At 28.5% G+C, this 461,373-nt stretch carries 387 protein-coding genes, 4 tRNA genes, 3 rRNA genes, 1 other RNA gene, 2 pseudogenes and 1 riboswitch (1 of these 398 only partly in view); of the genes and pseudogenes, 178 read left to right on the forward strand and 219 right to left on the reverse strand.

Annotation, left to right across the window (positions count from 1 at the left end):
• Window positions 1-207 precede the first annotated feature (207 nt).
• From R4I97_RS00005 to R4I97_RS00040, 8 genes are all read right to left on the reverse strand, one after another.
• Window positions 208-1,020 (reverse strand): hypothetical protein, encoded by an 813-nt coding sequence (locus R4I97_RS00005; protein WP_335783121.1) that lies wholly within the window; start codon window positions 1,018-1,020, stop codon window positions 208-210.
• A gap of 83 nt (window positions 1,021-1,103) precedes the next feature.
• A complete protein-coding gene (locus tag R4I97_RS00010; protein ID WP_335783122.1) occupies window positions 1,104-1,268 on the reverse strand; it encodes a hypothetical protein in 165 nt (54 codons plus the stop codon).
• Window positions 1,265-1,453 carry a hypothetical protein gene (locus R4I97_RS00015; protein WP_335783123.1) on the reverse strand — a complete coding sequence of 63 codons (189 nt, stop codon included), beginning with the start codon at window positions 1,451-1,453 and terminating at the stop codon, window positions 1,265-1,267. The genes R4I97_RS00010 and R4I97_RS00015 overlap by 4 nt, the downstream gene beginning before the upstream one ends.
• Before the next feature lie 598 nt (window positions 1,454-2,051).
• Complete coding sequence (locus tag R4I97_RS00020; RefSeq protein ID WP_335783124.1) at window positions 2,052-4,871, reverse strand: Eco57I restriction-modification methylase domain-containing protein; 2,820 nt, start codon at window positions 4,869-4,871, stop codon at window positions 2,052-2,054.
• Window positions 4,872-5,108: 237 nt separating this feature from the next.
• Entirely contained in the window at window positions 5,109-5,411 is a 303-nt protein-coding gene (locus R4I97_RS00025; protein ID WP_335783125.1) for a PTS sugar transporter subunit IIB, read from the reverse strand.
• A gap of 26 nt (window positions 5,412-5,437) precedes the next feature.
• A complete protein-coding gene (locus R4I97_RS00030; protein ID WP_335783126.1) occupies window positions 5,438-6,400 on the reverse strand; it encodes an NAD(P)-binding domain-containing protein in 963 nt (320 codons plus the stop codon).
• A 411-nt stretch (window positions 6,401-6,811) separates the two neighbouring features.
• Window positions 6,812-8,725 (reverse strand): DNA topoisomerase (ATP-hydrolyzing) subunit B, encoded by a 1,914-nt coding sequence (gene gyrB, locus R4I97_RS00035; protein WP_335762887.1) that lies wholly within the window; start codon window positions 8,723-8,725, stop codon window positions 6,812-6,814.
• A gap of 109 nt (window positions 8,726-8,834) precedes the next feature.
• Complete coding sequence (locus tag R4I97_RS00040) at window positions 8,835-9,878, reverse strand: alcohol dehydrogenase (RefSeq protein ID WP_335783127.1); 1,044 nt, start codon at window positions 9,876-9,878, stop codon at window positions 8,835-8,837.
• A 554-nt stretch (window positions 9,879-10,432) separates the two neighbouring features.
• On the opposite strand from R4I97_RS00040, the gene uvrC reads away from it, so the two are divergent.
• Window positions 10,433-12,265: an excinuclease ABC subunit UvrC gene (gene uvrC / locus R4I97_RS00045; RefSeq protein ID WP_335783128.1), complete on the forward strand. Its 1,833-nt coding sequence runs from the start codon at window positions 10,433-10,435 to the stop codon at window positions 12,263-12,265.
• 218 nt (window positions 12,266-12,483) lie between these two features.
• Window positions 12,484-13,740: a phosphoribosylamine--glycine ligase gene (gene purD / locus R4I97_RS00050; RefSeq protein WP_335783129.1), complete on the forward strand. Its 1,257-nt coding sequence runs from the start codon at window positions 12,484-12,486 to the stop codon at window positions 13,738-13,740.
• Between the two features lie 366 nt (window positions 13,741-14,106).
• On the opposite strand, the gene R4I97_RS00055 is transcribed toward purD, so the two are convergent.
• The 11 genes from R4I97_RS00055 to R4I97_RS00105 all read right to left on the reverse strand — a co-directional run bounded on the left by R4I97_RS00055 (window position 14,107) and on the right by R4I97_RS00105 (window position 26,417).
• Window positions 14,107-14,607, reverse strand: coding sequence for a type 1 glutamine amidotransferase domain-containing protein (locus R4I97_RS00055; RefSeq protein ID WP_335783130.1), 501 nt, complete (start codon window positions 14,605-14,607; stop codon window positions 14,107-14,109).
• Between the two features lie 225 nt (window positions 14,608-14,832).
• On the reverse strand, window positions 14,833-16,233 hold the full coding sequence (locus R4I97_RS00060) for a sodium:alanine symporter family protein (RefSeq protein ID WP_335783131.1): 1,401 nt from the start codon (window positions 16,231-16,233) through the stop codon (window positions 14,833-14,835).
• Between the two features lie 142 nt (window positions 16,234-16,375).
• Entirely contained in the window at window positions 16,376-17,551 is a 1,176-nt protein-coding gene (grdD, locus tag R4I97_RS00065; protein ID WP_335783132.1) for a glycine/sarcosine/betaine reductase complex component C subunit alpha, read from the reverse strand.
• Between the two features lie 11 nt (window positions 17,552-17,562).
• Complete coding sequence (grdC, locus tag R4I97_RS00070) at window positions 17,563-19,149, reverse strand: glycine/sarcosine/betaine reductase complex component C subunit beta (protein WP_335783133.1); 1,587 nt, start codon at window positions 19,147-19,149, stop codon at window positions 17,563-17,565.
• Between the two features lie 103 nt (window positions 19,150-19,252).
• Window positions 19,253-20,551, reverse strand: coding sequence for a glycine reductase complex selenoprotein B (grdB, locus tag R4I97_RS00075; RefSeq protein WP_335783134.1), 1,299 nt, complete (start codon window positions 20,549-20,551; stop codon window positions 19,253-19,255).
• A 149-nt stretch (window positions 20,552-20,700) separates the two neighbouring features.
• Window positions 20,701-21,168: a glycine/sarcosine/betaine reductase complex selenoprotein A gene (gene grdA / locus R4I97_RS00080; RefSeq protein WP_335764294.1), complete on the reverse strand. Its 468-nt coding sequence runs from the start codon at window positions 21,166-21,168 to the stop codon at window positions 20,701-20,703.
• Between the two features lie 55 nt (window positions 21,169-21,223).
• Window positions 21,224-22,510: a glycine/sarcosine/betaine reductase component B subunit gene (locus R4I97_RS00085; protein ID WP_335783135.1), complete on the reverse strand. Its 1,287-nt coding sequence runs from the start codon at window positions 22,508-22,510 to the stop codon at window positions 21,224-21,226.
• A 253-nt stretch (window positions 22,511-22,763) separates the two neighbouring features.
• Window positions 22,764-23,720: an NAD(P)/FAD-dependent oxidoreductase gene (locus R4I97_RS00090; RefSeq protein ID WP_335783136.1), complete on the reverse strand. Its 957-nt coding sequence runs from the start codon at window positions 23,718-23,720 to the stop codon at window positions 22,764-22,766.
• A 22-nt stretch (window positions 23,721-23,742) separates the two neighbouring features.
• Window positions 23,743-24,120, reverse strand: a complete 378-nt coding sequence (locus R4I97_RS00095; RefSeq protein ID WP_335783137.1) for a GrdX family protein — start codon at window positions 24,118-24,120, stop codon at window positions 23,743-23,745.
• 235 nt (window positions 24,121-24,355) lie between these two features.
• On the reverse strand, window positions 24,356-25,639 hold the full coding sequence (locus R4I97_RS00100) for an APC family permease (protein WP_335783138.1): 1,284 nt from the start codon (window positions 25,637-25,639) through the stop codon (window positions 24,356-24,358).
• A gap of 49 nt (window positions 25,640-25,688) precedes the next feature.
• Window positions 25,689-26,417 (reverse strand): gamma-glutamyl-gamma-aminobutyrate hydrolase family protein, encoded by a 729-nt coding sequence (locus R4I97_RS00105; protein ID WP_335783139.1) that lies wholly within the window; start codon window positions 26,415-26,417, stop codon window positions 25,689-25,691.
• A 130-nt stretch (window positions 26,418-26,547) separates the two neighbouring features.
• On the opposite strand from R4I97_RS00105, the gene R4I97_RS00110 reads away from it, so the two are divergent.
• From R4I97_RS00110 to R4I97_RS00120, 3 genes are all read left to right on the forward strand, one after another.
• Complete coding sequence (locus R4I97_RS00110; protein WP_335783140.1) at window positions 26,548-27,777, forward strand: amidohydrolase; 1,230 nt, start codon at window positions 26,548-26,550, stop codon at window positions 27,775-27,777.
• Between the two features lie 96 nt (window positions 27,778-27,873).
• A complete protein-coding gene (locus R4I97_RS00115) occupies window positions 27,874-29,475 on the forward strand; it encodes a peptide ABC transporter substrate-binding protein (protein WP_335783141.1) in 1,602 nt (533 codons plus the stop codon).
• Between the two features lie 477 nt (window positions 29,476-29,952).
• Window positions 29,953-30,903 (forward strand): flavodoxin family protein, encoded by a 951-nt coding sequence (locus tag R4I97_RS00120; RefSeq protein ID WP_335783142.1) that lies wholly within the window; start codon window positions 29,953-29,955, stop codon window positions 30,901-30,903.
• A 256-nt stretch (window positions 30,904-31,159) separates the two neighbouring features.
• Here R4I97_RS00120 and R4I97_RS00125 read toward each other — a convergent pair whose 3' ends face one another.
• Both R4I97_RS00125 and R4I97_RS00130 read right to left on the reverse strand, forming a co-directional pair.
• Window positions 31,160-33,112 carry a methyl-accepting chemotaxis protein gene (locus R4I97_RS00125; protein WP_335783143.1) on the reverse strand — a complete coding sequence of 651 codons (1,953 nt, stop codon included), beginning with the start codon at window positions 33,110-33,112 and terminating at the stop codon, window positions 31,160-31,162.
• 171 nt (window positions 33,113-33,283) lie between these two features.
• Entirely contained in the window at window positions 33,284-33,829 is a 546-nt protein-coding gene (locus R4I97_RS00130) for a phosphatase PAP2 family protein (protein ID WP_335783144.1), read from the reverse strand.
• Between the two features lie 99 nt (window positions 33,830-33,928).
• Between R4I97_RS00130 and R4I97_RS00135 the strand changes: the two genes are divergently transcribed.
• Window positions 33,929-34,861: a carbohydrate kinase family protein gene (locus tag R4I97_RS00135; protein ID WP_335783145.1), complete on the forward strand. Its 933-nt coding sequence runs from the start codon at window positions 33,929-33,931 to the stop codon at window positions 34,859-34,861.
• 59 nt (window positions 34,862-34,920) lie between these two features.
• On the opposite strand, the gene R4I97_RS00140 is transcribed toward R4I97_RS00135, so the two are convergent.
• The 5 genes from R4I97_RS00140 to R4I97_RS00160 form a co-directional block, all read right to left on the reverse strand.
• On the reverse strand, window positions 34,921-35,274 hold the full coding sequence (locus R4I97_RS00140) for a hypothetical protein (RefSeq protein ID WP_335783146.1): 354 nt from the start codon (window positions 35,272-35,274) through the stop codon (window positions 34,921-34,923).
• A complete protein-coding gene (locus tag R4I97_RS00145) occupies window positions 35,268-36,545 on the reverse strand; it encodes an MATE family efflux transporter (protein ID WP_335783147.1) in 1,278 nt (425 codons plus the stop codon). Before R4I97_RS00145 ends, R4I97_RS00140 begins: the two co-directional genes overlap by 7 nt.
• 14 nt (window positions 36,546-36,559) lie before the next feature.
• The gene (locus tag R4I97_RS00150) at window positions 36,560-38,359 is read right to left on the reverse strand and encodes a phosphotransferase (RefSeq protein WP_335783148.1); all 1,800 of its coding nucleotides are present in this window, start codon (window positions 38,357-38,359) and stop codon (window positions 36,560-36,562) included.
• A 335-nt stretch (window positions 38,360-38,694) separates the two neighbouring features.
• Window positions 38,695-39,036, reverse strand: coding sequence for a cytochrome C biogenesis protein (locus R4I97_RS00155; protein ID WP_335783149.1), 342 nt, complete (start codon window positions 39,034-39,036; stop codon window positions 38,695-38,697).
• 34 nt (window positions 39,037-39,070) lie between these two features.
• The gene (locus R4I97_RS00160; protein WP_335783150.1) at window positions 39,071-39,553 is read right to left on the reverse strand and encodes a GNAT family N-acetyltransferase; all 483 of its coding nucleotides are present in this window, start codon (window positions 39,551-39,553) and stop codon (window positions 39,071-39,073) included.
• 130 nt (window positions 39,554-39,683) lie between these two features.
• Between R4I97_RS00160 and R4I97_RS00165 the strand changes: the two genes are divergently transcribed.
• On the forward strand, window positions 39,684-41,024 hold the full coding sequence (locus R4I97_RS00165; RefSeq protein ID WP_335783151.1) for an MATE family efflux transporter: 1,341 nt from the start codon (window positions 39,684-39,686) through the stop codon (window positions 41,022-41,024).
• A gap of 239 nt (window positions 41,025-41,263) precedes the next feature.
• Here the strand turns inward: R4I97_RS00165 and R4I97_RS00170 are convergent, their stop codons facing one another.
• Together R4I97_RS00170 and glgA are read right to left on the reverse strand one after the other, a co-directional pair.
• Window positions 41,264-41,779, reverse strand: coding sequence for a DJ-1/PfpI family protein (locus R4I97_RS00170; protein ID WP_335783152.1), 516 nt, complete (start codon window positions 41,777-41,779; stop codon window positions 41,264-41,266).
• Between the two features lie 21 nt (window positions 41,780-41,800).
• The gene (gene glgA / locus R4I97_RS00175; protein WP_335783153.1) at window positions 41,801-43,294 is read right to left on the reverse strand and encodes a glycogen synthase GlgA; all 1,494 of its coding nucleotides are present in this window, start codon (window positions 43,292-43,294) and stop codon (window positions 41,801-41,803) included.
• A gap of 325 nt (window positions 43,295-43,619) precedes the next feature.
• On the opposite strand from glgA, the gene R4I97_RS00180 reads away from it, so the two are divergent.
• Window positions 43,620-44,552: a glycosyltransferase gene (locus R4I97_RS00180; RefSeq protein ID WP_335783154.1), complete on the forward strand. Its 933-nt coding sequence runs from the start codon at window positions 43,620-43,622 to the stop codon at window positions 44,550-44,552.
• A gap of 29 nt (window positions 44,553-44,581) precedes the next feature.
• Window positions 44,582-45,649 carry a glycosyltransferase family 2 protein gene (locus R4I97_RS00185; protein ID WP_335783155.1) on the forward strand — a complete coding sequence of 356 codons (1,068 nt, stop codon included), beginning with the start codon at window positions 44,582-44,584 and terminating at the stop codon, window positions 45,647-45,649.
• Window positions 45,650-45,777: 128 nt separating this feature from the next.
• Here the strand turns inward: R4I97_RS00185 and R4I97_RS00190 are convergent, their stop codons facing one another.
• The 5 genes from R4I97_RS00190 to R4I97_RS00210 all read right to left on the reverse strand — a co-directional run bounded on the left by R4I97_RS00190 (window position 45,778) and on the right by R4I97_RS00210 (window position 50,693).
• Window positions 45,778-45,948 (reverse strand): glycosyltransferase, encoded by a 171-nt coding sequence (locus R4I97_RS00190; RefSeq protein ID WP_199749261.1) that lies wholly within the window; start codon window positions 45,946-45,948, stop codon window positions 45,778-45,780.
• 14 nt (window positions 45,949-45,962) lie between these two features.
• A complete protein-coding gene (locus tag R4I97_RS00195; protein WP_335783156.1) occupies window positions 45,963-46,958 on the reverse strand; it encodes a glycosyltransferase family 8 protein in 996 nt (331 codons plus the stop codon).
• Between the two features lie 14 nt (window positions 46,959-46,972).
• Entirely contained in the window at window positions 46,973-47,998 is a 1,026-nt protein-coding gene (locus R4I97_RS00200) for a glycosyltransferase family 8 protein (protein WP_335783157.1), read from the reverse strand.
• A 115-nt stretch (window positions 47,999-48,113) separates the two neighbouring features.
• Window positions 48,114-48,770 carry a uracil-DNA glycosylase family protein gene (locus R4I97_RS00205; protein WP_335783158.1) on the reverse strand — a complete coding sequence of 219 codons (657 nt, stop codon included), beginning with the start codon at window positions 48,768-48,770 and terminating at the stop codon, window positions 48,114-48,116.
• Window positions 48,771-48,773: 3 nt separating this feature from the next.
• Complete coding sequence (locus R4I97_RS00210; protein ID WP_335783159.1) at window positions 48,774-50,693, reverse strand: hypothetical protein; 1,920 nt, start codon at window positions 50,691-50,693, stop codon at window positions 48,774-48,776.
• Window positions 50,694-50,881: 188 nt separating this feature from the next.
• On the opposite strand from R4I97_RS00210, the gene dnaN reads away from it, so the two are divergent.
• From dnaN to R4I97_RS00230, 4 genes are all read left to right on the forward strand, one after another.
• A complete protein-coding gene (gene dnaN, locus R4I97_RS00215) occupies window positions 50,882-52,009 on the forward strand; it encodes a DNA polymerase III subunit beta (protein ID WP_295298698.1) in 1,128 nt (375 codons plus the stop codon).
• Between the two features lie 604 nt (window positions 52,010-52,613).
• On the forward strand, window positions 52,614-53,372 hold the full coding sequence (locus R4I97_RS00220) for a hypothetical protein (protein ID WP_335783160.1): 759 nt from the start codon (window positions 52,614-52,616) through the stop codon (window positions 53,370-53,372).
• 21 nt (window positions 53,373-53,393) lie between these two features.
• Window positions 53,394-54,881: a hypothetical protein gene (locus R4I97_RS00225; protein ID WP_335783161.1), complete on the forward strand. Its 1,488-nt coding sequence runs from the start codon at window positions 53,394-53,396 to the stop codon at window positions 54,879-54,881.
• Between the two features lie 143 nt (window positions 54,882-55,024).
• Window positions 55,025-55,867, forward strand: a complete 843-nt coding sequence (locus tag R4I97_RS00230; protein WP_335783162.1) for a toxin A — start codon at window positions 55,025-55,027, stop codon at window positions 55,865-55,867.
• Between the two features lie 4 nt (window positions 55,868-55,871).
• On the opposite strand, the gene R4I97_RS00235 is transcribed toward R4I97_RS00230, so the two are convergent.
• Window positions 55,872-56,924, reverse strand: coding sequence for a DegT/DnrJ/EryC1/StrS family aminotransferase (locus R4I97_RS00235; RefSeq protein ID WP_335783163.1), 1,053 nt, complete (start codon window positions 56,922-56,924; stop codon window positions 55,872-55,874).
• A gap of 277 nt (window positions 56,925-57,201) precedes the next feature.
• Here R4I97_RS00235 and R4I97_RS00240 point away from each other — a divergent pair.
• The 8 genes from R4I97_RS00240 (at window position 57,202) to R4I97_RS00275 (ending at window position 68,688) form a co-directional block, all read left to right on the forward strand.
• Window positions 57,202-57,275 (forward strand) — tRNA-Arg (locus tag R4I97_RS00240).
• Window positions 57,276-57,291: 16 nt separating this feature from the next.
• Window positions 57,292-57,376: transfer RNA gene (locus R4I97_RS00245), tRNA-Ser, on the forward strand.
• A gap of 24 nt (window positions 57,377-57,400) precedes the next feature.
• An RNA gene (ffs, locus tag R4I97_RS00250) (signal recognition particle sRNA small type) lies at window positions 57,401-57,495 on the forward strand.
• A 737-nt stretch (window positions 57,496-58,232) separates the two neighbouring features.
• Window positions 58,233-58,355: riboswitch (TPP riboswitch) on the forward strand.
• A 154-nt stretch (window positions 58,356-58,509) separates the two neighbouring features.
• Window positions 58,510-60,150 carry a peptide ABC transporter substrate-binding protein gene (locus R4I97_RS00255; RefSeq protein WP_335783164.1) on the forward strand — a complete coding sequence of 547 codons (1,641 nt, stop codon included), beginning with the start codon at window positions 58,510-58,512 and terminating at the stop codon, window positions 60,148-60,150.
• A gap of 538 nt (window positions 60,151-60,688) precedes the next feature.
• Window positions 60,689-61,885, forward strand: coding sequence for a tyrosine--tRNA ligase (gene tyrS / locus R4I97_RS00260; RefSeq protein WP_335783165.1), 1,197 nt, complete (start codon window positions 60,689-60,691; stop codon window positions 61,883-61,885).
• Between the two features lie 31 nt (window positions 61,886-61,916).
• A complete protein-coding gene (locus tag R4I97_RS00265; RefSeq protein WP_335783166.1) occupies window positions 61,917-64,829 on the forward strand; it encodes an LPS-assembly protein LptD in 2,913 nt (970 codons plus the stop codon).
• Window positions 64,830-64,845: 16 nt separating this feature from the next.
• The gene (locus R4I97_RS00270) at window positions 64,846-66,201 is read left to right on the forward strand and encodes an ankyrin repeat domain-containing protein (protein ID WP_335783167.1); all 1,356 of its coding nucleotides are present in this window, start codon (window positions 64,846-64,848) and stop codon (window positions 66,199-66,201) included.
• Between the two features lie 87 nt (window positions 66,202-66,288).
• Complete coding sequence (locus R4I97_RS00275) at window positions 66,289-68,688, forward strand: ankyrin repeat domain-containing protein (protein WP_335783168.1); 2,400 nt, start codon at window positions 66,289-66,291, stop codon at window positions 68,686-68,688.
• Here the strand turns inward: R4I97_RS00275 and R4I97_RS00280 are convergent.
• The 7 genes from R4I97_RS00280 to rpmF all read right to left on the reverse strand — a co-directional run bounded on the left by R4I97_RS00280 (window position 68,682) and on the right by rpmF (window position 74,705).
• Entirely contained in the window at window positions 68,682-69,224 is a 543-nt protein-coding gene (locus R4I97_RS00280; protein ID WP_335783169.1) for a hypothetical protein, read from the reverse strand. The genes R4I97_RS00275 and R4I97_RS00280 overlap by 7 nt on opposite strands.
• Before the next feature lie 359 nt (window positions 69,225-69,583).
• Window positions 69,584-70,156 carry an FMN-binding protein gene (locus R4I97_RS00285; protein WP_335783170.1) on the reverse strand — a complete coding sequence of 191 codons (573 nt, stop codon included), beginning with the start codon at window positions 70,154-70,156 and terminating at the stop codon, window positions 69,584-69,586.
• On the reverse strand, window positions 70,153-71,244 hold the full coding sequence (locus R4I97_RS00290) for an RnfABCDGE type electron transport complex subunit D (RefSeq protein ID WP_335783171.1): 1,092 nt from the start codon (window positions 71,242-71,244) through the stop codon (window positions 70,153-70,155). The genes R4I97_RS00285 and R4I97_RS00290 overlap by 4 nt, the downstream gene beginning before the upstream one ends.
• A 4-nt stretch (window positions 71,245-71,248) precedes the next feature.
• Window positions 71,249-72,556: an electron transport complex subunit RsxC gene (gene rsxC / locus R4I97_RS00295; RefSeq protein ID WP_335783172.1), complete on the reverse strand. Its 1,308-nt coding sequence runs from the start codon at window positions 72,554-72,556 to the stop codon at window positions 71,249-71,251.
• 47 nt (window positions 72,557-72,603) lie between these two features.
• Window positions 72,604-73,458 carry a 3-oxoacyl-ACP synthase III family protein gene (locus R4I97_RS00300; RefSeq protein ID WP_335783173.1) on the reverse strand — a complete coding sequence of 285 codons (855 nt, stop codon included), beginning with the start codon at window positions 73,456-73,458 and terminating at the stop codon, window positions 72,604-72,606.
• A gap of 14 nt (window positions 73,459-73,472) precedes the next feature.
• Window positions 73,473-74,492 (reverse strand): phosphate acyltransferase PlsX, encoded by a 1,020-nt coding sequence (gene plsX / locus R4I97_RS00305; protein WP_335783174.1) that lies wholly within the window; start codon window positions 74,490-74,492, stop codon window positions 73,473-73,475.
• Between the two features lie 18 nt (window positions 74,493-74,510).
• Window positions 74,511-74,705 carry a 50S ribosomal protein L32 gene (gene rpmF / locus R4I97_RS00310; RefSeq protein ID WP_147732075.1) on the reverse strand — a complete coding sequence of 65 codons (195 nt, stop codon included), beginning with the start codon at window positions 74,703-74,705 and terminating at the stop codon, window positions 74,511-74,513.
• A gap of 202 nt (window positions 74,706-74,907) precedes the next feature.
• Here rpmF and R4I97_RS00315 point away from each other — a divergent pair, with 202 nt between their 5' ends.
• Together R4I97_RS00315 and greA are read left to right on the forward strand one after the other, a co-directional pair.
• Window positions 74,908-75,342 (forward strand): hypothetical protein, encoded by a 435-nt coding sequence (locus R4I97_RS00315; RefSeq protein ID WP_335783175.1) that lies wholly within the window; start codon window positions 74,908-74,910, stop codon window positions 75,340-75,342.
• Between the two features lie 87 nt (window positions 75,343-75,429).
• Window positions 75,430-75,894: a transcription elongation factor GreA gene (greA, locus tag R4I97_RS00320; protein ID WP_335783176.1), complete on the forward strand. Its 465-nt coding sequence runs from the start codon at window positions 75,430-75,432 to the stop codon at window positions 75,892-75,894.
• Window positions 75,895-76,036: 142 nt separating this feature from the next.
• On the opposite strand, the gene plsY is transcribed toward greA, so the two are convergent.
• Window positions 76,037-76,684: a glycerol-3-phosphate 1-O-acyltransferase PlsY gene (gene plsY / locus R4I97_RS00325; RefSeq protein WP_335783177.1), complete on the reverse strand. Its 648-nt coding sequence runs from the start codon at window positions 76,682-76,684 to the stop codon at window positions 76,037-76,039.
• Window positions 76,674-78,137, reverse strand: coding sequence for a ribosome biogenesis GTPase Der (der, locus tag R4I97_RS00330; protein WP_335783178.1), 1,464 nt, complete (start codon window positions 78,135-78,137; stop codon window positions 76,674-76,676). The genes plsY and der overlap by 11 nt, the downstream gene beginning before the upstream one ends.
• Before the next feature lie 105 nt (window positions 78,138-78,242).
• Between der and R4I97_RS00335 the strand changes: the two genes are divergently transcribed.
• From R4I97_RS00335 to R4I97_RS00350, 4 genes are all read left to right on the forward strand, one after another.
• Window positions 78,243-79,583: a hypothetical protein gene (locus R4I97_RS00335; protein WP_335783179.1), complete on the forward strand. Its 1,341-nt coding sequence runs from the start codon at window positions 78,243-78,245 to the stop codon at window positions 79,581-79,583.
• Window positions 79,584-79,675: 92 nt separating this feature from the next.
• Window positions 79,676-80,011 carry a rhodanese-like domain-containing protein gene (locus R4I97_RS00340; protein WP_335783180.1) on the forward strand — a complete coding sequence of 112 codons (336 nt, stop codon included), beginning with the start codon at window positions 79,676-79,678 and terminating at the stop codon, window positions 80,009-80,011.
• 87 nt (window positions 80,012-80,098) lie between these two features.
• Window positions 80,099-80,302 carry a 50S ribosomal protein L31 gene (gene rpmE / locus R4I97_RS00345; protein WP_013244860.1) on the forward strand — a complete coding sequence of 68 codons (204 nt, stop codon included), beginning with the start codon at window positions 80,099-80,101 and terminating at the stop codon, window positions 80,300-80,302.
• Window positions 80,303-80,397: 95 nt separating this feature from the next.
• Window positions 80,398-80,613 (forward strand): hypothetical protein, encoded by a 216-nt coding sequence (locus R4I97_RS00350; protein WP_014932694.1) that lies wholly within the window; start codon window positions 80,398-80,400, stop codon window positions 80,611-80,613.
• Window positions 80,614-81,179: 566 nt separating this feature from the next.
• Here the strand turns inward: R4I97_RS00350 and R4I97_RS00355 are convergent.
• A complete protein-coding gene (locus tag R4I97_RS00355; protein ID WP_335783181.1) occupies window positions 81,180-82,916 on the reverse strand; it encodes a hypothetical protein in 1,737 nt (578 codons plus the stop codon).
• Window positions 82,917-83,259: 343 nt separating this feature from the next.
• The gene (mutL, locus tag R4I97_RS00360) at window positions 83,260-85,068 is read right to left on the reverse strand and encodes a DNA mismatch repair endonuclease MutL (RefSeq protein WP_335783182.1); all 1,809 of its coding nucleotides are present in this window, start codon (window positions 85,066-85,068) and stop codon (window positions 83,260-83,262) included.
• A gap of 116 nt (window positions 85,069-85,184) precedes the next feature.
• On the opposite strand from mutL, the gene R4I97_RS00365 reads away from it, so the two are divergent.
• The 3 genes from R4I97_RS00365 to R4I97_RS00375 all read left to right on the forward strand — a co-directional run bounded on the left by R4I97_RS00365 (window position 85,185) and on the right by R4I97_RS00375 (window position 88,954).
• Complete coding sequence (locus R4I97_RS00365) at window positions 85,185-85,403, forward strand: hypothetical protein (RefSeq protein WP_335783183.1); 219 nt, start codon at window positions 85,185-85,187, stop codon at window positions 85,401-85,403.
• 182 nt (window positions 85,404-85,585) lie between these two features.
• Window positions 85,586-87,397, forward strand: a complete 1,812-nt coding sequence (lepA, locus tag R4I97_RS00370) for a translation elongation factor 4 (protein ID WP_335783184.1) — start codon at window positions 85,586-85,588, stop codon at window positions 87,395-87,397.
• A 594-nt stretch (window positions 87,398-87,991) separates the two neighbouring features.
• Window positions 87,992-88,954, forward strand: coding sequence for a helix-turn-helix transcriptional regulator (locus R4I97_RS00375; protein ID WP_335783185.1), 963 nt, complete (start codon window positions 87,992-87,994; stop codon window positions 88,952-88,954).
• Between the two features lie 81 nt (window positions 88,955-89,035).
• On the opposite strand, the gene R4I97_RS00380 is transcribed toward R4I97_RS00375, so the two are convergent.
• The 5 genes from R4I97_RS00380 to R4I97_RS00400 form a co-directional block, all read right to left on the reverse strand.
• A complete protein-coding gene (locus R4I97_RS00380) occupies window positions 89,036-89,839 on the reverse strand; it encodes a metal ABC transporter permease (protein ID WP_335784044.1) in 804 nt (267 codons plus the stop codon).
• 25 nt (window positions 89,840-89,864) lie between these two features.
• Window positions 89,865-90,602 (reverse strand): metal ABC transporter ATP-binding protein, encoded by a 738-nt coding sequence (locus tag R4I97_RS00385; protein WP_335783186.1) that lies wholly within the window; start codon window positions 90,600-90,602, stop codon window positions 89,865-89,867.
• A 33-nt stretch (window positions 90,603-90,635) separates the two neighbouring features.
• On the reverse strand, window positions 90,636-91,496 hold the full coding sequence (locus R4I97_RS00390) for a metal ABC transporter solute-binding protein, Zn/Mn family (protein ID WP_335783187.1): 861 nt from the start codon (window positions 91,494-91,496) through the stop codon (window positions 90,636-90,638).
• Window positions 91,497-91,578: 82 nt separating this feature from the next.
• Entirely contained in the window at window positions 91,579-92,247 is a 669-nt protein-coding gene (locus tag R4I97_RS00395; RefSeq protein WP_335783188.1) for a flavin reductase, read from the reverse strand.
• Between the two features lie 191 nt (window positions 92,248-92,438).
• The gene (locus R4I97_RS00400; RefSeq protein ID WP_335783189.1) at window positions 92,439-93,437 is read right to left on the reverse strand and encodes a glycosyltransferase family 2 protein; all 999 of its coding nucleotides are present in this window, start codon (window positions 93,435-93,437) and stop codon (window positions 92,439-92,441) included.
• A gap of 126 nt (window positions 93,438-93,563) precedes the next feature.
• On the opposite strand from R4I97_RS00400, the gene R4I97_RS00405 reads away from it, so the two are divergent.
• Together R4I97_RS00405 and R4I97_RS00410 are read left to right on the forward strand one after the other, a co-directional pair.
• Complete coding sequence (locus R4I97_RS00405; RefSeq protein WP_335783190.1) at window positions 93,564-94,346, forward strand: NYN domain-containing protein; 783 nt, start codon at window positions 93,564-93,566, stop codon at window positions 94,344-94,346.
• Window positions 94,347-94,382: 36 nt separating this feature from the next.
• Window positions 94,383-95,219 carry a prephenate dehydrogenase gene (locus tag R4I97_RS00410; RefSeq protein ID WP_335783191.1) on the forward strand — a complete coding sequence of 279 codons (837 nt, stop codon included), beginning with the start codon at window positions 94,383-94,385 and terminating at the stop codon, window positions 95,217-95,219.
• Window positions 95,220-95,487: 268 nt separating this feature from the next.
• Here R4I97_RS00410 and R4I97_RS00415 read toward each other — a convergent pair whose 3' ends face one another.
• Window positions 95,488-97,107 carry a CTP synthase gene (locus tag R4I97_RS00415; RefSeq protein WP_335783192.1) on the reverse strand — a complete coding sequence of 540 codons (1,620 nt, stop codon included), beginning with the start codon at window positions 97,105-97,107 and terminating at the stop codon, window positions 95,488-95,490.
• A 149-nt stretch (window positions 97,108-97,256) separates the two neighbouring features.
• Between R4I97_RS00415 and R4I97_RS00420 the strand changes: the two genes are divergently transcribed.
• The 10 genes from R4I97_RS00420 (at window position 97,257) to atpG (ending at window position 105,623) form a co-directional block, all read left to right on the forward strand.
• Window positions 97,257-97,760, forward strand: coding sequence for a hypothetical protein (locus R4I97_RS00420; RefSeq protein WP_335783193.1), 504 nt, complete (start codon window positions 97,257-97,259; stop codon window positions 97,758-97,760).
• Window positions 97,761-97,981: 221 nt separating this feature from the next.
• Window positions 97,982-99,526 (forward strand): bifunctional metallophosphatase/5'-nucleotidase, encoded by a 1,545-nt coding sequence (locus R4I97_RS00425; RefSeq protein WP_335783194.1) that lies wholly within the window; start codon window positions 97,982-97,984, stop codon window positions 99,524-99,526.
• A gap of 167 nt (window positions 99,527-99,693) precedes the next feature.
• Entirely contained in the window at window positions 99,694-100,029 is a 336-nt protein-coding gene (locus tag R4I97_RS00430; RefSeq protein WP_335783195.1) for an STAS domain-containing protein, read from the forward strand.
• 103 nt (window positions 100,030-100,132) lie between these two features.
• Window positions 100,133-101,005, forward strand: coding sequence for a F0F1 ATP synthase subunit A (atpB, locus tag R4I97_RS00435; protein WP_420535683.1), 873 nt, complete (start codon window positions 100,133-100,135; stop codon window positions 101,003-101,005).
• A gap of 41 nt (window positions 101,006-101,046) precedes the next feature.
• Window positions 101,047-101,268, forward strand: coding sequence for an ATP synthase F0 subunit C (gene atpE, locus R4I97_RS00440; protein ID WP_013243520.1), 222 nt, complete (start codon window positions 101,047-101,049; stop codon window positions 101,266-101,268).
• A 41-nt stretch (window positions 101,269-101,309) separates the two neighbouring features.
• Window positions 101,310-101,810 (forward strand): F0F1 ATP synthase subunit B, encoded by a 501-nt coding sequence (atpF, locus tag R4I97_RS00445; protein ID WP_335783197.1) that lies wholly within the window; start codon window positions 101,310-101,312, stop codon window positions 101,808-101,810.
• A 35-nt stretch (window positions 101,811-101,845) separates the two neighbouring features.
• Entirely contained in the window at window positions 101,846-102,379 is a 534-nt protein-coding gene (gene atpH, locus R4I97_RS00450; protein ID WP_335783198.1) for an ATP synthase F1 subunit delta, read from the forward strand.
• Window positions 102,380-102,404: 25 nt separating this feature from the next.
• Window positions 102,405-103,031, forward strand: a complete 627-nt coding sequence (gene atpH, locus R4I97_RS00455) for an ATP synthase F1 subunit delta (RefSeq protein ID WP_335783199.1) — start codon at window positions 102,405-102,407, stop codon at window positions 103,029-103,031.
• A gap of 18 nt (window positions 103,032-103,049) precedes the next feature.
• A complete protein-coding gene (gene atpA, locus R4I97_RS00460; protein WP_335783200.1) occupies window positions 103,050-104,549 on the forward strand; it encodes a F0F1 ATP synthase subunit alpha in 1,500 nt (499 codons plus the stop codon).
• Between the two features lie 192 nt (window positions 104,550-104,741).
• Window positions 104,742-105,623 (forward strand): ATP synthase F1 subunit gamma, encoded by an 882-nt coding sequence (gene atpG / locus R4I97_RS00465; protein WP_295296958.1) that lies wholly within the window; start codon window positions 104,742-104,744, stop codon window positions 105,621-105,623.
• Here the strand turns inward: atpG and R4I97_RS00470 are convergent.
• From R4I97_RS00470 to R4I97_RS00500, 7 genes are all read right to left on the reverse strand, one after another.
• Entirely contained in the window at window positions 105,620-106,600 is a 981-nt protein-coding gene (locus tag R4I97_RS00470) for an aminotransferase class I/II-fold pyridoxal phosphate-dependent enzyme (RefSeq protein WP_335783201.1), read from the reverse strand. The genes atpG and R4I97_RS00470 overlap by 4 nt on opposite strands.
• A 311-nt stretch (window positions 106,601-106,911) precedes the next feature.
• Window positions 106,912-107,922 (reverse strand): flotillin-like protein FloA, encoded by a 1,011-nt coding sequence (gene floA, locus R4I97_RS00475; RefSeq protein WP_335762599.1) that lies wholly within the window; start codon window positions 107,920-107,922, stop codon window positions 106,912-106,914.
• 35 nt (window positions 107,923-107,957) lie between these two features.
• Complete coding sequence (gene pyrH, locus R4I97_RS00480) at window positions 107,958-108,662, reverse strand: UMP kinase (protein ID WP_335783202.1); 705 nt, start codon at window positions 108,660-108,662, stop codon at window positions 107,958-107,960.
• 77 nt (window positions 108,663-108,739) lie between these two features.
• On the reverse strand, window positions 108,740-109,060 hold the full coding sequence (locus tag R4I97_RS00485; RefSeq protein ID WP_335783203.1) for a hypothetical protein: 321 nt from the start codon (window positions 109,058-109,060) through the stop codon (window positions 108,740-108,742).
• A 3-nt stretch (window positions 109,061-109,063) separates the two neighbouring features.
• The gene (locus tag R4I97_RS00490) at window positions 109,064-109,345 is read right to left on the reverse strand and encodes a hypothetical protein (RefSeq protein WP_335783204.1); all 282 of its coding nucleotides are present in this window, start codon (window positions 109,343-109,345) and stop codon (window positions 109,064-109,066) included.
• Between the two features lie 16 nt (window positions 109,346-109,361).
• Window positions 109,362-111,413, reverse strand: a complete 2,052-nt coding sequence (locus R4I97_RS00495) for a sugar-binding protein (RefSeq protein ID WP_335783205.1) — start codon at window positions 111,411-111,413, stop codon at window positions 109,362-109,364.
• Window positions 111,400-113,139, reverse strand: coding sequence for a SpoIVB peptidase S55 domain-containing protein (locus R4I97_RS00500; RefSeq protein ID WP_335783206.1), 1,740 nt, complete (start codon window positions 113,137-113,139; stop codon window positions 111,400-111,402). The genes R4I97_RS00495 and R4I97_RS00500 overlap by 14 nt, the downstream gene beginning before the upstream one ends.
• A 205-nt stretch (window positions 113,140-113,344) precedes the next feature.
• Between R4I97_RS00500 and R4I97_RS00505 the strand changes: the two genes are divergently transcribed.
• From R4I97_RS00505 to R4I97_RS00520, 4 genes are all read left to right on the forward strand, one after another.
• Complete coding sequence (locus R4I97_RS00505; protein ID WP_335783207.1) at window positions 113,345-113,902, forward strand: hypothetical protein; 558 nt, start codon at window positions 113,345-113,347, stop codon at window positions 113,900-113,902.
• Window positions 113,903-113,996: 94 nt separating this feature from the next.
• Complete coding sequence (locus R4I97_RS00510; RefSeq protein ID WP_335783208.1) at window positions 113,997-114,836, forward strand: glycosyltransferase; 840 nt, start codon at window positions 113,997-113,999, stop codon at window positions 114,834-114,836.
• A complete protein-coding gene (locus R4I97_RS00515; protein WP_335783209.1) occupies window positions 114,830-116,104 on the forward strand; it encodes a glycosyltransferase family 39 protein in 1,275 nt (424 codons plus the stop codon). The genes R4I97_RS00510 and R4I97_RS00515 overlap by 7 nt, the downstream gene beginning before the upstream one ends.
• Window positions 116,105-116,120: 16 nt before the next feature.
• Window positions 116,121-117,389, forward strand: coding sequence for a hypothetical protein (locus R4I97_RS00520; protein WP_335783210.1), 1,269 nt, complete (start codon window positions 116,121-116,123; stop codon window positions 117,387-117,389).
• Between the two features lie 334 nt (window positions 117,390-117,723).
• Here the strand turns inward: R4I97_RS00520 and R4I97_RS00525 are convergent, their stop codons facing one another.
• Window positions 117,724-119,421: a DNA repair helicase XPB gene (locus tag R4I97_RS00525; protein ID WP_335783211.1), complete on the reverse strand. Its 1,698-nt coding sequence runs from the start codon at window positions 119,419-119,421 to the stop codon at window positions 117,724-117,726.
• Window positions 119,422-119,449: 28 nt separating this feature from the next.
• Window positions 119,450-120,148, reverse strand: coding sequence for a tetratricopeptide repeat protein (locus R4I97_RS00530; protein ID WP_335783212.1), 699 nt, complete (start codon window positions 120,146-120,148; stop codon window positions 119,450-119,452).
• Window positions 120,149-120,369: 221 nt separating this feature from the next.
• Between R4I97_RS00530 and R4I97_RS00535 the strand changes: the two genes are divergently transcribed.
• The gene (locus R4I97_RS00535) at window positions 120,370-122,538 is read left to right on the forward strand and encodes a glucose PTS transporter subunit IIA (RefSeq protein WP_335783213.1); all 2,169 of its coding nucleotides are present in this window, start codon (window positions 120,370-120,372) and stop codon (window positions 122,536-122,538) included.
• 226 nt (window positions 122,539-122,764) lie between these two features.
• Window positions 122,765-124,459 carry a DNA adenine methylase gene (locus tag R4I97_RS00540; protein WP_335783214.1) on the forward strand — a complete coding sequence of 565 codons (1,695 nt, stop codon included), beginning with the start codon at window positions 122,765-122,767 and terminating at the stop codon, window positions 124,457-124,459.
• A gap of 333 nt (window positions 124,460-124,792) precedes the next feature.
• Here the strand turns inward: R4I97_RS00540 and R4I97_RS00545 are convergent, their stop codons facing one another.
• On the reverse strand, window positions 124,793-125,335 hold the full coding sequence (locus R4I97_RS00545) for an epoxyqueuosine reductase QueH (protein WP_335783215.1): 543 nt from the start codon (window positions 125,333-125,335) through the stop codon (window positions 124,793-124,795).
• Window positions 125,336-125,380: 45 nt separating this feature from the next.
• Window positions 125,381-126,604 carry a DUF6175 family protein gene (locus R4I97_RS00550; RefSeq protein WP_335783216.1) on the reverse strand — a complete coding sequence of 408 codons (1,224 nt, stop codon included), beginning with the start codon at window positions 126,602-126,604 and terminating at the stop codon, window positions 125,381-125,383.
• Window positions 126,605-126,801: 197 nt separating this feature from the next.
• Between R4I97_RS00550 and nhaC the strand changes: the two genes are divergently transcribed.
• From nhaC to R4I97_RS00580, 6 genes are all read left to right on the forward strand, one after another.
• Window positions 126,802-128,220: a Na+/H+ antiporter NhaC gene (nhaC, locus tag R4I97_RS00555; protein ID WP_335783217.1), complete on the forward strand. Its 1,419-nt coding sequence runs from the start codon at window positions 126,802-126,804 to the stop codon at window positions 128,218-128,220.
• A 65-nt stretch (window positions 128,221-128,285) separates the two neighbouring features.
• Window positions 128,286-129,602, forward strand: coding sequence for a hypothetical protein (locus tag R4I97_RS00560; RefSeq protein WP_335783218.1), 1,317 nt, complete (start codon window positions 128,286-128,288; stop codon window positions 129,600-129,602).
• Between the two features lie 86 nt (window positions 129,603-129,688).
• Window positions 129,689-132,199 carry an Eco57I restriction-modification methylase domain-containing protein gene (locus tag R4I97_RS00565; protein ID WP_335783219.1) on the forward strand — a complete coding sequence of 837 codons (2,511 nt, stop codon included), beginning with the start codon at window positions 129,689-129,691 and terminating at the stop codon, window positions 132,197-132,199.
• A gap of 100 nt (window positions 132,200-132,299) precedes the next feature.
• The gene (locus R4I97_RS00570; protein ID WP_115590258.1) at window positions 132,300-132,509 is read left to right on the forward strand and encodes a cation transporter; all 210 of its coding nucleotides are present in this window, start codon (window positions 132,300-132,302) and stop codon (window positions 132,507-132,509) included.
• Window position 132,510: 1 nt separating this feature from the next.
• Entirely contained in the window at window positions 132,511-133,095 is a 585-nt protein-coding gene (gene ruvA / locus R4I97_RS00575; protein ID WP_335783220.1) for a Holliday junction branch migration protein RuvA, read from the forward strand.
• A gap of 15 nt (window positions 133,096-133,110) precedes the next feature.
• Window positions 133,111-134,247 (forward strand): MFS transporter, encoded by a 1,137-nt coding sequence (locus R4I97_RS00580; protein WP_335783221.1) that lies wholly within the window; start codon window positions 133,111-133,113, stop codon window positions 134,245-134,247.
• Here the strand turns inward: R4I97_RS00580 and R4I97_RS00585 are convergent.
• Window positions 134,244-135,509, reverse strand: coding sequence for a 3-deoxy-D-manno-octulosonic acid transferase (locus R4I97_RS00585; RefSeq protein ID WP_335783222.1), 1,266 nt, complete (start codon window positions 135,507-135,509; stop codon window positions 134,244-134,246). The genes R4I97_RS00580 and R4I97_RS00585 overlap by 4 nt on opposite strands.
• Before the next feature lie 18 nt (window positions 135,510-135,527).
• A complete protein-coding gene (locus R4I97_RS00590) occupies window positions 135,528-135,815 on the reverse strand; it encodes a hypothetical protein (RefSeq protein ID WP_335783223.1) in 288 nt (95 codons plus the stop codon).
• Window positions 135,816-136,386: 571 nt separating this feature from the next.
• Between R4I97_RS00590 and R4I97_RS00595 the strand changes: the two genes are divergently transcribed.
• Window positions 136,387-137,421 carry a deoxyguanosinetriphosphate triphosphohydrolase gene (locus R4I97_RS00595; protein WP_335783224.1) on the forward strand — a complete coding sequence of 345 codons (1,035 nt, stop codon included), beginning with the start codon at window positions 136,387-136,389 and terminating at the stop codon, window positions 137,419-137,421.
• A gap of 369 nt (window positions 137,422-137,790) precedes the next feature.
• Entirely contained in the window at window positions 137,791-138,330 is a 540-nt protein-coding gene (locus R4I97_RS00600; RefSeq protein WP_157142899.1) for a CbrC family protein, read from the forward strand.
• Window positions 138,331-138,678: 348 nt separating this feature from the next.
• Here R4I97_RS00600 and R4I97_RS00605 read toward each other — a convergent pair whose 3' ends face one another.
• The 3 genes from R4I97_RS00605 to fusA all read right to left on the reverse strand — a co-directional run bounded on the left by R4I97_RS00605 (window position 138,679) and on the right by fusA (window position 142,072).
• Complete coding sequence (locus R4I97_RS00605) at window positions 138,679-139,080, reverse strand: hypothetical protein (RefSeq protein ID WP_335783225.1); 402 nt, start codon at window positions 139,078-139,080, stop codon at window positions 138,679-138,681.
• Between the two features lie 3 nt (window positions 139,081-139,083).
• Window positions 139,084-139,902 carry a PTS sugar transporter subunit IIA gene (locus R4I97_RS00610; protein WP_013243643.1) on the reverse strand — a complete coding sequence of 273 codons (819 nt, stop codon included), beginning with the start codon at window positions 139,900-139,902 and terminating at the stop codon, window positions 139,084-139,086.
• Between the two features lie 79 nt (window positions 139,903-139,981).
• Window positions 139,982-142,072 carry an elongation factor G gene (gene fusA, locus R4I97_RS00615; protein ID WP_335783226.1) on the reverse strand — a complete coding sequence of 697 codons (2,091 nt, stop codon included), beginning with the start codon at window positions 142,070-142,072 and terminating at the stop codon, window positions 139,982-139,984.
• A gap of 286 nt (window positions 142,073-142,358) precedes the next feature.
• Between fusA and R4I97_RS00620 the strand changes: the two genes are divergently transcribed.
• Complete coding sequence (locus R4I97_RS00620) at window positions 142,359-143,666, forward strand: MATE family Na+-driven efflux transporter (RefSeq protein WP_335783227.1); 1,308 nt, start codon at window positions 142,359-142,361, stop codon at window positions 143,664-143,666.
• 210 nt (window positions 143,667-143,876) lie between these two features.
• On the opposite strand, the gene R4I97_RS00625 is transcribed toward R4I97_RS00620, so the two are convergent.
• The 17 genes from R4I97_RS00625 to R4I97_RS00705 all read right to left on the reverse strand — a co-directional run bounded on the left by R4I97_RS00625 (window position 143,877) and on the right by R4I97_RS00705 (window position 161,530).
• Window positions 143,877-144,494: a hypothetical protein gene (locus R4I97_RS00625; RefSeq protein WP_335783228.1), complete on the reverse strand. Its 618-nt coding sequence runs from the start codon at window positions 144,492-144,494 to the stop codon at window positions 143,877-143,879.
• Between the two features lie 89 nt (window positions 144,495-144,583).
• A complete protein-coding gene (locus tag R4I97_RS00630; RefSeq protein ID WP_335762165.1) occupies window positions 144,584-144,871 on the reverse strand; it encodes a Bor/Iss family lipoprotein in 288 nt (95 codons plus the stop codon).
• A 296-nt stretch (window positions 144,872-145,167) separates the two neighbouring features.
• Window positions 145,168-146,760 carry an alkaline phosphatase gene (locus tag R4I97_RS00635; protein WP_335783229.1) on the reverse strand — a complete coding sequence of 531 codons (1,593 nt, stop codon included), beginning with the start codon at window positions 146,758-146,760 and terminating at the stop codon, window positions 145,168-145,170.
• An 801-nt stretch (window positions 146,761-147,561) separates the two neighbouring features.
• Window positions 147,562-148,356, reverse strand: coding sequence for a hypothetical protein (locus R4I97_RS00640; RefSeq protein ID WP_335783230.1), 795 nt, complete (start codon window positions 148,354-148,356; stop codon window positions 147,562-147,564).
• A 109-nt stretch (window positions 148,357-148,465) separates the two neighbouring features.
• Window positions 148,466-149,731 carry a hypothetical protein gene (locus R4I97_RS00645; RefSeq protein WP_335783231.1) on the reverse strand — a complete coding sequence of 422 codons (1,266 nt, stop codon included), beginning with the start codon at window positions 149,729-149,731 and terminating at the stop codon, window positions 148,466-148,468.
• Window positions 149,721-151,052 carry a tetratricopeptide repeat protein gene (locus R4I97_RS00650; protein ID WP_335783232.1) on the reverse strand — a complete coding sequence of 444 codons (1,332 nt, stop codon included), beginning with the start codon at window positions 151,050-151,052 and terminating at the stop codon, window positions 149,721-149,723. The genes R4I97_RS00645 and R4I97_RS00650 overlap by 11 nt, the downstream gene beginning before the upstream one ends.
• A gap of 225 nt (window positions 151,053-151,277) precedes the next feature.
• The gene (locus tag R4I97_RS00655) at window positions 151,278-152,075 is read right to left on the reverse strand and encodes a hypothetical protein (protein ID WP_335783233.1); all 798 of its coding nucleotides are present in this window, start codon (window positions 152,073-152,075) and stop codon (window positions 151,278-151,280) included.
• A gap of 153 nt (window positions 152,076-152,228) precedes the next feature.
• Window positions 152,229-152,975 (reverse strand): MerR family transcriptional regulator, encoded by a 747-nt coding sequence (locus R4I97_RS00660; protein ID WP_335783234.1) that lies wholly within the window; start codon window positions 152,973-152,975, stop codon window positions 152,229-152,231.
• A gap of 26 nt (window positions 152,976-153,001) precedes the next feature.
• Window positions 153,002-153,277 (reverse strand): hypothetical protein, encoded by a 276-nt coding sequence (locus tag R4I97_RS00665; RefSeq protein ID WP_157159570.1) that lies wholly within the window; start codon window positions 153,275-153,277, stop codon window positions 153,002-153,004.
• 138 nt (window positions 153,278-153,415) lie between these two features.
• Complete coding sequence (locus R4I97_RS00670) at window positions 153,416-153,544, reverse strand: hypothetical protein (protein ID WP_013243652.1); 129 nt, start codon at window positions 153,542-153,544, stop codon at window positions 153,416-153,418.
• A gap of 141 nt (window positions 153,545-153,685) precedes the next feature.
• Entirely contained in the window at window positions 153,686-155,878 is a 2,193-nt protein-coding gene (locus R4I97_RS00675) for a hypothetical protein (protein ID WP_335783235.1), read from the reverse strand.
• Between the two features lie 136 nt (window positions 155,879-156,014).
• A complete protein-coding gene (locus tag R4I97_RS00680; protein WP_335783236.1) occupies window positions 156,015-156,737 on the reverse strand; it encodes a hypothetical protein in 723 nt (240 codons plus the stop codon).
• A gap of 131 nt (window positions 156,738-156,868) precedes the next feature.
• Window positions 156,869-158,020, reverse strand: a complete 1,152-nt coding sequence (locus R4I97_RS00685) for an ankyrin repeat domain-containing protein (RefSeq protein ID WP_335783237.1) — start codon at window positions 158,018-158,020, stop codon at window positions 156,869-156,871.
• Window positions 158,021-158,097: 77 nt separating this feature from the next.
• Window positions 158,098-158,472 carry a group III truncated hemoglobin gene (locus R4I97_RS00690; RefSeq protein ID WP_335783238.1) on the reverse strand — a complete coding sequence of 125 codons (375 nt, stop codon included), beginning with the start codon at window positions 158,470-158,472 and terminating at the stop codon, window positions 158,098-158,100.
• A gap of 114 nt (window positions 158,473-158,586) precedes the next feature.
• The gene (locus R4I97_RS00695; RefSeq protein WP_335783239.1) at window positions 158,587-159,426 is read right to left on the reverse strand and encodes a 3-hydroxyacyl-CoA dehydrogenase family protein; all 840 of its coding nucleotides are present in this window, start codon (window positions 159,424-159,426) and stop codon (window positions 158,587-158,589) included.
• Between the two features lie 55 nt (window positions 159,427-159,481).
• Complete coding sequence (locus R4I97_RS00700) at window positions 159,482-160,258, reverse strand: enoyl-CoA hydratase-related protein (protein WP_335783240.1); 777 nt, start codon at window positions 160,256-160,258, stop codon at window positions 159,482-159,484.
• A gap of 87 nt (window positions 160,259-160,345) precedes the next feature.
• A complete protein-coding gene (locus R4I97_RS00705) occupies window positions 160,346-161,530 on the reverse strand; it encodes an acetyl-CoA C-acetyltransferase (protein WP_335783241.1) in 1,185 nt (394 codons plus the stop codon).
• Between the two features lie 328 nt (window positions 161,531-161,858).
• Between R4I97_RS00705 and R4I97_RS00710 the strand changes: the two genes are divergently transcribed.
• A complete protein-coding gene (locus tag R4I97_RS00710; RefSeq protein WP_335783242.1) occupies window positions 161,859-162,521 on the forward strand; it encodes a hypothetical protein in 663 nt (220 codons plus the stop codon).
• A gap of 59 nt (window positions 162,522-162,580) precedes the next feature.
• On the opposite strand, the gene R4I97_RS00715 is transcribed toward R4I97_RS00710, so the two are convergent.
• Window positions 162,581-163,411 carry an EFR1 family ferrodoxin gene (locus R4I97_RS00715; RefSeq protein WP_335783243.1) on the reverse strand — a complete coding sequence of 277 codons (831 nt, stop codon included), beginning with the start codon at window positions 163,409-163,411 and terminating at the stop codon, window positions 162,581-162,583.
• A 256-nt stretch (window positions 163,412-163,667) separates the two neighbouring features.
• On the opposite strand from R4I97_RS00715, the gene R4I97_RS00720 reads away from it, so the two are divergent.
• From R4I97_RS00720 to yqeC, 6 genes and pseudogenes are all read left to right on the forward strand, one after another.
• A complete protein-coding gene (locus R4I97_RS00720) occupies window positions 163,668-165,017 on the forward strand; it encodes a butyryl-CoA:acetate CoA-transferase (RefSeq protein WP_335783244.1) in 1,350 nt (449 codons plus the stop codon).
• A 53-nt stretch (window positions 165,018-165,070) separates the two neighbouring features.
• Window positions 165,071-166,198: pseudogene (locus tag R4I97_RS12035) on the forward strand (acyl-CoA dehydrogenase); the annotation flags it as partial.
• A 54-nt stretch (window positions 166,199-166,252) separates the two neighbouring features.
• Window positions 166,253-166,996 carry an FAD-binding protein gene (locus R4I97_RS12040; RefSeq protein ID WP_420535684.1) on the forward strand — a complete coding sequence of 248 codons (744 nt, stop codon included), beginning with the start codon at window positions 166,253-166,255 and terminating at the stop codon, window positions 166,994-166,996.
• Window positions 166,997-167,050: 54 nt separating this feature from the next.
• Window positions 167,051-168,262, forward strand: a complete 1,212-nt coding sequence (locus tag R4I97_RS00730) for an FprA family A-type flavoprotein (protein WP_157159566.1) — start codon at window positions 167,051-167,053, stop codon at window positions 168,260-168,262.
• 108 nt (window positions 168,263-168,370) lie between these two features.
• Window positions 168,371-169,237 (forward strand): XdhC/CoxI family protein, encoded by an 867-nt coding sequence (locus R4I97_RS00735; protein ID WP_335783246.1) that lies wholly within the window; start codon window positions 168,371-168,373, stop codon window positions 169,235-169,237.
• Window position 169,238: 1 nt separating this feature from the next.
• On the forward strand, window positions 169,239-170,423 hold the full coding sequence (gene yqeC / locus R4I97_RS00740) for a selenium cofactor biosynthesis protein YqeC (protein WP_335783247.1): 1,185 nt from the start codon (window positions 169,239-169,241) through the stop codon (window positions 170,421-170,423).
• A 42-nt stretch (window positions 170,424-170,465) separates the two neighbouring features.
• On the opposite strand, the gene R4I97_RS00745 is transcribed toward yqeC, so the two are convergent.
• The 10 genes from R4I97_RS00745 to R4I97_RS00790 all read right to left on the reverse strand — a co-directional run bounded on the left by R4I97_RS00745 (window position 170,466) and on the right by R4I97_RS00790 (window position 182,313).
• Window positions 170,466-171,845, reverse strand: a complete 1,380-nt coding sequence (locus R4I97_RS00745) for a uracil-xanthine permease family protein (protein WP_335783248.1) — start codon at window positions 171,843-171,845, stop codon at window positions 170,466-170,468.
• Window positions 171,846-171,891: 46 nt separating this feature from the next.
• Window positions 171,892-172,737, reverse strand: a complete 846-nt coding sequence (locus R4I97_RS00750) for an FAD binding domain-containing protein (protein WP_335783249.1) — start codon at window positions 172,735-172,737, stop codon at window positions 171,892-171,894.
• A complete protein-coding gene (locus R4I97_RS00755; RefSeq protein WP_335783250.1) occupies window positions 172,731-173,216 on the reverse strand; it encodes a (2Fe-2S)-binding protein in 486 nt (161 codons plus the stop codon). Before R4I97_RS00755 ends, R4I97_RS00750 begins: the two co-directional genes overlap by 7 nt.
• A complete protein-coding gene (locus R4I97_RS00760; protein ID WP_335783251.1) occupies window positions 173,216-175,351 on the reverse strand; it encodes a xanthine dehydrogenase family protein molybdopterin-binding subunit in 2,136 nt (711 codons plus the stop codon). The genes R4I97_RS00755 and R4I97_RS00760 overlap by 1 nt, the downstream gene beginning before the upstream one ends.
• Window positions 175,352-175,386: 35 nt before the next feature.
• Complete coding sequence (locus R4I97_RS00765) at window positions 175,387-176,733, reverse strand: nucleobase:cation symporter-2 family protein (RefSeq protein ID WP_335783252.1); 1,347 nt, start codon at window positions 176,731-176,733, stop codon at window positions 175,387-175,389.
• 50 nt (window positions 176,734-176,783) lie between these two features.
• Window positions 176,784-177,725 carry a carbamate kinase gene (gene arcC, locus R4I97_RS00770; RefSeq protein WP_335783253.1) on the reverse strand — a complete coding sequence of 314 codons (942 nt, stop codon included), beginning with the start codon at window positions 177,723-177,725 and terminating at the stop codon, window positions 176,784-176,786.
• A gap of 127 nt (window positions 177,726-177,852) precedes the next feature.
• Window positions 177,853-179,046, reverse strand: a complete 1,194-nt coding sequence (gene ygeW / locus R4I97_RS00775; protein ID WP_335783254.1) for a knotted carbamoyltransferase YgeW — start codon at window positions 179,044-179,046, stop codon at window positions 177,853-177,855.
• A gap of 55 nt (window positions 179,047-179,101) precedes the next feature.
• Window positions 179,102-180,433, reverse strand: a complete 1,332-nt coding sequence (locus R4I97_RS00780) for a YgeY family selenium metabolism-linked hydrolase (protein WP_335783255.1) — start codon at window positions 180,431-180,433, stop codon at window positions 179,102-179,104.
• Window positions 180,434-180,473: 40 nt separating this feature from the next.
• The gene (dpaL, locus tag R4I97_RS00785; RefSeq protein ID WP_335783256.1) at window positions 180,474-181,667 is read right to left on the reverse strand and encodes a diaminopropionate ammonia-lyase; all 1,194 of its coding nucleotides are present in this window, start codon (window positions 181,665-181,667) and stop codon (window positions 180,474-180,476) included.
• Window positions 181,660-182,313 (reverse strand): helix-turn-helix transcriptional regulator, encoded by a 654-nt coding sequence (locus R4I97_RS00790; RefSeq protein ID WP_335783257.1) that lies wholly within the window; start codon window positions 182,311-182,313, stop codon window positions 181,660-181,662. The genes dpaL and R4I97_RS00790 overlap by 8 nt, the downstream gene beginning before the upstream one ends.
• Before the next feature lie 207 nt (window positions 182,314-182,520).
• Between R4I97_RS00790 and ssnA the strand changes: the two genes are divergently transcribed.
• From ssnA to yqeB, 4 genes are all read left to right on the forward strand, one after another.
• Window positions 182,521-183,852 (forward strand): putative aminohydrolase SsnA, encoded by a 1,332-nt coding sequence (ssnA, locus tag R4I97_RS00795; protein ID WP_335783258.1) that lies wholly within the window; start codon window positions 182,521-182,523, stop codon window positions 183,850-183,852.
• A 93-nt stretch (window positions 183,853-183,945) separates the two neighbouring features.
• The gene (ygfK, locus tag R4I97_RS00800; protein WP_335783259.1) at window positions 183,946-186,921 is read left to right on the forward strand and encodes a putative selenate reductase subunit YgfK; all 2,976 of its coding nucleotides are present in this window, start codon (window positions 183,946-183,948) and stop codon (window positions 186,919-186,921) included.
• 101 nt (window positions 186,922-187,022) lie between these two features.
• Window positions 187,023-189,596, forward strand: a complete 2,574-nt coding sequence (gene xdh, locus R4I97_RS00805; protein ID WP_335783260.1) for a selenium-dependent xanthine dehydrogenase — start codon at window positions 187,023-187,025, stop codon at window positions 189,594-189,596.
• A 3-nt stretch (window positions 189,597-189,599) separates the two neighbouring features.
• Window positions 189,600-190,424, forward strand: a complete 825-nt coding sequence (yqeB, locus tag R4I97_RS00810) for a selenium-dependent molybdenum cofactor biosynthesis protein YqeB (RefSeq protein ID WP_335783261.1) — start codon at window positions 189,600-189,602, stop codon at window positions 190,422-190,424.
• Between the two features lie 503 nt (window positions 190,425-190,927).
• Here yqeB and R4I97_RS00815 read toward each other — a convergent pair.
• Both R4I97_RS00815 and R4I97_RS00820 read right to left on the reverse strand, forming a co-directional pair.
• Window positions 190,928-191,638 (reverse strand): restriction endonuclease, encoded by a 711-nt coding sequence (locus R4I97_RS00815; RefSeq protein ID WP_335783262.1) that lies wholly within the window; start codon window positions 191,636-191,638, stop codon window positions 190,928-190,930.
• Window positions 191,602-191,817, reverse strand: a complete 216-nt coding sequence (locus R4I97_RS00820) for a winged helix-turn-helix domain-containing protein (protein WP_335783263.1) — start codon at window positions 191,815-191,817, stop codon at window positions 191,602-191,604. The genes R4I97_RS00815 and R4I97_RS00820 overlap by 37 nt, the downstream gene beginning before the upstream one ends.
• Before the next feature lie 178 nt (window positions 191,818-191,995).
• Between R4I97_RS00820 and R4I97_RS00825 the strand changes: the two genes are divergently transcribed.
• The 3 genes from R4I97_RS00825 (at window position 191,996) to thiL (ending at window position 193,987) form a co-directional block, all read left to right on the forward strand.
• Window positions 191,996-192,817, forward strand: a complete 822-nt coding sequence (locus R4I97_RS00825) for a histidinol-phosphatase HisJ family protein (protein ID WP_335783264.1) — start codon at window positions 191,996-191,998, stop codon at window positions 192,815-192,817.
• A 76-nt stretch (window positions 192,818-192,893) separates the two neighbouring features.
• Window positions 192,894-192,966 (forward strand) — tRNA-Thr (locus tag R4I97_RS00830).
• Between the two features lie 67 nt (window positions 192,967-193,033).
• The gene (gene thiL / locus R4I97_RS00835) at window positions 193,034-193,987 is read left to right on the forward strand and encodes a thiamine-phosphate kinase (protein ID WP_335783265.1); all 954 of its coding nucleotides are present in this window, start codon (window positions 193,034-193,036) and stop codon (window positions 193,985-193,987) included.
• Here the strand turns inward: thiL and R4I97_RS00840 are convergent.
• Complete coding sequence (locus R4I97_RS00840) at window positions 193,984-195,090, reverse strand: glycosyltransferase family 2 protein (protein ID WP_335783266.1); 1,107 nt, start codon at window positions 195,088-195,090, stop codon at window positions 193,984-193,986. The two genes, thiL and R4I97_RS00840, sit on opposite strands and share 4 nt — an antisense overlap.
• 12 nt (window positions 195,091-195,102) lie before the next feature.
• Window positions 195,103-196,344, reverse strand: coding sequence for a peptidase T (gene pepT / locus R4I97_RS00845; protein ID WP_335783267.1), 1,242 nt, complete (start codon window positions 196,342-196,344; stop codon window positions 195,103-195,105).
• A gap of 113 nt (window positions 196,345-196,457) precedes the next feature.
• Between pepT and R4I97_RS00850 the strand changes: the two genes are divergently transcribed.
• Window positions 196,458-197,729 (forward strand): hypothetical protein, encoded by a 1,272-nt coding sequence (locus R4I97_RS00850; RefSeq protein ID WP_335783268.1) that lies wholly within the window; start codon window positions 196,458-196,460, stop codon window positions 197,727-197,729.
• On the opposite strand, the gene R4I97_RS00855 is transcribed toward R4I97_RS00850, so the two are convergent.
• The 4 genes from R4I97_RS00855 to mnmG all read right to left on the reverse strand — a co-directional run bounded on the left by R4I97_RS00855 (window position 197,730) and on the right by mnmG (window position 203,523).
• Complete coding sequence (locus tag R4I97_RS00855) at window positions 197,730-199,343, reverse strand: hypothetical protein (protein WP_335783269.1); 1,614 nt, start codon at window positions 199,341-199,343, stop codon at window positions 197,730-197,732.
• A gap of 1 nt (window position 199,344) precedes the next feature.
• On the reverse strand, window positions 199,345-200,385 hold the full coding sequence (locus tag R4I97_RS00860; RefSeq protein ID WP_335783270.1) for a thiamine biosynthesis protein: 1,041 nt from the start codon (window positions 200,383-200,385) through the stop codon (window positions 199,345-199,347).
• Between the two features lie 505 nt (window positions 200,386-200,890).
• Entirely contained in the window at window positions 200,891-201,601 is a 711-nt protein-coding gene (locus tag R4I97_RS00865; RefSeq protein ID WP_013244693.1) for a zinc metallopeptidase, read from the reverse strand.
• A 77-nt stretch (window positions 201,602-201,678) separates the two neighbouring features.
• Window positions 201,679-203,523 carry a tRNA uridine-5-carboxymethylaminomethyl(34) synthesis enzyme MnmG gene (mnmG, locus tag R4I97_RS00870; protein WP_335783271.1) on the reverse strand — a complete coding sequence of 615 codons (1,845 nt, stop codon included), beginning with the start codon at window positions 203,521-203,523 and terminating at the stop codon, window positions 201,679-201,681.
• Window positions 203,524-203,830: 307 nt separating this feature from the next.
• Between mnmG and R4I97_RS00875 the strand changes: the two genes are divergently transcribed.
• On the forward strand, window positions 203,831-204,433 hold the full coding sequence (locus R4I97_RS00875; RefSeq protein WP_335783272.1) for a hypothetical protein: 603 nt from the start codon (window positions 203,831-203,833) through the stop codon (window positions 204,431-204,433).
• An 88-nt stretch (window positions 204,434-204,521) separates the two neighbouring features.
• The gene (locus tag R4I97_RS00880; protein ID WP_335783273.1) at window positions 204,522-205,292 is read left to right on the forward strand and encodes a hypothetical protein; all 771 of its coding nucleotides are present in this window, start codon (window positions 204,522-204,524) and stop codon (window positions 205,290-205,292) included.
• A 247-nt stretch (window positions 205,293-205,539) separates the two neighbouring features.
• Here R4I97_RS00880 and R4I97_RS00885 read toward each other — a convergent pair whose 3' ends face one another.
• On the reverse strand, window positions 205,540-205,944 hold the full coding sequence (locus R4I97_RS00885; protein WP_335783274.1) for a hypothetical protein: 405 nt from the start codon (window positions 205,942-205,944) through the stop codon (window positions 205,540-205,542).
• A gap of 72 nt (window positions 205,945-206,016) precedes the next feature.
• Between R4I97_RS00885 and R4I97_RS00890 the strand changes: the two genes are divergently transcribed.
• Window positions 206,017-206,694, forward strand: coding sequence for a tetratricopeptide repeat protein (locus tag R4I97_RS00890; RefSeq protein WP_335783275.1), 678 nt, complete (start codon window positions 206,017-206,019; stop codon window positions 206,692-206,694).
• A 5-nt stretch (window positions 206,695-206,699) separates the two neighbouring features.
• Here R4I97_RS00890 and R4I97_RS00895 read toward each other — a convergent pair whose 3' ends face one another.
• The 3 genes from R4I97_RS00895 to R4I97_RS00905 form a co-directional block, all read right to left on the reverse strand.
• Window positions 206,700-207,035, reverse strand: coding sequence for a hypothetical protein (locus tag R4I97_RS00895; RefSeq protein ID WP_335783276.1), 336 nt, complete (start codon window positions 207,033-207,035; stop codon window positions 206,700-206,702).
• 293 nt (window positions 207,036-207,328) lie between these two features.
• Window positions 207,329-207,844 carry a YcxB family protein gene (locus R4I97_RS00900; RefSeq protein ID WP_335783277.1) on the reverse strand — a complete coding sequence of 172 codons (516 nt, stop codon included), beginning with the start codon at window positions 207,842-207,844 and terminating at the stop codon, window positions 207,329-207,331.
• Between the two features lie 30 nt (window positions 207,845-207,874).
• Entirely contained in the window at window positions 207,875-208,747 is an 873-nt protein-coding gene (locus tag R4I97_RS00905) for a VIT1/CCC1 transporter family protein (protein WP_335783278.1), read from the reverse strand.
• A 161-nt stretch (window positions 208,748-208,908) separates the two neighbouring features.
• On the opposite strand from R4I97_RS00905, the gene R4I97_RS00910 reads away from it, so the two are divergent.
• The 3 genes from R4I97_RS00910 to R4I97_RS00920 are packed head-to-tail and all read left to right on the forward strand — an operon-like array spanning window position 208,909 to window position 211,454.
• Window positions 208,909-210,063, forward strand: a complete 1,155-nt coding sequence (locus R4I97_RS00910) for a M20 family metallopeptidase (protein WP_335783279.1) — start codon at window positions 208,909-208,911, stop codon at window positions 210,061-210,063.
• Window positions 210,063-210,782, forward strand: coding sequence for a DUF5058 family protein (locus R4I97_RS00915; protein WP_335783280.1), 720 nt, complete (start codon window positions 210,063-210,065; stop codon window positions 210,780-210,782). Before R4I97_RS00910 ends, R4I97_RS00915 begins: the two co-directional genes overlap by 1 nt.
• Before the next feature lie 3 nt (window positions 210,783-210,785).
• Window positions 210,786-211,454, forward strand: a complete 669-nt coding sequence (locus tag R4I97_RS00920; protein ID WP_335783281.1) for a hypothetical protein — start codon at window positions 210,786-210,788, stop codon at window positions 211,452-211,454.
• A 76-nt stretch (window positions 211,455-211,530) separates the two neighbouring features.
• Here the strand turns inward: R4I97_RS00920 and R4I97_RS00925 are convergent, their stop codons facing one another.
• From R4I97_RS00925 to R4I97_RS00945, 5 genes are all read right to left on the reverse strand, one after another.
• Window positions 211,531-212,247 (reverse strand): periplasmic-type flagellar collar protein FlbB, encoded by a 717-nt coding sequence (locus R4I97_RS00925; RefSeq protein WP_335783282.1) that lies wholly within the window; start codon window positions 212,245-212,247, stop codon window positions 211,531-211,533.
• A gap of 137 nt (window positions 212,248-212,384) precedes the next feature.
• Complete coding sequence (locus tag R4I97_RS00930) at window positions 212,385-213,551, reverse strand: fused response regulator/phosphatase (protein ID WP_335783283.1); 1,167 nt, start codon at window positions 213,549-213,551, stop codon at window positions 212,385-212,387.
• Window positions 213,551-214,867 carry an FtsW/RodA/SpoVE family cell cycle protein gene (locus tag R4I97_RS00935; protein WP_335783284.1) on the reverse strand — a complete coding sequence of 439 codons (1,317 nt, stop codon included), beginning with the start codon at window positions 214,865-214,867 and terminating at the stop codon, window positions 213,551-213,553. Before R4I97_RS00935 ends, R4I97_RS00930 begins: the two co-directional genes overlap by 1 nt.
• Window positions 214,860-216,860, reverse strand: coding sequence for a penicillin-binding protein 2 (gene mrdA / locus R4I97_RS00940; protein ID WP_335783285.1), 2,001 nt, complete (start codon window positions 216,858-216,860; stop codon window positions 214,860-214,862). Before mrdA ends, R4I97_RS00935 begins: the two co-directional genes overlap by 8 nt.
• A 130-nt stretch (window positions 216,861-216,990) precedes the next feature.
• The gene (locus tag R4I97_RS00945) at window positions 216,991-218,457 is read right to left on the reverse strand and encodes a S41 family peptidase (RefSeq protein WP_335783286.1); all 1,467 of its coding nucleotides are present in this window, start codon (window positions 218,455-218,457) and stop codon (window positions 216,991-216,993) included.
• A gap of 162 nt (window positions 218,458-218,619) precedes the next feature.
• On the opposite strand from R4I97_RS00945, the gene R4I97_RS00950 reads away from it, so the two are divergent.
• Window positions 218,620-219,552 carry an N-acetylmuramoyl-L-alanine amidase family protein gene (locus R4I97_RS00950; RefSeq protein ID WP_335783287.1) on the forward strand — a complete coding sequence of 311 codons (933 nt, stop codon included), beginning with the start codon at window positions 218,620-218,622 and terminating at the stop codon, window positions 219,550-219,552.
• Here the strand turns inward: R4I97_RS00950 and R4I97_RS00955 are convergent.
• Entirely contained in the window at window positions 219,549-220,502 is a 954-nt protein-coding gene (locus R4I97_RS00955) for an ROK family protein (protein WP_335783288.1), read from the reverse strand. The two genes, R4I97_RS00950 and R4I97_RS00955, sit on opposite strands and share 4 nt — an antisense overlap.
• Window positions 220,503-220,652: 150 nt before the next feature.
• On the opposite strand from R4I97_RS00955, the gene R4I97_RS00960 reads away from it, so the two are divergent.
• Window positions 220,653-222,443: a glycosyltransferase gene (locus R4I97_RS00960; RefSeq protein ID WP_335783289.1), complete on the forward strand. Its 1,791-nt coding sequence runs from the start codon at window positions 220,653-220,655 to the stop codon at window positions 222,441-222,443.
• On the opposite strand, the gene R4I97_RS00965 is transcribed toward R4I97_RS00960, so the two are convergent.
• The 3 genes from R4I97_RS00965 to R4I97_RS00975 form a co-directional block, all read right to left on the reverse strand.
• Window positions 222,430-223,023, reverse strand: coding sequence for a chromate transporter (locus R4I97_RS00965; RefSeq protein WP_335783290.1), 594 nt, complete (start codon window positions 223,021-223,023; stop codon window positions 222,430-222,432). The two genes, R4I97_RS00960 and R4I97_RS00965, sit on opposite strands and share 14 nt — an antisense overlap.
• A gap of 2 nt (window positions 223,024-223,025) precedes the next feature.
• The gene (locus R4I97_RS00970; RefSeq protein WP_335783291.1) at window positions 223,026-223,607 is read right to left on the reverse strand and encodes a chromate transporter; all 582 of its coding nucleotides are present in this window, start codon (window positions 223,605-223,607) and stop codon (window positions 223,026-223,028) included.
• 190 nt (window positions 223,608-223,797) lie between these two features.
• Window positions 223,798-224,694 (reverse strand): hypothetical protein, encoded by an 897-nt coding sequence (locus R4I97_RS00975; RefSeq protein WP_335783292.1) that lies wholly within the window; start codon window positions 224,692-224,694, stop codon window positions 223,798-223,800.
• A gap of 210 nt (window positions 224,695-224,904) precedes the next feature.
• On the opposite strand from R4I97_RS00975, the gene R4I97_RS00980 reads away from it, so the two are divergent.
• Complete coding sequence (locus tag R4I97_RS00980; RefSeq protein WP_335783293.1) at window positions 224,905-226,524, forward strand: peptide ABC transporter substrate-binding protein; 1,620 nt, start codon at window positions 224,905-224,907, stop codon at window positions 226,522-226,524.
• Between the two features lie 60 nt (window positions 226,525-226,584).
• Entirely contained in the window at window positions 226,585-227,871 is a 1,287-nt protein-coding gene (locus R4I97_RS00985) for a malic enzyme-like NAD(P)-binding protein (RefSeq protein WP_335783294.1), read from the forward strand.
• Between the two features lie 101 nt (window positions 227,872-227,972).
• On the opposite strand, the gene R4I97_RS00990 is transcribed toward R4I97_RS00985, so the two are convergent.
• The 3 genes from R4I97_RS00990 to R4I97_RS01000 all read right to left on the reverse strand — a co-directional run bounded on the left by R4I97_RS00990 (window position 227,973) and on the right by R4I97_RS01000 (window position 231,037).
• The gene (locus R4I97_RS00990; RefSeq protein WP_335783295.1) at window positions 227,973-228,371 is read right to left on the reverse strand and encodes a hypothetical protein; all 399 of its coding nucleotides are present in this window, start codon (window positions 228,369-228,371) and stop codon (window positions 227,973-227,975) included.
• 77 nt (window positions 228,372-228,448) lie between these two features.
• A complete protein-coding gene (gene metX / locus R4I97_RS00995) occupies window positions 228,449-229,486 on the reverse strand; it encodes a homoserine O-acetyltransferase MetX (protein ID WP_335783296.1) in 1,038 nt (345 codons plus the stop codon).
• 252 nt (window positions 229,487-229,738) lie between these two features.
• The gene (locus R4I97_RS01000) at window positions 229,739-231,037 is read right to left on the reverse strand and encodes an O-acetylhomoserine aminocarboxypropyltransferase/cysteine synthase family protein (protein WP_335783297.1); all 1,299 of its coding nucleotides are present in this window, start codon (window positions 231,035-231,037) and stop codon (window positions 229,739-229,741) included.
• A 471-nt stretch (window positions 231,038-231,508) separates the two neighbouring features.
• On the opposite strand from R4I97_RS01000, the gene R4I97_RS01005 reads away from it, so the two are divergent.
• The 4 genes from R4I97_RS01005 (at window position 231,509) to msrA (ending at window position 234,938) form a co-directional block, all read left to right on the forward strand.
• Window positions 231,509-232,708, forward strand: coding sequence for a hypothetical protein (locus tag R4I97_RS01005; RefSeq protein WP_335783298.1), 1,200 nt, complete (start codon window positions 231,509-231,511; stop codon window positions 232,706-232,708).
• On the forward strand, window positions 232,705-233,688 hold the full coding sequence (locus R4I97_RS01010) for a hypothetical protein (RefSeq protein WP_335783299.1): 984 nt from the start codon (window positions 232,705-232,707) through the stop codon (window positions 233,686-233,688). Before R4I97_RS01005 ends, R4I97_RS01010 begins: the two co-directional genes overlap by 4 nt.
• Window positions 233,689-233,833: 145 nt before the next feature.
• Complete coding sequence (msrB, locus tag R4I97_RS01015) at window positions 233,834-234,298, forward strand: peptide-methionine (R)-S-oxide reductase MsrB (RefSeq protein WP_420535685.1); 465 nt, start codon at window positions 233,834-233,836, stop codon at window positions 234,296-234,298.
• Between the two features lie 16 nt (window positions 234,299-234,314).
• A complete protein-coding gene (gene msrA / locus R4I97_RS01020; RefSeq protein ID WP_335783301.1) occupies window positions 234,315-234,938 on the forward strand; it encodes a peptide-methionine (S)-S-oxide reductase MsrA in 624 nt (207 codons plus the stop codon).
• Between the two features lie 419 nt (window positions 234,939-235,357).
• Here the strand turns inward: msrA and mglC are convergent, their stop codons facing one another.
• The 3 genes from mglC to R4I97_RS01035 form a co-directional block, all read right to left on the reverse strand.
• Window positions 235,358-236,380, reverse strand: coding sequence for a galactose/methyl galactoside ABC transporter permease MglC (gene mglC / locus R4I97_RS01025; protein ID WP_335783302.1), 1,023 nt, complete (start codon window positions 236,378-236,380; stop codon window positions 235,358-235,360).
• Between the two features lie 22 nt (window positions 236,381-236,402).
• Window positions 236,403-237,905, reverse strand: coding sequence for a galactose/methyl galactoside ABC transporter ATP-binding protein MglA (mglA, locus tag R4I97_RS01030; RefSeq protein ID WP_335783303.1), 1,503 nt, complete (start codon window positions 237,903-237,905; stop codon window positions 236,403-236,405).
• A 114-nt stretch (window positions 237,906-238,019) separates the two neighbouring features.
• The gene (locus R4I97_RS01035) at window positions 238,020-239,072 is read right to left on the reverse strand and encodes a galactose ABC transporter substrate-binding protein (protein ID WP_335783304.1); all 1,053 of its coding nucleotides are present in this window, start codon (window positions 239,070-239,072) and stop codon (window positions 238,020-238,022) included.
• Window positions 239,073-239,328: 256 nt separating this feature from the next.
• Between R4I97_RS01035 and R4I97_RS01040 the strand changes: the two genes are divergently transcribed.
• Window positions 239,329-239,481 (forward strand): hypothetical protein, encoded by a 153-nt coding sequence (locus R4I97_RS01040; protein ID WP_335783305.1) that lies wholly within the window; start codon window positions 239,329-239,331, stop codon window positions 239,479-239,481.
• Between the two features lie 52 nt (window positions 239,482-239,533).
• Here the strand turns inward: R4I97_RS01040 and R4I97_RS01045 are convergent, their stop codons facing one another.
• Both R4I97_RS01045 and lspA read right to left on the reverse strand, forming a co-directional pair.
• Entirely contained in the window at window positions 239,534-240,436 is a 903-nt protein-coding gene (locus R4I97_RS01045) for an RluA family pseudouridine synthase (protein ID WP_335783306.1), read from the reverse strand.
• A gap of 10 nt (window positions 240,437-240,446) precedes the next feature.
• Window positions 240,447-241,001: a signal peptidase II gene (lspA, locus tag R4I97_RS01050; RefSeq protein WP_335783307.1), complete on the reverse strand. Its 555-nt coding sequence runs from the start codon at window positions 240,999-241,001 to the stop codon at window positions 240,447-240,449.
• 290 nt (window positions 241,002-241,291) lie between these two features.
• Between lspA and R4I97_RS01055 the strand changes: the two genes are divergently transcribed.
• Together R4I97_RS01055 and R4I97_RS01060 are read left to right on the forward strand one after the other, a co-directional pair.
• Entirely contained in the window at window positions 241,292-242,083 is a 792-nt protein-coding gene (locus R4I97_RS01055) for a prohibitin family protein (protein ID WP_335783308.1), read from the forward strand.
• 105 nt (window positions 242,084-242,188) lie between these two features.
• Complete coding sequence (locus tag R4I97_RS01060; protein WP_335783309.1) at window positions 242,189-243,625, forward strand: sodium:solute symporter family protein; 1,437 nt, start codon at window positions 242,189-242,191, stop codon at window positions 243,623-243,625.
• A 71-nt stretch (window positions 243,626-243,696) separates the two neighbouring features.
• Here R4I97_RS01060 and R4I97_RS01065 read toward each other — a convergent pair whose 3' ends face one another.
• From R4I97_RS01065 to R4I97_RS01090, 6 genes and pseudogenes are all read right to left on the reverse strand, one after another.
• A complete protein-coding gene (locus R4I97_RS01065; protein WP_420535686.1) occupies window positions 243,697-244,584 on the reverse strand; it encodes a M23 family metallopeptidase in 888 nt (295 codons plus the stop codon).
• Between the two features lie 233 nt (window positions 244,585-244,817).
• The gene (gene ruvB, locus R4I97_RS01070; protein ID WP_335783310.1) at window positions 244,818-245,852 is read right to left on the reverse strand and encodes a Holliday junction branch migration DNA helicase RuvB; all 1,035 of its coding nucleotides are present in this window, start codon (window positions 245,850-245,852) and stop codon (window positions 244,818-244,820) included.
• Window positions 245,853-246,015: 163 nt separating this feature from the next.
• Entirely contained in the window at window positions 246,016-248,178 is a 2,163-nt protein-coding gene (locus R4I97_RS01075) for an ankyrin repeat domain-containing protein (protein WP_335783311.1), read from the reverse strand.
• Between the two features lie 272 nt (window positions 248,179-248,450).
• Window positions 248,451-248,654, reverse strand: a pseudogene (locus R4I97_RS01080) (PD-(D/E)XK nuclease family transposase); the annotation flags it as partial.
• Between the two features lie 51 nt (window positions 248,655-248,705).
• On the reverse strand, window positions 248,706-251,060 hold the full coding sequence (locus tag R4I97_RS01085) for an ankyrin repeat domain-containing protein (protein ID WP_335783312.1): 2,355 nt from the start codon (window positions 251,058-251,060) through the stop codon (window positions 248,706-248,708).
• A gap of 82 nt (window positions 251,061-251,142) precedes the next feature.
• Window positions 251,143-253,107 carry a VacB/RNase II family 3'-5' exoribonuclease gene (locus tag R4I97_RS01090; protein WP_335783313.1) on the reverse strand — a complete coding sequence of 655 codons (1,965 nt, stop codon included), beginning with the start codon at window positions 253,105-253,107 and terminating at the stop codon, window positions 251,143-251,145.
• A gap of 140 nt (window positions 253,108-253,247) precedes the next feature.
• Here R4I97_RS01090 and R4I97_RS01095 point away from each other — a divergent pair, with 140 nt between their 5' ends.
• Window positions 253,248-256,220, forward strand: coding sequence for a PD-(D/E)XK nuclease family protein (locus R4I97_RS01095; RefSeq protein WP_335783314.1), 2,973 nt, complete (start codon window positions 253,248-253,250; stop codon window positions 256,218-256,220).
• 105 nt (window positions 256,221-256,325) lie between these two features.
• Window positions 256,326-259,922 carry a transcription-repair coupling factor gene (mfd, locus tag R4I97_RS01100; RefSeq protein ID WP_335783315.1) on the forward strand — a complete coding sequence of 1,199 codons (3,597 nt, stop codon included), beginning with the start codon at window positions 256,326-256,328 and terminating at the stop codon, window positions 259,920-259,922.
• A 186-nt stretch (window positions 259,923-260,108) separates the two neighbouring features.
• On the opposite strand, the gene R4I97_RS01105 is transcribed toward mfd, so the two are convergent.
• Together R4I97_RS01105 and R4I97_RS01110 are read right to left on the reverse strand one after the other, a co-directional pair.
• Window positions 260,109-260,792: a flagellar filament outer layer protein FlaA gene (locus tag R4I97_RS01105; protein ID WP_335783316.1), complete on the reverse strand. Its 684-nt coding sequence runs from the start codon at window positions 260,790-260,792 to the stop codon at window positions 260,109-260,111.
• Between the two features lie 23 nt (window positions 260,793-260,815).
• Window positions 260,816-261,646: a flagellar filament outer layer protein FlaA gene (locus tag R4I97_RS01110; RefSeq protein WP_335783317.1), complete on the reverse strand. Its 831-nt coding sequence runs from the start codon at window positions 261,644-261,646 to the stop codon at window positions 260,816-260,818.
• Between the two features lie 216 nt (window positions 261,647-261,862).
• Here R4I97_RS01110 and R4I97_RS01115 point away from each other — a divergent pair, with 216 nt between their 5' ends.
• Window positions 261,863-262,540: a pseudouridine synthase gene (locus R4I97_RS01115; RefSeq protein ID WP_335783318.1), complete on the forward strand. Its 678-nt coding sequence runs from the start codon at window positions 261,863-261,865 to the stop codon at window positions 262,538-262,540.
• A 27-nt stretch (window positions 262,541-262,567) separates the two neighbouring features.
• Here R4I97_RS01115 and R4I97_RS01120 read toward each other — a convergent pair whose 3' ends face one another.
• Entirely contained in the window at window positions 262,568-264,616 is a 2,049-nt protein-coding gene (locus R4I97_RS01120; protein ID WP_335783319.1) for a methyl-accepting chemotaxis protein, read from the reverse strand.
• A 127-nt stretch (window positions 264,617-264,743) separates the two neighbouring features.
• Window positions 264,744-265,904, reverse strand: coding sequence for an iron-containing alcohol dehydrogenase (locus R4I97_RS01125; RefSeq protein WP_335783320.1), 1,161 nt, complete (start codon window positions 265,902-265,904; stop codon window positions 264,744-264,746).
• Window positions 265,905-266,400: 496 nt separating this feature from the next.
• Between R4I97_RS01125 and creD the strand changes: the two genes are divergently transcribed.
• Entirely contained in the window at window positions 266,401-267,768 is a 1,368-nt protein-coding gene (gene creD / locus R4I97_RS01130) for a cell envelope integrity protein CreD (protein ID WP_335783321.1), read from the forward strand.
• Between the two features lie 459 nt (window positions 267,769-268,227).
• Here creD and R4I97_RS01135 read toward each other — a convergent pair whose 3' ends face one another.
• The 5 genes from R4I97_RS01135 to R4I97_RS01155 form a co-directional block, all read right to left on the reverse strand.
• The gene (locus R4I97_RS01135) at window positions 268,228-269,736 is read right to left on the reverse strand and encodes a Do family serine endopeptidase (protein WP_335783322.1); all 1,509 of its coding nucleotides are present in this window, start codon (window positions 269,734-269,736) and stop codon (window positions 268,228-268,230) included.
• A 108-nt stretch (window positions 269,737-269,844) separates the two neighbouring features.
• Window positions 269,845-270,774 carry a lysophospholipid acyltransferase family protein gene (locus R4I97_RS01140; RefSeq protein WP_335783323.1) on the reverse strand — a complete coding sequence of 310 codons (930 nt, stop codon included), beginning with the start codon at window positions 270,772-270,774 and terminating at the stop codon, window positions 269,845-269,847.
• 3 nt (window positions 270,775-270,777) lie between these two features.
• Window positions 270,778-272,634 (reverse strand): hypothetical protein, encoded by a 1,857-nt coding sequence (locus R4I97_RS01145; protein WP_335783324.1) that lies wholly within the window; start codon window positions 272,632-272,634, stop codon window positions 270,778-270,780.
• A 27-nt stretch (window positions 272,635-272,661) separates the two neighbouring features.
• Complete coding sequence (locus R4I97_RS01150; RefSeq protein ID WP_335783325.1) at window positions 272,662-273,441, reverse strand: SDR family NAD(P)-dependent oxidoreductase; 780 nt, start codon at window positions 273,439-273,441, stop codon at window positions 272,662-272,664.
• Between the two features lie 24 nt (window positions 273,442-273,465).
• The gene (locus tag R4I97_RS01155) at window positions 273,466-273,969 is read right to left on the reverse strand and encodes a hypothetical protein (RefSeq protein WP_335783326.1); all 504 of its coding nucleotides are present in this window, start codon (window positions 273,967-273,969) and stop codon (window positions 273,466-273,468) included.
• Between the two features lie 205 nt (window positions 273,970-274,174).
• Here R4I97_RS01155 and R4I97_RS01160 point away from each other — a divergent pair, with 205 nt between their 5' ends.
• The 3 genes from R4I97_RS01160 (at window position 274,175) to fabV (R4I97_RS01170) (ending at window position 276,928) form a co-directional block, all read left to right on the forward strand.
• On the forward strand, window positions 274,175-274,861 hold the full coding sequence (locus R4I97_RS01160) for a potassium channel family protein (RefSeq protein ID WP_013243783.1): 687 nt from the start codon (window positions 274,175-274,177) through the stop codon (window positions 274,859-274,861).
• Between the two features lie 55 nt (window positions 274,862-274,916).
• The gene (locus R4I97_RS01165) at window positions 274,917-275,126 is read left to right on the forward strand and encodes a DUF2905 domain-containing protein (RefSeq protein WP_335784046.1); all 210 of its coding nucleotides are present in this window, start codon (window positions 274,917-274,919) and stop codon (window positions 275,124-275,126) included.
• Window positions 275,127-275,743: 617 nt separating this feature from the next.
• Window positions 275,744-276,928 (forward strand): enoyl-ACP reductase FabV, encoded by a 1,185-nt coding sequence (fabV, locus tag R4I97_RS01170; RefSeq protein ID WP_335783327.1) that lies wholly within the window; start codon window positions 275,744-275,746, stop codon window positions 276,926-276,928.
• A gap of 53 nt (window positions 276,929-276,981) precedes the next feature.
• Here fabV (R4I97_RS01170) and R4I97_RS01175 read toward each other — a convergent pair whose 3' ends face one another.
• Entirely contained in the window at window positions 276,982-277,944 is a 963-nt protein-coding gene (locus tag R4I97_RS01175) for an FkbM family methyltransferase (RefSeq protein WP_335783328.1), read from the reverse strand.
• A 161-nt stretch (window positions 277,945-278,105) separates the two neighbouring features.
• On the opposite strand from R4I97_RS01175, the gene fabV (R4I97_RS01180) reads away from it, so the two are divergent.
• On the forward strand, window positions 278,106-279,281 hold the full coding sequence (fabV, locus tag R4I97_RS01180; protein ID WP_335783329.1) for an enoyl-ACP reductase FabV: 1,176 nt from the start codon (window positions 278,106-278,108) through the stop codon (window positions 279,279-279,281).
• A gap of 77 nt (window positions 279,282-279,358) precedes the next feature.
• Here fabV (R4I97_RS01180) and rarD read toward each other — a convergent pair whose 3' ends face one another.
• The 5 genes from rarD to R4I97_RS01205 form a co-directional block, all read right to left on the reverse strand.
• Window positions 279,359-280,222 carry an EamA family transporter RarD gene (rarD, locus tag R4I97_RS01185; protein WP_335783330.1) on the reverse strand — a complete coding sequence of 288 codons (864 nt, stop codon included), beginning with the start codon at window positions 280,220-280,222 and terminating at the stop codon, window positions 279,359-279,361.
• 147 nt (window positions 280,223-280,369) lie between these two features.
• On the reverse strand, window positions 280,370-280,906 hold the full coding sequence (gene rbr, locus R4I97_RS01190) for a rubrerythrin (protein WP_013243788.1): 537 nt from the start codon (window positions 280,904-280,906) through the stop codon (window positions 280,370-280,372).
• Window positions 280,907-280,943: 37 nt separating this feature from the next.
• Entirely contained in the window at window positions 280,944-281,540 is a 597-nt protein-coding gene (locus R4I97_RS01195) for a superoxide dismutase (RefSeq protein WP_335783331.1), read from the reverse strand.
• A 157-nt stretch (window positions 281,541-281,697) separates the two neighbouring features.
• The gene (locus R4I97_RS01200; protein ID WP_335783332.1) at window positions 281,698-282,717 is read right to left on the reverse strand and encodes a hypothetical protein; all 1,020 of its coding nucleotides are present in this window, start codon (window positions 282,715-282,717) and stop codon (window positions 281,698-281,700) included.
• 19 nt (window positions 282,718-282,736) lie between these two features.
• Window positions 282,737-284,119, reverse strand: a complete 1,383-nt coding sequence (locus tag R4I97_RS01205; RefSeq protein ID WP_335783333.1) for a DNA polymerase III subunit delta' — start codon at window positions 284,117-284,119, stop codon at window positions 282,737-282,739.
• Between the two features lie 130 nt (window positions 284,120-284,249).
• Here R4I97_RS01205 and R4I97_RS01210 point away from each other — a divergent pair, with 130 nt between their 5' ends.
• Genes R4I97_RS01210 through R4I97_RS01245 form a run of 8 tightly spaced genes read left to right on the forward strand, consistent with a single transcriptional unit; the run spans window position 284,250 to window position 291,124 of the window.
• Window positions 284,250-286,394, forward strand: a complete 2,145-nt coding sequence (locus R4I97_RS01210; protein WP_335783334.1) for a viral A-type inclusion protein — start codon at window positions 284,250-284,252, stop codon at window positions 286,392-286,394.
• 24 nt (window positions 286,395-286,418) lie between these two features.
• Window positions 286,419-287,084: a ribonuclease HII gene (locus R4I97_RS01215; RefSeq protein WP_335783335.1), complete on the forward strand. Its 666-nt coding sequence runs from the start codon at window positions 286,419-286,421 to the stop codon at window positions 287,082-287,084.
• 1 nt (window position 287,085) lies between these two features.
• The gene (locus R4I97_RS01220) at window positions 287,086-288,147 is read left to right on the forward strand and encodes a hypothetical protein (RefSeq protein WP_335783336.1); all 1,062 of its coding nucleotides are present in this window, start codon (window positions 287,086-287,088) and stop codon (window positions 288,145-288,147) included.
• A complete protein-coding gene (locus R4I97_RS01225) occupies window positions 288,131-288,391 on the forward strand; it encodes an EscU/YscU/HrcU family type III secretion system export apparatus switch protein (protein WP_335783337.1) in 261 nt (86 codons plus the stop codon). Before R4I97_RS01220 ends, R4I97_RS01225 begins: the two co-directional genes overlap by 17 nt.
• Before the next feature lie 9 nt (window positions 288,392-288,400).
• Entirely contained in the window at window positions 288,401-289,630 is a 1,230-nt protein-coding gene (locus tag R4I97_RS01230) for an HD-GYP domain-containing protein (RefSeq protein ID WP_335783338.1), read from the forward strand.
• A complete protein-coding gene (locus R4I97_RS01235) occupies window positions 289,631-289,996 on the forward strand; it encodes a YraN family protein (RefSeq protein ID WP_013243797.1) in 366 nt (121 codons plus the stop codon).
• A 9-nt stretch (window positions 289,997-290,005) separates the two neighbouring features.
• On the forward strand, window positions 290,006-290,134 hold the full coding sequence (locus R4I97_RS01240; RefSeq protein WP_013243798.1) for a hypothetical protein: 129 nt from the start codon (window positions 290,006-290,008) through the stop codon (window positions 290,132-290,134).
• A gap of 18 nt (window positions 290,135-290,152) precedes the next feature.
• A complete protein-coding gene (locus R4I97_RS01245; protein WP_335783339.1) occupies window positions 290,153-291,124 on the forward strand; it encodes a KpsF/GutQ family sugar-phosphate isomerase in 972 nt (323 codons plus the stop codon).
• Here the strand turns inward: R4I97_RS01245 and R4I97_RS01250 are convergent.
• Window positions 291,121-292,053 (reverse strand): hypothetical protein, encoded by a 933-nt coding sequence (locus R4I97_RS01250; RefSeq protein WP_335783340.1) that lies wholly within the window; start codon window positions 292,051-292,053, stop codon window positions 291,121-291,123. The two genes, R4I97_RS01245 and R4I97_RS01250, sit on opposite strands and share 4 nt — an antisense overlap.
• Before the next feature lie 21 nt (window positions 292,054-292,074).
• A complete protein-coding gene (gene cls / locus R4I97_RS01255; RefSeq protein WP_335783341.1) occupies window positions 292,075-293,544 on the reverse strand; it encodes a cardiolipin synthase in 1,470 nt (489 codons plus the stop codon).
• Between the two features lie 496 nt (window positions 293,545-294,040).
• Between cls and R4I97_RS01260 the strand changes: the two genes are divergently transcribed.
• Window positions 294,041-294,895: a DUF4261 domain-containing protein gene (locus R4I97_RS01260; protein ID WP_335783342.1), complete on the forward strand. Its 855-nt coding sequence runs from the start codon at window positions 294,041-294,043 to the stop codon at window positions 294,893-294,895.
• Between the two features lie 302 nt (window positions 294,896-295,197).
• Here R4I97_RS01260 and truA read toward each other — a convergent pair whose 3' ends face one another.
• Complete coding sequence (gene truA, locus R4I97_RS01265; protein WP_335783343.1) at window positions 295,198-295,941, reverse strand: tRNA pseudouridine(38-40) synthase TruA; 744 nt, start codon at window positions 295,939-295,941, stop codon at window positions 295,198-295,200.
• 940 nt (window positions 295,942-296,881) lie between these two features.
• Between truA and flgE the strand changes: the two genes are divergently transcribed.
• The 8 genes from flgE (at window position 296,882) to infB (ending at window position 305,855) form a co-directional block, all read left to right on the forward strand.
• Window positions 296,882-298,207 carry a flagellar hook protein FlgE gene (gene flgE, locus R4I97_RS01270; protein ID WP_335783344.1) on the forward strand — a complete coding sequence of 442 codons (1,326 nt, stop codon included), beginning with the start codon at window positions 296,882-296,884 and terminating at the stop codon, window positions 298,205-298,207.
• A gap of 63 nt (window positions 298,208-298,270) precedes the next feature.
• Window positions 298,271-298,495: a flagellar FlbD family protein gene (locus tag R4I97_RS01275; RefSeq protein WP_295296232.1), complete on the forward strand. Its 225-nt coding sequence runs from the start codon at window positions 298,271-298,273 to the stop codon at window positions 298,493-298,495.
• 60 nt (window positions 298,496-298,555) lie between these two features.
• Window positions 298,556-299,347 carry a motility protein A gene (locus R4I97_RS01280; RefSeq protein WP_335783345.1) on the forward strand — a complete coding sequence of 264 codons (792 nt, stop codon included), beginning with the start codon at window positions 298,556-298,558 and terminating at the stop codon, window positions 299,345-299,347.
• An 18-nt stretch (window positions 299,348-299,365) separates the two neighbouring features.
• The gene (locus R4I97_RS01285; protein ID WP_335783346.1) at window positions 299,366-300,166 is read left to right on the forward strand and encodes an OmpA family protein; all 801 of its coding nucleotides are present in this window, start codon (window positions 299,366-299,368) and stop codon (window positions 300,164-300,166) included.
• A gap of 8 nt (window positions 300,167-300,174) precedes the next feature.
• Window positions 300,175-301,047: a class I SAM-dependent methyltransferase gene (locus R4I97_RS01290; RefSeq protein WP_335783347.1), complete on the forward strand. Its 873-nt coding sequence runs from the start codon at window positions 300,175-300,177 to the stop codon at window positions 301,045-301,047.
• Between the two features lie 91 nt (window positions 301,048-301,138).
• Window positions 301,139-302,632 carry a hypothetical protein gene (locus tag R4I97_RS01295; RefSeq protein WP_335783348.1) on the forward strand — a complete coding sequence of 498 codons (1,494 nt, stop codon included), beginning with the start codon at window positions 301,139-301,141 and terminating at the stop codon, window positions 302,630-302,632.
• A gap of 88 nt (window positions 302,633-302,720) precedes the next feature.
• Window positions 302,721-303,443 carry a SurA N-terminal domain-containing protein gene (locus tag R4I97_RS01300; RefSeq protein WP_335783349.1) on the forward strand — a complete coding sequence of 241 codons (723 nt, stop codon included), beginning with the start codon at window positions 302,721-302,723 and terminating at the stop codon, window positions 303,441-303,443.
• Between the two features lie 87 nt (window positions 303,444-303,530).
• Complete coding sequence (gene infB, locus R4I97_RS01305) at window positions 303,531-305,855, forward strand: translation initiation factor IF-2 (protein ID WP_335783350.1); 2,325 nt, start codon at window positions 303,531-303,533, stop codon at window positions 305,853-305,855.
• Here infB and R4I97_RS01310 read toward each other — a convergent pair.
• The 7 genes from R4I97_RS01310 to ligA all read right to left on the reverse strand — a co-directional run bounded on the left by R4I97_RS01310 (window position 305,852) and on the right by ligA (window position 313,467).
• Window positions 305,852-306,637 carry a hypothetical protein gene (locus tag R4I97_RS01310; protein WP_335783351.1) on the reverse strand — a complete coding sequence of 262 codons (786 nt, stop codon included), beginning with the start codon at window positions 306,635-306,637 and terminating at the stop codon, window positions 305,852-305,854. The two genes, infB and R4I97_RS01310, sit on opposite strands and share 4 nt — an antisense overlap.
• 2 nt (window positions 306,638-306,639) lie before the next feature.
• Window positions 306,640-307,761, reverse strand: a complete 1,122-nt coding sequence (lpxB, locus tag R4I97_RS01315; protein ID WP_335783352.1) for a lipid-A-disaccharide synthase — start codon at window positions 307,759-307,761, stop codon at window positions 306,640-306,642.
• Window positions 307,761-308,555, reverse strand: coding sequence for an acyl-ACP--UDP-N-acetylglucosamine O-acyltransferase (gene lpxA, locus R4I97_RS01320; RefSeq protein ID WP_335783353.1), 795 nt, complete (start codon window positions 308,553-308,555; stop codon window positions 307,761-307,763). The genes lpxB and lpxA overlap by 1 nt, the downstream gene beginning before the upstream one ends.
• A gap of 31 nt (window positions 308,556-308,586) precedes the next feature.
• Window positions 308,587-309,051: a 3-hydroxyacyl-ACP dehydratase FabZ gene (fabZ, locus tag R4I97_RS01325; RefSeq protein ID WP_219710129.1), complete on the reverse strand. Its 465-nt coding sequence runs from the start codon at window positions 309,049-309,051 to the stop codon at window positions 308,587-308,589.
• Window positions 309,052-309,131: 80 nt separating this feature from the next.
• Complete coding sequence (locus R4I97_RS01330; RefSeq protein WP_335783354.1) at window positions 309,132-310,262, reverse strand: DUF362 domain-containing protein; 1,131 nt, start codon at window positions 310,260-310,262, stop codon at window positions 309,132-309,134.
• 67 nt (window positions 310,263-310,329) lie between these two features.
• On the reverse strand, window positions 310,330-311,316 hold the full coding sequence (locus R4I97_RS01335) for a hypothetical protein (RefSeq protein ID WP_335783355.1): 987 nt from the start codon (window positions 311,314-311,316) through the stop codon (window positions 310,330-310,332).
• Window positions 311,317-311,475: 159 nt separating this feature from the next.
• Window positions 311,476-313,467: an NAD-dependent DNA ligase LigA gene (gene ligA / locus R4I97_RS01340; protein WP_335783356.1), complete on the reverse strand. Its 1,992-nt coding sequence runs from the start codon at window positions 313,465-313,467 to the stop codon at window positions 311,476-311,478.
• A 228-nt stretch (window positions 313,468-313,695) separates the two neighbouring features.
• On the opposite strand from ligA, the gene R4I97_RS01345 reads away from it, so the two are divergent.
• Complete coding sequence (locus tag R4I97_RS01345) at window positions 313,696-313,815, forward strand: hypothetical protein (RefSeq protein WP_335784047.1); 120 nt, start codon at window positions 313,696-313,698, stop codon at window positions 313,813-313,815.
• 271 nt (window positions 313,816-314,086) lie between these two features.
• On the opposite strand, the gene R4I97_RS01350 is transcribed toward R4I97_RS01345, so the two are convergent.
• Window positions 314,087-315,454, reverse strand: coding sequence for a tetratricopeptide repeat protein (locus tag R4I97_RS01350; RefSeq protein WP_335783357.1), 1,368 nt, complete (start codon window positions 315,452-315,454; stop codon window positions 314,087-314,089).
• Between the two features lie 479 nt (window positions 315,455-315,933).
• Here R4I97_RS01350 and R4I97_RS01355 point away from each other — a divergent pair, with 479 nt between their 5' ends.
• Window positions 315,934-316,446, forward strand: a complete 513-nt coding sequence (locus R4I97_RS01355; protein WP_335783358.1) for an adenine phosphoribosyltransferase — start codon at window positions 315,934-315,936, stop codon at window positions 316,444-316,446.
• A gap of 82 nt (window positions 316,447-316,528) precedes the next feature.
• Here R4I97_RS01355 and R4I97_RS01360 read toward each other — a convergent pair whose 3' ends face one another.
• The 6 genes from R4I97_RS01360 to R4I97_RS01385 form a co-directional block, all read right to left on the reverse strand.
• Complete coding sequence (locus R4I97_RS01360) at window positions 316,529-318,130, reverse strand: peptide ABC transporter substrate-binding protein (protein WP_335783359.1); 1,602 nt, start codon at window positions 318,128-318,130, stop codon at window positions 316,529-316,531.
• Window positions 318,131-318,249: 119 nt separating this feature from the next.
• Window positions 318,250-319,302, reverse strand: coding sequence for a 3-dehydroquinate synthase (gene aroB / locus R4I97_RS01365; RefSeq protein WP_335783360.1), 1,053 nt, complete (start codon window positions 319,300-319,302; stop codon window positions 318,250-318,252).
• Window positions 319,303-319,400: 98 nt separating this feature from the next.
• Window positions 319,401-320,534, reverse strand: coding sequence for a DUF3800 domain-containing protein (locus tag R4I97_RS01370; protein ID WP_335783361.1), 1,134 nt, complete (start codon window positions 320,532-320,534; stop codon window positions 319,401-319,403).
• A gap of 229 nt (window positions 320,535-320,763) precedes the next feature.
• Entirely contained in the window at window positions 320,764-321,171 is a 408-nt protein-coding gene (locus tag R4I97_RS01375; RefSeq protein ID WP_335764097.1) for a PqqD family peptide modification chaperone, read from the reverse strand.
• Window positions 321,172-321,267: 96 nt separating this feature from the next.
• On the reverse strand, window positions 321,268-323,193 hold the full coding sequence (locus R4I97_RS01380; protein WP_335783362.1) for an OPT family oligopeptide transporter: 1,926 nt from the start codon (window positions 323,191-323,193) through the stop codon (window positions 321,268-321,270).
• 63 nt (window positions 323,194-323,256) lie between these two features.
• Complete coding sequence (locus R4I97_RS01385) at window positions 323,257-324,696, reverse strand: aminoacyl-histidine dipeptidase (RefSeq protein ID WP_335783363.1); 1,440 nt, start codon at window positions 324,694-324,696, stop codon at window positions 323,257-323,259.
• A gap of 579 nt (window positions 324,697-325,275) precedes the next feature.
• Between R4I97_RS01385 and R4I97_RS01390 the strand changes: the two genes are divergently transcribed.
• From R4I97_RS01390 to R4I97_RS01415, 6 genes are all read left to right on the forward strand, one after another.
• On the forward strand, window positions 325,276-326,238 hold the full coding sequence (locus tag R4I97_RS01390; protein WP_335783364.1) for a class II fructose-bisphosphate aldolase: 963 nt from the start codon (window positions 325,276-325,278) through the stop codon (window positions 326,236-326,238).
• A gap of 241 nt (window positions 326,239-326,479) precedes the next feature.
• Window positions 326,480-327,388: an S-adenosyl-l-methionine hydroxide adenosyltransferase family protein gene (locus R4I97_RS01395; protein ID WP_335783365.1), complete on the forward strand. Its 909-nt coding sequence runs from the start codon at window positions 326,480-326,482 to the stop codon at window positions 327,386-327,388.
• A gap of 193 nt (window positions 327,389-327,581) precedes the next feature.
• Window positions 327,582-328,166 carry a uracil-DNA glycosylase gene (locus tag R4I97_RS01400; protein WP_335783366.1) on the forward strand — a complete coding sequence of 195 codons (585 nt, stop codon included), beginning with the start codon at window positions 327,582-327,584 and terminating at the stop codon, window positions 328,164-328,166.
• A gap of 25 nt (window positions 328,167-328,191) precedes the next feature.
• Window positions 328,192-329,028: an ankyrin repeat domain-containing protein gene (locus R4I97_RS01405; protein WP_335783367.1), complete on the forward strand. Its 837-nt coding sequence runs from the start codon at window positions 328,192-328,194 to the stop codon at window positions 329,026-329,028.
• 63 nt (window positions 329,029-329,091) lie between these two features.
• Entirely contained in the window at window positions 329,092-329,931 is an 840-nt protein-coding gene (locus R4I97_RS01410) for a hypothetical protein (protein WP_335783368.1), read from the forward strand.
• A gap of 19 nt (window positions 329,932-329,950) precedes the next feature.
• A complete protein-coding gene (locus R4I97_RS01415) occupies window positions 329,951-333,118 on the forward strand; it encodes a DUF4132 domain-containing protein (protein ID WP_335783369.1) in 3,168 nt (1,055 codons plus the stop codon).
• Between the two features lie 367 nt (window positions 333,119-333,485).
• Here the strand turns inward: R4I97_RS01415 and R4I97_RS01420 are convergent, their stop codons facing one another.
• On the reverse strand, window positions 333,486-334,871 hold the full coding sequence (locus tag R4I97_RS01420) for a sodium-dependent transporter (RefSeq protein ID WP_335783370.1): 1,386 nt from the start codon (window positions 334,869-334,871) through the stop codon (window positions 333,486-333,488).
• Between the two features lie 162 nt (window positions 334,872-335,033).
• Between R4I97_RS01420 and rpoN the strand changes: the two genes are divergently transcribed.
• From rpoN to mnmA, 5 genes are read left to right on the forward strand one after another with little or no spacing between them, the layout of a single operon-like run.
• Window positions 335,034-336,299 (forward strand): RNA polymerase factor sigma-54, encoded by a 1,266-nt coding sequence (gene rpoN / locus R4I97_RS01425; protein ID WP_335783371.1) that lies wholly within the window; start codon window positions 335,034-335,036, stop codon window positions 336,297-336,299.
• 20 nt (window positions 336,300-336,319) lie between these two features.
• The gene (gene hpf, locus R4I97_RS01430; protein WP_335783372.1) at window positions 336,320-337,099 is read left to right on the forward strand and encodes a ribosome hibernation-promoting factor, HPF/YfiA family; all 780 of its coding nucleotides are present in this window, start codon (window positions 336,320-336,322) and stop codon (window positions 337,097-337,099) included.
• Window positions 337,100-337,139: 40 nt separating this feature from the next.
• Complete coding sequence (locus tag R4I97_RS01435; RefSeq protein WP_335783373.1) at window positions 337,140-337,604, forward strand: PTS sugar transporter subunit IIA; 465 nt, start codon at window positions 337,140-337,142, stop codon at window positions 337,602-337,604.
• The gene (gene hprK / locus R4I97_RS01440) at window positions 337,604-338,554 is read left to right on the forward strand and encodes an HPr(Ser) kinase/phosphatase (protein WP_335783374.1); all 951 of its coding nucleotides are present in this window, start codon (window positions 337,604-337,606) and stop codon (window positions 338,552-338,554) included. Before R4I97_RS01435 ends, hprK begins: the two co-directional genes overlap by 1 nt.
• A 34-nt stretch (window positions 338,555-338,588) precedes the next feature.
• On the forward strand, window positions 338,589-339,650 hold the full coding sequence (mnmA, locus tag R4I97_RS01445; RefSeq protein ID WP_335783375.1) for a tRNA 2-thiouridine(34) synthase MnmA: 1,062 nt from the start codon (window positions 338,589-338,591) through the stop codon (window positions 339,648-339,650).
• 412 nt (window positions 339,651-340,062) lie between these two features.
• On the opposite strand, the gene R4I97_RS01450 is transcribed toward mnmA, so the two are convergent.
• The 4 genes from R4I97_RS01450 to R4I97_RS01465 form a co-directional block, all read right to left on the reverse strand.
• On the reverse strand, window positions 340,063-340,926 hold the full coding sequence (locus tag R4I97_RS01450; protein ID WP_335783376.1) for a DMT family transporter: 864 nt from the start codon (window positions 340,924-340,926) through the stop codon (window positions 340,063-340,065).
• Window position 340,927: 1 nt separating this feature from the next.
• Entirely contained in the window at window positions 340,928-341,968 is a 1,041-nt protein-coding gene (lpxD, locus tag R4I97_RS01455; RefSeq protein WP_335783377.1) for a UDP-3-O-(3-hydroxymyristoyl)glucosamine N-acyltransferase, read from the reverse strand.
• Between the two features lie 168 nt (window positions 341,969-342,136).
• Window positions 342,137-342,814, reverse strand: coding sequence for a DUF305 domain-containing protein (locus R4I97_RS01460; RefSeq protein ID WP_335783378.1), 678 nt, complete (start codon window positions 342,812-342,814; stop codon window positions 342,137-342,139).
• 65 nt (window positions 342,815-342,879) lie between these two features.
• Window positions 342,880-344,550, reverse strand: a complete 1,671-nt coding sequence (locus R4I97_RS01465; protein WP_335783379.1) for a tetratricopeptide repeat protein — start codon at window positions 344,548-344,550, stop codon at window positions 342,880-342,882.
• Between the two features lie 176 nt (window positions 344,551-344,726).
• Here R4I97_RS01465 and R4I97_RS01470 point away from each other — a divergent pair, with 176 nt between their 5' ends.
• Window positions 344,727-345,317 (forward strand): thymidine kinase, encoded by a 591-nt coding sequence (locus tag R4I97_RS01470; RefSeq protein WP_335783380.1) that lies wholly within the window; start codon window positions 344,727-344,729, stop codon window positions 345,315-345,317.
• A 7-nt stretch (window positions 345,318-345,324) separates the two neighbouring features.
• Here R4I97_RS01470 and R4I97_RS01475 read toward each other — a convergent pair whose 3' ends face one another.
• The gene (locus tag R4I97_RS01475; RefSeq protein ID WP_335783381.1) at window positions 345,325-346,206 is read right to left on the reverse strand and encodes a fumarylacetoacetate hydrolase family protein; all 882 of its coding nucleotides are present in this window, start codon (window positions 346,204-346,206) and stop codon (window positions 345,325-345,327) included.
• 236 nt (window positions 346,207-346,442) lie between these two features.
• On the opposite strand from R4I97_RS01475, the gene R4I97_RS01480 reads away from it, so the two are divergent.
• The 6 genes from R4I97_RS01480 (at window position 346,443) to R4I97_RS01505 (ending at window position 349,720) form a co-directional block, all read left to right on the forward strand.
• Window positions 346,443-347,090, forward strand: coding sequence for a hypothetical protein (locus R4I97_RS01480; protein WP_335783382.1), 648 nt, complete (start codon window positions 346,443-346,445; stop codon window positions 347,088-347,090).
• Window positions 347,091-347,247: 157 nt separating this feature from the next.
• Complete coding sequence (locus R4I97_RS01485) at window positions 347,248-348,201, forward strand: peptidylprolyl isomerase (protein WP_335783383.1); 954 nt, start codon at window positions 347,248-347,250, stop codon at window positions 348,199-348,201.
• 87 nt (window positions 348,202-348,288) lie between these two features.
• On the forward strand, window positions 348,289-348,603 hold the full coding sequence (gene rplU, locus R4I97_RS01490; protein ID WP_335762358.1) for a 50S ribosomal protein L21: 315 nt from the start codon (window positions 348,289-348,291) through the stop codon (window positions 348,601-348,603).
• A gap of 7 nt (window positions 348,604-348,610) precedes the next feature.
• The gene (locus R4I97_RS01495) at window positions 348,611-348,967 is read left to right on the forward strand and encodes a ribosomal-processing cysteine protease Prp (RefSeq protein ID WP_335783384.1); all 357 of its coding nucleotides are present in this window, start codon (window positions 348,611-348,613) and stop codon (window positions 348,965-348,967) included.
• Window positions 348,957-349,211: a 50S ribosomal protein L27 gene (rpmA, locus tag R4I97_RS01500; protein ID WP_013244528.1), complete on the forward strand. Its 255-nt coding sequence runs from the start codon at window positions 348,957-348,959 to the stop codon at window positions 349,209-349,211. The genes R4I97_RS01495 and rpmA overlap by 11 nt, the downstream gene beginning before the upstream one ends.
• A gap of 104 nt (window positions 349,212-349,315) precedes the next feature.
• Complete coding sequence (locus tag R4I97_RS01505) at window positions 349,316-349,720, forward strand: YbaN family protein (RefSeq protein WP_335783385.1); 405 nt, start codon at window positions 349,316-349,318, stop codon at window positions 349,718-349,720.
• Between the two features lie 166 nt (window positions 349,721-349,886).
• On the opposite strand, the gene R4I97_RS01510 is transcribed toward R4I97_RS01505, so the two are convergent.
• The 4 genes from R4I97_RS01510 to R4I97_RS01525 form a co-directional block, all read right to left on the reverse strand.
• Window positions 349,887-353,039 carry an efflux RND transporter permease subunit gene (locus tag R4I97_RS01510; RefSeq protein WP_335783386.1) on the reverse strand — a complete coding sequence of 1,051 codons (3,153 nt, stop codon included), beginning with the start codon at window positions 353,037-353,039 and terminating at the stop codon, window positions 349,887-349,889.
• Between the two features lie 752 nt (window positions 353,040-353,791).
• On the reverse strand, window positions 353,792-354,724 hold the full coding sequence (locus R4I97_RS01515) for a TIGR01212 family radical SAM protein (RefSeq protein ID WP_335783387.1): 933 nt from the start codon (window positions 354,722-354,724) through the stop codon (window positions 353,792-353,794).
• A 2-nt stretch (window positions 354,725-354,726) separates the two neighbouring features.
• The gene (smpB, locus tag R4I97_RS01520; protein WP_335783388.1) at window positions 354,727-355,212 is read right to left on the reverse strand and encodes an SsrA-binding protein SmpB; all 486 of its coding nucleotides are present in this window, start codon (window positions 355,210-355,212) and stop codon (window positions 354,727-354,729) included.
• Window positions 355,213-355,294: 82 nt separating this feature from the next.
• On the reverse strand, window positions 355,295-356,284 hold the full coding sequence (locus R4I97_RS01525) for a LacI family DNA-binding transcriptional regulator (RefSeq protein WP_335783389.1): 990 nt from the start codon (window positions 356,282-356,284) through the stop codon (window positions 355,295-355,297).
• Between the two features lie 186 nt (window positions 356,285-356,470).
• Between R4I97_RS01525 and R4I97_RS01530 the strand changes: the two genes are divergently transcribed.
• The 12 genes from R4I97_RS01530 to R4I97_RS01585 all read left to right on the forward strand — a co-directional run bounded on the left by R4I97_RS01530 (window position 356,471) and on the right by R4I97_RS01585 (window position 368,033).
• On the forward strand, window positions 356,471-357,403 hold the full coding sequence (locus R4I97_RS01530) for a nucleoside hydrolase (RefSeq protein ID WP_335783390.1): 933 nt from the start codon (window positions 356,471-356,473) through the stop codon (window positions 357,401-357,403).
• A gap of 160 nt (window positions 357,404-357,563) precedes the next feature.
• Entirely contained in the window at window positions 357,564-358,583 is a 1,020-nt protein-coding gene (locus R4I97_RS01535) for a BMP family lipoprotein (protein WP_147732213.1), read from the forward strand.
• 69 nt (window positions 358,584-358,652) lie between these two features.
• On the forward strand, window positions 358,653-360,188 hold the full coding sequence (locus R4I97_RS01540; RefSeq protein WP_335783391.1) for an ABC transporter ATP-binding protein: 1,536 nt from the start codon (window positions 358,653-358,655) through the stop codon (window positions 360,186-360,188).
• Window positions 360,185-361,216, forward strand: coding sequence for an ABC transporter permease (locus R4I97_RS01545; RefSeq protein ID WP_335764072.1), 1,032 nt, complete (start codon window positions 360,185-360,187; stop codon window positions 361,214-361,216). The genes R4I97_RS01540 and R4I97_RS01545 overlap by 4 nt, the downstream gene beginning before the upstream one ends.
• A 6-nt stretch (window positions 361,217-361,222) precedes the next feature.
• A complete protein-coding gene (locus R4I97_RS01550; RefSeq protein ID WP_147732216.1) occupies window positions 361,223-362,113 on the forward strand; it encodes an ABC transporter permease in 891 nt (296 codons plus the stop codon).
• A 12-nt stretch (window positions 362,114-362,125) separates the two neighbouring features.
• Window positions 362,126-363,103 carry a hypothetical protein gene (locus tag R4I97_RS01555; protein WP_335783392.1) on the forward strand — a complete coding sequence of 326 codons (978 nt, stop codon included), beginning with the start codon at window positions 362,126-362,128 and terminating at the stop codon, window positions 363,101-363,103.
• Window positions 363,104-363,144: 41 nt separating this feature from the next.
• Complete coding sequence (locus tag R4I97_RS01560) at window positions 363,145-364,149, forward strand: nucleoside hydrolase (protein ID WP_335764071.1); 1,005 nt, start codon at window positions 363,145-363,147, stop codon at window positions 364,147-364,149.
• A gap of 28 nt (window positions 364,150-364,177) precedes the next feature.
• A complete protein-coding gene (gene rbsK, locus R4I97_RS01565) occupies window positions 364,178-365,047 on the forward strand; it encodes a ribokinase (RefSeq protein WP_335783393.1) in 870 nt (289 codons plus the stop codon).
• A gap of 191 nt (window positions 365,048-365,238) precedes the next feature.
• Window positions 365,239-365,484 (forward strand): hypothetical protein, encoded by a 246-nt coding sequence (locus R4I97_RS01570; RefSeq protein WP_335783394.1) that lies wholly within the window; start codon window positions 365,239-365,241, stop codon window positions 365,482-365,484.
• 41 nt (window positions 365,485-365,525) lie between these two features.
• Window positions 365,526-365,771: a hypothetical protein gene (locus tag R4I97_RS01575; RefSeq protein WP_335783395.1), complete on the forward strand. Its 246-nt coding sequence runs from the start codon at window positions 365,526-365,528 to the stop codon at window positions 365,769-365,771.
• A gap of 59 nt (window positions 365,772-365,830) precedes the next feature.
• Window positions 365,831-366,325 (forward strand): Spy/CpxP family protein refolding chaperone, encoded by a 495-nt coding sequence (locus tag R4I97_RS01580; protein ID WP_335783396.1) that lies wholly within the window; start codon window positions 365,831-365,833, stop codon window positions 366,323-366,325.
• Between the two features lie 175 nt (window positions 366,326-366,500).
• Entirely contained in the window at window positions 366,501-368,033 is a 1,533-nt protein-coding gene (locus R4I97_RS01585; RefSeq protein ID WP_335783397.1) for a vWA domain-containing protein, read from the forward strand.
• Window positions 368,034-368,399: 366 nt separating this feature from the next.
• On the opposite strand, the gene R4I97_RS01590 is transcribed toward R4I97_RS01585, so the two are convergent.
• Window positions 368,400-369,912 (reverse strand): 16S ribosomal RNA (locus R4I97_RS01590).
• Window positions 369,913-370,596: 684 nt separating this feature from the next.
• Between R4I97_RS01590 and R4I97_RS01595 the strand changes: the two genes are divergently transcribed.
• The 4 genes from R4I97_RS01595 (at window position 370,597) to R4I97_RS01610 (ending at window position 375,466) form a co-directional block, all read left to right on the forward strand.
• Window positions 370,597-371,349 carry a hypothetical protein gene (locus tag R4I97_RS01595; protein WP_335783398.1) on the forward strand — a complete coding sequence of 251 codons (753 nt, stop codon included), beginning with the start codon at window positions 370,597-370,599 and terminating at the stop codon, window positions 371,347-371,349.
• A gap of 4 nt (window positions 371,350-371,353) precedes the next feature.
• Entirely contained in the window at window positions 371,354-373,546 is a 2,193-nt protein-coding gene (locus tag R4I97_RS01600; RefSeq protein ID WP_335783399.1) for a hypothetical protein, read from the forward strand.
• Window positions 373,546-373,923: a YkgJ family cysteine cluster protein gene (locus R4I97_RS01605; protein ID WP_335783400.1), complete on the forward strand. Its 378-nt coding sequence runs from the start codon at window positions 373,546-373,548 to the stop codon at window positions 373,921-373,923. The genes R4I97_RS01600 and R4I97_RS01605 overlap by 1 nt, the downstream gene beginning before the upstream one ends.
• Window positions 373,924-374,014: 91 nt before the next feature.
• A complete protein-coding gene (locus R4I97_RS01610; RefSeq protein WP_335783401.1) occupies window positions 374,015-375,466 on the forward strand; it encodes an HD-GYP domain-containing protein in 1,452 nt (483 codons plus the stop codon).
• A 388-nt stretch (window positions 375,467-375,854) separates the two neighbouring features.
• Here the strand turns inward: R4I97_RS01610 and R4I97_RS01615 are convergent, their stop codons facing one another.
• Window positions 375,855-376,178 (reverse strand): hypothetical protein, encoded by a 324-nt coding sequence (locus R4I97_RS01615; protein WP_335783402.1) that lies wholly within the window; start codon window positions 376,176-376,178, stop codon window positions 375,855-375,857.
• Window positions 376,175-376,651, reverse strand: coding sequence for a chemotaxis protein CheX (locus R4I97_RS01620; protein WP_295296100.1), 477 nt, complete (start codon window positions 376,649-376,651; stop codon window positions 376,175-376,177). The genes R4I97_RS01615 and R4I97_RS01620 overlap by 4 nt, the downstream gene beginning before the upstream one ends.
• 235 nt (window positions 376,652-376,886) lie before the next feature.
• Here R4I97_RS01620 and R4I97_RS01625 point away from each other — a divergent pair, with 235 nt between their 5' ends.
• Entirely contained in the window at window positions 376,887-377,915 is a 1,029-nt protein-coding gene (locus R4I97_RS01625; protein WP_335783403.1) for a GntG family PLP-dependent aldolase, read from the forward strand.
• Between the two features lie 321 nt (window positions 377,916-378,236).
• Complete coding sequence (aroF, locus tag R4I97_RS01630; RefSeq protein WP_335783404.1) at window positions 378,237-379,280, forward strand: 3-deoxy-7-phosphoheptulonate synthase; 1,044 nt, start codon at window positions 378,237-378,239, stop codon at window positions 379,278-379,280.
• Window positions 379,281-379,879: 599 nt separating this feature from the next.
• On the opposite strand, the gene rpoC is transcribed toward aroF, so the two are convergent.
• From rpoC to rpmG, 10 genes are all read right to left on the reverse strand, one after another.
• The gene (gene rpoC, locus R4I97_RS01635; RefSeq protein ID WP_335783405.1) at window positions 379,880-384,082 is read right to left on the reverse strand and encodes a DNA-directed RNA polymerase subunit beta'; all 4,203 of its coding nucleotides are present in this window, start codon (window positions 384,080-384,082) and stop codon (window positions 379,880-379,882) included.
• A gap of 14 nt (window positions 384,083-384,096) precedes the next feature.
• Window positions 384,097-387,618 (reverse strand): DNA-directed RNA polymerase subunit beta, encoded by a 3,522-nt coding sequence (gene rpoB, locus R4I97_RS01640; protein ID WP_335783406.1) that lies wholly within the window; start codon window positions 387,616-387,618, stop codon window positions 384,097-384,099.
• A 123-nt stretch (window positions 387,619-387,741) separates the two neighbouring features.
• On the reverse strand, window positions 387,742-388,131 hold the full coding sequence (gene rplL, locus R4I97_RS01645; protein WP_335783407.1) for a 50S ribosomal protein L7/L12: 390 nt from the start codon (window positions 388,129-388,131) through the stop codon (window positions 387,742-387,744).
• A 61-nt stretch (window positions 388,132-388,192) separates the two neighbouring features.
• Complete coding sequence (rplJ, locus tag R4I97_RS01650) at window positions 388,193-388,717, reverse strand: 50S ribosomal protein L10 (RefSeq protein ID WP_013244495.1); 525 nt, start codon at window positions 388,715-388,717, stop codon at window positions 388,193-388,195.
• A 101-nt stretch (window positions 388,718-388,818) separates the two neighbouring features.
• Entirely contained in the window at window positions 388,819-389,520 is a 702-nt protein-coding gene (gene rplA / locus R4I97_RS01655; RefSeq protein WP_295296109.1) for a 50S ribosomal protein L1, read from the reverse strand.
• A gap of 78 nt (window positions 389,521-389,598) precedes the next feature.
• Window positions 389,599-390,021 carry a 50S ribosomal protein L11 gene (gene rplK / locus R4I97_RS01660; RefSeq protein WP_013244493.1) on the reverse strand — a complete coding sequence of 141 codons (423 nt, stop codon included), beginning with the start codon at window positions 390,019-390,021 and terminating at the stop codon, window positions 389,599-389,601.
• An 18-nt stretch (window positions 390,022-390,039) separates the two neighbouring features.
• Window positions 390,040-390,621, reverse strand: a complete 582-nt coding sequence (nusG, locus tag R4I97_RS01665; protein ID WP_013244492.1) for a transcription termination/antitermination protein NusG — start codon at window positions 390,619-390,621, stop codon at window positions 390,040-390,042.
• A gap of 3 nt (window positions 390,622-390,624) precedes the next feature.
• Window positions 390,625-390,945 (reverse strand): preprotein translocase subunit SecE, encoded by a 321-nt coding sequence (gene secE / locus R4I97_RS01670; protein WP_013244491.1) that lies wholly within the window; start codon window positions 390,943-390,945, stop codon window positions 390,625-390,627.
• A gap of 41 nt (window positions 390,946-390,986) precedes the next feature.
• A tRNA-Trp gene (locus R4I97_RS01675) sits at window positions 390,987-391,059 on the reverse strand.
• A gap of 14 nt (window positions 391,060-391,073) precedes the next feature.
• Window positions 391,074-391,250 (reverse strand): 50S ribosomal protein L33, encoded by a 177-nt coding sequence (rpmG, locus tag R4I97_RS01680; protein ID WP_013244490.1) that lies wholly within the window; start codon window positions 391,248-391,250, stop codon window positions 391,074-391,076.
• Between the two features lie 273 nt (window positions 391,251-391,523).
• Between rpmG and trmB the strand changes: the two genes are divergently transcribed.
• The 4 genes from trmB (at window position 391,524) to R4I97_RS01700 (ending at window position 395,403) form a co-directional block, all read left to right on the forward strand.
• Window positions 391,524-392,168: a tRNA (guanosine(46)-N7)-methyltransferase TrmB gene (gene trmB / locus R4I97_RS01685; protein ID WP_335783408.1), complete on the forward strand. Its 645-nt coding sequence runs from the start codon at window positions 391,524-391,526 to the stop codon at window positions 392,166-392,168.
• Between the two features lie 73 nt (window positions 392,169-392,241).
• Window positions 392,242-393,123: a cation diffusion facilitator family transporter gene (locus tag R4I97_RS01690; protein WP_335783409.1), complete on the forward strand. Its 882-nt coding sequence runs from the start codon at window positions 392,242-392,244 to the stop codon at window positions 393,121-393,123.
• 610 nt (window positions 393,124-393,733) lie between these two features.
• The gene (gene ispE, locus R4I97_RS01695) at window positions 393,734-394,591 is read left to right on the forward strand and encodes a 4-(cytidine 5'-diphospho)-2-C-methyl-D-erythritol kinase (RefSeq protein WP_335783410.1); all 858 of its coding nucleotides are present in this window, start codon (window positions 393,734-393,736) and stop codon (window positions 394,589-394,591) included.
• Between the two features lie 17 nt (window positions 394,592-394,608).
• On the forward strand, window positions 394,609-395,403 hold the full coding sequence (locus tag R4I97_RS01700; protein WP_335783411.1) for a carbon-nitrogen hydrolase family protein: 795 nt from the start codon (window positions 394,609-394,611) through the stop codon (window positions 395,401-395,403).
• Here R4I97_RS01700 and R4I97_RS01705 read toward each other — a convergent pair.
• Both R4I97_RS01705 and R4I97_RS01710 read right to left on the reverse strand, forming a co-directional pair.
• Complete coding sequence (locus tag R4I97_RS01705; RefSeq protein ID WP_335783412.1) at window positions 395,400-395,876, reverse strand: hypothetical protein; 477 nt, start codon at window positions 395,874-395,876, stop codon at window positions 395,400-395,402. The genes R4I97_RS01700 and R4I97_RS01705 overlap by 4 nt on opposite strands.
• 19 nt (window positions 395,877-395,895) lie before the next feature.
• Window positions 395,896-397,014: a DegT/DnrJ/EryC1/StrS family aminotransferase gene (locus R4I97_RS01710; RefSeq protein ID WP_335783413.1), complete on the reverse strand. Its 1,119-nt coding sequence runs from the start codon at window positions 397,012-397,014 to the stop codon at window positions 395,896-395,898.
• A 297-nt stretch (window positions 397,015-397,311) separates the two neighbouring features.
• Between R4I97_RS01710 and rpsF the strand changes: the two genes are divergently transcribed.
• The 4 genes from rpsF (at window position 397,312) to R4I97_RS01730 (ending at window position 399,418) form a co-directional block, all read left to right on the forward strand.
• Window positions 397,312-397,647, forward strand: coding sequence for a 30S ribosomal protein S6 (gene rpsF, locus R4I97_RS01715; RefSeq protein ID WP_295297146.1), 336 nt, complete (start codon window positions 397,312-397,314; stop codon window positions 397,645-397,647).
• Window positions 397,648-397,669: 22 nt separating this feature from the next.
• The gene (locus tag R4I97_RS01720) at window positions 397,670-398,104 is read left to right on the forward strand and encodes a single-stranded DNA-binding protein (RefSeq protein WP_335783414.1); all 435 of its coding nucleotides are present in this window, start codon (window positions 397,670-397,672) and stop codon (window positions 398,102-398,104) included.
• A gap of 26 nt (window positions 398,105-398,130) precedes the next feature.
• Window positions 398,131-398,472, forward strand: coding sequence for a 30S ribosomal protein S18 (gene rpsR, locus R4I97_RS01725; protein ID WP_335783415.1), 342 nt, complete (start codon window positions 398,131-398,133; stop codon window positions 398,470-398,472).
• 106 nt (window positions 398,473-398,578) lie between these two features.
• A complete protein-coding gene (locus R4I97_RS01730) occupies window positions 398,579-399,418 on the forward strand; it encodes a DUF255 domain-containing protein (protein ID WP_335783416.1) in 840 nt (279 codons plus the stop codon).
• Window positions 399,419-399,772: 354 nt separating this feature from the next.
• Here R4I97_RS01730 and R4I97_RS01735 read toward each other — a convergent pair whose 3' ends face one another.
• The 4 genes from R4I97_RS01735 to R4I97_RS01750 all read right to left on the reverse strand — a co-directional run bounded on the left by R4I97_RS01735 (window position 399,773) and on the right by R4I97_RS01750 (window position 404,307).
• Window positions 399,773-400,516 (reverse strand): protein kinase, encoded by a 744-nt coding sequence (locus R4I97_RS01735; protein WP_420535681.1) that lies wholly within the window; start codon window positions 400,514-400,516, stop codon window positions 399,773-399,775.
• Window positions 400,516-401,046, reverse strand: coding sequence for a flagellar export chaperone FliS (fliS, locus tag R4I97_RS01740; protein WP_335783417.1), 531 nt, complete (start codon window positions 401,044-401,046; stop codon window positions 400,516-400,518). Before fliS ends, R4I97_RS01735 begins: the two co-directional genes overlap by 1 nt.
• Window positions 401,047-401,312: 266 nt before the next feature.
• Window positions 401,313-402,782, reverse strand: coding sequence for a glycoside hydrolase family 32 protein (locus R4I97_RS01745; protein WP_335783418.1), 1,470 nt, complete (start codon window positions 402,780-402,782; stop codon window positions 401,313-401,315).
• A 103-nt stretch (window positions 402,783-402,885) separates the two neighbouring features.
• The gene (locus R4I97_RS01750) at window positions 402,886-404,307 is read right to left on the reverse strand and encodes a PTS transporter subunit EIIC (RefSeq protein WP_335783419.1); all 1,422 of its coding nucleotides are present in this window, start codon (window positions 404,305-404,307) and stop codon (window positions 402,886-402,888) included.
• 409 nt (window positions 404,308-404,716) lie between these two features.
• On the opposite strand from R4I97_RS01750, the gene R4I97_RS01755 reads away from it, so the two are divergent.
• A complete protein-coding gene (locus R4I97_RS01755) occupies window positions 404,717-405,706 on the forward strand; it encodes a LacI family DNA-binding transcriptional regulator (RefSeq protein WP_335783420.1) in 990 nt (329 codons plus the stop codon).
• 140 nt (window positions 405,707-405,846) lie between these two features.
• On the opposite strand, the gene R4I97_RS01760 is transcribed toward R4I97_RS01755, so the two are convergent.
• From R4I97_RS01760 to R4I97_RS01770, 3 genes are all read right to left on the reverse strand, one after another.
• The gene (locus tag R4I97_RS01760; RefSeq protein WP_335783421.1) at window positions 405,847-406,077 is read right to left on the reverse strand and encodes a hypothetical protein; all 231 of its coding nucleotides are present in this window, start codon (window positions 406,075-406,077) and stop codon (window positions 405,847-405,849) included.
• Between the two features lie 86 nt (window positions 406,078-406,163).
• A 5S ribosomal RNA gene (gene rrf / locus R4I97_RS01765) occupies window positions 406,164-406,280 on the reverse strand.
• A 117-nt stretch (window positions 406,281-406,397) separates the two neighbouring features.
• Window positions 406,398-409,385 (reverse strand): 23S ribosomal RNA (locus R4I97_RS01770).
• A gap of 531 nt (window positions 409,386-409,916) precedes the next feature.
• Between R4I97_RS01770 and R4I97_RS01775 the strand changes: the two genes are divergently transcribed.
• The 3 genes from R4I97_RS01775 (at window position 409,917) to R4I97_RS01785 (ending at window position 414,431) form a co-directional block, all read left to right on the forward strand.
• On the forward strand, window positions 409,917-412,403 hold the full coding sequence (locus tag R4I97_RS01775) for a Crp/Fnr family transcriptional regulator (RefSeq protein ID WP_335783422.1): 2,487 nt from the start codon (window positions 409,917-409,919) through the stop codon (window positions 412,401-412,403).
• Between the two features lie 95 nt (window positions 412,404-412,498).
• A complete protein-coding gene (locus tag R4I97_RS01780) occupies window positions 412,499-413,632 on the forward strand; it encodes a pyridoxal phosphate-dependent aminotransferase (RefSeq protein ID WP_335783423.1) in 1,134 nt (377 codons plus the stop codon).
• Between the two features lie 364 nt (window positions 413,633-413,996).
• Window positions 413,997-414,431 (forward strand): EamA family transporter, encoded by a 435-nt coding sequence (locus R4I97_RS01785; RefSeq protein WP_335783424.1) that lies wholly within the window; start codon window positions 413,997-413,999, stop codon window positions 414,429-414,431.
• 136 nt (window positions 414,432-414,567) lie between these two features.
• Here R4I97_RS01785 and R4I97_RS01790 read toward each other — a convergent pair whose 3' ends face one another.
• The 4 genes from R4I97_RS01790 to R4I97_RS01805 all read right to left on the reverse strand — a co-directional run bounded on the left by R4I97_RS01790 (window position 414,568) and on the right by R4I97_RS01805 (window position 421,784).
• Window positions 414,568-415,266 (reverse strand): hypothetical protein, encoded by a 699-nt coding sequence (locus R4I97_RS01790; protein WP_335783425.1) that lies wholly within the window; start codon window positions 415,264-415,266, stop codon window positions 414,568-414,570.
• 180 nt (window positions 415,267-415,446) lie between these two features.
• A complete protein-coding gene (locus R4I97_RS01795; RefSeq protein ID WP_335783426.1) occupies window positions 415,447-419,184 on the reverse strand; it encodes a DUF2723 domain-containing protein in 3,738 nt (1,245 codons plus the stop codon).
• 228 nt (window positions 419,185-419,412) lie between these two features.
• Entirely contained in the window at window positions 419,413-421,035 is a 1,623-nt protein-coding gene (locus tag R4I97_RS01800) for a motility associated factor glycosyltransferase family protein (RefSeq protein WP_335783427.1), read from the reverse strand.
• On the reverse strand, window positions 421,032-421,784 hold the full coding sequence (locus R4I97_RS01805; protein ID WP_335783428.1) for a DUF3108 domain-containing protein: 753 nt from the start codon (window positions 421,782-421,784) through the stop codon (window positions 421,032-421,034). The genes R4I97_RS01800 and R4I97_RS01805 overlap by 4 nt, the downstream gene beginning before the upstream one ends.
• A 127-nt stretch (window positions 421,785-421,911) precedes the next feature.
• Between R4I97_RS01805 and fmt the strand changes: the two genes are divergently transcribed.
• The 6 genes from fmt to R4I97_RS01835 all read left to right on the forward strand — a co-directional run bounded on the left by fmt (window position 421,912) and on the right by R4I97_RS01835 (window position 428,550).
• Window positions 421,912-422,850 (forward strand): methionyl-tRNA formyltransferase, encoded by a 939-nt coding sequence (gene fmt / locus R4I97_RS01810; protein WP_335783429.1) that lies wholly within the window; start codon window positions 421,912-421,914, stop codon window positions 422,848-422,850.
• Window positions 422,851-422,879: 29 nt separating this feature from the next.
• The gene (locus R4I97_RS01815; protein WP_335783430.1) at window positions 422,880-423,527 is read left to right on the forward strand and encodes a PASTA domain-containing protein; all 648 of its coding nucleotides are present in this window, start codon (window positions 422,880-422,882) and stop codon (window positions 423,525-423,527) included.
• 269 nt (window positions 423,528-423,796) lie between these two features.
• Window positions 423,797-424,597: a class I SAM-dependent methyltransferase gene (locus R4I97_RS01820; protein WP_335783431.1), complete on the forward strand. Its 801-nt coding sequence runs from the start codon at window positions 423,797-423,799 to the stop codon at window positions 424,595-424,597.
• Between the two features lie 20 nt (window positions 424,598-424,617).
• Window positions 424,618-426,333 carry a FapA family protein gene (locus R4I97_RS01825; protein ID WP_335783432.1) on the forward strand — a complete coding sequence of 572 codons (1,716 nt, stop codon included), beginning with the start codon at window positions 424,618-424,620 and terminating at the stop codon, window positions 426,331-426,333.
• Between the two features lie 78 nt (window positions 426,334-426,411).
• Window positions 426,412-427,404, forward strand: a complete 993-nt coding sequence (gene rfaE1, locus R4I97_RS01830) for a D-glycero-beta-D-manno-heptose-7-phosphate kinase (RefSeq protein WP_335783433.1) — start codon at window positions 426,412-426,414, stop codon at window positions 427,402-427,404.
• 15 nt (window positions 427,405-427,419) lie between these two features.
• Window positions 427,420-428,550: a hypothetical protein gene (locus R4I97_RS01835; RefSeq protein WP_335783434.1), complete on the forward strand. Its 1,131-nt coding sequence runs from the start codon at window positions 427,420-427,422 to the stop codon at window positions 428,548-428,550.
• A gap of 3 nt (window positions 428,551-428,553) precedes the next feature.
• Here R4I97_RS01835 and R4I97_RS01840 read toward each other — a convergent pair whose 3' ends face one another.
• A complete protein-coding gene (locus R4I97_RS01840; protein WP_335783435.1) occupies window positions 428,554-428,946 on the reverse strand; it encodes a hypothetical protein in 393 nt (130 codons plus the stop codon).
• 127 nt (window positions 428,947-429,073) lie between these two features.
• Between R4I97_RS01840 and R4I97_RS01845 the strand changes: the two genes are divergently transcribed.
• The 4 genes from R4I97_RS01845 to R4I97_RS01860 all read left to right on the forward strand — a co-directional run bounded on the left by R4I97_RS01845 (window position 429,074) and on the right by R4I97_RS01860 (window position 432,778).
• On the forward strand, window positions 429,074-430,246 hold the full coding sequence (locus R4I97_RS01845) for an MFS transporter (RefSeq protein WP_335784049.1): 1,173 nt from the start codon (window positions 429,074-429,076) through the stop codon (window positions 430,244-430,246).
• A gap of 47 nt (window positions 430,247-430,293) precedes the next feature.
• Window positions 430,294-430,668, forward strand: coding sequence for a hypothetical protein (locus R4I97_RS01850; protein ID WP_335783436.1), 375 nt, complete (start codon window positions 430,294-430,296; stop codon window positions 430,666-430,668).
• A 65-nt stretch (window positions 430,669-430,733) separates the two neighbouring features.
• Complete coding sequence (locus R4I97_RS01855; protein WP_335783437.1) at window positions 430,734-431,108, forward strand: hypothetical protein; 375 nt, start codon at window positions 430,734-430,736, stop codon at window positions 431,106-431,108.
• Between the two features lie 80 nt (window positions 431,109-431,188).
• Window positions 431,189-432,778, forward strand: a complete 1,590-nt coding sequence (locus tag R4I97_RS01860; protein WP_335783438.1) for a peptide ABC transporter substrate-binding protein — start codon at window positions 431,189-431,191, stop codon at window positions 432,776-432,778.
• Window positions 432,779-433,116: 338 nt separating this feature from the next.
• Here R4I97_RS01860 and R4I97_RS01865 read toward each other — a convergent pair whose 3' ends face one another.
• The gene (locus tag R4I97_RS01865) at window positions 433,117-434,841 is read right to left on the reverse strand and encodes a class I SAM-dependent methyltransferase (RefSeq protein ID WP_335783439.1); all 1,725 of its coding nucleotides are present in this window, start codon (window positions 434,839-434,841) and stop codon (window positions 433,117-433,119) included.
• A gap of 119 nt (window positions 434,842-434,960) precedes the next feature.
• Window positions 434,961-435,836, reverse strand: a complete 876-nt coding sequence (locus R4I97_RS01870) for an EFR1 family ferrodoxin (protein WP_335783440.1) — start codon at window positions 435,834-435,836, stop codon at window positions 434,961-434,963.
• 158 nt (window positions 435,837-435,994) lie between these two features.
• Here R4I97_RS01870 and R4I97_RS01875 point away from each other — a divergent pair, with 158 nt between their 5' ends.
• Entirely contained in the window at window positions 435,995-437,191 is a 1,197-nt protein-coding gene (locus tag R4I97_RS01875; RefSeq protein WP_335783441.1) for a peptidase M30, read from the forward strand.
• A 74-nt stretch (window positions 437,192-437,265) separates the two neighbouring features.
• Here the strand turns inward: R4I97_RS01875 and ptsP are convergent, their stop codons facing one another.
• The 11 genes from ptsP to R4I97_RS01930 form a co-directional block, all read right to left on the reverse strand.
• Window positions 437,266-439,011 (reverse strand): phosphoenolpyruvate--protein phosphotransferase, encoded by a 1,746-nt coding sequence (ptsP, locus tag R4I97_RS01880; RefSeq protein WP_335783442.1) that lies wholly within the window; start codon window positions 439,009-439,011, stop codon window positions 437,266-437,268.
• 23 nt (window positions 439,012-439,034) lie between these two features.
• A complete protein-coding gene (locus R4I97_RS01885; RefSeq protein WP_335783443.1) occupies window positions 439,035-439,301 on the reverse strand; it encodes an HPr family phosphocarrier protein in 267 nt (88 codons plus the stop codon).
• 127 nt (window positions 439,302-439,428) lie between these two features.
• Window positions 439,429-440,211 carry a type III pantothenate kinase gene (locus R4I97_RS01890; RefSeq protein WP_335783444.1) on the reverse strand — a complete coding sequence of 261 codons (783 nt, stop codon included), beginning with the start codon at window positions 440,209-440,211 and terminating at the stop codon, window positions 439,429-439,431.
• 2 nt (window positions 440,212-440,213) lie between these two features.
• Window positions 440,214-441,611: a CCA tRNA nucleotidyltransferase gene (locus tag R4I97_RS01895; RefSeq protein ID WP_335783445.1), complete on the reverse strand. Its 1,398-nt coding sequence runs from the start codon at window positions 441,609-441,611 to the stop codon at window positions 440,214-440,216.
• Between the two features lie 145 nt (window positions 441,612-441,756).
• Window positions 441,757-442,119, reverse strand: coding sequence for a DUF1667 domain-containing protein (locus R4I97_RS01900; protein ID WP_335783446.1), 363 nt, complete (start codon window positions 442,117-442,119; stop codon window positions 441,757-441,759).
• 52 nt (window positions 442,120-442,171) lie between these two features.
• Window positions 442,172-443,446 carry an NAD(P)/FAD-dependent oxidoreductase gene (locus tag R4I97_RS01905; RefSeq protein ID WP_335783447.1) on the reverse strand — a complete coding sequence of 425 codons (1,275 nt, stop codon included), beginning with the start codon at window positions 443,444-443,446 and terminating at the stop codon, window positions 442,172-442,174.
• A gap of 226 nt (window positions 443,447-443,672) precedes the next feature.
• Window positions 443,673-445,112: an NAD(P)/FAD-dependent oxidoreductase gene (locus R4I97_RS01910; RefSeq protein ID WP_335783448.1), complete on the reverse strand. Its 1,440-nt coding sequence runs from the start codon at window positions 445,110-445,112 to the stop codon at window positions 443,673-443,675.
• Between the two features lie 125 nt (window positions 445,113-445,237).
• Window positions 445,238-446,722 carry a glycerol kinase GlpK gene (glpK, locus tag R4I97_RS01915; RefSeq protein WP_335783449.1) on the reverse strand — a complete coding sequence of 495 codons (1,485 nt, stop codon included), beginning with the start codon at window positions 446,720-446,722 and terminating at the stop codon, window positions 445,238-445,240.
• Window positions 446,723-446,742: 20 nt separating this feature from the next.
• Entirely contained in the window at window positions 446,743-447,483 is a 741-nt protein-coding gene (locus R4I97_RS01920; protein ID WP_335783450.1) for an MIP/aquaporin family protein, read from the reverse strand.
• A 46-nt stretch (window positions 447,484-447,529) separates the two neighbouring features.
• Window positions 447,530-448,027 (reverse strand): rubrerythrin family protein, encoded by a 498-nt coding sequence (locus tag R4I97_RS01925; protein ID WP_335783451.1) that lies wholly within the window; start codon window positions 448,025-448,027, stop codon window positions 447,530-447,532.
• 301 nt (window positions 448,028-448,328) lie between these two features.
• Window positions 448,329-448,484: a hypothetical protein gene (locus tag R4I97_RS01930; protein WP_335783452.1), complete on the reverse strand. Its 156-nt coding sequence runs from the start codon at window positions 448,482-448,484 to the stop codon at window positions 448,329-448,331.
• Between the two features lie 166 nt (window positions 448,485-448,650).
• On the opposite strand from R4I97_RS01930, the gene serS reads away from it, so the two are divergent.
• Complete coding sequence (gene serS / locus R4I97_RS01935) at window positions 448,651-449,931, forward strand: serine--tRNA ligase (RefSeq protein ID WP_335783453.1); 1,281 nt, start codon at window positions 448,651-448,653, stop codon at window positions 449,929-449,931.
• Entirely contained in the window at window positions 449,931-450,263 is a 333-nt protein-coding gene (locus R4I97_RS01940; RefSeq protein ID WP_335783454.1) for a TfoX/Sxy family protein, read from the forward strand. Before serS ends, R4I97_RS01940 begins: the two co-directional genes overlap by 1 nt.
• A 650-nt stretch (window positions 450,264-450,913) precedes the next feature.
• On the opposite strand, the gene R4I97_RS01945 is transcribed toward R4I97_RS01940, so the two are convergent.
• The 6 genes from R4I97_RS01945 to R4I97_RS01970 all read right to left on the reverse strand — a co-directional run bounded on the left by R4I97_RS01945 (window position 450,914) and on the right by R4I97_RS01970 (window position 458,389).
• Window positions 450,914-452,512, reverse strand: coding sequence for a peptide ABC transporter substrate-binding protein (locus R4I97_RS01945; RefSeq protein WP_335783455.1), 1,599 nt, complete (start codon window positions 452,510-452,512; stop codon window positions 450,914-450,916).
• Window positions 452,513-452,659: 147 nt separating this feature from the next.
• The gene (gene bioA, locus R4I97_RS01950; RefSeq protein ID WP_335783456.1) at window positions 452,660-453,997 is read right to left on the reverse strand and encodes an adenosylmethionine--8-amino-7-oxononanoate transaminase; all 1,338 of its coding nucleotides are present in this window, start codon (window positions 453,995-453,997) and stop codon (window positions 452,660-452,662) included.
• Window positions 453,998-454,043: 46 nt separating this feature from the next.
• A complete protein-coding gene (bioD, locus tag R4I97_RS01955; RefSeq protein WP_335783457.1) occupies window positions 454,044-454,709 on the reverse strand; it encodes a dethiobiotin synthase in 666 nt (221 codons plus the stop codon).
• Between the two features lie 19 nt (window positions 454,710-454,728).
• Window positions 454,729-455,730, reverse strand: a complete 1,002-nt coding sequence (gene bioB, locus R4I97_RS01960) for a biotin synthase BioB (RefSeq protein WP_335783458.1) — start codon at window positions 455,728-455,730, stop codon at window positions 454,729-454,731.
• A 12-nt stretch (window positions 455,731-455,742) separates the two neighbouring features.
• The gene (locus R4I97_RS01965) at window positions 455,743-456,735 is read right to left on the reverse strand and encodes a biotin--[acetyl-CoA-carboxylase] ligase (RefSeq protein ID WP_335783459.1); all 993 of its coding nucleotides are present in this window, start codon (window positions 456,733-456,735) and stop codon (window positions 455,743-455,745) included.
• Between the two features lie 376 nt (window positions 456,736-457,111).
• Complete coding sequence (locus R4I97_RS01970; protein WP_335783460.1) at window positions 457,112-458,389, reverse strand: MATE family efflux transporter; 1,278 nt, start codon at window positions 458,387-458,389, stop codon at window positions 457,112-457,114.
• Window positions 458,390-458,879: 490 nt separating this feature from the next.
• Here R4I97_RS01970 and R4I97_RS01975 point away from each other — a divergent pair, with 490 nt between their 5' ends.
• On the forward strand, window positions 458,880-460,589 hold the full coding sequence (locus tag R4I97_RS01975; RefSeq protein ID WP_335783461.1) for a DUF2971 domain-containing protein: 1,710 nt from the start codon (window positions 458,880-458,882) through the stop codon (window positions 460,587-460,589).
• A 181-nt stretch (window positions 460,590-460,770) separates the two neighbouring features.
• Here the strand turns inward: R4I97_RS01975 and R4I97_RS01980 are convergent, their stop codons facing one another.
• Window positions 460,771-461,373 carry the final stretch of an MATE family efflux transporter gene (locus tag R4I97_RS01980; protein WP_335783462.1) on the reverse strand. 798 nt of this gene lie beyond the right edge of the window, so only the last 603 of its 1,401 coding nucleotides appear in the window; the start codon falls outside the window, past its right edge; the stop codon is at window positions 460,771-460,773.

Below are 461,373 nucleotides of genomic sequence, written 5' to 3' on the forward strand. Positions count from 1 at the left end.
AAAGTAGTAATAATTTATCGTCTCAAGCTACTCGCCTAGCTAACGCACTTCCTACGGTCGCCCTAAAGGCCTCCCTCTGGTCGGGGTCACTCCGCTACTCGCCGTAGGGGCTTTCCGCACGTCATAGCTTTGAACTACAGAATATGTAACAGTGTGCGGTTCATTATCGCATATTATGGAGCATAAGTTTTCGGAAATAGACTGCATTTATTTTTCTACTGTTTTATTTGATTTTAATTTATTGTATTTTCTCTTAGTAACATAACCATTAATAATATTACCTTCATTATCTATAGTTTGTACTTTATAATAATATTTAACCTCATCTATAATAGTTATATTATTAATAGTAGTTTGATTTATTATTTGAGAATTGGAATTAGCATTTTTTCTGACGGGCAATAAAATAGTTAAATAAAATCCAACAATTGTTGTAAAAAGAAAAATTAATATTGCAGCTATGATAGGGTTTTTATAAGCCCATTTTTTATACACATCAAATAACTTTTGTTGCCTATTAAGTAATACAACATTTTCTTTATTTATTTCATATAAATCATTTTTGAACTCTTCAATTTCATTTTTATCAATATCTTTTAAATTTACATTTTCATCTTCTTCTAACTTTAAAAATACTTTATCAATGGAGTCAGAAAAAACTTTTTTGTAATTTAATTCAGGAATATTTTTAGATAGTTCTTCATATTGTTTAAGAGCATCATGAAAACTATTAATAACATTAAAGCCCATAATCTTCTTATATTCTTTTTTATATAGTTTTTCATATTGTTTAAGAGCATCATGGAAACTATTAATAACATTAACCCCCATAATCTTCTTATATTCTTTTTTATGTAATTCCATAACATTACTAATAGCATTTGAAATTGAACATGAAGCTGATTTTAATAAATCTGAATTGACAGATTGTAAAAAATAATTTGAAATATCTGGTAAAGTTTTATTTGCTTCTTTAAGTTGTTCAGATAATGAATTTGCAATTAAATCTTTATTTTCCATTTAATCTCCATTAACAATATTTTTAACTATATAAATAAAAATAGCCAAGCCCAGAAACTGAGCTTGACTATTAAGAGAAGATATTATTTTTTATGTTTTGTAATATCTTTCAAAGTATATTTAGCACTTTTTCCATTTGATGGTGGAAATTTTTTATCTTTAACCATCGTAATTTCTAAATTACTACTATTAACTTGATACTGACCACTAACTTCGCATTTTTGACCTGTATTAAATTTTTTATTCATTTTTTATTAATTCCTTTATTCTTTAAATTTTGTTCGAGTTGAGTATGAGTTTGGTAATTTCCTTTTTCTATCTCTTTTTTTACTATATCCGCATATTTTTTAGGATATTTACCTTGCTCATACTTAATCTCATGTTTTTGTTTTTTATCTATAAATTTATCATCTCTAGCTTTGTTTTCTGCCATATTAAACTCCTTATATAGCATAATTATATAATACATTTTATACTAACTAGTATAATTTTTAGTCAAAATGTATAAAATACTAAAAAAACTAACCTTGCATATTGACATATATATGATTTATATATATAATTATATATATAAATCAGGGTGGTATTTTAATCATATAAATTCCTCCTTGAGAAAATAATATCCAATTTAAAATATTGGTAATTTCTTTTATTACGCACAATTAAAGTTTGGCGACCGTATTGTGCGTAATTTTTTATTTTACATTTCATTATACATTCTTATTAAAAAATAGCAAGTTTAAATCTCCATATTTTCGGATTTTTTTTCATAAAATTAACTTTTTTCTTCATAAAACTCCTTTTTTATTTCAAATATAAATATATTATAACATATTTTTAAAAAAATACAAGTAAAATATATTTATTATAACTTTATTATAAGTGAAACTTATAATAAATATAACCATTAATATTAATAAAAGTAAAATAAAAAATTAATTTTTTTTAGAAAAAATAAAAAAAACAAGGGAAGTAGCTCCCTTGTTTAAATAATTCGAGTTATCAAAACCTAAACTATAAAATTATCATTTTTAGTTATCACCCTCTACAATCTTAATATCACTTTCATCTAAATTATAAATTTTATAGACTAAACTATCTATTTGCCTATCTATTGCATTAATCTGCCTGTTAATCATAGTGATAGAATTAGGATTTTTCTCAGCGGACAACTTTTTGTTTAAAGTGATGATGTTGTCAACAAGCGTAACGATTTTGTCATGCATTTCCCTGTCTTGTGTATTAGACATATCTAATAATGGTATAGGTATTGATTCTAATTGATTTTTTTGTATATGGGGAAATAAGGTATCATCATTAACATAGATATTTTTAAACCAAAAATTTACTACTTTTGAATTTAAAACCGCTAACAAATAATTAATATTACTTTCATCAATTATATGAACATTATAAACTACATTAGTATTACAATAACCTACTTCATCTAAAGCAAATTCTATATTATTAGATACAAATTTTGTTACCATTTTAGGCACTTTAGTAAATATCTCTTCTCTCTTAAAAATTTTTGATTCATTTTTAAAATCTGGATGCACATAATATTCGCCCTCTGTTATAACATATCTACTAATATTTTCACCTCGTATCATTTTATATTTACTTTTTTCTTTATTAATCTTCTCATTATTAAAACCGCACTCAAAACCTCTAATAATATCACAATGTGAGCCTAATTTTGAATAATTAGATAATTCTATTTTATTAATCAAATTAATATTATTTTCTTTTAATAAAAATGGGAATAAATTAAATGGCATATTATCTACAAATTTTATGTCTATATCCTGAAAATAATTATATATACCTTTTTTAAACATTCCTACTTTTACCTTTGAATTTTTATTTGATTTAGAACATATTATTATATTAGCCTCTACTGAAGCACCTAAAAAAGGTTTTTCAGCATCAATATATCCTGTTATATGGAAATTATCTATATAAAATTTTCTTAACTCTTTAAAGTTTTCATTAGTGGCTAATCTTTTAGGAAGTATAAAACTGTATATACCATTTTCATTTAATAATTTATATGATAACTCTGTAAATAAAGAATATAAATCATATTGACCAACTGCAAGAGTAAATTTATTTTTAAAATATTCTTTAAATAAATTATTAAAATCTACAGTTCTGATACTTACATACGGCGGATTGCCTATCACTATATCAAAGCCGCCGCCTTTAAAAATATTTTTAAATTCGTCTTCCCAATCAAAACAATTTATTTTATATTGCGTCTCCTCATCAAAATCAAGCATCGACTGGCTTTCATAAAAATCATTGCCTATCAAACTGTTCCCGCACTTGATGTTGTCCTCCAATGACGGTAAAGCCCGCTCATTAAATAAATCCTGATTGTTCTGTATTGACGCTGGGCTCTCCCCCTCCAAACATTTCATTAGTAGCGATAATTTCGTTACCTCTACCGCATTGCTGTCTATGTCCACACCAAATATGTTGTTGCGTAATATCTGCTTCTTTATCCAAATTGTTAAATCCCCATTCTCCTTTATTACATCTTCTTTCACCCCCTTAAACTTCGCCCTGTCCTTTATCTTGTTGTAATATTCTATATGATAATTAAGTAAATATTTATACGCCCCAAGTAAAAAACTGCCGCTACCGCAAGCAGGGTCCAATATCTTTATATTGGCTATCTCCTCTGGCTTCTTACCCTTTATCGCCTCCCCAACCGTATTCGCTACTATATAATCTACTATATACTCTGGTGTATAATAAACCCCTCCTGCCTTACGCACCTCTGGTTTTAATTCTATCTTTGCACTATGGTTCTTACCTATAGTGATAGTTTTGCCGAGAAACTGCTCATAAGCATTCCCTATTATCTCAACCGATATCACAGAAAACTCATAAGGACTCAAAGGATAATAAAGCTCATTAATAATCTCTTTTATCACCTTATTATCAATCACAATACTGCTGCTAATACTGTCTTTAGAGAAATCAAACAGCCCGGAATTATACCTACCGTCAGCATGTTCAAAAACTCTTAAAAGATTGCTGTAAAAATTGTCATTTTTGTTTTCACAAGTTTTTTTCAAATCGCCATACTCTTCGATACCTCTGTCCTCAGCGGCCCTCAAAAATATAATTCTGTCAATAATCTGCTGCACTGCATAATTCAAATCACGTACAGATAAATCTTTGTTTAATTTAGATATATTAGAAGCGAGTTTAGTACGTAGATTGTCAAGGGTGATTAAAAAATCTATATCAACGCTTTCAGTACCTTTTTTGTTAGAAGTACCAGCAATATATTTTTCAAGGGAGCCCTGTTCAATTTTTTCTTTGTTAAGTATCTCATAAAGAAAATCGAATTTTTTTAAATAATCCTCAAAATGAATATATTCAATTCTTGCAGTAGAGGCCTTATCATTAACATTAGGTTTTCTGGTGCAATCATAAATAGCAAGTTCTTCAAAATCTGTGAGGAAACTAATCCCGAGCTTTGCACTCCAACCATACCTCCTAAGCTGGAAAGCAGGTAAACTGTCCTCTTTGAGATTAACACCTGGCTTTTTAGCCTCAACAAAGAAAACCCTATTCCCCCCAATACGAAATGCATAATCAGGAGCTTTAGTTTCTTTCCCAACTTTAACTTTATCCTCATGAATTACATCACGATAAGTTTGCGATTTCCCCGCCCTGTTAGACACATCCCAACCGAACGCCTCAAAGAACGGATCCAAAAAATCCCTTCTAGTTTCCGTTTCATTATAATTTTTATTAGTATATTGTTCTCTGTTATTTCTAAACTTAATAACAAGCTCTTCAACTTTTTTATAAACTTCATCTTTGCTATGCATAAAAATACTCCCCCAATTACTTACATAAGAAAATATTAATAAAAAAATATTGATTGTAAAAAACAATTTTGTTATTTTTACATAGTATAAGTAATTTTTTTTAATTATTCAATGAAAGAGAGAATTTTTTATATAATATTTTAAAAGATAAAAAATAACAAATATAAATGAGTATACAAAAAAAGCGAAAGATTATTTTTATCTAACCTTTCGCTTTTTAAAACCTATAAAAAATTATTATAATTTTTTTAATTCTTCCAAATTTCCTGAATCTATAATCTGTCTTTTAAACTCTTCTTCAGACAATATATTTTTGATTCCTATAATTTTACTATCATCTTTCACAGCTTCTTTTACTTTTTCTAAAAAAGCAAAAGGGCAAAATATTAAATTATATTCATCTATCTTATTGTTTTGCAAATCAGAATGTTCTATTTGAGCATCTTTTATATCAAAACTTTCTAAAACTCTTTTAATTTTTTCTACCATCATTAAACTAGTTCCAGAACCATTAGCACAAATTGCAAGCACTTTTAACATTTTTATTTATACTCCTTCTAACAAAATTATTTTTTCATTAATTCATCTACATACTTAACTATATCAAATCCAGCATTCAAAGCCTTAGCAATAGAACCTCCAGATTTATATAATATATCTCCAGCTATAAATAAGTTTTTAACAGAGCTTTCATGTTTATCATTAACTATAGGCACTCCGCTTTCATCTAACTCTATATCACACCTCTTTAAGAAATCTATTGGAGCAACTCCTCCTAAAGCATATATTACTCTGTCATAAGTATCATCAGCACCATCAGCATAATGAACTAATACTTTTCCATTACTGTCTTCTATAGATTTAATATCAACACCTAATCTTGGCTTTACTTTACCGCTCGCTATATCTTCTTTAATAGTTTCTAAGTTCTTTTCATTAGGTCTTGTAAATTCAGCCTTTCTGTAATTGATTGTAACATCATTATCCTTACCTAAAAGATAAGCATACTCAACAGCAGAGTTTCCTCCGCCAACTACTAATACTTTTTCGTTTTCTTTGCATTTGTAAATATTAAAGTTTACAACGTTGTTCAAACTAGGCGGTATATTATAATCAGGTCTATTAGGTCTTCCCATCTTACCAATAGAAGCTACAACATATTTAGCAGTATAAGTTTTATTATCAACAGTATTAACTTCTAAATATTCACCATTCTTTTTAATAGATTCAACTTCAGTATTAAACATAGCTTCAATGTAGTTTCCAAACAAACATTCACTAAATAAATCTAATACATCTCCTTTAGTTGCAGTTTCAAATTTAATGTTGCCTTTCAAATCTAAAGCTTCACCTTTATAATCTTTGTCTACTCTTTTATCATCTTTATAAAACTTTCTAATAGTAGTAGAGTGATTATCACCTTTTTCTATAAGAAGCACTTTTTTCATTTGAAGTATAGCAGCCTCAACAGCAGCAGCAATTCCGCCCGGGCCGCCTCCTACTATAATTAAATCATATATATTATCCATAATTTTACCTCCTTAAATAAAATATATATATCTTTAACATGTAAAATCAATTATTAGTATGAAATATTATAAAATAAATGTTAGAAAAGTCAAACAGTTTTATATACTAAAAAATTAAAAAGTTTTTTATTTATATCTATTATTATCACTTCCCTACAGCTATTTTATTTATACAAAATAATATATATATTTTTTGAATATGCTTTACAAAAGACTGTGTTTTTAATTAAAATAATAATATTATATAAATCTTATAAATATATAAAGATAAAATATTTATATATTGCTAAACCTGTCATAAAAATACAACTTTTACAAAGTATACACTATGAGCTAAGAAATCACTTTTAGATATATAACACTATGTAAAAGTTTAACAAATTACAAAATATAAGTTATTTAGTTATAAAATTATATATCTAGATTTTTAACATATTTAGCATTGGCCTCAATAAACTCTCTTCTCGGCTTAACTTCATCACCCATAAGCATAGAGAATAATTGGTCTGCCTTTTCAGCATCTTCTGTTAATACCTGATACATAAGTCTTGTTTCTGGGTTCATAGTAGTTTCCCATAATTGGTCAGCATTCATTTCACCCAAACCTTTATATCTTTGTATGTCGTATTTTCTATCTTTATTTTCTTCTAAGATTTTATCTCTCTGTTCATCAGTATATGCATAAACAAAATTTTTCTTATCAAAACTAATTTTGTATAGAGGAGGAACAGCTATAAATATATGTCCCAAATCTATTAAAGGACGCATATATCTAAAGAAGAAAGTTAAAAGTAAAGTTCTTATGTGTGAGCCGTCAATATCAGCATCAGCCATTATAATGATTCTTCCATATCTTATTTTAGATATATCAAAAGAAGCACCAACTCCGCATCCTAATGCTGCTATTATTGGTTTTAAGCTGTCGGTATCTATTATTTTATCGAGTCTTGCTTTTTCAACATTCAATACCTTACCTCTTAACGGTAATATAGCTTGGAAATGTCTATCTCTTCCGCCTTTAGCAGTACCGCCTGCAGAGTCTCCCTCTACAAGATATACTTCACATTTATCAACCTCTTGCTCAGAACAGTCAGCCAATTTGCCAGGCAAAGAATCGCTCTCTAAAGCATTTTTTCTTCTTGCTAAATCTCTTGCCCTTCTTGCAGCTTCTCTTGCATTTGCAGCTGATATTATTTTTTCAAGTATTGCTTTTATTACTTTTGGGTTTTGTGAGAAATAATCATTTAAACCTTCAACTACAAGTTTTTCTGTAACAGCACGAACTTCAGTATTACCCAATTTAGTTTTTGTTTGACCTTCAAATTGAGGATTAGGTATTTTTACAGATACTACAGCAACTAAACCTTCTCTTGTGTCTTCGCCCATAAATGTTATTTTATTCTTTTTGTCTAATTCAAGCTTTTTAGCAAAATCTGTATAAACTCTTGTTAAGGCTGTTCTAAATCCTACTAAATGCGTACCGCCTTCTGTAGTGTTTATGTTGTTACAGTATGTGAATATATTTTCATTATAGGCATCAACATATTGCATTGCTACTTCTACATCTGTTTTATCTTCTGTTTTATGCAAATATATTGGTTTATCATGCAATGTTTTTTTGTTTTCATTAAGGTGGGTGATAAACATTTCTATACCGCCCTCATAATAAAACTCATTGCTTACAGGTTTTGACTCTCTTTTATCTATGAGTGTTATTCTTATTCCTCTGTTTAAGAAAGCTAATTCTCTTAATCTATTAGCAAGTATTTTATAATCATAAACAGTTGTTTCAAATATTTCAGGGTCTGGAGTAAATGTTACTTTTGTTCCTGTTTTATTTGATTTACCTACTTCTTTTACAGGCTCTTCTGGTATTCCTCTATGATATACTTGTCTGTAGAGTTTACCGTCTTTGCTTACCTCAGCAATAAGCTCTGTACTTAAAGCATTAACTACAGATACACCAACACCATGCAAACCGCCTGATACTTTATAAGTTTCATTGTCAAATTTACCACCAGCATGAAGTTTAGTCATAACAACTTCTAAAGCAGATATTTTGAGCTTCGGATGCATATCAACAGGTATTCCTCTTCCATCATCTTCTACTTCTATTATATTATCTTTTTTTATTGTAACTATTATATTTTTACAGAAGCCTGCCATAGCTTCATCTATACTATTGTCAACTACCTCGTATACCAAATGATGCAAACCTTGAGAACCAGTAGAACCTATATACATACCTGGGCGTTTTCTAACAGGGTCTAATCCTTCTAACACCTGAATATTTTTCGAACTATATGTCTTTTCTCCAGTAGCCATTATATAATATCCTTTTCAATACTTAATTAAATTTTAATTGATATATTATACACCTATTTTAATATAATTACAATTAGGAAATGTTAGAGAGTTCTAATTATTTGAGTATTTAGTGTATGGGTTCAACGGCAATTTTTATGCAATTATCCTCTTTTTTATCAAATATCTCATAGCCTCTTAATATATTATCTAGTTTTATAGTATGAGTGATGAGAAAATCAGTATTTAACTTGCCTTGAGATATTAGCTGTAAGATTTCATCACTATGAACAGCATCAACACCGCCTGTTTTGAATATCAAGTTTTTTCCATACATTATATTTAACGGAAGTATCTGAGGCTTTTCATACATTGCAACTAATGCTACAACAGAATTAGGCCTTGCAATTCTCCAAGCTAAGTCGAATGTATTTTCTCCTCCTGCTGCCTCTATTGTGCCGTCAGAAAGTTTTCCAGCATTTATATCTTTTATATATTCTTCTATATTGCTAACTTTATTAGGATTAATAAAAAAGTCTGCTAAATTGTTTGTTTTTGCGATGTTTAATCTATCTTCATTTATATCTATTGCTATAATTTTTTTTGCTCCAAAAGCCCTCGCACTCATCATAGCACAAAGCCCCACTGGTCCAGCACCTATTACAGCAACAGTATCATTATTTTTTATATCGCAAAGCTCAGCACCAAAATATCCGCTTGCCAAAATATCTCCTACAAATAATGCATTTTTGTATGTAACATTTTGAGGAATTATATTTAATGACATATCAGCAAAAGGCACTCTCACATATTCAGCCTGACAGCCATTAATGCGGCAGCCTATCTCCCAGCCTCCTTTTTCGCAGTTGTTTATAAAGCCATTTTTGCAATAAAAACATTCTCCGCAAAAAGTTATGCAGTTGGCAGATACTCTGTCTCCTTTCTTTAACTTTCTTACATCGCTTCCAACTTCTACTACTTCGCCCACAAATTCATGCCCAAGCACTATATTTTTATTTGCTCTCGGTACTTGACCATTTATTATATGAAAGTCGCTTGTGCATATACTTGATAATTGTACTTTTACTATAGCGTCTTTACTGTCTATAATCTTTGGATTTTCTATTTCCTTTAATTCTATTTTTTTATCTCCAATATAAACTAAAGCTTTCATTTTTATTCCTAAAGTTTTTAATAGTTATAATAAGTATATACTAAAAAATTATATTTTGTAAAAAATATTAAGCTAAAACATTTGCACTTTTTGCAACTTTTTGTGGCGGGAAAAAGTTGAATAAAAATAAGAACATAAATTATAGTTGTTTAATAGATACTAAAAAAATTTTATTTTTTTTATTATTTGCGGGGACTAGTCCCCGCACCCCCAGTTCTTTTGCCGACGCTCTGCGTGCCTGCGGCAAGGCACCTACTCGGTATTGGTATAAAAGAACCTTATATCCTTCAGATACGCTTCGCGAAGAACTGCATTTTTATTATAAATTTCATAATTTAATTGTACATTAAAAGGCACTCCCCGCACGACTAAGAAGTTATAATTAAAGCATAGCATTACCGTGCGGCAAGGTGGTACAGCTCGTACGCGGAAAAAAGTTGAATAAAAAAATTATAAAAAAATTATAAAAAAATATAAATATAATTGTATAGATATATCAACATTTATTTTTTGACAAACTTTTTATTTTTTATATAATTATAAAACTTATAATTATGAATAATCAAGTTAAAGAATATATTTCAGAAAAATTAAAACGCCTGCCTACAAAATCTGGCGTATACTTTATGAAAGATAAAGACGCTAATATTATATATATAGGCAAAGCGAAATCATTAAAAAAAAGAGTATCTTCCTATTTTATAGGGAACAATAAAGATGCAAAAACAACTGCATTAGTAGAACATATTAGAGATATTGATTATATAGTTACAAAAAATGAAGTAGAGGCATTAATTCTTGAAGCAGAGATGATAAGAAAGCATAAGCCTCATTATAATATACTTCTTAAAGACCAAAAATCTTTCCCTTTTATAGCAATTACAAACGAACATTTTCCAAGAGTGATAAAAGCAAGAAATGTAATAGACAAAGAAAATGCTAAAAAATATAAAAAATATTATGGACCTTATGTTGCTGCTGAGAGGGCAGAAAAAATAGTAAAGTTTATAATAGATAATTTTAAGCTTAGAAGGTGCAAATATGATTTTCCTCTAAAACGTAAAATAAGACCTTGCCTTTATTATCATATAGGTAAATGCACCGCTCCTTGTGCTGATTTGATTGACGAGAAAGAATATGATAAAGATATTGATAATGCTATTATGCTTCTTGAGGGGAATGTTGATGAGCTTGTTGCTAAAATGAAGCAGGATATGTTTGTATTTGCAGAGAAGTTAGAGTTTGAGAGGGCAAAAGATTTAAGAGATAAAATTGACTTACTTAAATCTATCACAGTTGAACAGAGCATATATGTACCAGAGAGTGATGATATAGATATTATAGGAGCTTATGGACAAAATGGAGATTACACTATTGTTGTACTTTCTGTAAAAGGCGGTAAGCTTGTAGATAGAAAAACTTTTGCTATGCAAGACAAAAATATTGATGAGGATTCTAATAAATCAAGATATAGTGAAGTGATTTCTGCATTTATTACTCAATATTATACTCATAATAATTTAATACCCGCTTCAATAGCTACAGATTTTGTAATTAAAGATTTTGATGTTGTAAAGGATTATTTAAAAGAGATATCTGGAAGAGATGTTGAAATAAAACTTGATAACACAAAGAAAGGATTAATATCCATAGCCAACGAAAATGCAAGACATTTATTTAAAGAGAGAGCATTGATTAGAGAAGTGCCTATTGGTATTACAAGGCTTCAAGAAATATTTAAACTTAAAAAAGCTCCTTCTATAATAGAATCTTTCGATATAGCACATATTCAAGGAAGCTATACTATGGCTGGAATGGTGAGATTTGTTAATGGTGTTTCTGACAATAAAAACTATAGAATATTTAATATGAAAACTGTTACAGGCATAGATGACTTTGCTTCTATAAAAGAGGCAGTATATAGAAGATACAAAAGGCTTAAAGAAGAGAACTCTACATTTCCAGATTTAATACTTATAGATGGAGGAAGAGGTCAGCTTAATTCTGCAATAGAAGCTTTAAAAGAATTAGACATAAAAAATCAGCCTATAATGGCACTTGCTAAAAAGTTTGAAGAGATATATTTACCAAATAGAGAAACCCCTGTTCAATTAAATGATAATGAGCCTGCAAGGTTGTTTTTACAAAAGGTGAGAGATGAAACGCATAGATGGGTTAATACTAGTCATGGAAAAAAGAGAAGCAGAGAGATGGTAAAAAGCGAACTTGAAAAAATAGAAGGTTTGGGTAAAAAGGGCATAGAAAAACTTTATTCCCATTTTATCAATATAGACAATATAAAAAATGCTTCATTAGATAATATAGCCAATATACCGGGAATAAGTTATAAGGTGGCAAATAATATTTATAACTATTTCCACAAATAAAATAACTCGCTTAATCATTTATTTAATAAAATTATTAATTATTATATCTCTATTAATTAAATAAAAAATCATAGCTAAAATATATGGATACTATTTTTAATAGCAGTTTTAAATATATAAAATATATAAAAACTTTTTTAATAAAGTTATTTTTTTTAGTATAGACTAAATATAATTATTAATTTATAATATAAAAAAATATATAAAAGGTTTATATAATGAAAATACTAATTATAGGATCTGGCGGAAGAGAACATGCTATAGCTTTTAGTTTATCAAAGAATGAAAAAGTAAAAAAGATATATTGCTCTGACGGGAATGCCGGAACTTTTTATGAAAATAAATGTGAGAATATAAAATTAAATGGAATTGAAGAGTTTGTTAATTTTGCAAAAGATAAAAATATTGATTTAACTATAGTAGGAAGTGAGGAACTACTTGTTGCCGGTATAGTAGATATATTTGAAAAGAACAACTTAAAAATATTTGGACCGAATAAAAAAGGTGCTATGCTTGAAGGCTCCAAAGCTTATGCTAAAGAGTTTATGAAAAAGTATGGTATTAAAACGGCAGAATATAAAACATTTAATGACTACAATAATGCAAAAGAATATTTAAATAATATAAATTATCCTCTTGTTATAAAGGCGAGCGGGCTTGCTTTGGGTAAGGGAGTAATTATATGTAAAGACATTAACGAAGCTAATAATGCTTTAAAAGATATGATGATAAAAAAAGTATTCGGGGATGCTTGTAATGAGATAGTAATAGAAGAGTTTTTGGAAGGTTATGAGGCTTCTATTTTATCTATAACAGACGGAGAAACTATAATACCCTTTATATCTGCAAAAGACCATAAAAAAGCGTTAGATAATGATGAAGGATTAAACACAGGAGGAATGGGAGTAATATCGCCAAACCCTTATTATACAAAAGAGGCAGAAAGCTTATTTATAAAAGATATACTAACCCCTACTCTCGAAGGAATGAAAAAAGAAAATATAAGTTTTGCTGGTATAATATTTTTTGGGCTTATGATTACAAAAAATGGAGTATATTTGCTTGAGTATAATGTGAGAATGGGAGACCCTGAGACACAGGCTGTACTTATGCTAATGGAGAGTGATTATTTATCTTTAATAGAAAGTGCTATGGATAAGAAATTAAAAGATGTAGAAATAAAATGGAAAGATAAACATGCTTGCTGTGTGGTTATGGCTTCTGGAGGCTATCCTTCGAGTTATAACAAGAGTTATAAAATTACTGGCATAAACAATATAAACGGTAAATATTTTATCGCTGGTGCAAAGCTCAATGAAAATAAAGATATTATTACAAGCGGAGGAAGGGTTTTGAATGTTGTAAATATTGCAGGCAGTTTGGAAGAGGCAAGAAAACTTACATATAACGATATTGAAAAGATAGATTTTAAAGACAAATATTTTAGAAAAGATATTGGTTTAATTAAGCAGTAAAATCACATAATAAAAAATTATACAATAAATGCTTGTTTAATAGTTTATATTATTAAATAAGCATTTTTTTATATTATAATTTTTGTATCATAAATAAAATGTTTCTAAAAAAATAATATAAGATAATAAAAATTACAAAAATTAATACTGTCTTAGTGTAAAGTCTTATAGAGATATACTTAATTCTTGCATTCTTGTATGGTGAAATCATCTTGTTTGAATTGTTAATTATCAAAAAAGTATTTAAAGAGTAAAAACATTGAATTTACAAATTACGTTAATGAATTCAATCTAATGCTAAAAATTGCTAAAACATATAAATGCAATGATGAAGTTTAAGTATGAGTTTTTTAATATGCTTATATATTATTTTAGTTTCTTGATTATCTCTTTAGTGAAATATGGTAAATCATCAGGACATCTTGAAGTAACAATATTTCCGCATACTACTACTTTTTCATCTTTATAATTAGCTTTAGCATTCATTAAATCATCTCTTATGCCTATATAGCAAGTAGCATCTTTTCCTTCTAAAACTTTTGCTGATATTAAAGTTTGCTGTCCATGGCAAATAGCTCCTATAGTGAGATTATTATCCGCAAAATATTTTATTATTTTTTTAACATTTTCATTTCCTCTTATAGCTTCAGGAGCTCTTCCTCCGGGTATTATTAATGCTTTATAGTTTGAAGGGTTTACTTCTGAGAAATCTAATTTTGCTTCAACTTTGAAAAAATATTCTCCTTTAATTTCACCTTTGTTTAGAGCTGCTATATCAACTTCAATGCCCTCTTCTAATAGTCTAAAATAAGGGTAAAATAATTCTGAATCTTCAAAAAAATTATCAGTAATAATTAATGCTTTCATTTCTATGCTTCCTTTATATAATAATTTTCATATATTATAATATAATATTTTTTTATTATTGCCAGCAATAAATTTTATTAAAAAATAGAATATAACTTTAAAAAAATTATTATGTGGACTTAAATTTTTTGTATAATTAAAAATACCACTTTATAAGAAAAATGTCCAGCAGGCAAAAACCTACCAGACATTTTATTAATAAAAAATCAAAAATTATGTTTATTATTATTTTTTATTCATATTATTATATTCTTTAAATAAAGCAGAAGCAACGCCGCCTAATGCTAAAAGACCCAAAAGGTTTGGTATAACCATCAAACCATTGAAAGTATCAGCTAAAGACCATACTAAATCAACTTTTAAAGCAGAACCCAAAAGTACAAAACCAACAACTAAAACAGCATAAACTTTAGCAGCTTTTACTCCAAATAAATATTTAATATTTTGCTCTCCAAAGAAATACCAACCTACTATAGTGGTAAAAGCAAAAAAGAATAAACATACAGCAACAAATACAACACCAAAATAACCAAAACCCATTCTAAAAGCTTCTTGAGGCAAACCAACACCTTTTAATATTTCAGGTATTTGAGAAGCAGAAGCTAAAGGATATATTTTAGTTTGCAATATATCAGAAGTTAAAATAACTAAAGCAGTTAAAGTAACAACCACAAAAGTATCGAAGAATACCCCTATCATAGCAACAACACCTTGTTCGCAAGGATGTTTAACTTTGGCTAAGGCATGAGCATGAGGAGTAGAACCCATACCAGCTTCGTTAGAGAATAAACCGCGCGCAACACCAAAACGCATAGCCTGCTGTATACCTATACCTAATCCGCCTCCTATAACAGCTTGAGGATTAAAAGCTGCAGTAAATATTAAAGCTATAGAACTAGGAAGATTTTTAATATTCATTATTATAATGATTACAGAACCAATGATGTATAATAAAGCCATTATAGGCACTACTTTTTCTGTAAATGAAGCTATTCTTTTTAAACCACCAATAAAAATAAAAGCAGATATTATAGCACATATAATACCAATATATATAGGTTTAATTTGAGGGAAAGCATTAACAAAAGCACCGGATATAGAGTTAGATTGAACCATATTACCCATAAAACCTAAAGCTAATATGATAAATATAGCAAATAAAGCAGCTAAAAATTTACCAAAAACACCTTGATAAGCAGCACGTATATAATATGCAGGCCCCCCTATAACATGACCGTCTTCGGTAGTAGTCTTATATTTTTGACCTAAAGAAGCTTCAACAAAGATTGTTGCCATACCAAAGAAAGCAGATACCCACATCCAAAATATTGCTCCTGGACCTCCAGCAATTAAAGCAGTAGCAGCACCAGCCAAATTACCAGTACCAACCTGAGCAGCAATAGCAGTTGCAAGAGATTGAAAAGAACTCATGCCTTCTTTATCAGCAGCTTTACCTCTTAAAGAAAGACTTCCAAAAGTTCTGTCCCATCCATCTTTAAACTTTGCTATCTGCACAAATTTAAGCCTCAAAGTGAAATAAATTCCACTTCCGCATAGCATAATGATAAGCAGATAATCCCATAAAATACTGTTTACCTTTGCTACTATGTTTGAAACAACATCCATAATAAACTCCTATGATTTTAATATATTAATAAAAAATGGAAACATTAGATATTATTTTTTATATCTAATATTTCCATAATTTGCAAAATTAGTAAAAAAGTTACTAAAATTATAATTAGCCTTAATAACAGATAATCTTAACCTAAGATATAAATCCGCCTTTTCTCAAAATATTCTCAGCATTCTCTCTATTTTTATCACTAACTAATATGATAGGTCCAGTACAACCCATACCAGACTCAGCATATATACCATTTTCCATAACTAACTCTACAGCCGCATCTAAGTCCATAACCTCAACTCCAGGAATTTGAGCAGTTACAACTTCTTTAGCAACAGTAGGTTTAGCTTTTTCACTTCCAGAAGAAGCATTAGCCTTAGGTTTTAAACTTTCTAATATAGCATCAAAACCATATTTTTTTACTTCCTCTTCTTCTTTATTCATAACATCTATTATATTGCCGCTAATACACTGATAAGCATACTCAATAGCACCAGCAATAACATTAGAACCAGAAGCCCTTGAAATAATGAATATAGGAGTTTTGAAACCAAATCCTATACCAGGACCATAACCATATCCTATAGCCTCATAGCTTCCGCCGCTATTGAAAGATGAGAACATTTTTATAAGAATGTTTCCTGTAAGAGAATCACAAACTACAACATCAACAGCACCAGTAATAAGGTCATTGCCTCTTAATACAGCACCGCCATCAGCACGATTAGAAGAACCGAATTTAATATTGTAGCCATTAGAAGCAAGCTCTTTTAAAGCTCTCTCAACAGTACGAGCAGAATCTATATTCAAAATACCAACAGTAGGCTCTTTTATACCGCAAGCTTTAGCTGTTATAATACCATAAATAGCATTTTTAAACATAGCCTGATCTCTAACAGTAGCAGAAGTACCAGTAGTAGTAGCAATATATGTTTCTTTACCATTAGCTTGAGAAATAACTCTTCCAACAGTTGACACTCCTATCGGGAAAGGATAATGCATAGTAACACAAGCATCCAACTCTCCTTTAGCAAGCATCTCTTCCATTATCTTATGAGCTTTTTCATCGCAATCTGTTTCTATTGTTTGAAGACCAGTAGAGTTCTTTTCACCAATTAAAACAACTTCAACATTTTTGTTTCTCTTCATAGCTATTACGCCGCCAAGAGATACAGCTTCTGCACCATGCTCAGAACCTCTGTTTGTTATACCAACTCGTACCTTCTTACCAAATTGACCAGTTTCTAAAGCATTAGCAAGAGAGAGGAAAGTCTCCCCTATCATAGATTTTATAGCTGAATTAGAAGCATCACTCATCTAATACCTCCTTATTCACCTAACATGCTTTTAGCAAAATCTCTCATAGCATTAGCAATAAGTTTATTAACTTCTTCTTTAGAAACATTTTCGCCAGTGCCTTTATCACCATTATTTTTTTCTATAATAACAGATATACCGTCAAATAGATTAGTCATTCTTCCCAAGAAAAGTGAACCTTTACCTATAAGCATTATGCGGTTAATTTTACCAGCCATAATGTCTTCAATAGCATAACCCAAATAAGGTACACCAGATGGAATATGTCCTTGAGTAGGAGCCCAACCAGACATACCATGCTTTTCAACAAACTCTGCCAATTGACTTCTATCAATATCACCCTTCTTAACACCTATAGCAGCTATCATTTTGTAGTTAGCTTCAGGTACATCGCCAGCACCAGCAGGTTTAGTTACATCAGGGTTTTGCATCTCAACAGTATATTTATCTATATCAGTAACTTTTAAATTTGCTTTTTCTAATGGATTTACTATTAAAGAAGTCATAACAGCTTGAGGAGCAGAACCTGTAGCAACAGTGTGTCTTCCAAGTACATCAGTTCTAATGATTGGATGTACTCCGTCATTTTCACTGATTAATACAGCAAAAGCACCTAATATATCTTCAATGATAGGAAGATTTTTAGTTACATGGCTTTTACCATTCATACCTAATTTAGCAGTAGCACCACCAGCAACTATTACAACATTTTTGTAAGAACCAGCTTTTACTAATGAAGCAGCTGTTACTAAAGCATGTGAAGGAGCAGCACAGAATCCTCTAATATCAAAACCAGTAGCATTTGGTATACCAGCAATTTCTGCAACACTCTTAGCAAAGTTACCGCCGCCTCTTTGGTTCATATCACCGCAAGCTTCTTCAGAACATTCAATAACTAAATCAATACTGCTTGGATCAACATTTTTCTTTCTAATAAGTTCTTTTAAAGCCATAACACCAGAAGCCTTAACTGCTAAGTTTTCAAAAATAACATGTGCACTCAAGTTAATATCAACATCATGAGCTCTTTTTACACAACCAACTAATTTTTCATTGAAATATAAACCTTCAGCATGTTCTTCTTTTATTAGTTTTTCTATATCTTCAATTTTTGTTTCGCATTTTACTTGAGCTAAATCTTTTTTAATTTCTTCTTCTGATTTGTATTTAGATTCTACAGCAACATAAGCATCTCTCATTTTTTTCTCAAACTCTGCTTCTAAATATACCAACTCAAAAGTGTCAGAAATTTTCATCATAAAAATGAATTCATCTTCAGCAAAAATCTCACCAAACTTTCCATTTCTATCACCTTTACAAGGAACCCCAATCCAGCTTCCGCCAGCTTTTTTTACCTCTTCAGAAACTTGACTAGCAAGCTTTTTTAACTCTTCAGGGTGAAGATTACCAATATAAGTTTGGTTAGGTGCATAATTTACAACATCTTCAAAAGCTCTAAGATGTTTTTTAATATTTTTTAAATAATCAGAATTAGGATTAACTTCCCTTTCAACTGTTTGCGTAGTACCATTATTAATAACCATATCAGGTGCATGTACTAAGCTATAAGCAGCAGCTTTTAATACAGCAAAACTCATCTTTTATTCTCCAAAATATTTATATTAATTAAAATAAGGGGACATACAAGTATTATTAAATATTTGTACTCCCCTTTTTTATTTTTATGATTCAATAAAACAATTAATTTTCAAAAACTGTTTGAGAATCTACAGGAGTTGATAAAGCTTTTAAAGCTCTTTCAACTAATGTACGTCTTAATTTTTTCTCATCCTCTTTAGATAAGTTTGGATTACCTAATGGGTGAGGTATAGCAACAGCAGGAACTATTCTGTTAGCACCAACTGTTAAAGATATAGGAACAATAGTACAAATATGAACTACAGGTATTCCAGTAGCTTCTATTGCTTTAACCATCGTTGCACCGCAACGAGTACAAGTTCCTCAGGTTGATGTTAAAATAACAGCTTGAACGCCGTCTTTAACTAAAGTTTGAGCAAATTCACTAGCATAAGCCTTAGAGTTTTTAACTGAAGTACCATTACCAACTGTAGTGTAGTAGTATGGATAAAGCTCTCCAATTTTACCTTCTTTCTGTAAATCTTTTAATACGTCAACAGGTAATACTCTGTTAGGGTCTTGGTTAGCATAAGTAGGGTCATAACCCCCATGAGCTGTTTCACCCATATCATCAATAGAATATCTGCCATATTTTGAAGCAGAAGAAGATTCTATATGGTCAGGGTTGCCAGTTGGTACTATACCGCCGCTTGTTACGATTGCTATTTTAGCTTTAGTAATATCTTTAATAGCTTCACCAGGAGTTACTCTGTCGAAATCTGGCATAGGATATTCTGTAGTAAATGCTTCACCTTTAATTTTTTTGATAAGCATATCAACAGCTCTCTCAGCACCATTTTTCTCTCTAAACAATGGAACACGTATTCCCCTAGGTATATAACCTTCAGCTTCTGGTGTGCCAATCTCTTCTTTTTTAAGAAGTTTAGAAACTAATTTAGCTATTGTTGGTAAAGCAGTCCTCATGCCAGCAGCAGAGTCTTTAGTAGAAACGATATAAACATCTTTCTTAAACATATCTGCTCCAGGGTTTTCAACATACATACCAGTAACAGCAGAGATTTTTAATTCATCTTGCACCATTTTAGCAACAGTACCGCAAGCAGTACCATAACGGCCAGCATTAAAAGCAGGACCAGCAACAACTAAATCTGGACTATAGCTTTTAATCATATCTAAAACTTCTTTTTTAGCTTTATCTAAGTTCTCGTTAAAGTAAGAGTCTCCGCAAATAACCGTACCAACAACTTCAGCATCAACACCTAACTTTTTAAGCTCACCTTGAAGTCCCGCACCAGGACCAACCACTCCATCTCTTTTTTCTGGAGCTATATCAGCTTTTTCTTCACCGCCAATGTTAGCAAAGAACTGATTAATATAATGAACAATTTTATATTGTGGCATTTAAGCCTCCTAATTTTTTAATTTAAGGCAACCAAATAAATAAATATTAGGCTGCCGTGTTTTTAAAAACCAAACTGGTTTTTATTTACAATGGATTTTTTTATTTTTTAGAGAATTTGTTTTTTATAAAAAATTGTAAGTTAGCTATATTATTTGTTTTCTTCACGCATTCTTTTCATTTCTGCGATTATTTCATCTACATTTAATGTCATTTCTGCCATACCAATCTGTTCATCATAAACAGAAGCATCTACTGCCTCTTTGAACTCTGGCTCTACAGCATGATAAGCATCTAAATGTAAAGCAACATTAGCTAAAGCACCAGCATAAGTAGGGTCACCTAACATTACTGTTTCAGCAGCTAAACCGCTAGCTTCTGCTTCTGCTGCACCAAATAATACTACTAAATTCTCCTTACCAAATTTTTCTGCAAACTCTTTAATTCTCTTTTGATTCTCTAAATCCATCGCTCCTGCGGCTGTTCAAACAAAACACTCCGTAGCAGCAAACAAAACTTCTGCGTCGCTTACTGTTTCAACGCAAGCTTTGATAGCTTCTCCAGGAATGCCGTCTCTATCGCCAATGATAATTACTTTTTTACCATTTAAAATACTCATGGCTTTCCTCCTAAAAATTTTGTTTATATTCTAATAATTTAATACACAAAACTAATTATAGTCCTGTAGCACTAAATTTATTAAAACCTAATTCATTTGTAGCACCAGTGATAACCTGTATCTCTGCTTCAATAGAACCGTCTGCTTTTAATGAACCGTCAAATCCGCCTGCTATTTTATCTGTATAATCTAACATACCTATTACTTTATCCATTTTTGGTAAGTTAATAACTATATTAGCATTACCAGCTGTTACTGTAGCATTAGCTGATACATCTGAATCTGCTAAAGATTGAGAAGAACCATCTCTGCCAGCATATTCATCTGTGATAATACAAGTTTTAATTCCGAATGCTTCTGCTTTTCTGCAATTCATTATTAAGTCAGCATCTGGGTTACCAAATCCTTCTTCAGAGATGATTACTGCATCTAATCCGAAATATTTAGCTAATTTTGATGCCCAATCTGATGAACGCATCTTATCTGCTAAGAATACGTTTTCATTTGTTATAATAACACCCATAAAGTTAATATCTTTACCATGTTTTTCATATAAAGCTTTAATTACAGGGTTATTTAAGTGGTGATAAGTAGTGTTTTTATCGCAAGCTGATACACAGTTACCGCTTACTATAGCACCATCCATTACTTCTGTTGGATAAATAAATGTTGGAACTATTTTCTTAGCATCAACACCATAAACATAAGTATCATGTAATAAGCCTTGTGTTTGAAGCATGTATACATAACCTACTTTTGGTAAATTAGGATACATTGCAGCTTGTTCAAATATAGGTTTAGTTTCATAAGTAAAAGTTTTGTCTGCTTTTACTTCTTTAGCTAACTTACCTAAATAAGTAGCAACTTTTAAACCTGCACCTCTTACAGCAGCTTCATAATCATGTTTTTCTAAATTGTCTACTGGCTCTATAACTAAACATAAATTATTAAGTTTAGAGAATGGTGTATAGTCAGCACCAGGGCCAGACATATCAATGATACCTTCTTGGAAACCAACTATTTTACCGCAAGTAACAACAGCAGCACCTTTTAATACATTAGTCTTTCCCTCACCTACAGTATCTACTTTAGATATCATTCCAGGGAATACTCCGCCTCTGCCTTCTATTTTTACTCTAGGCTCTATAACATCTTTTACAGGTGTTATACGAACGGATTCTCCCGGACGAGCTACATCAATTTTTACACTTTTCAATTTGTCGTCCTCGAGCACCATCTTTGTAACTTCATCAACGTTTACATAGAGTACTCCATTCTCGACTTTTGAAATCTTGTCAAGTTTTATATCTTTAATATAAATCTCGCCTAACTCTAACTTCATATAGTCTCCTTTTATATTTTTATTTTATTATAAACATAAATTATAAGCAATAAAAAAGAGCAGAAGTATATAAAAACATACTGCCACTCTTAAATTTCATTAAACACAATTTAATCCCTGATAAAATTATTCCTAGCAAAATAAACAATGCAATAATATCACTATAAATAGAATATTCTTTCATTGCAACGCAAGATATATTTTTTACTCAGCCTTTAAATTTTATCATCTATATTTTCCTCTAATTAAATAATTAAGAATAATGCTCCTCTATATATTTGTTAGCAGAAATTCCAGCTATAGCACCGTCAGCCGTAGCAGTAATAACTTGTTTCAACATTTTTGGTCTTAAATCTCCGCAAGCAAATACACCCTCAACATTCGTTTTCATTTCTTCATCTGTAACTATATAGCCATCTTTCATTTCAACTTTGCCTTCAAACAATTTTGTCAAAGGAACATATCCAACAAATATAAATACACCAAATGTGCCATCCTCTTCATCTGCCTTATATTCGTAAGTCTCGCCTGTTTCATTATTTAAAAATATAGCAGATTCAACAATTCCGTCACCTTTAAGCTCTAAAAGCTCAGTTCTAAATTTTATTTCAATTTTAGGATTAGCTTTAGCTTTTTCTTCTATAGAATTAGCACAACGAACATAATCTTTTCTAACTATTAATGTTACTTTTCTTGCAAATTTAGATAAATACATAGCTTCTTCTACAGCAGTATCTCCTCCGCCTATACAGAAAACTTCCATACCTTCAAAGAAGTTAGCATCACAAGTAGCACAATAAGAAACACCCTTACCAGTGTACTCTAATTCACCCTTACAGCCCAATTTTCTAGGCTGAGCGCCTGTAGCAATTATTACTGTTTTTGATGTATAAACTTCTCCGTCAGATGTTTTTACTTCTTTTACCTTTCCATCTAACTTAACATCAACTACCTCTTTATGCTCTATTTCAGCACCAAAAGCTTTAGCTTGCTCTATCATCTTGTTGATAAGATTTTTAGGATGTCTTGCCTCTTCATTTGGTTCATAAAAGCCAGGATAATTAGCTATTTCATCAGTAATACTAATTTGTCCGCCAAAACTCGCTTTCTCAAAAATAATTGTCTTTAATCTAGCTCTTGCAGAATAAACACCAGCTGCTAATCCAGATGGTCCGCCGCCTATTATAATACAATCATATAAATTACTCATATAAAAATCTCCATAAAATTACTTATAAAATACTTTCTATTGCTCCGATAACCAATTTATAATCTATTAACCTGAAATCATCATCTATTTCTTTAGTTAACTTCCTCTTAGGCTTATCTAAAAAGTTTTTTGTAAGCTCAATAGAATTTTCTATTAACTCTAATGAATACAAATCTAAATCTGAACCCTTAGATAAAGCAACACTCTTATAAGGAGTTTCATAAGGTTTTATACTGCTCACTATAGGATGAGTTAATAATTTATAACCTAAATGTATAAAGTCTCTAACTTTATAGAGAACTCCCATAAAATCCGAATCTGACATATAAATTATTTCTGCATTTCTACTTTTTACTTCTTCAAAAATTTTCGGATTATTTGTTATAATAACGCAACTCATACTACAATATAATATATATTATTTTCCATGTTTGTCAATATATTATTACAACAGCATTCTATTTTTAAACAAAAAAAAAACTAAAAAAAACCATTACTGTTTATAATATTACATTAGATAGTTATTTATAAATTTTTATATATTTTTATTGTGAATTAATAGTCAATAAAAAAATACTTCCTATTTTTACAGTAAACAAAACATAAAAAATAGGAAGTACACCATAAAATAATAATTATTTCTTGTTTGATAGCTTCATTAAAAAATAAACAATAGCTCCTATCACAAGACCGCCCAAACCAAATATAATTTTCTTTAAATCTGATTGTGATAATAACCACAAGCTAACAACTATAGCAATTATAGGAATAACAGGTCCAAGAGGAAGAGTAAAACCTCTCTCCATATCTGGAGCCTTTTTTCTCATCACTGGAACTGCTAAACAAGTAGGAATATACTGAGCAAAACGTGATACAACACTAATAGCTGCTAATGTAGTGAAACTTCCTGTAAGTGTAACCAATGCTGTTAATACAACTGATATTATTACTGCTACATAAGGAACATCTTTAGAATTTCTTTTTGAAATAAAGCTTGGAAGCTGATTTTCATCAGACATAGCAACACCCGCACGAGGAGTTAAAAATGAAGAAGCTACATTAATACCGCCTATAGAAATCAAAGTACCAGCAGTAACCATAGCACCAGCCCATTTACCTAAGAACTTTTCTGCTGCTGTAGCCACTGGTGTACTTGTTGTTGCTAAAGAAGCTCCTAATATACCTATGCTGTTTACCTGAATAAGTATATATATTATAGCTACCAATATCAAAACTATACATATAGCAAGAGGAACATTCTTTTTAGCATTATCCATATCTCCTGCTGCAACACCTATAGATTCAAAACCTGTAAAAGCATAAAATATAAGTAAAGCTGCACTTCCAAATGTACCTTTTAATACAACTTCACCATTTTCAGCCACAGGATTTACAAAGTTTTCACCCTTTATAAAGAAAATACCAACTGCAACAAACAATATTAAAGGTATTAATTTACCAGTTGTTACTATATTATTCATTATTTTGGATATTTTTACTCCCATAATGTTCATTATACCAAGCAAAACAAGTATACTTATAGCAATAACTTTTTGAACTAAAGGATTTTGAGCCGGAGCCCAAACTGCCCCCAATGCTGTAGGAAAACCCATAGCCATAGCAGCCCAAGCAATTATACTTATAGCCCATTTCATTATACCAACTTCAAAACCAACAAACTCGCCAAATGCATCCTTGGCATAAAGATAAGGTCCGCCATTATTCTTATACATTCCTCCCATTTCAGCAAAACATAATGCTATAGAAATAACCAAAAAAGCATCAAATATGATTACCCCTATACTCATTACACCAACTTCAGCATAAGCCTGATTGGGAAGCAAAAAAATACCTGTTCCAACTATAGCATTAATACCAAGTAATACTATACTAAAGAGCCCTAACTTATTACCCGACATAAAAAACTCCTTAAAAATATTTTAAAAAAATAATATAAGAGGTAAAGAATTATCTCTTACAAACAGATATCAATTTTTTGAAAATATTTAAAGCGAAATCATAATGAGAATGCATCATTTCCGGGTGAAACTGCACACCAAGCACAAAATTGCCGTTTTCAGTATATTCTACACTTTCAACTATGCCATCTGTAGAATAACTTGTAGCAACTAAGCCTTTGCCCAAATCTTTAATAGCTAAATGATGAAAAGAATTAACCCTTAAACTATCCCCTACTATCTCTCTAATAACACTGCCTTCTTTAGTTGTAATATTATGTGTAGGTTCATAAGGTTTAGCATTTTGTGAATGTTTTATATAGCAATCTTTGATAAAAGACAAATCTTGATATAAGCTTCCGCCAAATGCAACATTGATAATTTGTAAGCCTCGGCATATACCAAGTATAGGTTTTTTCATTTCCAAAGCATATTTTATTATTTTTAATTCATGATTATCTCTTCTTGGAAATATTCTTCCAAGCTTAGAGTTAATTTCTTCTCCCCAATATATTGGATCAATATCATATCCGCCTGATAGAACAACTCCATCTACATGAGAAATTTGTGCCTTTATATCATCATCATCATCTATCATCGGAATAATAAAAGGTATACCGCCAGCTCTTGTAACAGAAAGCACATAATCATCATTTACATAAGCTCTCTCATAACCAGAAAAAGCTCCATCATTTTCAATAGTAAGTATACTTCCGCTAATACCGATAATAGGCTTCATAAAACACTCCATATAACAAATCGTATTTAAAAGTATAGTATAAATTATATAGTTTGTCAAAAAAACTGATATAATTTATAATATAAAAATAATTCTAATAAAAAATAATTTTAAATGGCATTGTACTTTTATGAAACAAGAAGCAGAAAATATTTTAGATAATATAAAAATAAAAATAAAAGAAGTAGAAAATGAACTGATAAACATAAGAAGACATATACACTCATACCCAGAATTAAGTAATCAAGAATATAACACAATGGAGTTTATATCAAACTATTTAAACTCTCATGAAATAAAACATAAAACAAAAATAGCAAATACTGGAATTATAGCAGATATTTTAGGAAAAGATAAAAGTTTTACTATTGCATTTAGAGCAGATATTGACGCTTTGCCTATAGAAGATTTAAAACATTGTAGTTATGCTTCAAAAAACAAAGGAGTTTGTCATGCTTGCGGACATGATGTGCATACTGCAATAAATATGGGAATAGCAAGAATATTCTCAAACAAAGATAAAAATTTTATACCCCCATGTAATATAAGACTAATATTTCAGCCTGCAGAAGAGACAACAGGCGGAGCTTCTAATATGATAAAAGAAAATGCATTACATAATGTAAATATTACTTATGGGCTTCATGTAGATGTTAACACCGATATAGGCAATATAAAAATAACTGATAGTATAGTTAATGCAAGCTGTTTAGATTTTAAAATAAAAATATATGGCAAAAAATCTCATGGAGCTAATCCAGCTGATGGAGTAGATGCTATAGTAGTATCTGCAAATATTATAAACGCCATACAAACTATCATAAGCAGAAGCATATATGTAGGAGAAAATGCTGTTATTACAATAGGCACTATTAACGGAGGAAAAGCTACAAATGTAATATGCGATTATGTGGAAATGGGTGGTACTATTAGAGCACTAAAAGACACAACTATTAATAATATAATACATAAAATAAAAAAAATAATTAAAAACATAGCTCTATCAATGGAAGCTGACGGAGAGTTTATAGAAACAACTTACTTTCCAAGTTTAATTAATTGGAAAGAAGCAGCAAATATTGTGAGAGAAAATGCTGTAAATTTATTAGGAGAAAAAAATGTATTAAATATAAAACCATCTTTAGGCGCTGAAGATTTTTCTTATTTTATATTAAATAAACCTGGAGCTTTTTTTAATCTTGGAGCTAAAAATAATAAAAAATCAATAATGCCTAATGCACATAGCGGTTTATTTGATGTAGATGAATCTTGTATTGCAATAGGACTAACATTACAAATAATGAATATTTACAACACTTATTTACAAAAAGATAACTTCCCAATAGGAATGCATAGATAATATTATTAATATTTTGCAAATAACAAAAAAATTTATTGACAAGATTATATTATAAAATATAATCTTTCTAAAAAATCCATACTAAGGGTGGGTAATATGAAAAAATATATTATTATTCTTACCGCTTTATTCTTATCTTTTTTATCTTGCACAAATAAAAATACTATAGACGAAAACACTATTTATGTAAATCTTGGAGCAGAACCCAAAACTATTGACCCTGCTCTAAATATCACATTACAAGGCTCTACCTATGTAACGCACTTGTTTGAATGCTTAACTACAAAATATAAAGATATAGCCATTCAGCCCGGAGCAGCAGAAAGCTGGGATATATCTGAAGATGGGCTTACATATATATTTCATCTAAGAACTAATGGTAAATGGTCTGACGGAAAACCTTTAACTGCTCAAGACTTTGAATATTCTTGGAAGAGAGTTGTTGATCCAAATACAGCAAGCGAGCCTAGTTATTTATTTGAGCCTATACTTAACTTTTCTAATGTTAATGCTGGATATATGCCTGTTGATGAGTTTGGTATAAAGGCTTTAGATGATTACACATTGGAAGTAAAATTAGAATATCCTACTGCTTATTTTTTGGAGCTAGTAAACCTTCCTGTATTTTCACCTGTACGAAAAGATATGGTTGAAAAAAATCCAGACAATTGGACTAGAGACCCTAAAACTTGTATTGGTAATGGTGCTTTTATGTTAAAAGAGAGAAAGCCGGACCAAAGCATTACTGTTGTAAAAAATACCAACTACTGGGGAGCTGACACAATAGTAGCTGAAAGAATTAAATTTGTTCTTATGGATAATCCTAATTCTGCAGTTGCTGGGGTTAAAGAAGGCTCGCTTCATTTCTCTGATCAATTTCCATATCAAGATGTAGACACGCTAAGAGAAGAAGGTTTAATAGATATAGCAACAAGAATAGGCACTCAATATTATGCACTCAATACTACAAATGAAACTCTAAAAGACAAAAGAGTAAGAAAAGCATTATCGCTTGCTATAGATAGAAACTATATAGTAGATAATATTATAAAATCTGGTAAACCTGCAGGTGCATTAGTGCCTTGGGGTGTTACAGATGTAGAAGGTTATTTCAGGGATAATGCAGGTGAATATATAAGCACAAACAAAGCAGATTATCAAAAAAATGTAGAAGAAGCTAAAAGATTAATGGCAGAAGCAGGATATCCAAACGGAGAAGGCTTTCCTGTATTAGAGTTTTATCTTACATTTAGTAACGATATACCTATGTTTGAAGCTGTGCAGAATATGTGGAAAGAGAATCTTGGTATAGATGTTAAGCTTACACAAATGGAGTTTGCACCGTTTATTCATGCTTTTAGAACAGAGAGAAATTATACTATGGCGGCTGCAAGTTGGACTGGAAGCTACAATGACCCTACTACTTTTTTAGGTATGTTTGTTAGCTATTCATACAAAAACCACTCTCTATTTACAAATAAAGCTTTTGATGAAGCAATTAGCATAGCATCAAAAACTACTGACCAAAACATTAGAATGAGAGAATTACACAAAGCTGAAAAAATACTTATAGATGATGAGGCTGTTATTATACCTATAGCATACTTTGAACCTGCTGTATTAAAAAGCCCTAAATTAAAAGATGTATTCTATATACCTTTTGCTCAGTACAAATTTTCTTATTCATATTTAGAATAATAGGTAATTATTTGTAATGATATTAACCTTGTATTATACAGTGTTTTTTAATTTAAAAATCTCCTCACCGCACGTTAAGCAAAACAAAATATATAAATTAATTATAAATACAAATTTTATTATTTTTATAAATAGATTTACCGTGCGGGAAAGTAGATTATCAGCTTAATTAAATCTTGGGCGGGGATGCTTTTTTTAATTATACAATAAAGAATATTAAAACAATATTTTTTATATAAACACAAAACCTAATAGGGCGGGGTTTAAAAAAAATTAATAAAAAAGAACTTAAACATTTTTATATTGATTTTTTTTATTATAATTATATAATGCCTTACAATAAATAAGGTAGGGCTTATATCTAAAATATAAGATTTCCGATAAACTTCGACAATATCATTTTTTAAAAAACAAAATACGAAGACTGGCAGCCTATCCAGTAATATAATTTTTTCAATAAAAGGGGACTCATATTCTATGAAAGTTATGGGAATAGTTGCTGGAAGACATAATGGAAACAGCGAAATTTTAGTAAAACAAGCTTTAACAGCTGTAAAAGATGCAGGAGGAGAGGCTATACTTATTAATTTATTTGATTATGATATAAAGCCTTGCTCAGGATGCGAATCATGTACAATAGGCATGGAGAAAGCATTCAAAGAAAAAAAAGAATATAAAGGCTGCATCTACAAAGAAAAAGATGATATGGACAAAATAGTTAATGTTATGAATGAATGCGAAGGTATAATAGTGGGCTGTCCTACTTATGATTTGCTTCCTTCTTCATTATATTTATCATTTGCTCAGAGATTTTTAGCTTATGAATTATCATTTAGAATAAAGATAGGACAAGTAAAAAAAGACCCTCACACAGTAGCAGGACTTATAGGAGTGGGAGGCTCTAAACATGATTGGCAGACTATGAGCTTGGAGGGGCTTGCTGCTACAATGTTTACTCAATCTATTACAGTAGTAGATATGTATTTAGCTACAAGCGTTGGAAGACCAGGAAATGTTCTTATACATAAAGACTATTTGGAGAGAGCTTACCAAATGGGCAAAAACATAGCTCAAGCAATTAATACACCTGTTGAAGAGAGAAAATGGCTTGGAGACCCTAATTTAGGTTTATGCCCAAGATGTCATTCTTCTTTAATATACCCAGGCGAAGAGCATTGGGACGGAGTTAAGTTTAATTTTGAATGTGCTGTTTGCGGTGCGGGAGGCGATTTAGTAAAAGGCGAAAATGGAAAGTATAAATTTGTGCTTGCTGAAAACGGACTTATAAGAGACAGAAATATTAATGAAGCAAGGGCAGTGCATTTACAGGAGATAATGGAGACAAGAGATAATTTTATGTCTAGAAAGGGAGAGATAGAAGAAGAATATAAAAAATTTAGAGAGATGAAATTTGAAACTATAAAATAGCCGTTAATAAAACCTTTTATATAATAAAAAAGCACTATTTATAATTATTAAATTAATTTTTAAATAGTGCTTTTATTTTTGAGTTTATATTAATTATATTTTGTCTTGTATGTTTTTGTTTTTATTCAACTTTTTCCCGCCTTCGCTTTGCGGACTTCGTCAAAGTTTTTGCCCTCCGGGCACGCTTTGCGAAAATGCAATTTTTTTTAACCTATACGAAGAATAAAACTTTTTTACAAAATATAACTATATAATATTATTCTTCCTTTAACTTAAAATATTCTATAGCCTTTATCAAATCCTCTGCCTCATTAAGAAGCGACTGCGAAGCTGAAGTTGCCTCTTCTACTAATGCTGCATTTTGCTGAACTGAAGTATCCATTTGTGTAATCGCAATATTAACCTGACTTATTCCCCTTCCCTGTTCTTGAGCAGCTATATTAATCTTTTCCATTATTGCTGAAGCATCGTCCATCTTTTGAGATATATCATCAAACATCTCTTTAGATTCTTTTACACTTCTAGTAGCTAAATTAATTTTATTAGTGCTGTCTGTAATCAAATCTGTAATATTTTTTACAGACTCCTGAGCATTCTGTGCTAAGTTTCTAACTTCACTAGCAACAACAGCAAATCCCCTTCCCTGCTCTCCTGCTCTAGCTGCCTCTACAGAAGCATTCAAAGCAAGTATATTAGTTTGAAAAGCAATATCCTCTATCAGTTTAGTAATATTTATAATCTTCTCGCTAGCCTCATAAACATCATTCATCTTCTCAACACTGTCTTCTACTATAGTACCAGCTTTCATAAGAGAATTTTTAGCATCAGCAACCATTTGCGTACTTCTAGCAACCCCCTCTGCAGATTCTTTTATAGCACTAGCCATCTCGTTCATAGATGAAGCAGTCTCTTCCAAACTAGCAGCCTGAGATTCTGTTCTATGTGATAAATCTGTGTTTCCTGATAATACCTGATTGGCTGCAGTTGATACTTGCTCTGCTGAGTTTCTTACAGTATGTACTACCTTATTAAAATTAAGCATAGCCTTATCCCAGCCTCTAGCAATATCCCCCCATTCATCTTTTCTGTTTTCAAAGCCCTTAGGTATTTCTATAGTTAAATCTCCTGTAGACATTCCTACTATATCTTTTGCTAAAACTGTAATAATGCTAGAAACTGTTTTTCCTATAATGTAAGGAACTATTAAAAATGCTAAAACAACTATCACTATAGAAATAATTATCATTATAGTTCTTATTTCGTTTGAGTCTTTGAATATTATTCTATTTGGAGCAGTGATTTTCAATCCCCAATTTTTACCAGGTATAATATCAACAGGTGTAAACGAATAAGTATAATTCTCTTTTACTGTTTGGCTATAAGTTTGAAATATTACAACTTCATTTTTCATTACTTTATTAAACATATCAAATTTTTGATAATAAGGATATATCTCATCTAAAGTTTTACCTATAAAATAATCCTTATCGCTGTCATATAATATAAGTCCTTTATTATCAAAAAGTGTTGTAGTGGTGCCTTCAAAAAGTTTTATATTAGAAAGCAAACTATATAGAGATTCTACTGATACATCTATAGCAACAACACCTATTACTCTATTATCTGCCTTTATAGGTATAGACCAAATAAAATTCATAGATTTATTATTATTTGTAGAGGAAGTAAAAATATCTGTTATATAATTTGATTTGCTAGCTACAGCAGATGTATAATAATCGCTTTGAAAAATAGTATTATCTAAATGTCCATCTATTAAGTTATCGCCATCTCTTGTTATATAATAATTAAAACGTCCATTAGCTTGCATATATTTTTCTGATGTTAAATAATTATTATCATCATTAAATATATTAGGCTCAAAAGCTATTAATAATTTATTTACTTCTTTTGGGAGGGTAGTAAAAAAATTGTAAGCTGCTACCTCATAAAAATTTCTGTTTGATACACCGTCTTTATAAAAACCTGCTACGGTATTAGCAAAGCCGACTGTTATATCAGCCTCATCATTAATAATAGATTTTAAACTTTCAACTTCCATCGCCGCACTTTGTCTTAATATTTGATATACAAACTCTTTACTCGCATTTCTCACATAAACAATATTTACTACATTGGCAAATACGAGCATTATAACCAATGGAATTAATATAGAAAAACTTATTTTTAATCGAAGACTTATTTTTTTCATAATATAAACCTCTTCTTAATAATAAATAATATTAATAAATAATGTTAATAAATATTCTTTACAATTATTTTACTTTTTAAAAATATAAAATCAAGCATAAATTTTTAATTATTAAATTAAGATTAAAAAAAAATACAAAAAATATACATTAAAATGAAAAATTATATAAAATTATGAAACAATAAATATCTTTTTATTTATAAAAACATATACAACAAATGAAACAATAATTCCAACAAATGCCCCAAAAATAACATCACTCATATAATGAACCATCAAATAAACCCTTGAAAAACTTATAATCGAAGCAAAAATTACCGCTAAAAAACTATATCTTTTATTAAAGTAAAGAAATATAGGCAAGTAAACAGCAAAAGAAACTGTAGCATGCGAAGATGGGCAGGAGAATGATGTTTCAATATGACTTCCTACAGCTGCCCAATAATCATAATAGTCTGTAATAGGACGCTCTCTTGCTATTAAAGGTTTTAATATAACTGCAGTGATAATAAATGCTATAAAACAGCTAACAGCCATATTTATTCCGCAGAGTCTAGTTTTTTTAAATATCAAAAAAGCTATTATTAAAGCAGTCAAAAATATAGCATCGCCCATATTTGTAACTAATGAAAAAAAATAGTCCAAGAAATTAAAATTATTATGTAAACTATGTGCAAACTCTATTGCCGAACTATCCAATTTATTTATTAAATTCATAAACTAAAGTCCATATATAAAACAAAAAATACATAAAACATATTGTCAAATAATGTCTTTTAATATAACATAAAAAAATCAAAAAAGGAAAAATGGTTTATGAACGAATATATAGTTTCTATAGGCGGCTCTAATATAGATATACAAGGCTTCTCCAAAGAAAATATTTTATTAAAAGAATCAAACCCTGCAAAAATAAATATATGTACTGGAGGCGTTGAAAGAAATATTGTTCATAATTTATCAAACTTAGGTCTTTACAATATCAAGTTTATAACATCAATAGGAGATGATATATTCGGTGATATTCTTCTAAACAATATAAAATCGCTTAATATAGATACTTCGTACATTATAAAAAAAGGCTCTTCCACAACATATATGGCTATAATGAATAGTGATAAAGATATGTATTTAGCCGTTTCTGATATGGACGATTTAGACAAAAACATTACAATAGAATATTTAGAGAGTATAAAAGAAATAATAAAAAATGCAAATCTCATCACAATAGATGCCGTAATAAAAAGAGAGATTTTTGAATATTTAATAAAAAACTTTCCAGACAAAAAATTATTATGCGATGCTGTATCTGTAAAAAAAGCAGAAAATATAAAAGGATTAGAAAAACATATATATGCTCTAAAACTCAATTCAAATGAGGCTTCATTTCTTTTAGACAAAGACATTGGCACAATAGAAGATGGTTTGGAGGCGGTGAGTAGATTTATAGACATAGGAGTATCAGAAATATACATTACGTTTGCAGAAAAAGGAATATGCTACGCCTCTACTAAAACAAAACCAACACATATAAAAGCACCCAAAGTAAATATTTTAAATGCTTCAGGAGCAGGAGATGCATTTATGGCTGGTATAATTTATTCTATATACAATAATTTTGATTTAGATTATAAAGTAAAGTTTGCCGCCATTATGTCTATGCTCGCATTAGAAAGCGAAGAGACTGTCAGCAACAATATAAGTTTAGAAAATATTCATCAAAGACTAAAACTAATATTTAATTGCTGACAATACTAATGCTTCCTTAATTAAATTAACTTTAATAAATTCAAAATATTATAATAATATTAAAACATCTTAGCTATTTCGATTTTTGTTTCTAATAAAGTTTTTCTTATCATTAATGTTTCTATATTACCTATCCTATCTCTCTTTTTTATCATAATATAAAAGAGATATATTTTATTATATTCCCTATAACAAAATATTCTTATATCATGATACCTTATTTCCCATATATCATTTTCTATCTTTTTATAAAGTTTCTGCGGCGGCTGAATATTTAAAGAAAGCAAATGTGCAATATAATTAATTTTTTCATAAAGCATTCTTTTTCTTACAACTTTATAGTCTATAAAGTTCTTTACCCAATCATGATAATATACTGTTATATTATCATTTGATAATAAGTATTTTAGCATATTAAATCCTCCTTCTTTTTATAAAAAATAATATATGATATTAAAGCATGAAAAATCATACCTAAACCAAACATAATAATTATAGTGTTCATATTAAAATTAATATAACCTCTTAATATATACACAATACCATAATAAACAAAATTGATTATAATTGAATTTATAAGATTATAACTTGTCCTACCATAACCTATAAATATATTATCAGGTATAATAGACAAAGCATAAAATATATAAAAAGGTGATAATTTTAATACTATAAAATATATATCATTATGATTTTCAAGCCTTTCAAGATATTGAAAGAATATATTTGAAAATAAAACTAAAATAGCCCCTAAAAATGTAATTATAAATATTATTCTAAAATAATTTCCAACTTGGCTATTTTTCTGCTCTTTACAATTAGTTCTTATCACTTCATTCAAAGCTAATACAGGCATTAATAACCAATTCCATATAAAATTATTTGCTACCCAATAATTACCTTGTTCAGCAACAAGATTAACCATTTTTACTACCATTAAAGCATACACTATATTATCAACCAAAATTTGCAATGCTGAAAATATACCTATTTTGAAATATGAAATGAATATTTTTTTATCATCTTTAGAAAAGCCTGATAATTTTAATAAACCCATTTTTACTAAAATAACAATACCCAATATTCCCATTAAAGTATTCATAATCATATTAGAATATGCTACACCGAAAGCATTGAATCTTGATACTAAATTAAAATCTAATATCACAAGAAGCAAAGTCTTTATAAAGGCAAATATTATAAAAACTTTATATAATTCTTTTGATACTATAACTATATTTACAGAAGTGATAATAAAACCAATTACAAATGCTATAGTCTCTAAATTTAAATATCTAGTAACTAAATCAATATCTGATTCATTTACATTCATAATTCCTATAAGGCTTCTTGATATTATGTAAACAATAATAGAGAATAAAAAATATAGCACAAATCCAACTGTTATAACTTTAAAAGTAACTTTTGGAAAATTAGCATCATCATTTTTTATTACTCTGTTAAATATAGCATAAAGAGGTATATGCAAAAAAGCAAGTAATGTTTCATTGATTAAATCAAACCATTCAAGCTGCCCTATAACATTAAATACAGATGAGTCTGTAGAAATTGAAATTATCATAGTTCTTATAGTTTGATATAATGCCGGAAACAAAGATAAAAATATTAAAGAAAAATATAACTTGTAATTAAAATTTTTCAAATGAAAAACATTTTTAATCATGATTATAAACTCCTTTATTTTTGATGAACTATTTTTGTTATTATATCCCTATTAAATCTTACCCAAATTTTACTCCATTCCACCCATTCATATATTCGTATATACTCTTTAGAATCTCGTCCGTATTTTTCTTTTGCCTCCTGCTGTTTTGAGTCCATAACTTTTTTCATTTTATCAACAAAATCTTTTCTAACTTTATCATTTGGGTTATAGTATTTGATTATTTTCTCAAAGTAATCTAATAATTGCTCATGCTTTCTATCTAATGCCCCTATATTTGACCAAGTCCATATAATATAAATTAAATCCTCATACTCCTCTCCTATTTTACAATGCTCCCAATCTATTATTCCAGTAATTTTACCCTTATTATTAAACACAGCATTCAAAGGACTTAAATCATTATGAACATAAACCTTACCTTTTAAATGTTTTTTTGATATTTCATTAATTTCTTTGATTGTATCAAGAACCTGATATATTTTTTCTATAGGCATAGTATAAACATATTTTTCTGTGTTGCCTTTAATATACTCAAATATATCCTCATTATTTTCATTCCCATAATATTTTGGAACTTTTTTGTAATTATTTTGTTCCATAAATTTTAGAAACTCATATTCTTTTTCATTATTGGATCTAGTTTTATAGACTTTATTGTCTTCAATTCTGATTTTATTATTTGTTATAATCGATGATTTTGAAAATCTATTAGATAATTTTTCAAAATCTTTTTTAATACTTCCGTCAATAACCGAAGAATCATGCTTATTATATCTGAATATTAATGCAGCTTTATTGTTTTTCCAAAAAGAAGAGTAATATATTTTATCAGAATAAATATCTTTATCTATATAATCAAATTCTAAATCTTCTATAGATACATTAGCAGCACTTATTTCATTTTCATATATCTCTTTATGTATAATATCATTGTATCTTGATAAAAGAGAATCTATTTTTTTTAATTTATCCCACCCATTACATTCTTTGTATATAGAATAAGAATGATTTATCCTATCAAAAATAAATAAAATGATAATATTAAATGAATATACTTCATAATTATTATCTTTATACAAAAAATAATCAGCTTTATAATCTTCATCTTCTAAAAAGAATAAATTAAAAAGATTATCATTTTGTATAATTTTATCTATTAATTCTTGATATTTGGATATATTCTTTTTAAATACAGTATTAAAATCAAAACTTCCGCCTATCTTAATTTCAATATCATCTTTTTTTAATAACTCATCAAAACTGCTTTCAGAACATAAATGAAAATTCAATATATTAGAAAGATACTCAGGCTTTTTATCAATTATAATATCTATAATGCCAAATACATTTTCAGTATTTAAATACTTTATTAAATCATTATCAATTAAATACTTAATACCATTTATAGATTTATAGTCAATAATATAGTCAGCTATATTTTTATTATATTCATCATATATGTATATGATATTGTTTTCAATTTTTAGTTCCTGCAATAAACTTTTATACTTTTCTTCATTATCTATATATGCAGCATATCTTAATCCTCTAGGTATAAATTCATTAAGATTTTTACTCTCTCCATTAAGAATATAATCAAGAGTAGTTTTTAATTTTCTCTCTATTAGAGGTATATATTCATATTTAAAATTTCTTTTACCAGAAATCATTTTAGAGAAATTAGTTTTTATAGTATTATAATCAGATTCTTTACCTTCAGTTTCTTCAATCAAATACATAATCAAATCTTTATAGTTAAGATTATTATTTTTTAAAAGCTCTAAAATTCTATTCTCTTTATCTGAAGTCATATATATCTCCCAATGCAATCATTTTTATAATATAAATATAGCATAATACAGTATAAAGTCAATAATAAAGTTGTCAAAAATAAAAAAATAGTTGTCATTTTTTATTTAAAAATAATTGTCTAAATATAACTAAAAAGTTGTCAAATATATAAACATGTTCTTTATTAATCATTTTAAGAATTATAAAAAATTAAAATAAAAAAAGATTATTTAAAAATATAAATTCTGATTGCTTAAATGCTAAAAATATTTTGAAATATTAGAAACAATATAGCTTATTTATTGAAATATAAAAACAGCTTTATAACTGTTAATTACAAAACCATATATAAAAATTAAAAATCTAAATTAAATCTATCATTTATTAAAGGTATAATATTTATAACAGGCTCTTCATAAGGGTGTACTTCTTTTATTACTTTTACTGCATTGTAAACATTCTCTATATCTGTAGCAAATTCTATTTTATCTTCATCAGCCTTTGATAATTTATTAATTTCTCCATCAAAAGGATTAGCATTTTTTAAAGGCCGCCAATAACCAGTTACTTTTGTTACTGACATTACATTATCATAATTGCCAACCCCCAAAACCCCTATATTGTTTAATGCCTCTCTTAGTTTATCTCTATATTCTTCAGGTATATATACTTCTATTTTTACTTTTTTAAAGTCCATTATATGCTCCTAATTCAATTAATTAATAAAATAATTATAAATCTATATAATAAAGCACTATATCTTCATACTCATTATTTTTGTTGATATAACCTTTTTTAACAATACCTATTTCATTAAAACCTATTTTTTTATATAATCTATGAGCAGTTTCATTAGACAATACAACAGCATTAAACTGAAGTATTTTATAACCTAATTTAGCACCTTGTTTAATGGAGTCTCTCACCAAAGCCTCACCTACCCCTTTACCTCTAATACTTTTATCTACCGCATAAGAAGCATTGCATATATGTCCGCATCTTCCTATATTATTAGGGTGAAGTATATAAACTCCATAAACTTTTTCTTCTTCTATCGCTAAGCCAGTATAGTCTTGAGAAGAAAAATATTTATCTGACTCTTCTTCATCTTTTAAAACATCTATTTGAGGAAAGTAAATACCATCTTCTATAATATTATTCCATATACCCATAGCTTCACTAACATATTTTTTATTATATTTCACTATTTCCATAATTAAGTCCTTTATATTATTATATATTATCAATTCATATTATGCTATTGACAAATAAATTAAAATGTTTACAATTAGTCTGAAAACGTACTTATAATGTTTTTTATTTAAAACTTAATAGGCACCTTAAATGGAACTTAATAATCAATCTTTAATAGAAAATAGCAGTATAAAACTATTTTTTAAATTTGCCATACCAAGCATTTTGGGTATGATTATGGGAAGTGCTGCAGTATTTGTAGACGGTTTTTTTGTAGCACATTTTATCTCTGCTAATGCCTTTACAGCAATTAATATAGTTTGGCCAATCACTGCTTTATCGTTTGGCATTTATGTAATGCTTACAATAGGCTCTATTGCACTCGCTGGTAAATGCATTGGCGAAAACAATATAAGGCGAGCTAATTTAATATTCACTCAAACTTTAATTGTAGTTCTTACAATAGCAACTTTGCCTCTTATAATAGCATATATATTCAGAACTAATTTACTTCCATTATTCGGAGCTCATGGAGAAATATATCAGTTATCATTAGATTATATTGAAGGTGTATTATTTGCTACATTTTTTTGGGGGATAGCGTATGTGCTTAGTCAGTTTGTAAGGCTTAATGGTTCTCCGAAATTTGCTTCTTTAATGTTTATAATATCTTCTATAGCAAATATGATATTAGACCCTATTTTTATTGTAGTTTTTAAGTTAGGAATTTCTGGGGCTGCCTGGGCTACTGCAATATCTCAAATGATTGCATTTATTATGGGGTTGTTATACTTCTTTAAGCCAAACTGCAAATTAAAAATTATAAAAGTTTATGGAGGCTGGATTTATATATTAAAAGCTTCATTTAATGGGTTTTCGGAATTTTTAAGTAATCTATCTTCAGGGCTTATACCTTGGCTATTTAATATCACCGCATACAACATTTCTGGTAATAACGGAATACTTGTTTATTCTGTTGCTAATTATGCTATAATGTTTTTTATAATGCTTGCATATTCTATTGGTGAAGCATTAGAGCCGCTTGTAAGTGTTTCTTATGGAGCTAAAAACAAAAACCGAATGAAAGATTTTCTAAAAATATCAATATTTTTAATTTCTATCATATCAATATTAATATCAATTATATTGTTAATAAATCCAAGTTCATTAGTGAATATGCTTTTGCAAGATGTTGATGTAAAAACATTTGAAGAAGCTAATTTTTTTGTAAGAGCATCAATACCTACATTTATAGGTGTTGGAATAAATATTATAATGAGTGCCTACTACACATCAGTACAAAAGGCAGGGGCTTCAGCAATAGTAGCAGCTTTAAGAAGTACAATACTCCCAATAGCTTTAGTATTAACTTTGCCTAATATAATAGGTTTTATAGGTTTAATTTTAGTTCTTCCTATAAGCGAAATAGCAACCTTAATTGTTTCTGTGCTGTTATACAAAAATAGAAAACCAGATGTTTTAATTAGTTAGATAATATTTAAAAACTCTTTTAAACTATAAAAATATCATTTATTTAAATTTATATATACTGAAAATTTTTGAGTTTGTTATTTTTTTATTGTTCTTTTTCCCGCAGCAAAAAGTGCGAGTAATAAAATAATACTAAATCTTAATATTATGCTTTATATGTAAGATAAATTATTATATTCATAATAAAATTAAAAAAATCAAAATTACAAACTTAAAATTTTAAGTATATATAAACAAATTTATATTGCTTCTAAAGCATTAAGCAAAACGTTGCCAAACTCTTTTGCAGATTTTGGTCCATTAGCTGTTATTATATTGCCGGATACTACAACATTCTCTTCTACAATATTAGCATTATTATGCCTAACAGGAGATTCATTTTCTTTTAAACAAGTAACATTAATATTTGCCAATATACCCGCATTAGCCATTATAACAACCCCGCTTCCAATACCAGCTACTATTTTACCATTGTCAAGAAATAATTTAGCAAGCCCCTGTGTACGCCAATCGTCCCAAAGCTTTATAGAACCAACTCCTCCAACAAAAACTATAGCATCAAAATCATCAGTGCTCACTTCGCTAAATAAAAGCTCCGTATTAACAGTACTCCCCAATTTTCCATGTGCTTCGCCTATTATACTAGAGGCTAATTTTATACTATATCCTTTAGATTCTAAAATCTTTTTACTTTCAAAAAACTCCTCATCTTGAAAATTTTCATTTGCAACCACATATACTACACTTTTAGACATTTTTTAAACATTCTCCTTTTATTATAGTCCGCAATTTTTATCATAGTTTTTCTTGTTCTCTATGGCAATCTTATATGCTTTTACATATTCCTTAGCACTCTTCTCCCAAGAATTATCTATCTTCATCACTCGTTTTTGCATAGCTTCAAATTTATCTCTATGATCATAATAAACGCTAATAGCCCAGCCAATAGTATTATATAAAGCAGAATCATTAGAATCATAAAACTTAAATCCAGAACCTTCGCCTGTAGACTCATTATAGTTTTCAACAGTATCTTCAAGCCCTCCAGTAGCATGCACTATAGGTATAGTTCCATATCTTAAAGAATACATCTGATTAAGTCCGCAAGGTTCAAACAAAGAAGGCATTACAAACATATCAGCCCCTGCCTCTATTAAATGTGATAATTCATTGCTATAGCCTATATAAGAGCCAATTCTGCCAGGATATCTCTTAGGTAAATCACCAAAGAAACTCTCAAAACCTTTATCACCTGTACCAAGTATACAAAATTGAAACTTCATATTAGCCATCAAAGGCTCAATAACAGAAGCAAGTAAATGATACCCCTTCTGATCAACAAATCTTCCTATAGCACCAATCAAAGCTACATCATCATCTTCTGCGAGCAAAAATCTCTTTTGCAATTCTCTCTTACATATTTTTTTGCCTTTCATATCTTTAGAAGAAAAATGTGCTGGTATCATAGTATCTTTTTCTGGAGACCAAACATCTTCATCTATTCCATTTAATATACCGAAGAAACTTGTTGTTTTATTGTTTAAATAAGGTGCTATACCATGACCGCCATAAGGGGAAGCTATTTCTTTTGCATAAGTTGGGCTTACTGTTGTAACCAAATCAGAGAAGAATATTCCGCCCTTTAGTAAATTAATATTACCATGGTCTTCAAAAGTATCTGGGCTAAAATTATTCCAACCCAAACCTAAATAATTATAAGTGCTTGCGGCATTATAAATACCTTGATAGTTAGCATTATGTATAGTAAGTACACTTGCTGCTTTACCTACTTCATCATTCCAGTGCCAAGTTTTTATATATGCTGATATTGCTGCTGTCTGCCAATCATTAGCGTGAACTACATCTGGTTTTAAATTTAAATCCTTGCATAATTGAAGCACTGCTCTTGAAAAAAATCCAAACCTCCAAGCATTATCCTGATAGTCATTAAAAGCATTATCATGATAAAGACCTTCCCTACTAAAGAAATGATGATGCTCTATAAAATAAAAATCTATACCATTATATACAGTCTTAAAAACACTGCACCACTCTTCACCTGTACCCATCCACACACCCATAGTAGGAAGTACATTCTCTAAATAACAGCCCTTAAAATCAATATCTCTATACTTTGGAATAACAACTGAAACTTCTACATCTAGCTTTTTTAAATATATTGGTAAAGATCCAGCAACATCTGCTAAACCTCCTGTCTTTATAAAAGGAACAGCCTCTGATGAAGCTATAACTACTCTCATTTTTGACATATTAAAAACTCCTAAATATGTAAATACTTTTTAAATATACTACTTTATGAAAAAACTTCAAGCAAAATAGTAATATATTTTTTAGCTATTTAAATTTAATAATTACTTTGAAAATAAAGACTCCGCCGATAATAAGGATAATTTAAAGTAATAGTTGATATTTTTTATTATTTTCAAAGTATTATTAATTTTAAATTAATAATTCTTTCTATGATAAATAATATATAAAAATATGTTATATTAAAAAATATCAAATTATTTATTTTTTTGTTATTATAACATATAATAAAATAGAAATAATTAAAAAATAGTCGGAAATATAAATATGAAAACTAAAAAGAAAATGGCTCTTTTATTATGCTCTACAGGAAATGAGGCTTTTGCTGTTGGAAATGTTATAATAGGTGCTAAAAAATATCTATTTCAAAACTTGAAAGATGAAGAATATGACATAATATTTTATACCGATAAATTAAACATTAATGATGAAAATGCTCTTAAAAAAATTTTCCCAAGAATAATTATTAAAATATATAAATCTCCATTCGATAATAACACACAAAATACAAATATGTTTACCTATTACAGTTTATTCACATACGCAAGATTTGAAGGTTTTGATATTCTTGACGACTACAAACAGTTATTCTACATAGACACTGATGTTGTAATACAGAAAGATATCTCACATATATTTGATATAAAAGGTAATTGGAATATATGCTATTATGAAAACGATAGTAAAATTATAGATAAATTGAAAAATAATGCTAAACAAAAAACAATAGATAATATCATAAAAGATGGATATGATATAAATCAAAAAGAAATTATGGCTGGAATATATATAATTAATGATACACTGCCTAAATATAAAGAAATGAAAAAATGGTTATATGATTTCGTAATGAAATATAAATTAAATGATGAAGATACTTTAAGTATAGCCATACATTATTTTAATATAGAAATAAATGAATTAGATAAAAGATATAATTGTGTGCCATGGTCTGAAATCGCCAATGATGCTTATATACTTCATTCAATAGGGCCTAAAAAATTTTGGAGAGATACATATAATAAAGATTGGGAAGAAAATAATAAAATATGGATAGAAGCAGGCGGAAATACAACTTATAATGAAATATATAAAAAAAGAAAAATTATAGACAAAATAGTGTGGCTTATACCAAATTATAATTTAAGAAATAAAGTTAGAGGATTTTTACTAAAAAAGATTGGGCTTTCTGGAAGATAAAGTATGCTATTTTAATACGGACTGTAAATATGATAAAAGTAAGTATAATAATATTAGTTTACAATACTGAACAATATTTAGAAAAATGTTTAAATAGTATAATAAATCAAACTCTTAAAGAAATTGAAATTATATGTATAGATGATAAAAGCACAGATAACAGCATAAATATAATAAAAGAATTTCAAAAGAAAGATAATAGAATCATACTTATAGAAAATGAAAAAAATATGGGTATGGGATATAATAGAGATGTTGGAATAAAACAAGCCAAAGGAGAATATATAGGTTTTGTAGATTCTGATGATTATATAAATGAAAATTATTTTTATGAATTATATAGTACATCAAAAAAATATAATGCTGATTTAACAAAAACAGAAAATATAGAAACATATAATAAAAATTATGAAAGAAAAACAAATTTAAAAAGCAAAAATGAAACTATAGAAGAAGGATTATATAAACTATCAATCGCTGATTTCATCAATTCAATGAACATTACTAAACCAAATAATAAACCAATAACAACGACTGTATGGAGTAAATTATTTAAAAGAAAATTTATTTTAAAAAACAATATAATGTTTAATTCTATAAGAAATGGTGAAGATTTATGCTTTATATTAACCGTGTTGGCTTTTAATCCTATTATAGCTATAAATAATAAAGCTGTATACAATTGCATACAAAGAAATGAAGAAGGTACACATATAACAAATAAAGATTATATAGAAAATATTATAGAAATTTCTAATGAATCTCTAAAAGCATATTATCAAAATAACAGAAAATATATCGGTTATGTATTTGATATCATTATGTATATGCTGTTTAATACTATAAATAACTTATATTCAAAAGAAAGCATTGAAAAAGAATATAATAGAATATATGAACTATTTAAAAATATAAATTTGAATAAAAATGATTTAAAAGTATCAAATGTCTATCTAAAAAATACTTACTTTAAAACATTAGAAAAGAATAATTATGAAACTTTTTATTACTACTTCGTCACTTTGTATAAAACTATAAGAAAATGTATCCCATCTTTCATATTAAAAATACTAAGAAGTAAAAATATTATACCATAACAAATTAATCTAAAATATTGCTTCTAAATTTATCTATTAATTTTTTATAGGAATCTATCAAGCTATTTTTTTACTGTATAAAGCTAAATTTATATTATTCAGACTATAAAACATAATATTGAAATTCTTTATATTTTTAAGGATAATAATTTATTTTTGTTTTCTTCTGTTATTCCGCCGTCTAGTAAATGAAAATATATTTCCTCATCTTCTTTAGAATTTGAAAGTATTGAAGCAATAGTTGTACCCATATATTTAGCATAATTATCATCTGCTGATAAACATATATCCATTCTCATAAAATTTTCCTTTATTAAACATCGAAAGCTCTTTTAAAAGCTTCCCTCCACTTCCTTACTGGTATAAACCATGCTATTTTATTGACATTCTTAAAACTCATCTCTATTCTTATCTTTATAAAAAATATTACTATCTCTAAAGTATTTCTATTATGATAAACACCAAAAAATCTTACATCACTTATTTTTAATTTAGTCTCTTCATAATCTCCATATTTTTGTGCTAATATAGTTTGTATAGCATCTATAGGCCTCTCTAAAAACCAAGGTGTTAATTGATAATATTTCCAAAACTCATCTATAAATATAACACTCGTACAATCATATTTCCATGGTTTAAATGACATATAATGAATTATTTTTACATCATTCAAATTATAATCTATATAATATTGCTGCATCTTATTAGCAAAAAAATTCCACTTAGTTTCTATAAATTTAACTCTATTTTTTAAACACTCATTTAATAAACCTTCATCCGCCCAAATTGTAGAATAATTATTCAAAAAACATTCATCAAATTCTTTACTAATATTATTTTTTCTCCATAAATGAACATTCATCATTATTACACCTGCATTAAAATAATTATCGTTTCTAGCATTATCAACAACTAAAGCATAATAATTAGATATATCCATTTCAAATATTTCTTTTAAACTATCATTAACTATAATATCACAATCCAAATATAATATTTTATCAACATCCTCTACCAGATCATGAATTGAAAGTCTATAAAAAGTTGCTTCTGAAACCCAATTAGGTTTATTAGATATTTCAAACCAATGTCTATATTTTTTTATATCTGGTGTATAAAATTTCATTTCACAATTTTTTATTTTTTTTAATGATAATAATTTATTTTTATTTTCTTCTGTTATTCCGCCGTCTAACAAATGAAAATATATTTCTTCATCTTCTTTGGAATTTGAAAGTATTGAAGCAATAGTTGTACCCATATATTTTGCATAATTATCATCTGCTGATAAACATATATCCATTCTCATAAAATTCTCCTTTATTAAACATCGAAAGCTCTTTTAAAAGCTTCCCTCCACTTCCTTACTGGTATAAACCATGCTATTTTATTTACATTCTTAAAACTCATCTCTATTCTTATCTTTATAAAAAATATTACTATCTCTAAAGTATTTCTATTGTGATAAACACCAAAACATCTTACATCACTTATTTTTAATTTAGCCTCTTCATAATCGCTGTACTTTTGAGCCAATATTGTTTGTATAGCATCTATAGGCCGCTCCAAAAACCAAGGAGTAAGCTGATAATATTTCCAAAACTCATCAGCAAAAAAAGAAACATTACATTCTTTTTTCCAAGGTTTTCCTATGCAATGTATAATATTAATATCATTAAGGTTTGCATTAATTTCTTTATAACATGATTTATTATCTAAAAAATTCCATTTTTTATCTATAAATTTTACCCTATTTTTTAAACAATAATTAAGTATATCCTGATCTCTATACGAAAGTATAGGCATAGCATCTATAGCATTATAAAATTTTTCTTCTAAATTATCCTTTATCCAAAGTTTATTATTTATCATCAAAAAACCAGCATTAAAATATTTATCCGATTTACTGAAACCTATAGGCCCTTTTACTTCATCTATTCTATCCATAACATCTTCTACTACATAAGCATAATAGTCCCCCATATCATCTAAAAATAATTCTCTTAAGCTTGAATTAATTATCATATCCCCGTCTAAATATATTATCTTTTCAGCATTTGGTATTAATGATGGAATTGACAATCTAAACCAAGTAGAATTAGCCTTCATATTATATTTTGAGATGTATTTAAAAATTTCTTCTTTAGGTTCTACAAAACTTATATTACAATCTCTTATTTTTTTTAAAGATAAAAGTTTTTGTTTATTTAAATCATTAATATTTTCTGAAATTATATATATATTAATATTCTCATCATCTTCAGCATTTGAAAGTAATGATGCTATTGCAGTTCCCATATATGGAGCATATCCGTCATTTGAAGCAAAACATACATTTACATCTATCATAACATACCTATAAAATTAAAAATTACTATAAATATTTACATTTTGAAATATATATTATTTTATATAAAAAAACAATAATAATATATATTTCTATAATTAAAATTATTATAATATTTTATCTATTCAAATAGTGTTTAAATAATAATTGTTTTGTAGAATAAAGACTAACTCCTTTAATAGGGCTAATTTTTAAAGTAATGGTTGCTATTTTTATTTTTTTGTTTTTCACAATAAGATATCTCTCACGAACGGAATTAATTATCTCTTCTGATAAATCAAAAATATTTTTCTCTTCGTTTTCAATTAAATTATATTCTATACCATTATTATTTAATATTTTAAAAAAATTATTCTCTGTAAATCTGCTTGTAAAAATTATAAGCTTTATATTTTTTATAATATCAACAATTAAATTATTATATTCCACTACAATCAAATCAGTATCTTTAGAGCTATTTTTATTTTTTCTTTTGCATTTATAAAACACATCTGCTATAGCTATTCTTTTATCATAAAAAAGCTTTTTTTTTAATTCTTTAGAAACCAAAAAATCTTTATTATCAATATCAAAACTATAAGCAATTAATTTCCAAAACTCACTTTTTTTACTTGAATAATACCAAGCATTATTTTTCTCTTCATCATCAAGCAAATTAAATTTTTCTTCTTGAGTATATAACGGCACAGGAAAACTCCCAAGTATAAGTGTATTGCTATCATCAAAAAAGAAATTAGTATCGCTAAAAAGATGTGTTTCTGTATTATTTTCCATAAACTATTCTAATATTTTAAGCATTTCAGCTTCTATTGCTTTAATATCTCCTTTTTTATCTTGAATAGCTTTTATCTCTTTTCTTCTTTGCTCCAATAATTCTTCTTGTCCTTGTTTATCTAAAGTTTCTTTTTTAGCAAAATATGCATCGCTTATAAGTTTGTCAGCCATTCTCAAAGTTCTGTCGGATACTATTGCTTTATCTGATGCATTTTCTGCCTTAGACATATCAAAACTCGCGTCAGTTTTTAAAGCTCCTTCAGGTACTCCGTCAAGTATACTTCCTTTCCATTGCAATTTTGGCTGATAACTATACGTGATATAATCAAAATAATCTGCATTCTTTATTTCATTATTATCAATGAATATATCAAGTGCCTTATTATAAGATTTATCTAATAAAAACATTTTATTTTTACCGTCTTCAGTATATATTTTTTGAATACATTCTAAATCTTGATAATCTTTATTATTAATAAGCTGTCCTATTTCTGAATCAAAATCTACTTCCAAATTATCTTTCAAAAGTAAAGTAAAATTCACTGTACCGCCTCTTCCTCCGCCATAATCATAATCCCCTGAAAGCATTAATTCTTCTTTACCGTCATTATTTATGTCGCATAAGAAGAAAGATGGAAAATATATACGCCAACCCATTGTTTCATCTATATACTCCAAATATTTTTCTCCATCAAATTGACCGAAACTTATAAATTTAGAGCCTTTAGCATAATCTTTCAAATCATTTGTAGAAATTGAATTAATTTCAGCAGACTCTACTTCACCTATATCTCCAAGTCTGAAATTATAAGTTTTTACTTCTTCAAATGAAGCATATATATGATCATTCATAAACTCAGGATTATAATAATGCATATTTACTTTTGATTCAATTAAAAATGTATTTTTCTTAAACTGAAGAAAACTAAGTCCATTCCATCCGTCATAATACTCCATCAAATCAATTCCATAATAATTTCTAAAATACTCCGCATCATCAAAATATAATTTATCATTGCTGAGTCTATTTATAACATAGGTTTTTAAATATTTATTTATTATATTCGTATTAAGTATTTCCGGTACTATATTTACTGCAGCTATATGAGCTGTACCTTCCAATTCAATTGAACTTAAAGAATAATTATTTTCATTAAATAAATCTATATATCCATTATTTTTTGCAATATATCTAGAGAAACCATTGTTATAAGCATCAGCAACTAATTTTTCTGCTCTTAAAGAATCAGGAGCTTCTATTATATAATCAACTAATTTCATTTTATTGCTGTAAGCATTATCATCATCATACTTTGCTATCATCATAGATATATTAGTTCCGCCTGCTTTTTTCCATTCTGTTAAATACTTTTTTTCTTCTTCAAAATAATAAAGCGAATCGCAAGCAAAATGAGATAAGAACAAAGCTAAATAAACATCAGCATCTTTTTTATTTAATTTTAATAACTCCTCTCTTGCCTTTTTTAATGCTAAATTCTGCTCTACATATAAATATTCATCAGCATAATAATCTGTCAAATCCTCATTATATCTATCCCAACTTGAGAATGTTTCGCTAAATGAATCATAATTAACATTTGATATAAACTCTATAGAATATTTTTTTCTTTCATTATCATTTGCAAATTTCCTATTAAGAAAATCAAAATTTCTTTTTGCATATCCATTATTTTCTCTTATATTTTTAACCTCTTCATCAAATTTAGCTTTATCTACTCTAACACCTTTATAAACATATTTCATATCAAAGAATTCTTTTTGATTATCTGTTTGTTTGCTTTGATTAACTGATGAAGCAGTTTTTTGTTCATTAGTATTTTGTGCTGTTTGATTTGCTTCTTTATTTCCACCGCCGCAGGACATTATTGTTAAAGCAAGTATTGTAATAATAATATTTTTCATATTTTAACCTCAGTATGTATTATAGTTTTTTATGATAAATGAAAACAATTAAAATTTCAATTATGCAAATATATTAAATTAATAGTATTACTGCTAAATATAATAGTTTATGTATATTGTAAAAAAACTTTTTTATGTTAAAATAATAAACTACATAAGCTATAATTTTATATAGAAAAGAGGAAGCGATGAAATTTAGATGTTTAAAAAAAGATATAGTAAAATCTATTGGAGTTACAGAAAACGTTGTTGAAGGAAAAGTAATATATAATATAGAAAGCAATGTGCTTTTTCATCTTGCTGGAAATATGCTTACATTAACAGCTACAGACGGCTCTGTTTGGGCAAGAAGCAGAATTATGCTTGATGATTGTGAGGGAGAAGGTACTGTTGCAGTATATGCTAAAAAAATAAGCTCTATACTTAAAGAAATGCCTGATGGTATGATTACTATAAATGTTGAAGAAAATGAAAAAATTAACATAGAATCTGAAAACGGTAAAACTAAACACTTAATAATTGGAATGAAAACAGATGATTTCCCTGCTTATCCTGAAAGCAATAGTGATATTAATTACATAATGCTTCCTACTAAAGAATTGGTTACTATGATTAATAAAACTATATCTTCAATTGCCAAAGAACCTTTCAAACCTGCTTTAAGAGGTATATGTTTTGAAAAAACTGACTCTAAATTTTTAGCAGTTGCTACAGACGGAAGAAGAATGGCTATCATAGAGAGAGAATTTGAGGGTATTGATGCTGGTTCTTTTTCAATAATAATAGAGCCTAAAGTATTAAATGAGATACTTGTTACTGCAAGCTATGATGATGTTGAACAGGTAAAAATGGGAGTTGACGGTCAGCAAGTATATTTCCAAGTTGGTAAATATGACTTTGTGTCAAGTCTTATAGAAGGAAAATATCCTAATTTTAGACAGGTTATACCTAAAGAGTTTGCTTATAGTTTTAGAGTGAACAAAAATGACTTACTCGATGCTATTAGAAGAGTAGTTCCTATGATTAATGATGTTCGCTCTAAGAGAATGATACTTACTGTTTCTGAAGAGTCTTTAAAAGTTAAAGGTATAAACCAAGAAATGGGAGAATCTTTAGAAGAAATAGACATTAAATATACAGGTGAAGAACATTCTGTTGCTTATAATTATACTTATATTCAAGATGTAATAAAACAAATAGATTCCGAGATAGTTACATTTATGGTTAATAAAGATTCAAGTCCTACAGTAGTGAGAGAAATAGAGAGAGAGGATTATTATTTCATCATTATGCCTATGAGCATTGGCGAAGAGTAATTTGTATTATAACATATTTTATTTAATAGTTTTATAAAAATATGCTATAAAACTATTAAATAACAGTAATTGTATATCTTTTATCTATACATTATTTTTTAAAAAAGTAGTGATTAAATTAGAAAATAAAAATATTTTTTGATATTACTACAAGACATTTTTTACATTCAAAATATTTTTTTATTATACTTTTGATGTAAATTTAAGAATTTTTTTAAAAAAGTGTACAAAAAAATATATTTTTTTTAAAAAAATTAAATAAATATCAAATTTCTATTTGACTTTTAAGGTTTTTATATTAAAATACCATTAATAAAATTACAGATATAGTTATTGGGATAACTACTATGACTACACTACACTACACTACACTACACTACACTACACTACACTACACTACACTAATTCTATAACCACCTTATTAAAAAAATTTGTCAATTATCTTATTTATTTCATAAAGATTTACAAACTTTCATTGCACACGCAAAATGCAGTATTACTGAAAAAGTATGCTGCATTTTGTTTTTTTAAAATCCATTCTACTGCTAGATATTATTATAACAATAATATTTAAATAAAGTAAAAAAATCAAGGAGAAAAGAAAATGAAAAAAACTTTATTAGCTCTAATGCTTGTATCATCATTATTCGTTATAAGCTGCGGAGCAGACTCAACAAAACCATCAGACGCATATAAGGTACAAAAAGTAGAAGTATCTTCAGGAACTATAATAGGCAGTGCTAATTTAAGTAGTACTACTGTTGATGTTTCAAGCTTTGCAAGAGCTGGGGAAAAAGTAACAGAAATAGTTGAAGTAAAAGTTGGAGATGTAATAGATACAGTGTCTGCTATTCAAAAAAATTCAGATGGGGGAATATATCAATTTAATATAACCCAAAGTACTGGATATGCTTATATTAAATATAAATATACTAAAACTTTAATGGCACCTATGGCAACTAAAACAGCTATAGTACAAGCTAGTTCAGGAACTGCAACTATAAATGATCCGCTATTCCTATTTGAAAGAAATGTAATCTCTGTAACTGATGCTTATGGAAATAATATACCTTTTGATTATTATGGCACTACTGCAATACATATTGATACAACAATAACAGGAAATCTAACAATAAAATATCAATATATGGATATAGAGAAAATTTCAGAAAAACCAAGTTTTGAAGGTACTATTAGTGCTGCTCAAATAGATTTAACTGCTGCAAATGCTGGCAAAACTTATGTATGTATAGCTAATAATGGCGGTCAATATGAATATCTTTATGGAATAGTACCTGCTAATGGTCAAATTACATTAAAAACAGTAACAACATCTGGTAATTACAGAATATGGGTTTATTAATATAAAAATGGAGATTAAAAAATGAAAAAATTAATATTAATTCTTACTGCTTTATGCATAACTTTTGCATATTCTTTCGCACAAATTCCTACTGCTAATATGAATACTTTTATAGATAATTTAGATAATTCTGCTGTAAAAAGAGCTACTGCGGGCGAGTTTTCTACAGACAGCGATAAATTAAACGCTAAAGATGTATTCGACTTAAACAGAACAATATTCTCAGCTGGTTATGTACCTGGTTTTAACTCAAGTGATTCTACTGCTGTACAAGCATTCTTTGGTGTGCCTATATTAAATAATGCTATGTATTTTGGTATTGCTGGTATTTACTCTATGAATGAATCAAGAACTGATTATAATCCATATAGTGCTACACCATCTCTTAATAATATTACTCTTGGTAAAGAAGTTACTACAGGCTCTACTTTTGCTATTAGACCAGTATTCAAAATCAATGATATGATATCTATTCATTATTTAATAGCAAGAGGAAACAGCAAACAAGCAGCAGAAGGATATACAAGCTTTGACCCTGCTAATGATAAAAATTTCTCAGCTATTACAAACACTACAGGCAACTCTCAATGGGTACATGAAGTAGCAGTAGGTTTAGTATTTGGTGAAATGAAATTAAAAATACCTGTAAGATTAACTATAAATGATGCTGGAAACTCTTATACAAAAGGATATAGTTTAATTAAATCAGAAACTCCTAATGTAAGTTCTTCTGAAACACAAATAGGCTCTACAAATACAAGCAATAATCCTATGAATCTTTCTATAGCTCCAGAGTTTTATATGCCTTTAGTTGCTGGACCTATGACTGGATTAAACTTCGGTCTTACTTTAGGATTTGATATATATGGTATGGGTCAAAAATCAGCTTATTATTATACAGAGAAAACTACTCCTGTAGGTGCTGCTGCTACAGAAATAAAAAATAGCACAGTTGTAACTCAAGATAAAATGTTTAATATGAATGCTGATGTTAATGCTTATCCTACTTTGGAATGGAGCTTGGCTGATGACAGAGTAAGATTAGTAATGGAGCCAAAAGTTGGTTTAGCTATTAATGTTACAAATGCTGGAAACGTAAAAACTGTATCAAAAAGAGAAACTACAGGAGAAGCTGCAACAGAAAATACTACTACTTCAGGAAACAAAAATTCATTAGTAGTAACTACTCCTTATGTTGAGCTTCCTGTTGGTACTGCTTTCAAGCCTGTTGATTGGTTTGAGTTTAGAGCTGGTGTTAGCTACAGATTAGGTTTCGCTATGACTAGCGGTTCAACTGAAGTATTAGCTGGCGGAAAATATAAAACTTTCGATTATAATTTTGAATCTGCAATGAACTTATATACTGGTATGGGTTTCATAGTTGGAGAAGATTTCTTTATTGACTTATTCTTAGTTGCTCGTACTACTCCTACAACAGGTACTGCTACTACACCACAAAGTTTATTAAATATAGATTCTTGGGGTGCTCAGCTTTCTTATAGACTATAAGACATTATCTTTTTTCAATTTTTCTACTAAATAAATGTGTTCAGGGGATAGGTTTTTTAAAACTTATCCCTCATTTTTTAACATATATGCAATTTTTTCTAATATATTATATAATATATATATACTAATTTTTAGTTTTGTAAATGAAGTTAATAAAGTATTTAATTGTTATATATTTAATTATTACATCAATACTGCATGCCCAAACCACTATACAGCCTGGGCTTTATATTAGAGCCGATTTAGACGGATATTTCTTTCCATATTTAGACGGAGGCGGAAAGTTATCTCTATACTATAGATTTATTACAGATGTTTTTCCAGGTTATATATGGGAAGGTGTGAGAACTGATATAGGAATAAGCGATCATTTAGATGCTGAAAGAAATAAACTCAAAATATATGTAGACTCTTCTATTTCAAAATATTTTAATATAAATGCAAGCGTTTCTTTAGTTAATTATTATACAGCTGGTAAAAGAGGGTTCATTAATTTTGACAGTCCAAATATTGCAGTTGACACCAATGCTATAAACAAAGCATTAAAAACAGATAATATATCATTTGAAGCAGAGGCAACTCCTACTTTTATGCTTCCTCTATTTAACAATCTATTTGACGGAACAGGCTTAATATTACAGGCAGGTTTAACATTTAAATATGCATATATTAATAATGGAAAATACTATTTAGATTATGAATTGCTTCTTGTCAGAGACCAAAATGATATATCTTACAAGCTTGACAGCATGATATTATTTGATTTATCACCACTATCAGTAGGCATAAATTACATGTTAGCTTATATGAATAACACAAAACAGCTTTGGCATTCTATAGGAGCTTATGCTCATTTTGAATATGAGTTTTTAAGCAGATTCTATACGGAAGTTAATTTAAAAATAGGTCAATATATATCCCATCCTTCATATACAGGAAAACTTTATCTTAATATGGATGCAGGATTAGTATTTAAAATTATTTAACATTTTATCTTATTTGCCTTATAAGTTTACAAATAAGTTCAGCCTCACTTTTTTGCAATGTAGGATATATTGGGAAAGACACACTTTTCAAGTATGCATTTTCAGTATTAGGAAAATCCTCATTAGGCAAGTTTAAATATTGATGCAAAGGTTTAAATACAGGTCTAGCCACTTCAACATTATGTCGCTCAAACATCTTTATTACATCATAAATATTCATAGTACCATTAAGCATACAAACATATCTATAATAAGAAGGACTTTCACTATCATGCATAGACAACTTTATTAAATTGCTCTCTAATATAGCACTGTCATAAAAAGAAGCAATATCCGCCCTCACCTCTACCATTCTCTCAAGATGTTTAAGCTCTTCCATACCTATAGAAGCCTGCAAATCTGTAGCACAATAATTAAATCTTTGAATAAAATTATCCTTTTTATCATAATTGATGATATCTCTTATAGCGTCCATTCCCTTTTTTTTAGTCAGTATCATTCCGCCCGCACCGCCTGAAGTAATCATTCTTGTAGCAGATAATGAAAAATAAGCATAATCTCCAAAGCTTCCAAGCAAAGTATCTCTATATTTGCCTCCCAAGCTATGTGATGCATCTTCTATCACAGGAACTTTAATATCAGCAAGCTCATCTATTAAAGCACAATTACCAAACATATGTGAAACTATAATAGCCTTTGTTTTTTCGTTAATAGCCTCTATAACATTATCCATAGAAATTTGGAAACTGTCTTCATCTATATCTATCAATACAGGAGTAGCCTTAAGATTTGTTACAACCTGAAGAGGAGAACTATTTAAAAAAGATGACATAATTACTTCATCGCCCTCTCCAACATTTAAATGTCTTAATATTAATTCCAAAGCACTAGTACCACTATTTACAAATATAGCAGAAAAACTCTTACCAAAATAACCAGCAAAAGTTCTCTCAAACTCATATATAATATCTCCTGTAGCAAGATTATCACTAATCATTACTCTTAAAGCAGACTCTAAATCTTTTTTTCTTATAGTAGGCCTAGAATGACGTATCAATTTTTCTTCCCCATGTATTTTTTTGTTTACTACTATAATATATTAAATATAATAATTTTCAATATATTTTGCAAATATGTTTATGTGTATTAGTTTTTCAGATTTTTTAATGAAATATATATTTATAAAACATTAATATTATAAATATATAATCTTTATTAATTAATAATGCTTAAAGCTTATTAAAAAATATTTTATTTCCACACACCAAACAAACACAAATAAATATTTGCAAAAAAAATATTTTATGTTATAATTTTTAGACTATAAAACCTATGTGCCTGTAGCTCAATTGGATAGAGCATCAGATTGCGGTTCTGAAGGTTGGAAGTTCAAATCTTCTCAGGCACGTTTAAATTAAATATATGGAGAGATGTCCGAGCGGTTGAAGGAGCACGATTGGAAGTCGTGTGTATGTTAAAGTACCGTGGGTTCGAATCCCACTCTCTCCGTAGTTTAGTTTTCTACATCTCTTATAACGGGGTTCTACGGCAGTTGATGATGAATCCGCCAGGTTCGGAAGGAAGCAACGGTAAGTCAACCCAACTGGGTGCTAGTTCTCCTGTTATAAGGGGCCTTTTTTTATTCATTACAATATTTTTAATATAAATAAACATCTTTTTACATATAACTTTTTTATTCAACTTTTCCCATCTTATATGCTGGGACTTCGTTAAATGTAAAGCCCTGCAAATATATTAATTTAAATAAATAATTTTTTACAAACTTAAATATATAGTCAAACAACAATATTTTGTCATATAAGTTTTTGTTTTATTCAACTTTTTTGTCGCTCAAAAAAGTTGAATAAAACGCAAGTATTTTAGCTTTATATCTTTGGAATATATAAAATAATATTTATATTTTGTATATACATCAAAAGTTATGCTTTATAAAATGCAGTTCTTTTGCTTCTTTTATACCAATAAAAGAAGTGGGGTGCGGGGCAAAGCCCTGCAAATAATAAAAATGAAAAAAGCTAAAAATTTTTAGTATATATTGAAATAATTATTTTTTATAATTTTTTTTGGTTCTTTTTCCCGCCTTCGCGGTGCGGACTTCGTCAAAAAGTTTTTGCCCTTCGGGCACGCTTCGCGAAAACGCAAGTGTTTTAGCTTTATATCTTTGGAATATATAAAATAATATTTATATTTTGTATATACATCAAAAGTTATGGTTTATAAAATGCAGTTCTTCGCAAAGTGTATACGAAGGATATAGGCTTCTTTTATACCAAAATAAAAGAAATTTACAAACTTAAAATTTTCTACTACACTCTCTTGATTAAAAATTAAAATACTATATGATATTATCAACATGGGGAGCTTATAAAAGGCTGAGAGGAAGTTTACATAATTTTATACATGCAAACTTCGACCCTTATAACCTGTTTGGGTAATGCCAGCGTAGGGAATTATCTCTTTTATTATTCTATTTATACTTTTAATAAAATGAGACCTTTTCTAATGTTGGTCTTGTTTTATTAAATTAGATTCATAATCAAACAAGACTAAAAACAAAATTCAATAAAACAAGACAAACGGCGTTATAAAAATTTCTATTTAATATTTCTTAGGAGTTTTTTATGACTTACAATCTTAAAACAAAAAACTTTTTTATTAAAACTTTATTTCAAACATTTTTTATTTTTCTAACTTTCTTACTAATCATCTCCTGCACTAAAGAAACAAAAAAAATTAAAGATGAACTTACAGTAAACTTAGGCTATGAGCTTCAGTCTATTGACCCAGCAATAAACGATGAGACTTATGGTTTTATTTATATTAATCATGCCTTCGAAGGATTATTGACAAAAGACATAAACGGCAAAATAGTAGGAGGCTCTTCAGACAAATGGGAGATAAGCGAAGATAAATTAAAATACACATTCCATATAAGAGAAGATGCAAAATGGAGCGACGGCAAAAAACTCACTGCAGATGATTTTGTATATTCATATAGAAGAGTTGTTGACCCTAAAACAGCTTCACCTATAGCGTATTTAATGTATTATATAAAAAATGCAAAAGACATAAACACAGGCAAAAAACCAATTGAGACTTTGGGAGTTACTGCTATAGACGAAAACACTCTTACAATAGAACTTGAAAATCCTACATTATACTTTGAAGATATTTTAGCTTCTGGTGGTTGTTATGTACCTGTGAGAGAGGACATTATAAATAAATACGGTGATGATTGGACATGGAAGACTGAGGCGTATATTGGAAATGGTGCTTACAAGATGACAGAGAGAAAGCCCGATGAGTTAATAGCATTTGAGCTTAATACTAATTATTGGGATTATAAAAATCAAGTTGCTAAGAAAATAAATTTTGTTTTGATAGCTGATGAATATATTTCTCTTAATGCCGTTAGAACAGGAGATGTTGACTTTTCTATTAATGCCCCTCCTATTGGCGAGATAGAAAGTTTAATAAAAGAAAACCTTATGGCTGTAAGCGACATTATAGGAGTTTATTATTTAGATTTAAACAATAAAGATAAAACCTTGTCCGACAAGAGAGTAAGAAAAGCATTATCTTTAGCAATAGACAGAAATTACATTGTAAGCAATATCGGCTACGGCAAACTAATAGCAGCAGAAAGCTTTGTTCCTCCAGTTGTAAAAGGACTTGAAAAATCTTTTAGAGAAGAGAGCAGCAATTTTATAATAGCAAACAATTACAGCAATAATATAATAGAAGCAAAAAAATTATTAGCCGAAGCAGGCTACCCAAACGGAGAAAACTTTCCTATTTTAGAAGTAAAAGTTTCATCTGGTTTTTACACTACAGTGTTAGAGGCTATTCAGCAGATGTGGAAAAATAATTTAAATATTAATGTGGCAGTTAGAACAGAAGAATCAAAAATCACACTTCCTTTCAGACAGTCAGGCAATTACCAAATGGCCAGAACAAGCTGGACAGGCGATTATAATGACCCTCTCACAATGCTTCAAATTATGACAAGCGATAGCGATATAAATTACGGCGGTTTTTCAAATGAAAGATATGACTATTTAATAAACTTTGCCACTACTTCAACAAATGCCAAAGAGAGAATGGAAGCTTTAAAAGAAGCAGAGGCTATTCTTTTTGAAGAGATGCCTATAATACCTTTTATATATAGAACAGACTTTTTGGTTGTAAATCCGAAATTAAAAAACTATATTGATGACCCATTGGGACGATACAGATTTAATTATGCCTATATTGAAGAATAGTTTTAATAAATTATAATTTTAATAAATTTAAGAAATAAAGTGCTATTTTTTAATAGTATTTTATTTCTTAAAAAATTTTATTTACACACCCCGCCCTTTTCTCTTGCTGTTCTAATTAAAATTTAAACTTTCTCTATATTCATTGCTCAATCAGAAATTTTAAGGCCCCACCCAAGTGTTTTTTTAATTTAAAAATCCATCACCGCACGTTAAGAAAAACAAAAATATATAATTTAATTTGAAATACAATTTTTACTATTTTTATAAATACATTTACCGTGCGGGAAAGTAGATTATTAAGTCTAATAAACGCTTGGGCGGGTATGCTTTTTTATAATTAGACACTAAAAAATATTAAAGCAATATTTTCTATATAAAACATAAAAGTTAATAGGGCGGGGTATTAAAACAAACTTAAAACTTGCAACAAAAAGAATATACGATTAGTAAAAGAGAATATTTTAAATAATTGACTTTAATTAAAATTTACATTATTATAGATTCATATATTTTAAATTTTATAAGGGCTAATACAAATATGGAAGAGAAACAATACAGTTTAGAAGAATCTATAGAATTAATTTCAAGAGGAGCCAGCGAAATAATAGGCTTGGAAGAGATAAAAGAAAAACTAAAAAGCGGAAAAAAATTAACAGTAAAAGCAGGTTTTGACCCAACAGCTCCAGATATACATTTAGGACATACTGTACTTTTAAGAAAGATGAGACATTTTCAATTACTTGGACATAAAGTAATATTTCTTATAGGAGATTTTACAGGAAGAATAGGAGACCCATCTGGTAAGACAAAAACTCGTCCAAGATTAAGTGAAGAAGATGTTTTAAGAAATGCTGAAACTTATAAACAGCAAGTTTTTAAAATTTTAGACCCCGAAAAAACTATAGTTGAATTTAATTCTAAATGGCTTGGTAAAATGAGTTTTGCCGATGTGCTTGGTCTTACTTCAAGATATACTGTAGCACAAATGATAGAGAGAGATGATTTTTCTAAAAGATATAAAAATGGTCAGCCTATAAGCATAATGGAGTTTTTATATCCATTAGCTCAGGGGTATGATTCTGTTTCTTTAGAATGCGATGTTGAACTTGGAGGTAATGACCAGAAGTTTAATTTGCTTGTGGGAAGAACTTTAATGAAAGAATATGGATTATCTCCGCAGGCGGTTTTAACTGTACCTTTGCTTGAAGGTTTAGATGGGGTTGAGAAGATGAGTAAATCTTTAGGAAATTATATAGGTGTTTATGACAGCCCTAAAGATATGTATGGTAAGGCTATGAGTATACCTGATGATCTAATTCTTAAATATATGGAATTAGTTACAGATATACCTATGAATGATATAAGAAATTATAAAAAGGCTATGGAAGAAGGTGAAAATCCAAGAAATATCAAATCTATTCTTGCTAAAGAAATAGTAAAATTATATCATACAGAAGATGATGCTAATAATGCTGAAGAAGAATTTAAGAGAATATTTAGCTCTAAGGGTGTGCCTGATGAAATAGAAGAAGTTATTGTAAGTAAAGATGATAATGTTTTAAATATTTTATCTATATGTATAAAAAATGAAAGTAAGTCTAATTTAAAAAGATTAATTTCTCAAGGAAGTGTTACTTTAGATAATGAAAAGATTACGGATATAAACTCTAATATAAATAAAGAGGGCATACTAAAAATAGGAAAACGTAATTTCTTTAAAATAAAATTTTCTTAAAAAAGATAGATGTGATTTTTAAGAGGCAATAATGCGAGTCTTGATATTACTATTATCTTTAATAATATTTGATGCATACTTATATGCACAAGATAATAATAATAATAATAATAATATTACAAGGACAAATGAAAATGCATTAATGCAAATAAATCAATTCGATGCTAAAAGGAATCCTGTTTCTTTTATTAATATAGTTAATTTTACTCCATACTATGTATTAACTGAATATGCTAGAAATTATGGTATAGAAATTTATCCTTATGATACAGAGTCTACTTTAAGAGCGAGGATTATAAAAAGACAAGTTAATATAGATGTTATAAGAGTTAGTGGTGAAGATAATATAAAAAATGTAGCACGTACTAGTATTAATACAGGCGGCGGACAGATAGATTTTAAAAGTGCTGATTATGTTGAAAGATATAAAATAGATGAAGCAGGAGAAGAATTAATAGCCCTATATGGCAACGTACAGCTTAAAATATATAACAACATCATGAGTGCCGATAGGGTTGTTTATAGTTTGAAAACAGGAGAAGTATTTGCTTCTGGTAATTTAAAGGTTGAATCTGGAGATAGTGTTCTAAATGGCGAATGGTTTATGCTTAATAAAGATGATAAAAAGGGCATTTTATATAATGGCAACACTAAATTCCAGAGCTTTACAGTTCAAGGTAATATAATAAAATTCAACGACCCTGATTTTTTTGCTAATGATAGTAGTGTAAGTTTTTCTAGGCTTACCCCTGTAGCGCATGACTTCTTAGCTTCAAGAGTTTATTTATGGGATACAAAAAAGGTACTTATTTTTAATAGCATATATAGAGTTGGAAGGCAGCCAGTATTTTATTTTCCGCTTTTTATTCAGAATAATGTCGGAACTGGTATTATAAGCACTTTTGGGCAGAGTTTGAGAGAAGGTGTTTATATGCAAAATAGTAAGACTTTTAATTTGTATGGGGTTGATCATAGAATAAGGTTTGATGCTTATCAAAAATTAGGATTTCTTATTGGAGATGAAATTCGATATACTAGTCAATACCATAATTTATCTTTAGATGCTATGTTTGCTTTAGGAAGACAATATTATTTGCTTGATTCTTACATATCTTCCAGTATTGGTTTTGGTACAAGATATGTTAACTATTTTACTGGTGGACAAGTAGGAAAATTTGTTCCTAGATATAAATTTCAATATGATCATACAATACAATTATATAGCGGCGAAAATATTAATGCTTATCTTACTGGCAAATTAAATTTAAACAGCGATTTATATTTTAAATCAGACTTTTATAATCAAAGAGGAGCTTTAGATATATTATCATTATTTACTGCTATCACTGGTGATTTAAGTGATATAGGAGATTCATATCCAGAAAGCTATATAGAAAACTCTGTATATATTAATAGCACTATATATGGTGTTAGTTTAAGAGCTGGAGCTGAATGGAATCTCACTGCTGTAAGAAATTTATCTGTAAATTACAACACAAATTTTGATTATTATATGCCTAAACCAAGCAGATTGGTTTTACCTTCATTATCGGCAAGCTATAGTTCCGTTTTTGGAGATGAAACTTCTTATTATTTTCCTGATGTTAATATTAATTATAATATCAGCATGAATTATTCTCACACAATAGATTACAAAACTTCTGAAGGTATAGCATTTTATAATAACCCTAACCTCAATAACCAATTAAATGAAAAATTAGCCGAAAGAAATAATTTACAGTTAAATGGCGGATTATCAAGAAGTTTTACTAATTTATTTATGAGATTTACTCCTAATTTTAATATTAACTATGCTTATCAAAAAAGTATTAATCCTAAATCAGAAGATTTAATTTATGACAGAGATAATACATACTTAGGTTTGGCTAGTACTATGAACCTCTCTGTATTCTTACCTAACTCAATATTGCCGTATAAACTTGATAACTATTTCTCTCCTTCCGTAAGTTGGGATACATCATATAGTATTGGTTATAGATTTAAACAAAAAGATGCTGCATATACTAATGAAAATCAAAGCGGAGATTTTAGCAGTCATAGCATAAATACAAGTTTAAACGTAGGAGGCACTGGATACAGTATATTTTTTATACCTAACTTAAATTGGGATATTAGAGGTACTATTAGAACAGGTTACGACCTTATACCAACATATAATGCACAAACTAAAAATTATGAGCTTATACATAACACCAATAGATTCTTAACAACAGAAGTAGGAGGTTCCACCAGATTATATTACGACTCTTCTTATATATCCTATGATTTATCTAAAAACCTACTCGGTACAAACTTTACTCAAAATGCTATAAACACTCTCATTCATGTACCTATTCCTATTAATAATCTAACCGATTGGATATTGGTAAGAAATGGTAAAAAGAAATTTTTTGATGGTTATAAAAATGATTTTAGATTTTTCTTTGATATAACCTATAAACATGATTTTATTAATTATAAATATAATTCTGCAGCATTCTCACTTGGTTTTGAATTAAAAATATTAGAACAATTTACTTTTAGTTTTTCTACAACAAGCAGAAATGACAGAGCTTATAGATATATAAAATCTTATGCTGAAAAAGAAAATGAAACTTGGGTTAATCCTTTCTGGGATATTGTTGATTCTTTTAATTTTAGAGATTCTCAAAAGAGGATAGATAGTTTATTTAAATTAAGTTCTATAAATACCAGTGTATGGCATGAATTAGATGGTTGGCAATTGAGAGCTACTTTTTCTATATCTCCTTCAGCACTTCCTTCAGATATTGCAAGCGGCTCTGTTAAAGGTTCTTACTGGAATAAAGAGTTTTGGATTGAATTTACTCTTACTGATTTCCCTAATGCTGGACTCCCTAGAAGAGAATATGACCTCAATTCTACTATTACAGACTTGAGAGATAATCAAACTACTACTTATTAATTTGCGGGTATACAAAATGATTAAAAAAATATTTATTTTATTTATTATTATAATACTTTCTAATTTGCATGCTGATGACTCTTATATAAATAAGATATTTACAGCCATAGAAAATAATGATATTAACTATATAAAATACATAGTAGAAAATGATGAATCAAGCTTAAAATCAAGGCTTCCTAAAGATTATGAAAACAATTTGGAAGGTGCTACTCCTTTACTTTATGCTATTTATAATGATAAAAAAGATATTATTAAATTATTTATAGATAATATAGATACATCATATTTAAAAGATAGAGATGATAAAAATTATAATAGCATTATGTATGCTGCTGCTTTTTCTGATATAGATACTTTAAAATTGATAGCAGAAAAAGCTCCAAGTTTAATTAATAGTGAAACAGAGTTTAGAGTTAATATACTTCATATAGCAAGCAGTCATAATAACTATGATGTTATAGAATATATATACACTAATTTTAATATTGATATTAATTCTCGAGACATTGACGGATGGACTCCCCTTTATCATGCTGCCAATTCTCAAAGCATTGAATCATATAGGCTTCTTATAAAATTGGGGGCTAATACTCAGATTACAGACAATAATGGTATGTATCCTTCAACGAGGCTTAGAGAGCTTGTGATGATGAAGTATAATGAATTAAGTGATATTGATAGGGAATTGTTCGAGGCTATAAGGGATAATGATATAAAAAAATTAAAAAATAGTATAGAAAATGGTGCTAATATTAATGCTGAAGACGGATATGGGCTAAGTGCTTTACATTTTGCTATAAGAAATAAAAACATAAAAGCTGTTGATATTTTGCTTGACTGTGAGAATATTAATTTAGAAGCAACCCTTCCAAACGGATATTATACTGCATTGGATAATTTTAGCAGAGAGGCTGTTTATATAGGTGGGGCCACTCCTTTACTTTATGCAATATTTAAAAGCAATGGCGACAGCAGAATAGTAAACAGGCTTATTAAAAAAAATGCTAATATTAACACTTCTGATGAAGAGGGGTGGAATAGTTTTTTGTATGCGGCTGCTTTTGGAAATGTTCGTATATTGAGCAGTTTAGTTAATAAAAATAAAAGTTTAGTTAATAGTAAGACTAAAAAAAATGTAACTGCTTTACAGATGGCTGTAGTTTATGATAATATTAAAGTAATTAGTTATTTAGTGAAAAGGCTTCATGTTGATATTAATGCTAAAGACAATGACGGATGGACTGCTCTTTATTATGCTGCTGCTAACAACAAGGCAGAGGCGTATAATTTACTTATAGAGCTTGGTGCCGACAGAAACATTGCTAATAATGAAGGCTTAAAACCTGATGACATATTCTTTAATAATTAGTTATCATAATATATTGTTATAATTATTTATTACTATATAATATTATAAATGTTTATAATATTAACTAATCTCGAGAGGTTTTATTTAATGATTTGTTTAATAAAAAGAAGTTTAATCATTGTATTAGCTATATTTTATATTTTTTCTTTAAATATATACGCTATAAATCAAAAAGAAAACGAATTATTTTTGGCTATAAAAGAAAAGAAAAATGAAAGAGATTTAAGAGAGATTTTAAAATATAGGGTAGATTTTTCTGCTACAAATGAAATGGGATTAACTCCGCTTTTATACGCTATTGAATGCAATAATGAAAGAGCTTTGAGGGTGCTTCTTGAATATAGTGATGTTAATATTGAATATAGACTTCATGATGATTTTGCTGCTTATCCTGATATAAATAAATATGAAGGAGAGAGTGTTAATATAGGCGGGGCTACTCCTTTAATGTTTGCTATATTTAAAAACAATTCAAGGATAGTTAAACAGCTTATAGACAAGGGGGCTAATGTTAGAGCTAAAGATAATGAGGGGAACTCTGTATTTTTATATGCATGCGGTTTTGGAGACGGTAATATTATAAGAATGCTTCTTCAAAAAGATAAAACATTAGTTAATGACAAAACTCCTAACGGCAATCTTAATGGACTTCATTATGCTGCTGCTTTTAATAATTTAAATACTATTAATTTCTTAATTAAAAATGTTGATATGAATATTAATGACAGAGATTCAAATGGATGCACTGCTTTATATTATGCCGCTTACTATGCAAAAAAGGATGCATATAACCTTCTTATTAAACTTGGTGCTAATAAAGATATAGGTGATAATTATGGAGTAACTCCAGAATATATATTATCAGGCGGAAGTTCTGCTATTGACTTAGAAAACAAAGAAGATAATAATACAAACACTTATAATGAAAATATGTTTATAGCAAGAGTTATTCAAACTTCAGATACTAATGCATTAAGAGATATAATGATGTATTCGAACTTTAATATGAACTCTATCATTATGGCTTATGAAACTCCTCTCACTTATGCTATACATCTTGATAAACATGATATGGTTAATGAACTTTTAAGTTATAGAAAAAATAATACTAATATTATAAATATAGAAACTTCTTATATACCTGCTGATGAAGTTTATTTTGATGAAAATAGAGCAGAGTTTAGAGGCAATGTATATTTGGGTGATGTAAGTCCTTTACAGTATGCTATATTTAAAAATAACACTAATATAATAAACACTCTTTTAAGATATGGTGCTGATATAAGCAGAAAAGACAGTTTAGGAGACAATGCTTTAATGTATGCTGCAAGGTTTTCAAGTGCAGAAGTTATTGATACAATTTTAAATTATAGCAGTAATTCTTATAGAGTTGTAGATATATATGGCAATACTCCTTTGCATAATGCATCATCAATTGGCAACACTAATGCTTTAATTGCTCTCATGAATAGAACACCTATTAATATAAACATACAAAATATTAACGGAGATACCCCTTTGCATTTGGCTGTAAAAAATAACAACAGCAATACTTATAGATTTTTATTATTAAAGGGGGCTGATTATACTATAAAAAATTATGACGGCAAAACTGCTTCAGATTTATTATATGGAGATAGTATAGAAAGCATAATGGGTAATTTTGGTGAAACTAATATTTATAACACAAATTCATTTAATAATATAAATTCAATTCAAGCAAATAATGTTAACAATATCGTAGAAGATTTTTTATATGACAATATGCCAGATGATGATGCTTCTTACTATAAAAAAGAAGAAGAAAGGAATGAATATTCAACTCAATTAGAAAACAAAGTTCTTTTTGATGCTATTTATAAAGATGATGCAGCTCTAATACATAATGCTATATCTAATATAGTTGATCTTAATACAAGAAACTCCGAAGGCTTTACTCCGCTGCTTTATGCTATTCATTATGATAAAACTAATGCTCTTAATATACTTTTGAGCTACACAAATAAAATTGATATAAATAAAACATTAGACAATTATACTAATTATTATTCTAAAAAAGGCATTAATTTTAGCGGAGAATTAGTCTTTGATAAAACAACTCCTTTAGAATATGCTATATTTAAAGGAAATATCAATATAGTTTCTATGCTTATGGATAATAATGCTGATATATATCTTGAAGATTCAAAAGGATATAATGGAATATTTTATGCTTCTGCTTTTGGAGATTATGCTCTTTTAAATAAAATACTTCAAAAATATCCTACTATATATAATTTTAAAAACTCTAATGGGGACGGTGTGCTTCATATTGCAGCAAGCTACGGTAATAATAACGCTATAAGTTTTTATTTATATAATACATTTTTAAGTATAAATACAAAAAATAATGAAGGAAAAACTCCATTAGATTTAGCAAACGAAAGAGGATATACTAACACGGTAGATTACTTAATAAAAGGCGGTGCTAAATACGGCAATCAATAATTATTTATTGCTTCAAACCCATCAAATGTGTAAGTGTATGAGCTATTATCTGGATATAGTGTTATAGTAACTAAAGCTGTATTTGTATGCTTTGTTTCATCAAATGTATTTAGAGGTATTTTTATAGCTATATTATTTCTAAAAAATAAATGTGAACTGTTGCCAATCCATATATATCCGTTTAATGTTTTTTGTGTATCACTTGAGTTATAATCAAATTTTATCTCATTATCAAATATATATTTTTTAGTATCTATATAATTTCCTGTTGTATCTGTACAAAGATAATAACCATTATTAAAATCAGCAGTATAACTATAAGTTTTATTATTTATACTAAAATCTATATCTTTAGCATACATATTACCATATTTTAAGAAAGCCTCGTTATTAGACTCTCCATTTACTCTCACTTTTAGATACATGCTTTTAGTTGTGTTATTATTATTATTATTATTTGGTTTGTATGAATTGTTACAGCTTAATGCCAATATTAATACAATAATTAATGTTAAAGATTTAATTAAATTACTCATATAAATAATATAAGATATATATTTTTTTAGTCAATATACAGATATATTTTAATTATTAATATTTATTATGTACTGAAAATTTTAACTTTATTTATTTAATTATTTGCAGGGCTTTGCCCCGCACCCCAGTTCTTTTGTTGGCACAAAGAACCAAAAAGACTGCAATTTTATACATTGAAATTAATAATTACACAACATATAAAACATTATTTTATGCCTAAAATTATGCTGAAAATAAGTAACCAATTTTATTAAGTACTTTTGAAACAAGTCTAATATATACTATATAATCATTTTAATATATATAAAAAAGAGCCTCATAACAATGAAGCTCTTTTAAATTTATTAAAAACTATATTTTATTGCAAGAATAGATTAACAGCCTGTTCATTAGCACTATTAACAGCTGTTACAACAGAAGTGCTTGATATAGTAGCTCCGCTAATAGCTGCTATTTGAGCATCAAGTGCCTCTTCTGGTTTTATACCTTTTACAACAGTAAGAGGGACAATAGAACTTTTATTAGTAAATTGATTTCTAAAGTTAGGCTCTACAATTTTAGCACCAAGTCCAGGAGTTTCAGCCTGCTCAGTAACAACTATTCCAGTAATTATAGTAGCATCATCACTAAAACCAACTAATACTTTATTTTGACCATTATATCCGCCGGCAGAAGAAAGTATAGCATAACCTGCCACAGAACCATCCGCCTTTTTACCAATATAATATGGATATGTAGCATTCTCACTAATAGGACCTTCTATATTATCAGCATTAGGTATAACAGCCTTAACCCCATTTAATACAGTTTTTTCATTGTTAGCTAAAATATCTTTTTCAAAAGAAGAATAAACGAATGATAATAAAAATCCAGCAATTAGAGCAGTTAATGTAACAGATATTACAGCTTTATAAGTAACTTCTTTTTTCATTGCTTTGCTCCTTGTTGTTTTTCTATATTTATAGCCTCTTTCTTACCAAAAGGTTTAGGACGAGTATACATAGCTATTAAAGGCATAAACATATTTCCTATTAATATAGAATACATAGTATATTCCGGAGAAGAACCAAAAGCTCTAAGTATTGCAAGTACAGCACCTATTAAAAGAGCATATATCCAAGCACCCAAATGACTAGAAGGGCAAGTAACCATATCAGTAGCCATAAAGAAAGCACCTAAAACAAATCCGCCAGCAAATACTTGATATATAGGAGAAGCAAATTTTCCAGGCATAGCAAGACAAAGTACTAAACTTACTGTAAATAGAGAGATAAACATTCCTAAAGGTATTCTCCAATCTATAGTTTTAGTAGCAATTAAGAATATTCCGCCTATTGTAAGAAGTATAACAGAAGTCTCACCTATAGCTCCGCCAGTGCTTCCTAAAAGCATTTGAATATAATAGTGAGCTTCAAATTGAATTTGTTCTATTAAAGAAGTACTAATACTATTATTATAAGTAAACTTCATAAAAGTTAAAGGAGTAGCCTGTGATAGAGCAGTCATCATATCAACTGACTGAGTACCGCCTGTAACGGCATTCATAGTTCTATGCCAATCTGTAATAAATAAATCTAAAAAAGGAACCCTAATAGGAGGAGTATAAGCACTCATTTGAGCAGGGAAAGCAACCTGTAAAAAAGCTCTTCCCACCAAAGCAGGGTTAAATATGTTAGAACCTAAACCTCCAAAAACTTCCTTAGCAAAAACAATAGCAACAACTCCTCCAATAACAACCATTGTAATAGTGGTACTAGGAGGTAAAGTCATTACTAAAAGCAAAGCCGTAACCACTGAAGCATAATCAGGAAGTACAGGCTGTTTTCTCATCTTTCTAACAATTATATTACATAAAACACAAGTAATAATAGAAGCAAGATATAATATAATTACTCTATTACCGAATAATACTACGCTATATATAATAGCAGGTAAAAGAGCAATAATTACTCTTAGCATAATTTTTTGTGTAGTATCTCCATCTTTTATATGAGGAGAAGATTCAGTGTATAACTTCATTATCTTATCTCCTTAACAAATCTTTACCATATCTAATCCATTGTACCAAAGGTATTTTGGAAGGACATATATAAGAACAACATCCGCATTCAAAACAAGTAGCTATATCCAAAGAATTTAATTTATCTTTAACTTTAGACTTAGCTGTATGAGCTATCTCAGTAGGAGAAAGATGAAGAGGGCATGCATTAGCACATCTTCCGCATTTAATACAAGGATATTCAACTTCCTTAGGCAATTTATTTTTATCTAAGAAAAGTAAAGAGTTAGTACCTTTATTAACACATTGTTCCAAATTAGGCACACTCGCTCCCATCATAGGACCGCCTGCTATAACAAGTACATCTTCAGAAATAAGTCCGCCGCACTCATTAACTATATGTGAAATCGGAGTACCAAGCGGAACCCAAATGTTTTTATGTTCTTTAATAGCATCGCCAGATACAGTAACAATTCTCTCTATTAATGGTTTATCTTTAGCAACAGCTTCATATATAGCATATAAAGTAGCCACATTTACAACTAAAACATTAACGTCCATAGGAAGCTTACCCACAGGTACAACTCTGCCAGTAGTAGCATCAATAAGCATTTTTTCAGCACCCTGAGGATAACGAAGTCTTAAAGGCATTACTTCAACATTGTAGTTTTTAGCGACTTTTCCCATCTCTTCAATAGCCAAAGGTTTATTAGCCTCTATACCAATAACAGTTCTTTTTACAGAAGGAATGATTTTTCTTAAGATTTCTATACCTTTGAACAAATCTTCAGTATGTTCCATCATAAGTCTATAATCGCTAGTGATATAAGGTTCACATTCAACACCGTTAATAATTAAAGTATCACAATTACCCTTTGCAGCACCATCAACTTTAACATTAGTAGGGAAAGTAGCCCCTCCCATACCAACTATACCGGCATTTTGAATTTTCTTAGACATCTCTTCTGCAGATAAAGTCATATAATTATTATTTAGAGTAAAATCGATATTATTAGCTTCTGCATCTAAATTAATAAGAAAAGCATTGGCTCCCCTTCCCAAAGGCGGCGGAGCAATTTCTATATTAGCAATAGTACCGCTAACAGAAGAAAACACATTTCCAGATACATATCCGCTAGCTTCGCCAATCATTTCTCCTCTTTGAACTTTATCCCCTTTATTTTTTAACATTTTAGCAGGTGCACCTATATGCTGTGCCATAGATATTAGAACTGATTTTGGAGCTTGGGTCATAGTAGAAGAAGCTATTTGAGCAGTATCTTTGCTATCATGAGGATGCACACCCCCAAAACGAAATTTACCTAACTTCATAATATATGTCCTTAATTTTTAACATTTTATTTATAATAAATTGATATTTAATCAATATTTAATACAGCAACTGCTCTCGTGTAACCGCTTCCATAACTACATAAAGCCAACTTAGTGTTTTTCTTTATACTTCCGTCCTCTAAAGCCATAGAAAGAGCAACTCCAGATGAAGCACTTAATGAAGAGTTAGCATTCTCCATTTTTGAATAAACAATATCTTTAGAGACATTCAAAGTATTAACAAAAGCATCAAAAGCATTTTTGTTAGAATATGAAGGTATATAGTAAGTAGGTTCTATATTATTTTTAGATAAGATTTCTTTTATATAGAGCGCAGCTTTTTTTGCTTCTTCTTCAAATATAGTATTATTTTTTATAGATATAAAATGTTCTTTATTGTTGACACCTTCTTTGGTGTATGGTTTAGCAGTTCCGCCCATAGGGATGTAACAATTTTCCAAAGCATTTCCATCTGTAACAGAATCTATAAAATTTATCTCAATATTAGATTTTTCATTGGAAACTATAGCAGCAACAGAAGCGTCATCAAATCTATTAGTATCATCACAAATATAAAAAGATTCAGTTGCTACTACTAATATGTTTTTATATCTATTGCTTTTTATAAAGGCATAGGCAAGTCTTAAAGCTGATATAAAACCAGTAAAATCACTTTCTATGTCAAAACAAAAAGCATTTTTTGCCTCAATTTTACCTGCTAATATACAAGCAGTAGAAGGATAAACATAATCTTTAGTAACAGTTGCACAAATAATAGCATCTATAGATAATGGGTCTATATTTTTTATAGTATCTTTAATAGATTCCATAGCTAATTCAGATGCGGGCATAGATGTTTGTTTATTCTTATAAATAGCTTTACAAGATTTAATATATACCATATATAAAAATCCTTTTAAAAAATTCTTCTTTTCACACCAGAATCTAAAAGTTCTTTAGATATTTTTTCATTGATTTTTGCATCTAAAAATTTATACATATTAAGCACAGCATTTTTAACACCGTCTTTACCAGTAGTGCCATGCCCAACAAAAGCTCCGCCGTTTAATCCAAGCAATATAGCAGAACCATAAGAATCGGCACTCATTTGCGTCTTTAAATTTTTAAATACAGATTTCATCATAACAGCACCCATCATATTAAGAGGGTTCTTTTTTATTTCTTTTTTTAAGAGATTTACTATTAAGCTAGCACTTCCTTCTATACTTTTTAATACTATATTACCATCAAAGCCGTCAGCAAGTACAACATCAGCAATATCCGATTTAAGCATGCTGTTAGGTTCAACATTACCTACAAAATTTACTTTCTTCATTTTTTCTAATCTTTCAAAATGTTTTTTTACAGCAGCATTTCCTTTACTATCTTCTTCACCTATATTTAAAAGAGCAACTCTTGGATTATTTATGTTCATGTATCTTTTAGCGAATACTCTTCCCATAACAGCGAATTGAGCCATATAATCTGGGCTGCAATCTACATTTGCCCCCATATCCATCATACAAAACTCACCGCCTATTTTAGGAAGTGTAGATACTAAAGGGGGACGCATTACACCTTTTAAACGGCCTATTTCTGTAAGTGCGGCAGCTAATGTGGCTCCAGTGTTACCTGGAGAAAAGAAACCTTCCGATTTTTTATCTGACACCAAACGTGCTGCTACTAATACAGAAGCATTTTTTTTATGTTTTACTGCAATAGCTGGAGTTTCTGTCATTTCTATGATAGAATCACTATGTTGTATATCTACACGATTCTTATCATATTTTAATGATGATAAAGATTTAACGATATCTTTTTCATTACCAACTAATATCAAATTCACATCTTTATTTAAAGACAATGCTTCAATTGCACCATTTACTAATTCGTCTAGAGGTTTTTCTCCGCTAGCAACATCTATGGATAAATTCATTGATAATCCTATTATTTATTAACCAGCATTTTGATTTTTATTAGCTTTTACTACTCTATCTTTATAAAATCCGCATTCAGGACAAATTCTGTGCGGCATTCTTTCTGCTCCGCATTGAGGGCAGATTGATAAAGAACCTAAAAATCTTTTATCATTAGCAGCTTGTCTTGATCTTTTTTTCGATTTCGATTTTCTATGCTTAGGTACAGCCATTTCTTTCTCCTTAAAAGTTATATATAATACTCAAATTTATAATAATTAAATCCTATTTTACTATTATGTCTAATTTTTGTCAAGTTTTATTTACTTACTTCTTATTATTATGTTTATATTTAAAATAATTGATTATTTTATCAGCTTGATTATATTTATAAAAATTATAGAATATATTTATATTATTTTTAGGATATGGTTTATGAAAAAGTTTATTTTATTATTTACGCTCTTTTCGCTTATAGGATGCAATTTATATGTAAGCGATAAAGTAAGCATACTTATGTTTAATGAAGATGCTAATGGCAATGAAATTACTAATGAAACTTTAAATTTTATACTTGTAAAAAGAGATAACACAAACAGTTTTAATAATATTACATACATAAGCGGAACTATAATAAACAAAAAAGGAAATCAGAAGATAACAAATATCACTGAAGCACAATATATAAAAGATATCAACAACACAAACTCTATCCAAAACCTAAATTTAGATAATTATAATATGAACATTAATTACTCAAAAAAAAGCATTATTTTTACAGATGATGACGGCACAAAATATACTCTTCCTTTAAATAATTCGGAAGATACTTGGTTTTATAAATTAATCAAAGGCGCCACTAATTCATAATAATTATTGTTTCTATAGTTGTAAATATTAAAAATTATTATATAATAAACTTTTATATACAATAAGTCTGTGAGAGGATATATTAATATGGGAAAACCTATAACTAAAGAAGGATATGACAAAGTAAAAGAAAAGCTATCAGAATTAAAAGCAGAGTTTGATACTTTGCCTGCTATAATAGCTGAAGCAAGAGAAAAAGGAGACTTGAAAGAAAATGCAGAATATCATGCCGCAAGAGAAAAACAAGGTCTTCTTCAAGCACAAATCTCTAAATTAGAAAGCGATTTGGCAGTATGTGAAATAGTTGATCCTTCAAAGATGAATAAAGACATTGTAACTTTTGGAAAAAGAGTAAAAGTTAAAGATAAAAACTCTAATGCAGTTTTTGAGTATAGAATTGTAGGGGAATTAGAAGCAGATATGTCTAAAAATGAGATTACTATAGTTACACCTATTGCAAGAGGACTTCTTACAAAAAAAGTTGGGGATGTTGTTACTATAAAAGTGCCTGCTGGTGATAAGGTATTAGAAATATTAGAAATTAGTCTATAATAAATAATTTTTGAATATTTTAATAAAGGCTTGAATATAAATATTATTATACTCAAGCCTTTTTAATTATTTTTGTAATATAAAAACAATTATACTTTTTTAACTAAACAAATATTTTATATGTAAAAGTTTAAATATATAATCATTTCTTCGAAAAACTATTTTCCTCACCTCTAAGCATTCTTTTATAGTTTGGTATATGTTTTATTATAATAAATATTGCAAGAAGTATAGTTATTGGAAGTAAAGCCACATAGTTAACATTAAAAAATATTCTATATAAAAAATTAGCCTTAAAATATAAAAAGCTTAATACAATAGGAAAAGCTAAAGCACCAACAGTAGAGCCAATAGCAACAGTTTTTCTTGAAGCAAATAAACCTATAAAGAAAAATATCATAGTAATAAGCAAACTAATAGGAGCAAGCATAAACATAGAACCAGCACTTGTAGCTACACCTTTACCGCCTTTAAAACCTAAAAATACAGAAAATACATGCCCAAGTATAGAAGCTACAGCACAAAAAATTAAAATATAGCTATGAGTTAAAATTATATCAGAAAGAATGAAAGCAGGCACTATAACAGCAATCATTCCCTTGCCTATATCGCAAATATAAGCAGCAATACCAGCCTTTTTACCGCATACTCTAAGCACATTGCTTGCCCCTGGGTTGCAGCTGCCCTCTTTTCTCACATCATGACCATTAATCTTTCCTATTATAAATGAAAATGGTATAGCACCAATTATATATGACACAACTATACTTATTAAAACTTTAATTATCATATTTCTTTCCCCTCTTTCTAAAATTAAGCAGAATAGGCGTTCCTCTAAAATCGAACATCTCTCTAAATTTATTTTCTAAATATCTTTTATAATGAGAGTTTAATTTATGCGGATGATTACAAAATACAGCAAAAGCAGGCGGATTAACTCCTGTTTGAGTAACATAGAAAATCTTAAATGGACTTCCTCCTGCTGATATAGAATATTCTCTTGTAGCTCTCACCATAGTTTCAGTAAGTGCATGTGTTTCAAATCTTTGAAGTCTTGTCTTTGCCACCCTGATGGCTAAAGATAAAAGCTTCTCAGCATCATTTTTTCTCGTAGCACAAACCCTCGCATAAAAAGCATAATTAAGCACAGGAAAAGCAGACTTCATATAAGCTTCATAATCATTCCAAGTGGTTCCTTTCTCTCTTATATCCCATTTATTAGCTGCTATTATTATTCCCTTTCTTCTCTCTATTATGAGGTTTGCTATAGTTTTATCTTGGTCTGTTAAACCTTCAAAGACATCAAGCATTAGTATGCATACATCAGAAGCTTCTATTGCTTTTATAGCCCTATTTACACTATAATATTCAACATCTGTATTAACATTCTTCTTTTTTCTTATACCAGCAGTATCTACAAGACAAATATCATCACCCTTAAAGTTGAATGTTTCATCTATAGAATCTCTTGTTGTACCTGCAATATTTGAAACAATGCTTCTATCTTTCCCAATTAATGTATTTAATAAAGTAGATTTACCCGCATTAGGCTTTCCTACTATAGCTATATTTATAATTTTCTTTTTTGCTATATATTCATCGAGTCTGCGCTGTTTTTTGTTATCTTTATCTTCATCATACTCTTCATCATCTTCTTCAAACAATTCATCATCATCTAAAACATTATCTTCTTTTTTATTTTCTTCTTCTTTTTTACTATTCTCTCTCTCTGCTTCTAAATCAATACCTACCCTCTCAAAAACTTCAAGAATTTTTTCTCTCAAATCATCAATGCCATTATTATGCTCGGCACTTATAGCAATAATATCCTTTATGCCAAGAGAATAAAACTCATTAATTAGATTGTTATGAGAATCAGAATCTACTTTATTTACAACGAGAATAATAGGTTTATTTAATTTTCTTATAGTATTAATAAAATGCCTGTCATCTGGGTGAGTTTGATGAGCATCTACAACAAACAAAAGCAAATGAGCCTCATCTGTAGCAGTTTTTAATGCCTTCTCTCGAACCTTTTCATTTAAACTATCTTCACTCGTGTCTAAAAGTCCGCCTGTGTCAAACACATTAAAAGCTATATCATCAATATAAGTCTTTGCTATGCTAATATCTCTTGTAACTCCTGCTGTAGGATCAACTATTGATTTTCTTCTTCCTGCAAATCTGTTAAAAAGTGTGGACTTACCAACATTTGGTCTGCCAAGTATAGCAATATTTTTCATTTATTTAACCTTAAACATTATGCTCTTTTTATAATAACATAAAATATAATATATTGCTATTATATTTTATTGACTTTATTATTTATCAAATATAAAATAAATAAAATGATAAAATTAAATAAAAAATTAAATATTATTGCCATATTTATTATAATATTATCTATTATAATAAATATAAATACATCATTGTCTATACTCCCATATAGATATACAGTAGATGATTTTCATCATTTTTATGATATGCATAGATGGTATGAAAAACAAATAATTCCATATACTGGTACAAGATTAAAACCAGGCGATGTATATAAAGATGAATTTACAATACCAAGAGTGCCCGGAGGAATATACTATATTACATATACTCTATTTTATAAAATAGCTAATGAAAATCTTTATTTCGCAAAAGTTATCAACTATATATTTAGCTTATCTATTATATTAATATTTTTATTTTGGTTCTTTAAAAGATTTGGCTTAATAATGACATCTTTCATGTCTGTACTTGTATTATGTAATGGATATATTATTAGAGCATTAACCAACTTTTGGAATCCTAATTTAACTCTTATATTTAGTTTTATATTTTTTATATTTTTATTTGAGTATATATGCGCTGATAATGAATTAAAAACAAAACTATCTGCTATATTTATATTTCCAGTTTTAGCAATAATGGCTCAGGCACATTTTTCTGTTTTCTTTTCTATTGTTCCTACAATAATTATATATTTGATAATAAAATATAAAAAAACATTTAAATATCTGCCATATTTAGCTATCGGAGTATTTGTATCATTTTTATTATATTTACCATATTTAATATACGAAATAAAAAATAATTTCTATAACACATACTCTATATTAATGGAAAAAAGTGCAATAAACTATATAGCTTTTCCTAAATATCAAGCATTCATATTATTCCCTACTAATGAAATGTCTGCTCTTTTTATAAAAAAATTGGATAATATAATTGATTTTTGGTTTTCAAACCCTCCGCTTATTTTTGGATTTATATTTTTATTATTGAGTCTAATATTCTCAGCGATTTGTTTAATTGGAAGTTTTTATATTATATTCAAAAGCTTAAAGAAAAAACTTATATTAAATAATAAAGAATTAGCTCTAAAAGATATGTTTTTAATACTATTATTATCTATGATAGTATCAACATTACTTTTTATGATAGCACCGCCTAGTTCTGGTTCATTTCATTATCTGTATGGAATATTTTCTATAAGCTATTCTTATATTCTGCTTTTTATAATAAAATATAAAGATATTATTATTAATAAAAAAAATATTTTATATACTTTGCTAATATTTTTTATATTAAATTCCCTTGCTATGTCTTTAACAATAAAAAGATATATAGATAAATATGAAAAACCGTATAGCATAGAAATGAACAAACAAATAAATGATTATATAAATAAAAATTGATTATACCGAATATAACTTTTTGTATATAACTAAGCTAAAATTTGTATTATATGTTATAATAAATAAAATGATGATTAAAAGGATGATATATAATGGACAATAATAGTGTTAATAATGTAAATATAGAAAAAGCTGTTGAACTAATAAAAACAAATAAAGATTTAAAACTATTGGATATTAGAGGCCCTTATGAGGTAAAGGCTACAGGCTTTATAGAAGGAAGCATGCTTTTAGACCCTAATGACCGTCAAATTATAGAGACTATAGAAAACTTAGACAGAGACAAAGAATATTTATTATACTGTGCAAGCGGCGGACGTTCTTCTGCGGTATCGCAATATATGCTAAAAAAAGGATTTAAGCATTTAAATAACCTTATAAATGCTGGATATATAGAGCTATCTATTGCTTTAGAAAATAGTAAATAATTTAATTTACACTATTGCAATAAACTTTAACTTATAATATAATAATTTAGATAGTTTAGAATAATTTAATTTTTTGGAGATAAATCAATGAAAAAAAATATACATCCAGAATACTATGAAACTGATGTAAATTGTGCATGCGGTGCTAATTTCAAAATACATTCAGTTCAAAAAACTTTACACGTTGACATTTGTCATAATTGTCACCCTTTCTTTACTGGTAAACAAAAAATATTGGATACTGCTGGTAGAGTTGATAAATTCAAAAAACGTTATGGCTTAAAAAAATAATATTTAATCAATAAATATAAAAAATATTTAAGTCTATAAAGTATTATATCTGCATTATATACTTTGTAGACTTTATTTATTGATAAAGGCGGTTTATGGACAGCGACGGCGTTTACAAAAGAGTAAATATCAATAAAGTAATATCTCAAATATTAAAAACCAACCCTAACATAACAGAAGCTAAAGCAAATGAATTAGCATACAAAATGATAAAAGAACTTAATAAGAAAGTTTCTTCTATGGTAGCTGATTTTGAAAACGGCGAAGGCGACTTCATGGCTTGTTATTTTGAATCTATAGAAAAGCAATAAATCTATTAAAAAAGAAATTAAGTTATTTGCAGGGCTTTGCACCCTGTGAAGCGTGCCCTTAGGGTAGCACCCCACTTCTTTTGCGACCGCAGGAAGTGCCTGTGGTATTACCACAAAGAAGCAAAAAGGCTGCATTTTTATGAAGTATAGCCAAAAACATATAGTATCATTATATATATTTTTTAGATATAAAATTTGAATACTTGCATTTTTTGCAACTTTGACGAAGTCCGCACAGCGACCGAAGGGAGTCCTTCAGGACGACCGAAGGAAGTGCCTGCGACCGTAGGAAGTATCTTTAGGTATGGTGCGAAGGCGGGAAAAAGTTGAATAAAACAAAAACATAAATTGTAAAATATAGTTGTTTAAGTGTATACTAAAAATTTTTAAGTTTATTAAAAGTTTTTTATTTGCGGGGACTAGCCCCCGCACCCCCAGTTCTTTTGTTGACACAAAGAACCAAAAAGACTGCATTTTATAAAATATAGCTAAAAACATATGGTATTACTTTATATTTTATTATATATAAAACTGAAATATTTGCACTTTAGCTATTGGCAAGCCATTTAATATTTAAACTCCACAGTATAATGTGTAATAGCATCATCAGGCATAATATATTCTTTGTAATTTTTCATATAAGCCTCCACCATATCAGCTCTAGCATCATTATACATAGCATCAGGTATACTAATAATAAAACCACCTTGGAAAGAATCATAATAACCTTCTCTGTACTTCTTTGCCCATTCTCTAAAATAATTAAGCAAAGGAGTATATGATTGAATAGGAGGGCTTTTAAGCATAAGATATATTTGATAATAATCTACAAGCTGTATTACTTTATTATTAATATTAAGCAATACTTTCTCACCGCCGCTCTGCCATACCATTAAATTATCTGTATAATCTATTGGAGTAATAAGCTTCCAGCTGTCAGCTTCATTAGGTTTTTCTCTTGCTGCAAAAAATTGATTCTTACCTGCTCCTTTCAAATGAGTTTCTGAAACAGTAAAATATTCTTCGCCTCTCTTATATGCTGCATCTATTTCTGCATAAGGTATTGTAGGATAATAATATTCTTTTCCGTCAATTTCCCAAGATGAATATGTATTATCTGATTTATAATATATACCATTATCTAGTTTTACCCAATTTGGTTCTTCAGGGGTTTCTACTCTGTTTTGTAAATATCTATCTAATCCTTTAAAAGGATTATTAAGAAGATCAATCTTTTCAGCATTTTTATAAGCATCTGAATTAGGCTCTAAAGTCCAATGTACTCCATCTGTACTTGACCATATCCTTTTATCATCGATAAATCTTTCTTCTCTTGGAGTCCATTTATTAATAGAAGGATTATGTTCATAATAACATCTACATCCTCTTCCAAAATATATTTTATCCTTATCAATCGCAATGTCAAAATTATAGATATTATTATACTCACCGCTTCTAGCACCCCAAGGAGTATTATCTATTTTCTCCCAATTAGCTCCTACAGAAGTATCTTTGCTTTTATGTATTCTGTAATAATAATCTTTGCTTACTGTATACGAGCCTGCATTAACAGGTCTTGTTCCTGAAGGATTCTGCTCCAAAAAAGTTTCTCTTAATCCCATTAAATATATATAATCTTTAAATTGAAAAAAACGAGCTACATCCATTCCATATCCTCCCTGAAAACTTTCATTTGGATTATTTGGGTTTGGTGTAGGCATTTTATAACGTATATTAGCAGCAGAACCGTTTGTCTGCCAATTAAGTAAATCTGATGATGTATAATATCTGTTGTCATACACTATAGAATCAATAACATACTCATAATCCACAGAAATATCTGACATAGAGAAACTTCCGTATGTATAAGGTTCAGATATAATTTTATCATTTTCTATTACTGATATATTATATTTTAGTCTGCTAAAAGTATCATAATTAACATCTTTAGCATAAATATTTATATTGCCATTATCATCTATTTGAAGAATTATATTTTTATCTATTTGATTTAATGTTTTGCTTTTAGGGTCATAGTTATACATATAGTCAGCTAATATATACCATTTGCCTTGATATTTAAACTTCTTACTAAAACTTCCGAATACTTCGCCGTCTTTAGCAGGCACTGGGGTTACATCAACATGACCAGGTATTGTCTCTTCTGGCAATCTAAAATCTGTTTCAGGCGGTATATAGGTTGGAGATAATATATTAATCTTTTTACAAGATACAATTAACATTATTACAACAATTAATAAAGCAACTATTAAACATAATCTTTTATTAAATTTCTTTTTCATAATAAAACAAACCGCAAATATATTTTTTATAATTTTTTTAACAGCAAAGCATTATTATTAAAACCATATAAAATTATCAGCAACAAATCAAACATATTCTACATTACAAATATAATTTTTCAAGCTAATTTTATAATTTTCTTTGTTTAGAAGTAATATATATTCTTTTTAGTTTAGAAATGTAGACATCCATTATAATTTAAATAGATATCTTTAACTCCAATATACAAATAATAAAAGCATATAATTAGATATAATTTCTTTATGTTTATTACAATAAAAATATAAAAGGCTTAGTATAAATATTTATTAATTATCTTTCAAAATATACATAATAACTAAATCATCTAAAGAATTTTTTATCGAGATAATCTTTTGAAAGTCTTAAAACAAATGGTCTTCCATGCGGGCAATTAGTTAATATATTTTCTTCTTCAAGCAAATCAAGTAAAGTTTGCATATCATTAATAGAAAGTTTATCTCCTGCCTTTGGTGAATATTTACAAGATATTGTGCTGCATGTATGTTTTATTAATTTCTCTAAACTATTGTTGCTCTCTTTAGAAATATATATATCCAAAATATCTTTAATAATTTTTTCTATCTTTTGATTTTTGGGTATATATATTGGAACTTCATCTATTATAATGCTATTTTTTGAATTAGCTTCAAACTTTATACCTATAGATTCTATTTGTTCTTTTGAAGAGTTTAATATATCTATTTCATAATCTCTATACTCTATTTCGCAAGGTATAAGCAGTTTCTCATATTCCAATTTACCGCTAATTAAAGTCTTATATATTCTTTCATAATTAAGTCTTTCGTATGCGGCGTGTTGGTCTATAATATACATTTCGCTTCCTCTTTCAGCTATGATGTATGAAGAGAAAACCTGCCCTACTGCTTTTACATATTCTCCAAACTCCATATTATTTTTTTGCGGTTCTATATTATTATTTATATCATCTTTATTAAATACATTATCATAGTGAACATTAGAAACTAACTCATTATTAAACTGAAAATTATTACTAGTTTTTGTTTCATTAAAATTATTAGCAGAATTATTCGTAGTTACATTATTACTTTGTACTGGAAATGTCGGAGTAATATCTTTATCAACATCAACTTCAATATTAACAGAAGAAAAATTGTTCGCACTATTAATATTATTGTATATGGCATTATAAATTATACCTGAAATATCTCTTTCATTTTTTATTCTCACTTCCTTTTTACTTGGATGCACATTAACATCAACCTTATTTGTATCAACATTAATATATAAAAAGAAAAATGGATATCTCTCTTTTGGTATTGAGTTAGAATAGGCATTTTTTATAGCATAAGCAATAACTCTATTTTCTATTGGTCTATTATTTAGAAATATAAAATTATTCTTTCTCATAGACTGACTTATTTTAGAATTAGAAAAAAGTCCGTATATATTTATATCATTTTTATCTATATTTAATTCTACTAAATTTGAAAAAACATTATTATCATTCAAATAATTCTCAATTCTATCTTTTAAATTATCAACTTTCAAATAACTATTTACAAGTTTTCCGTTATTATATAGCTTCATAGTGATATTAGGCTGAACCAAAGCTTCCATATCAAATACTTCTTTAACTAAATAAAACTCTCTTGATATATGCTTTAAAAATTTGTATCTTGCAGGTATATTAAAAAAAAGGTTTTTAGCAGTAATCTTAGTTCCATTAACAGAAGCATAAGGTTTGTGTTCTAATATTTTTCCAGCCTCAACAACAATCTTTCCGCCTGTTTTTTCATCAATACTTTTTGACACTATTTCTAAATTTGTAACATCCGCTATAGAAGCTAATGCCTCACCTCTAAAACCCAAAGTATATATATTATCCAAATCTTCTATAGAATAAATTTTACTAGTGGCATGATGAGTAATTGCTAAAGGGAGCTCTTCAAAAACTATACCGCTTCCATTATCTTCTACTATCATAGTTTTTATTCCAGCCTCTTCAACACTCACTTCTATATTATCAGCACCGCTATCAACAGCATTTTCAAGAAGCTCTTTAAGCATCGAAGCAGGTCGCTCTATTATCTCTCCAGCAGCTATTCGATTTGCTACAGATTTTGGAAGTTTCATTATGCTTTTTTTCATCTTTGCATTATATGATATTTCTAATAAAAAATAAAATTTTTTTAATTATTATAATATTAATAATTGAATATTTTTTTAATGTATATTATTATAAAAAAATATTATTAGTTTGTTTTATGAAAAAGATTTTATTTATTGCAATATTATCTGTTATACTTATTTTCTCTCAAGAAGAATGCAAAGGTCCAGATGGAGACTCTAAGCCTACCCCATTTAGACATGATAAGAAATTCATAAAATATAGTTATAATGTTACAACAGAAGATTTTATTTTTTGTTCGGCAATATTTTTCTCTATAGTTGTGCCGTCTTTTGTTTTAATAAACAAGAAATAAAATTTTTTAGTTTGTTTATTTACAAAATTAAAAAAAATATTAAGAATACTAATTTTTCAGAATAACTACAAATTATATTAGCATCTTCTTGCATAAAAAATAATTTGCAAAAAGCCACTTGCTATATTATAATACTTTATCAATCTTTAATTTTTAATTTTTAAAAGGATATATTTTAATAAATGTCATACGCAGAGAAAATCAGGAATTTTTGTATTATAGCACATGTTGACCATGGAAAAAGCACATTAGCCGACAGAATTATAGAACATACTAAAGCTGTATCAAGCAGAGAGATGAAAGCACAAATTTTGGACTCTATGGACATAGAAAGAGAGAGAGGAATAACAATAAAGAGTCAGGCTGTAAAACTTTCTTATCAGGCTAAAGACGGAGAGGTGTATACCCTTAATTTGATAGATACTCCAGGGCACGTTGACTTTAACTATGAGGTTTCTCGTTCACTTGCTGCTTGTGAGGGGGCTATACTTGTAGTGGATGCTGCTCAGGGGGTTGAGGCTCAAACTATTTCTAACTTTTATCTTGCTTTTGAAAATAATTTGGAGATTGTGCCTGTTATAAATAAAATAGATTTGCCTGCTGCTAATATTGAGCTATGCAAAGAACAAATGGAAAAAGAGTTTGGAGTTAATAAAGATGATATTGTTTTAGCGAGTGCAAAAAATGATATTGGAATAGACGAAATACTTGAAGCAGTAGTTAAGATGATACCAGCTCCAAAGGATAATACTAATAAAAAAACAAGGGCTTTGATATTCGATTCTTATTATGACCCTTTTCGCGGTGCTGTTATGATAGTGAGAATATTTGACGGCTCTATTAAAAAAGATGATAAGCTTCTTTTGATGGAAACTAAAGCAGAGTATGAAGTTGAAGAATGCGGTACACTTTTGCTTGGACTCAAATCTGCTAATGAACTTAAAAGCGGTGAAGTAGGATACATTATTGCGGGTATTAAAAATATATCTGACATAAAAATAGGAGATACTATCACCCTTGAAGAAAACCCTTCCGATGAACCTTTGATTGGCTATAAAGAAGTTCTTCCTATGGTATTTGCAGGTATTTTCCCTGCTGAAGATGAAGATTATACAAACTTACAAAAGGCATTAGAAAAATTAAAACTTAATGATGCTTCTTTGGTTTATGAGCCGGAGCGTTCTATTGCTTTAGGGTTTGGATACAGATGCGGTTTCTTAGGACTCTTGCACTTAGAGATTGTTCAAGAACGTCTTGAGAGGGAGTTTAATCTTAATCTTGTAATAACTAGCCCTTCTGTAGAAGTAAAATTAAAACTCACAAACGGAGAAGAAAAACTCATTGATAACCCTGCAGATTTTCCTTCTGCACAATATATAGAAAAATGTTATGAGCCTTTTATTAATGCTCTTATAATAGTGCCTACCGATTATTTAGGAAACATTATATCTCTTTGTATAGACAGAAGAGGAACACAAACATCATTAACTTATTTAGATGATAAAAGAGCAGAAATAAAATTCGATTTGCCTTTAATAGAAGTAGTGTATGACTTTTATGATAAATTAAAATCAATATCCAGAGGTTATGCTTCATTCGATTACGATTTTTCAGATTTTAGAGAAAGCCAAATAGAAAAAATAGACATACTTGTTCATGGTGAAGTAGTGGATGCATTGTCATTTATGGCTCATAGGAGCAATGCAGAAAGCAGAGGCAGACAAATTATAGAAAAATTAAAACATCTCATTCCAAAGCATATGTTTCAGATTCCTTTACAAGCGGCAATTGCAGGACGCATAATAGCAAGAGAAAATATAAGTGCATTAAGAAAAAATGTTACAGCTAAATGTTACGGCGGAGACATCACAAGAAAAAGAAAGTTGTTAGAGAAGCAGAAAGAAGGTAAAAAGAGAATGAAAGCTATTGGAAGCGTAGAGATTCCGCAGGATGCATTTATAAGTGTACTTAAAACTGATGACAATACTAAATAATAAATCAAATAAATGGGCATTAGAAATAATGCCTATTATTAAGAATCTAAAATTATTATAAATTGGTTTATACTAAAAAATTTTAAGTTTGTCAATTTTTTTGTTCTTTTTCCTGTCGCTACATACCACAGGCACTTCCTTCGGTCGCGGTGTGGACTTCGTCAAAGAACCAAAAAGTATGAGTGTTTTTGTATGTTGGTAAATATATAAATAAATGTAAGATATTTTTATCTATGCATAAAAAGCTATACTTCATTAAATGCAGTCCTTTTGCTTCTTTGGGTCACCAAAAGAAGTGGGGTGCGGGGCAAAGCCCTGCAAATATCTTAACATAAACAAATCATTTTTTATATTAGAATATGTTAAAAATTTATTGTTCTTTTTCCCGCAGCACACGGTGTGGACTTCGTCAAAGAACAAAAAAATGCAAGGTAATAAAATAATACTAATTATATATTACATACTAAATATTAAACCAAAAACAATATAAATATTTTATTATCTTAGTTTTGAAATAAATCTATTATAAAAAGACAAGTAATGTCAAGATATAATATTTAATTGTTGTATAATTAAATAAAGAGGTATAAGACAATGTATGAATGGAATAAATTAATACAAATAATTATAGATGAAATTGATGAATGCATTAAAAAACATAAAAATGAAGAATTAACATTAAATAATATTTTTAATAGATTGGGCTATTCAGAATTTTATATTACAAAGAAGTTTAAAAAAATATCTGGAATAACATTTAAAGAATATACAAGACTAAGAAAATTATCTTTTGCTTTAAAAGAAGTAAGAGATACTAAAAGAAAACTATTAGATATTGCATTTGATTATGGATTTTCTTCACATGAATCATTTACAAGGTCTTTTAAAGAATTATATAATATTACTCCAATAGAATATAGGAGAAATCCTAAACCTTTAATACTTCGTACAAAGATAACAGCATTTGACAGATACTTATTCGGATTAGGTGAAATAGGAATGTATAAATCTAATGAAGAAGTAAAAGTATATTTTATAAAAATTCCATCACATAAGTTTCTTTATATTAAAAATTATGAAAGTAACGGTTATTGGGACTTTTGGCAAAAACAAAACCTTATAAAAGGTCAGGATTATAAAACAATATGCGGCATACTTGATAGTATTAAAGGGAAATTAGATGATAATGGAGGAAGTGAAATTAATTGCTCAAGCGGACAAATTATGGCTTATATTAATGATGAAAAAGGAAGGCTTTGTGATTGGGGAATAAAAAGAGTTGAATGTTGGGGAGTAAGGCTTCCTTTTAATTATTGCGAAGAGGTGCCTAAAAATATGCATCTGCTTGATGTATATGAATCTGATTATGTGGTCTTTGAACATGGTGCTTTTAATTATGCTCAAGAAAATAATACTGTAGAGAAAAAAATTGAAGAAGCAATGAAAAATTTTAATGATGAACATTATATTATAGATACTTCACCAAATAAAATAATGTATTTTTATTATAATCCTAATGAATATTTTAAATATATACGTCCAGTTTGTAGAATATAAAAAATATTTTTAAAACTAATTCTATGAATAATAAAAAATTATACATTAGTTTAAGTATTTAAAAACATATACAAATAATTTTTATTTTTTATTTAAGAAAAATTTTATTATCGCAATTAATACAAAACTTATTACGCTTATTAAAACTATAGTAGAGCCCGGTTTTAATCCCTCATAATATGAAAGAAATATTCCTAAAACAGTAAAAACTAAATTAAATAATACAGCATAAATAATAGTTTTTTTATAACTATTAGCCAACTGCATAGAACAAGCAACAGGAACTACCATCATAGATGATACAATCAAAGCACCAACAGCCCTCGCAGATATAGAAACTACTATCGCTGTAAGTATTGTAAAAATAAAGTTTATTCTGTTTACAGGCACACCAGAAAGTTTTGCAAGCCTTTCATTGAATGTTATATAAAAAATCTCTTTGTATAAAAATATAAATATTAACATAGAAATAATACTTATAATTACAACTAACTTTAATTCAAAATCACTAATAGCTACAATGCTTCCAAATAAAAAACTATTAAAATTAGCATTATTAGAAACAAAACCAGACAACAACCCCGCAAGCCCAATAGCAAAAGACATAATTATCGCTATAGACATCTCCCCATATCTTGCAATTTTTTTTCTTATAAACTCTATAGATAAAGCAGATAAAACACAAAATATCATAGAAGCAAGTATTGGATTAATATTAAATACAAGCCCAAAAGTTACACCCGCAAGAGAAGTATGAGATATAGCATCTCCTATCATAGAAAGCCTTTTTAATACAACTACAACCCCAATAGAAGGTATTATAATAGCTAAAAGTATACCAACCAAAAAAGCCCTACGCATAAACTCATATTGAAATATTTCCATTTTTATAAACAACCCTTTATATATATTAACAAGAACAACTGCTTCCATCTGGATGCTTGTGCTTATGTGATAATTCCATGTTTATTTGATTTTTATCAAGTTCTACTAATGTACCATTTTCAAAACAAAAAACTCTATTTGAAATTTTTGACATTCTCTCAATATCATGTGTAACCATTACAATAGTTATTTTTTTATCTTTATTTAGAGCTTTAAGCAAATCATATAAAAAATTAATAGTTTCAATATCAACACCATTTGTAGGCTCATCTAATATTAATAAATTAGGGTTTTGCACCAAAGTTCTTGCTAAAAAAACTCTCTGTATCTGTCCGCCTGAAAGTTTTGATATTAATCTGTCTTTATAATCATACATACCTAAAAGTTTTAATGCTTCAAATACTTTTTCTTTATGATTTTTATTTGGAAACTTAAATAAACCAATATCCGAAAACATATTAGACATTACTATCTCATAAACAGTTGCAGGGAAGTTTAATATTTTGTAGTATGCATTCTGCTCTAAATATCCAATGTGCTGCCAATTTTTAAATCTCTTAATGTCTTCGCCGTATAGTTTTATTTCGCCTCTATACTGATTAACTTCACCTAAAATAAGTTTTAATATAGTGCTTTTGCCAGCTCCATTAGACCCTATAATAGAAACAAAGTCTCCTCTATTTATATCAAAGCTTATGCATTTTAGTATATCTTCTTGAGTGTATCCAAAATGCACATTTTTAAAACTTATTATATTTTCCATTAAAAAACCTTAATTAATTATTTTATTATTTTATTAATTATTAAGACCATTTGTTATAGCTTCGAGATTTTTTTGCATTATAGAAAAATAATCCTCTCCAGATTTTATATATTCTTCACTTAAAGATTCTATAGGGTTTAATGCACTCACTTTTACACCTGTTTCTTTTGCAATAGAATCTACAAGCTTAGAACTTGAGAAGTCTTCATAAAATATAGTTTTAATATTGTTGTTTTTTATAAAATTAATTGTTTGAGCCATAGTCTTAGCATCTGCTTCATCTCTTGCTATTGCAACTTGATTAAGATTATATTCTTTACAGAAATGTCCAAATGCAGGGTGAGTTACAACCAAATTAGTATTTTTTATATTTTGTAAATTATCTCTAAAGCTCTTATCAAGTTCATCTAATTTATTAGCATATAAATTGTAATTAGAATTATAATAATCAGCATTTTTACTGTCTAATTCTATTAACACATTCTTTATATTTTCCATTTGAATTTTTGCTTTTTTAGGTGAAAGCCAAAAATGAGGGTCTAATTCTTCATTGTTTATATTTGAAGAAGCCTCTAAATATTTTAAATCTTTTATTGTATCTTTAACAGTGTCTGCCCAATGCTCCATTGAAGCCCCATTATATATAAATAGATTAGCCTTACTTAAATTAGCCATATCTTTTGATGTAAGCTCAAAATCATGAGGCTCAGAACCTGCTGAAGTTATATTATAAATATCTATTTTCTCTCCGCCGATTTTTTTAGCGAAATCATAAATAGGATATATACTTGCATATACTTGAAGTTTGTCGGTTGCGTTTTGATTATTGTTATTATTGTTGTTACAAGAAACGAAAGAAACTAATATTAGTAATAAATAAAAAATATACCTCATCTGCGTTTATCCTTATAGTATTATAACATCGAAACATTATAATACTATAAAAATAAATTTCAATGTTTTAATGCTATAACAATTATTCTACTTTCTCAAAATTGCTCTTAGGCTCTCCGCATAATGGGCATTTCCAATCATTAGGAAGCTCTTCAAATGGAACACTTCCTTTATATTCAAATCCGCAAGTTTTACATCTATAAACTGCTTTAGGTTTTTCTGCTTCTTCTTTTTTTTCTGCTTTGTTTTCATAAGCATTTGCAGTAGAAGCATTAGGAGGAGTTTTTCCTTTTATTACTGTATGATAATAAGAATAAGTCATAGAGTTAGTGTTATTATCAAATATATCAGCATCTACTAACTCACCTATAAATAAAGTATGAGTAAATACATCAAAACTATTTACAACTTTACATACAAAATAAGCATTAGCGTCTTTTATAACAGGAAGACCTTCTTTCATCTCATAATTAACATTTTCAAATTTATTGGCATCTCTTGAACTTCTAAAACCAAAACCTCCTATCAAAGCAGGGTCGCTTTTTTCTGAAAGAACTGATAATGCAAATTTACCGCTTTTTTTGATGCATTCATTGGTATAATTATTTTTGTTTACACTAATCATAATTGTAGTTGGAGTTGATGTTATTTGTGTGGAGGTGTTTATAGTACAGCCTACTGGTTTATCATCGTCCATTGTAGTTAAAATATACATTCCATAAGATAATTTTGTTAATGCAAATGTATTCATGATTTTTACTCCTTATTAGTAATAATTATTATTAATTATAGTAAATTTTTTTCGTTTTGTCAAAATTGTTTTTTAAATTTTAATTTAAACTACTTATGTATTTAGTTAAACGATTTGAATGATAAAAATTTTGAAGAAGTATCTACAAAAAATCATAACGCATTTATAAAAATATAGTTATTTAAGCAATATTAAATATTGTCATTTTTGTATAATTTATATCTGTTTTCTCTGTATCTAATTGAAACATTTTGCTTGAAAATTGTGAATCTTATATAATTGTATTTGTATTTTACAATAGAGTAGTATTCTTTAATTGTATTTGATTCTATTAAACATATAAATTCTTTAGAAAAATATTGATAATCATCTTTATTAAGATTAATCATTATTTTTTTTAATATGTTTTTCATCATATCAAAAACTTTTCTCTCATCATCTTGAGTAAAGTTTTTTGTTCTAAAAGCTAAGAAAGCCTCTTGTTCTACAAACTTAGCAAAAGATAATGATTTAGTTTGCCAAAAATTATATTCTGTATAAAACTCATCTAAAATATCAAACCATTTTTGTATTTGTTTAACTAAAGTAGAAGCATTTTTTATAGCATTTTGAGTAACTTGTCCTTCTCTTTTTATATAATGATAATGTGTATTATATTCATAGCTTACATTTTTAGTATACATTAAAAGTTTATGAGAGAATATAGCATCTTCTCCAGGTTGAACATTTAGAGGAAATCTCAAATGCTTATTTTCTTTTAAAATGCTCGTCTTTATAAACATAGACCAAGAAATTAAAGCAGAATGAAATTCTTTTGTAACTCTTTTATCAAGCCCCCAAAAATTACTTAATATAACTAAATCACTGTTATTTTTTTTAGCATTATTATAAAATACTTCAGCAAAATCTTTATCTATATAATCATCACTATCTACACAAAATAGGTATTCTCCAGTGGCATTTTCTATACCATCGTTTCTACCAGCAGAAACCCCAGCATTTTTCTTGTTTATTATTTTTATTCTTTTGTCTTTTGCAGCATATTCTTCAAGTATAGAAAGTGAATTATCTGTAGAGCCGTCATTTATGCATATTATTTCTAAATCTTTATATGTTTGATTGACAACACTATCTAAACAATTTCTTAAATATTTTTCAACATTATAAACTAATATCATTACACTAATCATAATTATATATTAACAAAATAATTAAAAAAACTCAAGGTATACTATATTAATTATTCTATTTATAGTATTGTTTTTTTTGAAATTAATTTATAAAATAGAATAAAATTATACTACTATGGATAATTTATGAAAAGAATTGGTATTTATATAGATTTAGAAAATATTGCTCATTTAAAGTTTAATGTCAATTTTAAATTGATTCTTGAAGATATAATAAAGTTTTATAGAAGTAATTTAAAAGATAAAGATATTTACTATTCAATAAAAAAAGCCTATGGAGATAATAAATCAATAAAGCTATACGAAAAAGAGCTTAGAGATTTGCATATAGATATAATTCATTCTGTGCATATAAATAAAGCCAAAAACATGTCGGATATGATTTCTTCTATAGATGCTTTTGAAGATTTTGTTTTTAATAAAAATATAGATATAATAGTATTTGTAAGCAGAGATGTTGATTATACTATTGTGATGGAGAGATTAAAAAGGCATGGAGCTATAACTGCTATAGTTACAACTATCACTAATGCTAATAGAGATATTTTTCAAAATGTTTCTAATAAGATTTTTAAGATAGAAAAATATAAATCAAAAGAAAATGATAAAACTAATCAATTAGATGAATATAGTTTAGAGTATTTAAAGTTTTTTTATAATAGGGTTATTGAAGTTTATAATAATAATACAGAAAGTAAGAAGTTTTCTATATCTGATATATGCAATAAAGTAAATATGGATTTTAAATTAGAGCAAGGTGAGAGTGCTATAGAAAAGACTTATTTTAAAAAGATAAAAAGGCTATTTAAATATTTAATAGAAAATGATATAGATATAAAAGTAGATAGAGATTATTTTAGTATAGATGATATTGAAAAGCTTCACTATTTTTTTAGAAGTTTAGATTGAATAATTAATTAAAAAATATATTTGGAGATTGCTTTTATGATTAATATTGCTGTTATTGGTTTGGGTTTAATGGGGGGCTCTTTAGTTAAGGCTTTAAATGGTTATAATATATGGGCTTTGGATACTAATAAAGATGCAGTAGATAATGCTTTAAAAGATAAATACATACAAAAAGGAAGTTATGATTATTCAAATATAGAAGATATGTTTTCTTGGGCTCATATTATTATGATATGCACTTTGCCTTCTATAGCTCTGGATGTTATAAATAGATATTCATCACTTATAACAGATGATAAGATACTCTCCGATTTTTGTGGAGTTAAGACTGATATATTTAATGCAGCAAAAAACAAAAAATATGTATCGCTTCACACTATGGCGGGTAAAGAAAAGGGAGGCTATAATAACTCAAGCGAATCATTATTCAAAAACTCTAATGCCATAATAATAGCTAATGATAATGCTAATAAAGAAGACATAAAAAAAATAGAAGATTTGGCTTTAAATATAGGCTGTAAAAATATAATTGTATCAACAGAAAAAGAACATGATAAAATGATAGCATTCACTAGTCAGCTTATGCATATAATAGCCTGCTCTATAGTCAATCACAAAGATTTTTTAGCTTCACTTGGTTTTGAAGGAAATAGTTTGGGAGACCATACAAGAGTAGGCACAATAGATGCCAATATGTGGAGTGAACTTTTTGCAAGAAATTCTGAATATTTATCTTTATCTTTAGGGGAATATATACAAAGGTTAGAAGATTTTCAAAAAGCATTGCAAAGTAAAGACAGAGAAAAACTTAGAGAATTAATGTTAAGTTCTAATAGTATAAAAGAGAAATGGAACAATTCTAAAAATAAGTAATTTTTAATATTATATTTTTAAGTAATTATAATTTTTTATTGTTCTTTTTCCCCTTACATAGTACAGACTTCGTCAAAGTTTTTGGCTTTTAATAAAGTTTTGCTAATTTTTAATTAAAATATATGGTGTTATCCTATATTTTTTCAAAATGAGCATGATTTTTTGTATTCTTTATTTGCACTTTTTGGTTCTTTTTGCGGCGGGAAAAAGAACAATAAAAAAAATTGACAAACTTAAAAATTGCTAGTATTTATAATTCAAATAAAAATTATTTGTTTTTGAATTTTTTAGCAGCTTCAATAAAACCAACAAATATAGGATGAGGGTTTGTTATTCTTGATTTCAATTCTGGATGAAACTGAACTCCTATCATAAATGGATGGTCTTTTATTTCTGATATTTCAACCAAATCAGCATCTTTTGTTTTTCCTGTAATTATAAATCCTGCTTTTTCCATTTTATCAATATATTTATTATTAAACTCATATCTATGTCTATGTCTTTCGCTTATTACAGTAGAGTTATATAATTTATGAGCTAAAGAACCCTCTTTTATATTGCATTCAAAAGCACCAAGTCTCATAGTGCCGCCTTTAAGCATGATTTTCTTTTGTTCTTCCATCATAGTAATAATTGGGTTTTTACAATTTTCATTTATCTCTATTGTGTTTGCATCTTCAAGTTTTAATACATTTCTTGCAAACTCTATACTCATAAGCTGCATACCTAAACATATTCCCAAATAAGGAATTTTATTCTCTCTGGCATATTTAATGGCTTTTATCTTTCCTTCTATTCCTCTCTCTCCAAATCCTCCAGGTATAATAAGTCCATTAATATCCTCAAAATATTTTGACATATCATCTTTACCTTCTAATTCTTCTGCATTTATCCATTTTATATCAACGTTAATGTCATTGTATATTCCGCCATGATTTAACGCCTCTATTAATGATATATAAGCATCTTTCATAGATATATATTTTCCAACAACAGCAATAGTAACTTTTTCATTTTGTATAGCTATATTTTTTTGTTTAGCTACCAATTCTGTCCAATGAGATAAATCTATCTTAGCCGTTTCTAATTTAAAATGTTTACATACCACATCAGAAAGCCCCTGAGCTTCAAGCATTAGTGGTACAGAATATATATTAGGTTCATCAAAGTTCTCAAATACATTTTGTTTTGGCAAATTACAGAATAATGCTATTTTAGATTTATGAGATTCTTCTAAATGTTTATTTGTTCTGCATACTAATATATCAGGTATAATACCGCTTTGCATAAGTTCTTTTACACTATGCTGAGTTGGTTTTGTTTTAATCTCTTCAGATGAACTTATAAAAGGTATTAATGTAACATGTATATATAAAACATTATCCTGTCCTAATTCTGTTTTTACCTGTCTTATAGCTTCAATATATGGCAATGATTCTATGTCCCCAATAGTTCCGCCTATTTCTGTGATTACTATATCAGTTTTTTTAGTATCATTTTCTCTGTATATTCTTCTTTTTATTTCATTTGTAATATGAGGTATAACCTGAACAGTTTGTCCAAGATATTTACCTTCTCTTTCCATATTTATAACATGCTGATATATTTTACCAGTAGTAACATTGCTGTATTTATTTAAATTTTCATCAATAAATCTTTCATAATGCCCAATATCCAAATCTGTTTCAGCTCCATCATCAGTAACAAAAACTTCACCATGCTGAAAAGGACTCATAGTACCCGGGTCAAGATTGATGTAAGGGTCTAATTTTTGTATAGTTACACTTAAACCGCGAGCCTTTAATAGCCTTCCAAGTGAAGCAGCTGTTATACCTTTACCAAGTCCAGATACAACTCCGCCTGTTACAAATATGTATTTAGTATCCATAGTTTCCTCTGTTATTCCTTTAATATTTTGATTATAAACAATATCATTAAAAAAATATAAAATCAAGGTAAATTTTTTATTAATTGTAATATTTTTTGTTATATATTAGAAATAAAAAATTAAAAATAATTTTTTTAGAGGTGTTAGTTATGATGAGATTGTTTATTAGTTTGGTTATAGTTTTGTTTTTAGCTTCTTGTACAGCTTCAAACAATAAAGAAGAAAATAATGCCCCTTCAGAAGTGGTTGTTGATTATGTTCAAGTGGATTCTCCAAATTCTTTTATTCCTTTAGGTATAGGAATTACAGTAGCCCCTCCAGAACATGGCCAAAATGCTAAATATTTTATAGCTAACAAAGATGTTGCTGAAGTTAATTTTGATTATATGAACAATAATTATACTTATAGAGCTTCAAAAAATACTAATAATTTGCTTTCATTTTATGGGGACTATGTTAATAGCGGGAAAAACTTTACAGAAGAAGAAAATAATATTGTTGTAGAATATAATATCGCTTCAAATAATGAAAAGTTTACATTATGGAGAGTAGATGATGTTTATTATATTTTATCAACACAGGCAGAAAATGATAAAGATTTAACTAATCTTTCGTCGCTTTATATAAAATCAATACATTGGCATAAGCAATAATATTTTTCTGTTATTGATAAATTTGCTTAAAAATAAATAGTTATTTCTTTTGTAAACTATTACATATACTCTATAGATAGATTGAAAACTAATAATATTAACAAATTATTTTTAATTTTTATTAATAATAATTAAAAACAGCTATTAATATTAGCGAATAATTGACAATTATTATTAGTAAAATATACTATATTATATACAAAATATTGGAGTTTATATAGATGAAAAAAATTAGCATTATTTTACTAATGATTTTTTTTGCTTTATCATCATGCAATAATACTGCAGCAAAAAAATCTACAAACAGCGGTGAGTTAACTATCATACACATGAATGATACGCATGGAAAAGATGAAGAAGAAATGATAGTAAATAAAGAAATAACCCCTCCGGAAACTAATTATATGTATGGGGCAGCAAGAAGGGCGACATATATAAAAGATGTGAGAGCAACTAATAATAATGTTTTAGTTCTTCATGCTGGGGATACTATTACAGGAAGCGTTTATTCTACAGTATTTATGGGAAGAGATGAAGTTGATATTATGAATATGATAGGAGTTGATGCTGCTGCTGTTGGAAACCATTTTGTAGATTATGGACTTGACAATTTTACTGAGATAATGAAAGAGAGAAAATTCCCTACTCTATCTATAAACATAAAAAATAAAAATGATAATAGCTATTATGCTTTACCATATATAGTAACAAATGTAAATGGTCTTAATGTAGCTATAATAGGCATTACAACCACAGATTCTGTTTATAATCCTAAATATGTTCAAGGGTTAGTATTTGAAAAAGAGATAGACTCATTAAAAAGTTTCTTAAAATCTACACCTCTTAATACAACCAATGATGTTACAATACTTTTGAGCCATGTAGGCTATGAGGGTGATAAAAAAATAGCCGAAGCTTTCCCTAAAACTTTTGATATAATAGTTGGAGGACACAGCCACACTGTATTAGAAGAAGCAGACATTGTAAACGGCACACCTATAGTACAGGCTGGATATTATGGAAGATATTTAGGACAAATAGATTTATCTGTAAATAATGGCAAAATAGAAAAATTTAATTATAAACTCATACCTATGGACGGTAATATCAAACAAGATACTGATATGCTATCATTTATTGATGAGATGAAAGGAACTGTAGATAAAGAGTTTAATGTTAGAATAGGTACTTTACCTGTAGAACTCGTTCATGATGGCATAAGGTCTAATTCTATGGCAATAGGCAATTTTGCTTGTGATTTGGTGTTAGATTCTTATGACAATTTGGATATGGTATTAATGAACTCTGGCGGGCTTAGAACTCCATTAAAAAAAGGCGATATAACATTGGGTAATATACAAAATGAGTTTTTCCCATTTGATAATGAAGTTGTATTGGTTACATTAACAGGAAAAGATATTTTAGATATGCTTAAAATATCCGGACAAAAGAGAGGTGCTGGTGCTTTTCTGCAGTTATCTAGAGGAATGGAAGTAAAATATAATGCTAATGGAGAATTATTATCTGCTACTTTAAATGGTGAAAATATTGATGAGACAAAAGATTATACTGTTGCTTTATCAAGTTTTGTATTTTTGGGAGGAGATGGTTATCAGGATGCCAATGGAAAAGCTATAGGAGAAAAGGGCAAAAACATAGTTATGACTGGTAATGATATGCGTGATGCCATGATAGCAAAAATTAAAGAGCTTAATAATATACCAGAAAGCTATATAGATAATAAACAAAGAGTAATATTTGAATAAAATAATTTAATATTCAATTTTAAAAAAAGAGCCTGTTTTTTATAAAGCAGGCTCTTTATTTTTTATAAAATGCCTTTTAAAATATTCTTGTAAAAAATCAGTATATATGTTAATTTTTATGCATATAATTTTATATATTTTATATAATTTTTATTGGAGTTTAAAAAATGGAGATAAGTATTGAAGAATTAGAAAATAATACTTCTGTAATAAAATTAGTAGGAGATATTGATGTTTATAGTTCTACTGATGTAAAAGATGCTATAAACTCGCAAATAGACTTCGGTGCAAAAAGAATAATTATAGATATGGAAGATGTATATTATATAGACAGCAGCGGAATAGGAGTTTTCGTATATGAAATGGGCTATTTTAAAAAAGTCAATGGTAAAATAGGAATAGTAAAAATTACAGAAAATGTGAGAAAAGTTTTTGAATTAACTAAAATTATTAGCTTCTTTCCTATATTTATGACAGTGTCAGAGGCTTTAGAAAAGTTGTAAAATAATTCTTGATTTTTTATTTAATAGTTATACAATTAATATCAAATTATATTAAAGAAAAGAACTTATGAATAGATTAATTTTTATTAGAAATGTTTTTATAATGTTTTTAATTTGTTTTAGTGTTTTTTCAAATACCCAACTATTTGCAGCTGAGAGTATTAATGATTATATTATGGAAGAGATAGGAGATAACACAGAACATCCTTTCTTCACAATACCTATAAAATTAGGACATTATATAGATTTTGATTTTAAAATAACAAAACATATTATTTTGGTAACAGTAGCAGGTATTTTATCTATACTTAGTATGAAATATTTAGCTCATAAATTAAAAAGGCCATTTAATAAGCCAACATATTTACAAAATTTATTAGAAATTATAATAGATTATATGAATAAAGATGTTATAGGGGCGGCTTTGGGTGAAGAAGGCAAAAAATATGTACCTTTCTGCTTAACTGTATTTTTATTCGTATTATTTTCTAATCTTTTGGGGCTTTTACCTGCTTTAATAAAATTACCCACAGAAGATGGGCATTACGCTTATTTGGCAGGCGGTTTAGGAGCTAATATTGGTTTTACTGGGGCTGTAGCTTTATTAGTGTTTATTGTCTACATATTCGCAGGAATAAGAAAGAAAGGAATAATAAAATACTGGGTAAAATTAGTACCAAAAGGGCTTCCAATACCTTTAATACCTATAATATGGGTTTTAGAGTTTATCACTTTATTTAATAGAGCATTTGCTTTAACTATTCGTTTGTTTGCCAACATCACAGGCGGGCATATAATGATGATAGTAATACCTTATCTTATCATCATGTCTGGAAGTTTATTAGTTTCGCCTTTTGCGGTATTATTTTTAAGTTTTATATATGTACTTGAGATGTTTGTTGCTGTTTTACAAGCTTATATATTCTCATTGTTATCGGCGGTTTATATACAGATTGCCATTAGCGATGAGCATTAATTATAAATTAAATTATATTTTTTAATAAAAGGAGTAAAAAAATGGAATTTGCTATAATAGGAGCTACTATAGGAGCAGGACTTGCAGCTATTGGAGTTGGTTTGGGTATAGGTTTTATAGGTTCAAGAGCAGTTGAAGGTATTGCTAGACAGCCTGAGGCTTCTGGTAAGATACAAACAGCTATGCTTATTTCTGCTGCTTTAATAGAAGGTGTTGGTTTATTTGCTTTAGTTATATGTATTTTAGCTTTATTTACAAAGTAATATTTAAGAGTATTGATTATAATAAATGGGGGTAAATACCTATGGCACTTTTAAAAATAGATCCGGGTATTATTATATGGACTTGGATTACATTTTTATTAGTTCTTGCTGTACTTGGAGCTTCTACTTGGAAGATTATTCTTAAAGGTTTAAATGCACGTGCAGATAAGATACAAGAAGACTTGGAAGAGGCAGAAAAGACTAGGGAAAATGCTAAGAAATCCTTGGCTGCATATAGGGAACAAATAGATAATGCTAAAACAGAAGCTAGTTCTATAATAGAAAATGCTAGGATTGAGGCTAATAGGGTTAGAGATAAAATTATTGGCAATGCTCGTGAAGAGGCTGAGTCCCATAAAAATAAAATACTCTCTGAAATTGATAGAGCTAAAGATGAAGCTATGGGAAATGTAAGAAAACAGGCAGTAGATATTGCTGTTGTTATGGCTGAAACTATATTAAAAAGAAATATAGATAAAAATGATAATCAAGCTTTGATAAATGAGTTTGTAAATAATTTTGAAAAAGATAATAATAAATAAATATGTATCTCTATAAAAAATAGGGCTTTATTAAAATGAATAATGATGAAAAATTATTGACACCAGCTGCTAATGCTATATTTAATATAGCTAAAGATGCTAGTTTAATAAATGAAACATATAATGAGCTTAAAGAATGCTGTAAATTATTTGAAGATGAAGAAATAAGAAAATATTTCGCTGATAAAACAATAGATAAAAGAGAAAAAACTGAACTTATAAAAAAAAAGTTAAAACCTATATTTTCTAAGGAAGTTTTTTCTTTTATCAATTTACTTATAGAAAATGATATTATCAATGAATTATCGAATATAGTTGATATTTACGGCAAAATGCTTGATGAACATAATAATACTGTGAGAGTAAAAATTGTTTGTGCTTACAGTATAAACGAAGAAGCTGTAAAAAAAATAATAGATACTATAAAATCATTTTCTGATAAAAAAATAGATTATGTTATAGAAATAGATGATACTTTAATAGGCGGTATAATAGTTAATATTGGCGATACAGTTTATGATTATAGTATAAAGAATCAGATAAATATGATGAAAAATAGATTTGTTTAATAATTATTAGTTTATAGAGGAAAATATGGATCCTATAACTGCTGAAATTTTTACAAATTTAAAAACTGAAATATTCAATGAAGTTCAGAAAGAAAAAACTGCTAGATTTAAGCGTATAGTAAAAAATGAGGCAAGTGCTAAAAACTATGCTAAGGCTATGTTTGATGCAGCTAATGAATTAAAAAAGATAGATATTATTAAAAAAGATTTTGACATTATTTATTCATCTTTATTTGAGGATAAGGATACTTTTTCTTTTTTCACTTCAAATTTTATAGATGGAAATGTGAGAGTTGATGTTATTAGAAGAGTATATGATAATAAAATATCTCATGAAGCTCTTAATCTATTATCTATATTAGTAGAGAAGGATTTATTTAATATTTTGCCTGCTATAATAGTGGAATATGAAAACTTATGTAATGAGTTTTATGATATACTCTCTGTAAGGATTACTATTGCCAAAGAATTGGAAGGCATTGAAGAATTAAAAAGAGATATTATAAAGATGGTTAATAAGAATGTTCATTTTTATATTGATATTAACGAATCTATCATAGGCGGTATTATAGTAGAGATAGAAGATATTATATATGATTATAGTATGAAGAGGCTTTTAAATAATGTAAAAGATTCTCTTCTTGCAGAATAATTTTTAAGGAAATGTTTTATGAATATAAAAGCTAATGAAATTGCTGCTTTACTTAAAGAGGAGATAAAAAATTACAAAGCAGATTTTGCTCCTAATGAAGTGGGTGTTGTAGTTGAGGTTGGTGATGGTATAGCAAGGATAGTTGGACTTCCGCATATTATGGCTAACGAGATGATTAAATTTGAATGCGGTGCTATAGGAATAGCTTTTAACTTGGAAGAAGAAACTATTGGTGCTATTGTTTTAGGTGATTATGTCGGCATCAAAGAAGGAAGTAAGGTTAGCAGATTAAAAAGAATATTAGAAGTTCCTGTTGGAGAAGAGCTTTTAGGAAGAGTTGTCAATCCTTTGGGTGTACCTTTAGATGGTAAAGGTGATATTAATACAAGTAAAAGAAGAGTAATAGAATACCCTGCTCCAGGAATTGCAGATAGGCAGGCTGTAAAACAACCTCTTCAAACTGGTATAAAGGCAATAGATTCTATGACTCCTATAGGAAGAGGACAAAGACAGCTTATTATTGGGGACAGAAGCACTGGTAAAACTTCAATTGCTCTTGATACAATTATCAATCAAAAAGATACTGGGGTTATATGTGTATATGTAGCTATAGGTCAAAAGGCTTCTACTGTTGCGGGTGTTGTTGAAACTTTGAGACAGCATAGTGCTTTAGATTATACTATAGTGGTTGCGGCTACTGCTTCAGATTCTGCTCCGCTTTTATATATAGCTCCTTATGCTGGTTGTGCGATGGCAGAATATTTTATGTATGAAGAGAAAAAAGACACTCTCATAATATATGACGACTTATCTAAACAGGCTAATGCATACAGACAAATATCGCTTCTTCTTAGAAGACCTCCTGGAAGAGAGGCTTTTCCTGGTGACGTATTTTATTTGCATTCAAGATTATTGGAAAGAGCTTCAAAACTTAGCGATGAATTAGGCGGAGGCTCTCTAACTGCTTTGCCTATCATTGAAACTCAAGACAATGAAGTATCTGCATATATTCCTACAAACGTAATATCAATTACAGACGGACAGATATATTTGCTCCCAAGTTTGTTTATGAGCGGTGTTCGTCCTGCTATTGATGTTGGTATATCGGTTTCTCGTGTAGGCGGTAATGCTCAAACTAAGGCTATGAAAAAAGTTGCCGGTACTTTGAGGCTTGATTTGGCATCATATAGGTCTCTTGAGGCTTTCTCTCAGCTTGGTATAGGTCTTGATAAGGCTACTTTGGCTCAATTAGACAGAGGTGCTAAAATGGTTGAGCTTCTTAAACAAAAACAATACAGCCCAATACCTGTAGAAGAACAAGTTGTTATATTATTTGCTGCTACAAAGGGATTTTTGGATAATGTGGAATTGGAAAGAGTACCTGAGTTTGAGTGGCGACTTCTTCAATATATGAAAGCTGATAAACAGTATATATTAGATAGCATAAAAGAAAAAAAAGATATTGAAAATATTGAAGAACTCAGCAGCGTAATAGAAGAGTTTAAGGCTAAATTCTAATAGACAATAAAAGTTGTTTTTTAATATAACTGTACATAAAAATCAAAATCAATTAATGAGATTAATGAATCATCTTAAAAATGATTTTGATTTGTATGTGCATTATATAGATAAAAAATATATTTAGCCGCAAAATTGATGAAAATATTAATATATAAATAAGCTATGTAAAAGATTTAGAGGTGAAATAATATGGCAGAAAAACTTAATGTATTAAAAGCAAGAATTAAAGCCGTAACAAGCACACATAAAATCACTAAAACTATGGATATGATAGCCCGTTCTAAGACTGCTAAAATACTCGCAGTAGAGCAAGGTATGAGGCCTTATACACAAAAATTAAATAGAATAGTAGAAGAGCTTTCACATTCAGATATGGACCATTTACATCCCCTACTCTCTCCAAAAAAGACAATAAAAAATATTATATTATTTGTAATAACATCAAGCAGAGGGTTATGCGGTTCTTATAATACAAAAATATTAGATGAGGCAATGGAAAGAATTAGACACCATTATAGACATGGAAGAACTGTTGAGCTTCACGTATTGGGTAAAAAAGGAGAAGTATACTTTGAAAAGCAAAACATACCTATATCACGTAAATATCCCCGTATAGATGAAGAATCCACTTTTGATGATTGCGCTACTGTTGTACAGCGTTTCATGCATGATTATGCTATAGACAGTGCCTCTCGAGTAGAAGTTATATATACAAGATATTATACAAGAGTGGTTCATATACCTAAAATTAAAAGCTTAATACCTATGATTCCAGATGAAGAAGATATAGAAGGAAGAAAAATAAAAAAACAGCTTGATTATTTAATAGAGCCAAATAGAGAAGATGTATTAAAAGAGATTGTACCTTTAGCTATAACAACTTACTTTTACTTTATGATTACAAGTTCTTTTTTATCAGAAAATGCTGAGAGGGCTATCGCTATGAGAAATGCCACTGATAATGCAGAAAGACTACTTGAAGACTTAAAAAATAAAGCTAACAGAGCTAGACAAGAACATATTACTAATGAACTTCTTGATATTATAGGCGGTTCTGAAGCTATTAATTAATTAATTATATTATATAAAACTTTTAGTAATATATTATTTGTTTTACTATCTGATATTGTAACTCTTAAAAAATCTTTTAAGACATTACTCTCTTCATAGTTTTTTACATAAATATTGTTCTTTTTAAGTTCATCATATATATATTGAGAGTTTTTATTTGGGTGTTTTATAAGAAGAAAATTTGCTTTAGAAGGTAAAACCAAAAAACCTTCCTTACTTAATAAAATCTCCATTTTATCTCTTTCTAATATTATAGAACTTATATTTTTTATAGAAGTTTCTTTATCATTAATTGAAGCTATTGCTATTTTTTCTGATAATTTATTTATGCCGTATTTTTGTCTTATACAAGAAAACTTTTCTATATTAGTTTTATTTGATATCAAAAAGTTTATATTAAGTCCTGATAATGAATGAGAATGTGCTATAGAAGAGATTATAACTATATTATTATATTTCTCTATTAACCTCACAGCACTATCCCAAGCAAAACTTATATATGACTCATCTAATACATATATATTATTATTGTTTATATATTTTTCTATATTTTCTATATAAAGACCTGTTTCTGCATTTGGGTTGCTTGTTATTATTATGCTTTTTTTTATTTTTACTAAGGCATCTAAATCTATATTATAATCTTCTTTCACTTTAATAGTATCATAACTAATTTTTGAATACTCTAAAATATTTTTATATAAATCCCTATAAGGCTCTTGTAATAATATTTTTTTATTTTCAAATGAATTTAATATACAGTAAAAAGCCTCATACATTCCATTAACAGATATAATATTATCCTTATCAATATTAAGATTACTCGCCATAGCCAAATCCAATTCTTTGGCACTATAATCCGGGAAAAGCCTAAAAGATTCTATATCAAAACTTTCAAGCTCTTTTATAATATTTTTTGAAGGTTTATATGGATTTTCATTTTTATCTAATCTAATTTCTTTTATTTCTTTTTTCATAACCATTATTATATACTAAAAAGCATATAAAAACAAATTAGTGTAATAAATATTGTATTTGTTTCAAAATATTAATAAATGTTTGAAGCATCTTTATTTATAGTATTTTTAAATTTAATAATGCGGCTTTGCACCTATGAAACTTACCAGAAGGATAAAAACTTTAATGAAGTAGACAAAGCATAAACGGCAGAAAAAAGTTGAAAAAAAAAAAAATAACTTCTATCACACAATATAGTTGTTTAGGTATATATTAAAAAATATAAAAAAGGCAGACTAAATAGCCTGCCAATTATTTATATATTATTATTTTATTTATTAGAAGAATTATTTTTGCTTGTTGTATCCATTCCAGATATACTGTAGCGCATTTCAGTATCAGCCATAATGTTTTTCATATTATAATAGTCTAATACTCCAATATTTCCATTTTTTAAAGCCTCAGCAATAGCAAGCGGTAACTGACTTTCTGCCTCAACAACTTTAGCCTTCATCTCTTCAACTTGAGCTTTCATCTCTTGTTCACGAGCAATAGCCATAACGCGTCTCTCTTCAGCCTTAGCCTGAGCAATTTTCTTATCTGCCTCAGCTTGGTCAATTTGAAGAACAGCACCAATATTGCTTCCAACATCCACATCAGCAATATCTATAGAAAGTATCTCAAAAGCAGTGCCCGAATCAAGCCCCTTAGCAGAAACGACCTGTGATATTCTATCAGGATTTTCTAACACCTCTTTATGTGTAGCAGCACTGCCTATAGTAGTAACAATACCCTCGCCTACTCTCGCAATAATAGTCTCTTCTCCAGCACCTCCAACAAGTCTGTTAATGTTTGTTCTAACAGTAACCCTCGCAGTAGCTTTTACCTGTATACCGTCTTTAGCAACAGCAGCAATTAATGGCGTAGCAATAACTCTTGGAGAAACTGATGTTCTTATAGCATCAACTAAATCTCTTCCAGCTAAGTCTATAGCAGCAGCTCTCTCAAAACTTAAATCTAATGAAGCTTTATCAGCAGCAATCAAAGCATCAGCAACAGCAGTAGGATTACCCCCAGCTAAATAATGTGCCTCAAGTTCATTGCTGTTTATTTTTAATCCTGCCTTCCATAACTTAATTTGATTTAACACTATCAAAGAAGGATTAACTCTCCTCAAACGCATAGTAAGCAAAGTAATGATGCTAATTCTCACCCCAGAAAATAAAGCAGTAATCCATAAACCTAATGGGAAAAATCTAAAGAAAATAATTAAAAATATTACTATAATTATTATTCCAACAAACATAGGTGCTATTCCAGCCCCCCAAAATAAATCAAACATCATAATCTCCTTAATTTTATTTTGAATTTTATTTTTTAATTATGAACATAAGTTCCTATATTTTCGCCTTTAATAGCCTTTGTAATATTGCCCATCTTATTCATATTAAACACCCTAATAGGCATATTATTATCATTAGCCATAGCAAAAGCAGTCATATCCATAACGCGTAAGTTTTGATTAATAGCCTCTTTGAAAGTAATATCATCATACATAACAGCATCTTTATTGGTTTTAGGGTCTTTATTATAAACCCCATCAACATTAGTACCCTTTAATACAATAGAAGCACCAATCTCTAAAGCTCTCAATATAGAAGTGCTGTCTGTAGTAAAGTAAGGGTTAGATGTACCTCCTGCTATTATAAGCACATTGCCCCTTTCTAATATACGAATAGCCTTATCTCTTTCAAACCCCTCTATCATTCCTTCAATATTGAAAGCAGAAAGTATCTGTGTAGGAGTACCAGCAGCCATAAATCTGTCTTTCAAAGCAATGGCATTCATTATAGTAGCAAGCATACCCATAGAATCTGCAGTAGCTCTCACCATGCCTGTTTTGTTAGAAAGCTGCATCCCTCTAAATATGTTGCCTCCTCCCACAACAACAGCTATTTGAGTATTGTTTCCAGCCTCTTTCATCTCCATAGCTATTCTGTCTACAACATTATTATCTATACCATAGTCCTTTTCGCCAAGCAAAGCTTCACCTGATATTTTAAGAAGCACAGTTTGTTTCATAATACAATTTCCTCTTTTTGTATTTAAATTTATATGATTATACTTTATTTTTTTTCTATTATCAAGCAAAAAAGTTATTATAATTCAGGAGCATGATCGCCCTTATATTCTCCATCTGGGTGTTTGGTGCATTTTAATGAAGTGAGAAGCCTTATCGTTTTATACTGATAGCCGCAATATTTACAAGTATACATCTCTTTTTCTGCGCCTTCATAAAGCTTATGCCTATTTAAATAAGGTCCTTCCAAAGCTTTTTCGCATCTTTGAGACAATAGTTCATTTAAATTTTTAAAAGTTAAACCGCATCTCTCACAGTAGAGAGTCTGCCTGTTTTTAGACATAGATAAAATAAAAAAAACTGATAATATAAAAATAAATAATAATAATTTTGCTCTCATAAATTATTCTGATAAAATATCTTTATATTTAGAATCCTTAAACTCAATATAAGGCTTTGAGCTTAGCATATGTATAGCCGTGATGAGAGAATAACTAACCCAAGCCTTTTTTTCATCTGCCTTTGAGGAAGATGATTCATTTTTTTTAAGAAGTTCATTTAATGAGTTTGCTATATCATCAATATGCTCTTCAAAAAAATCCTCACACTCATCACAAGTATCCATTGTAGCCTGCCCAGCAACATCATCTATTTTCTTTCCGCACCATACACAATTAACTGCCATTATATACATACTCCTATTATATTAAGAAAGAATAATACTTAACATTACCCTCAACATCCATAGCCTCTATAGTGATAGATGATATATTTTCATCCTCTATAATGATAGTAAAACTTTCACTCATAGAATCCAATATACCATCATCCGGAACTATGTATAACCACTCATTACTAATAGCAGAATATCTTACTGTTTTCAAGAATGATAATTTGTCAGATAATTTAAATGTAATTTTTCTTACCTTTCCTTCAGAAACAGATTTAAAATCGAACAATTCAGGAGCTTCATTATCATATTTTATATTAAATATCTCAAGAGATTTTGTTTTAATATCTCCAGCCGGATTATCATATTTATCGCTCGCAGTTATTCTAAAGTCATAAATTCCAGAAGGAAGCAAATAAGACTTAAACTTATAATATTGATTTTCTATATTATCAGCAATAAGCTTATAATTTTTTTCACCTTTTAATCTATATTCTAAAGTATATGTCAATTTGTCTCCATTAGGGTCAGTCCCCTTCCAATATATCATAGCCTCATTTTCTTCTAATTGAGGAGTTTTAATTTCATCAGAATCATTTTGCTGTCTATAATATGTAGCCAAACCTCCATTAATAACATCAGGAGCTAAATTGTTCTCTACATAAGTAAAATCCATAGAGCTTAATATTGGGCTTATCTCTGGATTTGTAGTTTTCATTGTAACTTTGTATTGTACAAATCTTCCGTTAGGAGCTTCTATTTTGCCATTATCTTTTATAGGCTTAAACTCGCTCCAAGTCTCATCAACTCTTGCAACATTTCCGCTTCTCATCTCTATAGTAATGCTAGAACCGTCTGGAATAGTAGTTACAGCATTTAAACTTCCAAATCTGCTAAGTACTCTCAAATCTAAAGTATCGCTTGTAAAAGTGCCTTCTGTTGGATATTTATTGTCCATTTTGTATATTTCACCAGTCTTTGATATAGCAAAATAAAGTCCATTATCTGTAGCAGCAAAAGTTGATAATATTTTATTTCTTAAACCGCCTATATATGATAATAGACCGTCATTTCCATTTATTCTATAAACATCAGCAGAATCGCCTGTAACAAAATATATATTATTGTTATTGTCGCTGCTTAGAGCAAATACTAATGTTTGATTTAAGAAGAAAAGTCTCTGAACTGTGCCGTTTGTATCTGCTTTATATAGAGAATTTCTAAACTCTTTATCGCTGTCTTCTACTGTTTTTCCGCTGTCTATTATAGAAGGAAGTATTAAATATGACGGCTCTCTTGTAGCTGTACCAAAATATAAATTGCCTATATTATCCATAGTGATGGCATATACTTCATTTTGTGCTGTATCATAAAGCACATTATATGAAGGGTTTTCAACATTTGTAGATAAATCAATATATAATACAAGTCCCCTTCCAGCAGTTCCTACATATAATTTATTTTGATTTTTATCATAATATAATGACATAGCATGCTGTTCTTCTGTTTTTAATATTTCAGTAATCTTTCCATCATTAACAGATACTTTTAACACTCTTGCATTGTTTCCGCCTGCTGCTAAATATAAATTGCCGTTAGCATCAAATTTCATGTCCCATATATAAGTATCATCAACATCTTTAGCCCAAATCTCTTTTCCGTTACTGTCGTATTTCATAATTTTTGCATAAGGTCCAACTGCCGCATAAACATTACCAGCATCATCACTAATTACAGCAGTAAAAGCATTGTCATTATCAGATTTTACAAAAAGGCTGAAATTAGTTTCATTAGCATTTTTTTTATATAGTTCAGCACCACTTCCGCTTATAGCAGCATACATACTGCCGTCTTTAGCAGGATAGATTTTCCATATATATTTGCCGTCTATAGAACTTTCTTTTTCTATTAGAGGAGCTAAACTCAAAGAACCCTGCTCTGTAAGCATTATTCCATTATAAAGTCCATTATCATAAAACCCCTTTTTTGTGCTGGCATAATTTCTTGTTACAACAGCAAAAACATTAGAAGATGATAATATTAGTATAGTTTGCAGTATAAAAATTATCTTAGCGATTTTCATATTTTTTAGCCCCTTCAATTATTATATCTATTTTCATTAAACCAAGTATAGAATATGGCATATTATAATTTCCATTTATATCAGTAATAACAGCCGCCTTGTCTGACGTAGCGTCTTTTGCCATTACACCATATTTAGACATAGGAAGAGTTGGATAAGAATATTCCCCTATCTGAACTCCCCTCGATGATGAATACAGCCAAACCTTTAATGCCTTATCATCATAAGACTTGCTATAATATTTCATCACATCATCTAAACTTCTAATTTTATATTTATTAGGCATAAACAATTTTTGTGCATAAGCATATATATATTCATTGGCAGCATATATAGAATAAACATCTGTATTAAGATTAACAGGCAATTTTACAGGTATATCTACATAAGTTTTTTCTTTGCCGTAAGGAGTAACACCAACTCTTAAATGTATAGTCTCCCCTGCAACAGCTCTAGGCTCTAATAATGTAATATCATTAATAAAACCATATTCCAAATTGCTTCTTTTTACAGATAATTTGATAGATTTTATAGCTACCCTATTAAAGTTATTGTATATAAAGAAATCTATAGGAGCTACAAGCTGATTAATAGCCTCTCTAAAAGCATCTTTTGAAGAATAAGAAAGTATTCTCTCTTCTATTTTATAAGGCTCATCAAAATAATCAGTTTCAATCTCATAGCTTATGCTAAACACCCCTTCCTCTTCGCTTCCTGCAGTAGAACTAATAGCCTCATATATAGCCATAGAAAGAAGGTCTGAGAAATATGTAGGGTCATTTAATACTCTTAAATTAAAATCTCTGTTTAAGAAATTCTGGTCTTCAACTTTAAGACTAACAGGTATCATAGTATCTTCAGGCACCTCACCATATACTCCAGACACCCCAAAAGTGCCGTCATAAACAGTATAACCCAAATAATTAGAATAAGCAGCACCTATCTTAAAAGAAGAAGCAACAGAAGCCACTATATGATTAATATAAGCCCTTGAAACAGGAGCTCTCAAATGCCCTTTGCCCCACATAGAGTGCCCAAAAAGCAAAAACTTCTCATCATCAGTATGCGAAACAGTACCAACTCCAGCTATAGATAAATCCCCATCAACCAAAACTATAGCAACAGAATCCCCAAACAAAAACTTACTGCTTTGATTAGTGTCAGATACAGTTCCTCCAGCTTGCATAGGGTAAAAACCCATCTCTTTAAACTTTGAAGAATATTCATTAAAAGAATTAGCATTAAACCCAGAAAACATTAAAGGAGTCTGTAAAGCATTTCCAGCCTTTAATCCTGTAGGTCTCATATTAGTGTCATTATATAATTTATACATCTCTTCTATAGGAGTAACACCCGCAATAGGGTCTTTAGAATAATTCCAACCAAAAGCCAAAGCACCTGCTATTTTACCGTCAAAATATATAGGAGAACCGCTCATTCCTGCAACAGTTCCGGAATGCTCTAAATTAAGCCCCTCTAACTGTATAAGTATAGCGTCGCTTCCATTCCACATTTTTCTTAATACAGATATTACTTTTACTTTAAATGGCTCCACATTTGTACCATGTATTACAGTATAGCCCACTCCTTCCATACCCTCTTTTATTTCACTCATAGGTATCACCTCTGGATTATCCGGAGGCATAGGTGGGAGCTCTTCTTGTGCGAATAATAAATTAACTGATAGTATAAAAATTATAAATGCTATTTTTCTCATAATGCCCATATCTAATTTGAATTTTATAAATAATAATAACCTATATTTTACATAATAATAAAAAATTATATAATAGTTTTTTATTTTATACAAACACTTTTAAACATAATAAAACTGCTTGACTTAGTTATAAATGTTGTTTATCATTATAGCATTAAAAAATTATATTATATATAGTAAATAATTTTTTACTTTATATATTAGGAGTAAAATTATGGCAAGAGTAAAATTTGTAGAATATGAAGAAGCACAAGGCAAAGTAAAAGAAGCTTTTGATTATCATATTAAAAAAAGCGGAAGCATTACAAATATGAAAAAAGCACTTCTTAATGATTATGTTACTTATGATACTATGATGGGTTGGTATACTTCTTATGACAGACTTGTTGAAGTTGTAGGAGAGAGAGCTGCTATGATATTATCACATTCAGTTTCTACTACTAATGGATGTATATTATGTTCATTATTTTTTATAAGAGATTTGAAAGCTATAGGAGACGACCCTAAAAATCTTAAACTTACTGAAAAAGAAGAGTTATTATCAGAATTAGGAAAGCAAATGGTAAAAGACCCTAATGGTGTTACTGATGAGTTTATGGCTAAATTAAAAAAATATTTCAACGACCAAGAAATAGTTGTTATAGTTGGATTTGTTGCTTGGATGATAGCTTATAATATTTTTAACTCTACACTTGAAATAGATTTAGATGAATCTTTAATACCTATAAAAGGCGAGTTTGAAAAAGAAACTTGGAGAGCTAAGAATAATTAATTTTATTTTTTTGAAATTAAATAACAAGAGATTTTATTAATAACTCTTGTTATTTTTTTGTATACAATTAAAAAAATATTTTCTGGAAATACAAATGGTAAGCATAATCATCACAACAAGAAACTCTGAAAACTTTATTGCAGATTGCATAAATGCTGTAAAGAACTCTAATTATAAAGACACAGAAATAATATTAGTAGACAATAATTCAACCGACAAAACAGTAGAAATAGCAAAAGGATTAGGAGCAAAAACTTTTATTAAAGGTCCTGAACGCTCTGCTCAAAGAAACTATGGGGCTGAAATGTCGTCTGGAGAAATAATAGGCTTTTTAGATGTTGATATGACTTTGTCAGAAAATGTTATATCAGAATGCTTAGAAGTTTTTAATAGCAACAAAAATATTCAAGCTTTGTATATACCAGAAAAAATATATGGAAGCAGTTTTTTTAATAGAGTAAGAAGTTTTGAACGCTCTTTTTATGATGCCACTGTAATAGATGCTGTTCGTTTTTTTAGAAGAGAGGCTTTTATAAAAATAGGAGGCTTCGATTCAAATTTAAACGGTACTGAAGATTGGGATATTGACAGGCGTATAAAACAAATAGGAGATGTTGATATAATAAAATCTCCGCTATATCATCATGAAACTAATACTCTTAAACAATATATAGTAAAAAAAAGCTACTATGCCTCAAATTTTAACAATTACTTTAATAAATGGGGACATGATGAAACAACCAAAAAACAGTTTGGATTATTTTATCGTTATATAGGAGTATACATAGAAAAAGGCAAATGGAAAAAATTGCTGCTTCACCCTATTTATACAATATCTATGTATTTTTTGAGATTTCTAATTGGAATAGTTTATATATTATCAAAATTCAATATATCAAAAAAAGAAAATGTTTATAAGGATAAAAGATGTTAAACGTAAATAATAAAAAATTATTAATAATACTCTCTGTAATAGCAATCATCATTGGAATATTTTTAAGATTATATATATATAATAAATCTATAATTGGATATCCGCCTAGTTTAGATTATGAATATCAATTTTACCATTTACAAAAATATATTAATGAAAAACAGTTTCCTATAGAGGGAGCATTTTTAATTAGTCCGCCAAATGCAAATTATTATTCAGAAGAAGTTTCAAGAGTACCGGGAGGATATTTCCATATAGCATATATGGTTAAATATTTTTTAGGGGGAAGTAGTTATGAGGGAGCAAGGTTTGTTAATTTAATCACTTCTATGTTAGTAAGTGTTATATTTTTTATTTGGCTTTATAAGAGATTCTCATTTCAAACATTTGCTGTAATGATAGCTCTAATGTCAGTGAATGTATATTTTTTGTATACAGGAAATGAAGTATATAACCCTAATAATCCTCTTATATTATCATTTATATTTTTGCCGGTACTCTATGAGTATTTATATAATGATAAAAAATTCATATATGCTGTTTTATTATTTCCTATATTAGCATTATCAGCACAATGCCACTTTTCTAATTTCTTTTCTATAATACCATCTCTAATAGTATTTTTAATCATTAGATGGAATAAAGAAACTAAAAAAAATATAGTACCATTATCAATTGGAGTATTTATATCTTTTCTAACATATCTGCCATATTTAATATATCAATTCCAAAATGAATTCATAAGTATAAAAAAAATATTAAATACTAAATCATATTTAGATAATATATACTCTATACAGCCCCCACAAATTTATTCTATACTTCTATTCACAACTAATGAATCTGGAGGTAAATATACTAATGGAATAAAAGATATAATAAATGCATATTTTGGAAGCAATCCTTTATATGTTTTTACTTTTATATTTTACATATTATCATTCGTATTTGCATTAACTGCTTTGATTTATGCTTATAAACATTTCTTTACTAAAAAAATGGTTACAGATGATAATAAAAAAACAAATGCATTAAAAGATTTATTATTTTTCTATATTGTATATATATTATCTACTATAGTATTTTATATGATAGCTAGTATTGCCGGAGGAGGAAGACCTCATTATTTTTATTCATCATTTACTTTGGGATTCGTACCTATACTATACTTTATAGAAAATATAAATTATATCAAATCAAAATACATTAATTATATAACGCTATATGCTTTTTTAAATATAATAGCTATAGTTATATACAAAATATAAATTTATGGATAAAAAAATGTTAAACTTAAACAATAAAAAATTATTAATAATTCTTTCTGCAGTAGTAATTATAACAGGAATATTTTTAAGATTTCATATATATAATAACACTATTTTAGGAGAGCCTCCAAGATTAGATGAACAATATCAATTTTATCAGCTAAAAAAACATATTGCAGAAAAAAGATTTCCTATAGAAGGTGTTTTTCTTAACACTCCTGATACCTATGATAGTGAAGATGAAGCAAGAGTTCCGGGAGGATATTTTTATTTAACATATATGCTTAAATATTTAATCGGAGGACAAACTTATGAAGGAGCAAGACTTGTTAATTTAATTACTTCAATACTCGTAAGCATTATATTTTTTGTCTGGCTTTATAGAAGATTTAATATCACAACTTCTTTTATAATATTAGCATTAATGTCTGTTAATGTGTATTTTTTACAAGCAGGAAATAATATATATAATCCGCATAATCCTTTAATACTATCTTTTATTTTTATACCTATACTTTATGAATATTTATATAACGATAAAAAATTCATATATGCTGTTTTATTATTTCCTATATTGGCATTATCAGCACAATGCCACTTTTCTAATTTCTTTTCTATAATACCATCTCTAATAGTATTTTTAATCATTAGATGGAATAAAGAAACTAAAAAAAATATAGTACCATTATCAATTGGAGTATTTATATCTTTTCTAACATATTTGCCATATTTAATATATCAATTCCAAAATAATTTTGAAAGTTTATCAAAAATACTATATAGAAAAGCTGAACTTGATACTCATTATGTAATACAGCCCCCTCAAATATATTCTGTATTTCTATTTACTACAAATGAAGCTGGATATAAATATGTAAATGGAATAAAAGACATTATAAATTCTTATTTTGGAACTAATCCATTATATATTTTTACATTTATATTCTATATATTATCTATTTTAATAGCATTATTTATATTAATTTATAGCTATAAACATTTTTTCACTAAAAAAATGATAACAAATGATATAAAAGAAACTAATGCATTAAAAGATTTATTATTTTTCTATATTGTATATATATTATCTACGATAGTATTTTATATGATTGGAGGCATAGCTGGAGGCGGAAGACCTCATTATTTCTATTCATCTTTCACATTAGGTTTTATTCCTTTTATTTATTTTATAGAAAATATTACATATACAAAACCTAAATATGTTAATTATTTTTGCTTATATGCAATATTAAACATTATAGCAATAGTTATATATAATTATTAATAGTATATATTATTATAAAAATACTAATAACACATAACTTTTTACCTAAAGCAAATTGTTGGGTTATATAAGTATAACTAAAAGATAAGTAATTATTCATTATTATCAGACTCCTAACACTATTATGAAGGGCTTGTGAAAAATCGCAAGCCCCAATTTTTTATAGGATTTTTTTATAATATTTTACTATTTTTATTATAATATGTTTATATTAATAGCACAAAAGTCATTTGTTGCACTCTTAAGATATATATACAAACCCATTACTTTCACTCTATAGGTTCTCTATAGAGTGTTTTTTTATTTAAAATAAGAACTTTTTTATATAACAAATTTATTTTGAAAAAGTAAGCTCTTCAAAAGAAGCCATATCCAAAAGTTCATAATGATACCCCTGCTCTGTAAGAAATAATTGTCTCTTATGAGAAAAATCTTCTTCTTTTGTGTCGCTTGTGATAACCGAAAAGAAATAGCTTTTATTTTCACCTTTTTTCGGACGAAGAACACGTCCTAACCTTTGAGCTTCTTCTTGCCTTGAGCCAAAAGTACCAGATATTTGTATTAACACATTGGCATCAGGCAAATCAACTGCCAAATTAGCCACTTTACTCACTATAAGTATTTTTATCTCACCTGATTTAAACTTCTTATAAATTTCATCTCTTTCAGCCTGAGGGGTCTTACCTGTAATAATAGTATATCCAGTTTGTCTTTTCATCTCATTAAGTTGGTCTAAATATTGTCCTATAATAAGTATATTTTTTCCTTCAAGTTTTTTAATGATTTTTTTTACTATTTCATATTTAAGTATATTTTCGCTTGCAATCCTAAACTTTACTTTATCGCTTGACACAACATAATCTGCCCTTTGAGTATTATCAAGAGGTATTCGCAAATCATAACAATAAGCCTCAGCAATAAACTTCTTCTCTTCAAGTTCTCTCCAAGGCATATCAAATTTCTTTGGTCCAATTAAACAAAATACATCTTTTTCAAGACCATCTTCACGCACCAATGTAGCAGTAAGTCCAAGCCTTCTCATACTCTGAATCTCACTAGTAAGCTTTATTATAGGAGCAGGAAGCAAATGAACCTCATCATATATTATAAGCCCCCAATTATGCTTGAAAAATAATTCAAAATGCACAAAAGGAGATTCTTTGTCTTTTCTATATGTAAGTATTTTGTATGTAGCTATTGTTATAGGTTTTATTTCTTTGTTAAGTCCATTATATTCGCCTATATCTTCTTTTGGTATATCTGTTTTATCTAATATCTCATCTCTCCACTGTCTGCAAGCTGTAACTCCTGTAACTATTATAAGAGTTTTTGTCTGCATCTTACTCATAGCAGCTATTCCGACAACAGTCTTACCAGTACCGCAAGGCAAAGCTATAACACCAGCTCCGCCCTCAGGCCTTCCATTTGCATAAAAAGCTTCTATCGCATTTAATTGATACTCTCTCAAAGAAAAATCTTCGCCATTAGATAAAAGCTTATTACGTAAATTAAAATGATACTCTTCACCTGTTTTATAACCCGCTAAATCTTCTACAGGATAGCCTATATTTATAAGAGCTAATTTTATATGACCTCTGTAAATTGGGTCTATCTCTATTTTATTGTCATTAACTTCTCTTTTAATATATTTTACCATTGCTTTATAATGCAGTACTTCTTCTATAATGCTTTCATCATCGCTTACAAGATAATATTTATCATCATCTTCTTTAATAATCTTTATTCTTCCATATTTTGATATGCTACTTTCTATTTGTTTTACAATGTTTTTTGGTATATCATAAGAAGAATATTTCTTTAAAAAATCTATTATAGACTCGGCAGTGTAATTCAAACTAGCAGCATTCCATAATGATACTAATGTAATTCTATATGTATGAATATATTCAGGACTCTTTACAAGCTCTGCAAATACAAGCAAAAAATTTCTTATTTCTTCAAAATGCTCTGTACTTACATCTAATAAAATAGTACCATCGCCCTGAACTATGATAGGAGCATTATTATTCAATGTTTTTTCCTTAAAAATTAATAAAAAATTAATATATATTATTTTCTATAAGAGTGATAGTTTCATTAAATATATTAAAATATTCTGTATTATTAGTATTGTTGTTTACCCAAGTTCTTAATACATTAATAGCTTTAGTTTTATCATTTTGTTTTCTATATACATCAGATAATGTTAAAGTTGCTTGAGGAGTTAAATAATTTTTAGGATATGCTTTAGTAAAGTTTTCTAAAACAGTTGCAGCCTCTGCATAATTAGTTTGCTCTATTAATACATTAGCTAAATTGTATGAAGCTGCCGGCTGCAAGTAAAAACCTCTATGGTTTGCTACTTCCTGATAATATTTTTTAGCTTCGTTATAATTAGCAACATCAAAATAAAGCCCACCCAAAGTGAAAGCTGCTCTAAGTTTTAGAGTCTTACCTTTAGCATCGTTATAAGTTTTTTGAACTCTTGTAGTAATATCTACTATTAAAGCGGGGTTATTTAATTGTTCTTGAGGAATATTTGCTGTTTGATACATGCCGTATAATGCCAAAGCCTCTTCAAAATTTGCTGCTGTTTCTTTATCTGCATTTTCTATATTCATATTATAAATTAAAATACCAGCTATAATTGCTATTATCAATATAAAACCAGATATGAATATTATTTTATTGTTATACACATAAGTAAATATTAATTCCGCATTTTTTTGAAGTTTATTAGTAGTAGTATTTTCAGACATAATATCCTCTTAATTAGTTTAATTATTTTTAGTATTTAATTATAATAGTAAAAGCGAAAAAATCAAGCATTTATTTTCAATATTTATTATAGTTATTAGAATGTATTTTAGTGATATTTGACCTTTTTTGTGATAATAGTATCGTTAAAACAAAATAGCATTTGACATATAAAAAAATATTGATAATATTATATTATATCAAAAAAATTGGAGTTTTATATATGAAGGATAAACTTTTTGGAGTATTGCAAAGAGTAGGAAGGTCATTTATGCTTCCTATAGCTGTGCTTCCTGTGGCAGGGCTCTTTTTGGGTATAGGTAGTTCTCTTACAAACACTACTATGCTTGAAACCTATAATCTCATGGGAATTTTAGGACCGGGTACTATTGCTTATGATATATTATCAGTATTAAGCGAGGCTGGTAATATTATATTTGGAAACTTGCCTATTATATTTGCTATGAGTGTAGCTATTGGTATGGCAAAGAAAGAAAAAGAGGTTGCTGCTTTATCTGGAGCCATAGCATTTTTTGTAATGCATGCTTCTATTGGTAAGATGATAACAGTTATGGGCGGAGCTGATAAATTATTGGCTGGTTCTACTACTAATGTTGTTGGTATATTATCACTTCAAATGGGTGTATTCGGCGGTATAATAGTGGGACTTGGAGTAGCTGCTTTGCATAACAAATTCTATACTATAGAGCTTCCTCAAGTATTATCATTCTTCGGCGGTACAAGATTTGTGCCTATAATATCTGCTATTACTTTTTTGGTAGTAGGTATATTAATGTATTTTGTATGGCCTCCTATACAGGTTGTAATGAATAAACTCGGCGATTTAATAGCTGGTTCTGGTTATATTGGTACTTTATTCTATGGTATCATAGAAAGAGCATTAATACCTTTCGGTCTTCACCATGTATTCTATACACCTTTATGGCAAACTTCACTCGGCGGAACTATGGTAATAGACGGCAATTTAGTAGAAGGCGCGCAAAACATATTCTTTGCTCAATTAGGCTCTCCTACTACAACTGCATTCAGTGTTGAAGCTACTCGTTTTATGACTGGTAAATTCCCATTCATGATATTTGGTTTACCAGGTGCAGCTTTAGCAATGTATAAAACTTCAAGAGTTGAAAAGAAACAAGTTGTAGGTGCTTTGCTTTTCTCTGCTGCTTTAACTGCTATGATTACAGGTATTACTGAACCTATAGAGTTTACATTCCTTTTTGTAGCTCCAATATTCTATGCTATACACTGTGTACTTGCTGGTATATCTTTTATGCTTATGCATATACTTCATGTTACAGTTGGTATGACATTCTCAGGCGGTTTAATTGACTTGCTTTTATTTGGTGTAATACAAGGTAATGCTAAAACTAATTGGGTTTGGATTGTAGTAGTTGGTGCTGTTTATTTCTTTATTTATTATTTCTTATTCTCTGCTTTGATTAAGAAATTTGACTGGAAAACACCTGGAAGAGAGCCAGACAGTGAAGAGCCTAAACTTTATAGAAGAGCAGATGTTGTTGCTGCTAAGGCTGCTGCAAGCGGAGAGAAAGTTGATACCAACCCTCTATTCCAATACGAAGAAGCTCCTTTAATAACTGCTGGACTTGGCGGTAAGAAAAACATTAGCGATGTTGATTGCTGTGCTACAAGACTTCGTGTAACAGTGTTTGACCCTTCAAAAGTTGTTGATGCTACATTAAAAGCTAGCGGTGCTGCTGGAATCATTAAAAAAGGTAATGGTATACAAGTTATATACGGACCTAAAGTTACAGTAATAAAATCAAGACTTGAAGAATATTTGAATGACCCTATAAGCGACAATGAGAATAACGAAAATAATGCTGCTGTATCTTCTAATAAAAACAATGCAGATGAACCTCAAAAGCAAGAATCTGCAGCTTCTAACAGTAATGAACTTGTTGATACTGTTTATGCTCCTATTAAAGGAAGTATTGTTAAACTTGAAGATGTTAAAGATGAAGCATTTTCTTCTGGTGCTATGGGCAAAGGTATTGCTATTGACCCAGCTGAAGGCAAAGTATATGCTCCTTTTGACGGAATAATAGAAACTGCTTTCCCTACAAAACATGCTATTGGTCTTACTTCTGATAAAGGCGTTGAGTTGTTAATCCACATAGGTATGGATACTGTTAAACTCAATGGTGAGCATTTTACTTCACATATTGAAGATGGTCAGAAGATTAAAAAAGGCGATTTATTATTAGAGTTTAACATTGAGGGAATAAAATCTGCAGGATACCCTACAGTTACTCCTGTAATTATTACTAACTCTGATGATTATGCTAATATAGAGCCAACATCAAGTGGTAGTGTAAATGCTTTAGACAAACTCATTGATGTTAATAAATAATAGATAACTAATAAAAAATAATTATAAAGGGGCTTAATTTTTTAAGCTCCTTTTTTAAAATTACTCTTGCCAAAAAATTAAATTAGTCATTTAACTAAATAAACATATTTTTTAAAATAGAAAACTTTTTCAAAAACAAAGCATCATCTAATATTTATAAGCAAAACAAAAAATAGTTATTGATTATTTATATATATTATGTTAATATAATTATGTTAATATAATTATGATAACTAAAGATAACTACCTTAAAAATAACCTGATAGCCTATATCGGTAATAAAAGAAGACTTCTGCCCTTTATAGAAAATGCATTTTTAAATATTTTAGAAGAAGATAAAAATATAAAAACTGCATTAGATTTGTTTGCTGGAAGCGGAAGCGTGTCAAGACTTTTAAAAACTCTTAATCTTAAAGTATATTCAAATGATTGGGAGTATTATTCATATATATTAAACTACGCACATATATGCATAAACGAAAAAGATGTAAATAATATGTTTAAGCATACAGGAGGCGTTGAAAATACTATTAACATAATAAATAACATAGAAACTATTAACAATAAAGACAGATACATTTCAAAATATTATGCTCCTTTAGATGACAATAATCCAGATTTAAAAAACGAAAGATTATTCTACACTCAATACAATGCCACAAGAATAGATATAATAAGACATAACATAGAAGAACTTTACAAAAACAAAGCAATAAATAAAAAAGAATATTATTATCTATTAGCCTCTATAATATATGAAGGAGCAACACACACAAACACATCAGGCGTATTCAAAGCTTTTCACTGCGGTTTTGGAGGAAGAAACAAAGATGCTTTACAAAGAATACTTTCACCAATATCATTAAAAGAGCTTTCTCTATACGACGGAATTAAAGGCGAAGTAAGTATGCTTGATGCAAATGAATATGTATTAAAAAATAAAGATAAGCATTTTGATTTAGTTTATTTAGACCCGCCTTACAATCAGCATCAATATGGAAGTAATTATCATTTATTAAACACAATAGCATTATGGGACAAACCTGCAATAAATAGAGAAATATATATAAACGGCAAAAAAACAGATAAAGGCGGTATAAGAAAAGATTGGGTTAAAACAAAATCTGATTACTGCTATAAAAAAACAGCAAAAGATGCATTTAAAAATCTAATAGATAATATAAATGCAAGTCATATAGTATTGAGTTATTCTACAGACGGTATAATAGACTATGATGATTTAATTTCAATATTAGAAAGCAAGGGAAAATTAAAAATAGTAACTTCAGAATATACAAAATATAGAGGAGCAAAACGTTCTGTAATAAATAAAACTAAAAATGTAGAATATTTATTTATAGTTAACACTAAAAAAAATAATGTAAACACTAAAAATAATAATAATATCAAATACATTGAAAATATAAGATTAAAATTAAATAACCCTGTAGATACCATAAAAGATAATTTAGTGTTTGAAAATAAAAAAGAAGGAAATATTATATTAAAATTAGAATATACAACACATATAATAAATCAAGAAGAAATATGCCAAACATTAAAAAATAAATCACTTGAATATATAAAATTGTTTTCAGAGTTTTTAAATAAGCATATAAAAGAAAATAATATAGAAGCTTTAAAAATATATTTATCACACTTAAAAAATGCAATACTAATAAACGATAAAAAACTAATAAAATATTTTTCAAACCATATACTAACAATATATACAAGGCTATGTTCAAAAAGGTCTAATGAATATATAGTTGATATTACAAATGAAATATTAAACATCATATCCTACTATAAACTTGATGATATAATATATATAGACAAAATAAAAAAGAGAATAGTTTATAATATATCACATTCAGAGATATCAGAAGAAAATAAAAATAATATATTAGTAAAACTATAGTAAATATTATGGTTCTTTTGATTATTTTATATCAATACTATATATAAACAACTATATTTTTTATAGAAGTTTTTTCAACTTTTTCCCGTAGCAAAAAGTTGCAAAAAATACAAGTGCTTTTTTATATGTTTGGAATATGAATAAAATATAAGGCAATACCTCTTTTTAAGCTAGAAATGCAGTTCTTTTGGTTCTTTTATACCAATAAAAGAACTGGGGGTGTGTACCCTATGGGCACGCTTCGCAGGGGGCAAAGCCACCACAATTAAAATACTTTTATAAATAATTTTCTCAAATAGTTATAAAAAGAATACTATTAATAAAACTATAGTTTTAATTCCTTATGCTAAACTCGCATCCGCAGTAATGCTGTCTATAAAGTCCTGCCTCATTAGCTATTATATTAGTCTTTTTAAAGCCGTCTTTTTTCTTGAAATCTATATGCAAATATTCTATATTATCATATTTAGAAGCAATGCTGTTTCCTATCATCTCTATAGCCTTGCTGTCTTTATGAGGGCTCACACTCATAACAGTAGTAACATATTTTGCATTAATACTATCGGCATATTCAAAAGCCTTAGCTATTCTATGCTTAAAACAAATATTGCATCTCGCACCCTTTTCAGGTTCATTCTCAAAACCCTTTATATCATTATACCAATCTTTTACATACTTCTCATTTTCTTCTATATGTATCTCTATATTATTATCCTTAGTAAATTTTATAAACTCATCTCTTCGTCTGTTATACTCTTCTATAGGATAAATATTAGGGTTATAAAAATAAAAAACCGTATCATAATCTTCAAGTAAAGTCCTAGGATAACACATACAAACAGCACAGCATGTATGAACAACTAATTTATCTTTCATTTTTTAATTGCACCAATTATTTATTACTATCTCTCTATAACACTTTTATCTCTTGTTGGCTTTTAAATTAATGGTCTTGTCATCAAAACTGTTTATAATTATTTGATAGCCCATATTCTTTGCCTTAGCATTAATATCAACGGCTAAATCTCTGCTGCTTCCAACATACTGCACAACATATCTTGATGAATCTCCGCTTATTCCTCTATTATAAACACTTTTAAGATTTTCTATATTTTTCTTAAGAGCTTCTTCAAAACCTATAGAATCATTAAAATCAAGCCCTGTAACATATATAGTATATTCAGTACCATTTTGAACTTCACTCTGCCACTTATTTACTATTTGATTAATAAAATCTTCAGAAATAGAATCAGCTGATTTTACCAAAGCAATAGAATGAGCATCTTTTTCGCTTCCGCCTACCCCTCCAGCCTGATGAGTAGCACGAGCTATAGTACTATAATCAGATACATTCACAGCAGTAATGGCAACATCACTTCTATAGCTTTTTAAAGCAGTCCCCTGTATAGTGGTAAAATATGCAGCATCAGCCTTGCCAAGTATAGCAATTTGAGCACCTGTAGCTTCTGCTATTTTTTTTACAGTAGAAGATGAATTGTCAGAATAGCTAATATTCTCACTTCTTACAACATTTCTTAAAGAACTTGCACTTACAAATTTAAAACCCTTATCACTCATATTTTTTTCAAGTTCTACATTAAATGCATCGCTTAATTCGCCATTATCATCAGTAACAAGCACAACTATTAAAGGCATATTCTTCCTATCCAACAATATACCCATAGCCTGCAAATTATCCTGAAGCATATCAACTCCAACAACCGCCTCAATTTTTGCATACCATACAGATGAGCTTTTTGTAATAGAAAGTACTTTATAAGAAGAAATATATCCAGTGGTGTTATCATATATTTTAGAGCTTATGAGTTTATTATTTTCAACTAAAGTAGTACCATTAACTATAGAACCAACAGCTTGTTCAACAGCATTTCTTTTAGCACTTTCTAAAGCCCTATCTATAGCATTAGCCTCGCCTCTGTTATCAGAAGAAGCAAAACCTTCTGCTACTATCTTTGTAGTTTTGCCGCCTTTAAAATCTGGGTTCTTCCAATTATTAATAACACCTATCTCACCAGTATCCTCTCCTATAAGAACTCCGCTTTGCGTACTCTTTGAAGTGGTTGCACATGAGATAAAAAACAACATTAAAAACATTGCTAAAAATAATTTATATAATTTCTTCATAAAACTCATAAACCTAAAAAATATTTTTCTAATAAATATATATTATAATCAAAGCCTTATTTTTTCAAGCAATAATAATTTACAAAAATTTAAAACATTATATATATTCAATAGTGAAATTTAAAATAAAATCCAAATTAAATATTGTTGACTAAAAAACTACTTGATTATACTATATAATAAAGGCTTAATCTAAAATGAATAGTAAAATTAAAAATATACCAACCTTCTGGAAACTATTTCCACTTATTTTTATACTTATCACTGTTTTAATATTCACTGTAAAATATGGAGTTCCAATAGAGTTCTTGCTTACAATAGGAACATTAATAGCATGCATAACTGCATATTTTGCAGGATATAAATGGAAAGACATGGAAAATGCTTTCATAAAAAAAATTGTTGATACTTGGCTTGGTGTACTTATATTTATATTAATAGGTATAGTAGTAGGCTCTTGGGTATATTCTGGGACTGTGCCTATGCTAATATACTATGGCATAAAACTTATTCACCCATCTTTTATACCCGTAATGGCATTTATTGTAACATCATTTCTTTCTATATTTACAGGCACTTCTTGGGGTTCTGCTTCTACTGCTGGTGTTGCATTCATTGGTATTGCTCAGGCTACAAATACACCTCTTCCATTGGTTGCTGGTGCTGTTATAAGCGGGGCGTATCTTGGTGATAAAAACTCTCCTATATCTGACACCACTGTTTTAGCGGCTCTCGGTGCTGGCACTACTTTACAAAATCATATAAAAACTATGCTCGTGAACACTATTCCATCTGCAATACTTGCCGCTGTAGTTTTTACAATATTAGGCTTTAATGCAGCTCCAATTAATTCTGATATTCTAAACCTAAAAGAAGCAAGTGATATATTAACTTCATTAGAAAATATTTATAATTTCAATATATTATTACTTATTCCTCCTATATTTGTACTTATTGCAAGCGTAAAGGGGGTTAATCCTGTAATCACCATGTTTATAGGAAGTTTGCTTGCGATAATATTAGGAGCTTTTATTCAAAACTTTGGTTTTATTAATGCTATGAAATCATTTGTAACAGGGTTTAATATATCAATGTCCCCTACGGTTAGCCCTGAAAGCATACCTCAAAACCTTCATAGCCTATTAAACCGAGGCGGTATGATAAGCACTATGCCTAGTGTATTGTTTTTAATATTAGCACTAACCTACGGAGCTATGCTTGAACTTTTGGGTACTTTTCAAACCTTAATAACATTGTTAATAAAAATAACCAAAGGAAGAAGAAGTTTAATATTTATCACATGGCTTACAACATTCACTATAAACTCAGCATTAAGCAGTTTACAATTTACTTTCTTAACTTTGGGAAATGTGCTTCAAACAGTATACGATAAATATAACATCAACAGAGGCGTACTATCAAGAACTATGGAAGAAGGAGGAACACTTACTGAAGTTCTGCTTCCATGGACAATCACAGGTGTTTATATGACCACTATACTTGGAGTGCATACTTTGGAATATATGCCTTATTCGTTTTTTAATTTAATAAGTATATGTATCTCATTTATCTATATGCTCACGCTCCCGAAATTTGCTGTGGGTATAAAAAATTAAAATAATTGCTTTTTTTTATATATCAAATTATTATAAAAATTAATATTTAATATTAGGTTTTTATTATGATATATGATTACATAAAGAATAATTATTTTTCTGACAGAGTTTTAAATTATGATATAAAAAAATATTTTAATGATGATGATAATTGTAAAAAATCATTCGATTATATAAAAGAATTATATAAAAAATATGATTTAAAAAAATTGAATGAAAGCCAATTAGAAGATGAGTTTATAAAGCCTATATTAACAAATGCATTTGAATATAAATATATAAATCAAAAGGTAATAATAATACATGGCGAAGAAATGAAGCCTGATTATATTTTATTTTCTGATGATAATATAAAAAATAATTATATTAATAGTGAAAATATAGAAGATATATTATCTGTGTTTGAGGCTAAAAGCTGGGGATTAGATTTGGACAGTAAAAAAATAAAAGAATCTCCTCACAGACAGCTTGTAAGATATAATTTATTTTTGGGAATAAGATACGGAATATTATCAAATGGTAAAGAATGGAGACTTTATGATTTGAAAGATAAAAAATCTGAAAAAGTATTCTTTGAAATAAATTTAGAAAATATTATTAATAATGATGATTATGAGGCATTTGAATATTTTTATTATATATTTAGAAAAAAATTCTTTGTTTTGGAAGATAAAGAAACTCAAAGTAATGCACAAAAAATAGCAGCCGTAAACGAAGAAATTATTAACGAAATAGAAGAAGATTTAAAAAATGTTATTTACGGAAATAATTCTATAATAGAAAAAATAGGTCAGGTATTATATAAAGCGTACCCAAATGAAAGTTTAGATAATCTATTTAATCATTCTATTATGATGGCTTACAGATTATTATTTATAGCATACTTTGAAACTAAATATGAAAGCCAATTATTTGCAGAACATGAGCATTATAAATCAAAAGCTCTATTTACATTATATAAAAGATTAGAAAGTCATTATAGCGGAGAAAAAATAGATGACAAATTAAAAGCATATCAGGAATTATGTGAATTATTTGAAATATTGGATAAAGGAAGCATACCTTTTCATATACCTCTTTTAAATGGAGGGCTTTTTGATGTCAATAAAGCTCCTTTACTTGAATATAAAAAAAATAAAAACCTATTTACTAATGATGATGTATATAATATATTAAAAGAACTTCTTCAGATAAGAGATGATAAAAATAAAATTAATATAAGAAACTTTTCAATAATGTCGGTTACTCATATAGGTAATATTTATGAGGGACTTCTTCAATATACATTCAGACATGCTGCAGATAAAAAATATTACTTAGAATACAGAGAAAATAAAGAAAAAAATCTGGATATTTTGAGATATATGATTATGAAGAAATAAAAAATAATAAAAACATAGAAATAGATATTGAAAGAGAAATAAGCCCTAACAGCATATATTTAGTTAATAGCTCCAACAGCAGAAAAATGAGTGCGAGTTATTATACTCCTACTTCATTATCAAATTTTATGGTTCAAGATGCAGTAAATATAATATTAGAAAATGAAAAATATAAAAAAAATATACTCTCATTAAAAGTGTTAGATAATGCATGCGGAAGCGGACATTTTTTGGTTGATTTTTTAGATGCACTTACAGAAAATATTTATTCAAGAATATTTAAAAGCGAAAACGATGAAGGCGATTTTTATTATTTGTATGATGATATAATGAGCGAAAAAGAAAAAATAAAAGACAATTTAAGCAATTATAATCTTGAAGATATGGAAATTGATGAACTTCAAATATTAAAAAGAATACTATTAAAAAAAGTAATATATGGCGTTGATATAAATTACTTTTCTGTAGAACTTACAAGATTAAGTTTGTGGCTAAAAACCTTTATATTTGGTACACCTTTAAGCTTTATAGAACATCATATTAAAGAAGGCAATTCATTAATAGGAAGCACTATAGAAGAGGGACAAAAAGCATTAAGCGAATATTATGAAGATGAACATAATCAGAGAGATTTATTTTCTCAGGATTTTAGAGATGTATTTGCAGAGTTAAAAAATGTATCAGAACAATTATCATCGCTTCCAGACAGCACAACCGAAGAAATAGAAAAATCAAAAAAAATATATATTAATGAAATACTTCCAAAACAGAGAAAACTCTCTTCAATATTAGATTTGGTTACATATAAAAAATTAAAGGAGAGTTTGAAGAAGAAAAAAGATGTTGAAATATTAAGTGCAGACCCTTATGCCAATTTAAGAGACATAAACAATTATAATGAGAAGTCTAAAGATTTTGAAGAAGTAAAAAGAGTAAGCAGAAAATATAAATTTTTTAATTATGATATAGAGTTTCCAGAAAGCTATAATTACGGCTTTGATATAATAATAGGCAACCCTCCTTGGGATAAAGTAAAATTAGACGATAAAGACTTTTTCTCGCAATATAGAAGCAATTACAGAACAATGACAAATAATGAGAAAAAAGAGACGCAGGATAATTTACTAAAATATTATAAAGAGATAAAAGAAGAATATGAAGACACTAATAAAAGAATAAATACAATATTATCATATTATGGTGCTTACTACCCACTAAATGAAGGTGCGGGAGATACAAATTTATTTAGATTATTCATTGAAAGAAATATTAATTTAATTTCTATAAACGGTTCTTTAATATATGTTACTCCTTCAGCTTGGACTTATGAAGAAGGCTCAATAAATATAAGAAAATATATATTTGATAATTTATATTTCAGATATTTTTATCAGTTTGAAAATAGAGAAAAGGTTTTTAAAGATGTAGATTCAAGATATAAATTTGCTGTATGGTCTGTAAAAAAAGAAAAAATAATAAATAAAGATTATAAAGTGCCTTGTTTCTTTATGGAGCATAATGCTGAAAGGCTTTATAAAGAAAATAAAAATGAAATATTATACCCGCTTGATTTTTCAAGAAAGTATTTTGAAGACAGCTATATGATGCCAGAAATAGAGAATTATTCTAATATAAATATACTTGAAAAAATGTACTCTATAGGAAAAAAGATAGACAGCGAATATATAGATTTTTTTAGAGAACTTGATATGACTAATGATAAAGATCTATTTTTGGAAAAAAGAGATAATGATGAAATGCCTCTTTATGAAGGGAAAAAAATTAATCAATTTGATTCTAAATTTTCAGAAGTTAAGTCTTTTGTAGATAAAAACCAATTGGAAGAAAGGCTTTTTTCAAAAGAAGTATATAGAATGGTAGATAATATTTATGATGATGTTAATAATAAATTTAAAGATAAAAATAAATCAGGCAAAGAAAATAGAATAATGGAATATTTAGGAATAGATAAAAAAGAAGAATTTAGCCAATATATAGTTTATGATTATACTTTTCCAAGGCTTGCATTCAGGGCTATAGCGAGTAATACTAATGAAAGAACATTAATAAGCTGTATTATACCGTCAAATTCTACTGCTGGAAATTCTCTATATATATCGTATTCAAAAAAATATTATTTAGAAGATAAAGATATAAAAATAAAAACTGTTCCTTTCAAAAGGATTTTATGGGTTAATGCTTTATTCAATAGTATAGTGCTTGATTATGTTTTGAGGTTTTTAGTAGATATGAATGTTAATAAAACTTATCTTATGAAAGTGCCTTTGATACATGCATCTGATAACGAATTAGAAACTGAGCCTTACTCCACAATTTGCAATAATGCTTTTGCTCTTTCTCTATACAACAACAAAGAGCTCTCCTCCTTTCATTCTCTGCCTGATGGTTTTGAAATACCTAATAACAGCAAAGATTATGATATGCTTCAAATTCAAAATGATATTTTAATTGCTAAACTTTACAACATATCTTTTGATGAACTAAATAATATGCTCAAAACTTTTAAGGTGCTTAATGATAAAAAACCGCATTATGTGAAAACCTTGATTGATAAGACTAAAACTATTTTGAAATAATTGAATGCCTTTTTATAGAATATTCATTATTGAAAAATACGCCCAATTAGTATATAATTATTTGTTATAATGCTAAAACATTTTTATTAAGGAGAATTAAATGAAAAATATTACTATCAAAATTAAAGGAATGGGCTGTCAAAATTGCGTTAAAGCTGTTACTGAAGAGCTTACTGCTTTAGATGGTATAAGCAAAGTAAATGTGAGCTTAGAAAATGCTTGTGCTGAAGTGGAATATGATGAAAGCAAAGTTACTACAGATAAAATGCTTGAAGTAATTAAAGAATTAGAATACGAGCCTAGTTTATAATATGTTTGCTTTTATAGAAGGTAAAGTTTGCACGATATCAGAGGGAATCATTGCTCTTTTATGTTCTAATGGGGTCGCTTACGAGATTATAGTATCAAAAAAGTTAAATGTTAACAACGATGATAATATAAGACTATACACTCAATTAATACATAAAGAAGATTCTATGACGCTTTATGGTTTTAGAACAAGAGAAGAAAAAAAGATGTTTAATACTTTAATGTCTGCCTCTGGTGTTGGGGCAAAACTTGCAATGGAAGTTCTCTCTACATATTCAATAGATGAAATAATGCATATACTCTTTAATAAAGATATTAATATGCTTAAAAAAGTTCAGGGAATGGGAGTAAAAAAGGCTGAAAAACTTTTATTTGAAATTAGAGATAAAATAGAAAAGATAGACATAAATATTTCTTCTTCAAAAATATCATATAATGAAAATGAAAGCGATGTAATAAAGGCTCTTATATCATTAGGCTTTTCAAATAATGAAGCTGTAAAAGCATTGTCAAACATAGAAAATAAAGAAAATAAAACAACAGAAGATTTAATTAGCTTAGCATTAAGAAACTTAAGCAGCATATAAAAAGGATTTAATAAAATGCCTAATACTCTTTTTATAATAATGATACTATACTGGTTTTCTTTATACACTTACATACCTTTTCAAGTACCGTATTTATATGCTTTAAATGTAACGCCTTCTATAGTAGGTATAATACTTGGGCTTTACGGTGCTTCGCAGATGATACTTAGATTTCCTTTCGGTATAATAAGCGATTATTTTGGTAAGTATAAAATATTTATAGTATTAGGTTCATTACTTTCTGCTGTTTCTTGTGTTATAAAAATGGTTTATCCTACTGCTAATGGCTTTTTAGTCGGCAATATATTAACAGGTGTTGCTGCTTCTACTTGGCTTATGTATATGGTTTTATATTATTCTTATTTCGACAGAAGCAAAGAACATATGGCTGCTAGTAAATGTTTGGTTGCTAATGTTATAGGAATGTTTTTAGGATTTTTGTTTGCCACTATATTTTATCAAAAGTTTGGAATGAACCTTATGCTTATTGCCGCTGCTTTGGCTGCTTTGGCTGCAACTATATTAGCACTTTTCTTAAAAGAAGAGAAGAGAGAGAAAAAAAACAATATAAAAGATTTAATATTAGTTATAAAAAACAAAAGATTATTATTTTTCTCTGTATTAAGTATAATAGAACAAGGCATACATATGGCCGCATCTGTGTCATTTACTCTAAACAGAATAAAAGAACTTGGAGGTGCATCATACCTTGTTGGAATAGCATCACTGCTTAATATGTTTTTTGCAATAGTGAGTGCATATATAGCAAGCACTTCATTTGCAAGCAAGAGAGGCTCAAAATTTTATGTTCCATTTTCTTTTGTGCTTTTAGGTTTATACTGTGTGTCTGTAATACTCACAAAAAATATATTTGTAATAGTAGCTTCTCAAATACTCTCAGGATTATCAATAGGAATGCTCGCATCATATCTTACAAGCGAGGCTCTCATTGAAATAGACAGAAATAAAAAATCTTCTGCTATGGGTTTTTATCAAACAGCTTATTCAATCGGAATATTTATTTACCCTATCATAACAGGTAAAATAGTAGAAATGTATTCTATAGAGATTGCATATATATTTTTAACTGCCAGTGCTGTAATATGTGCATTTATAGCTTTATTATATTATAGAAAAATAAAAACAAATTAATAAACTATGCCGTTATATTTATCTATAAACTCCATAGTCTTTTTACTAGCACCATTATTTTGTATAAGAAGCTCATAGGCACTATTTGCTAACTTTTCTCTAAGCTCTTTATTCTCATAAGCAAGTTTTATAACTTCCGGAAGATTCTCTTTTTCTTTGCAATTAAAAACACTCTCTTTCATATATTCGTAAATCTCTATAAAGTTATACATATACCTTCCAACTATCACAGCCTTTTTGAAATAAATAGCCTCAAGTATATTATGTCCGCCCATATTGCCAATAAAAGTACCCCCCATTATAACAAGGTCAGAAAGTTTATACCAATTAAGAAGCTCCCCTATTGTGTTTATAATAATACCGTCTTCAGAACTTCTATCATAATCAGTATAAAGTGGCAAATTATATCCCAACTTTGAAGCAGTATTTTTTATATCTTCTCCTCTCTCTATATTTCTTGGCACTATTACAATATATACATCATCTTTTATGCCTATTTTATCTATAGCTTTTAATATAATTTCTTCTTCATTACTATGAGTACTTCCTGCAACTATCACAAATTTATTTACAGGTATCATGCTCTCTAAACTGTCTATCTTTTTTTCATCTACACTATAATTAATATCATATTTCAAATTACCAGTAACAGATATTAATTTTTTAGGCATACCTATGGTAATCATATTTTGCATATCAATACTGCTTTGTGCAAGTATTTTGGCATACATATTAAAATAAGGCTTAAAGAAAAATTGAAAGTTTTTATATCCTTTAAGCTCTTTTTTACCAATTCTGCCATTGATTAAAAATATAGGTATAAGTCTCTTATGAAGCATATATATCATAGTAGGCCATATTTCAATTTCAGCTATCATCACATATTCTGGAGATATTAAATTTATAAGCTTATTAATCATATGAGGATAATCTAAAGTTAAATAAAAAAGCTCTACTTTATCACCATAATTTTTTTTGGCAATATCATATCCGCCTACAGTAGTTGTAGATAAATAAACAGTATATCCTCTATCAATTAAATTAAACACCATCTCTCTAACTGCAACTATCTCACCCACACTAACAGCATGAATCCATACAGCATTCTTTTTATTTTCTTTAGGGTAAATAAATCCCAATCTCGATAAAGCACCCTTTCTTATAGGTTTATTAAAAAACATCATAATAGAAAAAGCTATAAAAATAAAAGGATAAGCAATATATCCAAAAATAAAATATATATAAAGAAGAAATAACTGCATTATTAAACTTTCCAACAATTAGAAAATAATGATTATTAATGTAAATAATATTATTAAAACATATATAGATAAAGAAATTAAAGCCTTTACTATAGCATGCTGCTTTCTAGTACCCCAATCGCATCTTGCAGATACGGCTATAAAAGAAATAAAAATACCTATCTGTATAACATTTAATAAAATCAGCATTACTAAATTAAATCCAGAAGTGATATTTTTATGTGCCATTATTATAAATGCCGCTATAGGAAAAAGCATAAATATAGAAGCATTAATTATCTTATGTATAACAATATATTTACTCATAGCTAAAATTATAATATATATATGTATTATGTCAAATATTTTATATGGTTGTATTTTTATAGAGATATTATCAATTTTTGCATACATGTACGCTTTAAGAAAGTGAAATATTTTATTTTTATATTTATGAAATATATATAAAGTAATACCATATGTTTTTGGCTATACTTGATAGAAATGCAGTTGTTTTGGTTCTTTTATACCAATAAAAGAACTGGGGTGCTACCCTAAGGGCACGCTTCGCAGGGGGCAAAGCCCTGCAAATATTTCAATTTTAAAAATTCATTTTTGACAAAATATAGTTGTTTAGGGATATAGTAAAAATTTTAAAATTTATAAGAAATTAGTTTTTTATTCAACTTTTTCCCGCCGCAAAAAGTGCAAACAAAAAAATAATAATATTGATTACATATTTAGCCAAAATGTAGTTCTTTTGATTCTTTAGGTCACACTGAAAGGATACTCCTTCAGTCGCAAAAGAATTAGCTCATAACACATCAAATATTTTATGTAATTGTATTTTTTTTATTATAATGTAATATTAACATAATATATAAAAAGGATATTAATTTTGAGAACAATAAGATTAGATATAGAAACAAGAGAAAAAAGTTTTTTGTCACCAGCAGCATCATTTTCTTCAAACAGTAAAGGCTGTCAATACCCAAGAGAAGAAGACGATATAAGAACACTTTATATGCAAGACAGAGATAGAATAATACATAGCGAATATTTTAGAAGATTAAAAGACAAAGCACAAGTAATAATGCTTTCTGTTGGAGACTTTAGAACAAGACTCACACATACATTAGAAGTAATGCAAATAGCAAGAAGCATAGCAAGAGTATTAAGACTTAATGAAGATTTAACAGAAGCCATAGCATTAGGTCATGATTTGGGGCATTCGCCATTTGGACATGCTGGTGAGAAAGCTATATCAAAATATTTCAAAGGCTTTCATCATTCTGTGCAATCTTTAAGAGTAGTAGAGCATTTAGAAAAAGGCAAAGGACTTAACCTCACATTCGAAGTGAGAGACGGTATACTAAAACATACAAAAGGAAAAACAGGAAAATTACTCACAGATTCATCAGGACCTTCTACTAATGAGGGTATGATTGTAAGAATTGCTGATACTATAGCCTATGCCAATCATGATGTTGATGATGCTATAAGGTACGGACTTTTAAATTATCATGATATACCAAAAGATATAATAAATGTTCTTGGAAAAAGTTACGGAGAGAGGGCTGATACTATGATAATGGGAGTAATTAATGCCAGTATAGAAAAAATGTCTATAGATATAGATGAAAAAGTATTAAAGGCCATTAATGATTTAAGGGCTTTTATGTTTAAAAATGTTTATGAGAGTAATGAAATATTGGAAGATGTTGATAGGGTAAATAGAATAATATCTACTATATTTGAATATTTATTAAAGCATAAAGATATTATTGAAGAAGATAAATTATTTAAAAAAGCAGATATAGCGTATAACAGCGATGAAGAATTGGTAAAAGACTATGTTGCACATCTCACAGACTCTGAAGCTATAAAACTCCACAAGTCTATTACCTACGGCAAACTTAATTCTATTTATTGAAAATAGTTATACGGAAACAAATATGTACCTAAACAAATACATTTTGTCAATTAATATATTTTTAAATATATTATCAACTTTTTTGCCGCTCAAAAAAGTTGCAAAAAACGCATATACTACAGCTTAATATTTTAAGAATATGTATTAAATATAACACTATTGTTTCGTATAAAAATGCAGTCCTTTTGCTTCTTTGGGTCATACCCACAGGTACTTCCTACGGTCACCAAAAGAAGTGTGGTACTACCCTACGGGCACGCTTCGCAGGGGGGCAAAGCCCTGCAAATATTTTAATTTAAAAAATTCATTTTTGACAAAATATAGTTGTTTAGGTATAATTAAAAATAATAAATGATAAAGGAGTATAAAATGTCTAACGATATACCTAAATTTAAATATGTCGATGATAATATTGTTAAAAATTTTTTTGAAAAGAAAGATAATAAAGTATTATGCAAATGCTGCGAAAAGGAAACTGATTTGGTTTATTATACTATTCCATATTGCGAAGATGATATAGAACCACTATGCCCCGAATGCATAGCAAACGGAAAAGCAGCTAAAAAATTTGATTGTGATTTTATTGATGTACCTTTTGACAGTGATAATATTATAGAAAACATAGATGAAAAAATTGCGGAACTCACAAAAAGAACCCCTCAATATTCAGCTTGGCAAGAGCCATATTATCCAAATCATTGCGATGATTTTTGTAAATTTATTTCTTATGTAGGCTATAAAGAATTAAAAGAAAAAAATTTATTAGATAAAATAATCATATCCTCTGATAATGATGAAGATTCTGTAAGAGAATATATTGAAGATTTAGAAATAGGAGGAAGGGTTCAAGGATATTTGTTTGAATGCTTGAAATGCGGGCAATTAATTTTGCATACAGACTGCGATTAATTTGATATTTGCTGTATATAGCAATTTTTTAAGTTTATCAGAAATAAGTTTTTTATTCAACTTTTTCCCGCCTTCGCACCTAAAGGTACTCCCTTCAGTCGCCCTAAAGGACTCCTTTCAGTCGCGGTGCGGACTTCGTCAAAGTTTTTGCCATTCTGGCACGCTTCGCGAAAGTGCAAGTAAAAGAATAATACTAATAATATTTATTATATATTTTTGCCAAAATGTAGTTCTTCGCAAAGAGTAATTTTTACGAATTTTACAGAGCATATGTATCAAAAAAGTTGATAACATTTCTATGAGATATAGAGATTCACAAAATGTATTTATTACAATGATGCATCACAACTATATTACAGAAGTTTTGAACTCGCTTACAAAAGTGGAATCTTGATTGTCTTTTAAAATAACTTTGGAAGTGTATATTGAAGGAGGCAAATAATTACCGTTTTTGTCTATAGCAGACCATATTGCTGTAGCTTCCTTTTTATCGGCAGATATAGTCATAGTTTTTTCATCTACCAAATTACCCTCTTGAGAATAAATATAAAGCTTAGCCTCTATTATCTCTCCTGTATCTATAGAAACTTTAAAAGTAGTATGTGTTTCTTTAGGGTTAAAAGGATTAGGATAATTAAAAAACTCTTTAATGTTAGAGCTAGGTTTATTTGTGGAACAAGATATATAAAGAATAGCTAAAGAAGTTATTAAAAACAACTTAGCTATTCTTTTAAAAAAATTATTTTTCATTAATTAGTCAGTAGTGAATAATATTCTTCCGCAGTGGAAGCACATAATTATCTGATTCTGTCTTCTAACTTCATTAACAGTCATTTTAGGTATAGCTACATTACAAGCACTGCATTTATAATTTTCAATTTTTGCAAGAGCTTCACCTTTATTTTCTTTAATTCTCTTATAGTTTTCTAATACAGCAACATCAATTTTGCTTAAAATAGTATCTTTATATTTTTTGTACTCTTCTAAAACTAAATCTGATTTTTGCTGAGAGTGAGTAGAACTATAAAGTTCATAAGCTTTAATTTGTATTTCAGCTCTTTCAAGTTCTATAAGGAATTTAATTTGTTTTTCTGCCTCAAATTTTTCATCTAATTTTTTGAAAGATTCTAATACAGTTTCTAACTCTTCAAAATTCTTAGTAGCTATTATTTTATCTAATATTTCTTTTTGGTTAACTAAAAAGAATATTTGAGAAAGATTTAAAAGATAATCTTGAGGGTTTTCAAGATCAGAAAGTATAGCAAATACGAGTTTAACAGGACTCTTTTCATCAGAATCTGAGTCATAGTTTATCTCATTTTTTAGGAAACCTACAAATATGTCAGTTTTACCATAACCCTGAATTCTACCATGCGGAACTGCAACGCCATTACCAATATTAGTTGTGTACTCATCTTCTCTCTTTTTCAAAGCATCAAATATAGAATCAGTAGAAAGTGAAGAAACAGAAGCTATTTTTTCACTTAAAGCTTTGAAAAGAGAATCCTTATCTTTTGATTCTAAGCCTTCAAATACATGTTCTTTTTTTATTTTGTCAATAATCTTGAGCATATAATCTCCTAATTTATTATTAAAATATTATATTATAGTATATAAAAAATATCAACTTATATTTATATACATTTTAACCCTATTCAGCATTTCCAAGCAAAGCCTTACGCTCTTCAATAACCTTATCAGCCAAAGGACCAGTAAGCTCTTGATAATGTGAATGTTCCATCTCAAAAGTACCTCTTCCAGAAGTAGAAGCCTTCATTTCTATAGAATAAGTAAGCATCTCTGAAAGCGGAACTTCTGCCTTAATCATTTGTACAGTGTTTGATGCAGCCTCCATTCCTAAAATTTTGCCTCTTTTACCTGTGAGCTCATTCATTATAGAACCAGTAAACTCTTCAGGCACATAAACTGTAACCTTCATAACAGGTTCAAGCAGCACAGGTGAAGCATTTTTAAAAGCCTCCTTAGCAGCCATAGATGCAGCTATTCTAAATGATAATTCATTAGAATCTACATCATGGTACTTACCATCATAAACTCTAACTTTAACATCCACCATAGGGTATCTTCCTAAAGGTCCTTGTGCTAAAGCATCTTGTATACCCTTTTCTACACCAGGTATATATTGTTTAGGTATAGCACCTCCAAATATATCGTTTATAAATTCATAACCGCCGTCACGAGGAAGAGGTGAAACTTCTAAATGAACCTCTCCAAATTGTCCGCTTCCGCCTGATTGTTTTTTATGTCTGTATTGTGCTTGTGCTTGTTTTCTTATTGTCTCTCTATATGCAACTCTTGGAACACTTTGCTCTATTTCTGCTTTTGTAAGAGCAATAACTCTATCTAATGCCAATTTTACTTGCAAATCTCCCATAGCTTTTATGATAGTTTCTTTTGTTTCGCTATCAAACTCTACATGGAAAGTTAAATCTTCTTGACTAATAGTGTCTAATACTTCCAATGCTTTTACATCATTTTTAAGTATTTTAATTGCTGTAAAATATATTGGCTGAGGAACTTTAAGAGGTAAGAATTGGAAAGGTGAAGAAGGTACGCTTATAGTATCGCCTGTTCTACAATCAGAAAGTTTTGCTAATACTCCAATATCGCCTGCTGTGATTGTATCTGCCTCTATTTGTTTTTTTCCTCTTGCTATATATATGTGCGAAACTTTTTCTTTTTTGCCTGTTCTGGAATTATATATTTCATCGCCGCTTTTTATACTTCCAGAACGAACTTTAAAGAAAGAAATACGTCCTGCATATTGGTCTATTGTTGTTTTAAATACAAAAGCTGCAAATGGATTATTATCGCCTAATATAGACCTTGTAGCAGGTTCATTAGTTAAAAGGTCAGTACCGTCTGTAACAGGCACATAAGAAGGCGAAGGCATATATCTTATTATTGTATCAAGTACAGCACCCATTCCTATATCTCTAATGGATGTACCAAAAAGAATAGGTACTACCTTGTATTGAAGAATAGATTTAGTTAAAGCTTCTATATATTCTTCATCGGTAAACTTACCGCCATCTAAGAACTTTTCTGTTAAACTGTCATCTACTTCACATACAAGCTCTTTTAATCTGTCTCTTGTAGCTCTATATTCATCATAATACTCTTCTGGTATTTCTGCTTCTACTATCTTACCCTCTTCATCTCTAAAGAAAGCCTTATGATAAATAACATCTATAATACCCTTAAAATCTTTACCATTACCCATAGGTATTTGTATAGGCACTACAGGAGGCTCTTTAAAATTGTTTTCTATCTTTTCTAATAAAGCCTTATGATCAACCATGTCTTTATCAATTTTATTAATAAATACGATTCTTGGTCTTTTGAAATTATTAGCCATTTGCCAATGCTTTTCGGTTTCTATCTGTATGCCAAACTCAGCATCTATTACAACAATACATGATTCTGCAACTCTTAAAGCTGGGTTAATATCGCCGCTAAAATCACCCGAACCAGGAATATCCAGCAGATTAATCTTATGGTCTTTCCACTCTATAAAACTTAAAGAAGTACGAATGGACATTTTCTGCTTAATCTCTTCATCTGTATAATCGCTTACTGTAGTACCTCTTGCCACTTCTCCTTTTTTGTCAATACACTTAGCTCTAAAAAGCAAAGCTTCATTCAAAGAAGTTTTACCACTTCCAACATGCCCTAATAGGGCTACATTACGAATACTTTCTGGGTTGTAAATTTTTCCCATAAACATTCCTCCTTATGATGGCGGTTATTTTTATTATTAATGTTTTTATGATTTTCTATTGACTTGTGATTGCTTAGAAGATAAGCAGGTTCATAGAAAGCTAAATACTGCATGTTAACTCAAGTATAGTAAAAAAAGTATCAAAAATCAAATTCTACTACCTATTTTTAACACAAAAATTAATATTTATTTATGAAATAACAATTATATTATAAGAATTTATTGATAAAATGTTTATATTAATGTATGATATGTATCATTTTTGAGTGCGGAGAGTTATGTGTTTATGAATTTACTTAGAAAAATTAATTTTAAATTGTTTATCGTTCTAATCATACAAGCTTTAATCCCTTCTATTTACTCAACTTTCAGAATATATTTGTTAGACAGCTATCCTAATGCAAGCGGTATCAATATAGCATCACAGCAAATGTGGTTAGGAATTATATATGAAGTATTTGAAGAAGCAATAATAGCTCCTCTATTTTTCTTTTTAGGAAATATAAAAGATGATGATATTAATAATCATAAAGAAGTTTTTATAAATAAATTAAGAAGCTCCATTATAATAATAACATTTATATATATTATAATGGCTTTAATTATAAATATATTTGCTGGAAACCTTGTTACTGCAATGAAACAGCAAATTGATTTATATGCTCAAACAACAACATATATAAAATTAGAATCTTTTGCTAACATTGCTATAGTATTATTTCATTTAATGATTATAGCTCATACTTCTTTGGAAAATTATAAATCAATATTTGCAATAACTACAATAAAAATGTTTCTAACTATTATTCTTGATATATTATTTGTCTCTCAATATAGCATATCATTAAACTTGGGTGTTAATGGTATAGCGTACAATAACATAATATCTAACTTAATATCAGTTATAATTGCCATATTTTTATTGAATAAATGCGGATATAATATTTTCTCTAAAACAAAATTGACTTTCCTATGGAATAAAAAGATTACTTCTCTAAATGTGGTATCTGGGCTTGAATCTTTTTATAGAAACTTAATTTATAGTATAGTGCTTGTGAGAATGATAAATATTGTAGGAGAACAGGGAAATTATTGGATTGCTAATTCTTTTTACTGGGCTTGGCTATTAATACCAATAAATCAAATAGGAACTCTCATAAAAACAGACTTATCAAAAAAACATAATAGAAGCTTAAAACCTTATGTATTATTAACTACTATATTTGTGTTAATATGGATAGCTTTAATACCAACTTATAAATATTTTATAAAATACATAATGAATGCTCAAAATCTTGAATCGGTTATGAACTTGGTTATGATACTTTTTCCTTTTTATATATGCTATGCATACTACACCATCATTTCAAGTTTATTATATGCAATAGGTCAAATAAAATATATGCTGCTACAGTCTTTCTTAGTTAATACTTTCTTTAATATTCCATACTTTATTTTATATTTAAAAGGTGTGTATGAAATAACATTATTAAATATAACATTGAGATTTGGATTAGCTATATTAATATCAACTGTAATAATATATATAATTTATTTCACTATGATAAGAAAATTAAAGAATAATGAAATATAATTAAAAAAGCGTAGATATTAAAAAAATACCTACGGTCTATAAAACATTAAATAATTATTATTTTAATATATCTAAAACCTGAGAAGGAAAGTACCATTTAGATTTTACTTAGTTTGTATTATAAACTATAACTTTATTATATTATGAATGCAAAGATATAAAAGAAATAAAAATATAAAAAAGAATTTTAACCTTATAAAAAGATAACTCTTAAAATTTAACACTATTTAAAGAATTTGCTATCCTCATTAAAGAATCTTCCAAATAATAAACAGGAAACGTATAATTTAATATAAAATAATAGCCATTATTAGATTCAAAGATTGTATAAAGTATGCTAGTAGCATTATCCATATTAATTTTAAACTGAATATTTTTTATTCCATTAATAGTATAATATTCTTCTGTAAAATTATTTCCATTATTCATCTTTCTTATAAAACTAATTAAAGAATTAAGATTATCTCCCTCTTTTTTAGTATATCCCGCCAAACATGTTATTTTTATTTTCTCGTCTATGAACATACTATCAACATCAAAGTAACCTTTTCCATAACCTGTTTTAGAAATTATATCATCTCTCTCTTTATCTGTTAATTTAATAGAGTTTATTGGAGGAACAAAACTTACATAAGCATTTGTAATAAAATATCTTTCATTAGTAGAAATATCATCTCCTAAGTCTAATTTTTTAAAATTAATTTCTTTGTTGGAAAATAAATCTGCATAATTTAAAGCATAATTATTAGAAACATCATTTATATTTTCTTTTTTATTGCAGCTTAATAATAAAAATATTAATAATAAATAAAAAATATTTCTTTTCATCAATACTTGCCTAAATATTTACCTAACTTAATATTTATGTAGTATCATAATTTTTTATAATAATACATAAATATATAAATAATTAAATTTTATTTAGTAACTGTTACTGTTCTGCTTTGGAAAGTAACAATACTTGTTAAAATATTTAAGAAAAAGTCCCCAGCATTGCATCTAGTATATATCTCATAATCCTTTGCTCCGCCTGCTAATTCTTTAGTATTTACATCACCAACAGGAACTAATCCCCATAAAGCATACCACTGCTTTCTTTCAATCTTCACACCAGTTTGAGGTCCATTACCAACTATATGCCTATGCGATAAACAAGAAGCTGCAAACAATGCCACAACAAACATCATAACAATAAACTTTTTCATTTTTTATCCTTTTTATTTATATAGTGGGTTCGATTTTAGCATAAATATTTTTTTATTACAAATATTTAGCATTATGTGTATAAGCCAGACATATTGAATTAAGTATTTCTTAATTTTTTAAGTAAACAAAAATGAATATCATAATTTAAAACAGAATTATTATATTTTTTAAATTTATTTGATATTGAATAATATTTATATATACAAAAAACTTTTTATATATTATTAAAATTTATAAATAAAAAAGCGTAAGCATTGAAAAACACCTACGCTCTCTAAAACATTAAATATTATTATTAATTATTCAATATATCTAACACTTGAGAAGGAAAATACCATTTAGATTCATTGTAAACAACCACACCATCTAAAGTTTTTTTCTCTCCATCTACAATTATTATATTTCTATTTTTCATTATTTGAGCAGTTTTATCACCAATATGCATAGTAAGAATATGACCGTCTGATGTTAATTCTACACCTGCCTTCTTTAATTCATCTTCACTCATAAACAATTTTTTTGTAGCTTCATCTAAATTTATTCCCATAGCAAAAGCAACATTTTTAGCTATGTCTGTATTGTCTATAACTCCTATAATTCTATTGTTATTAGGTAAATATGTATATAGAGGAACATCTTCACCAGTGTGTCCATGAGTGCTGAAACCTAAATAAGCTCTTTTTGCTAATATTGGTCCTATAGCATAATGTAAATCGTCTCCTGTTTTTCCTCTAAGAGAATTAACCTCTTCTTCTGTCATATCATCTATAGCATAATATTTTTGCATAGCAGTTTTTATATCTTCTCCTGCTTCTATTTTTCTTGCCACATACTCAGCAGAACGTGAAGCTTTTTTTACAGGCTCTATAAAACTTTCTAATTTTCTTTTGTGATAGTCTGAAGAAGTTTCATAATTACCCATAGTAAAACCGCTGTTTCCATGGTCAGTTACCGCTATAACCATAGTATTATTATCTTTTTTGGCAAAATCTAATGCCGCTTTTACAGCATCAACATAAGCCAAAGTATCAGAAACTAATCCAACAGGATCATTAGCATGAGCTGCCCAATCCACTTTTGAAGCCTCCACAATCAAGAAAAAACCTTTATCATTTTTAGAAAGTATATCTATAGCCTTTGAAGTCATTTGAGCTAATGAAGGCTGAGTTGTCTCATCTCTGTCTATTTCATAAGCCAAATCTGCATCAGCAAAAAGTCCTACAACTTTATCGCCTCTAAAAGAATCTAATTCGTCTGAAGTTCTAATTATAGAATAGCCTAAATTAGTCATTTCTGATATTAAATCTTTTCCGTCTTTTCTAACTTCTTTAGTAAAGAACTTATATCCTCCACCTAATATAACATCTATATCTTGAAACACTTGCTGTTCGCTTAAATCATCATAATCTTTTCTAGTGATATCATGAGCAGAAAAAGCTGCAGGAGTGGCATGCATAATTTCTGAAGTTGAAATTACTCCTGTAGATTTGCCGAGAAGCTGAGCTCCTTCCAAAACATTTGCTATAGGTGCTCTTGCTTCAGTAGGTATTGATGAATTAGGAAGTATAGCCTCATCTGGAAGTACACCTATAAACTGCTGATAAGATGATTTATAGCCTGTAGATAAAGCTGTGCCTGCAGGGGCTGAATCTGCTATAGGAGAATCAGCGTTATGTGTTCTCACTGCTCCGCTTAACATCTCATCTATTGCTAATGAATCTCCGCCGTTAAACCATCTTGAGTATGTGATTACATCAGAGCTTTGTCCGTCTGCAATTAAGACTATAACGTTTTTAGCTTTTGAGGTATTTTCTAAATTAGTGTAATGCTGTTGACCGCATCCGATAAAAAATGCGGATAAAAGAAGAATAGGTAATAATTGAATCATAGATTTCTCCAATCTTTATAATTTGGTAAAAATCTGATATCAAATTTTACGCACATACTATATATTATAATAAAATAAAAATCAATAGCATATAAATATTTATGATAGTTTTTTTAAAAAAATTTTAAATTTATTCACACTCCCCGCCCTTTATAGCTTGAAATTTTATTTTGAATAAACATTTTATTTATATTTACTGCCTATCAAGTAAAAGCACGCCAGCCCAAGTTTTTTTAAATTTATAAACTTTAACAGCACGCGGTAAACAGAATTTAATTTTATAATAAATGTTTAATTATTAACTAGCTTTATTTTTATAGTGAATTCAACGCGTGTTTAAAAATTTTATCAACTTTTTTGTGCCCATGCTAAAGCAGACTTAGTCAAAGTTGCAAAAAAGACTAGTTGTAAATTGGCTTAGTAATATTTAGAAATTTATTTTTATGATTAGCTTAACGCGTGGTAAAGTAAGTCTATACTTGTTTCAAAAGTACTTGACAAAATTGATTACTTATTTTCAGAATAATTTTAGGCATAAAATAATGTTTTATATGTTGTGTAATTATTAATTTCAATGTATAAAATTGCAGTCTTTTTGGTTCTTTGTGCCAACAAAAGAACTGGGGTACGGGGCAAAGCCCCGTTATAAAAATCTAAATAGTAAAATTAAAAATGCTGTAAATATTTCTTAATTTAGTTTTGAAACAAGTATTCTATACAAATTAAAAAAGCCCGTCCTAAAATATTAAGACAGACTTTTTATATAATTGTTTTATTAACAGAACTATTTGCTAAAATTAATTAAAATGCTTTAGGTCCGAATCTATAGCCAATCTGTGCACCTACATCGATACCTGTAAATGGTCTATAATAATAAATATCTGCTTCAGGATAATCATTTAGAGAACTATTATCAGGAATTTTTAATCCGCCTACTCCTGTAAATGTTGCATATAAACCAAGATTCAAAGCTGAAGTTTCTGTAAAGAATATAGAATAATCTAAACTTAATTTGAAATAAAAACCTACTGGCAATTCGCTTTTATCAAATTGAGATTTATAATTATCTCCTACTTGATAATTAATCCCATTATCTCCTTTGTATACTATAGAACCTGATACAGGAATTATAATGCCGCCGCCTATGCCTATAGAAAATGCCTTAATATTAAACTTTGGAAACAAACCAATTTTAAAACTATGAGCAGAAGATGTTATAGGATTTTCTCTTAATTTATCGCCTTCTTTATAAGTATTATTAGTACCGTACATATAAGTATAATTAGCTGTTATAGTATCAAATCTATACCCTACTTCTCCTAAAAGGCTTATACCAAAATTATTAACAACTTGAAACATATAACCAACTTGAGCCTCTACACCTGTTGTAAAACCTAAAAAATTATCAGCAGAATAATAAGCTCTATAAACTTTGTCGCCATTATACTGAGCTGTATGATCAATACCCTGCCCCATATCAATATTCATACCTAATGGCACATTAAGTATAAACTCAAATCCGCTTGCTGCGAATGCTGATGTGCTTAATGCTGCTGCTAATACAGCTGTGAAAATAATTTTTTTCAAGTGTTTCATAACAAACCCCTTATTAATTTTTTTATAGAAAACTATATTTAAGAGGCATTATACATTGAGATAAAAAAAATACATTTGAAGTATGAAAATAAATTAAATACTTCAAAAATTATTTTAAAATTTTTTTAAGCTCGCTTGATTTCAAGATTAATTGAACATGTTTTTTATAAGAACTTTTGATGCTCTTTTTATGATAAAGCCTTGTGAAATTATATAACTCTATATAGTCTATTAAAACCATATTGTAATTATTAGCCGATGATACTTCAAAGATTATATTCTCTTCATCTTCTTCTAAATTTATATTATCTTTTTTTAATGGCAAACTCATAGCCTCTAAATATTTTATCTTTTCTCTTAAAGCTAAAAAATCAGCCTTAGAAATATGCCCTAAAAAATATAAAAATACTAATATTTGACTGCTAAAAAAATCTGTGTATCTTTTTAAATATCTCTTTTGTTCTATTTGATAATCTATAAGTTTATAATGTAAATTAATATATTCTTTAAAATTATAATTATATACAAAACCATCATATCTTTTTAATAAATCTACATTATAATAACTGCTTTTATTTTCTACTTCCTCTCCATAATAAAAATGTTTTTCATCTTTTTTCTTTTTTAAAATTTTTTTATAGGCTTTTTTATAAATATTTATAAGTTTATAATAATCTTTTTTACCAATTCTCTTTTGTTTATAATAATCATAAATAAAAAACGCAATATAGTATAGCTTATAATCATAATATATTTTTTCATTGTTTGATTTTTTTGTTTTTATTATTTTGTTATATAAAGCCTTAATTTTTCTCTCTATAAAACATACATAATTTAAATCTATATCATACAATATCTCTCTTATATCCGTACCAAACTCAAAATTATCAATTAAAAAATCAAGTATATCCAATTCTTGAGTTATATAAAAATGTTTTTCTTTTTTTATATCTTTACTTTTTAATTTGTATGCTGGAAGTATTAGTTTTTTATAGGTTTTTTGTTTTAGTCTGTCTTTGATTCTATCTACATAATATTGTGTTTCTATTTTTTTATTAGCAGCATAGTTATAATATTCTATAAAAGCATCTACACTAAAAAAATAAATACTACTTTTAAAATCAATATTTCTAATTTCTTCTTTATTAAGATATTCTATCTTATAGCCGTCATACAAAAATTCCCCATTTTTTAAAAGATTAATTTTTCTTAATTTATAATCATTATTTTCTTTCTTCTCTCTTCCAGAAACACTTTCGATAGTGTAAATATTTTTATTACTATTTTTTATATTATCCAATGAGGGTATAATATTTTTTTTATTGTATTTAAAACTATTATAACTAATATCTTCTTTAAATTTTTCAAATGCCATATCTTTGTAAATCCAATAACATTTTTTTTATTGTATAATATTCTCTTTTTTTATCTTTTATCATAACAAATACGCTTTTCAAACTTTCTACTAACTGCCTTTTTAATTTTTTATTATACTCTCCAACCTCATAAATAGAGTATAATACTATAGCCCTATAATAATTATAATTAAAAGACTTCTTATCAAATCTTTCAATATGCTCTAAAATTTCACTGCCAAGATTATTCACAGTTCCAAAATCATTTTCTTCTTTATATATTGAGAGTAATTTTAAAATATTTTCTAAAAACTCTATATCATCATAATTATTATTCATTCTATATTCACATGCCTGAATATAATATTTTGCCTTTTTATAATTTCTGCAATCTTTATCTATTTTAGAAAAATATTTATACGCCTCATCATATTTCTTTAAATGAAGTTTTAATTTTGCTATATTATAATAGGCTAAAGAATTATCTTCTATTATATCATCAACTTCAATATCATCAAAAACAATATCAATATTATTTAGTTTATAATTACACCAAGCAATATAATGGTCGCATTTTATTCTATCTACAACATTTGAAGAAGATTCTCTCATAAATATTTGTTTAGCTTTTTTAAAATCTCTTAAGGCCTCACTATATTCTCTTAATTTGTATTTTAGTTTTGCTCTATTATAATAACCGTCTGAATATTTATGATTTATTGAAGTATTGAAATCTTCTAAAGCTTCATCATATATATTTAAATTGAATTTAATAAAACCTCTCAAATTATGTAAATCATATTTCATATTATTGTTTGTTTCTATAAAATGATTATAATTTTCTATAATATCAGAATAATCATATTTAACTTTTTGAGTATTAAAATCTATCATATAATCTTTTATCTCTTCAATATTTTTTAATATTAAAGTTTTTTTATTTTGAAAATATAATGGATTTTTTAAGAAATTTTTTATTATATTTTTTATTAAATAATTATTTACAAGTTTCTTTAAAAAACAAATATCCAATTTCATTTCTTCTTTAATTTTAGAAGCTTCTTTACTATTAATTTTAATTAATATTTTTTTTGACTTAATTCTATAATAGTAAGATAATGGATAATATTTTTGAAGCTTTATAGATATATCAAAATAGTTAATAGCTTGTTTTAATTTTTCTCTATTATTTTCTGAATTTATAAAAATAATATATCCTAATAAACAATATGCTTTATAAGAAGTTTTATCTCTTTTGATTAATTCTTCTAATAATTTTAGTGTTAAATTATATGATTTATTTTTGAAAGAACGATTAATAAAATATATTAAATTTTCCATACTATAATTGTTCATAATTATACAACCAAACACTATTAAATTATGAGCATTATAATAGATAAATTAATAAATATCAATAAAAAAGGTGCATGCATTTTTTTATTGCACACACCCTAAAAACATTAAATAATTTATTTTTAAATTTTTATAATAAAAAGCCCGCCCTAATAAATATTAAGACAGACTTTTTATATAATGTTTTATTAACAGAACTATTTGCTAAAATTAATTAAAAGCTTTAGGTCCGAATCTATAGCCAATCTGTGCACCTACATCGATACCTGTAAATGGTCTATAATAATAAATATCTGCTTCAGGATAATCATTTAGAGAACTATTATCAGGAATTTTTAATCCGCCTACTCCTGTAAATGTTGCATATAAACCAAGATTCAAAGCTGAAGTTTCTGTAAAGAATATAGAATAATCTAAACTTAATTTGAAATAAAAACCTACTGGCAATTCGCTTTTATCAAATTGAGATTTATAATTATCTCCTACTTGATAATTAATTCCATCATCTCCTTTGTATACTATAGAACCTGATACAGGAATTATAATACCGCCGCCTATGCCTATAGAAAATGCCTTAATATTAAACTTTGGAAATAAACCAATTTTAAAACTATGAGCAGAAGATATTATAGGATTTTCTCTTAATTTATCGCCTTCTTTATAAGGATTATTAGTACCGTACATATAAGTATAATTAGCTGTTATAGTATCAAATCTATACCCTACTTCTCCCAAAACGCTTATACCAAAATTATTAACAACTTGAAACATATAACCAACTTGAGCCTCTACACCTGTTGTAAAACCTAAAAAATTATCAGCAGAATAATAAGCTCTATAAACATCTTCGCCATTATACTGAGCTATATGATCAATACCCTGCCCCATATCAATATTCATACCTAATGGCACATTAAGTATAAACTCGAATCCGCTTGCTGCGAATGCTGATGTGCTTAATGCTGCTGCTAATACAGCTGTGAATAATAATTTTTTTAAGTGTTTCATAACAAACCCCTTATTAATATTTTTTTATTTATAACAATTAAAGATTTACTAACCTTTAATAAATTATCAAATGTTAAAATATGTTTATCTATATTAAATATATTTACTCTTTATTCAATCTAATCAATCAATAAACTATGTACCTAAGTATGGTTAGGTAGTATTTTTATTCTCATTTATAATGCTATAAAACTGTTTAGAGAATTTTTTCCTGTCAAAAGAATTATTGTCATAAGAATTGTATAAACTCAAAAGTATTAAAGATAATAACAATACACTTAATTCATCAGGATTTAAATTGCTGCTTTTATAATCATTTAATATAGTGTTTAAATACTTATCATTAAAAGTTTCTTTAAAATCATCATCATTAATGTTAAATATATTTTTTACTTCATTGCATATAGAACTTACTAATTCATCTTCTATATGTTTTATGTTTTTTACAATGTATTTCATTTTCATAAGCAACTCCTTATTTTTTATTAATTTTGATAAAAAAAGTATTTCAAAAGATTTATTTTCAAAAACAACCTTTTCTATCTCTCTTATTTCAAACCCATAGGATTTTAATTTCACTATTTCTTTTACAATATCAAGATGCTCCATTATGTAGTATCTGCTTTCTGTTCTAATCATTCCCCTCTCAACTCTATATGCAGGAAGAAGCTCTTTATTGTCCCATTCCCTAAGTAAATTAATACTCATATTTTTTATATTGTTATCTTCTAAAAGATTTAAAAATTCTCCTATAGACATTAATCTTTTTTTGCTTTTCAAAATAAATGAATATTTTGGCAAAGCATATTTTTTATTCTTTATAAAATAATACACATCAAAAGCATTTATATTTCTTTTGGCATTTTTATCTATATTGTTGTTTTCATCTCTTCTTGCCATTTTACACTTACCTTATTCGCACAAAATTAAAAAGTTATAATCATAGAACCATTAGCTGTTTTTTTATTTAGTTTGTATTTGTATCCGAAATATTTATATTTTTTAGCTTGTCTTAAAACAACATATTTCAAAACAGGTTTTTTATTTTCGCTATGAAGCCCTCTTCCGAATACTATTTCCATATTAATGTTTAGATTATCATCAAATAATATTTTCAATATGCATAATACCTTTAATAAATTTGTGAAATAGCTTCTAGCTTCTTTTGCACTTTTTCTATGTAAATCAATGAATAAATTCATTATATAATCTCCTTATTATAAATATTAATTTTTCTTTTCACCTAACCATCATTACATATAAACTTTTTACATAATGATTTCTAAACTTTAAGCCGCCCCAAACTAGTAAATAATTTGAGGCAGCCGAAGAAATAAATTTTATTTCTTCTGATTAGGGTTCATCTGTTTTCCTCTATTACCCTGATTTTTGTCATAAGTAATATTGGTTCCAGATGTACCTTTGTTTGGATTTGAAATATCCGCATTATGATTTGGTTTTTTACTCATATCGAGCCTCCTTTATAAAAATGATATTTAGTTAGATATGTGTTTTTTATCTAACCATAGTTATATATTAGGCTCTTTATATGTTTTTATCATTTGACATATTTGTATGGATGTCAATAGAGAATTTTTTTTTTGATTTTTTTAAATATTTTTTATAGGAATTTCTATTTGTTTATATATATCATAGAAATTATTGATTTTTTTTATTATGTCTTCTATTTTATCATAGCTTAATTTGTATTCTTCTTCTAAAAATGAGTGGAATAATTTATTTAAAAGATTATATGAATTGTGAATATATTCTAATTTTTTATTATTTAATTCTATCTCTTTTTTTATTAATTTGTATACTTTAAATTGTTTTATATTTTCAAATTGTTTTATATTTTCAAATTGTTTTATATTTTCTTCTATATCCGCAAATTTATCTTTAATTTGATAAAAAATAAAATTTAATAAATTTATCGTCTTTATGTCTTTAGATGAATTGAAATTGTTAATAATTTTATGCAAATATTCAATAACTTTTTCAAACTCAGAAACAATGCTTTTTATTTTTGTAATTTCTTTTTTTATTGATTGATATACTTCAAAGTTTTTTATATTTTCTTCTATATTTATAAATTTTTCTTCATCTTCAATTAAACCGCAAATATAATTTATTAATTCTTCTAACTTAAAACAATTATATTTTTTATACTCTTCATAATCAATAATATTAATAAAATATAAATTATTAAGCATTCTATTAAACTTATTAATATCATTTTTTATCTTTTCAAATTCTTCTTTATAAAAAATTCCAAAATTCAATATCATATTATCTGGATTTTTTTCTATCTCTTCTTTTATTTCTATCCTAGTTTTTATATAATCTTTTTCATCTCTATGATATCCTACAATATTGTATGCAATACTCATCAATATAAACTTATAATAATAAATGCATATTTCCTTATAATCATATATTGAATATCTTTTAATTATTTTCTCTTCATCTCGATAATAGTAAAGATTATAGTTAATAGTACCGTAATCTTTTATATTATATTTTTTTGCCGTTTCATTATTTAAATAAAATTTGTAAAACCTATAAATATTATGGTTTCTAAGTGTATTATATTTATAAATGTAAAGCTCTATTATTTTTATATATTCTTCTTCATTTATAATTTGTTTATCAGTAAATAAATACCCTATAAAATATCTTAAATAATAAAAAACACTGTCATAATATAGAATGCCTCTTTTTAATTCTTCATTTTCTTCTATTATATTATTATAGTTTTTATTATCTCTTATATCTTTTATCAGACTAAGTATTGTATCATACAAATAAAATATAGTATTCTCTAAATCTTTTATTTGTATAGTTTCAAAATTATTAAATATATTTAATATATTTTTTATATCGATTTTTTTTATTTCTTTTTGTCTTTCTTCATCATCACTTATATTTAAAATAATTTCTTTTATGTATTTTGCTCCTTCAATAGTATAGATATTTGATTTTAGTATTTTATTAAAATTAAATATCTCTTTTGCTATCTCTTCAGTATCATCTAAGTAGCTTATATTTCTAATAAATACAAACTCTGTGCTTTTTATGCTTTTATATATTCTTAATATTTCATCTAAAACTATTAAACTTTCTAATGTATAATATCTCGTTTTCTTCGGTTCATTCTTTTTCTTATCTTTCTTATATTTCTCATCTTGCTCGTCTTTCTTATCTTTCTTATTTAATCTATATGAAGGAAGAATAGAATTAGTAATTTTTTTATTATTATCATCAAAATACTCCTGCATAACTTTTTTTAATCTATCAATTTCTCTTTCTTTGATGATAAGATCAAAATGATTATTTTTTATATCTTTTATAATATCTTTGTAATTTCTTTCTTTATTAAAAAACGGGAAATTTTCATATATTAATTTATAAGGGCTTATTATTTTATTAATCGTTTCATATATATAAGTATGGCTAAATTGTTCATAAGATTTTAAATTATTGTATAATTCTAAAAACACACCTATTTCAAAAAAGCAAATTTTATTTTCATCTAAAAAGAAATGAATATTATCTGTATAATAATAATCTCCTTCTTTATAGCTTAAATCTTTATAAAACTCTATTTCTATATATTTATACTTTTTTTTTAATTGTGTAGGCTTTCCTGAATTGATTGATACTAATAATACTTTTATATTATTATTTTTTTCTTTTAGTATATTAATTCTTTTTACTATATTTTTTAGAGAATGAAGAATATAATAATCATCATATATGTCAGAGTTATATTTTTCAATTATATATCTTTTATTTTTTGTCATATCAAAATCATAAATATTTAATTTGCCTTATTATAATAAAAAATTAATAAATATCAATAAAAAAGGTGCATGCATTTTATTTGCACACACCTTAAAACATTAAATTATTTTTTATAAAAATTTTATATAAAGGGGATTAATTATCTACAAAATAAAGACTTATTTGTGCACCTATATCAAAAGCACCTAAAGATTTTTTGCTAAATCTATCATCTGCCTTAAATGAAGGACCAAAATCATATCCTGCATATATTCCAAGCCCTAATGCAGCTTCTTTATTAAAGAAAAATAAATAATCAACAGTAAGTTTTATATAAGGTATCACAAACATATCAAATCTATTTTTTGTATTATTAAAATTATATTTATTATTAGCATCTACTAATTGCTGAGTTTGTTCGTCATATATTTTAGTAGTTTCACTTGAAGCAAGAGGAATCTTAACTCCTCCGCCAAGCCCTATAAAAAATCTTGCTATATTAAACTTTGGAAGAAGGCCAATAGATATAGTATCAAAATTGTAGGAAGTATTAACAGTAGAATAAGAATTATTTCCAGTTGCCACACTTTCTTTGTATGCAAAAACATCTCTATGATAAGCCAAATCTAAAGCCAAAGAAAAACCCATATAATCATCAAAATCCTTATAAAAACCAGGAGTAATACCAACACCCCATTCAAAAGCACCAGATGTACTTAAAGCACCATTTTTAGTGTCAACACCCGATTTATGAGTTATTGAACTTTGTGATATAGAAGCCCCAAGAGGTACCACTATACCAATTCCCAAATCGGCAGCAAGAATACTATATGACTGAATTAAAAATAATGAAAAAATTAGAAGAAATAGCTTTTTCATAAATAATCTCCTTTTTTAATTATGTATATCAATGAAGGACATTATTTATTATAGCAAATTGTAAATTGAATGTCAAGTAAAAGTAAATATTTTTTACTAAAAACTAATAAAAAGTAAATTTTTTTTAATTTTTATTTAGAAATACTGCTTAAAAAGTCATAAACTTCTAAATTACCCTTCCTCTTAGCAATACTTGAAGCCGTCTCCCCTGCCTTTGATTTGTAATTAATATCAGCCCCTGCATCAACCAATATCTTAACAATATCCAAATTTCCCGCAGCAGAAGCCCCCATTAAAGCAGTATACCCCTCTTCTGTAACAGCATTAATATCAGCTTTATATACTAAAAGCTCTTTTACTATATCAATATGATTTTCTATGGAAGCTATAATTAAAGCATTATATCCAGAATTGTTAGTTTTATTGACATCAGCCTTATTTCTTAATAATTCTTTTATTATATCAATATAACCGTCTATAGAAGCAGCAATTAAAGGGGTAGTTCCGTCAGAAGCAGCAGCATTTACATCACTTTTACTTTTTATAAGCTCTTTTACTATCTCTAATCTTCCAAACCTTGAAGCATAAATTATAGCTGTAATTCCATTAGAGCCTCTAAAATGAACATTAGCCCCAGCAACAATTAACTTCCTCACAATATCAACATTTCCAGATATAGAAGCCATAAGTAAAGCATTATCCCCTAAACCGTTTGCCTGATTTACATCAACCTTTAATTTTATAAGCCTTTCAACAATCTCTATATAAGCAGAATCGGAAGCTATCATCAAAGGAGTGTTTCCATTTCTATCAGCAATATTTATATCTGCCCCATATTCTATAAGCAAATTAAAAACATTAATATCCCCCCTCACAGAAGCCCACATCAAAGCAGACCAGCCATCATTATTTGTTATATTGATATTTGCTTTATTGTCTAATAAAAGTTTAATTGTAGAATAATGCCCCTCAAGAACAGCGCCCATCAAAGCAGTATTTCCAAAATTGTTAGTATTATCAATATTTACATTAGCCTTAATAAGCTCTCTTACTATATCAATATTTCCATAAAGTGCCGCCCATATTAAAGGAGTATTACCCTGTTCATCTCTAACCTCTAAATCTTCGCCGCTATTTATAATATTTTTTAGAGAATTAATATCATCTTCAGCAATAGCCTTAATTATAGGAATATCTATAGGAGGATTTTGTTCTTCTTCATTATAATCCTGAGAATAAAGAAGATTAAATGTTATAAAAAATATAAGCAAAATAATACGCATAAAATATCCTACAATAAACTTAAAGACATTATAACATATTAACATAATATTTGAAAACTATTTGCTTTAAATAAAATTTACTGATTAAATAATACCGCCTTAAAATTTTTAGCAATATTAAATGCAACCTCATAATAATGATTAGAAGCATCTTTTTCAAATACTTCATCAAGGCACTCTTTAAATAGATTAAGCCAAGTGTCAAATAAGTTCATATCAAAAGGCATAAGATTAATATGCGGCTGAACAGGGTTACCCATATAAAGTTTTTGATTTAGAAGCATAGTTTTCCAAAACTTAGCAATCTTTTCTTTATGTCTCTCCCAAGACTCATCATCAATTCCAACATGTTCATTAAATATAGGCCCCAATTCTTTATGCACCCTAATTTTAGCATAAAAAATATCCATTAATTTTTCTATACCTTCATTATTAATTTCACAATATTTCATAATTACATATATCCTTATTATATAATATAAAAATAGTATACTATATTTTAAAATAAAAAAAAGCGAAGAGATTAAAATAACCCCTTCGCAAACAACAAACAAACTATATATTAATTATTTAGAATATTCATAGAAACCTTTACCAGTTTTCTGTCCGAGTAAACCGCCGCGAACCATTTTTTTAAGCAAAGCACTAGGTCTATATTTAGGGTCTCCAGTTTCTCTTTGAAGTACTTCCATAATAGCAAGCACAATATCAAGACCAATTAAATCACCTAAAGCCAAAGGACCCATAGGATGATTAGCACCAAGTTTCATAGCATTGTCTATACCCTCAACAGAAGCAACTCCCATAGAATATAAATCTATTGCCTCATTAATCATAGGTACTAATATACGGTTAACAACAAAACCAGCTGTCTCATTAACTTCAACAGGTGTCTTTCCAATCTCTTCAGATATTTTGATGATTTTTTCAACAACATCTCTTGGAGTATTAATACCAGAAATAACTTCAACTAATTTCATAACAGGAGCAGGGTTAAAGAAGTGCATACCAACAACAGGCCTTCCAATACCAGCACCTATTTCAGTAATAGAAAGTGAAGAAGTATTAGAAGAGAAAATACAATCAGGCTTACAAATTTCATGTAATTCTCTGAAAGTAGTTTTTTTAACTTCCATATTTTCAAAAGCAGCCTCAACGATTAAATCACAATCTTTACAAATATCTTTTAAACCAATAGATATTTTAGATAAAATTTTATCAGCATCAGCTTTCTCCATTTTACCCTTAGCAATTCTTCCGTCAAAACTTTTAGCGATTCTTGCCTTACCGCTTGCAGCAAATTCTTCTTTAATATCACATAAACAAACTTCATAACCTTCAGTTTGAGCAAAAGCTTGAGCAATACCAGAGCCCATAGCTCCAGCACCAATAACACCAACTTTCATTTTAATTTCTCCTTTTTTATAAAAATTTTATAGTTTTATTAAATTTTATTAATTATTACCTATTAACAAATTTTTCAACTTTTCTCTTTTCTAAGAAAGCAGCCATACCCTCTCTCTGGTCTTCGCTTTCAAAACAATCCCCAAATAACTTTTCTTCTATAATAATACCCATATCCATCTCAACATCAAGTCCCCTATTAATAGCCCTCTTACAATTACGAACAGCGATAGGAGCATTATTAGCAATAGTTTGAGCTAATTTTTCAGCCTGGGGCATAAGTTCAGATTGAGTATAAACAGCATTAACTAAACCAATCCTATAAGCCTCATCAGCCTTAATGTTTTTAGCAGAATATATTAACTGTTTAGCCATACCAGCTCCCACTAATCGAGGAAGTCTCTGAGTACCGCCAAAACCCGGAGTAATACCAAGCCCCACTTCAGGCTGACCAAATAAAGCATTATCAGAACAAATACGTATATCACAGCTCATAGCTATTTCACAACCGCCGCCCAAAGCAAAACCATTAACCGCAGCAATCACAGGTATAGGGAAAGTTTCTATCTTTCTAAACACATCATTACCCTTCTTACCAAAAGCCTCTCCCTCTATCTTGCTTGCCTTACTCATCTCAGATATATCAGCACCAGCAACAAAAGATTTCTCTCCTGCACCAGTTAATATCAAACATCTAATATTATTTATATCAACAGCATCTAAAGTTTTATCAAGTTCATCTAAAACTTGAGAGTTAAGGGCATTAAGAGCTTTTTCTCTGCTAATAGTGATAACAGCAATCATACCCTTCTCTTCATACTTTACAAAATCCATCAATTTCTCCTTAAAATTAAATTTTATATTGTAATAACTAAAAACAGGTTTAGAAAAACACACTCTCTAAACCTGCCAACAAAATTATTACATCTCTACAATGGTAGCACAACCCATACCACCGCCGATACACAAAGTAGCAAGTCCTCTCTTAGCTCCTTTAGCATCCATCTCATGAAGTAAAGTAACAAGTATTCTGCATCCTGAAGCACCTACTGGGTGACCCAAAGCTATAGCTCCGCCATTAGGGTTAAGCTGTCTTTCAACATCTATTCCAAGCTCTCTTCCCACAGCAATAGATTGAGCAGCAAAAGCTTCATTAGATTCAATAATATCAAAATCTTTAATAGTTAAACCAGTACGAGCCAATACTTTTTTAGTAGCAGCAACAGGTCCTATTCCCATAATCCTTGGTTCAACACCGCCTAAAGCACCAGTAACCCAAGTAGCCATAGGTTTAATTCCTAATTCATTAGCTTTCTCTTCACTCATTACTACAACAGCAGCAGCACCATCGTTTATACTGGAAGAATTACCAGCAGTAACTCTTCCTCCATCTGGTTTGAAAGCAGGTTTTAATTTAGCCAAACTTTCAACTGTTGTACCAGCCCTCGGACCTTCATCTTTATCAAATACTACATCACCTTTTTTAGTTTTTATAGTAACAGGTACAATTTCTCTTGTAAAATTACCTAAATCTTGAGCTTGAATAGCTTTTTGCTGAGACTTAGCAGCAAATTCATCTAACTCTTCACGAGTAATAGACCAATCATCACAAATATTTTCTGCTGTAATACCCATGTGATAATTATGAAAAGCATCAGTTAAAGCATCATTAACCATAGTATCCACAATAGTGTTATTTCCCATTCTATAACCATAACGAGCATTTTTCAAAGCATAAGGAGCCATACTCATATTTTCAGTACCTCCCGCAACAACTATATCAGCATTACCGGCAAGTATCATATTAGCAGCTATATTAACAGCATCAAGCCCAGAACCGCAAACAACATTAAGAGTCATAGCAGGAACTTCTACAGGCAACCCAGCTTTAATAGAACATTGACGAGCAACGTTTTGTCCCTGTGAAGCTTGTATTACACAGCCCATATAAACCATATCAACTTGATTAGGTTCTACTTTAGCTCTTTTTAAAGCTTCCTTAATAACTATAGCTCCTAACTCTGCAGCAGGAACAGTACTCAATGAGCCCCCCATACTTCCTATAGGTGTACGGCAAGCACTAGCTATTACTACTTTCTTAGCCATAATAAAAATCTCCCAAAAAAAATAATTTATTCACATCTTATATATTTTTATTTTTTATAATATGCTTTTTTTAGTATAGTACATTTTTATTTCTAATTCAATAAAATAAACATTTTTTTTATTATACCCTTATATAGTATAATATTATTCTAAAATCTACACACTTAATAAATTAAAAAATAATATTTATGTTAACATAACGTAATATAATATCATTATAAATACAATAAAATATTATTAAATTTATGTTTTATTATTGACATATAAAATATTATTATTTATATTATATATTATTAAAAATATAAATAGTTCGTTTGGGAGAGGTTTTATGATAATAGGAAAAGCACAATACGAAGAATATCTAACAAATTTTACTGATGAAAAAGTATTTTTTAGTATAAACGAGGGAGAGGGATATATAAAAAATACAAATGCTTCTTCTGTAGTATTATCATTAAAGCTATGCAATCTATATGGAGTTTTAAATACATTAAAACAAAAAAATATTAATTCATATTTAAAAGACTTTTATAGTAAATCATTACCTATAATAAACAACAAATACGGCGGAAAAATTGACCAAATTTCAGCTCAATATATAGTAGCAGTTTTTTCAGACAATTTTAAATTTAGAAATACAACATATAGCGATATTTTAAAAGATGCCTATAGCTGTGCCAAAGAATTAATATCAACATTAAAAGCAAACAGATACATCGTAAGCATATCCATAGCTATGGGAGACTTATGCTTTTGTCAGGTTTCAGATACTGAAGTATTATTTAATGAAGTGGTATGCATGGGAGAACCTATGCTGCTTGCAAATAGATTAATAAATATAGCAGATGCAAATGAAATATTAGTTCCAGAAAATATTAACCAAATGGTTTATGCTGATAAAGAATTAAGAGCTTCTTGGTCTGTAAGTTCACAAGAATATAATTTTAATGAACTTGGAAATCATTATATAAAGAAATTAATAAAATTATAACTTATCATTAACATACATTTTATATGTATAAATAAATGATAAGTTATATAAAACAAAAATCACATATAGAATATTTCAGGCTCAGCTCTCCTTTCGAACTGTTCTTCTAATTCATGCTGATGGTATAAATAACCCTCATCATCATAATATCTACATTTTTCTGGGCATTTTTTGATACAAGCACCGCATTTTGTACATATACCAACATATTTACTCACATCATTAAAATCAATAGACCCCATAGGGCAAACATGAGCACATATTTTGCAATTGGTACATTTTGACAAATTAACTTTAGGTTTTACTTTTAATATATCAATAGCATGTTCGTGTCTGTCTCTTGGTGTATAATAAGGACGAATAGGGTCATTTCCTCTCACTTTAATAGGTTCAGTAGGTATATTATCTACATTTGTTATTTTTTCTACTATTTTATCTACAAAATCTAAAGCAATTTGCATATCTTTTTCATCAGGTCTATTAGCTCCCAAAGTATAAGAGAAAGCATGCTCTCCAACAAAACCAGCCCCCGCTATAGTATGAAATCCATTACACTCCAATATATTTCTAAGTTCAATTAAAGCATCATCAAAATTTCTATTACCAAAAAGCACCACAGGTATAGCCAAAGCACCATTTCCTTTAATATTATTTTTTAAGTAAGGAAGCATTATATTCGGAACTCTTCCAGCATAAGTAGGAGTTCCACATACTACTAAATCATTTTCTTCAAACTCAAGAACCTTCTCTCTTCTTTTAGGTAAGCTATAATTATATTTTTCACATTCAACATTAAGTTTTTTAGCAACATTTTCAGCTATAAAAGAAACAATCTTTTGAGTAGTACCTGTAGCGCTGTAATATACAGCATATACTTTTTTCACTATCATAATATACCCCCATAGCACTTTTATATATTATATTATAATTATGTAAATAAATATATATAAGTCAAGTAAAAACTAAATAAAAGCTAAAAATAAAAAATAAAAACAATGTTTTTGTGAAATATAAAATATAAAAATAACAAAATAATAACACATAAATGAAAATTTAAAAAATAATATATAATAAATTCTAATTGACAATTAAAATTTATTTTACTATACTAGAGTATATCAAAAAATAAATTAAGTGGGAGATTTCATGGATTATATCAAACTTTATAATCAAAAATTAACCTCGCCATATGAAGCCGTTAAGGTAATAAAATCTGGTGACTGGATAGATTACGGTTGGGTAACTGCTACTCCAATAGAATTAGATAAAGCTTTAGCAGAAAGAATGCCTGATTTAACAGATATAAACATCAGAGGCGGTATATTATGCTGGGAGCCTCAAATATTCAAAATTCTTAACCCAGAAAAACATTTCACTTGGAACTCTTGGCACATGTCTGGTATAGAAAGAAAGGCAATATCAAGAGGGTTTTGTTTTTATGACCCTATTCGTTATTCTGAAATGCCTAGATATTATAGAGATTTACCTCGCGGTATAGATGTGGCTATGTTCCAAGTTGGACCTATGGACGAAAATGGTTATTTTAGTTTTGGTCCTAATGCTTCACATATGCAAGCTGTTATAGAAAGGTCAAAATGCGTTATAGTTGAAGTAAATGAGAATATGCCTCGCTGTTTAGGCGCTGACCATATTGGCGGAGAATCTGTACATATTAATCAAGTTGATATGATAGTAGAAGGAGATAATCCTGCTATAGTAGAATTAGGAGGAGGCGGTGCTGCTACTGAGGTAGATAAAACCGTAGCTAAACTTATAGTAGAAGAAATACCTAATGGTGCTTGTATACAGTTAGGTATTGGAGGCATGCCTAATGCTGTAGGTTCACTTATAGCAGAATCTGATTTAAAAGATTTGGGGGTACATACAGAAATGTATGTTGATGCTTTCGTTGATATATCATTGGCTGGTAAAATAACTGGAAATAAAAAGAATATAGACAGAGGAAGACAAACTTATGCTTTTGGTGCTGGTACTAAAAAGTTATATGATTTCCTTCATAATAACCCTCAATGTTTGTCTGCTCCTGTAGATTATACTAATGATGTAAGAGTAATATCTTCTATAGATAATTTTATGTCTATAAACAATGCTGTTGAAATAGATTTATTCGGTCAGGTAAGTGCTGAATCTACTGGTACTAAACATATAAGCGGTGCTGGCGGACAATTAGACTTTGTATTGGGTGCTTATCTTTCAAAAGGCGGTAAAAGCTTCATTTGTTTATCATCAACAGTAAAAGGCAAAGATGGTACTTTACAATCAAGAATAGTTCCAAGTTTTGCTAATGGCACTATTATTACAGATACAAGGGCTAATACTCATTATGTTGTAACTGAGTATGGTAAAGTGAATTTAAAAGGTTTAAGCACTTGGCAAAGAGCTGAGGCTTTAATATCAATAGCTCATCCAGATTTTAGAGAAGAGTTAATTAAAAAAGCTCAAGAATGTAATATCTGGAGAAACAGCAATAAATAAGAAAATTAGTTTAATTCATAAATAAAACAAATTAATTAAAAAAGGAGAAGCAAATGTTTAAAACAACTGAACAACACGAAGAGTTTCGTGCTAAGGTCAGAGCTTGGGCTGAAGAAGTAGTAAAACCTATAGCTGTAGAGCTTGACCTTGATAATAAATTTCCAGATGAAGCTGTAAAAGAAATGGGAAAAAAGAAATTAGACATTATGGGTATACCATATGCTAAAGAATATGGCGGAGCAGGACTAGACGTTATTAGTTATGCTATAGCCGTAGAAGAACTTTCAAGAGTTGACGGTGGTGTTGGTGTAATTTTATCAGCTCACACTTCTTTGGGTTCTTACCCTATCGCTGCTTTCGGTACTGAAGAACAAAAGAAAAAATATTTAACTCCTCTCGCTAAAGGAGAAAAAATAGGTGCTTTCGGTTTAACTGAGCCTGAAGCTGGTTCTGATGCAGGCGGTACAGAAACTACTGCTGTATTAAATGGCGACCACTACATATTAAACGGTGAAAAAATATTCATCACTAATGCTCCTAAAGCTGATACTTATGTAGTATTTGCTGTTACTACTCCTGGTATTGGTACTAAAGGTATTAGTGCTTTCATAGTAGAAAAAGGTTGGGAAGGTTTTGAGTTTGGTGAACATTATAACAAACTTGGTATACGTTCATCTTCTACTGCTCAATTGCTTTTCTCTGATGTTAAAGTTCCTAAAGAAAACTTACTTGGTAAAGAAGGACAAGGTTTCAAAATTGCTATGCAAACTCTTGACGGCGGTCGTATAGGTATTGCTGCTCAAGCTTTAGGTATAGCTCAAGGAGCTTATGAGGCTGCTTTAGAATATGCTAAAGATAGAATACAGTTCGGACGCCCTATAGCTCAGCAGCAGGCTGTTGCTTTCAAACTTTCTGATATGGCTACTAAATTACGTGCTGCAAGATTACTTGTTTACAGTGCTGCTTATCTTAAAGAAAAACATGAACCTTATGGTATGGAAGCTGCTATGGCTAAACAGTATGCTTCTGATATAGGTTTGGAAGTTGTTAATGATGCTCTTCAAATCCATGGCGGTAACGGTTATATTAAAGGTGCTTACATGGTAGAAAGAGCTTACCGTGATGCTAAGATTTGTACAATCTATGAAGGTACTAACGAAATTCAAAGAGTTGTTATTTCTGCTGCTATACTTGGTAAAATGCCTAAATCTCCTGCTGCTGCTACTGCTGGTCCTATGGCTAAAAAAGGTCCTATCACTGGGGAAAGAAGAAATATCATCTTCAAAGATGGTTCTGCTCAAGACAAAGTTAATGCTCTTGTTGCTGCTTTACAGAAAGATGGAATCGACTTCTCTGTTGGTATTGACATTAATACTCCTATAGTTGATGCTGAAAGAGTTGTTTCTGCTGGTAAAGGTATTGGAAGCAAAGAAAATATGAAGCTTGTTGAGAATTTAGCTAAGGCTGCTGGTGCTGCTATTGGTTGTTCTCGTCCTGTTGCTGAAGAATTGAGATACTTACCTATCAATAGATATGTTGGTATGTCTGGCCAAAAATTCAATGGTAACTTGTATATTGCTTGCGGTATTTCTGGTGCTAACCAACACTTGAAAGGTATTAAAAACGCTTCTATCATAGTTGCTATCAATATGAAAGCTTCTGCTAAAATATTCAAAAATGCTGACTATGGTATTGTTGGTGATGTTACTGAGATACTTCCTTTACTTACTGCTGCTTTAGGCGGAGATGCTGCTAAAAAACCTGCTGAAGTACCTTACAAGAAAATTAAAAGAATCGTACCTAAGAAAGTTATGGAAATGCCAAAAATATATGTTTGTTCTGGTTGTGGTTATGAGTATAATCCATTCGTTGGAGATCCAGAAGCTGAAATAGCTCCAGGCACAGACTTTACTGCTCTTCCAGAAGAGTGGGTATGTCCTGAATGTAGTGAAGAAAAAGCTAACTTCATTAAGGCATAAATAATAATTAAGTAAAATGCTTAATTTTGATAAACTAACAAAGGAGGAAATTTAATGCATTGCGTTAGAAAAGTTACTGAAGATTTATATTGGGTTGGAGCTAATGAACATCGTTTGGCTCTATTTGAAAATGTTCACCCTTTAACTAGAGGGGTTTCTTATAACTCTTATCTTTTATTAGATGAAAAAACTGTTCTTTTTGATACTGTTGATTGGGCAGTTTGCAGACAATTCTTAGATAATATAGAATATGTTTTAAACGGTAAAAAACTTGATTATATGATTATTAACCACATGGAACCTGACCATGCTGCTTCTATTGAAGAAGTATTGATTCGTCACCCTGAAACTCAAGTTATTGCTACTGAAAAAGCATTCATGTTTATGGACCAATTTGGTTTCACTATTACTGATGACAAAAAAATTCAAGTAAAAGAAGGCGATTCTAGAAAATTTGGTAAGCATGAAATCCACTTCATCGCTGCTCAAATGGTTCACTGGCCTGAAGCTATGGTTAGTTTCGACAGCACTAATGGTGTTTTATTCTCTGCAGACGCCTTCGGTTCTTTCATTGCTATAGATGGAAAATTGTTTGCTGATGAAGTTAACTTCGACAGAGAATGGCTTGATGAAGCTAGAAGATATTATACTAATATCGTTGGTAAATATGGCCCTCATGTACAGCATCTGCTTAAAAAAGCTGGCGGTATAATAGATAAAATTAAAATGCTTTGTCCTTTACATGGACCAGTTTGGAGAAAAGATTTAGGTTACATTCTTGAAAAATACAATAAATGGAGCACTTATGAGCCTGAAACTAAAGGTGTATTAATCGTTTATGCTTCTATGTATGGCAATACTGAAGCTATGGCTGGTGTTGTTGCTTCTAAATTGGCTGAAAAAGGTGTTACTAACACTGTTATGTATGATGTTTCAAGCACTCATGTTTCTTATTTGATTTCTGAAACTTTCAAATATAGCCATGTTATTCTTGCTTCTGTTACTTACAACTTGAATATTTATCCTCCTATGCATAATTATTTAGATGATATGAGAGCTCTTAATGTTCAAAAACGTAAGTTCGCTATCATAGAAAATGGTTCTTGGGCTCCTAAATCTGGTGCTTTGATGCAAGAGTTCATTGAAAACAACTTAAAACAATGTGAAATCATCGACCCTCAAGTATCTGTTTCTTCTTCTATGAAAGATGCTAATATTGGTGAGATTGATTCTTTAGTTGATGCTATAGTTGAATCTATGAAATAATATTAAAAACAACAATTAAAAGCATATAAAGTCGGCCGTAATTTTACGGTCGACTTTTTTATTATTTTTATATATAATTAAAAATATTTGAATAAAAGAGATAATAATATGACATTAAAAAACACTTTAAATGAAGCTATTAAATTATTAGAACTAAATAGAGAAATAATGCTAATAAACATAATAAAATCTAGCGGTTCATCTCCAAGAACTTCTGATGCTATGATGATTGCATATTTTGATGAAAACAATAATAAAAAAACTCTCTCCACTATAGGAGGAGGAGTATTAGAGTTTAAAGTTTTAAATGATGCTTTTACTCTGCTGCAAAAAAAAGAAAATGAGAAAAAAAATTATTCTCTCACCAACGAAGAATCAGGCGGAGTTGGTATGCTTTGCGGAGGTAATGTAGAAATTGATTTTAAATATATAAATAAAAACAACAAAGAAATTATAGAAAGATTAATAGAAGAAGAAAATAAAAAAAACAGCAATGTATATATATTTGGAGCTGGGCACGTTTCATTAGATTTAGTTGATATACTTAATAAGTTATCATTTAATTGTATTGTAATTGATGATAGAGAAGAGTTTGCAAACAAAGAGAGATTTTATAATGCATACAAAATAATAGTAGATGATTATGAGAATGTATTTAATAAAATAAATATCACAGAAAAAGATTATATAATTATAGTAACTAGAGGACATAGTTATGATTATATAGTAGAAAAAAATTCTCTAAAAACAAAAGCCTACTATATTGGAATGATAGGAAGCAGCAAAAAAATAGCTACACTTCATAATAAATTAAAAGAAGAAGAAAAATATACAGATGAAATGATAAAAAGAGTTCATGCTCCAATAGGCATGCAAATAGGAGCAGAATCTACAGAAGAGATAGCTGTAAGTATAGCAGCAGAGTTAATATTAAAAAGAGCAATATTTGAAAATAGAAGGAAAATAAAAAAATAATATGCCTGAAATAATATTAGTATGCGGTGCTGGCGGAAAGACTACATATATAGAAAACTTATCAAAAGCTTACAAAGACAAAAAAGTAATTATAACAACCACAACAAAAATCTATAAACCAAATGAATATACAAATAATATTAATTCTCACTCATTTGACAATAAAAATATAATAGTGCTTGGGAAAGAGTATGATGAAAAAAAGCTAATGTATGCTGGAGATGAAGAATTAAATAATGCTATTAAATATGCTGACATAATATTAATAGAAGCGGATGGAGCAAAGCATTACCCTATAAAAACACCTAATGAAAACGAGCCTGTTATACCTGATATATTATTAGGCAAAATTTCTAAAATAGTTATAATAATGGGACTTCATGCTTTAAATAGAAAATTTAGTGAAGTTTGTTTTAGATATAATTTATGCAAGGAAATAGACAAAGATAAAATTGTAGATATTGAAACTATTAAATTTATTGCAAACAAATATTATATTAATAAGCTTAAAAATAAATGCAGTAATATTCAATTATACTTAAATGATTTCACACAAGATAAAAATATTAATTATAAAAAAACTGCATTTATAATTCTCGCTTCCGGAAGCAGCAAACGTTTTAACGGCAACAAATTACTTCATAAATTTAACTCTCTTAATAATAAAACATTGTTTGAAAACACAATTAATAAAATATCTGATGTAATAAAATTATTAAAAAAAGATGAGAAGTTAAAAAACTTAGAAACATCTATAATTGTTATAAGCATATATGATGAAATAATAAATAAAGAGTTTGAAAATAAATATTATTCTGTTATATATAATACCAATCATAATGCTGGAATAAGCTCATCAATAAAACTTGGGCTAAAAGAAGCAATAAAAAATAATTGTGATAATTTTTCTTTTTTTGTATGCGATATGCCTTTTTTAGGAAGTGATGATATATTTAATATGATAAAGTATTTTTATTTTAGTCAAAAAAATATAGGGGCTATGTTTACAGAAAATAGAGTTTCTAATCCTGCCATTTTTTCTTCTAAATATATTGATGATATTCTAAAATTAGAAAATGATGAAGGGGCATCAAAAATTATAAAGAAAAATATTGATGACACTTTTTTATATACAATAGATGAAATGAAGTTAATAGATATAGATAAAAGAGAAGATTTAAAATAAAAGACAATGGGCTTTAAAATCCCATTGTCTAAAATTATACAATTATTTTTTTTCTTCTTTAGGAAGAATAACATTTAATATAATAGCAGTACAAGTAGCTATAACAACAGGGCTGCTTCCAAATACAGTTTTAGCCCAAGCAGGGAAAGTATCCAAAGCTCCTCCAACTTGAACAGTACCCATACCTAAAGCAACAGCAAGACCTACTATTAAAGTATTTCTAGGACCCATATTTTCAGTAAATACTAATTTAATACCAGTCATAGCAATAGAAGCAAATACCATTATAGTAGCACCGCCTAACACACAAGAAGGTATAGTAGTAAGTAAAGCTGAGAATTTAGGGAATAAACCAGCAACTAATATTATAATAGCAGCAATTAAAAATACTATTCTATTAACAACTTTAGTAGTAGCAACTATACCAACGTTTTGGCTATAAGTAGCAGTAGGCAAACAACCAAATACAGATGATAATATATTAGTAATACCATAAGCAGTGATACCGCATTTTAATTCTTTATCAGTAGGCATTCTTCCCATACCGCCTGAAGTAGTAGCAGAAAAGTCTCCAATAGCTTGAACAGAGTTTACAGCAAATAAAAGTGCTATAGCAATACAAGCAGAAGGATCAAACACTATACCAAAAGGCAGTAATTTGGGAGCTTGGAAAATGCCAGCATTAATAACACTTGTAAAATTAATCATACCAAAGAAAAATGCCGCTATATAGCCTACTATTAAACCCATAAGTATAGAAGCTAATTTTAAGAAACCTTTAGTAAATTGATTAAAGAAAATAACGGCAATAAGAGTAATGAAAGCAACAGTCCAATACTGCCAAGAACCAAAAGGAACAACTTCACCATTTATGCTATATAAAGTACTTCCTCCAGCCATATATCTAACAGCAGTAGGATATAATGAAAGACCAACTGTAAAAACAACAGTACCAGCAATCAAAGGCGGAAATAATTTTCTAATTTTTTCTACAGCCAAACCAAATATAAAAGCAACTATACCTCCTACCACTTGAGCACCCAAAATAATAGCAATACCTTGTATACCAAGCCCTGTACCTTCAGGACCTTTTGCAATAGACTGCATAGTAGATACATAAGCAAAACTAACTCCTATAATCATAGGAAGTCTTGCACCTATATGATAGTTTTTAGTAATAGGTATAGGAAACAACATAATAATAGTAGAAATTGCAGCAAATACCAATGAAGATTGAACTAATAATATTTGCTCAGGACTACCGCTTTTAAGACCAGCTGCAGATGATACTATAAGTGCAGGAGTTACACATCCGACAATCATAGCAACTACGTGCTGAATAGCCAGCGGGAAAGCTTGAGTCATTTTTGGAACAGCTTCATATTGAAACAAAGCATCTTGAGTTTTTTCATTCATACTCATATTTCTCTCCATTTTTCATAATTATTTTATTTATTAAATTAATAAACTATTTTTTACAGATATCTTCCACAAAATATTTTATTAAATTTAAAGCACATTTTTTTCTATACAAAGCTGTTGACCTCGCACTATCCCTAGGCTTCATAATAGCAGAATATGCTTCTTGTATAGATTTAATATTATTTTTCCACTCATTAATATTTGAAACAGCAAATTTTTCTTCTATACTTTCATCTCTTGTAACTGTAACACCTAATGTACAGAAACTTATTTTAAACCTATACTTATCATTTTCTTTACAAACTAAAGCACATATAGCAAGTTTAGATAAAGCATTAGCTTTTCTTGTACCTATTTTCCTATAAAAAGAATATTCATAATTTTTCTTAGGTATTATAATATGAGTTAATATTTCATCATCTTTTATTATAGTTTTACTTACACCAGTAATAAAATCTTTTATTTTTATTTCTCTTTGTGAATCTTTTCCTTTTAATCTTAAAACAGCATCCATAGCATATAAAGAAGGCAAGCTATCAGCAGAAGGAGAAGCATTACAAATATTTCCGCCTATTGTAGCGATATTTCTAATAGGAGGCCCTGCTATACCAGAAGCGCTTTTCTTTAATACTTGAGGGATTAGAGGAGATTTTATTATCTCATCAAATGTAGTTAATGCGCCTATTATAATATTATTTCCATCTTCTTTTATTCCTTTTAACTCGTCTATGGAATTTATAAAAAGCACAGGTCTTTCAAATTTAGCTATTAAATTACTTCCTCTTAAATATTCAACCATCAAATCGGTACCGCCAGCAAAAATAATTGCATTGTGTTTTGATTTTAATTCCAAAGCATCGTTTATATTTTTAGCTATCAAAGTTTCTACCATAATTTTTTACCCTCCTTTGAAGCTATATCAGAAGCTCTTAATACAGCATTAACTATATGATCATATCCAGTACATCTGCATAGATTTCCAGATAATCCCTTTCTAACTTCTTCTTCTGTAGGTTTTCCATTAGTATCTCTTAGTATAACCTCAGATGACATTACCATACCTGGTATACAAAAACCGCATTGAACAGCACCTTCATCTAAAAAAGATTGAACTACAACCTTTCCTCTTTCAGTTTCTGTATATCCTTCTATAGTCATAACTTCTTTTCCTTCGCATAAAGCTATAGGGACTAAACATGAATTAACAACTTTTCCATCTAAAAATACTGCACAAGCACCGCATTCGCCCTCTCCGCAGCCTTCTTTAGTTCCTGTAAGTTTTAATTCATCTCTAATAAAATCTATTAATCTAGTTAAAGGATTCAATTCTGTAGTAATTTTTTTCCCATTAACAGTAAAATTTATAGCCATTATAATACCTCCGCAATATTCTCAGGTAAAATAGGTATGCTTGTGAAATGGTGTTTTAAAGCACTTTCCATAGCAGAAGCATAAGCACTAGCAGCCCCATCAAAAGTTATCTCCCCTATTCCCTTAGCACCTAATGGACCATACTGATATGGCTCACCCATTATACAAGTTTTTATTTCAGGCAAATCTAAAGAAGTAGGAATCATATAATCAGACATTTTTACTTGAAGGAATTTTCCATCTTTATTTACCAATTTTTCTAAAGCTCCCCAACCAAGTGCCTGAGCAACTCCGCCTTTTATTTGACCTTCTACTATCTTTTCATCTATAGGATATCCGCAGTCAAATACAGCCCATACACCTACAATTTTTACTTCTAATGTAACTTTGTCTACTTCTACTTCAACAACATTGATTCCAAGTCCATAACTTGGATAAGCATCTCCTCTTAAAGTAGTAGTATCCCAATCTATTAAATGTGTTGGATGCTTATAATCTTCTATTATTTCTATTTCATCAGCTTCATTCCATCTTTCTTTTAACTTCTTAGAAGCTTCTTGTATTAAATATCCTACTATCATAGCAGAGCGTGAAGCTACAGTAGGACCTGTATTAGGAACAATGTTCGTATCGTATTCAGCTATTTCAACATCTTCTAATGGAATATTTAAATTGTATGAAGCTATTTTTCTAAATGTTGTATGAAGTCCCTGACCTATTTCTGTGTTTGAAGTTAATATAGTTACTTTTTTACCTTTTTTTCTTAATTTTAATTTAGCCTTTATTATATCTCTTTCACCGCTTCCAGTAAAAGCGCATCCATGCAAGAAACAAGATATACCTATTCCTTTATACATGGTGTTCTTATATTCTTTTGCTTTTCTTTCGTAGTCAGATTCTTTTAAAGCCCAATCAAGCATTTTAGGAAGTATTATATTATCATGGAATATACCGCCTGTTATTGTAGGGTCATCTCGTTTTACGAAATATTTTCTTTTTAGTTCAATAGGATCAACACCTATTTTATTTGCAATATTGTCCATAGTTCTTTCTATAGCAAATATTGCTTGAGGAGCACCAAATCCTCTGAAAGCACAGCTAGGTACATTATTAGTAACATATAATCTTCCTAATACTCTCACATTAGGGAAATTATACACATTGGCAGCAGTGTATGTACATCTTTGCATTATAACTCTTGAACTAGCTTCATAAGCACCAGCATCCATATCTGATACTACATCAAGAGCAATGATATTATTATTTTCATCAAGTGCAACTTTAGTAGTTATTTGGGCAGGCTGTCTTTTTACACTGTAAGCCATATCAAATTGTCTATCTAATATAAGTTTTACAGTTTTTTTTGCTTTATGTGTTGCAACTGCCACTACCGCAGATAATACATCAGGATAATGCTCTTTTCCTCCAAATCCTCCGCCTATAGGTGGGGCTACTATCCTTAATTTGTCATCTTCAACTCCAAGTACAGGTGCAGTTGCTTTACGTACATAATATGGACACTGTGTAGATGAATAAATTGATACCTTGCCATTTTCCCATACACCTACAGCGCCATTAACTTCCATATACAAATGTTCTTGATATGGTGTATAATAAGTTTCTTCTATTATAGTTTTTGCTTTTTTGAATGCTTCATCTACATCACCATATCCAGCTTTGAATGATACGAATATGTTGTCATTATTAACTATAGGTCCGCCTAATAATTTTTTAGAATCTTCAATATTTAAAACTACTGGTAAATCTTCGTATTCTATAGTTATTTTTTCAGCAATATCATAAACTATATTTTTATCAGGTCCTACTACAAGAAGTATCGTCTCTCCAATATATCTTACAGAATCTTCTGCAAATGGAGGCCAATCAGCTACTACCATAGTAGTCATATTTTTACCAGGTACATCTTTGTAATCAACAGTAAAATAACCTTCAGGTAATTCGGGAATATTAATCTTTAATATTTTAGCTCTGGCTTTGGTAGAATAAACTATTGTTGCATATAGAATATCTTTTCCAAAGTCTATATCATTTAAATACTTTGTTTTTCCTGTTAATTTATCAAAAGCATCTACTCTTGGAACTGAGTTTTTTAATTCTTTAATAAAAGTTTCCATTGTATATCCTTACTAATTAAAAACTTACACTCTAATTATGCATTATAATCCTCTGGCTTACTCTCTTTATCAGCAGGGAATATAAGATTTGCTAAAATAGATATAATACAAGTTGCAGAAACTGTATCATGGAATACAAATTTCACATAACTAGGAAGACTAGCAATTGCATCCTGATGGTTTGCTATTCCAAGACCTAAAGCAAAAGTAATACCCATTACTATTATATTACGTTCACTAAAACCAGCTTTAGCTATCATTTTGATTCCATTAATTAAAATCATAGCAAATACTGTTATTATAGATCCGCCTAATACAGAGCTAGGTATAGCAGAAAATATTGCACCTAACTTAGGGAAGAAACCGCATAACATTAAAACAAAAGCGCCTGTTGCTATACAGAATTTATTAACAACTTTAGTCATAGATACTATTCCAGCATTTTGTCCAAAAGCAGTATTTGGAAGACAATTAAAGAATGCAGCAGTTGTAGAACCTAAAGCATCTGCTAATATAGCACCAGAGGTTTCTTTTTCTGTAGCTTCTCTGTCAAAACCGGCTATTGTAATACCAGAAGTATTTCCTATAGTTTCAAGTCCTGAAGTTATATAAAGAACAGCAAAACTTATTATAGCAGGTAAAGAAAATTCTATTTTAAAATGCATAGGAAGAGGAATTCTAAACCAAGATGCCTCAGATATAGGCTGCGTATTAACCATACCTAAACAAGCAGAAACTATATATCCTACAACAAGACCTATTAAAATAGCAGAATTTTTAATAATACCTTTACCAAATTTCTGAAGTATAATAATAACAAATAAAGATAAAAAACCCATCGCTAAATTTTTAGGAGAACCATAATCAGGAGATCCAACCCCGCCAGCAAAATAACCAACTCCAACATTAAGCAAACTTACACCTATAGTTACAAGCGTACATCCAACAACCAAAGGCGGGAAAAATTTACGTATATATTTATAGAAAAAACCCATAATAACTTCTGTTAAACTTCCAACCATAGCACCGCCTAATACCATTCCTATACCACCCATAGCAGCAACGCTTTGAGCAGTTGGTACAAAAGCAAAAGATGTACCCATTACTATTGGAAGATTAGCACCGATTTGTCTGTTTTTACCTAATTTTATAGGGTAAAGCTGAATAAAAGTTGTAAGCCCTGATACAAACATAGCACATTGTATCATTACAACAGTATCTGCACCAGATAAACCGCACACTCCTGCAATAATTAATATAGGTGCCAAATTTGAGGTAAACATTGCCATTACATGCTGCATACCTAAAGGAAGAGCAACAGCTATGCTAGGTCGGCCTTCAAGCTGATAAACCAATTCAGAATTAGATTTATTTCCTTCCATTTATAATCCTCCTATTTTATTTCTATATTTATTATAGTAAATATAATTTTTTATTTCACTACTTTAGTACCAGTTTTTCCATTTATAGCGTCTTTAGCTTTTTCAAGTAAAGTAATCATAGCTTCTTTTCCAGTTGCTTCAACAAACTGCATACAAGCCTGTACTTTTGGAAGCATAGAACCAGGAGCAAATTGACCATCATCACAATGTTTTTTAGCTTCAGCTATAGTCATAGAATCAAGCCATTTAACATCAGGCTTACCAAAGTTGATAGCTACTTTTTCAACAGCAGTTAAAATTATAAGCATATCAGCATCAAGCTCTTTAGCAAGTACCGCAGAAGCAAAATCTTTATCTATAACAGCAGCCATACCCTTTAAATGATTGCCTCTTCTTACAACAGGTATGCCGCCGCCGCCGCAGCATATTACTAATGCTTTTTCATTAAGCATTGCTTTAATAGCAGTACTCTCAGCTATAGCAACAGGTTTAGGAGAAGCAACAACTCTTCTGTATCCTCTTCCTGCATCTTCTTTTACATTCCAGCCTAATTCTTTAGCTTTTGCTTCACCTTCTTCTTTAGTCATAAACTGACCTATAGGTTTAGTAGGGTTTTTAAAAGCAGGGTCATTCTCATCAACTACTACCTGTGTAATTAATGTAGCTATTGGTGGAACAGTAATATTTCTATTAGAGAATTCTTCCATAATAGCATTTTGTAAGTCATAACCAATATAAGCCTGACTCATAGCAACACATACTGATAAAGGTATAGGGTTTCCAGTATTATGATTATTAGTATATTCATTCATAGCATTGTTGATAAAACCTACTTGAGGTCCATTACCATGAGCTACTATTACTTCACATCCGCTTTCTACTAAATCTACTATGTTTTTAGCAGTTATTTTTACAGCTTGCATTTGCTCTGCAAGAGTATCTCCTAAAGCATTTCCTCCCAAAGCAATTACAATTCTTTTTTTATTTTCCATTTTTATATCCTAAAAATAAAATTAATTCAATTTTAATATCAGAAAAAAGTTCTTCTTTTCACAATATTAAAGATATAAAATGGTAAGCACTATATTCATAGATACTTACCACTACATTTGTTAATTATTAGCAACCAAATACTCTTGGTTTTCCATCAGAAGCTAATTTGCTTAATACAGCTTGAGGATCTCTAAACTTAGCTAAGAAAATCATAGCAGCTATAACATAAGGTTTGTAGCTAGCTTGTTTGTAAAGAGGTACTCTATATCTGTCAAACACAGAAGCAGCAACCTCACCATCTTTACAGCTAACATCATTAATGTCAGCAGGTAAACAGTGTAAGTATAATGCTTTTCCGTCTTTAGTTTTTTTCATTTTTTCTTCAGTACAGCACCAATCTTTATAGTTAGCATTTTGCTCTAATAGTCTCTTTTCAAGAGCTTTTATTCCATCAGTGTCGCCTTTACCATAAAGGTCTGTTCTCTCTTGCATAGCAGCAAAAGGAGCCCAAGATTTAGGATAAACAACATCAGCATCTTCAAAAGCTTCGTCCATATTGTTAGTGATAGTTAATTTAACGCCAGCAGCTTCAGCATTTTTCTTAGCAATAGCTTCAACTTCAGGCATAAGCTCATAACCTTTTGGATAAGCCAAAGCAACATCCATACCTAATCTTGTGAATAAACCAGCAGCACCTTGAGGTACAGAAAGAGGTTTACCGTAAGAAGGTGAATAAGCCCAAGTCATAGCAACTTTTTTACCTCTTAAGTTTTCTAATCCGCCTAATTCGTGGATAAAGTGTAAAGAGTCAGCCATCATTTGAGTTGGATGGTCTCTGTCACATTGTAAGTTAACTAAAGTAGGAATTTGCTCTAATATACCGTCATTGTAACCTTGTCTTACAGACTCAGAAACTTCTTTCATATATTCGTGACCTTTACCGATGTACATATCATCTCTGATACCTATAACATCAGCCATAAATGATACCATGTTAGCAGTTTCTCTAACTGTTTCACCATGAGCTATTTGGCTTTTACCTTCGTCTAAGTCTTGTACTTCTAAACCTAAAAGGTTACAAGCAGAAGCAAAAGAAAAACGAGTCCTTGTAGAATTATCTCTGAATAAAGAGATACCTAAACCAGAATCAAAAACTTTAGTAGACACATTGCTTTCTCTTAAGAATCTTAAAGCATCAGCAACTGTCCAAACAGCTTGTAATTCATCAAAAGTTTTGTCCCAAGTAAGGAAAAAGTCATTTTTATACATTTTTCCAAATTCAAGGCTATCGAGTTTTGAAATATATTTTTGTATACCCATATTTTTCATCCTTTTGTTTTTTATTTTTTATTTAATTAATATTAATTAATTTTTATTATTTATTAGCACAATATATAGTAGGTACAGCAGCATACATAGCAGCACATACAACTAAATCTTGTTTCCAAGTTTTTTCATTAGGAGCATGAGCTTGAGCTTCAGCACCAGGTCCGAAACCTATACAAGGTATTCCGTTTCTTCCCATAATAGATACACCGTTAGTAGAGAATGTCCATTTATCAGTAAGCGGACGAGCTTTTCTTTCTTTATCTATTTCTGGAGTAGGTCCCATTCTTTCTGTACCATAAAGACCTTTATAAGCCTCTTCTAAAGCTTTAGTTACAGCATGGTCTTCTGGAATTACCCAAGTTGGGAAGTAACATTCTATTGGATAAACTAAACCTTTCCAAGATGGTCTTTCATAATTATACATAGATACTTCAGCACCATATTTTTTTACATTAGGAAGGTTTCTTATTTCTTCTAAGCAGCTTTCCCAAGTTTCGCCAGCTGTCATTCTTCTGTCTAATGAAATAGAGCAAGAATCAGCAACAGCACATCTGCTTGGAGAAGTGTAGAATATTTGAGAAACAGTTACAGTACCTCTGCCTAAGAAATTAGCTTCTTTGTATTGAGGATTGTATTTTTCTTCAAGCATTTTTACTAAACCTTTGATAGGTGTAGAATCTTTAGCATCGTTTTCGTTAAGGCTTCTGATGTCTTGAAGTATGTCAGCCATTTTGTAGATAGCGTTATCTCCTCTTTCTGGAGCAGAACCGTGGCAAGAAATACCTTTAACATCTACTCTTATTTCCATTCTTCCTCTTTGACCTCTGTAAATACCGCCGTCAGTAGGTTCAGTAGAAATTACGAATTCAGGTTTAATTTTGCTTTCTTTACAAATGTATTCCCAGCATAAACCATCGCAGTCCTCTTCCTGTACAGTACCAACAACAACAACTTGATATTTGTCGCTTAAAAGACCTAAATCTTTCATTATTTTAGCACCATAAACACCAGAAACTATACCGCCCTCTTGGTCAGAAGTTCCTCTACCGCCTATTTCTACATCGTTTTCATAACCTTTATAAGGGTCAAATTCCCAGTTGTCTTTGTTACCTATACCAACTGTGTCTATATGAGCATCTATACCTATTAAAGTTTTACCAGTACCCATATAACCTAAAACGTTACCCATAGGATCTATTTCTACTTTGTCAAATCCTACTTTTTTCATCTCTTCAGCAATTCTCTCAATTACACCTTTCTCTTCGCAAGATTCACTAGGAATTGCTACCAAATCTCTTAAAAACTTAGTCATATCAGCTTTATAGCCTTCTGCTTTTGCTTTTATTTGTTCAAATTGTTCTTTTGAAATAGCACTCATTTTTATTTCTCCCTAAAATTATATATATTATAAAATTTTATTATCTCTCTTTTGCTTCCCAAATGATATTTTTCCATCTAATTGGGTCTGTATCGCCTTCTGTGCTGAATAATAATACTTTAGAATTAGAATCAAGTTTTAATTTCTTTCTTAATTCAGCATATTCATCATTAAGCATTATAGTAGCCAAAGCACCAAATGGAGCAGCTCCAGATTCACCAGATACTACTTGAGGGTCTCCTTTTAATGGAGCAGAAAGCATTCTCATACCTCTTGCAGCAACTACATCTTCAGCAGCTATAAAACAATCAGCATGATTTTTAAGTATATCCCAAGAAGTAATATTAGGTTCACCGCAAGCAAGTCCAGCCATAATAGTATTTAAATCGCCTTCTACTATTCTTATTTTACCATCGCCTGCTACAGCACCTTTATATAAACAAGCAGCAGCTTCAGCTTCTACTACAACCATTACAGGAGGATTATCTTTATATTTGTTAGCAAAATATCCAACCATAGCACCAGCCAAAGAACCAACACCAGCCTGTACAAATACATGTGTAGGTCTTTCGCCAAATTGCTCATCAGCTTCTAAAGCCATAGTACCATAACCTTGCATAATCCAAGCAGGTATCTCTTCATAGCCTTCCCAAGCAGTATCCTGTACAACTACTCCGTTAGGCACCTTTGCAGCTTCTGCAGCAGCTTTTCTAACGCATTCATCATAGTTATATTCTTCTATTGTAGCAGTTGCACCTTCAGCTTGAATATTTTTTAATCTTGTTTCTGTTGAGCCTTTAGGCATAAAAATAACTGATTTTTGTCCTAATTTATTAGCAGCCCAAGCAACACCTCTTCCGTGGTTACCATCTGTAGCTGAGAAGAAAGTAGCCTGACCGAACTCATCTTTTAATTTTTTTGAAGTTAATACATCATAAGGGAATTCGCTTACATCTTTTCCCATTTTTTGAGCTATATATTTAGCCATAGAGTAAGAACCGCCTAATACTTTAAAGGCATTAAGACCAAATCTATATGACTCATCTTTTACTTTTATAGTTCCTAAACCTAAATATTTTGCCATTTCTTTTAATTCTGACAATGGTGTTTGTGTGTATTGAGGGAAACTTTGATGAAATGCTTTTGCTTTCTTTACTTCCTCAATAGACATTATTGGTAAATTTTTGTCATCTGACTTAGGCATTTTATTTTCTGCCCATTTAAGCTCACTCATTTACTTCCTCCTTTTTTGAATCTATATAATTATATAGAGTGAATTTACTTATTCCAAAATGATTTGATACCTTATCTCCGGATTTTGTTATTAAAAATACTCCAGAGTCATTTAAAAATTTAATAGCCTTTATTTTTTCATCTTTACTCATTATAGAAGCAGGCTTTCCTATTAATTCTTCACTTTTTAATATAAGTTTTTCCATAAGCTCCTGAGCACTATTTGGTATTTCTTCAAGCTTAGATTTATCTTCTGTTTGAATCAATAAATCTAAATCACTCTTAAATGGTATAAAACTTGTTATATCAAAGTTTATAGACAATATATATCTATATTTACCATTAATATCCTTTATAAAAACAGTTGAAGACTTTAATATTTTGCCGTTTGATGCTTTAGTAAGATAAGACAAATGATCAACTATAGGCTCGCCTTTCTTTAGCTTTTCTATAGTTTTTAATACCACATTTGAAGCACCTTCTCCTGCTTGTCTTCCTGTAACACCTCCATTAATAATAAAAAGAATAGTATGCTCTAAATCATCTTCTTTTAATTCATGAATACAAACTTCGCAATTACTTCCAAATTGCCTTGCTATTCCATGTGCCACACTCACTAAAGTCTCTAGTATTATATTAGAACTCATAAAACCTTACAAAAACCTATTATGTTTTACTATACAACAATCATCAATTGATACGTTTATAGTATACTAATTTTTTTTTAGATTTTCAAGAAAAAATCTAAAAAATTTTGGATTTTTTATACAAATTCGTTGACAAATCGACTTTTTTTAATATCCTATTAAAATATAGATAATAAATTATAAAAATATGAAATTTAGGGGGAATATATGCTATTAATAGGCGGAGGTAAATTAATAACAAGAGATTCTGCTAAACCATTTTTAGAAGATGGGGCAGTTCTTTGTGATGGGAGATTAATTAAAGAAGTTGGTAAAACTTCAGATTTAAAAGCAAAATATAAAGATGCTGAGTTTATAGATGCTAAAGGAAGCATCATTATGCCGGCATTTATAAATATACATGAACATATTTACTCTGCAATGGCTAGAGGGTTCAGTATTAATGGTTATAACCCTAAAGGCTTCTTAGAAATATTAGACGGTATGTGGTGGACTATAGACAGAAATCTTACTTTAGAACAAACTAAACAAAGTGCTATGGCTACCTATATAGAATCAATTAAAAATGGCGTTACTACTGTGTTCGACCACCATGCAAGTTTTGGTCATATTGAAGGCTCACTATTTGCTATAGAAGAGGCTGCTAAAACTATGGGTGTTCGTTCTTGTTTATGTTATGAGGTTTCGGACAGAGACGGAGAGGCTAAATCTAAAGCTTCAGTTAAAGAAAACCTTGATTTTATTAAGCATGCTATGGCTGATAAAACTGATATGATTAAAGGTATGATGGGAATGCATGCTTCTTTCACTATATCTGATAAAACTATGGAAGCTTGTATGAAAGATTTACCTGAAGGCATAGGCTGCCATATTCACGTTGCTGAAGGTATAGAAGATTTGCATGCTTGTCTTAAAGAACATGGCAAAAGAATAGTTGATAGACTTTATGATTTCAAAGTTTTAGGTCCTCAAACTATATTAGTACACTGTATATATGTTAATCCTCACGAGATGGATTTAATCAAAGAAACAGATACTATGACGTCTCATAACCCAGAATCTAATATGGGTAATGCTTGCGGATGTCCTCCTACAATGGAATTAATGAAAAAAGGCATATTAACAGGTTTAGGTACTGACGGTTATACACATGATATGATAGAGTCATACAAAGTTGCTAATGTACTTCATAAACATAATCTCTGCGACCCTAATGCTGCTTGGGGAGAATTACCTACAATGCTATTTGAAAATAATGCTAAAATGGCTAATCGTTATTTCGATACTCCTTTAGGCGTACTTAAAGAGGGTGCTGCTGCTGATGTCATCATTATGGATTATAAAAACTATACAGAATTAAGCGATAAAAACATTAATGGACATATATTATTTGGTATGAACGGCGGACATGTTAATACTACTGTTTGTAACGGTGAAGTATTAATGAGAGATAGAAAACTTACAAAAATTGACGAAGAAGCTGCTTATGCTAAAATAAGAGAAGAGTCTGCTAAACTTTGGAAACAAATTAATAAATAATTAAATATATTAATATTAAGTAATGGGGTATATTTTTGCTCCATTACTATAAATTTTTTAAAACAGTATTAATTAATAATTGGAGGATTATAAATGAGTGATGTAATGACACCCATACCTTTTGGAAACCTTATGAATTGGATTTTGGAAGAAAAAAAATCTGGTAAAGTTTTTGGTATTTCAAGAGCGTTTAAAGCTGATAAAGCTAAATATTATGAAATCTTTGGAAGAAAATTAGAAACTCCTATAGGACCTGCTGCAGGACCTCATACTCAATTAGCTCAAAATATAATAGCTGCTTACTATACAGGAAGCAGATTCTTTGAACTTAAAACTGTTCAAAAAATGGACGGAGAAGAATTAAGCAAATGTGTTAATAAACCTTGTATTACTGCTAATGATGAATGTTATAACTGCGAATGGTCTACTGAGCTTTATGTTCCTCAGGCTTTTGATGAATATGTTAAGGCTTGGGTTGCTTTAAAAGTAATTGCTAAAGAATGGGATTTAGGAGATATGGACGGTTTTCAGTTTAATATATCTGTTGGTTATGATTATGACGGCATTAAAACTGAAAAAATTGATAAGTTTATAGAAGGAATGAAAGACGCTTCAAACACTCCTATATTCAAAGAATGTAAAGAGTGGCTTACTAATAATATAAGCAGATTTAAAAACTTCAAAAAAGAAGATATTGATAAAATTAATGCTGATATTTGTAATTCTGTTACATTATCTACTCTTCACGGTTGTCCTCCAACAGAAATAGAGAAAATAGCTTCTTATTTAATTACAGAAAAAAAATTAAACACATTCGTAAAATGTAACCCTACTCTTTTAGGTTATGATTATGCAAGAAAAACTTTAGATGAAATGGGTTATGATTATATATCATTTACTGATTTCCACTTTAATGATGACTTGCAGTATAGCGATGCTGTTCCTATGCTTCAAAGACTTCAAAAATTAGCTTCTGATAATTCACTTGCATTCGGTGTAAAAATTACTAATACATTCCCTGTAGATGTTAAACAAAAAGAATTACCTTCTGAAGAGATGTATATGTCTGGAAAATCTTTATTCCCTCTTTCTATGACAGTAGCTTCAAGATTAAGTAAAGATTTTGACGGAAAATTAAGAATATCATATTCTGGCGGTTGTGATTATTTTAATATTAATGATGTTATAGATGCTGGAATATGGCCTGTAACTATGGCTACTACTTTCTTAAAAACAGGCGGATACCAAAGAGGAGAGCAAATAGCTAAAAACCTCAAAGAGCCTAAAGCATTTACAAAAGTAGATGTTGCTAAAACAGAAAAAATTGTTGAATGGGGTAAAAAAAGCAAACATCATGTTAAACCTATTAAGCCTCTTGCAAGCAGAAAAGTTAATAAAAAAGTACCTTTAGTTGATTGTTATATAGCTCCTTGTATGGAAACTTGTCCTATTCATCAAGACCTTACTACTTATATAAGACTTAATTCTAAAGGACAATATGAAGAATCTTTCAAAGTAATTATAGAGAAAAATGCTCTTCCATTTGCTACAGGTATATTATGCCCTCATACTTGTATGGATAAATGTACTAGACAGTTTTACGAAGAGCCTGTAAGTATTAGAGCTTGCAAATTGGAAGCTGCTAAAGCTGGATACAGCAAAGTAATTGGCACATTAAAAGCAGCTCCTTCTATAGGCAAAAAAGCTGGTGTTATAGGTGCTGGTCCTGCTGGTCTTTCTGCTGCTTTCTTCTTGGCTCGTGCTGGAGTGGAAGTTACAGTATTTGATAAGAGAGAAAAAGCAGGAGGAGTAGTTGCTAATATCATACCTAATTTCAGAATTACGGCTGAAGAGATTGGAAATGATGTAAGTTTATGCAAACAAATGGGTGTTAAATTTGAATTAGGCAAAGAGATAAAAGACATAAAAGAGTTTGCTAAAAATTATGATTATACTGTTGTTTGTATAGGTGCTCATAAGAATATGCCTTTAAAACTTGAGGCTGGCGAATCTATGAATGCTCTTAAGTTCTTAGAAGAGTTTAATAAAACTAATGGTAGTGTTGAATTAGGTGAGAATGTAGTAGTAATCGGAGGCGGCAACACTGCTATGGACGCTGCTCGTGCTGCTAAGAAAAACAAGGGTGTAAAAAATGTTAGATTAGTTTATAGAAGAACTAAGAGATATATGCCTGCTCACGAAGAAGAATTAAAAGAGGCTTTAGAAGACGGTGTTGAGTTTATGGAATTACTTGCACCTGTTAAATTAGAAAGCGGCAAACTTTTATGCAAAAAAATGGAATTATCTGACTATGATGAAAAAGGCAGAAGAAACGTTGTTGAAACTAATGAAACAGTAGAAGTTTCTGCTAACACAGTAATAGCTTCTATAGGTGAACAAATTGAATCTGACTTCTATAAATCTAACGGCATAGATGTTGATGATAAAGGTAAGCCAAAATGCAATGCTAATAATGAATCATCTATCAAAAATGTTTATGTTGCTGGTGATGGATTATACGGAGCTGCTACTATAGTTGAGGCTATAAGAGATGCTAAAGTTGTTGCTGAATCTATTTTAGGTAAAGCAATCGCTCCTGATTTACCTTCTGTTTCTACTGAAGAGATTTCTTACAGCAAAAAAGGTAACTTAAAAGAAGTATCAAAAGACCCTGAAGCTACAAGATGTTTAAGCTGCGATTATATTTGTGAAAGCTGCACAGAGGTTTGTCCTAACAGAGCAAATGTCTCTATTAAAGTTGAAGGCGGAGCTAAAATATCACAAATTATACACGTTGATTATATGTGTAATGAATGCGGAAACTGTGAAACATTCTGTCCTTATAGTTCTGCTCCTTATAAAGATAAGTTTACATTATTTGCTACTGCAGATGATATGAAAAACTCTAAAAATGACGGCTTCTTGTTTTTAGATAAAGAAGGAAATGCTAAACTTAGAATTGACGGCAAAGAAGAGTCTTATAAGGCTGGAAGTTCTAAAAACTTTAATGGAGTTTATAGCATAGTTGATAGCGTATTTAATAATTATAAATATTTAATATTAAAATAATTTACTTTATACTAATTGTTGCATAGCGAAGGGAATAAAACTATTATTCCCTTTGTTATGTTTATTTTATTAATATATTATTAAAATTGGAGGTATCATATATGGGTGAAAGTGCCAAGATTATAATTAATGGCAAAGAAATGAGCTTTGACTCTGATAGAAAATTAATGGACGTTCTTAGGAATGATTGTAAATGTAAATCAGTAAAAGACGGCTGCTCTGAAGGAGCTTGCGGAACTTGTACTGTATTAATAGATGGAAAACCTACTAAAGCTTGTATACAAACTATAGGAAGACTTCAAGGAAAGAGTGTTCAAACTATAGAAGGATTTACTCAAAGAGAAAAAGATGTTTATTCTCATGCTTTTGCAGTTGCTGGTGCTGTGCAATGCGGATTCTGTATACCTGGTATGGTGATATGTGCTAAGGGCTTAATTGATAAAAACAATAACCCTACAAGACTTGAAATTGTTGCTGCTATAAAAAACAATATTTGCAGATGTACTGGATACAAAAAAATTATTGATGCTATTGAATTAGCAGCTAAAATGATTAGAGAAAATATTGATGTTAAAGAATATAAAGGTAAAGTAAAATTAGGTGACAAAAACATTATAAGAGTGGACGCTAAAGAAAAAGCACTTGGTATTGGTGAATATTGTGATGATGTTGAAATAGAAGGTATGCTTTATGGTGTTGCGGTTAGAACTAAATACCCAAGAGCTAAAATATTAAAAATAGATATAAGCGAAGCAAAAGCTTTGAAAGGTGTAGTTGATGTAATCACTGCTAAAGATTTACCTGGGGCAAAAAAAGTTGGTCATATTTTCCATGACTGGGACGTGCTTATTGGAGAAGGCGAAACTACAAGATTTATTGCTGACGGTTTAGCTTTGATTGTTGCTGAAGATGAAGCTACTGCTAAAAAAGCAAGAGATTTAGTAAAAATAGAATATGAAGAGTTACCTCTTGTAAGAAATCCTCAGGAAGCTATGAAAGAAAACGCTCCTTTAGTTCATGAAGATAGAGAAAGCAATTTACTTACTCATGAAAGATTAGTTAAAGGCAATGCTGATGAAGTAATAGCTAAATCAAAATATAAAGTTACAAGACATTATGAACTTCCTTGGACAGAGCATGCATTTATGGAAGCAGAAGTTGCTGTTGCTATGCCTTTTAATGGAGATGGTATATTTGTATATTCAAGCGATCAAAGTGTTTATGATACAAAAAGAGAAGTAGCTATGGCTTTAGGAATAGACCCTGAAAAGGTTGTAGTTGAAAATAAATATGTAGGCGGTGGTTTCGGCGGTAAAGAAGATATGAGCGTTCAGCACTATGCTGCTATAATGGCTTATAGAACAAAAAGACCTGTTAAATTCAAACTTACAAGACAAGAAAGTATTAACTGGCACCCAAAACGCCACCCTATGAGCATAGATATGACTACTGCCTGCGATGAAAACGGCATACTTACAGCTATGAAGGCAGTTTTAATAACAGATGCAGGTGCTTATGCTTCATTATCTGGACCTGTACTTCAAAGAGCTTGTACTCATGCTGCCGGTCCTTATAATTATCATGTTATAGATATAGAGGGTAAATCTTTCTACACTAATAACCCTCCTACTGGACCATTTAGAGGTTTTGGTGTTCCTCAATCTTGTTTTGCTACGGAGATGAACATAAACTTGCTTGCTGAGATGTGCGGTTTAGACCCTTGGGAGATAAGATACAGAAATGCTATTCGTCCTGGTCAGGTGCTTCCTAATTATCAAATAGCTGATGATTCTACTGGTCTTGTTGAAACATTAGAGGCTGTTAAAGATATATTCTACAACAACAAATATGTAGGTATAGCTTGTTCTTTGAAAAACTCTGGTGTTGGTGTTGGGCTTCCTGATACTGGAAGAGTTCGTTTAGTTGTAAAAGATTCAAAAGTTAATGTATATTCTGCTGCTTCTTGTATTGGACAGGGTATTGCTACTGTGCTTTATCAAATAGCAGGTGAAACTCTCAATTTGAATGATGATGAGATAATAGTTCATCAGCCTAATACTGCAACTTCTCCAGATTCTGGTACTACTTCGGGTTCAAGACAAACACTTATTACAGGTGAAGCTTGTAAGAGAGCTTGTGAAGACCTTAAAAAAGATTTAGATTCCGGCAAAACTTTAAAAGACTTGGAAGGAAAAGAGTATTACGGAGAATGGCTCACAATAACTGACAAAATGGGAGTAGATAAACCTCACCCTGTTTCTCACGTGGCTTATAGTTATGCTACTCAAGTATGTATACTTAATGAAGATGGTACAATACAAAAGGTAGTTGCTGCTCATGATATAGGAAAAGCAATTAACCCTATAGCTTTAGAAGGACAAATTGAAGGCGGTGTTGTTATGTCTTTGGGCTATGCTTTAACAGAGAAATTCCCGCTTGAAAATTGTGTACCTAAAGTAAAATTTGGTACTTTGGGATTATTTAGAGCTGACAAGACTCCTGATGTTGAATCTATTATTATAGAAAAAGAAGGGGTTCCTTATGGTTATGGTGCTACTGGTATAGGAGAGATTTCAAGTATACCTACTGCTCCTGCTGTTGCTTTGGCATATTATAAATTTAACGGCGAGTTCCAAACAGAATTGCCGCTTAAAAATACTCCTTATTCAAGATAATTTATGAGTTTAATTAATAATGAACTTGTAATTGTAAGAGGAGCTGGTGATTTAGCTACTGGTGTTGTGTACTCTTTATATAAGGCCCATTTCAAAGTTATTATATTAGAGACGCAGCACCCCTCTGCTATAAGAAGAAAGGTTGCATTATCTGAAGCTGTTTATGATGGTAAAACAAAAGTTGAAGATATTGAAGCTGTACTTGTAAAAAACTATGAAGAGGCTCTTAATACAATTACAGATTATAAAGAAATTCCTATTCTTATTGACACTAACTGTGAAATATTAAATCATATAAAACCAACATTTTTAATTGATGCTATAATCGCTAAAAAAAATCTCGGTACTAACAAATCTATGGCAAAATATACTATAGCATTAGGACCTGGTTTTACTGCTGGTAAAGACTGCGATATTGTTATAGAGACTATGAGAGGGCATAATCTCGGAAGAATGTATTTAGAAGGCGAAGCAATACCAAACACAGGAATACCTGGAAACATTGGAGGCAAAGAATCTGAAAGAGTAATACATGCAAGCTCTGACGGCATTATTGAAAACATAAAAAACATAGGTGATTTTGTAAGAGAAAAAGAAGTTATAGCATACATAAACAACGATAACAAGAAAATAGAAGTAATAGCACCTTTTGAAGGGCTTTTGCGAGGCATTATAAGAGATGGTTTTAAAGTACATAAGGGATTAAAAATAGCAGATATTGACCCAAGAAAATCAGAATATAATAATTGCTTTACAATTTCAGACAAGGCAAGGAACTTGGGAGGAGCTGTACTTACTGCTATGATGTGTTTATATAAAAACAATTAATTTCAAATTATAGATTTTTTTATTAAATTAAAAAATTTTGTATATTTTTTATTGTTCTTTTTCCCGCGTACGAGCTGTACCACCTTGCCGCACGGTAATGTTATGCTTTAATTATAACTTCTTAGAAGTGCGGGGGAATGCCTTTTAATGTACAATTAAATTATAAAATTTATAATAAAAATGCAGCCTTTTTGCTTCTTTGTGGCAATACCGAAGGCACTTCCTGCGGTCGCAAAAGAAGTAGGGTGCTACTCTACGGGCACGCTTCGCAGGGGGGCAAAGCCACCATAAATATTTAACAAAAAAAAATTAAAAATTTTCAGTATAAAAATAACTATATTTTAGAATATAATTTTTTATTCAACTTTTCCCGCCTTCGCTCTGCAGACTTCGTCAAACTTTTCGCCATTCGGGTACGCTTCGCATGGGGTAAAGCCTCTACAAATAATCAAAATATAAAAACTAGTCTGATAAAATACAAACCTTTAGTATATAAATAATTTTTAAATAATAATATCATATATATTTCTTGTTTCTAATACTTTTACTCCAACCTCATATTCACGCATATATTTAGCAAGCTTATATCCGTTTATAAGAATTATTTTTATGTCTTTTAATTCCTCTACAACATTCTTTGCTTGAGGTGTATAATCTGAAGTTGTAATAAAAATTCCTCTGCTTATGCCATTAACATTTTTAAGACCATGTGCAAATTTCGTTATTTCTGTGTCATTAACTTTATTATTTTCTTTGTAGCATTTACATTGTACACCCACTATATCAAAACCAAATTTATCCATAGTAAGCGTGCCGTCAATTCCTCTATCTCCGCTTCCGCCTGTTCTATACTTTTTACCATAGCCCATTTTTTCAAGCAAATCTAAACATATATTTTCAAACCTTGTACCCTTATCAACACTGCTCTCCCCCATTAGCTGCAATCTATCTAATACATCTTTTTCTACGCCCTCATAATATTCTTCAATACTCTTTTCAACCTCGCTTCTGTTTTCATCTTCTTCTATGTCATCACTATCATCATCATTATTATGGCTTTTGCTGTTTTCTAAATATGGAGTTTTTTCTTTTAGTGTTTTGAAATCAAAGTTTGGATTTTCTTCATAGAACTTTTTTCCGAAATCAGTAATTATATATTTGCCTCTATCTACATTTTCTAAAAGTTCTGCTTTTTTAAATAAAATAAAGACCAATGCACTCTATCTTTAAATTTATAATTTCCATTTTTATGTAATAAATTAAAATCTTCATCTGAAGTATTAGTATAATCTTTTACAATATTAAAAATATAGTTTATATTAATAGGTTCTGTTGCATTATACAAACATTTAAGAACATATTTATCATAATCTCTGTACTTCAAAAGTGCCATAATATATACTCCGAAAGCATTATTAAAAAATCATACTTCAATAATCTCTTTTTTACAAGAAAATAATTTTTTTAACAAAACATCAAAAACATAGTATTTATTTTTTCCACTAACAAATTTATTTTTTCTACATAAATGATATAATTAATTATTAAATAAGAAAGGACTTATTATTAATATGCTTGCAGATTATCATGTACATACAGAGTTTAGTGATGATTCTAACTATCCATTAGAAGATGTTATAAAAGATGCTATCAAACTAAACATAAATGATATTTGCATCACAGACCATGTAGACTATGGCATAAAAAAAGATTGGGATGAAATAGAAATAAAAGATAAAGATACAATTACAAATGTTAATTATCCAAAATATATAGAAGATATTAACAAAATGAAAGAAAAATATTCAAAACAAATTGATATAAAAACAGGGCTTGAATGCGGAATACAAACCTCTACTATTCAAAAATACGAAGAACTATTAAAAAAATATTATTTTGATTTTATTATATTTTCTGTTCATCAGGTAGACAATAAAGAATTTTGGACACAGGACTTTCAAAAAAATAAAACACAAAAAGAATATAATGAAGCATATTATAAAGAAATACTTGAAGTTGTAAAAAAATTTAAAAACTATTCTGTATTAGGACATTTAGATTTAATTATTCGCTATGACAAAAAAGGAATATATCCATTTGAAAAAGTAAAACCCATCGTAGAAGAAATACTAAAAATAGTGATAGAAGACGGCAAAGGAATAGAATTAAATACCTCTTATACAAGATATGGATTAAAAGACACAACCCCTTCTCTTGATATATTAAAACTCTATCATAAATTAGGTGGAAATATTATAACTATAGGAAGCGACAGCCATCAGCCTTCTCATTTAGGTTTTAATATTAATGAGGCAAAAGATATATTAAAAAATATAGGATTTAAACAATTTTGCACTTACAGTAAAATGATACCTGCCTTTCATGATTTATAAAAAACTATACGTTTTAATTTACAGCTTTCAATAAAATTGACAAAGCGTATAATACTGTTATAATTATAAAAATAATGCCAACCTAGCTCAGTTGGTAGAGCAACGCATTCGTAATGCGTGGGTCGTGGGTTCGATCCCCATGGTTGGCTTTTTTAATATTTGTAAATTAGTAAAATATTTTTTGAAATAATAATTAATTAATTTGTTTATCATAAAATGAAAGAATTTGAACTTATAGAAAAAATAAAACAATTATCAGACAATTTCAATAAAACATCAAACATTAATATTGGCGATGACTGCGCTGTATTAAAAAATATTAGTGATAAAAAAGATATTCTTGTAACAACAGATATATTAGTCGAAAATATACATTTTAGTCTTAAATATTATTCTTTTTATGATGTTGGATGCAAATCTGCACAGGTTAATATTAGTGATATTATATGTAAAGGTGCTTTTCCTAAGAGTGCGTTTGTATCATTATCTATACCCAAAAATATTACAGAAGAAAATATTTTACAATGGTATAAAGGTTTTTTGGAAGCATGCAAACCATATAACATAGAGATTTCAGGAGGAGATACAACTAGTTCAAATAATGATTTTTTTATATCTATAACATTAATCGGTGAAATAGAAAAAAACAAAGCAATACTTAGAAGCACAGCAAAAGAGAATGACAATATTTATGTTTTAGGAATTGTTGGAGAAAGCGACTTAGGATTAAAAAAATTATTATCTGGAAAATACAGCTATGATGATGAAAGTGTAAAAACTCATTTAAGACCAAAACTTTTTTTTAATGAGTGGCAAGATATAATAAAAAAATACAAAATAAACTCTTCTATAGATATTAGTGATGGACTCTTACAAGACTTATCTCATATAGCAGAGAAGTCTAATTTGTATGCTAAGGTATTTGAAGATTCTAATTGGCAAAAGGTTAATAGATTTTTTAATGATAATAACAAAGAAGTATTAAACTCAATACTCACAGGCGGTGAAGATTATGCTGTATTATTTACAACTCAGGAAAATATAGAAGAAAAAGATAATCTTATAAAAATAGGAAAAATGACATCATTAAATCAAGAAAATAGAGTTTTGTTTATAGATAAAAATAATAAAGCAATAAATTTTAAATATAAAGGATACAATCATATTTAAAACTTACTATCAGCAATTTTATCTAAAGCATATTTTTTATATTTTTCTCTAAGTGTAATAGAAGGTATCCACCAAGCAATAGAAAACACTTTTTTCTTTATAGATTCTATTTTTTCTTTGTAAATATTATAATCATCATAAGTTTTCATTACATAAACATTATACGAATAAAAAGCATGTTTTTTTCTGTCTATTTCAACATCAAGTCTTTTCATTAGATTATGACAAAGTTTATAGAACTCATCTTTATTATCTGCTTTATAATTATTAAAAGTGTGAAGCAAAGAAAAGAAATTATGATAATTACAATCTATTAAAAGTTCTTTTTTATTTTCTTTATAGTAATTAAAAATATTTTCAAATACTTCCAATATTGCTAAAGGCATATTTTTTGTATGTGCAATATTTCCTATCAAAGAAGTGCTTCTTTGTAAATAATAATATTTGGAATTGTTATTGTAACACATTTTTGGATTATAAACTAAAAATCTATAAAACATATCTACATCTTCAGCAAGTCTATATTTAGAATATAGTAATTTATATTTAGTTAAAAAAGATTTATTATACAATTTATTCCAAGCAACAACCAAAGGATATTCCGGTGTATTTTCTTTTTCTGGAGTATTAACATTAAAATTACTAATGCCTTCAATATAAGAGTTTTTAAATTGCTTCTTCCAAATATTTAATCTATTGTGATAATAAGGCTTTATATTATTAGCAGTTTCATTAACAGTATATATATTATTTGTAAAAACTATGTCAGCATCATTCTGTAAAGCAGTATTATATAACTCTTCAATAAAGTTCTCAGATACAAAATCATCAGAATCTATAAATGAAACATAATCAGCTCTGCTTTCTAATAAACCGCTATTTCTTGCAAAACCTAAACCTTGATTTTCTTTGTGATTAATAAGTTTTATTCTGCTATCTTTATTTATATATTCTCTAATAATGCTTTCACAGCTATCTGTAGAGCAATCATTTACACAAATTATTTCTATATCTTTTAATGTTTGATTAATAACACTATCCAAACATTTTTTTAAATATTTTTCAACATTATAAATTGGTAAAACCACAGAAACTTTAGGCATTATAAATATCTCCTATTCTTTCATATTATAATTGGAATATATATCTACTATTTTTAGTAAAACCTCGGTCATCTTCTCTAAAGATTGAATAGGAATATATTCAAATCTGCTATGGAAATTCTCTCCACCCGCAGATAAATTAGGACATGGCAAATTCTTAAATGACAATCTAGCTCCATCAGTGCCTCCCCTAATAGGAACTATTCTTTCTTTTACACCGCATTCATTAAAAGCCTTTTTAGCATTCTCTATTAAATGCATATGAGGAAGTATTTTTTCTTTCATGTTATAATAGCTATCTTTAAGATTAACTACAAATGTATTTTCACCATATTTTTTATTTAGAAATTTAGAAATATTTTTTATAAACTCTTTTTTATTCTCAAACTTTTCTTTATCATGGTCTCTTATTATATATTCAAGTTTAACATTTTCTTCATTTCCTTCCATAGATGATAAATGATAAAACCCTTCATAATTTTCTGTATACTCAGGTTTTTCATTTTGAGGAAGCATATTGTTAAACTCAATAGCAAGAAGCAAAGCATTTTTCATTTTGTTTTTAGCATAACCAGGGTGAACATTAACCCCATTAACAACCACATTACAAGAAGCGGCATTAAAGTTTTCGTATTCTATCTCTCCCAATTCTCCTCCGTCTATAGTGTATGCAAAATCAGCTCCAAAGCCTTCAACATCAAAATGCTCTATGCCAGAACCTATCTCTTCATCTGGAGTAAATGCTATTTTTATTTCACCATGTTCTATACTTTTATCATTCATTATAGTTTCAACCATAGTCATAATCTCAGCAATACCAGCCTTATCATCGGCGCCCAAAAGCGTTGTACCGTCTGTTACTATTAAATCAGAACCTATATATTTATTTAAATTGTTAAAATCTTTAGCACTAAATATTATATTTTTTTCTTTATTTAGAAGTATATCCTTTCCATCATAATTTTTTATTATATTAGCTTTTATATCTTTTCCGCTAACATCTTCAACAGTATCTAAATGTGCAATAAATCCTATTTTTGGCTTGTCTTCTTTTTCTTTAGTTGCAGGAATAGAAGCATATACAAAAGATTTATCATTAATATAACAATCATTAACTCCTAAATCCTTTAACTCTTTTAATAAATACTCAGCAAATATTCTCTGCTCCTTAGAACTCGGAGTTTCACTATTATTATCAGATGATGATGAAGTATCAAAAGCAGTATATTTTATAAATCTTTCATAAGCTTTCATAATATTATCCTAAAAATTAATGTATATATATTATCAAAAATTGTTAAATATTCAATATATTATTTAATTGATATTTTAATTTGTTTATGTTATATTAGCTAAATTAATAAGTAATGGGTAATATTATGAAAAAATATTTAATAATTGTTATTCTTTTTTTTAACACATTATATAGTCAAACAACAAATACAAACTCTGGTAAATACGGAGTTTTAAGTGCATCATTAGAATTAACAGCATACGGCAGAATGAGCGACTTAATAGAACAAACAGGAAATGAAGATACATTAGGAGTTCTTCTTTATGGCGATTTACATTATATAAAAGAATATAAATATGCATCTATTGAAGCAAATATTAATGCAAGATTTTATGAGCCATTATCGCATAAAGCAAGATTTTATAAGGATATGTCTCCTCCTCTTTTTGATTTTTCTAAGATGAATCTATTTGTAAATTTTAAATACATAGGCATAAGAGCTGGAGTGTTAGAGCCATACACAAAAAATATACCTATGACATCATATTTCCCTACCCTATTTTATTTTCATACAGTAAGCAGCAATAAAGCAACAGTATTGTCAGGACCAAGAGATATGCCTATAGGTTATGAAACACAGCTTATACCAAGATATGATACAGGCATTATGTTAGAGTCATCTTTTTATGGTGTATTTATTGGAATTGGTATGGTTAATGGGGATATGGGACTTGATGCTAACTCTTCTAAAGGCTTAATGGCTAAAATATCTTACAGTAATGATTATATAAATACAGGTGTAGCTGGAATAGTTACAGAGTTAGGCTCTATACCTATAAAAGAATGGGGAGACAGTGTTAATGCTTTTTTCTATTTTAAAAATGGAAGAGACGGAAGATTTACAGTTGGAGTAGAAGGCTTTTGGTTTAGGCATGGCATAAGAAGATATAATGAATATTTTCCGGGAGAAAGTAATACAAATAAACATCACTATAACGAGGGATATTATACAGACTTTTCTGTGCAGACATTTAATGGGAATGAGCCTTATTATGCTATGAGCGGTTTTCTTTTTTTTGAAGCGAGAAGATTATGGATTATAGATATTACAGCACATGTTGGAGTGCATGATAATAATATTTATTCAAACAGCGAAGATATTTTTCAGCCTAAATATAGAGCATTTTTAAGACTCACTTTTAATGTTACAGAAGATTTTAAAATTATGATTTCAGATACATTCACTTATGACCCTGTTTATAAAAACAATTATCAATACTATGAACTTGAAAATAGGCAGCAAGTTGGTGTAATTTCATACAATGAAAAAGATGGTCATTATACTGTAGACAATGATTTTTATATAGGTTTGAGTTTCAAATTCGGAGGAGTTTGGGGCAAATAATTAAGAAACAAAATTATCAATTTCTTTTAAAATATTTTCTCTTAAGATGTTTCTTTTTATTTTTATTTCTTTTAGAATATTTAATGCAAGAGAGGCATCTTTAAGAGATTTTCTTATCTGCCAAAAACCACTGTCCCAAAGAGATATTTTAAATTTATCAGTATTAATTTTTTCTACATTACTATAAAAATACTTATAAAGCTCTTTTGAAATATAAATTAAATCTTTAGCTTCTTTTGTAAAAGTAATATTTTTTAAATAATTATATACAAATCTGCTTTCACCATCATAATTAAAAAAACTATTATTACAAAAAACTTCTTTATAGTCAAATGGATAAAAATGATTAATTATTTTGTAATATTTATTATTATAATAAACATTATCCATAGCAGAAGTTTGATTTGAAGTAGAAAATAAACTCCACACTACACAGTCATTTTTAAAATCATTAGAAAAACTTTTTTTTGGAATAATAAACTGATCGCTTCCATTAAGCCAATTAACTTTCACACTCCTTCTAACAGCATGTATAATCATAGCTTTTTCAAAGTTTTCTTTTGTGATTGAAAGAGAACCAGCCGAAGCCTGAGGGGCAGAAAATATTGCTGTGAGATTTTGTTTTTGTAAATCACTTCCGCAGCTCATAAGTGAACCTATAAAACCGTCGCATATTTTATTTCTTATGTCTTTTCCTTTTTCTTTTACAACTATAGCAGATGATAAAGGCACAAATGACGATGTTGTTCTTATTCTTTTTATCCATTTATTTAATAACTCTTCTCTTGAAACTACACTATAATTTTTTTTAGTTTTTAATTCTCCATTATCATCAAGTATATCTAATATTATATTTTCTTTTTTTATATTAAACAATTTTGAAACTTTCCATATTATAAAACTCACAGGAAAAGGAGTTGTTTTTGAAGTGTTGTCAAAATTAGAAGAAGAAAATATAAAACCATTCATAAATTTATAATTACAAACATTGTTTCTAAACTTTTCATTGTTATTTGATTTTATATAATTTGTTTTAGAAAATATTGCTAAATAAACTTCTCTATCTAAAAATTCTCTGTATATTCTAAACATAAACTGTGCATAAAGCTCTCTTGAAGATTCCCCTAATTTTTCAGAGTGCATAATATCTCTTATTTTGCTAATGCTTACATTTTTTTTGCTTTTTGAATTTGTACCTGCAACTTGACTTGTAGCATACGGCGGGTTTATAAATATTAACCATTTTAAGTTTTTATTATTTAAGTCTTTTATTAATTTTTTTGGAAGCTTTTGATAGTTAAAAATATTTTCTGAAATAACTATATCATCATTCAAATAATCATATTGAAACAGACAAGCTTCTCTAAACTTTTCTTTGCAATAATCAATATCATTTTCATCTATTGTAGACATATACAAATATTTATATAGCTCTTTATCTAAATAATATTCTAAATTACCAGTTCCGCATGCCATATCCCATATTCTGTAATTGCCGCTTTTTAATTCATCTATAGAAATAATGTCATTAATATACTCTAAAGACTTTTTGGCAAATATCAAAGGCGTATAAAACTCACCTAAATATCTTTTTTTGGAATTATATTCACTCATATTATAATATCTGTGTAAATTGCGTCTCTTTAGATTTTTTATTATTTATCTCAATTATCTCTTTTTCATCATTAACATAAGAAACTGTTATAGATAAAGTTTCACTATCTTCTTTAGAGAAATAACCCATTATGTTTGCAGATTTTAATACTGCTTCTTTTATATTCTCAACTTCACCATAAAGCTCTAAATAACCAAAAGGTCCTTTATTATAATTTGGTCTAAATGTAATGGCGTTTTTTCTCTCTCTTTTTTCTAATGCATCATTTTCATTTTCATTTCTTCCGAGTATGAGTTTTGCATTATTATTAATTCTTATATGTCTTCCTATAGCTAAATACTGCATAAGCTCCATATTAATAATATCTCTTCCATTATGAGAAACTAACTCCTCATACCTTCTTCCATAACTTTTATCAACTATAGAACAGCACCCGCCAGAAGGAATAGGATAATCATCTATACCAAACTCTTTAGCAAGCTCCATCTGTACCTGCCTGCTTCGTCCGTATATATCATAAAGATTTTCTCTGTTTATAAGCCCCTCACTTTCTGCTATTGTAATGGGAAGGAGCTTTGCAGATAATGGTCTTAAAAGTTTTCCCTCAAGTCCGCTTTCTCTTATGGAATTAATTAAGTCTTGAGATTTTTGACTCATAGGTCTTTGCCCTTTAACCTCTCCGGTAGCAATAAAATCAAAACCCTCTTCTTCCATTATCTTTTTTGCAGTTTTAAGCATAAGTATATGGCAGTCCAAACAAGGGTTAATAGAACTTCCATAACCATATTTTGGATTTAAAAACATATCAATATATTTATCTTTCAAAGAAACAAATCTTATTGGAATATTAAGAAAATCAGCAGCCTTTTTAGCAGGGTCATCATAATGTATATTCATAAGCTCATTTTTAATTACAGGATATTCAAGCCCAGTAACAAATCTTATAGCAAGAACATCAATATTTTCTCTTTTTAATATAGCCCCCACAAGCATACTGTCAAGCCCACCTGAAAGAAGCAAAATAGCCTTAGCTTTTTTCATTTATATTTTACCTTTATTTTAATAATTTTTTTGAGTATATATTTATTTTCTAATTTATTCAATAATAATAATTTGTTGAAAATATTTAGTAGCAATATATATTCTTTTCATTAAAAAAATACCTATTCTTATAATTGAATTAATATATCTCTAAACAAATATATTTGATTATATAAATTTTTATTTATTCAACTTTTTCCCGCCGCAAAAAGTTGCAAAAAATGCAAATGTTTTAGCTTTATATGTAAGCAATATGTAATCTAAAATAATATCTATATCTTTGAATAAAAATGCAGTTCTTTTGCTTCTTTTATACCAATAAAAGAAGTGGGGGCGTGGGGGCTAGTCCCCACAAATAAAAAATTAAAAAATATTTCTGACAAAATTTATTTATTTTAGTATATATTCATTTTATAATTTACTCAATAATAATAATTTGTTGAAAATAAGAAGGCTAATCATAAAAATGATTAACCTTATTTAATAAATCTCTTATTTATAATTTTTAATCTCTTCTTCTGTTAGCAAGCATCAAAAGTCTTAGTAAACTGAGTATAGCAGTAACAGCAGCAGCAACATAAGTTAAAGCAGCAGCATTAAGAACTTTTTTTGCTCCATAAAGTTCTTCAGAATCTAAAAATCCGCCCTTATCCAAAATCTTTATAGCCCTATTAGAAGCATCAAACTCTACAGGCAATGTTATTAAAGAAAAGAATACAGCAAAAGCAAATAATATAATTCCTCCCATCATAAGATATTGAGAAATGCTTCCAGCCCCTCCAATAACAATACCAATAAGTACAAGCATAGGTCCAAATTGATTGCCAATAGCACATAATGGATAAAAACTATTTCTTAAAGTTAAAGGTGCATAGCTTCTATCATGTTGTATAGCATGACCTACTTCATGAGCAGCAATACCTAAAGCAGCAACATCTGTGCCATTATAAACATTATTAGAAAGTCTTAAAACTTTAGCACTTGGGTCATAATGGTCTGTTAAATGCCCGTTTATTCTCTCTATAGGAATATTTAAACCATAAGCATCTAATATATATTTTGCTGTTTGTGCTCCTGTTATTCCTCTTTTGTTTTCTACCCTGCTATACTTTGAATAAGCACCATTTACTTTCATCTGTGCCCATAAACCTAATAATATACCAGGTATTAATATCCATATATATCCAAAATAATATTCAAAATATCCGCCAAACATTATTTATCCTCCTAAAATTACTCTAAAATTATAGCATTAAAATATAACAACCTCAATACCAATAAAGTAAAATATTTTTACTTCTTTGTAAGAGTTAATATTAAAACTTGAACAACAGACATATCAATTTCAGGAACTCTCAAAGCCTGAGCAATATTATACGGCTTATATTGTTTAAGTTTATTAATAGCATCAATCTTCACGCTTTTTAAAGTAGAATAATCAAAATCTTCAGGTATACGCATTTTCTCGTATTTTTCTATATCTCTTATTTCGTTTAAATACCTTGCAATATAACCTTCATATTTTATAGCAATCTCGGCATTCTCCAAAACATTTTTATTGTAATCACCGTCTATTAAATGTGTAATTTTATCTATACTCCATTCAGGACGTTTTATTATAGAAGATAAACTCATTGTGCGATATTCTTTAGCCTCTTTTGTAAAACCTAACTCTTCGGTTTCTTTTTGAGTGAGTGTTCGTTTATTTAAGTATTCCACAAGTATTTGAGTTTTTTGTTTTTTATCTCTCACTTTCTCTAGTCTCTCTTTACTTGCAAGACCTATATTATAAGAAAGCTCGGTTAACCTTTCATCAGCATTGTCCTGTCTTAAAAGCATTCTATGTTCTGCTTGAGAAGTAAACATTCTATGAGGCTCTTTAGTGCCTTTTGTAGTTAAATCATCAATTAAAACACCTATATACCCATCGCTTCTTTTTAATATAAATGGTTCTTCTTTTTTTATTTTCAAACTTGCATTTATTCCAGCCATAATACCCTGACAAGCTGCCTCTTCATATCCGCTTGTACCGTTAATTTGTCCTGCCAAAAATAAGCCTTCTATTTTTTTAGTTTCCAAAGTTGGCTTTAATTCTATAGGGTTCACATAATCATATTCTACCGCATATGCTGGTTTTAATATCTTTACTTCTTCTAAACCTTTTAATGACCTTATCATCTTTATTTGAACATCTTCCGGCAAGCTTGAAGAAAATCCATTAATATAAACTTCATTTGTTCTGTAGCTTTCTCTCTCTAAGTGAAGCTGATGACGAGGCTTATCTGCAAACCTTACAACTTTATCTTCTATGCTTGGGCAGTATCTTGGCCCTATACCTGTTATCACTCCGCTATACATTGGAGATAAATGAATATTGTCTTGAATTATTTTATGTATATTTTCATCTGTGTAAGTGATATAGCAAGGCTCTTGAACTATATCAATTTTATCGTCCAAAAAAGAAAATGGAGTTATTTCATCATCACCTTTTTGCATTTCTAATATATCAAAGTCAATAGAATAATAATCCACTCTCGCAGGTGTTCCTGTTTTTAATCTTCCTACTTCAAGCCCTAATTTTCTTAAATTATCAGAAAGCCCTATTGCTGGAAGCTCACCAATTCTTCCTGCCTGTTTTTGATATTTACCAATATGAATAAGCCCATTTAAAAATGTTCCTGTTGTTAATATAACTGCTTGGCATTCATACTCTATGCCTCTTTCTGTTTTAAGTCCTTTAACTACATTATTTTCAACAACTACTTCTGTTACTATATCCTGATGAAGTGTGAGATTATCCTCGGCGTATAATGTTTTAGTAGCTTCTTCTTTATATGCATATTTATCTGCCTGTGCACGCGGAGCCCATACTGCTTTTCCTTTGCTTCTGTTGAGCATTCTAAATTGCATCATAGTTTTATCTATTAATATGCCCATCTCACCGCCGAGTGCATCAATCTCTTTAACAATAGTACCCTTAGCAACTCCTCCTATTGAAGGGTTACAAGACATTTGACCTATGGTATCCAAATTAATAGATATAATCAAAGTTTTCATTCCAAGTCTTGCAGAAGAAAGTGCCGCCTCTATACCAGCATGCCCAGCACCAACTACTATAACATCATATTTATTATTCATAATTAAGACTTCTCTCTATATTTTTTATTTAATTATTAAAAATGATATATTAAAAATACTATATTGTAAAGCTGCATTTTTATAAGTTAATTTTTATATTATATTGACTTCATAGTAATTTTATATTATTATAATTTCATAATTATTTATGAATATACTAAAATTAAAAAACTTTTTTCAATATATATAATAATTACTATTTTGTATATATTATTACTTAAGTATAAGAATTTAGAAAACTCATAACAAATATAATTATTGATTTATTATAAATAATTATAATAAAAATATATATCTTAGGTTTTTTATGATTAAAAATATATTATTAATAGCTTTTTTTATGCTCTCTATGATTTCTTGCAGTAATGTAAAAATATTAGACCCTAATGAAAGAGATGTTGAAGTTCAGTATATAGCAATCGTAAAAAATGGTTCAGAAATTTACAGGTATGTCTCTAAAAATGTAACTAGTTCTATGAAGTTTAAATTAAAGGATTTCGCTGATGATTTTACAAATATATGGTGTTTAGAATTGTATGATGGTAAGACATATTTTACATCATCTGATTTATATATAAATAAATATAGATTTGGTATACTTTTTGATAGATATGACTATAAAAAGATAAAAAATATTTCTTATTTGTTTTCTAATACAATGCTTGAAGTTGTTTTTAGTGTTACTAATGTAAGTGTAAACGGCAGTCAATTAACATTAACTTTTGACAAACAAATTAATGGTAGCAATACTGCAATAATAGATTTGGGGGCAGATTTAGATACAATTATGAACGGTATCAAAACTTACAGCTATTTATCAGATAAAGAAAATTATAATTATAAAATAGTTATACTTACAATACTTATATATGCATCACTTCAAGCAAACGGTATAATACCTGTTTCTTGAATTTGATATTATCAACAAAGGAGAAAATTAAAATTACAAGCCTATAACAAATTAGATTTTAAGCTTACAATTTTTATTAATAATAATTATGAAAGCAGTTATTCTTTTTTTTATTATAAATATAACTTTATTTGCTCAATTTGAAATAAATGCATTTATACCTTTTGGTATTAATGGAAGCTTACCTTTTATAACATTAAGCAACCCTAATCATACATATCAAAGCATAAAGGGAGATATAGGCGGAGAATTAGGAGTTATTGCTCAGCTTGGATATAATATAAAATTAAATAAAGATATTCTTATAAAAAGTATAAGTTTTCTTTTTGAAGCAGGATATTATTTTAATGCTAATAGTATAACTTATGATTATCCGTATGCTTATTCATATAATTATTTTGAAATTTTTGAAACTTTAGGTATGCATAATATTATTATAGGATTAAACCCTAAAATAAATTTCAATAATTTTTCATTAGGGTTAGGTGTAGGAATGAAAATACCATTATCTGCTGATGTATTAGAAAAAAGCGATTATAGAGGCGAAATAATAAAAGAATATACTATTTTTGAAGGTTCTTTAATGTATCAGGATAAAAAGCATTGGAATTTTGATGATATAAAAAAAATATATAAAGTTCCAGTGTCTCCTTATATAAAAATAAACTTTGACGGATTTTACTATTTTACTGAAAAATTGGCTTTCTTATATGGTGTTTATATAGCTTATGATTTTTCAATGCCTTATAATACAGATTATATACAAATAACAGATAAAACTTTAATAAAAAGTTATAGATTATCTTACTTATCATTTGTATTTTATATTGGCATTTCATTTGGAAGAAATAATAGTTGATTTTTCAAATTTACTGTTTACTTACCGCACGCAGAATTAAGCTAAAAAAGATAGAGTTATTTGTAATTAAAATTTTATTATATTATAAATTCTGTTAACCGTGCGTTGAAGAAATTTTTAATCTAATCAACACTTGGGCGGGCGTTAACAACTCTAATTAAATTAATAAAGAAATTAGAAATACAAATTTATAAATAGATTAATAAAGAATAAAGGGCGGGGTATGTAAATAAATTTTAAAAAATTATCATTCGTTTTTGCTTATAGCGTATATATTAAAATATCTCAAAATCAAATTTTCTATAGTGTTATTACTATTCAAACTAAATCTAATATTAAAACCAATAAAATATTTGTTATTAATTAAAACTTTTCTCTCTTTTTTATAATCATCATGAGAAATATAATCATAAATAACCATATCAACTTCTATATGAATATCAGATAAAATATAACTATCTTCAAATATCTCAGCAGTAACAACTTCAAAATTATTATTATAACTATACTCACTAACACAAAAAGGAGGATATAATTTTAAAACACTATTATCTAAATAATTTTCAACTTCCTCTTTTATTTTTTTCTCTAAATTTTTATCGCTGTAAATCTTTTCTCTAATATAATATTTATCCATTTTATTATTTCTCATAATATATTTACTTCAAACATTATATACTATATAATACGAAAATCAAAAAACTATAAGGCAAGAATTACCTTTATGAATGAAAGCTTAGAAACTAAAATTAATAACACAATAGAACAATATAAAACCATTTGCAAATTAGAGCCTAATAACCATAAAGTGAGAGTAGACTTTGCAATATTCTACACACAATTACAAAAATATAATGAAGCTATAGAAGTATTAAAAACAGCACTTAATATAAATGATAAAGATTATACAATATGGCGTTTGATTGGCATATCATATACAAAAATAGAAAATTTCAAAGAAGCAATTTTTTATTTAACAAAAGCATACGAATTAGAAAATAATGATTATATAAGTCTAAATTATCTTGGAAACTGTTATATAGAATTAAAAATGTTTAATGAAGCTATAGAGGTATTAAACAAATCTTTTATGATAGCGCCAAAAGAATATATTAATTGGCGTTATTTAGGCATTGCTTTACTTAATACAAATAGAATTGATGAAGCAATAGATTCCTTTAATAGAGCATTAGAGCTTAATAAATATGATGAAGAGAGTTTGTATTATCTTGGACTATGCTATAAAGAAATAAATGATGATAACAAAGCTATAGAAATATTTGAGAAATGCTTGGAATATAGCGATAACAATAAAAAAATATATGCTCTTTTATATGAATTATATAAAAATACAGGCAATGATAAATCAAAAAATATGCTTGAAAAAATAAATAAACTTTAAAGCACTTACTTAGGATTAATTATTAAATGACCAAATAAACCTACCATAAATATTATTCCTATGATAATAACAACATACTTTATTATTTTAATAGCCCTCCTAATTTTAGGGTAAAAATAAAAAACTCCATTTTGAATACCATGCAGTATAGTTGCTGTTAATAAAAAACCTTCATCTATTCTTCCAGATAAAGGAAGTATATCAGATACTACATCTAATGGAGATGTACAATAAAATACACTAGCCACAAATGGTATCCAAGATATAATATGATGATATTTATCAAATATAGTATCTTTTGTTTTTATAGCTTCCTCATCTTTATTAAACCAATTTAACATATTACCCCTATAACGTACATAAAAATATTATTATCCATAGTCTAACATAATAATAAAAATTTTTAAACAAAAAAATGATAGTTAATATAGTATTATTAACTATCATTATGCTATAAAAGTTAAAATATAATAATTTATTTAATATAATTGTTTTTATAGTTTTTAATTCATTTTCAGATAATAGAGATATAGCTCATAAAATTAATATATTTTTCCAAAATTATAGAACTTATATTATTCCAATATAAAAAAATACAAAAGCAAATTATAACTATAGCAAATAATTATAGTTTTCATAAATAAGAAATAAGAAAATCAATATCTTCTTTGTTTAGACAGTTTTTAGGTACTATTATAGCAGACATATCATCAGTATATATAAAAATACATAATTTACTCTGCTCTATTTTTTTAATATCAGATTTATTAAAGTTTTTTATTCCCTTAGTTTCATTAAAAACTATTTTTTCATCATAAACAGTAAGAATTTTCTCACCAAAAACATCATCAAGCTTTCCAGTTTTAATATAAGACAAAACTTTTTTTACAATATTTTTTTGAACTCTTTTTTTATAACTAATTATTTGTAAAATAGATACAAGCGTCATTAATACAGCAACTATAAAAAGCATGAATAAACTGCTTTTAAAATATATAAACATTCCAATAAGCACAATCACATATACGATAATAATCATAATAAGATTTTTCTTTAATGAACTTTGAAGCTCAGGATTAGTTTTCAAATAATGAAGCTGAAAATCAATAAAATCATTATGTTTTATATTGTATCTATACTCTCTTTTCATTTAGAAATAATTTCCTTTTTTAAATACAAATTAAATATCAATACCCAAAAATTGTTTTACAAGCATTCCCACAAAGAAACTTATAGCAGCAACTGTTAAACTAACTCCCGCCATCTCAAAAAATCTCTCTCTAAAAGAAATACTCTTAGCCACAGCAATATAGAAAGTAAAACAAAATATTATAGTTATAACAATAATAAGCATGGCAATAAGAGCATAAATAGAAACACTAAATACTAAATAAGGCATTATTAGAAGACTTACAGTAATTAAATACATTACACCAGTATAAGAACAAGACTTAAAAGCATTTTTACTGCCCTCAGCTTTAGCAGATAAATACTCGGAAGAAGCCATAGAAAGTGTAGCAGATATCCCCGTAATTATTCCAGATAAAGCTACTAATCTATTATCTTGCAAAGCAAAAGTAAGCCCAGCCAAAGTTCCGCTAATTTCAACTAAAGCATCACTCAAACCCAAAACCATAGAACCAACATATTTAAGTCTATCCTCATCTAAAATAGATATAAGTTTATTTTCATGCTCATATTCTTCAAAGGCAATAGTCTTAGCATCAGGAACTTCATCAACTATCTTAGAATATATATACTCAGCACTCTTCTCTCCAGATTCCATTATTTTAATAACAAATGTATAGCCAAATATAAAACTTAAAATAAAAAACTTGAAAACTTTGAATTTTTGAGGTTTTAATTTTACATTAGTATATTTTTCTAATACTTTAGCATGACCCAATTCTTCTCTAGCAATATTTAAAAGTATTTTTTTATCATCTTCTTTTTTTACGAACTTTGCAAGATTGAAATATATTGCATGTTCTGTAATCTCATTTTGCTGTAATTCCAATAAAAACTTAATTGTTTCTTTTGATATTGGTTTCATAATATTAATCCTAAATATTAATTAGTTAATAGTACAATGAAAATTAATTAATTGCAAAAATTAACATTATTTTATATTAAATTTAGATATTGATTTTCTATTAAATATTTATAAAATATTATATATAGTATTTTATATATTTTAAAGGAGTATAATTCAAAATGGATAACAAAAAACTCAATGACATAATTATTAACATGAGGAGAGAATTACACCAAATACCAGAGATTGGTACAGATTTGCCTCAAACAAAAAAATATGTCCTTGATAAATTAAAATCATTAGGACTTGAGGTAAAAGAATGTTCTATAGACTCTGGAATAGTATGCGATATAGGAAATGCTAATAGCGGTAATATAGTTGGTATTAGGGCAGATATGGACGGCTTACCTATAGTTGAAGAAACTGGTGTTGAATATGCTTCAAAAAATGGTAATATGCATGCTTGCGGACATGATGCTCATACTGCTTGTTTATTAGGAGCTGCTCATTATTTATTAGAAAATAAAGACAGATTAAAAAATGGTGCTGTAAGATTAGTTTTTCAAACTGCTGAAGAGATATCTAAAGGAGCAAATAATTTAATAAAAGATGGTTTATTAGATGGTGTTAGTGCTATAGTTGGTACACATATAGGTACTATAGCTACAGACGTACCTAGCGGAGAGTTTGTTCTTCAAGAAGGCCCATTAATGGCATCTAATGATAAATTTGTTATTAAGGTTATAGGAAAAGGTTCTCATGGTGCTTATCCTCATTCTGGAGTAGACCCTGTATTAACTGCAAGTCAAATAATACAAGGTATATATAATATAAAAAGCAGAGAAATAATAGCTACTGACCCTACAGTAATATCTATATGTATTGTAAACGGCGGAAGTCAATATAATATTATACCTTCAGAAGTAAATATAGAAGGTACTTTTAGAACATTTAGCGAAGAAAACAGAAAATTCATAGGAAACAGAATAAAAGAGATATCAGAGTCTATTGCTATAGCTAATAGAGCAAAAGCAGAAGTAAATATGGAATGGGGCTGTCCTCCTGTTATTAATGACGGCAAAATAGCTAATGAATTATCAGAAGTATGTAAGGAATTAGGATTTAAAAAGTCAGCACCTTTTACTCCTTCTATGGGCGGAGAAGATTTTGCTGAATATCAACATAAAATGCCTGGAGTATTTATTTTCTTCTCTACTATGACAGAAAAAAATATTCCGCATCATAATAGTAAATTTGAGATAGATGAATCAAAATTATATCAGCCTAGTATATTAATGAGCGAATGGGCAATTAAGCGTTTAGGAGGTAAATAATGAATGAAGAAATTTTAAAATTAGCCAATCAATTAATATTATGGCCATTATGTGCTGTTGTTGTTATTATAAGTTTGGTACAAGCTATATTATATACAAGACTTGCTAATAAAACAGCAAAAACTTTGGGCATTACAAGTGAGACTTGCCAAAAAGCTTTTAAAGCTGGTTTAATAACTGCAATAGGACCTGCTATATCTGGTTTTATAGTAATGGTAGGAATGATATCTGTTATAGGAGCACCTATGAGCTGGATGAGACTTTCTATTATTGGTGCTGCTACTACAGAGATGGCTGGAGCACAATTTGGTGCTGAAGCTATGGGGGTACAATTCGGAGGACCTGATTATAATGAGGTTGCTTTGGTTGTATCTTGGATTACTATGGCTGCTAATGGATGCGGTTGGTTGATATCTGCATCAATTATGGGAAGTAAATTAGAGAAATTAAGAACAAAAATTTCCGGAGGTAATCAGGCTGGTTTAGCTTTACTTTCTGCTGCTTCTATGGTTGCGGTATTTGGTAATTTGGCTTCTGGTTATTTACCTAAAATAGATACTGCTGCTTCTGTTTTAGCTGCTGCTTTAACTATGTTTATATTAGTGAAGTTTGTGTCAAAAACTAAGATTGGACTTAAAATTCGTGAATACAATTTGGGTATTGCAATGATAGTTGGTATGGCTGTTGCTTTAATTGTAAAAATATCTATTGGAGGTTAATATATGACTGATAAAGAATTTCAAAAATTATGGAATGATCCTGTTAATTTAATCGGAAGGGTAACATTATTATCTGCTGTTGTTGCTTCATTTTTCCCTGTTGTATATTTGATGATTAGCCATAAAATATTTCCGCCTATAGATGTTGTTATAAAAGCTTGGATATTAGTTGCTTCTTCTTATGGGGTTATGTATGTATTAGAGCCTTTGAGCTATTATCCTGTTTTAGGTTTGGCTGGTTCTTACATGAACTTCCTTTCTGGAAATGGCGGTAATATGAGAGTGCCTGCCGCTGCTTGTGCATTAGATGTTACAGATACTCCAGAAGGAACTCGTAATGTAGAAATTATTTCTTCTTTGGGAATAGCTGGTTCAATTATCACTAACCTATTCTTTGTTACATTGGCTGCTGTATTAGGAGCTACTATTCTTAATGTAGTGCCTCCTATAATTGCTGAAGCTTTTAAATCTTATGCTGTGCCTGCTATATTTGGTGCTGTATTGATGCAATTTAGCATGAAGTATCCTAAATTATTAGTATTTGGTTTAGGAATACCTTTAGCTTGTAAATTATTAATACCTGCTATGCCTGCTTTTCTTATCACATTATCAGGTTTAGTGATTACAATCATCGCTTCAAAAATATTATACAAAGTAAAAGTTGAAAATTAATTGTATTAAAAAATAAAAAAGATGTTGGAATAAAAAATCCAGCATCTTTTTTTATATATTAATTAATAATTTCTAATTAAGCTCCCATATCCATTATGCCGTCATTAAGCATTTCATTATTATCTGGAGTATATGACGGGAAATCATTAGGAGATGAAGGCACTGTATTGTTATTAGGATTAGTGCGGGCTTCATACTTCTCTAATATTCTTGCTGCAACTGTAGGGTCCATCAAACTAAGCAAATAAGAAGTAGTACTGTTTCTTCCTTCTGCTGCAGCTATAGAATCCATTTCTACTAATACATCAATAATTAAATCATCAGAACCATTAGCTGCTAATTGATTAAGTAAGGCAACAGAGTTTTGAGGAGGCATGCTGTTAATTTTATTAGCCAAATCTGTAAGTACTAATTGATATTGAGCAGATTCGTCCATAGTAGCCTGATAATTAGACCAAGCATTTAATAAGTTTTGTCTGTCTTGTTCTATTAATTCAGATTGCGAATTTAATTCTATAGCCCTGCTAGCTATTAAAGCTTCTTGTGCTTGTATATCTTTTTCTCTTAAGTTAAAAGATTCTCTCATCTTAGCAAGATCATCTCTAGCCAAAAGAGTCATATCCTCAACTCTTGGCTTTTGTGTAAATCTAGTTAAAAAAGAAGGCACATTAGGAGCTATTTTGGTACGCATTAAAGTATAATAATTAACAACTCCAAATATATCAAACATATAAAGTAATGCTATAAAAGCTATTAAATTAACTACAGTCAATATTGCTATTTTAAATTTCATAAACATTCACACCTAAATAACATTATAGTATACATAATACAGAAAAAACTATAATATGTCAACTAACAATATTATCGTAATATATACTTTTTTAGTTATCATATTTTTTTTAAAAAAAGATTTTTTTTATTATTAATTTAAGTAGTTCTTTTTAAAAGAATCATACTAACATCATCTTTTAAAGGTTCTTTTGTGAAAGATTTTATCTCAGTAATAATTTTTTCTTTAATATCATCAACATTGCTTTTAACATTTTTAGAAAATATTTGCCTTAGATGTTCATCACCAAACATATTATTATTATCATCAAATATTTCATAAGCTCCATCTGTAAAAACAAATAAAGTATCGTTTCTGTTCAATTGAATTTCAATCTCTGTATATTCACTCTCATCAATCATTCCAATTAAAGTACCATCTATATCTATAGTATGTATTTCATCTTCACTGTTTGAATAATAAATAGGTTTTGGAGAGCCGGCAGAAGAACATAATAATTTACCTGTTTCATTATTGTAAAGAGCATAAAATACACATGCAAATAAGTTTTTATCAAAGCCCTCTTCTATAAAAAATTTATTAAGCTTATCTAAAAAAACAGCAGGAGAAGTGTTTTTATCATCTATAATAGCATGCGAATCAAAAAAAGATTTTATTAAAATAGTAAGCATGCTGGCAGCAACCCCATGCCCAGACACATCAGCAAGAAGTATAGCATAATATCCATCATTAATAAGCTTTATTCCGCTATAATCACCAGAAACCTCATTAGGCGCATAATGGTATATAGATATTTCATTTTTAGGTATAGAAGTATTCCCATAAGAAAGTATAGTTTTTTGCAATTTGGCAGCATATTCTATATCTCTTTTTAATATATCCATATACATCATATTAGACTCTATCGCTTTTTTAAGTCTAATATAAGATTTCATTTTAGAAAGAAATAAATCCGTATCAATAGACTTCTCAAAAAATCCATCAGCACCGCAGTCAAATGCTTTAAGGGATTCTGTTTTATTATCAGAGGCAGTTAAAAAAAGTACGGCTATGTTTTTTAATAAATTATCAGATTTTATATATCCAGCTAATCTGCAAGCTCCTGCATTAGGAAGCATATAATCAACTAATATACAATCTGGTATTTTTTCATAAGTCATATTAATAGCCTCTTCATAAGACAAAGCTATATAACATAAATAATTATTTTTTTTTAAGAATTTTTGAATAAACTTAGCATAATCAATATTAGTATCAACTATTAATACTTTCTCTGTTAAAATGTTATTTTTTGTAATAGCCATTAATGTACATACCTTCTAGCTTCAACATTAAATATAAGCCCAATAGATATAGAAAAAGTTAAAATTGAAGAGCCTCCGCTGCTTACAAAAGGCAAAGTTAAACCCGTAATAGGCATCATACCAACCACCATCCCAATATTAATAAGCACGTGGCATAAAAACATTGCTATTACTCCCGATATAATCAATGCCCCAAGTCTATCTTTAGCAAAATAAGCAACCGTAATACCCCTCACAAATATAGTAGCATAAGCTAATACAACTAAAGCACTTCCTATAAATCCCCACTCCTCACAAATATTAGAGAAAATAAAGTCATTTACCTGCTGAGGTATAAAGTTTAATTGAGACTGACTTCCATTAAGAAAGCCCTCCCCAAAAAGCCCGCCGCTTCCAACAGCAATGAGAGATTGAATGATGTTGTACCCCGAACTAAGCCTTGTAAGCTCTGGGTTCATAAATACTAATAATCTCTCTTTTTGATAAGTTTTTAATCCTATATCAAAAGTTAAAGCAGCACACATACTTAAAAATAAAACAAAAAAAGAAAATGAAAATAATTCTACATATTTATTATTCATATAGAAGTTTATTGTGAGAAGAAGTATTGATATAAACAAAAATCCTCCGGCAATATAACCTATATAAAGTCTTTGTGATAAGAAGTTAAAGAGAATATTATTTATATCATCAGACATTCTCTTATATTCCAAAAACATAGGTATAGATAAGCCTATAACCCCTATACTTAATAATGATATAATATATCTTAAAGGCACCCCTCCAACAAATAGCATAACAAATACTATAAAACAATATACCAAAACAGTACCCAAATCCGGCTGCATTAAAACTAACCCAATAGGTATAGAAATAAAAATACCAGCTATTAAAAAATATTTTTCCTGTTTTATTTTATCACCTATTTGGTCCAAATAACCAGCCAAAAATATAATCATTACTATCTTACCAAACTCTGAAGGCTGCATACCAAAAAGCCAACTACTACTTCCGTTTATTGTAGTACCTACACCAGGAATAAGTACAAGTATTAAAACAATAAGCATCGGTATATATAAAGACATTCTGTGCTCTGCAAGTTTTGTGTAGTTGATAAACATAGTAATACACATAATAACAAGACCAACAACAGAGAAAAATATATATTTTAAAAATATCCAACTCGTTTTACCAGAATCTGGAGAATATGTGGAAGAATATACTGCTATAGCACCTGCTACCATAAGAAAAAGTATAGAAATAAGTATTCTCCAATCAAATACGAATAATCTTCTTAATTCTTTTTTTTCATTCATATTGTATTCTATTATCCTCTTGAGTATTTATATTGTTATTAGCATTTTCATTATTTTGAGTATTCTCATTATTTTCAGCATTTTCCAAAGCTTGCTGCTGTCTAGCCATTCTAATTTGTCGGTATATACTTTGCATTCTTCCATATATAGAGTTTCTAGCTTGTATAGGATCATCTCCGTCTATTATAGAGCGAAGCATAGCAGTAGCAATAGGTCCAGCAGTAGAACCGCCGCCACCACCACTGTTTTCAAGCATAACTGTTACAGCAATCATATCATCTTTAGGTCTTTGATTATAAGGTCCATAAATGGTAATCCAAGTATGGTCTTTACCTTGAGCATTTTGTGCAGTAGAAGTTTTAGCTGCCAATTTTATATTAGGCGACCAAGCACCGTTTCTTGCAGTACCTCCTGCTACAGCCATTCTCATGCCTTCTTTTATTACTGTAAATATATCTTTGCTTATATCTAATTTTTTCATTACAATCTTATCATTGTTATATATCACCTCATCAGTCTGAGAACTTCTAATCTCTTTAACAACATGAGGTCTATACATAACGCCGTCATTTATTATAGCAGAAGTAGCCATATGAACCGCTATAGGAGTAGCAGACATATAACCCTGTCCAATAGCATATTGAAGCGTATCACCGTCCCACCAATATTCACCAATCTTTCTTCTCTTCCATTCAGAACTAGGAACTGTACCTATTTTCTCACCTGGCAAATCTATTCCTGTAAGCTCTCCAAAGCCTAATAATTCAGCATATTTCTTTATGAAGTTTGGTCCAAGCTCATAAGCCAAGTTATAAAAATAAGTGTTGCAAGAAAACTGAATAGCCTTATACATATTAACATAGCCGTGATGACCAGTACATCTATAAAATCTGTTTTCAAGAAGCATACCGCCCGCACAGAATCTTGTAGTATAAGCTCCAATTCTTCCCTCAGCAAGAGCACCCAAAGCACTAACAAGCTTGAAAGTAGAACCCGGAGGATATCTTCCCCTTATAGCCTTATTCCAAAACGGATTAGCAGGGTTATTAATAAGCTCAGAATATTTTTTAGCATCTATTTTGCCTATAAAAATATTAGGGTCATACCAAGGCGAACTTACCATAGCAAGTATTTCACCAGTAGTAGGCTTTGATATTATAATAGTTCCAACCTGCCCTCTAAGAAGCTCTTCTGCATCCTTTTGTATTTTAGAATCTATGCTAAGTATTAATTTTTTACCCGGTATAGGCTTACCAACTGCAGGGGCAATAGTTTCTTTTACTCTGTTTCTTGAGTCCACTATCCACTGCTCATAACCGTCTATTCCTCTAAGCTCTTTATCATAATACTGCTCAACACCTTCTTTACCTATAACACTGTCTCTTCTATAACCTTCTATTCTTTTGCTTTCATACTCTTCCTGTGAAATATTACCTATATACCCTAATATATGCGTCATAGTCTCGCCAAGAGGATAATTTCTTATAGACTTACTGCCGTAATATACACCAGGAAAATCCTCAGAACGCTCTGCCAAATAACTCATCTGAGACATACTAATGTTATCTGATATCTCTACAGAATCATAACTGTTTTTAGAAACTTTAGATAAGCTTTCTTTTATATAACCTAAATCTATATTAAATAGTTTAGAAACCCTATATAGCAGCTCTTCTCTCTCAAAATAATTCTTAGGCAAATAAACAGGTATAATATACATTGTGTAGATTTTGATGTTCTCTGCCACAATAACACCATTTCTATCGAATATCTCTCCCCTATAGGCATCTATTGGTATTATTTGTTCTTTATTGTTTCTTGCCAAACTATCATAATGGGAGTTCAAAATTATTTGCAAATAAAATAGCCTAATAATAAGCATAGCCGATATTAATACAGAAATAATTAATACTACTATCAGCTTTTTCTTATATTTAAAATCTTCGCCTTCGATTTTTTTATCTTTATTTAATTCAATTTCTAAAAAAGTCATATAAAAAAAACCTTATAAAAATTTTTTATACTATTTATAAGTAACGGTATTTATTACTTAAATTTAAGTAAATAAAAAAATTTAAAAGGTATATACAAAAACTGCATATACCTTAAAATTTACTTAATAATTATTCTTTTTCATTAGACCAATTTTCTCTTGGTTCTTCTTTATCTTGAGGAGGCTGTTTCCCTGTATTCAAATAATCAATAGCAGATTTAAGCTGCTTATCATATCTAAGATCAACTATCTCATTATAATTACCCAAATTACGCTCATTATATATTAACCTCTCAAGCAAATAATCACTCGCTATAATATTCTGATTTTTAAGTTCCTCTTTAAATTGAGGTAAAGCATTTTCATCAGCCTCTTCTTTTGGATATTTTTTTACATATTCTGCAATCTGTCCGCCTTTTCTAAGCTCTGTTAATGCTATTACATCTGTATTACTTAATTTAGGCTCAACAACTACAAAATCTGGAGTTAATCCTTTACCATGAAGTCTTCTACCATTAGGTGTATAATAATGTGCTACTGTAAACTTAAAAGCAGTATTATCTTTTACATCTAAAGGAAGTACATACTGAACACTAAATTTACCAAATGTAGTTTCACCTAATAATTTTGCTCTATTATTATCTTGTAAAGCTCCGGCTAAAATCTCTGATGCAGAAGCGCTATACTGATTAACAAGAACCAACATATCTCCATCTACCCACTGATCGCCTTTTACAGTAGCATAATAGTCCTGATTTTCATTTTTAGTTCTTCCTCTTGTATAAACTATTTTACCATCAGATAAGAACTCTTCCACAATATTAATAGCAGTATCTAATCTTCCGCCTGGGTTATTTCTTAAATCTAAGATAAGCTTTGTCATACCTTTCTTTTTAAGATCAACTAAAGCCGTATCTAATTCTTTTGAAGTATCATCTCCAAAGTTTGTTATTCTAATATATCCTATAGTGCTGTCTTCTAACATTTTATATTTTACGCTTTTTATCTCAACTATGGCTCTTGTTAAAGTATATTCTATAGGATCAACCACCCCTTGTCTTGCTATTTTTAATTTTACTTTAGTGCCAGCCTTTCCGCGCATGATATTAGCAGCATTATCTACAGACATATCTTTAGTGCTTTCGCCATTTATCTCTATAATAACGTCTCCAGGTAATATTCCAGCCTTTTCACCAGGACCATCTTCTATAGGAGCAACAACCAAAAGACCTCTATCTGGCTGTTTTGATATAGATAAACCAACTCCGCCATATTTTCCAGACATCTCTGTACTAAGCGCCTCATTTAATTTTTCATCAAGCAAAAATGTAAATGGGTCATCGGTAGCCTCAAGCATACCTTTAATAGCACCATACATAAGTTTTTTGGTAGTAACATTATTTGTATCAACAAAGTTCTGCTGTAATGTAGCAAAAACTTTTTGAAATAATCTGCTGTAATAATAAAAATCATTATCTGATTGAGCCATACCTTGCTGTGCTATCGCTATTGAAGGACTCTTAAAATTAAAAAATGATATGGCCAAAACAAATATTAAAAGAAATATCCATAATGCTCGCTCTTTGTTTTTCATCATATTTTGTAACCTCTATTCTAATTAAATATAAAATGATTTATTTCTATTTTTCTATACAATAATAATTGTTATTATAACATAAATGTAAAAAAAAAGAATATACATATTAATATTATTTAAGTAAATAAAATTTATAATAAAAAATCCGATACTCAAAGCAGTATGGAAAATAAAAATCGTTTTATAATTTTTTCTACAGTTATTATTGTATTAATTATCATATCATTCTCTTCTTTAATGATAACAGCAAATGATAATATTAATAAAGATATAAACTATAAAAAAATAAATAATAATCAAAATACTTATATAAGCAACAAAAAAGAAAACAAAAAAATTAGAATATTAATAGACCCAGGTCATAATGCAGCTACAAAGGGTTCTAAAGGTTTTTTAGGTTATGAATATTACATGACTTTGAGACTTGCAAAACAGCTTACTGCAATACTCGATAAAGATGACAGATTTGAATATACTCTTAGCAGAACTGGAGCATATTATGACAGACCTATAAAAGAATATATAACAAATAACTACCAAAAGTTATTAGGCATATACAACACAGAAATAGATGAAGCTGAAAGAACAGGAAATCTAACAAGATATCAAACTATGGAGCTGTATGCTATTAGACATTATGCCATAGACAATAATTTTGATGCTTTAATAAGTTTACATTTTGATTATATGCCTTATATAAAACAAAGAGAAAAAACAGAAGGATTTCATATTATAGTTAGTCCGTATAATGGCGAGTTTCAAACTTCTATGAAAATAGCAAATAAGATATCTGAAAGAATGCAGGAAAGCTATAAAATATCTCCTGTTATAGCAATAGATAATATACTTCCAAATAATGTATGGAAATTCTACAATAAAGAAGATTTATTAAATAAAGGCATAACTTTAAGAGGTTTAGTTTTATTGGGTGACAGCTTTGAATATGAGTACAATAAACAAACATTCAAAAAAGATATACCTTCAGTTATGATAGAATCCGGATTCATACATGATTGGAGACTAGGAAGCACCAAAGAATTAAGTAATATATCAGATAAAATATATCAAGCTTTAGTAGATGTATACTATAATTAATTTTTAAAGAACATAGCAGCACAGCCCAATACGCCGGCATCATTTCCTAAAGAAGCAGGCTTTATTTCAAGGTTGTTTACCATCATTCTAAGTCCGTAATTTCTTACTCCCCTATTAATATGCTCTATCATCATATCAAAATCTTTACAAAGCCCGCCGCCTATAAGAACTAAATCCAAATCAAGCATATTCAAAGCCTGCGCTATAGACATACCTAAATAATAAGAACATTCAGCAATAGTTTCCTTAGCAAGAGCATCACCTTTCTTAGCTGCATCAAATAAAGCCTTAGCCTTTCCTTTATCTAATTCTTCATAAGTTAAATTGGTAGGAAGAACATTTTTATGTATTTTTTGTTTAGCCATAGCAATAAAACCAGTAGCAGAAGCATAACGTTCTATACAACCGTTTGAGCCGCAATTACATTTATCTCCATCTGGAACTACAAATACATGCCCTACTTCACCAGCTCCTCCTAAAGAACCTGTAAATAATTTTCCGTTAAATACAAACCCTCCGCCTACACCAGTGCCGAGTGTAATAAACATTACAGATTTATATTCTTTATCCTTACCGCTTCCATATTTAGCCTCACCCAATGCAGCCATACTCGCATCATTGGCAGTTTTCACAGGTAATCCAAATAAATCGCCTATATCAGAAAACTTAATTCCGAATAACCCCGGAACATTCTCTGCCCCGCCCATATGGAGAGTTTCAGAATTCATAACACCCGGACAATCTAAGCCAATTCCTATAGCATTATATTCTGAAGGCATATTATCTAAAAGATTTTTTATTATGTTTGATATATTTTTCTTATGTTCTTCAGAAGTAAAATTAGCTTCTATATTAAAATTATCTTTATATAAAATATTTCCCTCTTTGTTAATAATAGCACCCTTTATTGAAGTGCCTCCAATATCTAAAGATATAACTGCATCTTTCATTGTTTATATGCCTCCATAATTTTATAGTCTTATTTTAGTACTAAGATAAAAAATTGTCAATGATTTAACAATTAATAATATATCTATTTAAATTTTATAAATTATCAATTATAATAAACATAATAAATAAAAATAATTTAAAGTGTTCCTATGAAAATAAATGAATTAGTATCAATATTAGTACCTGTATATAATATAGAAAGCACTATAGAAAAAAATATAAATACATTAATAGACAAAGTTTCTCCGTTTTTAATAAATTTTGAGATAATTATTTCTGATGACGGAAGCAGCGACAACTCAAAAGAAGAAATAAAAAAAATATGTTTAAACTTTCAAAATAAAAACACAAATCTAAAAAATATAATAGGAGTTTATGCCAAAGAAAATCAAGGCAAGGGGCATGCATTAAAAAGAGCATGCGAAGTCTCTAATGGACAATACATAATATTTTGTGATGGCGATATGGAAATAGACCCTTCACAATTAGAGAACTTTTTTAGTATTATGCAAAAAGAAAATGCTGATGTTGTTATAGGCTCTAAGAGGCATAAAGATTCTATTGTTAATTATTCTAATATACGAAAAATTATTTCTTTTATTTATTTTATGTTTGTGAAAATATTCTTTCATCTTCCAATACAAGACACTCAAACGGGATTAAAACTTTTTAAAAGAAATGCAATAATAAATATTTTTCCAAGGATACTTGTAAAAGCATTTGCTTATGATTTGGAAGTATTAGTAGCTTGCAATTCTAATAATAAAAAAATAGTTTCTGCTCCTGTAATAGTTAATCCAAATAGGCATTTTGGTTTTATTAGATTTCCTATTTTGTGGAGAACATTTATTGACACTTTAGCAATATTTTATAGACTCAATATTGTTCATTTTTATGATGATTTGTTTTCAGAATTAAAAGAAAAACCATTGGTAAGCATTATTATACCGCTAAAAAAAATTAATGATTATATAAAAGAAGAAACAGAATATTTACTTGAACAAATATACAAAAACTTTGAATTGATAATACTCCCAGACAAATATACAAACGAAGAAATTGATATAGAACTTTTTAAAGATGAAAGAATTAAAATAGTAGAAACAGGGGAACTTCCTCCTGCAATAAAAAGAGCTATTGGAGTGAAAAACTCTAAAGGAAGCATATTAGCATTTTTAGATGATGATACATATCCAGAAAAAGATTGGCTTTTAAACGCATTAAGAGCAATGGAGAGTAAAAAAGTTTTTGCACTCGGCGGACCAGCTATTAACACTCCAAAAGATAATTTCTCAAAACAAATTAGCGGACTTATTTATAGTTCAACACTTATGAGCGGAAAACATAGAGCAAGATATATACCTGATAAGGTTCAATATGTTAATGATTATCCAAGCTGCAATTTTATAATCACAAGGGAGCTTTATGATAGAGCTGGAGGTTTTGACAGCGAATATTGGCCAGGTGAAGATACTATTCTTTGCAATAACATCATGAAACAAAAAGAAAAAATATTATATACCCCAGAAGCATTAGTTTATCATCATAGAAGAGATTTATTTTTTGGGCATTTCAAACAACTAAAAGGTTATGCATGGCATAGAGGTTATTTTGTAAAAAGATTCGGTGGAAACTCATTAGCCTTATCATATTTTATACCGTCAATATTCTTAATCTATACTATTTTTATGCCAATTGCATTATATTTTAATTTGCCACAAGTTTTAAATAATTTAATACCAGCAATCAATAAAAATATATTTCTTGTTTTGCTATTATTTCCACATAGTTTTTATGCATTATGTTTACTTGGTAGCTGGGCAAGCACTCTTTCTCTTACTAAAGGTTTTTGCAAAGCTATAGGAATATTTTTATCACACCTCACTTACGGACTTTTCTTTATAAAAGGTTTTGTACAAGGTTTTATTAGTAAAAAATAACTCCAATTACAGCTGCTATTAATATTATAGCTATAATAGGTACTTTTCTTCCTGCTATTTTTATTTTTTTAAGAAAGATGGATAAAGCAAATATAAATAAACCTATTGGGCTTATATAATTAAAAATATTTTTTATAAATGCTATATTATTAAGTATAGAGGAGTCAGTTAATTTTACAAAAAAAGCATCTTTACAAAAAGTAATAACTGCAGAAACTATTAAAGCAACAGCACATACCCTAAGTCCATTCATTATACTATTAAACTGTTCATTATTTTTTAGGCTGTAAAAAAACTTAGATACAATCATACATATTATAAAAGCAGGTAAAAATATTCCAAATGTAGCAACGGAAGACCCTAATACACCCGCAACTTTATACCCCACAAAAGTAGCGGCATTGATAGCTATAGGACCGGGAGTAATTTGAGATATAGCAACGAGATTAGAAAACTCGCTTGAAGTAATCCAGCCGTACCCTTCCAATATTCCAAGCAGCAGTGCTATAATAGCATACCCTCCGCCATAAGTAAAAATTCCAAGCTTTGCAAATATATAAAATAATCTAAAATATATCATCATTAATTCCTAATAAATCTTTTACTAATTAAATAATAAACCCAACCCAAAAAAGCAGAAATAAGTAAAGTATATATAACATTAAAATTAAGAAATACAACCAAAATAAAACTTAATATAAAAAGTATAGCTGTAAATTTATTTTTTAAAACACTCTTTCCCATATCATAAGCAGAGAGAAGTATTAAAGCAGCTATTGCCCCCTTTATGCCTAAAAAAGCTTTATTTACATATTCTAAATTTTGTACTTTTTCAAATATAGGAGCTATTATAAGTATAATAATAAAAGAAGGCATCATCACACCAATACCAGCCATTATACCGCCAAAAATACCAGCTATCTTAAAACCAGTGAGAAGCGAGGTATTAACTGCTATAACACCAGGTATACTCTGTGCTAATGCAAATACATCTACTATCTCAGCTTTTGTTAAAAATTTCCTCTTATCAACAAACTCCTCCTGCATAATAGGAAGCATAGCCAAACCTCCCCCTATCGTAACAAGACCTATATAAAAAAACGAAATAAACATTGTAAGAGCAGAAATTTTATTTGGTTTTTCTTCTTTTTTTTCTTCTATCATGTTTAAAGTAATCCCTATCATTCATTATTATTTATTTCAATATAAGATAATATTAGTTAAATAAATTGTCAACAATAAAATATAAAGATATTTTTTATGAAAATTTTAATTTTTTAAACTAAATAAAAAAAGATAATAGCAATCATTAAAAATTGCCATTATCTTATAAAATTATATTTTTAATTATAAATTAATATTGCACCATTTGTTCATCAACCAATCTATTAGCAGGAACATAATCATTAACTTTTTGAGAGAAAACTAAAGTATCTGCAAATCCGCCTCTTTTAACAGATAAGAATAAATCATTATATTCATTAGCAGGTCTTCCCATTTTTTTAAGTGTCAAAGCTTTATAGAATATAGCATCATTAGCAAATCTTGTTCTTGGATAAGAATTAATAATGTTATCAAATAATGAAACAGCATTTTGTAACTCATTAGGGTCATTAGAATAAGTTTGATATAACATACCATTCCATAACAATGATAAAGGCTTAAACTTCTCTATTTTTGTAGAAGCTGCAACCATTTTGAATGAATCATTAGCTATAGCAATATTAGATCTGTCAGATTTAGATAAGAAATAATGAACTATACCTTTAAATTGATATAACTGACCTAAATCAACATTAGCAGGTAAATTATTAAAATCTAATCTATCTATATAATTTTTAGCTTGAACATATTCTCTGTTTGCTATCATTACTCTAATTTCTTGTATTATTAAAGGGTCTGTTCTATGTGTATCTGCCCAAGGGCTATAAAAATTATTTACTGTAGCTTTTTTTGGACCAGGTTTAACATATGTATTTGGTGTTGTTGATGTATATGTATTAGCTGGCTGCATAGGAGTTTGAGTATAAATATCATTACTCATAGTTGTATCAGAATATTGATTATCTGTTAATATTCCTGCATCTTCAATTGTAGTATTATCTGTTTCTAATACTACATTGCTGCCTGTATTTTGATTATATTCATTTTCTATTTGACTAAGATAATCATTTTGAATATTATCATCTTTTTTATTACAAGATACTATAAAAATTAAACTTAAAACTATTAATAAAGCTTTCTTCATCATTTTTTATGCTCCAAAAATATAATTCTGTAATATTTTCGGAAACATATAAAAAAATATTAGAATTTTTAATAATAGTTTTTTATATTTTCAAATTGTTATTCTTAGAATAAGTAAATAGTTTTATCAGCAATAATTATTATTTATAGAAATTTTTTATTGACTTTGCATAGACATATCATATAATGTAAAAAATCTTTAGGAGTATAAAAAATGAAAAAAATTGCATTAATTATATTTTTTATCTTTATATATACTATATCTTGTACAAAACAAAGCTCAATTGTAAACGAAGCTATATCTATCAATATGGGGCCGGAACCAAAAACTTTAGACCCTACATTAAACTCATTAAATGCTGTATCTTGTTATATACTTCATGCATTTGAAGGCTTAACTAAAATGGATTCTAATAATAATGTTCAGCCTGGTATGGCAGAAAGATGGGATATATCAGATGATGGACTTACATATACATTTTATTTAAGAACAAACGCTTTATGGTCTGACGGAACAAATGTTACTGCTAAAGATTTTGAGTATTCTTGGAAGAGAAGTGTTAATCCGAGCGTTGCTGCTGAATATGCATATATGATGGAAATAGTAAAAAATGCTAAAGAAATCAATGAAGGCACTATGAACTATAATGAACTAGCAGTAAAAGCTATAGATGATTACACATTTCAAGTAACATTGGCTAATCCTTCACCATATTTTCTTGAGTTTATAGCATCTACTGGAATATTTATGCCATTAAGAGAGGATATTATAAATACCTATGGTGATGAATGGACTCTAAATCCAAAAACATATATAGGAAATGGACCTTATAATATGACAGAAAGACTAATAGATGAAAAAATAGTATTTTCTGCAAATAAAAACTATTATAACCCAAATGAACAAGCAGCAAAAAAAATAAATTTCATATTGATGAGTGAACCAAATACTGCTATGTCTGGTATTAAAAGTTCTTCTATACATTTTTCTGCATTAGAACCGCCTTCTTCAGAAATAGAGTCTTTAAAAGCTGAAAATTTATTAATTGAAAATAAAGCCATTGGAACTTACTACATAGAATTAAATATTACAAACAATGCTTTAAAAGATAAAAGAGTAAGACAGGCTTTATCTTTGGCAATAGATAGAAATTATTTGGTACTAAATGTAACTAAAGGAGGACAAACACCTGCAGGAGCATTTATACCTCCTACTGTGAGAGGTTCTAATTCTACATTTAGAGTTGAAAATCAAGAATATATAAATAACAAAAATTATTTAGCCAATGTTGAAAAAGCAAAACAATTAATGGCTGAAGCAGGTTATCCAAATGGAAAAGATTTCCCTGTTTTAGAATTAAAAGTATCACCTGGTATATATGTATTAGTTGGGGAGACTATACAGCAAATGTGGAAAAATAATTTAAATATAGATATTAAATTATTACAAGAAGAGTTCCCTATTACATTACAAACTTTAATAGATAAAGATTATGAAATGGCAAGAATGGGTTGGACTGGAGATTATAATGACCCTATGACCATGCTTGAAGTAATGCTTAGCTACAGCGGAATTAATCACACAGGTTTTTCAAATTCTAATTATGATAACCTTATTAATATAGCAAAAACTTCATCTGATAATAATGTTAGAATGAATGCTATGAAAGAAGCTGAAGCTATACTTATGGATGAAATGCCTATAATACCTCTCTATTATAGAACAGATTCATTTATGATTAATCCAATACTAAAAAATGTGGTATTAAGTCCTTTAGGAAGGCATAAATTCAATTATTGTTATATAGAGGTAACTAAAAATACTAATAGATAATACATTTGTATTTAATTATTATTAATTTTTTAAAATATAATATTTAAGGAAAATAATATTATGTCAGATGAATTAAAAACAAAAGCATTAGAATATCACTCAAAAGGGAAAGCTGGAAAAATAGAAGTTATAGCTACAAAACCTTGTAAAACTGCTGATGACTTATCATTAGCATATACTCCCGGAGTTGCTAAACCTGTACTTGAAATAGCAGAAAATCCAAGCGATGCATACAAATATACTTCTAAAGGAAATTTAGTTGCTGTTATTTCAAACGGAACTGCAATACTTGGATTAGGGGACAGAGGGGCTTTAGCTTCAAAACCTGTTATGGAAGGAAAGGGAATATTATTTAAACGCTTTGCGGATATTGATGTATTTGATATAGAAATCAATGAAAAAAATCCTGATAAAATCATAGAAATAGTAAAAGCATTAGAGCCTACTTTCGGAGGAATCAACCTCGAAGATATAAAAGCTCCTGAATGCTTCAAAATAGAAAAAACTTTAATAGAAAAATGTGATATACCTGTGTTTCATGATGACCAGCACGGTACGGCTATAATATGTTCTGCTGCTTTGATTAATGCTTTAGAAATTGCAAATATAGATAAAAGAAATGCTAAGATAGTATTTAATGGTGCGGGTTCTGCAGGCATTTCTTGTGCTAAAATGTTTGTAGCGTTGGGAGTACCTAAAGAAAATATTATTATGTGCGACAGTAAAGGCGTTATCACTAAAGATAGAATAGAATCAGTTACCGAAGAGAAAAAGGAGTTTGCAACAGACTTAAAAGTAAAAAATCTTGAAGAGGCTATGAAAGGAGCTAATGTATTTGCTGGGCTTTCTGTTGCTGATTGTGTTAGTGAGGATATGGTTAAATCTATGGCTAAAAAACCTATAATATTTGCTATGGCTAACCCTAACCCTGAGATACAATACGAAAAGGCGGTAGCTGTTAGAAATGATTTAATTATGGCTACAGGAAGAAGCGATTATCCTAATCAGATTAACAATGTGTTGGGTTTTCCTTTTATATTTAGAGGTGCTTTAGATGTGAAGGCAAAAGCTATATCAGAAAAAATGAAAATGGCTGCTTCATTAGCATTGGCTGCCCTTGCTAAAGAAAAAGTACCTGAAGAGGTTTTCAAAGCTTATGGAAATAAAACTTTTGAGTTTGGTAAAAATTATATAGTGCCAAAACCTTTTGACCCAAGGGTTATTGAGTGGGTATCTCCTGCTGTTGCTAAGGCTGCATGCGATGAGGGGCTTGCTCGAGAGCCTATTAATGATTTTGAAAAATATAAGGCTTCTCTAAAAAATAGAATGAAAAAATATTGGAATTAATAAAAATATATTTATTAATTTACAATAAATGCAAATAAAAAAAGAGAATTTATTTTATTATTATAAATTCTCTTTTTTTATTTTTCCTTATTTATTATTAATTACTTACTGCCTTTTATTGCTCTATATTTTGCTAAAAACTCATTTGATACATTTTGCAACTCTTTTGCATATTCAATATTTAAATTAATTGAATTATTAATTATCTCAGTATCTGGATTTTCCTTAAGCATTTCTAAACGCATTTTTGTTTTTTCTGTATTTATTTTTTGTTTTAATTCAGAAATCTTTGGCTGATATTCAGTTTTTAATTTTGTTATTTCAGCTAATTGCTCTTTAGTGAGAGAAGCAGAATTATAAATAAAATATCCATAATTATAAACTTCTCCATCATCATAACAATAATAATTATTAGCTTTGTTATAAGAAGAATAATTCTTAGCAAAAGCTGGTACTGATAAAATTGATACGATAAAAATAATGCTTAAAAACTGTTTCATATTTATCTCCATAAATATTATTTATATATTATTAGACGAGCTATTAAATATAAAAGTTCCCTAAAAAACAAATATTATTAAGAGTTTAAAAAGTTTTTTATATATTTTGTCTGCTCATCATTTTTAAGCAAAAAAGCATCATGACCATAGTTTGATTTTAATTCATGAAACTCAGTATCAATATTAAGTTCTCTATAAGCTTTTACTATATCCTCAGACTGATAACTCGGATAAAGCCAGTCTGATACAAATGATATTACAAGGACTTTATCTATAGAATGCTTCTTTATTTTTTTTATATTATCTCTCACATCAAATAAATCCATAGCCTTGGTAAGATACAAAAAACTATTAGCATCAAATCTCTCACTAAATTTTTCACCATTGTAATGCAAATAATTTTCCACTTCAAAAGAAGGAGTAAAATATTTTATAGCCTTTTTTCTTCTTCTTCCAAATTTTTTTCTCATATACTCTTCGCTCATGTACGTGATATGCCCAAGCATTCTAGCCAAAGCAAGTCCATTATCTGGAGTGGATATGCCGTAATATTTGCCTCCATACCATTCTGAATCTTCTGTTATAGCCTGTCTTGATATTTCATTAAAAGCTATTTGCATAGGTGAATGAGTCATACAGCTTGCTATAATTATTAATTTGTTCATCATGTTTGGGTATGATGCACTCCACTGCAAAACCTGCATTCCTCCCATAGAGCCGCCTACAACTGCATAAAGCTTATTTATTTTCAAATAATCTATTAATAATTTTTGAGCCTTTACAATGTCTTTCATAGTAAAACTTGGAAAATCTGTGCCATAGCATAGATGACTATTAGGTTTCTTTGATGAAGGACCAGTTGTTCCATAGCAGCCTCCAAGCACATTTGAACATATTACAAAATATTTATCTGTGTCTATAGCTTTTTTCTTGCCAACAAAATTGCTCCACCAAGTGAGAACATCACTGTCTCCTGTAAAAGCATGGCAAATTAATACGGCATTATCTTTTTTATCATTTAATTTACCATTTGTAGTGTATGCTATTTTTAAATTATCTATAGCAGCAGAGTTTTCAAATTTAAAAGTTTTATTATAATCAAAATACTCTATCATAACTTATCCTAATTATTAAACTTATTTCAAAACTATTAATAATATCTAATAGTATTATTATTAATTTAACGATTGGGGCTTTCCCCCCCTGCGAAGCGTACCCATAGGGTAAAACCCCACTTCTTTTGGTGTCCCAAAGAAGCAAAAAGACTGCAATTTTATATACCAAAACTATACTTAAAAAATATATAATACATTATTTTTTTATTAAAAAAAATTTTGTAATTAATTCTTATCAATAGTTATATATAATCATTTACTCGCTATAGTTAAAGCCTCATCAAGATAATATAATATATCATCTATATGCTCTATTCCTATAGAAAGTCTTATAAAGTTTTTAGTAATACCTGCATTTATTAACTCTTCCTCAGACAATTGAGAATGCGTTGTAGAAGCAGGATGTGCCACCAAACTCTTAACATCTCCCACATTAACAAGATGAGAAAATAATTTTATATTGTCTATAAACTTAACAGCAGCATCATATCCGCCCTTTATGCCAAATACAACCATACCCCCAAATTTATCATCTTTCAAATATTTTTTAGCTATATTATAAGAAGCATCATTTTTAAGCCCAGGATACCTCACCCACTCAACCCTATCATCTTTTTCTAAAAACTCAGCAACCTTCATAGCATTAAATGAATGCCTATCCATTCTCAAAGGTAAAGACTCCATTCCCTGAATAAATACCCAAGAATTATCAGGCGACAAACAAGCTCCCAAATTTCTTAAAGGCACAGTTCTAAATCTCATAGTAAAAGCAATATCTCTTAACTCATCAGGTAAATCATAAGCCCATTTTAAACCATGATAATTAGCATCAGGCTGAGTAAACAAAGTAAACTTATCATCTTTCCAATTAAACTTACCCGCATCTGTAACAGCCCCTCCAACACTGCTTCCATGGCCGCCAATCCATTTAGTAAGAGAATTAATTACTATATCAGCACCATGATTTATAGTTTGAAGCAAATAAGGTGTTGTAAAAGTACCGTCTACTATTAATGGTATATTGTTGCTATGTGCTATTTTTGCTACTTCTTCTATATCTGTAAAATCTAATGAAGGGTTTGATATTGTTTCTATATATATTGCCTTTGTATTTTTAGTAATTGCCTTTTCAAAGTTTTTTGGGTCTTTTGCATCAACAAAGTTTGTATTAATACCAAATTTTGGAAGTATTGCAGCAAACTGTGAATATGTGCCTCCATACAAACTAAAAGATGATAATATCTCATCGCCTGCCTCGCATATAGTAATCATAGTATTAAATATAGCACTTGTTCCAGAAGACACCGCTATAGAAGATTTACCGTTTTCCATTGCTGTAATTCTTTTTTCTAATATATCTGTAGTAGGGTCACCTAATCTTGTGTAAATATAGCCTAACTCTTTTAAATCAAATAAATCAGCAGCATGCTTAGAGTTTTTAAACATATAAGATGTTGTTTTATATATAGGTACACCTCTGCTTCCAAATACATCATTATTTTCTTGTCCTGCATGAACAGATAAAGTCTCAAATTTTAATTGCCTTGACATATAAACTCCTAAAATATTTAAATTTAAAAATAAAAAAGCCGCCAAAAAATTTGACGGCTGAATTTAAAAAATTAATATTATTATGCAGCCGTAACTATTTTTTGCATTTGCATGAGGCAAAGCATGTTCATAATAACTGCATTATTCATAAATATTTTACAATTCCTTAAAATTTTATATTTTAATAATATGTTATATATAAAAAATATACTATTGTCAATAGTAATTATTAAAACTTTTAGAAAAATTATTTTATATATATTTTTAAAAGCTAAATTATAGTATTGAAATTGGTATATGCTTAATATATAATATAAGTTAACAATAAAATAAAAGGTCTTATAAAAATGAATATTTTAAGAAAATTTATATTTATTTTTGGATTGTTATTTGCTTTAATTTCTATAGGAACAATAACTACTTATGAAAAAAATAAAAAAGATAAAACTATAGGAAAAGATTATTAAATATATGCTCAAATATAAAATTATTTCACTGCTATTTTTATTAACATTATTCAGTTCTAATTTATATAGTGTAAAAGTAACTGTGCTTCCATTTCTAAGTAAAGAAAAAAAATGGGTAGATGAATATATGGTTGATGATGGTATGCCAAGAGCTTTTGAAATATCTCTCAAAAATACGCACATGTTTGATGTAAGTGATTATGATTTACTTATATCATATTTTGAATCTTATGATAATGTTGTAAAATATAAAACATTATCTACAAATATCACTGTAGCAGGCAATTTCGTTAAAGAGACTTTCGAATCTGATTATTTAATTACAGGAGAAGTTCTTGACTTTAATTTAAAACAAGGCGGAAAAGATACAGCTAATGTAGAGTTTAAAGTTAATCTTATAGATATAAATACTTTAGAAATCTTAAATACTTTCACAAATTCTGCAAGCTATGTGCTTCCTGGAAACAGTGCTGTATATAACTCTGAAGATGCTTTATTTTATGAAAGTGCATTAGGCTGGGCTAGCATTTTAGCTTTTAATAATATAGCTAATGATATAGCAGCATTTTTGAAAATCCCTCCTTTAATTGGTAGTATTACAAGGATAGAAGATAATAAAATATTTATAAATTTAGGAAAAAGAAATAATATAAAAATAGGAGATGAGTTTGAAATATACAGTTTAGAACGCTATTTAGATTTGCCTCCTAATAACGATTATCTTATCAATAAAATTAACGAAAGAAAACAAAGTTCTTTGACTAATGGAATATTAACAAATAATATAGACCCTAATAATTTTGTTGTTCATAATAATACAAATTTTTATATTACAAATAATTATATTACTAATAATTCTATCAGTAATGCCAATCAAGAAATTACTAATAATACACAAACTAATAATCAAAATGCTAATAATCAAAAAAGTAATATATCAAAACAATATAAAAATAATATAATAAATAATAATTATCCTTCTGCCTATCAGCAAACTAGAGAAAATGCTCAAGGAGATTTCTGGTATACAAGCGAGATGCTTTACATATATAGATTTTATAAAACTAAAAAAACATTAGTTACAAAAGCAAAGGTAGTAGAATTATATGACAATTATGCCATATTAGAAAATAAAAGCGATGCAAAAGTTAATATACTTATGGAAGTAAGAATTAATAATGAAAAAGAGGATAAAAACTTATGATAATAAAACAAAATGTTATTTTTAATAAGACAGACAAAAAGGACTATTATATATATATAGATAAAAAAAATAATAGAGGTATATTTACTCCATATTTCAAAGGGGCTTACAACAGTTTCTTTTATGATTTTAGTCTTGATAAATGCAGAATATTTCATAAGAATGCTAAATCTTATTCTATATTGGATTTATCTTTAGATGGGCAGAAGATAATAACTATATCTGTGGATAATACTAACAACTCAAATAATACATTAAAAATTGTAGAAATAGGTACTAATAAAGTATTTTTAGAACTATCTGGAATGTATGTTTATGAAGCATATTTTACAGCTAACCCAAAATTAATAATATGCAGAGCAAAAGAATTTAATAGAACAAATGTTTTTATCTACAATATAGAAGATAAAAAAATAGTATACAGCCTGAAAGAAAATACATTTATATCTGATGGAGCTTTTGATGAAAAAAGAACAATGTTTACATATCCGTCTGCCGTAAATAATAAAATATTATATCAAGTAAATTTACTCACCTTAAATGATGGTAAAATACAATTAGAAAACCCAAATATGAAAATAACTAATATATATTCTGTAGGAAAAGACTTTATATTAACAGAATCAAACAAATCTATTGCTTTCTATAGTAATAGAAAAATAGTATGGAAAGTAGAATTATCATCTGTGTTTAATTGTGAATATGATGGCGGAATATTTTATTTAGATAAGAAGATATATTTTGATAATCCTGCTATATCAAAAGATAATATGGAAAATGATAAAAACCCAAAAGAGAGTATGATACTTTATAGAATTGATATAGATACAGGTAATATAGAATATCTCTTATTGCCTGTAAACATAAAATATAAAAGATTTACAACAATGTTTGGAAGCAAAATTATAGACACCACTGGAAATATATTAGATATTAGAAGCGGAAAAACTTTGACATTTCCATTAAAATTATATAAATAATTGTAAATATATATTTTTTTATTATATTTATAAGGTGGTATATGATTCTTGTTTAAAAAATAATTTATTTAATAGGAGTTTCAATTTGTATAAAATATTACTTTTAACGATATCTATTATATTTGCAGCTTGCAATGAAAAAGAAATGAAAAATATAATAGCACAAACAAATAATATTGCATCAAATAATAATGTTGCTGATGATAAACCTAATATAAAAGTATCAACATCAAAATTAACATCAAAAGAATATGAAGTGTTAATAAACAAAGGTACAGAGTTTCCATTTACAGGGGATCTTTTAGATGTAAAATCTGATGGAGTATACACTTGTAAATTATGCGGTAATTTACTATTTAAATCTGATGCTAAATTTAATTCTGGTACAGGATGGCCTAGTTTTGATGATGCAGTTGCAGAAAACATAAAATTAGTAAAAGACGGATGCAGAATAGAAGTGACTTGTGCAAAATGCGGAGGTCATTTAGGACATGTATTTTACAATGAAGGCTTTACTGATAAACAAACAAGATATTGTATTAATTCTGTATCTTTAAATTTTGTTAATAAAGCAGAATTTGAAGAAACTAATGATAATACAAACAAATAACGAGGTAAAACTATATATGAAAAAAATTGTATTAATGACAATAATTTCCATATTTTCTTTAATATCCTGTAATGAAAAATTAAATAGCGAATCTTCAAATATTAAAGAATCTTCAAGTATTAAAGAAAATAAGGAGGAGATAAATATGATTCCAGAAAATGTTAAATATGCTTATTTTTCTTCCGGCTGTTTTTGGGGAACTGAATATTGGTTTGAAAAGGGAAAAGGAGTGTATGCTGTTGTAAGCGGATATGCAGGCGGGCATAAAATAAACCCAACATATCAAGAAGTTTGTACAGGTCTTACAGGTCATTTAGAAACTGTACAGGTTGCTTATAACCCTGATGAAACTACTTATGAAGATTTAGTTAAACTATTCTTTGAAACTCATGACTTTACTCAAAAAAATGGTCAAGGTCCTGATATAGGTTCACAATATTTATCAGCTATTTTTTATCAAACAGAAGAAGAAAAAGAAATAGCTCAAAAATACATAAATATGCTTAAAGAAAAAGATTATGATGTGGCAACAACTTTAAGAGAATATAAAAACTTTTATCCAGCAGAAGATTATCATCAAGATTATTATGAGAGAAAAGGCTCTATACCTTATTGCCATTTCTATAACAAAATATTTTAAAAATGAATTTTTGTTTAAAAACTGAATTTATAAATATTTATATTGTTTTAAAATAATACTAATTATATTACATATAAAATATAATTAGTATTATTTTTTTATTTGCACTTTTTGGTTCTTTTGACGAAGTCCGCACCGCGAGCTGCGGGAAAAAGTTGAAGAAAAAATAAATTACAAAGTATAGTTGTTTAGGTTACATTAAAATTATTTAATAAAATAAAAGAGCTATCACTAATTATTAGCAATAGCTCTATTATTATATTAATAAATAACTAAATCAAGCCCTTGATATATCTAATCAATTCAGCAATCACAAAAATTAGAAACACAAATCCAAAAAATATCCAAGACTTGATAGTTCTTTTTCTTGTCTCTTTTTTATTAAACTCTGTTCTAAAAGGATCATTTTCCACGATTCATCAAACCTTTTTCAAATATTTTTGAGTATCAACAGCAACAGCAGCAATGATGATAGCACCTTTAATAATGTATTGCATATAAGGTGAAATACCAACGAAAGTCATACCGTAGTTAATAACTTGGAATATCAAAACCCCAGAAACAATACCCAAAATAGAACCAATACCTCCAGAGAAAGAAACACCACCCACAACACAGGCAGCAATAGCATCAAGCTCATAACCATTACCTAAGTTGTTTGTAGCAGAACCAACACGAGCAACCTCTAAAGAACCAGCTATACCATATAAAGCACCAGCCATAGTATAAACTATCATAAGAGTAAGAGGAATGTTTACACCGCTTACAGCAGCAGCTTCAGGGTTGCCTCCAACAGCAAATATGTTTTTACCTAATTTAGTTTTATTCCAAATCACCCACATTATAGCGGTTATTATGACAGCGAATATTATTAAATATGATATTGTAATGCTTCCTAATTTTATACCGCCCTGAGCAAGATTAGTGAAACGAGGGTCGAGTCCTCCGATAGGCTGAGCACCATAAGGAGGTCTGTCAAAATAAGTACTAGTAACACCGTAAAGTATTAGCTGCATACCTAAAGTAGCAATAAATGGAGTTACATAAAGTTTAGAAATAATGAACCCATTTATAAAACCAAATACCATAAGTATAAGCATAACTAAAAGTATAGGTAATATAACAGGAAGTAAAGGCAAATCAGGATACATTCTTGTAGGGTTAGTAGCAGATTGTAAAAGAGAAGCACTAACAACCGCAGCAAGTCCAACAGCCCTACCAGCACCGAGGTCATTACCTTGAGTTACCAATAAAGTACCAATACCAACAGCAATAATCATACGAGTAGAAGCCTGAGCAAAAATGTTTACAAAGTTGCTAAGTCTAAAGAAAGACGGCTCTTTAATAATAATACCAATAAGTATGAGCAAAAGTGCAGCAAATATGGCATTATTCAGTATAAATTTAGAAATTTTGTTTATAGTAGAATTTTTGTCTGACATATATTATTCCTTTATTAATAAATTATAAATATTTGGCAGATAATGCCATTATTTCTTCTTGATTAGTATTAGCCGTATCAACTATACCCGCAACCCTTCCGTTACTCATAACCATTATCCTATCGGTTATACCAAGCAACTCAGGCATTTCAGAGCTAACCATAATAATAGTCTTACCTTCCGTAGCTAAATCTATTATAAGTTTATATATATCATATTTTGCCCCCACATCAATACCCCTTGTAGGTTCATCAAGCATAAGAATATCCGGAGCACTCAAAAGCCATCTTCCCAATATTACCTTCTGCTGATTACCTCCAGATAATGATTGTATGGCTGTTTTCTCTGAAGGAGTTTTTACCTGCATACTGTCTATTACCCATTTAGTATCCTCTCTCATCTTCTTATTATTTAAAAATCCAAAATTACCCTTATAATTATCTATATTAGCTATTATAGAATTAAAGTTAATAGAAAGCATACCAAATATACCAGTCTGTCTTCTTTCCTCTGTTACCAAAGCAAATCCATGCTTAATAGCTTTTCTTGTTGTATTATTTTTAATATCTTTATCATTTTTAATAATACTTCCGCTTGATAAAGTACGCATACCAAATATACTTTCAAGTACTTCAGTTCTTTTTGCTCCAACAAGTCCCGCTATACCAAAAATCTCACCCTTTCTCACACTAAAATTAATATCAGTAAGAGAAGGCTGATAGAATGCTGTAAAATTTTTAATCTCCAAAATTCCTTCAGCAGGTATATTAGTTTTAGGAGGAAACCTATTAGTTAAATCACGGCCTACCATCTGTTTAATAATAAGGTCGGTTGTTAATTCTTTTGCAGGAGTAGTAGAAACAAATTTACCATCGCGCATTATAGTAACTTCATCAGATATCTGCAGTATTTCTTCCATTTTATGCGAAATATATATCATACCAACACCGCGGCTTTGAAGTTTCCTTATTATTTTAAATAACTTAGCAACCTCTTTTTCTGTGAGCGAGCTGGTAGGCTCATCTAATACAAGTATTTTAGAATTGTATGATACAGCCTTAGCAATTTCTACCATCTGCATTTCAGATACTGATAATGTAGATACTTTAGTTCTAGGGTCTAAAGGTATTTCTAAATCATCAAAAATAGCCTTAGTATCATCATACATCTTTTTCTCATCTACAAAACCAAATTTAGTAGGGTATTTACCAAGCCAAATATTATCTTGTATATTTCTTTGCCTAACTTGATTAAGTTCCTGATGCACCATTGCTACACCATTGTTTAAAGCCTGCTTTGGAGAAGTGAAATTAACTTCATTACCATCTAATAATATAGTTCCTTCATCTTTATGGTAAATACCAAATAAACATTTCATAAGAGTGGATTTTCCAGCACCATTCTCTCCCATAAGGGCAACAACACTCCCCTCTCTTACAACAAGCTCAGCCTTATCCAAAGCTTGAACGCCCGGGAAGTATTTTGATATACCCTTCATCTCAAGAATTACTTTTCTCTCTTCCATAAAAATAAAATCCTTAAAAAATTGCAAAAACTAAATACGATATAAAAAATTAAAATAATACGAAATTAGGGGACATTATAAAAACATAATATCCCCATTCATAAATAATAATTATTACTTATAAGCTTCTTCAGCAATAGTAATATTATCTGCAGTTATAGGAACGTAAGGAACACGTACTGCTTTTACTTCATCTAAAGTCCAAGTAGTACCATCTAAAGGATCTTTACCAGCAGCAACATTCAAAGATAAATCTATAAGAGCCTGAGATTGTCCAACTGGGTCATTAAGAACAGAACCAAGTATTGTACCTTTTTTGATTTCGTTCAACATATCAGGAATAGCATCTACTCCTACTATAGGAATATATTTAGCTTTATCACCTGTATTATAACCTAAAGCTTGTATAGACTGTAAAGCACCTAAAGCCATAGCATCATTATTAGCAAAAATAAACTCTATTTTATCGCCATGTTTTTGTATCCAAGCATCTACTATATCTTTAGCTTTTGCAGTATCCCACATAGCTGTTTGTTCTGCCTCTAATCTTTCTACTTTAACACCATTATTAGTAATATACATAGTTACATGAGAAGTTCTTGCTTCTGCATCTGGGTGACCTGGTTCGCCTTTTAATAATAGATACTGTATAACGCCGTCGCCGTTTTTATCTAAAGCAGGATCTGCTTTCCAAGCATCTACTACGATTTTTCCTTGCATATCGCCAGACTCTTCAGGTTTAGTACCTACATACCAAGTTTTATCATAGCTAGCCATAGCTTCAGCGCTTGGCTGTTTATTAAAGAAAATAACTGGTAAATTTTTAGCTTTAGCTTTATCTATGATAGTTTGAGCAGCTTGAGGGTCTACCAAGTTAATAGCTAAAGAATTTACATTTTTATTAAGCATAACATCTACTTGGTCATTTTGCTGAGCCTGATTATTTTGAGAATCATTCATAATAAGCTGAGCTTTTCCTGCTATTCTAGTTTCAATGTTTCTTCTTAAGAATGACATAAAGTTATCATCATAACGATAAATTGTAACACCAATTAGTGGACCATTAGCATCTGCAGTTGCAGCATTATCTTTATTGCCGCCGCCGCAAGATATAGTAAAGATTGTAGTTATTATAAGCATAGAACTTATAATGAATATTTTTTTCATAATAGAAAACTCCTTAATTTAATTAATATTCTATAATTTTAGTATATAAATTTTATGAGCTAAATCAAGTTTTTAATAATTAAATAAAAAACCTTTATAGTTCAGTATATGAAGTTTTTCTATACAAAAAATAAAAAATATTATCTTTTCATATATACTGTAATGAATAATGATGATAAAAATCCGATAATATACATATAAAACATTTAGGAGGTAAAAAATGGAGGTTTCTATTAATTCTATTTATTCATCTAAAATGTTTCCGTTAACTGGACATATGTATAGTGCAGGGCTTAATGTTTATAATTTATCTGATTCTATAATCAGAATAAATGAATTCATCTCTGGACAAGGAACTTCGGTTAAAGTAAATTATAATTTAGGAAAAAATTTGGATGTATATGCTTAAAAAACTTCATATAAGCCAGTTGTAAGTTACAATATACAATTGGCTTATTTTTTTAAATCTCATCTGAAATCAAAAAATCTCTAAAATAATCTGTATAATCAACTTCAAATTTCATAATCTCGCTGCTAATAGGATGCATGAACTCTATCTCTTTTGCTATAAGCATTAAATTACTATAGTTGGAATAGCTCTTAGAATAAATCTTATCTCCAGCTACAGGAAAACCTTTATATGAACAATGAACCCTTATTTGATGAGTACGTCCTGTTTTAATATTAACTTCTATTAGAGTATGCTTTTTAAATCTGTTTAATACTTTTATATAACTCAATGCCTTCTTTCCATCTTCACGAACTGTCATTTTTTTTCTATATACACTATGCCTTCCTATTGGCAAATTAATCTCATAAAAATTCTCTCTCAATACCCCTACAACTATAGCATGATAAATCTTTTTTATTGTTCTATTTTTAAATTGCTCCTGAATAGCAGAAACTATATCAGCATTCTTTCCAACTATCATTATACCAGAAGTATCTTTATCCAACCTATGTATAATACCAGCCCTACTCTTATCGCCAACAAAATTAAAGTCTTTTATATGATAGAGCAAAGCATTCACTAAAGTGCCGCTCTTTTCAGAAGAAGAACAATGAACGCTCATATTGCAAGGCTTATTTACAACTAATAAATATTCATCTTCATACAAAATTTCCAAATCAATATTTTCTGCTAATATATCTTCATCTTCTTTTCTTTTATCATCTGTTTTTATATTTATCTCTACAATATCATTAAGCCTTAAAGAATAAGATAATTTTTTTACATTGTTATTGACTAATATACAAGATAAATAGTTTTTTACTTGAGACCTGCTTATATTTAATTTCTCACTTACAAATATATCTAATCTCTTATTTAAATCTTTTTCTTCTATTATTGAGAACTTATACATTTATCGTTTATTATTTATTTTCTTTTTTATCTTTTTTCAATGTATTATCAAAATCTTCTTTAAAGAAAAATACGCCCATAGCTATAACAATAATGCCTATAGTAATGGCAGCATCAGCAATATTATAATTCCAAGGAAATCTAATATTCAAATTAAATCCCATATTAATGAAGTCAGTTACAAATCCCCTCATCACTCTATCTAATAAATTACCCATAGCTCCGCCTAACACCATACTAAAACCAACAATAGATATTCTCTGTTTTTTCTTATCTATTATAGTTATTATATAAAATACAACAATCATTGCCAAAAAAACAACAACCTTTAAAAACTCCGGTATAATATGCTTTATTACCTCAGGTACATTGTTAAGAAAGCCAAAAGAAACTCCATAATTTCTCGTATATATAAATACTAATATATCACCAATAATATTTTTATAACCAATAACCTGTAAATATTTATCAACAAAATATTTTGAAACAGTGTCTGCTATAAATATTAATATAGATATTAAAAAATATATCTTTTTTTCTTTTATCTGCAATAAAATCTTACTCATAAAAAATAAATCCCTTATATAATCAAGTGCTAATGATAATTTATATTAGTAAAAATTACAACCTACAAAAATGAAATTAAAAAAATAATATTTATAAAACTCAGAATTTTATACACTGTCAAAAATAAGTCTTTATTATTTGCATAAACTAATTCTATAAAACAAAATATAGTTTTATTTTCTAATAAAATTCAATCGTTTTAAGTATATGCTAAAATCAAATATGATTATTGCAAAATTTTATTTTTTATTTTAGTATATAAAAACTATTTTTTAGGAGATTAAAGTTTATGAGAATTATTGATATTAATACAAACAAATTGCATTCTATGCTTTTTGTGTTGCTTCCTATTGTTTTAATAGTAGGTTTTTTAATTTTTTCAAGTGTTACAATAGTATCAACTGGAGAGGTTGGCATAAGAAGCAGATTGGGGAAGGCAATATCTGAAGAAGAGCCTGGACTTCATTTTAGAATACCTTTTATAGATAAAATCAAAACCATAGAAGTGAGAGAGCAAACTGTTGAAAAGACTTATGCTGTATCATCAAAAGATATGCAAACTATATCAATGACTTTGAATGTTCAGTATTCTATAACTGGTAATGCTTTAGAATTATATAAAAAATTTGGTACAGATTATAAAAATAAATTGGTTAACCCAAGAATATCAGAAAGTCTTAATGCTGTTTCAGCAAGATACACAATAGAAGAATTTATTACAAAAAGAAATGAAATGGCTGGAGAACTTTTAAAAGAGGTTATGGCAGATTTTGAAGATTATGGTATTACAGTTGCAGCTTGTTCTATTATAGAACATGACTTTTCTGATGAGTTTGATCAAGCAATAGAGAGAAAATTAATAGCCTCCCAAGATGCCCTAACAGCACAAAATGCATTAGAAAAAGTGAGATATGAAGCTGAAGCTGAAATTACTAAAGCTAAAGGTATAGCCGAAGCTAATAGAATAATGCAGGAATCTTTAACCCCTCTTTTAATACAGAGAATGTACATAGAGAAATGGGACGGCAAAATGCCTCAAGTTTCTGGTTCTGGTGTTACACCTATGATACAAGTAAAATAATTTTTACAATTTAATATAAAAAAATCTTACTTTTTTTGTAAAATTTATGTATTTTTCTAAAAAATTGTTATATAATAATTTTATAATAATTTTTTGGAGTTTTATATGGGACAAGCTATTGTTATAGTAATAGTAATTGTATACCTAATAGCTATGCTTTTTATAGGTGTATATTCTAGTAAAAAGATTAGTAATAGTAATGATTTTGCTTTGGCGGGTAGGAATTTAGGTCCAATACTTTTGGCAGGAACTTTGGCTGCTACAAATATTGGGGGGGGTACTTCGCTTGGTTTGGCAGAGCAGGCTTTCGGTAAATGGGGATTTTCTGCTGTTTGGTATGTAATTACGGCATCTTTTGCATATTTAGTACTTGCTTTTTTGGCTCAGAGATTTAGAAATGCTATGGTTACTACTGTATCTGAGTATTTCTATAATAGATATGGCAAGGCAAATGCATTAGTTACTTCTATTATTATGGGGCTTCCTATGATAGGTATTACTGCTGCCCAAATTATAGCTTCTGCAAGTATTTTAACTGTTATGACAGGCTGGAATTATAAAGTATCTGTTGTAATAGTTACAGTTGTAGTTACAGCATATTCATCTATGGGAGGTCTTTGGGGTGTTGCTTTCACTGACTTAATTCAAGGTTCATTAGTATTTATTGGAAGTTTGGTTGCTATACCTTTTGCTTTGAATTATGCTGGAGGTTTTGAGCATGTAATTGCTAATCTCACACCTGCACAAAAATCGCTTACTGCTGGTATGGGTTGGCCAACTATAATATCACTTACTATAATGTATATAGCTTCATATTCTGTTGGTCCTGAAATTAGCCAAAGATTCTTTTCTGCAAGAGATTCTAAATCACTTATGATAGGTTCTTTAATGGGTGGGTTAGTTTGTATATTATATTCTTTATTCCCTGCTTTTTTGGGATTGATTGCTTCAAGTGTTGTAAAAGATGGACTTATGACTTCAGAATTATTAACCTCTGAGGGAAGCAGATATATTTTACCAGTGCTTGCAATTCATACTATGCCTCCTGTTATAGTAGGATTATTATTTTCTGCTCTAATATCTGCTACTATGTCTTCCGCTGACTCTGATATGCTTGCTGTATCTGTAATAGCAACAAATGACATATACAAAAAATACATAAACAAAAATGCTACAGATAAACAATTACTTTTCTTGGGAAGAGCCTGTATGGTTGTGGTAGGCCTTATATCTATGTTTATAGCTTTTAGGGCTGCTAATTTAATAACTATACTTATGTTTTCATTTAGCTTACGCGCTGCTGGAGTATTTATACCATATTTATTTGGAAATTATACTAAGAAAAAATTATCAGCAATAGCAAGCATGGGCTCATTAATAGCTGGAAGCGTTGTTACAATATTCTTTCAATACAATAAAAGTATTAACTTGTTTGGAGTTGACCCAATAATACCAGGTATTGTTGCAAGCTTAATAGTGTTTTTAATTCTTTCTTCTATAATACAGCCTAAACCTGATGCAAAAACTGATGTAAATAATTGATTTAAATAATAAAAAAGAGGAGTATATCAAAATAATATGCTCCTCTTAATTATTTTTTATGACTTATTTATTTAAAATCTTGCACTCAAATAAGGCATAGGGTTTTTATGATCGCCGGCTATTCTCACTTCAAAGTGGCAGTGTATGCCTGTTGTTCTTCCAGTATTTCCAATCATAGCAATTTTTTGACCTCTTTTTACTTCCTGACCGGCATGTACCAAAAGCTCTGAATTATGACCATATCCTGTTTGATAACCATTAGCATGCTCTATAAGTACAAACCAACCATAACCATTTTTCCAGCCTGCAAATGTAACTTTACCATCAGCAGCAGCTAGTATCGGCGTACCATAAGGTCCTGCTATATCAACACCATAGTGATAACTTTTTTCTTGAGTAAATGGAGAGAGTCTTGCCCCAAATCCGCTTGATATTCTTCCGCCTCCTGCAACCGGCCAACCTACTGGTATTTCCTTATGTATTACCGAAGAAACGTCCATAAATGTTAGAATATTTTTTTGATATCTATCTATTTCATTTAAGGTCTTATTTATATCATTATCATTGTTATTATTATTAAATGAAGAAGCATTATTATAATCTATTAAATAAGAAATATTTTTTATAGTGTCATTATATTCTTTTAGTGATTTTGAATATCTATTAAGTGAATCTTTATATTCTGTAATTAAGCTATAAGTTTTAGCTTCTGTAGCTGATAATGTATTATAAAAATCTCTCGCTTCTTTTTGTTTATAGTAAGCATCAAAACCTGTATAAATCAATGAAGCGAAAATTAATATAAAAAACAATATCATAAAATTATTAATAGGCAAGCTTAATCCTTTTTCTTTATCATTATAAAAAATTAATATGCTTCTTTCATTATTTCCTTTTTTAATAATAGCAGATATTATTTTATTTAAAAAAGTTCTTATTGGCAAAAATAAATCATATATTTTATGAAAAAATTTTTTTAGATGATAGAAATTATCATGAGTCTTTTTATAATTTATTTTTTTATTATTATGAATTTTCACAGGATTTTGTTTGCCTGTATGTTTCAAATTATTAATAAATCTATCAGCTATTTTAGTTTTATCTTTAGATGTTTCTTGTATATAATATTCATCTAAACGTATATTAGATTTTGTTTCAAAAGTATTTCTAGTTTGAATAATAAACCTCCAGCTTATAAATCAAATAAACTATTCTCTTTATAATTATCGTTATTTTTCACATTAATATTTAAATAGCTATACGCTTTTATTGTAGCAACTCGGCCTTTTGGAGTTCTTTTGATAAAACCAGATTGTATTAAATATGGCTCTATTACATCTTCTATAGTTTCTATCTGTTCGGATAATGAAACAGATATAGTATCTACACCAACAGGACCTCCATTATAATTTTTTATTATAGTTGTTAGATACTGTTTGTCAAGAGCTTCAAAGCCATTTTTATCTACACCCAATTTCTCCAAAGAGTCAGATGCAAACTTTTCATCTATTTTTAAAACATCAGAAACCGTAGCAAAGTCAAACACCCTTCTAAGTAATCTATTAACTATTCTAGGTGTTCCTCTTGATCTTGATGCTATAGAAATTGCAGCTGAATCTGTTATATCAATATTAAGAAACTTTGAACTTCTTTTTACTATATCTGCTAAATCTTCATTTGTGTAAAACTCAAGTCTCTCCACTATTCCAAATCTGTCATATAATGGTGTGCTTAATAGTCCGCTTCTTGTTGTAGCTCCTATTAAAGTGAATTTTGGAAGTTTAACTCTAAAGCTTTTAGCAGATGTTCCTTCTCCAACCTTTATATCAACAAAAAAATCTTCCATCGCAGAATAAAGCACTTCTTCAACAACAGTTCTAAGTCTATGTATTTCATCTATAAATAATATATCTTTTTCGCCTAATGTTGTTAGTATAGATGCTAAATCACCTGGGCGTTCTATTACAGGGGCAGATGTTGCTTTGATATTGCTTCCAAGTTCCTCTGCTATTATTTGAGCTAAAGTAGTTTTTCCTAAACCAGGAGGTCCGTAAAATAATATATGATCCAAAGAAACATCTCTTTTTTTTGCACTATCTATAAAAACTTTTAATTTTGACTTTATATTTTCCTGCCCTATAAAATCATTGAACCCTTTTGGTCTTATAGAAGAATTATTAACATCATAAGAGTTTTCATTGGAGTTAGTTATGCTTTCTTTATCCAATATTTAAAATCCATCTTTTTTAAAAGATATTATATTATAAAAAATAATTAATAACAAATTTATTTTTTATATAAATATGATTATTTTTATGCAAAAAAATCTAAATATAGTTTTATTAAATTAAATATTAGTTTTTAAGTTATCAATTATAAAAATTTACTTTCTATTTTCTTTGAGTTCTTTGAGCTTTTTTTAGAATACCTGCAATTTTTCTAAGTTTAAGATTCTCTGCTATATCTAAAGCAGTATCTCCATGGTTATCTTCTATATTTACATCGGCTCCTTTTTCTACTAAAAATTTAACATAGGGTTCAGCAAACCTTGAGCCATATGATGAACAAGCCCACATTAAAGAAGTGTATCCATTATAATCTTTTGCATTAATATCTGCACCTTTTTCTAATAAAACTTCAGCTAATTTTATACGATATTCCTGAAAACTTTTATTATTAAAATTACCTTCACCCATACCAAGATATATCAAAGGAGTATATTCTCGTTTATTCTTTATGTTTACATCAGCACCTTGCTCTATTAAAAAATTAGCTATTTCAAAGTCTAGTATATCAATACTGCCTTCATCTGAAGTATCAAGAGTTTTATTTAAAGCTGTGTCTCCTTCATTATCTTGTGCATTTATATTGGCATTTTTTGAAACTAAATATTTTATTACATCTATATTTCTTTCATGACTATACTCACATGCTGATATTAAAGCAGTACTTCCTCCTTTATAAAAGTTTACATCAGCACCGTTTTCAACTAATAATTTTACTGTTTCTAAATTATTTACACCATATATTAAGGCTGTATTTCCATAATTATCGAAAGCATTTATATCAGCACCTTTTTGTATTAGAAGTTCTACCACTTTTATATTATGAAGTTTGGAAGCATACATTAAAGGTGTCTCTCCATGATTATTTTTTACATTTATATCAGCACCATTATTTATTAAAAATTCTGCAACAGATGAATTTTCATCATATCTATATTCAATATGTTCATAATCTAATGAGAGTAATAGAGGAGTTTCTACTGAGCTATATTCAGAATGTGTTTTGGCATTTACATCAGCACCTTTTTCAACTAAAAATTTAACCATATCATAGTCATTTCTTAAAGCTGCTATCATTAAAGGAGTATAATCATAATCATCAGGAGAATGCTCCCCAGCATTTATTCTTGATTCTAAGTCAAAACCATTTTCTACTAATACTTTAAACATTTCTCTATTTTGTGCCAATGCTGTTGAAGCTCTATAAGATATATTAAGAAGTGATGCTCCATAATTGTTTTTAGTATTTACATCAGCACCGTATTTTATTAATAAATTAAATATTTTTTTAGCATTTTCTAGTCTTTCTTCTTCTCCATAATGATCATAGTAAATATTATAATATAATACAGTGTTTCCATAATTGTCTTTAGTATTTGCATCAGCACCATTTTCTAATAAAAATTTAACCATTTCATAGTCTCCTCTCATAGCAGCTCTCATTAATGCTGTATAACCATATTCATCTTTTGTGTTTATATTGGCACCTTGTTGTATAAGTAATTTTGAAATATCAAAATTATTATTAGCAATAGCAATCATTAAAGCTGTTTTGTTTTCATTATTTGCTGTATTAGGATTGGCACCTTTATCAAGTAAATATTTAACCATATCATAATCTTTTTTATAAACAGCAATCATTAAAGGAGTATAATCATAATCAGATCTATCCGCCTTTATTCTTGACTCTAAATCAAAACCATTTTCAACTAATATTTTAAACATTTCTTTATTTTTATCAAAAGATTCTGAAATTCTATAGGATACATCAAGAAGAGATGTTCCTTTATCGTTTTTAGTATTTACATCAGCACCGTATTTTATTAATAAATTAAGTATTTTTATAGCATTTTCTGTTTCATTTTCTTGTCCGCGACTATTATGCTCAATACTATAATATAATGCAGTATCTCCTTCTGTATCTCTAATGTTTACATCAGCACCATTTTTTAATAAAAATTCAACCATTTCATAATTTGTATTTCTAGCAGTATACATTAATGCTGTAGCACCTGCTTTATCTTGAATATTGACATCAGTACCTTCTTCTATGAGCAGTTTTGCTATATCATTATATCCGCTTACAGAAGCATTTATTAAAGCCGTTCTATCATAAGAATCTAATGCATTACAGTTTGCACCTTGCTCTAAATATGATTTAACTTTTTTTATATTATTATCTTCTACAGCAGAAAATAACGATTCATCTAAAGTTTTAGAATACAAAAGAATATTAAACAAGAATAATACAGCAAATACTTTTTTCATATATACCCCTCCAATGCTTATGGCATCTGATTGGATTATATAATTATAATTGTTTTATGTCAATTAAAATGGATTTTATAAAATTAATGAATTTGTTTTATGCTTTTTAATGATGTTTATTATAATAAGAAATTTTTATTATAGTTTTTCTATTTCTTCTATGCTCAATCCTGTGTTTTCGCTTATAATTTTTATATCTATTCCTGAATTTTTTAAGTTTTTAGCTATAGATATTGCTTTATTTTTTCTCCTTGTTCTATGCCTTTTTCAAGACCTTTTTTGGTAACTGCCATTACATCAACAATAGACTGTTTATCACTAATTGTTTTTTTCAGATTAAAAGTATTAAGTACTTTTACTTCCTCAAAAGGCTCTTGATCGTAGTCAGTTCTTAAATTTAATAAAATATGTTCATGTCCTTCTTTGGCGAACATATAACGCATAAAATAGTCATTCAAAACATTAATATTTCTCATAGATTTATTATACTAAATTAAATATAAAGTTACAAGTTTAATCATCAAAATTTACTTTCCATTTCTTTGAGATTTTTTTAGAATATCTGCAATTTCTCTAAGTTTAAGATTCTCTGCTATATCTAAAGCTGTATCTCCATAGTCATTTTCTATATTTACATCGGCTCCTTTTTCTACTAGAAATTTAACAAATGATTCATTAGATTTTCTTGTACAAGCCCACATTAAAGAAGTGTATCCATTATAATCTTGAGCATTAATATCTGCACCTTTTTCTAATAAAACTTCAGCTAATTTTATACGATTTTCCTGAAAACTTATATTATAAAAACTACCTTCAAGCATACCAAGATGTATCAAAGGAGTATATTGGTTTTTATTCTTTATGTTTACATCAGCACCTTGCTCTATTAAAAAATGAGCTATTTCAAAGTCTGGCATAGTAGTAAGAGTTTTGTTTAAAGCTGTGTATCCTTCATTATCTTGGGCATTTATATCAGCATTTTTTGAAACTAAATATTTTATTACGTCTATATTTATTTCCAAACTAGGTTTACATGCTAATATTAAAGCAGTACTTCCTCCTTTATAAAAGTTTACATCAGCACCGTTTTCAACTAATAATTTTACTGTTTCTAAATTATTTACACCATACATTAAGGCTGTATTTCCATAATTATCGAAAGCATTTATATCAGCACCTTTTTGTATTAGAAGTTCTACCACTTTTATATTATGAACTTTGGAAGCATACATTAAAGGTGTCTCTCCATCCTCATTTGTTACATTTATATCTGCACCTTTTTGTATTAGAAGTTCTGCCACTTTTATATTATGAAGTTTGGAAGCATACATTAAAGGTGTTTCTCCATCCTCATTTGTTACATTTATATCTGCACCATTATTTATTAAAAATTCTGCAGCGGATGAATTTTCATTTTTATAATAATAATATCTATAGTCAGGATGTTCATTATCTAATGAGAGTAATAGGGGAGTTTCTACTGAGCTATGTTCAGAATGTGTTTTAGCATTTACATCGGCACCTTTTTCAACTAAAAATTTAACCATATCATAGTCATTTCTTAAAGCTGCTATCATTAAAGGAGTATAATCATAATCAGCAGGAGAATGCTCCCCACCCTTTATTCTTGATTCTAAGTCAAAACCATTTTCTACTAATACTTTAAACATTTCTCTATTTAGTGCCAATTCTGTTGTATAAGCTGTATCAAGAAGTGATGCTCCATAATTGTCTTTAGTATTTACATCAGCACCATATTTTATTAATAAATTAAATATTTTTTTAGCATTTTCTAGCATTTCTTCTTTTTCGTAATGATCATAGAGAATATTATAATACAATACAGTGTTTCCATCATTATCTTTAGTATTTATATTGGCACCATTTTCTAATAAAAATTTAACCATTTCATAGTCTCCTATCATAGCAGCGTTCATTAATGCTGTAAGACCGTCTTCATCTTTTGTGTTTATATTTGCACCTTGTTGTATAAGTAATTTTGAAATATCAAATTTTCCATAATCATTAGCAATCGTTAAAGCAGTTTTCTTTTCATTATTTGCTGTATTAGGATTGGCACCTTTATCAAGCAAATATTTAACCATATCATAATCATTTCTTAAAGCTGCTATCATTAAAGGAGTATAATCATAATCAGATCTACCCGTCTTTATTCTTGACTCTAAATCAAAACCATTTTCAACTAATATTTTAAACATTTCTTTATTTTTATCAAAAGATTCTGAAATTCTATAGGATACATCAAGGAGAGATGTTCCTTCATCGTTTTTAGTATTTACATCAGCACCGTATTTTATTAATAAATTAAGTATTTTTATAGCATTTTCTTGTCCGAAACTATCATGCTTAATACTATAATATAATGCAGTTTCTCCTGATGCATCTCTAATGTTTACATCAGCACCATTTTTTAATAAAAATTCAACCATTTCATAATTTGTATCTCTAGCAGCATACATTAATGCTGTAGCACCTGCATTATCTTTAATATTGACATCAGTACCTTCTTCTATAAGTAATTTTGCTATATCATCATATCCCATTAAAGCAGCGTACATTAATGCTGTAAAACCGTATTCATCTTGAGCATTTGGATTTGCTCCTTTAGCTAAATATGATTTAACTTCTTCTATGTTATTATATTGTACAGCTAAAAAGAAAGTCTGAGAATACATAGGATACATTTTTGTAACTTGAACATATTCATTAGTATTTGTAGTTGTTGGATTAATATATACTTGTTCATTTGTTTGAGTTTGATTAGTTTGAGTATTTTCTGTTTGTTTAGTATTGCCGCTGTTACCGCCGCTGCAGGAAATTATCGAAAGTATTAAAACAAAAATAGAAATAATATTTTTCATATATACCCCCTATATCTTAAAACCAATTTGATTGTATATTGAAAAATATTCATTGTCAATTATTATAAATAGTAATTAAGTATTATCTTCTCTTTTTAGATTTCTTTTTTTCTTTTCTGGTTTTAGATGATTTAGATTTTCTTGAATATATTTCTTTTTTGTTTTTCTTTTTCTTCAAAAAATCTCTGCTGTCTATTATATCTCTGTCATCTAATGCATTATCAAATTCGCTTGCGGGTAAAAAGTCTATAAATAACTCTTCTATATTAACCCTATGAACAACTATTCTTATTTTATCTCCAAGCGTATACCATTTAGCTTCTTCATTGCTATACGCTGCCTGTTCATTTTCATCATAATGATAATGATGTCTTAAATCTGCATATCTTATTAAGCCCTCTATTCCTCTCTCTTCTATTTCAACAAATATACCAAATTTAGTAATTCCGCTTATGATGCCGTTGTATTCTTTGCCGACTTTTTCTTTCATAAACCTTGCAGCTTTTATTTTATACAAACTTCTCTCGCATTCCACAGCAACCCTCTCTGTTTTAGAACACCATTTAGCACAATTATCAAACATCTTTTGCATAGAAGGTTTCATATTTTGAGCACCTTCTAATGATAGTTTTAAAAGCCTATGAGTAAGTAAGTCAGTATATCTTCTTATAGGCGAAGTGAAGTGAGTATAATATTCAAAACCAAGACCGAAATGCCCTATATTATTAACATCATATGTAGCCTGCTTCATAGAGCGTAAAAGTAATGTAAGCAGAAGTTTTTCATCTGGTTTACCTATTATTGACTCTATAAATGAATGAAAATCTAAATTGCCTTCATTGTCAGTTGTAAGTCTGTATCCTCTGTTGAATGCTATTCTTCTAAATGTGTCTAACTTTTCAGAATCTGGGCTGTCATGCACTCTATAAATAGCACCTTTTATATTTTTTAATCTCTTAGCAACCTCGCAGTTTGCAAGAAGCATAAACTCTTCTATTATCTTATGAGTCTCTTTTCTCTCACCTATAAAAAAGTCTTTTGGGTTTCCGCCTTTATCTAATATTATTTGCGTTTCATTGAGATTAAACTCTATGCTTCCGTTATCTATTCTTTTTTGAAGAAGTATTTTTTTTATGTCATCAGCATTTTTTAAAAGTTCCAAAAGCCAATCTTCATCTTGTTCTATGCCGTCCAAAACATCTTGTGCATAATCGTAAGTTAATCTTCTGCTAGACTTTATAACGCTTTTGTGAAAAGTACTTTCTTTTATATTTCCTTTATTATCTATAGTGATAAACACTGTCATTGTGAATCTGCTCACGCCTTCATTTAAAGAACATATTCCATTAGAAAGCTCATGCGGAAACATTGGGTATACTGTATCAATTAAATAAACGCTATTTCCTCTCTTTCTCGCTTCCCTGTCTAATGCAGAACCCTCAGCTACAAAAAAACTAACATCAGCAATATGCACGCCTATTTTATATCCGTCGTTTAATTTTTCTACACTTATAGCATCATCAAAATCTTTAGAATCAACCCCGTCTATTGTTACAGTTCTTATATCTCTTAAATCTATTCTGTCAAACTCAAACCCAACATTTTCCATACTATCTGGAAGAATCTTTGCTTCTTCAAGACATTTTTTTGGGAAATCAGTAGGTATATTATATGCATTGGCTACTATTTCAGCATCTTTTTTTGCATTGTTTATTTCTACTTTTATATCTGGCTTTTCTATAATATTGGTTTTAGTGCTGTTTTCTTTTTTAGATGTTTTTTTTGGATAGCCTTTTTTTAGCTCCTGTTTTTTCAAAGCTTGTTTGGCATCTTTTTCGTTATTGCTTGAATCTAAATAATATTTCCCTTCTTTTGTGAGCTTTAATACATCGCCTTTTTTTATGATAAGTCCCATAGAACTTGCTTTATGAAGCATTTTATCAAATCTTAACTTATCTTTTTTGTTTTCAACATATTCAGCTTTATAATCTTTTATGCTTACTTGACCTTTTTTCTCTATTCTTCTTAATAACTTAATCACTTTCATAATGTTTTTATTATAGCAATAAAAAATATAATGTCAATTAATTCATAAAAACTTTATTCTCAGCAATAGAACACTATTGATTAAATGACATTTTAGTTTATCATAAAAAATAAATAAAAAATTATGGAACTTTTTATACTATGAATAAGCTATTCTTGTTTCCAAACTCTAAAGCAAGAGATAATTATATTATAAAAGAAAATGATGAATATTATAGTTTAGATATTACAAATTACAAAACAATATATGAATTCTACAAAAACAATATAGATAACTTTTTAAAAAAATACATAGTAGAAAATAATATATCACTTTTAGAAAAAGCTATAGCTATAGTAAATATGCACTCTGCAATAACCGACTTTGCAAATACAAATAAAAATTCAATAATATCTAAACAAGTTATCACTTATCAATTAGCTTCAAATCTATATTCTTTTTTAGAAGAAATTAGCTTTGCCAAATTAATATGCAATAATGAAGAGATAATTTTAAATGATGACCTCTTAAAAGATATAAATAAAATTATACAAATATATAAACTGAAAAATAAACAAATTAATGCAATTGATGAATTCGATGCTTTTGAAGAGTTTATTAAAGCAATAAAAAATAAACAAATACAAACTATCAGTAATTATAATGAAATAAATGTATACAACTTTGAAAACCTACCCAATTTATACAGCATATTACTAAATACAATACAAACTTCATATAATATAAAAATAAACATATTTTTACCAGAAGAATGTATAAAAAACTTTACACCTTATTTTAAGGATTATAATATAATTTCTTATAAAATATCAAATTTTGCAAAATCATTAATAAATAAAAAAAATATAAAAACTGATAATATAAAATTAATAACAGCATTCGGTATAAAACAAGAAACAGATACTGTATTAGATGAAATAATAAAATTAATAGAATTAAATACCTCTTTAGATGATATAACTATAATCTATTCTGATGCTGATAAATATCATGACATTATAGTTGATAGATTAAAAGAATGTAATATTCGTTTTAATGAGAGAAGAGGCAATTTTATATGGAAAATGCCGCTCATACCTGTACTTATGTCGGTATTCACTGTGCTTGACAAAAAAGATGATATAAAAATTGATGTAGAAAATCTAATTAAAATATTATCCTCTCCTTTTATAAATAAAAACGAAGAAATAAATAATTCCAATATAAGAAATATATTATATGCAGACAAAAAAATAGTAAGCATTATGCAATTAGATGATTTTACAAAAAGAGTTCAAGACAACAAGTTTATATTAGATTTTATAGAACTATTAAAAAAATTAATATATGCAAATACTTATAAAAATATAGCAATAGTATATATAGAAATATTAAAATTCTTAAAAGTAGATTTAATATTTAATAATCAATTACTTTACAAAGACAATAATCTAATTAATATCCATCAAAATGCATTAAGCTTATTTATAGAACTAATATTAAAACTTCATTCAATTGAAAATGAAGAAAAAATAGATTATTATGATTTTTATTCAGCACTAAGTACATTAATAGAAGATACTTATATAAAAACAGATAAAAGTAAATATGACGCTATAACTTTAAGTAATTTATATGATGCCAGAGGAATAAAATCAAAACATTTATTTATATTAGGCATGAATAATGATTTTTTAATTAGAAAGCCGAATACTTTTTTTATGAGCAATAAAATTAGAGAAGAAATTAATAATAAATATAAAAAACATATATTTAATACTCAAAGCTTATTGTCTGATATGTATTACAATTTATTTTTAAATATACTCTCTTCATTAGAAGATAATAGCAAGGTTTATTTTTCTTTTAGATTTAAAGATAATGAAGGCAATTTAGATATACCATTTTATTATATAGAAGATATTGCATCGGAAATAGGAATAAAAGATTTTAATAATATTAACTCTTTTATTTATAGAAAAAATTACATATCAGAAGAAGATAATATTCATACTGCAAAAGAAAGTGTTATGAGTTTATTTTTTGAAGGAGAAAATTACAATTTAACAAATAAACATTTAAATAACAATCTTCCAATTAATATAGAAGAAATTATAAAAAGCGTTTATAATAAAATCAATAAAAATCTCTATGATGATGCTAATAATAATGCAATAAAAATAATACAAGATAAGTTGTTTAGTGATGAGGGTATTAGTGTAAGCTATTTGCTCAATATAATGCAATGCCCTGCTAAGGTTTTATATAATGATGAATGTAAAATAGAAGCTGTATCATCAACTCCAGTTAGTATAGATAAAATATTGAGAGGAAGCGTTTACCATGAGATATTTAATAATTTTTACATAGAGATAAAAAATAAATACAATGATTTAAAACTAAAAACTTCAGAGTTTAATAATTACAGCAACATAGCAAAAGAAGTTATAAAAAATACTATAATAAACAATAATGAAATTATTGATGATATTGACAAAAAAATAATGGAATACGAAATAACTAATATAATGAAGCATTTTATATTAAATGAAATAGATAATATTGAAAATGATGGATTTATACCGTTTGAATTTGAACAACCTTTCAGCGGTATTAATATTTATTCTCATAATGGATTTAATGTAAAAATTAAAGGCAGAATAGACAGAATAGATTTAAGTTATAGAGATGATAAAACAATAAATGGAATAAGAATTATAGATTATAAAGGAAGCGATTATAATATTAAAGAAATAAAAAAAGATTACAATTATGATGATATAATCAATAATTATTTGCAGCCTTTGTTGTACTTAAAATATGCTATAGAAGAATATATAATTAAACAAGATAAAGACATTAATATATTTAAACAATTAGAAAAATGCGAATTAGGTTTCAGCATTTATAAAGAAAAAAATATAGTAAACAAAGAAAAGCATTATATAAAATTTGATGATAAAGAAACAATACTTACTATATTAGGGTATAATGGAGAGAATATACTTCATAATTATTTTGACAAAGTGTTAAGTTATATAGCAGATGGTAAATTAATTTTTATCCCAGGAGAAAACCAATGCAGAGATTGCATGTATTATAATTTATGTAATGAACATTATGTTTATGAATGATAAAAATAAATATTGAAAAATACAAAACTAATTTTTGACAGAATTCAATTTTTTTAGTAAAATGTTACTCATATAATAATTTATTTTGTTGTAGTTTTTGGATTTATGGAAAATACTGAAATATCAAATCTTTTAATAGAAAAGTTCAAAAATAGTGAAGAGTACAAATCTTTTGATTTAAACAATGTAAAAAACATATCAGGAATAAAAGGAGGGTCAGATTCTCTTTTTTTTGCAACTCTTTTTAAAGATAAAAATAAAAGTTTAATAATTATAAAAGAAGATGAAAATGAGGCTATGCTATTAAGTCAGGCTTTAAACTTTTATAATGTAGATAATCATTATTTTCCAGATTATGACAGTGTGCCTTTCACAAAAATGTCTCCTATTACGGATATAGTGCAAGACAGATTAAGTATTTTATATAAACTAATTAATGAAGATAAATTTATTCTAATAACAACAATAAAATCCATCGCAAGAAAACTTCCAAACAAAGAAACATTAAAAAATAATATAATCAATATAAAAGTTAATGACAAATTAAATATTGATTCTTTAAGGCTTAATTTATATGATTTTGGGTATGTGATAGAGAGAGAAGTTTCTGAGGTTGGAACTTGTGCTGTGAGGGGAAGCATAATAGATATATATTCCATTCTTTATAATAATCCAATTAGAATAGAGTTATTTGATGATGAAGTTGAGAGTATAAGATTTTTTAATATAGAAGATGGAAAATCATATAAAAATGTTGAAGAGATTATAATATATCCTGTGAGGGAAGCAATTTATAAAGATTCAATTATAGAAGAGGTTTTAAACAAAGATATTGACAGTGAATTAAAAGATAATATACAAAAAAGCAAATATTTTGCTGGAAGCGAAAACTTACTTGGGGTATTTAATAATGATTTGCAAACTATATTTGATTATACTCATGGAAGCATTATATTTACAGATGATACATTAAAACTAAAAAATAAACTAATAAATGTTTTATCAACTGCAGAAGAAAATTTTAATGATATGGATAATATATTTAAATCTTTTTATGATAATATAAACTCTCTTTATATAGATACAAATTATTTTGAAGATATAGCAAAAAATACAATTAATTTAAGTCCTTTTATAGTGGATAATAATATTCATAAATTTAGTTTCAATGAAGGAGTTTCTTTCAAATCTAAACTAACAGAGTTTTTGGATTATATTAAAGATTATAGAAAGAAAGATTATTTTATTATACTTTCTACAAGCCATTATGACCAGGCAAAGAGATTTTATAAGATAATGGATAATTTAGAACCTAAATTAATTGCATCAGAAGAAAACACTAATGAAGAAACTAAAACAATAATAGAAGAAAACAACATAGTAGATGAAGAAGAAAAACTTGATTTTTCTAATAATGAAAATGATTTTTATATAATAACAACTCAATCAGCATCAGGATTTATTAAAGATGATATAAAAACAATATTTATAGCAGATTGGGAAGTATTTGGAAGAAAAAGAAAAAGAGTAAAAAAGATACCGAAAGTAAATAAAAATATTATAGAAACATTTGTTGATTTAAATATAGGCGACTATGCTGTTCATGTAAACTATGGTATAGGAAAATATTTAGGTTTAACACGTAAACTATCGAACGGAAAAGAAAAAGATTATTTAACATTAGAGTACGCCAAAGGAGATAAACTCTATATACCAGTAGAGCAGATGAACTTTGTGCAGAAATATATATCTGGAAGCGGAGAAGAGCCAAAATTAACAGCATTAGGCGGAAGTGCTTGGGATAAAATAAAAAGCAAGGCAAGAGAAGATGCTTTAGCTACAGCAAGAGAACTTATAAAAATATATGCAATTCGTTCTCATGTTCATGGAAATATTTACGGACCAGACACTCAGTGGCAAGATGACTTCGAAGCTTCATTTAACTATGAGGAAACTGTTGATCAATTAAGGGCTATCAATGATATAAAGTCAGATATGGAAAGCGATAAGATGATGGACAGGCTTGTTTGCGGAGATGTGGGATTTGGAAAGACTGAAGTTGCTTTTAGAGCTATATTTAAAGCTGTTATGGCAGGAAAGCAATGTGCAATACTCTGCCCTACTACAATACTCTCGCAGCAGCATTATAATAATGCCAAAAAAAGATTTGAAGATTTTCCTGTTCGTATAGAAGTATTAAATAGATTTATCTCTTCAAGACAAGCTAAAAAAAATAAAGAAATGCTTGAGAATGGTTCTTGCGATATTATCATAGGTACGCACATGCTTTTATCTGATGATATTAAGTTTAAAAATTTAGGCTTAATAGTTATAGATGAAGAGCAGAGATTTGGTGTAAAACATAAAGAAGCATTAAAAAAACTTAGATTTGAAACTGATGTGCTTACACTATCTGCAACACCAATACCAAGAACATTGAATATGGCATTAACAGGCATAAGAGATATAAGTATAATAGAAACGCCTCCATTAAACAGAATACCTGTAAAAACTTATGTAATGGAATTTAATGAAAAGACTGTTGTAACTGCAATAGAGAGAGAATTAAAAAGAAACGGGCAAGTATTTTATTTATATAATAGAATAGATACTATAGAATCATTTGCTTTGATGATAAAAAAGCTATGCCCTAAGGCTTCTATATGTGTTGCACATGGAAAAATGACAGGTATTCAGTTAGAAAAAATTATGTCGGATTTTATTAACCATAAATATGATATATTAGTATCTACCACAATAATAGAAAATGGAATCGATATCCCTAATGCTAACACAATATTAATAGATAATGCTAATAAACTTGGTCTTTCTGAGTTATATCAATTAAGAGGAAGAGTTGGAAGGAGCGACAGAGAGGCTTATGCTTATATGTTTTATCCTGAAAACTTGGCACTAACAGAAGTAGCTTATAAAAGGCTTCAAGCTATATCAGAGCATACAGACCTTGGTGCTGGATTTAAGATAGCAATGAGAGATTTAGAAATAAGGGGTGCTGGCAACATATTAGGAAAAGAGCAATCTGGTATGATTTATCAGGTTGGTTATGAACTTTATACTCAAATGCTTGAAGAGGCTACCAATGAATATAAGGGTGAAATAAAAGAGGTTACTTTTGATACGGTTATAGATTTTAAACATAATTTATTTATACCAGATGAATATATATCAGACCCTAAAGAGAAAATATCAGTATATAAATTAATAATGCGTTCTCAAAGTGATGAAGATATTGACACTGCTAAAGAATATATGATAGATAAATATGGAAAGATGCCTAAAGAAATGGAAGATATATTTAGTATAGCAAAATTAAAAGTGATATTAAAAAGAGTAAGAGTATTATCAGTGATAGAAGGGCATTATAATATGTATATAAAACTTGATAAATATTCTAAAATAGATGCTAAGAAAGTATCAAAATTAGTTTCTTTGGAAGGCTCTGGAGTTTATTTTGATAAAGAAAATCTTAATCAATTAATAATACCCGTAGTAGATGATAGTTTAATGTGGAAAATAAATAAAGTGACTGAAGTAATATTAGAAATAGAAAGCATAGAAGAAAATAAAGGAAACGAAGAAAAAAGTTTAGTGGATGTCAATTTAGAATCTCAAAGAAAAAATAAGCAAAATAACATAAGAAAAAGAAAAATAATAAAAATAAATAAAAGAGATAATAATTAATCTTTATTCTCATCTTTATTTTTATCTTTTCTATTGTTAACTATTCTTGTAGTAACAGCATAAATACAAAGTAACACAAAACCTATAAGTAATAGTTTATTTATCATAATTTCTCCAAAAATCTATATAAAAATAAAAGGTGAAGTTAGTAACACCTCACCTTTTATTATATCGAAAGAAATCTAATTACCAAGTATCTCTTGGGTCATCAGCTTCTTTATAAGTTTCTAAGTACATATCAGTTCTAGCTTCCAAGTTATCGAAGTAAATGTAATATTTACCATAAGAATCTCTAGGATCAACTTTAATATTGATACCCATGAAACTTATACCTTGTTCAGCTTGACCTCTAAAGTTTTCTTGTTCTACTTTAGCAGGCACTTGTACAGTAATTTTTTTCCAACCCATAAAGTTAAGAGCTTCATTACCAATATTTTGAGGTTTACCATTAATATCATAAACATAGAAACTCATTCTATTATTATGATTTCTTCCAGCAACCCAAACACTGATTTCTTTAGTGAAACCAGGGATTTTTACAGGTCTAGGAGGAGTAACAGAAAACCAAGGGTAACCAGTTTTAAAATACTCTACTTTAGCACCTAAAATATATTTATTAGCATCAGCATTTTCAGCAGTAACATCAGCAGGGCCGCCTTCACGACGAATTATACTAATAACACCATAATCTCTAGGCATAGATGCTTGCCAAGTATTAGCAAATTCAAAATCATCTATTAAGAAATTAGTATAAGATTCAGTAACAAAATTATTTCCTGCTTGACCATTATCTTGTGCTGCATCCTGTGCGAATAACAAGAATGCAACAGTCAAAATCAACATTGTTATCAAAATACTTAATCTTTTCATTGTATTTTTCTCCTTATTAAACCTTATTGTTGCGCTTCTTGTTGAGTAGTATCACCAGTAGTAGTAGTACCACCGTCTTCACCTACAACTTTTGCACCGCCATTAGAATACTGCTCTGCAGAACTTCCGCCTATTTCTTGACCAAGAGTAGTTTCTATATCAGAACCGTCATAAGCTTCTCTAAATGTATCTGTAACTGTTTGGAAATAGTCTAATAATACAACGAAGTTATCAGCTCTTTCTTCAGGTGAAGCCCAGAAACGGAAATTCAAGAATCTTAAACCTTTAGCTCTAGGAACATAAGGTTCTTCTTGAGGTATAAAAGAAGGTACAGCTGTACTCAAATTTTTCCAACCAATATATTTTAAAGAACCAATAGGCAATGTGTAAGTATAACCGCGATAATCTTCAAATAACATTTCCATAGTATAGTCATAATTTCCACCCCATACCCATACATCAAAAGTCTGAGCTTTTCCAGGGATAATTTTTTGTACTGTTGGTACTAAATCAAAGAAATTGTATCCTTTTCTAAAGAATGATACACTTACTGATAATGAATTAGTGGAATTGTAACCTTGATTACCCATACCAAAAGGTTTAGTAGCAAATAATCTCATATTTGGGTATTTCATTACAACACCATTTTCATTTGTTCTATCGCCTGTAAACATGAAACGACTTCCATTTGATATAGGCTGCCATTCATCTAATGTTTCAAAGTTATAAAGCACTCTAGTTTCTAAATAGATACTAGAACTTTGTCCATAAACAGCAAATGAACCTAAGCATATGAATAGACAAATGATTATGAGGTAGCGAGAAATGTCTCGCATACTTCTATAGAATTTCATAGCGCACTCTCCTTAATATTTATAGCTAAGCAATTATATCCAATAACTTGCATAATTATATTATTAATAATAAAAATTGTCAACTATAAAATATAAAATTATAACTTGCATTAGCTTAATATATCGTATTGTAATAACATAATATTTACAGCATTTGATTTAAATATATATTATGATAATATTATTTTTAATTTTTTAATTAAGTAAACAAAAAATATGAGACTAAACAAATATATAGCTTCTCTAAACATAGCAAGCAGAAGAGAGGCAGATAATCTTATTAAAGACGGTAAAGTTAAAGTTAACGGAGAAATAATACTCAATCCTGCAACACAAGTATCTGAAAACGATAAAGTAGAATGCCATAAAGACGAAGAGAGTAAAATATATATAAAATTAAACAAGCCCAGGGGATATGTTGTTTCTACAAATAGAGATGAAGGAAAAACTATATACGAATTACTAAATAATAAATTAAAAGGAGTTTATCCTGTAGGCAGATTAGATAAAGATAGTAATGGACTTATACTTCTTACAAACGACGGGGTATTTGCTAAAAAAATAATAGGTGAAAACTCTAATTGCGAAAAGGAATATTATGTTAAGGTAAATAATAATATACCAGACGGAGCATTAAAAAAACTTGAATATGGAATATCTTTGGATGGAAAAAAATTAAAACCTGCTAAAACAAAAAGAATAACAAAAAATTCATTTAACATAATTCTTACAGAAGGAAGAAACAGACAAATAAGAAGAATGTGTGAGAAGGTGGGATTTGAAGTAATTATATTAAAAAGACTAAGAATTAATAATATATTTTTAAATGAACTTAAAGAAGGAAAATTTGAATATTTAACAAAAGAAGAAATTAATTGCATAATGGAAATATAATACATTATGCAATTAAATCCATATTAATTAAAAAGTACTAAAACCATCATCTGTTACATTATTAGAATTAGAAAATGTTTCGCCGAACTCTCTATCGTTAGAAATACTCACATCTTTTTTGGGCGGTTTTAATTGTGTATTAACTTTTTTAATATCATCTTTTTTGGAAGGAATATCCGGCTTTTTATTAGGTTTATCTTCTTTTGATATTTTTATATCAGAACTGCTTAATTTAAAAAAGCTAACAGCCTCTTGAAGACTTCTTGCCTGCTTAAGTAAATCTTCTGAAGTATAAGCACTCTCTTGAACCAAAGAAGCATTATGCTGCGTAACAGTATCCATTTCAGAAACAGCAATATTTACCTGATCAACACCTGCCTGCTGCTCCATAGCAGTAGAACTAATATTTTGCATTATTTTAGCAGTATCATCTATTTTTTGCTGAATATCAATAAATATCTCTTGAGATTGATGAGCTGTTTCTGTTGCTTTATTTATTTTTTCATTTGTATTATCTACCAAATCAGTAATATCTTTTACAGATGATTGAGTAGTTTGAGCCAAATTCCTAACCTCGCTCGCAACAACAGCAAACCCTTTTCCTTGATCGCCAGCTCTTGCAGCTTCAACTGCAGCATTAAGCGCTAATATATTTGTTTGAAAAGCAATATCCTCTATTATTTTTGTAATATTTTTTATCTTTGTACTAGCTTCAAATACTTCTTCTATATTTTTTGTTGTTTCTGTGATAATGCTTCCGGCATTTTCTATAGCCTCCTTAGAAGAAACCATCATATTATTTCCTGTTATAGCATAATCGGTAGAAGATTTTATTGTAGAAGCCATCTCTTCCATAGAACTTGCAGTTTCTTCCAAACTTGCAGCTTGTGATTCTGTTCTTCTTGATAAATCTGTGTTGCTGTTTGAAAGCTCCTTTGCAGCATTGACTATATTATTAGAAGCCTCATTAACTTCTGTTATAGTTTCTATTAATTTATTCCTCATACTTACAAAAGATTTTGATAAAACACCTATTTCGTCTTTTCTTGATTTTATACGCTGTTTTGAACTGCTTAAATCGCCTTGCTCTATTTTTGATGCTTCCTCTACTACAACTTCTAATGGTTTAGTAATTGTTCTTATAAATAAATTAACAAGTATAGCCAAAATTATTATAGATACTATTCCTATAATGCTTATAGCTATTATCAATTTTATATTCTGCTCATATATCTCATAATCCATCATTGCAAGAGCTATTATCCAAGGCTGATTTTTTAATTTATGATATGCTGCAGTTCTATTATGACCATCAAGATTATATGTAAGATTACCGCTTATATTACCGCTTTTAAAAGCTTCTTCATATACAGGATTTATTTTCATAACCGCTATATTCTCATACAAAGAATCCATTATATTGTATAATTTGTCAGTAGTTATAAAAAGTCCGCCTGTTTTTCCTAAATCAATATTTGCAAAATGAGTTTGATGAAGCATATACCAATCTAAAAAAATATAAATATAACCTATTGTAATATTATACGAATCTTTAACAGGTTTTATAGCTGGCATAGCCCATTTTGAAGTAATTTCTGATTGAACAAGTTTATCAGCATATACAACCCCATCTGTATTTGAAGCAACAAACCTATTCCAAGCATCTGGAATATAATCTTTAAGATTTTTTCCTAAAGCAGAAGAAGATAATGAATCTAAAAATATATCCCCTTCAGAGTCAGCTATACCAAAATTAATTAGATAAAGATTATTATCTTTAAATTTATTTATAGTTTCAGACAATAATTCTTCAGTAAAATTAACATCATTTTCTAAATATTTAACAACTGTAGGAGTAACAGAATATGTACTTATTAGAGATGTTTGCAAATCAAACCAAGTATCTAAAACAGAAGCATATCCAGCTATAGTGCTATTAAACCCGCCTAATCTGCTTTTACTAATACCTACGCTTGCTATATTTACAGAAGATATTAACATCACTATTATAATTAAAACAACTATAGAACATATTACAAATGGTATTCTAAAACCTAAACTATTTACTTTTTTCATAATTCAACAACTCCTTACTGATATATTGTTGTACTGTTTATTTTAATATAAAAAATTATTAAAAAAAAGCTACAGTATTAAAATGAATGTAATACTATAGCTTTTAAATGTTTTTTAACAAAAAATATTATCTATAAGATTTTTCTAATACAGTTAATACTTCTTCATCTGTAAAGTTATGAGGATCACATTCAAATAATCCGCCCATAGCAAATTTAGCATTCTTAGCTATTTTTGGCAAGTCTTCTTTGCTAATACCATAATCGGAAAGTTTTAGATTATCTACACCGCAAGCCTTCTGCAAATCAACTAAAGCCTCTACAAAATCCATAGCCTTATTAGCATCTTTTTTACCTAAAGCCTTAGCCATATTAACCATCTTTTCATCGCAATCATGTGAATTTGCTATTGCAGTATAATACTCTTTACTTATCATAATAAGCCCAGCACCATGCTCAAGTTTTGGATAATAAGCACTTAAAGCATGCTCCATAGAATGTTCTGATGTACAGCTTGAAGTACTTTCCACTATTCCAGATAAAGTATTAGCCATAGCAACATCTTCTCTTGCTTTCATATTGTTGCCGTCTTTAACAGCATCAGCCAAACTTTTGCCTATAAGCTCTATTGCTTTTAATGCAAATAAATCACTCATATCTGTTGCAATTTTATTAATATATCCTTCTGTGCTATGGAACAATGCATCAAAACCTTGATAAGCAGTAAGTTTAGGAGGAACTGTTTTCATAAGTTCTGGATCTACTATAGAAAGATAAGGATAAGTTTTTTCATAACCGAAACCTATTTTTTCATTGCCGTTAGTGATAACAGTCCAAGGGTCAGCTTCTGTACCTGTGCCTGCTGTAGTAGTAATAGCAACTATTGGAAGAGGGTCATTAGGTATTGCTTTACCCTTACCAGTACCGCCGAATATATAATCCCAATAATCGCCATCATTCGTAGCCATTATAGCAATAGATTTTGATGAATCCATACTGCTTCCGCCGCCTATACCTATTACAAAATCACAATTTTCTTTTTTTGCTAAAGCAGCTCCTTCCATTACATGGTCTTTTATTGGGTTAGGCAAAATTTTGTCAAATAAAACATAGCTTACATTCGCCTTTTTTAATTCTTCTTCTAATCTATTTAAATAACCATATTTCTTTATAGAAGTACCGCCTGTAACAATTAATGCTTTTTTGCCCGGAAGCTTTTGTTTATGCAGTTTATTTAGAGAACCTGTACCAAATATAACTTTACTTGGCATATAAAAATTAAAATCCATAATATAGCTCCTATTTTTTAATAAATAAAATAATGAATGATTGAAATTATACAACTGTGCCATATTTAAATCAAATTAATAATAATTTTTATATTTTTGTTTGTGGGGACTAGCCCCCTGCGAAGCGTGCCCGTAGGGTACACACCCCCAGTTCTTTTATTGATATAAAAGAACCAAAAGAACTGCATTAAAAAAACTAGCTTTTAAGCATATCCAAAATCAGATATTATTTTATACTTAATATATATTCATGAGATATTAGCTATAGTATTTGTACTTTTTGCAACTTTTTGCTACGGGAAAAAGTTGAATAAAAAAATCATATAACAAAATATAGTTATTTTAGAATATGTTGATTTTAGTTTGTCATAAAATATTTCTTAAGTTTTTGTTTGTGGTGGCTTTGCCCCCTGCGAAGCGTGCCCGTAGGGCTAAAAATTTGACAAAATATAAAATCTTTAGTTTTTAATATTTAATTAACAATAAAGGCTTAAACATGATAAAAAATTTAAATGAAGTAACTAAAACTTTAGGATTTAAAATAATAATAATAGTGGTATTAGGACTATTGCTTTTAATACCTATGACATTTATAAACAGTGTTGTAAGAGATAGGATTCGTTATCAAAATGAGGCTATATCTTCTATAATAGAGCCTGTTGGTGATAGTGCTAATATACAAGGTGTAGTTATTGCTATACCATATTTGGAAAAGTTTATTGACAGCGAAACTAAAGAGATAGGATATGCAAGGAAATATATTTTTTATATGCCTAATGAATATAATATTACAGGTGATGTTGAAGTTACAAGTTTAAGCAGAGGTATTTTTAAAGCCCCTATTTTTAATTCTAAGTTAAATATTACAGGAAGATTCGATAAATATAATGCTGAAATATATAACTTAGATGAAAACAATACTATTATACTTTATGATGAAGCTATGATTATATTAGGAATAGGAAACAAAAAAAATCTTATAAAACTTCCTAATATATTAATTGATAATAATGAAGAGCTTAAATATTATGAGAAAAATATTAATATAGATTTAAATATGTTTAATAATAAATTTCTATACACTATTTCAAGAGATAGTATATTAAACGGCTTTGATTTCAATATTACAATGGACATTCAAGGAGGAAACTCTCTTATAATAACTCCATTAGCTTCTGAGAATACTTTTAAAATCTCTTCAAAATGGAAAGACCCTAGTTTTACAGGAGGATTTTTACCTACAAAAAGAGAAGTTAATAATAATGGATTTAATGCTGAATGGAACATAGCAAGCTTTAATACTTCATTTACAAAATATTGGACTAGCGATGAAAATTCTAATAGGTTAAACAATATAGACAATAACCAATATTATACCAGCAATCAAGAATCTAATAATATTTTAGTGTCATTTTTGCTTCTCAATGACAATTATCAGAAAACTTCAAGAAGCGTAAAGTATGCTATATTATTTATATTCATTCCGTTTTTTGTATTATTTTTATGCGAAGTGCTTTCAAAAAAACGCATACACCCTGTGCAGTATATACTCATAGGAATAGCTAATGCGATATTTTATCTTCTGCTTTTAGCAATATCTGAGCATATCAATTTTAATATTAGTTATTTTATAAGTGCATTGATGGTTACAGCTTTAACTTCTATATATATAGGATACATTATAAAATCTCCAAGATACACTATTTCAATGGCTATAGTAGAGTCTTTGATTTATATATTCTTGTTTGGAATATTACAATTAACTGATTATGCATTACTCATGGGCACATTAGGGCTATTTGCTGTTATTGCTCTTGCCATGTACTTCACACGAAATGTTGATTGGTATGGTGAAAACAATTAACAAATTTAAAAAATTATTACCGCACGGTGGAATAAACTTTTTTATATAATAAAATTCAAATTATAAGTTTATTAATATTTTAAATTTTTCTATGCGTGCGGTTATAAATATAATAAATTTAAATAAAGTTTTTAGATATAGATAAAATACTAATAAAGAATAAATATATACAAAATTTATAATTTTATAAAAAATTAGTTTTTTTAATTTTGATTATTTGCATGGTTTTATCATACACTCAAGTTAACTTTTATAAATACTCTTAAAATATTAAGTTGTAGTATGTACATTCTTGAGAAATCATATCTAAAGTAGAATTTTTTTTTTACTAAACCAGCAAAGCGCAGCATCTGAAAAACAATAATAAAAAAATTAACAAACTTAATGATTCTTAGTATATATAAAAAGAGCTGAGAAATAATAATCTCAGCTCTAAAATAACATTTTATATAATGTATTTTATTCTTCTATAATAATAACATAAGTCATTCTAGAACGTTTTATTGTAATTGTAAAAGACTTATCATTACCATAAGATTTTATAAACTTATTATAATCATCAATATTTGATATTGTTATTCCATTAATAGCTTTAATCACATCTCCAGGTCTAAGTCCAGCAGAATAAGCTTTAGAGTTTTGAGTCATATTTACTACAACAACACCTCTCTCATTGCTTCTAATCTGAAGTCTTTGAGATATCTCTGGAGTAACATCAGAAACGTCTAACCCCATCCAAGCATTAGCATCTCTGCTGCTTTGTGATGAATTAGAGTTAGGCACAACTTGCTCATCTTCCTCTCTAGCTTCTATCGTAATTCTTGTAATTTTTTCTTTTCCATTTCTTAAATATTTAACTTCAACTTTACTTCCAACTTTAGTAGTTGCAACTTTATTAAATAAATCAACACTCTTAGTCATTCTCTCGCCGTCAAACTCTATAATAATATCACCATCTTGTAATCCCCCCTTAGAGGCAGGAGAATTAGGTATAACCTCACTTACATAAACTCCAGAGTTTTGTTTAACATTTAATCCCCTCGAAAGATTTTCATCAATATCTTGTAAATATATTCCTAAATACCCTCTAGTAACTCTTCCATTTTCTTTTAAATCTTTCATAACAGAAGTAGCAATGTTAATAGGAGTAGCAAATCCTATACCAATGCTTCCGCCAGAAGTAGAATATATCAAAGTATTAATTCCTATAACTTGACCATGTATATTAAATAATGGACCGCCGGAATTACCTGGGTTTATAGCAACATCTGTTTGAATATATCTCTGATATCTATTAGCACCAACATCGCTTCTACCTTTAGCACTAACTATACCAAAAGTAACAGTATTGTTTAAACCATAAGGGTTACCAATAGCAATAGCAAACTCACCAGGTTCAATGGCATCACTGTCTCCCAAAGCTACATAAGGAAATACCCTGTCAGATTCAATTTTTAATAAAGCTAAATCATAAGCCTCATCATACCCTATTAATTTAGCAGGCAATTCCTCATCTTCACCATATAAAGTAACCATAATTTTAGTAGCGCCTTTAACAACATGGTAATTAGAAAGAACATATCCTTCATCATTAACTATGAAACCGCTTCCTAAAGATTTTTGACTTCTTCTCTGCCTAGGCATTTGGTCTCCAAAGAAGAATCTGAAAAACTCATCAGCATATCTATCTTCATAAGTCTGACCAGATTCAATTTCTGTAGATATATTAACAACTGCAGGCATATTTTTATCAACAACTTCTCTAATAGCACTCTCAACTTCTAAAGCCCCATCTAAAGAGCCATTAAAAGCAGCCTTTTCTGGCGCAGCCTGGGCATGCACAATGAAATCTCCGTCTTTAGAATTCTTCTCATAAGAGAAAATAAAAAATGATATTATTATTCCTAATAAAGTAAATGTAAGACCAAGATTGAGAAAAAACATAAACGACTTTTTATTTTGATTCATATATATAATTACCTCCTATAATTGTGGTTTCTATATAACTAATTTTACTATATTGATTGAATGATGATTTCACTATATAAACCTATTATAAAAAAGTAAAGTAAAAACTTATCTATAATTATTATGCTTATAAAAAATTTCAGGCTCACCATTAGGACGAGTATTCCATCTTGGATGCACCCAAAGCCAATTCTCAGGATACTTTCTTATAATATCTTCTAATTTTTTAGTATATTTTTGAGTATTATAATATAAAGTCTCCTCTTTAGTGCCTTTTTCTTCAATATGCATCATTTCGGATACAATTATTTTATGATGACCATACCTATCCGGCACATCATACATTATAACTATAGGAGCTTTGGTCTTCATAGCCACTGCAATAGGTCCAACTGCAGTAGCACATTTTTCACCAAAAAAATCAACATAAATGCCTTCTAAATAATTTTGATCGCATAAAAAAGCAACCGCCTTGTTCTCTCTCAAGGTATAAAATATCTCTTTTAAATTGCCCTTTCTCGCAATACATTTAGCCCCTCTCTTCTCCCTCCAAGACTTCATATAAGCATCTAATTTAGGATTATCTAAAGGCCTCACTATAACACTAGGATTATATCCATGAATACCAAAATATGAAGCTATATACTCCCAATTACCAATATGCCCAGTAATAACTACTACACCCTTATTTTCTTTTAAAGCGTTATCAAATATATCTCTGCCTTCTATCTTTATGCGCTTTAATATCTCTTTATCAGACATTCTTGAAGCCTTTATAAACTCAGCAAAAGTCATCATCATAGACTTCATAGAGCGTCTAGCAATCATTCTTCTCTCCAAATAAGATTTTTCTGGAAAAGCTTGCTTCAAATTAATTAAAGCAACTTTTCTGCTACCCGGAGCTACATAAAACATCAAAATCCCTATAATTTTCGCAAAAAATATCACAAAAATATAAGGGAAAAATGATATTATCTCCATTAATATTCTTAATGGAATATATTCAAGCATAATAATTTTTTTTGATTTATAAGCCAATTCCTACTCCTGATTATTATCATCTTTCTTCAACTCAGACTCATCTGTCAATTCTTTTTCAATATTTTTTAAATTATCATCTAAGTCATCTTTATTATTATTATTATTATTTATATCCTTATCTTTAGAATTATTTTCTTTTTCAACTTTTTTAGCACCCTCTATCAATATTCCAGCTCCAGCCAATTCTCCCGATGTAATTAAATAATAAAATCCAGATATAAAATAATAAGCTTCTGTTAATGCCTTTAATACATTATAGCCCTGTATTCTTTTTTTACTGCCGCTAACATCAGAAAAAAAAGTTAATATATCATTAGGGTTTGCTATTATTCTCTCTCTTTCTGTCTTATCTAATAATAGTTTATCCAATTTTCTTTTTAAAGAAGATATTATAGAAACTATATGAGATTTCAAGTTTTTAGCAGTATAAGATATTTGCCCATTTTTTTCAGATAACATAGATACCCTCTGTTCAAATCTCATAGTAGTATCTTGCTCTATTTTTAAAGCATTCTTACACATATCACTATATTCTAAAAACCTAGAATTAGAGTCTGATAGAGATAGAAATATATTATTAAAATCGCTCTTATAATCTGTTCTAATCAAATTATCATAAATTAAATTATATTTAACTTTATTAGAAACAAATAATACAGAATACTCTTTATCTAAAAAATCTAATAGCACTTTTATTCTGTAAATTTTATCATCATCCGATACCTGAAAGAAAGGATCTCCTTCTATTTCTATATTATTATCTGCTTTTCTAAATGAAACCACTTTCTCTATAAGTTTTACACCGATAGACTCTATTTTCATTAATTTTTCTTCTTCATTATCTTCAGGATTTTTGCTATCTTCTGTTTCTTCTTTTTGCTGTTTTGTGGTTTCTTCTTTAAGCTTTAACTCTTTTTCTTTTTTTAATTTAGTATAATAGCCTACTATATCTGTTTCTGTAATGCCTAAAAAATTATTAATTTCAGATAATGTTTCAAGTTTTTCTTTAGAAGCATATTGAAGCAAAGATAATAATTTAGGATAATATTTTGAATATATTAAATCCACATCCTTTTTAAAATTGGATATTCTTGGATTAATAACACCTTTACTAATATTATCTACTATAGAATATGCAATTAAAGCTTTTTCACCAGCTAATTTTAATTTTGAAGAATAAGCATGTAAAATATATAGAGGTTTAAACATAGCTTTAAGCTCATTCACATAACTGCTTGCTTTTGTAGGAGAATGTAAATCCTTATACTGTCTTAAAAAAGTCTTATAAATATTTTCATCATACTGATCTTTTATTCGCTCTAAAAGTTCAATATCTTCCAAATCATTGGCAAATTGAGCTAATATTTTTTCTTTTTTACTTTTAGGTTCCAAAGAATTATCATCTACTGGGTTTAGAGCATTAAAAATAAGGGTATCCATCTCTAAAAATGCCGATATAACATTCTTATCTATAAAGCCCAAAAACTTATTATGTACATTTCCGCCGAAAGTTGTTATTGTTTTATTAGATAAAGCATCTAACCATAATTTGAAATTTAAAAATACACTTTTTTGCTTTTTTACGATTAATGTATTGTTTGGCTTTTCTTTTTTAGGAGCTTGAGAGGTATTAGTATAAACATAATTTCCTCTTGGAGTGCTATTAGGATAATTATTCTTAGGTTTATTATAACTAGGGGTGCTTCTCTTAGATGAATAGTCAATAGTAGTTTGTTTTTTTCTGTTAGTAACTACCTCGCCGCCTGCATCTACAAACTTATTAAATAAATTTCTTCTATCATCTTCTTTAAGATTATCTAGTTTTAATCTATTTCTAGTATTATCTATATCACCCATAGAAAATAACTCCTAAAAAATATATATTTATTTACCCCTATGTATCATAGTGGCTGTAGCCTGATTGCCTGCTAAAATAGTCATACTAGATATTTGAACATGCCTTTTTCTAGTAATAACATATTCTATATTATCGGCTATGTCTTCTGCATATAAAGGGTCAAAACCTTTATAAACATTATCAGCCTTTTCTTTATCTCCTTTAAATCTCACAGTAGAAAACTCTGTATTTACTGCACCAGGTTTTATATTTGTTACTCTTATAGGCTTGTCTATTAATTCAACTCTTAAAACATCTCCAAACATCTCTACAAAAGATTTAGTAGAACAATAAATAGCACCTCCAAAATAAGCCTCATCTGCAGCAGTGGAAGCTAAATTAATAATATCAGCATTTTTACTGCTTAGCATTAAAGGTATTATCATTTTTGTTAATACTATTAAACCCTCACAATTTACCCTTATCATCTGTAAACTGTCTTCTACATCATTGTTATAAAAATAATCCTTACCTAAAGCAAGCCCTGCATTATTAATAAGTATGTCTATACTCTTCCATTCATTTTCTAATGAAGATACAGCATTTTTTATACTATTAGTATCGGCATAATCCACTTTTATAACCTTTACTTTTACATTGTAATCTTTCTCTAACATACTTTTAAGAGACTCTAATTTCTCAATTCTTCTCGCTGTTAAAATAAGATTAACACCATTAGAAGCAAGCATCTTAGCAACCGCTTCACCAATACCAGCACTGGCCCCAGAAATAAAAGCTAATCTGCCTTTAATATCTTCTTTATACATAAAATCTGCCCTTATAATTATTTATCACTCATAAGTTCTTACTTTGCCCGCAACATCTTCAGCAGTATATTGCATACCAACCTCTTGAAGATATTTTGTAATCAAAGTATCCATTTGTTTTTTTAAGCCCTTTGAATATAATTCAGCAACAACTGTACAGTTTTGTTTAGAGTCCCATTTGCTCTCAACTATAGATACCCCTCTCACTCTTCCTGCAACTCTCTCTTGTATTACATATTCATCTATCATACCCTTTTCTGTAGAACTTAAAGATTCTACATAAGAACCAACTATTTTAGCTACTATTTTATTTTTAGCATCCAACTCTGCAGCCTGTCTTGATACAACCTCTCTTCTAAACTTATCATCAACATCTATATCGTCACTCGGAGAACCCATTCCCATTACCCTAAAAGTATCATCATTTATCCAACCTTCAGGATTGTTTCTGCTAACCCCAGTTCCGCAAGAAGATAATACTATCATCATCATAATAGTTATAATCAAATATAATTGTTTATTTTTCATATAGCGTACCTCCGTTTGTTTCTATATTTAATATTATATATATTAATAATATGATTGCAATAGCCTAAAACAAAATTTAATATTATATTATAATACATATAACACTTATACTTTAATTTTGTTTTTGACAATTTTTTATATTAAACTATAATTAAAACATGTTTATAAACTAAATTAAAAAAATTATTTTTATAGAGGTATTCAAATGCTACAATATGCAGTTATAGGAGTTGGTACTTTAGGTAAGGCTCTAATAAATAGATTAATGAATAAACCTTCAATAGAAGTATTGGCAATAGATAATGATATCAATGAAATAGAAGCTATAAAAAATAGTGTTACTCAGGCTATGAAATTAGACTCTACCCAAAGAGAAGCATTAGAGGCTATAGAAATTAATAAATTCGATGCTGTTATAGTTACTATAGGTGAAGACATTATGACAAGCATATTAACTTCACTAATATTAAAAGAATTAAATGTAAAAAATATAATAGCAAGATATTCTGATGAAAGACATAAAGCAATATTAAGTAAAATAGGAATCACGCACCTTGTAAGCCCAGAAGAATCTATGGGTATACATATAGCAGAACAGCTTGAAGTTGGAGATTCTCTGCTTTTATACGACTTAACTGAATATCATTCTATAGTAGAGTTTCCTGTGCATGCAGGGCTTGCTGGTAAAAACTTAAAAGAACTTGACTTGAGAAAGAAATACAAAATTAATGTTGTAGCTATAAAAAAAGAAACAACTAGTATATTAGGAGAGAAAAAGATTATAGTTGATTGTACGCCGGACCCTGATGAATCTATGGTTGAGGGGGATATACTTGTAATAGCTGGGCATGACAAAGATATAGAAAAATTAAATAGAAAACTTTCTGAATAATTTTTATAAATATATTTTATAAATAAAAATTAATATAGTTTAATAAGACAATATGATGAATAACTACTTTGCAAAAATGCTTATTGCTATAGGAATTATTGCTATAATAATAGGAATATTAATACTATTAAAAATTCCTATAGGCAAACTTCCTGGTGATATTGTAATAAAAAGAGAAAACTTTACATTTGCTTTTCCAATAGTAACTTCTATATTAGCAAGCATAATATTGTCTCTTATAATGTGGATAATTTCTAAATTTTAATAAATTAATAAACATTCATATTGAGAACCAAAAAGTGCAAGTGCTATAGCTTTATATGTTTAGAATATATAAAACTAAAATAATATTTATATTTTGTTATACATAAAAAGCTATATTTCATTAAATGCAGTTCTTTTGGTTCTTTTATACCAATACCGAGTAGGTGCCTATCGGCAAAAGAACTGGGGTGCGGGGCAAAGCCCTGCAAATATTTTATTTAAAATTAATGTATGTTTTTGTTTTATTCAACTTTTTCCCGCCGCAAAAAGTTGCAAAAAGTGCAATTATTTAAGTTTTATATCTAAAGAATAAATATGATTATAAAATAATACCATACATTTTTAGCTATACTTTATTAAATGCAGTTCTTTTGCTTCTTTTATACCAATGCCGAAGACACTTCCTACGGTCGTAAAAGAAGTGGGGGCGTGTACCCTTATGGGCACGTTTCACAGGGGGCAAAACCACCGCAAATGATAAACTTAAAAATTTTTATTACATACTTTTAAGATGATTATATACAACACAAAACCACCATATGCTTGCTATTGAAAAATATATAATATGATATATCCTTAATGCAAAATAAAAATTAATTAAAAATAAAGAGAGGATTAATGATTATGGTGGTAAAACCTCAAATAGCAAATAATGTATGCAGAACTTCTCATCCATTAGGATGCAGAAAAGAAGTAGAAAATCAAATTAACTATGTTAAATCAAAGGGTAAAATAAAGTCAAATATAAAAAATGCTTTAATACTTGGGGGCTCTGGAGGATATGGTCTTGCAAGCAGAATAGTATTAGCTTATGGTATGAATGCAAATACTTTAAGCGTATCATTTGAAAGGGCAGCATCAGAAGAAAAAACTGCTACACCGGGTTGGTACAACAATATGGCTTTTAGTGAGTTTGCTAAAAGAGATGGGCTTAAAGAAAAAACTATAGTAGGAGATGCTTTTTTAGAGTCTTCAAAAGAGAATATTATTAAAGAGGCTAAAAACTTTTTTGACGGTAAAATAGACTGTGTTATATATAGTTTAGCTACTGGTATTAGAAAAGATGAAAAAGAGGGCATTACATATCGTTCTACTTTAAAACCTATAGGAAAAGATTATAGCGGATTTGGTGTTGATTTTATGACTGAAGAGCTTATACAGGTAAATATGCCTGCTGCAAGTGAAGAAGAGATTAAAGCTACTGTAAAGGTAATGGGAGGAGATGATTGGAGACTTTGGATTGAGGCTCTAATAAAAGAAGATATGCTTGCTGAAAATGCTTTAACTTTGGCTTATTCTTATATAGGACCAGAGATGACTAAGGCTATATATAGAGATGGTACTATTGGAAGGGCTAAAGATGATTTGGAAGAGACTGCTATAAATATTGATAAGATGATGCAGGAAAAACTTCATGGTCATGCTTATGTAAGTGTTGCTAAGGCTGTTGTTACAAGGGCTTCTGCTGTTATACCTGCTATGCCTTTATATATAAGCATATTGTTTAAAGTAATGAAAGATAAAAATATTCATGAAGGATGCATAGAGCAAATGTATAGGCAATTTGCAGAAAAAATTTATTCTGGAAAAGGTTTTATACTCGATGAAAAACAAAGGTTAAGATTAGATGACTGGGAGCTTAGAGAAGATGTACAAAAAGAAGTTGCTATTGCTTGGGATAAAATTAAAGATAATGCTACACTAAAAGAAAATGCAGATTTAAATCAATTTAGAGATGAGTATTTACATCTTCATGGATTTGGTTTAGACGGTATTGATTATAATGCTGACGTTCAAATATAATAAAATATAATAAGGGATTTGATAAAAGGCATACTTATTTTGTAGGTATGCCTTTATTTATTTTTTTCTTTAGGCTTACAAAAAAGAACCGTCTCCCCACCCCAAGGTGAATAGCTTCTTATATAATATTCATAATCATCTGCAACGCTTTTTATAAATACAGGTATCTTAAAAAAATCTTCCATAAAAAGCTCACCGCCATGATAAATTGCTATAGCTAAACTTGGCCTATATTTTTTTATTGTATTTACAGCTCCTTCTAAAATTTTCTGCTCTGCTCCTTCAACATCCATCTTTATATAATCAATATTTTTTATATTATTTCTCTCTACAAACATATCTAAAGTAATAGCATGCTTTTTTACTGTAGGTGTGTTCGGCGTCATAGAAACAAAATCTATATCCCTCTCACAATCTAAAAAAATCTCATTTTCTAATATTACATTATTAAGATTATATTTATCTTTAATATTTTTAAGAACATTATACGCATTATCATCAGGTTCAAAAGCATATATTTTAGCATTATTAGAGCTTCTCTTAGAAAAAAAGTAAGTGCTGTCTCCCTTCCAAGCTCCAACATCAAATAATACATTATCACCTTTCACTTCAAATATATCTTTCGCATTATACTGCTCTAAACCAAATATATAAAATAACAAAAAATTCTCTATCTCATTAGGATATTTATGCTTCTTAAAATAAAATAATATTCTCTTTATGCTCCAAGAAAATATGTTTATAATTCCATACTTTATACTCAATATTATTTTTTTATTTATGTTTGTATATGCATCGCTGTAAAAAGCAAGCATATATCTATATAATACAATTTTTTTAAAAACATCTTTTGAATAATCTTCTTCAAGCATATTATAAAAAATATTAAAATTATCTGTATTAATTAATGCATTTATAAAATTATCGCTTCTTTCTTTTTCTTTTACAAATTCTTTTGTAAATTTATTCCCTAATTTTTTTCTGCAGTAATTTAACAATTCATTTGATATACTCATAAAAATACCATAAAAGTTTTCTTAATAGTATAACATATAAAAAATAAAAAAAAATATTTATCTAATTATTATTATAAATTTTATTTTATTGAAAAAAATACAATTCTATTATAAAGTATATGTATATTTAAGATAATAATACTATTAAAGGAGATGCATAAATGATAGTAGCACCTAAAATATTGAATAATATATGTACTACAGCTCACCCATTAGGATGCAGGAAAGAGGTAGAAAATCAAATAAACTATGTAAAATCTAAAGGAAAAATAAAATCAAATGTAAAAAATGCTCTTATATTAGGAAGCTCCGGAGGATATGGTCTTGCAAGCAGAATTGCTATAGCTTATGGACTTGGAGCTAAGACTATGGGAGTTTCATTAGAAAAAGCTGCTACAGAAAGAAGAACAGCTACACCTGGTTGGTATAATAATATGGCTTTCAGTGAGTTTGCTAAAAGAGATGGTATAGAAGAATTAAGTCTTAATTTGGACGCTTTTTTAAATGCTTCAAAAGAAGAAGTGATAAAAGAAGCTAAAAAGTTTTTTGACGGAAAGATAGATTTATTTATATATAGTTTGGCTGCTCCTGTGAGAACAGATGAAAAAACAGGTACTTTATATCGTTCTGCATTAAAACCTATAGGAAAAAAATACGAGGGTATGGGAATAGATTTTATGACTGAAGAGTTATTAAATGTTTCTATAGAGCCTGCAAGTGATGAAGATATAAAAAATACTGTAAAAGTTATGGGCGGTGAAGACTGGGAGCTTTGGACTAATGCTTTACTTGAAGCAGACTTACTTGCAGAAAATGCAATTAATATAGCTTATTCTTATATAGGACCAGAAATAACTAAAGCAGTGTACAGAGAAGGAACTATTGGAAGGGCAAAAGACCATATAGAAAGTACTGCTCATAGACTCGATAAAGAAATGCAAAAAAAGATAAACGGACATGCTTATATATCTGTTAATAAGGCTGTTGTAACAAGGGCTTCTGCTGTTATACCTACAGTGCCTCTTTATATTGGAATATTATTTAAAATAATGAAGGCTAAAGGATCACATGAAGGCTGCATTGAGCAGATGTATAGATTATTGAGTGATAAATTATATAATGGAGGCGATATACCTTTAGACTCTGTTAATAGAATTAGACTTGATGATTGGGAGCTTAAAAAAGATGTTCAAGAAGAAGTATTGAATGCTTGGAAAATACTTAATCAGGATAATTTAAAAGAGTTAGCTGATATGTCTATGTTTAGAAAAGATTATATGAATATGCATGGATTTGAAGTTGAGGGAATAGATTATTCTAAGGATGTAGAAATATAATTTTTTATAATAAACAAATTATCAATTAAGGGCTTTACTTTTTGTATAGCCCTTTTTATTTTTTATATTATATAAAGTTATAATTTTTTATTAGCTTTAGATTTTCTAAATATTGACACAGCATAGAGAACAGCTGCCAATATAATAATTGCTAATGTAATAGCTCTATTGAAATTCAATTCTTCTTTATATACAAATATAGCAAGCAATGTTGCAAGCAAAGGAACAAAAAATTGCAAAAATCCTAAAGTAGAAACCTCTAAAGATTTAGCAGCCTTTGCATATAAATATAAAGGAATACCTGTTGCAATTCCTGCAAACATTAAAGTTATCCAAGTATTAATTGGCTGATAAGATGCTGGAAAATAAAGTTTAGATATAATAATTGAAGGTATTAATATAGATAAAGTCTCTAAAAATAAACTCTCCCAACCTGAGTATATAGTCATCTTTTTTAATATTCCATATACAGAAAAAGTTAAACCTATAAAAAATGCCATTATAGGAGGTTTGCCTAATGTAATAGTTTGATATATCATTCCAATAAACATTAAAATAATAGCCAAATATTCTAATACAGTCTTTTTCTCTCTAAAAAATATTATGCCTATTAGTATGCTTAAAATAGGAGCTATATAATAAGCAAGCCCTGCCTCTAATACATTACCAGAGTTTACAGTATAAATATATAAATACCAATTAAGACCAAGAAAAATACCTGCTATAAAAATTAAAACAAGAGGCTTTATTCCTCTGTATAAATTAGCTTTTTTAAATATTATTATAATAAGAGTAAATATAAAAGTAGTGATAACTCTAACTCCAAGCACAAAAGCAGAATCAAAATTCTGAACAGCCTTCCAATATATAGGAAGAAGCCCCCACATTATATAAGCACTCGCAGCAAGAAAAATAGATTTATTATTATTATTATTTGACATAAGTTAATCAATATTCCATTTTAAATTTTTGAAATATAATAAACTCAATTAAAATATTTTCAAGATAATATTTTTAAATAAAAATAAAAAATACAAAAAAGGAGGCCTTATTAAAGCCCCCTATTATTTTTAATTAATTATTACAAATTAATAGCTTTCAACTCTAACTTCAAAGAATTTTTTAGCATGTTTACAAGCAGGACAAATTTCAGGAGCAGCTTCGCCTTCATATATATATCCGCAGTTTCTGCATTTCCATTGAACTTTAGTGTTTCTTTTGAAAACTGTACCATTTTTTACAGCTTCTCTTAATTTAGCATAACGCTCTCTATGTTCTCTTTCAACATCACCGATTAATTTCATAGAATGAGCAATCTCATCGAAACCTTCAGCAGCAGCTTCTTTAGACATAGTAGGATACATTTCTTCATACTCATAGTTCTCGCCTTCCCAAGCAGATTGTAAGTTTTGAAGAGTATCGCCTATACCATTAAGATATTTAAAATGAACTTTAGCGTGTTCTCTTTCATTTTCTGCAGTTTCAAGGAATATTGCAGCTATTTGCTCATAACCTTCATTTCTAGCAACGCTTGCAAAATATGTATACTTGTTCCTAGCCATAGATTCGCCAGCAAAAGCATCGTGTAAGTTCTTTTCTGTTTTTGTTCCTTTTAAATCTTTCATTTTTATTTCTCCTTAAATTGTATAATTAAAAATTAAGTTATTTTACCTTATTTAATTTTTCTGCTACATAGTCCCAATTTACTAAATGCTCTACAAAAGTAGTAAGGAAATCAGGTCTTCTGTTTTGATAATCTAAATAATAAGCATGTTCCCAAACATCGCAAGTTAAAATACCATGTACTTTATCAGCAACTGGGTTCATAGCATTAGCGTATTTTCTAACTTCTAATTTGCCGTTATTTAATACCAACCATACCCAGCCAGAACCGAATTGTGTTTTACCGCCTGTAGTAAATGCTTCTTTAAAAGCATCAAAGCTGCCAAAATCTGCTTCTATTTTACTTTTCACTTCAGCAGGTACAGCAACATCTTTCTTTAACATCTTAAAAAACTCTTCATGGTTATAAACCTGACCAGCATTGTTGAATAATGCTTGTTTTTCACTATTGTTATGAGAAAGAAGTATTAATTCTTCTATACTTTTTCCTTCTAATGACTTATCTTTAGATACTAAATCATTAACTGTTGTTACATAAGCATTTAAGTGTTTGCCATGGTGGAAGTCTAAAGTATTTGAAGACATATATGGTGCTAAATCCTCTTTGCCATAAGGCAATTTCATTAACTCAAACATATTTTATCTCCTTTATTTATTAAACATTAAAAATATTAAACTATTTTTCATTTATGTCAAGTGTATTTATTATATAATATAATTAACTTATTAGTAATATATATTAATAAGGCATGCCAATTAAAACTGACATGCCTTAAGTTAATTTTTATTTTTATTATTGTGCTGCTTCTGTATTTTCTGTAGTAGTAGTTGTTGTATTAGCCTCGTTTGCTTCTCCTTCTTTATAAACAGGAGCTACTTCTCTAGATAATACTTCATCTTCTGTATTAGCATATACAAAACCTAACTCATCATAATATTTAGAATATATAGCTTTAAATCTATCAGAAGTTGTATATAATATTTTATGATATTTAGTGATAAGAAGTTTATACTTAGCAGATTTAATATTTTCATCTTGATTTTTCAAAGTAGTTAAATCCCATAAATTATTAAACATTTCATTAAGATAATAAACTTTTCTAATATCACCAGTATTTGCATTATTAGCTAATAGATAATTAACTCCAGCTAAATAAGTATTGAGCATTATCAAATTAGTAGTAGAGTTTTGATTATTCACTTCATTTTCTAAAGCCTTATTAAAATGATATCTGCTCATTGAATAGTAACTAGGAGAACCTTTAAATAAATTAAGTATACCAGCATAAAGATTTAACTCATAATCAGTTTTAGCAAGTTCATTAGTTTTTCCTAATATTTCATAAGTAGGTCTAATTTCATCATATAACTCAATAGCTTTATAAATTTGACTAAGTCCCAAATCAACATTATTATCAGTAGATATAGGTCTAGCTACTAAATCATAGTAATTAATAGCATTATAAAACATTTCATTAGTATCTGTAAAATTAACATTAGTATAATTTTCTAATATTTTATTAGCTTTATATAATACTCTAAAAAGATAATCATCTCTTATAATATTTAAATTAGTTTGAAGAATATTATACTCTTTATCTAAATTAGCATCATCTACATTTCTCAAATCTGCAAAATTAGGTGAGAAAGGCACTATACCTTCTACAGTATTTGTATCTACTGAAGCGGCAGTTTCAGTATTTTGCTGTTGAGTTTCTGTCTGCTGTTGTTCAGTTTGTTGTGCTTCCTCCTGAGCATAAACAAAATTTAATGATAAAATCATTACACTTAATACAAGAAATAACTTTTTCATGTATAACTCCTATAAGTTTTTAATAATTATTTAGCCATATATAAATGTTGCTTAAAGCCTTATAAAGTATCATTTTTGGCTGACTATTAGTATTTAATAAACTATTAACTAAATAATCTAATTCATCTATAGCCCATATAATACTTATATCGGAAACAGAGTTAGGAAGTATATAGCTTCTATTTTCTATTTCCAGATATTTATCTTCCAAAGATTTTTTAAGAATATTAATTAATTCTCTTATAGTATCTAAAATATCATACTCGCCTTCTGAGAGGAGTGTGATAATAGAAGACACTTTTGAGGCATTATTATTTAAACTTGCATCTATGAAAGACAATAATACTTCTCTAATATTATCGCTTGTATTTGATTTTTTGTCAAGCAAATATTTTATAGCTTTAGACATACTTCCTGAAGAATATTGAAGTGCTAAGGCCGTTTTTTCTTCATTTAGTCTTAATCTTTTCATTAATATGGACCTTAAAGTATTTTCAGAAAGCGATGCAAACTTAAGCTCCATCATACGTGATATTAAAGGCTTCATTCCATCTTGAACTAATTTATTTGTATCTGAAGTTATCAAAATAAATATATTATTATCTGAAGGCTCTTCTAAAGTACGCAAAAATATATTGGGAGCTCTTTTATCCATTAATTCTATACCCTCTATTATCACTACCCTCTTTCTGCCTAATCTTGGTTTTCTGTATGTCATCTCTATTATGTTTCTAATTGTATCTAATGGTATAACTGTATGAATTATATTATAATGTATTTTCTTTAATGCTGTAAAAAAATCACCATCTATAGAATATTTCTTTTTACCGCCTTTTGCTTTAACTATATTAAGTGCATCTTTTGATTTAGTTCTAAAAATAGAATCTATAAACTCAACATTATCCTCGTTAAGCTCATTTAATGTGTAATTAACAGCCAAATAGTAAGGCTCTATTAAGGCATATCTGGAGCTTTCTTTTTTGTTTCCAAGCATATACTCTTTCGGTTCGCTTGAAGGGTAATTATCATAACTATCAAAAAGCATAGATTCCACTTTATAGAGTATAGAACGGCATTCTGTATAAAAATTATTAAACAAATGAGGAAGTTTATATTCTAAATACTGATTAAAATATATTTCAGCATTTCTAAACCGCTCATCAGTGCCAGCAACTACTACATCAGGGTGCTTATAATTATCTATCATCTTACAAGATTCACATTCATCGCAATAAGTGCCATTGTTTCTTTCGCACAAAAGCACTTTAGCATAATTTAAAGCACTTTCATATTTTCCAACTCCCTCTTCCCCATAAAACAAATAAGCATGATGAAGCCTGCCGCTTTTATATATGCCAGACATTATTTTTAAAGGTGTTGTTTGCCCTAATACTTTAGCCAATTATAAATCTCCACATTTTTTTATATTTAATTTATAAATTATAACAAAATTTATAGCAATATAAATTTGATATTTTACATATATATTATATATTATATAGTATAAGAAATAAATTTTTAAGGATTTCATTATGTCATTAGAAAATAACAACAATAATAATATATCAAAAGAAGATTTAGAAGAAATGGAAAAAAAGAATAAAAGATTATTCAAAAAAATATTATTAAACTCTGAAAGATTAGATAATGCCGAAGAAGGAATAAATAATTTACAATATCATATAGAAGCCTTAAATAGAAATTTAGACTCTATAAATGACATAGACTTAAAAATAGAAATTCTATTAGAAAAGGCAAATGAACTAATAGAAGAAAATATTCAAAAAAATGAAATATTAATACAAAATGCAAATAAAAAGCTCGAAGAACAAAATAGCGAATTTGAAAAATCTATAAACGAAAAGTTTAAAGAAAAATTAGAAGAACAAAATATTAAAAATCATGACATCATAAAAAATATTAACGAAGTAATAAATCTAAAATTAGAAGATAACAACATAAAAAATACCAAATTAAATGAAGAGCTATTAAAGAAAACAGCAGAACTATTAGAAGAAAATACTAAGAAAAATGAAATACTAATACAAAATGCAAATAAAAAGCTCGAAGAACAAGGCAGCGAACTAATAAATAATATCAATGATGAAATAAAAGAAAAATTAAAAGAGCAAAATATTAAAAACGAACAATTCATAAAAACTCTTAATGAGATTATGAATACAAAATTAGAAGAACAAGACAAAAGAAATGATGTTAAGTTGGAAGAGAGCAATAAGAAAAATAAAGACATTAATGAAAACATCATAAAAACAACTAACGAGATGCTTGAGAAATATGACAAGAGTCATGAAGTATTGATTGACTATACTAATAAGAAATTAGAAGAACAGGTTAAAAAGAATGATGAATTTCTAAAAGCTATCAATAATTCTATAAGCTTAAAATTTGAAGAGCAAGACAAAAAAAATAAAGAATTTAATGATTTGATAAATAAAAATCATAACGAAATAATAAAAACAACAAATGAGATGCTTGAGAAATATGACAAAAGCCATGAAATATTAATTGATTATACTAATAAGAAATTGGAAGAACAAGCTAAAAAGAATGATGAGTTCCTAAAAACTATTAATAATTCTGTAAATACAAAACTTGAAGAACAGGACAAAAAAAATAAAGAGTTTAATGAGTTAATCAATAAAAATCATAATGAAATATTAGCAAGAACAAATAGCATGCTTGAAAAATATGACAAAAGTCATGAGGCTATTATAGATTATACAAATAGAAAAATAGAAGAACAAGACATTAAAAACAAAGAGTTCTTAAAAACTTTAAATAATGCAATGAATGATAAATTGCAAGAGCAAGAGAAGAAAAACAATGAGTTTAATCAGTTAATCAATAAAAATTATGATGAAATACTTTCTAAAGCAAATAATATGCTTGAGAAATATGATAAAAGCCATGAAGTATTGATTGATTATACTAATAAAAAAATAGAAGAACAAGACATTAAAAATAAAGAATTCTTTAATACAATGAATAAGTCAATAAATGAAAAATTAGAAGAACAAGACAAAAAAAATAAAGAGTTTAATGACTTGATGAATAAAAATCATAGTGAAATATTATCAAAAACAAATAACATGCTTGAGAAGTATGACAAAAACTATGAAACATTGATGGAGTATACAAATAAAAAGATTGAAGAACAAAATAATAAAAACAATGAGCTTGTAAAAAACATTAATAATGCTGTTAACTTAAAAATGGAAGAGCAGGATAGAAAAAACAGAGATTTCAGCAGCAGCATGGAAACAAGAATGAATGACATGCTCAAAAAATATGATAGAAATTATGAAACATTAATAGATTATACAAATAAAAAAATAGAAGAAAACAGCATAAAAAACAGCGATTATATTACAACTCTAAACAATGCTAAAAGTATTATAAATGAGTTTAACAGCGACAAAGAAAAATTAAGAGAATATACAGACAGACAAATAGAAAGACAAGAACAAAAAAATAAAGAGTTTAGAGATGATATGGCTAGACAATATGATAATATGTTTAGAACAACTGATGCTATGCTCATAAAACAAAAAGAAGCAGAATTATCATCAAAAAATAACGCAAATAACTTTGCTATAATTATGGGTTCTTTGGCTGCAGTAGTTATAGTAGTTGTTATAGCTTTACAGATACTATAATAATTTATAATAATTTATAACAACATGTATCTTTTTGATGATAAAATTGATAAACTGCATTATGAGAAATATTATTTAGACTTGGGCTATAAATATATTTGCGGTATAGATGAAGTTGGACGCGGTTCGCTTTTTGGAGAGGTTACTGCTTGTGCTATTATAATGCCTTTAGATGATGATATAATAGAAGAAGCAAATGATTCCAAAAAACTTACCGCAAAAAAAAGAGAAGAGCTTTACAAAATTATCACTCAAAAAGCATTATCATATTCACTATATTCTGTGCCTGCAAATATTATAGACGAAATTAATATATATAATGCTACAAAATTAGCTATGCTTAAAGCAGTTGAAGGTTTAAAAGTAAAACCTGATATATTATTAATAGATGCCATGAAAATTGATACTGAAATAAAACAAGAGTCTATAATAAAAGGCGATTTAAAATCATATTCTATAGCTTGTGCCAGCATAGTTGCTAAAGTAAGCAGAGATAAAGCCATGAGCATATTATCAGAAAAAAATAAAGAATATGATAAATACAAAATATCAAAAAATAAAGGCTACGGCACAAAAGAGCATATTGAGGCTATAAAAAAATATGGTGCAAGCGATTTACATAGATTATCATTTGAACCTATAAAATCTATAAAAAAAGAAATGAAAGAAGAAAATAGTTTTTTTATATAAAATGCTAAACATTAATAATAAATACTCAAACATAATAATAAATAGCAAAAACTCTCAAAACATAAAAGAGGGAGACATTGTAAGATATTCTCTTATGCGTAAATTGGATAATGATAGGGCTATTATTAATATAATGGGAAATAAGGTTGTGGCATTATTCAAAGATGGAATGCAAGATAAAGGTTTTGCAGTTATTAACAAAGAAAATGGAAAAATAATATTAAAATTGCTTAAAGATGTAAATAGCATTAAAGAAGCAAGAGAAAGCATCAATAACAATGCCATAAAAGATACTTTAGTTTTGAACACTAACAAAGAAAATAATAGTGAAGCTGCTGCTATTTTATTAAAAAATTCTATAAAACAAAGCCCTGAAAATATAGCTTATTTGGAGAGAGTTTTAAAATACATACCTCAATTAGATGATAAAAAATTGAAGTTTATACTGCATTCTATGTCTAATAAAATATATTTTAGCATTGATGAATTAGAAATGTTTGAAAATATTTTTTCAAAATTTAATAATTTACACTCATTTATAAAAAACTCTAACAAAAATATTGAAAAAACCGAAATATTACTAACGCTTTTAAAAGAAATTAATGATACTGACAAAAGCCTAAAAAACTATATATCTTCAAATGGAAATTTGAGTGTATGGTTTATGCTCTTTGATATGCTTCAAGATGAATTATCTTCTGATAGTTCTAATATGCTTAATCTTCTTTTAAAGATATTATCCTCCAATAGGAAAAATAAAACTTTTAGAGAAGGTTCTTTTTTAATACCAATACCTTTTATGGTTAATAATGAATTAAAAGAGGTACTTCTTTATATAAATAGAAAAGATAATAAAGCTAAAAGTTTAGAGTTTATAGCTTATAATAATAATAAAGAACTGTGCAAAATAGAAATTGTAAAAGAAAATAAATATATTATTAATTTGCTATTATTTGATAAAAAACTATTTTTAAAATGTAAAAATATAAAAACAAATATAGATAAAGAATTAGAAAAGTTTAATGATATAGAATTGGAGATAAATTATGAAAAAAGAGATTGAAAATGCTGTCGCTTTACTTTATGAGCGGGAAATACATAATGCTCCAATAGTAATATCAAAAGGTGAAAAACTCTTAGCTAAAAGAATGATAGAAATAGCTAAAAAAAATAAAATACCTATAGTGTCTGATGAGGATACTGTAAAAGAACTTATGCAATTAGAAATAGGAGAAGAAATACCATATTCAGTTTATGAAGCAGTTAGTATAATATTAAAATATGTATATAAATTAAAGGCAGAGTAAAAAATAATTATGGAAAAGATTACTAGCGTTAAAGTAGATGATATCAAAACCAAAGTTGATAAACAGGATATTTATATCTATAATGGTTTTATGGCTATTAGTAAGTATATAAAATCTATAGATGAAGATATTAAAAGATTAAAAAAATGGGATATAGAAGAAGTATTTATAAAAGATTCTGATGCTAATGCTTATGGATATCAGACTCCTGAAGATTTTGAAAAATTTGCAAGAGAATGCCTTGTATATAGAAATATATATTTTAATATATTAGAAAAAGTAAAAACAAGCTTAGGGGACTTTAGATATAATAATATAGTTAATATATCCAATTTAAAATCAATTATAGATAGCATATTAGACCTTATTAACAAAAATATGAATGCAGCTATAGAGTTATTAAATATTGAAAATTTAAGCAGAGATGATTATTATTATATAAGATCATTGAATGTATCTATGATATCTTTGATGCTTGGCAAGGTAATGAAATTTCCTGAAGATAAATTACAAAAATTAGGTTTGGGTGCTATATTATATGATATAGGTCTTATTAGAATACAAGATAAAGTATTAAATAAACATACACAGTTTACACCAGAAGAATATATTGAAATAAAAAAACATACAGTATTTGGTTATAAAATAATAAAAACAAATTTTAGATTAGAAGAAGAAATAGCAGTTATTCCTTTAGAGCATCATGAACATTATAACGGCAAAGGATATCCAAGAGGAATTAGCGGCAATCAAATACATTTATATCCAAAAATAGTTGCCGTTGCACATTCTTTAGAAAAAATATTAAAACCTATAAGAATATTAAGAGACAGCAATAAAACACCTACATATTCTAAGATTGTTAATGGCTCTAGGACTATTGAAAATAAAACATTATCTGATGCTGTAAGGGAAATAATAAAAGGAGCTAATATAAAATTTGACCCTATAATAGCAAAACTTGTTGTAGGCACTTTTAGTGTCTATCCAATAGGAACTGTAGTAATTTTGAATGATAATAGAAGGGGATTAGTATTTGCTACTAATATTAGCTATCCTATTAGACCAATAATAAAAATAGTATCCGATGAAAATAATAATTTTATTGAAGATGGTGAAGTAATTAATTTAATAGAAACTAATAAGTTGTTAATAAGCGGGGTAGATAAAGATAGTAATATTTTAGAGGAGGTAAAGTTAAGACTATTAAATAAAAAAGAAAATAATGACGGCAATTAAATGAAAAGTAAAAAAGAGATAGGCAATCTTGGAGAAGATATTGCCTTAAATTATCTCGAAAATCTTGGGTATGAATTATTAGAGAGAAATTATAAAAGCAGCATAACAAGAGGCGAGATAGATTTAATAATGACAAAAGGAGTTGTTATTGTGTTTGTAGAAGTAAAATATCGAAGACAGGGAAGTTTTGGATATGCAGCTGATGCTATAACAGAGCGTAAAAAACAAAAGCTCTATGAGACAGCTGAGGAATACTTAATTAAAAAAGGATTAAGTTTAAGTCAAAAATGTTCCTTTGGGGCAGTTTTAATAGACGATACCAACTATAGTAGAGAAATTTCTTTTGTAGAAGACATTTTTATATAGGGGTATTGTATGAAAACGGCTGTGAAAATCAATTATGAAAAAATAGAAATTTATAAAAAGAAATTAAAAGATAAAAAGTATGTAGATAAAGCTATAGAAAGGCTTGCAGGACACTTAATTAGTGCTGTTATAGATTAATATAATTAAGGGCAGAAAATGAATATAATAGACAGAGGTAAATTAACTTTATTATTAGAAAGTGAAAATTTAAAATTATTATCTGAAAAGTTGGATAATAATTTTGAAAATGCAGTTAATGAATTATTTAATATTAAAGGCAGAGTAATAACCTCTGGAGTTGGTAAGAGCGGGCATATTGCAAGAAAAGCAGCTTCCACTTTTGCTTCTACTGGAACGCCAAGTTTTTTCGTTGACCCTAATGAATGTTTGCATGGCGACTTTGGTATGATAACTAAAGATGATTATTTAGTATTATATTCTAAAGGCGGAGAGTCAAGAGAGATTATAGAATTAGTAAATTGGTCTTGCAGACAAAATATACCATACATAGCCATTACTAATGATAAATCTTCTACTCTATCAAAGAATGCAAAAATCACTTTGCTTACACATGTAAAGGAAGAGGCTTGTCCTTTAAAATTAGCACCTACTGTTAGTACAACTGCTTCTTTAGCTTTATCTGATGCTTTGGCTACTGCTTTAATGGAACTTAGGGGATTTAAAGCTGAAGACTTTGCAGTATTTCACCCAGGCGGAAGTTTAGGCAGACAATTAGCTAAAGTAAAAACTATTATGCATACTGATAACTTGCCAATTATAAATTTAGATACATCTCTATATGATGCTTTATTTAAAATTATAGAATGTAAGCTTGGCATTGCAATTATTACAGATGATAATAACTTTCTTAAAGGCATTATTGTAGATGGAGATTTAAAAAGATTATTGGTAAAAGACAAACAAATAGAAAATATCCTAAAAACAAAAGTAAAAGATATAATGAATAACAACCCTAAAGTAATATATCAAGATACTCTTATAGGCGAAGCTTTACATTTGATGGAAGGAAAAATTACTAATCTTGTAGTTGTTGAAGATTGTAAAGACGGCAAAAAACCTATAGGTATAGTTCATATACATGATATTCTAAAAATAAAGGCTTTTTAAGCTTCTAAATAACCTTTATCTAACAAAGATTTTTTTATTCTATTAGTTTCTAATTTATCATCAGTTGTAACTGTAATATATTTTAAACTCTCCATAGTAGATAGTTTTTCTATATTAAAACCTCTGACATTTTCTAATATAAGTATTTTTATTTTTTTATTATTAAATATTGCTTCTAAATCTTCCAAACTTCTTAAATTTCTTAATATCACTTTTTCTAAATTTTCTAATTTTGATAAATCTGGTATATATTTTAATTCTGATATAGAGTTTAATCCTATTATCCTTAAATTTTTTAAATCATTTAAAAAATCTAAAGTATTTATTCCTTTTCCTTTTTCAATATATATTTCTTCCAAGTTAGGCATTCTTTTTGGAATCTCATCAGAATGAGTAGCAGATGATAGTATAGATAATTTTTTTAATTGACTCATCTTAGTAAAATGCTCCACTCTAATATTTGAAGCCCCTATATCGCAAAAACTTTTTCTATTTTCTATATAAACAGAATGTTTTAAGCTAAAACCATTTTCTAAATAAAAACTGCTGAGTGTTTCAATACTGTCAAGAGGACTTAAAGCAATATCTTTATCAACGTTTCCATTAATATGTAAACTTATCAAATTGCCAAGTCTTGAAAAAATATTTAAATTGCTTATTGGGTTTTTAAGAGAAGCATAAAATGTTAAGTTTCTCACTTCTGGTATAAACTTAATGATATCTTCTCCAGATAAACTATTACTGCCATTTTCTTTTTCTGAAGAAATATTTAAAAAGAAATCAGGTCTCTCTTTTAATACATCATTTAAAAAAGGTATAATATCTTTTGATATTCCGCTATTATCTATAAATAAAGATATTCTATCTTCAGAAGTTTTTAATTCTAATAAGTCATTTTCATTTAATGATGAGATTTTTACGTTTTTCATAATTTCCCCCATATAATAAAATTAAAGCACAGGTGCAATAATTCTGCAAGCTGAATTTCTAAGTCTAATCAAAATAGGCTGCTTTTTATATTCTTCCATAGTTATTTTATGAGATTTTGAAATATCTTCTCTAAAAATACTTTCAAATTCTAAAGCAGTATCTATATCATATATAACAGCATTCATCTCATAATGCAAATAAAAACTTCTTATATCCATATTACAAGTGCCAGAAGATACAATCCTTCCGTCTATAACACAAAACTTACTATGCAAAAAACCGCTCTCATATAAATAAATATTAACACCCGCCTTAAGAAGAGTCTCAAAATAAGTTTGAGCAACCCACCAAGCTACTAATTTATCAGGCTTACCCGTAATCATTAAATTAACATTTATTCCAGACAAAGCAGCATTTTCTAAATCATGCAAAAAGCCATCATCAGGCACAAAATAAGGACTTTCTATATAAATACTTTCTTTAGCATCGGCTATCATTTTTGAATAAATCTTTTGTATAGAATCCCATTTAGAATCTGGTCCAGAAGATATTATTTGCATAGGGAGATATTTATCTGTAGTCGAAGAAGGAAATAATTCCTGCATAAGTGAAGAACCTTCCACGTTATCCATCAAATTATCTAAATCTCTTCCGCCGGCATTATGCCAGTCGCATACAAAAACATTCTGTATGAGATTACAAGCATCACCCACTATACGCATATGAGTATCTCTCCAAGAAGCAAACCTCTTTCCGCCGTCAATATATTCCTGACCTAAATTCATTCCGCCCATATAGGAAATTATACCATCTATAACTACTATCTTTCTGTGATTGCGGTAATTAACATATCTAGTCCAAAATATAGAAAATGGGTCATGATAATACAAAAACTCTATGCCATTTTTTTTAAGCTCTTTTTTGTATTTTTTGCTTATCCTAAGCATAGAGCCAAGTCCGTCAAATATAAGCCTAACTTTAACACCTTCTTTTGATTTTTTTATTAGTATATCTTTTATTTTATTTCCTAATTCATCGCTTCTCCATATAAAATATTCCATGTGTATTGTTTTTTCAGCGAGTTTCAAATTATTAATTAAATCATCAAATAAATCTTTGCCTTCATCAAAAACATAAACTTGATTTTGAACAGTAATCGGAGAGTATCCGCTTTTTATTGCAAGCTTTACTAAATTTGTGTGCTTTGCATAATTACCGCCCATATTATCTATAATATTCATCTGCTCTTCAAGCAAAGAAGAAAAGTGTTTTCTTATCATATCTTCAGGAAGTCTTGCAGAAAGTTTTCTTTTAGATTTTTTCCAATTTACACCTAAGAATAAATAGAAAATAGCCCCCACATACGGCAAAAATACCAACACAGTAAGCCAAGCTATAAAAGAATAAGGCGGTCTATTTTCAAGAAGCATTTTTATTGCTATTAATATGACATATAGAAAAAATATAATAGTTAATATATAAATAAACATTCAATTATAATCTCTAATTTAAACATTATATATTATTATTTATAGTATATAAGACAAATACAAAAAGTCAATGAATGCTTAATATATTTTAATATGCACTAAAAATTTTTTACTTTGGTTATTTTAATTATTTGCAGGGCTTTGCCCCGCACCCCACTTCTTTTGCGACCGAAGGAAGTGCCCTTGTGGCGTGACCCAAAGAAGCAAAAAGACTGCATTTTTTAACTTAAAATACAGGTATTATCTTACATTTTATTTATATTCCAAACATACAAAGCTAAAGCATTTGCACTTTTTGGTTCTTTTTGCTGCGGGAAAAAGAACAATACAAATAACCAAAAGGCTGCATTTAATAAAATCTAAATATATTACCAAATAATATGTGCAACAAAAAACTCAATAATACATCTATTATAAAATATAGAAATTGACAAAACAAATCTGTTTCAATATAATTGTTTTTGTATTAGATTTTATATTAAAAATAGGAATAAAAATGGATAACAAAAAATTAGAAAGCACCGAAGAAGCTCTTTTTTCTCATGTGTATTTTTATAAAATTTTATTTAAAGAAAAACCACAACTGCCAAATATAGAATTGGTAAAACAAAAATTAAGAGGCATATATAATAACATAGAAACAATCTCTGAAGATAAAAACCTATACAGCATAATGATTAATGACCTTAAAGTAAAATTTCAAGATGATAAAGAATTAGGTGTTCAAGTTTTTATGTATGAGCCTATAGAGTTTGATTATAGCACTATAAGCGATGAAGTTTATAATCAGGCTTGGGATATAAAAGATGCTAAAGAATTATTAAAAGAGTGCAAATATCAAGTAATGTTAAGCGACTTTTTGGCTGGCGGATTAGATTATAAAGACAGAACTACCCTACTCAACAACTGGCTTAATATAGCATTAAATATATTTCCTAATGCTGTTGCCGTATACAACGAACAAAGCGGTAAAATTTTACTTAGAGAACAATTATTAAAAAATCAATATCCTAAAAATTTAAGATTCTTATATTCAGGATTAAATATTAGATTTTTTAAAGTGCAAAACACTAATGATATGATAGTTGATACATTTGGGCTTTATTCCATAGGTCTTTCTGATATTCAGTACCATTTTCATGATTTAAACCCAAACAATATAATACAGCATGCTATGAATATTGCTGCATATATATTTGAAAATGGAAACATTATAAAGAGTAATGATGAGATAGAAAGCATATTTAATGGAGTAAAATGGTTATGCAGATACGAAAAATCTTTAACTAAACCGCATAGAGAGATATTGGACATCAATACTCTTGAATATGCTGCTGGAAAAAGAAATTAAATATATAAAAAAATAAATAAAAAACAATAATTTTTTAAATAAATTCAAAATAAAGTATTGACATGTTCTAAAAATATGTTAGAATAAACTAACAATTAGTTAGAGACTATAGTTGTTTTAAGCAAATTCTTTTGTATCCTTAAATTGATACAATATATTTTATAACCTTCATTTAATTAAACTGTTTTGGCACCTTTACAATAGTAGGGGTGCTAATTTTTTATTAACTATTATTAAAAAAATAATAATTTACTATGAAGAAAAAATATATAATATTGATATATAATTAATCGCTTAATTTTTTATTTAAAAAAGGCCCTTCTAAAATAAAGACCATGTGCAGGTGCTGTTACAAAAGCAAGCGTTCTATCTTCTTTTTTTAATATATCTTCTATAAAGTTTATAGGCATATTTTTTCTTTGACCTTCAACCAATGTGCCAACGATAATACGAACCATATTATGCAAAAAAGCATTACCCCTTATAATAAAATATATAGTATCTTTTTTTCTTATAGCACGTACCCTTTCAATATATCTAAACTTAGAATCATTTTCATCTTCAGTAGAGCAAAAAGAAGTAAAATTATGCTCCCCTATAATATACTTAGCATATTCATTTATAAGTTTTTCATTTATAATGTTTTTTCTATAAAACCAAGAATATCTCTCATAAAAAGGAACAGATATATCACTATTTTGTACTACATAAATATACTCTCTAAAGGTAGCAGAAGCTCTGGCATTAAAAGTATCATCTACTACTTCAGCATTAATTATTCTTATATCTTTAGGAAGAGCAGAATTCAAAGCCCTAGTAACTCTTTCTATAGGCACAAGCATTTTTTCGACTCTAAAATTAGCCACCTGCCCCAAAGCATGCACTCCTGCGTCAGTTCGTCCGCATCCATATATTGTAGTTTTTTTTGAATATATTTTTTGAACTGCTTTATAAATTTCTCCCTGAACAGTTCTCAAATTAGGCTGTATCTGCCAGCCAAAAAAATCAGTGCCGTCATATTGTATAGTTATTTTTATATTAGTCATTATTATTATTTATAAATATTTATTATTGAACGTAGTCATACTATAACAAATAATAAATTAAGTCAAATTATCAAATAAAACTAGTAAATCTAAAGATTGAGTTTTAATAAAATATAATATTTTTTGGTTATAGATATTTAAAAAGTAAATTAATAAATATTTATATTACATTAATTTTATTATTTGTATATTTTTTGTTTATTCAACTTTTTCCCGCGTACGAGCTGTACCACCTTGCCGCACGGTAATGTTATCCTTTAATTATAACTTCTTAGTCGTGCGGAGGAGTGCCTTTTAATGTACAATTAAATTATAAAATTTATAATAAGAATGCAGTTCTTTTGCTTCTTTTATACCAATAAAAGAAGTGGGGGTTCGGGGGCTAGTCCCCGCAGATAATAAAAAAGATGAAAATTTTTTAGTATCTATTAAACAACTATAATTTATATTATTATTTTTATTCAACTTTTTCCCGTAGCAAAAAGTTGCAAAAAGTACAAGTACTATAGCTTTGTATGTTGGAATATGTATAAACTATATTGTAATACCAACATTTTAAGCATAAAAAATGCAGTTCTTTTGCTTCTTTTATACCAATACCGAGTAGGTGCCTATCGGCAAAAGAAGTGGGGTGCGGGGCAAAGCCCTGCAAATAACTAAAATAAAAGAATCAAAAATTTTTAATATATATTATTAAAACTATTATTTTATATCAAATTTCTTATTGTTCTTTTTCCCGCAGCTCGCACCCACAGGCACTTCCTTCGGTCGCAATCTGGGGAAAGCCCCAGATATAAAACAAAATATAATTTTCACAAAATAAAATTCTAAGACTATAAAAAAATATTAAACAAATTTCAATTATACCGAAAATAATTACTAAGAATATAACAAATTAATTAAATATAAAAAAAATTACTTTTATGGAGGAATTCGCCTTATGATGCGTTCATTATTTGCAGGTGTATCTGGATTGCAGAATCACCAAACTAGAATGGATGTTGTTGGTAATAACATATCCAATGTAAATACATACGGTTTTAAAAAAGGTAGAGTAACTTTCAAGGATATGATAAGCCAATCTTTAAGCGGAGCAGCTAAACCGCAGGAAGATAGAGGCGGTATCAATCCTCAGCAGGTTGGTCTTGGTATGCAGGTAGCTACTATAGATACAATACATACACAAGGAGCTTTACAAGTTACAGGTGTAAATACAGATTTAGCTATTCAGGGAGAAGGTTTCTTTATTGAGAAGAAAGGAAATAGTTCTTATTATACAAGAAATGGTGCTTTCTCTTTAGATAAAAATGGTTATTTAGTTAATCCTTCAAATGGTTATAAGGTACAAGGTTGGAATGCTGTACTTAATCCAGAAACAGGCATGATGGAATTAAATACTGCTGCCGGCGTAGAAGATTTAATTATACCAGTAGGTTCAAAAGACCCAGCAAGAGCTACACAAAATACTAAGTTCTTCTGTAACCTACAAAAAAATAGCGATACTCACCAAGCAGATTTAACTATTTATGATTCTACAGGAATACCTCGTCAATTAAGAGCAACATTCAATAGAACAGATGTTAACAGATGGGATATGGTAATAGAAGTACCAGAAGCAACAGAAGGAAGTGTAAGTGTTTCAGCAGGCGACCCTGTTGAAGGCGGCGGAAACAATACTTTCCAATTAGTATTTAATGATGCTGGTTCTTTAATTTCAGTAAGCGACGGTACTAATACTCAAACTGAAGGAGTATTAATGCCTAATGTATCTTTCACTTACACAGGTACAGACGGAGAAGTAAATCAAACTATTAACCTTACTTTAGGAGAGGTTGGTTTATTTAATGGTATTACACAATTTGAATCCCCTTCAACAACTAAAGCTATAGAACAAGACGGCTATACTATGGGTATGCTTGAAGGTTTCAGCTTTGATGACAGCGGTCAGATTACTGGTGTATTTACAAACGGTAATAGAAAAACTTTAGGACAGGTTGCTTTAGCTAAATTTGCTAATGCAGGCGGTTTGGAAAAAGCAGGAGATACTTTATTTGTAGAGAGCAATAACTCTGGTGCTGCTAATATTGGTGTTGCTGCTGCTGAAGGAAGAGGTTCTATTAAAGCTGGTACTTTAGAGATGTCTAACGTTGATTTGAGCGAACAGTTTACTGATATGATAGTAACTCAAAGAGGTTTCCAAGCTAATGCAAGAACTATAACTACAGCTGACCAGTTACTTCAAGAGGTTATAGCACTTAAAAGATAAATAAAATATTAGACTTTTTGTTTTTTTTTAGTATAATATAATGGTTAGGAGTTTCTTAATATTATGATATATGTAACTAGATTTGACGGAAGCGTTTTATATATTAATCCACATCAAATAGAGTTTATGGAGGAAACTCCTGATTTGGTAATCACTATGCTATCTGGAAGAAAAGTGCTAACTAAAGATAGTTTTGAAACAGTGTTAAATAGAATAGTTGAATATAGAACAAGAATAGTAAATGAAGATTCTACTAAAAAACCTTCTTTCTATGGAAATGAAGATTAAGGCAGCAAAAATTAGTAAAAGTTTAATAAAAAATAAATAAAATATTAGAGAGTAAAAAATATGGATATTATAGTACCTTTAGGTTTTTTCTTAGTTATAGGTATCAATTTATTTGGTATAATTTCAGGCGGTGGTAATGTTGGTCACATGGTAGATATTGCCTCTGCAGTTGTAACAGGTTTAGGAGGAACTACTTCTCTTTTCGTTGCAAACGACATAGGAACTATATTGGGCGTACCTAGAGCTATTAAAGTTCTTTTAAATAAACCTAACTATGATGAAGCACAAATAATTATTACTTTAATAAGTTTCTCTGAAAAGGCAAGAAGAGAGGGCTTGCTTGTACTTGAAGATGATATACAAGAAGTGTCTGACCCATTTCTTAAAAAAGGAATGCAGCTTGTAGTAGACGGAACAGACCCAGAATTAGTAAAAAATATTTTGAATACAGAAATAGATAACGTAGAGGCAAGACACGATACAGTAAGAAAGGTATTTGAAGATGCTGCTTCATTATATCCTGCTTGGGGTATGATTGGTACATTAATCGGACTTGTAATAATGCTTAGAAGCTTAGGTGGCGGTGGTGGTGTTGAAGCCATTGGTTCTGGTATGGCGGTAGCACTTATTACTACTTACTATGGTTCGGTTATAGCTAACGGTTTTGCTTTGCCTATAGCTGGTAGGCTTGCAGCAAGACATGCTTCTGAGGCTATTGTACAGAGCATTATGCTTGAGGGTATATTATCTATACAGGCTGGCGATAACCCTAGAATTGTTAAAGATAAATTAGTATCTTTCTTACCTCCTCCTCAGCGTCAAAAAGTTAATGAGCAGGTTGGAGATAGATAAATAATTTAAGGATAAATAATGGCTACTATTAAATTTGGTAAAAAAGCTAAAAAAGTTGGGGATAAAGCACAGGTACCTGGTCCTTCTGCTCCATTATGGCTTCAAACTTATGGAGACTTCGTTACTTTGGTACTTACGTTCTTCGTATTACTACTTTCTACAATGTCTGAATCTATTAGTGATTCTACTATGCAGTTGCTTGCTACTGCTTTTCAGGGTTCTTTTGGTAATTTATCTGGGGGAGTTACTTTATCACAGAGTAAATTAGTTGCAGGAGGAGCTAATGTAGATGCTTTACCTGCTATGGACAGAGGTTACTCTATGGGTAGAAGCGTGGATAAGGCAGTATCAGTATTAGAATCTGAAATAAAAAACAATAAAGTAAGAGTATCTGAAGATGAAAGAGGTTTTGTCATCACATTAGGTGCAGACCAATATTTTGAATCAGCTTCTACAAACATAGTAAATACCCAAAGCAATACTGAAACTTTTATCAAGATAGCTTCAGTGCTTAGCACATTACCAAACGATATTAGAATAGAAGGTCATACAGATTCTGGTGCAATATTAGAAGGAAGTATTACAGAACAATGGTTTGGAAACAACTGGGGACTTTCTACTGCGAGAGCTATTGTTGTATTAGAAAAAATATTTGAAAGCGACCAAACTGGAAAGTTAGACATAAATAAATATTCTGTTGCAGGTTATGCTGACACTAGACCTGTGGCTTCTAATGATTTGCCGGATGGAAGAGCTTTAAATAGAAGAGTTGATATAGTTGTAGTTCGTAATGATGTAACTTACTATAATCAAAAATAATAAATTGTATGATTGTAGCAAGAGATTGGAAAGATTATAAAATTTTAGATGCTGGAAATGGCGAAAAATTTGAGAATATAGGAGGATTTTTAGTATCGCGTCCTGATTCTCAAATTATTTGGCAAAAACAATTAAATAAATGGGATAATTTAGATGCCATATATCATCGCTCTGATAAGGGAGGCGGTTATTGGCAGTATATTAACACTCCTAAAGAAAACTTTATCATCAAATACAGAGATTTATCATTCAAAATAGAGTTTACAAACTTTAAACATATTGGACTTTTTCCAGAGCAGGCTGTTAATTGGCAATTTATAATAGACAAAATTAAAGAAAAAAAATCTTCTACTCATCAAAACAAAGAAATAAAAGCTTTAAATTTATTTGCATATACAGGCGGTGCAACTGTAGCTTGTGCTTATGCGGATTGCGATGAAATAGTGCATGTTGATGCTTCAAAAAAAATTCTTGGGCATGCAAAAACAAATATCGAAATTAATAATTTTCAAAATAAAAAAGTAAGATTTATTATAGAAGATGTTATCAAATTTGTTTTAAGAGAAGTGAGAAGAGAGAGAAAATATGATGTTATTATAATGGACCCTCCAGTATATGGCAGAGGTCCTAATGGAGAGCTTTGGCAGATAGAAACAAGTTTAACAAGATTGGTAGAAGAATGCGTTAAACTATTATCTCCCTCCCCTATTTTATTTTTAATTAATTGCTATACTGCAAGTTTTTCTCATATATCTCTTAAAAATATTTTACAAACTCAAATTAAAAATAAAGGTTTTTTTGAAAGCGGAGAGATAGCGCTTCCTATAGAAAATAGTAATTTAATACTCCCATCAGGAATATATGCAAGGTTTTTTACATAAAATTATAATACTATAACTATTGCTTTTTTTTATTTATGAGTTAAAGTTTTAAATGGGTTTGAGATATATTAATAATTTTTAAGGAAACAATGTGAACACAATTGAAGACTATACCCCCTCAACATCAAAATATGAGTTATATACTCATTTAAGTGAACAAATAGTATCTGGAAAAATAAAAACTTTCTCAGAAATATTTACTTATGCAAGCAATGTTAATTTTGAAAAAATCAATGACCATAATAATATTTTAAAAGGACTATTTAGTCTTATAAGAAAGATTAATTGGGGGTTTTTTAATAATTTAGATAAAGAAACATATCCAAAGTTATGGGATCAATTTGTTATAGAAAATCCTAAGTATAGCTTTGCTGGAGATTTAAAGCTTAGTTTAACTATAGCAGATATTTATATAGCTATGCTTGATATTCATGGATATACAAAGTTTTGCGAAGAGAATAAAAATAACCTTTCTAAAATGCATGCTTTAGATGATTTATTACAAAACAAAATAGGCGAACTTACTAAATTTTATAATGTTATATCTCACAGAAAGCAGGGTGATGAAATAGTAATGATGTGTCCGTCTGCAACCGATGCTTTAAGTGCTACAATGGCTATCATTGGAGCTTTAAGCAAAAAAAGAATATTAACAGAGTGCCCAGATATAGATACATCCATATTTCCAGAATTCAAAGTAAGCGCCGGCATAGCAGGCGGAATGAGCAACAGCTCTCTTATAATAACAGAAGATGGTGATTTGTCTGGTTTTCTCATTAACAATGCAGCAAGAATGCAAGCAAGAGCAAATATGCTCTCTCCAAAAGACACTAAAATAATCGTTACAAAAAATTTGCAATTTAACTTCCTTAAAGAAAATAGCAAAACAAAAAGCGAAATATTTGAAAAAAATATTATATCTTTCTATGACAACGGTATGATATCTTTTAAAGGAACTGAAATTCCTATAGTAGAAGCAATATTTAATCCTAATGAAAAATATAAAGAAGCTTTCTTTAATGAAATGGAAGAACTTGTTAAAAGTATAAAAGGTAATCTGTGGAAGCAGAGATTATTTACAAGTATATTAGATTTAATTTCAAAAGCAATTAGCTCTATGCCTAAATTCCAAATAAACAGAAGAGTTAATGAATATATATCTGCTTATGATAATAAAACTATATGCGACTTATGCAATAATGCAAATGGTGCTTATGTAGTCAAAGAAAATTATAAAGAAGCGATAGACACTTTCGCGCTCATAATAAAACTATTAAAAACTATTCCAGATTTTGACCCTATGGTATTGGAATATGCAGAAAGTATATGTAATGGATATGAAAAAGTTTTGCCTATATATGATACTGTAATAAAAAAAGAAATAGAAATGAATTTAACAGAAATATTTCCTGCTAATCATGTACCGATATTTCAAAATGTGCAAAAAGCTAATGAAACTTATAATAAATTAATGAAATATGCCTTAGATAGCAGTGCTCTAAAAAGAAGAAAATCTATTTGGTATGGTATATTAGAAAAAGAGCTTAATAATTTAGTTATAAATATGTATTCTGGCAAAAAATAAATATTTATAAAATAGCTTGCACTAATAATATATATATGATAAACTATTGCAACTATTAAGTTGTATTGTAAATTAAGGAGTATTCTTTATGTATATTAAAAAATTATTTTTATCATTAATAGTGTTATCGATATTTTTTATATCTTGTTCAAAAACAAATACTTCAAATTCTTCAGATTCATTAGCATATCTTCAAGGCGGTGAAGGTGAATGGGTATTAAAAGTAGATGACTTCACAATCAATCAAACTAATTTTAATAAAGACTATAAAGTATTCTTAAACTCTATGAAAGCACAAGGAGCAACTCCTGAGCAAATAGCTATGATAGAAAGTGATAATAGATATAAACAAAACTACGCAGAAGACTTAATCAATCAAATACTTCTACTAAAAAAAGCAGAAACAGATAAATTCTTTGAAACAGAAGAAGCTAAATCTACAATAGATGCTACAATAAGAAATATTAAAGCACAATACTATTATCAAAAATTAATAGAACAAGCAGCAAGTAACGTACCAAATCCAACTCCAGAACAAGCTAAAGCATTCTTTGACCAAGCAAAAGATCAATTACAATTAGCTCAATATGGTATCACAGAATACAACACACAAACAGCTCCATACATAGCTGATATTTATAAAAGAGTTTACGCAGAACAAAATGTTCAAAGAGATATAATAGATTTAAAAGATAAAGCTGTAATAGAAAGAAATAATGCAGTATTAGGAGAACCAACTATAGTTCCTCCTATGCCTAATACACAAGGACAAGCTACTAATAATAACTTATTGCCTAGAGCAACAAATTAATAAATATATAAAAATATAAAAACACTTGTAAGGTATATATAATTTAGTATCTTACAAGTGAATATACTATAAAAAAGAAGGAAGATGATGCCTCAAATAAATGAGAGTAATGACAAAAATAAGCAAGAATTATCACCAGATAATAAGCCTAAAAAAGTAATTATTAATAAAAAATCTAATAACTCCGCTAATAATAACGAAGAAAATCAGGCTAGTGCTACTGTAAAAAAAGTTATAGTTAAAAAAAAGAAATTTATAATACATAATAAAACTGAAAAACAAGAAGATGTAAAAGAGGCTCCTACTCCTCAAGAACATAAAAATTTTAATAAGTTTAATAATAATAAAGATAATAGAGATATTAATAAAACTTATAATAAAGATTCAAACAAAGAATTTAATAAAGATTTCAATAAAGATAGTAATAAGCATCAGCAGTATAAAAATGCTCAAATAGCTCCTCCGCCTGTGGAAGAGGTATCTTTTAAAAAAGATAATAAGAAAGATAATAAAAAAAGAGATTATGAGAAGAAAGAAAAAGAATACGATAAAAAATCTTCTCAAAAAGATTCTAAAGCAGAAGCTGCTCAAAGACAAGAAAATAAAATATTTAATAAATTACAAGCTAAAAAACTTCAGCAGGAACAAAGACTTGCAAGTGTTGAAAAAGAAATCAGCATAATGGAAACTATTACTGTTGGAGATTTAGCTAAAAAGATGAATTTAAGAGCTTCAGACATAATATCCAAACTTATGGGTATGGGTACTATGGCTAGAGTTAATGATATAATAGATTCTGATACAGCTACAATTATAGCTGATGATTTTGGCTGTAAGGTTAATGTTATATCGTTACAAGAAGAAGCTACTATAGAAATAAAAGAAGATAAACCAGAAGACTTGAAACCTCGTCCTCCAGTTGTAACAATTATGGGACACGTTGACCATGGTAAAACTTCGCTTCTTGATGCTATAAGACATAGTAATATCACTTCTAAAGAAAGCGGCGGTATTACTCAAAATATAGGTGCTTATAAAGTAAAAATTCCAAGCGGAGAGATAGCTTTTATTGATACTCCAGGGCACGCTGCATTTACTATGATGAGAGCGAGAGGTGCTAAAAGTACCGACATAGTAATACTTGTTGTTGCTTCAGATGACGGTGTTATGCCTCAAACTTTAGAAGCTTTAAATCACGCCAAAGAAGCTAATGTACCTATTATTGTTGCTGTTAATAAAATGGATTTACCTAATGCTTCTATGGATAAAGTTAAGGCTGCTTTATCTGAACATGGTCTTACTCCTGAAGAATGGGGAGGAGATACTCAATATATAGGTGTTAGTGCATTAACAAAACAAGGTATTAATGATTTATTAGAGGCTATTATTTTACAAGCTGAAATGCTTGAATTAAAAGCTAATCCTAATAGAGAGGCTATAGGTATAGTATTAGAGGCTTCACTTGATCAGGGAAGAGGACCAGTAGGTACAGTATTAGTTCAAAATGGTACTTTAAAAATTGGAGATTACTTTGTTTGCGGGCTTTCTGTTGGTAAAGTACGTGCTATGGTTAATGATTTAGGTCAAAGAGTTACAAAAGCTTTGCCTTCTACTCCTGTTGAAGTTTTAGGTTTTGAAAAGACTCCTGAAGCTGGCGAATCTTTCAATGTTATGCTTGATGAAAAAGAGGCTAAAGCTATAGCTGATAAGAGGGTACAATTAAAACAGCAAGAAGCTTTGAAGGCTAATGTTAAAGTTACTTTGGAAAACCTTTATGAGAAAATAGCTTCAGATGCCATGAAAGAGTTTAAGGTTATAATTAAAGCAGATGTTCAGGGAAGTGCTGAGGCTTTAAGAGATGCTCTAAACAAAATACAAAGTGATAAGATAAGATTTGTTTCAATATATAGTGCATCAGGAGCTGTTACTGAAAGTGATGTAAACTTAGCACATGCTTCTAATGCTATAATAATCGCATACAGAGTTCGTCCTTCCGGTAAGGCAAGAGAGTTAGCTGAAAAACTTGCTATACCTATAGAGAGATACGACATTATTTACGAAGCAATAGAATCTATACAAAATGCTATGAAAGGTTCTCTTGAAAGACTTAAAAAAGAAGTTGATATTGGAACTGTTGAAGTTAGAGATGTATTCCATGTTCCTAAGGTTGGCACTATTGCTGGATGTTATGTAACTAGCGGTAAAATTGAGAGAAATGCTGGGGTGAGAGTGATGAGAGATAATGTGCTTATTTATACTAGCAAAATCTCTTCTTTAAGACGTATTAAAGATGATGTTAAAGAAGTTGCAAGCGGATATGAATGCGGTGCTTCTATAGAAAACTTTAATGATATCAAAAAGGGTGATTTATTAGAGATATTCAAAATAGAAGAAATTGCTCAAGAACTTTAATATTTATTATGAAATATCAAATGGCTAAATATACTTTTTATAGGTATTGTCAATTTTGAATGCGTTTTGTTATCTGCATCATATATTTCTAAATATTTTGTAGGTTCAAGCCCCATATTATATAGCCTAAGATCGCATAAAGCTAAACCAAAACCAGCACTTTCACTGTTATCTAATTGCTCTAAGAAAAAACTCTCTACCATATTATTATTATAATATTCTTTAAAAGTGAGCCTCTTACTGTCTATTCTCGTACGTCCAAGCATAATAAGAGGGGAATCATTAACTACATCAAATTCTATATTATTTTTTGTAATATGAATAAATAATTTTATAATAAATTTACTTTTAGTGTTTTCATTTAATAATAAAATATCATTATAAAAATTATCTATATTATTATTAGATACAAACTTATTTTCACTTTTTAAAATAGTTTTTAATTTCTCTCTGCTTTCATTATCTCTAAATATATCAGAATATTTTTTCATTATCTCAGGATTACTATAATATTCATCTAAAGAATAATCAGGATATATCTCACTAAGTATTTTTAAACTAATTAAATGCAAATATCTTGCTTTAATAGCATTAGTTATAAGCTCCATCAATATATAAAGAACATCTTCATAATATTTTTCTATCTTGTATTTGTTTAATATCTTATTTACTAATAAAGCAATTTTATCTTTTGTAATAGAATCAACAAAAAGAATATCAAACTCCATATTTGTCTTTTTTAAATATTCTTCTATCTTATCAAAAAAATCATCATTTGCCATTTTTAATTAATAATCTCTTTTGCAACACGTTCTAATACATTTTTATCGCCGAGTAATTCTCTTACCCTAACTAAATTAGAACTAGTTTTATTATAATATTCTTTATCTGTTAAATATTTTATAATATGACTGCTAATAGCATTTGGATTGCAATCTCTCTGAAGAAGTTCAGGAGCCGCTTCCTCATTAAGCATAACATTAGGCATACCAACATATTTTATGTTAGTAAAAATCTTGCCAAGCCAAAAAGTTATACGAGATATTTTATAACATATAACCATAGGTTTTCCATAACAAGCCGCTATCAAACTGGCAGTACCGCTTGACATTATTAAAGCATCAGAATAAAAATAAACATCATCTTTATTTTCTATTATAGAATAATATACTCCATTCAATAAATCTTTATAATCATCTATAATATTCTCTATAGGCTTTCTATATTCAGGATAAGCAACAGGTATAATAAACCTTATATTTCCAAATAACATATCATTAAGTATCTTCATAGACTTAATAAAAACAGGAGCAAGCTTTTTAATCTCTTGATATCTGCTTCCGAATAACACGCCAACTGTATATTCTTTTTTATCCATATTTAATGGAGAAACTTCTCTATTATAATTAATATCAGCAAAAGGATGCCCGCTATAAATAACATTACAATTATATTTTTTATAAACCTCATAATCAAATTTAAAAGGAGTGATTATCTTTTTAGCAGATAAAAGCCTTTTAGCATTCCATTCTCCCCATATACCAACATGCGGAGGAAAATAATAGATATAAGGAATATTATTTTTTTTACAATATTTAGCTAATATGAGATTAACTCCTTGATTATCTACAAGAAGCATTATATCAACTTTATTATTTTTAAGATACTCTTTTAATATGTTGAAAGCACCAAGTTTTTTGAAAGCAAATTTTGGATTAATGCCCTCAAATATTCCCATAGTAGATAATGTTGACATATCAGATAAAATATTAACATTAGCCTTTTTCATCTCAACGCCGCCAAATCCATCTATTATAGTTTCTGGTGCTAATTTTTTTATTTCATTTGCAATCAAGGCTCCCTGAATGTCGCCAGATACTTCTCCTGTAGCTATAAATATCCTCATTATACTGTCTTTCTTGGAGTTATACCTCTTTTAGACTGTGATATAAAAACAATTATTTTTTTAGCTATATTATTTAAACTATCATCGTCCAAATATCTATCCAAAAACTCTTGCTTTGTTCTATTCCAATTATACCACATATCATAAGCTTCTTCAGCCTGACTAATCTCTTCAGAAGTAAAACCAGCTCTCCTCATACCAACTAAATTAAGTTTATATATAATAGCTTCCCCCGCATGAGCAGTTAAAGCATAAGGCAAAATATCTCTACCAACCGCAGACATTCCGCTAATCATAGCATACTCGCCTATAGAGCAAAATTGATGCACAACACAGTTACCAGAAATAAAAGCTCCCTTTCCTACTCTTACATGCCCGGCAACCAAAGCACCATTACATATAATAACATTATCATTAATCTCACAATCATGCGCAACATGACCAGTAGCCATTATATAGCAATTATTTTTTATTATAGTTTTTTGATTTTCTTTTGATGCCCTATGCAAATTGGCAAACTCTCTTATCTCATTATTATCACCAATCTCTAAAAATGTAACAGTCTTTCTATCAAAATGTATATCCTGAGGTAAATCTCCCAAAACAACATTATCATGAATTATATTGTTTTTACCTATATTAGTATACTCTTTTATAACAGTATGAGCACCTATTATAGTGTTTTCACCTATAGTTACATTGCCTTCTATTATACTATAAGGCCCTATTTTTACATTATCCGCTATTTTAGCAGATTCTGAAATAATAGCAGTTTCATGTATATCTTTTTTCATCTTTTTGTTATCCAATTATTTATTAATCTTATTATTTATTAATTTTCATAGCTTCTTTATCTACTAAAAATAATCCCAAATCAGCAGAACAAGCTAAACTATCACCTACCCTAACTTCACCATGTGTTTTAAGCAAAGTTCCATTAAAAGCCTCAACAGTAACAAACATATCCATTACATCACCTGGTATAACAGGATTTTTAAACTTAACATTATCTATTTTAGCAAAAAACATAAACTTGTTACCAATCTCTTCAGGCTTTAAAAGCTTCATATAACAATATATGCCAGAAGTTTGCGCCATTGCCTCAACCATTAAGACACCAGGCATTATAGGACTTTCTGGAAAATGACCTGTAAATTGAGGTTCATTAAAAGTAACATTTTTTACAGAATGTATTTTACCTTCTTCTATGCTTATTACCTTATCTACAAGCAAGAAAGGATATCTATGCGGAAGAAGCTCCATTATTTTAGTTATATTAATATTTTCCATTTATCATTACCTTTTTTAAAAAAATTCTACTTATAATATTTCTATAATGATACCATAATATTAACTAAACTTCAAGTAATTTAAAACTTTCTTTTTAAAAATATGGCTTTATGCGGACATAATTCTTGGCAGCAATAACAAGTTATACATTTATCGTAATAATATTCAGGCGGATAATTCTTACCTTTCTTATCAAAGTTTAATGCCAAAGGAGTAACAGGACAAACCTTAACACATACACCGCATTTTACACATTTATTTTTATCTATAACAGGCTTAGGTATAATAAAAGAAAATATTCTTTTTACCATAGGAAAATTAGCAAACTTCATCAAACTTCTGCCTATACCTATTTTTTTATGCGGTTTTTTAAAATCAAGAACCTTAACACTCTCTATATCATCGCCTAAAACTTCTATATCATCTTTGTTAGAAAAATTATGCTTAAAACCCATTTTTAAAGTAGGTATATTATTATAATCAAAAGATATAATCTTTGAAGCAATATAATCTAAAGCAACAGCATCAGTGGAAAATAGCAATGCATTAACTTTTCTCGGATTTCCGCTTCTTGGACCATTTCCCTCCATAGCAAGTATTGCATCCATTATGTATAATTTTGGATTTACATATTTATTCAAGTCCAAAAGCATGGTAGAAAAATCTTCAAAATCAGGAAGCTTCAAATGATACTCAGCCTTTCTAAAACCCGGTATGCATCCAAATTGGTTTTTTACAGCACCCGTCATCACAGTTAAAGCATGAGATTTTAACTTTGGCAAACTAATTATAACATCAGCTTCTGTAACAGGTTTTGCTATTGTAAAACTTTTCTCTTGAATACCATCAGGAAAATTAACACCAACAGGCTCATCAAAATCAGCATATTCTACATTAAGTCTACTCGCAACCTCATCAATACCAGCTTTCATTGCCACACTGCTGCCCCTTCCAACACCAGGGGAATCCCCATAAGAAACTTTACAGCCTTTCTCCTGCAAAATTGATGCTATGGCCTCAAAAACTACAGGATGAGTAGTTACAGATTTATCAGCTGTTTCTGCTGCTAATAAATTTGGCTTTAATAATACTTTATCATTATTATGAACAAATAAATCTATCCCTCCAAGCAAATCTATACCGCGGCTAATGGCAGATTTAACTATATCCAAATCATAATTCTCACATTTAATTATAACTACTTTACTCATTGAATTCCTTATATAATGAATTTTAATAAATATTAGAATAAAAAAGTATACTATTTAAAATTAATAATTATTCAGAAACTCCATGCATCTTTCTATCAAAGTCTTTTTTAATTCTGTTAAACTTATCACGAGTTCTATTTAACGCAGAATCCATCTTATTTATAGCCCTTTGATTTGCACTATATAATCCCAATGACTTTCTTGCATAAGGCATCATTTCATTTTTACTTACAGAATCTGAATTAATTAATCTTACTATAGAATTATAATATCCCTCATTTCCTGCTATCATTCTATTTTTCTTCATTTCCAAAGCATCAATATCTTTTTCACCATTATTTACATCTGTAAATGATACAGCAGAAACTAAACCAATATCGTTATGAGATATATCTTCCATAGCAGAAATCAAACTTTCTATTGTAGAAGCAGAATCTTGCCTTGCATTCTCTTCTCCCCTATTTAAAAATACTAAAGGATCTGTATCACTGCCCTGATTTACTACTTTATTATTTCCATCAAAACCAGCAATATAAACTTCTCTTGGATTAATAACCCTCTCATCATTATCTGTATAAACATTAACCTTAACATTAATAGGAATCACTATGGTAGAACCATCTTCAGAAAAAGCAACTTCTACTTTTGCTGCTGTATTGTCAGAACTAACAGTAGAAGAAACATTTGCAGTATGCACTTGATAGTTATCTTCTATACTAACAGTAAAATAACCATGAAGTAAAGATAATGATATGTAAGAGTCTTCAGCAAAAACCGAATTAACCATCATTATACTTTTTTCATTTAATGAAATACTTCCAATATTATTTCCATTTTTTAATACAGTAATATCTACGGTTGTATTACTTTCTGTGCTTAATTTATATCCTTCATGTATTTCACTGCCTCTGAAAACTCTTAATGATTTTTCTGATTTTTCTATAAAAGCAACTCCAGATATACCAGTTATTCTAAAAGTTATATCTTGAGAAAAAAGCATATTACTACTAAAGAGTATAAATATATTCAATAAAAATACTGTAGTTATTTTCATACTCAAACTCCTCGGCAAAATACAAAGCTTCGCCAAGTAATTTAATTGTATACACTTGAATAAAAAAAGTCAATAGCTTTAAAAAGTCAAATCTCTATATTATGTTTCCTATAAAGAACAAATATTATTAATGTTTAATAACAAATTAATATAACAATATTATAAATTAGCTATCTTTATAAACTCATCGGCTTCCATTATTTGAATGCCTAATTCCTGAGCTTTTTTAAGTTTACTTCCTGCTTTCTCTCCTACTATCAAAATGTCTGTATTTTTTGATACTGCAGATTGCACAGTTGCTCCGAGTCTTTCGGCTGTTTCTTTTGCTGAAGTCCTTGTAAAACCTTCTATTGAACCTGTTATTACGACATTCTTTCCTGTGAGAGGAGATTCTACAGTTGTAAGTTTTTCAAATACAGGATTAACCCCTACCGCAAGTAAATCATCTATCAATTTCAATGTCTTTTTATTATTAAGAAAATCATAAATACTTTGAGCACTTATTTCGCCTATACCCTCAATATTTTGTAAGTCTTCAATGGTTGCCTTTTTGAAATTATCTATTGATGTAAAATATTTAGCAAGTAAGTCAGCAGTAGTCTCTCCCACCTGACGAATACCTAATGCATATATAAATCTTTTTAAAGTAGTGTTTTTACTGTTTTCAATAGATTCAAGCATATAAGATGCTAATTTTTCTCCCATTCTTTCAAACTTAAATAAATCATCTCTTGTTATTTTATAAAGGTCAGCTGGAGTTTTAACAAGTCCGCTTTTTGTAAATACTGCAATCCACTCTTTACCTATTCTCTCCATATTCATAGCAGGTTTTGAAACAAAATATTCTATATATCTTGTAATCTTGCTTGGACATTCTTCATTAATACATCTTACAATTACATCGCCGTCAGTGATAGCAGTATCTCCTCCGCATACAGGACATTTTTTAGGAAACTCAAAAACTTTACTGTCTGAAAGCCTTTTCTCTAATACCACTCTCACAATTTTTGGTATAACGTCCCCAGAACGAATGACTACAACAGTATCTCCTATTCTTATATCTTTTGATTTTATCTCATTAGGGTTATGAAGTGTAACATTTGAAACTGTAACGCCTCCAACTTGAACAGGCTCTAATTTAGCAACAGGTGTTAATGCACCAGTGCGTCCAACTTGTACTTCTATGTTTTTAAGGATAGTTTCTTTTTCTTCTGGCTTGAATTTGAATGCTACTGCAAATCTTGGCGCTCTTGATAAAAATCCTAATTTCTCCTGATATTTAACATCATCAACTTTTATTACAAGTCCGTCAATCTCATAATCCATCTTGCTTCTTTTTTCTTGTATGTTGTAATAAATTTCTAATACTTTTTTAGCTTCAATATTTGGATGCACTCCTTCAACTGTAAAGCCTAATTCTGATAAAAACTCCATTGATTTATATTCATTAGTTAAATCAAAATTTTTATAATTTGCAATCTGGTATGCAAAGAATTTTAATCTTCTTTTTTTGCTTTCAGCACTGTCTAATTGTCTTAATCCTCCGGAAGCAGCATTTCTTGCATTAGCAAAAGGTATCTCTTCAAGCTCTTCTCTTTCTTTGTTTAATGCTTCAAAATCTTTTTTGGTTATTAATGCCTCCCCTCGTACAATTAGTTTTTTTGTCTCTTTTATGTTTTTAGGAACATTGCTTATCATCTTAACATTATTAGTAACATTCTCACCGACCTGTCCGTCTCCTCTAGTGCTTGCAACAGTGAGTTTTCCTTTTTCGTATATTAACTCTAAAGCAAGACCGTCAAATTTATTTTCAACAGTATATTTTATTTTACTTGCATTAAGCTCTTTTTGCATTCTATTATCAAACTCCAAAAACTCCTCTTCATTCATAACATTAGAAAGCGAGTACATTGCAATAGGATGCTCAAACTTCTCAAACTTTTCAAGTATAGTGCCTCCCACTTTATTAGTAGGGCTGTCATCTTTTTTTAACTCTGGAAACTCTCTCTCAAGGTTTTCTAATTCTCTAAATAGTTTATCATATTCATAATCTTCTATTTCTGGGTTGTCATCTGTATAATAAAGTTTATTGTGATAGTTAATAGTTTTAGTTAATTGTTCAATTTTTTGTTTAGCTTCTTCTATGTTCATCGTTTACACCTTAAAGAATTATAATTTTTTATTGTATTAATTAGAATTATTTATATTTTAAAATTTATTGTATAACAGTTTTATTATAATATAAAATTGTTTGAATTCAATAGTTAAATTTCTAGGATATAAATATGGTATTAGATTTGACTTCAACATTAAAAAAACATAGAAAATATTGCTAAAGAAAAAAATATATCAGAAAATAAATTAATAGAAAATGCTGTCATAGAATATTTAGAAGATTATTATGATTATAAAATTATTTTAGAAGCAGAAGATAGACTAAAAAATGGAGAAGAGTTATATTCTATTGATGAAGTAAAAAAAGATTTAAATATACTGTAATGTAATTTTATTTTGTCAAAAATATTATTTCAAATTTAGGTTATTTCTGGAGACTAGCCCCCACACCTCCACTTCTTTTATTGGTATAAAAGAAGCAAAAGAACTGCATTTTTTTAGCCTAAAATATAGATATTATATTTTATTCATATATATTACAAACATACAAAGCTAAAACACTTGCACTTTTTGCAACTTTTTGCTGCGGGAAAAAGTTGAATAAAAAAACTTATTATATATTTGAAAACTTTTAAGTTTATCAATACCTGCAAATTTATTCACTATAATCAATATTATTTTTAGTACAGAACTCTATACCCACACTGTCATTTTCTTTTGCAAGTTTTATTAAATATTTTTCAATTTTCAGTTTTAATTTATCATTAGTTATTTTGTAGGCTTTTTCAAAATAAATTAAAGCTTCATCTTTTAAGTGTTTATATTCTTCTTTTGAAATACTTTCTTTTTGAATGTTGGCAAGTATATTTTTAATGTAGCCTATACTATTAAAAGTTTCTGGTATTTCTTTTTCTAATTCTTCAACTTTACAAAAATCTTTTAAGCAGTCATTATATATTTTAACTGCTTTTTTTATATTTCCGTTATATCTTTCAATATTAGCAAGTTTAGTTTTAGCATATCCTCTAGTGTCATATATTTCAGAATTATAATTAACTATTTTAATACCCTTACTACAATACTTTATAGATTCATTTAATAATTCTTTAGCATTTAAAATATTATTATTATTTTTTAATTCAATATTTGCTAATTTAATTTTACAGAATCCTATTTGATTATAAGCATGCATATCACTTTTGTATATTTCTATGCATTTACAAAAATCTTTAATCGCTTCCTCATATTGCTGCAAATTTATTTTAGCATCTGCTCTATTATAATAAGCATATAAATCATTATCATCTAATTCTATAGCTTTATCATAATCCTTAATCGCTTCATCATATTGCAGTAAATTAAATTTAGCATTTCCTCTACAAAAATAAGCTAATGAATCATCATTATTTAATTCTATAGCTTTATCATAATCTTTTATAGATTCCTCATACTGCTGTAAATTAAATTTAGCAGTTCCTCTATAAAAATAAACTAATGGATCATTATTATTTAATTCTATAGATTTATCATAATCTTTGATTGCTTCCTCATACTGATACAAATCAGCTTTAGCTTTTCCTTTATAAAAATAAGCTAATAAATCATTATTATTTAATTCTATAGCTTTGTTATAATCTTTTATAGCTTCCTCATACTGATATAAATCTGCTTTAGCATTCCCTCTATTATTATAATATTCTGGATTGCTGCTGGCTAATTCTATGGCTTTATCATAATCTTTAACCGCTTCTTCATATAACTCTAAACTATGTTTTGATAAAGCTCTTTCAGAATAAAGAAGACAATTAGTACTATTTAATTTTATGGCTTTGTTTAAATTTGTTATAGCTTCTTCATATTGTTTTAAATGATTTTTATTTTTACCTATAAAATAAAAAATTTCATAATTATCTTCTTGATAAAACAAAATTTTTTCAAGATATTCTATAGATAATTCAAAATTATTATTATCAAATGCTTCTTTAGATTTACCTAATAATTCTTTAATGATATCATCAGCCATATTTTAATATTCCTATATAATTTTAGTTATCATATTATATATTATAATAAAAATTATCAAATACTATCTTTTACCTAGTTATGTGCGTGGTGAGTATGCTACAAATTTAAAAAAATCTTGGGTGGGCAGCTAGAATAACAGATTAAGTTCAAAAAAAATTAAACTATAATACTATAAAAAATAAAAAGCCTAGAGGGTAGGCAAGTGTAATTAAATTTTAAAACTTAATTTGCATTCCCCGCTCTTTATTCTCTATAATTACATTTTAAATTTTCATATTAACTATCTTTATAGCTCACTTAGAAATTTAAGCACCCGCCCAAGCATTAATTAAGTTTAGAATTTCTATAGCGTATGTTTAACAAAATTTCAAATATATTAAAATTATAAATAATTTGTTTTTTTATTTTGTAATTGATTTTTTTATAAAACTTAATATAATTATATGCTGTGAGTTTTAAAACAATTAGGAGTAATTTATGGATTTAAAAAATTACATAAGAAACATACAAGATTATCCTAAAGAGGGTATATTATTTAGAGATATCACAACCTTATTAAAAGATAAAGATGCTTTTAAGTTTGCAATAGACTCTATGGCTAAACAAGTTGAAGATAAAAAAATAGATTATATAGTAGGAGCTGAGAGCAGAGGATTTTTAATAGGTTCTGCTTTGGCTTATAGATTAAACTGCGGGTTTGTACCTGTTAGAAAGAAAGGTAAATTGCCTTGCAAAACTATATCAGAAGAATATGCATTAGAGTATGGTACAGATGCTTTATATATGCATGAAGATGCTATAAATAAAGGAGCTAATGTGCTTATAGTGGATGATTTAATTGCTACAGGAGGCACTGCTTTGGCTATGATGAAAATGGTTGAAAGACTTGGAGGCAATATAGTTGGTTCTTCTTTTTTAATAGAACTAAAAGAATTAAATGGAAGAAAAGATATAATCAAATATCCTGTTAATGTTTTAATAGAATATTAAACTTTTTTATTAAAAAAATAAAGAATAGGAATTATAATATAACTCCTATTCTTTTTTATTGCATATTTTTTATTTACAAAATTTATTTAGCTAATTGAGCATAATAAAACTTGTGAGCACCAAGAGGGTCAAATATAACGCCAGATAATTTTTTGCTAATCATTATAGGGTCAGTATAGAAATAAAGAGGGATTAACCCCATATCATTCATAAGTATATCTTCTGCCTCATGCATAGCTTTCATTCTTACATCTTGGTCTATAGTAGACATAGCAAGTTTTAATTTATCGTCATAATTTTTATTAGAATAACCGCCATTGTTTTGTACACTATAGCTTAAAAATACCCCAAGGAAACTCATAGGGTCATTATAATCAGCTATCCAACCATGGCGAGCAATCATATAGTTTTTATTTTGTCTAGTATCTTGGAAAGTAGCCCATTCTTCTTGAGCTATAGTAGAATCTATATTTAAATTCTCTTTCCACATCTGCTGTACTGCTTCAAATATTTGTATATGTTCACCAGAGTTAGATTTAAACTCTATTACAGGAAAATTATTTCCGTTTTCATATCCAGCCTCAGCAAGGAGTTTCTTAGCCTCTTCTACATTTTTTTGATAATCATCTGGCTTTACACTATAATAATCTCCGCCAACCTTTCTAAACTCTCCATTAACATCACTAACACCATTAGGCACCCAAGCACTTGCTGGAAGCTGTCCTGCTCTTGTAACCTGCTCTACTAAATAATTTCTATCTATTGCTAAAGTTAAAGCCTTTCTTACTCTAACATCTTTCAATACACTATTTGTAATATTAATACAATAGTAATATGTACCTAAATATGGTGATATATGCATTAAACCTTCGTTTTGTAATGTTTCTATATCTTGAAGCGGAGGATTGTTTGCAAAATGTATAGAACCCTCTTTTATACCAGCCACAGCAGCTGTACCGTTTTGCATAAGTATAAATACCAATTTTTCTGGTATAATATTTTGACTATTCCAATAATTAGTATTTTTTACCATTACAAGTCTGTCATCTGTTCTTCTTTCTACCAAAGTAAAAGGACCATTTCCTATATATGTATCTGGTGAAAGAGTCCAATTATCTTTATTTTCCTCTATTATATCTTTTCTTACAGGGTAAAATGTAGGAAAAGCAGCAAGCTCTAAGAAATAAGCAGTAGGAGCATTTAATGTTACTTCGAGAGTGTTTTCATCTATAGCTTTAATTCCTAAATCTTCAACAGGTTTTTTACCAGAATTGATATCCATAGCATTTAATACAGGCTCAAACTGATAAGCATATTCTGAAGCTGTAATTGGATCAACGGCTCTCTGCCAAGAATAAACAAAGTCTTCAGCTGTAATTTTTTTACCGTCAGACCATTTAGCATTTTCTCTTATATGAAATGTATAGGTTAAACCATCTTCACTTATATCCCAACTTTCTGCAACGCCAGGTATTATTTTATTTTCTTTATCTCTAGTAGCTAAACCTTCAAAAGCATGCTGAATATATATACTTCCGTCTACTGTAGAGTTTAATGCCGGGTCTATAGTTTTTGGTTCCGGACCTACATTAATATATATTGCTCCTTCATCTGTTTTATTGCCGCCGCAAGAAATTGATACGAGCATCAAAACAGATAAGAGTAATAGAGTAAAATGTTTCATAATATCATATTCTCCTATTTTTTTTATTGCTGCTATTATATTTTGTATAAGGATATTGTCAATTAATATTTATGAAATAATTTTTTTAGGAGTATTAGTTTTATAAATAATATATCTTTTTATAAAGACTCTAATATATCATTAATGCTTATTTTATTTATTAAAGGCTTTTCTATATCTTCTAAGAACACAAAATTAATTTCATCATTACTTCTTTTTTTATCTAATTTAATTGCATCTTTTAAGTTAATGTTGTTTGGTATTGCAGTTGGGAGAGAAAATTTATCAAATATATTTTTTGCTCTCTCAAATAAACTTTTATTTTTAGTAATGCCTTTTTTTATTCCATACTCTATAGCAAAAATCACACCTATAGCAACGGCCTCACCATGAAGCAAAACACCATAACCAGCAGCATTTTCTACACTATGCCCAATAGTATGACCAAAGTTTAAAAACATTCTCTCTTTTTTTTCTTTATAATCAATCTCTACTATATGCCCTTTCAATTCGCAGTTTCTCTTAAGAATAAAATCCATATCAAAACTATTATTATTTTCTAAATATTCTAAAAGTTTTTTATCAAACAAAAATGCATGCTTAATAACTTCAGCCATACCCGCATTAAACTCTCTCTTTGGAAGCGTATTTAAAACATCACTATCCATTATAACAAGTTTAGGGCTATGAAAAGCGCCAACTAAATTTTTACCTTCTTTAATGTTAATGCCAGTCTTTCCGCCCACAGAAGAATCAACGCATGCAAGAAGTGTTGTAGGTATCTGAACAAAATCAATTCCCCTCATCCAAGTAGCAGCAGCATACCCAGCCATATCACCTATAACACCGCCTCCTAATGCTATTACTATATCTTTTCTGCTTAACTCATTTTTTGCAAAAGCTGAATATATATTATAAATGCTCTCTATATTTTTGTTAGTCTCTCCATTTTCAAGCACACATACAGAAGTGATAATATTTTCTTTCTCTAAACTTTTTTTCACTATTTCAGTATAGAGTTTATCAACTATGTCATCAGTAACTATTAAAGCCCTTTTTCCTCTAAGAACTTCTTTTACCAATTTACCACTTTCTTTTATAAGTCCGCTGCTCACTAAAATATCATAATTTATTTTTGCATCGTTATTTATATTTATATTAACTTTATTCATATATAAGCCCTAATTTATTTTTTTAGTATTATAAATTATTTTTAAAAAATATATAATATCTTTATTAAGAAATAATAAAATACAAATAAAATATTAATTTATTTCTTTAAAAAAAAATTAAATTTTTTAGATATATTATTAATATCTAAATGATTTTTGGAATTAAATCCTACAACATTTAACAACTTATTAAAAGTTATTATATCTTCATTTAAATGAATATAAAGTTTAAGGTTCATTACAATAAATTTTGCAAACTCTTTAACATTTTCATCTACGATATTATTTATAATTTTTGAATAAGTTATAGATACATAACCACATAACAAATCTGCAAGCTGAATCAATATTTCATTTTTTGAATCTATAGCTTCAAAATTATTTAACTTTTTAAATCCCCATTCAATATCTGTATTTTTATCTACTTTTATTTTAGAATGTTTTCCTATATTCCATATACTTTTTATATAATTAAATAGTTCATCATATCCATAGAGTTTATCATAATAAATAGATAAGTCAGGGTCTGACTCATTATCAGAATACAAATATTTACTAACATATGAAAATATTGAATTTATTGTAGGTGTCATTATACTATTTAAAAATTTTATAGTCCCATTATCATCAAATTCATCTTGTATTTCCATCAATCCTTTGTCATCTATGCTTGATATAGAATCTGAAATAGAACTTAATTCTGAACGAAATAATTTTATTAATTTTTCTTTTATAAAAATAATATTATCAGTATTCGTACATTCTTTACTTTTTATGAGATTAGAAAAATCATAAAGAATATTGTCATTATCATTTAATAATATATATGAAGCTAACTCTTTTTTTAATTCTGTAGGAGAATATAATTTGGAATATAGAATAGAACTATTTAATGATTTATTATAATTAGGATCAAAAAAAGTGTCTATTATTTTAGATGCTATCAAAAACTTTTTATTTACAATACCAAAAAAAGGTATAGCTTTATATACATTAATCATTTGATGAAAAATAAAAATAAATTCTTTATAGTTATTATCATTTTTCAAAATTTTTGATTTTAATTCTGCAATATTATTTTTTCTTATTTTATGTCTACTTATATATTTTCTTATTTGATCTTTTTTTTTTGAATTTATTAACCAACCTCCATAAATAAAATAAGGCTGATCGTTATTAAACCAGTCAGCATGTGTATTACCCGATTCATCTAAATACAATTCAAATTCCATAATTTAAAACCTCATAATTAGTAATATTACAAACAACGATATGTCATATTTTATTTATATTGCACTTAATATTTACATATAGAATAATTTTTAGTTTAAAAAAATCAAGTATTATTATAATTTAAATTAATAAAGTTAAAACATTTGCACTTTTGGTTCTTTGACGAAGTCCGCAAAGCGAAGGCGGGAAAAAGTTGAATAAAACAAAAACTTATATTACAAAATATAGTTATTTAGATATATCAACGTCTTCTTTTGCTTTTACTTTTTTGTATCTTATCCACCTTCTGCCTTGTATGTAATGCATAAACTTGATTAATCTTATAAGAGAATCTTTAAAATTATCATTAGAGTTTTGTTTCTGTATTTTAGCTATTTCAAATATGCATCTCTCTCCATCTATATTAAGCCAAGCGGATGTGCATAGTTCATCGAATTCTATATCTTTATTGGGTTTCTTTTTTAAAAGCCAAGCTGCTATTTTTGTAATGGGGTTATTAACATCAAATATTAAAAGCACTTTTCCATTATCATTTACTTTCCAATTAGTGTGTATAATCTCTGGAACATACAATACAAAATTATGCTTATCTTCTTCTTTTAAGAAATTGTCTAATGAAAATCTATTATCTTTCATTTATTAAAAAATCCTATAAATTATATAAATAAATTTTTATAAAATAATGGGCTTAGCTCATATAATTGCCAAGCCCATATCATTTATTTAAAAATATTATTTCTTATCCTTGCTTACAGAGTACTTATAAATCCAAGCAGCAAATAGTATAAATATTATAAATGTAATAGCATTGCTTTGAGGAACAATTTTAGAACCAAAGTTAATAGCAATATTCAAAGCAGCCATAACACCTATAAATATACCAGTTATAGCATCACCTGCAACTAAACCAGAAGCAAGCAATATTCCTTTTTCAACAGCCTCTGTTTTTTCTTCTTCTTTATCTTTAAACTTCATTTCAACTAATTTTCTTACTATACCGCCAATAAATATAGTAGTAGTTAAAGTAATAGGCAAATATAAACCTAAAGCCACAGGAAGTATAGGAAGTTTAGCCAAAGCACAAAATACTGCAATAGAAGCTCCAATTATAACCAAAGTCCAAGGCAACTGAGCAGTCATAATACCTTCAACTATAAGTTTCATCAAAGTAGCCTGAGGAGCAGGAACAGCCTCACTGCCTATACCATAAGCAGTTTGCATAAGTATAACAGTAGCAGCAGCACCAACAGAAGATACACAAAGAGCTATAAACATACCAATTTGTATATTCTTAGGAGAACCGCCAATTATAAAAGTAGATTTCAAAGATTGAGCAACACCACCTGCAGTAGCAGTAGATACACATACAACACCGCAAACAACAAGCGACATTCTAATACCCTCTTCACCGATATTGCCTGTTAATTTGAAAGCAGTAGCAACAATTAAAAGAGTAGCAATAGTCATACCAGAAACAGGGTTGTTACTTGCACCAATAACTCCAACCATTCTTGCAGATACAACAGCAAAGAAGAAACAAAATACTACAGCCAATATACCGCCTAATATTCCTCCTCCAATTATAGGAACAAGCCAAGTAGCTAAAAAGCCAAATATAGCAGCAGTAATAAGCCATATTATAGGAGCATCTTGATTGATTCTGTCATGATTATCATTAGCACCCTTCTCACCCATACCAGCTATAGATTTTTTGAAAGAATCTATAATTGTAGGAAGAGATTTAGCTAAAGAAATAAAACCTCCCATAGCAACAGCACCAGCACCAATATATCTTATATAACTTCCCCAAACTTCCTGAGCAGACATTTCTGATATCAAAGTAGTAGAAGGAAATATTGGAGTATTAATTAAACTTCCAAAATATTTAATGATAGGTATAAGACCAAGCCAAGCTACTATACCGCCTGCAAACATTAATGATGAAGTTTCAAGTCCAATAATAAAACCAACTCCAAGAAGTGAAGCTAAAGTATCAACTCCAAGCATAGTTTTTTCATAAGGCTTAATTATATAAGTAGCACTCTCTTTCCAAAAACCAAATCCGCCAGATAAAAGTTTGTATCCAACACCAGCAATAATACCAGTAATCATATACTTAAAACCTTTACCGCCCTCAGAACCTATTACCAACACTTCAGCCTGAGCCATAGCTTCAGGATAAACCAAAGAACCATGCTCTTCTACTATCAAATATTTTCTTACAGGTGTAATGAAAAAACAACCCATAAATCCGCCGATAATAGTAACAATTATTACGGTAAATATTGAAAGCCCCATACCAAACAATATTAAAGCAGGCAAAATAAATATTATACCGCCCGCAATAGATTCACCAACTGCAGTAAGTGATGCTGCAAAGTTAGCTTCTAATATGTTATTTCTTTTAAACAAAGCTTTAAACACACCAGTAGCAAGTATAGCACCAGGTATACCAGCAGATATTGTAAGACCTACTTTCAATCCTAAATAAGTGTTAGCAGCTGCAAAAACTATAGCCAATATAACACCAAGTATTATAGAGTACCCTGTCATCTCTGGCATCACAGTAGTAGCAGGTATAAAAGGCACATAATCTTCACCCTTTATTCCTCCATAAGCATTTTTTGATAGCTTTCTAGCCTCTTCTTTAATAGACATTAATATTTCTCTCCCTATTATTTAATATTTTTATTTAACTATTTTTATATTTAAGCATTTTGTTTAAGCAATACTTATAACAAGCTCTTTCAAGAATCTCCACATTCTATCAACAGAAGATATACTCAAATGTTCAGCAGGTGTATGTACATCTTTAATATCTGGACCTATGCTTATCATATCAACATCAGGTAAAGGCTTTTTAAGTATTCCGCATTCTAATCCTGCATGTATAGCCTCTATTTTTGCATCTTTTCCTGTAACCTTCTTATAAACATTCAATGCTATATCTTTTACTTTTGAATTAGCATCATATTCCCAAGCAGGATAACCATTAGACATTTGGAAAGAAGCTTTTGTCATATTAGCAGCAGATTCTATCTTTAAAGCTATCTCTTTTGATGAGCTTTCTACAGAACTTCTTACTGATATAGTAAATCTTAATTTTCCATCTTCTTCTTTTAATACACCATTGTTACAGCTAGTCTGAACTAAACCTTCTATATCTTTACTCATATAAGCAACACCATCTGGTACAAGCATCATAAAGTTAATAACATTATCGCTCAATTCCTTAGTAAAGCTCTCTTTAACATCTGAAGCTTCTGAAACATTTATAACCATATCAGGGTCTTCTACTCTATATTCATTTTTTATGTTTTTAGCAACTTCTTCTAAAGTCTTTTTTACTTTATTGATATCTTTAGTAACTACAATAGCATCTGCATGTTTTGCTATAGCATTATGCTTAGCACCGCCCTCTATATGTGATATAACAACATCATCTCTCACAGCATACAATAATCTTCCAAGCAATTTTATAGCATTAGCTCTTTGTTTTATAATCTCTATTCCAGAATGTCCTCCTTTAAGTCCTGATACTTCTATTTTTAAAGCTTTTCCTTCTGCTTTTTCTTTTTTAATATCAAAATCTGTTAAAGTGTTCATTCCGCCAGCACAGCTTACCAAAAATATTCCCTCTTCTTCTCCGTCTATATTAATCATAGTTTTACCGTCTATATGCTCACCAGTAATAGCAATAGCTCCGTCCATACCAGTTTCTTCTGCTGTAGTAGCTAGTAATTCTATAGGAGGGTGAGGCAAATCTTTAGAATCAAGCAATGCCATACCCATAGCTATAGCAATACCGTCATCGCCTCCAAGTGTTGTATTATTAGCTCTTAATATATCACCCTCTACTATCATCTCTATAGGATCTTTTCTAAAATCATGCTTAGAGTCTTTTGTTTTCTCGCACACCATATCAACATGGCCTTGTATTATTACTGCAGGCTTATTCTCATAACCGCTTGTACCTTTTTTCTTTATAATTACATTCATAGCACTATCTTGATATACTTCCAAATTTCTATCTTTAGCAAACTTTACCAAAAAATCACTAATCTCTTTTTCATGTCCTGATTCTCTTGGGATTTTATTTATCTCATTAAACCATTTGAATACTTCTTTTGATTCCATTGAATTAAAAGCATTTAAATCCATAGTATTTTACTCCTTAAAATAATATAAATTATTTTTCTTATTTTGTACTTCTATTAGTATAATAAATAATATAAAAATTGTCAAAAAAAACTAATAATATATCAAAGATTTTGATTTTATGTAACTTCAAGTAGTAATATATTTCACACATGTTTTATTTTAAAAATTTCACTCACCTACCCTATATGATTTTTGTTTTTTATTATAGTATAAGAATCATATTTCTTTTTGCTTATACTTTAATTTTGCCCCCAAATTTTTTTAAATTTGCAATTTTCTCCACGCACGGTTGGATAAATAAAATATATAAATAACTTTAAAATTTAACTTCTATTACATTTATAAATTTATTTACCGTGCGTAAATATAGTTTAAAGCAAATAAAAGTTTGGGCGGGGGCTAAAATTTCTAATTAAGCAATAAATATAATTACAGCTTACTTTATAAAAATACTTCAAAAAACATAAAGGGCGGGGCTGTATATGAAATTTTTACTTAAATATAAAAAGCATATATTTACTTGAAAAATTATTATTTTTGTTATATCATTAAAATATATTTTATTAATTGGAGTGAAATATGGTTAAATTTGCCGACTTAGGTCTTGTAAACAGCAGAGACCTCTTTAAAAAAGCTATTAACGGCGGTTATGCTATTCCAGCATTTAACTTTAATAATATGGAACAACTTCAGGCTATAGTACAGGCTTGTGTAGAAACTAAAAGCCCTGTTATTATTCAAGTATCTTCTGGTGCAAGAAAATATGCTAATCAAACATTATTAAGATATATGGCTCAAGGAGCTGTGGAATATGCTAAAGAATTAGGTGTTAATGTACCTATAGTGTTACACCTTGACCATGGTGATAGCTTAGAACTTTGTAAAAGCTGTATTGAATATGGTTTTTCTTCTGTTATGATAGACGGAAGCCATTATGATTACAACAAAAACGTAGAAATTACTAGAAGCGTTGTTGAGTATGCTCATAAATATGATGTTACTGTTGAAGGAGAATTGGGCGTACTTGCTGGTGTAGAAGATGATGTTGTTGCTGAACATCATACTTATACTCAGCCTGAAGAAGTAGAAGATTTCGTTAAAAAAACAGGTGTTGATTCACTTGCTATATCTATTGGTACTAGTCATGGTGCTTATAAATTCAAACCAGGTCAAAACCCTCAAATAAGATTAGACATTCTTAAAGAAATTGAGAAAAAAATTCCAGGATTTCCTATCGTACTTCATGGTTCTTCAAGCGTACCTCAAGAATATGTTAAAATAATTAATGAAAATGGCGGTAAACTTGATGATGCTATAGGTATTCCTGAAGAGCAATTAAGAGAAGCTTCTAAGAGTGCAGTTTGTAAAATCAATATAGACAGCGATTCAAGACTTGCTATGACTGCTGCTATTAGAAAAGTATTCCATGATGACCCTAAAGAATTTGACCCTCGTAAATATTTAGGACCTGCTCGTGATGAAATGAAAAAACTTTATATTCATAAAATAATGAATGTATTAGGTTCAAATGGTAAAATATAATAAAAATTAAAGGAGATATATACTGTGGGAAAACAACATAGAAAAGTAGTGAAACGCAAAAGAGCTTTAAGAAGAATCAAAAGACAAAAAGATGCTCTTAATGCTAAAGCTAAATAAACAAGATTTTTTAAGGGTGTAAGTTTTTTCTTATACCCTTAATTTTTTAGTCATTGCTAATAAATCATTAGTAAAATAAATGTATTTAATAAATACAATATTTAAAAATTATTAGGGTAGAAAAATGAAAAAAATTATTATATCAATATTAACAATATTTTTTGCAATCTCTTGCGCTAATCAAAACAATATTAATAATAAATCACCTCTTGCAATTCAAACAGACTTTGGAAGAAAGGACAATGCTGTAGCAAGTATGTATGGTGTTGCTCTTAGTGTAGATAAAGATTTAAAAGTTTATGACCTTACACATGAAATACCTGCATACAATATATGGGAGGCTGCTTTAAGACTTGACCAAACTGCAAGGTATTGGCCTGAAGGTACTGTATTTGTTAGTGTGGTAGACCCTGGTGTTGGTACTGATAGAAAATCAGTTGTGATGAAGACTAAAAATAATTATTACTTTGTTACTCCAGATAATGGTACTTTAACTTTTGTTGCAGAGTCTTTAGGTGTAGAAGAAGTAAGAGAAATTGATGAGGCTAAAAATAGACTCACAAACTCACAGGAATCATACACTTTCCATGGAAGAGACGTTTATGTTTATACTGGGGCTAAACTTGCTTCTAAGCAAATTACTTTTGAAGAGGTTGGTCAATCTTTAGGAACTAATATAACAAAAATTGAATATCAAAAAGCTAAATATGAGAATGGAGTTTTTTATGCTAATATACCTGTACTTGATATTCAATATGGCAATGTATGGTCATCACTTCCTCGTAAATTAATGCTTGATAATGGAATTAATATGGGCGATACTCTCAATATAAAAATATATAATTATACTGAGCTTGTATGGACTGGTGATGTTAAGCTTGTAAATACTTTCGGTGATGTACCTGAAAACGAAAATATGGCTTATTTTAATTCTGAGCTTAATTTTTCTGTAGCTGTTAATATGGGTAATTTCTCTGAAAGATATAAAGTATACAGCGGACCTAATTGGAGTATGGAAATTACAAAAAAATAATAAAATAATAAATTATAATGATGGGTTTTACAAAAAGCCCATTATTATAATTTATACTAATATAAATATGACAAAAATAGAACAATATCTCTTGAATACAAACAAAATAAAATTTTTCGATACTATTCACTGTGATAAAAATAAAAAGATAATAATAAAAAATAAGCATCTCAAAAAAACTAATGGAGCACAGATGGAAATACAAAATGCAGAAATAAAAAATGAAGAGTTAAAAAAATTATATCAAACTATAACTAAATGCATGAAATGCGAAGCTTTATGCAATAGCCGTAAAAATGTTGTATTTGGAAGGGGTGACGAAAAACCTGATATAGTATTTGTAGGAGAAGCTCCTGGTGCTGATGAGGATAGATTAGGTTTTCCATTTGTAGGGAGAGCTGGTAAATTATTAGATAAGTGGATTGAGAAGCTAAACATTTCTAACTACTATATTATGAATGCTTTAAAATGCCGTCCGCCTGAAAACAGAGACCCGCTTTTAGAAGAAAAAGATAATTGCAGAGCGTTCTTTACAAAACAACTTGAAATATTGAACCCTAAAATTATATGTGCATTGGGTAGACATGGATTTTCTAACCTTGTAGATTTTGATTTGAAAACTCCTTTTGGGAAGGTTAGAAACAATATTCATTATTATAATAACATACCTGTAATTGCAACATATCACCCTGCATATATATTAAGAAATCAAAAAGAAGAAATAAAAGTAATAGAAGATTTAGAGTTTATGATAAGGGAATTAGAAAAATTAAAATAAAACTCTTTATTATTAGGAAACAAATTTGAAAAGAATAATATTATTATTTTGTTTAAGTGCTTGTTTATACGCTCAAGAATTTGATTATCTCTTGCCTGATGATTTTTACACAAATGAATATAAAGAATACTACACCAATGATAAAGAAGAGCATATAGAAAACAAAAAAACAAACACTCCCACAAAACCAACTATATTTGACTATATAAACCCTTCATACAAAATAAAAGATACAATAATAACCCTGCAAGACTATCTCAATAAAGGCGGAGATATTAATGCTACAAACACAAACGGCAATACTATTTTAATGCAAGCTTCTGCAATAGGATATTATGATTTAGTTGACTATATAATAGATAAAAAAGCAGAAATAAATACTACAAACTCAAATGGTGAAAATGCTTTAATACTATCAGCAGATTATCCATATATATTAAATCTTCTAATAGAAAATAATGCAGATGTAAATGCTATAGACAATAAAGGAAAAACAGCTCTTCTTACTGCTGCCGAAAAAGGCAATATTATGTCTGTGCAGTTATTAATCAAAGAAAAAAGCAATATTAATCAAAAAGATATTTTGGGTAAAAACATATTGATGTATGCTGTTGAAAGTGAAAATTTAGATTTGGTAAAATATTTAGTAGAGAAAGTAAAAGTGGATATTAACGAAAAAGATGATTGGGGACAAAATGCTATATTTTATGTTACAAAAATAGAAATAGCTAGATATTTAATTTATAATGATATAGATTATAAAAGCAGAAACTCAATTGGATTAAAAGCTCATGAAGTATTAAAATATAATAATAAAATAAATGTATCTAACTATTTACAAAAATTATATAATGATGAATAATAAAAATATCTTTAAGTATTTTTTATATAAACCGAAAATATTTGCAGTATATTGGAGAGTATAATGAATATCAAAGTTATCTTATTATTTATAAGTATAAACATACTTCTATTTGCACAGTCTACTTCCAATGTTGGAGATAATAATATATTAATAAATACCGGAGTAGGAAGAGTAGATTATACAACATATACAATATATGCTGATGCTACTGCTGATATTCTCACAGATAAAGTTTTACACCCAGAGGCATTATTAATACTTCAAGAACAGGCAGAAGAAGAAACTTTTAGAACTCTTTATCAGACTTTAGGTAATATTATAGTTAATGGTGATTATACAGTTTATAACATTATAGAAGAAAATGCTAAATTAAGAGAAGATGTTATGGACTTTGTTAATGATGCAAGACTTTTAGGCGTATCTTACCCAAGCAGAACAAGTGTTAAAGTATTAATGGCTTTAGATATTATCACAAATCAGTTAATGTCAAACTTTATACAAAATATGAATATTTACAAACCTACACCAATAGTAACATATATTGATGCTGGAACTGATTATGACGGGCTTGTAATAGATGCCAGAGGAATAGGTTTTAAGCCTTCTCTATTTCCTACAATATATAATGAAAATGGCGATGCTATTTATGATATTGCTTATATAGACAAGCAAATTGCTTCTACTAATGGATATATAAAATATTCTACAAACTCTTTTTTAACCAATCAAATATCTACAAACATTACAGGCAAAAAACCATATAATATAGTAGCTTGGAGAACAAGAGGAAAATTTTCAAGTGATTTAGTAATAGGAAATGAAGATGCAAGCATTATATTAAGTGCCAAGAAATTAAAAGAAGCTATTAGAAATTGTAAAGTTACGGTTATAATAGACTAATAATAAGTTGTTTAATATTATGAAAAAGATAGAATATTATATTGATTATATATTTGAAGAAAATCAAGAAGATATTAAACAATATGTATTAAAACAAACAGATACTATAAACTTTAAAATAAATAAAAATAATATATCAAATGATAAATCTGTATACTCTAAAATAGTAGAAAAATACTTTCAAAAAGATGATGATAATGATTATATAATTAGGCTATTTAAAATTATTTCATTATATGATATAGACAATATTTATATATTTGAGTCTTTTATTATTAATATTATAGCAGGACTAAAAATAAAAGATGCTATATTAAAAACAATAAATTATAAAAAAATAGTAAACTACAATAAAGGTAATATTTCAGAACAAGAAATACTAAAAAGAAAATTTTGCATATTCACCTATTTTGATAATGCATATAAATATTTTCCAAACTATACAAATAATTATATTGAAAATATATATAAGCTAACATTTAAAGAAATATATAAAGAATATGATGATAATATAATAATACCATTAATAGCTTTAGTTATTGGGTATTATTTTAATAATAATGAAAAATATATAGAAAGAATTTTAGAATATTTGGATAATATAAATACTTTAGATGATATGCTTGCTGTTAGCATTATAATTGATAAAAATAAAAAAATAGAAAATAAATTTTTAGAGTTATTAAAACAATTAGAAAAAGATAATAAAAATCTTATAGCAGATTTTATTTATATAGCAAGGCTCCCAATAGAAAATAAATACTTTTTTGATTTTAACAATTATGATGATTATATGAGCTATTTAAAAGATTTGAATGCAGATAATTATATAATTTTTTTAATAAAGTATTTAAATAACAATATACACTCAAACTATAATAAAATATATTCAGAGCTTATAGAAATTAAAAAATATGATGATGAGACTTTTAATAAAATATATGAAGTATTAAAACTTTCAGATAATAATAAATATGCAATAGAATTAATGTCAATATTTAATTTAATAACAAATAGCGATATTAATAACATAAATTATTTTTTAAAATCTTTAGAAAAAGAATTGGAAGAATTTTTTAATATTAAGCATATAAAATACAATAGCATATATGATTTAATTAATGCTCTAAAAATATATAAAAATGATTTAACTATTAAGTTTAATAAGCGTATAATATTTTTATTGAATGTTTTTAATTGGTTTTATTATAGTAATGATAATGCTAAAAAAATTGTAAACGCTGTATTAGAATCTTTTCCATATAATTTAATGATTCCTATAATTATAAAAAACAATATAAACTTATTTAACAAAAATATAGACGATACAATAAAACAATATAATATAAATATAAAAGATTTACTAATATCCTATTTTTATAGCTACCCTATATATATATTTAAATCTCAATATATTATAGAACTATTAAATAAATATGATAATAAAATAAAAGAAACGTTTGAAGATACAGACTTTTTAAATATAGCATCAAACAAAAGCTATGCATTGATTGATTTTTTGGAATTAGTTTATATTAAAAATAATTTTGATGATTATAGTATTGTTTATAATATTTTAAATACTGATAATGAAATACTAAAAAAATATTCTCTAAACATTATTGCTGAAAATGAAGAGTTAAACAGAAAATATGTAGAGGATAATTTAGATAATTTTAAAGAGTTTAAAGAAATATTAAAAAAATGGAATTACAATAAAGAAGATTTTTGTTTTAAAAGCATTGAAGATATTTATAATTATGTTGATTATTATTATATAGACAATGAATTATTAAATTTTTTAGATAATGATTATTATAATACTTTCTCTAAAGAAAATACAAATATAAATGTTAAAGTATTAAAATACATATTAAATGAATTTTTAAAAATAGATAAACCCAATAAAATAAAAGATGTAGATAAAATATTAGAGTTTATAGACAGAAAATCTTTTATAGAAGCAATTGAAAAAGTAGTAGAATATTTTATAAATAACAATTTGATAGAAGATAATATAAAAATAATAACTCCTTATGCAATATATGCTGATGAAAGCCATATAGAAAAACTTCATCAACTATTAATAGATTGGAATAACAGTTTTAAAACACCATTAATATTATATACAATGCAATCAATAGCTATAAACGGTAAAACTTCAGCATTAAAAATGATTAACAAATTCGCTCTAAACAGCAATAATAAAGAAATAAAAAATAATATAAAAGACATTCTCGTTTATGCATCAGAAATATTAAATACAAATATAGATAATATCTTTGAAAGATTATTCCCCAACTTTGGCTTTGATGCAGAAGGCAAAAAAATAATAAATTACGGCAATAGAAGTTTTCAATTACAATTACTAAGCGATTCATATTTAGAAATTTTTGATATTCAAAACTCTTCAATAATTAAAGAATTACCAGATACAGAAGATGACGAAGAATTAAAAAAAGTAAAAGAAGATTTTTTATATACAAAACAAACATTAAAAGAAATTATTAATCATGAGAAAATAAAATTAACAAGAGCCTTAATAAACGGAAGAAAATGGGATTATAAAACTTTCTTTGAAGTATTTATAAATAATCCAATAATGCGTTATTTTACACTCTCATTCGTTTGGGGAGTTTATGATGAAAATGATGTTTTAATAGATTCTTTTAGATATATGGAAGATGGAGCATTTGTAACTATAGATGATGAATTATATGAACTTCCAGACAATTACTATATTGGAATATACAATATAATTGATGATGATATAGAAAAATTTTATAAGTGGAAAGAGCAATTTGAGCTTTATGATATAGAACAGCCAATTAATCAGTTTATGAATGAGCTTATAACATTAAAAGAAGTGAATGTAAAATATGATTCTATTATAATATTTGAAGGAATAAAAATTGACGCTTCGTACATAAATCAATTATGCAGAGAACTTGATATAAAAGACACTTATTTTAATGATAATGCTTCATATATGATATTTGATGATGTATTAAAAATAGTATGCAAAATTAATGCTTATGCTTATGGAGAAGAAATAGTTTTAGGCTCTATAGAGTTTTATGAGCTTGATAAGAATGAGAGATTAGGCAAAAAGATAAATCCATTTGAAATTAGTCGAAAGTTTGTTAGTTCTATATTATATTATTTATCGTTGGGGTTATACGAATAAAAGATTTTCAGTATATATCTAATTATATTTTGTAGTTTTTGTTTTACTCAACTTTTTCCCGCCGCAAAAAGTTGCAAAAAATGCATATACCATAGTTAATATCTTATGAATATATATAAAATAATACTTGTATTTTAAGCTAAACAATGCAGTTCTTCGCGAAGCGTATCCAAAGGATATAAGGTTCTTTTATACCAATAAAAGAACTGGGGGTGTGTACCCTAAGGGCACGTTTCGCAGTGGTAAGCCTACCACAAATAAAAAACTAAAAATATGTTTTTTAACAAACTTAAAAACTTATTTAATAAAAAAAGATAGCACTAATATAAGCACTATCTTTTATAATCTAAACAATATTAAAAAATCTTTATTTCAATACAAATTTATTTAAGTATTCATAAACAAATATAGCAAGTATTATAAGCGGTATAATATAGCTGCTATAAAGTCTTAAATATGCAGGGAATTTTACTCCCTCACCAGTATTAACCTCTTTAAGAAAATTATCAAATCCCCAGCCAAACTTTCTCGTACAGAAAAATAAAGTAACCAAAGCACCAAGAGGAAGTATATTATTACTTACTATAAAGTCTAATAAATCAAGTATTACAGTACCCTCGCCTAAAGGATTAATATGTGATAAAACATTAAAACCTAAAGCAGTAGGCAAGCTTCCAAAGAACACTACTAAAAACAATATTACAGAAACTTTTTTTCTTGATAATCCAAACTTATCCATAGCAAAAGAGTATATATTTTCAAATACAGCGATTATAGTAGTAAGAGCAGCCATAGCAAGGAATAAGAAGAATAAAGAGCCCCATAATCTTCCTAAAGGCATAGAGTTAAATATATTAGGCAAAGTAACAAAAGTTAATCCAGCTCCCTGACCAGGATTAACATTAAAAGCAAAACTAGCAGGAAATATTAAAAGACCAGCAAGCAAAGCTACTAATGTATCTAATGCCACAACTATAAGAGCTTCACCTGTTAATCTTTGTTTTTTATCTATATAGCTTCCGAATATAGCCATTCCGCCCTGACCAACACTAAGAGAGAAGAAAGCCTGTCCAATAGCAGCATAAAATATACCAATAAAACCAGAAAATCCGCCGCCAAATAATTTATTAAAATCAGGAATTAAATAGAATTTTAATCCCTCAACAGCACCGTCTAAAGTTACAGCTCTTATTATTAATACTATAAGCAAAGCAAATAAAGATATCATCATAAATTTACTTGCTCTCTCAACTCCGTTTTGAAGACCAAAGGAACAAATTAAAATACCTATTAATACACTAACACCCATCCAAAAAACTAAAGTAGAAGGGCTTCCAAGTACGCCATTAAAAAAAGTTCCAATTTGGTCAGCACCTAATGAAGTAAACTTACCAGTTAAAGTAAAATAGAAATAAGCTAAACACCAACCGCATATAGTAGTATAAAATAACATAAGAAGTACATTACCAATAATCTGAACATAGCCTATTTTGTGCCAATGCTGACCTTTCTTCTCTAATTTTAGAAAAGAGTTAGATATATCATGTCCGCCAGCTCTTCCTACAGCAAACTCCATAATCATAGGTATAGTACAAAAGGCCACTATAGATATAATATAAAGTACAACAAAAGCACCTCCGCCGTACTGACCTGTAATATAAGGAAATCTCCAAACATTACCCATACCTACAGCACAACCAGCTGAAACAAGTATAAACCCTAATCTGCTGCCAAGTTTTTCTCTCTCTTTCATAAATAGTTCTCCAATAAAAACATTTAAAAAACATTAAAAAAATATTATGTTTCTATATACAATAATGTAGTATGATATTATATAAAACAAATAAAATCAATAGCTAACACTTTTTAATATACATTTTATTGACAAAAAATTTTACTGTTATATACTTTTTTAATGAGTTCATCTATCAATTTATCTACAAACATTAAAACTCAATTAAGACATGAATTAAGATTAAACGCTCAAACAAAATTATGGCTAAATACAATATCAATGCCCGCAATAGAATTAAAAGAAAAGATAGAAAAAGAAATGGAAGAAAACCCTTTTCTTGAATATGATTTAAAAAATAGTAGTAGTAAAGATATTGATAATATTATAGAGAACACACTTCAAAGCGAGGGCGAAAGCCTATTTGAACACCTTAAAACTCAAATAAATATAGCATTTGATAATAAAAAAGATATAGAATTAGCAGAACATATATGCAGTTTTATAGATAAAGACGGATATATAAAGACACCATACGAAACAATATCAGAAACATTGAATGCAAATATAAAAGATGTACAAAGAATAATTAATATATTAAAAACTTTCGACCCATTAGGAGTTTGTGCGAAGAATATTGAAGAATGTTTATCTATACAGCTTAAATCAAGAGATGATATAGAAGATAGTATAAAAGAAATAGCTATAAAGATAGTAGAAAATTACTTAAAAGAGCTTGGTAAAAAAAATTATGACTATATAGCAAATGAGATGAATATCACTAAAGATAAAGTACTCGAAGCTCTAAAAATAATACAAACATTAGAGCCATACCCTGCAAGAGAATATGACACTACACCTATAAAATATATAGTACCTGAAATTTTTATATTCAAAGAAAACAATGAGTGGGTTGTAAAAACTAATGAAAGCTTCATAAAACCCTTGAAAATTAGCAAAAAATATAGTAAACTAATAAATGAGGGGAAAAATAGTAGAGAAGATATAAACTTTTTGAAAGAAAAAAAGAAAATGGCTGAAAATTTAATAAATGCCGTTAGTGAAAGAAAAAAAACACTATTAAAAGTAGGCGAAGGATTATTAAAATTTCAACTTCCTTTCTTTGAAAATGGAAAAGAGTTTATAAAACCCTTAAAATTACAAGATTTATCATTAGAAGTTTCTTTAAGTGAGTCCACAATAAGCAGAATATCTAATGGTAAATACTTAAATACAGTTTGGGGTACTTTTTCTATAAAATATTTCTTTTCAAAAGAGCTTAAAGGTGGCATATCCTCAAGAGCGGTGAAAGAAATAATAAAAAGAATAATAAAAGATTCCCCTGTTAAATTGACTGATGAAAAAATAAGGCTGATATTAAAAAGCGAAGGTATTGATATATCAAGAAGAACTGTTGCTAAATATAGGCTTTCATCATCAATATTATGAAAACAAAAGGAGAAAATTTTATGCATCAAAACATCATAGGTAAAAACGTGAGAATCACTAAAAATGTAAGAGAACATATAGCTAATAAGATGCAAAATATAAAAGTTCATTCTGATAAAATCATAGATGCTAATATTATATGTGAGCATATACATGAAGAATATATAGTTCAAGGTACTATTACTTTCGGTAAACAAGTATTCCATGATAAAGAAAAAGAAAAAGACTTGTATGCAGCAATAGATACAATGTTCCAAAAAATAGAAAGAAAGGTTAGAAAATCTAAAGAGAAAAATATAGATAAATCTCAAAGAGCTGTAGTTGATAAAACTGTACAAACTGATGAAGATGATGCTTCTTACTCTATAAATACAGTATCTTTATATGAAAAACCTTTAGATGAGATTGATGCTCTTGTTATATTTAATCATGATAAGAGGCCGTATCTTGCTTATTTCCCTATAAAGAGAGAAGAGGATTTATACAGCGTAAAAATAGGTAAATATCCTTCTTATCTATTTAAAGGAAATGATTCTAAAACTTATGAAATATATGAGAGCGATGATTCTAATTCTTGGAATATAGATGAAGTAAGTTTAACTAGCGATAATAATATAGATGCTAGTTCAAGCAAAAAATATGAATTAAGAGAATATAATGTGAGTGAGGCAGTAAACTACTTAACAGAAAATAATAATGAAAAGTTTGTAGTATATGTAAGCAGTGTTACTGGTCAGGTAGAGGCTTTATATAAAGAATCAGATATATCTTTTACTTTAATAAGAATATTTGAGTTATAATTTTTTATAAATTAATACTATTTTGGAGGGCTTAATAAAAATGAGCTTGATAGACTATATCAATAAAGATGCAATAATGATAGATGTTCAAGAGACAGATAAAGAACGTTTGCTCTCTAAAATGGTAGAAAGGCTTAATGAATGCGGGCTCTTGCTGAATAAAGATGAAGCAGAACACTCGATTATGGCTAGAGAAAAGCTTATGAGTACAGGAGTTGGAAGCGGTATAGCTATTCCGCATGCCAAAACAGATGCTGTAAAAAAAATAGTCTTGACTGTTGCTACTATAAAAAATGGAATAAATTATAAATCTGTAGATAAGAAAAAAGTATTTATAGTTTTTATGCTTCTTGCTCCTAAAGATTCTGCATCAGAGAATTTAAAAGTATTAACTACAATAGCTAAAATACTTAGAGATAACAGTCATTTTGTAGAGAAACTTATAAATACAGAAAAAAATGAAGATATAATATCTCTTATCGCTAAAGAGGAAATGAAATTATAATGCCTAAAAAAATAAATGTTGAAAAATTCCTTGAAATCAACGAAAACAGAAACAACATCTTAAAAATAAGAAGATTAACAGGTTTAATTGGAATGAAAAATGAAATATACAGCTGCGATGTCAATAGACCTGGTATGGCATTATTTAGATATTTTCAGGATTTCGCTTTTGAAAGAATACAGATATTCGGTAAGGGCGAAGGTAATTATGTTGTAACTTTAGATAAAGAAAATAAGACTGATATATTTGAAGAGATGCTTTCTTATAAGATTCCTGTATGTATATTTACTTATGGCTTAGTACCGCCTGAATCTTTTATAGAAATTGCTAAGAATAATAATATATGTGTTATTGTTACTGAGCTTCCTACTAATGAGTTTGTTCTATCCATGCAAAACTTAATAGAAGAGGAGTTTTTAGAGTCTTTTAGAGTTCATGGCGGGCTTGTTGAGGTTTTTGGTGTTGGCATTTTAATATTAGGTAAAAGCGGTGTTGGTAAGAGTGAGGCTACTTTAGAGCTTATATATAAAGGTCATAGGCTTATAGCAGATGATACTGTTGAGTTTAAAAAACTAAAAGACGGCAGAATTATTGGTAAAAAGCATGATGTTATCAAGCATAAAATGGAAGTGAGGGGTATTGGAATAGTAGATATAAGCAGGCTTTCTGGTATGAGTGCTATTAGAGATAAAAAAAGGCTTGATTTGGTGATAGAGCTTGAACAGTGGAAAGATGATGAGCAATATGACAGAATGGGGCTTTATGATAAAACTTATAATATATTAAATACTGAAATACCTTATATAAAATTGCCTGTACGTGCCGGAAGAAATATATGTATATTAATTGAAACTGCTGCTAAGAATTTACGTCTAAAAGAGATGGGCTATAACAGTGCTAAAGAATTAGACAAAGATTTAATAGAAGCTATGCAAAAGAAAGGTTCATAAAAACATATCTATATTAAAAAAGGATTAAAAATATATGTCAAAAATAGCTGTTGGTATGAGTGCAGGAGTAGATTCTACAACAACGGCAAAACTTTTAAAAGAACAGGGTAATGAAGTTTTTGGTGTTACTATGCTTCTTTGGGACGGTGATGAGAGAGCTCCTTTAGCTGGTTCTTGTTATGGTCCTTATCAAAACAAAGTGGTAGAAGAATGCAAAAAATATGCTGCTCAAATTGGAATTGATTATTATGCTTTTAATGTTAGTGAATTATTTCAAAAAAAAGTAATAGATTATGTAAAAAATTCATACAAAAAAGGACTCACTCCCAACCCTTGTATAATGTGCAATAGAGAAATTAAGTTTATGGCTTTGTTTGATGCCATAGAAAAAAGTGGTTTAACTTTCGATAAATTTGCTACTGGGCATTATGCTGGTGTAAGATATGATGAAGAGGAAAAAAGATATATACTCTTAAGAGGCAAAAATCATATAAAAGACCAATCTTATTTTTTATACAGATTAACTCAAGAGCAATTATCCAAAATAATGTTTCCTATGTATGAAATGACTAAAGAAGAGACAAGAAAGTTAGCAAGAGAGTACAATCTTATTGATGTGGCAGAGAAAAATGACAGTCAAGATTTTTTTGCTGGAGAATATCATAGGCTTTTTGATGAAGATTTAGAAGGAAATATTGTGCATATAGAAACTAATGAAATATTAGGAAAACATAATGGAATATGGCATTATACAGTTGGTCAGAGAAAAGGACTTGGCATTGCATACAAAGAGCCTCTTTTTATTATATCATTAGACAGCAACACTAATACTGTTTATGTTGGAAATAAAAATCACACCATTATAGATAAAGTTACAATATATGACATAAATTGGATAGTAAACAAAAGAGAAAAAGAGTTTACAGCATTGGTAAAAACAAGAAGTGCTCATAAAGGTACTATGGCTAATGTTGTGCCGATAGATGACAATAGAATAGACATACATTTTTTAGAGCCTACAGGTATAGTAGCCAAAGGACAATCATGCGTTTGCTATGACGGCGAGATTACATTGTGCGGCGGAATTGTATATTAAAACAATATTTTCTATCAATTTTTTCTTGTTCTTTTTCCCGCAGCAAAAAGAACCAAAAAGTGCAAGTGCTATATCTTTTTATATTTGTAATATGTATTAAGTATAAAATAATACATTTATTTTAAGCTAAACAATGCAGTTCTTTTGCTTCTTTGCGGCACGCCTTACCTAAAGGTACTCCTTTCAGTCGCCGGCACTCCTTTCAGTCGCAAAAGAAGTAGGGGCATGTACCCTAAGGGCACGCTTCGCAGGGGGCAACGCCACCACAAACAAGAAATTTTTAGTATATAATTAAACAATTATGTTTTATTATTATAAGTATTTGTTTTTGTTCAACTTTTTTGTCGCTCTCGCTGTGCGGATTTCGTAAGGTTTTCAGCATTCGCATATATTTTATGAAAGTGCAAATGTTTTAACTTTTTATCTTCGATGACATTATCATAAATACCGTAGACAAAACAACAAGAATAGAGCCTAATAATATATTAATAGTTAAAGTTTCATTATAAATAAATATAGAAGCTATTACTGTTGTTGTTGGTTCAAACATATTTAGTATTGAAGCAAGCGAAGAGCCAAGTTGTTTTACACCATAAAGTAAAAGCCCTAAAGAAAATATTGTGCAAAATAAAGATATAATAAGAAAATTATTAAATACATTTATACTGTCAATCATTTTCAAACTATTAGTTGATATACCCCATACAAAAAATACTATAGATACAAACAAAGACATATAAAAAATAGAAACCATAGTATCAAGTTTAGCAAATGATGCCTTTTTATTTGATATAATATATACACCATAAGTCACAGTTGTTATTAAGGCATATATTACACCCTTAAAAGATTCTACTTCTACAATTCTTGTTAAAAGAACTATTCCTATAACAGCAGAAATTACAGATAGTATTTTTAATATATTAATTTTCTCTTTATAAACTATAGCCATCAATATAATTACTACAACAGGATATCCAAAATGAATCATATTAGTAAGCCCTGCTGATATATATGATAAAGAAAGAGACAAAAAGAAAAATGTTAAACCAAGTCCAATTACACTAAATAATATAAGCTCTAAAAATTGTCTTTTATCTATTTTAAAACTTTTTTTTCTTATAAGTATTATAAAAAATAAAAATATTGCTGTAAAAGCATATCTATAAAAAACTATAGCTACAGATGAATAATTTTCTCTTATAATATTTTTTGTAAATATTGGAAGAAAACCATAAGCAATAGACGCTATGATTACTAATAATACATTAATCATTTTACTTAGCTCTTCTTATCTTAACATCAAAGCGTTCTTCTACCAAACTAATTAATTCAGGCAGCTTTTGCTCTGCTATCATTTTTAATTTTTCTCTGTCTATTCTCTGAGCAGGGGAACCAAGCATAACAGAATTTGATTCTATTTTTACATTAGTCATAACACCGCTTTGTCCGCCTAATATAACTCTGTCACCCAAAGTAACATGGTCAGCCAAACCAACCTGTCCTGCAAGCACACAATGATGACCTAATTTACTGCTTCCTGCAATTCCAACCTGTGATACAATTATAGAATGCTCTCCTATGTCGCAGTTATGAGCAATTTGAACTAAGTTGTCTATTTTTACCCCTTCTCTAATAATTGTAGAGCCTAAAGTTGCCCTGTCTATACAAACATTAGCACCTATTTCAACATCGTTTTCTATAACAACATTTCCCCTTTGAGGAATTTTCATCTGCTTGCCATTAACTTCAAAAAATCCAAAACCATCATTTCCAATAACAGTAGATGAACCTATTATAACATTGTTTTTTATTATGCATCTGTCATGTATAGAAACATTTGAATGTATGATGCAGTTCTCCCCTATTTCAACATTATCTCCCAAAAATACTCCGCTCTCTATTACACTGCCTTTAGCAATTTTTACATTCTTTCCAATATGGGCATTATCTCCTATATAGGTTTCTTTATCTATTTTTGCATTATCTTTTATAACGGCAGTATTTTCTATAGTGCCTAATGGATATTTTTTATCTTCAAATAAAATATAAAGAAGTTTTATAAATGCTTCTTTCGGATTTGCATGAATAATAGCAGTTTTCTTTTTAAAATCTTCTATTGTGTTTGCTAAATCCTCTCTTAAAATAATTGCACTCGCTTTACTATTTAAAGCAGTTTCTATATATTTATTATTGTCAACACAAACTATAGAGCCTTCTGATATATCATTAATAGGAGAAAGTGTTGTTATATTAATATTATCATCTCCTAATGTTTTTATAGCATTCAAAAATTTAGCAATATCTTTAATATTCATATTAGCTCCATTTATAAAGTTATTAAAAAATATATCTCATTTTATAAACAAATATGTTTTTTTGCAAATTTATATTTTTTTATTATATTATTTTTAAAATAAAAAACGCTATAGATAATAAAATATAATAAAATCCATAGCGTTTAATATTGTTTTATTTACTATTTATTATTTTGATGTTAATGAAGTTAATAAATTATTCATATCAGCTATTTCTTTTTCTTGGTCAGCTATTATTCTATTAGCAATCTCTTTAATTTTATCATCTTTTGTAGAAGCTAATATTTGTTTAGAAGCATTAACAGCACCTTGATGATGAGGTATCATTCCTTTAATAAAATCTATATCATTATCTCCAGTAACTTCTATCATAGACATTTCCATCATCATATCATTCATAATTTTCTCTGCTTCATCACCAAAAGCAACAGTATCTATATCACTATAGTCTGTGTTTTTTGCTTTTAATTCATCTACTAAAGCTTTAAACTCTTCTATCTCTTTCTCTTGGGCTTTTATAATATTATTAGCTAAAGTTTTTAGAGTTTCATTTGTAGTAGTTTCAAGAAGTATTTTAGAAGAATCTATAGCACCTTGATGATGAGGTATCATATTAACTAAAAAATCAACATCTATATTTTTAGTTTTCTCAAAAGCCTGAGCCATCATAGGAGCATGCATTGCATCTATTATTTTAGAACCAGAAACATTATGTGCTGCATGTGCATTATGCGTATTTTCTGCATTATTAGTTTGCACTGCAGAAGCTGTATCTGTTTTTTGAGTACAAGAAACAGTAAAAACTAACATCATTATAATAGTAATTAAAGTTAAAAAAATTTTCATTATGTAAATATCCTTTAATAAAATTTACTATTATAACATTTTATATATATAAATCGTAAAATAAATTATATAGATTCATCTTTTAACAAATTATTAAATTGTGCCTTAGAATAAACTTCTATTTTGTCATTATGAAGTACATAACTTTTAGCACTGCTTGTAAGGTCTACTGGTACAATTAATATTCCATTTTTAGCGCCAGCCTCAGAAACAAGCATTAAAAAATCTCTAATCATAAGTTCGCCAATCTCTACATTATTCCATCTTTTAAAAGATATTAGAGTTAAATCTTTTTTGCTGCTTTTCATGTTATATGCTAAATAATCTACTTCATCACCGTAACTATTCTTTCCTTTCTCTCCTGTATATTCCTGAACAATTGAATGTGATAATTTATTTCTTATAATATTTTGGCAAACCTTCTTAAAATCAAATATGCTCATTTTAAATATTTTATCTATTTTATTTGTAGTAGCAAATGTATTTGGTTTATTTTCGTTTACAGAAATCTTTAATTGATTTAATACCGCATCAACATTAATTGTAGGTTTTACATCTATTAAAGCTGCTATATAATCAAAATCTATAAAAGAAGCCTCCCATAAGTTTATAGTTTTATCCCAAAATGCTGTTAAATCTTTATCTATGTAATTTTCAAAATTATCATTTTTATATTTCTGTAAAGAATATGAACCTGAATCTTTTATTTTATTTAATTGATCTGATGCTTTGTATATTTCAGATAAATAGCTTAATATTTTATCAACATCATAAATATTAAAATCATTTAGGTTAAATGATTTTATACTTCTAAAAGCTTGTATAGAAAAATCTATATCTCTTAAAAAATATGAATAGAAGGCATAATCAAATACTAAAGAAGATATTTTTTTGTCAAATTGAGGAATTTTATATAAAGAGTATATTTTATCATAATATTCTTTAAATAATTTACTGTCTTCTAATTTGTATAATATAAATAAATATATTTTGTTCAAATAAAATACATAATTATCATCATGAAATTTATCTGCAAGTGTTATTTCTAAGAAAGATCTTGCTATATTAGTTTCTTCAGATATTAAGTAAAGCGAAATTAAAGATTTAGCTATTTGTTTTGAGATTTCTTTGCTATTTTTTTCTTTATTTACTCTTTTGTATAGTGTTTCTAAGAATGCAAGAGATTTTTTATAATCTTTAACTTTGTAGAATGCAAATGCTGCTGCTTTAATATCATCAATATCAAATTCTTCTTTTGAAGATAATGCTTTAGAAAAATAATCACAAGCTATTTTAAAACTGCCTTCATAAGTCAATATGGTAGCAACCTTTATAGCATATATTGTATTTTTAGGGTCTATTTTAAAAACAATAGCAGAATATTTTAATGTGTTTTCTCTATTTCCTAATGAAGAATATTTTTCTTCCAATTTTTTTGCTGCATCAAGCTGAGCCTTTCCTCTTAAATATCCTATATCCATTAATTGCTCATATTTTTTTAAAGCCTCTTCATTCTCTCCAATATTCTCTTCTAACATTGCAAGTTCATATATTGCTTCATAATCATTTTCATCTTTAGCAATTCTTTTTTTTAATTCTAATATTCTCTCTTTGCTTAATTTACCTGATACTTTTCCTATTTTATTATCTTTGTTTGCAATTATTTTTTTTATTAATATAAATGTAAGAAAAGCTAATACTATTAATGTTATTAAATATACAACTATATTATTCATAAATTATCTCTTTATCCTTTCACTATTTTTCAAGAAATATTTTATATTATTTTTTATTTTAAATAAAGTTATATTTAAAAATATTTTACAATTATATATTTTATGATTCTACTTGCAAAAAGCGGTTTTTTTGATAAAATCTATTTAATTTTTTACAGTTTAGGTTTTATATTTCTATGAATTATTTGATAACAGGTCCTATGTTTGCAGGAAAGTCTAAATATTTAATAAAGACTTTAGATTATCTTCTTATGGAAAAAAGTGATATTAAGATACTATTTATATATCCTAATATTTCTTATAGGGGATATTTTTGCAGAGACAAAAATGTTGTGCTTGATAAGAGAATAGATATTCTTACTGAAGAAGAATTAGAAGATAAATTTACTAATTTTGATAATATAGAAGATTATTTATCTAATTATGATGTTGTAGGTATTGATGAGTTTTGTTTTTTAAATAAGACTACAGATTTCATTAAATTAGTAAAAGATTTCTCAAAAAATAATATCAATATAGATTTTTATATAGCTTCTTTGGACATGGATTTTAAGAGGAATTATTGGGAGAGTGTGAGCAGTTTAATTGAAGAAGATTTGATTGATGTGCATATAAAAGTTTTTGGCAAATGTGATTGCGGAAGGAAGGGGATATATTCAAAAAGAATAGTTAAAGATGTTGATAGAATTGTGATAGGAGATAATATATATAAGTGTGTATGCAGATACTGCTACGAAGGCGAAGATGATGTTAAATTAGATTTATAATCAATTTTTATTTAATATAATTTGTAAGCTCGCCAATATTTTCTATAGAGCAAGTGATTTTATCTCCAATTTTCATATATTTAGGCGGATTAAATCCCATACCAACCCCAGAAGGTGTGCCTGTAGCTATAATATCTCCTGCTTCAAGCGTCATACCTTTAGATATATCGCTTACTAATTCATTTATATTATGCAGCATATATTTTGTATTTGAGTTTTGTCTTAACTCATCGTTTAGAGTTGATTTTATGTTTAAATTATTTATATCTTTTATATCATCTTTATACACGATGCATGGCCCCATTGAGCTATAAGTATCTAAACTTTTTCCTTTGTACCACTGAGAATGTTCTTTTTGTATGTTTCTTGAAGATATATCATTAAAAATAGTGTATCCGAATATATATTCTTTTACTTCATCTATTTTTATATCTTTTGCTTTTTTAGCTATAATAACGGCTAATTCTGTTTCGTAATCTAATGCCTCATCTAAATCTAATCTTGAGTTTATATTATGATTATGCCCTATTATATAAATAGCTCTTTTAGAGAAATATACGGGTTTTTTGTTTTGTACATCATTAATATTGTTTTTTACTTCGTTAATATGATCTTGATAATTAACTCCTACACATATAATATCATGTATTGGTTTCGTTATAGGCGATAGCAGCTGAATTTTTTCTATTGAATAAGTTTGTTTAAAAGTATCTATTTCTTTTTCTAATTTAGACAATATATTTTTATTGCAATTTTGAATAAAATCAATCATATTATAATTTTTAAACTCTGGTATAATGTCTGCTATAGGTATAACACTTTTTTCATTTCTGGTTAAAATTCCTATAGCTTCGGTATTATTCCACTCTAAAAAAGATACAAATTTCATATTATTCTCCAAAAAACTTTAATTAATTATAATAAATAGTTGCAGTTTTTCAAGTAAAATGAAAAAAAATGTATTTTTTTTAGTTTTCTTATACATCTAATTTATTTTTATAAAAAAAATCCGATAAAGATATGTAGTATTATTATATTAAACCTATACAAAATTAATACTTGACTAATGGGTTAAATATTATTATACTTTAAAAATAGGTAACTAGTATTTTTAGGAGACTAATGATGAAAAAACTAATTTTAGTAATCTTTTTAGTGAGTTTTAGTACGCTTTTTCCAGCATTTGAAGTTGATGTTATAGGTCAGCTTAGTGCTGTAACAGGATTTCCAATTTTGGACTCTCAAACTGTAAAAATTAATGGTTCAACAGAAGTAAGACCAGAACTTTCCGCTCAAATAGGTTATATGCTTCCTATGCAAAACGGATTAAAAGGTATAAGTCTTTTAGGTGATGTTATGATAGAACAAAGTACCATAGGTATTACTTATCCTGGAGACAAAAAAATAGTTAATAAAGAAAGCGGATTAAGTATGGGTTTAGGTTTTACAACTAAATTTGTAATCGGTAATGTTAATAGTTTAATTCCTAGAGATACTGTTTTAGGTGTTGGAGTTGCTGCTAAGGCTTTAATATATGCTCCAAATATAGTACTTACTATGACTCCGCCTCCTATAAGTATTTATCTCAAAACTTTTGTAGAACAAAGATTTTTCATATCAAGACAATTAGCTTTTGTCGTAGGACTTAATTTATATTTAGATTATATGCTTCCTATGACTTATAAAGTTGATCAATTGTTTATGGGTTATTTTGTAACTAGTTATCTTGATTTAGGTATAGGTCTTAGCGTAGGACTTCACTTCGGAAATTAATTTTTATTATAAATATATTTTAGGAGCTATTAAAAAATTAATAGCTCCTTATTTATTTTTTTTGATAATATATTATAATTCTATCTATTAATACTATAAATTTCTTTTTATGATTTATTTTCAATTTGGTTAATAATTATATATTGGGGAGAGAATATTGAAAAAAAAGATTTTCCTTATTTTATCTGTATTCATTTTTTACAGTAATATTTTATTTAATGATGTAGTTAATAGCATAGTTGGAGTTGTTGGTTCTATTCCTATTACTTATGAGGATTTTGTAAGCAGGAAGTCTTTTTTATCTCTTCAGGCTAGATCTATTGGTAAAAAAATTAATGATGATATGGTTTATAAGGATTTAGTTGAAGAGAGGATAATGTATTTAAAGCTTAAAGAATATAATTATGTTATAGAAGAAAATGATGTTAACAGAAGACTCGAAAATATTGCAAGTCAATATAATCTTACCTTAGACCAATTTGCAAAGCAATTAAAATCTGAAGGCATATCTTATGAAGAGTACCGCAATTCTATAAAAAAACAAATAGCTATGGAAAATTTGAGCGGGCTTGTTGTTAATAACACAGAAATTACCGATGCAGAAGCTGATGAGTATTATAATAACAGTAAAGATAAAACAGCTTTTGAAGTAGATACCTTAGTAAAACTTTCTTGGATATTTTTCAAAGCTACAACATTCACAGAAAAAGGTGAAAAACAAGAGTTAGCTGATAGAGTTAGAGGAATGGCAGCAAGAGGCAATGATTTTGCTGAGTTAGCTAAAAAATATAGCGATGATGAAAAAACAAAAAATTATGGCGGAGATTTGGGGTATAATCTTTTATATGATGCAGGAAAACGTTCTTTGCCTGCACAGGTAAATGCTGGGCTTACTTTGGCAAAAAGAGGATATAAAGTAGGAACTGTAAGTTCAGTGCGTGAATTAGTTGGCAAGGGCTTTTATATAGTAAAAATAGTAGAAATACAAAAAGATATGGATAGTATTCGTACAAGAGTAAAAAACTATCTAAGCGAGATTCGTATGAGAGATTCTTTTGTAAAATGGCTTGATGATGAAACTAAAAGAGTTACTATAAAGTTATATAAATAGTGTTGACAGAATTGTAAAAATATAGTATAATATATTACTCATGTAATAGTATAAATTTAAAATTAATATAAATGGAGAAAAACCATCATGTATGCAATAGTAGAAGTAAAGGGAAAACAATACAAAATAGAAAAAGGTCAAGATATCTTAATAGAATATTTGGGCGATGATGCTAAAGAATCACCAGAAATAAAAACGCTCCTTCTAAAAAAAGATGATGAAAGCGTAGTTGTTGGAACTCCTTATGTAAATGGAGTAAAAATAATCTCTAAAATAGTTGAAAGCTTAAAAGGTGATAAAGTAGTTATAGGAAAACACAAAAGAAGAAAAGACTACAAAAGAAAAACAGGTCATAGACATAAATATCATAAAATCACTATAGAAGATATTACATTAGCTTAAGTTTATAATGTCTTCTTTATTCAGTGTTGTTTATAATAGTGATGGTGTTATAATAAAGGTTACTATAGAAGGACATGCTGGAATAAAAAAGTCTGGTGAAGGTTATGAGGTATGTATAGCTTTGAGTGCGTTATCTCAGGCTATGCTCAATACTCTTACTGAAATAGTTGGAAGCAAGAGTATTAAACATAAAATTAATGATGGATATTTAAGCTTTGAATTGATTGGTTTTGATAAACTTAATAAAGAAAAAGCTTATGAGTATATTACAGTTAGTAGAGGATATTTACTAGGTATAAAATCTCTTATTAAAGAGTATCCCGACTACATAAAATATAAAGAGGAGTTAAAAAATGGCACATAAAAAAGGCGGCGGAAGTTCAAAAAATGGACGTGACAGTCAATCTAAACGTTTAGGTGTAAAAGTTTATGGTGGAGAAAAGGTTGTATCTGGTAACATTATAGTTAGACAAAGAGGTACACAATTCCATGTTGGTAAAAATGTTGATATAGGTAGAGACCATACTATTTTTGCAACTGCTAATGGTGTTGTTAAATTCCACACTAATAAGTTTGGTAAAAAAACTATAAGTGTAATAGCTGAATAATATTATACACTAAAATATATTATTTTTATTAATATCCTATTCTTATTTAAGAGTGGGATATTTTTGTTTATTTGTTATATTTAAACCAAGAGGATAATTATTTTATGAGAATATTATTTATAGCTTTAGGGTTTATATTTCTTGGAATAGGTGCTGTCGGTATAGCTGTGCCAATTTTGCCCACTACCCCTTTTTTGCTTTTAGCTTCATTTTTCTTCGCAAAAGGCTCTAAAAGGTTTCATGATTGGTTCTTATCTACAAAATTATACAAAAAATATTTAGAGAGCTTTGTAAAATCAAGAGCCATGACTCTAAAAGGAAAATTAACTATACTTATACCTGTAAGCTGCATGCTTATAATTACATTTATTTTAGTAGATAATATATATGCTCGTATAGTTTTAGTGATATTATTCATTTCAAAATATGTTTATTTCTTCACGCAAATAAGAACTGTTTCAGAGGAAGAGCTAAGTAAGATGAGAATAAGCTATCAAGAAGAGCAGTGATTTTTTGATATGCAATAAAAATTAGTATGCAGTAAAAATTTGTAAATTATAAAATATTAATTAAAAGCTATGTTAATATACAAAAGGCTTTATTTATAAAACAACATAAATAAAGCCTCAAAAATAAAATAAGCATTTATAAAAAATTATAATTCGTAAAAAATTATTATTTACCTGTTACTGTTATAGTATCATAATTAGAAAAGTCATTTCTGCTTTCTAAATCTTTTTTCTCATAATCTTTTAGAGGTATTTTATTTCTTATAGCAGCATAAACTGTAGGAACTATTATCAAAGTAAACATAGTTGAAAGTAAAAGCCCTCCTAACACAGCAATAGATAAAGGCTGATACATTTCATTTCCGCTTCCTCCAGATAATGCCATAGGTAAAAGCCCTAATATTGTTGTAAGTGTTGTCATTAGCACTGGTCTTAAACGCCTAGGTCCAGATTCTAAAGCAGCCTCATCGCCATTAATATGTTTTTCATGCATAAGCTGATTCATATAGTCTATAAGCACAATTCCATTATTTACTACGATACCAATAAGCACTATAAAACCTATACCGCTATACACGCTTAATGTTTGCCCGCTTATAAACAATGCTATCAAAGAACCAGCAAAACCAAATGGAATTGCTAATGCTATAACAAAAGGTGCGATAAGCGATTCAAATTGACTTGCCATTATTGCATAAACTAAAACTAATGCTAATATCAAAGCCTGAACTAACTGTAAAAATGCTTCATTCATATCCTCAAAATCTCCTGCATAATTAATACTAAATCCTGAAGGTATAAATACTTCATTTTTTATTTTTTCTTGAACATCAAACATTACATCGCTTAAGGCTCTATTATAAGCAGAAGCTTTTATGCTTGTTATTCTTGTGCTGTCTTTTCTATCTATCTCTGTAGGTCCGTAACTTTTCTCTATAGTTGCTATTGAGGATATAGGCACTATTCCTGCTGTTGTAGGTATCATTAATCTTGATATATCATCTATGTTAAGTCTATCAGGTTCTCCAAGCTGAACATTAACATCTATATCTGTAACATCAGAATTGTTCGGTGTCATAGTTGTTGCTGCTGTACCTGCGAAACTTGTTTTAATAATATTTGCTATGGTGTTTACATTGACACCCATTTTTGCCGCTATCTCTCTATTAACATATACTTTCAATTCTGGGTTTGAATCATCTCTTGTAAGTCTTGGCTCTCTTATTCCTTCTATATCAGATATTGCATTTATTATATTGTTTGCTATTTCTGTGGCTTTATCCAAATCATCGCCTACAAGCTCTATTTCAATTTCTTGTCCGCCTGTGCCACCATTTCTGCCTCCGCTGCCTATACCTGAAGTATTTATTGATGCTATATTTATTTGAGCAGGATAAGATGCTAATACATTTCTTGTAAGCTCTATATATTCATCTACTGACTTTTCTCTGCCTTCGCTTTTATCTCTTAACTGCACTCTTATTTCAGCAGAGTTCTCTTCTGAACCAGATTTTACTCTTGACTGCATTCTGTCAAAATCTTTACCTATTACTTCTTGTATATCTACTTCCATTCTATTTACAAAAGACTGAGTTTGTGCTGACTTTGTACCTACTGGCATTTTTACATCTATCTTAAATTGTCCTTCATCTGAAGTTGGAAAACCTTCCTTTCCAATAAATGTTAAGCCTAATACTATTACAGCAAGTATCACACTTAAAGAAGAAATCAAAACTTTCTTTTTATTTTTTATAGAAAAGTTAAGCATAAAAGAGTATATATTATTAACCCTATCGTGAAATTGTTTATTGACAAAATTTTCTATAGGTATTAAAAATTTAGTTTTTTTATTCGTTACAAGTCTAGCCCCAAGCATAGGAACAACTGTAAGAGCAACAAATAAAGAGCCTATCATTGAAACTGTTACAGTAATACATAAATCTTTGAAAAGCTGCCCAGTCTGTCCTTCAACAAAAAGAAAAGGCAAAAATACTGCTATTGTTGTAAGTGTTGAAGCTGATATTGCTAATGCCACTGCGGAAGTTCCGTTTATAGCAGAAGAATATTTTCCGTATCCGCTATTTCGATAATAAAATATATTTTCAAGCACTACAATAGAGTTATCAACCATCATACCAATTCCGAGTACAAGTCCAGACAATGAAATAATATTTAAAGTAATTCCCATAAAATACATTAATGTAAATGTAATGATTATTGATGTGGGTATTGATATTGCTATTATAGAAACAGTTTTTATATTCCACAAATAAAACATAAGTATTATAACAGCAAACAAACCTCCCTGCCAAGCTGTTTCTAATACTCCGTTTATAGATTCATTTACATTGTCAGCACTATTGAATAATATTTCATATTTTATGCCTTCTGGAAGATTCAAATTTTCTAATTGTTTTTTTACGGATTTTGATACATTAACAGAGTTTCCTCCAGATTCTTTATTAACAGAAACTGATATTGCAGGCATTCCATTTATTTTTACTATCTCAGAATCATCACTATATCCCTGATAAACTCTTCCTATATCTTTTAATTTTATAGGCGTGTCATTAGTTTTTAATACCACCACAGTGTTTTCAATATCTTCTACAGTTGTAAACTCACCCATTGTTCTTATATTATATTTATAAACCCCTTCATAGGTATCTCCTCCTGATAGGTTTTGATTTTCTGATGACAAAAGAGAAACTATGCTGTTAATATCCAAACCATAAGCATGAAGACGGTTTAAAACTAAATCTACTTTCATTTCTGTTTTAAGTCCGCCTCTAATTTCTGCTCTTGCCACTCCCGATGCTTGCTCTATTTTGTTTAATACTTGATTGTCTATTAAAGTATATAATGCCCCTAAATTATCAGTGCCAAAAAATGCTATCGCCATTACAGGCATCATATCTGTAGAAAATTTAAATACTGTAGGGCTTTCAGCATCATCTGGAAGAGAGTTTTTTATTCTATCTATTGCCTCTCTTATATCAGCAGTTGCAACGGCTAAATCTGTACCCCAATTAAACTCTATAAATACGCTTGACTGACCTTCTTCTGAAGTAGAAGTTATCGAATTAATGCCGCTAACTGTAGCAACTGCATTTTCAACGACTTTAGTTACTGATTTTTCTACCTCTTCAGGTCCTGCATTCTCGTACTCTGTACTTACTGTAATATAGGGAAGCTCCATATTAGGTAAGAAATCTACTGCTAATTTTGTTAAGCTTACAAAACCTAATATTAATACCGCTACTATACACATAAAAACAGCTACAGGTCTTTTTACTACTAACTCTATAAAACTCCTCATTCGCACTCCTTCTTATATAGTATGTATATATATATTGTTGTATAATTTTAGACGAATAAGGTTATAAAAAAGTTTTAAATTAAGTTATGTATTAGGGTGTATTTATATAATTTTTTATTAAGATTTTTTAGCTAAAACATAGACATTATCTTACACTTTATACATATTCCAAACATACAAAGCTAAAGCACTTGCACTTTTTGGTTCTTTGACGAAGTCCGCACAGCGTAAGCTGCGGGAAAAAGAACAAGAAAAAAATTGTTTTAACATACACTAAAAATTTTAAGTCTGTAAAAATTCAGTTTTTATATTTTTATTGCTTGCGGGGACTAGCCACCCTGCGAAGCGTGCCCATAGGGTAGCCCCCCAACTTCTTTTGGTGACCCAAAGAAGCAAAAGGACTGCATTGTTTAGCTTAAAATGTTAGTATTATAATATAGTTTACACATATTCCAACATATAAAGTAAAAACATTTGCATTTTTTGCAACTTTTTGCGGCGGGAAAAAGTTGATAGAAAATTATGGTTTTATTTATTCTAAAATTTTTTAAGTTTTTTTATTTTGGTTATTTGCAGGGCTTTGCCCCGCACCCCAGTTCTTTTGTCGCCACAAAGAACCAAAAAGGCTGCATTTTTTATGCTTAAAATAAATGTATTATTTTAAATTTTATATATATTCAAAAACATACTAAGCTAAAATATTTGCAGTTTTTGTAATGAGAAAAAGAACAACAAAAAAATTGACAACAAATCTATAAAAACCTGCAGCCTTGTTTCAACTCTCTCTCTGTCATCAATTTGTTTATAGAATTAATTATTTCTCCTTTGGATTTTTTCCATTTCGGTGCTATTAAACTATCTCCTAAACTGTCTCCCATAATTCTTGAAACTATTATATCTTCTCTTAAAATAGATATAGCATCTGCCATAAGCTCTATGTAAAAATCTTCATCAAGCGTAGGAAAATCATAATCTCTATACATTGCCTCAAAAGCACTTCCAACCACAATATCAAGCTGATGAAACTTTACACTGTCAATTTTTAAATTAGAAATATCTCTAACAGTCTGAAGCATCTCTTCTCTTGTTTCTAAAATTATTTTTTTACCTTCAATTCTTTTAGGCAAACCAAATATTATATGAGTTGATATTATAAGATTGCTGTAATTATTTTTTATTTTTTCTGTCATATCAGCAAACGACTCAAAATTATGCCCCCTGTTTATAAAAATAGAAGTATCATCATTTGAAGATTGAAGCCCCATTTCAAGCCATATCTCTTTATTATATTTTTTTGATAAATTATCTAATTCTAAGAGCACTGCCTCTTCAAGCATATCGCTTCTTGCCCCAAACATTAAACCTACACAATCCTCAAACTCAATTAATTTATTGGCATATTTAAGAGATTCTGATGAAGCTAATTTTGATAATGGAGTTCCAAGCTGAAAATAAGCATAATATTTTTTGTATCTATTTTTATAATTGTTTACACCGTTTATCCATTGATTTTTTATATTATCTTCTTCTACATACGGAGGTTTATAACTATTTAAATTGCAAAACTTACATCCCCCATTATTGGCCTTATGAGCACAGCCGAAATCTGTGTCTATAGAAATTTTACCAACCTTAAAACCGAACTTTTTTTTTACATAATCAGAAAAACTATAATAATTTTGCATATCTATCTTTTAATATATCTTTCCATTTCCCTATCTAATGCTTTTTTCTTTAAAGTCTCTCTCTTATCATGAAGCTTCTTACCTTTAGCCAAAGCAAGTTCAACTTTTACCTTTCCTCTGCTAAAATATAAACTAATAGGAATTAAAGTAAGTCCATGCTCTTTTATTTTACCATAAAGCCTTTTAATCTCTCTTTTTTTCATTAAAAGTTTTCTTTCACGCAAAGGGTCATGATTATTCCTGTTACCAAAATGATACGGAGAAATATGCATATTCACTATAAAAAGCTCCCCCTTTTTAAAAGAAGCATAAGAATCAGACATATTAACTCCCCTATCCCTAAGAGATTTAACTTCTGTACCAAGTAAAACTATACCTGCCTCAAACTTTTCTATCACTTCATAATTAAAAAGTGCTTTTTTATTTCTTGCTATCTCACCAGATGAGACAGAATTATTTTTTTTATCTTTCTTATCTTTTTTAGCCATTTTTTATTTACTCTTATATGAGATTATACATAAATTAGAAAAATTGTCAAAATAAAGAAATATTAAAAACTATATTATTAATTTATATTTTTTTACATGAATTTCTAATCACTATATTAGGCTGAAGTACGATATTTATATTATCTGTTATTCTCTCACTTATAATATTTAATACAGAAAGTACAGCATTTTTACCCATTTCATAAGCTTGAGAAGACACTGTGGTAAGCCCTATCATAGATGAATAAGGTATATTATCATAACCCATTAAAGATATATCATTAGGTATTGATATCCCATACTCTTCTGTTGCTTTCTTTATACCAAAACACATAACATCACATGCCGAAAATATAGCAGTATAATTAAGTTTCGATTTTATAATGTCTTTCATTTGCTCATAGCTTTCATCAAAATTAAAATTTGCTATTTTTTTATATTTTGTATTGTCAAAATCTATATTATTATCATTCAATGCCTTTATAAATCCATCAAATCTTTCTTTCTCTGTACTAATATCTTGAGGACCAGCCATATATATAATATTTTTATGCCCCAAATCTATTAAATATTTAGTGGCATTATAAGCTCCTATTTTGTTATCAGAACCAACATAATTTATATTATTAAACTCTACTTTTCTATCCAAAAAAACAATTGGTAAATTAGAATTATTAATTATATCATTAAAATATTTTGTACTTCCTACAGATGGTATTATAATATATCCAGATACTCCAATGTTTGTTATATCTTTAAAATTTGATATATCTCTATTTTCTTTAAACTGAGAAAGTATAATATGATATCCATAAAGATTAGCAGTATTTTCTATTCCTTCAATTATATTGGCAAAAAAAGGATTTGTAATATCTGGAATAATTACTGATATAATTTGTTTATTCTTAGTGGTTTTCTTTAAATTATAACCATCAGAGTTAATAATCTTATTTATTTTATTTTTTATTTTTTCATCAACACTACTATTTCCATTTAATACCCTAGAAACAGTAGCAACAGAAACATTTGCTTTTTTTGCTATATAACTTAATGTTATTTTTTTATCGTTCATAATATACAAATCATGTTAATTAAGATTTTTATTACTATAATATATGAAGTTTAATTTGTCAATATAGTTTCAATAAATAGTTGTTTTACAGAAAAATTTCAGAAAATTTTCTGTAAAAAATTGACTTCGCAACAAACTTGACTATACTTTTTATTATATAAAAAAATATTTAAGGTAATAATAAATATGAGCAAAACAAAAATTATTTTAGATTGTGATCCAGGTCATGATGATGCTATAGCTATACTTATGGCTTTAAAATGTGAAAAAGTAGAATTGCTTGGTATAACAACAGTATGCGGAAATTCTACTTTAGAAAATACCACAGCCAATGCCTTGAGAATTTTAGATTTCATTGGCTGTAATCACATACCCGTAGCAAAAGGATGTCATAAACCAATAAGAAGAGAATTAGTATTAGGTACAGCAGATGGTCCTTCAGGATTAGAAGGTTCTAAATATTTAAGTTCTAGCAATAAAACTTGTGAAGCTTTGCATGCTGTAGATTTTATAGCAAAATGTTTAAAGGAATCTGATGAGAAAGTTACTTTAATACCTACAGCACCATTGACAAATATAGCTTTATTTTTACTAAAATATCCTGAATTAAAGGAAAAGATAGAAGAAATAGTATTAATGGGTGGAGTATTTTATAAGCCAAATGAATATTATACTCCAACAGAATTTAATATATTTTGTGATCCTGAAGCAGCAGATATAGTTATTAACTCTGGAATAAAAACAACTATGATAGGACTTGATGTTACAATGAAAGTATTAGTTGAAGAAGAACAATATAAAGAATTTAGAAAAATAAATACCCCTGTTGGAAAATTAGTAGTTGATTGGCTTATGTTTTATGAGAAACTACATAGAGGTACTATGGGTGTTGGTGGTGCTTTACATGATCCTTTAGCATTTGCATATGTTGTTGATAAATCTTTAGTTAAAACAAAAGAAGTTTATTTAGAAATAGAAAAAAGAGGAGATATAATGTTTGGGGCTACTATTGCTGATTTTTGGGGATTAAAAAAACAAAAACCAAATGTAAATATAGCAATAGAAGTTGATTCTAATAGATTTTTTAATATGTTATATGAATTATTAAAAAAATATTAGTGATAAATTATGATTGAATATACAGAAGAACTTAAAAGTGGTTTAGTTAGAATAGATATAGTTTTTATGCATTTTAATTTAGCTACACAAAGATATTACATAGAAAATCTATAAATATATCAGTGAAGCTATTAAAAAATAAAAAAAGGAGTTAAATAAAATGAAAAAATATTTATTAATCATTTTAGCTTGTTTTATTGTTTTTGGATGTGGAAACAATAGTAATGCAACAAATGACACATCTAATACTAAATCAAAAATAAAAATAGCTGCTATATCTGGTTATTTTGGTCAAGGTTTTGGTAAAAGCATGGTTGCTGGTTTAGAAAGAGCAAGAGATGAATTAGGTATTGAATTAAAAATAGTAGATGTTGGTACAAGATCATTAGATTATGAAGATCAATTATCTAGTTTAGCACAAACTGGTGAATATTCTTTAATATTTTTAATGGGATGGGAATTAGCTAATGCTTTAGAAGTTGTATCTAAATCTTTTCCTGAGCAAAAATTTGTATTTGTAGATGGAGTATTGGAAAATCCAAATGTATATTATGTTAATTTTGCTGAAGAGCAAGGTTCTTTTTTAGTTGGTGTTATGGCTGCACTAATGACAACTAGAACAGATATAGCAAATATTAATCCTGATAAAGCAGTTGGTTTTGTTGGAGGAAGAGATATACCTGTTATTAGAAATTTCTTAAATGGATATATTCAAGGGGTAAAATACATTGATCCTAATATAGAAGTAAAAGAAGTATTTACAGGTACTTTTGATGATCCTGCTAGAGGAAGTGAACTTGCACAATCTTTATATTCTGGAAATGTTGATATAGTTTATAGTGTTGCTGGTCCTTCAGGAGAGGGTGTATTGCAAGCTGCAGGTGCTGCAAAAAAATATGCAGTTGGAGTAGATGTTGACCAGTGTGCTTCAGCTCCAGGATATATATCAGGCAGTATGTTAAAAAGAGCAGATGTTGGTGTTTATGATATGATAGAACAATATGTAAAAAATCCAGATTTGGCTCCAGGCGTATTTACTTACGATATTATCAAAGGTGGAGTTCAATTATGTAATGATGAATATATGAAAGCTATAGTACCTCAAGATATTATTGATAAAATAGAAGAAATAAGACAAAAAGTTGTTAATGGTGAAATAAAAATAGAATCTATAATGTAATATTTAAAAAAGTGGCATCTTATAAAATTATATAAGATGTCGCTTTGATGATTTCAATTGGAGTATAATATGGAATTAGCTATAGAAATGACGAATATTAATAAATCTTATCCGCAAGTTCAAGCTAATAAAAATATAAATTTACAAGTTGAAGTTGGAGAAATACACGCAATAATAGGAGAGAATGGAGCTGGTAAAACAACTTTAATGAATATTTTATTTGGTTTAGAAACAGCAGACAGCGGTAATATAAAAATCTTTGGACAAGACGTTAATATAAATTCTCCTAAGGATGCATTTAAAGTTGGTTTAGGTATGGTACATCAGCATTTTAAATTAGTACCATCATTAACTATATCTGAAAATATATTTTTAGGATGTGAATTAAAAAAAGGAATTTTTATTGATAGAGATTTACAAAATAAAAGTGTTGTAGAGTTATCTAAAAAATTTTCTTTAGATGTAAATCCTACAGACAAAATACAAGATATATCTGTAGGTATACAACAGAGAGTTGAAATATTAAAAGCTTTATATAAAGGAGCAAAAATAATTATTTTAGATGAACCTACTGCTGTACTTACTCCTCAGGAATCTAAAGAATTATTTAAAACATTAAAAGAATTTGTAGTTAAAAATTCTATGACTGTTGTTTTTATAAGTCACCATCTAGATGAAATAATGGATATTTCTGATTCTGTAACAATTCTTCGTTTAGGAGAGGTAATTGCCAGAAAGAAAACTAAAGATATAACTAAAGAAGAACTTGCTAGTTTAATAGTTGGTAAACAAGTAATAGAAGCTCATAATTCTAATATAAATAACAAAAAAGGTGATGTTGTATTAGAGGTTAATAATCTTTGGGCTAGAAATACATTAGGGGTACCTGCTTTAAGGGGTGTGTCTTTTTCTGTACATAAAGGTGAAATAGTTGGTATAGCAGGAGTTGCAGGTAATGGACAAACTGAGCTTGCAGATATATTGTCAGGTTTTGAATATCCAAGTTATGGAGATGTAATTTTAAATGGAAACAGTATAGTAAACAAAAGCAGTGAATATATAAGGTCTTTAGGTATGTGTCATGTTCCTGCGGATAGAATGAATAGAGGATGTAATAAAAATGATCCTATATGGTCTAATATGCTTATGGGTAAGCAAAGAAAAGAGCCTTTCGCTTATAAATCTATACTTCTAAATTTAAAAAATATAAAAAATTATGCTCAAGAATTAATAAAAGACTATGATGTAAGAGCATCTAATGGAGATGTATTAATAGGAAATCTATCTGGAGGAAATATACAAAAAGCAATAGTAGCTAGAGAATTTTCTCAGGATGTTGATTTTTATCTAATCGATCAACCTACAAGAGGAGTAGATATATCTTCTAGTGCTTTTATACATAATGAAATATTAAAAATGCGTGATATGAATAAAGCTATATTATTAATTTCTGTTCAATTAGATGAAATAATGAGGCTTAGTGATAGAGTTTTAGTATTATTTAATGGATCTATAGTTGGAGAAGTGATTCCTAATGAAACTACAGAAGAAGAAATAGGTCTTCTTATGGCTGGTATTTCTTCTAAAGGAGATGCTACATTATGAGAGATTTTTTGGAAAAAAAATTATTACCTATTTTAATTGGACCTATTATTGCCATAGTTGGTGCTACATTATTAAGTGCTATAGTAATATTACTTATAAGAGAAAATCCTATACATGTGTATTTTACCTTAATAAAAGGGGCTTTTGGAGGAATCAGACAAATAGCTGGAGTATTATTGCAATCTACACCAATTATAGTATCTGGCGTAGCTGCTTGTATAGCTTTTAAAAGTGGTATTTTTAATATAGGTATAGAAGGACAATTATATGTTGGAGGATTTGCTGCTACATATATTGGTTTCGCATATACATTACCACCTTTTATACATGTTATTGTTGCTATATTAGCTTCTATGGTTGCTGGTATGTTATGGATATTTCTTCCTGCATATTTTAGGTCAAAATATAATGCAAATGAAGTTGTAGCTACTATTATACTTAATTATGTTGCTGTTTTATTAACTTCATTTTTGACTATAAATGTATTTAAGATTCCAGGTGGTTGGTCAGAAACTCCACCTATACATGAAACTGCATATTTACCAAGATTGTTTGAATTTTCAAGACTTAATGTTGGATTTTTTATAGCAATAATACTAATAGCTATATTAACATTTTATTTTCAAAAAACATCTATGGGTTATGAATGTAAAGTAGTTGGATCCAACTTTGAATATGCACAATACGGTGGTATACAAAATAGAAAAATAATGTTTAGAATGATGATGATTTCAGGTGCTATAGGTGGTCTTGCAGGAGGTATAGAAGCTTTAGGAGTACATAGAAGATTTATGGAAGGGTTTGCTCCTGGTTTTGGATTTGATGGAATTACAGCGGCATTATTATCTAATGCAAATCCAATAGGAACTGCCATAACTTCATTATTCTTTGGAGCTTTGAGGTCTGGTTCTTTACTTATGGAAATAGATACAAATGTATCAAGAGAATTGGTTACTGTTATACAAGCTTTAATAATATTATTTATTTCAGTAAAAATTACTTTAAAAACTAAAAGTAAAGGTAGGTAAAAGTTTATGATATCAGATATATTTAATATTTCTTTAATTGCAGCAACTATCCGTACAACAACACCGATATTATTAGTTGGACTTGGAGGTGCTTTCACTACTAAAAGTGGTATATTTAATGTTTCATTAGAAGGTCAAATGCTTATGGCTGCTTTTTTTGCAGTTGTTGGTAGTTATTATACTGGTTCGGCACTAGCAGGTGTTATCCTTGCTATTATAATATCATTAATATTGGCTTTAGTATTTGTATTATTTGTTGTAAACTTTAAAGCAAATGAAGTTGTAGTAGGGCTAGCTATAAATACTTTTGCTAGTGGTGCAACTATATCGCTTATGAAAACTTTATTTGGTACAAGAGGGTCTGTTGTATCTGATAAAATAGTAGGATTACCAAGTATAGGAGGATTTACACCATTTGTTTATTTAAGTATAGTTTTTCTAATTTTAGTTGCATTATTTATTTATAAAACAAAATTAGGATTATATATAAGAGTTGTAGGAGAGAAAGAAGATGCAGCAACATCTCAAGGTATTAATGTTACAGTTATAAAATATATATCATCTTTATTATGTGGACTCTTTGCTGGTATAGCAGGGGCACATCTTTCTATAGGATATTTAACTTTATTTACAGAGAACATGTCTTCTGGTAGAGGATTCATGGCTGTTGCTGCTTTAATATTTTCTAATGGAGACCCTTTAAAATTGTTCATTGGATGTTTAATATTTGGTTTTTCTGATGCTATAGCTTTAAGAATGCAAGGTTTTGGTATACCATCTTATATAGTTTTAATGTTTCCATATATAGTTACATTGATATTCCTATTTGCTAATACATATAATAAAAGAAAAAAACGTATATTAGAAACAGAAGAAACTATAAAAAAATATAAATAAAGGATATTACAAGTGAAAAATGATTTATTTCCAATAATTATGGTATTGATTTCTGCTTTTATGTGGGGAAGTTGGGGACAATTTATTAAAAAGGTTTCTCAATGGTCTATAAGAATGTTCATGTTTATGCTATATTTCTTTTCATTGATATTAACTTGGACAGTTCTTTTAATAAATAGTGGAATTAGTGGATATGTTGAATTATTTAATTTAATACAAGAAACCCCTAAGCTTTTTTTATACCCTATACTAGGAGGTATAATATATACTTTTGGAATGTGGTTTAATATTATAGCAGTTGATATAGCAGGACTTTCTATAACTTATATAATATTTACTTCTATTTCTATGCTATTAGGTACAACTTTATCTATATTAGCTGGAGGACTTCCTGATGGTACACCTGTATATAGTGTATTATTAGGAGCTATTTTAATATTAATATCTGTATTCTTCTGTGGATATTCTTCTAAGGCAAAAGAAAATAACTCTAAAACTTCTAACAAAGTATCAATAAAAACCGTTCTATTATATGGAGTTATATCTGGATTTTTTATATCAGCTTATCCATTTTTTATGACATTGTCTATTAAAACTGATTTAAATAATGTTGGACTAAATTCCTATCAATATATGGCATTATTATCTTGTGGTTCTATGATAACAGCTATATTAGTTTGTTTAATACCTTTAATAAAATCAAAAGAATTAGTACCTGCTTTAAAAGTTCCAAAAATTTATTTTGTATTTGCGGCATTATCTGCAATAATGCATTATGGTGGAAATATATTAAATTCTGTTTATGCTTCTTTGGTTGGATTAGCTATATCTTGGCCATTAGGTCAAAGTATGGCATTATGGGCTGTATTATGGGGGGTAATATATGGAGAATATAAAAATGCTCCATTCAAATCTATATTATCAATTATGTTGGCTGTTATATTTATTATTTTAGGTACTTTATCAATAACATTAACTGTTTATAGTTAATTTATAGTTAATTGATTATATATAAAAAAGGAGAAATTATTATGAAACGTTTGATATTAGATATTGATTCTGTTGGAGACGATATATTGACAATATTTTATTGTGCAAAAGAAAAAAGTTTAAAATTAGAAGGAATAACTACTGTATTAGGAGCTAGTGGAAGTATAGAACAAGCTACAAAAGTTGCTTTAAATACATTGTCAATTGCAGATAGTAGAAATATTCCTGTATATAAAGGAGCATCCAAACCTATGGTTGGTCATCCAAAAGAAATAATGGAAAAACCTGTAAAGATTAATGAAGAATTGGCAAATATTTTTGGAGAAAGAATAAAAGGTTTTAATCCTCCTGCTAAAGAACCTGACCATAGAGAAAAAGATAAACATGCTGTTGATTTTATAATAGAAACTATTATGTCAAATCCTAAAGAGATATCAATAGTAGCTACAGGACCTTTAACTAATATTGGTATGGCATTATTACAAGAACCAGCTCTAGCTGATAATATTAAAGAATGCTATATAATGGGTGGAGTGTTTAAAACCCCAGGAAATATAACACCTGTTGTTGAATATAATATATGGAATGATCCTGAAGCTTCAAAAATTGTATTCAACTCTGGTGTACCTATAACCTTAATACCTTTAGACATATGCGAAGATAATTCTGCAGCTGATAGTATGTTTACTAGAGATGATATATTTGATTTATCACTAATGAAAAACAATCCTGTTGCTTCACATATAGTAAATTTTTTGCCTTTATATATAGATATATGGAGAGAATATTTTAAATTAGTAGGTTTTCCTATGGATGATGTAATTACTGCTGCTATGTTAGTAGATGAAACTATATGTAATACAACTAAAAGAGTTTATGTTGATGTTGAAACTGAAGGAGAATTAAGTAGAGGTCAATGTGTAGCATTTTTTGGAAGCCAAATATTGACAAAACCTAAAAAAGAAAATACTAGAATATGTACATCTATTAATGGATTAAAATTTAAAAAAATGTTTAAAGATACTATTAATTTATATTCAAAATAATAATTTTAGTATTTTATGTGAGAATAGTATGAGTAAAAAAATTTTGGTTATAGGAAGCATTAATAAAGATTTGGTTACAACAACTCCGCGTTTTCCTAAAGAGGGCGAAACTATACTCGGTAATAATTTTTATACTACTAATGGAGGTAAGGGAGCTAATCAAGCATGCGCCATAGGTAAATTAGGTGGTAATGTAAGTATGTTAGGTGCTGTTGGAGATGATAATTTTGGTAAAGATTTATCAAATGCTTTATTTTCTAATAATGTTAATATAGATAATTTATTAATAAAAAATAATATTTCTACAGGCATAGCAGTTATTACAGTTACTAATGATGGTGCTAACAATATTATAGTAGTACAAGGAGCTAATGGTTTAATTACAAAAGATGATATTAAAGAAAAATTAATTGCATCATTTGATATAATAGTTATGCAATTAGAAATACCTTTAGAAATAGCAAAATATGCTGCATCTATTGCTAGAAAACTTGGTAAAATTGTAGTATTAAATCCTTCCCCTGCTATAAAACTTGACAAAGATTTTTTAAGCTGCGTAGATATACTAATTCCTAATGAAACAGAAATAGATATTATAGGCGGTATAGATTATGCTATTGAATGTGGTGTAAAAAACATAATACTTACTTTAGGTGCTGATGGATGTGATTTAATAACAAAGCAAAATAGAAAACATTTTGATGCTTATGATGTTAATGTTGTTGATACCACTGCTGCTGGAGACAGTTTTTTGGGTGGAGTTGTGAGAATGATTGCTGATGATAAAACTATTGAAGAGGCTATTGAATTCGCTACTAAAGTTTCTAACATAACAGTTACAAGAAAAGGAGCAATAGATTCCATACCTACATATAATGAAGTAATCAATAACTATTAATAATGAATAATTAATATTCTATATTAAAGAGTGCTTTTTCAAAAAGGCACTCTTTTTATATACCCTATTATGGTATATAAAAAAATTCATTTTTTTTGTTTTTTGGGGAACTTTTATTTCTTTTGTACGTCTAATAAAGCATAAGAAAACAAAAAATAATAAAATAAATATAAAAGTAAGGGAGATTAAAAATGAAAAAAGGATTTATAATTTTGGTTTCTATAGCAATTATGGTATTTGGTTCTGTATCTTTATTTGGATATGGTAGATGCTATGGAATGGGTTATGGCAGAGGATACGGCAGAGGTTATGGTATGGGTTGTAACTATGGATACAATGATAGATACAATAATCAAGGATATGAAGGCAGATATTACAACCAAAGATTTAACGGATACAACGGATGTTATTATTACAATAATACATACGTAAAATAATAGAAATTAAATAAAAAACACACAACTAAGGAGAATTAAAAATGAAAAAAGGATTTATAATTTTGGTTTCTATAGCAATTATGGTATTTGGCTCTGTATCTTTATTTGGATATGGTAGAGGCTATGGAATGGGTTATGGCAGAGGTTACGGAAGAGGTTATGGTATGGGTTGTAACTATGGATACAATTATAGATACAATAATCAAGGATATGAAGGCAGATATTACAACCAAAGATTTAACGGATACAACGGATGTTATTATTATAACAACCCATATGTTAAATAATAAAATAAAAAAATAATAATAAAATAAATAAAAAACACACAACTAAAGGAGAATTAAAAATGAAAAACATTAACAAAAAAGTATTAATATTAGTTTCTATAGCAATTATGGTATTTGGCTCTGTGTCTCTATTTGGACAATATGGTAGAGGCTATGGAATGGGTTATGGCAGAGGATACGGCAGAGGTTATGGTATGGGCTGCGGTTATGGTAGAGGATACGGCAGAGGATATGGAATGGGCTGTAATTATGGATATGGAAGAGGTTATGGTGCAGGTTATGGTTACGGAAGAGGTTATGGATACAACAACCTTACTCAAGACCAAATTAACCAAATACAATCTATAGAAAGTAAATATTTCCCTCAAATAGATGATTTGAGAAGAGAAGTTTACAACAAAACTCAAACTATAAATTTAGAAATGAGCAAACAAAACCCTGACCAAAATGCTATAAATAAAGCTATAGATGACAGAGCTAAAACTTTATCTGATTTAGACAAATTAAGAACAGAGTTTTTCTTAGAAATGGATAAAGTATTTCAAGTAAAATAAATATTTATGTATAAAATAAAAATACCTGCATGATATTATGCGGGTATTTTTTATTTTAAATAAAATATTTTAAAAATTAATTTTTTATAAAACAACAAATTTTAAAATTCAATTAACATAACAATAGATATTTATAGATAATAGAGCCGATAATAAATAATAGAGGTTTTAAACAATGAAAAAATTTTTATTTATTATTTTATCGGTAGTATTTTTTGCTGCTTTAGAAAATTTATATTGTCAATACACAGAAATCACACAAGATGATATTATTATAGAAAAATTGGTTACAGGTTACCAAATAAATATAAGAAAAAAAAATAATATAGACAATATAAGACTATTATTTAAATTACAAAATAATAAATACTCATACCTTTATCTTAATCAATCATCTGATGCTGCTTCATTAATAAATATTAATAAAGTATCAATACATAGTAAATTAGGCACATCTTTACAAACATCTATAGGAGAATCTGTGTATTTAGATACTAATAATGGAAATGCCAGAATTGTATTAGCAGATAATATGGAACTTATATTAGAAGCATTAGATAATAATGGAAATATTGTAACAGATTCAAAATTTTTATTTAAAATTGATAATAATAAAAAAACAAACCCTATAATAACATTAAGAAATGTAGAAAAAGAAGGCGATTTATATGCATTTTATCTTTACTATTCCGGCGGAGAAAATGGAAAATATGCTTTTTATGTAAGAGAAGGACTAACTAATACTACATATAAATTAATTAAAACTTCATTCAATTATGCTTTACAAGCAGATAATAGCGGAATAATATTAGAAGACACATATAATAGCAAAATAGGTAAACAGCTCTATATAAAAGCCTATTTTAAAAAATTACCTGAAGACAGATATTTATCATTTAATGTATTTAATACTAAGGGAGAAACTTTTACTTATCCTATAGATTATATAATAGAAAACAAAATAACAAACACTGCCGCAAATACTACAACAACTACAGAAAAAAAAATTAATGTTCCTCCTGTAATAGAACCTCCTACACAAGAAATTATAGGATTGAATACAAATGAAATGATAGTAAGCAAAAAGCAAATAAATAATAACAATATAGAAAGAAATTTTTTTGATGGCGAGGCAATAGATTCTTTAAATAATGCTAGCGAATTAAAAAGCCATTATGCTGATGATGAAAAAGATTTAAAAACTCAAGTATATAATATTATAGATAAATATAATTCAGCAGTAGATTTAGTGTTAGTGTTAGATACAACAGAAAGTATGCATCCATACTTGACTTCAATAAAAGAAGAAATTAAATCTATAAGTAAAAAAATATTTAAAAAAGATATTAATTCAAGAATTGGTTTCTTACTTTATAGAGATGTAAATGATACTTATTTAACAAAAAAAATAGATTTTGATAATAATATGAATAAAATATATAGAGATGTTAATTATTTTTACGCAAGCGGTGGCGGAGATAAGGCAGAACCTATGTATGAAGCAATACAAAAGGCTTTAGAAGATTTTGATTATAAAAATGAGAATAAAGTAGTGATAGTAATTACAGATGCCCCTGCCAAAGTTATAGGTAAAGCCAACGCTGACACAAATAAAAGAACTGCAAAAGAAAAAAATATTAAAATAGAATATATACTCGTAAAAGAAATAAAAAGAAATACAGAAGATATAGAAAAGCCAATATTTTAATCAATTTTTTATTTAAAAATTTTATTTACATTCCCCACCCTATATGTTTGTTGTATAGATTATAATTTTATAATTCTATTTTTTATAATATCAAATAAATAAAGCATCCCCACCCAAGATTTTTTATATCTGAATATTGTTTAACGCACGTTTGAAAAGTATTATTTATTTTTATTCTAATTATAAAATTTCTAATTCTATTCTACAGAGATTTTATTTTACGTGCGGTAATTAAAATAATATTAAAGAAAAAAATATGCACAAAAAAACCAGCCGTAATAGGCTAGTTAATTAACGAGGTATAGATATATAAAAGTTCTTTCAAATATGAATAGCAGTAAGAGTTTAAAAGGACAAACTCCGAATAAAGGAGGTGATCCAGCCACACCTTCCGGTACGGCTGCCTTGTTACGACTTCACCCTCATCATCAGTCCCACCTTCGACGCCGCCCTCCTTGCGGTTAGGCTAACGGCTTCAGGTAAAACCAACTCCGATGGCGTGACGGGCGGTGTGTACAATCCCCGGGAACGTATTCACCGTAGCGTTCTGATCTACGATTACTAGTGATTCCAACTTCATGGAGTCGAGTTTCAGACTCCAATCCGAACTGAGGCAACTTTTTTGAGTTTTGCTCCACCTCGCGGTCTTGCTTCTCTTTGTACTTGCCATTGTAGCACGTGTGTAGCCCTGGACATAAGGGCCATGAGGACTTGACATCATCCCCACCTTCCTCCTACTTGAACGTAGGCAGTCCCCTAAGAGTGCTCGACATTACTCGGTAGCAACAGAGGGTGAGGGTTGCGCTCGTTGCGGGACTTAACCCAACATCTCACGACACGAGCTGACGACAGCCATGCAGCACCTATGTAAAACGTCCTTGCGGTCTGACTTATCTCTAAATCATTCATCTTACAATTCAAACCCAGGTAAGGTTTTTCGCGTATCATCGAATTAAACCACATGCTCCACCACTTGTGCGGGGACCCGTCAATTTCTTTGAGTTTCACCCTTGCGGGCATACTCCTCAGGCGGTACACTTAAGACGTTAGCTACGGCACTCCTATTTAAATAGAAGCACCTAGTGTACAACGTTTACGGCTAGGACTACCAGGGTATCTAAGCCTGTTTGCTCCCCTAGCTTTCGTGATTCAGCGTCGATAAATGCCCAGATGACTGCCTTCGCTATAGGTGTTCCTCTCGATATCTGCGCATTCCACCGCTACACCGAGAATTCCATCATCCCCTACAATATCCAAGATCTACAGTATCCGAGGCGTTCCCGAAGTTGAGCTTCGGTCTTTCACCTTAGACTTATAAATCCGCCTACTCACCCTTTACGCCCAGTAAATCCGAGCAACGTTTGCCTCCTACGTATTACCGCGGCTGCTGGCACGTAGTTAGCCGAGGCTTACATTATCTACTGTCACTCATTCTTCGATAATTTCCGAGGTTTACAACCCGAAGGCCTTCATCCCTCACGCGATGTCGCTCCATCAGACTTTCGTCCATTGTGGAAGATTCTCAGCTGCTGCCTCCCGTAGGAGTCTGGGCCGTATCTCAGTCCCAATGTGGCCGGTCACCCTCTCAGGTCGGCTACCTATCGTTGCCTTGGTGGGCCTTTACCTCACCAACTAGCTAATAGGCCGCAGGCTCATCGTGAAGCGAAAAAACTTTCCTCTACTCTACTTATGTAGCAAGAGTATATGCGGTATTAGTCCATGTTTCCATGGGTTATCCCCCACTTCACGGCAGATTACCTACGTGTTACTCACCAGTTCGCCGCTAACTTATCCAGTTGCCCGAATAAGCCCGCTCGACTTGCATGCTTAAGACGCATCGCCAACGTTCGCTCTGAGCCAGAATCAAACTCTCCATACTCACTTTTCAGTGAATCGTTTTCGATTCTTTATTTTATCACTTTACTAAGTGATGATTTACTTTTTGCAAAGAAATTGTTACTTTTTGTAACGCGTTTAGGTCTCCGAACTATTAAAAGTTCGTTTACACCAGTTGTGTTTTGTTTTATTAAACTTAGCTTCTGCTATCCATATTTCAAAGAACTTTTGTTTCAAGCGATTTTTTTATTTCTCATCGTTTGTTTTATTATTATAGCACGAGTGCGATAAATAGCAATAGGGTTAAAAGCAAATTTCTTTATTTTTTTTGAAATTTATTTAAAATAACCATATTTATACTACATATTATACATATTTTTTGCCGCATATTTATAAAACCATAAATATAAACAAAAATTCATTCATAAAACATGATATAATTCATAAATTTTTGTAAAAATTCAGCTTTCACCATGCTTTTTTAACTATTTTTTTAACATACTAAATATTTTTTATATATTTTTTTATTATCTGCAGAAAATAAAAACAACCATTTTATAAAAAATTGAAACTAATATGTTTCATAACAAAAAACTAAAATAAAATTATTCCATTTATAAAAGTCAAAAATCATTACAAAAAAGTTTAATTATAAAATTCTTTGTTAATCTTGATTTTATATCAATTTTAATGTATTATAATAATCTATAATAATTGGAGAAGTATTTTGGAAACAATGTTAGATATCATAAATAAGGTGCAATTAGAAAGTATCAAAAACTTAGATAAGGATACTTTTATATCAATAGCTAATTTATGTTCTTTCATTCCAAAATCTCTAACAGATAATAACAAATGGAAAAAACTACCACTCTCAGCTAAAGAAGTATATAGAGTTTTGGTTGCTAATTATGACTATGAAAATGGTATAGCAAAAACAACTCATTCTCAAATGTTGAATGAAGCTGGAATTGGAGGAAATGCTACTATAGTAAAATCTTTGGATACTTTAGAAGAAAACAATTTTATAACAAGAGTTGAATCTAAAGTTAAAAGTCATTACTATCTTATGCCGTATCAAGAAAAGTTTTTTGCTGATATGTGTCATTTTAGCCCGAGAGATTTCTCTGTGCTTTACACAATCAACAAAAAAGTAAAAAAAGAACAGCAAGTTAAACAAGCTATAGATAAATTGTTCTTTAAAGTTTGTTATAATTTAAGCTGCCTTGGTATAGATAATCCGCAAAAAATAATAGAAAAATACTCTTCCGATGGAAATAAATTAAGAATCATACTTTTTATGGCTGATTCGGTTTATATAGTTAAGAAATATAATTTAAATGATAACAATATAGACCTAAACAAATATCTTATAGATTTATTAAAAAAGGGAAATATTAAAGAAAACATATTTGATAATGATAAAATGAATACTATAAGAAATATAATAATAAAAAATAAACAAAATATTACAGAGTAAAAATATGGCAACAAAAAAAACAACAAATAAAGAAGAAGCAAAAAAATCTACTGTAGCTAAAAAGACAACTACAGCAAAAAAAACTGCTAATAAAGAAACAACAGCTAAAGATTCTGCAAAAGAAACTGCTGTATCAAAGAAAACTGCTGCAAGTGTAAAAAAAACTGATACTGCTAAAAAAGATACACCCAAAAAAACTGCTGCAGTTAAAAAGACAACTACAACAAAAAAAACTGCTAATAAAGAAACAACAGCTAAAGATTCTATAAAAGAAACTGCTGCAGCAAAGAAAACTACCACAAGTGTTAGAAAAACTGATACTCTTAAAAAAGATACTACTGCAAAAGTTGAAACAGAAACAAAAAAAACAGTAGCGCCTTTAACTTCTTTAAAAAAAGATAATACTCAAAAGACAATAGAAAACATATTTAAAAAAATGGCTGCTAAAGATGATAGCACTGAATCAGCTGAAAAACAATCAAAAGAAAACTCTTTCACACCTCTAAGAACATCATCAACTATAAGAAAAATAGAACCAATAAAAACTACTGAAAGAACTAATGAAAGAGAATCAATAACTTTATTAAAAGAAGCTATAAGAGCTAAATCTAAAAATGTTTCAAAGCCTATAATAGCAAAAAAACACTTAGTTGTAACAGATGATAAAGTGGAAGAAAAAGAATCAACTATAGAAAAAAATGAATCTAATAACGAAATAAAAAGCACTAACGAAAACATTTTTAATAAAACAAGTGATATAGTAAACAATGTACTAAATAAAAAAGAAAATGAAATAGTTCTTAAAGAAAATAACGACAAACCGCAAACTTTAGAGGAAGTTGTAAAAAAATACAATTTTGATTCTTTTGATAAATATAAAGAAGATGTAAATGAAGAACCTCAAGAAATAAAAGAAGAATTAGAAAAAATAAAAAATGATATAGAAGGAATAGAAGTAAAAACTGAAAATATAGAAACGGTAAAAGAAGAAACAACAGAACAAGTAAAAGAAGAAACTAAAAAAGAAGAAAAAGTAACATATACTAAAGGCGACATATTTAAAAATAAAAAAATTACTCTTCCTACAATAATGCAGCAAAATGTTAATGAAGAGTCAAAATTTAATCAGGAAGAAATAGATAAAGCAATAGAAAATGCCGCAGAAATAGATGATGATACTCCAGTAGAAGATTATCAAAACTATTCAAACAAAAAATTAAAAGAATTAGAAGAAAAAGATATAAAAATAATAGAAACTGAAGAAGAATTAAAAACTTCTACTGTTATACCTGAAATAGAGAAAAAACCTGTAGAACCATATAAAGTTCCAGAACATTCAATTGAAAATAAAGAAGAAAACAAATCAAACAAGCTCATACCTATTATTGGTATTATAATTATAATATTAGGTTTGTCATTCTTAGGATTTCAATTCTTAACTTCTAAAAACGATAATAATGATGATGGTTTCTACAATGTAGTTACAAATGAAAATGTCTTAACTAATGAAAATATTAATGAAATGACAAATAATTATGATAATTTATCTGATATATCAAATATAAATGCTATCAGCAGCAATAAAAATAATGTTATAAGCAATCAGCAAAACAATAATACAAATAAGCTTATAACTAATAATAATATAGCAACTAATAACAACATTACAACTAATAATCAAATAAATAAAATAACAAATGATAATCAATTAAAAACAAATAATACTCAAATAACAAATACAACAGCAGTAAAAACTAATATAATTAACACAAATGCCAATCCTCCAAAAGAGCCTGAATTACCTAACCCGCCTGTAATACCTGATCCGCCTACTCCGCCAGCAACGCAAAATAATAATACTCAAAACAATACAGTTTCATATTTAGATGGTAATTTATATAAGACTCAGTGGACTGATACTTTAACTTCTATTGCCACAAAAGAGCTTGGAGATGCTAGAAAATGGCCTATGATATTTGCAGCTAATGATAATATATTTACAGACCCAGACAAAATAGTATTTAATGTAAATATAAAACTGCCTGATGATGGTAAAAAAAAAATTGAAGATATGAATGAATATGAAAAAAGAACATTATATAATGCTTACATAAAGGTTGCTGATAGATATATTGAACTTGGTAAGACTAATATGGCTAATATAGTGAAAAATGCTGCTAATAATATCATAAAATAATGAAAAAAATCAAAAAGAAAAATGATATATTGGAATTCTCTTGTATAGGATGCGGACTATGCTGTAAAGAAAATGGATATGTGTATTTTTCTTTAGAAGATATAAAAAAAGCTTCAGAATATTTAAATATTAATCCTCTTGTATTTATAAATAAATATCTAAAGCATAGCTACTCTCTTGAATATCATATAAAAGTTGATGAAGAAAATAAATGTCCTTTTTTAGATGAAAAAGACAAGTGTATTATTCATGATGCCAAACCAAAACAGTGCCGCACTTTTCCTTATTGGAATGAATACATTGATAAAAATGGAAATTTAATATCTGGAAAATTTAAAAGACCTTGCCCAGGCATTAAAACTAAAAGAAAAAAATAATATGAAATTTATAAAAAAATAATAGTTTTATTTTTTTATAAAATACTATATACTATTTTTATAAATTTTACATTAAGGAAAATTAATAAGTATGTCTGAAGAATTAAATATTGATAAATATATAACTCTTACTTTAGATGAAATAAAAGAAATAAAAGATAATTTAATAGCACATAATATACCATTATTTAGAATGGATAAAGAAAATAATATAATATCTTTCCCTACAGAACAGTTAAGCCTTATAGTAGACAATCCCAAATATTCTAATATAAAATTATATGCCCCTAAAAGTTTCTCCCACTTTATAAATGAGTTTAAATTATTAAACACTAACACTGGAGCAACATACGTAGAAACAACCAAATACGTTTTTCAAACCCCAAAAGAAGCCGCAGAAGAGATGAGTAGGAAAATTTCTGAAATATCCAAAATGAGCTATAATGAAAAAGTAAATATAATTGAAACTTACAATAAAGAATTAAAAGAAATAAAAGTTGATGAAAAACATACAATTAATAGAAATACAGCTCAGCAAATAGTAGATGCAGGTAACGATGTTGGACTTATTGCTAAAGTTACTATGTTTGAGAGTATTAAAAAAATTAAAGGAAATGAGATTACACAGGATCAGGCAAAATTAGAAAATCAGGAAATTAATGATACTACTACTTCTTTGGTAAATACAATAGTTAATATGCTTTCAAAGAATTTAGAAACACAGAAAGTTTTTACAGAATTAAGAAATTTCTCTGACGGAGGCGTAATGGCCCATTCAAACAGAGTTTTTGTTTCTTATGTAAATTTTCTTGCTTTCTATAATAATCTTATAAAAAGAAGAAATTTAATACATAGCATAAGAACCTCTTTTCCTACAGTATATAAAAAATATTATGAGAATATGACTGCCTCTTCAGAAAAATACAGAATATACGAAGACTTTAGAACTCTTGAAGACTGTATTGATAATGGCATGCGTTTTGTAGAAGAAAAAGAGATGAACTTATACTCTATTGGTGCTTTGCTTCATGATATAGGAAAAGTAAAAGATTTGGATTATTTTGAGGGTGAATCTGGAAGAGACTATGAAAGAATAAAAAAACATTTATTTAATAGCTATACTCTTGTAAGTCAAACTTCTGAATATTCTCTTGAGGTTATTTTAACTGTTGCTTTGCATCATGAATATTACGGGCTTGGTTATGGACCTTATGAGCGTTTATACAAATTAAAATTAGAAAAAGTTCCTAGCTTTCAGATACCGAGGATTATGTCTTATGAAGCTAAGGTAATAGACGATTGTGATGCTTTTGCTTATTTTCCAGCTAAAATGCTTGAGATAATAGATGTGTATGATGCTTTAATTGACCCTGCAAGAAAATATAGAGGAGGAAAAACTTTTACTCCTGAAGAAGCTCTAAACATTATGAAAGAAGATTTTATAGAAAAACATGTGAAGTTAGACCCTATACTTTATGATGTATTTGTTGAGTTTTTAAGTAACTCTATAGAAAAAGATTTACTATCTTCTAAGCTGGAATAGATTTATTAGTTATAAGAATTAAATCAAAAATATTTATAGTGATTTAATTTTTATTTATATAATTTTTTTGTTTTATTCAACTTTTTCCCGCAGCTGTGCGGTGCGGACTTCGTCAAAGAACCAAAAAGTGCGATTGTTTTAGCTTTATATCTTTGGAATGTATAAATATAAAATAATATCTATATTTTGTATATACATAAAAAGCTGGAATTCATAAAATGCAGTTCTTTTGATTCTTTTATATCAATACTAAGTAGGTGCTTTGCCGAAGGCACGCAGAGCGTCGGCAAAAGAAGTGGGGTGCTATCCTACGGGCACGCTTCGCAGTTGGGCTAATCCTGCAAATAATAAACTTTAAATTTTTTAGTATACAGATAAAATGAGTATGTTAAAACCTCAATTTCTTTTTCTTTAAAAGAAGCTCTACTAAATATTTAAGTTCATATCTTGAATAATAGTCTTTTACCATAGTAACACCTTTTTTATTAAAAAAACTGAAATATTGATGCGTTTCTAATATGCTTATAAGAGATTTGAAATGTTCTTTATCTAATTTAAAACTATTTGAAACTTCTTCTATTGTGTATAATTTATCTTCATCTTGAAAATGTTTATTTAAAAAAATATTAGCATTCCTTGATATTATTATTTTAGAAACTATATGTCTTATAAAGAGAGTTAAAGCAAATAATATTAATAAATATTGAATCATGATGGAGTTTGGTTGAATATTATTAAATTCATAAATATCTCACCAAGCTCTGTTTTATAGCATATAGAAAGTATTTTATCATTTTCTTTTTCAAGCATAGATAATTGATCACTCATTAATATTGCAGGAGGCGTCATATCCAAATCTATATGTTTAGTAGAAAGTTCATTAATGGCAGAGCCAGCAACCATATTAACAAACTCTTTTATAGTAGAAATAAATATATCATCTATAACAGTAATAGATTCCATATTAAGAGCAGACGCCAATTTAAAAGCAGTAGCCTTACTCATGTTAAACATAAGTCTTCCGCTTAAATCGCCATTAATTCCAATAAAAACTATAACCCCGCCTACATGATTAGCATTTCTATGTATCTTTATGCTGCCTTTACCAACATTAGAATTAAAATAGCTCTTTAATATAACAACTGTACCTTTACTAAAAGCATTTACAACATCTAAATCAAACATATTTTATTTACCTACAATAATATTTATATATAATATATCGGAAATTAATCAATATTTTTTTATACAAATAAACTTATATATAAATAATAGTATATTAATAATATTTAATTTATCAAGTAAAGCAATATTTTTTAAATCCTTGACATTATATAAAAATTGTAATATTATATTTTTATACCAAAACAGGTATATAAAATAAAAATAATAACTTTTATTATACATCAGGAGCAACAATATGAGAGTTTATGATTTAAGAACGGACACAATAACAAAGCCAAGTAATGAAATGCGTAAAGCAATATATAATGCAGAATGTGGCGATGATGTTTATATGGAAGACCCTACAGTAAATAAACTTCAAGACATGGCAGCAGAAATTACAGGAAAAGAAAAAGCAATATTTGTTTCAAGCGGTACTATGGGTAATTTGATACCTTTATTAATATTATCTTCAAAAACAAGACAGATACTTTTGGAAGAAGAATCTCATATTGTACATTATGAACTTGGAGGAGTGGCTGCATTAGCAGGTGCTTTGCCTTTGCCTGTAAAAGCTAAAAGAGGAATATTAACAAAATCTATAATAGAAGATTATTTTTCTCCACAACCTTATTATATGTCTAATGTAAATATAGTAGAAGTTGAAAACAGTCATAATAGACATGGAGGAAGCGTATACCCAATAGAAGTTTTAAAAGAATTATATAGCTTCACAAAATCAAAAAACGTGCATATGCATATGGACGGAGCAAGGGTATTTAATGCTTCTATTGCTTCAAAGGCTTCAGTAAAAGAAATAGCTTCTAATACAGACTCTATTACATTTTGTTTATCAAAAGGACTCGGTGCGCCAATGGGAGCTATGTTATGTGGAAAAAAAGAGTTTATAGATGAGGCTTTCAAAATTAGAAAGTTAATAGGAGGAGGATTAAGACAGATTGGTTTGATGGCTGCTGCTGGAATATATGCTTTAGAAAATAATATAGAATCATTAGAAGAAGACCATATTAAAGCAAAAAAAATAGCCTCTGCTGTAATTGAATCAAAATTGGGAGAGCTAAGTTTAGATGAAGTTGAAACTAATATTGTAATAGCAAAAACGCAAAAAAAATCAATAGAATTAGTAAATAAACTTTTGGAAAAGGGAATAAAAGCAAGCTCTTTTGGTGATTATAAATTAAGATTTGTAACTCATAGAGATATTAGCATGAAAGAAGTTGAAGAAGCCTGTGATATAATAAAAAGTTTTAAAAATAATATTTAAAAACAATATTAAATAGAAAATAATCACAAAAACTTTAAAAAAATATTACTTTAATTATTAAAAATAATTATAAATCTATTGACTTTTTAATTATTTTGAATATAATATATTACTATGAAAGGTAATATTATTTTTAATACAAATAATTTTTTAGCTTATTACTTTAAGTCTTTTTATTATTTTGGCGTTTAAAGCGCCAGAGTATCTTTTTTAAACAACAACACATAAATACATTTTAATTAATCAAAAAAATAAAAACATTATTCTAAAATATAATGCTTAATTATTATAAAAAATAAATAGTTTTAAGGAGAAAAAATCATGATTATTGTAATGAAGGCTAATGCCAAAGAAGAACAAGTTAATAATATAACAGATAGATTAACAAATTTAGGATTAGGTACAAACAAAATCGTAGGAGTAGACTGCACAGTTATAGGTATTGTTGGAGACACTTCAAAAGTAGATAAAGAATTAATAGCAACATTACCAGGTGTAGATAAAGTATTAAAAGTACAAGAACCATTCAAAAGAGCAAACAGAGCATTCAAAAAAGAAGACACTATAGTAGATGTAAGCGGAGTAAAAATAGGCGGAGAAAAACCAGTAATAATAGCAGGACCTTGTTCTGTAGAGAGCGAAGAGCAGGTAATAAATATAGCAAAAAGTGTAAAAGCATCAGGAGCTTCAATACTTAGAGGAGGGGCTTTCAAACCTAGAACTTCCCCTTATGCATTCCAAGGTTTGGCACTTGACGGACTTAAAATATTAAAGCTTGCAAAAGAAGAAGTAGGTATTCCTATAGTAAGTGAAATTGTATCTATAAGACACTTAGAAGATTTTGAAAATACTGTTGATATGATTCAAATTGGGGCAAGAAACATGCAAAACTTTGAGCTTTTAAAAGAAGTAGGTAAATTAAAAAAGCCAATACTTTTAAAAAGAGGTTTAGCTAACACTATGGAAGAGTGGCTTATGAGTGCTGAATATATATTAGATAAAGGCAATCCTAATGTAGTATTGTGTGAGAGAGGTATAAGAACATTTGAAACATACACAAGAAACACTTTCGATGTATCAGCTATACCAGTGATAAAGAAAATGAGCCACTTACCTGTTATAGGCGACCCTTCACATGCAAGCGGAAGAGCTTGGATGGCACTTCCTTTAACACTTGCTGCAATTTCTGCAGGTGCTGACGGCATGATTATAGAAGTACACAATGACCCAGAACATGCTTTATGCGACGGAGCACAATCTATAAGACCAGAAACATTTGCTGATGTAATGGAATCTGTTAATATGATTAGCGAAACAGTATCCAAAATAAAAGCAAAACACAACGGAAGAGTTTATACTAAATAAACTATTTTAATTGAATGATAATAAATGATAATAAGCGATGATACAATATGTACTATCGCTTATTTTTTATAATTATTTTAAAACTTTAAAAAATATTTAATATAATTCTATATTTGCACTTTTTGGTTCTTTGACGAAGTCCGCAGAGCGTAGCTACGGGAAAAAGAACAATAAAATTTTACTATATACTAAAAAAATTTTTCTGATTTATCAAAATTTATTTTTTATTATTTTCGGGGACTAGCCCCCCTGAGAAGCGTACCCGTAGGGTAGAACCCCCACTTCTTTTGCGACCGAAGGGAGTGCCTGTGGCGTGACCCAAAGAAGCAAAAAGACTGCATTTTTATGAAGTACAATTTATAAGTAAAAAAATACAATATATTATTTACATACTTCTTAGATATAAAACTAAAATATTTTGCACTTTTCGCAAAGCGTACCCGTAGGGTAAAAACTTTGACGAAATCCGCAGAGCGTAGCGGCGGGAAAAACTTGAAGAAAATAAACCTTATATAGAAAATATAGTTACTTGCGTATAAATAAAAAAGCGATAATACAATATGTACTATCGCTTTTTATATCATAAATATTATTTTTTATCAAACTGTAATTTGCATTACATCTTCTTCTTTAGCTGAAGAATCTATATCATTATCATTGTTCATATCACCGCTTTCTTTGTTGTAAACATGTAATTTATTATAAAGTTTAACACCAGTACCAGCAGGTATAAGATGTCCGATAATAACATTTTCTTTTAATCCAAGCAACTTATCAACTTTACCTTTAATAGCAGCATTAGTCAATACTTTAGTAGTCTCTTGGAATGAAGCAGAAGATATAAAGCTTTCAGTATTAAGAGCAGCTTTAGTTAAACCAAGAAGTACAGGTTTACCGCTTGCAGGAGAACCGCCAGCCTCTTCATAGCGTCTATTTTCTTCTTCAAACTCATACTTATCAACATACTGACCAACAATATATTTAGTATCGCCTGGGTCAATAATTTCAAGTCTTCTAAGCATCTGTCTAATAATTAAAGCGAAGTGCTTGTCGTTAATACCTACACCCTGCTTATTATAAACGCTCTGTATCTCTTCAAGCAAATAAGTTTGTAAAGCCAAATCACCCTGAGTTTCCAATATATCATGAGGGTTAATCTTACCATCACATAATTGAGTACCAGTTTTAACATAGTCCCCATTTCTTACCAACAATTTTTTACCATGAGGAACTAAGTGTTTAGTTTCATCAAACTCATTTCTAATTTTAACTACTTTTTTACCCTTATGAGAACCGCCGATTTCAACCTCACCGTCAATACCAGCAATAATAGCAGTGTCTTTAGGTTTTTGAGCCTCAAGCAACTCTTGTACACGAGGCAAACCGCCTGTAATGTCATTACTTTTTTGCTGTATACGAGTAGTTTTAGCTATAACCTCACCAACTTCAACTTTTTGGTTATTTTCAACCATAAGCTGAGCACCATTAGGTATATCAGTTTCAAAAATATCATCACCATCTACAATGAGTATTTTAGGCTGCATACTAGCATCTTTAAACTCTTGAATAATCTTAGTAACATTACCAGTCTGCTCGTCTATAGCCTCAACCATAGTTCTACCTGTAATGATATCCTGATATCTTACTACACCTGCTTTTTCAGATATTATAGGCTCATTATAACCATCGAAGCTAGCAATTACTGTATTAGCATCAATAAATACATTCTCATTAACTCTATATTCACTACCTACTTTAATAGGTATATTATGCTTAGCACCTGTAATCATCACATACTTATTATCGCTAGTGATTTTCAAAGTACCATTATGTGTAGCTTTTATATCTTCACCATCTTTTGTAGTAGCGATAACATCTCCTATAAGTACTTTTGCATTGTTTTCTTTTAATACATCTTTTATAGAGCTTTTTTCCCATTTGTTAAGTACACGTCTTATTAAAAGCTCACCATTTCTTGCTGTAATTTTTACACCATTAGGCTGTACAACATAGTTAGAAAACTGTTCTATATATATAGGATAATTAAGCTTAACTTCATTTTCTTCAACAGACTGAGTAGCAACACCACCAATGTGGAATGTTCTCATTGTAAGCTGTGTACCAGGCTGACCAATACTTTGAGCTGCCACAACACCAACAGCCTCACCAATAGAAGCAAGTGTGTTAGTAGATAAGCTTCTACCATAACATTTCTGACAAACACCCATTCTGCTTTCACAAGTAAGAGGATGTCTTATTCTTATTTTCTCTATACCGGCCTGCTCTATTCTATCAGCAATTTCTTCTGTAATTTCAGTATTAGCCTCACATATAAGCTCTTTAGTTTGAGGATGATAAATATGTTCATTACTGAAGAAACCAACAACTCTCTCTTTTAATGATTTTTTAATCTCATCATATTCTTTAATAGGTTCAATCTCAATACCCTTAACAGTACCGCAGTCATGCTCTGAAACAACAACCCCAATAGCAACATCAACCAATTTTCTTGTAAGGTAACCAGCACTTGAAGTTTTTAATGCAGTATCAGCAAGACCTTTTCTTGCACCGTGAGTAGAGATAAAGTACTCTTGTACAGTAAGACCCTCTTTGAAGTTTGAAATAATAGGAAGCTCTATAATATCACCATTAGGCTTAGCCATAAGACCTCTCATACTAGCAAGCTGTCTTATCTGCTGTTTAGAACCTCTTGCTCCAGAATCCGCCATTATATATATAGGGTTAAATCCGTCTTGGTCTTGTCTCAAGTTATCCATCATAGCATCAGTAATTCTACCCTCTACAGCAGTCCACAAGTCTTTTACCTTCTGGCTTCTCTCATCATCAGTAATAATACCGTTCATATACTGGTCTCTAAGCTGTTCTACCTGTTTAGTAGCCTCTTCAATTTCATGTTTTTTCATTGGAGGAATAAGTATATCAGATACAGATATTGTAGAACCAAATACAGTAGCACTTTGGTAACCAAGTTCTTTAATATCATCAAGCATATTAACAGTAGTAGCAGTACCATGTTTTAAATATACTTCATGAATAAATTTGGCTAAATCTTTACTTCCGAAATCTCTGTTTTGGAATCTAAAGTCCTCAGGTATCACTTGATTAAACTTAATTCTTCCCACAGAAGTTTCAACAAATTTTTCTTCTCCGTCTTTATCTTTCATGAGAACTTTAATTCTAGCTTCAAGCTCAATTAAATTACTGTCATAAGCAAGTAAAGCATCTTCAGGAGAAGCAAATACTTTATTTTCACCCTTCATACCGCTTCTTAATTTAGTTAAATAACTAATACCAAGTACAATATCCTGAGTAGGGTTAACAATAGGCTCGCCATTAGCAGGGTTTAATATGTTATGAGGAGCAAGCATTAAAGTCCAAGCTTCAATTTGTGACTCTGCAGAAAGCGGAGTATGAACTGCCATCTGGTCACCGTCAAAGTCAGCGTTATAAGCGTGACAAACAAGCGGGTGAAGCTGAATTGCTTTTCCTTCAACAAGTACTGGTTCAAAAGCCTGAATACCAAGTCTGTGAAGTGTCGGAGCACGGTTTAAAAGTACAGGGTGCTCTTTAGCAATCTCTTCTAATACGCCCCAAACTTCTTCTCTGCCCTCTTCTACAAATCTTTTTGCAGATTTTATATTATGAGCAGAATTAGTTTCAACTAATTTTTTCATAATGAATGGCTTAAATAATTCAACGGCCATTTTTTTAGGAAGACCGCATTGATGCATTTTAAGTCTAGGACCAGCAACAATAACAGAACGTCCTGAATAGTCAACACGTTTACCCAAAAGGTTTTGACGGAAACGACCTTGCTTACCCTTTAACATATCTGAAAGAGATTTTAATGCTCTGTTTCCAGGTCCTTTTACAACTTTTTTTCTTTTGCTATTATCAAATAAAGCATCAACTGCCTCTTGAAGCATTCTTTTTTCGTTTCTTATAATGATATCAGGAGCTCTTAAAACTAATAATCTCCTTAAACGAATATTTCTGTTTATAACTCTTCTATAAAGGTCATTCAAATCTGAAGTAGCGAAACGTCCGCCGTCAAGCTGAACCATAGGTCTTAATTCTGGCGGAATAACAGGTACAACATCAAGTATCATCCAAGTAGGGTCATTGCCTGATGATTTGAAATCTTCAAAAATCTCAAGACGTTTTCTAAGTCTTCTGTCAGATTTCTCACCCTTTTTAATCATCTCTTCTCTAAGTTTTCTGATTTCTTCGTCCATATCAAGGTCTTTAAGCATATCACGTATGCCTTCAGCACCTATACCAATACGAATATTATCCCCATATCTATCTAAAGCTTCATTATATTCATCTTCAGTAAGCAAATCACCCTTAGAATAATCGCTATCACCTGCATCAATAACAACATATCTCTCAAAATAAAGTACGCTTCTTAAATGAGATATATTCATGTTTAGAAGAAGTCCGATTCTTGAAGGAGTGTTTCTATAATACCAAATATGAGCAACAGGAGCAGCTAACTCTATATGACCCATTCTCTCACGTCTTACTTTGAAATGTGTAACTTCAACTCCGCACTTATCACAAACAACACCCTTATAACGTTTGCTTTTAAACTTACCGCAATAACACTCATATTCTTTAGTAGTTCCAAATATCTTCTCACAAAAAAGCCCATCTCTCTCAGGTCTTAAAGTTCTGTAGTTGATAGTTTCTGGTTTTTTAACTTCGCCATAACTCCACTCTCTCATAACCTGAGGACTTGCTATACCTATTTTTATTTGGTCAAAGTTTGTAAATTGCATTAAACTTCTCCTAATTATTTAAAAATCTTAGTTTGTTTTTTAGTTTTTTTCTTTAATTCTTTTTCAGTAGAAGGAAGCTGATTGCCCTCTTCATCGTGAATAGTGATATTAAGACCTAAGCCTCTAAGCTCTTGAACCAATACGTTAAAGCTTTCAGGTATACCCGGAGAAGATATAACATCACCTTTAACAATAGATTCATATATTCTTGCACGACCTGTCATATCGTCAGATTTAACAGTTAAGAACTCTTGAAGCATATTTGCAGCTCCATAAGCCTCTAATGCCCACACTTCCATCTCTCCTAATCTCTGACCGCCGAATTGCGATTTACCACCCAAAGGCTGCTGAGTAACAAGTGAGTAAGGACCAGTACTTCTAGCGTGAACCTTATCTTCAACCAAGTGGTTAAGTTTAAGCATATACATGTATCCTACTGCTACATCATTTTTGAAAGGCTCGCCTGTTCTGCCGTCAAAGAGTTTTACTTTACCAGTAGGATTTAAACCAGCTGCTATCATAGCCTCTTTTAACTCATCTTCTTTAGGACCCTCAAATACAGGACAAGCATATTTTAAGCCCATTTTATGACCAGTCCAACCGAGTAACATCTCAATTACCTGACCAATGTTCATACGAGAAGGTACACCAAGAGGGTTCAAACAAATATCTACAGGAGTACCGTCCTCTAAATAAGGCATATCCTCTATAGGCATTATTCTCGCAACAACCCCTTTGTTACCGTGACGACCAGCCATTTTGTCGCCTTCTTGTATTATACGCTTCTTAGCTAAGAATACTTTTACTACTTCCTCAACACCAGGCTTTAATTCATCGCCATTTTCTCTGCTGTAAACTCTTACATCTATAACAGTACCGTCTTTTCCATGAGGAACTCTTAAAGAAGTATCTTTTACATCTCTTGACTTCTCACCAAATATTGAATGAAGAAGTCTGTATTCTGGAGTAACCTCTGTTTCACCTTTAGGAGTTACTTTACCAACTAATATATCTCCAGCTTTTACTTTAGCACCTATTCTTACAATACCTCTCTCATCAAGATTTTTGAATGCAGAATCTGGTACATTTGGTATATCTCTAGTAATATTTTCTTTATCTAATTTTGTCTCACGAGCTTCAACTGAAAACTCTTCTATGTGAATTGAAGTAAATACATCTTCTTGTACTAATCTCTTGCTTAAAAGGATAGCGTCCTCGAAGTTGTAGCCTTCAAAAATCATGAATGCTGCTAAAACGTTTCTTCCAAGTGCCAATTCACCATGGTCTGTAGCAGGTCCGTCAGCTAAAAGACCGCCAGCTTTAACAGTATCCCCCACATTAACTACAGGTCTTTGATGATAATTGGTATCTTGGTTAGTTCTTTGATATTTTGTAAGTTCATAAACATCATAATCATCATCGCTATTTTGTTTAGTAGGTTTAATAACTATTTCATCATGAACTACTTTTATAACCTTACCAGCTCTTTTTGCATGAACTGCTATTCCTGTGCCAGGCTGACATATTTTTGCTTCTACTCCAGTACCAACTATAGGTGATTCTGGGAATAAAAGAGGTACACTTTGACGTTGCATGTTTGAACCCATCAAAGCTCTGTTAGCGTCGTCATGCTCTAAGAATGGAATAAGTGAGCTTGAAAGTGAAACAATCTGCTGAGGTGAAACGTCCATATACTGTACTTGATCTGGTGTAGAATATGGGAATTCACTTCTATATCTTGTAGAAATAAGATTTTCTTTGAATGTTCCATCTTCATTTAAAGGAGCATTAGCATCAGCAATATGATAACGCTCTTCATCATGAGCTGTTAAGTATTCTATCTCATCAGTTACTTTACCATTAACAACTTTTCTATATGGAGTCTCTAAGAATCCATGTTTATTTATTTTAGCATAAGTAGCAAGTGAAACTATAAGACCAATATTTGGACCTTCAGGAGTTTCAATAGGACATATTTTACCATAGTGAGTATGGTGTACGTCACGAACCTCAAAACCAGCCCTATCTCTTGTAAGACCTCCAGGACCTAAAGCGTTTAATCTTCTTTTGTGTGTAATCTCTGATAATGGATTGTTTTGGTCCATGAACTGAGATAATTGGCTTGTACCATAAAACTCTTTAATTACTGCTTGTATTACTTTTATGCTTACAAGTGATTGAGGAGTTACAGCTTCCATGTCCTGCATTTGCATTCTCTCTTTAGCTGCTCTCTCCATTCTTGTGAAGCCTGTTTTTATTTGCATAGCCAATAATTCACCAACGCTTCTTATACGTCTGTTGCCTAAATGGTCTATATCATCTAATTGCTCTTCATTTATGAAAACTTTTATTAAAAAGCGAATTGTCTCTATTATGTCTTTATGTCTTAAAACCTTATCCTGTTCACTTTCTGGGAAGTTTAATCTCTTGTTTATTTTGTAACGACCAACATCACCTAAAGCATACAATTTAGGGTCAAATACTAAATCATTACAAGTTTTTACAACGTTCTCTATTAAAGCAGGTTCACCTGGTCTTATTACATTATAAATCTTTGTACAAGCTTCTTTCTGATTTTTTGTAGTGTCTTTATCTAAAGTATTAATTATAGTAACATTGTCTTTTATTGCTTCCATATTTAATACTTCAATTTCATCTATACCGCTCATTAAAAGTCTTTCTGCCAAGTTTTGGTTAATAAGCTCGCCTGGGTTTAAGATGATTTCTTCTGGATTTTCTTTATCAAATACTGTTGAATATGAGCGTCTTCCTATAAGCTGAGCTTTTTTCTCTTCATCAGAAAGTTTAGCCAAAGATATTTTATCTATTTCATAGAATAATTTTAAAATTTCTTCATTAGTTGTGATACCAATAGCTCTTAAAAATACTGTAACAGGAAGTTTTTTCTTTCTGTCAATTCTTACATACATTATATCTTTTTTGGTATCAAGTTCAAACTCAAGCCAAGTACCCCTATCTGGAATAATCTTAGCTACAAACATAGCATCTCTATCACTGCGGTTAAATACAACACCAGGAGACCTATGAATCTGAGAAACAACAACCCTCTCAGCACCGTTAATAATGAATGTACCTCTATCTGTCATAGCAGGTATTTCACCAACAAAAATTTCTTGTTCTATTATTCTTTCTGGGTCTCTTACAGTTAATTGTACTTTTATTTTGAATTGATAAGCATAAGTTTTATCTCTTCTTCTTGCTTCTTTTTCAGATATTTTAGGCTCACCTATAGAGTAAGAAATAAACTCTATTTGCATTTTTTCATTAGTTGCTACTATAGGGAATATTGAAGTTAAAACCTCTTGTAAGCCTTCATTTTTTCTTTTATTTTCAGGAACATCTTTCTGAAGGAAGCTTTCATAAGATTCTTTTTGTATAGCGAGGAGATCTGGAGGCTCTATCACAGAAGCCGAACGTGAAAAGTTTACACGGCCATTCTCCATTCTGTATTTTTTTGCGAATTCTACTCCGCGTTCCTTATATACTTTATTATCTATCTGAATGTTATTAGACATATTTAAAGATCTCCACTATATTTATAACAGTTATTATATATTTTTTATTTTCTTAAGATACGCTAATAAGAAGGGTAGAAAACATATCATACCCTTCTTAAATATAATCAAATATTAATGATATTATTTAATTTCAACTTTACCACCAGCTGCTTCTAATTGTTTTTTGATAGCTGCTGCTTCATCTTTAGAAACGCCAGATTTAATTGTTTCGCCGCCTTTTTCTACAGCATCTTTAGCTTCTTTTAAGCCTAAACCGCTAACTGCTCTAACTTCTTTAATAAGAGCAATTTTTTGAGCTGCATCAAAACCTGTAAGAATAACATCAAAATCGCTTTTTTCTTCTTCAGCTGCTGCTGCTGCACCGCCTGCTGCTGGAGCTGCTGCTACTGCTGCTACTGGCATAGCTGCTGTTACGTTAAATTTTTCTTTTATAGCTTCTACTAACTCATGAAGCTCGATAACTTTCATTTCTTCTATTGCTTGTAATATTTCTTCTTTACTTAAAGCCATTTTTATTCTCCTTAAATGTTTTATTTCTTAGTTTTTAATTTAATATCAACATATCAACATATTATGCTGATTTCTTTTTTTCCTCTTCAACGCTGTCAAGCACATAAGCAAGCTCTGATATAACGCTTTGCAAGCTGTTTGCAAAACTTGATATAGGAGACTCGAGTGCTGTAACAAGATGAGAAAGTAGAACTTCTCTTGGAGGTATATTAGCTACAACCTGTACATTAGCAGGGTCTAATAAATCCTCGCCCATGTAACCGCCTTTTATTTTGATTTTATCATTCTTTTTAGCGGCTTCACTGATAACCTTAGCAGCTGATGGCATATCTTCTTTTGCAAATACAACTGCTGTTGGGTTAATAAACATCTCATCTTTTACTTCTCTGCCTAAATCTTTCAAAGCAATGTCTACTAATGAGTTTTTGCATATTTTCATTGAAGAAGAAGTTTTTGCTAATTCGCGTCTTAAATCTGTAAGCTGTGATACTGTTACTCCTCTATAATCGAAGAATACTAAACCAGCACAACTGCCCATACTTTCTTTAAGAGCTGCAACTGTTTCTATATTTTTCTTATTAGGCATATATCCACCTTCTTCTATTTATATTAAACAATCTCTATAAAGCTATTCATATAATGGGATCACAAAATACGACTTCGTTTATAAAAATGTTTATCAGCTAATTATAGTTTTATCTTTTTATGGTCTATTTTTATACCAACACCCATAGTTGATGTTACACCAACGCTTTTTATATAATCACCTTTTAAGTCTGATGGTTTCTTTCTTAATATCTCATCATAAAAAGCTCTGAAGTTTTCGTTTAACTTATTAACGTCCATAGATGCTTTACCTATAGCCATTCTTACAACACCGAATTTATCTGCTCTGTATTCCATTCTTCCTGCTTTAAAGCTTTTTACTGCCTGAGCTATATCAAGTGTAACTGTTCCTGTTTTAGGGTTAGGCATAAGTCCTTTTCTACCAAGAATCTGTCCTAATTTACCTACTTCTTTCATTAAGTCTGGTGTAGATATTGCAACATCAAAGTCAGTATATCCGCCTTTAATTTTGCTTATTAAATCTTCAAAACCTACTTCCATAGCACCAGCATTTTTTGCCTCATCTGCTTTCTCACCTTGAGCAAATACTACTACTCTTTTTTCTTTACCGAAAGCATTAGGGAATGATAATGTATCTCTTATTGTGTGTTTTGGTAGGATATTAAGGTTGATTGTAACCTCAATAGTTTCATCAAATTTACAGGTAGCGTTTTTCTTAGCTAAATCTATAGCTTCATCTACAGAATAGAGTGTTAATTTCTCTACAGTCTTTCTTATAGCGTCGTAACGTTTGCCACCTATTTTCTTTTCTTTTGTTGCCATCTTTTCTTTCCTTTTTTCAAACGCGTACTTCCATTTATTATTAAATGGTGTTGCCTATTTTAATATTTTAATTAATAATTATTCTACTTTAATACCCATAGCACGAGCTGTACCCGCAACTATTTTTTTTGCTGCTTCTATATCATTAGCTGACATATAAGCCATTTTCTCTTGAGCTATCTCTTCAAGCTGCTTCTGATTGATTGTTGCAACTTTTGTTTTGTTAGGCTCGCCAGAACCTTTTTCTATACCCAATTTCTTCTTAATTAAAGTAGAAGTTGATGTACCTTTAGTAACAAATGTATAAGTTTTATCTTCATACACTGTTATATAAGTGTTTAATAGCTGACCTTTCATTTTAGATGTTTTAGCATTAAAATCTTTAACGAAAGCGGCTATTTGTATTTGTTTCTGACCTAATGCAGGTCCAAGTGGTGGAGCAGGAGTTGCCTCTCCGCCGGGTATTCTAACCTTTACAATACCAACTACTCTTTTAGCCATTTTTACTACCTCTTTTTATTATAATTTCTTTACTTTATTAAAGTCTAACTCTGTTGGGGTGCTTCTGCCGAATATCTCTATTTTTACTGTAACCTTACCCTTATCAGCATTAATATTCTCTATTAAGCCATTTAAACCATTGAAAGGTCCGTCTATAACTTGTACCTTCTCCCCTATTTCAAATTCCATTCCTATAAGCTCATTAATATCGTTTTTGTTTTTAGCTTCTCTGTCTTCAAATATACGAGCAACATCAGCTTCGCTTAATGGAGTTGGAATTATATTACCTTCTTCTTTAGTTGTAGCATGACTTCCTATAAATCCTGCCACTCCAGGCGTTCTTCTTACCATAGATTGTGTAGCATCATTCATAACCATCTTAACTAAAACATAACCAGGGTAAAAAAACTCTTCTTTAGTTACTTTTTTACCATTTTTATTTTTTTGTACAGTCTCAGAAGGTATATATATGTCTACTACCAAATCAGACATACCATTTTCTTTAATTCTTTTTTCTAAACGTTCACGAACTTTATTTTCATAACCGTGCTGAGTGTGAACTATATACCATCTATAATCTCTAGTCATTTCTTCAGACATACATCACCTACTATATCTATTTTTTCTAATGTATCGTATAGCGAAATAAACCACAAATAATACCACAACAAGAAGTATTAAAACCAAAGCTATTTTTGATGAAGCTATAGAAGATAATATAGAACCATCTAATAAAGCTCTAGTTAGAAATGTTACTATATAATCTGCAGCACCCAAAAAAGCAGCAGACAAAATAAGCAAAATTACAACAACAACTGTTTGATTAAGAACTTCCTGACGAGTAGGCCATACACTTCTCTCAAAAAGCTCTTTTTTTATCTCTTCTAAAGAATTAAATAATTTGTTCTTTTTCTTCTCTGCCATATACAATACCTTAAATTTTAATATTAAATTAAGTAAAAAATCAGGTCAGACAGGAGTCGAACCTGCAACACCCGGTTTTGGAGACCGGTGCTCTACCAATTGAACTACTGACCCAAATATATAAAAAATTATCTTGAAACTTTCAATTCTCTGTGTATAGTGTGTTTTCTATCATGAGGGCAATATTTTTTTAATTCTAATTTTTCTTGAACATTTTGTTTATTTTTAGTTGTTATATAATTTTTTCTTTTACATTCTGTGCATTGTAAATGTATTTGTTCGGTTTTTACTTTATTACCTGCCATTTTTATATCTCCGAAATTTAGACTACTTATATTTTAAGTGGTATTCAATTATATAATTATTTTTCTTTTATGTCAATACTTTATTAAAACAATTTTGCATATAACTCTAATTTATTATACTTATTTTAATATAAAAAACAACCATTATAATTAATCTAATTAAAAAAATTTTATTATATATACAAATAGTTTTTAATAATAATAATGGTTAAATTATTGACATAAATGTTAATTAATATATCATTCAAATAAAATTATGAGGAGTTTACTAATTTGAGAAGTTTGAACTTAAATCAAGAAATACTTAATTTTTATTTAATAGACGATTTTAATACAGAAGATAAAAATATTATAATAGAAGAACTAAAAAACAGATTGTCTAATAATAAAAATTTAGAACTTGAAATAGGAAGCGGAAACGGGAAATTTATAGTAGAGCTTGCTATGAATAACAAAGATAAATATTTTGTTGGTATAGAATATTCTTTTAAAGCTGCTAAAAAAGCAATATCCAAAGCATACAAAAGAGATATAAAAAACCTCACTATTATATTTGGTGAAGCTAATAATGTAATAGATAATTATATTAAAAATAAATACTATTTTGATAAAATATACTTAAACTTCCCAGACCCTTGGCCAAAGAAAAAACATGCACATAGAAGAATATTTAATAAAGAGTTTTTAGGTAAAATGCATCCGCTCTTAAAAGATAATGGTATATTTTATTCTGTTACAGATGATGATAATTATGCACTTGAAATAATGAACCCTATATATAAAGAAGATAATAATTTCAAAAATATTCTAAGTGAAGATTATGTTCATAGTTTAGAAGGATATGGCGTTACTCTCTATGAAGAGAAAATGAGAGCTATTGGACATAATATATATTTTTTCGCGCATAAAAAGTTTTAATATAATTTCATTATTGATATTTTAGCTTAAATTCATTATATTTAAAATAGTTTAAAAAATGAAGGTGAAAACAATGAATATAAGCAATGAAAAAAAATCTAAATATATGATAATAGAGGGAATAGTATCTGTAATCATAAACGTATTATTATTTGCATTTAAATATATAGTAGGAATACTCACAGGCTCACTTTCTATAATGGCAGATGCATGGCATTCATTAAGCGATTGCATAAGCAGTATTATAGTTATTATAGGAGGAATATTTTCTAAAAAACCAGCAGACAAAGAACACCCTTTCGGTCATGGAAGAATAGAGCTTATAACTAGTTTTATTGTTGGTATTATGCTTGTATTTATAGGCTATAGTTTCTTTGCTGAGGCTATAAAAAATATTATGAACAAAAAAACTGCATCATTTACAATTATAGCTATTGTTGCAATGATTGTTTCTATTGTAATTAAAGAATTATTAGCACAGTATTCACTTTGGGGTTATAGAAAATCTGGTTCAAAGTCATTGTATGCTGATGCTTGGCATCATAGGAGTGATAGTATTACTTCTATAATAATATTAGTTGGTATATTAGTAGGAAAAAACTTATGGTGGATGGATAGTGTTTTGAGTATATTAGTTTCGCTTGTAATTTTTTATGCCGCTTTCGATGTTATAAAATCAAGCATAGAGCCTTTAATAGGAGAATACCCTTCAGAAGATATTATTAAAGATATTAACAGCATCGCTAATGAACTTAATATCAATAACGATAACTCAAATCTTCATCATTTCCACATACATACCTACGGCGACCATACAGAAATAACATTTCATATGCGTTTTCCAAAGAATATGACAGTAGAAGAGGCACATAATAAAGTAAGCATTTTAGAAAAATCTATAAGAGACAAAATGAATATGGAGTCAACTATACATATAGAATGTTATAAAAGTTAGTATATACCTAAACAACTACATTCTGTCAATTTATATATTTTTAAAAAATCTTTATCAACTTTTTCCCGCCGCAAAAAGTTGCAAAAAGTGCATATACTATAGCTAATATTTTATGAATATGTATTAAATGTGTGATAAAACCTAAATTTTAGCTAAAAATGCAGTCCTTTTGCTTCTTTGGGTCACCAAAAGAAGTGGGGGTATGTACCCCTACGGGCACGCTTCGCAGGGGGCAAAGCCCCCAAAAATAATAGACTTGTTTCAAAAGTACTTGACAAAATTAATTGAAAAAAATAAAAATAATTTTACTTACAAAACAATGTTTTACATGTTGTATAATAATAAATTTAAATGTATACAATTGCAGTCTTTTTGCTTCTTTGTGCCAACAAAAGAAGTGGGGTTTGGGGCAAAGCCCCAATTATAAAGATAAAATACTAAAAAATAAACAGTGTAATTATTTATTAATTTAGTTTTGAAACAAGTCTAATAAAAATTTAAAAACTTAAAATTTTTTAGTATAACTAATTAATCAAAATAATCCTATATTATTAATTTATAATTGATGCTATAATGTTTATATAAAATTATTATTTCAAAAGGCAGCTATATGATAGAATTAAAATCTCCTTGCAAAGTAAACTTGTTTTTGGATATAACATCAAAAAGGGAAGACGGATACCATTTAATAGAATCTTTATTTCACACCGTTAATCTTTATGACATACTAACAATAGAAGAGTCTAATTCTTTTAAAGTTACAACTACAGGCAAATACAAATTAAATGATGATAATGAGGATAATATACTTTCAAGAATATTTTTATTTTTTAAAGAGACTATGAACTTAAAAAAAAGTTATAAAATAAATATAGAAAAAAATATACCAAATGGTGCTGGTCTTGGAGGCGGATCTTCTAATGCTGGAGTATTTATTAAATTCTTACTTAAAGAGCTAAATATAAAAGAAGATGAAACATTAAAAAAAACATTTTCAAAGTTTGGAGCAGATATTCCTTTTTTTATTAAACAAGGCATGAGCTGGGTTAATGGTATAGGAGAGAATATTTTTAATTACAATTACACATTGCCTTATAAAATAATAATAATATACCCAAATATACATGTATCTACAAAAATTGCTTATTCCAATTTTAAAAGTGAAGATTTTAACAAAGCAGACTTTTTATATTTCAAATCTATTTTTGATAATAAAGAATTAGATTTTAATAATATTTATAATAATTTATATAATGTGTTTGAAAATAATGTATTTAATCTCGAGCCTAAAATAAAAGAATATAAAGAAGAAATGCAAAACAAAATAAATAAAAAAATAGTGATGAGCGGTTCTGGTTCTTCTTTATTTACTTTGTATGAGAGTGATGATAAAAAAATAGAAAATGATTACAATATATTAAAAGAAGAATTTCCTTATTTAGATGTATTTAAATTAGCATTAATATAGTTATAAAGGATAATAAATTGGAAGTATCTTTTATTCAATTTGACGTAAAAAAAGATAAAAAAGAAAATATAAACATAATAGAAAAACATATTAAAACAAATGATGCTAATTTAATAGTGCTTCCAGAGCTTTCTTCATCTGGATATTTATTTGAAAATAGAGAAGAATTATTAAACGTATCTGAAAGTATAAATGAAGATGAGATAAACGAAAAATCAATATTTATAAACTCTATAATAGAAATATCTAAAAAATATAGCAAAGCCATAATAGCAGGATTTGCTGAAAACTTTAAAGATAAAATCTATAATTCAGCATTAATAGCAGAAAACGGATATTTAAAAGGCGTATACAGAAAGGTTCATTTATCAGATTTTGAAAAGAAGTTTTTTGATGCTGGAGATATAAAAGAATCCTACAATGTATTTGAAGTTTGCAAAGAAAAAGTATCTATACAAATTTGCTTTGATGTGTGGTTTAGTGAAATATCAAGAAAACAAATACTAAACGGAAGCAATTTAATATGCATCCTTGCAAACTTTGGAGGAGAAAATACTTTAGATATAGCAAGAGTAAGAGCCATTGAAAACCTCACTCCTATAATATTATGCAATAGAGTTGGAAGAGAAAAAACAAAAGATATTGATGCATATTTTATCGGTAAAAGTTTTATAATTGATAAAGACGGAAGTCTTTTAGCAAATGCAAACAAAGACGAAACAATATCATTAAATGCCAACATAAAAATTAATAATTTAAAATCTAATATAATATGCTCAAACTTTTATGATGAAATAAAAAAGCATTATTAACTCTTTATAAACTTTTCATCTAATTCTTTTCTATTAGCTTTATAATATTTTATAATGTCCTTCCACCTGCTAATAAACAATTTACTTCCCTTTTGAGTATCTGTAATATTAGCTATATTAAGTTTATAAAAGTTCATAAAACATAAATCATATTCTAAATTAGTAAAATTATTATCTCTATATGACATTTTTTTATCTATAGTATTAAAACGCATAGTTATTATAACATTATCATTATTAATATTTTTAAGTATCTCATCTAATATTAAACAATGATAAAAAATATCCCAATCTTCTTTTTTTCTTCGCTCTAATATACCATAAAAAAATGATATATAAGGATTATAATTAAACCCTATTTTTTGGTAACTATGCCCAGCACAGCTTTGATTAGTAATGAATCCGAGCTTGTTAAGTTCTGTTACAACACCAACAAGCTCTTCATCAATTTCTGTTGTATCTAAAATACTCAAAATAAAAAACCTTAAAAAATTATTTTTTTATAATTTTTTTTAAAGCTTCTATTACCATATCTTGTTCCTCTTTAAGAATATCATTGTCTATAGGAAGAGCTATATTATGTTTAGAAGCATATTCAGAAACAGGCATATCTCCTTCTTTATATCCTAACTTTTTAACAAGAACAGGTGCCAAATGTATAGGGTGAGGATAATAAAGTGCTGTAGGTATACCAAGTTCATTTAATTTAGTTCTTACTTCATCTCTATTATCTTCAACTTGTATAACATATTGAGCATGAACACTCTCAGTATATTCTGCCACGTGAGGTACCTTTACTATATCTTTTAAATTATCATTATAATATTTAGCAGCATTTCTTCTGTGTTTCATATCATCATCAAAGCCTTTAAACTTCTCTAACAAAATTCCAGCCTGTAAATTATCTAATCTTCCAGTAGTTCCGAGCTTAACATGTATCATTCCCCCCTCATCACCATGATGACGAAGCTGTTTTAAGTTTTTGTATAATTTCTCATCATTAGTAAACACCATTCCTCCATCACCAAAACAACCTAAAGGCTTAGCAGGGAAAAATGAAGTAACAGCAATATCACCCAACTTTCCAGAACAAGATTTTATATTTTTATAGCTAGCACCAAAAGACTGACAAGCATCTTCTACTACAAATAAATTATGTTTTTTAGCTATGTCTAATATAACATCATAATTAGCACATTGTCCAAATAAGTTTACAGGTATAATAGCAACAGTATTTTTGTTAATAAGGCTTTCGAGTTTGTTTACGTCCATATTAAAATACTCATCAATATCGCAAACAACAACCTTCATACCCAAAAAAGAAGGAGCCTCAGCAGTAGAGAAAAATGTCATAGCAGGAACTATTACTTCTTTTGTAGAATGGTCCTCTCCAGCATTAAAACCCAATGCTAAAAGTGAAAGCACTAAACCAACATGCCCAGATGAAACCCCCACCGCATATTTAGCACCAGTATAATTTGCTAATTCATGTTCTAAACTCTCTAATTCTTCACCAAATATAAATTGACTTCTCTCTATAATAGAAGCTATTTTTTTATCTATACTCTCTTTTCTCTTTTCATAACCTCTGTAAAGATTCATATATTTCATCGCAATAACTCCATATTAAAAAATTAAATTTTCAATATATTTTATAAAAATTCATTACTATTGTCAATAATAAATATTACCAATTTTTATATTATAAAATTATAAATACCAATAATAAAAAACATATAAATACTTTTCAAAATTATACTTAAATAAATTTCTTTATTATGCTAATAAAAAATTCTATGATAAAATTCATTGACTTTTTACTGAAAAAATATATAATTGCGAGAATAAAATATCATAAATTACTTCGCTTCATGAAAATATGAAGCCTTGTCCAAGGAGTTTAAACAAATGAGAGAATATGAAATTCTTTTCGTTACAGAGATAAATGACTCTGTACATCAAAAAGCAAAAGAACATGTCAAATCAATTCTACAAAACTATAACTGTGAAATATTCAATGAATCAGATTATGGCATTCATAAGCTAAGCTACCCTATTCGCAAAGTAAATGAAGGTAAGTTCTATTTCTATCATTTTAAATGTGATGGTAAAAGCTTACAAACAATTGAAAGAGAATTGAGATATGAACTTAGCATATTGAGATTTATAATTGTTCGTTTAGACGAAATTATTCAAAAGAAAGAAGAGAAAAAAGAAGAAACAAATAATACGCAAGAAGCATAATTAGTATAGAGGCTTTATTATTATGTCAGATGTAAATAATGTAACTTTAATAGGCAGGCTTACTGCTGACCCAATGCTTAAATATTTGCCAAGCGGAAGTGCTGTAGTAGAATTTTCTATAGCAAATAACTACTATGTAAGCACTAAAAATGCTAATGAGGTTAACTATTTTGATGTAGTTGCTTTTGGAAAAACTGCAGAAACTATAAGCAAATATTTAACTAAAGGCAAACAAATAGCTATTAATGGCTCTTTAAGACAGGATAGATGGCAGGATAAAGATACAAATACTACAAAATCAAGAATTAGAATAATAGTTAATAGTATGCAAATGCTTGGAGCTAACAGTCAATCAATGGATACTACTTATACCCCTTCTCCTTCTGTTGGAGGCGGCGGTATGTCTGATGGTATTGATATAGGTAGTTTTTCTGACGATGATGAAGTGCCATTTTAATTAAACACTTTTTAGGAGATAAAATAATGGAATTAGAAAACACAGAAAATATAGAAAATACTTCTACTAATGAAGAAGAAAATAAAGCTAAAGCTGATAAAAAACAACACTTTAATAAAGAAACTAGCGATAAAGATATGGCTAGCAGAAAAAAATTCTTTAAGAAAAAAATATGCTATTTCTGCAAAAACAATATTGATGTGTTAGATTATAAAGACATAAAATTATTAAAAAAATATGTTAAAGAAAGCGGAAAAATTATACCTAAACGTTTAAACGGAACTTGCTCTAAACATCAAAGATTAGTTACTAAGGCTATAAAAAGAGCTAGAAATATAGCTCTTCTTCCTTATGAAACTAAATATTAATAATTGGTTTTAGAAACACTTGATAATAATAACAGCCATTATATTTTATATATGATGGCTGTTTTTTTATATTGAATTAAAAAACAAAATAAATTATGATATGTAAATGAAAAACTTTTTTATTATATCGTTTGCTGCACTATTATTGTTGTTATCTTGTAATAATAATAACCAATCCAAAAATAAACAATTAATAAATTGGGAAACTAATTATAATACGGCATTAGAAAAAGCAGTAAAAGAAAATAAATCTATAATGATAGATTTTTATACTGATTGGTGCACAATCTGTAAGATAATGGAGACTAATGTTTATTTAGATAAAGACATCGTTTCTAATATTAACTACAATTTCGTGCCTTTAAAAATTAACGCTGAAGATAATGAAGAATATATAAAATTTCTAACAAATCAATATAATATTAGTGCCTTTCCTACTACAGTGTTTATAAATACAAATGGTTTTATTATAAAAAAAATATTAGGCTATATTGATACAAATGATTTACTTGAAGAGATAAAAAATATAGAAATAAAAACAGAAAATATTAATAAAGAGTTTGCAAATGATAATCCAACAGTGGAGAAATTAAAAATATATATAGACTCTGAGTATTATAGAGAAGCAATTGAAATGTATGATATTTTAACAAAAGAAAACAAAATAAAAAAAGAAGACATACCAACATATTTAATAGATATAGGAACAGTTTTATTTTACAATGAACAGTTTGACGAAGGTATTAAATATTTTAATGAAGTATTAAACAATTATAGTAATTCTCAAAAGCTATATGAGGCTATATATTTTAACGGTATTTATAAAATAATTATTGGAAATAAAGAAGAAGGAATAAACTACTTAAAGAGCTTTACCAATAATATAACAAATAATGAATTAAGAAATCAATATATAGAAGCAATTGAATATTATGGCGAAGAGTAAAGAGCCCATATCATAGTATATACTGAAAATTTTTTAAGTTTATAAAAATTTGTTTTTTATATTTTTGTTATTTGTGGGGACTAGCCCCCCCTGCGAAGCGTGCCCTTAGGGTACACGCCCCTACTTCTTTTGCGACCGAAGGGAGTGCCGGAGGCGTGGCCCAAAGAAGCAAAAAGACTGCATTGTTTATGTTTGAAATGTTGGTATTACAATATAGTTTATACATATTCAAAACTACAAAGTTATAGTACTTGCGTTTTTTGCAACTTTTTTGAGCGACAAAAAAGTTGATAATACTTTTAGACAAATATAAAAATTGATAAAGTATAGTTGCTTAAATACAAATTTAATTATTTACTTTATTAAATTTGTATTATTATAATTTATAGTAGTAAATGAATGAAGTCTTCCATCATTGCCTCTATAAACATTCAAATTAATAGGGTCTATTTCCCATACTCTATCAACTACAAAGTTATAATAGTAAGGTCCCTGCTCTGCTCTTAAAGTTATAGTCCATAAATTGTTAGAATAAGTCATAGGATATCTTAAACTATCGAAACCTAATTTATCTGATGTAAACATAACCTCTAAAGCAGTATCATTGCTATAGAAAAATGTGACAGTGCCGTCAGCATTATATATAGGATTTTGCTCATAAAAACCAATATCAGTATCTAATACAAAATAACTAACCTCTTGATTATTATTATCATATTCTACATTTTGATTTATAGGGTCATTAATCCATACACCATTAACTCTATATCTATATAAATATTTACCAGCCTTTAAAGGAGTTTGCCACAAATAATAAAATATACCATAAGAGTTTTTAATAAGCGGTATACTATCTTCCCAATTATTAAAATCTCCAGAAACCTCTACAGAATCATAATTCTCAGCAAAAGTAAATAATATTCCGTCGTCTACAACTCTTGGCGGCATAACTTCCTGTATGTTGTAATATTTTAATATCTCCGCATTTTTCATTCTAATCTGATACTCTTCAAGAGTTTCAGCATTTTTATCACCGCAAGACACAGCAACCATAATAACTATAAATATAAAAATGTAAAAACCAATCTTTTTCATCATTAACCCGTAATATTTAATTTTGATGTAACAGCTTTATCATCTTTTTTCATAAATTTATTATTATAACTTTTATTATTATCAGAAGTAGAATTATTCTGAGAATCAGCAGAAACATTCTCTTCTTTTTTAATATTTGCACTGTTCACATTAGAAGAAGACATTTTCTCTTCTACACCCTCCCAAGCAGTTTTTAATTCTTTAAGATATTTTACTACTTCCAATATAGGAGGCTTAGTTTTAGATATGTTTGCTTCTGTTAATCTCTGGTTCATATAAGTATATATAGAAGCTAATCTTTCAGCTATTTCTTTGGCATCATAGTTCAAAGAAGAAAGAAGTTCATATATAATCTCTTGAGCTTTCATTATATTGTTATGAGCCTCTTCTGTACCATGTTTTTTATCCATAGCATTACAAGCATTCTCAAGAAATTTAATAGCACCATCATAAAGCATAATGACTAGTCTATTTTGAGATGCTGTACTTACATCGATTTTTTTATATTTTTGATAACCGTTATTAATAGACAATTAAATCCCCCCATAAATTAATATTTATTATAAAATTATTATCGGAAAATAGAAAAAAGCATAAAATATTTTTTACTATTTTTAGTAAAAGATACATATACATACTATATTATACCGAAACAAGCATAATTTGTCAAAATTAGTTTTTAATTTTTATTTATTTGGGTATATAGTATTTTTATGCAAAATTATCTTAAACACTAAATATATATTATAAAGTTATAAAATATATTAAAAAAATCAACCTGTAAAAATATATAAAATACTTAATAAGTAAAATCAAAACATTCTAATTTATATATTTTTAAACTCATTACCCCAGAAACTCTAAAAGAATATTTATCTGGGTAATATCTTGTCGTAAATACCATTTCTCCGTCGTTTGCAAATATTTCTATAGAAGAAGTATCTATTAATATTCTTATATTTTCTAACTTTTCTAAATATGCACTTCTTTTGCCTCTTCCGCCGCCTATTTGTTTTCCTATATTATTTACAAACTCTAATATAAATTTAGATTCTTTATATTTAATAGAAGCCCCTTCAGAAATTAACAACTCGAAATTATCTAAGTCTTTTATATCATCAATTAAAACCTCATAAGAGTTAATATTAGAAATTAAATTATCAGATAACGAAGAATAAGAACATTGATTTTCAAATATTATAGTGCTTCTTAATCTTTCTAAACTTCTATGCGGTTTTTGATAAAGTTTACCGTTTTTGAAGCTTAATTCTCTCGCTATAGTTAAGCAATGCTGCCAGCCATACTGAACTGTTAAATTTTTGTGAGTATCTTCAGTATCAGGAACACCCATCCACCCTATAATAACTCTCTTTCCATTTTCGTCTAAAAATGTTTGCGGAGCATAAAAGTCAAACCCTCTGTCAAGTACAGTAAAATTATCAACTATAATAGAATCTTTATTTTTATAATCATCATTGATTAAAAAGTATCCAGAAAGATAAATATTTTCATATACACTCTCAATCTGCTTCACCCCTTGCGGACAAGTAATTAAAATATTTTGTCCGTCTAAATTAAACAAATCAGGGCACTCCCACATATAACCAAATCGCTCTTTAGTATTTATAGTACTTATATGCTTCCAATTTCTTTTATCTTTTGAAGAAAATACTAACACCTCTCCAATATCATTATCTCTATCAGCACCATATTTTCTAGCACCTTGCACCATATAATAAGAATCATCTGCATTCCATACTTTTGGATCTCTTATATGGTTTGTTATACCTTTAGGATAATCTTCCATCTCCATTAAACATTCTTTTTCAGAGAAGTTAATACCATCATCAGAAACAGTAAGCATAGTATTAGCCTCTCTTCCGCTTTCAATATAATCATGCTCTCCTAAAAGTTTTACATTACCTGTATAATATATATACATTTTATCATCTTCTATAAAAGCAGACCCAGAATATACTCCATGGCAATCATATTTCTCATCTGGATATATTGAAACCCCTATATATTTATAATTAATTAAATCTTTAGTTATATAATGCCCCCAAAACTTTAATCCGCCTTCAACTTCAAAAGGAGAATACTGGAAAAATATATGATACTCGCCTTTGAAATAAGCTAAACCATTAGGGTCATTAATCCAACCTACAGGAGGCATTAGATGAAAATTTAATTTCCATTCATTGTTTTTATAATATTCAATTTCTTTTTGTTTTATTGCTTCTTCAAAAATTTTACTAACTAAATTCATATCATTTTCTCCTAAATGAAATATCGTTTCAAAATGTTAATAACCAATGCAATACTTAAATAAAATATACTTAATTTATATTAAATATATAAAAATATAAACTTTATTCTTCATCTTCTTGCATATATTCTTTAGGAACACCAAAAAACCAAGTAATGGTAAAAGATAAAACAATAGTAATTAAAGCAACAGTAATATATCCTATTAATTGTTTTCCATCATATACATAAAGCAATGCCCCAGGTATACCAGTAACACCGTTAGCGGTAGCCTGTAAGTTTAATAATCTTGCTATTAATCCTGTTATGCCTGCAGCAATGGCACCGCAAACCATTGGTTTTATTCCATATCTTATATTAATACCAAATATAGCAGGCTCAGTTATTCCAAGCCAAGCAGATAATGTAGCACCATATCCCATAGCTTTTACACTTTTTCTTCTTGTTTTTAATGTAACTGCCAAACAAGCAGCGCCAGCAGCTAAATTAGCAACAGATAAAAGAGGATTAATTGGGTTGAAAGTAGTTGCAGCAAGTAATGATATTTCTATTAAATTCATAATATGATGAACACCCGTAACAACTATAAATATTATTCCAAAGCCTATTATAAATCCTCCAATTCCAAAAGGTAATGATAAAGAGAAATTAATAGCTACTAATATCCACTGTTCAACTATATGGAAAATTGGTCCGATTACGGCTAAAGATAATATAAGCATTATAAGCAAAGTTAAAAAAGGCGTAGCAAGTATATCTATTATATTAGGTATCACTTTTCTTAAATTTAATTCCACTTTAGAGCCTATAATACCAGCGATAAGTGCTGGAAGTATGCTTCCTTGATATCCAACTATAGGTATAAAGTTAAAAAGCATTATAGGTTTCACACCGCTGTCAGGGTTAGCAACCAAATAAGCATTAGGCAAAGCAGGCGAAACAAGCATTAATCCAAGTAATATACCCAATATAGGAGAACCTCCAAATACCCTAAATGTTGACCAACATACCAAAGCAGGTAAAAAAGCAAATGTTGTTTCTGTGAGAACGCTCATAAATGTCATAATAGAGATAGGTATGTTTGAAACTTGTAAATTAAATAAACCTAAAAAACTATCATTTATTAATGCACCTTTAAGACCTAAAAATAAACCAGTTGCAATCATGGCAGGCATTATAGGAACAAATACATCAGCAAATATACGAATAAACTTTCTAAAATTATTTTTTTCTCCCACTTTTTTAGTTTCTTCTGTATTTTGCTTAGCAGTACCAACTATACCTAAATTAACAATCTCATCATAAACTTTGTTTACAACACCAGTACCCAATATTATTTGATATTGTCCAGAATTAAAAAATACTCCTTTAACCCCATCTATCTTTTGTACACTTGAATCTTTTATACTTTCTCTGTCTTTTACTATCAATCTTAATCTAGTAGCACAGAAAGTGGCAAAGACAATATTTTCTTTATTTACTGTATTAATAATTTCTTCAGCAGTTTTTTTATAATTTATAGCCATAATAAAATCCTAATAATTATGTAATCGGTTACATAGTAATTTTAGCATTATTCATCATTTTGTCAAGCATAATTACACTAATTTGATATAAAATAAACTTATATATTTGATTTTTAATATAAAAAGTATATACTAAAAATAATTGAATTTTTTCAATTTTGATTTTTTATAATTATATTTAATAATATAAAGAAATATATATAGTTTTATAATGTATGTTAATTTAGATATAAGTATTTTATGATATAGAGTTTTTAATTATATACATGAGCACTACATTAACTGAAAAAATATAATATATAATAAAAAATAGGTAAATGTATATAAAATATATAACAATTATAAAATATATTATAGAACATATAATTTTATCATATACTCTCTAAAATATAGGAGAAAATACCGCTTTATGAAAATTGAAAATAAAAATATAACTATGAAAGATATAGCAGAAATTGCAGGGGTAACAAAAACAACAATATCAAGATATTTTAATGGCGGCTATATAAAAAAAGAAACTAAAGAAAAAATAGCAAAAATAATAAAAGAATACAATTATGAACCTAACACTTTTGCAAGGTTAAAGGCAAGGAGAAGTTATATAATAGGTATTATAGTTCCTGCTTTAGATTCAATAGTAACATCCAGGGTATTGACTGGATTAGAGAAAACTTTTAGAGAAAATAACTTTATACCAATAATAATGAATACAAATCATCAAAACGAATTGGAACTAAAATACATGGAGAAACTAAAGAGATTAAATGTTGATGGTATAGTATTAAGCGCAACATATATAACAGATGAGCATAAAAAAATATTTAAAAAATTAGATATACCTCTTGTAATATATGGGCAGCAATATGATGAAGGTATAAGTATAATTAACGATGATTATAAAGCGGGTGTAGAGATAGGAGAATATATTGGCAAAAAAAATCATAAAAATATAGGATTTATTACTGTTGATGAAAAAGATATTGCAATTGGGGTTAATAGAAAAAATGGAGTTATATACGGACTAAAAAAATATGGAATAGAAAATATAAATATAGAATTAGCAGATTTTTCTTATGACAGTGCCAAATTGGCAACTAAAAACATATTAAAAAATAATAAAGTAGATACAATAATATGCTCTACAGACAGGCAAGCACATAGTGTGTATATGATAGTAAAAGAAATGGGGCTAAAAATTCCAGATGATATATCTGTAATATCTTTCGGAGGATACGAAATTGATGAAATAATAGATCCTCAACTATCCACAATAAAATTTGATTCATTTAATGCCGGTGTATGCACTGCTAAGACTTTAATAGATTTAATTAATAATGTTGATGTAAAAAAAGTATTTTATATAGATTATCAATTCATAGAAGGCAAGAGTGTAAAATAAATAGATTATTTGTATATATTTTAAATTATTTTTTCATTGCTTTAATGTATTATACCCGAACATATAATTCTTTGTAACTAAAGAATATCTCTATAGAACATCAGAAAGGAGCAAAAATATCTTAATTAAAAAGATTAGTATTATTTCTCATTTTTCTTTTTAATAATTTTTATAATAATAATACATAGTAATATTGCTATTATAAAAGGGAGAGCAAAAATAAAAGAAATATTAGGTGAAGCAGAAGCACCATCAAATTTAATAGCATAAAACATATAACCATAATTAAAAGCCACAACAGTAACCATCATATAAGAAAATAAATATGCTATAATTCTAATAGTTTTTATAACTCTTTCTCTGTTATTCATTCTTATCTCTTATTAATCAATATATAAAGGTTTAAATATAAAAAATCCCAATAGAAAAACTATTGGGATAAAAATATATAATATATACCCGGCAACGTTCTACTCTCCCGTAAAGCTACCCTTACAGTACCATCGACGATGAAAGGCTTAACTGCCGTGTTCGGAATGGGAACGGGTGTATCACTTTCTCTATGGTCACCGAAATAATATTAGCAAATTAAAGAACAATTTGATGATATTGCCAGATATATAGGAGCGTAGATTGTCTCATTCTGATTGATTATGTTTTCTTTTATTGTTTGTAAGAAGAAAACGATAATATGGTCAAGCCATTGGTCTGATTAGTGCTGCTCAGCTGAACAGGTATTTCTTCCCTGCTTACACTTGCAGTCTATCAACGTCGTAGTCTCCAACGAAACTCATAGGGAAAATTAATCTTGAAGGAGGCTTCCCACTTAGATGCTTTCAGCGGTTATCCCGTCCGCACATAGCTACTCTGCGATGCTCTTGGCAGAACAACAGATACACCAGAGGTGCGTTCATTTCGGTCCTCTCGTACTAAAAATGACTCTTCTCAATTTTCCAACGCCCGCAACGGATAGGGACCAAACTGTCTCACGACGTTCTGAACCCAGCTCGCGTACCGCTTTAATTGGCGAACAGCCAAACCCTTGGGACCTGCTCCAGCCCCAGGATGCGATGAGCCGACATCGAGGTGCCAAACCTCCCCGTCGATATGAACTCTTGGGGGAGATAAGCCTGTTATCCCCGGAGTACCTTTTGTCCGTTTAGCGATGGCCCTTCCACTCGGGACCACCGGATCACTAAGACCTGCTTTCGCACCTGCTCGAGATGTCTCTCTCGCAGTTAAGCCACCTTATGCCTTTATACTCTACTACCGATTTCTATTCGGTTTGAGGTGACCTTTGCACGCCTCCGTTACTCTTTAGGAGGCGACCGCCCCAGTCAAACTACCCGCCTGACAATGTCCGACTGCCGGATAACGGCTAATCGTTAGAATCCCATTTTGCGAAGGATGGTATTTCAACGATGGCTCCATGAAAGCTGGCGCTCCCACTTCAAAGCCTCCCATCTATTCTACACATCACAAAACAAAACTCAATGTCAAGTTATAGTAAAGGTTCACGGGGTCTTTCCGTCCTGTTGCGGGTAATCAGCATCTTCACTGATAATTCAATTTCACCGAGTTCTTCCCCGAGACAGTGCCCGGATCGTTACACCATTCGTGCAGGTCGGAACTTACCCGACAAGGAATTTCGCTACCTTAGGACCGTCATAGTTACGGCCGCCGTTTACTGGGGCTTCAATTCGAAGCTTCGCTTACGCTAACCTCTCCTTTTAACCTTCCAGCACTGGGCAGGTGTCAATCCCTATACATCCATTTACATGTTTGCAGAGATCTGTGTTTTTGTTAAACAGTCGGCCAGGCCTTTTCACTGCGACTCTCCTCCCGATATTGCTACCGAGATTCAAGCGTCTCTTTTTCCGAAGTTACAAGACTAATTTGCAGAGTTCCTTAGGGAAGATTATCTCGAGCGCCTTAGAATATTCATCTCACCCACCTGTGTCGGTTTACGGTACGATTATAATATGCCTAACCTTAGAAATTATTTCTAGACAGCCTAATTCACGCAACTTCCTGAACCCGAAAGCCCAGTCACTATCCACCTCAACCTTAAAGCAGCAAGCATTTACTCACCACAAGTCTCGGCTATTCGACGAGGATAACCATCACCTCGCGTACGCAAACAATCTGTGTCATTCCATCGAAACATACTATAGTACAGGAATATTTACCTGTTTCCCATCGACTACGCTTTTCAGCCTCATCTTAGGGGTCGACTAACCCTAGGCAGATTAGCTTTACCTAGGAAACCTTGGGTTTGCGGCGAACGGGTTTCGCACCCGTTTTCTCGTTACTCATGCCTGCATCCTCACTTCTTATACCTCCAGCATACCTTACGATACACCTTCAACGGCTTAAAGAACGCTCTCCTACCAATCACATATTAACTATGTAATTCCCTAGCTTCGGTACTATGTTTGAGCCCCGTTACATTTTCGGCGCAAAAACACTCGACCAGTGAGCTGTTACGCACTCTTTAAAGGAATGGCTGCTTCTAAGCCAACCTCCTGGCTGTTTAAGTATTCTCACATCCTTTCCCACTTAACATAGATTTTGGGACCTTAGCTGAGGATCTGGGCTGTTTCCCTTTTGACAATGACGCTTATCCGCCGCTGTCTAACTGCCATGCTCTTAACTTACGGTATTCGGAGTTTAGTTGGGTTTGGTACCCGGTTAAGGGCCCTAGTCCATTTAGTGCTCTACCCCCGCAAGTAAACACATAACGCTGCCCCTAAAGACATTTCGGAGAGAACCAGCTATCTCCAAGTTTGATTAGCCTTTCACTCCTACCCACAAGTCATCCAAAGCCTTTTCACGGCCACTGGTTCGCACCTCCACTCAATGTTACTCGAGTTTCGCGCTGCTCATAGGTAGATCACTTGGCTTCGGGTCGTATAGCATGCAACTAATTTCGCCCTATTAAGGCTCGCTTTCACTACGACTACAAGGCTATTACCTCTTAATCTTGCTACATACTATAAGTCGCAGGCTCATTCTACAAAAGGCACGCCATCAGGCCTTCTACTATTGCTAGCAGGGTTCCCTCTGACTACTTGTAAGCTTAAGGTTTCAGGTTCTATTTAATAACCCTCAACGGGAGACTTTTCACCTTTCCCTCACGGTACTCTACACTATTGGTCACTGGTTAGTATTTTGCCTTGGATAGTGGTCTACCCAGATTCAAACAGGGTTTCACGTGCCCCGCCCTACTCAGGAACGGCAAAACCTTGTATATATGATTTCGTGTACAGGGCTATCACCCACTATGGCCTGCTTTTCCAAAACAGTTCCACTATCATATATAGCAAAGTCGATATATGTAAGTATACCACTCACCGCCCTACAACACCGCAATAACAACGCCTTACAACTTGACATTATTACGGTTTAGGCTCTTCCCCTTTCGCTCGCCACTACTGAGGGAATCTCAATTTTGATTACTCTTCCTCCAGGTACTTAGATGTTTCAGTTCCCTGGGTGTCGCCTCATACACCTATGGATTCAGTGTATGATATAGAAGGTTTGCTTCTATAGGTTTTCCCATTCGGTGATCTACGGATCATAGAATATTTGCTTCTCCCCGTAGCTTATCGCAGCTTGTCACGACCTTCATCGCCTTCCAGTGCCTAGGCATCCACCTTAAGCCCTTACTTACTTGACCATATTATCCTTTTCTTCTTATCTCTAAGCTTCTAAGTTTAATACGTCTTGAATGAGACTTTTAGCTAATTAAAGCTGTTTCTTCTAATTCTTTAGTAACGTCCGCTTAATTGTTTCTACTCTAAGACACACAATCTAATTGTGTTTTCTTTTTCTTATCAAGTGAAGATTTTTATAATCGCTGACTTTCCGCTTCTTAATTGGAAAATACTTTATAAAAATCTACGCTCTTATATATCTGTCAAAGATCATCTTTTGTTTCTCATTGATGTTTTTTATTTATCATCAATGTTTTATTAGTATAGCATGCAGCCAAAAAAACGCAATACTATTTTTGCCATTAAATACAAATTTTTTATATTTTTTTCTTAAAAATGAATATATATTATACATTTTATACATATTTTTAACCCGAAATTCAAAAAATAAAATTAAAACAAAATATTACTGCAAAAATTCGCTTTTTTTTACAAAAAAACTTATAATATATTATTATTTTTATAAAATCATTAAATATTTTTGAGAGTTAGATATGAATATATCAGAAGAAAATGGACTAAAAAATCTTACACCAAATACTACTATATACCATGAAGGTGAAAAAATTAAAAATATTTCTATTATTACTAAAGGAACAATCGATGTATATATCTCATCAAGAGAATTGCTCGGTATAGAAGATGAAGAGGAAATAATGAAATATAGCTGCAAACTTTTTTCTATACCTAAAAACATCATGATTGGAATCGGTGTCTTTATGAATGATTCTAATTATATTTTCTCTTTCAAGTCTAAAAATGATAATGAGATTTACACTATAAATGTACCAGATAAAGAATATATAAAAACTTTCTTTAACACTAATAAAACATATCTTACTAATATGTATCATTCTCTTGCATATATCATAATGAAAACTTATGATGAATATATTAAAATAAAAAAAATTAATGATGAACTCAAAATAATAACTACTAATCTTGGGGTTATGTATTTCAATTTGAATGCTAAAAATAAAAATATTAAGTCTGAATTGTTTATTAAAACAAAAGAAGTTTTTGAATATGCTACAAATGACGGATTTAATTTTCCTACAGATTTTGATACTGACTTTATAAAAGAAGATCATGAAGAAATATATAATCACAATAAAAATAAAATCATTGAAGAAAATGAAAAATTAGAATTTGAAATAGAATATATAAAAAGATTTTTAACTATGCCTAAAGAAATTAAGTCTCCTTTCTTTAACTACGATGTTAATATGACTTTATCTGCTACAGCAATACTATATCAAACTTTAAAAGATATTGCTGATATGCTTAAATCTGAAATTATAAACACTATGGAAAATATAGCTTTTCTATACTCTAATAATAAAGAATCTCTATTTAATGAATACTCTAAAATGGCATTTGAACTCGAAAAACAAGATAAAGATTATGAAATATGGGCAAGATATTCAAGATATATAGCTAATGTTACTAAAGACATAGTAGAAAAAATAAAAAATCAATATGAATACGAAATAAATATAGATATAGACGAATTAGAAAGCACTATTAAAAAAATAACACAAAATATAAACTCTTCTAACGATGATTCAAATAATGAAAACAACGTTCAAGTAGTGATGGGAGTAGAATCTATACCTGAAGAAATAAGAAACCCTAGCAAAAAAATAGTGGAAATAGCAGCAATACCTGAAGATAGAGCTGCTACATTCTTTAAATCTTTAAATGCATTCAAAAAATTAAAAGATAAATTTAGCACCGAAGATGATGCTAGAAAAATTAGAAGAAGTGTTACAAATGTATTCTTTGAAGTATATAGAGAAATAGCTAAAAAATACATTATAAACAATGAAAAAAATAAGTTACTCTCTATGTTCCTTAACTTCGGATATATGGACGACCAATTGCTTACTCCAAACCAAATCGTTGATCTATATGAAGTTAAAGACAAAACAACTACTAAAAAAATTAATGTATTTTATATAGATGAGTGGCTTCAAAAGATTTATGATAAAGAAGAACCGCCTTCAGTTAATGGTTTCGGACAAGACTATAGAGAAGCTTTGAGAGAAATGAAAAAAAGGGGAACCATTAGCGACCATGAAATGGAAGAGCATTGGGAAAGCCCTATTAGAAGACTCGAATATGAAGTGGATAATATGATTGAAACTACTCATAGATTATGTTATGGTCAAATAAGTGTTTATTTCCCTATACTTCACAAAGATATGATAATTAAAGATTTCAAAGATTCTTTAATAAAAAGAGAAGCGATGGAAAATACTCTAAACTCTATATTAGAAATAGATTTTTCTGCATTCTACAGAGAAGTATTATACAAAAATAAAGAGTTAAACATAGAAAAAGAATTAGTTATGCAGGAAGTACTTCCAAACATTATTCTAATGCCTACTTATGGTTCTCGTGCTATAATGTGGGAAGAACTTTCAAGTAGACAAAAAAATAGTACAGCAAGATTCCTGCTTCCAATATTTACATCAGAAGATTTGGAAGGTTTAACTCTTCCTATGATGGGTGCTTTCAGATGGGAGCTTTGTAAGACTATGCTTGGACCTGCTTGGAATGATATTACTCAAATGTCTATAACTTCAGAATACAGCGATTATATTCAGTTCTACAAGAAAAACAGAAATCTCTCTGATGATGCTAAAGAAAAATTAAAAGTGCAAATTAAAAAATGCAGAAACAATTTAAGAGAAGTATTTGTATCAGATTATGTTATATGGCTTAAATACGAAAGTAAAGGCATTATGCGTCTAAACAGAGTAGCAAGAGGTATCTTATACAGACAGGTTCCTTTTGCTAAAAATATAAGAGATGAGCTTGAAAAACAGCCTATGTTTGCTGATATGGCTAATAGATTTAAAAACATAAGAAATAAAAAAGCTACTGAATTAGAAAATAGATATTTCAAATTCACTAAAACAGGCAATCCTTTGCCTGAAGAGCTGCAAACTCATATAGATTTTTATAAGAAAATGTAACTATAATAAAATTGACAAAAAATAGTTTTTATATATAATATTACTCTATATAATAATATTTTAAAATTAATTTCTATTTTTATGGAGATAAAAAAATGCAGCTTAATAAAAATATATTAGAAGTACCATATTCATTAATAAGAGAACTCACTGAAAAAGCACAAAAAAAACAAGATAGTATAATGCTTACTATAGGAGAGCCGGATTTAGAGCCTCCAAAAGAATTAATTGAATACGGATGTGAATATGCTAAAACTCATTCTCTGCCATATACTCAAGCTGGGGGAAGCGAACATTTAAGAAATTTAGTTGCTAAACATTATAATAAATATTATGGTTCAAATGTTAATGCAAATAACATCACTATGCATATTGGTTCTATGGAAGGTATATCATCTGTATTTAGAACTATATTAAACATTGATGATGAAGTAATAATACCTACTCCTTTTTTCTCACCTTATGAACAAGCAGTTAAACTATCTTATGGTAAAGTAGTGTTTTTAGACACAAGAGAAGATAATCTCGTATTAAAGCCAGAAAGTATAGAAAAAGTTATAACTAATAAAACAAAAGCAATTCTTTTCAGTAACCCTGGAAACCCATCTGGATATATGTTAAAAAAAGAAGAAGTAGATGAGCTTGTAAAATACTTTGAAAAAAAAGATATATTTGTTATAGCTGACGAAATATATTCTGCTATATCATTTTATCCTTTTACATCATTTGCATCATACCCTTCTATTAAAGACAAGGTAATAATATTAAATGGTTTTTCAAAGTCTCATTCTATGACAGGTTGGAGAATAGGATACAGCATAACTCCAGAAGAAGTAAGAAAATATTTAGTTAATGCTAGTTTTAATAACGTTGGTAGTATGGTTAGTCTTTCTTGTGCCATTGCTGAATATGCTTTAGAAAAATATCCAATTATAGAAAGTTACAGAGATATTTATAAAGAGAGAGCTTTTACTATGTCAAAAGAATTAATAGATTTAGGTTTTGATGTAATAGAGCCGAGAGGAGCTTTTTATTTATTTGTAGGATACAGTAAGTTTTCTAAAGAGCCTTCGCTTGATTTTTCTATGAGATTATTAGATGAGACTGGAGTTGCTGTTGTACCGGGTATTGCTTTTGGCAGTGAAAATTATTTTAGAATAGCTTTAACTCAGGATATACCAATATTAAAAGAGGCTGTTAAGAGAATAAAAGATTTTTTAAATAAATAAAATTATTATATCAATTTTTTATTGGTTTTTATAATATATAGTTTCATATTTTGAATATATGCAATTTTTAGAAATGTAAAGAAAACACAATATTAAATTTGTATAAAAATGTTGTATATGTAGTGTAATACTGTTAAATTTGTGCTAAAAATAAAAAAGTTATAATATTTTTAGGCTATATTTTAAACTATACGTTATCTCAAATAAGGTAATACAACTTTTTAACTATTACTGCATACTAATAAATTATTATTATTTTTGTAACTTTACAAAAATAATAATAATTTTTACAAAAAATAAGCTTTTCTTATTTTTATTTAAAATAAAAAATATATAATTTTGTATTAAAAAATAAGGATTTATTATGTCGATTTTCTTTGCACTTCTATCATCAATATTTGCATCTCTAACTGCAATACTAATAAAGATAGGTCTTAAAAACATTAATTCAAATTTAGCCACTGCAATAAGAACTATTATAATACTGTTTATGTCTTGGATAATTGTATTTTATACTAACAAGATAAACTCTATAAATACTTTAGACACAATAAAAAATATAAATAACAAAACTTTAATATTTATAATACTTTCTGGTGTAGCTACGGGACTATCTTGGATATTTTATTTTAAAGCATTGCAAATTGGAAATGTTAATAAAGTAATTGTAATAGATAAACTTTCTATAGTATTTACAATCATATTAGCAGCAATATTTCTAAATGAGGCTTTAACATTAAAAATCATTATAGGAGTTATACTTATAGTAGCAGGAACACTTATAATTAGTTTAGGATAATTAAAATATAAATAAAAAATAATAAAGCAGAATGAGTAAATGCTTATCAAACATAATTATATTATTAGTGACAGCAATATAAAAAATAATTTCATAGTGAAGTATACCCTCCGCTATGAAATTAATAATAAAAAATTTATATATTATATTCTATTACTTCTCTTTTTTTTGTTCCTCCAAAATTAAATATATCTAAATGTATGCCAAATTGAACTCCAACATCAACAGAGCCTAATTTACCAGGATATTTATAACCAATACCTAAATTTTCTAAGCCATCTTTCATTTGTAAATAAGGTATATCAAAATTAACATATAATGATAAACTAATAAATATTAGATTTATACCTGTATAGAGTCTTACATACGGTATAAAACCATTATTATATCTGCTTGCAAAAGCTCCTCCGCTTAATGCCATTTTATTATTTCCCTCTATATATTTTCCTAAGAATGGAAACTTTACTCCGCCTCCTACACCTAATTGAAATAATAAAGGTCTCCATTCTAAATTAAGCCCTGTCATAACACTATCAAATTCATGCGTAACATCAGCAGAGCTTGCAAATTTAAAAGTATCTCTATACCAACCAACATCTAACCCCAATGATACAGTATGAGTTCCATCACCTATATCAAAATTAATCCTAGGGTTAAATATTACTCCAACTTCAAAAGCAGATTTTGGACTAAAATATGAAGCTGCTTCTGCATTATCTGAATAAAAACTAGGGATACTTCCTCCAAGCGGTATATACATACCTATACCTAATGAATGAGAATAGGCTAATGATGAAAAAATAAACATTAAACCTAAAACTATAATTTTTTTCATTTTTAATCTCCTGTTTAATAACATAAATTATTAAATACTTTATACTTTTTATAGTAATATATTAATTTTATTCAAAAAATCAATATGAAAAGAAATTTTACAATATTAAATAGCAATATTAAAAAAGGCTCACTATTGTATTAATAGCAAGCCTTAATAATTTTTTATTATACTTTTTTGTTACTGATTAGGAACCCCAACAGTACCTAAATACTGCATTATCTGCAGCCTTCTGCTTTCAACATCTTTATCTAAATTAGCTATCACCTGATTATCTTTAGCAAGAGGGGACATTCTAACCTTAAAATCATTATAAACATTAAGCGCCTCAACAATCATATTCTGCTCTATATATATATGACCTATAGCATACAAAGCAAAAGCACCGTCCTGAGTTAAATCATTAGTATATTTTGAGTATATATTCACAGCTTCATTATATCTCTTTTGATTAAGGTAAATACTAGCCAAATCAAAATCTATGCCTCTTCTATCATCTCTTGTAATATTAGGAAGATTCAAAGTTTCATTTAATATATTAATACCAGTATTAACATCACCAATATTAGCATAAAGTATTGCAAGCTCTTTATTAACATTTATTAATTGAGTATTATTAACAGCTCTTTTTTTAGCTTCATTTTTAGCCCAAATAGTTTCATCCAAATCTTGTCTGTTTTGATAAATATAATTAGCATAAGCACTGTAGCTATCAAAAGTATTTTCTGCTATAGCCTGTTGTTTTATACCATCTGCCTGTCGTCTTGTGGTCCTAAGCTGTAAGTCTAATCTATTATTAAACTGCATTATCTGCTGATAAGTAGCATTTTGTGCTCTTGCTGCATCTCCCATGTCTCTGCCTCTATGGAAAGTTTTCTCTGCCCTTGCCATTACATTTTTAGCTTTATTCAAATATTCAGCTTCTTTCTCATAAGGAGTATCTTTAGAACGAGCTAAATATTCATAAGAAGCCGCCAAATTAAAATAAGCAGGATAAATTAGCTTTTCAAGTTTTATAAGCTCTTCATACATTACAGCAGCTCTTTCATAATTACCATCTAATATAGCTTGATTTCCTATAGCAAAGTAAACATTAGACATATCAAAGCCTATAGTAAGCATTCTCTCTTCTTCTTCTCTCTTAAGATTTTTATACTCTTCTATTTTTGCATTAGCTTCTTCTCTTGTAATGCCGTTTTTAGCAACGTTTCCATTACTCATAAAACCAAGCAATTTTTGATATGTTTTTATTCTTCTGTTATACATATCTATTTTGGCAAGAGAATAAGAACTTACAAAAATCTCTCTTGTTAAAAAGTCATAATGAGAAATCTCTTCAGCAGTTCCTTTCGTAGTGTAGCTATTCCAATAATCTTCTTCTGTTTTCAACTCTGGGAAAGGAAGCTCATACATTTTTACAAAAGTTATCTCTTCATTGCCGTTATAATTATTTTTTCGCTCTACAGATATTAACCCTTCATCAAGCAAAGCATTCAAATCTGAAGCAACTTTTTCATTCTCATAATTTCTTTTCAAATGCTCTTTTGCTATTGCTTTATAATCATTAACAGTAAGCACCTTAAAAAACTCTAACTCATCAACTAAAGCATATTTTATAGGCTGAACTTTAAATACTAGTCCATAAGCCTTAAAGTAATAATCTCCAAGTCTCTCAAGACCGTCTCTTCTCCAAGCCATATAATAAGGTCTGCCAGTATTTATAAAATCTTTATCCACAGCATCACTTATGCTTCCAAGCCATCTGCCGTCTGTTTTCATAAGATTGCCGTATATTCTCTCAAACACATTACCCTTTTGGTCATATATTTTTAAATCCGGTCTTCTTCTTTCAACCATAGTGTAGTAAACAAGACCGAATACTTGGTTATCTCCTCCCTCTGTGGCAAATATTGCATTGTCTGGAAGAGAGTTCATCATATTGTATGAATAGTCATGGTTACTAAAATCTTTAGAGTTGTTGTTGCGGGTTAAGTTCGTTACAAATATAGGCACCATTATTGCAAATATTGCTATAAGCGATATTGCATGATAAGGCTTTAATTTTGTATCTGTACTCTCTTCAGGAGGCTTTTTTAATACATTTTTTATATTAGTGTTAAAATATTCCATATACCATTGCATACCAAAACCAACTATTACAATCATATATAAAGTAGCGGGTAAGAAAAATACTTCAACAAATGATAAAGTTCTTACACTTGGAGGAGGATTAGTATATGCCATAAGTGATACACTAAAACTTAAAAGCCCAAATACTGAGAATATTCCTATAAATTTATTTTTCTTAAATATTTGGAATAAGCCAGGTATTAAGAATAATAAACCTAAAACAGTTAATTGGGTTTTAAATATATTAATTAAAGCAGTAACTTGTTCTGGGTGAAGTATGAAAGCTGCTGCAATATCATTACCAGAAGTACCATACTGTTTTCTATGTATCATACTAAATAAATAGCTTAAATTCTCCCAACCAGAAGGCTCATTCAATTGCCCCCAGTTTAGAGGAGGTAAAGCCCTCGCTCTTATAGGCATGTAGGCATATATCATAACTCCAACAGCAAGCATTAAAAGCATTTTATAATAAGAGAATGATATTCCTGTAATAAAATCATTATCATTATTAAACTTATCTATCTTACACAAGAAATATCTATAAACTAACACCCAAACAATAACTAAAAATAAAGGCCAAAATACTAAGAACATTCCTTTATAAAGAGTTGGGTAGAAAGGAGCTTTTAAGTTTTGTATCATATCAGGTCTTAAATAAGAACCATTAGCAAGTGCTGTAAATATGTCGCTTAAAATATTCATATCTGTAAAAGGTTTAAACAATATAGAAAATATAGAGTCATTAGAAGCTACACCAGGAGGGAAATATAAATAAGCTTCATAATTCATAATAAATCTATAGTATCCAAACCCGCCTATAAATAACAATACTAAAAATACAAATATGGATATAAATGGAGTTTCAATATTTTCTATATATCTGTCTTTATGAACCAAGAATAATACAACAGCTATAAACAAAAGAGGAGCAAAAGCAAAAGGCAAAGTAACATGGTGATTAGCAAGTGCTACCCCATAAAGAAAACCGAAAGCCATTAAATATTTATTTCCATAATAAGGCACATCATCATTAGCATGCTGCCAAACTGCCTCAAACCAATAAACAAGTATCAAAAGCATAGAAGCTATTTGGAGAATATTTAAGCTGTAAACTTCAGCCATAGTAGCCTGTGCCCACATATTGTCAGATATAGCAAAAGCAACACTTGCAAGTAGTGCAGGTATATGTACTACAGGAGAAAAACCTCTCTCAATTCTGTTTTGTCCTAATACTTTAACCATAATAAGATAGAAGAAAATCATAGCTATAGCACCGCATGCCCCAGAAAAAAGGTTGGTCCTCCAAGCAATATTTCCAAATGGTATATAAGTAAATAGTTTAGACATTAAAGTATAGAAAGGATATCCCGGAGCATGCCCTACTCCCAAGAAGTAAGCTGCTGTTGTAAGCTCTCCGTTATCGCCGGCAGAAAGCGAAGGCGTTAATGTAAACAAATAAAGCAAAAATGTAAACAAAAATGCTACACTAGAAAATATTATATCTATCTTTGAAAGGTGGTAGGGTTTTATTTCATACTTTTTAAATATTGGTTCGCTGTCAGAAGACTTCGAGAATAATTTAGAGAGTATGTTTTCGCCTTTTTCTTTATTAGATTTTTCTTTCTTATTATTCTTTGAATTATTTTTTTGATTGTTTTGCAGATTATTAATATATTCTTCTATTAACTCTCTGTCTTTTTCTAATTTTTTTGTAAGCTCATCAATGCTTTTATTTTTGTAATTAGCTTTAATATACTCTTTTTCAAGATGCGAAAGTTTAGCCATTTAATTATTTCCTCTTAATCTAATTTTAAATAGTTTCAGATTGTTATATATTTTATTTTGGATTATATGCGGCAATGAATTTATTTTGTACTTTTTCCCGCCGCAAAAAGTACCAAAAAGTGCAAATAGTTTGTTAATATTTTAAAATATCACAACTATAATTTATTATTATATAATAAAATCGCTTATTATTCAATAATGTAAAAAAGATATTTCTCTAAATTACATTTAGTCTATTAAAGCGTATACATCATTATACCATTTATTTATATAATCTTTTAATTCATCATATTTTATTTTTCCTTCTATAAATGAATCTCTATGCCATGGAGAAATCATATTTAATATTTCATTTATATCATCAGAAAAATTATTAGAGTTAATATTTTTTATTAATGATTCCAATTTATTTTTTAATAGTTCTTTATTTTGTTTTTCTTCTATATATCTAAAATCTTTTAGCTGCTTATTAGAGTTTTTTATATCATCATATATACTTACATTTTTTATTTTCGCTGATTCTTTTGTGAGTGTAAAAAAATCTATATTCTTTGATAAGTCATTAATCAAACTTTCAAAATGAGTTTTATAACTTATAAGCGAAGAGGAAGTGTTTCTCAAACAATCATCAAAACATTTTATTTTATTATCATCATTTAATCTTTTATATTTTTTTGTTTCAAATGTTTTTATTTTACTACTTGTAATAAAATCCAAAGCTATTGCATTTGAATATTTTGAATGGCTCTTATCATCAACATGGCAGAAATCACACCCTGCAAGAAGAATATATTTAGGGTTTAAAAATTCTGCTATTCTTAAAGCAGGCATTATAACGCTTCCTTCCATTGGAAAATAAATACTATCTTTTGTGTTGTATAATATCTTTTCAAGGCTTTCATTGTGCGAGAAAAAAAACTTTCTTTCTTTTTTTATGCTATTTACTGGATATGATGTATGCGTTGTAAATAGCAATATACTCTCTTCTTTAAAAAGGCTTAATATATGTATTAAAGAATAAAACCCTCCGTCTGTAGAAACCACTGCATTGGGTTTTATGTTATTATTAAGAAGTGTGTTTAATGAATGAGATACTGCCAAAACAAAATGAGTTTCTGACAATGTTTTTATTTTTTCAATATAATTATCTATCGAAGCACCAGCAGATACTAAAAGAAGCGGGGTTTCTTTGTTTAGATAATTTTTAAAACTTTCTATAGAATGATTATTACGCATATTATAAATAATGTTTCTTGCCCATATAGGAGCAAAATAATAATTGGATGTAAGAGACATTAATCTCTCTTTTATAATATTTGATAATTGTATTGTAATATTATCATAATAGCTTTTATTTTCTTCGCTAACATTAGAAGCTCTTATATGTCTTATAACAGTGAGTTTTTTAACATTATCTTCTCGAATAAAATTATTAAAAAATAATAAAACATCATTTTCTTCTGACAATATAATTATTCTATTCAAATTTTTTATCTCTATATTTGAAAGTATAAGCTTTAATAGCTCTATATCTTTTTCTATTATTATAGCTTTATTTTTAGCGTTTAATGACAAAAAATAATCTATATGATAAAAAGAAGCAATAGATAAAAATATAGCTATATAATCTGAATTATTATTTTTTATATATTGCTCTATTAATCTTTTAGCTTCTTCTATTGGTGCATAAAGAGAGGTTAAGGCTTTATTTTTATATGATACGCTTATTAAATTATTTTTATTAAACTTTATTTCATAACTATTATTATCATTAACATTTTCAAGTTTTTTTATAGTATTTATATTATATTTACTTAGTGTTAAAGTTTCTATGTTTTTTTTAAATATCATTTTCCGTCTTTATACTCTCTTATAATTCCTCTCACTCTAATAGTAAGCCCATATAATTTTTGCTCTGCTATTATAACATCTAAAGGCACTTGATTATATTTATCTTTAGCTATTAAAGCATCAGTACCATATTTACCATTTTCATATACTCTTACAGTTTTTAATTTACCTCTTTCTAACTTTGTCTTTAATTCTCCGCCATCTTCTATTATGAATCTAATATCTGTTTTTACATTTTTTCCCTCAAGCCAATTAATTTTAAAAGTACCTATGTTTTTATCAACAAACCTCATAAAAAATACTAATGATAAAGCATCAAATGCTAAACCGTCATAAGTAATTTTTTCATCAGTTGTTCTTTTATCATTATAAATAAAATATTTTTCTTTATGATTAAATTTCAATGTTTCATAATTAGTCCAATCACCCTCTTTAGCATCTTTAGTTAATAGTAAAGGAGTGAAATCGTTTGTAGATACCCAAGCCTCAAATACATCGCTTACTTTATAAACAAAATTAGCAGCACCTGTACTATATACATGTGCATATAAATGATATGCAGGAACACCATCTACATTGCTAATTGCTAATACCTTAGCTTCAAGCACTCCTACTTTTCCGCTTATATTAAACTCCGGCACCTGTGCCAAAACATCATATTTAATATACTCTCCAACCTTAAAAGTTTGATTATAGCAAAAAAGTAAATTAGATATTAATATTGTTAGTGTCAAAACATATTTAATCATAAACATTCCTTTTGTTAGGTTTCATAAATTTATTATAAAACAATAAAATAAAAACACAATTATAAAAATATTTTCTTCATTTTTATTATAATTGACTTTTAAGCATATTACAGATATAATAAACCCCATGTATAATGTAATAATAGCCGGTTCTACAGATTTTACATCAGATTGTATCTTGCAATTAATGAAAATGGATAATGTAAATATATCAGCGGTAATCTCTACAATAGATACAAAAAAAGACAGAAAAGGAAATATTATCCCTAACCCTGTAACAGTTACAGCATTAGAAAATAATCTTAATTTGTTAAAGCCAGAAAATATTAACAGCGATGATTTTTATAATACACTTCTTGATTTTAATGCTGATTTTTTTATAGTTATAGCTTATGGGAAGATACTTTCAAAAAGAACATTGTCTATACCCAAAATAATGCCTATGAATATTCACGGCTCACTTCTTCCAATATTGAGAGGGGCAAGCCCTGTTGAGCATGCTCTGCTTTATGGGTTTGTTAAAACAGGCACTACATTACAAAAAATGGACTATAAACTTGATGAAGGCGATGTTATATTGCAAGATGAGTTTGATATAGATAAAAACTGGCAATTTAATGAGCTTTATGAACAAATTAAAAAAAGCGGAGTTTGCATCTTAAAAGAGTTTTTTGATAATGCTGATAAATATATATCTAATCTAAAAAAACAAGACGACAGCAAAGCTACTTATTGTACTAAAATAAAAAAAGAAGACGGAAGGCTATATTTTAATAAAAGTGCTTTAGAGCTTCATAATATGACAAAAGCATTTGTACGCTGGCCTGTTGCTTATTGTTATTACAATGATGTTTCTATAAAGGTTTTTAAAAGCGAATATAAAGAAAGCAACAATAACAGTAGTGATTTCGGTAAAATAGTTCATATTGATAATGAAGGAATACATGTTCAAACATCAGATGGAATATATATTATAAAAGAGCTTCAGAGAGAGGGCAAAAAAAGACAAAGTGTAAAAGAATTTTTATGCGGCAATAAATTAAATATAAATGAATATTTTAATTGATAAAATAAATTGGAGTAATAATTATATCTATGAAAGAGTTATTAAAAAAAATTAAGTTTAAAATTGATAATTTTTACAATGCTTATATAAAGAAGTTTATAAATAAAATACTCCCTAAAGGAATATTAACAGAGGATAAATCTCTTTTGGTAATAAAAAGGCTAATAATTTTTGCTGTATTTTTATTTGTTTTACAGGGAATAATAGTTTCTGTTGTTGTTTTTATAGTTGTAAAAGCTGGAGGAGAATCTTTTGTGCTTCCTGATGTACAAGGTGTAGAAGCATTTGAAGCTTTTAATATATTAGCTAAAGAAGATATGAATTTAAATATACAATCGCATTATTTTAAGGATTATCCATTAGGCACAATAGTAAGTCAAGAACCTAAAGGCGGAATGAGAGTAAAAAGAGGAAGAACAGTTTATTTGGTTGTAAATGTGCCTGAACAAACTTTAATAAAAATGCCAGACCTTACAGGGAAATCTTATGATGAAGCTGTTAGTATAATATCGAATGATATTATTTCAAAAATACCTAGTGTAAAAATACTTCCAAAAGTTGATGATAATAATTCAGATTATAATAATAATGTAGTATTGTCGCAAGTTCCTAATGCTAATGAAGTTATAACAATTAACACAGAAATTGTATTAACAGTTAATAACAAGACAGAATAATATTTTATTATATACCTAAGCAAGTATATTTTACCAGTTTTTATTTTTTATAAATGTATTATCAAGTTTTTGCTGCTACGCATTTAAATCTACTTACTACAGTTGTCATGAAGAACTTCATTAAAGCTGCAAAAGCACATATTTAATTTGTGAAATTTCATATAGAAATTGACAAAATGTAATCGCTTTACTATATTATTTATATAAAAATTATTAATTGCTAAAGAAATTGAGGTGTATTTCCGATTTTAGAATAGACGAGGTGTATTGTGGAAAAACGAAAATGTGAATTTTGTAACAGCAATGAATATCAACCCTATATAAAAACAGATTTAGTAAGTTATAGTAAATGTTCAAACTGCGGACTTATCTTTCAAGACCCTATTATCACTCAAGAGGAAATAGATGCTATATATGATGATAACTATTTTGAATATGAAGTAGCTAATCATGATAATTTCTTTGCCTTGATACAGCTTGCTTTAAAAGACATAGGTTTTGAAAAAATAGAAAATGAACTTCCAAATAAAAATGTGTTAGATATAGGCTGCGCCACTGGTATGACACTTAATTATCTAAAGAGTAAAGGTTATAATACTACAGGTATAGAAATTTGTTCTGCTTCTGCAGAGTATGCAAGAAAATATTATAATTTAAATATTTATGAGAAGCCTCTTATAGAAGTTGGTTTTCCTGATGATTATTTTTCTTTTATACATTTTTCTCATGTTATAGAGCATGTGCCAAATCCTGCTGATACTTTAAAAGAAATATATAGAATACTTGCTAAAGGAGGTTATTTAGCAATTACTACACCAAATGCTGATGGAATGTTCGCTAAAAAATATGGTGCAAATTGGAGGGCGGTTATGCCTCAGCATTTATGGCTATTTTCAAAGCCTGTGCTTTCTAACTATTTAAAAAAAGTTGGATTTAATATAATAAGCGATTTTTCTTGGGGAAGTATACCTATAGAGAAAAATGCTAATAAAATAGTAAAAAAATTTTTTGACAAATTTGTAAAAAAATTTAATAAAGGCGATGTTATGCTTTTCTTATGCAAAAAGTAATTTAATAAAAGGAGACGAAAATGACTAACAGTAATCTTAATATCGATAAAAGTAACTATGAATTTGCCTTTGATGATTCCATTGACATAAGAGAAGTATATGACAAAGTTGTTGATTCTAATAGTGATGATCAAACTTTGTATGATGAGCTTTTAAGATATTATGTTGTACCTGGAGTGCAGATATTAAAATCTATATCAAAAAGAGAGGGAATAAAAGCTGGTAAGAATGTAAAATTTGATAAGATGACAGGAGTATATAGAAGTACAACTTATGGTTATGTGTCTTATAATGGTATAAAGTCCGTATCTATAATTCCTGTAATTAACGTATCTTATAAATGGAGGGGGGTATTAGTGCTTCCTCCGCAAAAGGATGCAAAAAGGCAGCTTACTCTTGAAGAAATACAAATGATGGTTTCTGAGATACCTATCAAACTTATGGTTGATTATGATAAGATTGCTGAGCTTGTAGAACGTAATATAAAAAATAATGAGGGAGTTTGCTGTGTATTTGTTGAAGGAAGAAAGCCTGTTGATGGCAATGTTCAGAAAGTTGTTTTAGATTATGATTTATCTATAGGAACAGGTAAGAAATCAGAAGATGGTTCTATTGATTTTAAAGAAAGAAGTTTTGTACATAATATAGATGCTAATGTTCAAATAGCACATTTTATTCCAGAGAAGCCTGCTGTTGATGGACTTGATATATATAATGAAGTTATGAGTGCCAATTTTGATGAGGATACTTGCTATAAGATTGGAAATAATCTTAAAGTTGATGATGACGGCATTACTATACGAAGTGCCATTAGAGGCATACTCGTAAACAGCAGCAATAACACTTTATCGGTTAGTGATACTGTTGAGATAGATAAGGTTGATTTATCTACTGGTAATATAGAAGTTGATGGTTCTGTTATTATTAAAGAAAATGTTACTCCGGGTTTTAGCATAAAAACAGAGGGTAATATAGAAGTTTACGGCAATATAGAAGATGCTAAAATAGATTGCGGAGGAAATTTGATTGTTTCCGGCGGAATTATAGGAGGACCTGACAGCGACATAAATATAAAAGGAAAAATTTACTCATCTTTTATTAGAAATGCTAAGATTATGTGTAAAGATGATGTTATAAGTCAGCAGATAGTTAATTCAGATATATCAACAAGCAATAGAGTAATAGCATTAGAAGGCAAAGGCGTTATAATTGGAGGCTCCATCAAGGCAATGAATGGCGTTTGGGCCAAGAGTATTGGTGCTATAAGTGAGTCAAAAACTACTATAATGGTTGGAAGAGACCCTGAGGCTGATGCTTTATTTAAAGAAATCACAAACACTCTAAAAACTAATAAAGAAGAAATTAATAAAATTAAATCTTTACTCGGTTCTGAATATTTTAGAGACCCTAAATCATTTATTGCAAGAATAGCTCCAGATAAAAGAGATACCATAAAAGGAATATTAAAAAGAATTACCGATATCATAAAAGAAACTAAAGATTTAGAACAAAAAAGAAATGAAATGGCTGAAGAGTTTGAAAGATTATCCGCCAGCAGTATAACTTCTATGGAAGGTTTCTTCCCAGGTGTGACTATATATATATCTAACATAAGAAAATATATTACAAATAAAATATCAGGTACAGAATATTTTTATTCTAAAGAAAAGAGAGATATTTCTGAAAAAGCTCCAAAACATTTAGATGAAGCAGAATATATGAGACAAGATAACTAATATATGTTTTTCATCATTTACAATTTTATTTGTTTTGTTTATAATATTTATTATTACAATTATTAGGGATAATATTATATGAAAATAAAAGATATTGTCAAAGCGAGAGTATTAGTAATCGGCGATTTAATGTTAGACAGATTTACTTATGGTGATGTTATGAGAATATCTCCAGAGGCACCTGTACCTGTTTTGCATGTTAATCATGAAGAAAATTATTTAGGCGGAGCTGGAAATGTAGCGAGAAATATTGCTTCATTATTAAATATGGAAGGAAGAGGCGATATAGGAATCATTGGTGTTATAGGAAATGATAAATCTGCTGAAACAATTATAGAAAGTATGCATAATTGGAATATATCTAATGAAGGCATAATAGTAGATAATAATAGAACAACTATAACAAAAACAAGAATAGTTGCAGGAACTCAGCAAATAGTGAGAATAGATGAAGAAAATGTTGAGCCATATTCAAGCGACATTTATAAAAAAATAGAAAAATCTTTTTTAGATAGATTAAAAGAATATAATGTTGTTATTATAAGCGACTATGCTAAAGGCGTTATTACTAAAGAAATAGCTAAAAAGATAATAGACATTTGCAATAAAAACAATATACAAGTATTGGTTGATCCTGCTATAAAACATTTTTCTTATTATAAAAAAGCCACTTTAATGACTCCAAACCTAAAAGAGGCTATAGAAGGCTCTAACAGTAAAATACCTTTTTATAATTTCAATACAGATTCTATAAATAAATTAGGTAATGATATAGTGAAAAAATTAGGCTTATCAAAGCTTATGATTACACTCGGTGCTAATGGTATGGCATTGTTTGATAAAGATATACAAACATTTAAAGATGAAGTTTATATAATACCTACTAAGGCAAAAAGTGTGTTTGATGTTTCTGGGGCTGGAGATACTGTTATATCGGTGCTTGGTATGTGTCTTTCTATTGGCTTTTCTTTTAAAGAGGCTTCTGAAATTGCTAATACAGCTGCTGGTGTTGTTGTTGGAAAGAGAGGAACTTCTACTTTAACTTTAGATGAGCTTATTAAGGCTTTATGAGGATTATATTTATTTATGAAAAAAATAATTTTTCTAATGATTGTTTTATTTATATCAATATTAGCATGCTTACCTAAGCCTCCTATCGCTCCTGCAAAAACTGTTACGGAGCTTACACTTGGCAAAGATATTTATGTTTATAAAAATGAAATAGTAGATTTAAATAGTCCAAAAATATATGAGGTTAATGGAGAGTATTATTTTGGAGATTTTTATTATATTAAAGATAATACTGTTTATGCTATAGATGTTTCTAATTCTAAAATGGTTATAGCTAATGGAAGTAATATTAATTCTTTTAATTTAGAATATAAGAGTCTTGAAACTTCTAAAATATCTTTTATAGATAACAGCAGCAACATATATATAACAGGATACAACTTAGCATATATTGGAGATATTACAATTACAAACGTATTAATGTCTCTTCCTTCAGAAGGTCCGTCTGTTGAAGGCAATGATGTACCTGATATAAAAACTTACATCATACAGGTAACTAACACCAATTACACAAAAGTAGGACTCGTATCTTTAAACAAAATATCTCCAGAAGGAAAAACACTATATAGCATATCTTCTATAATTGACAATGAATATGAAAAGGTTATAAAGCTAATTTATTTAAAAGATGATAAATTTGCTGTATTAAAAAGAGATGATAAAAGAATGCCTATATTAGATGTATACAATATTAATACAGGTGCAAAAGAAAATAGATATATTTTAGACAGTGTAGAAACTACTGATGAAGCTACTATGTCTTATAGAGAAATAGTTGACTGTAAATATGTAGCAGAAAAAGAAGTTTTAGCAATTCTTACTATGAGTATAGAAAACGGCAAACATAAAGAAGATATAATATTCACATCATCTCTTGATAATTTTTCTTTAAAAGAAACCTATAAACTCCCATCAAGAGATAATGCTCTTGCTGTTGGAATGTCTGACACAGGCAGGGTTATATATACGGGTATGGATAATGGGCTTTATTTTATAATAAAAACTAATCCATTTGTATCGCAAAACTTCAGCAAAGAATATTTGGGCACTGATGATTTTAATAAATTAAGAGGAATTAATATGTTTAATGACTCTATTTATGGATTTTTATTTGAAGATGGCAAAATAAAATTCAATAATTTTTAAATATTATTGAACTTTTGGAAGCTGGCCGTCTGTTATGTTATTATCTGTATTATATATGTTTAAATTCATATAATCATTATAAAAAGTAAAAGTATAATTTTTTCCATCTTTTTTTGCACTATATGAATTATCATTTACTTTAGTTAATTCTTCTTTTGTTATATCTACATTTTTATCATAAATATTTCCGCCTTCCAGTAACACATTAATTGAACTATTTTCATCTACTTTTACTGTAGCTGTGTTAACAATTAATTGTCTTTCTGAAGCAGGTGTTGTATTAACACTTCCTCTGTATGTACCTTTATATTTTGATATATCTTCAACAGAGTTTTTATTTGCACAAGAATATAAAAGAATAGATAGTATAATTAAAAGTTTTACTATATTTCTCATAAATAATATTATACCTCATTTAGAAAAATATTTTTTTATTATTTATTTTTAAATTTATAAAAAGTAAATTGTTTTTTTACCGTTTATCATATACTATAATAAAAAATTTTTAAAGAGTGAAAATATGATTGAAAATAATAACAAAAATAATATATTAGCTATTGTATCTTTAGTTTTATTAAGTTTTGCTTTAGGTACTTGTGAGTTTATAGTTATAGGGGTTTTAACTGATATAGCTGAAAGCTTTAATGTTAGTGAAGTTATTGCGGGAGGATTAATCTCAATGTTTGCTTTAGCTTATTCTATATGTACTCCTTTTTCTGCTGCTATTGCGGGTAAGTTTAACAGATTTAATTTTATAATATTTACAAGCATAATATTTATTATAGGGAATTTTTTATGTTCTTTGGCTTTTAATTATAATTTTTTAATGATAATAAGAATATTTTTAGCAATTATTTCGGGAGCCTTAATTTCTGTGTCAATATCTTTTACACCCTATATTGCTACTAAAGAAAAAAGACCCATGGTTGTAGCTTGGATTTATTCTGGTTTTAGTATAGCTTCTATTTTTGGGGTTCCAATAGGCACTACTATAAGTTATAATTTTGGATGGAGGGGTTCTTTTATTTTTATATCTGTTTTTAGCATATTGATGCTTATAATGATGATTATTTCTTTACCAAAAAATACTCCTCAGTATAAAATAAAATTATTACATCAATTTGTTATTTTTAAAGATATTAGATTTATATTAAGCACATTGACAATTCTTTTCGGTGCTGCTTCTTCTTATGTATTTTATACTTATTTGAAACCTATATTATTAAACTATGTTCATATAGATAATCAGTATATTAGCATTGCATTATTAATTTTTGGTATAACTGTGCTTTTTAGCAACTTACTTTCTGGAAAATTAGCAGAGCATAATGGAGTTTATAATTTGAGATTTATATTTATACTTCAGTTTATATGTATGATTGTTTTGCCATTTGCTTTTAATAATTATATAACTTCTGCTATAGTAATATTATTAATAGGTTTTTTAATGTATTTAATGAACTCTCCTGTACAATTAAATATTTTAGATTTTACAGAGAGAGAGTATCCTTCTTGTATTACTTTAGCTTCCTCAAATAATTCTTTTTCATTTAATTTTGGAATAGCTTTAGGTTCATTTGTTGGAAGCAGTATATTTGACAGTTTTGGTCTTAAATGGGTAGGTTTTGGAGGAGCTGTATTATCTGTATTAGCTTTCATTAACATTGTAATGTTGAATAAGTTTAATAGACAATAATTTTATTATTAATTTATATTATTAATATTTATAAGGGTGTTAAGGTTATGAGGAATTTATTAAAAACAATTTTTATAATTTTTATTTTTGTAGGCTGTGCAAATGACAATACTTCAGTGAATAATATTGTTAAATATAAAGGTACATATACAGGAAATAATATTACATATAATGGAAGTGCTATGGGGGATGTTGCTACAATTATAATAGTAGAAGATAGCGGAAAGGTTACTCTTGAAATAAAATTATCTAATCAAACGGTTAGTTTTTATGCAGATGCTGATTTAATTAAAGAATTATCAAGTACGAAGTTTGAAGTTAATAGTTCAGGTCAATACTTATTATTAGATTTTTCAAATGGACTTTATTTTATATTTAATCAAGGTTCAGGTAATTATTCTGGAAATTTAACTAAACAATAATTTTTATAAATAAAAATATTGATAATTAATTTTTATTATAAATTATTATATCAAGGGAATTATTTATGGGAAAATTATTAAAAATATTTTTTGTAGTTTTTCTTTTGATAGCATGCAGAAAAAATAATACTTCTTATTTAAGTGAGCTTGTTAATTATAAAGGCAGGTATTTAGGAGATAAAGTTATATTTAACAGCTTTTATGTAGATGCTATTGTTAGCATAGATATTAATGATAATGGAGATGTTACAGTTGATATAACATTAAATAATGAAAATATTTATTTTTATACAGATTCTAATTATATGACAAAATTATCAGATAAAAAATATGAGATTCAAAGAGATAATTATTATATTTTTTTAGATTTTTCAAATGGTATTTATTTTGTATATAAAGAGATAGGGAAAGAAGTTTCTGGAAATTTAATTAAACAATAATTTAGTTAGTTCTAATAAAAATATTGACAATTTATTATTTTTATTTTAATGTTAACATAATCTATAAATAGGATAAAAAGATGAAAAGATTATTTGCAGTATTATTCTGTATTTTTATTTTAGCTTGTTCTAATGACGTAAACAATAACGAGGTTATAAAGGTGAGTGTTGGGGCAGAGCCTCAGAGTATAGACCCATCATATTTATCTGCAATTGACAGTATGATTTATGCTGTGCATGTATTTGAAGGATTAGTTACAAAAGACAAAGAAGGCAATATTGTAGGCGGAGTTGCTGAGAGTTGGGAAGTTTCTCCTGATGGATTAAATATTATATTTCATTTAAGAGATAATGCTAAATGGTCTGACGGGAAAAAAATTACTGCAGATGAATTTGTATATTCTTTTAGAAGATTGGTTGATCCTAATACAGCTTCTTCTTATGGTTTTTTAGCTTCACCAATTAAAAACGCTGATAAAATAATGGCTGGCAAACTTAGAAAGGAGCAATTAGGAATTGAGGCTATAGATGAAAAAACTTTATTAATAAAATTTGAAGCTCCAACTGCATATTTTTTAGAATTATTTTGTATACCTATATTTTCACCATTAAGAGCGGACTATATTGAAGATAATGAGAAATGGACATTTTATCCAAACACGTATATAGGAAATGGTCCTTATAAGATGATAGAAAGAAAAACAGATGAATTAATATCATTAGAATTAAACACAAATTATTGGAATAAAGATAACATAGTTGCAAATAGAATAGATTTTGTAATGCTTTCAGATATATCAACAGCATACGCAGCGTTAAAAGAAGGCTCATTACATTACTCCTCAAGAATACAAAACAATGATATAGAACTTTTAAGAAAAGAAGGATATTTAGTTATAACACCATCCTTGGGTACTGCTTATTATGCTTTAAATAATACAAATGAAGTTTTAAAAGACAAAAGAGTTCGCAAAGCATTAGCATTAGCAATAGATAGAAATTATATAGTAGAAAATATCACCAAAGGAGGAGAAGTTCCTGCTGCAGCGTTTATTCCATTTGGTCTTAAAGATGTAAATGGAGATTTTAGAGAGAATGGCGGAAATTATTTTAGCGTATCAAAAGAGGATTATGAGTCAAATGTTAAAGAGGCAAAAAGACTTCTCGCTGAAGCTGGATACAGCAACGGAGCTAATTTTCCTGTTTTGGAGTTTAAAACAAATCCAGGTGCTGGAGTTACTATAGCTGAAGCGGTGCAGCAGATGTGGAAAGAAAATTTAAATATAGATATGTCTATCACTCAAGAAGAATGGTCAGTTTTTCAAAAAAATAGACAAACAAGAAATTATACAGTATGCCGTGCAGATTGGATTGGAGATTATTTAGACCCTATGACTTTTGCTCAACTATTTACTTCAGCAAGTGCAGGCAACAGAGTAGGCTACAGCAATATTAATTATGACAGCCTCATAAAAGAAGCACAATCTACTATAGATAATAATAAAAGAATGAACAACATGCACATAGCAGAGGATATGCTTATAGGCGATGATATGGCTTTGATACCTTTATATTATTATACAGCACCTTCTATGAAAAGCCCTAAATTGCAAGATGTTGTGGTTGATACTTTAGAGATAAGAAGATTTTTCTACTCTTATTTGAAATAATGATAATTTTGTTATAAATGCATTTGTTTAAGTATAAAATAAATGCATTTATAATTTTTTATATACGTTACGCATATAAATGTAATTAATTCCACCCATACCTAAAGGTACTTCTTTCAGTCGCAGGCACTTCCTTCGGTTGCTGTTCGGACTTCCTCAAAGAACCAAAAAGACTGCATTTTTAACCTAAATTTAGGTATCTTAATATATTTAATACATATTTTTTAAATATAAAGTTATAGTATTTGCGTTTTTTGCAACTTTTTTGTGCGGCAAAAAAGCTGATAATATTTTCATAATGTGTAGTGGTTAACAATTTAAAATTGTTTAGGTATATACTATTTAATCTTTTGGTATATGCACTCAAATGTATCGCCAAGATTAAATTTTTGTGCGAGTTTTTTATATAGTTTTTCAGATACTTTTGAATTCTTAAAAAGCTTAAAAACATCAGTAAATCTATTATAATAAACACTTTGATTTTCTAAACTAATTCTTTTAAGAGAATACTTTGAAAAAAACATGTCCAAAGATTTAGGATTAGCTTCAAATGCATGGTCACTTGGAACTATAGAATAATAATTTTTATTAAATCTTCCGCTAACCCCATAACCATTCGGCATAGCTAAAGCAAATATACCATCATCTTTTAAGGAATATAAAATACTTTCAAAAATTTTATCAAAATTATAAATATGCTCCACAACATACCAAGCCGTAATTATATCATACTCTTTTTCTTTATAATTAAAATCAAGTAAAGAACAGTTATGCACATTTAAGTTTAAAGTATTAACACAGTAGTTTGAAGCATACTCACTTATCTCTATACCCTCAGTAATATATCCATAATTAGAAGCCTCTTTAAGAAAAAAACCCATAGCACTCCCAATATCTAAAATCTTTCCGCTTGGTTTTATTTTTTTTATCTTTTCTATTCTTCTCTTTGCTAATCGGCTTAAATTTTCAACATCTTCCTCATAAGTTTTTCCGTATTGTTTTTTATAATCTTCTACAAAATATTTTGATGAATAATCTGTAAAAGGAGATAAAAAATATTTTCTAAATAAAGTATTGCAATGACCACATTTATATAAATTAGATTCCAAATTTCTGTTTTTTCTCTCTATATTAGAGCTCTTACAAAATGGGCATTTTATATCTTTAAAATCTTTCATATTAGAAAAAATAGTCTTTAACCTTTCTATAGATTCATCAGTATTTATTTGCTCAGCATTCTCTATCAAACTATTTTGTTTTTCTTTATCATTTATAAAAGTTTCTATTTTCTTTATGCTGTCTTCAACATCAGCATTTTCAAAAAATCCCAAATTAAAAAATATATCATCACATTTATTAGCCAATTCATCATGATACTTAGTAGGTGAAAAAAGTATAGTAGGAATCTTTGACTCTATACATTCAAAAGCAGTAAGTCCAAAATATGTTATAACCGCAGAATATGAATTAGCAAATATATCCTTTGAAAAGTCAATATACTCTATATTAGAAAATTCACTTTCTCTTTTAAAATCTATTATTACAAATTTCTTATAAGTTATTTTTGATATTATTTGAATAGCTTTATCTTTTATTTCTTTATTAAATCCCAAGTAAACAAGTATGGGACCCTCTTCATTATATGTAGGTTTTATAGAATTATTTAATATTGTAGTAATAAATGGCTTAATATTTACCTCTTTAGAGCTATCCAAATTTGGAAGCATCTCTATTACAATATCAGCTAACCTCCTCTCACTTCCAACACTATCTACTATGATAACAGATGATATTTTTTTTAAATAGCTTATATATTTCTCTTCAACTTCCCTCGAATCAACAATTATAATGTATGGATTTATTTCCGCTATTTTATTAAACTCAATAGTTTTTATATCAATTCTTTTATATAGTTCACTATCATCATTTATAGAAGAAAAAGTAAAATCATATATGTCAGATAATCTATTAGCAATTAGATTCATTCGAGTAAAATGTCCATAGCCATATATACCATTAATATCTGTTATTATGCATATACTTTTTTTTATTTCATTTACCATACATACTCTTTTTTATCAAAATTATAAAAATAATACAAAATTATACAACAAAAACTTATAATTACAAATAATATAATTATTATAAAATTAATTTCTAAATATAAAAAAATATATATTTTTTATAGCATATTATTTTTTATCTTTTCTTCAGCATTTTTAAAATATCTATCATAAGCTTTTTTACAATAATTCTCATGCTTACTCTTTTGGTTTTGTGGAGGGTTATCAAATTTATAAGGCCCATTTACTTTCCAAGCTGTTAGAATACCTATATTAATTGCATTTACTGGGCATCTAAAAGCACAGCTTGCACACATAACACATTTATTTTTAAATTTAATATCTCCGTTATCATCATTATAAATATTATTAACAGGGCATTTTTTTACACATAAATTGCAATGAGTGCATATATTTTTTACCTTAAAAAGATTACCGTTAATTTTCATAGCAGGGTGTTCTATTCTAAATAGAAAAGCAATAAATCTTCCAAATGGAAATTTTTTTAGAAATACTTTTTTATCTTCTAATATCTCTTTTAAATCTATAGCGCACAATTTTTTAGCAGTATTCCACATCTTTGCAGCCATCTCATCAGTATGTCTAAACACCAAATTATAAGGCATTACATAATGATACTCATTTGTAAGAATATATCCTTTTTTATTTAATCTAACCATTATAGGTTCTGATGATATATTATTTATTGATAATGGCTCTCCTGAGGTTTTTAGTATAAATATTTTTTTATCTTCTGTTTTTGGAAATAATTTGATTAAATCAAAAATTGGATATGGCGCATTAAAACCATGTATGGGGTACGCTAATCCTACATAATTATATTCATTTGGATTAGGCAAATTACAAAAATTATCCGTAACTCTATATAATGTTATATTTATATTATTTTCTTCAAAATGTTTTTTGTATTCATTTACAACTTTCTCTGTATTACCTGTACCAGAAAAATAATATATAACCGCATTTTTATTCATATAATAACAACCACCTTTAGATAGTTTTTTAACTTCATAATTATAACAAAAAAAAATAATATTTAAAGTTTCATTATTATGTAAATATATCATTATAAGCTTGACTTTTATATATAAAAAGTTACAATGCTAACATATATTAGGATATACTTTATATTATGAATTTTAAATTAGTTTTTATAGTACTTATTAGTTCAGTTTTAATTTCTTGCTACAGTCCTTTTTATATTATTGATACCGATGGCTTTGCAGTATATAGAGCCTCTTCATCTGGCAACGGTTTATCATCAGATTTTATAAAGGCAAATATTGTTAAAGAAACAGAAAATTTAATTGTATTTGTAGAAAATGGTAATAAATATGATTCTAATAATTTAGACTTAATATGTACAGAATTTGAAAAATATTATAATAAAGAAAAATCAATTTACGGTAATCACACAGATGTTGATAACAATGGTAAAATTATTATTTTATTTTTAGATTTAAATCCAAACTATAATAGCGGTTCTAAGCTTAATGGATATTTTAATCCTGCAGATTTAATAAATGGGTATGGCAATAATGCAGATATGCTCTATATGGATTTGGGAGGACTTAATAATTATCCAGAGTATATGGCTGGTACAATATTACATGAATTACAACATTTAATAAACTATTATGTAAATGTAATAAAAAAAGGAAGTGAAATGGAAGTATGGCTTAATGAGGCTTTATCAGAATCTACTTCTATTTTATTTAATAAAAGTACCGTTAATAGCAGAAATAATGAATTTAACAATATTAATTATTATTGTTTTTACACTTGGGATTTGCCAATAAATATATTTGCTAATTATCCTTCAGCTTCTGTTTTTATGAACTGGCTTTATATTAAAAATAATTATAATGAGGAAATATTTAAAATCATTGCATCTTCAAAAGAAAATAATGCATATAGAAAAATTTTATCTATATCATCATTAATTTCTTCTACATGGGATGATTTGCTGCTTCAATGGATAGAAGACATTGACAATAGAATTGTGCCTGGAGTTAAAATTAACAAAATTAACAATAATGCCAATTCATCTATACCTTTATATCCCGGTGCTTTATTAGTTTATAATTTAGTAAATGGCAGTACTATTGATTCTACTAATCCACTTCTAAAAACTAAACAAAATAATAACTCTATGATATTATTAAATAGCGACACATATATAGGGAATAATCCTACTTCTATAAATGTTAAATTAAATTATAATAATTCTATTTTAATGAGCAGAAAATTATCAGCACAACAAACTAATTCTTATTTGGAAGTAATAAGTAATACTAAACCTAAATATATAAATATACTATTGAAATAGGCTAATAAATATTTTTTCATATAAAAAAAGGAGCTATATTGATATAAAGCTCCTTTTTTATTATCTGACATTTATTAATAACTTATAGTATCGCCTCTTTCATGAACCTCTAAGAATCTAAGAAGCTCAGCTTTTACCTCTTCAGCAGTAGATAATGTGAGAACCCTTTTAGCAAGCATAGCACATTCTTTTTTATCCAAAGAAATAATCATTTTCTTAACTTCAGGTACAGATATAGCTGACATAGAAAATACATCAAGCCCTAATCCAAATAGCAAAGGCACAGCAAGTAAATCACCAGCAAGCTCTCCGCACATTGATATAATAATACCATTAGCATGAGCACCATCTATAGCCATTTTAATAGCAATAAGCACAGAAGGATTATAAGGGTCACATATAGAAGCAATTTTTTCATTACCTCTATCAGAAGCTAAAGTATATTGAGTTAAGTCATTTGTACCTATAGAGAAGAAATCAGATTCTCTCGCAAAAGCTTCAGCTCTAAATACAACAGAAGGAGTCTCTATCATCATTCCTAACTCTAAAGCTTCATTGAATGCTATATTTTCTTTCATAAGTTCTAACTTACATTCATTGAATATATTTTTAGCCTTTCTCAATTCTTCTATAGATACAATCATAGGAAGCATAACTTTTATTTTACCAAAAGCAGAAGCTCTAAGTAAAGCTCTAAATTGAGTCTTTATAATAGCAGGTTTATCTAAACAAATCCTTAAAGCTCTCCAACCTAAAGCAGGGTTTTCTTCTTTCGGCATCTCCAAATAAGGCAAATATTTATCTCCGCCAATATCCATAGTTCTTATCGTAACAGTATGACCGCTCATAGCCTCAGCAACTTCTTTGTATGCTTTGAATTGTTCATCTTCTGTAGGAAAATTAGTGTTTTCCATAAAAAGAAATTCTGTTCTATAAAGTCCTATGCCATCAGCACCATTTTTTAATACACCGCCTAAATCTGCAGGAGAACCAATATTAGCATAAACTCTTATTTTTGTTCCGTCTTTAGATATAGCATCTCTGTGAGCATATTCTTTTAATAAAGCCCTTTTCTTATCAAATTCCTCTTTTAACTTTTCGCACTCTTCTATTGACTTTTCAGTTGGCTCTATAATTACTCCGCCAGTATTACCATTTAATATAATAATATCTTCATTTTTTATGTCTTTTATTATTTCACCAATACCCACAACGGCAGGAATCTCTAAAGATCTTGCCATAATTGAAGTATGAGAAGTACGGCCGCCTATTTCTGTAATAAAACCTAATGTATTATCTAAATCTAAATTAGCAGTGTCTGACGGAGTTAAATCTCTTGCTACAACTATTGAATCTTTTGGCAAAGTAGATAAATCTAAAATTTTCTCGCCTCTAATATTTCTTATCCATCTTTCTGCTATATCGGTTAAATCATTGGCTCTTTCTCTTAAGTATTCATCTTCAACTTCAGATAAAATTTGTTTGTATACTTCTATACCTTTTGATAAAGCATAGTCGGCAGCAACTTTATCATCTGTAATAATACCATTAACTTCTTCTAATAAATCCTCATCCTCAAGCAAAGTAATATGTGCATCAAATATACTAGCCTTCTCTGCAGAAACTTTCTTTAATGCTATTTCCCTTATCTTTTCAAGCTGCTCTTTAGTTTTATTTCTAGCCTCAAGGAGTTTGATTTTTTCTTTCTCTGGATCTTTACATGGACACTTATTAAGTTCTATTTTTTTAGGGTTAAATATATAAATTTTCCCTATCGCTATACCGGGAGATACCCCAATACCAGTTATTCTTTTTTCCATAAATTATTTTCCAAAAAACAATATTAATCTTTTAAATTAGCTAAAAACTCTTCTATCTTTTTCAAAGCTTCTTCTTCATTTTCTCCATCACAATATACAGTTAAAACAGAGCCTTTCTTTACGCCGAGTGACAATACTTTTAAAAGTGATGAAGCATTAACTTTTTTTCCTGATTCGTTTTCTATTTCTACTTTACAATTAGTTAAAGTTTTTATAAATGTAACAAATTCATTTCCAGGTCTTGCATGAAGGCCTGTTTCATTTTGTATAGTAACTTGTCCTTTAGTCATACTAACTCCTTTTTTACATATTATATATTAAAGTATATCAGTTTTTTATGTTTTGTCAAATAAGAAATATTTTAGTACAAAAAAATATAGATTTTGTATATAAAAGTTAAATACTATAACATAAAAATTATATTCTTCCATAATTGGTATCTATCATATTAAAATATATTCCCTGTAATACCAAATACGGATATATCTTACATTTTAATAATTTTAAATTTGATATGCCGCCTGTAAGAAATATTTTGCTTTTTATATCATATTTTTCTTTGATTGCTTTTTTTATTTCTGAAGCGCTATAGTTTACAGCACCTATTGTATTATAAATAGACCCTGCCACTAAAGCATCTTGAACATTATTATTAATAGGATTTGGAAGAGACGTAATTTCTCCTATTTGAAAATATGGAAGAGAAGTTTTCCTTGATAATGCAAAAGAGCTTGTTTTAGTACCCGGCATAATCATTCCGCCTAAAAATACAAAATCCGAAAGCATAATACTTATTGTGGTAGCTGTACCCATATCTATAACAATAGAAGCATATTTATTTTCTTCGCTAAAACCCTCTAAGCATATAGAAGCATAAGTTGAAAGAAGTCTATCTATACCTACAGAATCTTTAGGCTCATACATGTTATCTTTTAATTTTATATCTTTGTGAGTAACTCTATATACGTCTTTTTTTAATATGTCTTTAACTGATGAAACAAACATATCATTTACTTTAAAAGATACACTGCTGTAAAAAACCTTATCTATGTTTTCGCCAAAATTTTCTTTTATTTCTCTTAAAGTTTTAAATAAACCTAAAGCGTTATGTTCATTAGCATTAAAATATATAGGGTTATGATTATCATCAAATATTGCTGTTTTTATTCTAGTATTTCCAATATCTCCTATCAAATACATTTCTAAGCCCCATTATTATTAATATTATTGCTTTCTAAAAAATTCTTAGTCTTTTCTATTAAAATTTCCTTTTCATTTAGATCAGGTTCATCTAATATTAAATCTAAAAGATAATTAAGTATTTTACCTATCATAGGGCCTTGTTTTAAATTAAACTCTCTAATTAAATCATTTCCATCTATTTTTAAATCTTTTACAGTAATAGCATTTTCTGCCTCTATAATCTTATCTATCCTCGCTAAAAGTTTTGGTATAGCCTTGCTTTCTTTATCTTTTCTCACACCGCTTCCAATCCTATCAGCCTCTCTTAGTTTTAATAAAGGCTTAATATTTTCAACACCCACAGCACGCATAAATCTCCTAACAGCTCCATCAGTCCACTCATCTTGATAATAAAACATATGCTGTCTTACTAAAAGAGTAACAAACTCTATTTCAGCATTAGAATATTTTAATCTTTTCATTATTTTTTTAGCAATAGAAGAACCCACAACCTCATGATTATAATAAACAGGGTCATCCTGCTTTGACACTTTCTTTTGAACCATAGGCTTAGCAATATCATGGAATAATGCTGCAAGTCTCACTAATAAAGTTAATTGGTCATTTTCAAATGGTTCTACGGCTTGTATAGTATGAAGTATATGATAATAAACATCATATTTATGAAACTTATTTTGATTAACACCAAAGCCTTGCATTAACTCTGGCATTATTAAAGGAAGAACTCCTGTTTTTCTAAGTAATTCTATGCCTCTGAAAGGGTTATTTGACAAAAGTATTCCATTAAACTCTTCTCTTATTCTTTCAGCAGCAATAGATGCAAGCATGCCTGTAGAATGACATATAGCTTCAAACGTTTCTTTTTCTATTTCAAAATTGAGTTTTGTAGCAAATCTAATAGCTCTCATTATTCTAAGACCATCTTCAGTAAATCTTTCATAAGGATTGCCCACAGAACGCACAATTTTTCTTTTTATATCTTTCATGCCGTCGAACATATCTATAAGTGTGCCATCTAATACATTATATGCCATAGCATTAATAGTTAAATCTCTTCTTGGCAAATCTTCTTCTATGCTGGATGCATATTCTACTTTATCTGGGTGCCTTCCATCACTATAATTCCCATCACTTCTAAAAGTAGTGATTTCTACATGCATATCTTCTATTATTACTAATACTGTTCCATGTTTTATTCCTGTTGGAACGGTATATTTAAATAATCTTTGCACGTCTTCTGGTTTTGCATCTGTGGTGATATCATATTCATGAGGAGCTATTCCCATTATAGAGTCTCTTACAGCTCCTCCTACAAGAAAGCATTTAAAACCTTCTATATGTAAAATTCTTGCTATTTCTTTTACTGCATGCGGTATGGTTGTAAATATTTTTTTCACTAATTTCTACCCAACTTTTTTACTTTTTATTCTTTATAGTATATACAATTTTTATCTTATTACAAATTTATAAACTAATAAAAACGAAATCATTATATTGATAAAATAACAAAAGTCAAATATTTATTTTAATAAAAAATTATAATTATCTTTTAATTTCAATATTTCTACTTGCTATTATATCAACACCAACAACATTATGAAGAACAACATCTCCAATATGAACAGGAGCATTAACTTCTATATTCTTTAAAGCATTTAAACATTCATTAATTCTTGATTTATCTATAGGCTCTTTCGTTTTTACTGGAAGCATTTTTAAATTTCCATTTTTTACTTTTACTATAGAAGTAACCATTCTTACAGGACGTACAACTTCATCTCTGGCATAAGTGTCGCCTCTTTTGCAAGTGTTTCCGCTTATACTTAAAACATTAGTTCCTTCTAACTCCACAGATAAAGTACATCCCATAGGACAGCATATACAAGTTAATTCTTTTTTTTCCATAATATAAATCCTAAATAAAACATTTTTAAATATAATTAAATATTCAATTATATTAATTATCCTCTATCTTAAACTCGATATTTTTTAAGCTCTCTTTTGAAAGCATAGATTTATCAAGCTTCACAGTCTCCATTTCTCCAGGAGCAAATATCAAATGCTTTTTATGTATCACTCTTTCACCATCAAAATAAACATTCAAAAATTTGTTTTTAAATATATTACCTACTCTAAATCTCACCATTACATGATCATCTACATTTTCAGTATTAATCATAGAAGGAACAGTATATCTCACTCCATTAGAGCCTTTTAGTGAAATAGAGTTTTTATCATCTCTTCTTTTGTTTTTAATTACATAAGAAGCAGCACTTTTTCCTGCAGTTTCAGCCTCTTCAGATACAAAGTCTACTAAGTCATGAACATGAAGAACATTACCGCAAGAGAATACTCCGTCAATATTAGTCTCTAAACTTTCATTAACTATAGCTCCAGAAGTAATAGGATTAATTTCAACACCTATCTCTTTTGAAAGCTCATTTTCAGGAATAAGACCAACAGATAAAAGCAAAGTATCGCAAGAATAATATTCTTCAGTACCTTTAATAGGCTTCATATTCTCATCAACTTTAGCTATTGTAACACCTTCAAGCCTATCTTTTCCTTTGATATCTATTACTGTATGACTAAGTTTAAGAGGTATTCCAAAATCATCCAAACATTGAACTATATTTCTTTTAAGCCCCCCAGAGAAAGGAAGTATCTCAGCTACTACTTTCACTTTGGCTCCTTCAAAAGTCATTCTCCTAGCCATAATAAGTCCTATATCACCAGAACCAAGTATTACAACTTCTTTTCCTGGCATATATCCTTCAATATTAACTAAATGCTGAGCAGCACCTGCAGAAAATATACCAGCAGGTCTAAATCCAGGTATATTCAAAGCACCCCTCGAACGCTCACGGCAGCCCATAGCAAGTATCACAGCTTTGGCATTAATTTCAACTAAACCTTCTTCTTTGTTTATATAAATAATTTTTTTAGTTTTGTCATTATTGAGTACAATGTCCAAAACCATAGTGTTAAGTTTATAATTAATATTTAAATTATAAACTTTTTCTATAAATCTATAAGCATATTCAGGTCCTGTAAGCTCTTCTCCAAATCTATGAAGTCCAAAACCATTGTGTATACATTGATTGAGTATGCCTCCAAGCACCTCATCTCTTTCCAACATAAGCAAATTATCTATTCCATTTTCTTTTGCAGAAATGGCAGCGGCAAGTCCGGCAGGTCCTCCGCCTATAACAACAACATCATAAGATTGCATTTTTTACCTCGTTTATTTTTATATACTAAAAATTGTTAAATTTGTCAATTTTTTGTTGTTCTTTTTCCCGCCTTCGCACCCACAGGCACTCCCGTTGGTCGCTGTGCGGACTTCGTCAAAGTCTTTACCCTTCGCCTACGCTTCGCGAAAGTGCAAGTGTAAAATTAGTGCAAACCACACTAATCTTGTTTTATATATAAAAATATATTATACAAAATACTAACTATTATAAAGCTTCCTTGTCATAACCAATAACTATTTCAGAACCCTTGCCGCATTTTGTAATAGTTAAAGGAGAAACATTAAGCTCTCTTGCTAATATCTCTATAATCTTAGGAGAACAGAAACCGCCCTGGCATCTTCCAAGTCCTGCTCTTACTCTCCTTTTAACTCCGTCAATAGATTTAGCTCCTATTGGGCTTTTTATAGCTTCTACTATTTCTCCCTCTGTAACCTTCTCGCATCTGCAAATAATATGTCCGTATAAAGGATTTTCTTTTATAAGTTTATTTTTTTCTTCGTTAGAGAGAGCGTTAAAATGTGTGATTCCTTTTCTCTTTTCTATAAAGTTTTCTTTCTTTTCTAAATTAGCTTTTTTACTTACAATATCAGCAACCATTAATCCAATAGCAGGAGAAGAAACAAGTCCTGGAGATTCTATACCAGCACAGTCAAAAAATCCTTCACAGTCTTCAACTTCTTTTATAATAAATTCATGATTATCTTCATGAGGGCGAAGTCCGCAGAATGAAGTAATAACTTTATTATAAGGAATATTTTTTACTGTCATTTTAGATTTCTCTATAATCTGAGCAAGTCCGTCAGCAGTAGTATTTAATCCCTCTTTATCTTCTATATCAATGGCAGTAGGTCCAAGCATTATATTACCATGAGCTGTAGGAGTAACTAAAATACCTTTACCCAATTTTGTAGGCAAAGCGAATATAGTTGAAGTAACTAAATTATCAACTTCCTTATCAAGTAAAATATAATCTCCCCTTCTAGGAGTTATATGTATTTTGTTGGCACTCATCATATTATGGAATTTATCTGCATAAACTCCAGCAGCATTAACGATGTATTTAGATTTTATAGTACCATTATTAGTTTCAGCTTCAAAAGTTCCATCATCAAGTTTTCTTATATTTATAACTTCAGTATTAAATTTAAACTCAACTCCATTGGCATGAGCATTCTCAGCATAAGCAATATTCAAAATGAAAGGATCAACTATTCCGCCAGTAGGAGCATACAAGGCAGCACATACATTATCATTTAAATTGGGTTCTTTCTTATGAACTTCTTCTCTGTTTAATATTTGAAGTCCTTCAACTCCATTTTTTATTCCTCTATCATATATAGCCTGTAAATTAGGCATATCTTCTTCATTAGTACAAACAACCAATGAACCATTTTGTTTGAAAGGCACATCAAGGTCTTTTGCTATTTTTGGCATCATCTTATTACCTAATACATTTAGCTTAGCCATAAGTGAACCATTAGCAGCATCAAACCCTGCATGCACTATTCCGCTGTTAGATTTTGAAGTACCAACACATACGTCCTCCCCTCTTTCAACAACGCATATATTAGCTTTATATCTGGATAATTCTCTTGCTGAAGAGGTCCCAGATACACCAGCACCTATTATCAATATATCATACATATCATAATCCTCATATATTAAATACAACACCACTATATAAATAAAAAATCATTTTGAAATATAATAATCAAAAATGTAATAACTACTAATTTTATTTAATACATAAACTATTAAATTCAAAAAAATTATAAAGCCCAGCCTTTAGCTCTTTCAACAGCCTTCTTCCAGCCCATATATTTTTTATTACTCTCTTCTTCTGAAAGTGAAGGACTAAACTCTCTCTCTAATTTCCATTTATTAGATATTTCATCTTTATCCTTCCAAAATCCTACAGCAAGCCCTGCCAAATAAGCAGCACCTAAAGCGGTAGTCTCTGTTATCTCTGGACGAAGAACTTTTGTATTAATAATATCTGCTTGAAATTGCATTAAAAAATTATCTCTGCAAGCTCCACCATCTACTTTTAATGAAGATAGTTTTACTTTACTGTCTGCAACCATTGCATCAATAACATCTTTACTCTGATAAGCAATAGCCTCTTCTGCTGCCCTTATTATATGGCTTCTATTAACCCCTCTCGTAATACCAACCAAACAGCCTCTCGCATACATATCCCAATAAGGAGCACCAAGCCCTACAAATGCAGGTACTAAATAAACTCCGTTAGTGTCTTTTACTTTTGTAGCAAAATATTCAGTGTCTTTTGCATCATGAAGAAGCCTTAATTCATCTCTTACCCACTGTATAACAGCACCAGCTATAAATACAGAACCTTCTAAAGCATATTCAATTTTTCCTTTATATCCAATACCTATTGTAGTGATAAGTCCATTTTTGCTTAGTATAAAATTATCGCCAATATTCATAAGAATGAAGCTTCCAGTGCCATAAGTGTTTTTTGTATCACCCTTATTAAATCCAGCCTGACCAAATAATGCCGCCTGTTGGTCTCCTGCTATTCCTGATATAGGAACTTCTTCTCCGTTAATATTAGCATATCCATAAACACATGAAGAGTCTTTTACTTCAGGAAGCATACTCATAGGTATATCTAATTCTCTTAAAATGTTTTCATCCCATTTTAAGTCTTTAATATTATATATCATAGTTCTTGATGCATTAGTATAATCTGTAACATGCACCTTTCCGCCTGTAAGTTTCCATACAAGCCAAGTGTCTATTGTGCCAAATAATAGTTCTCCTTTATTAGCTTTTTCCCTAGCACCTTGAACATTATCAAGTATCCATTTTATTTTTGTACCAGAAAAATAAGCATCTACTACTAAGCCTGTATTTTCCCTTATATATGTATCAAGACCTTTCTGTTTTAATTCATCACAAATAGGAGCAGTTCTTCTGCATTGCCAAACTATAGCATTATAAATAGGCTCCCCTGTATTCTTATCCCAAACAACAGTAGTTTCTCTCTGATTTGTAATGCCAATGGCTGCTATATCTTCAGGTTTAACTCCTGCAATCTGTATTGCTTCTTGTAATACTCCAAACTGTGTAGCCCATATCTCAGATGCATTATGTTCAACCCAACCTTCATGAGGATAAATTTGTGTAAACTCTTTCTGAGCAACTGAAACCATATTCTGATCATAGTCGAATACTATAGCTCTGCTGCTTGTCGTACCCTGATCTATTGCAACCACATATTTTGACATAATAAATCTCCTTTAATAAATTATCGTTTAGAAAGTATATTCCCTATTGTGACGTCGTAAACAATAGCACCGAAAATTCCACCTACTATAGGACCTATTATTGGAACTATCCAAATATTGCTCCCATCTGTAAGACCGTTGTTTTTAAAGCCAAGTAAAACAGTAAAAATCCTAAGAGCTAAATCGCGAGCAGGATTAATAGCATAACCTTGCATAAAACCAAATGACATGCCTATAGCTGCTACTATAAACCCTATTATTATAGGGCCTAAATTAGCTCCAACAGGAGCATTGTTAGCATCGCCAGTAGCAAGTATTAAAAACATTAATATAAATGCTCCTATAACTTGATTCATAAAATCATATAAAAAACCAGGAACTGCTGGAAAAGTGACAAATACTTTAGCTGTGTTTTCAAAATTAGGATCAACTTCTATCCATTTCCCATAATAAACAGCAAATACTATAGCACCGCCAATAAAAAAACCTATCATTTGAGCTAATATATAATACCAAACTTTAGCCCATTGAAACCTTCCTGTTGAAGCTAAAGCAAGTGTAATTGCAGGATTAAAATGAGCCCCGCTTATTTTACCAGAAGCATATATACCTAAAGTAACAGCAAGCCCCCAAGCAATATGTATGTTAATAGAAGACTCATTATTTCCTATAACTACAGATGCAGCAACCCCGCATCCAAATAATGCTATAAACATAGAGCCAATTATTTCTGCTAAAAATTCTGATTTTTTAGTATACATAACATATCCTCCATAATCTATATTTCTACATTCTTACTATTTATTCTTAATTTATACCTCCTACCCTATATTGTTCGCATACAGGACATCTCTTTGGTGCTTTAGCTTCTTTATGTATATAGCCGCATTTTTTACACTGCCATTTTGATATCTCCTCACTTTTCTCCCCTAAAAAATCTTCAAACATCTTTTTATGGCCTTTTTCTATCTCTGCTACATGTTCAAATAGTATCGCTATATCATTAAACCCCTCTTCTTTTGCTGTCTTAGCAAAGTTTAAATACATCTCAGCAGATTCATAAGTCTCTCCAGCTATAGCATCTTTTAAATTTTCTTCTTTAGATAATATACCATGATAACGCTCAAACCACAATTTACCATGCTCCTGCTCATTTCTTGATGCTTTCTCAAAAGCTAAAGCCAAACTCTCCATCCCCTCTTCTCTTGCCTTATCGGCATAATATATATATTTGCATCTTGCCATTGCCTCTCCAGTAAAAGCTACCTTCAAATTCTCATTAGTTTTTGACCTTTTTAAATCCATATTATCCCCCTAATGATATTAATATTTCATAATTAATAGTATAGAAATTTTATTATCGAAATAAATATTTATAGATAAAAAATGATTTTTTTTATTCCTTTTTATTTCTATAAAAAATGAGAACTAATAATAATTAAATACAAATATACCTAAGGATAGTTTGGTTTATTTAAATAAAATTTAAACAAAATTTGATTGAAAATTAAAATAAAAACATATTTATTGATATTAAAATGATAAATATACATATACTAACTATACCTATAATAATAAATTAATTCAAAAACAAAAATTATACGTTTTATACATTTTTGTAATTCTTATTTTTATTACAGCAACATTTCTTTGATTCGCCAGAACAATTGCATTCTTTATTTATTATTTTTTTCTTTAATGAAAAAAACATTATAATTATTGCAATCACTATTATTATTGGTATTAATATTATATCTATCATTAAATATTACTCCTATATTTTTGTTAGTATATTCTAATAAAATATTAAAACTTGTCAATATTTATTTAATAATAAAATTTTTTAGAATATTTATATGGAATAAACATTTTACTATTTTTAAAATAGTAGTATAATTAACATAAATTTTTATTTAAGGATTTTTATTATGATAGATGTAAAATTAATAAGAGAGAATATCGAATTAGTAGAGGAGAACTTGAAAAAGAGAAGAAGCAAGGTTTCTCTTGATAAGTTAAAAGCTTTAGAACATGAAAGGCTTGATTTATTAAAAGCAGTAGAGCAAGACAGAGCAAAAAAAAATGAATCTTCAAAAAAAGTCGGCGAATGCATGAAAGCTGGAAAGAAAGAAGAGGCAGAAAAAATAAAAGAAGAGATGAAAGCTTTCACTGAATCCTTAAATAAAAAAGAAGAAAAATTGGCAGAATTAGAAGAAGCTGTTAATAACGAAATATTATATTTACCTAATATGCTTTCTGAAGATGTACCTGATGGTGATGATGAAAAAGCAAACAAAGAGATAATAAGATGGGGAGAGCCTCGTAAATTTGATTTTGAAGTAAAAGACCATGTCGATATAGCTGTAGGACTTGATATACTTGATATTGAAAGAGCTGTAAGAATGGCAAGAACTCGTTTTTCACTTATGAAAGGAAAAGGTGCTGCATTAGAGAGAGCATTGATTAACTTTATGCTAAAAAAACACACTTCAGAGCATGGTTATACAGAATATGTGCCTCCTATGCTTGTTAATGGAAGAACTATGACAGGTACTGGTCAGCTTCCAAAGTTTGAAGAGGATTTATTTAAAACTACAGATGACCCTGCTTTATACCTCATACCTACGGCAGAAGTTCCTCTTACAAACATATACAGAGAAGAGATTATACCAGAGAATATGCTTCCATTATATTGTACTGCATATACACCTTGTTTCCGTTCTGAGGCTGGTTCTTATGGTAAGGACATGAGAGGTTTAATAAGACAGCACCAATTTGACAAAGTAGAACTCGTAAAAATATGTACTGCTGACAAATCTAAAGAAGAGCATGAAAAAATGCTTAAAGATGCAGAAAGTATTTTACAGGCATTAGAGTTGCCTTACAGAGTAGTTGTTCTTTCTTCTGGAGATATAGGAAATGCTGCTTACAAAACTTTTGATATAGAAGTTTGGCTTCCTTCACAAAATATGTATAGAGAAATTTCAAGCGTAAGTAACTGTTGGGATTATCAGGCAAGAAGGATGCAGATGAGAACAAGAAGAAACGGCAAAACAGAATTAGTACATACATTAAACGGTTCTGGAATTGCTGTTGGAAGAACTTGGATAGCTATACTTGAGAATTATCAGCAGGCAGACGGAAGCGTAATAATTCCAGATGCTTTAAGACCGTTTACTGGTTTTGATAAAATAGAAAAGGTTAATTAATGCCATCATCTAAAGACTTTCTTAATATAGTATTAAACAAACTAGATTCTTTAGATGATATTAATTATAAACAGATGATGGGTGAATACATAATCTATTATAACAAAAAAATAACAGCTTATGTATGCGATAATCATCTTTTTATAAAGCCTACTGATAAGGCAAAAACTTTAATAAAAGATTATATATTAAAGCCGCCTTATAAAAATGCTAAAGATATGATATTTATAGAAGATATCAATAAATATGATGATGATTTCTTTGAGCATTTATTCAAAGAGATTTATGATGAGCTTCCTTCTATAAAGAAAAAAGCTAAAAGTAAAAAATAAATAAAAACATTAAAGTGCATATCCTAATTTAAGGTTTGCACTTTTTTATTGCTTCAAAAGTTATAGATTTTTTTTATTGTTCTTTTTCCCGCAGCAAAAAGTTGCAAAAAGTGCAAGTATTTAGTTATATATCTAGTAAATAAATATATGTAAAATAATAATATATATTTATGGCTATACTTCATAAAAATGCAATTTTTTTGGTTCTTTTATACCAATACCGAAGGTACTTCCTACGGTCGCCAAAAGAATTGGGGTACCATAAGGGCACGCTTCGCAGTGGGCAAAGCCACCACTAATAAAAAACTTAAAAAATATTTTCTTACAAACTAAAATCAACATATTCTAAAATAACTATATTTTGTTATATGATTTTTTTATTCAACTTTTTCCCGCCGCAAAAAGTTGCAAAAAGTGCGAGAGTTTTAGACTTGCATGTTTGGAATATATATTAATATAAAATGATATTACTATTTTATTGCAGTTATTTTGCTTCTTTGATACCAATAAAAGAAGTGGGGGTTGTGGCAAAGCCACCACAAAAATAAAAATTTCTTTAACGCACGGTAAACGAAATTTTTAATATAAATTGATTAATTAATATAATTTTTACTATATATAAAAATCAGCTAACCGTGCGTATAATAAAACTACTCTAAATAAGCATTAAAAAATCTGTATAACCCCTGAGAATCATATTCTACATTTTTTAATTTTGGTGAAACTAATAATGCTTCAGAATAAAAATATATAGGTATAATAGCATTATCATTCATAAAAATGTTTTCTGCTGAATGAAGTGCATGCATTCTTATATCATTATTTTTGTTTGTTGAGGCAATATCAATATATTCATCAAAAGTTTTATTTGAATATGAGCCGTAATTATTTGGAGCATCACTTTTAAAAATGTTTAAAAAGTTAATAGGGTCATTATAATCAGCATACCATAAATAAACAGCTAAATCAAAGTTTCTGTCATACATATTTTGAAGATATGAAGCCCATTCATGTTTAACCACTCTCACATCAATATTTAAATTTTCTTTAAGCATACTCTGAACAGCATCAGCAATATTTATGTCAAATTCTCTTGTAGCTATAAGCAAATCAATAACAGGGAAGTTTTTGCCATTTTCGTATCCTGCTTCGGTTAATAATTTTTTAGCTTCTTCTATGTTTTTCTGATAGTTGGAAGATATTATATATTCTCCTCCTTTTTTTCTGAAATCTCCTTCAACATCATTAATTCCATAAGGTACTAAAGCTCCTGCAGGGCTTTCGCCGCATTTAGTAATAGAGTTTACTATATATTCTCTGTCAATGGCTAATGATAATGCCCTTCTTATATTTACATCTTGTAAAACTTTTTTATTATTTAAATTGTATCTATAATAGTAGGAAGCAGCAACTGGAACAATATGAACTATTCCTTTTTCTTTTAAAGTTTCAATATCTTTTCTTGGAAATGGTTTAGCAAAATGAATAGAGCCATTAAGAACTCCAGCTAAAGAAGTATTAGGTTCTTCCATCAAAAGAAAAGTTAATTTATTTGGTTTTATGTTTTCATTATTCCAATAATTAGTATTTCTTTCAAGTATTATGCTTTTATCGAAATTCCTTTCAGTCATTTTAAAAGCACCGTTGCCAATATATGTTGCAGGTTTTAAAGTCCATTCATCGCCGTATTTATTTATTATATCTTCACGTACAGGATAAAACGGAGGATAAGCAGCAAGCTCTAAAAAGTATGCTGTTGGGCTATTTAATTCTACCTCAAATGTATAAGCATCTATTGCTGTAACCCCAAGCTCTTCTATAGTTTTTTCGCCGCTTATAACATCTTTAGCATTTTTTATAACTTCAAAATAATAACTGTATTTGTTGGCAGTTTTCGGATCAACAGCACGCCTCCAAGTATAAACAAAATCATTTGCAGTAACAGGCTTTCCATCGCTCCATTTAGCATTGCTTCTTATATGAAAAGTGTAAATATTTCCCTCTTCATTTATATCCCAGCTTTCAGCAGCTCCTCCTATTATTTTATTGTTGGCATCTTTTTTTGTAAGTCCTTCAAAAGCATGAAGAATATATATCATAGTTAAATTATCAGTGTTTAAAGTGGGGTCAATAGTTAAAGGTTCTGGAGCGAGATTTATAACAATTTCATTATTTGTAATTATTTCTTTTTTAGAACATGATACGATTAAAATCATTAATAAAATAGCAGTAATTATTTTTTTAAGCATCTGTTTTTCCTTTGAATTAATTTATAAAAAGTACACTGATATTTATAATTACTTGTATACAAATAATTAATACATGCACTTTTTGGTTCTTTGACGAAGTTCACAGCGTGTAAGGCGAAAAAAAGAACAATAAAAAAGTTTATAAAATTATAGTATATCATTTATAGAAGATACACATAAATCAACAGCCTTATCTATTTCTTCTTCGTTAATTATTAAAGGCGGATTAAAATATATAACATTGCCCAAAGGTCTTAATAATAAACCTTTTTTAAGTGCTTTTTTATATATTTGATAACCCATTCTTAGTTTTGAATCAAATCCTTCTTTTGTATTTTTATTTATAACTAATTCCATAGCATTGATAAGCCCTATATTTCTAATCTCTCCTATATTAGGGTGATTAAGTAATTTTTCTTTTAATTTATTATTTAAATATTTCGCTCTTATTTGTGCCTTGTTTATAATATCATCTTCTCTTAAAACTTTTTGTACAGCCAAAGCAGCAGAACAGCCTAAAGGGTTTCCGCTGTAGGTATGACTATGCATGAAAGCTTTCCCTTCATTGTAGTCTGCATAAAATGCATTATATATTTTGTCTGTTGTTATTGTTATTGCCATAGGCATATATCCGCCTGTAAGCCCTTTTGAAATGCACATTATATCAGGACTTATTTCAGCATGGTCGCATGCAAACATCTTTCCTGTGCGTCCAAAATTTGTAGCTATCTCATCAACTATAAAAACTACATTATATTTATCACAAAGCTCTCTTAATTTTTTCAAATAAAGTGGAGGATATATTCTCATTCCTGCACTTGCCTGAAGTAAAGGCTCCACTATCACAGCACAAGTTTCTTCTCCATATATTTCAAATTTTCTCTCAGCATCTTCAAAACATTCACATTTGCAAGTTTCTCTGTTTTGGCAGTATTTACATCTATAACAATCTGGTGCTTCTATATGTATAGTGTCCATTAACATTGGCTTGTATATTTTTGCATATAAGTCTAAACTTCCAACCGATAATGCCCCAATAGTTTCACCATGATAACCGTCAGTAAAACACATGAATCTCGTTCTTTTTGTATTGCCTATTTGATGCTGATATTGAAAAGCCATTTTTAATGCAGCTTCTATAGATGAAGAACCATTATCAGAAAAATTGAATTTAGTAAGCCCTTTTGGGAGTATCTTTACAAGCTCTTCGCATAATTTAATAGCTCCTTCATGAGAGAAGTTTGCAAATATAACATGCTCTAATCTGTCAAGCTGTTCTTTGATATTGGCATTGATTTTTTCATTACAATGTCCAAGCAGGTTACACCACCAAGAACTTACAATATCAATATACTCTTTTCCGTCTTTGTCATAAAGATATATTCCTTTCCCTCTGTTTATTATTATAGGATGAAGCTCTTCATAATCTTTCATCTGCGAGCAGGGATGCCAAATATATTTTAAATCTTTTTCTTCTAATGTCATAATAAATCCTTTATATTTTTATGAACTATATAAAACAAAATTAATATTATTCAAAAAGAGTTTCTATATTTTTATCATCTAATTTTAAAACACCATCTACAACAACACCTATGATTTTTACTCCTGTCATTTCTTCTATCATTTTTTTATTATCATCATGCATTTCATTTGCTGTTTCAAATCTATTTAATATTACACCATTAATTTTTAAATTTTTATTTCTCATATATTCTATAGTTAAAACAGTAGAATTAATTGTACCAAGTCCAGCATCTGCTATTATAAGAGAAGGCATATTTAATTCTTTTATTATATCTTCCAAAAATATTTTTTTATTATCATCATATCTTATAGGGCATATTATACCGCCGCTTCCCTCTACCAACATATAATCATGTTTAGCAGATATATCAGCATAAGCTTTTTTTATAACATCTATGTCAGGTGGATTTCCCTCAATTTGTGCTGCCAAATGAGGGGAATAGGCATGCTTATAAGTGTATGACACCATTTCATTATATGAATCTGATAAATTTGCTTGCTGTTTTACATACCAGGCATCGCTGTCTGATATATCATGACTCCCGCTTAATGCTGCTTTATAATATCCTATATTCAATCCTTTATCTTTTATATGTTTTGTAATTAAACCTGATACATAGGTTTTTCCTATATCAGTACCTGTTGCTGTTATAAAAATAGATTTAGCCATAAATATTTCCTAATAAAAATTAATCTTCTTTTAGTTGAATTTTATATCCTAATTCTTCTACCATTTTTTTATCTGTTTCTATTGATATTCCTGCAGTTGTGAGCATATCTCCTGTTATAGCTGCATTTGCTCCAGATAAAAAGCAGGATTTTCCTTTATCTTTTAAAAGCCCTCTTCCGCCTGCAAGCCTTATGAATGCCTTAGGATTAATAAATCTGTAAATAGCAACTATTCTTCTCATATCATTTTCAGTAAGAGGTTTAATATTTTCAAAAGGGGTGCTTGCTATAGGATTAAGCATATTAACAGGTATAGACATTATTCCAAGCTCTCTAAGCTCTATGGCCATATCAATTCTATCTTCCCAAGTTTCGCCCATTCCCATAATACCGCCGCTGCATACAACCATTCCAGCTTTTTGAGCTCCCTTTATAGCATTGATTTTATCATCATAAGTATGAGTTGTGCATACTTTACTAAAGAAATTTCTTGAAGCTTCCAAATTATTATGCACTCTTCTAAGTCCTGCTTTTTTCATTTTGCTAAAATTTTCTTCGTCAAGTAAACCTAAAGAAGCACATATATATCCGTCAGTTTCTCTATTAAGTGTTTTTATTGTCTCATAAATCTCATCAATCTCTTTTCCGTATAAAGCTCTCCCTGATGTTACTATAGAATATCTTAAAACACCTTTACTAAAATCGCTTTTCCCCTGTTCTAAAATTTTTTCTTTGTCTAATATATCATACTCTTCGCAGTTAGTGTTATAATGAGATGATTGAGCACAAAACTTACAATTTTCTGAACATTTACCGCTTTTGGCATTAATTATTGAACACATATCAAATGTATTGGAACAGAAATATTCTCTTATACTATTAGCTTTTGAACATAAATTATCTAACGGAGCATCAACTAATTTCATTGCTTCTTCTTTAGTTATATTATATCCGTTAATAATTTTTTGCATTAAATCTTCTAAATATAATTCGTAGTTTATGCCTTGTTCAACATTACTCATCTATATCTCCTTTTATGACAATTTATAATTTACACTTCCCGATATAAGTCTATCTATTTTACCATTTTGAAATTCTATTATAAGTGCAAATGTTTTATCTATATCTAATACTTTTACTATATATTCTTCATTATCCACATTAATAGAAACTTTTTTTCCTATCAAAAATGAACGCTTTTTATATTCCTCATAAAAATTTACATTATTAAAATAATATTCATACAAATTTTCTAATATTTTAGCTATCAATATATTTCTGATATCACCGTTATTTTTTGTATAATCCTTATCATTTATAGAAGCCGCTATATCATTAAGTTCTTTTGGAAAGCCTTTTTTAGGAAAATTAACATTGATACCTATACCTATAACGGCATAATCCAATTTTCCGTCTTCAAAACTAAAAGCTCCTTCAGTAAGTATACCGCATACCTTTTTTTCATTTATAAATACATCATTGACCCATTTTATTTTTGTACTTTCGTTTGAAACTTCTTCTATTGATTTTGATACCGCCATAGCAGCAGCTGTAGTTATAAATGAGCTATTAAAAAGTTTTTTATCTTTTTTTAAATTAAGTATAATACTCATGTATATCCCTGTACCATAAGGAGAGAAAAAAGATTTTCCATTTCTTCCATATCCATTTGTCTGCTCTTCTGCTAAAACTACAGTTCCGCTTTCAGCACCACTAATAGCCATATCTCTTGCTATAATATTTGTAGATTCTACACTTTTGTATATTGTAAAACTAAATTTATCAGAATATTTAGGCATATTATTCTTTATTATTTTTGATGATAACATATCTGTTTCTTTAGATAAAGCATATCCTTTATTTGAAACAGAGTGAATACTATATCCATCATTTTTCAATGATTTTACTGCTTTCCAGACAGCTGTTCTGCTTACGTTTAAATCATTAGCTAATTTTTCACCTGATATAAATAGTCCCTTATTTGATTCTAATATTGATATTATATTCTCTTTTATATTAATTTTCATATAAATCATAATATCATAATTACTATAATTGTCAACCTAAAATAATTACAAAGTTTACAATTAGAGAATCGTTTAAAAATATTATTTAATTTCGAAATTATTAACCACACGCAGAGTAAAGCTAAGAATAGAGATTTAATTATTCATTCATATTAAATAATATATTAAATACAATTCAGCGTGTGCTATAGACACTATAAATTTAAATAACGTTTGGGGATTATAACGACAGAGTTAAACTAAAAAAGAAAAATAATGCAAAAATAAATAATGAGATAAAAAGGGGGATGTAATTAAAATTTTAATTGAACATATAAAAAGTTAATTACCCAGCGTATATGCTACTAAAACATATACGCTTTTTTAATTAAAATTTTTAATATTTATTTAATTTATACGTTTTGATAAACATTAAAAAATAAATTATACCTATAATAGATGGTACAACACTTGATACAGCCATAGAAATATATATTCCAATAAAACCAATACTAATTTCTAATATAATAGATAATATTACTTTAAAAATAATTGAATCTATAAAAGAGTTAATAAAAGCTAAGTATGATTTTTGAATTCCTATTAAAAAGCTATCAAGCATATACATAAGAGCATATGTTATACCATTAAATGAAGCACAAACTCTCAAATAAAACATAATATCATTTATTGTTTTATCATCACCATTATAAAATATAGATATAATGTTTTTAGCAAATATATGTATAAATACAACAGCTGTCATAGTAATAGAAATATTAAAACACACGGCAAATATAACAGTATTCTTTATTTTGATATAATCTCTTTCTCCCATATTTTTTGCAACCAATATACTCAAAGCTTCTCCTATAGACCATGATATCATACCAATAAAAGTATTGATTTTAAGTCCTATAGTAAAACCTGTTATTACATCATATTTATTCATCATTATATTGATAATAAAAAAAGAAATATTTATAATAAGCATTTGAAATATACATGGAAAAGATACATATACTAATTCTTTTATTATTTTTATATCTATGCTAAAAACTATATCTTTTTTTATAAAATATAATGATAATAAAAAACTTAAAAACTGAGATATAACAGTAGCAAAAGCAGCACCTTCTACTGATAATTTCAAAACATATACAAACCAAAAGTCTAATAATATATTAATGATAGAAGCAATAATTATAAAACATAATGATAGTTTTTCTTTCCCGCTTGATTTTATCACTGATGATATAGAACTGTATAAAAAAATAAAACACACACCAGAGAAAATTATTCTAATATAGTCATAAGCATAATTAAAAGAATCTTTTGGTACATTCATAAATATTAATATATGCTTAGAAAACATTATGCCTAATATTGAAATTATTATAGAAAATAGTGCTGATAAAAATAATAGAGTTGTAATACTTTGTTTATATTTTATAGTCTCATTAGCACCTTTATATTTAGAAATTATAATAGAGCCTCCTATTGATAATCCTAAAGATACAGAAGTTACAATAAACATAAGTGAAGCACTATTTCCTAATGCTACAACCCCATAATCTCCAATTATATGCGAAATAAATATTATATCTATAATGCTATATAAGTATTGTAGTATATTTGAAATAAATAGTATAAACGAAAATTTTATTAAATACATGAAACTTTCCTTGAATGAAGATTAAAAATACAATGCACACTAAATAAATTAAAAAACTATAAAGAACTATAGCATAATGTTTTTTAGTATGCCCCAAACAATAAATAGAAAATATTGCTGGAGCTTTATTCAATAACAAGTTTCATATTTAGATATTATTTCTATTTTTGTTTAATGTCAATTATATTATAATTTATATTAAAAAAATTATTAAACGCACGGTTAGCCCTGTTTTTAATATGATGAAATTTGAACTATAAATAAAACTATATTTTTTAATTTTGCTCTGCGTGCGGTGGGGTAAACACACAAGATAAAAACTATTTTATAAAATTGTAACAATATGCCAACTATAAAAGGTTTAATTTTATTTTATATGATGTAAAATATATTTATTAGTAGTTTAGAAAAAAATTAAGTAAATTTCAAAATTTATACAAATATATTAATAATTTTTTATAGTTTATATTAATATAAGGATGTAATATATATGAGAAACAATATAAATGATCTTATAGAAAAAGATGAGAATTTTGACATAAGTAGAATATCTATGTCTACTTTATATATTCAAGCTATAAATCTACTATTATATAAGAAAATAAAAGGAGATAATAAAGTGAAATCTTTTTATTTAAATAGTATTATTTTATTTTCATCAAAGAATTATAAAAAACTAATAAAATTGTGTCATAAAGTTTTATGTTTAAATAAACAAAAAAAAATTAATTTAAGTATAATAGAAGAAGAACATTTTTATGGACATATAGTTACATCATATCTATATACGGGCCAGTATAAAAAATGTATAAAATATGGGCATAGATTCCTAAGTATATTAAATAATGAAAAAAATAAAATTACTTTTTTACATGATAAAATGGCTTATTTTCAAATAGGACTATCAAATTTATATTTGAAAAATTATCATGAAAGTATAAAGTATTTTGATAAAGTTATTGAATTAATGAAATTTGATAAAGAAGTTGAAAATATGATTATAAAAAACTTTGCAATACCTAATTACAATTATGCTTATCGCTGCAAAGGTATGGCATATTTAAAAATTGGAGACTATATAAAAGCTATAGATAACTTTAATGAAGATATAAAAATTAATGGTAATAGCGGTGTTGTTTATTATTATAAAGGAATAGCTTATTTCTACATAAAAAAATATGATAAATCAATTTCAGAATACAAAAAATCTATTAAATATTATAGTAATAATTTTGATAATAAAATATTTGTTTACAATGCTTTAATCAGAACATTAATAAAATGTAATAAGTATGATGATATAATTAAATTGTATAGAAGCATATGTAAAAATATATTAAATACAAAAATTACATTAAAGTATACATTTAATTTCTTTACATTATTTACACTAATATTTGATACAATAAAGAATATATCAATGGATCAAGAAGTTATAAATAAATTAATAAATACTAATTTTGAAAATCAAAAATCATATTTGAAAAAATCAAATTTGTATAATTATACCAAAGTTAATAAAGATTCATTAAAAAATATATTAAATAGTCAATTATGGCTTAGCAATTCAAAAACTTTTAATGATCCCATTGACCCATATATAAAAAAAAATACATATAACAAATTAAATGATTATATATTAGAAAAAATAAAAGTAGCTTGTCTGACTACACATAATGATAATACTTTAATGTGGAGTCATTATGCTGATAAACATCAAGGTATTTGTGTAGAGTATGACATAAGAAAAATTATGAATAAAAAAAATATAGTAATAAAAAGAATTAATTATAGTAATAAAATGAATATTGATAATTTTTTCATTAATTATTATAAGAGTATTTTACAGAACATAAACATTGAAACAGATAATTATTCAATAAATAATATTACAGATTTATTTATAATAAAATCCAGAGAGTGGAAGTATGAAGATGAATATCGTATACTTTTTTATGATGAAGAAAATAAAAATCCAAATGGAACACTTATTAATTTACCAATAAAAAGTATTTGTTTTGGTGTACAAACATCAAAAGAAGATAAAGAGCTTGTATACAATATAGTGAATTCTATCAATGAAAAAAATAAAAATAAAAACACTAAAAAATATAAAAGAATTAAACTCTATCAGGCAGAACTTGATGACAATGAGCTTTTTAAGATTAATATTAAGCCTTATGAACATAAAAAGAATTAGTTAATAATAAATGCAGTTCTTTTGTTTCTTTTATACCAATAAAAGAAGTATGGGCGTGGGGGCTAGTCCCCACAAATAAATAAAATAATACTAATTTTATATATATTTATTTTAATAAAAAAGGCATGCATCATAAAATGCACGCCTTCAAAATAATTAGCTCTTATGTTTTTTATATATGTTATACATTAGAATAAACTGCCTCTGATGAAGCCTCTTTGTTGTTCTTTTCTTCTTCCAATGCCTTTCTTTTCATTTTCTGATAAATGTAAATATACATGATACTTGCCATTAAAACTGTAACTATATCGGCTATAGGCTGTGCCCATATAATACCTTTTATGCCGAATAATTTTGTACCTATTAATATGGTAGGTATAAATGCTATACCTTGTCTGCTTATAGAAAGTATTAGAGAAGGAATTGATTTTCCTAATGCTTGGAATGTTGACATAAATACAAATTGAAAACCTATTATAGGAGCTATTGAATAACTTGCTACCAAGAATCTCACCCCATAATCTATTACTTCTTCATTATTGATAAATACAGCTACAGCTAATCTTCCAAATATTAAAGATAAAATTAAAAGTAAAAATCCTATTATTACGCTTACAGCACAAGATATTTTAATAGCTGCATTCATTCTTTTATAATTTTTAGAAGCAAAGTTGTATCCTACAAAAGGCTGAAGTCCTTGAGAAAGTCCTATAAATACTAATACTACAAGAGTAAATATTCTTTGAGCAACTCCAAGTCCTGCTACCACATTATCACTATATCC

The organism is Brachyspira pilosicoli, from assembly GCF_036997485.1.
Taxonomy (GTDB): Bacteria; Spirochaetota; Brachyspiria; order Brachyspirales; family Brachyspiraceae; genus Brachyspira; species Brachyspira pilosicoli_C.

Bases quoted from the DNA above. Each gene is read 5' to 3' on its own strand.
- R4I97_RS00005 (WP_335783121.1), bottom strand. From the start codon at position 1,020: ATGGAAAATAAAGATTTAATTGCAAATTCATTATCTGAACAACTTAAA.
- R4I97_RS00010 (WP_335783122.1), bottom strand. From the start codon at position 1,268: ATGAATAAAAAATTTAATACAGGTCAAAAATGCGAAGTTAGTGGTCAG.
- R4I97_RS00015 (WP_335783123.1), bottom strand. From the start codon at position 1,453: ATGGCAGAAAACAAAGCTAGAGATGATAAATTTATAGATAAAAAACAA.
- R4I97_RS00020 (WP_335783124.1), bottom strand. From the start codon at position 4,871: ATGCATAGCAAAGATGAAGTTTATAAAAAAGTTGAAGAGCTTGTTATT.
- R4I97_RS00025 (WP_335783125.1), bottom strand. From the start codon at position 5,411: ATGTTAAAAGTGCTTGCAATTTGTGCTAATGGTTCTGGAACTAGTTTA.
- R4I97_RS00030 (WP_335783126.1), bottom strand. From the start codon at position 6,400: ATGGATAATATATATGATTTAATTATAGTAGGAGGCGGCCCGGGCGGA.
- gyrB (WP_335762887.1), bottom strand. From the start codon at position 8,725: ATGGCTACTGGAGAAAAGACATATAGTTCGAAAAATATTCAGGTGTTA.
- R4I97_RS00040 (WP_335783127.1), bottom strand. From the start codon at position 9,878: ATGAAAGCTTTAGTTTATATTGGAGATAAAAAAATAGAATTAAAGGAA.
- uvrC (WP_335783128.1), top strand. From the start codon at position 10,433: ATGAATAATCAAGTTAAAGAATATATTTCAGAAAAATTAAAACGCCTG.
- purD (WP_335783129.1), top strand. From the start codon at position 12,484: ATGAAAATACTAATTATAGGATCTGGCGGAAGAGAACATGCTATAGCT.
- R4I97_RS00055 (WP_335783130.1), bottom strand. From the start codon at position 14,607: ATGAAAGCATTAATTATTACTGATAATTTTTTTGAAGATTCAGAATTA.
- R4I97_RS00060 (WP_335783131.1), bottom strand. From the start codon at position 16,233: ATGGATGTTGTTTCAAACATAGTAGCAAAGGTAAACAGTATTTTATGG.
- grdD (WP_335783132.1), bottom strand. From the start codon at position 17,551: ATGAGTGATGCTTCTAATTCAGCTATAAAATCTATGATAGGGGAGACT.
- grdC (WP_335783133.1), bottom strand. From the start codon at position 19,149: ATGAGTTTTGCTGTATTAAAAGCTGCTGCTTATAGCTTAGTACATGCA.
- R4I97_RS00085 (WP_335783135.1), bottom strand. From the start codon at position 22,510: ATGAAGTTAGAGTTAGGCGAGATTTATATTAAAGATATAAAACTTGAC.
- R4I97_RS00090 (WP_335783136.1), bottom strand. From the start codon at position 23,720: ATGAGTAATTTATATGATTGTATTATAATAGGCGGCGGACCATCTGGA.
- R4I97_RS00095 (WP_335783137.1), bottom strand. From the start codon at position 24,120: ATGAGTTGCGTTATTATAACAAATAATCCGAAAATTTTTGAAGAAGTA.
- R4I97_RS00100 (WP_335783138.1), bottom strand. From the start codon at position 25,639: ATGTCGGGTAATAAGTTAGGGCTCTTTAGTATAGTATTACTTGGTATT.
- R4I97_RS00105 (WP_335783139.1), bottom strand. From the start codon at position 26,417: ATGAAGCCTATTATCGGTATTAGCGGAAGTATACTTACTATTGAAAAT.
- R4I97_RS00110 (WP_335783140.1), top strand. From the start codon at position 26,548: ATGAAACAAGAAGCAGAAAATATTTTAGATAATATAAAAATAAAAATA.
- R4I97_RS00115 (WP_335783141.1), top strand. From the start codon at position 27,874: ATGAAAAAATATATTATTATTCTTACCGCTTTATTCTTATCTTTTTTA.
- R4I97_RS00120 (WP_335783142.1), top strand. From the start codon at position 29,953: ATGAAAGTTATGGGAATAGTTGCTGGAAGACATAATGGAAACAGCGAA.
- R4I97_RS00125 (WP_335783143.1), bottom strand. From the start codon at position 33,112: ATGAAAAAAATAAGTCTTCGATTAAAAATAAGTTTTTCTATATTAATT.
- R4I97_RS00130 (WP_335783144.1), bottom strand. From the start codon at position 33,829: ATGAATTTAATAAATAAATTGGATAGTTCGGCAATAGAGTTTGCACAT.
- R4I97_RS00135 (WP_335783145.1), top strand. From the start codon at position 33,929: ATGAACGAATATATAGTTTCTATAGGCGGCTCTAATATAGATATACAA.
- R4I97_RS00140 (WP_335783146.1), bottom strand. From the start codon at position 35,274: ATGCTAAAATACTTATTATCAAATGATAATATAACAGTATATTATCAT.
- R4I97_RS00145 (WP_335783147.1), bottom strand. From the start codon at position 36,545: ATGATTAAAAATGTTTTTCATTTGAAAAATTTTAATTACAAGTTATAT.
- R4I97_RS00150 (WP_335783148.1), bottom strand. From the start codon at position 38,359: ATGACTTCAGATAAAGAGAATAGAATTTTAGAGCTTTTAAAAAATAAT.
- R4I97_RS00155 (WP_335783149.1), bottom strand. From the start codon at position 39,036: ATGGACTTTAAAAAAGTAAAAATAGAAGTATATATACCTGAAGAATAT.
- R4I97_RS00160 (WP_335783150.1), bottom strand. From the start codon at position 39,553: ATGGAAATAGTGAAATATAATAAAAAATATGTTAGTGAAGCTATGGGT.
- R4I97_RS00165 (WP_335783151.1), top strand. From the start codon at position 39,684: ATGGAACTTAATAATCAATCTTTAATAGAAAATAGCAGTATAAAACTA.
- R4I97_RS00170 (WP_335783152.1), bottom strand. From the start codon at position 41,779: ATGTCTAAAAGTGTAGTATATGTGGTTGCAAATGAAAATTTTCAAGAT.
- glgA (WP_335783153.1), bottom strand. From the start codon at position 43,294: ATGTCAAAAATGAGAGTAGTTATAGCTTCATCAGAGGCTGTTCCTTTT.
- R4I97_RS00180 (WP_335783154.1), top strand. From the start codon at position 43,620: ATGAAAACTAAAAAGAAAATGGCTCTTTTATTATGCTCTACAGGAAAT.
- R4I97_RS00185 (WP_335783155.1), top strand. From the start codon at position 44,582: ATGATAAAAGTAAGTATAATAATATTAGTTTACAATACTGAACAATAT.
- R4I97_RS00190 (WP_199749261.1), bottom strand. From the start codon at position 45,948: ATGAGAATGGATATATGTTTATCAGCAGATGATAATTATGCTAAATAT.
- R4I97_RS00195 (WP_335783156.1), bottom strand. From the start codon at position 46,958: ATGAGAATGGATATATGTTTATCAGCAGATGATAATTATGCAAAATAT.
- R4I97_RS00200 (WP_335783157.1), bottom strand. From the start codon at position 47,998: ATGATAGATGTAAATGTATGTTTTGCTTCAAATGACGGATATGCTCCA.
- R4I97_RS00205 (WP_335783158.1), bottom strand. From the start codon at position 48,770: ATGGAAAATAATACAGAAACACATCTTTTTAGCGATACTAATTTCTTT.
- R4I97_RS00210 (WP_335783159.1), bottom strand. From the start codon at position 50,693: ATGAAAAATATTATTATTACAATACTTGCTTTAACAATAATGTCCTGC.
- dnaN (WP_295298698.1), top strand. From the start codon at position 50,882: ATGAAATTTAGATGTTTAAAAAAAGATATAGTAAAATCTATTGGAGTT.
- R4I97_RS00220 (WP_335783160.1), top strand. From the start codon at position 52,614: ATGAAAAAAACTTTATTAGCTCTAATGCTTGTATCATCATTATTCGTT.
- R4I97_RS00225 (WP_335783161.1), top strand. From the start codon at position 53,394: ATGAAAAAATTAATATTAATTCTTACTGCTTTATGCATAACTTTTGCA.
- R4I97_RS00230 (WP_335783162.1), top strand. From the start codon at position 55,025: ATGAAGTTAATAAAGTATTTAATTGTTATATATTTAATTATTACATCA.
- R4I97_RS00255 (WP_335783164.1), top strand. From the start codon at position 58,510: ATGACTTACAATCTTAAAACAAAAAACTTTTTTATTAAAACTTTATTT.
- tyrS (WP_335783165.1), top strand. From the start codon at position 60,689: ATGGAAGAGAAACAATACAGTTTAGAAGAATCTATAGAATTAATTTCA.
- R4I97_RS00265 (WP_335783166.1), top strand. From the start codon at position 61,917: ATGCGAGTCTTGATATTACTATTATCTTTAATAATATTTGATGCATAC.
- R4I97_RS00270 (WP_335783167.1), top strand. From the start codon at position 64,846: ATGATTAAAAAAATATTTATTTTATTTATTATTATAATACTTTCTAAT.
- R4I97_RS00275 (WP_335783168.1), top strand. From the start codon at position 66,289: ATGATTTGTTTAATAAAAAGAAGTTTAATCATTGTATTAGCTATATTT.
- R4I97_RS00280 (WP_335783169.1), bottom strand. From the start codon at position 69,224: ATGAGTAATTTAATTAAATCTTTAACATTAATTATTGTATTAATATTG.
- R4I97_RS00285 (WP_335783170.1), bottom strand. From the start codon at position 70,156: ATGAAAAAAGAAGTTACTTATAAAGCTGTAATATCTGTTACATTAACT.
- R4I97_RS00290 (WP_335783171.1), bottom strand. From the start codon at position 71,244: ATGAAGTTATACACTGAATCTTCTCCTCATATAAAAGATGGAGATACT.
- rsxC (WP_335783172.1), bottom strand. From the start codon at position 72,556: ATGAAGTTAGGTAAATTTCGTTTTGGGGGTGTGCATCCTCATGATAGC.
- R4I97_RS00300 (WP_335783173.1), bottom strand. From the start codon at position 73,458: ATGGTATATATTAAATCTTGTAAAGCTATTTATAAGAATAAACAAACA.
- plsX (WP_335783174.1), bottom strand. From the start codon at position 74,492: ATGAATTTATCCATAGATGTTGCTAGCGGAGAAAAACCTCTAGACGAA.
- rpmF (WP_147732075.1), bottom strand. From the start codon at position 74,705: ATGGCTGTACCTAAGCATAGAAAATCGAAATCGAAAAAAAGATCAAGA.
- R4I97_RS00315 (WP_335783175.1), top strand. From the start codon at position 74,908: ATGAAAAAGTTTATTTTATTATTTACGCTCTTTTCGCTTATAGGATGC.
- greA (WP_335783176.1), top strand. From the start codon at position 75,430: ATGGGAAAACCTATAACTAAAGAAGGATATGACAAAGTAAAAGAAAAG.
- plsY (WP_335783177.1), bottom strand. From the start codon at position 76,684: ATGATAATTAAAGTTTTAATAAGTATAGTTGTGTCATATATAATTGGT.
- der (WP_335783178.1), bottom strand. From the start codon at position 78,137: ATGAAAAATATTGCTATACTTGGCAGACCAAATGTTGGTAAGTCCACA.
- R4I97_RS00335 (WP_335783179.1), top strand. From the start codon at position 78,243: ATGATAAAATTAAATAAAAAATTAAATATTATTGCCATATTTATTATA.
- R4I97_RS00340 (WP_335783180.1), top strand. From the start codon at position 79,676: ATGGACAATAATAGTGTTAATAATGTAAATATAGAAAAAGCTGTTGAA.
- rpmE (WP_013244860.1), top strand. From the start codon at position 80,099: ATGAAAAAAAATATACATCCAGAATACTATGAAACTGATGTAAATTGT.
- R4I97_RS00350 (WP_014932694.1), top strand. From the start codon at position 80,398: ATGGACAGCGACGGCGTTTACAAAAGAGTAAATATCAATAAAGTAATA.
- R4I97_RS00355 (WP_335783181.1), bottom strand. From the start codon at position 82,916: ATGAAAAAGAAATTTAATAAAAGATTATGTTTAATAGTTGCTTTATTA.
- mutL (WP_335783182.1), bottom strand. From the start codon at position 85,068: ATGAAAAAAAGCATAATGAAACTTCCAAAATCTGTAGCAAATCGAATA.
- R4I97_RS00365 (WP_335783183.1), top strand. From the start codon at position 85,185: ATGAAAAAGATTTTATTTATTGCAATATTATCTGTTATACTTATTTTC.
- lepA (WP_335783184.1), top strand. From the start codon at position 85,586: ATGTCATACGCAGAGAAAATCAGGAATTTTTGTATTATAGCACATGTT.
- R4I97_RS00375 (WP_335783185.1), top strand. From the start codon at position 87,992: ATGTATGAATGGAATAAATTAATACAAATAATTATAGATGAAATTGAT.
- R4I97_RS00380 (WP_335784044.1), bottom strand. From the start codon at position 89,839: ATGGAAATATTTCAATATGAGTTTATGCGTAGGGCTTTTTTGGTTGGT.
- R4I97_RS00385 (WP_335783186.1), bottom strand. From the start codon at position 90,602: ATGGAAAATATAATAAGTTTTAAAAATGTGCATTTTGGATACACTCAA.
- R4I97_RS00390 (WP_335783187.1), bottom strand. From the start codon at position 91,496: ATGAGGTATATTTTTTATTTATTACTAATATTAGTTTCTTTCGTTTCT.
- R4I97_RS00395 (WP_335783188.1), bottom strand. From the start codon at position 92,247: ATGAATACATTTGCATTAACAAAATTATCTTATGGAATGTATATTTTA.
- R4I97_RS00400 (WP_335783189.1), bottom strand. From the start codon at position 93,437: ATGATTAGTGTAATGATATTAGTTTATAATGTTGAAAAATATTTAAGA.
- R4I97_RS00405 (WP_335783190.1), top strand. From the start codon at position 93,564: ATGAAAAGAATTGGTATTTATATAGATTTAGAAAATATTGCTCATTTA.
- R4I97_RS00410 (WP_335783191.1), top strand. From the start codon at position 94,383: ATGATTAATATTGCTGTTATTGGTTTGGGTTTAATGGGGGGCTCTTTA.
- R4I97_RS00415 (WP_335783192.1), bottom strand. From the start codon at position 97,107: ATGGATACTAAATACATATTTGTAACAGGCGGAGTTGTATCTGGACTT.
- R4I97_RS00420 (WP_335783193.1), top strand. From the start codon at position 97,257: ATGATGAGATTGTTTATTAGTTTGGTTATAGTTTTGTTTTTAGCTTCT.
- R4I97_RS00425 (WP_335783194.1), top strand. From the start codon at position 97,982: ATGAAAAAAATTAGCATTATTTTACTAATGATTTTTTTTGCTTTATCA.
- R4I97_RS00430 (WP_335783195.1), top strand. From the start codon at position 99,694: ATGGAGATAAGTATTGAAGAATTAGAAAATAATACTTCTGTAATAAAA.
- atpB (WP_420535683.1), top strand. From the start codon at position 100,133: ATGTTTTTAATTTGTTTTAGTGTTTTTTCAAATACCCAACTATTTGCA.
- atpE (WP_013243520.1), top strand. From the start codon at position 101,047: ATGGAATTTGCTATAATAGGAGCTACTATAGGAGCAGGACTTGCAGCT.
- atpF (WP_335783197.1), top strand. From the start codon at position 101,310: ATGGCACTTTTAAAAATAGATCCGGGTATTATTATATGGACTTGGATT.
- atpH (WP_335783198.1), top strand. From the start codon at position 101,846: ATGAATAATGATGAAAAATTATTGACACCAGCTGCTAATGCTATATTT.
- atpH (WP_335783199.1), top strand. From the start codon at position 102,405: ATGGATCCTATAACTGCTGAAATTTTTACAAATTTAAAAACTGAAATA.
- atpA (WP_335783200.1), top strand. From the start codon at position 103,050: ATGAATATAAAAGCTAATGAAATTGCTGCTTTACTTAAAGAGGAGATA.
- atpG (WP_295296958.1), top strand. From the start codon at position 104,742: ATGGCAGAAAAACTTAATGTATTAAAAGCAAGAATTAAAGCCGTAACA.
- R4I97_RS00470 (WP_335783201.1), bottom strand. From the start codon at position 106,600: ATGAAAAAAGAAATAAAAGAAATTAGATTAGATAAAAATGAAAATCCA.
- floA (WP_335762599.1), bottom strand. From the start codon at position 107,922: ATGTTTGATTTATTTTGGGGGGCTGGAATAGCACCTATGTTTGTTGGA.
- pyrH (WP_335783202.1), bottom strand. From the start codon at position 108,662: ATGAAACAAACTGTGCTTCTTAAAATATCAGGTGAAGCTTTGCTTGGC.
- R4I97_RS00485 (WP_335783203.1), bottom strand. From the start codon at position 109,060: ATGAGAGCAAAATTATTATTATTTATTTTTATATTATCAGTTTTTTTT.
- R4I97_RS00490 (WP_335783204.1), bottom strand. From the start codon at position 109,345: ATGGCAGTTAATTGTGTATGGTGCGGAAAGAAAATAGATGATGTTGCT.
- R4I97_RS00495 (WP_335783205.1), bottom strand. From the start codon at position 111,413: ATGAAAATCGCTAAGATAATTTTTATACTGCAAACTATACTAATATTA.
- R4I97_RS00500 (WP_335783206.1), bottom strand. From the start codon at position 113,139: ATGGGCATTATGAGAAAAATAGCATTTATAATTTTTATACTATCAGTT.
- R4I97_RS00505 (WP_335783207.1), top strand. From the start codon at position 113,345: ATGGCAAGAGTAAAATTTGTAGAATATGAAGAAGCACAAGGCAAAGTA.
- R4I97_RS00510 (WP_335783208.1), top strand. From the start codon at position 113,997: ATGGTAAGCATAATCATCACAACAAGAAACTCTGAAAACTTTATTGCA.
- R4I97_RS00515 (WP_335783209.1), top strand. From the start codon at position 114,830: ATGTTAAACGTAAATAATAAAAAATTATTAATAATACTCTCTGTAATA.
- R4I97_RS00520 (WP_335783210.1), top strand. From the start codon at position 116,121: ATGTTAAACTTAAACAATAAAAAATTATTAATAATTCTTTCTGCAGTA.
- R4I97_RS00530 (WP_335783212.1), bottom strand. From the start codon at position 120,148: ATGTCTGAAAATACTACTACTAATAAACTTCAAAAAAATGCGGAATTA.
- R4I97_RS00535 (WP_335783213.1), top strand. From the start codon at position 120,370: ATGAAGGATAAACTTTTTGGAGTATTGCAAAGAGTAGGAAGGTCATTT.
- R4I97_RS00540 (WP_335783214.1), top strand. From the start codon at position 122,765: ATGATAACTAAAGATAACTACCTTAAAAATAACCTGATAGCCTATATC.
- R4I97_RS00545 (WP_335783215.1), bottom strand. From the start codon at position 125,335: ATGAAAGATAAATTAGTTGTTCATACATGCTGTGCTGTTTGTATGTGT.
- R4I97_RS00550 (WP_335783216.1), bottom strand. From the start codon at position 126,604: ATGAAGAAATTATATAAATTATTTTTAGCAATGTTTTTAATGTTGTTT.
- nhaC (WP_335783217.1), top strand. From the start codon at position 126,802: ATGAATAGTAAAATTAAAAATATACCAACCTTCTGGAAACTATTTCCA.
- R4I97_RS00560 (WP_335783218.1), top strand. From the start codon at position 128,286: ATGATATATGATTACATAAAGAATAATTATTTTTCTGACAGAGTTTTA.
- R4I97_RS00565 (WP_335783219.1), top strand. From the start codon at position 129,689: ATGAGTGCGAGTTATTATACTCCTACTTCATTATCAAATTTTATGGTT.
- R4I97_RS00570 (WP_115590258.1), top strand. From the start codon at position 132,300: ATGAAAAATATTACTATCAAAATTAAAGGAATGGGCTGTCAAAATTGC.
- ruvA (WP_335783220.1), top strand. From the start codon at position 132,511: ATGTTTGCTTTTATAGAAGGTAAAGTTTGCACGATATCAGAGGGAATC.
- R4I97_RS00580 (WP_335783221.1), top strand. From the start codon at position 133,111: ATGCCTAATACTCTTTTTATAATAATGATACTATACTGGTTTTCTTTA.
- R4I97_RS00585 (WP_335783222.1), bottom strand. From the start codon at position 135,509: ATGCAGTTATTTCTTCTTTATATATATTTTATTTTTGGATATATTGCT.
- R4I97_RS00590 (WP_335783223.1), bottom strand. From the start codon at position 135,815: ATGAGTAAATATATTGTTATACATAAGATAATTAATGCTTCTATATTT.
- R4I97_RS00600 (WP_157142899.1), top strand. From the start codon at position 137,791: ATGTCTAACGATATACCTAAATTTAAATATGTCGATGATAATATTGTT.
- R4I97_RS00605 (WP_335783225.1), bottom strand. From the start codon at position 139,080: ATGAAAAATAATTTTTTTAAAAGAATAGCTAAGTTGTTTTTAATAACT.
- R4I97_RS00610 (WP_013243643.1), bottom strand. From the start codon at position 139,902: ATGCTCAAGATTATTGACAAAATAAAAAAAGAACATGTATTTGAAGGC.
- fusA (WP_335783226.1), bottom strand. From the start codon at position 142,072: ATGGGAAAAATTTACAACCCAGAAAGTATTCGTAATGTAGCCCTATTA.
- R4I97_RS00620 (WP_335783227.1), top strand. From the start codon at position 142,359: ATGAATTTACTTAGAAAAATTAATTTTAAATTGTTTATCGTTCTAATC.
- R4I97_RS00625 (WP_335783228.1), bottom strand. From the start codon at position 144,494: ATGAAAAGAAATATTTTTTATTTATTATTAATATTTTTATTATTAAGC.
- R4I97_RS00630 (WP_335762165.1), bottom strand. From the start codon at position 144,871: ATGAAAAAGTTTATTGTTATGATGTTTGTTGTGGCATTGTTTGCAGCT.
- R4I97_RS00635 (WP_335783229.1), bottom strand. From the start codon at position 146,760: ATGATTCAATTATTACCTATTCTTCTTTTATCCGCATTTTTTATCGGA.
- R4I97_RS00640 (WP_335783230.1), bottom strand. From the start codon at position 148,356: ATGAAACACTTGAAAAAAATTATTTTCACAGCTGTATTAGCAGCAGCA.
- R4I97_RS00645 (WP_335783231.1), bottom strand. From the start codon at position 149,731: ATGGCATTTGAAAAATTTAAAGAAGATATTAGTTATAATAGTTTTAAA.
- R4I97_RS00650 (WP_335783232.1), bottom strand. From the start codon at position 151,052: ATGGAAAATTTAATATATTTTATTAATCGTTCTTTCAAAAATAAATCA.
- R4I97_RS00655 (WP_335783233.1), bottom strand. From the start codon at position 152,075: ATGAAACACTTAAAAAAATTATTATTCACAGCTGTATTAGCAGCAGCA.
- R4I97_RS00660 (WP_335783234.1), bottom strand. From the start codon at position 152,975: ATGGCAAGAAGAGATGAAAACAACAATATAGATAAAAATGCCAAAAGA.
- R4I97_RS00665 (WP_157159570.1), bottom strand. From the start codon at position 153,277: ATGAATTTATTCATTGATTTACATAGAAAAAGTGCAAAAGAAGCTAGA.
- R4I97_RS00670 (WP_013243652.1), bottom strand. From the start codon at position 153,544: ATGAGTAAAAAACCAAATCATAATGCGGATATTTCAAATCCAAACAAA.
- R4I97_RS00675 (WP_335783235.1), bottom strand. From the start codon at position 155,878: ATGACAAAAAATAAAAGATATATAATTGAAAAATATAACTCTGACATA.
- R4I97_RS00680 (WP_335783236.1), bottom strand. From the start codon at position 156,737: ATGAAAAAGCTATTTCTTCTAATTTTTTCATTATTTTTAATTCAGTCA.
- R4I97_RS00685 (WP_335783237.1), bottom strand. From the start codon at position 158,020: ATGCGTATTATTTTGCTTATATTTTTTATAACATTTAATCTTCTTTAT.
- R4I97_RS00690 (WP_335783238.1), bottom strand. From the start codon at position 158,472: ATGAAATATTGTGAAATTAATAATGAAGGTATAGAAAAATTAATGGAT.
- R4I97_RS00695 (WP_335783239.1), bottom strand. From the start codon at position 159,426: ATGAAAGTTGGTGTTATTGGTGCTGGAGCTATGGGCTCTGGTATTGCT.
- R4I97_RS00700 (WP_335783240.1), bottom strand. From the start codon at position 160,258: ATGGATTTTGTAAAGTATGAAGAGAAGGGTATGATTGCTGTTATCACT.
- R4I97_RS00705 (WP_335783241.1), bottom strand. From the start codon at position 161,530: ATGGCTAAGAAAGTAGTAATAGCTAGTGCTTGCCGTACACCTATAGGA.
- R4I97_RS00710 (WP_335783242.1), top strand. From the start codon at position 161,859: ATGATAATAGGAAAAGCACAATACGAAGAATATCTAACAAATTTTACT.
- R4I97_RS00715 (WP_335783243.1), bottom strand. From the start codon at position 163,411: ATGATAGTGAAAAAAGTATATGCTGTATATTACAGCGCTACAGGTACT.
- R4I97_RS00720 (WP_335783244.1), top strand. From the start codon at position 163,668: ATGGATTATATCAAACTTTATAATCAAAAATTAACCTCGCCATATGAA.
- R4I97_RS12040 (WP_420535684.1), top strand. From the start codon at position 166,253: ATGGCTAAAAAAGGTCCTATCACTGGGGAAAGAAGAAATATCATCTTC.
- R4I97_RS00730 (WP_157159566.1), top strand. From the start codon at position 167,051: ATGCATTGCGTTAGAAAAGTTACTGAAGATTTATATTGGGTTGGAGCT.
- R4I97_RS00735 (WP_335783246.1), top strand. From the start codon at position 168,371: ATGACATTAAAAAACACTTTAAATGAAGCTATTAAATTATTAGAACTA.
- yqeC (WP_335783247.1), top strand. From the start codon at position 169,239: ATGCCTGAAATAATATTAGTATGCGGTGCTGGCGGAAAGACTACATAT.
- R4I97_RS00745 (WP_335783248.1), bottom strand. From the start codon at position 171,845: ATGAGTATGAATGAAAAAACTCAAGATGCTTTGTTTCAATATGAAGCT.
- R4I97_RS00750 (WP_335783249.1), bottom strand. From the start codon at position 172,737: ATGGTAGAAACTTTGATAGCTAAAAATATAAACGATGCTTTGGAATTA.
- R4I97_RS00755 (WP_335783250.1), bottom strand. From the start codon at position 173,216: ATGGCTATAAATTTTACTGTTAATGGGAAAAAAATTACTACAGAATTG.
- R4I97_RS00760 (WP_335783251.1), bottom strand. From the start codon at position 175,351: ATGGAAACTTTTATTAAAGAATTAAAAAACTCAGTTCCAAGAGTAGAT.
- R4I97_RS00765 (WP_335783252.1), bottom strand. From the start codon at position 176,733: ATGGAAGGAAATAAATCTAATTCTGAATTGGTTTATCAGCTTGAAGGC.
- arcC (WP_335783253.1), bottom strand. From the start codon at position 177,725: ATGGAAAATAAAAAAAGAATTGTAATTGCTTTGGGAGGAAATGCTTTA.
- ygeW (WP_335783254.1), bottom strand. From the start codon at position 179,046: ATGGGTATACAAAAATATATTTCAAAACTCGATAGCCTTGAATTTGGA.
- R4I97_RS00780 (WP_335783255.1), bottom strand. From the start codon at position 180,433: ATGAGTGCTATTTCAAAAGAACAATTTGAACAAATAAAAGCAAAAGCA.
- dpaL (WP_335783256.1), bottom strand. From the start codon at position 181,667: ATGAGTGAGCTTAAATGGGCAGAAAATAAAATGCCTAAGTCAGATGAC.
- R4I97_RS00790 (WP_335783257.1), bottom strand. From the start codon at position 182,313: ATGAGTTCTAATATAATACTAGAGACTTTAGTGAGTGTGGCACATGGA.
- ssnA (WP_335783258.1), top strand. From the start codon at position 182,521: ATGCTATTAATAGGCGGAGGTAAATTAATAACAAGAGATTCTGCTAAA.
- ygfK (WP_335783259.1), top strand. From the start codon at position 183,946: ATGAGTGATGTAATGACACCCATACCTTTTGGAAACCTTATGAATTGG.
- xdh (WP_335783260.1), top strand. From the start codon at position 187,023: ATGGGTGAAAGTGCCAAGATTATAATTAATGGCAAAGAAATGAGCTTT.
- yqeB (WP_335783261.1), top strand. From the start codon at position 189,600: ATGAGTTTAATTAATAATGAACTTGTAATTGTAAGAGGAGCTGGTGAT.
- R4I97_RS00820 (WP_335783263.1), bottom strand. From the start codon at position 191,817: ATGGCACTTTTGAAGTACAGAGATTATGATAAATATGTTCTTAAATGT.
- R4I97_RS00825 (WP_335783264.1), top strand. From the start codon at position 191,996: ATGCTTGCAGATTATCATGTACATACAGAGTTTAGTGATGATTCTAAC.
- thiL (WP_335783265.1), top strand. From the start codon at position 193,034: ATGAAAGAATTTGAACTTATAGAAAAAATAAAACAATTATCAGACAAT.
- R4I97_RS00840 (WP_335783266.1), bottom strand. From the start codon at position 195,090: ATGCCTAAAGTTTCTGTGGTTTTACCAATTTATAATGTTGAAAAATAT.
- pepT (WP_335783267.1), bottom strand. From the start codon at position 196,344: ATGAAAGCTTATGAAAGATTTATAAAATATACTGCTTTTGATACTTCA.
- R4I97_RS00850 (WP_335783268.1), top strand. From the start codon at position 196,458: ATGGGTAATATTATGAAAAAATATTTAATAATTGTTATTCTTTTTTTT.
- R4I97_RS00855 (WP_335783269.1), bottom strand. From the start codon at position 199,343: ATGAGTGAATATAATTCCAAAAAAAGATATTTAGGTGAGTTTTATACG.
- R4I97_RS00860 (WP_335783270.1), bottom strand. From the start codon at position 200,385: ATGAAAAAAGCTAAGGCTATTTTGCTTCTTTCAGGTGGGCTTGACAGT.
- R4I97_RS00865 (WP_013244693.1), bottom strand. From the start codon at position 201,601: ATGTTTGGCGGATATTTTGAATATTATTTTGGATATATATGGATATTA.
- mnmG (WP_335783271.1), bottom strand. From the start codon at position 203,523: ATGAATAATAAATATGATGTTATAGTAGTTGGTGCTGGGCATGCTGGT.
- R4I97_RS00875 (WP_335783272.1), top strand. From the start codon at position 203,831: ATGATTAAAAATATATTATTAATAGCTTTTTTTATGCTCTCTATGATT.
- R4I97_RS00880 (WP_335783273.1), top strand. From the start codon at position 204,522: ATGAAAGCAGTTATTCTTTTTTTTATTATAAATATAACTTTATTTGCT.
- R4I97_RS00885 (WP_335783274.1), bottom strand. From the start codon at position 205,944: ATGAGAAATAATAAAATGGATAAATATTATATTAGAGAAAAGATTTAC.
- R4I97_RS00890 (WP_335783275.1), top strand. From the start codon at position 206,017: ATGAATGAAAGCTTAGAAACTAAAATTAATAACACAATAGAACAATAT.
- R4I97_RS00895 (WP_335783276.1), bottom strand. From the start codon at position 207,035: ATGTTAAATTGGTTTAATAAAGATGAGGAAGCTATAAAAACAAAAGAT.
- R4I97_RS00900 (WP_335783277.1), bottom strand. From the start codon at position 207,844: ATGAAAAGAGAGTATAGATACAATATAAAACATAATGATTTTATTGAT.
- R4I97_RS00905 (WP_335783278.1), bottom strand. From the start codon at position 208,747: ATGAAACCAATATCAAAAGAAACAATTAAGTTTTTATTGGAATTACAG.
- R4I97_RS00910 (WP_335783279.1), top strand. From the start codon at position 208,909: ATGGATAACAAAAAACTCAATGACATAATTATTAACATGAGGAGAGAA.
- R4I97_RS00915 (WP_335783280.1), top strand. From the start codon at position 210,063: ATGAATGAAGAAATTTTAAAATTAGCCAATCAATTAATATTATGGCCA.
- R4I97_RS00920 (WP_335783281.1), top strand. From the start codon at position 210,786: ATGACTGATAAAGAATTTCAAAAATTATGGAATGATCCTGTTAATTTA.
- R4I97_RS00925 (WP_335783282.1), bottom strand. From the start codon at position 212,247: ATGAAATTTAAAATAGCAATATTGACTGTAGTTAATTTAATAGCTTTT.
- R4I97_RS00930 (WP_335783283.1), bottom strand. From the start codon at position 213,551: ATGGCTATTACAAAAAATAACATTTTAACAGAGAAAGTATTAATAGTT.
- R4I97_RS00935 (WP_335783284.1), bottom strand. From the start codon at position 214,867: ATGAATGAAAAAAAAGAATTAAGAAGATTATTCGTATTTGATTGGAGA.
- mrdA (WP_335783285.1), bottom strand. From the start codon at position 216,860: ATGACTTTTTTAGAAATTGAATTAAATAAAGATAAAAAAATCGAAGGC.
- R4I97_RS00945 (WP_335783286.1), bottom strand. From the start codon at position 218,457: ATGATGAAAAACAAAGAGCGAGCATTATGGATATTTCTTTTAATATTT.
- R4I97_RS00950 (WP_335783287.1), top strand. From the start codon at position 218,620: ATGGAAAATAAAAATCGTTTTATAATTTTTTCTACAGTTATTATTGTA.
- R4I97_RS00955 (WP_335783288.1), bottom strand. From the start codon at position 220,502: ATGAAAGATGCAGTTATATCTTTAGATATTGGAGGCACTTCAATAAAG.
- R4I97_RS00960 (WP_335783289.1), top strand. From the start codon at position 220,653: ATGAAAATAAATGAATTAGTATCAATATTAGTACCTGTATATAATATA.
- R4I97_RS00965 (WP_335783290.1), bottom strand. From the start codon at position 223,023: ATGATATATTTTAGATTATTTTATATATTTGCAAAGCTTGGAATTTTT.
- R4I97_RS00970 (WP_335783291.1), bottom strand. From the start codon at position 223,607: ATGATAGAAGAAAAAAAAGAAGAAAAACCAAATAAAATTTCTGCTCTT.
- R4I97_RS00975 (WP_335783292.1), bottom strand. From the start codon at position 224,694: ATGATGAAGAAAGCTTTATTAATAGTTTTAAGTTTAATTTTTATAGTA.
- R4I97_RS00980 (WP_335783293.1), top strand. From the start codon at position 224,905: ATGAAAAAAATTGCATTAATTATATTTTTTATCTTTATATATACTATA.
- R4I97_RS00985 (WP_335783294.1), top strand. From the start codon at position 226,585: ATGTCAGATGAATTAAAAACAAAAGCATTAGAATATCACTCAAAAGGG.
- R4I97_RS00990 (WP_335783295.1), bottom strand. From the start codon at position 228,371: ATGAAACAGTTTTTAAGCATTATTTTTATCGTATCAATTTTATCAGTA.
- metX (WP_335783296.1), bottom strand. From the start codon at position 229,486: ATGATAGAGTATTTTGATTATAATAAAACTTTTAAATTTGAAAACTCT.
- R4I97_RS01000 (WP_335783297.1), bottom strand. From the start codon at position 231,037: ATGTCAAGGCAATTAAAATTTGAGACTTTATCTGTTCATGCAGGACAA.
- R4I97_RS01005 (WP_335783298.1), top strand. From the start codon at position 231,509: ATGCTCAAATATAAAATTATTTCACTGCTATTTTTATTAACATTATTC.
- R4I97_RS01010 (WP_335783299.1), top strand. From the start codon at position 232,705: ATGATAATAAAACAAAATGTTATTTTTAATAAGACAGACAAAAAGGAC.
- msrB (WP_420535685.1), top strand. From the start codon at position 233,834: ATGAAAAATATAATAGCACAAACAAATAATATTGCATCAAATAATAAT.
- msrA (WP_335783301.1), top strand. From the start codon at position 234,315: ATGAAAAAAATTGTATTAATGACAATAATTTCCATATTTTCTTTAATA.
- mglC (WP_335783302.1), bottom strand. From the start codon at position 236,380: ATGTCAGACAAAAATTCTACTATAAACAAAATTTCTAAATTTATACTG.
- mglA (WP_335783303.1), bottom strand. From the start codon at position 237,905: ATGGAAGAGAGAAAAGTAATTCTTGAGATGAAGGGTATATCAAAATAC.
- R4I97_RS01035 (WP_335783304.1), bottom strand. From the start codon at position 239,072: ATGAAAAAAATATTCATTATAAGTTCTATGCTTATAATAACTACAATC.
- R4I97_RS01040 (WP_335783305.1), top strand. From the start codon at position 239,329: ATGTTTCCGTTAACTGGACATATGTATAGTGCAGGGCTTAATGTTTAT.
- R4I97_RS01045 (WP_335783306.1), bottom strand. From the start codon at position 240,436: ATGTATAAGTTCTCAATAATAGAAGAAAAAGATTTAAATAAGAGATTA.
- lspA (WP_335783307.1), bottom strand. From the start codon at position 241,001: ATGAGTAAGATTTTATTGCAGATAAAAGAAAAAAAGATATATTTTTTA.
- R4I97_RS01055 (WP_335783308.1), top strand. From the start codon at position 241,292: ATGAGAATTATTGATATTAATACAAACAAATTGCATTCTATGCTTTTT.
- R4I97_RS01060 (WP_335783309.1), top strand. From the start codon at position 242,189: ATGGGACAAGCTATTGTTATAGTAATAGTAATTGTATACCTAATAGCT.
- R4I97_RS01075 (WP_335783311.1), bottom strand. From the start codon at position 248,178: ATGAAAAAAGTATTTGCTGTATTATTCTTGTTTAATATTCTTTTGTAT.
- R4I97_RS01085 (WP_335783312.1), bottom strand. From the start codon at position 251,060: ATGAAAAATATTATTTCTATTTTTGTTTTAATACTTTCGATAATTTCC.
- R4I97_RS01090 (WP_335783313.1), bottom strand. From the start codon at position 253,107: ATGAAAGTGATTAAGTTATTAAGAAGAATAGAGAAAAAAGGTCAAGTA.
- R4I97_RS01095 (WP_335783314.1), top strand. From the start codon at position 253,248: ATGAATAAGCTATTCTTGTTTCCAAACTCTAAAGCAAGAGATAATTAT.
- mfd (WP_335783315.1), top strand. From the start codon at position 256,326: ATGGAAAATACTGAAATATCAAATCTTTTAATAGAAAAGTTCAAAAAT.
- R4I97_RS01105 (WP_335783316.1), bottom strand. From the start codon at position 260,792: ATGAAAAGATTAAGTATTTTGATAACAATGTTGATTTTGACTGTTGCA.
- R4I97_RS01110 (WP_335783317.1), bottom strand. From the start codon at position 261,646: ATGAAATTCTATAGAAGTATGCGAGACATTTCTCGCTACCTCATAATC.
- R4I97_RS01115 (WP_335783318.1), top strand. From the start codon at position 261,863: ATGAGACTAAACAAATATATAGCTTCTCTAAACATAGCAAGCAGAAGA.
- R4I97_RS01120 (WP_335783319.1), bottom strand. From the start codon at position 264,616: ATGAAAAAAGTAAATAGTTTAGGTTTTAGAATACCATTTGTAATATGT.
- R4I97_RS01125 (WP_335783320.1), bottom strand. From the start codon at position 265,904: ATGGATTTTAATTTTTATATGCCAAGTAAAGTTATATTTGGTACAGGT.
- creD (WP_335783321.1), top strand. From the start codon at position 266,401: ATGATAAAAAATTTAAATGAAGTAACTAAAACTTTAGGATTTAAAATA.
- R4I97_RS01135 (WP_335783322.1), bottom strand. From the start codon at position 269,736: ATGAATCAAAATAAAAAGTCGTTTATGTTTTTTCTCAATCTTGGTCTT.
- R4I97_RS01145 (WP_335783324.1), bottom strand. From the start codon at position 272,634: ATGGGTGATATAGATAATACTAGAAATAGATTAAAACTAGATAATCTT.
- R4I97_RS01150 (WP_335783325.1), bottom strand. From the start codon at position 273,441: ATGTATAAAGAAGATATTAAAGGCAGATTAGCTTTTATTTCTGGGGCC.
- R4I97_RS01155 (WP_335783326.1), bottom strand. From the start codon at position 273,969: ATGAAAAATAAACAATTATATTTGATTATAACTATTATGATGATGATA.
- R4I97_RS01160 (WP_013243783.1), top strand. From the start codon at position 274,175: ATGCTACAATATGCAGTTATAGGAGTTGGTACTTTAGGTAAGGCTCTA.
- R4I97_RS01165 (WP_335784046.1), top strand. From the start codon at position 274,917: ATGAATAACTACTTTGCAAAAATGCTTATTGCTATAGGAATTATTGCT.
- fabV (WP_335783327.1), top strand. From the start codon at position 275,744: ATGATTATGGTGGTAAAACCTCAAATAGCAAATAATGTATGCAGAACT.
- R4I97_RS01175 (WP_335783328.1), bottom strand. From the start codon at position 277,944: ATGAGTATATCAAATGAATTGTTAAATTACTGCAGAAAAAAATTAGGG.
- fabV (WP_335783329.1), top strand. From the start codon at position 278,106: ATGATAGTAGCACCTAAAATATTGAATAATATATGTACTACAGCTCAC.
- rarD (WP_335783330.1), bottom strand. From the start codon at position 280,222: ATGTCAAATAATAATAATAATAAATCTATTTTTCTTGCTGCGAGTGCT.
- rbr (WP_013243788.1), bottom strand. From the start codon at position 280,906: ATGAAAGATTTAAAAGGAACAAAAACAGAAAAGAACTTACACGATGCT.
- R4I97_RS01195 (WP_335783331.1), bottom strand. From the start codon at position 281,540: ATGTTTGAGTTAATGAAATTGCCTTATGGCAAAGAGGATTTAGCACCA.
- R4I97_RS01200 (WP_335783332.1), bottom strand. From the start codon at position 282,717: ATGAAAAAGTTATTTCTTGTATTAAGTGTAATGATTTTATCATTAAAT.
- R4I97_RS01210 (WP_335783334.1), top strand. From the start codon at position 284,250: ATGTCATTAGAAAATAACAACAATAATAATATATCAAAAGAAGATTTA.
- R4I97_RS01215 (WP_335783335.1), top strand. From the start codon at position 286,419: ATGTATCTTTTTGATGATAAAATTGATAAACTGCATTATGAGAAATAT.
- R4I97_RS01220 (WP_335783336.1), top strand. From the start codon at position 287,086: ATGCTAAACATTAATAATAAATACTCAAACATAATAATAAATAGCAAA.
- R4I97_RS01225 (WP_335783337.1), top strand. From the start codon at position 288,131: ATGAAAAAAGAGATTGAAAATGCTGTCGCTTTACTTTATGAGCGGGAA.
- R4I97_RS01230 (WP_335783338.1), top strand. From the start codon at position 288,401: ATGGAAAAGATTACTAGCGTTAAAGTAGATGATATCAAAACCAAAGTT.
- R4I97_RS01235 (WP_013243797.1), top strand. From the start codon at position 289,631: ATGAAAAGTAAAAAAGAGATAGGCAATCTTGGAGAAGATATTGCCTTA.
- R4I97_RS01240 (WP_013243798.1), top strand. From the start codon at position 290,006: ATGAAAACGGCTGTGAAAATCAATTATGAAAAAATAGAAATTTATAAA.
- R4I97_RS01245 (WP_335783339.1), top strand. From the start codon at position 290,153: ATGAATATAATAGACAGAGGTAAATTAACTTTATTATTAGAAAGTGAA.
- R4I97_RS01250 (WP_335783340.1), bottom strand. From the start codon at position 292,053: ATGAAAAACGTAAAAATCTCATCATTAAATGAAAATGACTTATTAGAA.
- cls (WP_335783341.1), bottom strand. From the start codon at position 293,544: ATGTTTATTTATATATTAACTATTATATTTTTTCTATATGTCATATTA.
- R4I97_RS01260 (WP_335783342.1), top strand. From the start codon at position 294,041: ATGGATAACAAAAAATTAGAAAGCACCGAAGAAGCTCTTTTTTCTCAT.
- truA (WP_335783343.1), bottom strand. From the start codon at position 295,941: ATGACTAATATAAAAATAACTATACAATATGACGGCACTGATTTTTTT.
- flgE (WP_335783344.1), top strand. From the start codon at position 296,882: ATGATGCGTTCATTATTTGCAGGTGTATCTGGATTGCAGAATCACCAA.
- R4I97_RS01275 (WP_295296232.1), top strand. From the start codon at position 298,271: ATGATATATGTAACTAGATTTGACGGAAGCGTTTTATATATTAATCCA.
- R4I97_RS01280 (WP_335783345.1), top strand. From the start codon at position 298,556: ATGGATATTATAGTACCTTTAGGTTTTTTCTTAGTTATAGGTATCAAT.
- R4I97_RS01285 (WP_335783346.1), top strand. From the start codon at position 299,366: ATGGCTACTATTAAATTTGGTAAAAAAGCTAAAAAAGTTGGGGATAAA.
- R4I97_RS01290 (WP_335783347.1), top strand. From the start codon at position 300,175: ATGATTGTAGCAAGAGATTGGAAAGATTATAAAATTTTAGATGCTGGA.
- R4I97_RS01300 (WP_335783349.1), top strand. From the start codon at position 302,721: ATGTATATTAAAAAATTATTTTTATCATTAATAGTGTTATCGATATTT.
- infB (WP_335783350.1), top strand. From the start codon at position 303,531: ATGCCTCAAATAAATGAGAGTAATGACAAAAATAAGCAAGAATTATCA.
- R4I97_RS01310 (WP_335783351.1), bottom strand. From the start codon at position 306,637: ATGGCAAATGATGATTTTTTTGATAAGATAGAAGAATATTTAAAAAAG.
- lpxB (WP_335783352.1), bottom strand. From the start codon at position 307,761: ATGAGGATATTTATAGCTACAGGAGAAGTATCTGGCGACATTCAGGGA.
- lpxA (WP_335783353.1), bottom strand. From the start codon at position 308,555: ATGAAAAAAGATATACATGAAACTGCTATTATTTCAGAATCTGCTAAA.
- fabZ (WP_219710129.1), bottom strand. From the start codon at position 309,051: ATGGAAAATATTAATATAACTAAAATAATGGAGCTTCTTCCGCATAGA.
- R4I97_RS01330 (WP_335783354.1), bottom strand. From the start codon at position 310,262: ATGAGTAAAGTAGTTATAATTAAATGTGAGAATTATGATTTGGATATA.
- R4I97_RS01335 (WP_335783355.1), bottom strand. From the start codon at position 311,316: ATGAAAATAACTACAGTATTTTTATTGAATATATTTATACTCTTTAGT.
- ligA (WP_335783356.1), bottom strand. From the start codon at position 313,467: ATGAACATAGAAGAAGCTAAACAAAAAATTGAACAATTAACTAAAACT.
- R4I97_RS01350 (WP_335783357.1), bottom strand. From the start codon at position 315,454: ATGGCTGATGATATCATTAAAGAATTATTAGGTAAATCTAAAGAAGCA.
- R4I97_RS01355 (WP_335783358.1), top strand. From the start codon at position 315,934: ATGGATTTAAAAAATTACATAAGAAACATACAAGATTATCCTAAAGAG.
- R4I97_RS01360 (WP_335783359.1), bottom strand. From the start codon at position 318,130: ATGAAACATTTTACTCTATTACTCTTATCTGTTTTGATGCTCGTATCA.
- aroB (WP_335783360.1), bottom strand. From the start codon at position 319,302: ATGAATAAAGTTAATATAAATATAAATAACGATGCAAAAATAAATTAT.
- R4I97_RS01370 (WP_335783361.1), bottom strand. From the start codon at position 320,534: ATGGAATTTGAATTGTATTTAGATGAATCGGGTAATACACATGCTGAC.
- R4I97_RS01375 (WP_335764097.1), bottom strand. From the start codon at position 321,171: ATGAAAGATAATAGATTTTCATTAGACAATTTCTTAAAAGAAGAAGAT.
- R4I97_RS01380 (WP_335783362.1), bottom strand. From the start codon at position 323,193: ATGTCTATTAAAGAAGAGGCTAGAAAGCTATCAAAAAATGCTTATGGA.
- R4I97_RS01385 (WP_335783363.1), bottom strand. From the start codon at position 324,696: ATGGATTTAAATGCTTTTAATTCAATGGAATCAAAAGAAGTATTCAAA.
- R4I97_RS01390 (WP_335783364.1), top strand. From the start codon at position 325,276: ATGGTTAAATTTGCCGACTTAGGTCTTGTAAACAGCAGAGACCTCTTT.
- R4I97_RS01395 (WP_335783365.1), top strand. From the start codon at position 326,480: ATGAAAAAAATTATTATATCAATATTAACAATATTTTTTGCAATCTCT.
- R4I97_RS01400 (WP_335783366.1), top strand. From the start codon at position 327,582: ATGGAAATACAAAATGCAGAAATAAAAAATGAAGAGTTAAAAAAATTA.
- R4I97_RS01410 (WP_335783368.1), top strand. From the start codon at position 329,092: ATGAATATCAAAGTTATCTTATTATTTATAAGTATAAACATACTTCTA.
- R4I97_RS01415 (WP_335783369.1), top strand. From the start codon at position 329,951: ATGAAAAAGATAGAATATTATATTGATTATATATTTGAAGAAAATCAA.
- R4I97_RS01420 (WP_335783370.1), bottom strand. From the start codon at position 334,871: ATGAAAGAGAGAGAAAAACTTGGCAGCAGATTAGGGTTTATACTTGTT.
- rpoN (WP_335783371.1), top strand. From the start codon at position 335,034: ATGAGTTCATCTATCAATTTATCTACAAACATTAAAACTCAATTAAGA.
- hpf (WP_335783372.1), top strand. From the start codon at position 336,320: ATGCATCAAAACATCATAGGTAAAAACGTGAGAATCACTAAAAATGTA.
- R4I97_RS01435 (WP_335783373.1), top strand. From the start codon at position 337,140: ATGAGCTTGATAGACTATATCAATAAAGATGCAATAATGATAGATGTT.
- hprK (WP_335783374.1), top strand. From the start codon at position 337,604: ATGCCTAAAAAAATAAATGTTGAAAAATTCCTTGAAATCAACGAAAAC.
- mnmA (WP_335783375.1), top strand. From the start codon at position 338,589: ATGTCAAAAATAGCTGTTGGTATGAGTGCAGGAGTAGATTCTACAACA.
- R4I97_RS01450 (WP_335783376.1), bottom strand. From the start codon at position 340,926: ATGATTAATGTATTATTAGTAATCATAGCGTCTATTGCTTATGGTTTT.
- lpxD (WP_335783377.1), bottom strand. From the start codon at position 341,968: ATGAATATTAAAGATATTGCTAAATTTTTGAATGCTATAAAAACATTA.
- R4I97_RS01460 (WP_335783378.1), bottom strand. From the start codon at position 342,814: ATGAAAATTTTTTTAACTTTAATTACTATTATAATGATGTTAGTTTTT.
- R4I97_RS01465 (WP_335783379.1), bottom strand. From the start codon at position 344,550: ATGAATAATATAGTTGTATATTTAATAACATTAATAGTATTAGCTTTT.
- R4I97_RS01470 (WP_335783380.1), top strand. From the start codon at position 344,727: ATGAATTATTTGATAACAGGTCCTATGTTTGCAGGAAAGTCTAAATAT.
- R4I97_RS01475 (WP_335783381.1), bottom strand. From the start codon at position 346,206: ATGAAATTTGTATCTTTTTTAGAGTGGAATAATACCGAAGCTATAGGA.
- R4I97_RS01480 (WP_335783382.1), top strand. From the start codon at position 346,443: ATGAAAAAACTAATTTTAGTAATCTTTTTAGTGAGTTTTAGTACGCTT.
- rplU (WP_335762358.1), top strand. From the start codon at position 348,289: ATGTATGCAATAGTAGAAGTAAAGGGAAAACAATACAAAATAGAAAAA.
- R4I97_RS01495 (WP_335783384.1), top strand. From the start codon at position 348,611: ATGTCTTCTTTATTCAGTGTTGTTTATAATAGTGATGGTGTTATAATA.
- rpmA (WP_013244528.1), top strand. From the start codon at position 348,957: ATGGCACATAAAAAAGGCGGCGGAAGTTCAAAAAATGGACGTGACAGT.
- R4I97_RS01505 (WP_335783385.1), top strand. From the start codon at position 349,316: ATGAGAATATTATTTATAGCTTTAGGGTTTATATTTCTTGGAATAGGT.
- R4I97_RS01510 (WP_335783386.1), bottom strand. From the start codon at position 353,039: ATGAGGAGTTTTATAGAGTTAGTAGTAAAAAGACCTGTAGCTGTTTTT.
- R4I97_RS01515 (WP_335783387.1), bottom strand. From the start codon at position 354,724: ATGCAAAATTATTATAGTTTTTCTGATTATGTAAAAAAAAAGTTCGGT.
- smpB (WP_335783388.1), bottom strand. From the start codon at position 355,212: ATGGCTAAAAAAGATAAGAAAGATAAAAAAAATAATTCTGTCTCATCT.
- R4I97_RS01525 (WP_335783389.1), bottom strand. From the start codon at position 356,284: ATGAACGATAAAAAAATAACATTAAGTTATATAGCAAAAAAAGCAAAT.
- R4I97_RS01530 (WP_335783390.1), top strand. From the start codon at position 356,471: ATGAGCAAAACAAAAATTATTTTAGATTGTGATCCAGGTCATGATGAT.
- R4I97_RS01535 (WP_147732213.1), top strand. From the start codon at position 357,564: ATGAAAAAATATTTATTAATCATTTTAGCTTGTTTTATTGTTTTTGGA.
- R4I97_RS01540 (WP_335783391.1), top strand. From the start codon at position 358,653: ATGGAATTAGCTATAGAAATGACGAATATTAATAAATCTTATCCGCAA.
- R4I97_RS01545 (WP_335764072.1), top strand. From the start codon at position 360,185: ATGAGAGATTTTTTGGAAAAAAAATTATTACCTATTTTAATTGGACCT.
- R4I97_RS01550 (WP_147732216.1), top strand. From the start codon at position 361,223: ATGATATCAGATATATTTAATATTTCTTTAATTGCAGCAACTATCCGT.
- R4I97_RS01560 (WP_335764071.1), top strand. From the start codon at position 363,145: ATGAAACGTTTGATATTAGATATTGATTCTGTTGGAGACGATATATTG.
- rbsK (WP_335783393.1), top strand. From the start codon at position 364,178: ATGAGTAAAAAAATTTTGGTTATAGGAAGCATTAATAAAGATTTGGTT.
- R4I97_RS01570 (WP_335783394.1), top strand. From the start codon at position 365,239: ATGAAAAAAGGATTTATAATTTTGGTTTCTATAGCAATTATGGTATTT.
- R4I97_RS01575 (WP_335783395.1), top strand. From the start codon at position 365,526: ATGAAAAAAGGATTTATAATTTTGGTTTCTATAGCAATTATGGTATTT.
- R4I97_RS01580 (WP_335783396.1), top strand. From the start codon at position 365,831: ATGAAAAACATTAACAAAAAAGTATTAATATTAGTTTCTATAGCAATT.
- R4I97_RS01585 (WP_335783397.1), top strand. From the start codon at position 366,501: ATGAAAAAATTTTTATTTATTATTTTATCGGTAGTATTTTTTGCTGCT.
- R4I97_RS01600 (WP_335783399.1), top strand. From the start codon at position 371,354: ATGGCAACAAAAAAAACAACAAATAAAGAAGAAGCAAAAAAATCTACT.
- R4I97_RS01605 (WP_335783400.1), top strand. From the start codon at position 373,546: ATGAAAAAAATCAAAAAGAAAAATGATATATTGGAATTCTCTTGTATA.
- R4I97_RS01610 (WP_335783401.1), top strand. From the start codon at position 374,015: ATGTCTGAAGAATTAAATATTGATAAATATATAACTCTTACTTTAGAT.
- R4I97_RS01615 (WP_335783402.1), bottom strand. From the start codon at position 376,178: ATGATTCAATATTTATTAATATTATTTGCTTTAACTCTCTTTATAAGA.
- R4I97_RS01620 (WP_295296100.1), bottom strand. From the start codon at position 376,651: ATGTTTGATTTAGATGTTGTAAATGCTTTTAGTAAAGGTACAGTTGTT.
- R4I97_RS01625 (WP_335783403.1), top strand. From the start codon at position 376,887: ATGAGAGTTTATGATTTAAGAACGGACACAATAACAAAGCCAAGTAAT.
- aroF (WP_335783404.1), top strand. From the start codon at position 378,237: ATGATTATTGTAATGAAGGCTAATGCCAAAGAAGAACAAGTTAATAAT.
- rpoC (WP_335783405.1), bottom strand. From the start codon at position 384,082: ATGCAATTTACAAACTTTGACCAAATAAAAATAGGTATAGCAAGTCCT.
- rpoB (WP_335783406.1), bottom strand. From the start codon at position 387,618: ATGTCTAATAACATTCAGATAGATAATAAAGTATATAAGGAACGCGGA.
- rplL (WP_335783407.1), bottom strand. From the start codon at position 388,131: ATGGCTTTAAGTAAAGAAGAAATATTACAAGCAATAGAAGAAATGAAA.
- rplJ (WP_013244495.1), bottom strand. From the start codon at position 388,717: ATGCCTAATAAGAAAAATATAGAAACAGTTGCAGCTCTTAAAGAAAGT.
- rplA (WP_295296109.1), bottom strand. From the start codon at position 389,520: ATGGCAACAAAAGAAAAGAAAATAGGTGGCAAACGTTACGACGCTATA.
- rplK (WP_013244493.1), bottom strand. From the start codon at position 390,021: ATGGCTAAAAGAGTAGTTGGTATTGTAAAGGTTAGAATACCCGGCGGA.
- nusG (WP_013244492.1), bottom strand. From the start codon at position 390,621: ATGTCTGAAGAAATGACTAGAGATTATAGATGGTATATAGTTCACACT.
- secE (WP_013244491.1), bottom strand. From the start codon at position 390,945: ATGGCAGAGAAGAAAAAGAACAAATTATTTAATTCTTTAGAAGAGATA.
- rpmG (WP_013244490.1), bottom strand. From the start codon at position 391,250: ATGGCAGGTAATAAAGTAAAAACCGAACAAATACATTTACAATGCACA.
- R4I97_RS01690 (WP_335783409.1), top strand. From the start codon at position 392,242: ATGAATATAAGCAATGAAAAAAAATCTAAATATATGATAATAGAGGGA.
- ispE (WP_335783410.1), top strand. From the start codon at position 393,734: ATGATAGAATTAAAATCTCCTTGCAAAGTAAACTTGTTTTTGGATATA.
- R4I97_RS01710 (WP_335783413.1), bottom strand. From the start codon at position 397,014: ATGAAATATATGAATCTTTACAGAGGTTATGAAAAGAGAAAAGAGAGT.
- rpsF (WP_295297146.1), top strand. From the start codon at position 397,312: ATGAGAGAATATGAAATTCTTTTCGTTACAGAGATAAATGACTCTGTA.
- R4I97_RS01720 (WP_335783414.1), top strand. From the start codon at position 397,670: ATGTCAGATGTAAATAATGTAACTTTAATAGGCAGGCTTACTGCTGAC.
- rpsR (WP_335783415.1), top strand. From the start codon at position 398,131: ATGGAATTAGAAAACACAGAAAATATAGAAAATACTTCTACTAATGAA.
- R4I97_RS01730 (WP_335783416.1), top strand. From the start codon at position 398,579: ATGAAAAACTTTTTTATTATATCGTTTGCTGCACTATTATTGTTGTTA.
- R4I97_RS01735 (WP_420535681.1), bottom strand. From the start codon at position 400,516: ATGATGAAAAAGATTGGTTTTTACATTTTTATATTTATAGTTATTATG.
- R4I97_RS01745 (WP_335783418.1), bottom strand. From the start codon at position 402,782: ATGAATTTAGTTAGTAAAATTTTTGAAGAAGCAATAAAACAAAAAGAA.
- R4I97_RS01750 (WP_335783419.1), bottom strand. From the start codon at position 404,307: ATGGCTATAAATTATAAAAAAACTGCTGAAGAAATTATTAATACAGTA.
- R4I97_RS01755 (WP_335783420.1), top strand. From the start codon at position 404,717: ATGAAAATTGAAAATAAAAATATAACTATGAAAGATATAGCAGAAATT.
- R4I97_RS01760 (WP_335783421.1), bottom strand. From the start codon at position 406,077: ATGAATAACAGAGAAAGAGTTATAAAAACTATTAGAATTATAGCATAT.
- R4I97_RS01775 (WP_335783422.1), top strand. From the start codon at position 409,917: ATGAATATATCAGAAGAAAATGGACTAAAAAATCTTACACCAAATACT.
- R4I97_RS01780 (WP_335783423.1), top strand. From the start codon at position 412,499: ATGCAGCTTAATAAAAATATATTAGAAGTACCATATTCATTAATAAGA.
- R4I97_RS01785 (WP_335783424.1), top strand. From the start codon at position 413,997: ATGTCGATTTTCTTTGCACTTCTATCATCAATATTTGCATCTCTAACT.
- R4I97_RS01790 (WP_335783425.1), bottom strand. From the start codon at position 415,266: ATGAAAAAAATTATAGTTTTAGGTTTAATGTTTATTTTTTCATCATTA.
- R4I97_RS01795 (WP_335783426.1), bottom strand. From the start codon at position 419,184: ATGGCTAAACTTTCGCATCTTGAAAAAGAGTATATTAAAGCTAATTAC.
- R4I97_RS01800 (WP_335783427.1), bottom strand. From the start codon at position 421,035: ATGATATTTAAAAAAAACATAGAAACTTTAACACTAAGTAAATATAAT.
- R4I97_RS01805 (WP_335783428.1), bottom strand. From the start codon at position 421,784: ATGATTAAATATGTTTTGACACTAACAATATTAATATCTAATTTACTT.
- fmt (WP_335783429.1), top strand. From the start codon at position 421,912: ATGTATAATGTAATAATAGCCGGTTCTACAGATTTTACATCAGATTGT.
- R4I97_RS01815 (WP_335783430.1), top strand. From the start codon at position 422,880: ATGAAAGAGTTATTAAAAAAAATTAAGTTTAAAATTGATAATTTTTAC.
- R4I97_RS01825 (WP_335783432.1), top strand. From the start codon at position 424,618: ATGACTAACAGTAATCTTAATATCGATAAAAGTAACTATGAATTTGCC.
- rfaE1 (WP_335783433.1), top strand. From the start codon at position 426,412: ATGAAAATAAAAGATATTGTCAAAGCGAGAGTATTAGTAATCGGCGAT.
- R4I97_RS01835 (WP_335783434.1), top strand. From the start codon at position 427,420: ATGAAAAAAATAATTTTTCTAATGATTGTTTTATTTATATCAATATTA.
- R4I97_RS01840 (WP_335783435.1), bottom strand. From the start codon at position 428,946: ATGAGAAATATAGTAAAACTTTTAATTATACTATCTATTCTTTTATAT.
- R4I97_RS01850 (WP_335783436.1), top strand. From the start codon at position 430,294: ATGAGGAATTTATTAAAAACAATTTTTATAATTTTTATTTTTGTAGGC.
- R4I97_RS01855 (WP_335783437.1), top strand. From the start codon at position 430,734: ATGGGAAAATTATTAAAAATATTTTTTGTAGTTTTTCTTTTGATAGCA.
- R4I97_RS01860 (WP_335783438.1), top strand. From the start codon at position 431,189: ATGAAAAGATTATTTGCAGTATTATTCTGTATTTTTATTTTAGCTTGT.
- R4I97_RS01865 (WP_335783439.1), bottom strand. From the start codon at position 434,841: ATGGTAAATGAAATAAAAAAAAGTATATGCATAATAACAGATATTAAT.
- R4I97_RS01870 (WP_335783440.1), bottom strand. From the start codon at position 435,836: ATGAATAAAAATGCGGTTATATATTATTTTTCTGGTACAGGTAATACA.
- R4I97_RS01875 (WP_335783441.1), top strand. From the start codon at position 435,995: ATGAATTTTAAATTAGTTTTTATAGTACTTATTAGTTCAGTTTTAATT.
- ptsP (WP_335783442.1), bottom strand. From the start codon at position 439,011: ATGGAAAAAAGAATAACTGGTATTGGGGTATCTCCCGGTATAGCGATA.
- R4I97_RS01885 (WP_335783443.1), bottom strand. From the start codon at position 439,301: ATGACTAAAGGACAAGTTACTATACAAAATGAAACAGGCCTTCATGCA.
- R4I97_RS01890 (WP_335783444.1), bottom strand. From the start codon at position 440,211: ATGTATTTGATAGGAGATATTGGAAATACTAGAATAAAAACAGCAATA.
- R4I97_RS01900 (WP_335783446.1), bottom strand. From the start codon at position 442,119: ATGGAAAAAAAAGAATTAACTTGTATATGCTGTCCTATGGGATGTACT.
- R4I97_RS01905 (WP_335783447.1), bottom strand. From the start codon at position 443,446: ATGCAATCTTATGATGTTGTTGTTATAGGCGGAGGACCTGCCGGACTT.
- R4I97_RS01910 (WP_335783448.1), bottom strand. From the start codon at position 445,112: ATGTATGATATATTGATAATAGGTGCTGGTGTATCTGGGACCTCTTCA.
- glpK (WP_335783449.1), bottom strand. From the start codon at position 446,722: ATGTCAAAATATGTGGTTGCAATAGATCAGGGTACGACAAGCAGCAGA.
- R4I97_RS01920 (WP_335783450.1), bottom strand. From the start codon at position 447,483: ATGTATACTAAAAAATCAGAATTTTTAGCAGAAATAATTGGCTCTATG.
- R4I97_RS01925 (WP_335783451.1), bottom strand. From the start codon at position 448,027: ATGGATTTAAAAAGGTCAAAAACTAATGAGAATTTGAAGGTAGCTTTT.
- R4I97_RS01930 (WP_335783452.1), bottom strand. From the start codon at position 448,484: ATGATAGATATAATATTAATACCAATAATAATAGTGATTGCAATAATT.
- serS (WP_335783453.1), top strand. From the start codon at position 448,651: ATGATAGATGTAAAATTAATAAGAGAGAATATCGAATTAGTAGAGGAG.
- R4I97_RS01940 (WP_335783454.1), top strand. From the start codon at position 449,931: ATGCCATCATCTAAAGACTTTCTTAATATAGTATTAAACAAACTAGAT.
- R4I97_RS01945 (WP_335783455.1), bottom strand. From the start codon at position 452,512: ATGCTTAAAAAAATAATTACTGCTATTTTATTAATGATTTTAATCGTA.
- bioA (WP_335783456.1), bottom strand. From the start codon at position 453,997: ATGACATTAGAAGAAAAAGATTTAAAATATATTTGGCATCCCTGCTCG.
- bioD (WP_335783457.1), bottom strand. From the start codon at position 454,709: ATGGCTAAATCTATTTTTATAACAGCAACAGGTACTGATATAGGAAAA.
- bioB (WP_335783458.1), bottom strand. From the start codon at position 455,730: ATGAGTAATGTTGAACAAGGCATAAACTACGAATTATATTTAGAAGAT.
- R4I97_RS01965 (WP_335783459.1), bottom strand. From the start codon at position 456,735: ATGAAAATTAATATAAAAGAGAATATAATATCAATATTAGAATCAAAT.
- R4I97_RS01970 (WP_335783460.1), bottom strand. From the start codon at position 458,389: ATGTATTTAATAAAATTTTCGTTTATACTATTTATTTCAAATATACTA.
- R4I97_RS01975 (WP_335783461.1), top strand. From the start codon at position 458,880: ATGAGAAACAATATAAATGATCTTATAGAAAAAGATGAGAATTTTGAC.